Below are 461,373 nucleotides of genomic sequence, written 5' to 3'. Positions count from 1 at the left end.
GCAATAAAAAGCCGCCGAGGTTAATAACCGCGGCGGCTTTTTTTAGTGCGTTTTTACTGCACGTAGTCCAGCGACTGGCCGACGGCCACTGAGTTGGATACACCGATTTCTGCCGGTATGCCCGTCTCGGCACCCACTACCGGGAACGCCTTGTCCTTGTCTATCTGGACTTTGTTTTCCAGGTCTTTGTGCTTGAGCAGAAAGTTGATGAAGCCTGCGTACTTGTTCTGCAAGTCTTCAGGGGTCAAGTGGGACTTGTCGCTGACCGCCAACAAGGAGCCATCCTTGACGTTCAGGGGCTCATGGACCTCGAGGAAAACCTTGCCGCCACTGACGCCAATCTTGTACGGCTCGTTGATGATTCTTACCGGCGTACCGACAGGCACCATGCGCGACATTTCAAGAACGTTCTGGTTGAGCATGCGGAAACAGCCATGGCTGGTCCCGGTGCCAATACCGAACTTCGCGTTCGAGCCATGGATCAGGTAGCCCGGCATGCCAAGCGTGAACTTGAACGGGCCCAACGGATTATCAGGGCCGGCAGGCACCACGTTCGGCAGCGGATCGCCATTTTTGGCGTGCTCTGCCTTGATCGAAGCCGGTGGGGTCCAGGTTGGATTAGGCGTCTTGGCGGTGACCTTGGTCTGACCTAAGGGCGAACCCCAGCCTTCACGGCCAATCCCCAGCGGAAAGGTGTAAACCTTATTCTGGTCTTTGGGGAAGTAGTACAACCGGTACTCGGCCAGGTTGATCACGATCCCTTCACGCTTGCCCGGCGGCAGGATGAACTGGGTCGGCAACACGATATCGGTGTCGACTATGGTGCCATCCAGGTTCTTCTTGACCGGCAACCAGGCATCAATCCCAGGGTTGGCAGCGATCATTTCCGAGTAACCCAGTTCGTACTTGTTGCCCAGATCAGCGAAGGAGTCTTCGTACTTGCCCTTGATCACCTGCACCTCGCCGACGACATCTTCGCCAGGCGGTGGCAACGGGAATTCAAGCGCGACAGCGGGACCCGCAACACAAAGTGCGGCAACTGACAGGTAGCGGGTGACGGCAGGTAGGCGCGACAACATCCGGAACATCCTTCGCATAATCAACGGGGGACAAAAAAGGGAGTGTACACCGCGCCCGCAGGGATCGCGGGCCGGTTAAGACGTCAAACACGTAACATCATAGTTCAAAGCGCAACTCTACAGCTCGAAGCGCAACTCTGGCCAGATAGGCTCGGTGCCACGGCGCTGCGACTCGATAATTGCCCGGCACAGCGGGCACAGCCGATGGTCTTGAAAGACCTTGCGCGTGACATCCGACCAGCGCGGCTGTGCTGGCAGCAATGAGCCGCACAACGTACGGTCAATGGTGCCTCCCAGCTCCAGTTGACGCGTCACCAGATGCACCCGTACCTCCTGGCAGGCGAACAAATCGAGCTGCTCATCGGGCTCGATCAGTTGATAGGCATATAAAGACCAGGCAGGACGCGACATCAGGGGCTCCAAATCGGGGGGGCGCCACCTTAGCCGAAACACTGCCACTAGAAAAGCATCAAAGCAGGGGTTTTAGCGCCGGCCACACATTATCCAGCAAAAGCCCCTGCGCTCCGACCGCCGGGTGGATGCCATCGGCTTGCATCAACTCGGGTTTTCCCCCTACGCCCTCAAGGAAAAATGGCACCAGCACGACGTTTTTTTCCTTACCCAGTTCGGTATAAACCGCAGCAAATGCCTGGGTATATCGCGCACCATAATTGGGTGGCAACTGCATCCCCAGCAGTAGCACCTTGGCACCCGATTTTTGCGAGGCATCAATCATCCCCGCAAGATTTTGTTTCAATTGCGCTGGCAACTGGCCACGCAGACCGTCATTGCCACCCAGCTCCACAATAACCACCTCGGGTTTATGCTCTGCAAGCAGCGCGGGCAGCCGCGCCAGCCCTCCAGCGCTGGTGTCGCCACTGATCGAAGCATTGACTACCTTGTCGTCGTATCCTTGCTCCACAAGCCGCTGTTTGAGCAGCGACACCCATCCCAGACGGGTATCCAGGCCGAAAGCCGCGCTGATACTATCGCCAACGATCAAGATTGTTCCCGCCGTTGCCGTCTGCGCCATGCACATCAGGGCCAGAGCAGCACTTAAAAACCACACACGCATTGGATTCTCCATGGGCGAAAGTATTCTCACCGCGCAGAACCTTAGCAAAGTGGTTCCCAGCGCGGAAGGCGAGTTAACCATCCTCCACCCCCTGAGCCTAGAGCTGAACAAGGGCGACAGCCTGGCGATTGTCGGCGCATCCGGTTCCGGCAAGTCCACATTGCTGGGCTTGCTCGCAGGCCTGGACCTGCCCAGTCAGGGCGAAGTGATCCTGGCCGGACGCGCCCTGAGCACGCTGGATGAAGACCAGCGCGCACGGGTGCGAGCCGAACACGTGGGTTTTGTGTTCCAGTCGTTCCAACTGCTCGACAGCCTCAATGCCCTGGAAAACGTCATGCTGCCGCTGGAGCTGGATGGCCGCAAAGATGCCCGTGAGCATGCCCGGCATCTGCTTGAGCGGGTCGGCCTGGGCCAACGCCTGAGCCACTCACCGCGCCAGCTGTCCGGCGGCGAACAACAACGTGTCGCCATAGCCCGGGCGTTTGCAGCCAACCCGGATGTGCTGTTTGCCGATGAACCCACCGGTAACCTGGACAGCCACACCGGCGAGCGCATCACCGACCTGCTCTTTGAACTGAACAAGGAAAGCGGCACCACCCTGGTGCTGGTGACCCACGACGAACGCCTGGCACATCGTTGCCGGCGCCTGATCCGCCTTGAAGCTGGCCATCTGGTCGGCCCTCTGGAGCCCTGATGGCACGTTTGCCGCTATTGCGCCTGCTAAGCCTCGCCGTACGCCAATTGCTGCGCGATGCCCGCGCGGGTGAGTTGCGCGTGCTGTTCTTTGCCCTGCTGGTCGCGGTCGCGGCCAGTACCGCCATCGGCTACTTCGGGGCCCGTCTCAATGGCGCGATGCTGTTGCGCGCTACCGAATTCCTCGGCGCCGACCTGGTGCTCGATGGCAGCTCCCCTGCCCGCGAAGAACAAATCAAGGTCGGCACCGATCTGCAGCTCCAACATGCCCGGGTGGTCGAGTTTGCCAGCGTGATTGCCACCGACAACGGCATCCAGCTCTCCAGCATCAAGGCGGCAGATGCTGCATATCCGTTGCGCGGCGAACTGAAAAGCGCCCCCCAGCCCTACGCTGAAGAGCAACCCGGCGGCGGCCCCAGCCCCGGCGAAGCCTGGGCCGAAGCACGCCTGCTCACCGCGCTGAACCTCAAGGTCGGCGACGAAATCGATATCGGCTCCAAACCCGTGCGCATCACCCGCGTACTGACGTACGAGCCAGACCGTGCCGGTAACCTTTACAGCCTCACCCCGCGCGTACTGATCAATCTCGACGACCTTGCCGCTACTGGCATCGTGCAACCGGGCAGCAGGGTCACCTACCGCGAGCTGTGGCGCGGTGAAGCGTCAGCGCTTGAAGCCTATCGCCAGGTGATCAAACCCGGCCTGGAGGCCAACCAACGCCTGCTGGATGGCCGTGATGGCAACCAGCAGATCGGCGGCGCGCTGGGCAAGGCCGAGCGCTACTTGAACATGGCCAGCCTGGTGGCGGTGTTGCTTTCGGGCGTGGCCGTGGCCTTGTCTGCGACACGCTTTGCCAATCGACGCTTTGATGCCAGCGCCCTGTTGCGCTGCCTGGGCCTGTCACGGCGCGAAACCCTGTGGCTGTTCACCCTGCAACTGACGGTACTCGGGCTGCTGGCCAGCCTTGCAGGCGCAGTGCTCGGGTGGTTGGCGCAGCTTGGGCTGTTCGCCCTGCTGCATGACTTGCTGCCTGCTGACGTGCCGCCCGGCGGCCTGATCCCGGCCATCGCAGGGATGGGCACCGGCCTGGTAGCACTCGCAGGTTTCGCCCTGCCGCCGCTGGCCGCGCTGGGTCGCGTACCGCCGCTGCGGGTATTGCGCCGCGACATGCTACCGATTCCCGCCAGCACCTGGACTGTCTACGGCGCGGCCCTGCTGGCCCTCGGGCTGATCATGTGGCGCATGAGCCTCGATCTGGTGCTGACCTTCGCCCTGCTCGGTGGCGGGGTAATTGCCGCACTGGTGCTTGGCGGCATCCTGCTGCTGGGCCTGCAAAGCCTTCGCCGCCTGCTGGCACGGGCCTCACTGCCCTGGCGCCTCGGCTTGGGCCAGTTGCTGCGCCACCCGCTGGCAGCCGCAGGCCAAGCCTTGGCCTTCGGCCTGATCCTGCTGTCGATGGCACTGATCGCCCTGCTGCGTGGCGAGTTGCTCGACACTTGGCAAAACCAGTTGCCCAAGGATGCGCCCAACTACTTTGCGCTCAATATTTTACCGGCCGACAAGGACGCTTTCGGCGCCCACCTGATGACCCTTCAAGCCCAGGCCGCGCCCTTGTATCCAGTGATTCCTGGGCGTTTGATCAGTATCAACGGCGAACCGGTGCAAGACATCGTCAGCAAGGACTCCAGCGGCGACAAAGCCACTCAGCGCGACCTGAGCCTGACCTGGGCGGCTAACCTGCCAGCCGACAACGAACTGACCGCAGGCACCTGGTGGACCCAACAGCCTGCCGGGGATGTGCCTGGTGTGTCGGTCGAAGCCAAAGTCGCCGAAAGCCTGAAGCTGAAGCTGGGCGACCACTTGATGTTTACCGTTGCCGGAGTCAATCGCGAAGCTCAGGTCACCAGTTTGCGCAGCATCAACTGGGACAACTTCCAGCCCAACTTCTTCATGATCTTCCAACCGGGCACTTTGCAGGACCTGCCGGCCACTTACCTCACCAGCTTTTACCTGGCACCTGGGCACGACAAGGAAGTCATCGAACTGTCGCGCAGCTTCCCGGCCGTGACCATCCTGCCCATCGACGCCCTGCTCGAACAGCTGCGCAGCATCCTGGCGCAAGTAACCCTTGCCGTGGAATACGTGCTGTTGTTTGTATTGGCGGCAGGCATGGCGGTGCTGTTTTCCGGCTTGCAATCCACCCTCGACGAACGTATTCGCCAGGGCGCCTTGCTGCGGGCATTGGGGGCCGAGCGCCAACTGCTGGTCAAGGCCCGGCGCATCGAGTTCGGCCTGCTGGGTGCCACCAGCGGCTTGCTCGCGGCACTGGGCGCCGAACTGGTCAGCCTGGTGCTGTACCGCTTCGCCTTCGACCTGCCGTGGCACCCGCATCCGTGGCTGCTGCTGTTGCCGGTACTGGGCGCCGTGATGGTCGGCGGCGCAGGTGTATTTGGTACTCGCAGAGCGCTCAATGCCAGCCCGCTAACCGTGTTGCGCGAGGGCTGATAGACTCGCGCTCTTCACTGACAACGGATTGCCCATGAGTCGCTATCGCCCTCCCCGCCCTGCCGGCACCGCGCTGATCACCCCTGAAGGTGAAGCGCGGATGCGTGCCGAATTGCACGAGTTGTGGCACGTACGCAGGCCGCAGGTCACGCAATCGGTCAGCGAGGCGGCGGCCCAGGGCGATCGCTCGGAAAACGCCGAATACACCTACGGCAAAAAAATGCTGCGCGAGATCGATAGCCGGGTGCGCTTCCTGACCAAGCGCCTTGAAAGCCTCAAGGTCGTCAGCGAAAAACCCAGCGATCCGAACAAGGTCTACTTCGGTGCCTGGGTCACCATTGAGGATGAAGACGGCAAACAGGCGCGCTATCGCATCGTCGGGCCCGATGAACTTGACCTCAAGCAAGGCCTGATCAGCATCGACTCACCTCTGGCCCGGGCGCTGATCGGCAAAGCGCTGGATGCCGAAGTACAGGTCCACACACCCACCGGGGAGCAGTGGGTGTATATCGTCGCGATTGATTACCCGTAACGCTCAGCGCGCCGTAGCCTCGCGATACTGACGCGGCGTAAAACCGGTCAATGCCTTGAACTGGCGGGTGAATGCACTGTGGTCGGTGTAGCCGCACTGCAAGGCGACTTCAGTGATGGGGATCTCGGTCAGCAGCAGCCTATGGGCATGCTCAAGGCGGACCTTCTGGATCATCTGCCGTGGCGTCAGGTGGAACACCCGTTTGCAGTACCTCTCCAGTTGCGCCACCGATATACCGGCAATCCGCGTCAGCTCGCCCAACGTGACGCGACGATTGAAGTGCGCGCGAATGTGCTCATCCACCGCCGCCAGCCGCTGATAGGCCGGATGGGTGTCGCTGGCCGATTGCAGGTCCACCGAAATCCCGACCAGGCCGATGATCTCTCCCATGCGGTTATACAGCGGTCGCTTGTGAGTCAGGCACCAACCCGGCTCACGGCTCCCGTACAAATGCAGTTCCAACTGGTCTTCCAGCACCAGACCCTGCTCCAGCACCCGTCGATCCTGTTCGGTATAGCCAGGCCCCAATTGCTCGGGAAACACCTCGGCACTGGTTTTGCCCAGCAAGGGTTGTAGCTGTTTCAAACCGCAACGCTGCACCAGCGTGCGATTGGCCAATACATAGCGCGCCTGCATGTCCTTGATAAAAATCGCGGCGTTGGGAATCACATCCAGCATCGGCAGCAACAACGCCACGCCCGAGAGCAATTGTTCAAGGCTCTCGGGGCGGCTCAAGTCGCTGCCCACGCTCAGGATTGCAAAAGCATTGTGCGTTATCAATCTCACTCCCCCACTACTGGATCTGGCGATGCCCGCTGGCGTGCATTGTGCCGATTTCGTCATCGGCTTCAATGGAAAACATCAATCGCAAACCTCTTGAGACGTTCAATCTAGCGCCATTGCACACCCGCCAGTGGTTTTGGCGCAATGGCAAATGACATCACACCTGCCTAACCAATAACTCACAAAAAGGCGCCGCAATGTCAGGTAAAGGCAAATTCAAGAAACAGCTCTCACTGATGGACCTGACCTTTATCGGTCTGGGTGCCATCTTCGGTTCCGGCTGGTTGTTTGCAGCCAGTCACGTTTCGGCAATCGCAGGCCCTGCGGGGATTTTTTCCTGGCTGCTGGGCGGCTTTTCCGTACTGCTGCTGGGCATTGTTTACTGTGAGCTGGGCGCTGCCCTGCCACGCGCCGGTGGCGTAATCCGCTATCCGGTGTATTCCCATGGCCCGTTGCTCGGGTATTTGATGGGTTTTATTACCCTGATTGCATTCTCAAGCCTAGTGGCTATTGAAGTGGTCGCCGCCCGCCAATATGCCGCGGCATGGTTCCCCGAACTGACCAAGGCAGGCTCCAGCGATCCCTCAATTCTGGGCTGGCTCCTGCAGTTCGGCCTGCTGTGCCTGTTTTTCATGCTCAACTATCGCAGCGTGAAAACCTTTGCCATGGCCAATAACCTGGTCAGCGTGTTCAAGTTCATCGTGCCGCTGCTGGTCATCGGCGTGCTGTTCACCTTCTTCAAACCGCAAAACTTCTACTCCCAGGGCTTCGCCCCCTTCGGCCTGTCGGGCGTGCAAATGGCCGTTTCTGCAGGTGGCATTATCTTCGCCTACCTGGGGCTGACACCTATCATCTCGGTAGCCAGCGAAGTCAAAAACCCGCAACGCACCATCCCGATTGCCCTGATCCTGTCGGTTCTGCTGTCCACCGTGATCTATGTGCTGTTGCAAGTAGCTTTCCTCGGCGGCGTACCTACCGAAATGCTCGCCAATGGCTGGGCCGGTGTGACCAAGGAACTGGCCTTGCCGTATCGCGACATCGCCCTGGCATTGGGTGTGGGCTGGTTGGCTTATCTGGTGGTGGCCGACGCAGTGATCTCGCCCAGCGGTTGCGGCAATATCTACATGAACGCCACACCCCGCGTGATCTACGGCTGGGCGCAAACCGGGACATTCTTCAAGGTGTTCACCCGCATCGATGAAAAGTCCGGCATCCCGCGTCCGGCGCTGTGGCTGACCTTTGGCCTGTCGGTATTCTGGACCCTGCCGTTCCCGTCCTGGGAAGCGTTGATCAACGTGGTCTCCGCAGCCCTGGTGTTGAGTTATGCCGTAGCCCCGGTGTCCGTTGCCGCGCTGCGCCGCAATGCCCCGGATATGCCGCGCCCGTTCCGGGTCAAGTGGATGAGCGTCATGGGTCCGCTGTCATTCATCATCGCCGCGCTGATCGTCTACTGGTCAGGCTGGAACACCGTGTCCTGGCTACTTGGCCTGCAAATCGTGATGTTCGTGGTGTACCTGCTGTGTGCCCGCTTTGTACCGACCAACCACCTGAGCCTGGCGCAACAAGTGCGTTCCTCCTTGTGGCTGATCGGCTTCTACGCCGTGACCATCGTACTGTCCAAACTCGGCTCCTTCGGCGGCATGGGCGTGCTCACTCACCCCTTCGACACCCTGGCCGTAGCGGTATGCGCAATGGGTATCTATTACTGGGGCGCGGCAACCGGCGTACCAGCTCACCTTGTGCGCCTGGAAGACGACGAGGAAAGCGAAGAGGCACCGCAACCTGCCCGCACCGCGCCAGCCCGACACGCCACCGGAGCATTTATCCAGACTTCGTCCTGAGACACCGTTAGCCATCGTCCTCCCAGCCGTTGTTCTCATCTAATGGATAGGTTTATGAAGCAAGTACATATCATTGATTCCCACACCGGCGGCGAACCCACTCGCCTGGTGATCAAAGGCTTCCCGCAGTTGAGCGGCCAGACCATGGTCCAGAAGCGCGATGCTTTGCGCGACCAGCATGACCAATGGCGCCGGGCCTGCCTGCTGGAGCCGCGTGGCAACGATGTACTGGTCGGCGCGCTGTACTGCGAACCGGTTTCGGCGGATGCCACCTGCGGCGTGATTTTCTTCAACAACGCCGGCTATCTCGGCATGTGCGGTCACGGCACCATCGGCCTGGTTGCCTCGTTGCACCATCTGGGCATGATCGAGGCCGGTGAGCACAAAATCGACACTCCGGTCGGCCCGGTCACTGCCACTCTGCATGCAGACGGCAGCGTCACCGTGGGCAATGTCCCCGCCTACCGCTACCGCCAGCAGGTTGCCGTTGAAGTCCCGGGGCATGGCCGTGTACACGGCGATATCGCCTGGGGCGGCAACTGGTTCTTCCTGGTATCCGATCACGGCCAAGCGCTGCAACTGGATAACGTCGAAGCCCTGACCGAGTACACCTGGGCGATGCTCAAGGCTCTGGAAGCTCAGGGTATCCACGGCGAAGACGGCGCTCTTATCGACCATATCGAACTGTTTGCCGACGACGACAAGGCCGATAGCCGCAACTTCGTCATGTGCCCGGGCAAAGCCTACGACCGCTCGCCGTGCGGCACGGGCACCAGCGCCAAGCTGGCGTGCCTGGCGGCTGATGGAAAACTGGCCCCCGGCGAGCCTTGGGTGCAAGCCAGCATCACCGCCAGCCAGTTTGTCGGCAGCTATCAATGGGAAGGCGAACGCATTCGCCCGTTCATTACCGGCCAGGCCTACATGACCGCCGACAGCACGCTGCTGATCGACGAACAAGACCCTTTCGCGTGGGGCATTTAAGCCTCCCGCTGCACACATCCGAATAAACGACTCCAGGAGTTACAACAATGAGCGATAACATTTTCACCGGTTGCATGCCTGCCCTGATGACCCCGTGCACCGCCCAGCGCAAGCCGGACTTCGACGCGCTGGTGGCCAAGGGGCGCGAGCTGATCGATATCGGCATGAGCGCCGTCGTGTACTGCGGCTCCATGGGTGACTGGCCTTTGCTGACCGAAGCCGAGCGCCAGGAAGGCGTGGCACGCCTGGTGGCTGCAGGCATTCCGACCATCGTCGGCACCGGCGCCGTAAACAGCCGCGAAGCGGTGTCCCATGCGGCACACGCGGCCAAGGTCGGCGCCCAAGGCCTGATGGTGATTCCACGCCTGCTGTCCCGTGCGGCCTCGCCTGCTGCGCAAAAAGCCCACTTCGCCGCCATCCTCGAGGCTGCTCCTGAGCTGCCAGCGGTGATCTACAACAGCCCTTACTACGGCTTCGCCACCCGCGCCGACCTGTTCTTCGAACTGCGCCGCGAATACCCGAACCTGATCGGCTTCAAAGAGTTCGGCGGTGCGGCCGACATGCGTTACGCCGCCGAGCACATCACCTCCAAGGACGATGACGTGACCCTGATGGTCGGCGTTGACACCCAAGTGGTGCACGGTTTCGTCAATTGCAACGCCACCGGTGCCATTACCGGTATCGGTAACGCCCTGCCACGCGAAGTGCTGCAACTGGTAGCCCTGAGCAAGCAAGCAGCCACGGGCGATCCCAAGGCCCGTCGCCTGGCCCGCGAACTGGAAGCCGCCCTCGCAGTGCTGTCGTCGTTCGATGAAGGCACCGACCTGGTGCTCTATTACAAGCACCTGATGGTGCTCAATGGCGACACCGAATACAGCCTGCACTTCAATGAAACCGATGTTCTGAGTGATGCCCAGCGCAACTATGCAGAGAATCAGTACAACCTGTTCCGCCAGTGGTACAAAAACTGGTCTGCAGAACAGAACGTTGCCTGATCGCTCAACTCCGTTCAGTTAAACGAGCGGTGTTTCTGTGGGAGCGAGCCTGCTCGCGAAGGCCTTACCGGATAACTTCGCGAGCAGGCTCGCTCCCACGCCCCCAGCCCAATTTTTTCAGGAACACGCCATGACTCTGACAGGCAACATGCTGATCGGTCAGCAAGCCATCACCGGTAGCCGCGAGGCAATTCGGGCGATCAACCCCGCCACCGGCACAGCGCTCGAACCGGCCTACCTCGGCGGCACCGGCGAACATGTCGAGCAGGCGTGCGCCTTGGCCTGGGAAGCTTTTGACAGCTTTCGCGAGACGCCACTGGCAACTCGCGCCACTTTTCTTGAAGCCATCGCCGAAGAAATCGAAGCCCTTGGCGATGAACTGATCGACCGCGCAGTCAGCGAATCAGGCCTGCCACGTCCGCGTATCCTCGGCGAACGTGGACGCACCTGCCAGCAACTGCGCACCTTTGCCCGTACCGTGCGCGCCGGCGAGTGGCTGGATGTGCGGGTCGACAACGCCTTGCCGGAGCGTCAGCCCCTGCCCCGCGCCGACCTGCGTCAACGCCAGGTACCTCTGGGGCCGGTGGCCGTATTCGGCGCCAGCAACTTCCCGTTGGCCTTCTCCGTGGCCGGCGGCGATACCGCATCGGCATTGGCTGCCGGCTGCCCGGTGGTGGTCAAGGCCCATAGCGCTCACCCCGGCACCAGCGAACTGGTTGGCCACGCGGTCGCCCGTGCAGTGAAAAAATCGGGCCTGCATGCCGGTGTGTTTTCGCTGTTGTTTGGTTCCGGTCGCGAGGTGGGTGTTGCTCTGGTCAGCGACCCGCGCATCAAGGCTGTCGGCTTTACCGGTTCGCGCAGTGGTGGTCTGGCCCTGTGCAAGGCGGCCCAGGCGCGGCCCGAGCCGATCCCGGTGTATGCGGAAATGAGTTCGATCAATCCGGTACTGCTTTTCCCGGCGGCCCTGCAGGCTCGCGGCGAATCACTGGCCCAAGGCTTCGTGGCCTCCCTGACTCAAGGTGCCGGGCAGTTTTGTACTAACCCGGGCCTGGTCGTTGCACATGAAGGCCCGGCGCTGGATAAATTTATCAGCACCGCTGCCAGCCTCGTCCAGCAAAGCCCCGCACAAACCATGCTCACTCCGGGGATTTTCCAGGCCTATGAAGCTGGCGTCGGCTCGCTGCTCGAACTGAGCAGCGCACAAGAGGCCGCCGCAGGCCTTAGGGGCAACACACCAAACCAGTGCCAAACCCATTTATTTGTTACCCGGGCGCAGGACTTTCTCACCGACCCGGCGTTGCAGGCCGAGATCTTTGGGGCTGCGTCGCTGATTGTGCAATGCGCCAGTGATGACGAAATCCGCCAGGTCACCGAGCATCTGGAAGGCCAATTGACCATCACCCTGCAACTGGATGACGCGGACCTTGAAAGTGCCAGAGCCTTGCTCCCGACCTTGGAACGCAAGGCCGGGCGCCTGCTGGTCAACGGCTGGCCAACGGGGGTTGAGGTGTGCGATGCGATGGTCCACGGCGGCCCTTTCCCGGCCACCTCGGACACCCGTACAACTTCGGTAGGCACCGCAGCCATTCTGCGTTTCCTGCGACCGGTCTGCTATCAGGATTTCCCGGACAGCCTGTTGCCCACCGCCCTCAAGCATGCCAACCCTCTGCAACTGCGCCGCCTGCTCGATGGCCACAGAGAAGCTCAAGAAAATGCCTGATAACTCCACGTCAAACAGCCCACACCAGAATGCCGACATTGCGGTGGTCGGCGCTGGCATTATCGGCGTCGCCTGTGCCCTGCAACTGGCGCGCCAGGGCCTGCGAGTAGTGGTCATAGACCAGCAGGAACCGGGCCAGGGCGCATCATTCGGCAATGCCGGGCACCTGGCGACCGAACAGGTGTTCCCGATTGCCGACCTGTCGATCCTCAAGCGCTTGCCCGCCATGCTGATGGACCCCATGGGGCCCTTGCGCCTGGATTGGAAATACATGCCTCGGGCCATGCCCTGGTTCACCCGCCTGCTGCTGAACCTGCGCCCGGCACCGTTTCAACGCACCGTTGCGGGTATTCGTGCCCTCAATGAAAGCAGCCTGGGTGCCTGGCACCGGCTGCTGGAGGGCATCGATTGCCCCGGCCTGATGAAGGAAGACGGCTCGTTGCTGGTATACGAACGACCTGAATCGCGTCAGGCACTCCAGGCACTGGAGGCGCGCATGCGCCAGCAACAGGTTCCGGTTGAGTTCTGGCAGGCAAAAGCCGTGCTCGAGACTGCTCCGCAACTCAGCGAAAATATCCAGGGCGGGTTGTTTTTTCCGAGTACGGGGCATTTTATCGACCCCTACCGCGTGGTATGCGAACTGGTAAAAGCCGCCAAAAACTGCGGTGTGCAGTTCATCAAACAACAGGTAACCGGCGGGCAAATGAGCGAGGCCGGGGTTTCATTGGTGACCCCTCAGGGCCGGTTGACTGCCCGCCGGGTCGTGATCGCCTGCGGTGCCCACTCAGCGAAACTCACCAGCGCCCTGACCGGCAAGAAAGTCCCTCTGGATACCGAGCGCGGCTATCACCTGATGCTGCCCACCGAACGTGACCGGCTACCGTTTGCCGTCACCTCGCTGGAGCGCAAGTTCATCATGACCCCGATGACCGATGGGTTAAGGCTGGCGGGTACAGTTGAATTTGCGGGGCTGCAAGCGCCTGCGAACATGGAACGCGCCTGGCAGTTGCATCGCCTGAGTAAAGGGTTATTTCGCCGCGACCTGAGCGCTGAAGGCGCCACACCCTGGATGGGCTTTCGGCCATCGTTGCCCGACTCACTGCCGGTCATTGATCGGGTGTGCGACGGCAAAGTGCTGCTTGCCTTCGGCCATCAGCATCTGGGCCTGACTCAGGCAGCGGTAACGGCTGAGATGATTGCACAACTGGCATCAGCGGGCAGCACCCATGCGTTACCGGCGCTGGCGCCCTATAGACTGGACCGTTTCTGAAACAGAACGTACGTAGCAGCTGACGAGCTCCGCGAGGCTGCGTTCGGCGGCGCAGCCGTCGTAAAACCATACAACCAGGTAATTCAGATCCACGGTGATTACCGGGTTTACGACGGCTGCGCCGCCGAACGCAGCCTCGTTCCTTCGGCAGCTGCTACGGATCTAATATCTCAACGCAGGGTAATCAGCCCCTGACGGCTCACGCGGGTCAGGTTGTGAATCACCTGTGCGGCATCTTCGGCGCTGGGGGACTGGACCACTGCCAGATCAAAGCTGTCAGCGGCAAATCGCGCCAACTGATCACCTGCTTCCACAAACTGGATCAAGAATGCCGTAGCCCGGCCTTTGCGTCGTGGCCAGCCGTCGAGGTAGCGCAACAGCGTTGGCTGGTGTTTACCGCCGAGAAGGATTTTTGGATTGCGCAGGGCCGGGCTGGCCGCAAGCGGTGCAAGACGTACCAGGGGACGTGGGTGACTCATGTGTCGGTTCTCCGCCTCAAGATTCTGCGTGGCAGGTGAGAGGCAACACCGAACCAGCGCTTTAGCGGTATTTCGAGGTTTGCTTCAAACCTCTTAGACGGTCTTGCGACCCTCTGGCGCCCCGCAAGTAGCTGTTTAAATCGGCGCAAGAAACATCCTAGATAAACCTGCTTACAACTGTCAACAGTCATCTAAAACGAAAAAGGCCCGCTCGGGCGGGCCTCTTCGAGAACACGGCACTTTAGTCGGCAATCGCACGATCAAGCGACAACTTGCCCGCGCCTTCGAACAATACCGCCACGGTGCCACCCAGCAGAGCCAGAGCAAACTCATAGCCGTTGTTGGCCATAAACAGACCGTTATGGATGTGCACTGAAAAGATCGCCACCAGCAACGTAAAAGACAAGCCCAATGCCGCAGGTCGGGCCAGTAGACCTACGATCAATGCCAGCCCCCCCAGAAACTCGGTCCCGCCCGCCATTGCCGCCATCAGCGTACCTGGCGCCAACCCAATGCTTTCCATCCATTGCGCCGTACCGGCCAGACCACCACCGCCAAACCATCCAAAAAGCTTTTGCGAACCGTGGGCAGCAAAGATGATGCCCACAAAAATGCGCAGAACCGTCAAGCCATAACCTGCGCGTGAGCCCAAAACGGTATGGATCAATTTGCTCATGGTGAAATCCTTTAGGTAATCGGTTGGGGAATGCTCGCCATACTAATCAGTTTTTATAATGTTAATAGCCTAATAAGTCCGTGATAACGATCAATTTATTAGATTATTTGCGTGTTACCAGTTCAACTTTTGTGGGTTCCAGCGAATCGCGCTCCCGGTCAAAGGCCAAATAGTATTTATTCACGCTATTAACATAGCTGACGGCACCCATTCCCACCTGTTCCATGGCAATACGTTCCACTTGAAAGAACCATTGATTGGGGTTCAGGCCACGCCGTTTGGCCTCCGCACGCATGCTCTGGACCCGCTCAGGGCCCATGTTGTAGGCCGCCAGCACAAAGGCCATGCGCTCACGCTCATTGAGTTTGGGGCTGGCAAAGAACTTGCGACGGATCAACGCCAGGTACTTGGCCCCGGCCTGCACATTGTTATCCACGTTCTGAATATTGCTGACCCCCACCCGCTGTGCCGCCGAAGGCGTGATCTGCAACAACCCGGTCGCCCCACCAGAGCCCTTGGCGTCTGGGTCGAGGGTAGACTCCTTGAACGCCAGCGCTGCCAGATTGAGCCAGTCCATGCCCTGTTGCCGGGCATGTTTTTGCAACACAGGGCGCAATTTTTCAAGCTTTTGGCGGTCGGCACGGGCCAAGGGGTAATGCACCCGATACAAACGTCGGTATACCCGTTCAAAGGCCACATCCTGGTCGGCCGGTGCCTTATAACCGGCCAGAAAGCGATCAATACTGGCGCGCAGCATCGAGGCATCGCGGCGCACATACCAATGCATCGCATCGGGTGCACTGACCAGCACCTTGCGGTCAAAACGCAGCTTGGGCATCAACGTGGCCCAGCGCTCGGCAATCGGCTGTTCAACAATTGTCAGATGGAAAATCCCGGCCTGAACCATCTCCAGCACGTCTTCCACCGCCAGCGTCGGGTCCACCCATTCGATTTTGACTGGCGGCAATTTGCGCAGGGCCAGCTTTTGATTGATCAAGTTGACCGACGCACCGGCCGCACTGCCTGTGGTCAGTGCCACGGTACGCCCCGAGAGCTGCTCAAAACGGGTAAAGCGGCGCTCGCCTTTAACCCCTACCAGCAGCAACGGGACATGGTCGATGATCGGGTCACTGGCGCTGATGGCATGGCTGGGCATGAAGTCGATCAACTCTCCCGGAGCAACCACATCGCCTTCACCCCGCGACAAGGCGCCAAGCAACTGGTCCTTGGCTTTGGGAATGATCTTGAGGGTGATTTCCTGACCATCGCGGGCGTGGCTGTTGAGGTAATGCTCAAATGCACGCAATCGATGGTACTCGACGCCAATGGACTGGCCCTGGACCTCGCCCGAACTGTTGCGGCTCTGGTTGACCAGTACTCGCAGTACCTGACTGCTGCGGATTTGCGCCAGATCGCGGACCTGACTCGGCTGCCCGACCTGTAACGGTCCAGCCAGGCGTGCCAGTGCCGGGAGTGGCAGTAGCATCAGGCACAGCGCAATCAATAGCGTCGGTCTTGTCATCCGTTCTCCGGAAAGAATACAGCCCAGCACCCTGTCGGATTACCCGACAACCGGTTGCCCCTTTTGGGGCTTTTAAGCGCTGGAATCAGCGCGCAAAACAGTCAATGCGTCCTGTGGAAAACCGGGCATTGCGTTGTTGCGGCATTCAAAGACAACCATAACTGTCTGTAGTTCTTGGTTTTTCTTATTAAATCTACAGCTCTGATATGCTTCACGGCCTGTGGCCTGAGGTAGCACCATGCAACTCATCGATATCGGCGTCAACCTGACTAACCCAAGCTTCGACGGCAAACACCAGGCCGTGCTGGACCGTGCGTACGCGGCCGGGGTTTGCCAATTGGTCCTCACCGGCACCAGCGTTGACGGCAGTGAACTGGCCTTGCAACTGTGCCGCGAGCTGGATGAAAGCGGCCAGCGGCTGTTCTCCACCGCAGGTATTCACCCGCACTCGGCCAGTGACTGGAACGGCGACAGCGCCCGGCAGTTGCTCGCCTTGCTCAAGGAACCTGGTGTATGCGCCGTCGGTGAGTGCGGCCTGGATTTCAACCGCGACTTCTCGCCCCGGGCCCAGCAAGAGAAAGTACTGGAAGAACACCTGGCGATGGCGGTGGACCTGCAATTGCCGGTTTTTCTGCATGAGCGCGACGCCAGCCAGCGTCTGCTGGAAATCCTTCGTGACTTCCGCGACCGCTTGCCAGCGGCAGTTGTGCATTGCTTTACCGGCGAAAAAAAGGCGCTGTTCAGCTACCTCGATCAGGACCTGCATATCGGCATTACCGGCTGGATTTGCGACGAGCGTCGTGGCACCCACTTGCATCCGCTGGTGCGTGACATCCCACGCGGGCGTCTGATGCTCGAAAGCGACGCGCCCTACCTGCTGCCGCGTACCCTGCGGCCCAAACCGAAAAATGGTCGCAACGAGCCGGCCTATCTGACCGACGTACTGCGTGAAGTGGCGGTACATCGAAGCGAAAGCGAGCAGGACCTGGCCGCCCACACTACCGCCTGCGCGCGGGCGTTTTATGGGTTGCCGGTACTGGCCAATATTGCGTAGCAACCAAATATCACGTAGCAGCTGCCGCAGGAACGAGGCTGCGTTCGGCTGCGTAGCAGTCGTAAACCCAGAGAGCTGGGTGTGACTTGCACACCGCAGGGTCTGATTTCGCGAGCGCTGCGCGCTCGAACGCAGCCTCGTTCCTTCGGCAGCTGCTACGGAGATCTCAGCGTATTTTTTGCATCCTTGACCCACATCAACAAGATCGTCACTGAATAGCGGCACAATGATGGCACCTTGCCAATATTGTTTGCGCCAAATCAGAGAAGACCTCCCATGGGTACCTGGCTTAGCAACATCTCGCTTAAATACAAATTCTGGGCCGTCAACGCGGTGGCCTTTGTCACCACGCTGCTGCTGGTGCTGTACGCCGTGCAGCTTGAGCAGCAATCGCGCAGTCACGCCGCGCAGGTCAACGCCCAGGACCAGGCGCAACTGCTCAGAGCCTGGCCCGCCGGGCAGGCTTTGCCTGAAGCCAAGCACTTGTTGCGCCTTGAACCGGGACAAACCCCCAACATCAACCAGCAACCCCTGCCTCAGCTAAGCAACGCCCACGGCTGGGTTTCGATCAACTCCATGCCGCTGCTGGGTCGCGACCTGTTGTTGGGCGCCGATGTGCTGACCCGCGACGACGGACAAAAAATCGCGGTTCTGGCGTATACGCCAAGCCTGGCGCAAGTGTTTGTCGAGCGGCTGCCCAACTATGCGGCTGCGGTGCTGATCCTGATGCTGGCCATGCTGTGCGCCTCGCAGTTGCTGATCCGCTTCCTCCTCAGCCAGCTCAATACGCTCAAGGACGTGATGCTGCATGTCGAGAAAACCGGCGACCTGTCAGCCAGGGTGCCTTTGGCCTGTACCGATGAAGTCGGACAAATGGCCAGTGCCTTTAACGCCATGCAGGCTGGCTATCAGCGGGTAGTCAACACCGTAGCCGAGACCGCCGCGCAACTGGACGCTGGTGCCGCACGCCTGGCCAGCAGCATGGATGAGGTGCGCCACGGCATGCTCGGCCAGCAAAGCGAGACCGACCAGGCCGCCACCGCAATCAATGAGATGTCGGCCACGGTCTACCACATTGCGCAACACGCTGGCGCCACCCGCGACCTGTCACAAACCGCAGATGACCTGGCCGGCAGCGGGCAGAAAGTAGTCAGCCGGGTCCAGCAATCCATCGCCAGCCTGTCGACCGGGGTGCAAACCACCGCCGAGATGATTCAACAACTGGCGCAGGACAGCCAAAAGATCAACAGCGTGGTCAGTGTGATCCACAGCATCGCCGAACAGACCAACCTGCTGGCATTGAACGCAGCGATTGAGGCCGCTCGCGCAGGCGAGATGGGCCGTGGCTTTGCCGTAGTCGCCGATGAAGTGCGGAACCTGGCCAAGCGGGTGCAAACCTCCACCGACGAAATCACCACGATGGTCTCGGCCTTGCAGGCGGGCACCCGCGACGCCGTGGACTTTATGCAGGAAAGCTCATTCAAGGCCGACGACTGCGTACAGCAGGCCCAGGAAGCAGGTGCGGCACTGGCCGAGATCACCCACGCAGTGGCACAAATGCGCGAAAGCAACACCCAGATTGCCGTAGCTGCCGAACAGCAAAGCCAAGTCGCGGAAGAGATGAACCGGGCGGTGGTGAGCATCCGCGATGTCACCGAAAACACCGTGCAACAGACGGTTGATTCGGCCACTACCAGCAATCAACTGGCAACACTGGCCGGTGAATTGAACCGGGCCATTGGTCAATTAAAGCTATAGGCATTCAGCTATAAGGCCAATAGCCATTGTTGATTCGCCGCACGCGACTCGCAGCTCTATCCTTTGTTTATCCGGTTCAGCCAAGGCTGAGCCCTCGAACAAGGAGAGCAATCATGGGCAAACGTCATCCAAACATACCGGCCTGGCAATGGCGCTCCAACCCACAGAGCCATCAGAGCACCACGCATCAGGCGATCAATCTGATCGCCATGCCGATGCTGGTGATAGCCTTTCTACTGCTGGTTTCGGGGGTGTTCAGTGAGAACGCAACGAGCGCAGTGATCGGCCTGGTTGCCTTGTTTGCGGCGCTGGCTCTGCAACACCAGGGCCGCAAGCTCGAAGCCGCGCCGCGCAACAGCGAAAAGTTCTGATCAACCAAACACGGCCACTGTCTGGCGGCTGATCGCAATAAGCTCACCACTAGGAGCCCACAGATTGGCCGCCACGTGGCCGTAACCGTCACGGGCATGTTCGATGACGGCCAGGTATTTGCACCACTCCAGGGTGCTGGCCGTGGGCAGCGGCTGCACGAACTCGATGGTCCAGGTCAGCGTGCTGCCTGCAGTCGGCTTGTTCAGCAGCGGCAGCAGAGCAGGTGGCCAGGTATCGACCAGTGCCAGCAAATGGGTTTCAGTCAGGGGTTCGTCCGGGACCTCACCGGCTAGACGTACCCAACCGCCCATTTCTCGCGTTCCGCGACCGGTGAAAGGCAGAGCACCGACAGCCCAGGCCATGGACATATGCCGCATGAATTCAGGGGTAACGCCCTTGATGTAGGGCAACAACGGGCACTCTGCCGGGGCTTTCATCTCAGGGGCGGGTACGCTGTCGACGCTCACTGCTGACTCCCGTGCCGCGCCAAAACTGCCTTGTACCAAGGTCACCACTTGACCATCCTGTATAGCGCGGCCCAATACCTGGCTGACGGCCTTGCCCTCGCGTAGCACCTCGACTTCAAATCGGATCGGCACATCCGCTGCCACCGGACCGACAAAACTCACCGCCAGCGAACGTAGCGCACGCTCTACAGAGATTTGGGCGCGCATGGCCTCGTACTGCAAGGCCACCACCAAGCCACCGAAGCTGGCACGTCCCTGGCCCCAGTCTGCCGGGATTGTCACGTCCAGTGGCGTCTTACGTACCGCCGCAACCAATTCGGAAAACTGCATGAGCACCTCAAAACAGAAAAATATGACGGAATACTACCCATCCACCTGACTGTGAACAGTGCTGTATCAGCCAAACATCAGGAGTGAAAGCACGCTGCAGTCAATTTTATCAGCGCCTTGTCAGCCCGTTTTTCTCCGTGTTCCAGGGTGGCCTGCCATTTCGCCACACAGGGTTGTAAATCGGCCTGTTGCCCGGCCTGCAGCAGCCATTGCCAAGCATCGTGCCATTCACCCAGCGCCTTTTGTGCAACTTTAAGGCGGGCCAAAACCAGCGGCGGCAATTGGTCCAGCTCAGGATAGGCCTCAGCCGCGTAGCGCACACGCTTGATCAGCAGCCTGACGCGATGGCGATCGTGGCCCGGATCATTGAGGGCTTTTTCCAGGGTTTGCCACTGCTTTTTCAGCACCTTTTCGATCCGCTGGCGCAAACCGCGCAGCATGCCTTCACGTTGTGCGGCACGCAGAAAACGCGGGAACACGTCGAGGATCATCAGCAGTTGCGCCAACTGTTCACTGTCGGCCACCAGGGCATAACTGCCAGACAATTGATCCACGCGCCTTTGTGCCTGCATCGGATAGCCTTGCTCCTGCAAATGCGCCGCCAGCACTTCAAGGTCGCGCAAGGGCGTAGTCAGGGCGCCCACTTGGGAAGCTGACATCTCCAGCTGCACCACGCCCGGCAAACCACGCAGTGGCCGCAACAGGCTGCGCAAACGGCGCACTGTGGTGCGCAGGTCATGCAGGGCCTCCGGGTCCGTGTCGGCCGCCAGACGCGCCTGGCAGGCCAGCAACCTGACCTCCAGACGCACAATATTTACAACTATCCGGTCAACCAGCTCAGACATCCTTACCCTCCTTCATTGCCGATACGGCTCAACGCCCGGCGCGGGACTCACGAATATAGAAACGTGCTTTCTGGGATTTAATCGTACAGCCCTCAAACGCTTCAAATTGCTGCTGAGTTTTAGCTGCGGTCAGCAAGGACAAAGCCTTGGAGTAGCTGACAGTACCTGCAAAGCCTTCAGCCTTGGCCAGATCCAGCTCATGCCAGGCCGCGTCCAGATTCGTTGCGCACGTGTCGCGGTAAGCTTTAGTTCCCGCACAACCTGCCAACGCCAGCGCAATCAACGGCACACAAATCCATGCTTTCATGGTGTTTCCCTCGGAAATTAAAGTTCAGTGCAGTCTCAGACGAGCAACCCGCATAAAAGTGCCACAACGCAAAGATCAAAAAAACCTTTCACCTTGCCTCATTGCTGTTTTATCGATCGAGTGGTGTGTGGGAGCGAGCCTGCTCGCGAAGGCATCAAGACACCGCAGTTAACCAATAAGCACGCGGTATCGCTGACGACCTTGGCGAGCAGCCTCGCTCCCACCAATTTAAAAGAACAACATTACGTACCTAGCCTAGCTTGAGGATACGAGTTCATCCTCAAAGCTGTCACTGAGCCTCACAAAAAGGCATTGTGGGCACTTGTCAGTGCGAAGGTTCGGTTCATGAAAAAACGTATTGCATTGGTATTGGGCTCCGGTGGCGCCCGGGGCTATGCCCATATTGGCGTGATTGAAGAGCTTGAAAGCCGCGGCTATGACATCGCCTGTATCGCCGGTTGCTCCATGGGCGCCGTGGTGGGCGGGATTTACGCTGCCGGCAAGCTTGATCTGTATCGCGACTGGATTCAAAGCCTGGACTATCTCGATGTACTGCGCCTGGTGGACGTCAGCTTTCGGCTGGGCGCGATTCGCGGCGAGAAAGTCTTCGGCCAAATCCGCAATATCGTCGGCGAAATCAATATCGAAGACCTGCGCATTCCGTACACCGCCGTGGCCACCGACCTTACCCATCAGCAGGAAATCTGGTTTCAGGAAGGCTGCCTGCACCAGGCCATGCGCGCCTCGGCGGCCATTCCCAGCCTCTTCACCCCAGTGATGCAAGGCAACCGCATGCTGGTCGATGGCGGCCTGCTGAACCCTTTGCCTATCGTGCCGGTGGTCTCCAGCCATTGCGACCTGATCGTTGCGGTCAACCTCAATTCAACCAACCAGAGCAACTACCAACTGCCCGTCATCCAGCGGCCTGCGGCCTTTAAAGGGCGCTTTGACAACCTGATGAGCTCGCTGGGCTCGCACATACCGTTTCGCAACAAACACGCCGAGCAACTGCTCAACCTGGAGCAGGAACTGCTCAATCCGTTGAGCGAGCCCCTGGAACAGGAGCCGACCAACCCCTGGCTTGAATCAACCCAACCGGCGCGAAAGCCCACTGGGGAAGGTTCGCCCAAGTCCGCGACCGGCTCATTTATCATCGACAACGTCGGCCCGGCCTCACTGCTGGACTTGATCAACCAGAGTTTCGAGGTGATGCAAACCTCATTGGCGCAATACAAGATTGCCGGTTACCCGCCCGACATCCTGATCAACGTACCCAAGCGCGTGTGCCGATTCTTCGAGTTTTATAAAGCCCCGGAGCTGATCGCTCTTGGGCGCCAGATTGCCAAAGACACTCTGGACCGTTACGAAAGCGAAGACGGCTCCAGCAACCGATAACCGACCCCGGCTTCGGTGGCGATAAACCGGGGCCGGGTCGGGTCATCCGCCAGCTTCTGACGCAAATGCGCAACGACGATCCGCAAGTAATGGCTGTTCTCGATATGGGTCGGCCCCCAGATATCCTTGAGCAATTGCTGCTGCGTGACGACGCGCCCGGGATGGCGCGCCAATTGCGCCAGCACCGCATACTCCTTGCGAGTCAGTGCCACCTCGACGCCATCGAGCAACACCCGGCGAAAGGCCAGGTCCACGATCAACGGGCCAAGCTCCAGCGCCGACTCCTGTGCCTCCCCGGCAGGAGCCTGACGCAGCAACGCCCGAATCCGCGCCAGAAATTCCTGAATCCCGAAGGGTTTGGTCACGTAGTCGTTGGCCCCGCCGTCCAGCGCCTGGACTTTTTGCGCTTCGCTGGCGCGTACCGAGAGCACCAGCACCGGCACGTTGGACCATTCGCGAAATTCACGCAGCACCTGTTGCCCGTCCATGTCCGGCAAGCCCAGATCCAGCACCAGCACATCGGGGCGCTTAAGCGCCGCCTGGCTCAAGCCTTCGGCACCGGTCGCGGCTTCCAGCACGGTGTAACCCTGGGATACCAGGCTGATCCGCAAGAACTTACGGATCTGCGGCTCGTCGTCGATGACCAAAATGGTCGCGCTCTGGCTCATGGCATCTTTTCGCAGCAAAGTGATGGCCAAAGATTATCACTGTTCACCGTCCGGCCCTTCATTGTCCAGGTCGGGCTGATCGCGTAACGGCAGGTACAAGGTGATGCATGTGCCCTGCCCGCCAATGCCCTCGCCAACAGTGATCCGCCCACCATGGGCACCCACCATGCCCAGACAGATTGCCAGCCCCAATCCCGTGCCCTGTCCGCCTCTATCGCCTCGGGCAGCGGTGTAGAACATGTCGAAAATTCGCGCCCGATCTTCTTCGGGGATGCCCGGCCCTTGGTCACTGACGGCAAACCACAGTTCCCCCTCGTCCGCCCCGGCCGACAGTTGCAATTGGCCATGAGGTGGTGAAAAACGCGCGGCGTTTTCCAGCACATTGACCAGCGCCTGCTCAATTAATGCGCCGTGCACGTGCAGCAGCGGCAATTGCGCAGGCACATCCACAGCCACCTGCAAGGGCGCCAGCACTGCCCGCAGACGGTTCAAGGCGCTGCCCGCAATGTCGGCCGGCGATACCCAGTCACGGGCCAGCTTCAATGCGCCGTGGCCTAGCCGGGTCATGTCTAAAAGGTTCTGGATATAACGATCCAGACGCTCGGCCTCATCGCGGGTGCCTTCAAGCAAATCGCGCCGGTCAGCCAAAGGGATCGCTTCGCCCAACGCCAGCAAGGTGTCGATACTGCCGCGCATGGTGGTCAACGGGGTCCGCAGGTCATGGGACACTGACGCCAGCAGCGCACTGCGCAACTGCTCGGTTTCGCCATGCAGGCGCGCAGCTTCAAGGTCCTGGACCAAACGCGCACGGGCCAATGCCTGGGCCAGGGGCTGGCTCAACGCCATAAGCAAGCGCCGACGCTGACCGACAAGCTGCTGCCCCTGTTTCGGGCATACGCCGAGCAAGGCCAGCGGCCCCTCCTCGGCGCTTATCGGCCACCACCACCAACGCCCCATCGGTAACGTGCCGGTGCCCTTGCCCGCAGGCTGGTCATGGGCCCAAGCCCAGTCCGCAGCAGCGCGCTCGGCTTCGGAAAACTGTAATGGGCCACCCGTTTCGACGTCCCAGCCACCCGCCTCATTACGATTGAGCAGGCACACATCAAGCTCTTTCCAGCCGCTCAAATGTTGCCCGGCAGCATTGACCACGGCTTTGCGGTCGGTGGCGGCAGTGAGCTTGCGCGACAGATCGAGCAGCTCGGTGGTTTCATGCTGGGTGTCGCGCAGAGCCTGCAACTGCCGACGCTGGCGAGCCGCCAGATTACCGGTCAGCGCCGCCATCAGCAGAAAGAACACCAACGTCAGCACATCTTCTTCGCGCTGAATGCTGAACGAGAAATTGGGCGGAATAAACAGGAAGTCATAGGCCAAAAACGACATCGCCGCACAGGCCAGCGATGGCCCCAGGCTGCTGCGAACCGCGACCAGCAGCACCGCCGCCAGAAACACCAGCGAGATATTGGGCAGCGCCAGCACGCTGGACACCCCCCACGCCAGGGCACTGGCCAGTACCGTGGCAATCAGCGCCAGGCCATAGTCAAACCACACCAGCCTGATTTCACTGCGACTGCTGGTTGGCGTGGGGGATTGCTCGTTGTCGAGCACGTTGATTTCCAGACCGTGGGCATCGCGCAACAAGCGCGCTGCCAGCCCGCCACCGAACACGCGGCGGCGCCAGGTCAACCGTGACTGGCCGACCAGCAGCAAGCTGGCACGACGTTCGCTGGCGTGCTGGATCAGGGTTTTGGCCACTTCACCGGCACGCAGCAACACCACTTCGCCGCCAAGGCGCTCAGCCAATTGCTGAGCACTCTGCAGGCGCAAGCGCGATTGCTCATCGCGCACCGTGCCGTTATCGACATGCACCAGGCTCCAGGGTAAATGCCGACGCTCCGCGACCCGGCTGGCGTGACGCACCAGGCGCTCGGCATGCACATCGCCATCGATCCCCACCAGCAAGCGGCCCCGCAGTGCAGGCGCCGATTGCCCCTGCTGGCGGTAGCCTTTGTCCAGTTCATCGTCGACATACACCGCCGCCGTCTGCATGGCCAATTCGCGCAGGGCGTTGAGGTTGGTCTGGCTGAAAAACGCATCGATCGCCGCCCGCGCCTGCTCCGGCACATACACCTTGCCCTCGCGCAGACGCTCCAGCAGTTCACGGGGAGGCAGGTCGATCAGCAACAGCTCGTAGGCTTCCTGCACGATCCAGTCCGGCAGGGTTTCACGCACTTGCACACCGGTAATACCGCGCACCTGATCGTTAAGGCTCTCCAGATGCTGAACGTTGACCGTGGTGTACACGTCGATTCCGGCGGCAAGCAGTTCCTGCACATCCTGCCAGCGCTTGGCATGCCGGCTACCAGGAGCGTTGCTGTGTGCCAGCTCATCGACCAGTACCAGCGTGGGTTTGGCCGCGAGCAAACCGTCGAGGTCCATTTCTTCGAGCTGCACGCCGCGATATTCCGAGCGCAACATTGGTTGCTGGGGCAAACCGTTGAGCAGCGCTTCGGTCTCCGCCCGGCCATGGGTTTCAACCACCCCCGCCAATACCTCCACACCCTGACGCAGTTGGGTGTGGGCGGCTTGCAGCATGGCGTAGGTTTTGCCCACACCGGGTGCCGCGCCAAGGAACACTTTAAGCCGACCACGGCCTGCGCGTGGCAAATCAGCTAACAGCGCATCGGCGCGCACGGAATGACTCATGTGATTTTCCTGTAAATCAGGGGGAGGCATGACCTGTGGGAGCGGGCTTGCTCGCGATGGCAGCTACGCGGTCACTCTGATTCACCGCGCGGCCTGCATCGCGAGCAAGCTCGCTCCCACAAGATCAAGGTCAAGCTTGAAGTCAGTTGTTAAGCTGCGCCAATGCCTGGTTCAACAGCAACACGTTAACCACCGGTGGCCCCACCAACGGCTGCTCGATATGTTTTTCCACCAGCTGTTCGACGGTCTGCACCGGCAAGTTACGGGCTGCGGCTACGCGCACCAGTTGATAGCGTATTGCCTCTGGTGGCAAGTGCGGGTCCAACCCGCTGCCCGAGGTGGTCAGCAGCGCCAGGGGCACTGGGCCCTGATCGGGCACCGCGAGCTGGGCGGCGCTATCCTTGACCCGTGCAGCCAGCGCCGGGTTGCTCGGCGCCAGGTTACTCGCCGAACTGGCTACCGTGGCAAACGCCCCCGCAGAGGGCCGTGGATGAAACCAGCTGTCGCCACTGAAGTCCTGCGCGATCAGCGCCGAACCCAGTACCTTGCCAGTGCTGTCGCGCACCAGGCTGCCGTTGGCCTGTTCAGGGAAGGCCAGTTGCGCAATCCCGGTCACGGTCAGCGGGTAGATCACGCCGGTAATGGCGGTCATCAACAGCATCAGGCTCAGGGCCGGACGTAGAAAAGTAGTCATGGTGTAACCCTCCAATGCTTAAACCAGATGCAACGCGGTGAGCAGCATGTCGATCAGTTTGATCCCCACAAACGGCACCACCAGCCCACCCACGCCATAGATCAGCAGATTGCGACGCAGCAGGTGCGCGGCACTCGCCGCCTGTACCCGTACCCCGCGCAGCGCCAACGGAATCAGCACCACGATAATCAGCGCGTTAAACACGATGGCCGACAAAATCGCACTCTGCGGGCTGCTCAGGCGCATCACGTTCAGCACGCCCAACTGCGGGTAGATCGAAGCAAACAGCGCTGGCAGAACAGCAAAGTACTTGGCCACGTCGTTGGCAATCGAGAAGGTGGTCAATGCACCCCGGGTCACCAGCAGCTCTTTGCCGATTTGCACCACGTCCAGCAGCTTGGTCGGATCGCTGTCGAGGTCGACCATATTCGCCGCTTCGCGTGCCGCTTGGGTGCCGTCGTTCATCGCCATGCCGACGTCGGCCTGGGCCAGTGCCGGGGCGTCGTTGGCGCCATCGCCGCACATGGCAACCAGTCGCCCGTCATTTTGCTCATGACGAATACGCGCCAGTTTTTTCTCCGGCGTGGCTTCGGCCAGCACGTCATCCACACCCGCTTCTGCAGCAATTGCGGCGGCGGTCAGCGGGTTGTCGCCAGTCACCATCACGGTGCGAATCCCCAGCTTGCGCAACTCGGCAAAGCGCTCGCGAATCCCCGGTTTAACAACGTCCTTGAGGTGGATCGCGCCTAACAATTTGCCTTGGGCACACACCAGCAACGGGGTGCCGCCGCTCTGGGCGATCTTGTCGATTTCTCGCGACAAGGCAGGCAGCAGTTCGCCACGTGTAAGGCCAACAAACGCCAACACCGAATCCACAGCGCCCTTGCGGTACACCCGGCCGTCGTAGTCGATACCCGACAGGCGCGTTTCAGCGGTAAACGGCACCGCTGTAAAGTCAGACACTGGCAACTCGGGCAGGCTGTGCTGGCCGCGAATAAACTCAACGATGGACTTGCCTTCAGCCGTCTCGTCCGCCAGCGAGGCGCGCAGTGCGCCTTCGGCCAGCTCTTTGGCAGTCACACCAGTGGTTGCATACAGCGCCGTGCAGCGACGGTTACCAAAAGTGATGGTACCGGTCTTGTCGAGCATCAGCACATGCACATCACCGGCCGCCTCCACCGCACGTCCGGATTTGGCGATCACGTTGAGGCGCACCAGACGGTCCATCCCGGCAATACCGATGGCCGACAGCAAGCCGCCAATGGTGGTCGGGATCAACGTCACCAGCAGCGCCACCAAAAACACCAACGGCAAGCTGCCACCGGCGAAGTAGGCAAAAGGCTGCAAGGTCACGACCACGATCAAAAAGATCAGGGTCAAGCCAATCAACAGGATATCCAGCGCCACTTCGTTGGGTGTTTTCTGGCGTTTGGCGCCTTCGACCAAGGCGATCATGCGGTCCAGGGTCGACTCGCCGGGGTTGGCACTGATTTGCACAAGCAGCCAGTCACTCACCAGGCGCGTGTTGCCGGTCACCGCCGAGCGATCACCGCCCGACTCGCGGATCACCGGCGCGGATTCACCGGTAATCGCCGCTTCGTTGACCGCGGCAATCCCTTCAATCACCTCGCCGTCGCCGGGGATCATCTCCCCCGCCTCGACGCGCACCACATCACCCTTGCGCAAACGGGTGGCCGGTACGACTTCAAATCCACCCGTAGCGGTGCGCCGACGCGCACTCAGGCCCACGCTGCCCGCCTTGAGGCTGTCGGCCCGAGCTTTGCCTCGGCCCTCGGCCAGGGCTTCAGCAAAATTGGCGAATAACACGGTAAACCACAACCACAAGGCGATTTGCACCGCTACCCCAGTGGGCACCGCGGGCTCGGGAATAAAGCACAGCACAGTGGTAAAAATCGCGGTCAGCTCGACCACCAGCATCACCGGCGAACGCTTGAGCTGACGCGGGTCTAGCTTGACGAAAGCTTGCAGCAGCGCCGGGCGCCAAATATCGGCAAACGAGGTTTTCGGCGACTCGGGCGCCTTGGCTTCAGGCGTTGGCGTCAACTTTGAAACAGGAGCAGGCATAGTCATCATCGTCTCCTCAGAAGCCCAGTGTCAGTTGTTCGGCGATGGGGCCCAGGGCCAATGTCGGCAAGAAGGTCAGGCCGCCCACCAGCAAAATGGTTACGGTCAACAGCGCGACAAACAGCGGGCCGTGGGTCGGAAAACTGTCCTGGCCAATCGGTGCGGTTTTCTTCAGCGCCAGGCTGCCCGCCAGAGCCAGCACTGGCAGGATGTAGCCGAAACGCCCGATCAACATGCCCAGGCCCAACATCAGGTTGTAGAACGGCGTGTTGGCGTTGAGCCCGGCAAAGGCTGAGCCGTTGTTGGCACTGGCCGAGGTGAAGGCGTACAGCACCTGACTGAAACCGTGCGGGCCGGGGTTGCTCACCGAGGCCGCGGCACTGGGCAGCACCGCGGCAATCGAACCCAGCACCAGCACGCCCACTGGCATCACCAGCAGGGTCACCACCAGCAACTGGACTTCCTTGGCCTGGAGCTTTTTACCGAGGTATTCCGGGGTGCGGCCGATCATCAGACCGGCAAGGAACACCGCGACCAACACGTTCAGCAACATGCCGTAGAGCCCGGCACCAACGCCGCCGAAGATCACCTCACCAACCATCATGTTGACCAGTGCCACCATCCCGGTCAGTGGGTTGAGGCTGTCGTGCATCCCGTTCACCGAACCGTTGGAAGCCGAAGTCGTGGTTTCGGTCCAGAGCACTGTGCCGGTGGTGCCAAAGCGCACTTCCTTGCCTTCCAGCGGTGCAGTCTGTTCAACCAGCGGGCTGTTGAGCGCCGGGTTCGGTTGATATTCGGCGTACAGCGCGGTGCCGCCGCCGATCAGGAACAGCGCCAGCATGCAGGCAATGATCGCCCGGCTCTGACGCAGATCCTTGACGTAATGGCCGAAGGTGAACACCAGCGCCACCGGGATCAGAATGATCGAGGCCATTTCAAACAGGTTGCTCCAGGCGCTCGGGTTCTCGAACGGGTGCGCTGAGTTGACGCCGAAGAAGCCGCCACCGTTGGTGCCCAGTTGCTTGATCGCAATCTGGCTGGCAGCCGGGCCCAGCGGAATCACTTGATCCACGCCTTGCAAGGTCACAGCGTTGACGTAATGGGCGAAGGTTTGCGGAACGCCCTGCCAGACCAGAAACAGCGCCAATACCAGACACAACGGCAGCAGGCCGTAGAGCGTGGCACGGGTCATATCGACCCAGAAGTTGCCCAAGGTGTGCGCCGAACGACGGCTGATACCGCGGCATAACGCGACCAGCACGGCCAGACCGGTGGCGGCGCTGACAAAGTTCTGCACGGTCAGGCCGGCCATTTGGCTGAAGTAGCTCAGGCTCGCTTCACCGCTGTAGCTTTGCCAGTTGGTATTGGTGACAAAACTCACTGCGGTGTTGAAGGCTTGCGTCCACTCCTGCCCCGGCAACTGCTGCGGGTTAAGCGGCAAGTACTGCTGAAACAGCACAATTGCAAACAACAGCACAAAACCCGTCAGGTTAAAGGCCAGCAGGGCCAGGGTGTATTTCTGCCAGCTTTGCTCGGTCGCTGGGTCTACCCCGGCAATTCGATAGCAAACTTTTTCGACCGGCCCGAACACCGGGCTCAGCCAGGTACGCTGGCCTTCCATCACTTTGTAGTAAAAGCGCCCCAGCCAGGGTGCCGGTAGCAGCACCAAGGCGAAAAAGGCGAGGATCAGCCCATAGTCATAACTGTGCATACCCGCTCCTAGTTCCGATCTGCGCGCAACAGCGCAACCAGCAGATAAACGAACAGCGCCACTGCCAGCAGCAGCGACACTCCATCCAGAACGCCCATGGCAACTCTCCCAAAGCGGCACTTGCCGCGTATGGAGAGAGTGTGGGTAATCAGGGCGTAAAGGATCGAGATCGAGAGGGATGCGGGGGCGTAAAGAAGGCGTAAAGAAGCAGGGGGGGGGGAATCCGCAGCTGCCGAACGCAGCCTTCGTTCCTCGGCAGCTGCTACAACATCAGCGCAACAACGGCGTGTCCAGCACCTCGGAGGGACCCCCGAGCACGCTTTCGCTCAGTTGGATAAAACTCTGGGTATTGACCTTGTCCATGCGCATCAGGGCCTGGCTGACGTCATCCAGCGAGCGCTTGTTGTGGGTCTGTAAACGAATTTCACGGTCCAGCGCCTGCAACAGCGTGACAGCCCGAGCCACCACAGCCGGGCCTGCCTGCTGGCCGCGCAGGTGGGTAACGCTTTTACCAGCAGCATTGAGCTTGTGTTGCAAGGTCTGGTAACGCTCGTCACTCATGCCCCCTGCGCGACGCATCAATTCGATGCCGTAGTACTCGCTCAGGCCTTCGCCGATCCAGTCATGGCCCGGCTCGTCATTGATGCCACTGAACAACTGCACCACTTCGCGCAACAACGGGCTGGTGCCGCTCTCGCTGACCAGCGGCAAGCCGCTGTACAGGTAGATCGAATTGCGCCCCGCCGCACTGCCTTTCCACATCGGTCTGCCCGCTCCGACAATCAGCAGCTTGGGCGGGTTGCGCGGGAACACGGCCTGCACTTGCGGCCAGACAAACGTCAACAGGGTCAGCACATCCATGCGGTGCATGCCCTGCCCTTTGGGTGCGCTCACCGTGACTTCGGTTTCGCCCATAGTGGTACGGCGGCTACCCAGGTTGCCCGCGAGCATCCACCCGGTGGGCCGGTCGAACAGCCGCGAGACATCATCGATACGGAAGCGATTTTTGCCAATACGCGGCCAGGCGGTTTCAACACTTTTCCAGCCTTTGGGCAATTCGAACTCAAGGCGTGACACCAGTTCGACGCCGTCCTGCTGATCAAGGTTGGCGGGCGGGATCAGCTCTTCGCCGCGAAACAATGCCCAATCGGGAGTAATGCGGGCGTCAAACGTGCCGTTTTTGCGCGGCTGACTCAGACGCACTCGATAGCTCAGATTGGCCTTGCCCGGCGCGGGCCGCCACAAGCCGCGACTATGGGCCGGGTCGGCGGTCAGTTGCCATTGCCCGTCCGCCTTGAAATCGCTGTAGCTGCCCGGCGCCCCGAGATCAAAATCCAGGCTGCGCACGGCCGAACCCTCAGCCAGGGTCAGCCGCACCTCAGCCTGATCGGTTTGCGGCAACAGGCGTACGTGGTAGTTCAGATCGACTTTTTGCGCAGCCCACAGCGGGCCACTGGCCAGCAATAGCAGCAGGCCCAGGGGCAATTTGTAACGCAGCGGCATATTCACTCCTTGGCAACCGCTCCGGCACTTAACCGGCGCGGAAAATCAGATGATCTTCCCAGTCGTCTTCCGGCACGCTGCCTTCGGCGAGCATGCGCCCGGACTGCGAAATGCGTTCATGGTGCACCGCGTCCGGGTCGCCGCAGACCAAATGGTGCCAGAGCGGCAAATCCTTGCGTTCGCTCACCAGCCGGTAACCGCAGGTCGGCGGCAACCACTTGAACTCTTCGGCCTTGCCCGGCGACAGCTGAATGCAGTCCGGAACTGAATCACGACGGTTAGGATAGTCAGTGCACTGACAGGTTTTCAGATCGAGCAGCTTGCAGGCGATACGCGTGTAGTAAACGCTGTTGTCGTCTTCATCTTCGAGCTTTTGCAAACAGCACAACCCGCAGCCGTCGCACAGCGACTCCCATTCCTCTTGATCAAGTTGATCGAGGGTCTTGCGGATCCAGAACGGTTCAACTATTGCGGCCATGGCTCAAACATCAACATCAGGGAGTGGAAAAGGCCGCCAGTCTAGTGCCCAAGGCCCCGCGGGCCAAGCGCTAGTGACTGACGGTGTAACTGGACTTGTCACATTAAGGGCTTAACAGTAGCTTTGTGCCTGAAAATTCAACTCAGGAAAATCGAATGCCAGCTTCTAACCGCATTGCCGAACACCAAATCCATGAGCAATTCACCCAGCGTTGGTCGCCCCGTGCCTTTACTGATGCGACCATCGACAAAGCCACTCTGATGAGCTTTTTTGAAGCTGCTCGCTGGGCTCCGTCGGCCTACAACGCACAACCCTGGCGCTTTCTGTTCGCCCTGCGCGGTACTCCGGACTTTGACCGCTACCTGAACCTGCTGGTGGAATTCAACCAGGGTTGGGCCAAGCATGCGGCCGCATTGGTGGTGATCGTTTCCAAAACCACCTTCGCCGCACCGGGGACCACCGAAGAAAAACCCGCGCCGACCCACGCCTTTGACGCAGGCGCAGCCTGGGGTCACCTGGCACTGCAAGCGCACCTGAGCGGCTGGCATACCCACGGTATGAGCGGCCTGGATTTCGAACGGGCGCGCAAGGAGCTGAAAATCCCCGAGGGTTACGCGGTACAAGCCATGGTCGCCATCGGCAAAATCGGCGACAAGTCGAGCCTGGTGGACTACCTGCAAGCCAAGGAAGTACCAAGCCAGCGCGAACCGCTGAGCAAGCTGGTGGCTGAAGGCGATTTCAGCCTGTAAATGCAAGTCTTGTAGCCGCTACCGCAGGTTGCGATAAGGTCCGCAGGACCTTCGCTTTTAAAAGCAGGATCGCAGCCTGCGGCAGCGGCTACACATAGCTAGCGGTTTCAATACCCGCGATCGAAGTCCACTTCGCCACGCAGCGCTTCGCCCGCCTGAAACGCACGCAAGTTGTCGACAAACAACTGCACCATCATTGGCGGTGAAGTCGGCGCCGAGCTGTGACCGGTCAGCAGCAGGCCCCAGGCAGTCCAGAACGGATGCTTGGCCGGCAACGGTTCCTGACGGCACACGTCGATCACCGCCCCCGCCAGATGCCCCACTCGCAAAGCCTCGACCAGATCGGCATCGACCACGGCTACGCCGCGCCCGGCATTGATAAACACCGCATTCGGATTGAATTGCGCAAACAACTCTGCATCGTACACATCATGGGTGTCCGGGGTATTTGGCAGCAGATTGATCACGTAATCCACCTGCGCCACCAAACGCGGCAAGTCGCTTAACACCCCGACTTCCTTGAAAGGCGCCAGTTCACGCGGGGTATTGGCGATGGCATACAGCTCGACACCAAAAGGCAGCAGAAACTGCGCCACCGTCTGACCGATATCCCCGGCCCCGACAATTAGTACCTTGCGCCCTATCAGGCTCTGGCCCATGCGGTTGTCCCACTTGCGTTCGACCTGGCTGACCAGCCGGGCCATGACTTCACGCTCGTGGCCGAGCATGTAAGTCAAAACGTATTCGGCCATTACCTGGCCAAAAATACCTACCGCACGGGTCAGCCGATAATCACGATTCAGGCCTTGGGCCAATAACGGAGTGATCCCCGCCCAGGTCGACTGCAACCATTGAGGCTTGTGCCCCTGTCGCATCAGTGTCGCCAACAAGTCCGGCTGGCCAAGCCATACCGGGCACTCGCCAGCCATGCGCGACAGTTGCTCGGAGTCGCCGCTGGACTGCACCTCGAGATCCGGTGCCATGCGTTGCAAAAGTTGGGTGTAGAGCGGGTAGTCGTTCTCGGCAATCAGGACGCGCATGTTGCTAACCTTTCTAAAACACTGCCAGCACCCGCCGCCGAGGTTTGCCCCGTCGCGTTCGGCCACCGCCAATCAAAATGAGTCCGTTTGAGACAGGCGCCCGGAGCCGGGCACCTGGCGCTTCATTTACATCGGGTCGTTGCGACGCAACAACTCTTCGGGCAAGTGCTCGATGTATTCGTCTTCGGCCGGTGGCATTTGCAGGTGATAGCCCTGAGTCTCAAGGTTTTCCAGCACCTTGTTGATGTCTTCGCGAGACAGTGTGCGCTCAGGGGTAAGCACCAGATCAAAAGCGTGATGCGGCTTGCCGAAGGCGGCCAGCAGGCTTTCGGGCACGCGTTCCAGGGCATCGGCCTTGAGCACGTAGAGGTACATTTCGTTGCGTTTGAGGCTGCGGTAGATAGAGCAAATACGTTTCAAGACGGTTCTCCAGCGGTGGCCAGGCAATCGAGCAAGGCCTGGCCCATCAGCTCACGGCGCCAGCCGCGCAGTGATTCCGGCAATTGATAAGGGCCATTGGGGAAGCCACTTTTAAGCAGGGCTTCCAGGGTTTTCTTGCGTAGCATCAGTTCCGGCGCAATGTTCAGGCGCTCGGCTTCAGCCTGACCGATGGCACGCAGGCGCTTGATCAACAACGCCGCTTCAACCGGCAACGGCTCAGGCACAGCGGGCGGCCATTGTTCTGGCGGTAGACTGCCAGCACGCTTGATCAGATCAAGTAAAAACTCGCCATCCTGACGCACGGTGCGCGGGTGCATATCTTCGATACGCGCCAGCGCGACCAGGTTGTCAGGCTGCGTTTTGGCCAAAGGCCATAACGCATGCTCACGTATAACCCGATTACGCGGCAGGTCACGGGCACGGGCCTGGTGCTCGCGCCATGCGCAAATTTCACGCAGCACAGCCAACTGGTCCCTTGAGAGCTTCCACGCCAACTTCGCGTCGCGGTACACCTCGTTCGGGTCTACTTCACGGCGCAGGTTGGCAACCAGCTCAGCACCATCGTCCAGCACCCAGCTGTACTTCTCGGCCGACAGGCGCGGATACAGCAACTTGTAGACTTCAGCCAGATGCAGGGCATCTTCGGCGGCGTAGCTGATCTGGGTTTCAGACAACGGACGCTGAAGCCAGTCAGAGCGGGTTTCGCCTTTGGGCAGGTCGATATCCAGCACTTCCTTGACCAGGCGCGAGTAGCCCATCGAGAAGCCCAGGTTCAGGTAGGCGGCGGCCAGTTGAGTATCGAACAACGGCACCGGCAAGCTGGCGGTCAGGCGCAGCAAAACCTCAAGATCTTCGCTGCATGCATGCAGCACTTTGACGACCGACGGGTTTTCCATCAGATCAGCCAATGGCTGCCAGTTGTCGATGGTCAACGGGTCGATCAGGTAAGCCCGTGTGCCGTCGCCAATCTGGATCAGGCCGGCAATCGGGTAAAAGGTGTCGACCCGCATAAATTCGGTGTCGAGGGCTACGAACGGCAAATGTTGCCATTCGGCGCAATGTTGGCCGAGGCTATCGTTGTCGCGAATCCAGTGAATATCGATGGCCACACGGCTCTCCCTTGAAGAATGGCGCGCAGTATATATCGTCGTCAGGGATTTCCGGACATTGACTCGTCATGTTGTGCGCGAAAAAACCTACGAGGTTTAGATCTAAAACCTGCATCCACATACCGTTTTTGTGTGTAGGTTGCCCGGAGCCTCGACACACAAATTTTGTTACAACACATAATGTGACAAGCCGGAGAGGTCACTGCGTGAGGACACGAGTAGATTTGCGCCCTATAAAAACCGAGGATGACCCAATGCACATGTCCCGCAAGTTGTCAGGTATTGCTCTCTCGCTGGTAGGCTTCTGTGCCTTTGGCAATGTGGCCCTGGCCCAAACTCCAGAATCCAAACTCGACACCGTGGTGCAAAACGGCGCCAAACAGGTGATGCAGCAACACGCGGTGCCCGGCTTGGCCATCGCCGTCAGCGTCAATGGCAAACAACGTTTCTACAATTTTGGCGTGGCATCACAAACGACCAAAGCGCCCGTAACCCCCGACACGCTGTTTGAAGTCGGCTCCATCAGCAAGGTGTTTACCGCCACCCTGGCCACCTATGCCCAAGCCAAGGGCCAGCTTTCACTGGCAGACACAGTTGCCAAGTACGAACCCGAACTTCAGGGCACGCCCTTTGGCAAGATTACGCTGACCCATCTGGCCACCCACACGGCTGGCGGCTTCCCTTTGCAGGTCCCGGACAGCGTACAGAACGAACGCCAACTGATGGACTACCTCAAAGCCTGGAAGCCTGTGTACCCGACGGGCACCCAACGCAGCTATGCCAACCCCAGTATCGGCATGCTCGGCATGATTGCCGCCAAGAGCATGAACCTGCCCTTTACCCAGGCCATGGAACAGCAATTGTTCCCACAACTTGGGCTTAAAAGCAGTTACTACACAGTACCCGCAAGCAAAATGGGGCTATATGCCCAAGGCTATAACAAACAGGGCGAACCGGTCAGGCTCAACCCTGGAGTGCTCGGCAACGAAGCCTACGGCGTGAAGACCACTACCCGCGACCTGATCCACTTTACCGAGTTGAACATGGGCCAGGGCGAGGCCAGTCCGCTTGTGCGTCGCGCATTGGCTGACACACACGCGGGTTACTTCCAAGTAGGCCCGATGATTCAGGACCTGATCTGGGAGCAGTATCCTTACCCCGTCGAACTCAAGTCGCTGCTGGTGGGCAACTCAAACAAAATGGCTTACGAGAATAATGATGCCATTGCCCTGAACCCTGTCCTAGCGCCCCAGCAAGCGGTATGGATCAACAAGACCGGTTCGACCAATGGCTTTGGTGCCTACGCGGTCTTCGTGCCATCCGAACAAAAGGCGATCATCATCCTGGCCAACAAAAACTACCCCAACGACGCTCGGGTCGAATTGGCGTACGAGATCTTGAAAGCCCTGAATTAAGTGTCTTTGCGCAAGATATAGATGCTGCCCATGTCACAACCGGGCAGCACCTCGTTCTGCTTGAAAATGTTGAAACCCGCCAGCGCAAACTGACTTTCAATCTCGCTCTTGCTCACCACGATGGGTTGCGGCTCTTCGATCCGCGCTGCTGCACGACCAATCGGTACTGACAGGATCAAGCTGTCACGGCTGACCCGGTGAAGCTCACGCAAAATGGCCAGTCGATGGTCGCTGTCTCGCACATGGTGGAACAGCTGCATGCAAAAAATGCAGTCCACCGCGTTTGCGGACATGTCGATGGAGAAAACTGAGCTTTGAAACAGCTTGATCCGCGCCAGCAGGCTCGCCGCGTGATGAGTCTGCGCATGATTGAGCATGGATTGCGAAGAGTCGCAGGCCAGAATGACCCGATTGCCGTGCTCGGCCAAAACCGGCCAGAACCGGCCTGCACCGCAAGCCAGATCCAGTACCAACCCAGGTTCACCTGCGACCTTCAGCGCACGGCGAACCAGACGCTTTTCGCGCCACAACGCCAACCTGCGAACAAACCCTTGGGGCTGTGCTTGCAGGCAAACCTTCGCATGCTCGCGGTCATAACGCTCGGCGAACTCAAGCTCAATATGGGTGGAAGGTGGCTGCGATGACATGGCCCGCGAACTCTTGTGTTTGATGATGATCGGCTCAGAGGTTAACGCGGCACCAGTGAAAAAATTGTCACAGAAGCATGAAAAACAAAGGGATCAGGAGCATCCCGTAGCAGCTGCCGAAGGAACGAGGCTGCGTTCGAGCGCGCAGCGCTCGCGAAATCAGACCCTGCGGTGTGCAAGTCACATCCAGCTCTCTGGGTTTACGACTGCTACGCAGCCGAACGCAGCCTCGTTCCTTCGGCAGCTGCTACGGGGGCTCCTGATCTGGATTTACGCCTGCTGCAAATACCAGCGCCAGTCCTGCTCGCCGACCTCGCCCATAAATTGTCGGTACTCGGAGTTTTTCACCGCCAGGTACACCTTCAAAAACTCTGGCCCGAAGGCCTCTTTGGCCCATACCGAACCTTGCAGCGCGCGCAAGGTGGTTAGCCAGTCGGTCGGCAGCATTTCGCTGGCCTGGGCATAGCCATTGCCTTCAATCGGCGCCCCCGGATCGAGCTGCTCACGAATACCGCGATGAATCCCGGCCAGAATCGCGGCGGCAGCCAGGTAGGGGTTGGCGTCGGCGCCACAAATCCGGTGTTCGATATGCCGCGAGAACGCCGGGCCTCCCGGCACTCGTAAGCTCACCGTACGGTTGTCCACACCCCAGGTCGCGGCCAACGGCGCATAGCTGTTGCTCTGAAAACGGCGATAAGAGTTGGCATTGGGGCAAAACATCAGCAACGAGTCGAGCAAAGTACTGAGCATCCCGCCCACCGCCTGCCTGAGCAGCGGCGTGCCGTCCGGCGCTTCGCTGGCGAACAGGTTATTGCCGTCTTTATCGGCCAGGCTCACATGCATATGCATGCCGGTGCCAGCCAAGTCATCAAACGGTTTGGCCATAAAACAGGCGACCATCCCGTGCTTGTGCGCTACGCCCTTGACCAGACGCTTGTAGCGCACCGCTTCGTCCATCGCCTGCAAGGCATCGCTGCGATGTTCCAGGGTGATCTCCACCTGCCCCGGCGCGTATTCGGAAATCGCCGTGCGCGCCGGAATCCCCTGCAGCTTGCAGGCACTGTACAAATCGGCCAAAAACGGCTCGATCTGCTCCAGCTCCCGCAGCCCGTACACCTGGGTCGCCCGCGGGCGCTGACCATCGGCATCGCGCGCTGGCTGCGGCCGCCCGTTACTGTCGCGCTGCTGATCGAGCAGGTAAAACTCCAGCTCGGCAGCCATCACCGGGTAGTAACCGTCCGCCTTGAGCCCGTCGATCACCTTGGCCAACAAGTGCCGAGGGTCGGCCACGGTCGCGGGCATGCCCTGCTGCGGATGCATGCTGACTTGCACTGCCGCCGTTGGGATCAGGCGCCACGGCATGCGTTGCAAACTGCCACTGATCGGGTAGGCACGGCAGTCGATATCGCCCACGTCCCATACCAGTCCGGTGTTTTCCACATCATCGCCATTGATGCTCAAGCCCAGAATCGTGCTCGGCAGCGGCCGCCCACTCTCGTAGACCGCCAGCAGTTCATCACGGTGCAACAACTTGCCGCGGGGCACGCCGTTGTTGTCGATGATAAACAGCTCGAACATCTCGATATCCGGGTTCAGTTCCAGAAAATTCAGGGCTTCTTGTAGCGGGGCAAACGCGGTCGTGGCACTCATGACAATACTCGTAGAATTCATATCAGGCAGGCGCACCCTTCCGGGCACAGACAATCAAGACTTAACAGGAAATACGAGCATCCGGCGGGCGGGCATGGCGGCAATGGAACAGGGCCCAAAAGGCCAGCCCAGAAGGCAGGCACGGCACACGCCGCACGGCTGGAGCGCGCGACGGCCATGGGTACTGAATTCTGATCAGACCAAGCCTCATACCTGCAACCGTTGCCAAAAAGGGAACCCAGCCTCACATGGCTGAGCAGGTTGTTTAAATGCAGGCTTTCATACCTTTGGTTACACCTGCGCTAAACATTAGAATCTCTTTACTTTGTTGCAAAATCTGTGGGAGCGCCGGTCGGCGCTCCCACTAGGGGCCAGGTCAGCTCAACGGGAGTGGAAACGCCGGTTCAGGGCGATCTTCTTGGCCTCAATGGCCCGCACACGCCTGCGTTTGCTGCGCACTACCAAGGCCCAAACGATCAAAACCAACAGCAGTAAGCCCCCGCCCCACATCACGTAAGGCATTGCCGTTACCAACAACGGTGCATCACCACCACGACGCCATTTGGCTACAGTTTGCTCATCCACACTGAGCAGCGGATTACCAAAGCGTTGCAGGCTGTAGTTGGCGATGGCGGCAATTTGCTGATCGTTCAGGTCATCACCCAAGGCGGGCATGTTGACCTCAAGGTCGGCACCTTTGCGGTCGATGCCTTCGATGATCGCCATCACCAGATTGTTGGCATGCTGGCCGGTCAAGGCGCTGTTTTGGCTCAACGAAGGGTAGAACGCATCAACGGTGCCCTGCCCGTCTCGCCCGTGGCAACTGGCGCAGGCCGAGTTGTAAAGGCGTGCGCCGTCGGTTTCGCTGGCGTCTACCAACGAGGTCTGATCGCCCTGCCCCGTTTCGAGGGTGGTCATGTCAATCGGCGTCACCTCGCGCGGATGGCTGGCCACATGATTACCGGTGGCAATCGCCGGAACGGTTTTCAGGTAGCTCGCCATGGCTTGCAGATCATCGTCGGTCAAAAAGCGTAGGCTGTGCTCTACCGCTTCAGCCATGCCACCCGCCGCTTGCGCCTTGTTAGTGACGTGGCCGTTTTTCAGGAAGCCCACCAGTTCATCAGCGCTCCAACTGCCCACGCCCGTGGCTTTATCGGACGTGATATTCGGCGCAATCCAGCCACCCAGCTCCGCACCGGACAGATAACGGCTGTTGTCCTCGGCCATCAACGCATTGCGCGGGGTGTGGCAGGCGCCACAGTGCGCAAGGTTGTCGACCAGATACTGACCACGTACCTGCTGAGCATCGGCTCCGGCTTCAGGAACAAAGCCCTGGGTATCGAGAAACAGCAGGTTCCAGCCAAACATCAAGGGCCGAAGATTGAACGGAAACGCCAGTTGCGTCGGTTCCACCGGGATGTCGACCGCTTTCACACCCTGCTGCAGGTATACATACAGCGCATGAATGTCTGCATCGCTCATACCCTGATAAGAGGTATATGGCATAGCCGGGTAAAGATTCTGACCCTTGGCGTTAACCCCCTTGCGCACGGCGTCCGCCAGCTGTTGCTCGGTGTAATCGCCAATGCCATAGGCCTTGGAAGGCGTGATGTTGCTGGAGATGATCCGGCCCATCGGCGAGTCGATGGCATACCCGCCGGAAAGGGCTGCACCGCCCTTTTCCACGGTACGGTGACAAGCGGCGCAGTCGGCAGCTCGCGCCACGTACTCGCCTTGCTTGACTAACGCAGCGTTGTCTTCAACCGCCCAGACCGACAACGACGCAAACAGCCCGCACAGGGCAACCAGACCACGCAAACGTGAGATTTGAACGTTCATGGCTCAGACCTCCCGCGCAATGATGTCGGCCAGGCGAATGCTCAACGCCACCCCGGTCAACGTCGGGTTAATAGTGCCTGAAGCCGGTATCACCCCGGTGGTGGCCAAAAACAGGTTGGGATGATCGAACGTGCGGCATTCATGATTGACCACCGAATCTTTGGCATCGCTGCCCATGATCACGGTGCCCATCAAATGGTCGCGGTTCTGCCAGCCGGTGTTGTCCTCCACCACCGTGCCGCCCATGATTTTCACGAAGTCGGCGTAGTCGGCGTCCACGCCAGGCTTGGCCGCTTTAACGTAGTCATCCACTTCGTAGTTGACCACCATCATCGGAATGCCCAGGGCATCGGTGCGGGTGGTGCTCGGGCGAATGGTATTGGTCGCCAGCGGTAATGTTTCGTACACCGTCGACACATCGACCCAGCGCGCCGCATCGTGGCGAATACGCTCGTCCAGCTCCTTGCCGAAAACGCCCTGCTCGATCAAACGCTGGGCCACCGCCATGTTCGGTACATTGTTGGCAAAAGCATGTTTAACCGACGCCCGTTCCTTGCGAAATTCACCGTCGCGACGGTTGAAAATCCCGCCTTGTTGCACTGCCCCTCGGCCCGGCCATACCGGTTCATCGGCCAAAAACTGCAAACCTTGCCCAGTGTGGTCCATCAGGTTGCGACCCACTTGGTCGGAGGAGTTGGCCACGTCCGAGATCAACAACAGCTTGGGGGTTTCCAGGCCATTGGCAGCCACCACAAAGTACTTGGCGGTCAGGCGTACATCGTCGCCTTTGGAACTGCGGTAATGCACGGCCACAATCTTGCCGCCTTCGCCCTTTTCCAACTTGTAGGCAGTGGCATCGGTCAACAGCTTCGCGCCCGCCTGTTGCGCGTGTTTGGCATGCACATCGCCGCTGTACATCGCGCCAATCGGACACACCGGCATGCAGTTGTTATTGCCGCTGCACGCCGGGCGACCGTCATAAGGCGTGGTGGCGCGGCCATTGGGTTCATGCAAAAACACATAACCTGCAGGCGCCAGACGCGCACGCAGGCGCTGGAACAAATAGGTATCGCCTTCAGGCGGCATCGGATACGGCGTCGAGCGTGGCGGGAATGCCTCACCGTCGTGCCCGCTTTGATCCTGGGTATCGCTGCCACATACGCCCAGCGCCACTTCGGCCCGTGCGTAATAAGGTTCCAGTTCGCTGTACTCCATCGGCCAATCGCGGCCTACCCCGTACAGGGTTTTAAGCTTCATGTCGTTTGGCAGATAGCGCCAGCAGGCCGCCGCCCAATGCCAGGTAGTACCACCCACCAGCTTTAACATGCCCGGACGAAATTCAAACGAACCGGTGTTCTCAATGTACTGCTCATCGTAGGAGTTACGCGCCCACGGCTCATTCGGATACGGCGAGTTGTAGTTACTTTTATTCGACGAATTGCGAAAGTTTTCGACGATCTTCCAACGGGGAATATGCTCACCCGCTTCCAGAATAATCACCGACTTGCCGTGCTTGGCGAGTTCAAACGCTGCGTTGCTGCCCAAGGCTCCGGACCCAACAACAATGACATCAGCATCAAAGACCTGATTCATGGGTACCCCTTGTATTAATCATTAGCGACGGTGGACGGCGGGTTAACCCAATAGTTGGTGTGCCCCCGCGAATACGTTGGAATAACCGTGGCATCCAGGGTCGGCGTATACGCCAACGCACCGGTGAAGGTGACCAACTTGGTATCGTCCACGGCGCGCATGCTGACCGGCGTGCCGGTGTAACCCAAGTACCAGGCGCGGACAATTTTTTGCACCGTGTCCTTGTGCGCCTGGGTCTGATAAACCGGGCTGGCACTCAGCTGGCCCACGCGGCTCAAACCTTGTTGCGCAATGCTGCCCCACAGCGCTTTCATCTTGTCGGGGAACAATGGATCAGCCTCGGTACAACGGGCCAGAACCCGCAGAGTCAGGCTCGGGTCCAGCGCCTCTCGCTCGGTGAGAAACAGCGACAGTTGGTGCAGTTGTTCGACATCGTTACTGGCGGCATTGTGGACTTGCTGCGCCAGTGCCGAGCCTACCCAAGTAGAGGAAAGAAGGCCGGCACCGGTAATAGCAGCGCCTGAAAACAGTAACTTTCTGCGAGATATCACATAGATCTCCTTGATTGCCAAAAATAAAGGCGTAGTGCCTAGACCTTCGGAAAATCAGGTTGTTACAAAGAATGTATGAAACATCCTACAGAGATTATCTATGTGCCTGCATGAATAACGGCTTGGAACAACTTTTTTAGAACTTTCCTGGCCGAAGTTACAAACAAGAAGTATTCACAACCCGTAAAGACGTCGATGCCTGAACAGCAATCAAGTCTCTACAGAGGCGCGAAATGACCTTTAAAAAACACTCCGGTAAATCGCCTCCACGTCTTGTTCATTCATATCCCGCGGGTTGCTGTCGATCAGGCGACGAATGCCCACCACCACTTCGCTCGCCATCACCTGCAGTGAGTCTTCATCGACATTCAAATTGGACAGGCGCTGCTCCAGGCCGCTGTTCTTGACCAGACCTTCAATCGCCTGGACAAACGCTTCGGCGGCGCTCGCCTCATCTACAAAATGTTCACCCGGCAGCAGATACGCCGCCAGCTCCGCGTATTGGCGTTGAGCGTTGGCCAGATTGAAACGGATCACCGGGGCCATGACCAGAGCATTTGCATGGCCGTGAGGTATATGAAAGCGGGCGCCCAGTGGATAGGCCAGTGCATGGATCGCCGCCACCGATGCATTGACGAACGCCATACCGGCCATCAACGAGCCTTGCAGCATGGCGCTGCGGGCTGGCAGATCCTGGCCGTTGGCCAACACCTTGGGCAGGTTAGCCCCGAGTAACGCCAGGGCCGCCGTGGCAAGACCATCAGAAATCGGGTTTTTGCGCGTCCGGCTGGTATAGGCCTCGATGGCGTGAACCATGGCGTCCAGCCCGGTGGCCGCTGTGACTTTCGCGGGCAGGCCGAGGGTCAGTAGCGGGTCGAGCAGCGCCACGTCCGGCAGCAATTGAGGCGAATAAACCGCCTGCTTGCGCTGCTGCGCATCGGTAATCACCGAGACCCAGGTCACTTCCGAACCGGTGCCCGAGGTGGTGGGCATCAACACCAGCGGTGTGCGCTTACCCTGGGCTTTATCGGTGCCGTACAGTTGTTCCAGCGATTGCTCGCTGTTGATCAGCAATGCCACCAGTTTGGCTGCATCCAGTGAGCTGCCGCCGCCCAACCCCAGTACGCCATCAACCTTGAACTCTTGCGCCTGCTTGACCGCCAGTTCAACCACCGCCGAGGACGGGTCGGGCGCCACCTGATCAAACACAGACACTGCGCAACCCGCAGCTTCCAGCACCTCCTGCGCCCTACCGGCAAAGCCCAGGCTGACAATCCCCGGATCGCATACCAGCATCACGCGTTGTGCACCCAGGCCTCTAAATACGTAGCCAACTTCCTGTAGTGCACCAGCCTCACAGACAATGCGTGGCACACTTCTGAATTCATGGTTCATGACTAACTCCTGTAGTGAGGCTGGCTTACAGCACCGAGGCGTAGATGCCGTAGATGTCGTCGCGGTTTAGCGGGCGCGGGTTGTTGATCAACAGGCGCTCGACTTTCAGCGCGTCATCGGTCAACCGGTCGAGGTCCTCGGAGGTGACGCCCACTTCGTGCAGACGTTGGGCAAATGGCATGCGCGCCACCAGCCGGGTCATAAACTCGATAAAGCCGTCGCAGGCATCGCTGGCGCTGGCAAATCGCTGCCCCGGCAATACCGCCCGGGCCAGTTGTGCATACAGCGGTTCAGCCGCCGAACGGTTGAAGTTGAGCACGGGCACCAGCACCAGGGCATTGCTCAAACCGTGGGGCACATGGAACTGCCCGCCCAGTGGATACGCCAGCGCATGCACCGCCGCCACCGGTGCATTGGCGAATGCCATGCCGGCCAGCATCGAGCCCAGCAGCATGTCCGAGCGCGCCTGCAAATCAGCCGGCTCGGCCAGCACGCGGTCCATGTTGGCAGCCAGCAACGTCAGGGCCTGCACCGCCAAACCATCGGACAACACGTTCTTTTTGTGCGCGCTGGTGTACGCCTCAATGGCATGCACCATGGCATCGACTCCGGTCATGGCACTGACCGCAGCCGGCAGGCCGACCGTCAGCCGCGCATCGAGCAAGGCAATGTCGGGGTACAGCAAGGGGCTGACCACGCCCTTTTTCTCATGGCTGGGAGTGGTGACAATCGCCACCGCCGTGACTTCCGAGCCAGTGCCCGCGGTCGTCGGCACCTGAATCAGCGGCAGGCGCGGCCCCTTGGCCAGGCCGATGCCGTAAATATCCTCCAACTGCTGCTCCTGACCGCAGAGCAGGGCCACCAGCTTGGCGGTGTCGAGTGAACTGCCGCCGCCCAGGCCGATCACCGCCTGGGCGCGGCACTGACGCGCCACATCGACCGCATCCTGCACCGATGCGGCAGGCGGATCGGCCTGCACATCGCTGTACAGCGTGACCTGCAGGCCGCTGTCGCGCATGGCCTGCAGCGGTGCATCCAGCAGCCCCGCGCGCAGCAACCCTGGGTCGCTGATCAGCAATACACGCTCGGCCTTCAGCTCACGGCACAGGGCGCCAAGACGCAGCGCACCGTCGATTTCGCAGATCACCCGCGGTGTGGTTTCAAAGGTGAATTTTGACATTGTGGTCCCTACCCTACGGTCACACTGCCGCGCTCGATGCGAAACAACGCATCGACCAGATCGGCAGAATGAGTGTCATCAGATTCAGAAATCAGCACGCACAGACCTTCCTGGCCCAGCTTGGCGATCACCTCGCTCAAGCGCCGGGACAGCACAGGCGCCACGCCCTCGAAAGGCTCATCGAGCAGCAGCAACTTGTTGCCCGGCATCAATGCCCGCGCCAGAGCCACCAGCTTTTGTTGCCCGCCAGACAGTTGCATGGCCTTGCGGTCACGGAACTGGGCAATTTCCGGGATCAGGCTGTAGACCCATTCCAGGCGGCGCTTGCTGTCAGCCAACTTGTTGGCCCAGACCGGCAGCAGGATGTTTTCTTCCACGTTCAGCGACGGAATCAGCCGCCGGTCTTCGGGCAGGTAGCTGATACCGGCCCCGGCCCGGGTAAAGCCCGCCTGGCAGCGTAGGTCCTGACCGGCAAAGGTGATCGAACCGGAATCGGCGTCAAGCAGGCCCATGATGGCGCGGATCAGCGTGGTTTTACCGGCACCGTTGTGGCCGATCAGGCCCACCATCTGCCCGCTGCCTACGTGCAGGGAAACGTCATGCAGGATCGGTACGCCTTCGATCGAAACATGCAAATTGCGAATATCCAGACTCATTGCGCTGCCCTCTTGTGAGCGTGCGGGCCACCGGTCACGAATTCCTGCACCCGTGCATTGGCCAGGACCGCTTCGGGGGCACCGTCTGCCAGTACTTCACCGCTGTAGAAGGCCAGAATTCGCGATACATAACGACGCACCACGTCCATATCATGCTCAACGAACAGCACCGTGACCTGATGCTGGGCGACCACCCGCATCACCGTGTCCATCAGCGCAGTTTTCTCTTCTGCGCTGACCCCGCTGGTGGGTTCGTCGAGCAGCAACATTTGCGGATCACCGATCAGCGCCATGGCGATGTCGATCAGTTTACGTACGCCTTGCGGCACGGCCGTGACCTGGGTATCGCGCCAGCGGCTGATATCGAATTCGGCGAGGATCGCATCCGCCTGAGCGATGCGCGACGCGTTGCGCATCGGTGCCAGCAGCGAAGGAAACGGGCTTTGCGCAGCAGACACGGCTATTAACAGGTTCTCCAGCACACTCAACTGCGGGAACAGCTGCGCCACCTGGAACGAACGGGCCATGCCCGCGCGGGTGATTGCCCTAGGGGTGCGGCCGAGGATCGACTGGCCGTTGAACAGGATCTCGCCGCTGCTGGGTTTCAGGTAGCCGGTGACCATATTGATAAAGGTGGTTTTACCCGCGCCGTTTGAGCCGATTACGCCGACCACTTCGCCTTTATGGATGCGCACGTTCACATCCTTGGCGGCGGTGACCGCGCCAAACGATTTGCACAGGCCCTTGGTTTCCAGAATGCAATTCATGCTTTGGCCCTCCGTGCCTGACCAGTGAACAGACTCCACAGGCCTTTAGGCAGAAATACGATGATCGCCAACAAGGTGAAGCCCAGAATCATCTGCCAGCTGTGCGGCACCAGCTCGATGGCGTAGGTACGCACTACCGCAAACAGGATGGCGGCAATAAACGGCGCCGCCACATGGGCAGTACCACCCAACAGGGCGATAAACACGAATTCACCGGAGGTGATCCAGTAAGCCATTTCCGGGTCGATATGCCCGGCCGACAGGGCCATGAAACCACCGCCCAATGCCGACACGGCGGCGGCCGCGACATAGTTCATGTACAGCACCCAACGCGGTGACTGCCCCAGGTATTCGACGCGCACTTCGTTTTCACGAATGGCTTCGCACATCATCCCCGCGCTGCTGCGGCTGTAGCGATGCAGCAACACCGCCAGCAGTGCCGAGCAGGCCACGATGATGACAAACAGCGCCAACGGCGCCTGCCCTGAAGCCGGAGTCCAGCCGAACAGAGTCCAGGCCTTGACGTTGAATCCGTCGGTACTGCCCAGGGCCGAACTTTTGACCAGTACGCCGTAGAGGATCATCGAGAAGGCCAACGACAGCATGGCGAAGAAAATCTCGCGGTAGCGAGTCATCAACAGCCCCAGCAGCATCGCCAGCAGCACCGCAGCACCCACCCCGATCAGCAGCAATACAGCAAGATCGGTAATGTCCAGAAAGTGCCCGCTCATGCCGACCGCATAACCGCCCACGCAGAAGAACAGGCCCTGGCCAAAGGTCACCAGACCGGCGCGCATCTGCATCACCACGCCCTGTACCACCATGGCCTTGGCCAGGGCCATCGTCAGCAGGAACACCAGCCATTGCGGCGCAATAAAGCCACCGGCGGCCAGCAGCACGGCGACGCCGAGCAGAATCAATTCGGTTTTACTCAGGCGCATATCAAATTTTCCTCGCCAGCACGCGGCCGAACAGCCCTTGGGGACGCACTGCAAGTACCAGCGCCATCACCCCGTAAATCACAAACAGCTCGAACTCCGGTGCGTAATGCACCGCCGCCGCGCGGCTCAACCCCACCAGCAATGCGCCCACAGCAGCGCCTTCGATGCTGCCCATGCCACCGATCACCACCACGGCAAACGCCAGCACGATGATTTCCACGCCCATGCCCGGCACCACCGAAATGGCCGGGGCGGTCAAGGCGCCCGCCAGCGTGCCGAGCATGGTGCCCAGCACAAACACCAGGGTGAACATGCGCCGTACATTGACACCCATGGCCATGGCCACTTCGCGGTCATGAATCACGGCGCGCAGCACCTTGCCCTGGTGTGTGCGCTCCAGCCACAACCACAGGCCCAGGCCCAGCACGGCGGAAACGCCGACCAGCATCAGGTCGTAATTGGACACTTTGAGCCCCGCCAGGGCGCTGCGGCCCATCTCGGCGTAGGGCTGATAAGCGAAGTAAGGATTCACGCCCCAGATCATTTTCATGGTGTCTTCGAGCACCAGCAGCAGGGCGTAAGTGATGATTACCATCAGGACTTCGTCGCGCCCGTACATAAAGCGCAACAGGCCGCGCTCGATAATCAGACCGACAATCAGGCCGGCCACCAGCGCGCAGCCGAGCATCAGCAGATACCCGGCCCAGACGGGGCCAATCCCGTTATTGAAATACCAGCCCACCAGCGAGGCTGCGGTGTAGGCACCAATGGCATAGAAGCTGCCGTGGGCCATATTCAGGATGCGCATCACCCCGTAAATCACCGTCAACCCGGCTGCGACCAGAAACAGCCACGAGGCATAGATGGTGCCGTCAATCAGCACCGCGAAAAGACTCATCATAGAGGTCCTACCTTGGAATCAATCACGCAACCGTTGTTGTAGCTGCTGTCGAAGGCTGCGATCGAGCCCGCAGGGATCGCGCCTTTTCAAAAGCGAAGGTCCTTCGGCCCTTATCGCAGCCTGCGGCAGCAGCTACAGGTGTGTGGTAATCAGTTGCACTGAGCGCCAGGGAAACCGGCCTTGATCCACTCCAGCGCGGTGGTGCCGTCCGGTGGCGTTACGCACTCACCGGCAAAGGCGATGACGTTTTGCACGCTGCCTTTTTTGCTCGCCGGGTCGTAGTTGTACTCGCCGTAAGCGATGCCCTGCATGGCCTGATGCCCCTCGGCGCGGGCCATTTGCACGGTGCCGGACACCGACTCGAAGGTCGCACCCTTGAACGCCTTGGCAATTTCCAACGGTGCCGGGATTTTGCCGGACTCGACCTTGGCGTTTTCAGCCGCGTGCTTGAGGCCGAGAATCGCCTGGGCCATTTTGCTCGCAGGGTAAGTCGGCGCGGTCTTGTAAGCCGCTACGTACTTGTCCTTGAACCAGCGGTTGAGTTCGTTATCCGGGGCAAAGGCGCCGAACGGACCACGGCCACCGATAATCATGCCGTTGGGGGCCTGGTCCTTGTAGCGGTCAATTGCCGACTCGCCGCACGTCAGGACTGCCGTGGCATCTTCCAACAGACCACGGGCGTTGGCTTGCAACACCAGCGCCTCCATGTCGCCACCCCAGAAGCTGGAGTGAATGATGTCCGGGCGCTTGACCGAAATCGCAGAGATCTCGGCACCGTACTGGCCCTGGAACACTTTGGGCATCTGCGATTCGACCACCTTGGCCTTGGGCATCAGTTGCTCCATGGAGTGGGTGAAGTCGTTCCAGCTGTCCTGGCCCCAGGCGTAGTTTTGCTGGATGCCCGCGACTTTCTGCGCATCCGGTCGCACCTTGGCCAGGTAACGCGCGGCGCCGATGTTGTCCACCGCCGCATCAAGGCTGGTGCGGAACACGTATTGCGGGGTTTTGTCTTCCTTGAACAGTTGCGAAGTGCCGCAGTCGTAGAACACGGTCATCGCGCCCAGCTCTTCCGCTACCGGCGCAATGGCCAGACAGTCGCCGGACGAGATGTAACCCACCACCGCATCGACCTTCTGGCGCTGTACCAGATTGCGGAATTCTTCGACCTGTTTCGCGGCGCCGCCCGCCTCGTCGATGATCACCACTTCGATCTCGGCGCCATTGATCCCCAACTTGTCGTAGGGCGCGGGCAACTGGCCCTTGTTCAAACCTTCGACCAGCACCTTGGCAGCATTGGCCGAAGGTTCGCCAAACGGCCCGGCGGCCGGGCCGGACAGAAAGGTCACGATGCCAATGCGGAACTTGCCATTTTCAGCGGCCTGGACCCCAGCGCTCAAGGACAGGGCCAGCCCGGCTGCCGTGATGGCAAATGCCAAAGGGTGTTTCAACATGCTTTTCTTGGAATTGTTCATGCTTGTCTCTCAATGGATGAGTGAGCCGTCAGGGCTCGACAACGGTTTTTCGTGCGGCCAGTCGCCGCTTCAGCGTGGCGCTGTCGAGCTGTAGCTCTTGCGCCGAGTACACCGACCAGTCACCCAGCATCAGTTGGGCAGGCGGGTAAGCGGTATTGGGTAGCGGCGTGCCAATGGCCTGGCTCTGCTGGATTTGATGGGTCACCGGATCGATGCGCGACCAGGTGCCTGGCGGGTCTTCCGGCAAGGCAATTTCCAGGCCTTCCAGTGCGTGGATCAGCGCCTGGGTCTCGGTCACGCCGCCGGTCTTTTCATAGGCCTGGGCCAGCACCATGACACCGGTGTAGGCGCCCTGTGCAGCATAGGTCGGGTAGCGCCCGCTCAGCGCGTGAAAGCGCTCGACAAACGAGCGGTTGCGCTCGGTAGTCGGCCAGTTGTTGTGGTGCCGGGAAGAGAGGATCAACCCCGCGGGGGCCTTGTCCCCCAGGGCAACCAGAAAATCGAAATTGGCCCCGGTATCGAAGTTCGCCAGGCGCGAGGTTTCGAGCAGCCGGGAACCGGCAGCCTGTTTGACGAATGCGTGGAAATCGCCGCCCCAAATAGCCGACACGATGATGTCCGGTCTGGATTGTTCCAGCGCGGTGATATAGGGCGAGTAGTCCGGCTCATACAGGCGCGGCCATAGCTCGATCACGTCGTCGAATTTCACGCCCAGTTGGTTGAGGGCGGTGTGCAAATCATCACGGGACACATGACCGTATTCGTAATCAGGACCAATAAAGGCCAGGCGCTTCCAGCCGGTTTTTTTCTGCAACGCCTGCAGGTAGCGAGCACCCGCCGCCATGGAGGTCCAGGTGTCGTTGGTTACGCGAAAATAATAGGGATGGCCGTTTTCCAGGGTCATGCGCGAAGAGGCATGATCGGTGCCGATCATCAGTACTTTTTCCTGCAGGGCCAATTGGCTGACTGCCAGCGCGACCCCGGACGAGACCATGCCGCACAGCACCTGTACCCCGTCCTTGTGGATAAAGCTACGGGCCAGACTGACGCCGTATGAGGCCTTGGACTGATCATCATCAATGATCACCCGCAAACGCGGTACGGGCTCACCGGCGAGTCGGCGGGCCTGCAATTCATTGAGGGCCACCTGGATTCCGATAATGCTGTCTTGCCCGTAGATGGCCGCACGCTCGGTCATCGGATACAGGCAACCCATGGTCAGATCGGCCTGGGCAGCAGGCACGCCCAACTCCAGTCGGCCGACCTCGGCACAAGCGAACGAACCAAGCAGCAGACCAGCCAAAGCCAGGGCGCAATGGCGCCATGAACGCATCGGGTGCATAAATTCCTTTGGGCGTTGAAAACGCCTCTTGTTGAGCAGCCAGAGGGATAGAGCAAAGGGTGTGCCAAGATATATCGCCACCCTGTAGCCGCTGCCGCAGGCTGCGATAAGGGCCGCAGGCCCTTCGCTGTCGATTAAATTCTGGGGTCGCTACGCAACCCATCGCAGCTTGCGGCAGCGGCTACAGGTTAAGGGTTTGCAGAAATGTTGAGCGCTAACCGCTCAACATGCGCGCAAGGCTGAGCGCTTAGCGCTCAATGCCCAGACGTTGCAGACGGCGTTTGAGCGCATGCCGGGAGATCCCCAGCAGTTGCGCGGCCAGGCCTTTGTGGCCCGCGGTGCGGGTCAAGGCGTCAGTGACCAGCTCACGCTCGGCGCGTTCGAGCTGATCGCCCAGCACCAGAGCTGGGTTGCCTGGCGATGCGCTGTCCTGCAACTGCGCTGGCAGCATCGCGGCGCTGATGTCCTGACCTGGTAAAAGAATGGTCAAGCGCTCAACCAGATTCTTCAACTCACGCACATTGCCGGGCCAGCGATGCCGACGCAGCAGCGCAATGCTGTCGGGCAAAAACCGGATCGGACTCACGCCCTCTTCCAGCGCTTGGCGCTGGGCAAAATACTGGACCAGAAGCAGCAGATCATCTGCCCGGTCACGCAGGGCCGGTATATCTACGGTGATTACGTTCAACCGGTAAAACAAGTCTTCGCGAAACCGTCCCAGACGTACATCGTCGGCCAAATCCCGATTGGTTGCGGCCACCACCCTGACATCCGCGCTACTGGCCTGGCTGGCGCCGACGGCGCGGTAGCTGCCGTTTTCCAGAAAATGCAGCAGCTTGGCCTGCAGGCTCAGGGGCAATTCGCCAATTTCATCAAGGAACAACGTGCCGCCATTGGCCTGGCTGACCAACCCGGCACGCTTTTGATGAGCGCCGGTGTAAGCGCCCTTCTCGGAGCCAAACAGCTCAGCCTCAATCAACTGCTCGGGCAGGGCCGCGCAGTTGACCTCGATAAATGCACTGCCCGCCCGCGAGCTGTGACTATGCAGGGCTTGAGCCACCAGGGTTTTACCGGTGCCGGATTCGCCCAGCAGCAAGATTCGCGTTGCCGAACTGCGGGCAATTCGTTGTACGGCACCATGCAGGGCCGACATGACCGCGCTCTGCCCTTGCAGGCCCGCCGTCACTTCAGGCTCCACGGCATCCAGAGCCAGGGTGCTGCTGATAGTGGCCAGCAAGTCATCCAGTTCAAACGGCTTGGTCAGGTAATCGGTAGCCCCGCCCTTGACCGCCTGAACCGCCGCACGAGTGTCGCCATGAGCTGAAATCATGATCACCGGCAGCAGCGGACTGCGCTGGCGCAAGCCGTCCAGGGTGGCCATGCCATCAATGCCCGGCAGGCCCAGATCCAGCAGGACAATATCGACATCGTCCAGGGCATGTTGCAGCGCCGCTTCGCCACTGCCGGCCGTGCTGATGCGCATGCCCTCCTCGCGCAACGCAAAACTGAGCGAGCGCACCAGCGCCTCTTCATCATCGACGATTAAAACGTGAACATCAGACATCTGCGACTCACTTCAATACGTTCTCTGGAGATTTCAGGCATATACAAAACCCGTAGCAGTTGCCGAAGGCTACGTTCGATTGCGAACCGATCGTAAAACCTGAACATGCGATTTACCTGACTCACCGCATAGCCTGACTTTACGACGGCTGCGCCGCCGCACGCAGCCTCGTTACTGCGGCAGCTGCTACGAATTACGCTCATCGCCTGTGTCATTGGCAGTAGCAGGGCAATCCAGTATTACCTGCGTGCCCTCCCCAAGGGTGCTGAGGATTTCCATCCGGGCACCATTGGCCTCCAGCAGTTGCTGACAAATACTCAGGCCCAACCCGGTGCCCCGGGCCTTGAGGGTAAAAAACGGCTGGCGGATATTCTGCAAGTCAGTGGCCGAAATACCACAGCCCTGGTCAGTTATAACGATACGCACCCGCCCCTGCCACTCGGCATCAAGCCGGACGGTTTGCCCCTCGCTGCTGGCTTGCAAGGCGTTCAGGCACAGATTGAGCAATACCTGCTGCGCCTGATCCGGATCGATACAGATCTGTAAATCCACCGGTGCCCTGCACTGAAACTCAATATTGCGGGCCTGCATCTGCGGCGCGACCAAGTGCGCGGTCTGCTCAAACAGCTGCGCCACCGACACGTTTTGCGGCTGGGCCGGGCGCGGTCTGCCGTATTCCAGCAGGTCATTGGTGACCCGTGACAAGCGATCGATTTCCTTGACCAGATCACTCAGCAGCAAACGTCGTTGCGGTTCCTGCTCACGGCGCAACAAGGCTTGCACCGTGGTTTTCATGGTTGCCAGCGGGTTGCGCACTTCATGGGCCACCCCGGTGGCAAACGTACCAAGGACCGCGAGGTTCTCGGTGCGCACGGTTTTTTCCATCACCTGCGCCAGACGTTCGGCCATGACGTTGAAAGCACGGGCAACGTGGCCGATTTCGTCGTCCCGCGGCTGTTGGGCCAGGCGATAGCTCAAGTCGCCCATCGACAGTTGATGAGCACCCTGCAACAACGTGCTGACCCGCGAGCGCAGTTGCCGCGAGAGGGTAAAAAACACCACCAGAATAAACCCGATAAATCCCGCAGCCACCCAGTACAGCCACCAGCGGGCATCGTTGAGCGGCTTGAGGATTGCACCCGGCTCAACGCTGAACACCAGTTGCCAGCCCGGCAAGATTACCGGCCCTTCGTGCCATTGGCCGGGCGCCTTGACCTGACGCCCGGTGGGGTCGACAAACGCGCCGCCGGGTACGCGCAGCAACGGCGCAACCACACCGCTCATGCCCGCACTGACCAGCAACTCGGTCAAGGACGCCAGACGCAAGTGCAGCGCGATGCGTACCCGTTGATTGGTTCGCCCGTTACGGATGCTCTTGCGGATCAAAAAGCTGCCGGAGCCTCCGGCGTGCGCCAGCAGCGGGCCAATCACTTCGACATCCCCTACCCATTGCACCGGCAGGCCCGCGATGGACCAGTGCTCGCTGCCCCAGTAAGGCTCCCCGGAAGCCGACTGGCCGGGCAGCACTTTGATCAGGCGATCCTGCTCATCGAAAAACAGCACGCCATAAATAAAGGGCAAATCGCCCTCGATCTTGAGCAGCGAATCCACATCACTGATCACGCGCGACGGATCGACAATGAAATCCGGCATGTTGGGATGATTGGACAGCGCCGAGAGCTGATAAAAACGGTCATCCAGAAACGACGACAAGCGGTTTGCCGTCGACAGCGCCTGGGCGTCAAGGCGTTCGCCGGTCAGGCGATTGAGCAGGTCCTTGGCCAATTGCTCGTAAAGAACGGCCAGAGTGACCAGCGCAATGCTCATCACGAATACCGAGAGCAAGGTATACCGTGCCACCAGGCTTCGGTGCGGCCGGGCAAGCCAGTGGAGTAGCGCATGGAGGGAGGCATTGAGGGTCATGGTGTTCTGATTGTTTTTTTAATCGCACCAGCATAGGGATCGACCCGCAGGGCTGTCCATGACTAACAGACCTTTGAGTTGCGATCCTGCCACGCCCTCGATTAATATACGTTTCATATATACTTCATATTGAGCATTCAGATGGGCATCGTAAAAATATCGGACGCCACCCACGAAAACCTGCGGGTCGCCAGCAACGCACTCAACCGTTCAATCAACGCACAAGCAGAGCACTGGATGCGCATCGGCATGCTGACCGAGCTGCACCCCGATCTGGACCACAACCAGATCTGCCGCTTGCTGATCCGCGCCGAACTGCAAGGCGGCCTCGATTTGAAGCAACTGTGCGAGCTGGCTGATGCCACTGCGGGAGCGGCACAATGAGATCCAACGTCGTGATCAACAGCCCGGCACAAATCGCCCAGTCCAAGGTCGCGGGCAAACTGGCAGCCGAAGTGCTGGCCATGATCGGTGAGCACGTCAAGGCTGGCGTCACCACCGACCAGCTCGATCAGATCTGCCACGACTACATCGTCAATGTGCAGAAGGCCATACCCGGCAATATCGGCTATCACGGCTTCCCGAAAACCGTGTGCGCCTCGGTCAATGAGGTGGTTTGCCACGGCATTCCGTCAAACCGGGTGCTGCAGGACGGCGATATCGTCAATATCGATATCGCGGTGGTCAAGGATGGCTGGTTCGGCGACACCAGCCGCATGTACTTCGTCGGCGAACCTAGCCCCGAGGCACGCCATCTGGTGAAAACCACCTACGATGCCATGTGCGCAGGCATCCGCATGGTGCGCCCTGGCGCGACCCTCGGTGATATCGGCCATGCCATCCAGACCCTTGCCGAGACAGAAGGCTACAGCGTGGTGCGTGAGTATTGCGGCCACGGGATCGGCAAGGTTTATCACGATGAGCCGCAGGTACTGCACTACGGTTATCCGGGCCAGGGCATGAAGCTCAAGACCGGCATGATTTTCACCATCGAGCCCATGCTCAACGCCGGCAAACGCCATGTGAAAACCCTCCCCGATAACTGGACCGTGGTCACCAAGGACAACTCGCTTTCAGCCCAGTGGGAACACATGGTCGCCGTGACCGACGATGGTTTCGAAGTGTTGAGCCCGTGGCCTGACACGATGGCCGATTACCCCGCCATCGTTTGACGAGCTACCGGGGGGAGCCTGACTCCCCCCTACAACCCGCCTTGCCCCTGATCCAGCCGCTCGCGCAAGAATTCGATCAATGCCTGCACCGGTAGCGAACGCTGGCGATGCTGCGGATACACCGCCGATAACGCCAACGGCGCGCAGCGGTAATCGTCCAGCACGCGTACCAGTTGCCCGCTCTCCAGAGCCGAGCCAACGATAAAGGTCGGCAGGTAGGTAATGCCCAGCCCTGCAATAGCTGCGTCCCTGAGCAACTCACCATTATTGACCCGCATGCGCCCGCTGACGTTGATGGTCAGGGGCTTGCCCTGCCCTTCGAAACGCCACTGCACCTGACGGCCGTGGCCGTAGGGCAGGCAATCATGCTCGTGCAGATCCTGGGGTTTGAGCGGTGTGCCGCGCTCGGCCAGGTAGGCCGGGCTGGCACAGTAAACACGCTCGATGCTGGCGATACGACGGGCAATTAGAGTCGAGTCCTCAAGCACGCCGATGCGCAAGGCCAGGTCATAGCCTTCGCTGAGCAAGTCCACCGGCCGGTCGCTGAGGTCCACTTCTACGGTCACGCCGCTGTAGCGCTGCAAAAATAACGGCAGCAGGCAGCCCAGATGCGCCATGGCAAAGGACAGCGGTGCGCTGACCCGCAAGGTGCCGCGTGGCTCGCTGGTCTGGCCAGCGATACCCTGCTCCATGTGCTCGACGTCGTTGAGCAAGCGCATGGCCGACTCGTAATAACTTTGCCCTAGGGGCGTGACGTCCAGTCGCCGAGTGGAGCGGTTGAGCAGACGCACGCCCAGTCGCGCCTCCAGCTGTATCAATCGCCGACTCACGAATTGCTTGGACAGACCCAATTGGTCGGCCGCCGCAGTGAAGCTGCCGGAGTCCATGACCTGGCAAAATATACGCATATCTTCGAACGGGTTCATTGTCACGACCTGGTGGACAGTTAAACCCTTTATAACGGCTTTTCCCCTTTTCAACACCCGACTATGCTCTGTTCGCTGCAGGTGTATCCGTGGGAGCGAGCCTGCTCGCGAAGCGCTTCACTTTTAGAGCCTTCGCGAGCAGGCTCGCCCCCACGAATTCCCCTCTCTCATTTCGGAGTTTACCCATGCCCTTTCTCCTCGATCACCCCCTGTCCTGGGGTGCTGTACTGCTGGTGATCGACGCCGCGCTCTGGCATCTGGCGCCATTCAAGCAGCGTGTGACTCGGGTATGCGTGCGACTGGCACTGTTTGCGATGTTCAGCACAATCATCATCAACGCCGGAGTCAGCCCGTTGCAGGCGCCGCTGTTTACCGATGACCGCGTGGAGCAATTAGGGGCTACGGCGCTGGGAATTATGTGGTGGCTGTACGCGGCGCGGGTGCTTACGGAGGTGCTCGGCCTGGTGCTGATGCGCCGCATCGGTCACAGCAGCCGCCTGCTGCAGGATGTGATCGGCGCACTGGTGTTCCTGGCGGCTATCGTCGCCGCAGCCGGTTACGTTCTGGAGTTGCCGGTGAAAGGCTTGCTGGCGACGTCCGGGGTGGTAGCGATTGTGGTTGGCCTGGCATTGCAGAGCACCTTGAGCGACGTGTTTTCCGGCATCGTGCTCAACACCACCAAGCCGTATCAGGTGGATGACTGGGTGGTGATCGACGGTGTCGAAGGCAAGGTGCTGGATATCGACTGGCGCGCCACCCATTTGTTGACCAGCGCGGGCAGCACGGCGGTAGTGCCCAACTCCGTGGCGGCCAAGGCCAAGATCGTCAACCTGAGCCGGCCCACGAATCTGCACGGCGTGTCGATCAGCATTCAGGTGCCCAACCATGTTCGCCCGCGCCGGGTGCTCGATGCGTTGGAGCGCACGCTGCAGGGCAGCAGCAGTCTGCTGCTCAACCCTGCTCCCAAAGCGGTGCTCAAGGAGGCAGGTGAGATCATGTCCGAATACGTGGCCAGCGGGTTTATTGCCGAGCTGGCTAAAAAAAGCGAAGTCCGCAACCAACTGTTTGACCTGGCACATCGGCATCTTGAGGCGGCAGGTATTTCGCGCCAGCCTGACGCTGTGATCGAGCCCGCGGGTCGGGCACGGGCATTGCTCGACGAGGTGAAAATCTTCCGTTCGCTGAGTGCAGAAGAACGCGACCAGATCGCCCGTTCCATGGTTGCCCAGCAATACGCGGCAGGTCAGGTGGTGCTGGCTCTGGACGAGGTGCCGGACAGCCTGATGGTCATCGCCACCGGCGTGGTCAGCGTGACCGTGCCCAACGCCACGGGGCCTGTTGAAGCCGGGCGCATGGGGCCCGGAGAGATCATGGGCGAAGAAAGCATCCTCACGGACTCGCCGTCCCAGGCGACCTTTACTACCCTGACCTCAAGCATCATTTATCGGCTCGACAAGTCCGTGACCCGCGAATGCATGGGGCAACAGGCTGAGGTAGGACGGGCGTTGAATACGTTGCAGGCAGTACGTCAGCAGAGCAGCCGCATGGCGCTGATGGCCGCACCGGCACCGATCAGGAAAGGGGGCTTTTTGAGTTGGTTGCACAAGCGCTGAAAACATTACGGTGACATCTGTAGATACTCTGCTCCAGGTCAAGCCACTAGTGGGAGCGAGCCTGCTCGCGAATGATCTTCGCGAGCAGGCTCGCTCTCACACTTGAAGTATCTGCGCTGCCGCAGGCTGCGATGAGTTGCAAAGCGACGCCGGATTCCAAAAGAAAGCCAAGGTCCTGCGGCCCTTGTCGCAGCCTGCGGCAGCGGCTACAGAAGCAAATGTGCTGCCTTATTTTGCCGTCAATACCGAGTAGCTGTTCATCAGGTTGCGGTAGTTGGGAATGCGCGGCGACAGCAGGTTGGCCAGGCCTTCCATGTCATTGCGCCAGTCCCCCTGCAGCTCGCACGCCACCGAGAACCAGTTCATCAACTGTGCACCCGCTGCCGCCATCCGCGCCCAGGCGGCCTGTTGCACGGTTTCGTTAAAGGTGCCCGAGGCATCTGTCACCACAAACACGTCAAAACCCTCAGCCAGCGCCGACAGTGTCGGGAAGGTCACGCATACATCCGTCACCACGCCCGCAATGATCAGTTGCTTGCGCCCGGTAGCCTTGACCGCCTTGACGAAATCTTCGTTGTCCCAAGCATTGATCTGACCGGGGCGCGGAATATACGGGGCGTCCGGGAACAGTTCCTTGAGCTCCGGCACCATCGGACCGTTGGGGCCGTTTTCAAAACTGGTGGTGAGGATGGTCGGCAGTTTGAAGAACTTCGCCACATCGCCCAGCGCCAGTACGTTGTTCTTGAATTCGTTCGGCGAGAAATCCTGGACCAACGAGATCAGACCGGTCTGGTGGTCAACCAGCAACACCACAGCATCATCTTTGTTCAGGCGTTTGTACGGAACATTGCTCATGTGAAACTCCTCGATGGATAGGTGTTACGGGATCAAAACGCGAAACACGAGCAGCCAAAGGCGCCCCAAAAGCCGACAAAGTCGCTGACCGGCGCATTCGAAAAGCGTGCTTTTTCATGGCCATGGGCATGCACCGCGCACGGCCCACTGCATTGGTGGGCCTGCGCCAGCAACGGCGCGCCAGGGCGCCAGTGGCCTGGGACGGTGACCACCGGTGACCAGTCGGGCAACACCGGTACACGGGCTGGCCCAAGCTTTTCAAAGTCGTCGGCGGCGTACACCACCTTGCCGCCCACCACGGTCAGCACGGACTCGATCCACTTGATGGCTTCTTCGTCGACGCTGAAGAAGTCCGCGCTCAGGGCCGCCACGTCTGCCAACTGGCCGACCTTGATCTGGCCCTTTTTGCCCTGCTCGGATGAAAACCAGGCGCTGCCGTGGGTGAACAGCTCCAGTGCGGTGAGCCGGGGCAAGCCTTCGGCGTGCAACTCAAGGCCGCCGACAGTGCGACCGCTGACCATCCAATACAACGAAGTCCACGGGTTATAGCTGGATACGCGGGTGGCATCGGTGCCCGCCCCCACGGGCACGCCTTCGGCCAGCATGCGCTTGATGGGGGGCGTAGCTTGGGCCGCTTTGGCGCCGTAACGTTCGACGAAATACTCACCTTGGAATGCCATACGATCCTGAATCGCAATGCCCCCACCCAGTGCTCTCACACGCTCGATGTTATGCGGGGTGATGGTTTCGGCATGGTCGAAAAACCACGGCAAGCCATTGAACGGGATATCGCGATTGACCTTCTCGAACACGTCGAGCATGCGACTGATGGATTCGTTGTAGGTGGCGTGCAGGCGGAACGGCCAGCGTTGCTCCACCAAATGACGCACCACCGGCTCCAGTTCGTCTTCCATGGTTTGCGGCAAGTCCGGGCGCGGTTCAAGGAAGTCCTCGAAGTCCGCCGCCGAGAACACCAGCATTTCCCCGGCGCCGTTGTGCCGCAAGAAGTCATCGCCCTGGTGCAGTTTCACACTGCCGGTCCAGTTCTTGAAGTCGGTCAGTTCTTCCTTGGGCTTTTGCGTAAACAGGTTGTAGGCAATACGGATAGTCAACTGCTGGTCTTTGGCCAACTGTTCGATGACCTGGTAATCGTCGGGATAGTTTTGAAAACCACCGCCGGCATCAATCGCGCTGGTGAGGCCCAGGCGGTTGAGCTCGCGCATAAATTGGCGGGTGGAGTTCACCTGATACTCCAACGGCAACTTCGGCCCCTTGGCCAGGGTCGAGTAGAGAATCATCGCGTTGGGTCGCGCCACCAGCATGCCGGTCGGGTTGCCGTTGGCATCTCGCACAATCTCGCCACCCGGCGGGTTCGGGGTATCACGGGTATAGCCGGCAACCCGCAGCGCGGCCCGATTAAGCAAGGCCCGGTCATACAAGTGCAGGACAAATACCGGGGTATCCGGGGCCGCCTGATTGAGTTCTTCCAGGGTAGGCATGCGTTTTTCGGCGAACTGGAATTCGTTCCAGCCGCCCACCACCCGCACCCATTGCGGCGTCGGCGTGCGCTCGGCCTGTTCCTTGAGCATGCGCAACGCATCGGCCAGCGATGGCACACCTTCCCAGCGCAGTTCGAGGTTGTAATTCAGGCCGCCACGGATCAGATGCAGGTGTGAGTCATTAAGGCCTGGAATGACACAGCGGCCCTTGAGGTCGATAACTTGCGTACCCGCACCGCGCAGGGCCATCGCCTGAGCATCGGTGCCGACCGCCACAAAGCGGCCCTCGCGGATGGCCACGGCGCTGGCATGCGGGTTGTCGCGATCGACGGTATGAAATTGGCCATTGAATAAGATCAGATCGGCGTTCATCGCGTTTCCTTGGGCTCAGTGGGAGCCGTCAGCCAAGGCGCGAACACACGCGTCGCCATTGGCATAAACAGATAAACCACCGAGACAACGATGGTCAGCGTGATCACAAAGGTGGCAACCAGGTATTGAGAGAAAAAGGGGCTCAAGCCCAGCAAGGGCTTCCAGATCAGCGGCACCAGCAAGGTATGCGGGAAAATCACCATCAGCGTCAGCACTGCCTGTTTCCAGCGGGGTGGTGGCAGACGGGATTCGGTGAGGGGCGCGAACCAGAATTCGTTGGCCGGGTTGACCTCGGTCTGGTCGCCGTCCGCCAGCATCGGCGTGGCTTCGTTGACCAGTTCGCGACGTTGCGGCGAGTCCAGCCAGCGCTGCATGGCGTCAGTGGAGCAAAAGCGCAGTACGCAGGTATAGGTGTCCAGACCGGCACTCTTGCCGGGCACGACATCCACCCCCAGATGCCCTTCCCATTGCCCGGCAATGCGCACGATCTTGCGCAGCCAGTCGTTGTAGGGCACTTCAAAACCGGCCTTGACCCGATGCTTGACCACCAGGGTCACAACCTCATCGAAAACCCGGGTCGGCGGGTCGATCTCAGTGGATTCAGACATGCAAAAGGCTCCAAAGATATCCAGACGAATATCCCCTGTAGATACTTTAACCGTGGGCGCGCGCAGGCTCGCTCCCACAGGTGGCCTTGACCGGTAGAGTGTCTACAGGGTTTCCCGCGTATCAGCCCTTGAGAAACGCCAACAGATCGGCATTGAGCTGATCCTTGTGGGTATCAGTCAGCCCGTGGGGGGCACCGGGGTAGATCTTCAGCGTAGAACCTTTGACCAATCCTGCCGCCGCGATGCCCGCGGCTTCAATCGGCACCACCTGGTCGGCATCGCCGTGGACCACCAGGGTCGGAATGTCGAATTTCTTCAGGTCTTCGGTAAAGTCGGTTTCAGAGAACGCCTTGATACAGTCGTAGGCGTTTTTATGGCCGCTGGTCATGCCCTGCATCCAGAACCAGTCGATCATCCCCTGGGAGGGTTTGGCCCCTGGTTTGTTGAAACCAAAGAAAGGACCGCTGGCGAGGTCGATATACAGCTGTGAACGGTCCGCCAGAGACGCCTTGCGAATCCCGTCAAAGACCTCAAGCGGCAGGCCGCCGGAGTTGGCTTCGGTCTTGAGCATCAAAGGCGGCACCGATGAAATCAGCCCCGCCTTCGCCACCCGCGCCGTACCGTGGCGACCGATATAACGCGCCACTTCACCGCCGCCGGTAGAGAAACCGAACAACACGGCATCTTGCAGATCCAGCAGCTCGATCAACTGCGCCAGGTCATCGGCGTAGGTGTCCATGTCGTTACCTGCCCATGGCTGACTGGAGCGACCATGGCCGCGCCGATCATGGGCAATGACCCGATAACCTTTAGAGGCCAGGAACAGCATCTGTGATTCCCAGCTATCGGCGTTCAACGGCCAACCGTGGCTGAAAACTACGGGCTGCCCCGTGCCCCAGTCCTTGTAGTAGATCTCGGTGCCATCACTGGTGGTGAAAGTACTCATGGGGCGGTCATCCTTGTGCAAGTGCAAAGAGTTCTCATCTATCTTGGCAGGCATGGATGACAGCGCAACTGCTCTGGTAGGAGCATTACGGCCATCTCGGTGCGCACAACGGACAATCGGGGCTAGCTGAACTGCTCTCGGTAGTGTGCGGGGGTCAAACCGAGCTTTTCATTGAACAGGAAACGCATGTGCCGGACGCTACCGAAGCCACTTTTGAAGGCCACTGTCTTGAGTGGCAACTCACTGGTCTCCAGCAGGCTTCTGGCGCGATCGATACGCGCGCCCTGGAGAAAGTCCATGGGTGTCATGTTGACCTCCCGGGCAAAAACCCTGGCAAAGTGCCTCGGGCTCATACTGGCCAACCTCGCCATGGATTCGATGCTGAAGGTCTGATCGAGGTGTTCGAGGATGTAGTTCTGAACTCGGGTTATCGGGGTTTCGAGCGTGCCTACGCTGGCCATCAACGGACTGAACTGCGCCTGCCCGCCCTGACGCTTCATCACCACCAGCAGCACTTTTGCCACGTCCAAGGCGACTTTTTTACCGTGGTCATTGGCTACCACCGACAGCGCAAGGTCGATACCGGCCGTGACGCCGCCAGACGTGATGAGGTTGCGGTCCTGCACGAAAATCTGGTCGATCTCAACGCTGGCCTTGGGGAAGGCCTTGATCAGCCGCTCGGTGTAATGCCAATGGGTAGTGACGCGGTAGCCGTCCAGCAAACCGGCGAAGCCCAGCACGAATGCCCCGGTACAGATCGAACCGTATTGCCCGGCCCGGGTGACGGCGCCCTTGAGCCACTCCAGCAAGGGCAGCGGCTTGTCGTTGTAGGCCCCTGGACCACCGGGTACCAGCAACAAGTCATAGTGCCCGCTGGCCTGATCAATATGTAGATCCGCCTGCAAACTCACACCGTTTGAGGCGCGCAGCAGGCCTGGCTCGGTAGCAACAGTGGTCAACTCATACTGCTGATCCGGATGTAAATAGCGGTTGGCAATAGAGAACACCTCCATGGGGCCCGCCATGTCGAGTAGTAGGAAGTCTGGGAACAACACGATGGCCACGGTTTTCATAGGTCAGGTATCACTGTGAGCAGCTGCATGAACGAATTCCCCTGTGGGCTTACCGCTGTTGCACTGCTTACGGTCTACTGCTGAAGCGCAGATCATGAGCAAGCGTCGGGAAATAATACGTGAAAAATTCGCTAAAACTGTCAATCTCAAAGAGACAGTATTTCAATTTTAAGCTACTTAATTTACTCCACTGTAACCATTAACCTTCTCCTCACTCGGACGAATTAACGTCCACACAGGAGATGTCATCATGCTGACCCTTCGCAAAGCATCTGATCGCGGCGCCGCCAATCATGGCTGGTTGAAGTCGTTCCACACCTTCTCATTTGCCAACTATCGCAACCTCGATGAGCAAGGTTTCTCCGACCTGCTGGTGATCAACGACGACCGCGTGGCAGCGGGCAAAGGCTTCGGCCAACACCCCCACCGCGACATGGAAATTTTCTCCTACGTGCTCGACGGTGCGCTGGAGCACAAGGACACCCTGGGCACAGGTTCTGTGATCCGCCCGGGTGATGTGCAATTGATGAGTGCCGGCAGCGGCGTGGCGCACAGCGAGTACAACCACTCGCACAGCCAGCCTGTGCATTTTTTGCAAATCTGGATCGTGCCTGACATCGCCGGCGCCAAACCCCGCTACCAACAAGAGCACTTCAACACGCAAAAAAAACGCGGGCGTCTGCAACTGATCATCTCGCCCGATGGCGCCGATGGTTCGCTCCACGTACGCCAGGATGCCCGGGTCTATGCAGCCCTGATAGACGGTAAGGAAAACGCCACACTGGAACTCGCCGCCGACCGCTACGCCTATGTGCACGTAGCCCGAGGCAGCGTCGAACTCAACGGCATGGCCCTTCAGGAAGGCGACGGCGTGCGAGTGCGCAAGGAACAACTGCTGACCTTGAGCAATGGCAGAGACGCCGAGGTGCTGGTGTTCGATCTGCGGGCGCAGGAGTTGCCGCAGATGCCTTGAGGCCTAAGCCAAAACCCACTCGTCCAATCAGTAACGGGCGAGTGGGACACTTTGGGAAAGCTTCAGATATAGAGGTCGGTTGCGGGGGAGCATTGAACTCAAGCTCGATAAAACGGTTGGGGGAAAATCAGAAAATCACCGAAAATCGCCGAAAAACAGCTGAAAGCCTCACGCCTGGATCAATAGATGCAACTCCACCATTTAAAAAGCAGACATTGCGCCAGAATCTTCCACGACTTTTTGGCGCCCACGAAAAAGCCCCTGAAATGTTTAACCATTTCAGGGGCTTAGTCTTGTTCAATAATGGCGGAGAGATAGGGACTTTCCGAATTACACCCCAAAGCCCTTTAAAACCAAGCCCAGCAAGGGTTTCGCTTTAGTTTGGTACAAAATACTGGTACAAAACAGTATCTCTACCGAACAACAGGCATGTCCATCATGGCAGCAGACAATCTTATCCTCAAAGCGGGTACTTGGCACGCCAGATACGTCATTCCCGAAGACCTGCGCGAGTACTTCGGTAAAAGCCAGTTTTCCCAGTCATTGAAGACGGGTGCCAAGGCAGAAGCTCAGAATTTGAAAATCCCCCTCATCAAGCGATGGAAAGCTGACATCGAGGCGAAGCGGAAGATCCAACGAGCCGAGGACGGTGAGTTTCGCTTGAACATGGATTTTGAAGAGGTCAAAGACGTTGCTGTGACGTACATGGCTGCCAAGGCAGAACGCGAAACAGAACACATCAAATCGCTAATCAATGCACTCATAGGTAATGGAGCGACCTTTGGCGAACCCGAGCTTGACCGCCTCAAAGCTGAACAAAAAGAACGAATCATGCACCTGCACATGCAGGGATACCTATCAGACGCTGAATATGACCATTTTGGCGATGAAATTGACGTGTGGAACGTTCAGTACAGCATGAAGCTGAATGAGACAGGTCAGCTTGGGTTTGAGACGATTGTTGAGGCAGTCAAAAAACTCAACCGAATCACCAATACCCTCGAATTAAAAATGCTGATGGGGGAATTGTCAGAGACAGATGAATTCACCATCACAGAAAAACAGGATGTAGTGGAGTCCGCGAAAAATCACGAATCTCACGCACCTGATTCACCTTTCACCAAAAAGAACTTTAATACCTTTGCTATCTACCAAAAAGAAATTCGCAAAGTCATTGATAAAACTGTTGATATGCAAGTGAGTCGCTTGGAGAAACTGAGCGATTGGCTGAAACAAGAAAAAATGTCGCTGGACCACAAAAGCGTTCGTCTCTATCTTGAATCACAAACAACGCTTTCTCCGAAAACAAAAAAGCAATACGTGCTTGCCGGGAACACGTTCTACAAATGGGCTATGAACAACCTGCCTCGATTTGAGGCTAAATTCCAAAATATGAAAGCACCTTTCCAAAATCACGAATTTCCTATTTCTCGAAAAGGTAAAGCACAAGCTGACGCAGAGCGTAAAAACTTTAGTGCAAAACAAGTTGAAGAAATTTTCTCTAAGGCAAAAGAGTTAAAAGGGAAAAACCGTCAAAATCTAATGGATGTAATACGCATAGGTGCATTGACGGGAATGCGTATCGAAGAAATTTGCGATTTAGAATACAAACGTGACTTAATCGACGACGAGGGGATTTATAGCTTTTCACTCGACGAAGCGAAAAACAGGTCATCTATTCGTAATATACCTATCCATCCAGACTTATTACCAATCGTTGAGAGAATGAAAGCGTCTAGCAAAGATGGCTATTTAATACCCTCCCCCGCAGGTAATAAATACGGTATCCGGTCAGATTTTTTAAGCAAAGCATTTGGTCGTCTAAAAACCTCGATGGGGTTTAACGAACAATATGTATTTCACAGTATTCGAGGCACGGTAATCACCCTTCTCCAGCGCGCTGACGTTCCTGAAACAACGTCAAAATGCATTACAGGGCATGACGTTGGGGATGTTCATAATGACGTATACTCTGACGGCGCTTCACCAAAGCAAAAATATGAAGCTATAAGGAAATTGAATTACAACTTTGAAGAATGATTGACGTAAAAAAACCGCCTGAGCGGTCGGAGTTAATAGCGCAACATTCTACCCTGCATATCATTATCACTTACGATTGATAGCTTGTCAGATTTATTCAAAAAAGCCTTGAAGGATTTTTGCCCTTCTTCTGACAATCTATTTATCTCAAACCAAAGTCTGTAAGCTGAAAAAATGTTAAAGCTTAAACCTCTATGCCAAACAAAAAACTCGTCGCTCTCCTCCAAAGGTTCAAAGCTCAAACAGAATAGTTTAAAATCACTCCTTGTATTAACAATAACATTAGAATCGTTTAGCGACCCTTCATTAAACTTTATATAATAATCTTCACGATAAATTGATTCTGATGACGACAAACCAAAGGCAAATTTAATCTCTGACGGTTGAGTATTTTTTATATTCAAATCATCATAGCAATCATCACAATCAAACAACCTCCAGTTAGATTTTCTTTTGAGCTTTTTATTGAACCTTACTTTTGGACGAAACGCGTTAAAATCCAACTGATTGAAATAATCTGCTTCTATATTTATATTCATGAAATGTATTATTTGTTTTTCATAGTTATACCATATTGTTTTTGTGAAATAGCCAGAAGGGTGAAATAAATAATAATTTAGATTATTTTTAGGATTAGACTTGCTCCTAGTGGCTTCATCGGTATCGAACCGGGTAATCTGAATTTCTAAAAACCAACGGGATGACCAGAACATGCAACCACCCAAGAAATACTCAGTTGTAATAGCAGCTCAGGATGGTGGGCACACCCTTTATCCCATGAAGGAATGGTGCCGTCAGAACATAGGTGAAGCTCCACAATTTGACGTGAAAACGACTTCTCAGCAGCTTCGCCGCGCATTCACTCGCATGGGTTGGGTTACTGAAGAAACTGAAACGCAGGTGCTGATACTGCACCCCGGCACACCTAAAACTGCCCTCCAAGCCATCGAAAACGAAGACTTTGATCTCGAAGACCAAGACACGCCGGACTCAGACAGGGAAACGGTTTTTGAGCTGGAATGGCAGTTGCGAGACTTCATTGCTCACAACATCGAGTCGCAGAGATTGGACGGTAAGTCCCTACGGCTTTACGTTGATTCCCAAGGTGACGGCATCGAATACCCAACAGGCGTTGGCCGTATCGATATTCTTGCCTTGGACTCTGATGACACATTTGTCGTTTATGAACTGAAACGAGGACGCGTGGCAGACAAAGCAATCGGCCAAATCAGCCGGTATATGGGTTGGGTTCAGAAGAATCTAGCGGGTGGACGCACAGTCAAAGGAGTGATTGTTGCCAAGGTAATCAGTCAGCATCTCAGACACGCAATAGTTGTTGTGCCCAACGTCTCGCTTTTCGAGTATCAGGTAGCGTTCACACTGAACCAAATCCAAGAAGCTGATGGCCCGTCAACCGTAGAAGCTTAAATAGCTTTATCCCGCTTTTTCACTAGCGACGACTCATCACCTCCCACGCACTACCCTTCCCGCGCAGCGGAGTGGCTTCTATAAAGGCATTGCACCTCAGAGAAGCCACGCCGCACAGAGATCAGTCCATCTCGAGCTTCACCGGCTTGTCTTTATGCAAAATTTCAAATTTCGAAGCCTTCTCGTTCCACGCCACAACGCCCGTGGTTTCAGTCATGTCAGGGCCGCCATTTACATAGCGATAATCACTCATAAAAATAATGTTGCTTGTTGGTTTGTGAGCACCATCCTTAGTGCTCGTTTCATTCATTGGAGCTTTATAGACCTTCCCGTTGTTCGCATCGACGAATACAGAAGCTGTGCATCCAGTCCCACATCCGTATCGTGCGACAACAAAATGGCCTGCAAAATCTGGTTTCTTGCCCACTGTTGCTTCTACAGCCTCTTTTGACTTCCAGTACCCAGCAAGATCAGGGTTCGACTTCCAGTCAATTTTGCTCACTGCTTTAGAAGACACCGCAGACGCCGGATAAGCCTCAAATTTGAAGCGTTCATCAGCACCTGCACTCATAGCGCCAACTGCACAGCCCAACAGCACTAAACCGCTCAAAATCCGTTTCATGTGACGTACTCAATGATTTCAATGAGCCATCAAAATAGCTCTAGCTAGAAAAGCACGCAATCAGCAAATGCTATTATTATAAAAAAAACCTTTAACCACATGAAAAATCAGCAGCAAGAAATTCAACACATCAATAATGCATTACGCGCTTCAATCAATCCAAACGATAGTGATTCGTGCATTTTTCCCCGCGCCTTGATTGAGGCTATGAAATCAGCCAACGCTGACTCAATCATCCTCTCAATGAAAGCACCGGCTTTGCAGAAAGAATATTTCTCAGAAGGCTACTCACACTCAATCTTTGAAAAGACAGAAAAGGGTAAAGACCAATATGCACAAGCACACCTAAACGCTTTGCAGATTGCTGTCGCCATCAGAAATGAAGCGCCTCTTTTCTACGATGAAATGAAGAAATTCAGCAGAATCGTTCACGAAGCTAACAAGCAGGCGCAGGCGAATGGCGTTTCGAATGGATACGACAACAACTATTTATCATTAGCAGAGCGCGGGCTTTCCAACAAGCTTCTTCAAGCCTACCCATCGATTGATTCTGATGCAAAACCTAAGCGAAAAACTCTCAAACCTTAAACAGGCACCTAATGGTGCTTTTTTATTGACTAAAGAAAAAATCCTTTTCTGATATCCAAAAAATCAAAACCAAAAGGTTTTGATATCCCTTCAGTCTAAAAATCACAGATCTATTCTTTTACTAAAGGGCTGAATTAATCCATGATCCGTTTCAGTTCTTACGCACGTCAGACGTAATTAGGACGTGAATAAGACGTAGGTAATAAATATTTCTGATTTATTTTTAACTTTTTTCTCACTAACGTAAGAATTTAGAAAAATAAATGATATAACTTTAAACATAACCAAATTATTAATAGAGAAATCACAATGAATCAATCAGTAAATTTCGAAACAAAACCACTAATACCAGCGTTGCAAGCTGCAAAAATTCTTGCTTGGATTAGCCACAAAAGCATTTGCAAATCCACAGCCATAGCGAATCTCACTCATGCTTTAGTTTTTCAAGGAATGCGCGTTTTAATCGTAGACACAGATGGCGTACCGACAATCCAGATGTTTTTCGAGCAGCACAAAGAAGAAACAGAAAATCGTATCGCTAAAAACAAAGCGAAGGTAAATGCTCTTCAAGCAAAAGGCCGCGCAGTTTCTCAGACATTGCTAGACCAAATCGAATATGACGAATTCGCCATTGAGAACCGTCCTGTTGTGATTGCACGCAGCCTTCACGAATTAGACGCTCAGTTCGACGTTATCAAGCGTGAATACGCTAATTTCGACTACATCATTGTTGACGTACCAGCTAAGGTTCTTGACTCAAAAAATAACCCAATCAAAGAAATCAAGCGCTTAATCAGTTTCAGTAACCTCGTTATCACTCCTTATAAAGGTGATAACCAAAACGCTGTAACGGCTGTAACTGTATCCAGCATCATCGAAGATTTGAAGTACGACGCTGTAAGTCTTGGCGGAAAATTCAACACCAAAGTACGTTCACTTCTAGCGTTCGAACCAGCACGCATCAAGGCAAATGCGAAAGAAGTCAGCGCAAACCTCACGCTCACTGATACATCCACTACGGCTGCAAGGCTCGCACGTAATGCAGAGCGTAAAGCCCTGAAAGAAATCGACCGTAACAGTCAGATGATGGCAGACATAAAGCAATTCGGAGAGGTTTTTGGCGAGCATCAAATGCCGCTAAATGCCCCGTTGGTTTTCCGCTCGGTTTACCCGAATCAGTTCAACAAAGGTCAATCAATCTACAACGCTACAACCGATTCAGCAAAGCTTGCTCAGACTGAATTCAACCTAGTAGTCGATGCAATCCTTTCTGCATTCGACGAAGAACCAGAAGCTGTTGAGGCTTCTGAAAACCAAACAATCACAATCACAAACTAAAACAGGAGAATTATTATGACATTCGATATAAAAGCAGTTAAAGCACGCGCAGAAGCAAAAAGAGCAGAGAACCCACAACCACAAGAAATCCAGCCAGAAGCCGTAGTTGTGGAACTGGCCCCGGCAGTTACCAGAACCAAAGCAGAGGCGGCTCTCATCGACCTCAACGCTGTTAAGCGTGGCAACAAGAACGTGAGAAAGACCCTTTCTTACACAAGCCATGCAGCGCGCTCAGTGGAGCTGGTAGCCGATATTTTCGACACTGACCGCTATGAAACGTCTCTATTCGCAGCACTTGGAGCAGACATTGAAATCCTCAACCGCTTGCGTTTGTTGGCTTTGGATAACTCTGACCTCAAAAAGATATTCATCGAGTTGGAAGACCGCTTGGATTACGAAGACAGGATTTTCAAGAACCTTGCTGACAAAGAGTTGGCAAGAACTTAAAGCAACAGATTCAAACCCTCAGCCTCTTAACCGAGGCTTTTTGTTGCCTGAATTTTGAACGTCCTATGTACGTCTGACATTCATATGACCAACGAAACCCCGGTAAACGTTACGTCTGACGTTCGTCCCACCTACGTCATAATTATTTCTTACTTAAATAAGAAATAAGTCAGAAATAAATTGCTTAACTGCAAATTGGCAGTTTTCAGAATGGTATAATTTGTGTATAGGAAGAGAAAACCTTTCTAAATAACCAAAAACCGGAGCTAAAAATGATAAATACAAATTCAAAAATCGCTAATCAATTCTTAAATGACTTAGGCAATTTCAAAAACGACATAAAACCATTCAACAATATTTCAGTACAAGACGTAAATGACACATTTGTCATTTTGAAAAACGAAGCAACAGGCAAGTCTTCAAATTACAGCAAGTCCGACCTTGCGGAATCTATCACTTTCAAATTAGATTTGGGGATTTTCAACGAGCAAGAAGTAACGAAAGAAAATGCACAAAGCAAATTCTCAGAGTTATGTACCCTTCTCGTTTAAACCAACCGTGAATCAAAGCAGCCCTTGAAGGGCTTTTTTTGTGCCTGCTATTATTCTGGCCGTGTGGAAATTCTCACCTCTTGCCGCTTCCATAGCTCCCCGGCAAGCGTGCCCATGTATCCAGCATATCCACCCGTTTAGGGCTTTTCTTTTTGACTGCAACCACTGGCTTGACAGGGATTTTCAGTTTGAATTTGTTGCCAGCAAATTCTTCGAGACTGACTTTAAAGCTCATACGTTCGTTAGGTGCAGTACCGCTTCGCGTGAAGACAGCACCCTTCTCCCCCATCTTGCTTTTGAAGCCTAGGCGTTCACAAATCCAAGCCGCAACAAACAGCTTGTAGTCTCGATTAGTGAACACATCCACCATAGGGCTAAGCACCGTGCTATTACCATGCTTGATGAAGTGTTCAATGCTGTATATCAGTGCATCACTGTACAGAACAGACATAAGCACTTTCTTTTCATCGAGCAAGGCTCGTAAGCGGCTTCTATTAAGGTCTGTGATGAGTTCGTATGAGTCCTTCATGTCGCTCTGAATCCTTCATGGGCACGTTTGACCCGCTATTAGAACCAAAAAATGGCGCTTTGTCTTGAAATCCAGAAGAAATCGCGAGTGTTTACCCACCGAAATTCAACACAGCTCGCCTAAACCCATCCCATTTACGTCAGACGTTCGTAAGACGTAGGTAATAACTTAATCAGAAACAAGTAAGAATAAAGTAATATATTTGAAATTAATTGCCACTAAGGACTTGATTTAATTTTTAATTTGGTATAATTCGGGCATAACCAAATTATTAATCATGAAAAACGCACAAACGAACCCTGTACCAGTAGTTAAACCAATTCAAAACAAACAACCGATTAATCTTTACCTTGATTTTTTCTGCACTTCTATCTGCCGAGACACGATAAAGAAACTCGCTGAATCCAAACCTCACTAACACCCCTTCCCCCGCTTCAGCGGGATTGGCTTTCTCAAATCGCAGGCAAAAAAAAGCCACTGATTTAAGTGGCTAGAATTAATGTGCTAGGCGAATTGACTTGTAGTAAAAAGCCTTGTGGATTAAATCAGCATGTACCTTCAAACCGTAATAGACCGCTGCGCCAATAACAAAATACGCTGCTGCAAATGAGTACAGGACAGTGAAATACGCATCCAAATCTCTACTCATGAATACCATTCTTGCTGAATTATAAGCATTTATGCTGTACGAGTCGTTAAACCAAAACTTAATCTCTGGTGCAAAACTGTAAATATCCACGCCGAAAAAATTCATTTTGGCTGTTTGATATGTCGCAATCAAAAATACGAACGCCATCAGGTATTTGAATTTATCCATGTAAGAATGGATTTTCGCTTCTCTGTTTGTTCTCCCAATGTCACCAACGCTCATGCCTTTATCGACATACTTAAAAAATCTAACAAGCATTGAGACAAGAATTGCACACGCAGGAGGGAACAGCATGATTTTTGTCATGTCTGCGTGTATGCCATTTGGTCCGGTCAAAATCCCTTCAAACAGCAGGAATTTCAAGAAGAACAATGCAAGGCACGCTATGCCGTAATACACACCATATATTGTTAAATCTTCAAACCTTCGTGTTGATGCTTTCAATTGGTTATTCATTATTTAATCCTCTTGCAATCCCTTTTAATGCAATTATACCATTTATTAATTCATTTATAACTCTAGAGCGACAAACAAACAAGACCCATTCATCGCCCAGCAAATTAACTGAAAACTTTTCTATTCATATCTCTGAATTTACCTGCCACTTTCTCATATCCTGCAGCGGCTTCTTGAGCTGCATTAATAAATGTTTGAACCTTGAACATCTTCTCTAACGAATCCATCAAACCCATAAGTGTTGTTGCTATTTTTATTTGAACGTAAACACAAACCGATTGAAACACTAACGCCGACAAAATAAGAGCAATCAAAGTCTCTAATGGTGAATTATTTGAGAACATTGGCAATAATATCGCATGAACACAAAACCCTACTATTACTAATACGATACTGTGTATTCCGATAGAAATCACAAAAAGAATAAGAATAACGGACTGTTCAAGAACCTTCCAAACAACCACCAAAATCAAATCTAACAGCGTTACATGTGATTTTTCGTGGTCCAAATTAGACGGAAATGGCGACAGCAATGCCAAAAGCTTGTGTGTAAATATAAGCAGTGTCGCTGTTACAGATGAGATTATTGACGCATACCTCATCAAAAAGACCATTGGAGTCACCAATCCACCGAGCACAAGAAGCGCAGCGCACGCAGCAATAGCTAATCCTGTAATGAATGAAAAACCTCCCAACACCCTAGCAATTGCCTTGCTTTTTGCAGAGTCTTGACGCTCAAATGAATTTTGACCTATTTTTGCCAAAAAGAATGTTCCCCAGTAAAATTTAAGGGCTTTCATTCCATTTTGGAAAAGCGCAGCTGATTGATTTAAAACTGGTGCAACACAGGTGTTCACTGCTTTTGTGCAATCTTCAAATGTATATCCCGATGTGCTGTACAGATTGCCCATAACTTTATTGGCTACGTACTCAACACCATCTTGTAGCTTTTTCTCACTCAGTAAGCTCTTAGTTTGGCCTGTTAAGACTCTAATCGTCTTATCAATATCAAATATACGAATTACCTTCGTTTCGTCCCAAGCCTTGTTGATTTCTGTTTTGTCGATTTCTTGCGTCAACCCAGCCATTGAACCAGAAGCATTCATTAACGGGCTGCTTTCTACGCTGATGCTTGTAGTGAATTCCTTTTCATATCCATTCTCTAAACTCCCCGCTACCTTGCTGACGGTAGCCACATCCATAATAAAGCTCATCATATTCGTCAAAGGCTTCTGCGCCAAATTGATTGCTTCCTTGGAATGGTTGTCTACATAGCTCGTAGCAGCACCAATAAAAATCTTCCTCATTTCTTCAATCTGAGACTGAATAGAAGCCTTTGAAACGCCGCTATTCGCTGGGTAGAACTCAATCGCACCGCCTTCACCCACAGTCACACCACCGCTTACCGAACGGTTCAGACACTCGTTGTAGGCTCTTGGATTCCCCGTAGCATTCTCTGACCACTTAGCCCTTCTGTCATCGACGTTCAAGGCTGTGTCACACATGTACTTAATCGTGTCATACGCAACAAAATGTGCCATGTCAGTCATTTTTAACAGTGCTTGTCTTGTGCTCTCGTCTTGCCCTGAATAGCTCACACTACCTAATGAGAACTCTTTAAAACCAAGCCCTTCTTTGAGGCATTTTTGTGATTTTCGGGTTTCACCACTTAACAGCAGCGTTGCAAGAAAGTGGTTTGGCTCAGCGTCTTGCTCCATACATTTAGAATAAACAGACTCTGTGTAAACCCTTTTCCCGTTCACTACCGAACTGAAATTATTTTTGTTGAGCATTTTGCTCTGGAACAAAATATTCGCAGCTTCATTCTGAATCATGACTTGAATTATTGAGTCAACATTATCGCGAGCTAATGCTTCAGCGCGTGTCGTATTGCTTCCTTTATCAACCTCCAAATACGGAAAGATATTAATTGTTGCCCATACGATGAATGATGTGGCTAGCAAAACAGAAGCAAGAACAGCTCCCGCTACTAAATCGAATAGCCCACCCAGCCCTAAAAGGTAGTACACGACCACAAACTTAAAGGCTAAATAAACAAAGTCATGCTGCTTTGTACCAAGAAATTCGCCGGTAAATTGTGTTTTGTAGATTGCCATGCAGCAATATGCAGTGCCGACAAATAAGAAAATGAATTGAAGCGCTTTGCCAAATACGTCCCTGTATTTTGTAAGCGTGTTTTCTTTATCTTTGTCGTAAGTTAAATTGATTACGTCTTTATCATCATTAGAAAGCAATGTATTGGCAATCGCAGAGCCAAAATATGTTGAGTATTTTGTCTTTAAAGCATCGAGCATAGGCCCGATAAAAGGAGCGTCTTGTAGGACTTCGTTTGCGCAAACACTGACCTTTTCTTGTGAGTCAATGCGATAACAATCTGCTTTATCAACAGCAAATGCAGTATTTGCACAAAGAGAAAGGAGAAGAGCAAGGATTAAGGGTTGTATGAGTTTCATTCGTCATGATGATAGTAATGCATTCATTATACCATTTACTATCATCACTCATTTCATACTATAGTAACTGCACCCCTAACCGCGTCATGCAAAAACCATTACTAACTAAGAATCTCCACAAAAAAGAAAGCAATACACCCAGAAAAGTTTAAGCCCACACATACTTTATCTACCCTTCAATACTTTAGTGTAATAGATATAAATTTTATTAGAGAGATCTTTCTGACTGTTGTAAATCAACACTCTTTCACTTTGTAAGTCGAAGGCTATTTCATCTACGCCTTCAGAAACTAATAAAATATTCTTTCCCAGCGCATGAGCAATTCCAAGCTCATAATGCACATTGGGATTACGCCCGTTAATATTTGCAATAATAAACGGAGAGCATATAATCTGCTCGACAATATGCCTTAAGATATTACCTACCTTGAACGCCTCATCTCCACGTACGGCCACCAAGCCATTCATTCCGCATGCAGACTTGATAGTATTATAAGTCTCCTCGTACATTGAATGGAACGGAGTGAGAACAAACACCTGATTTTTAATAACTTTTAGAGTTCCTAAATCAATGCCCAAGTCCTCAATAAACTGGTATGGCTTTAGAGCAGACTCAGCACTATCTTTAAAAGTTACGTTTCTATCACTACCTGTGAAGCTGCCTTCAACAACCAAATGATTGACATCATGCCAGCGATCAGGATTTTTCTGCATACGCTCTGTAAGATGGTATATCTTTTCTTCAAAAGATTTACGCATCACCTCAAGCTCAACTCTATGCGTCAGCTCGTTATACCTAGTTTTACTTCTGCTGAAGCTATAGATAAAAACACCGGACACCATTGCAAGAACCGCAGAAATCACCCCTGCTATGCCAGCGATCTCTTTCAGATCAAGAAATTCCATTTTGCTTACTCACTAGCAGTGCTACAGAATAGAAGGCCATCACGATAGTTATAAAAAAATTAAGGCCCGTGCCAAAAATCACACCTGTTAACCTTAATTTACCTAGCCCACCGCGCTCCACAGCAGAAAGACATAGCCGCCAGATCATGATGCTAATAATCTTGAAAAAAATAAAAACCAAGAGGAGGCACATCGCTTGAGAAAGCGCACCTCCATTCCCAATAATCATTATAAAACTTATCAACGTAGACACACCAAAAATTGATATATCTACGGGGACCTCCATGCCAGCTCGCCAAACCTCATGAGGGCTTATGGGGCGACATGCAGTGAGTTTTAGTATGAACACTATTGATAACAAAGCGATTGGCAAAACCGCTGTATACGTTGCGGGTGTCATTCAGTGCAATCCTATGCATCAGTATTTTTCTCATTTGCCCAGCAAGCTATGCGCATTAGATGCAAGGTCAAGGGAGGGTATTATGGCACAATAATGGCTCATCCCAACGCAGCGATTACTATCATGACTACGGGAGCACATGGGAGGGTAACGTGTGCCTGAACTAGCAGTCCATCGACAACCCAAATAATCGCGAGCAAGCCAAAAGTAGCCTCCGGTGCCGAAACCTGCCTTTTCATTTGGCTAGCTTTCAAAGCAACAAGCATTGAGCTCTCCTCAAATCTCCCTAAAAGATTCATCCACGCACAATGGCGACCGGCATCAAAAGCTGTGCCTAAACGTGACGATCCCTGAATTCGTTGAAGCAGAAATCAGAACCAAACACCACGACAACAGTCGTGACCGTTCAGAGGCTCCATAGCCTTGTCCACAATCAGTATTCACCATCGTAGATTCCATTTACCGCCTCTACGTCAGACGTAGATCTGACGTACGTAGGATATTTCTCAGATGACTAGGCGTTAAGCCTTTTTGACAGGGGTACTGACCAGCACGACAAGGCGATTCAGCTCTTCACTGTCAGCATTGCAGATGGCGTTAAATAGGTAGGCACGCTTGTCAGCGTCATCATCAAAATCGACAAAAAAATCACGGACAGTGCATTCCAGCTCAATAGCCAGCTTGTACAGAGCGTCAACAGAAGGCGTGACAGTGCCAAGCTCGAATCGAGAGATTGTATTCGGGTCAAAACCAGCACGTAGCCCCAACTCACTCTGGCTCAATCCGGCAGCGGCACGCAGACGTTTGATGGTCTGCCCCAGTTGTAAATTTTTCATCTGCAAATTTCAGTATAAGAAACAAGCAGTTAACTCCATTTTTCGCTCGCTCGTAACAACGCACAACGTAGACTCCGCTTGAGTAATTCTACTCTACACGTAGAATTAAAATCTAAGCCGCCCGTCAGGCACCTAAAACGTTGTACACACGCGAGAAAATGGACATGAAACGTGCAATCAGCTTTGTAGCAATCACCTTTTCCCTGAGCCTTTCAGGCTGCGCAGATCTACAGAATCAGGCGAGTGGCTACCTACCGGGAGCAACCGCACAGCCAGCAAGCACAGTAGCAATGGAAGGCGGTCAGAAGGTTCAGTACATCCCCGGCACTGGCCAAAATAGCGTGGCTACGAACGCTGGAACGAACCAAAACGAGGAAGAATCGAGCTTCCTTGGCGACATGGTGAAAAGTGCGACTGACTCAGTGAAATCCGAAGCCACTAGCGGCGTTCGTTCTGCAGTCCGGGGCATGTTCAGCCGCTAAGGCAAAACCTCCCCAAAGGTCACTCCAAGCCTCAGCAATGGGGCTTTTTTGCGTCTACGATACGGAATCTAACGACGATGAAACGAATCCTTGCTGCCGCCCTCCTCGCTTTAATTTCAGTTCAAGCGAATGCCAAATGCGCAGACCGCTACTACTATTACGAAGCAAAACCTACGGTCCTGCCGATTAAGAAATGGAACATCTATCAAGATTTGACATTGCAGAATTCGAAAGAAATTCAAGACATTAAAATGCTGAACAACATTTGTACGAACACAAAAAACTATCGTCACAACTCAGTCGTTTACGTGAACTATATCGTTGATGCAAATTCATGGTCAAAAATCAAAAATCCACTTTATAAGAATTTAACTATCAAATTCCCGAGCGGCATTTTTGGGGACGGAACCATGCGGCAAGTAGACATAAACGAAATGCATCAAAAGAACCGCATGAATTACTTTCAGTTTCAGACAGAATACAAATCAGGTTCGAGCATCAGCAGCATCACTGTTTACATCGTCCGAAAAGGTGTTGATGAAATGTACACACCGAAGCTACACTTCTCAAAATATCAACATCTTCAACGCGACGGATACTTTTACACGGAGTTTAAGAATTGAATAAAGTCAAAGACGTAAAATCTGGTGCTCAATCAGTTTTCCAAGAAGATGGAAAATGGAAGGATACCGTAGGCGGTTCTCACAATTCGAGAGCACAAGCTGAATTTGCGCTTCTCAAAGAAATACAAGAACGCGAATATGAGGGCACAAACACCCTCACGAAAATTGATGGTGTTTTTTTGCTAATTTGGTTTGTAGCTCAAATCATACTTTACGTCATAGCTTACGGCGCATTCAAAGATTCATCATTTTTAGGTGGACTGCTTTTTGGAAGCATTGGCTTGGCTTTGTCTTTTGCTGGTTATAAGTTCTTTTTCAGCACAATGCCTTCTTTCAGAGAAAAGATGTATTTTTTGATAGTCGGAATTATGATTGCTGGGTATTTCATTCAGAGAAACTGCAATCTAATTTAGAAACCCAACAAAATGGTATAATAAGAGCAATCAATAAATTTATATAAACATGAGCAAATCAAGAATAGAAAGAGAACTTGAAACGATAAAAATGGCGAATGGCTTTGCAAGAATTAGAATACTAAGCGATGAAGAATTAAACGTCCTACAAAATATACAAAAGCAAAGCTTTCATGCAGAAGACGAAATGATGACTTTCGATGAGTCAAACCAACATGAAAAAACGTAAAACAAATTTAAAGATTTTGACCGCAAATAAAAGTCTCTTTTGAGGCTTTATTTGTTTTCAGCGTACTATAATAATATACTTGACAAAGATATTTAATTCGATCTACATTTGGCACCTCATTACTGAATAGGTGAAAAATGAATGATCTGAATAAACAAATCGAATCTCTAAGAAAAACCATATTTAAAATTTACGAAAATCGTGCTGATAGCGACAGTACAAATCAGGATGATTCCTTCAAGCTTTTCGTTAAAGCAGCGCTCAACTGTCAGCTACAGCTATTCATTGCTCGTTACAAACGATATGGTTTGTCAGAAGCTGAAACCGTTCAATGCATCGTGATACGCCATCAAATATTTGATATTACTCAAAAACAGATGGACGATTGCGACACTAGCTCGCTTACCAATGCATTGCTTCAATACGTCGAAATAGTAGCCTCTAATCCCCCATACACAGACGTTCTTTCGTTTCTCTTAGAGAGCATCATGCTCGCTGGGAAACGTGCAAACAGACTAGAACAGTTCCTGACACCGCCTTGGCTGGCTGAATGTCTCGCTGAACTCATGCCAATTCAGAACACTGACAAGCCCTTCAAGCTTGGGGAAATTTGTTGCGGTGCAGGGACGTTGTTGTTGGCACCACTCGCGCTGATGATGAACAGAAACCCACGCCACGCTAAGAACGCCACGGTCATAGCGAACGACATTGACCCAATCATGTGTTGCACGACAGCCTTGCAAGTCATCACAAACACAGTGGTCCATGACGTAGATCTGTGCGAATTCACACAGCATTGTTCAGACGTGATTACCGAGTGGACCGAGGGAAAACTATACCCAATCAGGTTCAAAACCCCGGCAAAGGTATTTGAGGCACGCGAAAGGATTCGTCAGAAGAAGCTTCGTGAGTGTGGCTACTACGACCTCGTTGACGAACCAGTCAACGTGAAGGAATCACCCCTGATTGAAGCCCGTGCTGCCACCGCAAGTGAATTGGTAGGTGCAGTATGAGCCAGCCAATCGATCTCAAAATCAAAGCCCTGAAATCCTCAATCTTCGCCATCACCAGCCACCAGACTGGCGGCGTGCGAGCCAAGCAGGATCTGGCCTTTTCTGTCTTCGTGAAATTCAGTCTTGGCGTGATGCTCAATCAGCTCATTGCGCGGTACAGACACTATGGAATCACTGAAACAGAGCTGGCTGAACACATCTATATAGATGACACCCATTTCAGGCTTGATATGAAGCTGTTCGACACGCTCAATCACGAAGCCTTAGCAACGTCAGTCAGACTCTATAAAGAGGTTGTAGAAGCCCTACCCGCGTTCTCAGACGTGCTGACCATGCTCATTGAGGAAATTGCGCTAGCCGACAGATCTGGTGATGGTCTAGGTCAGTTCCTCACACCAAATGACCTATCCAGTCTTCTGGCCACGTTGCTACACACACTGGAAACGAATGACAGAGGAGCAAGAGCTAATTCTTGGGCCTTCTATGACATGTCATGTGGTGCAGGAAGCCTCCAACTCCCAAGAGTCGCTATCGAAGCGGACAATGGTCGCGAGAAAACCAATCTCATAGACCTCGAAATGAACGACCTCGACCCTTTTATGTGCTGTGCAGCAGCCCTGCAGTTCGTTTCCAGCATCGTCGTGCATGAGCAAGACCTTCATCAATTGCGAGTCACTTGCTCGAATGCGCTCACTGAAACGAAGCCACACAGCAAATCAATGATTGTTATCAAGACGCCAGAGAAGCTATTCAGGCGAGTAATGGAAGCTCATAACCAGAGAATTCAGCAAATCATTGGGCTTTACGAAAACTTCAATTCACTATCAGAAAAGTTATTAAACAAATCAAAACACAGGACAATTACTGCTTAAAACTTGTATTTCAAAATAAAATGGTACGATGATTGAAACAACTGAGAAATCAATGAACGTCAATCAATATTATATTGCCATTAAAAATCTAGGCTACAACCTTGAATACAAGAGCGGCAAACGAAACGAAGGGAAACTCTACGCACTGGACAGCCAAGGCAATCGGTTAACACGATACGTTGAAGTGGTACACAGAAATAGCAAAATAGAAATAATCAAGAAGCCTGTATTTGTTTCATTTACGAATAACTCAAATACAGATATTGATGTGTTCTTTGTAAAATCTGAAAGCACGCACTTATCTATTGCTACGAAAGAATTGCTCAAAGCGATTAAAGAAACATTAGAGCACAACAAAACCTTTATTGAATCTTTTGCAAAAGAGCAATTTAAAATATTTTAATAAAATACAGGATTATTTTGCGTTAAGCCCTGCATTTCAAAAAATAAATGGTACTATATTTATAAGGAAGGAAAACTTCTAAAAACAAACAACAAAAAACGGAGAATACATCATGACTACAAAAATCGAACTTTTCAGCGACGAACACGAAATGGAATTCATAAGAGTAATAAGCGCATACGACGAAGACTTCATCGCAGAAGCTAGAAAATTGAAAGGAAAATTCAACACAACCAAGAAAAGCTGGGATTTCCCAATCAAAGCTAAAGAAAAGGTTGAGATGGCTGTATACATGATTTTTGGAATGTCCAGCGATGCTGCAAGCGAAAAAGTAAACATCGAATTGACTTTTTTAGAGTCAGTCCATGCTGCTAAATCGAGCGTAATCATTGCTGGAAGGATAATTGCAAAAGCGACAAGCAGAGACTCAAGCGCAGAGGAAGGTTGGGGCGTAACTTTAACAGAAGGGCGTATTGAATCGGGAGGAAGCAGAAGCAACTGGTATACACGCGTTGAAGCAAATTCAGTATTTGAAGTAAAAAGAGTTCAAAAGAAACATCTAAAGCTATTAGAAAAAAACAAAAGCGTATCATTCAAAATCATCGAATAAGACACGAAACCAAGATAGCCCTAATGGGCTTTTTTTGTGCCCGTAAATAAATAACAAATCACAGGATTATTTTGCGTTAAGCCCTGTATTTGAAAAATAAAATGGTACTATATTTATAAGGAAGAAAAACCTCTAAACCTAAAAACAATAATCGGAGAAAAATTATGACCAACATAAACATCACAACAATCAATGCTCAAAACCTAGCAGAAGAATTTAACGAAATTTCTACAATTCTAAAAAATGAATTCAGATCCGTTTTATGCACAAATATTAGCTGGATAAGAATGCACCCTGTATTACCAGCATTTATGATTGACCCAATGAATTGGGGGAATACATTCCCTGCCAGCATACGCCCGGTAGAATATGAAGACGGAATCCCACAACACCTATCCGTTTATAATGGCAGAAGTTACGACGATGAAAATTCACTTTTAAGAGCATCAGCAAACTTTTGGGATTTGGTGGAATACGTAGAAAGCAAATTATCAAGAGATTCTGAATTAAAGAAAATTGGCAGAGACTACTACAGCAGATTATTAAAGAAAGAAACCACGTCAAGTCATGAAGAATACCTCAGATACGAACTTTACGACAAAGCCGTAATATTCAAAATCAGCAAAACCCAATTTAACAAGGTAGAAAAAGCAGTTGCACGCGAAACACTTAACATCGTAAAAACAATCTAATAGAGAAATTACCATGAAAAACAATAACCACGAAATTTATCAGATAATCATGTCAGTTGGGAAAATCGAAATCCTGACTGAATCAGGCGAAACCACCTACACATTGAAACACAGCTACAAAGGGACAAGAAGCATCAGTGACTATTTCAGTAAGCGCTTCACATGCACGAAATCTCAGCTCGAAGCACTCACTTCACACTGAACACACCAAAGAACAAAATAGCCCTGATGGGCTTTTTTTGTATCTGAAATTAATTTTATTAATTACAGGATTTGTTTTCGCTAAGCCCTGCATTTCAGAAAATAAATGGTACTATATTTATAAGGAAGGAAAACTTCTAAAAACAAACAATAAAATAGGAGAATTAACATGAGAACAACAACTAATCAGAAATTAGAAAACTACATCAAAGCAACCTGCTCAACACCTAACCAAATATTTGATAGCGTTTCTCGCTACCATGAAGTTATACACGAAGGGAAAAAATCCTTAAAGGTTTGGTTTTTAAACACCTTTGAAGATGATGCTAAATGCTTTCAATCGAAGGGAATCATTGTAAAATGTTCAGATTTAGCGAAGCACCACAAAGCAACAAACTAAAACCATATAAATCAAATAGCCCTTATGGGCTTTTTTTGTGCCCGTAAATAAATAACAAATCACAGGGTTATTTTTCGTTATGCCCTGCATTTGAAAATTAAAATGGTAAAATTAGATTAATGGAGCAATTCCATATTAAATAATAAATCGGAGAAACAATTATGCAAATGTTATTAGACACTCAAATCGCAGCATTCCTAAAAGAACACTTCTTAGCAGAAGACGAATACATAACAAGTATCGACCACGTAAGGGAATTGATTTTTAGAGGCTACAATTCATATTCAGTAGAATACTCGTTCAAATCGACACTAAACAACTCAAAACCAAGCGATATTATAGTATTCAAGAAATTCGAATTGAGAAACCATGCAGAGGGCTTTTACAACAAAGAAGACAGATTGGAAGCAGAAAGGACTAAGAAATATTCAAAATACGAAGAAGATTATTACGGAGAACCAGTCTAAACACACCAAGCAACAGACCAAGCCCATGAGGGCTTTTTTTGTGCCCTACGAATCGCTATGCGTGTAGGCAGAGTGAGTGAAACCAGCACCTAAACATCGAGTAGCTTTATGGTGTCCAAACGCTTGTGAGGGCTTAGGCAGAACGAGAATTGCCGGGACACCCTTAGCATCATCAACCTTCAAAAATTCGACAAGCGTGTCACCAAATTTATAGGCGAAATAGCGCTCATCTGTTTCCCCAAATTCGTACCTACCTAAACCATTCACATTGATTTCCGCTAAGGATAAATCAAAACTAAAGCTGCGCCCTTCTCTTCTGATAGCCAGTGTGTACTCACCACCAAATTGAATAGTCAAACGTAGATTATCGAAAACTAGCGATGATGAATCACAAAGGAAGTCATAGCGTCCCGAAAATCGAGAAAAGCGAAGGCCGAATTTGTCAAAAGAAATGATATTTTGAATCAAGGACATTAAAGTATTGGATTATTATAATGTCATTATACCAAATCGACTCATGCGTATTGACCTAATCACAAGCCAGCAACATGGAGAGGGTTAACGGCTTCTCCTAACAGAGCTTTGAGCACATTGGTCTTCTCAGACTCTCGAAACACAAATGGGTTCTGACACACGTCAAAATCAGCAGGAGAAAGGGACTGTGAAACGTCCAGATTTCGCACAGGAGCGCCCTCTTTCAGAATCCGGGCGTTGGTAAGGTTCGAAGCAGAACAGAGCACTACACATGACAGAGCAAGCCCTGTCATGCGTGGAAGGTGAAGACTCATTCAGCACCTACATCAAATTTCTTACGAACGTCATCAAGTGAATTGCCTTTGAGAGCATTAGCCAAATCTGTTTTATGCACAGTGACCTCCTCTACCAAGATATTCCTCTGCAACAATTTCGCTTTTAATTTCCAAGCGATGAATATCCCACCAACACAGAGTAAAACAACTCCCGCGTAAGCGAGTGCAAGCATGAAAAAATCATTACGCATGAGCATAAATATGCCCCAAAAGAAAAGGATGATTAAAGGGAAACACGCAAAGGTAGTTTGCAGCGGTGAAGCTTTGGTTGGTTTAGTTAATGACATAATGTGAGTGGTTGATAGTTACCTCTTATTATACCATTCGAAAGCCACCAAATTCCGGCAAAACTAAACCCCATGTAGGGGTTCAATTATTGATTACGCTTCTTCTCTTTTTCTTCCTCCACCTGAATCTTGCGGGTTAGGAATTTCATTGAAACGCTTACGATATTCAGCTTTATTGTGCGCTAATCCACCAACAGTACCAGTTATTTTATGCGCAGTCTTATCAACGCTTTCTCTTATGATATTCATTAGCACAGCATTCTGAGCAACCTTTTGCAATTCTGACATAGCTGAATCGTCATAGTTATTTTTCGTATGAGTGAACACCTCCATAACTTCATTGTATTTATCTTTAATTGCTTTCAATTGCGCCCAGCAAATGGAGACGAGCATTGCAACACACATAAATCCGAGTAAGAGCTGGTCTATAAAACCACCATCGCCCAAAGTCAATATCGAACGAATCAGATTCGAAGGGTCATAATTCGAAAGCATGTAATTTCCTGTGATGTAAATCACACCGAAAACCGTAAGAGCCATTCCTAATTTTAAGACCTGATTTCCGAATTGACTCATGAATTGAGCAGATGCGCGGTCATCAGATGCACACATTGCTCTCACTAAAAGATATGGACCAGTTGCGAACTTGATAACTGCAATAGACCAACTTAACGGAATCAACACCCCTATGATGATGAAAACCTTCATCATAGGAATAAAAAACTTACAGAAATAACCAAGTCCCAACATAATGTAAGCGAACGGCTTTAATGTGCCAAAATAGATTTTTGCACCATAAGCCACAGCCATCAATAAAGCCGTTGATGTGTTATAAGCAAATTTAAGGACTGGACCAAATTTCTCCATCCCGATTCCCGATGCTGCCTGTTCAACAGCGCTACCAATTAAATCCTTACCCCCTACAATAATGTCAGCAGCAACAGAACCGCCAATAATCATATAAGCAAAATCAATATATTCATCCCCAAGCAATTTCATACCTGCTTGAAAACCGATTGTTGGATTTCCTTCACACGTTAAAGGTTCAGCTTTACACTCAACAGCACCTGCATAAGCACTTTTGTTTAGAGGCAACTTTGCCAACAACTTTAACGAGTCTAAATCCTGACCCAGCAACGAGGTTAAAATCCTATTAATATCGAATAGTTTTTCAGTTGAAGCATTGTCAACTAATGAAGAAGGAGTAATATTTGCAACAGAAGCAATGCTTAGATTATTAAAGTATTCACTCAGTGGAGGGAATGCGTTACTGACAGTATTATATTCCTCTGATGACGTATCAATTTCTTTATCCCCGAAAAGCATTTTCTGGTTAACGTAGTTGTACTTATCAATTCCTGCATTCGAAAATGTGAAAAACAGATTATTGTTTAATGCACGAGATTTAACTAATTTGGCATTCTGATAATTTGAAACCTCAATATCTGCTAATCCAGCTCCTAAAATTCCCTCTTTGTATTTCAACAATATTGAGTAATTCAAAGCAGCTTGATGACCTTTATCTTCTGACACTGCATCTTTAACGCCTAAATAAGCGCTCGCATCCCACCTGTCAAAAGCCAATTTTGTAGCCAAGGCAATTTTGAAATTCTCAGTGATTTTTGTTTGGTCATCTGAGCCGAGAATGTCAATTTTGTGGGTCGTAGCGTTTAGGTTGCCGCAAGCAAGGTTCAAAGGGTAATCAGAACGAGTTAATTTATCCATTGGCACTGTGCCGGGTACATCATTAAAATTCGCTATTTGTTGTCTTTCTTGTTTGTAAGCATCCCAATTGTCTGTGCAGTAAGCGTCTCTGACGAGCAAAGTGTTGTTCTTAACTGCATAATCCTGTTGCTGACGAAGCAAATCACCATCATCAGTCATGTCATGACCACGCGCCCCGCTCATGAAATTCGCGTAGGCGTATCCATTTACAATGTCGTAACTTGCCGGATTTTTAAGCCCTAACTCATCAAGCTTCAAATTGCTTTCAATATTAGCTTTCACGCTCGCTTTGGCTTTTGCACGAATAGCATCATCAATGACTAAATCAGTTGATTGAAATGTACTGCTATTCATTTCGGCTAAGATTTTGTTTTTAAGTCCTTCTACCTGAGCAAGCCTTTGTTGCCCAAGGGTTTCAGCAGCTTGTTTCTGAACAGCTCTGAGCTGATTATTTAACGTGCCATCATTCGCAGACTCATTAGATTGAGTCTCGATATTGCCGCCATTCGAGCCAATCTCAACCGTTCCGTAGGCCGTTTTATAGCCCCAAATCGGTCTATCTTTCGCACTGTAATCTGCAAGCTTCAAAGCTGTATAACGCTGCCCGACCTTGTACGCATTGAGAATATTTGAAAGCTTATCTGTTATGTCTACGTTTACTTCGCGATTTTTTGTCAACTGATAAGTCAATCGACCTTGCTTTACCGCCTCTTCAATCGCTTCATCTTTCGTTAAACTGCCAAATAATGAACCCGGCTCACTTATCATTTTAGATTTGTTGAACATGAACAAGGCGTTAGTCGTAACGTTTTCTTCCATTGCTACGTTAAATTGAGCAGCAGAATTCGAACTTAATACGAATTTCTCACTTTGTTCCAACTTTGACTTATTAGTACAATCAGTTTGGGTGTCTTCTGAGCATGGCACTTCAATTATTGTAGCAAGATTGTTTGATAAAGTTGCATTAGCGACGAAAACATTTAATGAGAAAACCATTAATAGAAAGGAGCCAGCAAGCTTCACAAACATGAATGATAGGAGCATGGCTAACAATCTATTCTTGTAATTTATCAATGAAGCAACTGCATCTCCAGATTTCACAACAGCAAACAAAAAAGAAACCAACATGCAGGCACCTGCACAAATCAGCAGATAGCTAATTCCAAGGATTATTACATTCCAGAATGATGAGAAAAATGCATTATCCTTGGACGCTCTGTCATATCCGACCTCAGCCAAGCCAGCCTTGAGCGGGGACACAGCATCAGCGGTTTGTTGGTCCATGACCATGTTCATTGCAGCGTCTTCGTTGCAGATGTACCCACCCGCATTCAGGTAAGGCTTCACATCGAAATCGAGAACGTTTGAGAGATTGCTGGGAATAGAGCAAATTGGTGACACGTCCATGCCAAACCACCACCATGTGGTGCTAGGTGCAGCGTTTGCTTGTGTGCCAGCGCAAAGAAGTACAAAGAATAGCAGGAATTGTTTAAGGCTTAACATAGGTAAAGGTATGTAGATATGCCTTTATTATACCAAATCAGAACAAGCAAATTTACACCTAATCAAATACTCCTCTGCGCTGCCAATATTTCCGCCAAAATTATAAAATGTTTACATGGTTTTTTCCAGCAGTCGTTAGAAAGCCAACAAAGTTGGCTTTTCCACACCTTATTAGTAAACGAATCTTTTATTCTTTTCTCGAATTGAAATCGGCTTTCTAATAGTGTCTTGAGGAGTCAAATAAACAACATCTGTTGGTGACGTAATAATGTAAATACGATTTTCACCATCCATACCTAAATCGAAATCATAAGTATCATTTTCATCTCTATCCATTTTCTTGAATAGGATAGCATTTGAATACTCGCTTGGCACAAATGCAGTGGTTTGAGTCTGCATTTTCGTACCATCGATATAGATAGTTAAATTAAAAAATTTATATCCAGCAATATCTTCAGGGTCGCCTGTGTATTGAAGTGCAGACTCATCAAGACGCTCAAATGCATAAGCGTATTCAGTGTTATCCGTATCCACTCTCACTTGGTAACGAGCAGATGAAGCGGCATCAAGAATCTTGTTCCCCACCCCTTGGATTTCGTTGCTTCGCTGGTCTGAATTTCGAACGAAATTAGGATTTTTCCCGAGTGGTTCGAGTGGGGTTATGGCATAGGCCGAAGTAGCCACAGACAGCGCCAGTGAGATAAGAGTCAATTTGACAGCAGATTGAATGATTTTCATGCCTTCTTCCATGAGAGTCGTTGAACCTTAATTGTGATCCAGAAGGCCATCCAAAAGCCACTACGAGATGCAAGTGGGGAAGATTAAGCTGGCTTAAGGCCATGCCACTGTGAAAAAATTGCCGTCCAAACAACGCTGTGGATGGAACCCAAATGCAAGTTTTTCCCCGTAAAATATTAGCTACTGCTGTCCTCATCGCCTCTATGGCAATGCTTGCAGGCTGTGAAGACAAAATCGAAGCCACCTCCATGCCAATCATGCAGGCCAGCGTCCAGCAAGTAACCAAGGACATGGAACCTGTCGAAAAGGTCAAGTTTCAGCAAGCTTTTCAGACCGGCATGAACTACGCCTACGCCAAGCACCACGATGGCAGAACCCCCGAAGAGAATGTCATGGGCATTCTTGGTCAAATGATGGGTGGGATACAGGGCCGAAATGTTGACACCAGTGCTGATGACGCGACTGAACAAGAAATTCTGAAAATGATGGATGGTAAAACACCTTCCAAAATTATCGGCCAACAAGAAGAATGGAATAAAGAACTCGCCAAGCTAAAAGAGCAATGGCAAAAAGCACAAGACGAAATCGCTGCAAACCGCCAACGCGAAATGGAAGAGCGCGCAAAAAATCAGAAATTAGAATTTGCTCGCCAACGCAAAATCCAAATATCTCAAAACATCGCGCAGCTTGAAAGCAATATTCCTGTTCTAGAAGCAAGAATCAGCGAAGCAGAAATCAAGAAAAAACCCTACACAGAAGCTGTGGCTGATTTTAAAAATGTAGAAATCAAAAATATCGGAATCAAGGCTGACGGTAAACGCAAGCGCTTTGTCGAATTTGACGTGATTAACAATACACAATTTACATTCAATCAAATCCTATTCGGAATTGATGTAAATGCTGGCTCGACAAACATAACTACTAAAAGTGGCAGTGACAATTTTCCGGGACAAGGTGTTACACCCGGCTCGACCCAACATGTTTCGTACAGCATTTCTGCATCAGGGGCTTACAAATATGCTCCTAGTGATTTAACCGTTGATGTTAAATTCATTGAAGCGGCTGACAAAGGTAAAAACGTTATCGTTGCTGAATCACTAGATGACGCAGGCTGGAAACGCTGGACAGAAAACTCATATGTTTCTGATAAAAATAACCTTGAACAAGTAAACAAACGCGTTGAAGATTTAAAAACACAATTAGCTGAAATGGACAAGCCAGAACCCTCTGCTTAATTAATCAAGGAACGATTAAATGTCTATTGTACGGAAATCATGCGTAGCAATCGGTTTGAGTATCCTGCTCACTGGTTGTGGTAGCAGTGATGATAGCCCTGTAATCCACGGCAAAAACCTCCATGAGATTGGAGAATTTGTCGAACGTAGCGAACTACTCACACCGGCACAGAAGAAAGACTTACAAATTGCCGTTCCTAATCTTATGAATCAGTGGGTTATAGACCATGGACTGGATGAAGATTACGAAAAAGACTTAGCCGAATATTTCGATGGCATGCACGTAAACGAAGTAATCAAGCTTGGTGGTACAAAACCAAACCTTGGCGCAAAAGCTCATGCCCAAGCTATTGGTCAGGAGTACCAGAGACAAAATCAGAAGTAAGTCTATCAACCGCCTCTATTGGGGCGGTTTTTTTTGGAAGAGACCGCTAGGATTGGTCAAAAAATGAACAAGGATTTTGAAGCACTGGAAGACCGTGTGTACGGTATTTACAAGAAGCATTACCCACACGGGAAAGCTGTAAGGTCTGGATTTCGTGCTCTTCAATCAGAGCTACGCACACTCATAAGCCAGTATCCAGAAGCCACAGCCCTTCTAATGTAGAGCAGCATCTACCGCCTACAAAGTCGTGTGGCATAAGCCCCGGTGCCGCCCCCAATGGTGCGCGGTCCTTACTATAAAATTAACAACCCTAACGAAAGACAAACATCATAAAATATAAAAATGTTACTAACTCAAGTAAATATTATAAGCATACGCAATAAAATTTTATAATACTTTTTAGGCACATTACAACGCATTGTAATCAAACATCAAATATGAAAAAAGTTCACTCTATTGAATCGCGGTACTGCTGAGGTGTCATTCCAAACCAGCGCAGCGAAGACTTATGAAAACTACTTTTATCACAAAACCCTAAAGTGGCACATATGTACTTAAAGTTATAGTCAGTATTTCTAATAAGATGACTAGCAAGTTCTTTACGAACATCAGCTAAAACAGATGTAAAAGTTACGCCTTCATTCCCTAAAGAATATTGCAGTGCTCGCGAACTAACCTTTAATAATCGCGCAATTGACTTTAGTGAAGAGATGCTACCTATTGACAACTCTTCAAGTATTAGACCTTTAACCTTAGCTGACACACTCCCATTAAATGAGTTTAATTCAGCCTTGAGCATATCTGTGTGCACACTGTTTAGCTTCGATGACGCAGTAGCTATAGGGTAATTGTATATTTCTTTATGAAAAATCAATGCATTTATATTTGATGAGAATTTTATTTCACTACCAAACGCTGCCGTTAACAAATCCAAACTATCAGGCTTAGGATAAACAAACTCCGCCCCCAAAGGTTTAATCTCTTTATATGGCACTAACCATTTAACAAGAGCTAATAATACGGATGCACCTGAATCAATAAATACCCTAGGTGCTTTATAACCCACCTCAAACCCTTCCACTTTTAGAGTTTCACTGCCAATATTAATCTTTAGAAATGAAGCACTACTAATCAATGAATGATAACTGACTAATCGTTCTAAAGCATGGCCTAGAGTTTCGCAGGACATAACTGCGTACCCTAGGATTCCTAGCATAGCGGGATGAGAATTATGAAGAGCTTTTAATCCAAGGTCTGGATTTCCTGACTCCAAAGTTACATTTGACAGCCAATCATAAACCAATCTTACATCCACATATTCTGTAGTTACCAATTCTTCATCAAGCGACTCATCGGCATTATGATATTCATAACCAAGAGCATTACCAAGTAACTTCACAAATGACTTGCTAATGTTAAACATCTGCTACTCTTCCATGAAATAAATTCAAATCAACTCTACCAAAATGAGCCTCAATATAACTAACTCTATAGCAACAACACTAAATAGAGTCAATCTATCTGCGCGCATGAACACCAAATTCGTACCGTGGGACACTTAGCATTTTTATCAAATCATGTAATTATAGTAGCGCCAACACTTCCCAAAAAACACATAACCAAGTAGTACGTAAATATGAGTGAAAGGAAGAAGAAACGGGGTTGGTTGTGGGCTTTCAAAAAAATAAAATCATACGATTTCTCAACCCCAAGAGCATGCTATCTTGCCACTCTATACTCTATAAAGGGTGATACCGGGGTATTCGGAAACAAGAATAGTTACACACGATTTAGATTAAGACGCTAACACAACATACGACATAAATTCTAAATGGACCTTGCATCATGGATGATAAAAACCCTCCACTGGTAATAGCTATCGCTAGTGGCAAAGGTGGTACAGGGAAAAGCACTTTATCAATAAGTTTAGCTATGGCACTGGCTGACCTAGGCAAAAGAGTTGCAGTCCTAGATGCAAACTTGGAACTTCCAAGTATTGCTTCACTTTTAAACATTTCTCCGACCTACACCATCACAGACTTAATCGAGGGACGTCAATCAATTCGAGAAGTAATTTGTAACGGACCACAAGGGATAAATCTAATTCTCGGTAGCAGCCTACCTCAACCGGCGAGAAAATTATCGACTGCTCATCACTTTGGTATAGTTAACGCGTTTGATACCATTTCGAAAGAGCTAGATATCCTTATTGTTGACACCGCACCAGGAATCAACAACGCATCTCTCAACTTTATACGAGCATCACAAGAAGTATTGATAGTCACCACCAGCGAACCGACAGCCATAGCAAGTGCAAATGCTCTCATAAACACACTACATAAAAATTATAATTTACAAAACTTTAGAATCGTCATCAATAGAGTCTATGACATCCATGAAGGCCCAAAGACTTTTAAAGCTATCCAAAAATCACACTTTAACAATATCGAAATATTTATAACCTACGCTGGACACATCCACGAGCATAAGTCCGCAAGAATTGCAGCAAGTAAAGGTCAAGCCATATATAAAATGTTTCCCAAGTCAGAGTTCTCACACGATGTTAAAAAACTGTCTCAAACTATTGAAACGTGGCCTATTAGAGTAAACCCACGTGGGCATATTGAGTTCTTTATGGAAGAACTCATTGGGAAAGCATCTAAGGTTTTAGATGTGGATGAGAAGTCCGCACTAAATTCGTCCATCTCTTGACACGTTTACAGATTATTCTACCATCTTAAAACATGTAGATATTTCATGGTGAAACCTAAAATGACATGGACATTTAAAGACCGTTACAATCCAACCAAACAAGTCACTATAGATGGCGAATTCCCCCAACTTCTAAAAATGCTAGAAGCAACTTTTTTCGATTTTAGATACCACAACAGCCTGAGCACCTCAGCACAAAAAGAATTCATATCAAAAAAAGGCGTTACTTTTGCAAAGGTCATTTATATCCACACTCAAATCAGTTACTGCCTAGGCACCCATAGTTGCCAAGAAGACTTCTTCTATAACTACTATTGTAAAACAGTGAAAAAGCTATTTGTTGATGTTCACCCTATGTTTGCAATGAAAAAATACGCAGAATACATTGCATTAATTAGAAGCGATAATGAAATAATCATGAAAAGGCTTAGAGACAGTACTGATGACAACCTCAGTGATGATAAATAGGTATACGAGACATTAAAAATAGAATCTCAAAAGACATCAAAAAGTTTTTAATCCGATATGAGAAAAACAACCAAATACTACATTTCGCTGCGACACCATTTAAACCCATGCTCTTATGTCTAGGGTGGAGCTTCATGATTTCTACAACGCTCTGGCGGCGCCCAATATTCATAGGCTTCACGTCCCAGCCATCTATGGCATTATAAACGACACGTCCCTAATGCTCTCCTATCCCATGTCCAAACGACTCATTTGATTTAGCACCCTTAAACAGACTGAATCAATTGGTAACCCGCATGCTGAACGCTTATAAATGCTGGGGAACACAACAAAGCTTGCTTGGGCAGCACGCCAATGATGCCCACAGAAAAGCAGATTAAATCAGTTTTTGAGTCATTCTGGCTTTGTGATGCTTTGACACGACTTCCCTAGCGTCAACGGTGAATCCATTCGTGGCGGCATTCTGCACTCAACCGTGTGGATATAGTAGTATCTCACCTTGAAGTCTTGACTAGGATTGGTCAAAAAATGAATAGGGACTTGGAAGCACTGGAAGACCGTGTGTACACCCTCCACAAGGAGTACTACCCACACGGAAAAGCCGTAAGGTCTGGATTTAGTGCTCTTCAATCAGAGCTACGTACACTCATAAACCAATTTCCAGAAACCACAGCCCTTCTGCTGTCGCGCAGCATCTACCGCCTTCACAGGCGAGTGTCGTCAGATCCATTAACCTTTAAGCTCCACACCCCCCGCTCACTCTTGAAGCTCCGTCCAGCACGCACGCAGACGTTTCAATTCCAATCCCAGCATGACCTGACCCTTTCAGTCCTGCACGCCATAAAGACTTCACAAGCGGCACAAACCCTTGACCAGTTCGCAACCTTCCTGTTCCAGACCGTCAACCAGCCATGCCTGAAAATCGATAACGAAGATCTGCGCGATTCGAGTGAAGCCGTGGCGATTGCTGTTCATAAAATAACCAGAGTCGCTACCCCATGCTGATGAGACTTCTACATAGCTACCTTCCAACCATCACCCTCAAAAACACAAAGGTTCATCTCGCGCAACACAACGGCATCGAACACCCAATGGATGTGTTTCTCGAAGGGGGTTTTGACAAGTGGCAGGCATGGCAGACAAAGAAGAATTTTGAATGTGAGTACGTGATTGGCCTTGTTGAGATTCCCGGCACCCGAAAATGGCTTTTCACAGGGATGTACGACTCGTTCAAGATCAACCGTAAAGTCCCTACCCGTAGGGGTTTTGACTACGTGTATGACTACCGCAGAATGCCTGAGTTTGCAGAGCTTGAAGGCCGGTTGGTCCTGCATTACAAAAAATCCCGTGCCAACTACATCTACCTCAAAACCTGCGCACCAACGATGGTCGTCTCTTCTCTCCTAGAAAAGCCTATGACCGTGGGGAAATTCCCCGGATACAAGGATGTAGACCTCAGTCATCGAGAACTGAAAATCATCGTCAAGCAGGGCTTGGAGTCGTGGCAAACAGCGCTGTCGAGCGTTGCCGGCGTTTACCTCATATCTGACCGCACTGAGGGCGAACAGCAGCTATATGTGGGTTCAGCGACCGGCACGGGCGGTTTGTGGAATCGTTGGTCGAACTATGCTCATAGCGGTCATGGTGGGAACACTAGAATCAGAGATCTTCACACCAAGCGTGGCAAGGACTTCGCAGAAAATTTCAGGTTCAGCATCCTCGAAATCGCTGACAAGCAAACGGGCAAGGAAGAAATGATGCTGAAGGAGACGCATTGGAAGAAGCGCTTGCTGACAAGAGACAGTGGATTAAACGGCAATTGATTGCATAGAGTTAAGATTCAAGTGAAGATAATCCTAAGCAAAAAGCCACTATCACAGAAAAAATGCCAAGAGCACCAGAAGGAAATGACTTTTAAGAATGTCCTGACTGCAACATTGATGTCGCTTATCTGCCTTTCTACTGCTTCCACTGCTGCTGACTACAGTATGCCTAGTGAACAATGGGCATTCATGGAAGGTTACAAATACGAATACCCAAACTGTAATGTGTCATGGGCAGTAAAAACATTAACCTTCATCTCCAATGGCTCTGGGTGCGATAATATAACACCGCAAAAAATACAGAGAGACGCCCTTATATCAATTGATTATGTAAAAAAACATAGCAATGTCTCTAATTTCAAAACCTACTACTCGATAATTGAGTACGCAAAAAAATCATATAGCATTTATGACGCAAATCAAGATGCTAGGATTATTTGGGCAACTGGTTGCACGAATTTCAAAAACGGTCTAAACGAAGGAAACTTCGTAAAGTGGCTAAACTTAGATGACTACATTAAAAAATATTCGACAATCAAACGAATCCCTGTAATTAAGTTATATATGGATGGATGGATGGATGGATGGATGGATGGGATACTGCTCGACTACTTAACGGGGTTGTCAATTGCAATGAGCTTGCGCCATATCGAGCAGAAGACTACGTTTCAGGCGTAGACATTAGAAACACCAATTAAAATGGAAGCGAGAAATGTTTAAATCAATTGCTAATACCTTCAAGCGCAACCATCGACTCGAAAAAGCAATGAGCCTAGCGGGCACGGCTTTTGGTATTCACCCAAGAAATCTTTCAAAACAAATGCCATTTGGCATGAAACAAGATTGGCGTAAAGAAATGAGTGATGCTGCACAGGCTATGGACTTAAACAACAATGAATTCTCTGCGATGTTGGTTATTGCATTCATCGGGTTAATTCAAGATCAACATCACAAGACCGCTATCGAGACAGTTATGCTCGAATGGCTTGACAAAGATTTAATTCGCCCTGAAATTTATGAACATTATAGAGACGAAAGAAACAACATATTGTGAGAATTAAAAAGCCGACTCATTAGGTCGGCTTGATTGCCTTAGATTCTTATTTTGTGTAATTACATTCAAAGGCTGCTCCATAAGGAACCTCTTGCGTGTACACACCACCATCTGCACCTTGCGAAACCACTTCTGTCTGAGTCTTGTTCATCACCTTGACGCAGTTCATTCCGGGTAGTGCGACTTCGTTTTGGTCAGCAAAGAACTCTTCAAGGAACAATTGTGCAGATGACAGCGCATTCATTTCAGATTGAATCTGCTCAAAGCTTTTCCCGTCGAATGGAGTAACTGGAACGTCAGAAGCAAAAGAATTTGTGAATGCGAAAACAGATAACAAGGCGATAGAGTTAATTGATTTTTCATGATTTATAATAATTTGGTTATAGTAATATTATACCATTAGCCCCTTGAAATTCAGGTAGTTAAGCCAAAATAAATCACTAGAAAATCAAAAATTTATTCTAGTAAAACTCTACTAAAACTTTAATTTATAATCCTTATAGGCTCAGGTTCAGGCACTGCATAAACCGTAAGACTAGATTCCGAATCTTCGAAAACAACATGGCTCATGACATTTGATTTTCTTTCAGGCTGAGAGCTTTCAGAGACACTGGTGCTATGGTCAACGACTTCGATTGATGACGAAGAATCTGATTGTGCAAACGAGCTGACAGACAATAGTGAGGCAAGGATTCCAAAAAGGATTTGTGATTTATTCATGAGAATGGAGTTTATTAATTAATTACATTATACCATTCACACACCCGAGAATTTATACAAACCCCTTTCTACTAATGAGCGAAATAAATATGTTATGCAAATCAATGAAAGCCTCACCATGCTTATGACCTTCCCCCATCAAATAAACTTTTTTACTAACTTCGTCTAGACATACATCCAACACATCATTAAATCTCTCATCATCTATCATTTCATTTACAGATGCTGCGGAGTCGAATACATTATTTAAAACACGAACTGTCTTAGGGAAAGCAAAATTGCAATCTTCGAATAGCTCCATTGATTTATAGTACGCTGACGCGAGGAGTTCAATACCCTTAATAACTCCGTAGACTTGAACTATACCTTGACCTTCGTTCAGTCCAAATTTATATAGGAGCATTTTTCGAACATGCTTAGACCTAGGTTGATACTCCAAGTCATTAATTAATTTATTATTTGTAAATTTCATGATTACGTTGATTATCGTAAAGCAAGGATTCAACATATCCTCAATACTAAAAATATTGAAACCACAAATCTTCCCATTGAATATCACATCACCATCACGAGCCTCACCCAACGGCTCAATCATTAAAATATATTCACTAATACTTCGGAGAAGAAAAATAAATTCAAAAGGTTCATCTTCTTCCAATTCTGTGTTGTCTAGAAAATATTTAATCCTCTCAGCACTGCTTAATATTTTAGCAATATGATTAATTGCGTTACCGCTATCATCGTACTCAGGAGGCACAGAAAAGACGCAATGGTGAGGACTATTCTCTTTAAAGATACAGTTGTACAGATGGTTGGGGTCTATGAAGCGGAAGGCTCCCTTGTGGACTGAAATCGTTTCGTGCAATTGCTCGATGAAGAGCTTTCTGTGATTGATGTACCGCTCAAACGTCATAGAATCAAGCTGAGCCTGATTTACTTTTTGCATGGCCTTGTTCTGATGAGCGAGGAACAAAAGAGTGGCGACCGTGGCAACCGTACCCGTCAATGTGAAGAAGCCCGCGAGCAGGGAACCGAAGCTTGCCCATGCAGTGTGGTCGTTTGAGATGTAGGGGAATGTTGCGGCATAGGTAGAGAAAATTTTGTAGCCCAACCCGACCACGCCAGACAACATGACACCCACAATAGTGAGCCACATCCAGTTCGCACCAAACCACTTGCCAAACGTTTTATCAGAACCCTTCACAGTGGCTTCCCTACCTAAAAAATTGTGATGGCATACTACCAGCACCCTTTCCCACTCACACGTCTCATGCGTCACATCAGAGCGTCACAGACCAAAAAATTTGGCCAAGCTCCTCACAAAATCCAGAGCCAAAAAAACCAGACTCGATGATCTGGTTCAAAGGATTTTGGTCGGTCATCCGAGGCGCTTCACCTCTTCACCAGCTCTCGCCTTCATCTTGTTCACTGGCTTGTTGATGAGAGCCAGCAGGCCGACGAGAGGGATGAGCACGTAGACAATCTTGGTAGCGAACACACCACCTGTGGACATGAGTAAGTAGACGACCATGAACACGATAGTAGGGCCGATCAGACCTAGGGTGAGATCAAGAATCAGGGCAGTGCGTTTGAGAAAATAGGGCGTGCCCACTGGTGACACGTTAGTCAAAACTGACCTGAGACTCACCTGTGTAGCTCTATCACTTTCAGTCGTGATGTCAGATTCAAAAGCGATTTGGGCTTTGAGTAAATTGAAAGAGAAGCACACAGCGACAGCCGTAAAGAAGAGGCAGGACACGACAGCCAGAATCGTCACAGCTATCGAAGCGTCAGCGAGAAGTGCAGCGGCATTTCTGTACAGAAGGAAGCCAAGGACGCAGGGGATTATCAAATGTCTGATGATGTTGATAGGAAGCCCTGTGAGGTAGTCATAGCCGATTAATTTCTTGCTCCTCACGTTTTTCAAATACTCAGATTTTGAATCATCCTCATCAATTTTATTCCAAATCTCGTTGAGTTCGGACGTGATTTTTTTGTCTTGCTCAGATTCCTCAACCGCGTTTTCAATTTCTATTTTGTTGTGTGTCATGTGAGATTTAGATTGTTTGTTTCTCAATTATACCATTCTGCCTAATGCCAATTTCTCACTAAGCAGAAATTTATTACGAGCGGTAAATCTTTCAAAAACCCTCCTCCAATTAATCAAACCAACCTCCTCAAATCAATGCCCTGTTAACCATTTCGACACCCCTAAATCAATGCCCTGTTAATAGTTTCGACCTACCAAAACGCACGCCCTGTTAAGCGTTTCGAGCCACGAAAATCTATGCCCTGTTAGCAATCTCGACAATCAAATACTTAAAATTTTAAAGCAAGCAAGGACGGAGTATTAACAGGGCAAGCCAGTTAAGTACTAAGGCTACGTGCTCCGCTTGTTTAATTCGTTATTTTTAGAGGCTTTCATACATAAAAATCAATGACTATAAAAGGCAGAATCAAGAACCAAAAATCAACAAAACTGAAAATGCTATAATAGACATATCAAACAACCAATCATAAAAATGACTGATACAAAATCACAAATTGAATTAACACCCAAAGAATCCGAACTTAACACCAAACAAAAAAAATATGATGAGATAAGAGAGCAAATCTCAAAACTCACAACAAGCATTAACAACGACACAACAAAAGTAGGAAGGCTTGCAATTCTCAAAATTGATGGACACAGCACACCAAAACAAGACGAAGAATTCCTAAGACTGAAATCTATAATTGAAACACATAAAACGTCAATCAAAGATAAAACAGCAAGCAATGCGGCTCTATTGCGACAGATTAATGCACTAAAAAATCAAATCGAAAATGATGGTAAAGGCGAGGCTGCTACGGAGCAGGAAGTAATTCTCAAGTCGAAAATATCAGAGACGAACAAAGCCCTCTCATACCTTTTGAAAATCACTGACACTACAAATCTTCGCGACCTTATTGTGTACGTTGAAAAAACATTACCTTCGAATTCGTAAGGTGATGTATGAAAAAACCAGACGGAAAATTTCAATGCGAATGTCGATGCTCTAACGAGTTTCGACGCAAGCTGACCGACCTTGCCTATCGTGCAGGGTTCATGAAAAAGGTAAGAGTCTCTGACAATACAGAGGATGATTACAAGGTAGATGTATCAACTCTGACAGCAGAGGAGAGATTTGCTTTTCTAGGAAATAAGAAAGGCGTATCCAACATGCTTATGAGCATTACTAAAAACAAAGGACTGATAATTAATGGCGCTGACAAATCAGACATGAGGGAAATCGAAAAGAAATTCACAAAGAATAATTCCAACATTTCACAACTGCAAAGTTTGTGTGAAGGACGAAGCATTAATCATAAGGGCAAGATTCTGAAACACGAAACACTGTTCAAGGAATTCATTGAAGTCAAAATTATTCTTGGAAAAATCGTAAGCGAAATTCTATCTCACAAGACAACAAAAGAGGTCACTAACGGACCAGCGATAGAGGCGAAATCAGAGTTTTTAAATGACATAGATTTTGCTGGAACACTAAAAGAGCACATGACATTTGTTACAGACGAAGACACCTATAACATTCTAAAAAGCGAAGGCGAGTGCATTAGAACCAACATAAAAAACTTAATTCGTGAACACAGTATTTTCAAAGAAGGAGCATCTACAAACCATCCTTTTATTTTAGAAGCCCTCGAAATTTATCAAAGGCTAAACAGAAACACAGAAGCGGCACACGTAGCGATTAAAGAAAATAAACCTCACCAAGCAATGCTCTACAAAAATATTTACGACAGGAAAAACGAAATGATAGCACTGATAAAGCAACACAAAAATCTATAACCACCGAGAAACAAATTGATAATCGACATTCAAAATGAGGAGTCTACTCAACCAACAACAGCGTCAGATGCGAAGCCCGCCAAGACAAGCAAAGGCTCACCGGAAATTCGCGGAAAGAAAAATCTCAAAGGCAATTCCATCTACCTCGTCTCGCCAAAATTCGACCTAAGCAAAAATGATGGAGTGGATTTACACGCCGGTCGGGAGTTCGCTGAATCCAACATTCCGATGGATATGATTCATCCTTCGACTGTCGAAAAAACGATGGTCGGAAAAAGGGAAATGACGAAATATCGCAAGGAGTACGCTACTGCCAAGGCTGATTTTTACTACGACCATGCGGCTGACGGAAGAAACAATAGCACCCGCTCCAAAGGCAAACAGATGGACGCTTTTCGCTTCATCATCTCATGTAAGCCCGAAGAATTGAGTCACTGCCAAACCGACAAAGAGAAGGGGAAATTCCTATGCTCGTTGGCCAGAGCGACCCTCCAAAAAATGTCAGGCAGCTCAGAAATCAACTTCTATTACGACTTCGTGCCTCACCTAAAAGATGGCAACCCTCACGTCCATATTATGATGAGCAGCTACACCATCGACGGCCAGTATTACGAATTTTACAGGGGTAAACAGGACCACGGTCTAATCAAATTGTTTGACGATGTGAAGTACGAACTGGAAGCGAAGCACCCTACCCTCTTGCAAATGGAGCACGAAAAAAGGGAGAAGAATCGCCTGCAAATCGTCATCGACAAGGACACCAGCGCAGTGACCGGAGAGCACGCAGAGATCTTCAACAGGCTCAACGTAATCCTCAACGCTCATGCAGGAGCGAACTACTCGCACCCCAAAATCCAACAAGAATTGGCTGATGCAGGGTTCGAGTTTCGCTACACGAAAGCGAAGTCAAAATCCAAATTCAAGGACATTCAGATCTTCCATAAAGACGCCGGGGAAGCGTTCCGCTCCTACGCAAACCTTCCCTTCCAAGCGAAGCGTGTCATCGAGAATTTTGAGACGTACCAGTTTTTCGCCAAGGGACTGAAGATCCGCACAGACGTGTCAGCAGTCGTGTCGAAAGCAACGGCACTGGTGAACATGTACCCCTCGAAAAACGTCCCTGAACTCAACACAGTCCTTTATAAAGAGCTGGGTGTGATGCTCGTTCCGTCCTTCAAGAAAGACAAGGACACAGGCCGCAAATACGTTGGGAGCTGGTCGTTCTATCTGGTCAAAGAGAACGTCAAATTCCCCGTATTGAAAGCCGGTGTGACTGAGCCAAAGCTTCTCACAGCAACACAAGAGGAATCTGTTGCTCTACACGAACAATGCGAGGACATGACTCACACAGCCACTCAGGCGCAGCAAGTGAAGGGGAAAGACAGGTACACCAAAAGAGACTGGATTGAACCTACCCCATTCAGGTTCCAACCCAACGAGTCCACCCAGGATTTCATCGCAAGGATGCTGGCTTCTAGGGCGTACAAGCAGTCTCTGACCAGCCAAATAGCTTTGGGCAACTCACTCATCAGCACGTACAACAATCGCAAGATGATTGAATCGAATGGAGTGGACAGCCTTCAAGTTTTCCAAGCGAATCGTTCATCAGCAAAAGCAGCCATTCAGTGGTACGTGGCGCAAGGATTCATCAGCATCGAGTTCAAGGGTACGCAGAACCCGGCTATCCAGAAGCTCATGTACATAGAGGCGGTGTTGCACGGGATTGAGATAGATAATTTCAAACCAAGCCCTGAACTCAAAGCAGAAGCTCAGGCTTTGCTGGACGCTGAAAGGGACAAAGTGAACGCCTCGAACAAGGCCAAGATTCACGACTTCATCAAGTCCAATGGCCTTGGTCCAGTCAAACCAGCAGATGGCATGAACCTACGTGCGAATAGGAAGCTAGACGTTGACGTAGACCAGCGTCCAAAGCTCCACAGCTTTCTATATGGCATCCATATGGGGCTTTCTCAAAGCCACTTTAAGCACATGGACAAGCTCACACTGACGAACGATGAGAAGAAAAAGGTCATAGAGCACTTCGCTATCGCAGAAAGGTTGAACCCCGCTCAAATGGCAGAGGTATTGAAACGTGCAGGCATATCGCTTGATGCAGAGGAACCGCCAGAAGCAGTTCAGAAATCTCAACAGGTAGATCCAAGGCTTGCAGGGCCACAACCCGTGGTAGTGAACCCTAACTACGTTCCTGTTCCTGATAAAGATTCTCCAAGGACTGAGCAAACCAAGGCAGAACCTACACAACCTGTCAGCCAACCCATCCTTGGGTTGGACCCAAATGACAAAACAAAGCCGTAAAAAAAGCCCCTTCGTTGGGGCTTTGCTTTTACGTGTCACTTCACTTTCCTATTTTTCGTTTTCTTCTGTTGATAACCCGTGAATCGCTCATAATGCCTTTTAGGTTTCAAACCTGATGGTTTGACAATGTTATGTGAATGATTAGTGAAAGGGGGATATAATGAATACTCCAACACTTTTTTATTCACAATCGTTTGAATATCCAATTTTCTAGCGGCATTTAAATATTCATCATCAACTGTTGGGCCACACGCATCCAAAACAATCTGACAGGCCATGCATTTTTTCATAACATCCTGAATGCTGCTGTTTGTTTTACACGGCACAGGTCTTATTCTAGAACTCACAATATCAATTATCATAGTATGTATTTATTTATTATATTTGAATTATACCATACGAAAACAAAAAACCTCCCGTTAGGAGGCTTGTAGTTCTCGCTCAACCAGCATTTTGATTTGTTTGTGAGTAACCACAAATCCACCATGAAACAATTGAACGTCTTTGTTTTTGAATCGGCGTATGATAATGCCTACTTCTTTGACGAACGTAAGACTTACGTCAGACCTAATTCTTACGTCATAGCCTTCAACGCACATAATCGTTTCGCCTAAGAAATTTGTGAAAATATCGCCTTTATCGTGATAGCCATAATCGTTAGCGATTTGTGAAAGAGAGAAAAGTAGCGGGGCAAAAAATACTGCATAGTCTTCGTCAGACTTGAATTTGATTTTATTCATGATTAATAATTTGGTTATGAAATCAATTATACCAAACTGATTAACAAAAATTCGCCTTTAAGGCGAATAGTTTCTTACATTTTCAATTTCGGTTTATCTGGCTTTTTCTGTTCAGCCATAACAGGCTCGGCAAAAACATCCATCACCCTTTTTGAAAATGAATTCTCAAAATCTGCAAATCTGTTCGGCACAACGAAATCATTCCTGCATCCCTTCACATGAGGATTTAAAGCTATCCACGTATTAGGCATATCCAGCTCACGGAATTTAATGAAATCATCACCTTTGAGCTTTTGAAGGTCTTCCAGTGACTTGATTGCTATCCCCTTCTCATTGAGGTTATTTACTAACTGAGACTCGGGGTCAGGCAGCATCAACCCCTTCACTTTTCCGTACCATTGCTTGAAGGTGTTGTCTAAATCCAGAAGCGTTTCGCCCTTGTTTACACAGTGATTCCTGAGTGCAATGTAGTTATCTACTGTCTTTGTAAGGGCGTTGATGGTCATAGGGGCATGGTCTTTGAATGTGTAGTCATTACACATGTCAAAGCCGTAGTAGTCCTCACCATCCTTCTGAATCACAGTGTTGATGAACACGGGACTACCAAAATTCAGCACGTCCGGGGCGTTCTTACCTTGTGCTCTCACCTCCTCACTCACAAGGGTTGTGAGCCAGCGGGGCAAAAAGGCTTCCTCTTTGATTTTAGACATTTTGAAGTCAGTGTCTTCGCTGACATTGTTTGCGTAATCGATGGCTTTGATAAAGCTCTGAACCTGAGCGCGGTATTCTTGTTTTATGGCTGGCATAGTATTTTATATTTGTTATAAACAAATAATACCATTTAAAAAATGACAAACAAAAACAGAGCCGAGGCTCTGTGTTCGCAACTACATACTTACACGACATTTGTGAGAAACCCTTTAATGAACTCACACTACAAGCATAACATTTTAAAAACAAAAACAACTCAATAAGCCAATTAAAAATCAGATACCGTGCGAGCCGTAAAAAACTTTCCTAAATTCTTTCTTTTCTTTGTCATTCAACTGAACGAGCAATAGCGCATAATTTGCAGACTCAGCTTTCGTAGGCTCGACAAAAACTGGCTTGCCATCCAGCGTCATGTCGTATTCACCATGCTCATTGAGGTAGTTACTATAATATGCATGAGCATATTTTAGCGCAGAATCAATTTGCTCTAAATTCATCCCGCCAAAATCTTTAACGTGCTTTTGGACTTCTCTATTGAAAATATTCAAAGCAGCATACGCTTCACTATTTTTCACAACGCCTTTTAAATCAATTTCTTCATACATATAAAACTCTAATAATTTGGTTATTAAGCGAATTATATCATTTCAATATCGCCAAATTTACCATTAAAGAATTTAGACAAAAATAAACCAGCTCATGCTGGATTATTCCCATCCTGTTTTTGTAGCTCATCCCACGTAGGAAGTCGCTTCAAGGTTTTCAAAAAAGGCCGAAGTCTTTTCATTTCCAACTGAGCTTTTTCGTAATTCTGATTAATCGTTATTGGTACACGCTCATCAGCTTCTCTTTTAGCTTTTATTCTCGCCTCTTCCTTGTCCTTTTCAATCTGCTGTTCCTTCAACCTAAATTCATAGGCAATTTTTTCTAGTTTTGTAATCATTTCCCCACCTTCAAATCATTGTTAATTAATGCATCAGAAACTTCGTTTAGTAAATTCAAACTCGTTGCATTCAGCGAAACCCAAAAACCCTTTTTCCATAATGGATACGGCGCGAATTCAATTGTTATTCGTTTCAGTTTCTTCGCAACATACACAATCGACTCACGACCAACCTGCCCATTGAATTTCACTTTAAGCCTCATTCCTTGCATTACTTCTTGCACATCAAAAACACCTTTCTCATTCAAAGCTTTTATTTCTTCTTTAGTGTCCATAAATTCATAGTTGTTTATTTCAACATATTATAGCATTTTGAGAATGGTATAATGATGTTAAACAAACAACTTACATATGAATCACATAACACTTAAACAAATACTGACAACGACTTTGTTCGCAGTATTGCTTTTATTATCGTTTGCATCATTCGCAGACAATGGGGTCACTACATTCCCCGTAGCCGACCTACCACCACTTGTCACATCCGGTGGGTTAGGAAGTTCACCAAACATTGCTGTTTCAAGCGACGCTCAAGCGTATCGAGAAAAACTCGTTGCCGTTTCAATTCTTGTTGGACAAGCACTTTCAATTTTTCTTGGCATGATTTTGCTTGTCATGGCTTGTACTCGTGCAGCAGCATATTCAGAACAAAGCAGCTCAAACAAGCAAATAACCACATCTAGCATCATTATGTTATTCGTTTGCGGAGTAATGCTCGTTTCGTACACATCAACTTTAGGAACCTTAATTACTACAATTTCAGGCGAAAAAGGCGACGGTGTTTGTTACGTGGTTGAAAGCAGTACAGACGTAAAGATTAAATCTCAAAGTAGCTGCTGGACAAATGCAACGAGTGAAATATCAGGTTCACTAGACAAAACTATTTCAAGCAAATTCGGGAATTCCGAGGCAACAGAAGCATTTCAAAACAACATGAAAGTGATAGTCGGATTATTTCAGGCAATTGGATTTTTCTTCTTCATCAGCAGCATCATGTCGTTAAAAGCAGTTGGCCACGGTTCATCAAGGGATGGATATGCAAAACCAATGATTATTCTCATTGCTTCGGCTCTCATCGTAGATTTACCGCATACTGCTTCCATGATTATGGAAACTGCAAAACTGGCAGGAGTGAATCTCTGAAACACAGACCAAAAAAAGCCCCATGAAGGGGTTTCTTTTTACACAGATTATTTGAAATACTTTCGTTCGAAACCTTCCCACAGAATATCCTTGGCTTGCTGCTTCGCGTCGAAAACCTCTTGCTTGCGAGCATTGGCTTGTTCTCGAACTACATTCAGCGCATCAATAGTCGCATTCACGCCATCCAGATTGTTATCCGAAAGCATGACGCCCAGTGCGTCACTGAGGCTGCACGCGTCTTCCATAGACTCTATGTACCCCAAGCCAGCCTTGTAGCTCTCTTTCATACACGCACGTAGACGCTCACTGTCTTTCGTAGACACGAAATCAGGCTTGTTACCACGGTTGAGACTGCCTAAGCGATGCTGCCTAAGCATTTCTAGAGCAACAGAGAGCTGTGTAGGTTCAGGTGCTTTGACGGGCACGTACACAGGGATGATGTCGTCATGAGCGTAGGAGTCCGGCTCGCTGAAAGGCACGTCCTCAAAATGGGTTGGAAGAACAATGTCTTCGCTAGGCATAAAGGACTCATGCTCTGACTCACCCTCGATACACGCTGGGATTGTGAGGTCGTCTGAGACAGTAAACGTATCAGTCTCACTAACAGGTGTGGATAGGTCAGACAATGCCTCTACAAACGTCTCAGCATCATCTATTTCAAAGGCGTCTTCAGCTATTGCTTCAATAATCTGCTGTTCCTGAACGACATACTCAGCTTCGTCTTCCTCTTCATCACCAGTCTCTACCCCGACCAAAACCCCATCCAAATCTGACGCAGGCTGATTTAGTGCCTCAACCACTTCATCCAAATCTTGGGCTTCTTGGGCTTCTTGGGCTTGCTGGGATTCGTGAGGAAGCACAATCACATCAGTTACTGGCGTGTCATGATGAATCTCTGGCAGTGCTCCTTTTGCTTCTAAACGCTGAAACTGGGAAGCAAAGTTTGCAGGGTAAAAATTCTTGGATTCAGAGGGAACAGAGCTAATCAGATTTGATAGTGAGTCAATTACTTTATTAGTGCTTTCAGTGACGACCGATTTGTTAGTTTCTCGCGTGTAATTGTCGAAATTGAATGTCAGATTATTCGACTCATCTTCTTTCTCATTGAAATTTAACGCAGGCATACCATTTATATTTTGCTCATTCATATGTTTTACAAGGTTTGTTTCTAATAATTGTAACATTTGCAAATGGTATAATAGACTTAAACCAAATTAAATCATAATGTCCTTCATTTACAACACTTTAGAAGAGCCTAATTTTGACATTAAGCTACCCAACTTCGTCGTTTCAATACCTAAAAAATGCAACCGCATCACTCAAACATCCATCAAAAATTATGCAAAGACATTGAAGTGCAACCCAAGAAACATACTCATTTTCGAAAGGTACTTTGATTCTGCAATCTCTGAATATGAATTCATCAGTTGCCACTACCTACCAAACGACAACATCGACACTCATCTAGACAGATTAGAAATCGGTTACAGAGTGAGCACGAAGGGGCATAGCCAGTGGAGATTCATGCGAAATATAGAGAAGGATAAAAACCTTTCAGAGGGAGAGAAGTATTTTTCAGATTCATTCTGTCAATTATTTGAGAGGGCCGTTGACGTAACTAATGGGCACGAGCATTTATCAAGAAAAAACACAGAGTTTAACCCTGACAAAAGATACGACACACTTTATAAAAAGCCATTACAAACACCTGCAATCATTTACACGTCTGACTTATGCATAAAGCTCAAATACCTCACAGACCAGCTCATCAACCCAGTAATCGAAATTGCAGACGAGGCTGGCTTCCCGTTCAACACATTAAAAGCGGGGCTAATCACAACCAAGAAACCACACGTCCTTGTAAAAATCAGGGAAGACAAAAGTGATGAGATTATTTATTTAGCGATACTTGATTCGCAGAGCTTAGTCATCAGCGGCATTGTACAAAGCAAGCACTCGCCAGAGTGGAATAACTTTTTCATGGTAATCAACGCTGAAAACGAAGATTATCAAAATGAAATGGTATAATTAGCATATTAATAATCACGAACTAAAATGACAACACTAAAAGAACATATTAACTCATACAAAACAAACGCAAAGGACTTTACTGAAAAGCACACATTCCAAATAATTGCGAATATGACTGTATTCTTTGTAATGATTCAGAATGTTTCAATTACGGCGAGCGGTTTAGCATCCGTAGCAATATCAATGGTTATAGCGAATACACTCTTTTACTTTTCGCATAGATATGATACAGAAAGCCTTGTCAAAATATCCTTCATTTCTTTCTGCGCATTACTTTGCATCAGTCAATTCTTTCAGCACGCTTACAGCTTTTCATTTGTCGATTGGTTAGTAACCTTGACAGAATTCAGCAAACAAGCGCCCTTGGCTTTGCTCGGAATTCTCGCCTATATAGCCCTGCCAATTGGCTTTGGAATCGGAATAACAAAAAGAATTAACAAGACCAAAAGAGAGGAGTAACAAATGACCGACAATAAAGATAAAAAAAACTCATTCATTGATGACCTTGATTTGGATTCGTTAGGCTTAGACTTTAATGACTCAATAGGAAATCAGTTAGACACATCTTTCGAAAGCTCACCGTATAAGAATATGAACCAAAAAACATATGAAGGTAAACAAAACGTCTTGATGGATTATTTACGTTTCTATAACGAAGACCTTTGCACAACAATAAATAACAAATTTGCCTTTATGCCGCTTGAGCAGAACATATCAACATCAGTTTATTACGAAGCTTTTAAAACACTAACACACGGAAAAAACAGAAGCCAAAAAGAACTCGAGGATTTATCAATAAAGCTCATGGAGTTTTTAAGAAATAAAGATGATAGATACAGCTTATTTAAAAACACACTATTAGAAAACTTAAACACTAAACAGTTTTACGACAAAAACTTTTCTGAAAACAAGTACACCCCAACAAAGCAAGAAACATTAACAAAAAAAGAAGGTAATAAATTTTATGCCAAAAATCTTTATGAGCTAGACCAAAAATATTTAGGCACTAAAATCACCTTGCAGAAATTTAGCGTAATGCCACCTTTTCAAATAATAGAACTATTGCATGGAAAAAATCTAAAAAAACACCATTTAAGCGAAATGTTCGATGAACTCAGATGCGACAGAATTAGCCAGCACTACCCTTCAGCAAAGCCTGACACCCCAAAATCATAAAAGCCCTTCACTGGGCTTCTTTTTTGAACGTGTTGGACGTGTCGCGTGTGTACAGGTCATCGAAAAGGACCGGCTTGTCCTTCTGCAGCGTCTTGTCTAAGAAGCTTTTAAGACTGCCTTCACTCACCTGAACAAGGTGCGAACCTCTCGAACCTTCCAGTTTTGCGAGCGCCCTCGTAAGCCTTGGATAGTCACGAAAGAAATCAGTCAAATCCTTCATCAAGAAACGGCTCAGAAGCCCTGTATAGGCTGACTTCATCGCTACTAGCCCTTCCGCCTTGGATTCATCTGCAATGCCCTCTACGGCTTCAAGCACCGCCTTGGAAATCACAACCAAAAGACTCGCCCCTTCCACGTACTCACCAGACTCACCAAACTGACCCTGTGTCTCATCCAGTAGGACTGACAAGCAGAACTGACCTTCATCCGTGGCGCTGATTTGAAATTCATCAGCCAAATTGACCAATAGGTTTTTCAGTAGCTGTGCTTGAAGCAGAGCAACGTCCCTTATGGCATAGCCTTCACCAGACGACAAAAGCCACTCCCGCCCGGTGGGCGAGTGAGTTGAAGACCTCGACACAAGGACAGGCAAGTCGAGCGTAGCTTTGGAACAGCATTTCAAGAGCCTTACGTTGATAGTTTTGAGGAAAGCATCTGTCAAGACACTCTCATCAACCACCTTTTCAGCCTTACCGTTTTTGCGAAACAAACTCAGGAGATTCATTTAAGCTTCTCCAAATTACTCTTCACTTTAGATTCAGGCTCGAAGGATTTCGCGGTTTCCATATCGTAAGGAAATGTACCCTTTTCATAAGCACTCTTGTCTTTCATCAATTTCATACCTGTGCCGACTGTTGACACTGCAATTTGCGCATACTCTTCTTTTTCACCAAAGCGCTTAGCGTGAATATTTCTATTGTCAGCAGTGAATCCAATCTCAATCCCTTCGACTCTTTTTGCTTCAACTAGCTCCTTGAATTCAACGTAGCTATCGCTTTTTGCCACCAGCTCTTTCAATACGCTTTTGAGATTTCCAGCTTCTTCCAACTGATTTTGGCGATTATGATAAAGACCTACGCCCTCTTTCATTTCAAGACCGTTTTCCAGCTTTTCAAGAGGAAATGTTAAAACGTGGATATTGCCGTCCTCCACAGGTCTGACGTGCGATACAGAGACTAACTCACCATTATTACTAAAGTTAATTTCAAAATTACGCTTTGCAAAGCTCTCAGCCTGTTGCAGCAATTTGAACATTGCGCCGCCGCTGTTGTGCATCGCTAGAAACAATTCCCCTTGCAGCGTTTTTGAGTAGTCAATAGTTACAACCGGCTTTAACGAAAGGCCATCACTTTGTTTTGTTTCAGCGGAAATTTTAGAACTAACATCATTGATATTTTCTGCTTTAACTAAGGGAGTCCCTCCAATAGAACCGAACGCCTCAATCTTAGAAATATTGAAAACACTATCCGCTTCCTTGCTCGATGTTTTTTGCACCACATCCGCTGACGGTATTTGCGCTTCACTTTTTAAGAATTTATTAGGTTCTGGAACACCTATATTTTCAGCACCAAGACCACTATTTTCAAGAGGCTGAACATTCTTAAATTCTTCTTTTTGCTTCAACGCATACTCATCCATCAAGTGCGCCCATTTTTTACTTCTGATTTTTATTCGTTTTAGAGGTACTTCATGCTCAATCAATGACTCAATCGCAATTCTTAATAGAGCTTCTTGCTTCGAATTAGGAATTGAAGGGTCATCCTCTTTGACAAATGGAAAAGCTGTTTTGTTGTTTTTAGCAAATTGACCCGCTGAAATCTGCATCATAGCCTTAAACTGAGATTCATCAACGTTGTTATATCTAAAATCCCCAGAGCTTTTCACACTGAATATTTCGTTGCCAGCCGTATCTGTGATACTGAAATTTTCGTACAACAATGACCTCTTGTAAGAATAATCATGCTCCTTACAAAATTGTTTGATTTTCTCTTGGAATTCTAACTCAGCATGTTCAATTTCTCTCGCAGTTAAATTAGGCTCTGATTTACCGGACAAGGCATGCACACCAGATTTATACTTATTAGAGTCTAACTGACCATATTCATCAGCAACATTATCACCCGCGCCCATCCCATTAAGTTTATTTGCACTCTCAATAGGTTTTGAGGGGTTATTATAAAAATCATTATCTGTTAAAGCATCACCTTCATATGCGTTATTACTTTTCAGCCTATTCATTACTTGCAAAAGCGTATCTTTGATTCCCATTTTGATATGTAGTTGTTATGTCAATATTATACCATTTCTCACGATTCATTTTTTAAATCAAGATAAGCCTTCACGGCTTATTCTTAAGTTTGCTCTTCGATTTAGTACTCTCTTGAACTGTCGCTTTGGCCTTATCATCATCCTTGAATAACTCATCATATGAACCTTCTCCTATGCTCGGGAGACGACCAGCTTTCTCGAACTCTTTATGACTTTCACAAAGTATTTTCCCAAGCGATGAGCTTAATGGAATTTGACCATACAAAACCTCACCATCTTTGGTCATTGAAGCGGCTATATTTCGTTTATTTTCAGTCACAACAGCTTCAATACCCTTATCGTTTAGACTGTCTATGAATTTACAGTAATCACCACCGGACGCTTTTAAAGAATCAACTAGCATTCCTTTTACTGAACCATTCGCAATGTCGTTATTTCTAGACTCCCAATAGATTTTCATTTGATTTTGCCTAGTGATATGAATTCCATTCTCTAGATTTTCAGGCTTTATATTTACCGTATAAATGTTGCCGTCTTCTTGCGGCCTAATATTAGATATATTTATCAATTCTGCATTAGCAGTGAAACCTAACTCTAGATTCTGTTCGGCAAGCCTCTTCTTTTGTGCAATCAAATTAGTCATTTCACCATCAGAGCTAATCAGTGCATCAACTAAAATCTCCTTCAAATTGAGCTTAACAGCCTCAACATCAAAAGACTTATCATTCGGCTTATCGGATACACTCAACTCCTCACCCTTAGCTTTACTATCCTTATCCTTTGAGAAATCAGCATGAACAACTTCACTTGTTTTTTCAGTCTCAGCATCAGAATTCTGTCCATCGTTTGCAGCACCCTTTTCATTCGTTGTTTTTAAAACCTCGACTGCCTCTTTATTGACGCCCGTTGAATTAATAACATCTGACTTCACCTGTTCTGTTTCTTTGAGTTCTTCTTTAGGCTTATATTCATCCATTAAGTGTTTCCACTTATCGCTTCGTATTTGAATACGATTCACATCAATACCTTCTTCAATCATCACTCGTATAGATAACTGCAGATTGGCTTTTTGCATTTCATCTGTTATGGCCGGGTCATCTTCACGCACGAAAGGGCAAATCAACATAGAATTAGTCTTAAATTGATTAGCTGACAAACGCAGCATATCCTCATAGTGCTTACCGACTAACTCATGCCCTGAATACTTAAACTCACCAGAGGAATCCACGTTGTACTTAATCTGGCCTTCTCTGTCATAGAGACTGTACTCACCAACGACCAAGGACTGTTTACAATCAAGATTATATTGCTCACAATAGAGTCGTATTCTTTCCGCAAAGTCTGATTCAGATTTGTCATCCAATACATTTTTATCGCTAGGCTTACTCAAGAAAATACCGGCTGATTGAACCACTTTGTAAGGGTCATCCAACTCATCGAAATCATTTTTGTTTTTATCTTGTGCAAAATAATCATTAGGTAAAGCACCTTCGCGATAATTATAAACACTTTTTAATTTCCTCATTACTGATAATAGCGAGCTTTTAGGTTCCATTTTGATATGTAGTTGTTATGTCAATATTTTACCATTTTTAATATTTCGTATTTCCATGCAAAATATCTCAATTGAAGTTGCCAGCGTTTTTTGCTATATTGCTCGGCTCTTTCAAACACCATATGCGAATCAAAATGACAAACTCTACTTCTGACAATATAGAAAGCCTTCCAGCGAAAGAACTGTACGAAGCTTCTATCAGCCGTTCAGAGCACGCTCCACAATCTAAAATTGTCAGTGAGTTTGTTCTTGATGCTTTGGTGAACAGCTCAGGCGAAAGCGCTCAAATTCGTGAATTGCGTGCATCGATTCGCAAGGCGATTGATGAAGCTAACGACGATAAAGCTCACGACTTGATGAGCGAACTGAAAAAAATCAAAGATGCTGAACAAGAAAATGCTTCTGCCTTGGCTGAAATCAGCTCTAAATTCTCCATTGCTCAGATTTTGTCCAGCTTCCGTACTGACCCAGCCTTTGAAGAAATCGTGTACGGATTGGCGTTGAAAGTTCTGAATCAGACTGACAAAGCTCTGAAAGAACCAGCAAGCAAAACAAAAAACCCTCGCGTGAAGAAAGAAGCTGAAATCTTCGTCATCACAAAGGACAGCGGCGAGTCAGCCATTCTGGCTATGCGTATGGGTCGAGGCGCTACAAACCTGAGTCAAGATGCAGAAGCCTTTGCATTGCTAGGCTTTGCTATCGAGAAAGATGAAGAAGGTAAAGAAGTGTTGTCCCCATCTACCTTTACTGACAAGACTGGTGCAGAGCACGCCGCTTCACGTAAAGCTATTGTCACAGCAATCGAAAGCCAAATCGCATTTGAAGGCTACACAATCGCTGCTCAACAGTGATTTGATGCGAATCATAAAGCCCCTTCACTGGGGCTTTTTATTGCCTCGATTTTGTAAACAATCTGTAATGTCACATAATTTTGTTGACAACATCGTGATGGCACATTAGCTTCACATTCAAGCAATTGAACATTATTAATTTCAAGAAGGATTTTCGAAAATGGCTAACACTCATAAAGACCAAACCACAGCCAAGCACAGCTTTGAAGAAGCTCAGGCCGCTGATTCGCATGCAGAACAAGCTAAGAACCTTGGCACAGCCATTTTTAAGAAAATCACTTCGTTAAGCGACAACAATGCTCTTGCTGAAATTCACGCCAAAATTGCAGCAGCCGCAAACCAAGGTGACGACGCCTTACTCGAAAAGCTTTTTGCTCAACTGAACCAAGCTAAGCTGGACCAAAAAAATATTGCGGACCAGTACAAGGGTATTCGTGGCAACAACTCCTTCAAGACCATTCTTCAAGCGTACAGCGAAGAGTTTCGTGATCTGGCTTACAGCATCGCAACAGAAGTAATCAAAGGCACTAACTTCGCACTGAAAGAGGCTAAAACTCGCAAGTCTTCGACAGCAGCAACCAAGCGTGATAAATCCCCAGCAGTGACTTACACCGTAACGAACGCAGAAGGCAAGACAGCAGATGTGACTATGCGTAGTGGCCGTGCTGGTGCTGACCTGACACAAGACAAAGAGTTTTTTGAGCTGCTAGGCTTCAAAATCGAGACAGACGAAGCTGGCAAAGAGCATACGAATCCTACACATTTCAAGCTCAGCAACGGCAAAGAAGTAGAAGCAAAGCGAGCTGCTATCGTGAAAGCAATCAAAGAAAAAACTGCTTTCGAAGGTTTCACCATCGCTCCGAAGTAATCCAAAAAACTTAAAAGCCCCTTCGTTGGGGCTTTTTTGTGCCTGACTGTTTTACCTCTGAGTATGCTCCCGGAATATTACCGCAAGCACAAATTAGGCATTTATGAAATGTTATAATTAGGAGTATGAAACCAACAGAGACATTATGAGTAACAAACCCGGCTACAACGATAGGCACGCTCGCGCCATGCAAGCCGCAGCAGTATCTGCGATTGCAAGAGCAGAACGAGCACAATTGAAAATAGATTCATTGAAATACATTGCTGATATTGAAGGCTTGGACATGACGTTTGAGCTAGCCAAGCGTTTGGCAAAGGGACTCTTCCCGACCGGATTAAGCCACAGATTCATTTCTGAGCATTTCTCAACAACAGGTAGAAGCCCTGCAAGCAGAACCGCTGATTTATCGCGTGTGGGTGAGCTGACTATGAAATACAAAGGCATTGAGCTTCCTCTTCATACCGGGAGCAACATCAACGCAAACCCCACCTGATCAAATATTGATCAATACCGTTGCTTGAGTGTCGCCGTTCGGCTACACTCGACCTATGAACACACTCATCCGAACCCACGAATTTGACGCATGGCTTAAAGGTCTTAAAGACGTACAGGCACGCCTGAGAATCATCAGCCGCATCATGTCAGCACAGGAAGGTAATTTCGGAGACTGTGAGCCGGTAGGGGAAGGCATTTCAGAAATGCGGATCTTCGTCGGCCCCGGCTACCGCGTGTACTACACAAGGCGCGGTGAAGTGGTCTATCTGCTACTGTGTGGAGGCAACAAGTCATCACAGAAACGTGACATTAAGCTTGCGAAGTCCATCCTCGATGAGATCGAGCAAGGAGATAGAAAATGAGAGAACTCAAAGTCTTTGAAGCATCTGACTACCTGAACAACGAGGACGAGATTGCTCAATTTTTGACCATTTCGTTGGAAGACCCAAACCCTGACGTTTTCCTTCGTGCGCTGCAAGAAGTCGCCAAGGCGCGAGGAATGACTCAGCTTGCGAAGGACGCAGGTATCAACCGCGAAAGCCTCTATAAAGCGCTGGCACCGGGCGCAAAGCCCCGCTATGACACGGTGTTGAAGCTGGTGAATGCATTGGGTGTGAAATTAACTGCACAGCACGTATAAGAAAGGAGCCAAAAGGCTCCTTTTTGTTTGCAGAATTTGCAGTCATTTAATTTTACCCATATTCAAACGTGACTTAGACTCATTGATTAATATTTCCATTAATGCAGCAGAACCATCTTCATCGCGTTGTTTTATTTCGTGCAACCAAAACAAATAGAAAGCTAGAAAACCTACGGTAAACGCAAGCACGAATTCATCTAGTGATGTGCTACACAATGCTGCCAGTAAAAATATTGTAACAACGGCCAACGCACCTTTAAAGATGTAAAATTTATAACCTCTATTATTTAATATGTTCATTATATTTGAGTTTATTTGATACTCGAATTATACCATTTCCATTTAACGAAATTTACCCTTTGCATCTTTTGTCTTCGAAAGGTGAAATGCAATATTATCTGCAATCACAGTTCCGTATGAATTAGTCTTTACTTTGTTAATCCAAAAATCATAATCGTCAAAGCCGTCGAATGGCTCGACACTAAAATAGCCACCTACTAATCCATCGTGGGTAATATTGAGCTTTCTTTTTTCTGCACAAATCACATACCCTAACGAAGTATTTTTGAAAGTGTGCTTATGGAAAGCAGCAACAGCTTTAATTATTTCACGAATTTTATATACGAGACTAGACTCATCAGTGAAATCAGTTTCAGCTACTATAACCCCGCCTGTCCAAGCGCGCTCCTCGTTCACCTCATTAATAAGTTCCGCACTGAAAACCTGATTTGTGAATTCACATTGGGATTCTAGGTTATCCACGGGGCTTTCTAAATCTGCAATTATAGCTGTGCCAATATCCCCAACGCATTCCAATGCTTGTAAATATTCCATTTCGTATTGACTAAGCACCATTTGAGCGCCTTCAAAATCTATTGTCTCAGCAATAACACCACCTTTCCACGTTGTATTTGGCGCAGTTAAAATATCAATCTGCTTATTTGTTAAAACCTGATTTGGGGAATATTTTTTCTCTGCAGGCTCGACTGGTTCAGACCAATCAATTTCTACAATTTGACCAGTTCCCTTACCAACATTCGTGGTTTGATAGTAGTTCATTTGTGCTTCAGTAAGCACGAAGTTCATTTTATTATCTGGCTTCATTTTAATTATTTTTGATATGAGTTAATTATACCATTTACCACGTCCCAATTAATCGATAACAAAAAAGAGCCTATGGCTCTCTTGTGATATTGCTATCGTTTTACATTTTCAGTTTCGGTTTAGACGCTTGCTCATTATTGAAATTCAACGAATCAACGACTGACTCCACTATAATGTCATTTAAACTCTCCTTCGTAAATTTTGTACTCATTTGCTTTTACCTTTTGTGGTGAACACACAATTGCATTCATTGAGAATATTATACCATTTTGAAAAATCGAATTATTCACCCTAAAACACATCCGACTAAGGCACCTCCTGACTAAATATATTTAGCATTAATCGACCAGCCTCAATTGCCTTCGACTTAGAAAAGTTGCGAGTTTGTTTAAGGATAAGGTTGTACAGAATCAAATCACTATCAATCACCTCTGGATTATCTTTAATCGGCCTCAAGTACACTCTGCGACCTGTGAGCAAAAAGTAAATTGCCAAATGAGATTTAAGCCCAAAGGTTCGAATGGCATGACGTATAACACTAGCATCAGTATTGATTAAAGATTTATTATATTTTACTTTCACATTAGCAAATCGAGACAATGCTTTATTGCAAACATCCTTTAAGAACTTTTCATGCTCATCAGACAATGAACATGATTCTATAAGCTCTATCTCTCGTCTTCTCACACAATCAATATTCGCTTCGGTGGCATCAAAGCCCATTCTTATCTTCCCCATACAATCACCATTTAAAATTATCAGTCTCAGCAGAATTACCGAAACAGCAAATCAAATCCAACCTATGCATCATCCGCATCATCCGCATCATCAAAAAGGTAACTCATCGTATTCCACGATTCGAGTACGCGACGAAGGTTCTCACTAACCTCGCTTAAATCTTCGCCATTAAAATGATCTTCCCATATAACGCCATATCTAAAAGCCATATATCCAGCACACTCACCATACTCGTCAGCATAATCAAGGTAAATATTACCCATTCTTAGCACAGTTAATTTGTGATAGATTTCTTCAAACCACTCACTATCAACGTTCGGTCTGATAAAACAAATAGATATACCATTACTGCTAGCATCAAAATTATAAACACTACCTAACGCAGCCATTAACTCTGAAACATCACCTCCATAAAAATGGATATGAGCATCTTCATCCCGCGCCGGAAAACTATCAGCAACAAACTTATCAATATCTGCTTGCGAGCCATCAAAGCTCAACTCAACTTGCATCATACAATCACCATTAAAAATCATCTATCCCAGCAGAATTACTGAAACAGTAAATAAAATTAACCCACGCATTGAAATAAACTGCTTTCAAAAACTTACTCTAAATTCAAGATACAGAAATGAGTTATCAAATATCATCTCAACCGACTTATCGCTAATGATTATGTCAGTAATATCTTCCACTACGATATTAGTTACCTGCCCATAAAGCCAGTCCCAATATTTGACGCGCATTTTATTCCCAGAGAAATTAAGCTCTGTCTCTTTTGTTATGAAGACGCTCACCTCACTTAAATCATTTTGAACTGTCCACTCTTCAATTTCAGTAGTAAACCCCTTACCTTTATCTACTATAATATTGCAACCATACAGCTTTATAAATTCAGCGAAAGCCTTGAATTTATCCGGCTCGACATCTCTAACGGAATTCCTGACAACCTTGTATTTACTCAGAGCTTGCTTGTGTAGTCTCTTAAATTCTTTGTTAATCTTAATCATTTCAAAAGCTTGGACTTTACGCCGAAAGAAGATCTTGAAAATTCTATTGCAGATGCTCTTAACATCATCTTCCTCATATCCATTGTCAAATCTAAACTCTTCATTCCACATAGCAAATGCGAGCGCTGGAAGTATTTGATATAATGGCTTTCGCTTTGGATGATTAAACCAATTCGAATTTCTGTTATTACTGCCTGCGAGCTTTTCAAAATTCACTTTATGCAATTTCAAAATATCTTCTATTTCTTCACTGCTACTGAACTCGAATTTAACTGCATCACCCTTACTTAATCTTTTCATTTTTTCACCTATACAAAATATTTATAAAACAACCCACCTTGTGTAACCCAAAAATTATTTACAGATTCAGAATTGGTAATACTGTTTGTTCATCCATTCATAAGAAAAATCGTAATCCTTATCTTCAACTCTGACTTTGAATCTATCTCCAAACATAGTAATTGTCATTTTCTGAACATCAACTACAGTCACATCAGAAAGCTCAAGCTCCCAACCTGTACACCCATTATTCACGGAGCAAAATTGAAGTTTAGTTGTAAAGTATAATGTTTCATCTTCGACAATCTCTCGCTCATCAATACTCCATAACTCTTCACACTCATAATTATCTTGAAATAAAAATACTCTTTTCTCGCCAGTCTCAGTCTCGTCATAAAGCTGACAAACCTTTGCCCAAAACTCATTAAACTCATCGATTGTTACGCTCATAAATACACTCCGTTTTTTGGCTTACGCCTGTTAAGTTTTTGCGGGATTACATTTGTTATTCAACCAGTCTTGTGTAGTACATGCAGATACTCAGTCACCGTATTCCCACCATTTGCATTTGTTTGTCCAGCCCTTGATTTGAAACGCTGATGTTCCATTTCGTGAACTGAATATTTTCCATTTGCTGACATAATGTCGCCTACTAATTGTGGCGACATGAGGCTTTCGTTCGAATAACTCATAACAAGAAATTCAAAATTTGCAGACTCAATAAGCGTTCTGAATTCGTCTTCTACTTTCTTTTTGCTAGACCACGGAGATCCAACCCTACCAACTCGCTTACCAGTGATCCCGGAAATTTCAGGTTTATCATTTTGTGCAATGGTATTGAGCAAATGATAATCACCGCTGTATTGTCGTTGATTGTACGGAGGATCTAGATACAAAATATCACCCGACACAGCCTTCACAAGGTCATTTGCATCACCTAAATACACATCGTTATCTGCCACGGAATCTTTGAGCTGGAATCCCTTAAAAACAATTGGCTTTATTGACGAACCCTTGAATTTCTTCAAATAGGCTGTATACAAACCAGTGGTATTCGACACCTTGTCAGCTCCTTCAAGCACTGAGCAAAGGCAATAATAGAACTGCTGTTCAGTCAGTTCATTCTCTTCATATAAGCGATAGACAAGAGCGATACCGGCATCGATTTTCTTTGCATTATCATTAGTGAAATAAGTTCGACCACTAGCTTCACTGTAATTCTCAAAGATAAATCCTTCTTCCCCATCCATTCCATGATTAAGATAATCAAGAATCGGCTGGCATTCATACGCTGTTGATGAATCGTTATTCAACAAATTACACAAAGTTGCGTAACTATAATATTCAAGATCATTTGCTACGACCTTAAATCTATCTTTAAAGTGATTCGCCACTTTCCCCGATCCTGAAAACAGATCACAGAAAACAATCTGATCAGAGTGTTTATTGATTTTAGATTGACACTCAGTAACAACAGTATCGATAAAGCCAAGCAGTTTTGTTTTAGACCCGAGATATTTCATGAAACACGAAGCTGTGCTACAACATCGGCCAACCCAATGAAGAGAAATAGACTTTAACTATTTTGGTATGCATTGCAGTATTGTTTAAAACTGCTTTTAGACGCGTGAAAGCGCATCAGTTAATGCATGAAGTTTGGGAGCATTACTACCTATTAATCAGCTTTGAATCGAGGATATAAGCTTTCAAGAGCATCAAGTCCAGTGTGAACCTTCATATACTGACCATTGCCAAGAGGGACAAATCCTAGCTTCTCTAGATCAGGAGCTTTTGAATACCCCCAAAGTGTTAGACCAACATCATTAATCCAAGCTTCGTCAATTGCCGAACATTTACCTCTGTGAGCACTTCTGACTTTTGGTTTAGCATGAAACGATGGTCTGTTGATAAGAATTGTGAAATCCAGCATTTCACAAATCAGAGTCGTTTGAATAGTAGCATTTGGAAATGCAGTGAGTAGCTCATTGATAATGAATCCTGCACCGCCATTAACTGTGTCAAATCTGACTACTATTTCACTTTCTGGTATATTTTTTACGAATTCAAAATTATGAGCTAATGCTCCGCAATCCCAAACACCAAGGGGATTTTTTCCGTTTAAAGGAATGAACTTTTCGAAATCTAAGTAGTACTTATCGTCGATTAGTGAAAAACACTTATTGAGGAAGTTTTTAATTGTCTTTGCATCGCTCTTAAAAACAACTTCACTTCTGTATACGTCTGCCATGAGCATGTACCGGGTGCGTCACTCTGAATGAGTGAGCGGAACAGCATTACTGTTCTGGTGTGCATTGCAGTATTGTTCAAAACTGCTTTTAGAAATGATTTCACATCTCTGGTAATGCACATTCGCCGTCAAGCGATGGGGCACACATTACCATCTTCAAATAACTTGTCAAATCAGCTAAAACCAAAAAATGCAAGTTTATTTATCCGCAAAAATCTTTAAATTGATTTTTACAATTTTCAAAACGAAGGCTAAAAAAAGTAAATCGATCTGCAACCCTTTAGTTACACGGGGTGCAGTGTTTTCGATAAATCAATTTAAAGAATTTGGTACAGATTTAGATTGGTGAAAACGAGAAAAAGGAGCGAAATCGATAGAAGGATTCGATTAGAAGGGTGCAGTGCGATAAATATTGAGTTTAAAAATGACTGCAAATAATTGACTGATTGGTGTTGCCAACCCTAACAACACCTGAGTTTCAGAACTGGATCTGGTCAGTTCGGCTTGAAAGTCAGCTCACCTTTCCGCCATTTGACGACCTTCGAGATCGCCTTTTTGAGCACGGTGGTCATCCCTCCTTCGATTGACGCATGAGCACCAAACACCATCACAACCTTCTGGCCTTCCCTGTACACAAGCCCTTTGCCCTCTGGCAGGACAACCGTGGCTGTGTCGTTTGAGCCATACACGTCCAGTGCGACCGAGCGGAAGCGGATCTCAAGAATTCCACCGTCGCGCGAAGGCTTCACGGAGGCTTTGAAGTCATCCAGCTTGATAGTCAGGGCTTGCTTGTCATCTACGACCAGATTCGTCTCTTTGTCGAGCTGAACAACGTACACGCCTTCTGCTGTCTGTTCGCACATATAGATAGAAGGAAATGCAGTCAGGAGCTTCACAAGGTCATTTTTGAAGTCGCCCAAGGTGAAAAGCGCATTCGGATCGAGGTGATTCATAGACGTGATTGACTCAGTAATGCGGGTTAGAGGTGTTGTGAGACTGATTGTACGTTGCTCCTACCCGCCTCACCTAATAGACGTAACACAAGCCAAAGGTACGTTCACACGCTGAGCACGCTGAGCACGCTGAGCACGCACCATCAACCTATTCCCCCTTTCACTCCATTTCAAGGAAATGGGGAGTGGTCTTTCTCGCGCATTGCAGCCTTCGTCTTGTGTCTAAAAGCAGTAAGGTCAAATGGTATAATAGATTGAAACTACTGCATCTTAAATGAAACGTTTAGCGCCTCTATTCCTTTTCCTTCTTGTCATTTTTTCTGGTTCAGCTTTCGCATCTGCTGAAAATTGCGGCATGAGTGTCGATGGTAAATCTTTAAAATCATTTGATTCTGAAATCTGCCCGCAAAATATTGCTCAAAAAATCAGAATTGCCTTTATCGGGGAGTCGATTTACACGTCAATTTTGGAGAACAAAAATAACGATTCGAGCTACGAAGAAATTCAAGCTGATTCAACTCAATCACAGAAAGACTTTAATACTCGTACCATTGAATCTTTTAGCACAATGAAAATCTTGATTTTTGGTGTAGTCTTAATCTTTCTAATTGTAATAATATTTAACTCAGTTATCACACTTGCAAAAGCAACACTGGGCAAAGAATTCTCTATGGATGAGAACGGCAATCCTCCTCGCTACAATTTCTTCGTAGCAATTGGTGTCATGGGCCTAGGCGTATTCAGCTTCATACCCGGTTTTTTCGGACATAACGGAAGTCTTTCAGTTAGCGACTATTTCAACCTAGCAGCGGGCCAAGGTGCATTGCAGCTCGAAAACATGGTCATCTCTACATATCTAAGCAATCAGCTATCTGGTGGCATAGAAGTCCCAACGATTGGTGAATCAGTAGCACAAGCAAATAAAAGGAAAGAAAACAGCAATGTCTATTATTCTGCAAAAGCAACAATCGCTGGTTTTGTATCAACATCGTTGGTTATTTCCTCATCAAGCGCTTTCAACAATTCAATCGAAAACCTCCATAACAACACAACAGATTGGAGAGTAAGAGACAAGACAGTTGACGTATGGCAACCCAACAACAATGACGGCATCGATTTCGAACATCGCTTTGCAGAAGACCCAAATCAGACTATGTGGTCAGCAGACCCTATCACATTTGCGCAAAATCCCGAATCAATGGGTGAAAACCTTCCATACTTAAAGGCTATTGGGTATAACAAGAACTACCGTGATTACGCTGTCAAAGACAACCTTTACAATAAAGCTGAATTACTGAAAGTAGCAATCAAGGAAGCTTATTTCAAAGACAGTGAAGCGGGATTTAAAGAAGTAGCAAATACTGCAGTTTCTCATTTTTTCAAAGACGCTCAAGCAAACATACTTAAAGCTAATTTTTTAGCAATGATGGAAAAGTCTGATGAAATTGCTTTGCAAAGAATAAATTACACTTGCTCATTAGAAGAAAGTCACAGAATAGAAGCGAAGAATTTCATTGATGCCCACACAGGCGCAGGCTCAGCAGGAGCTGGCTCATCTGAATGTGTATCAGCAGACTGGAAAGTAATGGGTACAGAAGCATCTGAGATTTACGCAGCGAAAGTCAAAGAACTCACAATCGCGTTAATTGATGAATATTATAATATACGACTAGCTATAAATGCTCAGTTGCAACAAGCAATGTACTCAACTGACATTGTGAATCGAGTTAAAGAAACAAGGCAAAAAGCGGCACTGAATTTCTTCTGGGCTCATCCTAGTCTTACAAATGACTTGAATTTCACTCAATCAGCACAAAGTCAATTCAACATCACGTCACCAATTCAGACCATCCAAACGAAAGCGATGGGCACATTTGTTGACGATGATTGGGCTAAATCTCATGGCTATCCAGAAGCTAAATTGATGATTGGTGAAGACTTTAGGGACTTGAAAATTGACACACAAGACAAAGGCGCACCGACCCTTAAAGACTCAAAAGCTATCATGCAAAGCCTTTATAGCGAAAACGCAACAGCGTCTGGACAAAATGCAGAGTTCATGCAAGCAACTGGCTTATCGCTCGCAAATCCACAAATAAAATTTGATGAGTGCCGTTCATCAACGATTTATCCAATCACTTGTGTACAGAAATACGGGCAACAAATCAGCGAAACTATGATTGACATTGCAGAAGTAGCAATCGCTATGAAGCTAATTGGTTACGGGGCTACGCATTTTGGTGATAAGAAAAAACAGAAACTGATGAGTGAGCAAGCAAAAGCTGACGAAAAAGCTGGCGTGTCTAAATCAAAGCTTTCTAAGAAAGCCAAAGCCAAAAGGAACCAACCGAACTTCCTTCAAAAAGTCGGCTCATTCATGTCTACCTTTGCCAACTTTTTCCTCAAAGCTTCGTTGTTTGGATACATCTTTGCACTGGTTTTGAAATTCTTAATGACAACGCTAATGATTGGGCCATTCTATGTGCTTTACGTGCTCAACATGTTCTATTCTTTGCTTGTGTTTTTAACCTCGGCATTCGCACTGCTAGCATTTTTACGCTTCAACGACATGAACAATCTAAAACTGCTCGCAAAAACGGTTTGGTCTTTCTTCTTATCCAACCTTTTCTTCGGTCCTTTAATCCTTGTGTTCTACATAGTCAACTGGGAAATAGCTGCAATACTCGACAGAAATCTTTCAACGATAATTGCTTATGGATTCAGCTCGGCAATTGGTTCAGACACAAGCACTATAATGCAGCACCTAATAACACTTTTCGTTTCGTTCGTGTGCTTTATGGCTGTCAACATTGGCTGCTTAAGATATTCATTTATAGCAATGAATACAGTATTAGAGATTGTCGGCCTTGATATGCCGCATATTAAATACACACAAGAATTTATTGGTAGAATGATATTTGTGACAAACATAATCACTTTCTCAATGTTTCATTGGCTTGATGTAATAATCACAAGCCAAGCAAGACGTGCTTTCAAAAGAAAACCGAACTTTTTAAGCCGCTTTGGGAGAAAAGGAAGAGGCTAAAAACAGAAGGCCCAAATGGTATAATAATCGTAGACTAATTCACTTACACAATGAAACGTTATCTCTGCGCACTCTTATTATGCCTAACCTTTTCTTCACTCCCAGCCAATGCAGCTGACTGGAGTTTAACAAACTGGTGGGGCTTAAACACTCAAAGTAAAAATCTGGAAGCCAGCTACAACAAAGAAGAACGAACACAAGCAATCATTTTTCCACTGCTTGAATCAATGATTGGCTGTCCTTTAACTCAAGAAGTCAGAGCATATCCATTAGGAAGGAGCTGGTTTTTTACTGGCGATTACGAATGTTTAAAGGACTCAAATCGTTTCAATAGCTCTGTCTATAAATTACTCAGTGGCCCAATTCATTGGTTAGCAGTACTTTTAGGTGCTTTATTATTAACTGTGTTTGTACGAAAAATGATAATGCTTATTATCGAATTTATGATTACCAAAACACGAACAGTCGAGAAGAAAGAAATTGTTGGATACGCGTTGCTAATCACAGTCGTTTTCTTGTTTTTAGTGCCGATTTACAAATCGGAAGAAAACGGCAAGAAAGACACGAATTTCATGATGATGAGTATTTACACCACATTCGCTGCAACCTATCAATATGGCTCATACATCTTGCACAAACTGAACGGTAAATCCGTCATTGAGCAGCCTTACGTGACCATACCCGTGCCAAAGAATCAGCGCACAAGAGAGATGCTGAACCTCATTGATTTCCAGCTCTGTACGAAGCAGCAACCCGGTACCAGGCAAGGCGTGGTTCAGTTCAACCACTACGAAGGGCACCTAACTGCATTCTCTCAGGTAGGCAACTGCATTCTTGAAATTGAGCATGCTGTTGATGAGGGAACCATAGAGATAGCAAGGTCGAACGGCTTGCCAGACCTCTACCAATTGCAGGTGAAAGCACTCACAGACGCGTACACAGTGGCTATGGCTTCATCTGATGATGCAGCTACCAAGCTTTCATTATATGAGCCGATTCCAGCAGGGATTTCAGCTATCGAATTCAACAGGGATATGAGCTGCGAGAACGTGAAAACCTATGCCATTGCGCAACTGGATACGAGTGGTGTGAAGCAGTACGCCTATGCATACGCTAACTGCATCGGGGCTGAATTCGTTCACCGCCTTACAAGAGCGCCGGGTGTGAGTGAACAAAGCCTTGTGGACGCTGGAAGCCGTCTCGTTCAAGTCTGTAAGACAGTCACTGACTCTGATGATACAGAAGCTACACAGAGAGCGTGTGCAGCGGAAATGTGCAGCAGCGAGTCATCGCCGTTCATGTGTTCAGCTCAAATCAACAACTACAACCGCTTGCTTGGCAGCAGATTCATGTCTGACACGAACTACGCCACGTTGCCTTATTGGTTCATGACGAAATTCTACCCATCCTCGAAATTTCAAGACGCAGGGAAAATTCTCGTCAACAGTACGAGCATTGAGAGCACAGAGACTCAGGAGCTTGTCGAGCCTGTTTTGCAAGGAGAACCGGCGTTCGCCATTCCCTTCAACAAAACTGCCACAAGGGTCGAAAGGAACTGGTCCAAGGCTGAATTGATGAACGCCTATCAAGCGGAATCGTCACTCGATTTAGACGTACTGAGCATCATCACCAAGTACTTCACCATTGGTGACGGAGGCATCCTCGGAAATCAGTACACCCTAGATTGTCTGAACCACCCCTACGGCATTTCACCGAGCGGCAGACAGTGTTCAAGCCCGTACAAGACGTTGGACATACAGGCGAATCGTCTCTTGGCGTTCTCATCAGAAGTCATGGTTATGGCGAAGGCGGCATCTATGCTTTCTGTCTCTCCGGTCGAGAAAGCCAAGAGCAAGGCTGGTGTTGAGCTAGCATCGGCAACGATGAAGCAAACCGCCAAAATGTACGGCGGAACAGACGCGATGGTGACGTTCATTCTGGCATCAGCAGTCAATGCTTCTGTAAGTGACGTTTTCAGCGAATACGGACAGGATTTCGGCCCCGAGGCTGCTTATGTAATCGCTGCAATTTACCTAAACCCTGAAATTGCATCCATTGCTAGCAGCACAGCAAATTATGCGTGGGCTTTGGGAATGTACATAAAATTTGGAACTCCAATTGCATTTGCGCTGATTGTGATTGCTTTCTTCATGAACGCCCCAATCAAAATCACATCCACTCAAATCAAGATAATTCCTCACTTCATCCTTTTGTTGGGCAAGCAAGGCGTTAACAAAGAGAATGACACTTGGCAACCACTCGAAACCTTTCTCGTTACGGCTGCGAACTGGGCAACATTCGGAATAGGCATTTATCTAGCTCTCACATTCATTGATGCATTGTTTGTCTATCAAGCAATTCCATTCAATGTTTTTAGATACATTTTAGAAGAGTCACCAAACGCCTCTACGCTTTCGGCTGTAATGGACCTAATGTTTCAAATTTGCCTCTATATATTCTTCTTATCGTTTCTGATTGCAGCGATTTTGAAAACGGCGGCGTACATCATTGGAGGATTAATTCAGCGCTGGGCTTTCGGAACACAAAACAACGATGTTCATGATGAGCAAATTGAATCATCAAGAAGCATTTAATACAAAAGGGCTATACGCCCTTTTTTGCTGATATGAAATGGTATAATTGTAGAAACAAGCACATACACACATGTCATTTTTCAAAACAAAAGAACCTGATAGCGACGAAATTTTAATAGCGAAGTTTAAGCACTGGATGTTGCAGCTAAAAAACACATGGAAAATATACTTTTTGTGTTTAGCAGGTGGGGCATTTGCACCATTCGCATGGTTCGCTTTATTTTACATTTCTGCTTTTTACATCAGAAAAAACCCATACGCAAACAACTATATGGTTCTCCCTCTCGCAATCATTGGCTTTGAAACAGCAGTTCAAGCAGCTCTACTTTGGGCAAGCATAATCATCGCGCAAACTAGCGTTGGAAGCGGTTCTAGCTTGCAATTCATGTACATTTGTACTGCATCGTCATTCATTGTATTTACTCTTCTATGCTATAAATTTCATTCGAGAAGAATTCGTAAAATTCAGCAAGGAATCTTGAACAGAGTGAACAATACAAATGTAAACTCAGATGAAACCATTTTTGACAGAGGAAGTGAAAAAGCAAAAGAAGCTTTTAATATTTTAAAAACCAGATTATCGAAGGTGGGCGAATGAATTTCCTCACGTACAAGCCAATAATTGAAGGCATTGACTTACAGATTAAATCCCGAGGAATGGTTGGAAACGAGGAATGTAAGCTCGACCCTTTCAGCGTATCGAGCAGTGAATATCAAGTCGAAAACACAGCAAGAAGCTATTTGCAGTCAGTACAAAAACATGGATATACGAATCATTTGAAAACTGAACTGATATTCTTAAATAGCGTTGAAGATGAACATAAGGAATGGTCTTTCTATTTTCTAGTTAACTTCAAAGATAGGAATAACCCTGACGGCAGCATCATTTTAATTGCGCGATACGAAGACGAAACAGAACAAAAGTTGATAGTCGAATATCAGACATTAAAAGAATCATCAAAAACACATCTAAAACTCATTAACGAAATAAATTATCACGATGCAGTGAGTGCATATTGCTTTGGACAAGTTGATTTATCTTGTTTGTGCTTTTATGACTTCACTCAACATCCTGACTTTGGTCAAGCGGTAGAAATGCACAACCTTTTAAACTACTAGCAGCCACTCCCCTGCTACGCAGGAGTGAGTTGTGCTTAAAACTAATGAGGAGATATGAAATTATACACAAGCGAAAAATCATTTTTAGAACAGGAAGCTGAAATTGGTAAGGACTATTACATCTTAAATGATGAGCCGTTACCAAAAGATATTCTTACTGAACGCGCTATTGCTTCTTCTGAAAGGTATATCGGAAAGAAAACCCATCAGTTCACAAGACTGAACTTAGGCAAACTCATCGGCTTGGGCCTTTTTGACCGGCACATCGTTACTTTCTCATCAGACGATTACGATGAATTCGGCCAATCACTTATTCACATTTTCGAACTCTACTACAAACCAAACGACCTTAATCCTATTGTTTTGTATCCTTTTAATGGCAGGTTGTTTCAAGACTCAGATTCATTCTTTTTCTACACAGAGCAAGGAAAATATGACTTTCACGATTCAATCGCTACTTACATATCATTCAAAGAACCTTATGAAACACCTTTCATCGACTTCCTTAAATCCTCAGAATTTGATGCCATTTACACCACTTACACATTAATCGAATATTAAATGTTATAATCAAAGCATAAACAAACATTTTAATATTATGTCAAAACCTTTATCACCAACAGACAAAAAGGACTACGCAAAAGACGCCAACGATAAAGTCTCTGATTTTCTATCTTCAAGAGTCGATAAAATCGTTTCAACGATGACAAACGACGACCAGCAATTCGTATGGAATAGCCCAGTCTTCTCAGTGAAGTACATGAACCCTATTTCCAAAACCATATACGGACTTGAAAACTCACTTCTACTTTCACAGCTAGCAGAAGACAAGGATTACAGCTTCCCTTTCTACCTCACAGCAAGCCAAGGCTATGCAAATGGACTCTCAAACAAAGGCGAGAAAAGCGATTTCATCGTTAACCGCTTTGGAGTAAAGCTTGGCTACATGAAGGACAAGGCAGAACCTGAAATTGCTAGGGACGATGAATCAAAAGCCAAGGCTGTGTACATCCCTGCTTCAAAACTCACCCCAGTTTTCAACATTGCTCAGTTCACTGGCGACCTCCCAGCCGCTGTACAGAAGCTAATGGACGCAAACCAGCCCAAAGCCACCCCCTCAGAGCTAGAAACCGTCTACCAAGCCTTGCTGGACACGATGCCAACGCCTTTGAAACGTGTGGTCGGGACTAATCACTACCGCCCTACAGAAGACGCCATCTACATGAATCCGTCGAATCTGTTCAAGAGTAGGCTTCACGAAACCAACACCCTCCTACACGAAGTTTCGCACTCCTATGGACACGAAAGCAGGAAGAACCGCCCTTCCCTACGCCACTATTCAGAAGGCATAGAGCACCGTGCGTATGAAGAGCTGGTAGCCAATCTGTCGGCACAGTCAGTCATCAAGCACTACGACTTGAACCTAGACCCTGTAACCCGGCAGGAGCTTGATGAGGGCTTCATGCAGAACCACACAACGTATGACGCGAGCTGGGCAAAATCAGCCTATAAGAACAATCCTTCTGAAATCTTCAGAGCGGCTAAGGACGCTGACAGAACCGCAAACACAATCGTCCATGAGCTGGACCAAAAGCTTGTGCTCATGCTCAAAGCAAACCCTGACCTGAAAATCAGCGAAATGGTCAAAGAAAGGATTATTGCTAAATCAGCACCCGAAATAGACGCACCTAAAAAAACCTATAAAAAATCAAACTACAAGAGAAAATAATGAATAAATCACATGAACAAATCGAACTAGAAATACAAATGCAATTATTAATAATCAGACAGCTATCAGAGGACGGAGAATTGGTAGCGGAAATTGACATCCCCGACGAAACTGAACATACAGGTTATCCAGATGACCTGATAATTTATTAAAAAAAGCCTCAATGAGGCTTTCTTTATGTCACTCCACAAATCATTTTGTTCCTCCACCAAATTCCACATAACTCAATCTCTTGCCAGCCTTAGCTACGTTTATCAACGGTATATCAAAGGTATCTAACTCAACTTTTGCTAATCCTTTTGTGGCTTCTTTGTATGAAACTACAATATTCCCCGATTTCAAATCTAAAATCGTGCTATTGATTATAATGTTCCTTGCATTTTCCGCCGTGATTTTTCCTTTACCAATATATGCAATACCTGAACGAGGAACTCCAGCTATATTTACTTTCCCCTTAGTTTTAGTAATCCAAGCATTAAGCAACGAACCGATTTCGTCTGAATTTATTGCTGATATATTATTAGCAACGATATTCAGCTTATAATCACCATCTGAAACAATATCAACGTTATTCACATATTCAGTCAAGGTTCTTATGACAGCAGAATTATCAGCTTGTACTGATTGATTTCTCAAAAGCCCTTCTGTTTTGAATTCAGAGTTATCACCACTATAAGAAGGAGTATCGATACCTGAACACGTATTTTTATACACTTTGAATTCTTGCCCGTATGGATAAGCAGTGCTGCCATCTGACTTGATTGCTTTGAATCGTATTTTAGTAATCAAACCCGTTTCACCGGCAGCGCAAACTTCTGTTTCGAATTCACTTTCATAATCCACAACGTCAGCAATACAACTATCCACTCTACTCGTCTCTACGAATGTTTTTCCGCTGATGCCCTTTGTAATCCATTGGCCTTTGATTGTGATTTTCCCGATGCTTCCAGCAGGGCAAGAATCTTCTCGTTCACCATCAGTAATTTCAATCACATCATCAGTCAATTCCTTACAGGTGTTCGATACAATCTTTTTAACCCAACCAGTATCATTTTTGATTGTTCCTATTGGAGCTGGCTCAACATAATAGTCGTAGGTTCTGTATTCATTATATTTTATCGAACCAGTTTGACCTTCAAGACACAATTCAGTTGAGGTTTGGAAATCAGAAATTGTTGTGAATCTATCATCGGGCAATTCTGGCTCTACTGGCTCAACAGGGTCAACGGGGTCTACGGGAACCTCTGGCTCTTCTGGCTCAACGATTACAGGCGGAATCACAACAGGAGGCTCTACTGATGCCACGCAATTGTTCGCAGTCGTTGACCATTCGCTGAACGTGTCTTTATCTCCATTGCTCCAAAGGTTATAGGTTCTTTGCTCTGTCAACGTCCCCGTCAAAGGACTCACACAATTCACTGTACGAACTTCAGTTTCAGTTGTGAATGACTTCACCGGCATACAAGCCTCAATACTGCCTTCATTCCACACGCCATTTTTATCTACTACGTCCTTGCCAAATGTCCAATCTGGCGATTTATACTCAGCATAGTCATCGTAGTTAAACTCATTCAATGTTCCTGCTGGTGTCTTGAAAAAGTATTTTTCAGTATAGTTTTGTTCAGCATTTATGAACCATGAATACCAAACGGTCAAAGTACCTTTTCTGATTGTAGAACCACCTTCCACGCCGCCAACTGTTGAACCAACGGCACATTGCTCAACACCCGTCTCATTCCAGCCTTCTATTGGCTCAGAAGGTAGTGTTGGCTCTTGCGGAGGCAAATCCTTACATTCTTCAATGCTGTCCGCATTCATTGAACCATATTTTGAAACCATGTCTTTCGTAATCTGTGGAAATGAATCATATTCAGCGCCTTTCACCATTTCAATTTCTGAGTATTCTTTGCCGTCGAAGAAGTAATTTTGTGATTTTCCTAATTTCGAATCGTACCTATTAAACACAGGAACCTTACCAGTTCTCACATTGCTTCCACCAACCACACCACCAACCGTTTGAGTAGGAGCGCAATACTCGTAATAGCCCAAATCAAAGCTGTACTCAGGGTCTTTTGGTTCTGGCTCAGGCAATGCTTTACATGACTCAATGCTATTTGTATCCATTGCTCCATATTTTTTAACCATCTCCTCTGTCAATGTTGGAAAGGATGAAACACCGTTATTATCAATCATTTCGACTTTTGTGTAATTACTACCATCGAAAAAGTAATAGTTTGATTCGAAGGTTTTATTGTCGAACAAGAAGTAAACTGGCACTTTACCATTTCGTGAATTGCTACCACCAACAACACCACCAACTGTCTCGTTAAATGCACAGTACTGATAGAACTGCAAATCAAACATGTACGCAGGGATTTGAGGAGGCTGCTCAGGTTCTATTGGTGGCTCTACGTTTGGCGTAGCGCAAGATTCTTCGCTACCTGATTGCCAAACCCCATATTTTTCGATTTGAGACTGATTGAAGGTTGGGAAAAATGAATCACCATTAGTAGGGTCTACAACCATTTCAACTTTACTGAAAACCCCTGCTTTATCCTTAACCCAGTATCCAAATACTCCATCAGTTGTTTTGGCGTAGTAATCTATCGACGCCATTCTGTACGTTTTTCCATCAACAACACCGCCTACCGTCTCACCGAACGTGCAGTTCAAATAGGACGAGTTCGTGAAGCTGAATACAGGGTCATTGGTTTCTACAGGTGGAATCTCAGGGTCAACCGGCTCTACCGGCTCAACTGGAATCACAGGCTCAGATTCAATAGGTAAGCAGATTTTTGGCTCTGATTGCCATCTACCATATTTTTCTACATCAGCTTGTCTTGATGTTGAGCTGAATAAATCATTCTGTGAATACCTTATGAACTCGTCATTGGCATTATCTTTGACGTATGACAAACCGTCCTTATTGTTGTAAAACTGAACAATTCCTAAGCCAATCTTTGTATTGCCTGAATTTTTACCATCCGTTGTGTATCCTGACGGGCAAAACACTTCCAATGCAACTTCTTCGTTCGGGTTGTAAACTGGCCCAGTAGGCACCTCTGGCTCAGGTTCAGGTTCTGGAACAACAGGAGTCTCAATCATTTTACAGGCTTGCTGTGTGCTAAGATTTTGACCAAATTGTTTAAGAGTGATTTCTTTATCTGCTGAGTTAAGCAAGTCAAAACCAGTAGGGCTTAATCCTTTTGCGCTACCGTCGGCTTGATTTCTGACGTAGTTCTGACCATCATTTGTTCTGTAATACGGCAATTCACCTTTGAGATAAACATTACTACCGTCATTCAAACCGCTTGTTGAATAACCAGAATCGCATTTCAGTTCGACTTCACGAAAATTATCTGTTACACAGACAGGCACCGCATCAAATATTAATGTATTACCTGAGCCGTCATTGCTTTTAAATAGGCTTATGTCAGATAAGCTATTGAATTTATTCGAATGATTATTATCATAAAAATCACCTGGATATGTTAACGGGCCAGACTCACCAAACCTATATACCTTTGTTGTTCCCGGAAAACTAGGGGAAGTATAAAGTTTAGTGTATTGACTAGTTCTCCAGTTGTTGTACTCATATTCTTTTAAATATATATGACCATCTGCATAAATATTTTGATTTACATTGCATTCAGATTTTGCTTGACCACCTTCAACTTCAACATATGAGCCGCCCCTATAATCATTAGTTACGGTCTGATTCTGCAAGTCATTTTTAACTTCTTTTTTAACTTTAGCTAACGCTGACTCTATTGATTCAGGCATGTCCATGCAAAAACTTTCATCGCCACGCTCAAATTCCTTATCAACATTGTAGAATAAAGTGACCCCATCCAAACTTAGTGCAGTCATTAAATCTAAAGAATCTGCATAAGCATTCTTTCCGCCCACCCCGTTATTTTCTAGAGACCAATCAAGATACCCAGTATCGTAAAAAACCCCATTTCTATCTTTAACAAAAAGCTTCATTCCAGAACTAGGCATATAATAGGTTTGAACGTAAACAACCATTTCAGAATGGCTGAACCCCCCACCCACAAAACGACCCGGACCGCAAAGTGAATCGAGTTTATGTCTTGTTGATATGTCTTTTGATGGTGACACTCCCACTCCCACTGAATATGCCCCATTTTTTCTTAGAAAAGGGTACAGCTCAGGGTCAATCATTTGCGCAGAAAAAGCAGTTGATGCGAAGGTCAAACCAACGCCTGTTATTAAGGATTTGTAAAACATAATATGATGTAGTAGTTGTACCCATATTATACCATTTCGCAGAATGCAAAAAACCGCATAATGCGGCTTGCTTCCTACAAAGCGAATATCTCAGATACACACGTACTTTTTATTCTTTTGCAATATGCCGGGACTGTCGCATCTTTGAGCATTAGAAACGCCTATGCTTATTGATTCCTTGCCGTCAGGAGATATTAAAACAATTGACTTCTGAAAGTTGTAAAAATAAGGTTCACCGACTTGAATATTCGAGTGCGTTCCGGTGTCCCAATCTAGCTCAACATAGAGCACAGGTCTTGTGGCAACACTGTACGAGACAATGTGATACACACCCGGCCTAATGCCGTTATGAATTGGCTCAGCTCTAAACTCCACAATTTTATAGTCATACCTTTTTTTTGCCAAAAGCGCATTCATTTCACTCATCTTTCCATTCAGTTTTTTTATAACTGATTCCGCCCCAGCTTTCGTACCCCCATCCCAAAAATCTATCTTACTCAAATCCCAAACATTCAAGTCTGAATCTTGCATCCATAAGACTGAATTATCGCTCGCTCTCACCCCCGGCCCTTTGGCCCATTCAACAGCGAAAGCATTCAAGGAGAATGATATTGCCAAAACAGATAGTAACGCAGTTGTAACTCTTTTCATTTTGTATAGTGTTTATTACATAGTGCCATTATACCATTTCGCAGAATGCCAAAAACCGCATTAAGCGGCTTACGAGTTACGAAGCAATAGACTCATTAGCAAAAGTTCTTTTTCATCCATTTTAATACGCCGGGGCTATCGCACATTTGAGCTTTAGAACTCCCTATGTTTACTAATTTTTTACCATCAGGCGACTGCAACACTAATGTTGTCGGTTGAAAATAAGGTTCACCAACTTGAATACTCGTATACGTTCCAGTATCCAAATCAAGCGCAACTTGCTGCAAAGCTCTTGTTGAAACACTGTACGCAACAATGTGCATCACGCCCGGTCGAAAGCCGTTATGCATGGGTTCTACTCTAAACTCAGCAATCTTGTAGGGACGCCCTTCTTTCGCTAATAACGAATTAATTTCAGCCTTCTTTCCATTTAGTTTTTTGATGACGGATTCTGCACCAGCTTGCGTCCCGCCGTCCCAATAATCCATCTTGTCCAAATCCCAAGAATTCAAGTCCGAATCTTGCATCCAATCGCCAGAACTCGGCCCGCTAGACCATTCAACTGCAAAGGAGTTAATCGAGAACGTTATTGCTATCATCGACAAAAAGGTTTTGGTGATTCTTTTCATTTCTATTTATATTTATTTCATATCTGAATTATACCATTTGAACACAGCTAAATTTCGCTTTTCAGAAACACAAAAACCTCATGACGAGGCTTTTGATTTAAAGAACTCACTCCATGTTCATCTTTGCTACTTCTTCACTAAAGATACTAAATACTATCGTTTTTTTCTGTGGCGAGGACGTTCTTATTTTTTTGTCTATTTCAAAATAACTCATTTCAACATCATTGTTTGAGTTTAATCTAACGCTAGAAAATGATTTATTTGACGCATCGAGCAATTCACCATTACCAACATACATCTGAATATCAGTAGGCAATCTGATATGCACTTTCGAGGTGCTGCCTGCAACTCTAGAGAAAGTTTTGATTGCTCTTGATACGCTCTCTCTGTTGAAATTCGCAGGTGTTAAATCATTAATTTCTAGATTAAGTTTATGCATTTCATTTTTCTTGACTACCTTCTGACTTAAAGCCGATACAATCTCATCAGCCGACTCAGCATCACTTAACATCGTTGATGATAAAGAAAGGTTCTGAATCAACGTACTTGTGTCATAAATTTGAGGAGGGGTTACGTTATCTACAATCGACGGATTAGAACAATTATTCTCTAACACAGTGAACTCAGAGCCATAAGGATATGTGACATTTCCTTTCGAATCAGTTGCCACATACCTTACTTCTGTAATCTGACCATTCTGGCCGACTGGACAATCTACTTTTCGTGTTTCGCCATTTATACTCTTGTCAGAGTCTTGCTTGCAGCTACTAGCATCAACGCTTGCTGCATTAAATACAGTAGTCGTCTGTTTTGTTACAGAGCTATAAGCAGTTACATAATTGCCTGTGGTAACTACATCCCCAACATATGTACCTTTTGCAGAACCATAATAAGCATCACAGGTAATTGATTCACTACCCGGCTTGGATTCAATTTTAGGCACTGAGGCAATTAATTTGCACGCATCAAGATTTAAAACCTCTTCTTCGTAAGGAGTTGAAAGGGTATATTTTATTTCTACCCCGTCTTCATCCAAAGTTGTGTATTCAACGTTTTTGTATTTCAAAACCCACTTGTACGATTTAAATCCTGTATACCCTTCTGGACACAATTCTTTTCTTTCGTTATCGTTTACGTCAAATTTTGGGAGCGCACACGTATTTGATTGAACTGACCAGCCAGAAGTAAATTCTATTCTTCCGTCTGACCATTTTTGATAACCTTTACCTTGGGTAATTAATCCCGTTTGTGGCGCTGGGCAATTCACAGTCCTTGTTGATATTCCAGAATCTATTATTGTAGCTGCACAGGTTTTTGTTTTATCAGCCCATTCGGTTGCATTTTTCTGTGAACCATCTGTGTACAAGTCATAAGAACGTTCTTGTATCCAAGTTCCATTAGGCTGTGATGAAGGGCACGTAAGGGTTCTGCTTTCCGTCTTTTTTTCTACGAATGTCGGATTATAGTTAACTGGAATTCTGCAAACCTCACGAAGATAAGAACTAAATCTTCCTGACGATTTACCATATGGAAAATACTTGTATCCGCTGATTGTTACGCTATTAGTAGCTTTGTCGTAAACACCAGTCGGATTTCCTGCTTTATCGTAGTAAACGCCACTTGCGAAAATTGAGACTGTTTCACCATTCCAGAATATAGTGCCAAACCCACGACCGGGGATTTCAAGGATATTATTCGTTCTTAAAACTCTATCACATCCATCGTATGTATCGCTTTGACCACATAAATCAATCCCGTTATATTGACTATTTATATAAGCAATTCCACCATACCCTTTATTATGAGCGGCGTTATGAAAACCATTCCAAACATCATTTATAGGTGGGTTTCCGTTACCGTAGTACGAGCACTCAACTCCTTGTGATTTTTTGAGAGCTACATCATCTAATCCGGCTTGGTCATAACTTGATTGCGTGTATCGCTGAAAATATTCAGCATTAGCTTGCCCAATCCCCATCCCAAGCAGCAAAAATGTTGCGCTCAGAATTTGCTTACAGTTGATTATTTGTTTCATATTTTTTACTGCCTGTTATACAAATGATTATAACATTTTAACAAGCAATAATTGACGCATTGAAAGCTACAAATCATCCGGGTATTTCTCGATATTTTCTTTGAGAAACTGACACGCCTCAATCGACTCGTTTTGATTCTTAATGAACGCAATAAATTCAGCGAATTTCCTCATCGCAAACACTGGATGCACATTAATCAAATGCTTCCTAACGGTTTCACAATAGTAGTCAAAATATACGTCTTCTTCGCAGTCATACGTTCCTAGGCAATAACTGATGTGCGTGTGCATCAGCATGGCTCTCGCGAACTCAATACCTTCGTTCAAAAGCTGCTGCTTTCGTGCAGCAACATCCAGTGCATTGTGGGCACGGAATGCGTCAAAGGTGTCTTCCAGACGTTTCAGCCGCTCAGCCACGTCATCATCAACGGTAATCATGCGAGTGGGCTTGTAGCGGTCTTTGAAGGTCCATGCCATATGATTCGTCTCCTTTGGTGTGGAGGTATGATTGATCGAATCATGAAGGTAGGCAACTCAAGCCATAAAAAAACCCACCATCGTGGGTGGGTTCAAAAACCGGAGTGTTTTTCATCGCTTTATCGTAAGCAGTTTTAGAAAAAATCAACAATAACCAAATTATCAATTGCTGCTTACAATATCAGTATACCATTTTAAAAATCAAAACAAGGGTATTACTATAATATTCTAAATATTTACAGCATCACCCCATTCTTCCTCAATGCTTTTAGCTTTAAATGCACGAAAGCAATACGATTTAAAAATCACCATACCCGCATCTTTCATTTCAGCTTGTGCGATTTTAGTCGTGAAATCTTTCACGTAACCATCCCACACTGATTCAATATCTAAATCACCGTATTGACCAAAGAAATTAGCCAACACGTCATGAATTGAGAAAATCTCAGCCAAGTCATTGGCTTCGTAATTTTCACCATTTTCAGCTAATTCGCTGACAACCATTTCCAAATCTTCTGAAATTACAAACGTTCGATAGACTTGAAGAGTGGCTATTAAGTGATTTACAGCAGTCGGCACGTTCATGGTGAAATGAAGATACTGACCTTCTTCATATGGGTTTTCAAAAACGTTGTCAGGGATATTCATTGGCTCAATTCCTTTTGGATTGAGCAAATTATTGATCGTTTGAAATCAGTGTGCAAGCCCTGATTTGATCAAAAATCACACACATCAGAAGCCTTGGGTTTTAAGCGATTCACCAAGAATTCAAGAATTTCATCAGCATCGTATTTTTCATTTAGCATTTTGTTCATCAAGCGTTTATTAATGTCTTCGTGGTCAATTTTATCACCTGCTTTCTCAGCATTCGCGAGAATCAATTCACGGCTCAATTCAAAATAGAATGCATTGTCTCCTACGTTCACAGGCTTTGAAGGAATCACGACAGGCACAAACGAAGCTGCTTTGAGCTTTTCAAACGTCTCATAGCGCTCTTGGGAGGTGGGGCAATTGCGGTCGAGGAATCTATCCGCCTTCACGAACATACCGCTGATTTGGTCCTTGAATCCACACGCTGGTATGCAGGCTTCGAGGTCTTTCTGTGTCTTCTCACCGTACTTGACTTGGTACGAGCCAGCCACTTTTTGAGCAAATGTCGTGTCACCAAGGGCTTCTGTCTTTTTGAAGCGAATCACAACAGAGAAAAACTCTTCTCTGTGTACGTTTCTACGAACAACAGAGACAAGGCAAGCCTGCACAGCGTTAGCTTTGAGCGCGTGCAACTCATCGAGAGAGACGTTATAGAGCGTTGCGTAGTGGTAGCTCTGAGACTTGCACTTGATGCCAACTGAGTAGCCGGAGGCGTTTCTACCACCAAGAATCGACAGCACAGAGCCGTCCAAAAGGTCAGCAGCTTTGTACCCTTTTGCTCGCTCGCCAATGTGGCCGGGGATAGCGAACGTGTAGGCAGTCTTACCTTTTGCTTGAAGAGCTTTCGAAGGCGTAAGGATAACGATGTATCTGTCTGCTTGGAGAGCACTGAGCTGGTTTTCAAGCTCTGTCATGCGGTCTGTTTGGAGGCTCATACAGCACCTCTCACTTGCAACAACCCATCGCTATTCAAGGACATTGTGTAATTGATATTTTTCCACTCGGTACGAGCATAGAGACCGTTAAAATACCCATCCACGAAAACACTTTTGCTTAATTTGAACGAACCTACATCAACCGACCTTATCAAGCCGATTTTCTTTAGCTGCAAAATTATATTATTTACAGTCTGAGGAACCACACCAGCATCATTAGCAATGCATTTTTTATGATAGAAATTTATATTTATGATTCCGTCTTTATCAAGGAACTTCATCAGCTCTTTGAAAACCTTCTCCCCACTCGGAGAAAGATTATTGTGAACGGAAATCATGTGGAATAGAGTATCGGCTTTGTGGTTCATATTGGTTTTATTTAGTTTCTACAAATATCGTACCATTTTATTTTGTAAAAACCAGTTATAAGATAAATTATTTATTAAGAAAAATCCTCAGATTTGAGGATTAGGCATACTCAATTAAGAGTACGTTCAAAAGGTATTCTCACGATACCTTTTAGAAATCGATACCAACGTACAATTCCACCTTTGCTTGGCTTTTTTCATAGAAACGATAAGTTTCTACATACTTCTTATCAATCATTCCATCTGCATCTAATGCACATTTATTCAGCGGCTCGCAAAAACGACCATCTGTTTTGCTATTAATTTCTGAAGAATTTCCGAATGCTCTCGAATTTAGCCTGAAAAGAATTACTCCTTTACGATTCCCATTCACGGTTTCAACAAGCCCCAACACCCTCAACAAGTTTATTGCTTTTGTTCTTGTTTTAGGCTGCTTTATACCCAGCACTTTATCTAAATCAGCATAACAAACTGTACATTCATTATTTCTATCCATCGCTTCAGCAGCTAAATCCAGTATCGTTCTCGCGTAGCTATCACACATACCCGCAGCAAAAATCACTGGCAATGCATTTTTGTAGGTTTTTACATAGATAATTTTATCCTTTGTCTTGCCCAACACGCTTGTAAAAGGGTTTTTCATTTACTTCTCCGAATCTTCGTTTCTTCACTGCGCATTATTTATTTATCAAAACTTCTATCAAAAACATATTGCATTTTTTGTCGTACTCTTCACTTATCAACTTCCTTTTTCTCAATATGTTTAGTGCTACACGCACAGTTTCTTTTGATTTTGAAAGGTACGCCCCCATTCTTTCGTAATTTTCGTATGCAATTTGATGTTTACCTAAATTCTCATCAGACTCAATCATTAGATACATTAGCAACGTGAATGCCGTAGTGCTTTCTTTTGCTAATTCAGCCAAGCGTTCTTTTGTTTTATCTCTTCTGCTGATATATGCGTATGACATTTTTCATCCCCTTTATTTTTCTTGTTTTATCAATATAACATTTACCTAACAGATTTTTAGGGGTTAAGCGAAATATTTTCGAAAAATATTATAATGTCTGATTATTCCTGCTCATTACAAACGATTATTATCAAAGGGCATTTCCATGCCAAATCTCAAACTCAATAGGCTTATCGTAAGAATTGGCTATTTATTGAACAATTTTGGTTACGATTAAAAGGTAGCACAGTACCTTTCATAAATGGCTTAACACAGATTTACGTGGAAATAAGTGGCTTTAAAAGGTAGTACAGTACCTTTTAATTGGGGGGTAAATCAGGTTATAAAAGGTAGTACAGTACCTAAGATCTCCTCCACAGCCCTTTAAATTCAAGGGGGCAAAACGTATAGCGTGCGTGCCGCGCATTAAAGTTTTTAGAAACCAATGAAAAAACGAAACGCCAGAAATTTTCCCGAAACCAAAAAACATATTGGGAACAAAAAAAAGGGAACTGGAAAGCAAACCTCTCAATTAGAAATTTTTTTAAAAAACAACGAATCCTTTCGATGATAGAAAATCCACTCGCTTCGCGGGAATTGAGAATTTTTCTAGATGATGATATTCAGAATCCTTGTTTCTATTCAATCCAGTTGTGAGAACAACCGGCAAATCAAAAGCAGATTTAAAGATTTTTAGGTTTTAGTTTGGGTAGTGTTATAAGTAATGATTGAATTGTGCGTTTTAGAGCAATCCTAGGGTGTTCTACGATGAGGCACACCAGAAAAGGGTTAGAGCGTGAAATTCAGGGCTTTATGAGTCAATCCAGAGCATTGCACCGAGAATTAACTCACTTAACTTTTTTCGCTCAACTTCATAAAGTAAGGCTTTTATACAAAACCTTTAATTACTGTAAACATTTCATACGGAGGATTATCTTCAATATCATTAATCCCGCGATTAGCAGTGAATATTATTTTATTAAACCCATCGGCAAAGCTGTAAGCAATTTCTTCTGAATTTGAATCACATATCAAATCTACATTTCTGATAGTCAAAATATCATCACTACTTGACATTCGCACCATTAACGAAAGTCTTTTGTAATTGTCATGATCTGGATAATCGCCATTTTCATCAACAAGAGTTATGGCTGTACACTTTGAATTCTCTCCAGCCCCACTTTCTATTCGAATATAAAAATTTCCGTCCCTTACATTCATTTCTGCAAATTGCGATTTATACCAAAATACAACTAAATCTTTATTATCAAAATATCCGATACTAAAAATTCTTCCCACCAAATCGAATTTCATTTTTTCAATCTGATTCATCAGTGCAAATCTTTTCAGACCAAGCTCATCCCCTTTGCTTTTTATGTAATCAATATAAGCATCCGCTTCTAAGAAATGCATTTTGATTTTCATTGTCAAAACAAAGCTCTTCAATGTAAAAGCAATCTCAATCCACTCATCAACAACGGTGGTGGTCATATTGCCCGCACCAACCCGGCTTGGTTCTTTTGCACCTAGGTCATAGATAAAAACCTCTGCACCTTTTTGAGCTACTGCATAAAATTCAATACAGCGGTTTGATGACATAAGAGAAAATGCTAAGCCATTTGCATTTTCATCATTCAAAACATAAAAGCAATTTTCAAATTTTTCATTACCATTCCCTTCTCGTCCATCGAGAGTAACGTTAATTGTCTTACTGACTAACAAAAGCCGAGGAATATCTAACATGCCAAAATCTGGATTGTCCAAGCTCATAACCCTCAAAATCATCAAATCTAGCGATAACGGCAGCGTCTAAGGCTCTACGCGCCCCTCTAAGACGCACACCCTACTCGTTGCGCCTAGTCATGGCAAAACGTCTTATACGCGCTCACAGCGGCTCACCAAGTTCTGATTTCTTCGCCCTTGGCTTTTCGGTCATGCTGGTCAAATTTTGAGCAAAAAAAAGCCCCAATCCGCAGATCAGGGCTATTTTATTTTGGTACAAAGCGTTGGTACAAAACGCTTTTTTTGCCCCCTCGTAAGTGCTTGATTTACAAGGGTTTTCTATGTATGGCGGAGAGATAGGGATTCGAACCCTAGGTACTGTCGCCAGTACAACGGATTTCGAATCCGTCCCATTCGGCCACTCTGGCATCTCTCCAACGGCGCGAATAATAGCGCGGTTTTTGATTATGGCAAAGCCTTTTTTCAAAAAAACCGCGCTGTATCAGTTGCTTGCGCGCCTTTACAGCTTAAAGCGGAACGCCGAGACGGTTGGCAACTTCTTCGTAGGCTTCGATTACGTCACCCAGACCCTGACGGAAGCGGTCCTTGTCCATTTTCTTGCCAGTTGCCTTGTCCCACAGACGGCAGCCATCCGGGCTGAATTCGTCACCCAAAACGATGCTGCCGTCGTGGAAAACGCCGAATTCAAGCTTGAAGTCCACCAGCAGCAAGCCAGCGTCGTCGAACAGTTTGTTCAATACGTCGTTGACCTTGAGCGACAGTTCTTTCATGCGAACCAGTTGCTCGGCAGTGCCCCAACCGAATGCCACTACGTGGGATTCGTTGATGAACGGGTCGCCCTTGGCGTCGTCCTTCAGGAACAGTTCGAAGGTGTACGGATTGAGCTTCATGCCCTCTTCCACACCCAGACGCTTGACCAGGCTGCCTGCAGCGTAGTTACGCACAACGCACTCGACCGGGATCATGTCGAGTTTTTTGACCAGACATTCGTTGTCGCCCAGCAGTTTGTCGAATTGGGTCGGCACGCCGGCTTCTTCGAGTTTCTGCATGATGAAGGCGTTGAACTTGTTGTTCACCATGCCTTTGCGATCAAGCTGTTCAATACGCTTGCCGTCGAACGCCGAAGTGTCGTTGCGAAACAGCAGGATCAAGCGGTTTTCGTCATCGGTTTTGTAAACCGATTTCGCTTTACCGCGATAGAGTTCTTCACGTTTTTCCATGATGGGCTCCGCATGCTAAGTAAGTGGGCTAGGCGATTGTGCGCCAGTCGAGCCCTGAATCTTGATCGGCCAGTTGCAGCCAGTCCGGGTCGCACCCAAGGGTGTCGACGAAACATTGCCGGGCCAGCTGCGGCAGGTTGTTCTTGCTGCTGAGGTGGGCCAGTACCAGGTGTTGCAGGTCTTGCCAGCCCAACTCGGCCACCAGGCTTGCGGCCTGATGGTTATTCAAATGTCCTTCCTGGCCGCCTACACGCCGCTTGAGAAAAGCAGGGTAGTGACCACGGGCAAGCAGGTCGCGGCAATGGTTGGCCTCGATCATCAATGCATCCAGGTTGCTATAGCTGTCCAGCACACCAGCGCAGTACGAGCCCAGATCGGTCAGCAGGCCAAAGCGCCGCTTGCCGTCACTGAACACGTACTGGGTGGGTTCCTGAGCATCATGGGCAACCAGGGTCACACTGATGGTCAACGCCCCTATCTGCAACGTCTCGCCACCTGCCACGTAACCGGCAGGCTCCAAGGGTTTGCGCATCCCGCGCTGAGTACCGCGACTCATGTACACCGGCAAATTGTAGCGCCGAGACAGCAAACCCACGCCATGCACGTGATCGGCATGTTCGTGGGTTACCAGTATCGCGCTCAATTGGTGCGCGTTAACGCCCAACCGGGCCAGGCGGCGCTCGGTTTCTCGTAACGAGAAACCGCAATCGACCAGTACATAAGTGTTGTCGCTGGTTATCAGCGTGCCATTCCCTTGGCTACCACTGCCGAGAACGGCAAAACGCATAGAATCAGCCCAGGTTGTCTTGAATCACGCCCAACACTTTGCGCGCCACTTCTGGCGAGGCAACGGTGTTGATGTTTTCTTCGACAGTGACCTGCACGCTGTCACCGACCTTGCTCAGGCGAACCTGATAGCGCTGGGCACGGGCTTCAACTTCTTCCTTGTCCGGCTTGCTGCCGAAGAGGCCAGAGAAGAAACCAGGTTTCTCGTCCTTCTTCTCGGCTTTTTCGGCGAGGTTGATGTAGTACAGGCCCAAGGTGCGGTTGATGTCTTCAACGCGCCATTCGCCCTGCTCAAGCGCACGCCCAACACCTGACCAGGCACGGTCGAGGTCTTCGGTCAGGGTAAGTACCGGGTTGCCGCTGCCGTCTTCGCTCAGGGTGACGCGGGCCGGGGTGTCGAAATCACGCGCTGCAAGCAACGAGACCGAACCGCCCTTCTCGGCGCTGCGGCTCATGCTGATCAGCATTTCATCAACCAGAGCAGCATCCAGACCGGTGTTGACCGAGCGGTTGCCGAAATCGACATTCGCGGTGCTGTCCGCTGGACGGTTGGCACTGACGACGTAGATTTCGCTGGTGTTGCGCTGCACACCCGGCTCGATGCGCACCCGCAGGCGGGTCTCGCTGTCGGAGGCCAGGCCGCTGCTGCCCACGTGACGGGCCATCGGAGCCGAAAGCTCGTCAGCACGCTGCCAGGTTGTGGTGAACTCGCCGGTTTGCGGGCGTTGCTCGTCGATACGGAAACCGTTGTCCTGGAAGAACTGCATCGCTACCGGCCAGACTTCGGATGGAGAGCGTTGCGCCATTACCCAGCGGCTGTCACCGCTTTTTTGCAGGCTGTAGTCGCTGGCGCTGGCAGCAACCGTCAATGGTTGTGGCCGCGGCACGTCAAACTCGCCCGTAACGGTGTCGTCGGGTACGTTGCTCGGGATCGGCAACAGCGGCACAAGGCGCTTGTCTGTCTGGACACCCGCTGGCAATTGCATCGGGGCGGTTTGACGCGCCTCCAGATAATCACTGCCACGGTCACGGAAGTACCCGTCTTGACCCCACAGCCAACCGCAGCCGCTGGTGCTCGAAATAATCACGGCTAGTGCGGAAAGTCCGGCCAATCGCTTCATGCGTAGTGCTTCCTCAATTAAACCAAAACACCGGACTGGCGCATTGCCTGACGCAGCGGTTCGTGGCAAGGCTCGCTGAGCCAGGTGAGTGGCAGACGGATACCGTCCGACATCAAGCCCATCTCGCTCAGAGCCCATTTCACGGGGATAGGGTTGGATTCGATAAACAGGGTTTTATTGAGCGGCATCAGCTTTTCGTGGATCGCGCGGGCAGTGACGGCATCGCCACGCATCGCAGCGGCACACATTTCGCTCATGTCACGCGGGGCAACGTTGGCAGTTACCGAGATATTGCCCTTGCCGCCGAGCAGGATCAGCTCGACTGCGGTGGCGTCGTCGCCGGAGTACACCAGGAAGTCATCGCTCACACCTGCGAGGATGACCGGTACGCGCGTCAGGTCGCCGGTGGCTTCCTTGATACCGATGATGTTCGGCACGGTGGAAAGACGAATGACGGTGGCCGGCAGCATGTCGCAGGCGGTACGGCCCGGAACGTTGTAAAGGATCTGCGGGATATCGACTGCTTCAGCGATGGCCTTGAAGTGCTGATACAGGCCTTCCTGGGTCGGCTTGTTGTAATACGGCGTTACCAGCAGACATGCATCGGCGCCAGCGGCCTTTGCATTAGTGGTGAGTTCGATCGCTTCACGCGTCGAGTTGGCGCCCGTACCGGCAATCACCGGAATACGCCCTGCAACCTGTTTGACAACGTGACGAATCACTTCGATGTGTTCGTTCACATCCAGAGTTGCCGATTCACCTGTAGTGCCAACGGCAACAATGGCGTTGGTGCCCTCTTGCAGGTGAAAGTCCACCAGTTTGCTCAGAGCGTCCCAATCAAGACGACCTTGTGCATCCATAGGTGTGACCAGTGCCACCATACTGCCCGCAATCATGCAACCGCTCCTGCCGGAAAAAGAGAGCCGTAATGGTACTGGCGCCATGACCCTTGCACAAGCAACAGCGCGCCCGATGAGCATTCCCCTTAGCGTTGCTTTTCGCTACCCTTCAGGCTTTGATTGGTACTGATGTGCGTGCGGGTCTGTTTCACAGCCCTTCACCAGACGCTCAAAGCCCCGCCCAAACGCCGCCGAGCGCGGTTTGCAGAGCCTGCAAACCGTCTGTAATGGCGTGTTCTCGGGGTTCAGGCGTTTGAGAGGCAACTGAATATTCGACTCGCAGCCCATCGACCGTACTGACCGCTCATCGTTTTAGGAAGGCTGCATGTCCACCCCCACAGTCCGCGAACAATTCCTTGTCATCAGTGCCCTTGGCGCCAACCCAATGGAGCTGACTAACGTCCTGTGTCGCGCCAGCCATGAAAATCGCTGCGCCGTCGTGACCTCGCGCCTGACTCGCCACGGCGAATGCAGTGCGCTGGTCCTGGAAATCACCGGTAGCTGGGACGCCCTGGCGCGCCTTGAAGCAGGCTTGCCAGCGCTGGCCAAAAAACATGCGTTCAGCGTCAATGTTGTGCGCAGTGCCGCCCTTGAAATCCGCCCTCAAGCGCTGCCGTATGTCGCTTACGTGAGTTCGGCCTACCGCTCGGACATCATCAACGAGCTGTGCCAGTTTTTCATGGACCACCAGGTTGAACTGGAAAACCTGACATGCGACACCTATCTGGCCCCACAGACCGGCGGCACCATGCTCAATGCCACGTTCACCGTAACCTTGCCGGCTGGTGTACAAATCAGCTGGTTGCGCGATCAGTTCCTGGACTTCGCCGACGCGTTGAACCTGGACGCACTGATCGAACCGTGGCGCCCACAGAACCCGATGTAAGGAAACCGACTTAATGGCCGTTGCAATTGACCAACCCGTAGACGACTTCCAGATCCCGGCGACGAGTGAAAAAACCGTCAGCTTGTCGCAGCTCAAGGGCAAGCAGGTGGTGATTTACTTCTACCCCAAGGACAGCACACCGGGCTGCACCACCGAGGGCCAGGGCTTTCGCGACCATTACGCCGAGTTCCAGGCGGCCAATACTGAAGTGTTCGGCGTGTCCCGCGACAGCCTCAAGTCCCATGAAAACTTTAAGGCCAAGCAGGGTTTCCCGTTTGAGTTGCTGAGCGACAAGGACGAAGCCCTGTGCCAGCTGTTTGACGTGATCAAGCTGAAAAAGCTGTATGGCAAGGAATACATGGGCGTTGATCGCAGCACTTTCCTGATCGACAAGAATGGTGTGCTGCGCCATGAGTGGCGCGGGGTGAAAGTGCCAGGGCATGTCGAAGCCGTGCTGGAGCAGGCGAAGGCACTGAGCCGGATCTAAGAGCTCCGATCACTTTGTAGGCGCTGCCGAAGGGATACTTCAAGCGTGGGAGCGAGCCTGCTCGCGAAGAGCAATTCGCGAGCAGGCTCGCTCCCACGAGGGGATCGACCCGCAACAGAGTATCTACAGCATTTGCTGTTACTGACGCACCAACCGCACATTCTGGAACTCGACCGCTTCGGTGCTGCGGTACGGGTTGATATCCAGCCCGCCACGGCGCACATAGCGCGCATACACGGTCAACTTCTCGGGCTTGAGCAAGCGCTGCAAGTCGAGAAAGATCCGCTCCACACATTGCTCATGGAAGTCCGAGTGCTGGCGAAAGCTCACCAGATACGCCAGCAGACTGGCGTGATCCAGCGCCGCGCCACGGTATTGCACCACAACAGTGCCCCAATCCGGCTGGCTGGTGACCGGGCAGTTGGATTTAAGCAAATGGCTGTAAACGCTTTCTTCAACGACCCGCGAATCATCGCACTTGAGCAGCTCAGGACGCGGCTGCGCATAATCGCTGACCGTGATGTCCAGGTCATCAATGCACACACCCGGCAAAACGGCCACGCCATCAGCCTGAAACTCATCCAGACTTCGTACGCGCACGCTGACAGGTTTACCAGATGCAGCTGACAGATCAGCCTGTAATGTGGCCACAAGGCTTGGCGTATCGGCAAACACACTCTGATTCAGCGAGTTCAGGTACAACTTGAACGACTTGGATTCGACAATATTTGGCGAATCAGCGGCAAAGCAGAACTCGCCAATGGCCACCACCGGCTTGCCCGATGGCAACAGCCATGACAGTTCGAAGCAGGTCCAGAAATCCACCCCGACGTAAGGCAGGGTTTCGGCGCTCAGGCCCAGCTCTGCCCATTTCGCCGCACGCGGGATCGGGAACAGCAAGGACGGGGTATAGGTGCTGATGTATTCACTGGACTTGCCCAGCGGGGAATGTTCGGCGGCGGGATGCATGACAAAAAACCTGGCTAGAAAAACCCGGTAATTCTATCGGGTTTAAGCCAGGCTTTCAGCGTTCACTGACGATCAGGGCGTTTTAAGGCGCCACTTTTACCTTGCCGACCATACCCGCCTGGTAGTGACCGGGCACATTACAGGCAAATTCCAGGTTGTCGGCCTTGCTGAAAGTCCAGGTCAGCTCAGCGGTTTTACCCGGCTCCACCAGCACACTGTTAGGGTCGTCGTGCTTCATGCCGGGCATCTCCATCGAACCGTGGCCCATTGCCGAGTGATCCATGGCCCCGCGCCCCACGCCGGTCGGCGTGAGCATGCCGCTTTGCTGCATTTCGAGCATTTCCTTCTGGTGCGCCGCGTGCATTGCCGCATTGCCCAGGTTGAATTCGTGCAGCAACTGCCCATTATTGACCAGTACAAAACGTACGGTCTCACCGGCTTTCACCTCCAGTGACTTTGGCGTGAAAGCCATGTCGGTCATGTCCACCTCCACCGTACGCGTGGCACTGGCGGCTGGCGCAGGCTGGCCGAAATCATAATGGCCGGCAGGCGAGGCCATCACCGGCAAACCCAAAGCCAATAAACAGGCCGCGAGCGACAAACGGATACGTACGGTCATACTTGCTCCCAGAAACCAAAAGTCATATCACCACTTTAAAATCCCGGTACTGGCATTCAACTGACCGTAAGATTACAACTTTGTCAGCTTGACCCTACATAACGAGCGGCAAGGTATAAGGCTGAGGTTAATTTTTACGATGAGTCGACCATGAAACTGCTGATTGTCGAAGACCAGGTTAAAACCGGCCAGTACTTGCGCCAGGGCTTGAGCGAGGCCGGGTTCACCGCCGAACTGGCTGCCGACGGTATTACCGGGCAACACTTGGCACTGACAGGCGACTACTCGCTGCTGATTCTCGACGTCATGTTGCCCGGTCGCGATGGTTGGCAAATCCTGCAAGCGGTACGCAGCGCAGGGCTGACCATGCCGGTGCTGTTCTTGACCGCGCGCGATGCCGTCGACGACCGCGTCCACGGGCTGGAACTGGGGGCCGACGACTATCTGGTCAAGCCGTTCGCATTTTCCGAACTGCTGGCGCGGGTGCGCAGCCTGCTGCGTCGCGGCAGCAATACACCGCAGGAAACCAGCCTGCAACTGGCCGATCTGCGTCTGGACCTGATCCGCCGCCGCGCAGAACGCAACGGCCAGCGCATAGACCTCACCGCCAAGGAGTTCTCCCTGCTGGAACTGCTGCTGCGCCGCCAAGGCGAGGTGCTGCCCAAGTCCCTGATTGCCTCGCAGGTGTGGGACATGAACTTTGATAGTGACACCAACGTCATCGAAGTCGCGATCCGCCGCCTGCGCCTGAAAATCGACGACAGCCATGAGCAGAAGTTGATCCATACCGTCCGCGGCATGGGCTACGTACTCGAAGAGCGCAGCAGTTGATGCGCCGGCTGTCCCTGAGCAGCCGCCTGGCACTGTTGTTTGCAGGCTGCACTGCGGTGGTATCGCTGTTTGCCGGGGTGCTGTTCGGACGGGCCAGCGAAGTACATTTTGTCGAGCTCGATCAGCAACTGATGGAAAGCCGCCTCGCCGTCTTGCGCAGCACGCTGCAAGGGGCAGACACCCTGGAGCGCTTCACCCTGCGCCTGCCGGCACTGCAACAGGACCTGACCCACCAGCCGGATCTTGCAGTGCGGGTGCGCGGCCCGGACGGGCACCTGTGGTTTGACAGCTCACCGCGCCTGCCACTTGACCTTGAAACCCGGCCGGGCCTGGGCAGCCTACAAATCAATGGCACCGATTACCGCGTGCTGGTGCCACAGAACGACAACCCAAACGCCCCGCATCTGACGCTGTTGCTGGACATCACCCACCACCAGCACTTTCTGCAGCGCATGCAACGCCTGATCTGGATGACTGTCGGCCTCTCAGCGCTGGCTACGGCAATTCTCGGCGCCTGGGCAGCACGTAGCGGCCTGCGCCCCTTGCGTCGCATGAGCGCGATTGCAGCCAGTGTTTCGGCTGACTCGCTCAACGCCCGCTTGCCCCAGGAACAAATGCCCAGCGAACTGGCGGACCTGGCCACTGCCTTCAATGCCATGCTTGAACGGCTGGACGAATCATTTCAGCGATTGTCGGCGTTCTCCGCCGATATCGCGCATGAGTTGCGCACTCCGCTATCCAACTTACTGACCCACACTCAAGTCACCCTGACCCGCCCACGGGGCATTGAAGAGTATCGCGAGGCACTGCACAGCAACCTCGAGGAACTGCAATGGATGGCCCAGCTGGTCAACGATATGTTGTATCTGGCCAAGGCCGACCATGGCTTGCTTACGCCGCGCCGCGAGCCGCTGGACCTCAGCCATGAAGTGGAGGCGCTGCTGGAATTTTATGCGCTATTGGCCGAAGACTCGCAGATAGGGCTGAGCCGCGAAGGCAGCGCGCACCTGGCAGGTGATCGGAGCATGCTGCGCCGCGCCCTCTCCAACCTGCTGGATAACGCACTGCGCTATACGCCAAACGGGGGTGCGATCAAGGTCCTGATTGGCCAATCAACGACCGGGGTACGCATCAGCATCGAGAACACTGGCGACGGGATACCCGCCGAGTTGCTACCGCGCCTGTTTGACCGGTTCTATCGGGCAGACCCGGCGCGCCGTGAAGGCAGTAGCGAGCATGCGGGGCTGGGGCTGGCGATCACCCAGTCGATCATACGTGCCCATGGTGGGCAGATTCGCTGTGAGTCGCAGGAAGGGATCACACGGTTTGTAATTGAGTTGCCTGCCTGACCTTCTCGCGATACAGGCGCTGCGGTCTGTCATGCTAACCGCAGTGATCCAATCGCGAGCAAGCCCGCTCCCACATATAACGGCGAATCCAATCAGGAATAGCGCAGCGCATGGGCCGGCTGGATTTTGGCTGCACGGTACGCGGGGTACAGCGTGGCCAAAAAGCTCAGCACAAAGCCCGCGCCACAGATCAACGCCACATCACCACCTTGCAACTCTGACGGCAGATTGCTGACGAAATACACGTCGGAACTGAAGATGTGCTGCCCGGAAACCCGCTCCATCCAACCCACCAGCTCACTGACATTCAACGCCGCAATCACCCCCAGCACGCCACCAATCAAGGTGCCGACGATGCCGATCACCGTACCCTGGACCATAAAAATCGCCATGATCTGGCGCGGTGTAGCGCCAATGGTGCGCAAAATTGCGATATCCGCGCCCTTGTCGTTCACCACCATGATCAGTGTGGCGATGATGTTAAACGCCGCCACGGCAACGATCATCAGCAGCAACAGACCAATCATGGTTTTTTCCATTTTCATGGCACTGAACAGACTGCCCTGGGTGTGGGTCCAGTCGTCCGCCTTGTAACCATCCCCCAGGCCCGCTGCCACCTGCTGCGAAACCTGCGGCGCCGCGTAAAGGTCCTTGACCGCCAGGCGCACGCTTTGCACCTGATTCGGCTCCCAGTGTTGAATGGCAGCAGCATCGGCCATATGGATCAGGCCCATGGTGCCATCCAGCTCAGCCCCGACCTTGAAGATGCCCACCACGTTCAAACGCTGTAAACGCGGGGTGATCCCGCCCGGCGCAGTACTGGCCTCGGGCACGATCAAAGTGATCTTGTCACCGACCGCCAGGCGAAAACGCCGCGCTGTAATATCACCCAGCACCACACCGAACTCGCCCGGTTTCAGGTCTTCGAGACTGCCCTGCGCAATATGCTGGGTCACGATCGACACCTTGCCTTCCTGAGCCGGGTCAATACCGCTGATCTGGATCGGCTGCATCAACCCCTTGAAGGACAGCATGCCGTCCAGCTCGGTGAAGGGCACAGCTGCCGTGACTTCAGGATTTTTCATCGCGGCATCGGCTACCGGGCGCCAGTCATCAATCGGTTTTACCCCAACGATGGTCGCGTGCGGCACCATACCAAGGATGCGATTACTCATTTCACGCTGAAAACCGTTCATCACCGACAACACCACGATCATCGCCAGCACGCCCAGGGCGAGGCCGATCATCGAGGTCATGGAGATAAACGAAACAAAACGATTGCGGCGCTTGGCGCGGGTATAGCGCGTGCCGATAAAAATCGATAACGGTCTGAACATTCGCGGGCACCGTATAAAAATTAAAGACCCGACACCTGCTGGCAGGCGCCGGGTTCTGGCCGATCAGATCGCGGTCAGGCAACCTTCCTGGAGGTGCAACACGCGGTCCATTTGGCGGGCCAGATTCATGTCGTGCGTCACCACCAGGAACGCAGTGCGCATCGACGTGCTGAGCTCCAGCATCAGATCCTGAATGCCTTGGGCGGTGTGCGAATCGAGGTTGCCGGTGGGCTCGTCGAGCATCACCAGCCCCGGCTTGTTGACCAGTGCTCGGGCAATTGCCACACGCTGGCGCTCGCCGCCCGACAACTCCGACGGCTTGTGCTCCAGGCGATGGCCCAGACCCACCCGGGTCAACAATGCAGTGGCACGCTCACGCGCCTCGGGGATCGCCGTCTTGCCGATCAACAGCGGCATGCAGACGTTTTCCAGCGCAGTAAACTCGGGCAGCAAGTGGTGGAACTGGTAAACGAAACCCAACGAACGATTACGCAACAGGCCACGGGCCTTTTCGCCCAGCGCTGACAGCTCTTCACCGGCCAGCCAGACGCTGCCGGTAGTCGGGGTATCAAGGCCGCCGAGCATATTGAGCAGGGTACTTTTGCCCGAGCCCGAGGTGCCGACAATCGCTACCCGCTCACCGGGATGCAGCTCAAGCTGCAGGCCCGACAGTACAACCACTGATTCCGGGCCTTCCTCATAGGACTTGCCCAGGTTGCGGCAACTCAACACTGCTTGTTCTTTCATGCCCAACTCACTCATAACGAAGCGCCTGCGCAGGCTGGGTGCGCGCAGCACGCCAGGCCGGGTACAAGGTCGCGAGGAAACTCAGAACCAATGCCGCACCGCACACCATCAACACGTCCTGCGCCTGCAATTGCGACGGCAGGTAGTCGATGAAATACACGTCGGCATTGAGAAACTTGTGCCCGATCAGACCTTCCAGGGCCGAGATCGCGGCGCTGACATTAAGTGCGGCAAACATCCCGACCACAGCCCCGATCGCGGTTCCGACCACACCGATCACCGTGCCCTGCACCATAAAGGTCGCCATGATTGTGCCCGGCGTTGCACCCAGGGTGCGCAGGATGGCGATGTCGCCTTTCTTGTCATTGACCACCATCACCAGCGTGGAAATGATGTTGAACGCGGCCACGGCCACAATCAGCAACAGCAGCAGGCCGATCATGGCTTTTTCCATGCGAATGGCCTGGTACAGATTGCCGTGCGTACGGGTCCAGTCACGGGCGTAATACTGGTTTTCACCCAACTGCTGGGCGATTTCCCAAGCCGTGCGCGGGGCCTCGAACAGATCATCGAACTTGAGCCGCAGGCCCTGCACCTGATCGGGTTTCCAGCGCTGCAAACGCGCCAGATCCTGCAGGTTGGTGATACCTAGATAACCGTCAATCTCACCGGCGCCGACATGGAAAATGCCCTGCACGGTGAAGCGCTTCATGCGCGGGAACATGCCTGCCGGGGTCACGGTGACTTCCGGCGCAACAAAGGTCAGCTTGTCACCAACGGCCACGCCGAGTTTTTTCGCCGCCTTGTCGCCAATGATGATGCCGAAGCTGCCCGGAGTCAGCGAATCGAGCTGCCCCTGCTGCATAAACTGATCGATGATCGACACATTGCGCTCCTGCGCCGGGTCGATGGCATTGAGCAGTACCTTCTGCACATTGCCGTCATTGGTCAGCAAACCCTGCATCTGGGTGAACGGCGCAACCGCCTCCACCTTCGGGTTTTGCTTGACCTTGGCGGCCAGGCTTTGCCAGTCGCTGATCGGTTGATCGCCGACGATAGTCGCGTGGGGCACCATGCCCAGCACACGGGTGCGCATCTCATGATCGAAGCCGTTCATCACCGACAGCACCACAATCATCACGACCACGCCGAGGGCGAGTCCGATCATTGAAGTCAGAGAAATGAACGACACAAAATGATTGCGGCGCTTTGCACGGGTATAACGCGTGCCGATAAATAAAGAGAGAGGTCTGAACATGTCGGGGCTTGTTCGAGGGAAAAGAAGACGTCCTTGTGGCGGGGCCTGATAAGCAGCTTTACACTCAGACCACAGCCGCCATCACGGGTTCGCCATGTCGACATTAAATGACGCAGATCGCCGCGAATACTACCGTATCGAGGATCTGATCGCACTGGAAATAACCCCGCTGTCGGCCCCCGAAGCCGCGAGCAGCGAAGTGTTGCAGGATGCGTCGCCGTTGTTCAATTTGCTCAGTGAGTTGCACCTGAGCGAATTCGAGTCCCAACACCTGCTGCGCCAGATCAGCGAGCGTGATCGTGCACTTTCCAGCTACCTTAAAACCCTGAATAAACGCGTCGAACTGCTCAGCCAGATCGTCGCACAAACCGTGCTGGGCAAAATCGGCGAGCCGCAGCCAGTACAGCTGTCCGAAGCCGGTATCGCGTTTCATCACCCGCACGCCTACCCGGCGGGCAGCCACCTGTCGATCAAGCTGGTATTGATGCCACAAGCCCTGGGCTTGCTGCTGCGCGCCCGCGTCAGCGAATGCCTGGCGCAGGGTGCAGGTTACAAAATAGACACTGAGTTTGAATCCATCACCGATACGCAACGCCAGCTGTTGGCGCGCTATATTTTGCAAAAACAGGCACAGGCACGCCGCCTGGCCCGCGAACAATACGAATCTGCGGCCGAGCAAGCACCGGGCCGTGAGCACTAATTACAAGGAGCAATTGTGACCCTGATTTATGGCCACCGCGGCGCCAAAGGCGAAGCACCGGAAAACACCCTTGCCAGCTTTGAGCAATGCCTCAAGCATGGCGTTCGTCGCTGTGAGCTCGACCTGCATCTGTCCAAGGATGGCGAGCTGATGGTAATCCACGACCCGACGCTCAAACGCACCACGGACCGGCGCGGCAAGGTGATCGAACAAACCGCTGCCGATCTGGTGACCTATGACGCACGCAAGGGCGGCCCGGGCTGGATGCACCCGTGCCCGATCCCGCGTCTTGAAGAACTGTTTGAGAAATGCAACTTCGAGCACTGGCAGCTGGAAGTCAAAAGCGCCTCACGCACCCGCGCAGCCACTACCGTGCTGGCGATTCGTGAAATGGCGGTACGTCACGGCATCCTGGACAAGGTCACCGTCACATCCAGTTCTCGCGAAGTGCTCAAGGCTGCGCTGGAGTTGACCCCGGATCTGTCACGCGGACTGGTAGCCGAATACGCCTGGCTCGACCCGATCAAGGTCGCCCAGAGCTATGGCTGCGAGATGTTGGCGCTGAACTGGACACTTTGCACGCCTGAACGCCTTGAGAAGGCACAGCGCCAGGGCTTGCATGTGTCGGTATGGACAGTCAACGAGCCTGCGCTGATGCGCAGGCTCGCCGACTTCGGCGTAGATAGCCTGATTACAGACTTTCCCGGTTTGGCCACTGCCACCCTTGGGAATGGCTGAAATCGGTCTCCCCGGCCGGCTCAGGCCACCGGCCGGAGCCGCTTAAAAAAGCCGGTTTAGACCATCGTAAGCAGCTACCCGATAGGCTTCAGCCATGGTCGGGTAGTTGAACGTGGTGTTAACGAAGTACTTCAAGGTATTGAGCTCACCCGGCTGGTTCATGATCGCCTGACCGATGTGCACAATCTCCGACGCCTGATAACCGAAGCAGTGAACGCCCAGCACTTGCAGGGTTTCACGGTGGAACAGGATTTTCAGCATGCCCTGAGGCTCACCGGCAATCTGCGCCCGCGCCATGCTCTTGAAGAACGCCTTGCCCACTTCATACGGCACCTTGGCCTGGGTCAGCTCTTGCTCGTTCTTGCCGATCGAGCTGATCTCCGGAATGGTGTAGATCCCGGTTGGCACGTCATTGACGAAGCGCCAGCTGCCATTATCAACGATGCTGCCCGCCGCCGAACGCCCCTGGTCATGCGCGGCACTGGCCAGGCTTGGCCAGCCGATCACATCGCCTGCGGCATAGATGTTCGGCACTGTGGTGCGGTAATTCTCATCAACCGTAACCTGGCCACGGCCGTTGGCCTTGATGCCAATGTTTTCCAGGCCCAGCTGATCGGTATTGCCGGTACGGCCATTGCACCAGAGCAAGGCGTCGGCCTTGATCTTCTTGCCGGATTTGAGGTGCAGGATCACGCCGTTTTCAACGCCTTCAACCCGCTCGTACTCTTCGTTGTGGCGCACGGTGATGTTGTTGTTGCTGAAGTGGTAGCTCAGCGCTTGCGAGATCTCGGAGTCGAGGAAGCTCAGCAGTTGCTCGCGGTTATCCACCAGCTCAACCAAAACCCCCAGACCACTGAAGATCGACGCGTATTCACAACCGATCACGCCAGCACCGTAAACGATCAGCTTGCGCGGGGTGTGGCCCAGGCTGAGGATGGTGTCGCTATCGTAGATGCGCGAGTGGCTAAAATCGATATCGGCCGGGCGATATGGACGCGAGCCGGTGGCAACGATGACTTGCTTGGCCATCAAGGTTTCAACCACGCCATTGGCGCAGACCACTTCGATAGTTTGCTCGTCGGTAAAGCTGCCGGTGCCGAAGAACAGGTCGATACGGTTACGTGCGTAGTAGCCCGTGCGGGAAGCGACCTGCTTGGAGATAACTTTTTCTGCGCTTTTCAGTACGTCCGGGAACGAGAACCAGCGCGGCTCACCAATGGCCCGAAACATCGGATTGGTGTTGAACTGCATGATCTGGCGGACCGAGTGACGCAGGGCTTTGGACGGGATAGTGCCCAAGTGCGTGCAGTTGCCACCGACCTGACGTCGGCTATCGACCATCGCTACCTTGCGCCCTGCTTTTGCGGCGTTCATTGCCGCACCTTCTCCTGCCGGGCCGGAACCCAGTACCACTACGTCGTAGTTGTAGACAGCCATGCGTACTCCTCAGAACAGGCCGTGGCACCCTGTGGGCACCTGCGGCTAAATCATGTCGCGGCCAGCGCCATGAAGGATCAAAACGTGGGGCACAGTCTATAGAAGCCTGAACGCCGCGAACATTAACCCTTGGTCTGGTCGTTGGCTATTTTTGTATTCACTACATAGGCGATTGAGCTTCACTCTTGTGTAGCCGCTGCCGCAGGCTACATTTCAATCGATCAGAGCCACCCATCATGCGCCAGATGTTGATCGTACTTTTGCTGATCTACAGCACCACCGGCGTGGCCGCCGAGCCTGCTCGATTAAAAGAAGCCAATTTTCCAGATCACTGGACAGACGGCTCGCAAGTCATGGAACGCAAAGGCCAGATCGTACTGACGTATTTGTGGGCCGACATCTACGCCGCCGCCCTGTTCACCCAACCTGGCATCACCCCGCAACAGGCCTTTAACGAACAGCTCGACTTGCGCATTGAGCTGTTTTATCTGCGCGACCTGGATCACGGTGATATCACCAAAGCATCCGCCACTATCCTCAAGCGCCAGCAATCAGCAGCCATCCTGGCCAGTCTCGACGGCCCATTAAAAAAACTGCAAGCCAGCTTCGGCGACATCAAACGTGGCGACCGCTATGCCCTGGACTACGACCCGCAACGCGGATTGAACATCGAGCGCAATGGCGCGGTGATTTTCAACAGCCAGAATCAAGAACTGGCCAAGATCTACCTGGGGATATGGCTCGCACCCGAAGGTCTGCCCGAAAACCTTCGCCTGAATTTATTAGCACAAAGCCCCTGACCCGCGCGTGTAGCAGCAACAAATGTTGCCTACAATTCTCGATACACATATTGTTACAAAACTGTTTTGCACCATGGCGCATGCCTTGAGCTTGCAGTGTGGACGAGTAAAAACATGGATTGCGCATAAAAACAGATAAGAGCAGGTGATTTCAGATGGCCTCCAGTACGGGCAAAGGCAAGGCGATTTTTCGCGTTGTCAGCGGTAACTTCCTAGAGATGTTCGACTTTATGGTCTTTGGCTTTTACGCCACGGCCATTGCCAAAACCTTCTTTCCAAGCGACAGCGCTTTCGCCTCATTAATGCTCGCCCTCGCGACCTTCGGTGCCGGTTTCCTGATGCGCCCACTGGGTGCGATCTTTCTCGGCGCCTACATCGACCGTCATGGTCGCCGCAAAGGCCTGATCATTACCCTCGCACTGATGGCCATGGGCACCGTGCTGATTGCCTGCGTACCGGGCTATACCACCTTGGGCGTTGCAGCGCCGTTGCTGGTATTGGTCGGGCGCTTGTTGCAAGGCTTTTCGGCAGGCGTGGAACTGGGCGGCGTGTCGGTGTACCTGGCGGAAATCGCCACACCCGGACGCAAGGGTTTCTTTGTCAGCTGGCAGTCTGCTAGCCAACAAGCGGCCGTGGTGTTTGCCGGCTTGCTCGGGGTTGGCCTCAACCACTGGCTGAGCCCTGAAGAAATGGGTGAATGGGGCTGGCGCATTCCGTTTCTGCTGGGCTGCATGATCGTGCCGGTGATCTTTGTGATCCGTCGCTCAATGGAAGAAACCCCAGAGTTCGAGGCTCGCAAACATCACCCTACCCTGCGGGAAATCGTGCGTTCTATCGGTCAGAACTTTGGCTTGGTACTGGGAGGCATGGCCCTGGTAGTGATGACCACCGTGTCGTTCTACCTGATTACCGCCTACACCCCGACCTTCGGCAAGGCAGAACTGCACCTGTCAGATCTGGATGCCTTGCTGGTGACCGTGTGCATTGGCCTGTCGAACTTCTTCTGGTTGCCAGTCATGGGCGCACTGTCTGACAAGATCGGTCGCAAACCGTTACTGCTGGGCGCCACCATTCTGGCGATCCTGACCGCCTATCCAGCGCTGTCATGGCTGGTAGCCAACCCGAGCTTCAGTCACCTGCTGATCGTCGAACTGTGGTTGTCGTTCCTGTATGGCTCGTACAACGGCGCGATGGTCGTAGCCCTGACCGAAATCATGCCGATTGAAGTGCGCACCACAGGTTTCTCGCTGGCCTACAGCCTCGCGACTGCGACCTTCGGCGGCTTTACCCCGGCGGCTTGCACCTACCTGATCCACGTCCTGGACAACAAGGCCGCCCCCGGCCTGTGGCTGACCGGCGCGGCAATACTGGGGTTGATTGCAACCGTGGTGCTGTTCCGTGGCAATCAGCACCAGTTACGTACGGCGCAATCGGCGGTGCCAAGTAACGGCTAAAAGGCTTCACACAACCTGTGGGAGCGGGCTTGCTCGCGATGCAGGCGATGCGGCTTCACTAAAACGCTGCGGTGATCCAATCGCGAGCAAGCCCGCTCCCACACGTTTTTTCTGCACAAAAAAAAACGCCCCGACAAATCGGGGCGTTTTCAGTTGCGGCGAGCGCTTAGCGTGGGAACGCAGGCGGGTTAACCCCGGCCATATCTTCCATCACGCGTACTACCTGGCAGCTGTAACCGAATTCGTTGTCGTACCACACGTACAGCACAACGCGGTTGTCATTGCAGATAGTGGCTTCAGCATCTACCACACCGGCGTGACGCGAACCTACGAAGTCAGTGGAAACCACTTCCTGCGAGCTCACGAAGTCGATTTGCTTGTGCAGATCGGAGTGCAGCGCCATGTGACGCAGGTACTCGTTCATTTCTTCACGGGTAGCCGGCTTCTCAAGGTTCAGGTTGAGGATGGCCATCGACACGTTTGGCGTCGGAACGCGGATCGCGTTACCGGTCAGCTTGCCGGCCAGTTCAGGCAATGCCTTGGCAGCAGCGGTGGCAGCACCGGTCTCGGTGATAACCATGTTCAGCGCGGCGCTACGGCCACGACGATCACCCTTGTGGAAATTGTCGATCAGGTTCTGGTCGTTGGTGTACGAGTGAACCGTTTCAACGTGACCGTTTACGATGCCGAACTTGTCGTTGACAGCCTTGAGCACCGGCACGATGGCGTTGGTGGTGCAGGATGCCGCCGAAACGATCTTGTCGTCTGCGGTGATTTCGCCGTGGTTGATGCCGTGAACGATGTTCTTCAGCTTGCCTTTACCAGGTGCGGTCAACACCACGCGGTCGATACCAGGGCACTGCAAGTGCTGGCCCAGGCCGTCTGCGTCACGCCATACGCCGGTGTTGTCCACCAGCAGCGCGTTCTTGATACCGTACTGGGTGTAATCCACCTCGGTAGGGTTCTTCGCGTAGATCACCTGGATCAGGTTGCCGTTGGCGGTGATGGTGTTGTTGGCTTCATCGACAACGATGGTGCCATCGAACGGGCCATGTACCGAGTCACGACGCAGCAGGCTTGCACGCTTGACCAGATCGTTGTCGGCGCCTTTGCGCACAACGATGGCACGCAGGCGCAGGCCGTCGCCACCACCGGTTTTTTCGATCAAGATGCGCGCCAGCAGACGGCCGATACGACCGAAGCCGTACAGCACAACGTCGGTGCCTTTACGTGCAGAAGCGTTTTGCTGACCTACTACATCGGCCAGTTCATCGCGCACAAACTGCTCAGCCGTGCGGCCATTGCCTTCGGCCTTGAACTTCACGGCCAGCTTGCCCAGGTCTACCGAAGCAGCGCCGAGCTTAAGCTCGCTCATTGCCTTGAGCAGCGGGAAAGTTTCGTGCACGGACAATTCGATGTCATCGGACTGACGATGGCGAGCAAAGCGGTGAGCCTTGAGAATCGCAATGACTGAACGGTTGATCAGGCTGCGGCCATAGATCGAGCTAACCACATTGTTATTGCGGTAAAGCTGACCGATAAGCGGAATCATCGCTTCTGCGAGTGCTTCACGGTCGATCCATTCACCAAGACACTGGTCGGGCTTCTGAGTCACGGGAACCTTCCACATGTAGGGGCTGAAAAAAGGGGCTACATTATGCCGCTGCGCCCCTGCAGGGGCAATGCACGCCTGTCATACTCAGTTACTGAAACGATTAAGCACCAACAAATATTGGCGAAAATTTTTCTAACATTCACCCGTTAATTGACCTTCACCCCCTGAGTAGCCCCGCCGGCACCCCCATGCCCGCTATCTCGCGCTGATTTGCACCTGCTTGAACACTGCAACTGACAGCCAGCCCTTTGGCCCGCTACAATTGCCGACTTTGTCGCAACGCTTGGAGCTCAACCTTCCGTGCCCGTCCTGCGTCTACCGAAACTCCCTGCTACGGCAGGTAAACAGCACTGGAGCAACCTGCCCGGTGCTGCCCTGAGCCTCGCGATTGCCGAGGCTGCCAGCGCCGCCAAGCGCTTCACCCTGCTCCTGACCGCCGACAGCCAAAGCGCTGAACGCCTTGAGCAAGAGCTGAGATTTTTTGCGCCCGAGTTACCGGTGCTGCATTTCCCCGACTGGGAAACCCTGCCCTACGATCTGTTCTCGCCACACCAGGACATCATCTCCCAGCGCATCGCCAGTCTGTACCGGCTGCCGGAGCTGAGCCATGGCGTTTTGGTAGTGCCGATTACCACCGCCCTACATCGCTTGGCCCCGACCAAATTTCTGCTCGGCAGCAGCCTGGTGCTGGATATCGGCCAGAAGCTGGATGTGGAGCAGATGCGCACCCGGCTTGAAGCCAGTGGCTATCGTTGCGTGGACACGGTGTATGAGCATGGCGAGTTCGCGGTACGCGGCGCATTGATCGACCTGTTTCCGATGGGCAGCAAATTGCCGTACCGGATCGACCTGTTCGATGACGAAATCGAGACGCTGCGCACTTTCGACCCGGAAACCCAGCGCTCGATCGACAAGGTCGAGTCGGTCCGCCTGTTGCCCGCCCGCGAGTTTCCGCTGCAAAAAGACGCCGTAACCCGCTTCAAGGCCCGCTTCCGTGAGCGCTTTGATGTCGACTTCCGGCGCTGCCCGATTTTCCAGGACTTGACCAGCGGCATCACCCCCGCGGGGATCGAGTACTACCTGCCGCTGTTTTTCGATGACACCTCGACCCTGTTCGATTATTTACCGGCAGACACCCAAGTATTCTCGTTGCCAGGCATTGAGCAGGCGGCCGAGAACTTCTGGTCTGACGTGCGCAACCGCTATGAAGAGCGCCGCATCGATCCTTCGCGACCATTGCTGCCACCTGCCGAGCTGTTCCTGCCGGTTGAAGACTGCTTCGCTCGCCTGAAAAACTGGCCCCGCGTGGTCGCAAGCCAAGATGACGTCGACACCGGCAGCAGCCGTGAACGCTTCCCGGCGCAAACGCTGCCCAATCTGGCGATTGAAGCCAAGGCCAATCAGCCGCTGCATGCCCTGGCGAGCTTTCTTGAGCAGTTTGATGGCCGCGTGCTGTTTACCGCCGAATCAGCCGGTCGCCGTGAAGTGCTGCTCGAACTGCTTGAGCGCCTCAAACTGCGGCCAAAAACGGTCGATAGCTGGCCCGACTTCGTTGCCAGCAAGCACCGCTTGGCCATCACTATCGCCCCGCTGGATGATGGCCTGCTACTGAACGACCCGGCGCTGGCGCTGATCGCGGAGAGCCCGTTATTCGGCCAGCGCGTGATGCAGCGCAGGCGCCGCGAGAAACGCGCAGATGCCAACAACGATGCGGTGATCAAGAACCTCACCGAGCTGCGCGAAGGCGCGCCGGTGGTTCACATCGACCATGGTGTTGGCCGCTATCAAGGCTTGGCGACGCTGGAAGTTGACAATCAGGTAGCCGAGTTCCTGACCCTGGAATACGCCGAGGGCGCCAAGTTGTATGTGCCGGTGGCCAACCTGCACCTGATCGCCCGCTATACCGGCAGTGATGATGAACTGGCGCCATTGCACCGTCTGGGCTCGGAAACCTGGCAAAAAGCCAAACGCAAAGCCGCCGAGCAAGTACGTGACGTGGCTGCCGAACTACTCGACATCTACGCCCGCCGTGCCGCTCGCGAGGGCTACGCGTTTGCCGACCCGAAAGCCGATTACGCCACTTTCAGCGCCGGCTTCGCGTTTGAAGAAACCCCGGACCAGCAAACCACCATCGAAGCCGTGCGCGCCGACATGCTGTCGCCCAAGCCGATGGACCGTCTGGTGTGCGGCGACGTGGGCTTCGGCAAAACCGAAGTGGCGATGCGCGCGGCCTTTATTGCCGTGCATGGCGGTCGTCAGGTGGCCATCCTGGTGCCCACCACCCTGCTCGCCCAGCAGCACTACAACAGCTTTCGCGACCGCTTTGCCGACTGGCCGGTAACGGTTGAGGTAATGAGCCGCTTCAAGTCAGCCAAAGAGATCAATGCCGCGGTGGCCGACCTGGCCGAAGGCAAGATCGACATCGTGATCGGCACCCACAAGCTGCTGCAAGACGACGTCAAAATCAAAAACCTCGGCCTGGTGATCATTGACGAAGAACACCGCTTCGGGGTTCGCCAGAAAGAACAGCTCAAGGCCCTGCGCAGTGAAGTCGATATCCTGACCCTCACCGCAACGCCGATCCCGCGCACGCTGAACATGGCGGTGTCGGGCATGCGCGACCTGTCGATCATCGCCACGCCACCGGCGCGCCGATTGTCGGTACGCACCTTTGTCATGGAGCAGAACAAAAGCACGGTCAAAGAGGCCCTGCTGCGTGAACTGCTGCGCGGCGGGCAGGTTTACTACCTGCACAACGATGTAAAAACCATCGAGAAATGCGCCGCCGAACTGGCCGAACTGGTACCCGAGGCACGGATCGGCATCGGTCACGGGCAGATGCGCGAACGCGAACTCGAACAGGTGATGAGCGACTTCTATCACAAGCGCTTCAACGTGCTGATCGCCTCGACCATCATCGAGACCGGGATCGACGTGCCGAGCGCCAACACCATCATTATCGAGCGCGCCGACAAGTTCGGGCTGGCGCAATTGCACCAGTTGCGCGGCCGCGTCGGGCGCAGTCACCACCAAGCCTACGCCTACCTGCTGACGCCACCACGCCAGCAAATTACCGGGGACGCGCAAAAGCGTCTGGAAGCCATCGCCAACACCCAGGACCTGGGGGCCGGTTTTGTCCTGGCCACCAACGACCTTGAAATCCGCGGCGCGGGCGAGCTGCTCGGTGACGGCCAAAGCGGCCAGATCCAGGCAGTCGGCTTTACCCTGTACATGGAAATGCTCGAACGTGCGGTCAAATCAATCCGCAAGGGCGAACAGCCCAACCTCGACCAGCCCCTGGGTGGCGGTCCGGAAATCAATCTGCGGGTGCCCGCACTGATCCCCGAGGCGTATCTGCCGGATGTACATACCCGGCTGATTCTCTACAAACGCATCGCCTCGGCCACCGACGAAGAAGGCCTGAAGGACTTGCAGGTCGAGATGATCGACCGCTTCGGCCTGCTCCCCGAGCCGACCAAGAACCTGGTGCGCATTACCTTGCTCAAGTTGCAGGCCGAGCAATTGGGCATCAAGAAAGTCGACGCCGGGCCACAGGGCGGGAGAATCGAGTTTGCGGCTGACACCCCGGTTGATCCGATGGTGCTGATCAAATTGATCCAGGGCCAACCCAACCGTTACAAATTCGAAGGCGCGACCCTGTTCAAGTTCATGGTGCCAATGGAGCGCCCAGAAGAACGCTTCAATAACATTGAGACGCTGTTTGAGCGCCTCACGCCGAAGTCGCCCTGAATGAAATACCCATGCCCCTGAGCCAGACACCCCGACTGACCAAGCCGCTCGCACCGACTTGGGTCAGTCGCTTCAAAGAACAAAGCCTTGAGCGTGGCCGCCGCTACGCCAAGGAAAACCGCGTCAGAATCGTCCAGATCGGCGACAGCATGATCAACGCCAGCTGTCAGGGCTCAGGCGAAAACACCTACCGTCAGACCATACATTTACGCGAATCCGCCAAAGGCACTCTGCTGTTGGTGGACGCAACCTGCACCTGCCCGGTACGCACCAATTGCAAGCACACCGCTGCCGTCTTATTGAAGATTGAAGAAACCTTGAACTACCCTGCCGCCGCTCAGGATGCCGAGCTTCTGGAGAAACTCCAGGCCGTACTCGACTCACGTCGCCCCAACAACCTGCCCGAGCAATTGGTCGACGATGTCCAGCCAGTGCCACGCCTGTGGCTGGCCAGCGCCGAGTTCAGCGCCTTCGAACCGCGCAACGGCAAGATGCAACGCTATATCCAGCACCGCGCCGCATTGTCGTTCAACTACTTGGACCAGTACGTCAGCGGGCAAAAAAACACCGACATTCTGCTGCGCCAGGAACAGCAGACCCTACGGATCAAACGCCAGCCAGACACCGAAAATGTCTACCGAGAGCAGTTGCGCAGCCTGGGCTTCAAAATTGCCACCCGCCAGAGCAAGGCGCTACCCGAAAGTGCCGGCGAGCTGTTTGAGCTGGTCAATGACAGTGCCTGGCTGAATTTCACCCTCAACCAGATGCAAGCCCTGCGCGAACAAGGCTGGGAGTTGCAGATCGATGAGGGCTTCGGCTTTGACCTGAGCCCGGTCGAAGACTGGTACGCCAATGTCGATGAAGCCCCGGAGCGTGACTGGTTCGACCTGGAACTGGGGATTATCGTCAACGGCCGCCACCTGAGCCTGCTGCCGATACTGCTGAACCTGATGCGCTCCCACAACGACATCCTCAACCCGGAGAAACTTGCCCGGCGCCGAGATGACGAACTGATTCTGGTAAACATTCCGGCCAACCCTGGCAGCGGCCACGGCGCGCTGCAAGTTGCCTTGCCGTTTGGGCGTTTGAAGCCAGTACTCGCAACCCTGGACGAGTTCTATCTGGGCGAGCCGGATGCCACCTCGCTGCGAATCAAAAGCGCCGACGCGCTGCGCCTCAACGCTCTGGATGCCCTGCCCTTGCGCTGGGAAGGTGGTGAGCAGATTCGCGGCTTTGCCCAGCGCCTGCGTGACATCAAGGACTTCAGCGTCGAAGTGCCCGAGGGCCTCAACGCCAACCTGCGCCCCTACCAACTCGAAGGGCTGAGCTGGATGCAGTCGCTGCGCCAGCTTGAGGTCGGTGGCGTGCTGGCTGACGACATGGGCCTGGGCAAAACCCTGCAGACCCTGGCGCATATTCTGTGCGAAAAAAACGCGGGTCGCCTGGATCGCCCGGCCATGGTGGTGATGCCCACCAGCCTGATCCCCAACTGGCTCGACGAGGCCGCGCACTTCACCCCGCAGCTCAAGGTGCTGGCGCTGTATGGCGCCACCCGCAAAAAACACTTTGCGCACCTCAATGACTACGACGTAATCCTGACCACCTACGCTTTGCTGCCCAAGGACATCGAGCACCTGGCCAAACTGCCCTTGCACTTGCTGGTGCTGGACGAAGCCCAATACATCAAGAACCCAGGCAGCAAGGCCACCCAGGCTGCCTGCGAGCTGGTTGCGCGGCAACGCCTGTGCCTGAGTGGCACACCACTGGAAAACCACTTGGGCGAGTTATGGTCGCTGTTCCACTTCCTGCTCCCCGGCTGGCTGGGCGACGTTAAAACCTTCAATCGCGACTACCGGGTGCCCATCGAACGCCAGGGCAGCGCCGAACGCCTGCAACACCTGAATGCACGGATCAAACCGTTTTTGCTGCGCCGCACCAAGGAACAGGTTGCCACCGAACTGCCGCCCAAGACCGAGATCATCCATTGGGTTGACCTCAATGAAGCGCAGCGCGATGTATACGAAACCATGCGCCTGGCGATGGACAAAAAAGTGCGCGACGAAATCACCCGCAAAGGTGTCGGGCGCAGTCAGATCATCATCCTGGAAGCGCTGCTAAAACTGCGCCAGGTCTGCTGCGACTTGCGGTTGGTCAGCGACACTGCGCCGAAAAAAGGCAGCACCTCGGGCAAGCTCGATAGCTTGATGCTGATGCTCGAAGAACTGTTTGCCGAAGGGCGGCGCATTTTGCTGTTCTCGCAGTTCACCTCGATGCTTGCCCTGATCGAAATCGAACTGAAAAAACGCAACGTCCGTTACGCCATCCTTACCGGGCAAACCCGCGACCGGCGCGCGCCGGTCAAGGACTTCCAGAGTGGCACGCTGCAAATCTTCCTGATCAGCCTCAAGGCAGGTGGCGTTGGCTTGAACCTGACTGAAGCCGACACAGTGATTCACTACGACCCGTGGTGGAACCCGGCGGCAGAAAATCAGGCTACCGACCGCGCCTACCGCATTGGCCAGGAAAAACCGGTATTTGTGTACAAGATGATTGCCCGCGGCACCGTGGAAGAGAAAATCCAGCACTTGCAGCAGGAAAAATCGGATTTGGCAGCAGGCGTACTGGACGGTCGAATCGCCGGAGACTGGAAACTCCAGGACGACGACATCGACGCCCTGTTTGCACCGTTGCCGCCTAAAACCGAGAAGCGCTGAACCCCACTGTAAAACATAAACCGGTGGATGCTCTGTTCCCTGCTCGCGAATGATCTCTGTAGATACTCTGTTCCAGGTCAAGCCCCAGTGGGAGCGAGCCTGCTCGCGAATGTTTTTCGCGAGCAGGCTCGCTCCCACGCTTGAAGTATCTCTGTAGCCGCTGACGAGTAGAACGAGGCTGCGTTCAGCTGCGCAGCAGTCGTAAATCCTGAGCACCGGATTTAATTGGCACACCGCAGCGTCTGATCTCACGACAACTACGTCGCTGATCGCAGCCTCGCTCCGCCCCTCAGCGGCTACAAAACGATTCAGGGCTGATGATCAGCCCTATACCGCCAATAATTGCTTAAGCCCTGATTGAGGGATGCCGTCAATCTATTAGCTGAGCATCCTTGAGAGCGCCCATCGCCACCAACCAACGCGGGCTCTGGCGATAATCGGTGCTGGCCCAGGCCTGGCCGCGCATGCGCGCGATCCGGGGCGACGGAGTGACCTTCAAGCGCTGCGCTGCGCTGAGGGCAAGTTCTGCGGCAGCACGGTCGTTGCACACCAGCCCCATGTCGCAACCAGCCGACAAGGCAGCCTCAATACGGCTGGCGGCATCACCCACCACGTGCGCGCCGGCCATCGACAGGTCGTCACTGAAGATCACGCCGTCAAACTGCAATTCGCCGCGCAGGATGTCCTGCAACCAGCGCCGGGAAAAACCGGCTGGCTGGCTGTCCACTTGCGGATAGATCACGTGAGCTGGCATGACAGCTGCCAGATGCTTGCTCAGACGCGCAAAAGGCACCAGGTCATGGGCGCGGATCTGCTCAAGGCTGCGCTCATCAGTCGGAATGGCGACGTGGGAATCAGCTTCTGCCCACCCATGCCCCGGAAAATGCTTACCCGTAGCAGCCATACCCGCGTCGTTCATCCCGCGAATAAAAGCCCCGGCCAATATAGCTGCGCGCTCCGGGTCGCCCTCGAACGAACGGCTGCCAACCACAGCGCTGCGCTGGTAATCCAGATCCAGCACCGGAGCAAAACTCAAGTCCAGCCCTACGGCCAGTACTTCAGTCGCCATGATCCAGCCACACTGCTCGGCCAGGTACTCGGCGTTAGGGTTATCGGCAATGGCACGCATCGCTGGCAGGCGCACAAAGCCCTGACGCAAGCGCTGCACCCGGCCGCCTTCCTGGTCAACCGCCAGCAGCAGGTCCGGGCGCAACGCACGAATCGACGCACTCAACTCACGCACCTGGCGCGGATGCTCGATATTGCGTGCAAAAATGATCAAACCACCCACTTCAGGCTGGCGCAGCAATTGCCGGTCTTCGGCCGTCAGCCAAGTACCGGCGACGTCCACCATCAAGGAGCCTTGCAAGGCAGAACTCATGGGAAATCCTTAAGAAAGAGAGTGCTCATTACCCGATCCGGATACGCGGGCACAGGCTTGCGCACCGCACTCCAGAGAGGCAGCGGAAAAATGAGAGACGGGAATAAGTCAGGGCTGGGCATGGCAGCTAGCTTAGCGGAACAAAGCTGCCACGCCCACCCGCAGCAGGTCAGACCTTGACGGTAACCGGCACGGTTTTACTGCGCGGGCGAAGCTGGGCAGAAGCCATCGCAGGATCAACAACGCCACTTTCAGCACGCATGCCTGCCGCGAGGAACGGGACCATCAGGCGCATCACCTGCTCAATTGAGGTGTTGACGCCAAAATCGGTCTCGGCGATGGCACGCAATGCCTTGATCCCCGACATGCTGAACGCCGCCGCACCCAGCATAAAGTGCACGCGCCAGAACAATTCGATAGGCGGAATTTGCGGGGCAGCTTCGTTGACCAGCAACATATAGCGGCGGAACACCTTGCCGTACATGTCTTCAATATAACGTCGCAAGTGACCTTGGCTCTGGCTGAACGCCAGCCCCAGCAAACGCATGAAAATCGACAGATCATTGCTACTGCGCGGCTGGATCACCAGTGCCTGCTCGACCAGCATTTCCAGTAACTCTTCAAGGCTGGGCCGGCCCTGAGGCTTGGCCTGACGGCGTTCCAGTTCGCGATCCAGGTTGGCGCAAAAAGGCCCCAGAAAACGCGAAAAAACCGCCTGGATCAGCGCCTTTTTCGAACCAAAATGGTAATTGACCGCCGCCAGGTTGACCCCGGCCTTGCTGGTAATCAGCCGCAATGAGGTTTCAGCAAACCCTTTTTCCGCGAACAGCTGCTCGGCAGCATCAAGGATACGTTCAACGGTTTCCGACTGGGCCATGACTACTCCGCCTGACATACATTTAAACACTTGTTTGAAACATACGTTTCAGCTTGTAAAAAGTCAAGATGACGTATTCGTTTTGCGACCGGGCGGTTTCGTATTTAACCACAGCCTCGGCCAGCCAGGCCCCACCTGATAAAGTACGGGCCGCACCGCGTATCAACGACCGTCCAGCGGACTGCTGGAAATGGGTGATTGCCAATAAGCCTTCACTGTATATAATCCCAGTCACTGTATAAAAAGACAGAGCGATCAATATGCTAAAACTGACGCCACGCCAAGCTGAGATCCTGGCCTTCATCAAGCGATGCCTGGATGACAACGGATACCCGCCCACCCGTGCCGAGATCGCACAGGAGCTGGGCTTCAAGTCCCCCAACGCCGCCGAAGAGCACCTCAAGGCCCTTGCTCGCAAGGGTGCCATCGAGATGACCCCCGGTGCCTCGCGCGGGATTCGCATCCCTGGCTTCGAAGCCAAATCTGACGAGTCAACCTTGCCCATCATCGGCCGGGTGGCTGCAGGCGCCCCGATTCTGGCGCTGGAGCATGTCGAAGAGTCGTGCAACATCAACCCGACGTTCTTCCATCCGCGAGCCGATTACCTGCTGCGGGTGCAAGGCATGAGCATGAAGGATGTCGGCATCTTCGATGGCGATCTACTTGCTGTGCACACTTGCCGTGAAGCCCGTAACGGCCAGATCGTTGTGGCCCGCATCGACGACGAAGTCACGGTAAAACGCTTCAAGCGTGAAGGCAACAAGGTCTGGCTGATTGCCGAGAACCCTGAATTCGCCCCGATTGAAGTCAACCTCAAAGACCAGGAACTGGTCATTGAAGGCTTGAGCGTCGGCGTAATTCGCCGCTAAAGGAGGCTTCATGCAGTTCCCACACACACCGCTGCCAGCACAACTCACCCTGTTCGAAGCGTTCATGGCACAACCCATGGCCCCTGCGATCAAGGACGTGCTCGACTCACCCTGGAGCGCCGAACCTGAAGTATTCAGTGAACTGTCGCTACGCGGTGCCGCCGGAAACTGCCTGAACCTGCTTGCTCCCATGCTGCGCGAACTTAGCGAGCAACAAAATGCCCGCTGGCTGACACTGATCGCACCGCCTGCAAGCCTGACTCAAAGCTGGTTACGCGACGCCGGGCTGAACCGCGAGCGTATCTTGCTGCTGCAGCCCAACGGCAATAAAAGCGCCTTGCAACTCACCTGCGAAGCGCTGCGCCTGGGTCGCAGTCACACCGTGGTGAGCTGGATCAACCCACTGAACAGCGCAGCACGCCAACAGTTGATCAGCGCAGCACGCACAGGCCACGGGCAAAGCTTGAATATTCGCTTGGGCTAAAACCTGGCGCCGCCACAGGGCCAGTGCAGAACGCAATGGCCTGGCTGTGGCACACGGTTCAGGGCCGCTTAATGAAGAATGCGCGGCCCATCGTCTTTTTCGAGGTCGCCTTCGGCCAGTCGACCCGCCATTTGCACACCAACGCTGAGCATGGCTTTGGCCACCTCTACGTGCTGACCCTGAAGAAATGCCTTGGCATCTTCAGAAAAATTCAGCGTTACCAAAGACCCTTCGTCTTCAGCACGGCGCAACTCGATGCGGCCGTCTGGCAACTCGACAATTTCTAGAAAGGACGTTGGCATATAAATTTGTTCTCCACGAAAGCGCGGGAGTATATCAGCCATCCCGTGGAAAATTCCCGGGATCTGTAGCGCTTTGCATTACAGACTGATGAATGACTGTACCGTTTCGGTTTAGACCTTTAACACTCATTGAGTCCGTCACGAAACCGGATAGCCAGACCTTTAAGGTTCTGACGCCACTCCTCCATTGTTTCGCGGCTCAACGCCTGGGGCGCCTCGTCTTCCAGGTTGACCGCAACGATCAAAGGCTGGAACACATCCGCCTTGACCTTTTTCGGCGCCTGCAGCGGCTGATACAGCGCGGCATGGGTGGCCACCAGCTGCGCCAGCCAGGTCTGCGGCGCTTGCGCCAACTCAACCAGCTCTGCGAGCTCAGGAATAGCCTTCTGATCAAGCACTTGCTGAGTGAGCAGCAACTCGACCCGAGGTGCATTGGCCTGGGGCAGGCGATAAAAGCCCGCTATCTCGTGACACAAACCCAGCAGCGCGCCATACAAATGAAACACCGCCGACTCGCGCTCAGCCTGAACCAGAGCCTGAGCATTCATGGCTCGCCCCTCCCCCGCCTTGTTCATCGCCTCAAGGGCCAGGCCTGCAAAATAGATCTTCTGATTAGTGCGGGTATAGAGTTCGTGAGCCATGCGGGCGCTCCACAGCGAAAGGGTAAAGGCAGGTTGTGCAGTCTCAGGGATCAGGCTGTGCTGGCGCAAGGACTAACAACCCTCTGTAGCAGCTGCCGAAGGAACGAGGCTGCGTTCGGCGGCGCAGCCGTCGTAAAACCAGAGGCCGCAATCTACCTGAGAGGCCGCATGCTCAGGTTTTACGACCGCTTCGCGCTCGAACGCAGCCTCGTTCCTTCGGCAGCTGCTACAAGGCCTTGCACCAACAAAAAACCGCGCAAGGCATGCAGCCCTTGCGCGGTTTTTTATTCAGCTACCAGCTCGGATCAAGCGTCTTTTTCTTTACGCTTGTCTTCTACCTTCCAGCTATTACCGTCGTAGAACGCACGCCAGCCAGTCGGCTTGCCGTCTACTTCCGTCTGCACGTACTGCTCTTTCGTCTTGCGACTGTAGCGAATCACTGCAGGGCGGCCATCCGGGTCTTTCTTCGGCGCTTCACACAAGAAGTGGTACTTGGGATCAATCTCGTCCTTGTGCGGAACAATCTCGATCACCAGCGGCGCACGGGTCTCGCGGTTTTTCGGGAACTGGCTCGCGGCCAGGAACAACCCCGAAGCACCGTCACGCAGGATATACGTGTCGTTGACCTTCTCGCACTTCAGCTCCGGCATTTTCACCGGGTCCATTTTCGGCGGCGCAGCTTCACCGCTTTTCAGCAGCTTGCGGGTGTTTTTGCATTCTGCATTGGTGCAGCCGAAGAACTTGCCGAAACGGCCGGTTTTTAGCTGCATCTCGCTGCCGCACTTGTCGCATTCAAGGCTCGGACCTTCGTAGCCCTTGATGCGATAGTTACCTTCTTCGATTTCGTAGCCCACGCAATCCGGGTTGTTACCGCAGATGTGCAGCTTGTGCTTCTCATCCAGCAGGTAAGCATCCATCGCCGTGCTGCAAATCGGGCAACGGTGTTTGCCCAACAGCACCAAGGATTCGGACTCGCCTTCGTCGTCCGCAGCGATTTCGTCGCCCGGCACCAGGTTGACGGTGGCCTTGCAACGCTCTTTAGGCGGCAGGCTGTAACCCGAGCAACCCAGGAATACACCGGTAGAAGCCGTGCGAATCTGCATCGGACGACCGCATTCCTTGCATGGAATATCAGTCATCACTGGCTGGTTGGCACGCATCCCGCCTTCCGGCGCCGCCGCTACTTCAAGCTTCTTCTTGAAGTCGCCGTAGAACTCGTCCAGCACGTTTTTCCAGTCGCGCTCGCCCTGAGCCACATCGTCGAGGTTCTCTTCCATACCGGCCGTGAAGCCGTAGTCCATCAGGTCGGAGAAGCTCTCGGACAAGCGCTCAGTAACGATGTCACCCATTTTTTCGGAGTAGAAGCGGCGGTTATGCAACGCCACGTAACCACGATCCTGAATGGTCCCGATGATCGCGGCGTAGGTCGAAGGACGACCAATACCGCGCTTTTCCATCTCTTTTACCAAGCTGGCTTCAGAGTAACGCGCAGGCGGCTTGGTGAAATGCTGGCTCGGATCAAGTTCGATCAGTTTCAGCACGTCGCCCTGGACCATGTCCGGCAGTACGTCATCGTCGCCCGGTTTGGCAATTTGCGGCATCACACGGGTGTAACCGTCGAATTTCAGAATGCGGCCCTTGGCACGCAGCTCGAAATCACCGGCAGCCACACTGACAGTGGTCGACAGGTATTTGGCCGGTAGCATCTGGCAAGCCACGAATTGGCGCCAGATCAGCTCGTAAAGGCGCTCAGCGTCGCGCTCCATGCCCGACAGCTTGCTCGGGTGCATGTTTACGTCAGAAGGACGAATCGCTTCGTGAGCCTCCTGTGCGCCTTCCTTGCTGCTATAGACGTTCGGTGCTGGCGGCAGGTAGTCCGCGCCAAACTCGCCTTCGATGTAGGTACGCGCCATCTCGACTGCATCAACCGACAGGTTGGTGGAGTCAGTACGCATGTACGTGATGTAGCCCGCTTCGTACAAGCGCTGAGCCATCATCATGGTTTTCTTCACCCCGTAGCCCAGACGATTGCTCGCGGCCTGTTGCAGGGTGGAGGTGATGAACGGTGCCGACGGCTTGCTACTGGTCGGCTTGTCTTCACGCTTGACGATGCTGTAGTTCGAAGCCTTGAGCTTCTCCAGCGCCGCCATGGCCTGAGCTTCGTTCAGCGGCTTGAACGCCTCGCCTTTTTCACGGGCGACGTCGAAGCGCACTTTCGCACCCTTGGCAGTACCAAGGTCGGCGTGAATTTCCCAGTACTCTTCAGGGTTGAACGCACGAATCTCGCGCTCACGCTCAACCACCAGCTTCACGGCGACCGATTGCACACGGCCAGCCGACAGGCCACGGGCAACCTTGGCCCACAGCAGCGGTGAAACCATGTAACCCACTACGCGGTCGAGAAAGCGGCGTGCCTGTTGGGCGTTAACCCGGTTGATATCCAGCTCACCCGGCTTGGAGAAGGCTTCCTGAATCGCCTTCTTGGTGATTTCGTTGAACACCACGCGCTTGTAGCGGCTGTCATCACCACCAATGGCTTCGCGCAGGTGCCAGGCAATGGCTTCCCCCTCGCGATCCAAGTCGGTTGCGAGATAGATGGTGTCAGCATCCTTGGCGAGCCGGCGCAGCTCTTCGATGACCTTTTCCTTGCCGGGCAGGATCTCGTACTTGGCTTTCCAGCCATGTTCGGGATCGACGCCCATGCGCGAGATCAGCTGCTTTTGAGCCTTCTCTTTTGGCGACAGGGCCGGCGCTTCGCCCGCCGCTGCCTTGCCACGCTTGGCAGCCGGTTCTTTGCTGGCGCTAGCCGAACCGCTGGTGGGCAGGTCTCGGATATGGCCGATACTCGACTTCACCACGTACTCGTTACCCAAGTACTTGTTGATGGTCTTGGCCTTAGCCGGGGATTCCACAATGACCAGCGATTTGCCCATGGATCAGAAAATTCCTGAATTCTAGAAGTGAAAGGCGGTTCGCGCCTGACGCGGCACCGCTATATATAGTGGCTACAAGGTGAGGTCAAGCACAGGGTTCTGCGCGACCTTGCCTTATGGCCGGGAAAAAAGGCTGGTTTCGGCCTGAATCAGGGCAAAGCGCGGGACTTGTTCACCCTCGACGATGACTGACTCCAGGAACATGCTCAGCGGGCGCACCCAAAAGCCGTAATCGCCATACAGGGCTTGGTAGAACACTACGTCCTCTTCGGTTTCAGAATGGCGAGCCACACTGAATACCCGATATTGCGGGCCTTTGTAGTGCTGATAGAGCCCAGGTTGTAGCGGCATGTTGCGGCCCCTCTGCAAATAAAAAAATAAACTCGCTTAAAAACAAAAACCGGGGCACAAGGCCCCGGCTTCCATCAACGCAACGCTTAGACGCGTTCGAAGACGGTGGCAATGCCCTGGCCAAGACCAATGCACATGGTGGACAACCCGAAGGTACCGCCATTTTGCTTCATTACATTGAGCAAAGTGCCGGAGATACGCGCACCTGAACAACCAAACGGGTGACCCAGAGCGATGGCACCGCCGTGCAGGTTAACCTTCTCATTCATCTTGTCGAGCACTTTCAAATCTTTCAGCACTGGCAGAGCCTGTGCAGCGAAAGCTTCGTTAAGCTCGATGAAGTCGATATCGGCCATATTCAAGCCCGCACGCTTCAATGCTTTTTGTGTAGCCGGTACTGGACCATAGCCCATGATCGCTGGATCCACACCGGCAACCGCCATCGAGCGGATGACTGCCAACGGCTCCAGACCCAAGTCTTTGGCACGCTGGGCAGACATCACGATCATGCACGAAGCACCATCGGTGATTTGCGACGAAGTGCCTGCAGTCACGGTGCCGCCTTTAGGGTTGAACGCAGGTTTCAACGCCGCCAGGCTTTCCAGGGTGGTATCTGGACGAATGGTTTCATCGTAGTCGAAAACTTTCAGGAAACCGTTTTCGTCATAACCCTGCATCGGGATGATTTCGTCCTTGAACTTGCCTTCTACCGTCGCCTTGTGGGCGAGTTGGTGAGAACGCACGGCAAAGGCATCCTGTTGCTCACGGGTAATACCGTGCATCTTGCCCAGCATTTCCGCGGTCAAACCCATCATGCCCGAGGCTTTTGCCGCGTACAGCGACATGTGCGGGTTAGGGTCAACGCCGTGCATCATGCTCACGTGGCCCATATGCTCGACGCCGCCAACCACGAACACGTCACCATTACCGGTCATGATCGCTTGCGCTGCAGTGTGCAGGGCGCTCATGGACGAGCCGCACAGGCGGCTCACGGTCTGCGCAGCAGAGGTGTGCGGGATCTGGGTCATCAGCGACGCCATGCGCGCGATGTTCCAGCCCTGCTCCAGGGTCTGGTTTACACAGCCCCAGATCACGTCTTCCACTTCGCCCGGGTCAACCTTGTTGTTGCGCTCCAGCACTTTGCTGATCAAGTGCGCAGACATGTCTTCAGCACGGGTGTTGCGGTGCATGCCACCCTTGGAGCGGCCCATCGGGGTGCGACCGAAGTCTACAATCACCACGTCTCTAGGATTCAAGCTCATAATTTCACTCTCACTCTAATGGGGCGCTTAACCGAAGAAGCTCTGGCCGTTTTTGGCCATCTCACGCAGCTTCGCCGTCGGGTGGTACAGCGCGCCCAGTTCAGCGTACTGATCAGCCAGTGCTACAAACTCTGCAACACCGATCGAGTCGATGTAGCGCAGAGCGCCGCCACGGAACAGCGGGAAGCCAATACCGTACACCAGGCCCATGTCGGCCTCGGCTGCAGTTTCAACGATACCGTCTTCCAGGCAACGCACGGTTTCCAGGCACAACGGGATCATCATCCAGTTGATGATGTCTTCGTCGCTCACGTCGCGCTGCTCGTAAACGATCGGCTTGAGTACTTCAAGCACGCTCGAATCAACCACTTTCTTCTGCTTGCCGCGTTTGTCTTCTTCGTAGGCGTAGAAGCCCTTGCCGTTCTTCTGACCCAGGCGCTTGGCCTCGTACAGAGCGTCAATCGCCGAACGACGGTCGTCTTTCATACGGTCCGGGAAGCCTTCAGCCATCACGTCACGACCGTGGTGGCCGGTGTCGATACCGACCACGTCCATCAGGTACGCCGGGCCCATTGGCCAGCCGAATTTTTCCATGACCTTGTCGATGCGCACGAAGTCGACACCGGCGCTGACCAGCTTGGCAAAACCGCCGAAGTACGGGAACAGCACACGGTTGACCAAGAAGCCCGGGCAGTCGTTAACTACGATCGGGTTTTTACCCATTTTCTTGGCATAGGCAACGGTGGTTGCTACAGCCAGATCGCTGGACTTCTCACCGCGAATCACTTCCACCAGGGGCATCATGTGCACCGGGTTAAAGAAGTGCATGCCGACGAAGTTTTCCGGACGCTTGAGGGCTTTGGCCAACAGGCTGATGGAAATGGTCGAGGTGTTGGAAGCCAGAATGGCGTCTTCGCGAACGTGATTTTCCACTTCCGCCAGTACGGCTTGCTTGACCTTCGGGTTCTCGACTACCGCTTCGACCACCAGGTCGACGTTGCCGAAATCGCCATAAGACAGCGTAGGACGAATGCCATTCAGCACTTCGGCCATTTTCGCTGGGGTCATGCGACCCTTGTCAACGCGACCTACCAGCAGCTTGGCGGCTTCAGCCAGCCCTTGCTCGATGCCGTGCTCGTTGATGTCTTTCATCAGGATCGGCGTACCTTTGGAAGCCGACTGATAGGCAATACCGCCCCCCATGATGCCAGCGCCCAGAACGGCAGCCTGCTTCACGTCTTTGGCGATCTTGTCGTAGATTTTTGCTTTTTTCTTCAGTTCCTGATCGTTCAGGAACAAACCGATCAAGCATTGCGAAGCTGAGGTCTTGGCCAGTTTGGCAAAACCTGCGGCTTCCACTTCCAGCGCCTTGTCACGACCGAAGTTCGCGGCTTTCTGGATAGTCTTGATTGCTTCAACCGGTGCCGGGTAGTTCGGACCCGCCTGACCAGCTACAAAACCTTTGGCGGTTTCGAAAGCCATCATTTGTTCGATTGCGTTGAGCTTGAGCTTTTCCAGCTTCGGCTGGCGCTTGGCCTTGTAGTCCAGCTCGCCACTGATGGCACGCTTGATCAGGTCCAGCGCGGCAGCGCCCAGCTTGTCAGCAGTCACCACAGCATCGACGGCGCTGACTTTCAGAGCATCTTCGGCGCGGTTTTCTTTGCCCGAGGCAATCCACTCAACCGCGTTATCAACGCCGATCAGACGCGGCAGGCGCACGGTGCCGCCAAAGCCTGGGTAGATGCCCAGCTTGACTTCCGGCAGGCCGATTTTTGCGCTATCAGCCATGACCCGGAAGTCAGCAGCCAGACACATTTCCAGACCGCCGCCCAACGCGATGCCATTGATGGCCGCGACGGTAGGCACATTGAGGTCTTCGAAATCACTGAAGATCTTGTTGGCTTCCAGGTTGCCAGCGATCAGCTCGGCATCCGGCAATTTGAAGTTTTCGACGAATTCGGTGATGTCGGCGCCGACGATAAACACGTCTTTACCGCTGGAAACGATGACGCCCTTGACCGAAGCGTCTGCCTTGATCGCATCTACCGCCTGACGCAATTCGTTCAGGGTTAGACGGTTGAACTTGTTGACGGACTCACCCTTGAGGTCGAACTTCAGTTCGACGATGCCACTTTCAAGAGCCGTAACCGTGATGGCTTTACCTTCGTAAATCATCAACTGATCTCCAGGATATGGAAGCTGAACAGTACACGTCGCACGCCTGCGTCTGGCTGTCATTGACCTTTGCGTCAAGGTTGATGCCAATACGCCAGACACACCCGCCAACGCGATAATCGGGGTTGAATGAGAGTCGTCTGACATGACAAACACTCAATTCATACGCCCGTTTGATTTGGGTGTCGACACCTTCACGGAAAAGCGATCGATTGTCAATTGTCCAAAACAATGATGACAAAACGACCCGGTAGTCAGTTCAAAAACACATTTCGCCTGCTCGCGATCGCATCACCTCGGTGTAACTGATAGACCGCAACGCCTGCATCGCGAGCAGGCTAGCTCCCACACAGGGTGTGCAGGTGCTCATGCCAGCGCCTTAAGCACTTCATCAATCGCCTTCAGCACTTGCGCCTCGCCCTTCTCGCCCCATACCAGCACGATCATTTGCCCATCAGCCTCAACTTTATAGACGTTGGCCGGAAGCTTTTTGAACTGCTCCAGCAAGCGCTCATCCTCACATTCTTCTTGCCAGCGATTGAGCCATTTTCCCGGTGCCGATTGCCAATAGCACCAAACATCAGGCTTAGTACTGCGGCGCGGGCGGTGATACTGCGCGCAAGAACCGGGCGGCTGCGGCTCAAGCCAATGCGGCCACTCCTGAGGCGCCAGCTGCATGGACAAACCAATGCGCCGTGCCTCCATGCGCAAATCCATCCGCCCGCTTTGCCCCCGGGAAGGCCGCAACCAGGCCAAAGGGCTGAGAACCAGTGCCAGGATTGACACCACTATCCATACCGTCATATCTGTACTCTCATAACTTGATAAACGAGTGACCCGGACTTGAACCAAGGCTCTGGAAAAGGGCCATACTCATAACTGATCGCCATTTACAGGAGCACCCCACATGCCCTACGAACATATTTTGGTCGCTGTCGACCTGACCGACGAATGCGACCCCGTGATCAACCGCGCCAGCGAAAGCGCCAAGGCCAACGGCGCCAAACTGTCGCTGATACACATCGTAGAACCGATGGCGATGGCGTTTGGCGGCGACGTGCCAATGGATCTCTCGCAACTGCAACAACAACAGTTCGATCAGGCCAAGGAACGTCTTGAGCGGCTGATCGCCAAGTACCCGCAGTTGCACAAGGATTACTGCCACCTTAACTACGGCCAGCCGCGCCAGGAAATCCACGCCTTGGCCAAAGCGCAAAAATGCGACCTGATCGTGGTCGGCAGCCACGGCCGTCACGGCCTTGCCCTGCTGCTGGGCTCTACCGCCAACGACGTACTGCACGGTGCTCCGTGCGACGTGCTGGCTGTCAGCCTGAAAAAACCTGATTAAGTTTATCTGCATGTAACAACAAAAAAGCCCGGCACCTTGTTAAAGGGCCGGGCTTTTTCAATTCAGCACAGGGTCAATCAGGCATCCAGCTCAGCCCAGCGCTCAACCAGTTGCTCAAGCTCGCCTTGCAGCTTTTCAAGCTTGGCGATCACTTCAGCGGTTTTAGCAGCAGGCAGCTGATAGAAACCAGCGTCGGCCATTTCTGCTTCAACAGCAGCAATCGCCTGTTCTTTGGCGTCGATATCAGCCGGCAAAGCTTCCAGCTCACGCTGCAGCTTGTAGCTGAGTTTCTTTTTCGCCGCAGGAGCAGCCTGAGCCGCCACAGGAGCCGGTGCAGCCTCGACCACGGCCGAGTTCAGGTCGGCCTTGCCGGACTTGCTCTCGGTTACGCCCAGCAGGCGCGGTGAACCGCCCTGACGCAGCCAGTCCTGATAACCACCCACGTATTCACGAACCTTGCCTTCGCCCTGGAATACCAGAGTGCTGGTAACCACGTTGTCGAGGAATGCCCGGTCGTGACTGACCATCAGCACAGTGCCCTTGAAGGTCAGCAGGACCTCTTCGAGCAGCTCCAGGGTTTCAACGTCCAGGTCGTTGGTTGGCTCATCGAGCACCAGCAGGTTAGCTGGCTTGCTGAACAGTTTGGCCAGCAACAGGCGGGCACGCTCACCACCCGACAGCGCCTTGACCGGCGTGCGGGCACGCTGAGGGCTGAACAGGAAGTCGCCCAGGTAGCTGAGCACGTGGCGGCTTTGACCGTCGATATCGATAAAGTCGCGGCCTTCGGCCACGTTATCGATCACGGTTTTTTCCAGATCCAGTTGATGACGCAGCTGATCGAAGTAAGCCACGTCGATGCGCGTACCCTCTTCAACTGTACCTTCGGTTGGCACCAGGCCGCCCAGCATCAGCTTGAGCAGTGTGGTTTTGCCCGTACCGTTGGCACCCAGCAGACCAATACGGTCGCCGCGCTGGAGCACCATCGAGAAGTCCTTGAGCAGGAACGGACCACCCGGGTGAGCAAAGCTGACGTTTTCCAGCACCATTACTTGCTTGCCGGACTTGTCGGCCGTGTCCAGCTGGATGTTGGCTTTACCGGTACGCTCGCGACGCTCGCTGCGCTCTACACGCAGTTCCTTCAGGGCGCGTACGCGGCCTTCGTTACGGGTGCGACGAGCCTTGATGCCTTGGCGGATCCAGACTTCTTCCTGGGCCAGACGCTTGTCGAACAGCGCGTTGGCGGTTTCTTCCGCGGCCAGTGTGGCTTCCTTGTGGACCAGGAAGCTGGCGTAGTCGCCGTTCCAGTCGATCAGGCCGCCACGGTCCAGTTCCAGAATCCGGGTAGCCAGATTTTGCAGGAATGAACGGTCGTGGGTAATAAACAGAACCGCGCCCTGGAAGCCCATCAAGGCCTCTTCGAGCCAGGCGATTGCACCGATGTCCAGGTGGTTGGTCGGTTCGTCGAGCAGCAGCAGATCCGGTTCGGAAACCAGTGCTTGTGCCAACAGAACGCGACGACGCCAGCCGCCAGACAATTCGGCAAGGGTTTTATCCGCCGGCAACTGCAGACGGCTCAAGGTGCTGTCGACCAATTGCTGCAAGCGCCAGCCATCACGGGCTTCGAGGTCTTGCTGGACGTGCATCAGCTTGTCCAGGTCAGCATCGGTGACGATGTTCTGGCTGAGGTGGTGGTACTGGGCCAGCAACTCGCCAACACCGTCCAGACCTTGGGCCACAACGTCGAACACGGTCCGCTCGTCGGCTACCGGCAACTCTTGCGGCAATTCGCCAATCTTGAGGCCGGGCGCGCGCCAAACAGAGCCGTCATCGGGTTTTTGATCACCTTTAACCAGCTTCATCATGCTGGACTTGCCGGTACCGTTGCGGCCGATGATGCACACCCGCTCTCCACGGGCGATCTGCCAGGACACCTTGTCCAACAACGGCATAGAGCCGAAAGCAAGGGACACATCGCTGAATTTGAGCAGGGTCATGAGCTTCTCCAAAAACTGGGCGCGCATTCTACCTGATTTGTACCCTTGGGCGGCCGGGTATTTCTTGTACGGTGCCCTCTTCCCTTCATTTAGTGCCAAGTTGCACCCGTTGGCCTGCAAGGCTTTCACGCGCCGCTGGCAAAAGGCTAAGCTACGTAACAATCAGTGCTGGCCCGCCCCGCACTCGTCACGTTTTTTATCTGTACGGAAGCCTCATGCGCAGTCGTCTCTTCAACTTTTTATCCTGCCTGCTTCTCACTAGCTGTGCCGTGCAAGCCGCCCACGGCGCAGACCTGACTCAACAACGCCAACTCTACGACCAAGCCAAGCTCGCACTGGCCAAAGGCGATTCCGGCCCTTATTTTCAGAATGCTTCAGCCCTGCGCACTTACCCGCTGACGCCCTACCTGGCCTATGACGAGCTGACCGCACGCCTGAAGTCAGCCAGCAACACCGAAATCGAGCAGTTTTTGGCTGAACACGGCGACCTGCCGCAAGCCAACTGGATGAAACTGCGCTGGTTACGCTGGCTGGCAGACCGTGGCGACTGGGCTACTTTCGAAAAGTATTACGACCCCAAGCTGAATTTCACCGAACTGGACTGCCTCAATGGCCAGTATGAGTTGCAACACAACCGCAAGGCCGAAGGGTATGCCAACGCCGAAAAACTGTGGCTGGTCGGTAAAGCGCAGCCCGCAGCCTGCGACGCGCTGTTCAGCCAGTGGGCCGCCGAAGGTCAGTTGACCGAGAAAAAACGCTGGCAGCGGGTCAAGCTCGCTGCCGAGGCGCGCAATTACTCCCTGGCGACATCATTGGCCAATGGCCTCAATACCCTGGGCCCACAGGCCAGACTGATGATTGATGTGGCGCAAAAGCCCGACATGCTGAGCCAGCCATCGCGCTTTGCCCCAGCCAGCGAGGCAATGTCTGACGCCGTAGGCCTGGGCCTGCGCCGCCTGGCCCGCCAGGATCCGGAAAAAGCCGCAGCCCTGCTCGACACCTACGCCACCAATATGCATTTCTCGCGCGACGAAAAAGTCGCCATCGCCCGGGAAATCGGCCTGACGTTCGCCCGCCGCTACGACAGTCGCGGGCTGGACATCATGACCAAATATGACCCGGAGTTGCGTGACAACACCGTCACCGAATGGCGCCTGCGCCTGCTGCTGCGCCTGGGTCGCTGGGAAGACGCTTACCAGTTGACCCGCAAGCTTCCACAAGATCTGGCAACCACCAGCCGCTGGCGTTACTGGCAAGCGCGCAGCCTTGAACTGGCCGAACCGAAGAACCCACAAGCACTGGCGCTATTTAAAAAAGTATCCAACGAGCGCGACTTCTATGGCTTCCTGGCCGCTGATCGGGCGCAAACGCCTTACCAGCTCAATAACAAGCCACTGATGCTCAGCCCGCAACTGATCAAAAAAGTACGCAACACTGCAGGTGTGCAGCGCGCACTGGAGTTTCATGATCGCGGGCAAATCGTCGATGGCCGCCGTGAGTGGTACTACGTCAGCCGCCTGTTCAACCGCGACGAGATGGTCGCCCAAGCCAAGCTTGCCTATGACCTGAAGTGGTATTTTCCGGCTATCCGAACCATCAGTCAGGCCCAGTACTGGGATGATCTGGACATTCGCTTCCCGATGGCCCACCGCGACACGCTGGTGCGTGAAGCCAAGCTCCGCGGCCTGCATTCCAGCTGGGTATTCGCCATTACCCGCCAGGAAAGCGCCTTTATGGATGACGCCCGCTCCGGCGTGGGTGCCAGTGGTCTGATGCAATTGATGCCAGCCACCGCCAAAGAGACTGCACGAAAATTCAATATCCCGCTGGCATCACCGCAGCAGGTGCTGAACCCGGACAAGAATATCCAGTTGGGCGCGGCTTATCTGAGCCAGGTACATGGCCAGTTCAATGGCAACCGGGTGCTGGCCTCAGCGGCCTACAACGCCGGGCCGGGACGCGTGCGTCAATGGCTCAAAGGTGCCAACCATCTGGGGTTCGACGTATGGATCGAAAGTATCCCGTTCGACGAAACACGCCAGTACGTGCAGAACGTGCTGTCTTATTCGGTGATCTACGGCCAAAAACTCAACGCACCACAGCCCGTGGTGGACTGGCATGAGCGGTATTTTGATGATCAGTAACTGATGCCCACCCGCACACCGGAAGGTGTGCGGGGAATCAAATCCTGTGGGAGCCGGGCTTGCCCGCGATGGCCTCAATGCAGACTGCATGAGAGACCGCGTCGCTTGAATCGCGAGCAAGCCCGCTCCCACAGGGGTAGGTAGCGTTATTCCAGAATCGTTACAGGCATCCCGACTTCCAGCACGCCATTGCTGTCGTTCACCAGGTTCTGACCGAACATGGTGCCCTCTTCCTGCTTGCGATAGGTCATCAGGGTCGCCAGCGGTTCACGCTGCTCATCACGGACACCGGTTTGCGGATCGACGGTGGTCAGGATGCAACGCGAGCAGGACTTGACCAGGCGAAACTCGACATCACCGATACGGATGCGCTTCCAGCCGTCTTCGGCAAAGGCCTCGCTGCCTTCAATCACCAGGTTGGGCCGAAAGCGCAGCATGTCCAAAGGTCGTCCGACCTTGTGTGAAATGTCATCCAGAGACGCCTGACCAATCAGCAACAGCGGGTAGCCATCGGCAAACGCGACCTTGTCATCATCACGGCCATAGCCCGCCTGAGTGGTGCGTGCCCGCTCCAGTGGCACGTGCACCAGCCGCACCGGTTTTTCCACAAAGCGGCTTAGCCAGTCGGCAGCGGCATCCCCCGCATCCGGCACACGCAAGGTGTCACGCCAGATGGTCACGCCCCGCAGATCGGTATCCACCTCAGGCACTGCCACATCCAGCGCCTCAAACCCCTGAGCATTCAAGGTCAAACCGCCTGCCGCATTCCAGAGCGCGGACAGCTGGCTCATTTTTGGATCGGCACGCTGGGTAAGAAAACGCCCGCTTGCTTCATCCACCAGCATCCAGCGTCGATCACCGACCAGCCCCAACTTGTCCAGCCGGGCCTGAGGCAGGCTTTCACCCTTGCCGGATTTCAGTGGAAAACGATAAAGCGCGCTTAGACGCAGCATGACGCATGCTCCCTGCAGGGTAAAAAAAGGCCACAATATACGAGCCAATCACCAATGCAAAGATACGCAGCTTCACGCAGGCACTTGGTCCAGCATCAGGCGCTGACGCACAACATCCACCAGTTTGTCCGGCTGGAATTTGGATAGGAAATTGTCGCAACCGACCTTTTTCACCATTGATTCGTTGAAGCTGCCAGACAGCGAGGTATGCAGCACCACATACAGGCTGCGCAAACGCGGATCGTTGCGAATTTCAGTGGTCAACCGATAGCCATCCATTTCCGGCATTTCGGCATCGGTAAATATCATCAGCAGCTTGTCGGTCATGACCTGACCGGTGTCGGCCCAGCCCTTGAGCATGTTCAATGCTTTAAGACCATCGCTGGCGATGTGCATTTTGATCCCCAGTTGCGAGAGCGTTTCGCGCAGTTGCGCCAAGGCCACGCTGGAGTCGTCGACCAGCAGCACTTCACGCCCCCGCACCTGCTCAAAGATCGGATCAGCAAGCTTCTCCCGCGACACCTTGGCGTTGTACGGCACGATTTCAGCCAGGACTTTCTCCACATCAATGATCTCGACCAATTGGTCATCAACATTGCTGATAGCGGTCAGGTAATGCTGGCGCCCGGCACTAGTGGGCGGTGGCAGGATGGCCTCCCAGTTCATATTGACAATGCGGTCGACCCCGCCCACCAGGAAGGCCTGCACCGAACGGTTGTACTCGGTCACGATGATGGTGCTGTCTGGGCCTGGCACCAGAGCACGCATGCCAATAGCCCGGGACAGGTCGATCACTGGCAGGGTTTTGCCGCGCAAATTGACCACGCCACAGACATGGGGATGGCGGTGTGGCATCAGGGTCAGTTTCGGCAGTTGCAGAACCTCCTGCACCTTGAATACGTTGATCGCGAATAGCTGCCGACCTGCCAGGCGGAACATGAGAAGTTCCAGTCGGTTTGCACCGACCAACTGAGTGCGCTGGTCTACCGTGTCGAGGATGCCGGCCATGAGTAACTCCTGAGCGTAGGAACTTGATGACCAACCTTATCGGCCGAATTCCCGCAACCTTGATATCGGATAGCCACCAACTATCCCGCAACGCTTCACTGGCCCAGCAATGGCGACCCCTCTGGCAAATGAACCTTCAAGGCGCCCTTGCGCACCGTAAAGCGCATGGCGTCACCCTCAAGCGGCTCGCCATCGAGATTCATTGAAAGACCCTCGGCAGCCTTGATTTCAATCCAGGGCAGGCGCGCCCGAACAAACAGATTATCCAGCCCCCAACCCTCTGCCATCAGACTCTTCAGGGTGCCTACGATTTCCTGGGGCGCAGGCAAGATACTGATGTCCAGCAAGCCATCATCGACCAGGGCTTCAGGGCACAACGCTTGCCCGCCTCCCGCCTGGCGACCGTTGCCGATTCCCAGCGCCAGCAGCTCGCCTTTCCAGTGAAAATCGGGGCCCTGCAACTCGGCGTACGCCGCGTGCAGCTCGCTGAAGCGCGACAGACCGGTAAACAGATAGGCCGCGCCGCCCAGGACTTTTTTCAAGTCTTCGGACGTATTCGCCGTCACCTGGCTACCAAAGCCTCCGGTGGCCATGTTCAAAAACAACTGACCACCGACCTCCCCCAGGTCAATCGCCCGGGCAGGCGTATCGAGCAAGGCCAGGGCTTCGTGGGGCTCCAGCGATACACCCGCCGCTCGCGCAAAATCATTGGCAGTGCCCAGCGGCAACAGCACCAGACTGGCTTCGGTATCGGCCAGCGCCATGGCCTCACAAATATCGCGCAAGGTGCCATCACCGCCGCCAGCGATCAGATGGGTGTAGCCAGCATCCAGCGCTTCGCGCACCAGACGCTGTGCATCCCCGGCCTCCCATGTCAGGCGTACTGCCAACTCCCAGCCTGCCGCACGCTGATGCTCAACGGCCGCCCGCACCTCTTCGTTAAGGGCTTGCTTGCCATGCAAAATCAAAAACGCCTTACCTGAACTCATGCTCCATCCCTCGTCATAAACGGCCTGAATGCTTGGACAACAGCCAGAGCAGAAAGACCCATACCGTCATGATTTAACAACCACAGGTCGATCAAAGCCGCAGAACCCGTCAGACTTCAACGTCTGACAGCAATTCAATGATTCTAGAGGCGTTCTGAATGAGCACACTGGTTCCCTGCATCATCGCCGGTGGCGCTGGCACCCGGCTGTGGCCAGTGTCGCGTGAAGCCATGCCCAAGCCCTTTATGTGCCTGCCAGACGGCCAGAGCCTGCTGCAAAAGACCTTCAGTCGTGCAATCGGCCTACCTGATGTCGGCCAATTATTGACTGTGACCAATCGCGACGTCTTTTTCCGCACGCTCGACGATTACCGCCCACTGAATGCCTGCGGCGTCGAGCTGGATTTTATCCTTGAGCCTTTCGGCCGCAACACTGCCCCGGCGATTGCCGCCGCCGCCCTGCAGGTGGCGCAACGCTACGGTGGCGATGCACAACTGCTGGTGCTGCCCGCCGACCATCTGATCACCGACATCGCGGCCTTCGGTCAGGCGGTCGACAGTGCCCGGCAATTGGCTGACCGGGGCTGGCTGGTAACATTCGGCATTTTGCCAACCCGAGCCGAAACCGGTTTCGGCTATCTCGAGAAAGGCCCGGCGCTGAGCAGTGGCGGCTTTGAAGTGGCGCAGTTTGTTGAAAAACCTGACACCCGGACGGCCCAGGACTACCTCGATGGCGGCCTGCATCTGTGGAACAGCGGCATGTTCTGCATGCGCGTCGACAGCGTGCTGCGCGAATTCAAGACCCACGCGCCTGAGGTACTGGCCGCAGTGATCCATTGCCTGGAACACAGCCAGGTGTTCCAGGGCCAACAGCAGCGCCACCTCGAACTGGATAGCCCGAGCTTCGCCCTGGTGCCCGATATCTCTATCGACTACGCACTGATGGAGCATTCGCAAAAAGTGGCCGTGGTGCCCTGCCAACTGGGCTGGAGCGATATCGGCTCCTGGCAGGCGGTACGCGAACTGAGCCCGGCAGACGCCAATGGCAACCAGTGCAATGGCGAACACGTGCTGCACGACGTGCATAACTGCTACATCGATTCACCCAAGCGTCTGGTGGGCGGGGTGGGCCTGCATGACCTGATCATTGTCGACACACCGGATGCGCTGCTCGTCGCCGATGCCAAGCGCAGCCAGGACGTTAAATATATTGCCCAGGCGCTCAAGCTTCAGGGCCACGATGCTTATCGCCTGCACCGCACCGTGACCCGCCCGTGGGGGACTTACACCGTGCTGGAAGAAGGCCCGGGGTTCAAGATCAAGCGCATCGTGGTCAAACCTCTGGCCGCGCTGTCCTTGCAAACGCACCAGCACCGCAGCGAACACTGGATCGTGGTCAGCGGCAGGGCGCAGGTGACCAACGGCGACCTCGATTTTGTCCTCGATACCAACGAGTCCACCTTTATCAAACCCGGCAGCCCTCATCGCCTGAGCAACTGCGGGGCGGTTGATCTGGTGATGATCGAAGTGCAAAGCGGCGAGTACGTGGGCGAAGACGATATCGTGCGTTTGAGCGACAGGTATGGGCGCGCGCCGATTTCGTAGCAGCTGCCATAGGAACGAGGCTGCGTTCGGCGACGGAGTCGTCGTAAACTCTGAGAGCTGGGTTTTACTGGCACACCGCAGTGCCTGATTTCGCGACGACTACGTCGCCGAACGCAGCCTCGTTCCTACGGCAGCTGCTACAAGTTCTCCGCCCCACAAGGCGTCAACCCAGCACTTCACTCAACGGGATAAAGCCCACCCAGTCGCCTTCAACCAGGGTGCGCTCTTCGAGCACTTCCACCAGCCCGTCGGCCCAGGCCGCGCTGCGTAACACGCCCGAACTCTGGTTCTTGTAGATCAGCGCACGCCCTTGCTCCAAGCGACCGCGCAAGTACTCGCGGCGATTGCCCGGCTTGGGCCATACAAAACCGGCTGGCACCTGGAATTTCAGCGGTTCGACCGCTTGCACGCCCTGACGGCGCAGCAGGTAAGGTCGTGCAAGCATCGCGAAAGTAACCAGGGTCGAGGCCGGATTGCCCGGCAAACCAATCACCGGCACGCCGCGGAAATGCCCACAGGTCAGGGGTTTTCCCGGTTTGATTGCCAGTTTCCACAAGGCCAGCTCGCCTTCTTCGCGCAGAGCAACGCCCAAATAATCGGCCTCGCCCACCGACACCCCGCCGGTAGACAAAATCAGGTCAACCGCACTCAGCTCACCCAAGCGCTGACGGGTCGCAGGCAAGTCATCGGGCAAAATCCCCGCATCGACCACTTCACACCCCAATCGCGTCAGCCAACTGCAGAGCAATACGCGGTTGCTGTTGTAGATTTGCCCAGGGCCCAATGGCTGACCCGGCTCAACCAACTCATCACCCGTCGACAACACGGCAACTTTGACCCGACGAATCACTTGCAGCGTGGCGCAACCCAGGGAAGCGGCCAGCCCCTGTTCAACCGGCCCCAAACGGGTGCCTGCCGACAGGACTACTTCGCCAATGGTGGTTTCTTGCCCTTGTGGGCGAATGTTCTGACCGGCATGCAAGGCTTGAGTAAAGGCCACACGACCGTCAGCCTGCACCTGGGCGTTTTCCTGCATTTCGACGCAGTCCGCCCCCTCAGGCACAGGCGCGCCGGTAAAGATCCGCGCACACGTCCCGGGAGCCAAGGGCTCTGGCGCCGCGCCCGCAAAAATACGCTGGCTGACCGCTAGCGGCTCACCCGACCAATCGGCCACATTCAGCGCATAACCGTCCATCGCACTGTTAGGCCACGGTGGCAGATCAAGACTTGAAATCAGGTCATGGGCCAACACCCGGCCAGCACTGGCTGCCAGCAGCACCGACTCGGTATCGCGGATCGGCGCAGCTTCGGCCAACGCCAGCAAGCGCGCCAAAGCCACTTCGACGGGCATCAGCTCGCCCGTACGGCCTGGCTTACCCACGGGTTTCACAGGCCGGTGCCTGCTTCAAGTGGGCGACGAAGTTGCACGGGCGATGGCGTGAGTCCAGTTGCTCGGCCAAAATTGCGTCCCAACCGGTGCGTACCGCATTGGTCGAACCCGGCAGGCAGCACACCAGCGTACCGTTGGCCAAACCGGCCAAGGCCCTGGACTGCACGGTCGACGTACCAATGTCAGCCAGCGAAATTTGACGGAACAACTCGCCAAAGCCATCAACCTGTTTATCCAGCAGGCAACTCACGGCTTCAGGCGTGCTGTCGCGTGCAGTAAACCCTGTGCCGCCAGTGATCAGCACCACTTGCACCTCATCCTCGGCAATCCAGGTCGCGACCTGGGCACGGATTTTATACAGGTCATCCTTGAGCAGCACCCGAGCAGCCAGGTTGTGCCCGGCATCACTCAGGCGGTCGACAAAGACCTGGCCAGAAGTATCGGTTTCGAGAGTCCGGGTATCACTGACGGTCAGAACGGCGATATTTAAAGGTACGAAAGGTGCATCAACCTTGGCTTTCATAGACGAGGTCCAGTTGTAGGAGAAACAGCCCGGTGTTATATCACAGCCCTTCTTTTTGCTGGTTGCGCGGAGTCCTTTATGCACCAGTTTCAATGCTCCATTTTGCTGCTGGCAGGCGGACGCGGCCAGCGTATGGGCGGTCAGGACAAAGGCCTGGTGACGTGGCAGGGCAAACCATTGATCGAGTTCGTACAGCGCATTGCTCGCCCGCTGACCGATGATCTGATCATTTCGTGCAATCGCAACCACGACCGATACGCAGAATATGCCGACCAGTTAGTCAGTGATGGCAATGATGATTTTGACGGCCCTCTGGCGGGGATCCGAGTGGGTCTGGCCGCGGCCAGGCATTCACACTTGCTGGTGTTGCCGTGTGATGTACCCAACATGGACAGCGACTTGCTTGGCGCACTGCTTGGCGCGGCTGGCGAACATCCCGATCAACCGGTGATGGTGCGTCACGGCGAACAGTGGGAGCCGCTGCTGTGCGTGATCCCGACTGCACTGGCACCCGCCTTCGAAGCTGCATGGGCGAGGGGCGAACGCAGTCCACGCAAAATCATGCTGCAGCTCAATGCTCGGGCCTGGCAATGCGCGGACAATGACTCTCGACTGACTAATTTCAATACGGCGGACTTCCTGAAATAATCCGCGCAGGTGTCCGCGCGACACTAGCAATGGAACTTGCAGACGATGTATACGTCTCAGGGACAGTTAATCCATAACAGCACATTCACTTGTTGGAGATACACCATGACTAACCGGACTCTCGCCGCCCTTATGCTCGCTGCTGGCCTGGCTGCCCTTGCCGGCTGCTCTTCGCCTTCAGTGATCACGCTTAACGACGGCCGTGAAATCCAGACAGTCGACGCGCCAAAATACGATGACGCTTCGGGCTTCTACCAGTTCAAACAATTGGACGGCAAAGAAACCCGTATCAATAAAGACCAGATTCGTACCGTCAAAGAGCTGTAAACCTGCTGTGGGAGCGAGCTTGCTCGCTCCCACACATCCAGAGATCCGCTCACCAGTCCAGCTGAATCCGGCTTTCAAAAAAACGTTCTTCACCCGTCCGCGGGTCGACAAAGCGCAAGCTTTGGGCCAGCAGCTTTAGCGGGTTGGCGTAGTCATCGACAGCATCCTTGAGTACCTCGGGGTAAAACGGGTCATTGCAGATTCCCGCCCCCAGTGCCGCCATATGCACCCGCAACTGGTGTTTTTTCCCGGTGACCGGGTACAGCGCATAACGCCACAAATCACCATTTTTCTCACAGAGATCGACCAAGGTTTCGGTATTGCTGACGCCCTGCCCTTCTTGCATCCGGAAAAACGGCTCGCCTTCGACCAAGCGGCTTTTATGCACCAGCGGCAGTGCCAGATCAGGCAAGGCCCGAGCGATGGCTTCGTAGCGTTTTTCAATTTTTCGAGTGGGAAATAACGACTGATACGCCGAACGACTCTGCGGGTTAGCCGAGAACAGCACCAGGCCCGCTGTATGCCGGTCGATCCGGTGCAACGGCACCAGATGCGGGTTATCCAGCGTTCGGATCAAGCGTCGTAACAGCGTTTGCTCAACATACTCGCCCGCCGGGGTCACCGGCAGAAAGTGCGGCTTGTCGGCCACAACCAGATGCTCATCGGCATACAGGATGGTTTCTTGCACCGGGATCGGTGTTTCGTTGGGCACTTCGCGAAAATAGTGAATGCGCAGGCCTTCTTTATAGGCCAACTGTGGGCTGATCGGCGCGCCATTAGCGTCCAGGACCCGGCCACGGGCGATACGGTCGAGCCACTGGTCGCGGCTGATGGCGCGAAAATGCTCACACAGACAGTCGAGCACCGTCAGCCAGCTGCCTGGCGGCAGATACAAAGTGCTGGCTTGATGCTCGGCGGCGTTGAAAGGCTGGGGCGACATAGAAGAACTCGGACGATAAATGCAGCCGGCGATTATCGCGCAAAGACCCGGGGTTTATCCGAGAAAGTTCACCACTTGCTCAGCATCAAAAGGCCAGTCCAACTCCTGGCCCGTGTCTACCCGACGCAATACGGGTATACGCAGACCGTAACTTTCAAACAGCGCGTCGCTGTCAGCGATATCGACCAGTTCGACCATCAACCCATGCTCAACCAAAGGCATTAGAATCGCTTCGGCCAGCTCACACAGGTGGCAGCCCAAGGTGCCGAACAATTGACATTCGGGAGGCATAAATAACGACCTAAGTAATAAAGTGTTCATCTTAGGAGCCTTGCCGGGCGACGTCGACCCGTAGCAGATACCACCAGTCACTTCACTGATGTTGCAATACAATCGCTCTATTACGCTCCTTGCGACTACGCTTGACCCATATCAGCGACAGCCCTTCTCAATTGCCGGATGCTCGCGACCTTTTTACCCGACCTGACAGGGAAGTCTTCGTGTTTGCCAATCTACTCATCATTCTGGCCTCGTCGCTGGTGGTTATTGCCCTCTTTCGGCGCCTGAAGTTGCCGCCGGTGCTGGGTTATTTGTGTGTCGGCCTGTTAGTTGGCCCTACCGCACTGGACTGGATCAACGACAGCCCGGACTTGCCCGACCTGGCAGAACTTGGGGTGGTGTTTTTGCTGTTTTCCCTCGGACTGGAGTTCTCTCTGCCCAAGATGCTCAAGCTGCGCCGGGTAGTGTTTGGGCTCGGCAGCCTGCAAGTGCTGTGCTGTGCAATTGCTCTGGGCGGTCTGTTGTATGGGTTTGGAATGAGCTTTAGCGGCGCGTTTTTGCTCGGTGCGGGGCTCGCGCTTTCGTCCACGGCAATCGTCAGCAAAGAACTCACCAGCCTGGGGGAAATTTTCAGTCGCCACGGCCAGAACGCAATTGGCGTGTTGCTGTTTCAAGACGTTGTCGCGGTGCTGTTGCTCACCCTGGTGCCCGTATTCGCAGGCAGTAGCGATCAGGCCTGGTATTGGGCCTTGCCAGTGACCTTGGGTAAAACGGTAATTTTATTTTTCGGGTTGCTGTTTGCCAGCCGCTTTCTGCTGCCGCGCCTGTTCCACGAAGTGGCCGCATCACGCTCCGCCGAGCTGTTCGTATTGTTGGCGCTGGTGATCGTACTGCTTACCGCCTGGCTCACCCATCTGCTCGGGCTGTCACCCGCACTGGGCGCGTTTCTTGCCGGGATGCTACTGGGTGAAAGCCACTACCGGCACCAGATCGAAGCGGATATCAGGCCATTCCGGGACATCTTGCTGGGCCTGTTTTTTGTCAGCATCGGCATGCTGATTGACCTGCAACTTTTCGTCCACCACGGCCTCCTGATTTTGGGCCTGACTGTGGCCCTGATGCTGATCAAGGGCGCAGTAGTGGCAATACTGGTCAAACTGCGCGGCAGCGACGGTGAAACGGCCTGGCGCAGTGGTCTGGCGCTGGCCCAGGGCGGCGAATTCTGTTTTGCACTGATGGCGCAGATGCAACTCAATTCCCTGATCCCGCCCGATTTTGCCGCCTACCTGCTGGCTGCCACCTTCTGCTCAATGCTGCTGACGCCTTTGTTGCTAAGGGCCGCGCCAAAAATCGCAGCCCGTTTGCACCGCCAATCCTACGAAGAAGCCGAACTGGAGGAAATTACCGCACAAAGTGCCGAGCTGCACGACCACGTGGTGATGTGCGGCTATGGCCGAGTAGGCCAGTCCATCGGGCGTTTTCTAAGCCGCGAGCACAAGGACTTTGTCGCATTGGACTACGACCCTGATCGAATTCAGGAAGCAGCCGAAGCGCACAGCAGCGTGCATTACGGCGACGCCCGGCGGGGTGATTTACTGCGAGCCGTAGGCCTTGATCGCGCGCGACTGCTGGTGATTGCCGTAGACAATACCGAGGTGGCCATGAGCGTGCTCAAGGAGGCTCGACTGATAACCCTCGAGGTCCCGATCCTGGTCAGAACCCGCGACGATAGCCAACTCGCCGACCTCAAAGCCGCCGGGGCCACGGAAGTGGTGCCGGAACTCCTGGAGTCGAGCCTTATGCTCGCCTCCCACGCACTGGTCATGCTTGGCCTGCCAGAAAAAACCGTGCAACGCAGGGTGGATGAAGTTCGTCATAACCGCTATCACTTGCTGGAAGGCTGCTTTGAAAGCACTGACTCGCGTGATGCAGCAACCTCCCGCGAAAACGAATGATTTAAGGTAAGGTTTTACCCCTGTATCAAAATAAACCTCTCTGGCATGTGCATCCCGATAGCCCATGTAATGTCAGAGAAGCGAGTGAACCTTCACCGAAGGCCTACACTCGAACGATCATCAAGCCACTAACGGAGTTAATCATGGCCCGCAAAACAGCAAAGAATGCTCAAGAAATATTGATGGCCGATTTCCAGGCTCTGGTGCTCGACACTGAAAGGCTGCTGGAGCACTCCGCCTCCCTGGCCGGTGATCAGGCTGAAGAGCTGCGCGCACAGATCAAGGAAAGCCTGCTTAAAGCCCGTGAAACCATTGAAGAAACCAAAGGGTCTCTACAAGAACGTGGCCAGGCTGCCGTGGTGGCTGCTGAAGATTACGTTCAGACCAACCCTTGGCAGTCCGTGGGTATTGCAGCTGGCGTAGGTTTTTTGATTGGTCTGCTGGCAACTCGGCGCTGATATGACAGACGAATCCGGCTCCCCCCGTTCCTCACCGCGGCGCCTGGGTGCCGCGTTTCTAGGTCTGTTGCACAGCCATGTCGAACTGCTGGGCATCGAACTGCAAGAGCAAAAGGCGCGCACTGTCAGCCTGTTGTTATTTGCCGGGCTGGCACTGGTGTTCGGGTTACTGCTGCTGATCGGGCTGTCGGCGCTGGTGATGATTCTGCTCTGGGACAGTTACCGCATCAGCGGGATCCTCGGGCTTTGTCTGTTTTATACGCTGGCCGCGGTTTTCTGCGGGCTGCGTCTTAAAGCGGCGGTGTTCGACGAGTCCTCTCCTTTCAACGCCACGCTCGAAGAGCTGGCCAAAGACCGCGAGCGTTTGCTGCCATGAGCCTGCCTGAATTGCCGAAAAACGCCTCACGCCAGGAACTGCGCAAAACCTTGATTCGCCTGCGTATGGAAATGCACCGCCAAGAGATTCGTCATGAATCGCAACAGCTGCTGCAACCGTTGCAAAAAATGCGCGGGATGACCAGTAACTGGCAAGAAACCCTGGGGATCAAGCACGCTCCCTTGTGGGGGGTCGGGATTGTCACCCTGCTCGGTTTTCTGACCGGTAGAGGCGCCAAAAGCAAAAGCACTGACGGCACCTCTCGCTGGATTGGGCTGACTACCGGCCTGTTGCCACTGATCAAAATGGTCATACAGGCCACGCGCAAGCCTTGAGGCTGATGCTCTGTAGCCGCTGCCGCAGACTGCGACAGGGGCCGCAGGACCTTCGTTGCAATGACAAGGGCGGGGGTTGCTGCGTAGCCCAACGCAGCCTTCGCCAGCGACTACAGAATACTGCCCAGAAGCGATAAGCTGCGTGATCAGTCATTAACGGAGCACTGCGCCTTGGATTGGCAAACCCTGCTTAATCGCGAACGCCTCGGCAAACCGCACCACAGCCCGGAAGAACTCGGACGCAGCCCTTTTCACAAAGACCACGACCGGATTATCTTTTCGGGCGCATTTCGCCGCCTGGGACGCAAGACCCAGGTTCATCCGGTCAACAGTAACGATCACATCCATACCCGGCTCACCCACTCACTCGAAGTCAGCTGCGTCGGTCGCTCGCTGGGCATGCGCGTGGGCGAAACAATCCGCAGCGCCCTGCCTGAGTGGTGCGACCCCGCCGATCTGGGCATGGTGGTGCAATCGGCCTGCCTGGCCCATGACATTGGCAACCCGCCCTTTGGTCACTCCGGGGAAGACGCCATTCGCAACTGGTTTGAACAAGCAGCCAAACGTGGCTGGCTGGATGACATGAGTGACGCTGAGCGCAATGATTTCTTGAGTTTTGAAGGCAACGCCCAGGGGTTTCGGGTGCTGACACAGCTTGAGTACCACCAGTTCGACGGCGGCACCCGCCTGACCCATGCAACCCTGGGCACCTTTCTCAAGTACCCCTGGACAGCACGCCACGCCGACTCGCTGGGCTATAAAAAGCACAAGTTCGGCTGCTATCAAAGTGAGCTGCACCTGCTCGAAGGTATTGCCCACAAGCTGGGGCTGCCACAAATAGAAGACCAGCGTTGGGCGCGCCATCCCTTGGTGTACTTGATGGAGGCAGCCGATGACATCTGTTACGGGTTGATCGATCTTGAAGATGGCCTGGAGATGGATCTGCTGCAATACGCGGAAGTCGAAGCCCTGCTCTTGGACCTGGTGGGCGATGACTTGCCACAAACCTATCGCCAGCTCGGCCCAAGGGACTCAGAGCGCCGCAAGCTGGCGATCCTGCGTGGCAAGGCCATTGAGCATCTGACCAACGCTGCGGCACAGGCCTTTGTCGAACAGCAGGATGCGCTGCTGGCAGGTACATTGCCGGGGGATCTGGTCGAGCATATGCACGGCCCGGCAAAGCGCTGCGTGCTGGATGCCAAAGACATGGCGCGCAAGAAAATCTTCCAGGACAAACGCAAGACCCTGCACGAAATCGGCGCCTATACCACCCTCGAAATCCTGCTCAATGCCTTCTGCGGCGCAGCGCTGGAACAACATGGCGGACGCGCGCCTTCCTTCAAGAACCGCCGCATCCTCGATTTGTTGGGTAATAACGCCCCCGATCCACACTGGCCATTGCATCGTTCGTTTATGCGCATCATCGACTTTATCGCTGGCATGACCGATGGTTACGCCACTGAAATGGCCAGAGAAATGACCGGCCGCTCCAGCCCCACCTGACAACGGTTGCCCGCCCTTGTGAAAAGGGTGGGCACAACCAAATGCCATGCCCCACCAATTATCTGCAAACACTTATTGAAACGCACAAACAACACAATAAAACACCATGTAGACAACAAGTAACACAGCGTAGGAAATAACCTAAAACAACACAATCATATAGCCTTACACATTAAACATCCGCCTAGCCCCGCAATTAAACTATTTATACACTTCAAACATTCCGTGAGTTCACGCCTTATTTGGCGTAGGAAAACTCCCATACTACGTTTGTAGGCGACTCGAATCGTGCCCCCATCCTTATAACTGAGCTAAGGTGCGCGCTTTCTATGAAGCATTTTATGGGGAATTAATATGAGCACAGTTTTTATTGTCGACGACCATCCGGTTATTCGGCTGGCCATTCGTATGTTGTTAGAGCATGAAGGTTATGAAATAGTCGGGGAAACCGACAATGGTGTAGATGCAATGCAAATGGTCCGCGAGTGCGTCCCCGACCTGATAATTCTTGATATCAGCATTCCAAAACTTGATGGCCTGGAAGTATTGGCGCGTTTCAGCTCCATGAACTCCACTCTGAAAACCCTGGTCCTGACCGCTCAATCACCGACGCTTTTCGCCATGCGCTGCATGCAGTCAGGTGCTGCTGGATTCGTGTGCAAACAAGAAGAACTGAGTGAACTTGTCAGTGCAATAAAAGCTGTATTCTCAGGCTACAATTACTTTCCCAGCCAGGCATTGACTCCTGAAAAAAACGAAGACGATAACCTCTCGGAAATCGACCTATTCAAACTAGTCAACGATCGAGAGCTCATGGTCCTGAAGCTGTTTGCACAAGGAAAAACAAACAAGGAAATAGCCACCGGAATGTTTCTCAGCAACAAAACCGTGAGCACTTACAAAAAGCGACTTATGCAAAAACTTAAAGCCAATTCACTGGTTGATCTTATTGAACTGGCCAAACGTAACGCCCTGGTGTGAGAAATAGGATGCCCACGCGGTTAAACAAATATCTATCACTGCTCTCAGGATTAATCCTGTGCATGCCCGTGTTTGCCGAGCCAGCCCGCACTGAAACATTTTCATTGCTCAGCCGCTCGGGCACCTATCACATGGAAGTACCTCTGGATAAAACCCAACGTCACTGGCTGCGGGAAAAACGCGAACTCCAGGTTGGCACCTCCACTGCGGACTACCCTCCCTTCGACATGACCGACAGCGGTCATGACTATGAAGGCTTCACAGCCGATTACCTGGGCATTCTTGCTAGAGCCCTCAGCGTATCGGTCAAGGTTCAGCGCTTCCCTACCAGAGACGCGGCCATCAAGGCCCTTGAAGAGGGCAGGATTGACCTCCTGGGTACTTCAAATGGCTTTGAGGCCGCCAACCAGAACCTGTTGCTCTCCACACCGTATGCCATCGACCAACCTGTACTGGTGACCCGCGAGGGTGAAACACGCTCGCTCTCCCAAGGCCTGGCTGGCTTGCGCTTAAGCATGGTTTACCATTACCTGCCACTGGATGAGGTCAAGGCGCTTTACCCCAATGCGATCATTCAGTCCTACCCCTCTTATCAAAACGCTATTAATGCCGTGGCATTCGATCAGGCCGATGTGTTTCTGGGGGACACGGTGTCGACCCATTACATGATCAACAAGGGGTATCTGAAGAACATCAAAATGGCCAACTTCGGCAAACACGAAGCCCATGGTTTCAGCTTTGCCGTACGCCGTGACAACACGCAACTGCTCGACATCATCAACCAGGCACTCAAGGCCGTGCCCGACAGCGAGCAAGAAAGCATTGCCAAACGCTGGAGCGCAGGCAGTGACATTTTAATGTCCGATCAAAAATTGCAGCTTTCAGAACGCGAAGAGCGCTGGCTGGCCCTGCACCCGGTGGTAAAAGTGGTGGTCAACGAAACCCTGGCACCGCTGACATTCTTTGATGCCAACGGCAATTTCAGGGGCATTACCGCCGATCTGCTGGAGATGATTCGCCTGCGTACCGGACTGCGCTTCGAGATACAGCACGCGAACAGCATCAGCAGCATGATCCAGATGATCAATCAGCACGAAACCGACATCATCTCGGCCATCAGCCCGTCTGTTACCCGGGAAGACACCCTCAATTTCAGTCGCCCTTACCTCGTGAACTCGTTTGTCCTGCTCACGGCAAAAGAATATGAACACCCCAAAAATCTTGAGCAACTGGCGGGTAAAAAACTGGCCCTGCCCCAAGGCAACCCCCTGATCCCTTACCTGCGCCGTGAATACCCGCAGATAACACTGATCGAAACCGAGAACATCTATCGCGCCACAGAACTGCTGGCCGAGGGAAAAGTGCAAGGTGCGGTCAACACGCTGGTGATCGCCAATTACTTACTGGCCTCACAAGTGTTCCAGGACCGGTTGCAGATCAGCGCCACCATCGGCACTCAGCCTGCAACGTTTTCCCTCGCCACCGCACGCGGTGCCACCGAGTTGAGCTCGATCCTCAACAAGGCGCTACTGAGCATTGCACCTGACGAACTGGGTATCATCAACAGTCGCTGGCGCGGCTACGTCCCGGCAACTGACAGCTACTGGCGCAACTACCACCGCCTGATTTACCAGATCATTATTGGCACCAGCCTTTTACTGTTGCTGTCATTGATCTGGAATGCCTATATGCGGCGCCAGATTCGCCAGCGGAAAATCGCCGAACGGGCACTCAGTGATCAGTACGAATTTATGCGAGCGCTGGTCAATGGCACGCCTCATCCAATTTATGTGCGTGATCGCCAAGGCATTCTGAAAACCTGTAACGACAGCTACTTGAGCGCCTTTTCGGCCAAGCGCGAAGAGATCATAGGCAAAACGGTGATGCAAACCTGCAGCCTTCTGAACAATGAGTGCGAAGCCCACGATTATCAGGCCGATTACCTGCGTGTCATGCGTGAAGGCACACCGCTCATCCTTGATCGCCCGCTGAAGATTGGCGATAAAAACCTCACTATCTATCACTGGATCCTCCCCTACCGGGATTCGCTGGGCGAAGTACAGGGCATCATCGGCGGCTGGATTGATATCAGTGAGCGCCGCCAGCTTCTGGATGAACTGCGCACCGCCAAAGAGCTGGCAGATGATGCCAACCGAGCCAAAAGCACCTTCCTGGCAACCATGAGCCATGAAATCCGCACGCCGATGAATGCCGTTATCGGTTTGCTTGAGCTCACCTTGAAACGTGCCGATCAGGGACATCTCGACCGACCCTCCATTGAAGTTGCCTACAACTCGGCCAAAGACCTGCTGGAGTTGATTGGCGACATCCTTGATATCGCCCGCATCGAATCCGGGCGGCTGAACCTGTCACCGGAGCGGGTCAACCTGCGCTATCTGGCCAATTCCGTGATCCGGGTGTTTGATGGTCTGGCCCGACAAAAAAACCTCACGCTCTGCCTGATATTCAACCCTGAAACCCATGCGCCCGATGTACTGATAGACCCGCTTCGATTCAAGCAAATTCTGACCAATCTGATCAGCAATGCGATCAAGTTCACCCTGCACGGCCAGGTGACGCTCGAACTCGATCTGCTGCCTGTCACTACCCCTGACCAGGTTGAACTTCAGTTAAGCGTTACAGACACCGGCATTGGCATCAGTGACCGCGATCAGGCACGGCTGTTCGAACCCTTTGCCCAAGTTGAGAACAGCGGCCAACTGGCACTCAATGGCGCAGGCTTAGGCTTGGTAATCTGTCGCAGCCTGTGCGAAATGATGGGCGGCACCCTCGAACTGAACAGCCAGCCAAACGTCGGTACAACGGTGCAGATAAACCTCAAAATACCTGCTTTGGCGCCCGCCATGACCCTCTCCACGCAAGAGCCGACAATCACCCCGGCCGCTCGCCAACTGAATGTACTGGTGGTGGATGACCATCCCGCCAATCGTTTGTTGATGTGCCAACAATTGGGATTCCTGGGGCATCGATTTATTACCGAACACGATGGTGCAGCAGGCCTGAAAACCTGGAAAGCAGGTGCGTTCGACCTGGTCATTGCAGACTGCAACATGCCGATCATGAACGGTTATGACCTGACTCGCGCCATCCGCCAGCACGAGCAGGCTTCGCAGCAAAAGCCATGCACGGTGCTGGGGTTTACCGCAAATGCCCAACCTGAAGAGCGCCAGCGCTGCAAGCAGGCCGGGATGGACGACTGCCTGTTCAAGCCCATTAGTCTGACCCTCTTGAGTCAACGCTTGAGCACGCTTGAACCGCTCAATATCTGCCCTGAGGTGTTCAGCGTCGAATGCATCTACTCGCTTTCAGGACGCGACGAAACACGCACAACACGTTTGCTGCAAGAGCTGTTACTCAGCAACCGCGAGGATCTCGTGGCGCTGCTTGAACTACCTGACGACGGGGAGTTGCAAGCGTTTGTCGATATTGCTCACCGGATCAAAGGCGCTGCCAGGATCGTCGGAGCCCATGCCCTAATCAAGCACTGTGAAGCCCTGGAGCACGCCAACCTCTCGAACCTCGGGCAGATTCGTGATGAGGTGAAAGCCGCCATGCAAACGCTGGAGCAGGCACTAACCCTGCAACTTGAGAAACTGGCCAACAGCACCTGAGCCCCTCCTGGCGCCGCTGGGCCAATCAAAGAGCGCATTGGCCCGGAGTAACTATGCTTACAGGCACCAGCACGCAGATATCTGCGGAGAATCATCTCATGCGCAACCCTGCGCACGCCCACAAGCATCAGTTCCCGCTGCATGTCCACATTAGTGCGATGTTTACATTTCTGTTGCTCATGCTGGGCACCGTGCTGGGCGTGTTCAACTACCAGCAAACAACCCGCATTATTCTCGGCAGCAGCCAGGATCTGTTTCGCCATATCGAGCAGGTGGTGCAACTCGACTTACTGAACGCCTATCAACCGATACGTAATGTACTGAACCTGTTGGCCCTCAATCCAAATGTCACAACGGATCACGTCGAGTTTAGAACCAGGCTGCTTCAACCCTTTGGACAAATACTCGCAGACAACCCCACGCTGGCAGCGCTCTACATTGGAGATGACAACGGAAATTTTTTCCTCGTCAGAGCCTTGCGTGATCAGGCCACCAGACGCCAGGTTCAAGCCCCACCACAAGCCAGCTACCAGGCCTGGACCATAATCCGCTCTGCACAACAAGCCACGGTCGAGTCAAAAATCCAGTTTTTGGATGCCTCCATGGCACTGTTGGAACAGCGAAGCATCCCCAATGAAACCTATGACCCTCGCGCCCGGAGCTGGTTTATTCCGGCGCTAGCCGATAACAACCAAACCACCACTCGACCTTATTTGTTTTTCACCACTCACGAAGTCGGCACGACGTTAGCCAAACGCAGCGCTGCAAACACGGTGCTCGGGGCAGACGTAACCCTTTCAGAGTTATCAGGCATCCTCGCCAAGCATCAGGCTACGCCCGGTACGCAACTGGTTTTGTTCGGTGACGATGGCCGTGCAGTCGCTTATCCGGATATCAGCAAGTTGTTAACCGCCAAGGATCCCACGCAACTGCCCAAAGTCTCGGAGCTGAGTCCGGCCCTAAGCTATCTGATGAGTCATGGAGCCGACGCGCCGCAACGTCTAAACGACGGCCAACGCCAATGGATTGTTTCGACGCTCAAGGTGAACGACGGCAGCTCCAATGGTTTGAAACTGGCCATGATGATCCCGGAAGACGAACTGCTGGCCGATGCCTACAAGCTGCGATGGCAAGGTGCTCTAGTGACCCTGGCCATCCTGCTGCTGTGCCTGCCACTGGGCTGGCTGGCGTCCCGAATGCTGGTCAGGCCCTTGCAGGCACTGGTGCGCGAAGCCGATGCCATTCGGCGGTTCGATTTCAGCTATCCGCTCAAGCAGCAGTCGCCCGTGCTCGAAATCGATCTGCTGGAGGCGTCTATGGGGCGTATGAAGGAAACGCTCGCCAGCTTCTTTGAAATCACCTCCAGCCTATCGGCGCACACCCGGTTTGAACCTTTATTGCATTCAGTCCTGTTTGAAACCCTAAAGATCGCTCAGGCACAGGCCAGCCTGATCTACCTTACAAAAAACGACAGTACGCAACTGGAACTTAACGGATTGATCATCAATGGCCAGCCCCATGACCTGACAATCCTGCCACAGACTGCACTGGACCCTGACGACAGCCAGAGCCCGGAGTGGCTGCGGGCTCTGTGCCAAGGCAATGACAGTATTACCCGCGCGTTCAACTTTGAGCAGGCGGGCTATTTGCAACCGGTGATGCAAGCACTGGACAGTCACAGTATCCACGTGATCGGTATTCGCCTGCACAACCGCCACAGCGAAACCGTAGGCATTCTGGTACTGGTGCTGAACGACAGTGGCTCCAGTGTCGATCAGGATAACGTGCAGGCTGACCGGGTGGCCTTTATCCAGGCTGTGGCGGGCACAGCCGCAGTCGCGATTGAAAGTCAGCGCCTGCAAGCCAACCAAAAGCAATTGCTGGATGCATTGATTCAACTGCTGGCGGGCGCTATCGACGCCAAAAGCCCATATACCGCCAGCCATTGCCAACGGGTTCCGACCCTCACTCTGATGCTGGCCCGAGCAGCCGCGGCGAACCAGCAGCCACCGTTCGAGCAATACAACCCCACGGATGAACAATGGGAAGCCCTGCGCATCGCCGCCTGGCTACATGACTGCGGCAAAGTCACGACGCCCGAGTACGTAGTCGACAAAGCCACCAAGCTTGAAACTCTGTACGACCGTATTCACGAGATCCGTACCCGCTTTGAAGTGCTCAAACGCGATACGTGGATCAACTACTGGCAAGCGCACGCCTTGGGCGGTAACGAGCAACAGCTGGCCGAACTGCGCGATGCCAGCTTAGCGGCACTGGATGACGACTTCAGCTTCGTCGCCCGGTGCAATCTAGGTGGCGAGGCCATGCTGGAGGCTGATCTTGAGCGTTTGGACGTTATTTCCCTGCGTACCTGGAGCCGAACTCTGGATGATCGCCTGGGAGTCTCCTGGGAAGAAAACAAACGCCAGTCCACCCGCGAGGAGCAAGACCTGCCGGTTACGGAACAGTTGCTGGCCGACAAACCCGAGCACCTATTTCATCGCCCCGAAGCCGACGTGATTGCGCCAGAAAACCCCTGGGGCTTCAAACTCGACGTACCGCAATACAAGTTCAACCGGGGCGAGTTGCACAACTTGAGCATTAAACGCGGCACTTTGACCGGCGAAGAACGCTACATCATCAACAATCACATCGTTCAAACCATCCTTATGCTCAGCAGCCTGCCGTTGCCTGGTTACTTGAGCAACATTACTGAAATCGCGGGAGGCCATCACGAAAAAATGGACGGCAGCGGTTATCCAAAACGCTTGAAGCGTGAGGAGATGAGCCTGGAGTCACGGATGATGGCGATTGCCGATATTTTCGAAGCACTGACTGCTTCGGACCGCCCCTATAAACGCAGCAAGACGTTAAGTGAAGCGCTGAGCATCATGGCCACCATGTGCCGCGATGCTCATATTGACCCGCAGCTGTTCGCACTATTCATGCACGAACAGGTGTATATGCAGTACGCCCAGCAGTTTCTCGCCCCCCAGCAAATCGATTCGATTGATATCGACGCGCTAATGCTAAAGGCCGGGCTGACGGGGTTTTAGCACTCGCTCAGGCGCAAAAAGATCGCAGCCAACGCTTCAACCCCTTGCTGGTCTTGCTCGCTAAACCGGCCGATGCTTGGACTGTCCAGATCGAGAACGCCGATCAGACGGCCATCCTTGATCAGCGGAACAACCAACTCACTGTTTGAGGCGCTGTCGCAAGCAATATGCCCGGCAAACGCGTGCACATCCTCTACCCGCTGTGTTTGCCTGCTCGCTGCCGCAGCCCCGCAAACGCCACGCCCAAAGGGAATGCGCACGCAGGCAATCTGCCCCTGGAACGGGCCCAGCACCAGCTCTTCATTGCGATTGAGGTAAAACCCGGCCCAGTTCAGATCATCCAGCTGGTGATACAAAAACGCCGAAAACTGCGCTGCGTTGGCAATAAAGTCACGTTCATCTGCCAACAACGACTCCAACTGCGCCTGTAACAGGGTGTAGCCGTCCAGGCCTGCACCTGTGGCGTTCAAATCAATCATGCGCTTGCTCCAACAATTTCAAACCAACCCAATACCGCGCGAACTGATAAGCGCAACGACCGTTACGGTTGCCGCGCCCGGTAGCCCAGCGCACAGCCAGGATATCCAGCGCCTCGTCGCGCTGCCACTGCAAGCCGGCCTTGCTGGCCAGCACGTCAATCCAGTGCTCGACCACACTCAGAAAGTGTTCCTGAGTAAATGGATAGAAAGACAGCCAAAGACCGAAACGGTCGGACAAGGCGATCTTGTCTTCCACTGCCTCGTTAGGGTGCAGCTCACCGTCGACGTTCTTCCAGTTTTCGTTGTCGCTTTCCTTTTCCGGCACCAGGTGGCGACGGTTTGACGTTGCGTAGAGCAAAACGTTATCCGGCGCTTGCTCCAACGAACCATCAAGCACACTTTTCAGTACCCGGTAATCACTCTCGCCAGCTTCGAAGGACAAATCATCGCAAAACAGCACAAAGCGCTGCGGTAAACCCTGCAGCTGCTCGACCACACGCGGCAGGTCGGCCAGGTGATCGCGCTCGATTTCAATCAGGCGCAAGCCAGCCCCGGCATATTCAGCGAGCAGAGCCCGGATGATCGAAGACTTGCCTGTACCCCGTGAGCCCCACAGCAGAGCATGGTTGGCCGGTAAACCATCAAGGAACTGTTTAGTGTTGCGGCTCAACTGATCACGCTGTTTATCGACGCCAATCAGGTCCGTAAGGCGCATCTCGAGACTGACCTGCAGCGGCATCAGATAACCTGAGCGACCCTCGCGCTGCCACCGGGCGGCCAGGCAGTCGTTCCACTCAATCGATTCGCGCTGCGCGGGCAGCAGGGGTTCCAGACGTGCAAGCACTGCCTCGGCCCGCTCCAGAAAGGCATCCAGTTTAGAATTCACAACATTTCCTCAGACTGATACACAATGATGGCATATAGCCATGAGTAGACATTTACCCCTCATCCACGTCATGACTCAATTGGTTAGCCATATTTACCGCAGTTTTGCCTGCCGGTTAACCCACTAATCGACTACTCTTGCACGCCGCAAGGAAATGGAAACAGGTGCAGCACCCCATGGATCTAAAACTCACCCAGCGCCTGTCTTTCAAACAAGCAAAGCTGACTGTGCTGGTCGGTTTGGTTCTAGGGGCCATGCTGAGCCTGCTGCAGATCGGCATTGATTATGCCAGTGAAAACGCAGCCATCGATCGCGAAATCCAGTCACTGCTAGAGATCAGTCATAACCCGGCTTCGCGCATTGCCTACAACCTGGATTCAGAGCTTGCCCAGGAGCTGTTGCTGGGTCTGTTGCGCTCACCGGCGATCATCAGCGCACAGATCACCGACAGTGACAACGTGATCCTCGCCTCGGTACAGGATCAACCTGAAAGAGGGCGCTATCGAGCGCTCAGCGATTTCCTGTTTGGTTCCAACCGCTCATTTGCGCAGCGACTGTACTTCAATACCCTGCCCGAACACAGCATGGGCGAATTGCGCCTTGAGGTGGATACCTACCCCTTTGGCAAGCGGTTCTTGCAGCGGGCGGAAGTCACGCTACTCAGCGGTTTTATTCGCGGCGTCATTCTGACTTTCATCCTCCTGGGCCTGTTTTACGTGATGCTGACCAAACCTCTGGTCCGCGTCATTCGTGAGATCAGCAACAGCAAGCCGGGGGACCCCGAGCAATCGAAGGTGCACTGCCCACCCGGCCACGAGGACGATGAAATCGGGGTGCTGGTCAATACCGCCAATCAGCAGTTCGAGGCCATGACCCGCGAGATGGAATATCGACGTCGCGCCGAGAACCGCCTGACCGAGTACCTGGCTCAACTGGAAAACATCGTCTCGGTGCGTACCCAGGAGCTGGAAGCGATTAACGATCAACTGCGTCATTCCAACGAAGAGCTGGAAGCGGCACGCAGCAATGCACTGGAAATGGCCCAGGCCCGGTCGGCATTCCTGGCTAATATGAGCCACGAAATACGCACGCCGCTCAATGGCCTGCTGGGGATGCTGGCACTGTGTCTGGACAGCCCGCTGAATGCCGAGCAACACCAGCAACTGTCGATTGCCCACGACTCGGGCAAGGTCCTGGTCGAACTGCTGAATGACATTCTCGACCTGTCAAAATTCGACGCAGGCCAACTGGAGCTGGAGCATATAGCCTTCGATCTGGGCACCCTGATCGAAGACACCGCCAACCTGTTATCGCAGAACGCAGCGCCCAGCGTAGAGCTGACGTGCTTGATCGACCCGGACTTCCCGGCCTTGGTCCTGGGCGACCCGACCCGGGTACGCCAGATTGTCAGCAATCTGTTATCCAATGCACTGAAGTTCACCCGGTTCGGGCGGGTCGATGTGCGCCTGAGCGCGAAAAACGATCAGGTATGTATCGAAGTGCGTGACACCGGAATCGGGATCGCACAGGAAGCCCAAGCCAGAATATTCAGGCCCTTCACCCAGGCCGGAGCCGGTATCACTCGCCAGTTTGGCGGCACCGGGCTGGGGCTGGCACTGACCAACAGCCTGTGTGAGGTCATGCAGGGGCGACTGACCATCAGTTCGGAAGTCGGCTTTGGCAGCCAGTTTTGTGCCGAGCTGCCCTTACCCTGTCATACCCCTGCCATCACGTTAAACCCGCTATGCGGGCGGGTGGTGGTTGTGAGTGCCGCGAGCAGCGGCCTGAGCGAACTGCTCGGCAGCTATCTGCCGCTTTGGGGGGTGGACTTTAAACGCTATTCCATGGACGACTCACTGGCCGGTACCGACCCGCACCTGTTGATCACCGACTGTCCGGAATGCTTGTTTGGCCTGCGACCCGCCATCACGGCACCGATCCTGCTGGTCACCGCCTACGGCAACTTCATGCCCAGCGACCAGGTCAATGCACTGGCGCCCCTGCAACAAAAAGCCAGGCCTCTTTCGCGCTATGCCCTGTACAAAACCTTGCAGCACTTGTTGCTAAGAGATGATCAGGAGAGCCCGGGCGCTCGAACCAGCAGCACACCTGTTGCGCACCGCGCACGGATACTGCTGGTCGAAGACAACCCGGTCAACCAACTGGTGGCCAAGGGCATGTTGAGCAAACTGGGATGTGAGGTGGTGGTTGCAGCCCACGGCGGCGAAGCTCTGAGCCAGTTGGAGCAGAACGGGTTTGATCTGGTACTGATGGACTGCAATATGCCGGTAATGGATGGCTACGAAGCCACTCGGCAAATTCGCCACCGCGGACGCTGGCCAAAATTGCCCATCGTCGCGCTAACGGCCAACGCCATGCCCGAAGAACGCGAGCGCTGCCGCTCGGCGGGGATGAACGACTACCTGGCCAAACCGTTTCGGCGCGAAGAACTCGCCGCCCTGATCGACACCTGGGTGCCGCCAAAGGCGTAAAAAAGCTAGACCTGTAGCAGCTGCCGAAGGAACGAGGCTGCGTCCGGCGACGCAGTCGACGTAAACCCGGTGAACTCGATGTATCTGAAACACCAAGGCTGAATGGTTTTACGACTGCTGCGCAGCCGAACGCAGCCTCGTTCCTTCGCCAGCTGCTACGTAATCAGGTGTGACCGCTACCCAAGCAGCGCTTCAATATCCGTCTTGAGCGCCTCAGGCTTGGTGGTCGGGGCATAACGCTTGACGCTTTTGCCGTCGCCGCTGATCAGGAATTTGGTGAAATTCCACTTGACCCTCTGTGAACCCAACAGCCCCGGCGCGCGCTTCTTCAGCTGGACAAACAGCGGGTGCGCTTGGCTGCCATTGACGTCAATTTTTTTGAACAGTGGAAACGTCACGCCAAAGTTCAACTCGCAGAACTCGGAAATGGCCGCCTCGTCACCCGGTTCCTGCTGGCCGAACTGGTTACACGGAAAGCCCAGAATCACCAGCCCCTGATCCCTGTACTGCTGCCACAAGGCTTCAAGCCCCTTGTACTGCGGGGTAAAGCCACATTTGCTGGCCGTATTGACCACCAGCAACGCCTTGCCCGCGTAGTCCGCCAGGGTTTTCGGCTCGCCGCCAAGAGTGGTGCACGCAATATCGAGCAGGTTGTCGTTCATGACCGTGCCTCAAAAATTCAGTCGCGGGGAACCAGGTCCAGGCACACCGAGTTGATGCAGTAGCGCAGCCCGGTCGGTGGTGGGCCATCGGGAAACACATGGCCCAAATGCGCATCGCACTTGGCGCAGACCACCTCGGTACGCACCATACCGTGGCTGACGTCACGGATTTCGACCATCGCACTGTCGCCAATCGGTTGATAAAAACTCGGCCAGCCGCAGCCGGAATCAAACTTTGCACTGGAGTCAAACAACGGCTCATTGCAGCAAATACAGTGATAAACGCCGTCAGTTTTAGTCGCGTTGTATTTACCCGAAAACGGCCGCTCGGTGCCTTTAAGACGGCACACGTTGTATTGCTCCGGATCGAGCATCGCCTTCCATTCGTCCAGGGTTTTGTTCAACTTTTCCATGGTTCTGCCTCTGCAACTGAAAAACCCCGACCAGTGGCTTTTCCAGGGGTCGGGTGGCACGTATGATTGCGCCTCGTTAAACGCCAGTCTGGCACCCGCCCTAGCTGCATTCAAACGGATTCTTGAAGCTAAGCGGTGTTTGCCACTGTGTGAAAACACAGAATTCCCCAGAGCCGTGGTTATCACATTGCCTGGATCGTTCATTTTCGGGATCACATCGCCATGCAGGTCAGCAAATCAAACAAGCTCGCCAACGTCTGTTATGACATTCGCGGCCCAGTGCTCAAGCACGCCAAGCGTCTGGAGGAGGAAGGCCAGCGCATCCTCAAGCTGAATATCGGCAACCCGGCACCCTTTGGTTTTGAAGCGCCGGACGAAATCCTTCAGGACGTGATCCGCAACCTGCCAACTTCCCAGGGCTACAGCGATTCCAAGGGTCTGTTCAGCGCACGCAAGGCGGTGATGCAGTACTACCAGCAAAAACAGGTAGAAGGTGTCGGCATTGAAGACATCTACCTGGGCAACGGCGTGTCCGAGCTGATCGTGATGTCGCTGCAAGCGTTGCTTAACAATGGCGACGAAGTGCTGGTGCCGGCCCCCGACTACCCGCTATGGACTGCCGCTGTAACGCTGGCCGGCGGTCATCCGGTGCACTACCTGTGCGACGAGCAGGCCAACTGGTGGCCTGACCTGGCCGATATAAAAGCCAGGATCACGCCCAACACCAAAGCCATGGTCATCATCAACCCGAACAACCCAACGGGCGCGGTGTATTCCAAGGAAGTATTGCTGGGCATGCTGGAGATTGCACGCCAGCACAATCTGGTCGTGTTCTCGGACGAGATCTACGACAAGATTCTTTACGACGACGCCGTACACATTTGTACCGCATCGCTGGCGCCGGACCTGCTGTGCCTGACCTTCAATGGCTTGTCCAAGTCTTACCGGATCGCAGGCTTCCGCTCGGGTTGGATCGCCATCTCCGGGCCAAAGCAAAACGCCCAAAGCTACATCGAAGGCATCGACATGCTGGCCAACATGCGCCTGTGTGCCAACGTACCCAGCCAGCACGCCATTCAGACTGCACTGGGCGGTTACCAGAGCATCAATGATCTGGTCCTGCCGAACGGCCGCTTGCTGGAGCAGCGCAACCGCACATGGGAGCTGCTCAACGACATCCCCGGCGTCAGCTGCGTGAAGCCAATGGGTGCGCTGTATGCGTTTCCGCGTATCGACCCGAAAGTGTGCCCGATCCTCAACGATGAAAAATTCGTGCTCGATCTCCTGCTCTCGGAAAAACTGCTGGTGGTTCAAGGCACGGCGTTCAACTGGCCGTGGCCCGACCACTTCCGCGTCGTTACCCTGCCCCGTGTCGACGAGCTGGAAATGGCCATCGGCCGGATCGGTAACTTCCTGAAGACTTACCGTCAGTAGTTTCTTTATATGCTGTGCGACCAATGAAAAGTCGCACAGCATGTGTCTACTGAAACATTTTTCACTTTTGCTCGCACACCTCCCTCTCTACCGCCACACTCACCTCTAAACCGGGCAATCCCTTGTATTTACGGGGTTTAGATGAACCTTTCGGTTCGAAATAAAGTCGATCTGTATTAGGAAATAACCAGTAGGCGTCTAGAATCAGGCTGTAGGACACAGTTTGAAATAGTCACTCGGTTGAATAGCCTGAGGCAGCACCTTATATACCCGCATACGGCAACACCCCTAAGACGAGGAGATTCTTACAACCATGATGCGCATTCTGCTGTTTTTGGCCACTAACCTGGCGGTCGTGCTGATAGCCAGCATCACCCTGAGCCTGTTTGGCTTTGACGGGTTCATGGCGGCCAACGGGGTTGATCTGAACCTCAGTCAGCTGTTGGTGTTCTGTGCGGTCTTTGGTTTCGCAGGGTCTTTGTTCTCGCTATTCATCTCCAAATGGATGGCGAAGATGAGCACCAGCACCCAGGTGATCACTCAGCCTCGTACTCGTCATGAACAATGGTTGATGCAAACCGTTGAACAATTGTCCCGCGAAGCCGGGATCAAAATGCCTGAAGTGGGGATTTTCCCCGCATACGAAGCAAATGCCTTTGCCACTGGCTGGAATAAAAACGATGCATTGGTCGCCGTCAGCCAGGGTTTGCTGGAACGCTTTTCGCCCGATGAAGTGAAAGCGGTACTGGCTCACGAAATCGGCCACGTAGCCAACGGGGACATGGTCACCCTGGCACTGGTGCAGGGCGTGGTGAACACCTTCGTGATGTTCTTCGCCCGTATCATCGGCAACTTTGTCGACAAGGTGGTGTTCAAAAACGACGAAGGTCGCGGTATTGCCTACTACGTCGCAACCATCTTTGCCGAACTGGTTCTGGGCTTCCTGGCCAGCGCCATTGTGATGTGGTTCTCGCGCAAACGTGAGTTCCGGGCTGACGAAGCCGGTGCCCAGCTTGCAGGCACAGCGGCCATGATCAGCGCCCTGCAGCGCTTGCGCTCCGAGCAGGGCCTGCCGGTGCACATGCCGGACACCATGGCGGCTTTCGGCATCAACGGCGGCCTCAAGCAAGGCCTGGCACGGATGTTCATGAGCCACCCGCCTCTGGAAGAACGTATCGATGCACTGCGTCGCCGCGGTTAACTCCACGGCAAACACAAAAAAGGGCGACTACGGTCGCCCTTTTTTGTGTCCGCATTGTGGGTCAGGCGGTTTTTTTCAGGCTATACACCCGCTCCACCAGACGCGTAACGCCGCCCTTGAGGAACTTCCACTCCTGATCCAGCACATCCGGCTGCTCGATGATGTCCAGTGCCCAGGCAGACGCCAGCAGGCTCTGCACCTCGGCGTCCGGCACCGAAAACGGCGGGCCTTTCATCTGTGACTGGTCGTAATCGAGAGTAATCAACAGTCCCTGGCAACCAGGTGCAAGGATTTGCGTCAGATGCCGAGCGTAGGCTGCACGCATCTCGGGCGGGAATGCGATCATCGCCGCCCGGTCGTACAGCCCCACACAGGAAGCGACATCGGTCGCGGTCAGGGCAAAGACATCACCGCACAAGATCGTCACCGGGCCCGCCTCGTACACCTTGAAGGCACCCTGCTGACGAATCTGTGGCTCGACCTGCTGTTCGCTGAAAAACTGCTCCACGGCCGTCTGTGTCAGCTCTATGCCCAACACTTCAAAGCCATTGGCCGCCAACCAACTCATATCCAGGCTTTTACCGCATAACGGCACCAGCACACGACCGCCCGGCGCCAGCTCAAGCTTGCCCCACAGACGCTGAAGGTAAGGATTGACCTGCTGCAGGTGAAAGCCGATCTGATTGCGGTCCCAGCGGTCGTGCCAAAATTCGGGCTGCATGATTCACCTTTAAATTCGATAGATAAGCACTAAAACTTATATTGGATTTAGATCAATGATCAGGATGAAGATGACACATCTTAACCTTGAGGACGTCTTTCATGCTTCCCAGCCTGTTTATCTCCCACGGTTCGCCAATGCTGGCACTGGAACCGGGCGCTAGTGGCCCGGCGCTCAAGCGCCTGGCAACCGAGCTGCCTCGTCCAAAAGCCATTGTGCTGGTTTCCGCGCACTGGGAAAGCACCGATCTGCGGGTCGCCAGCAACCCGGCCCCCGAGACCTGGCATGACTTTGGGGGCTTCCCGCCTGCGCTGTTTGCCGTGCAATACCCCGCCCCCGGCGAACCGGCGCTGGCGGCCCGGATTGTGCAACTGCTGGCAGACCACGGTTTACCGGCCCGACTGGACGCCAAACGGCCTTTCGACCACGGCGCCTGGGTGCCGTTGTCGCTAATGTACCCGGCAGCCGATATCCCTGTGGTACAGATTTCACTGCCAAGCCAGCTGGGCCCGATGGCCCAGACAGAGGTCGGGCGGGCACTGGCCGCATTGCGCAGCGAAGACATCCTGATCATCGGCTCGGGCAGCATCACCCACAACCTGCGCGAACTCGACTGGCATGCAGGCCCCGAGAGCATAGAACCTTGGGCCAAGGCCTTTCGTGACTGGATGATCGAAAAGCTCGCCGCTGATGATCAGACGGCGCTGCACGACTATCGAAAACAGGCGCCTTTTGCAGCCAAAAACCATCCCAGCGATGAACACCTGCTACCACTGTACTTCGCCCGCGGCGCAGGCGGCCCGTTCAGCATCGCGCACCAAGGCTGGACGTTGGGCGCGCTGGGGATGGATATCTATAAATTTGGTTAGTTTGGTGCAACGCAAAACCTACCGGACGAATCGATATTGCTATGCAAAACACTTGCGTAGCAGTTGCCGAAGGAACGAGGCTACGTCCGGCGGCGAAGCCGTCGAAAAATCTGACACCCCTACAGATCAGACAAATCCCGGACTCAGGATTTACGGTCGCTACGCAACCGAACGTAGCCTCGTTCCTTCGGCAACTGCTACGGGAGCCCCTCCTCAAAGGGCTGGTTTTTTCGTGGAATTGCAGACAAAAAAAATCCCCGAACCAGTCGGGGATTTTTTTAGCGATCAATCACAGCAAGCTGTAATTAATCTTCGCGGTAGCGACGCAGCTTCAGCTGCTTGCCAGCAACGCGGGTGTCTTTCAGTTTGGCCAGCAAACTTTCCAGACCTACTTCCGGCAGTTCTACCAGGCTGAAGCTGTCACGCACCTGGATGCGACCGATAGCTTCACGAGCCAGGCCACCCTCGTTGAGGATAGCGCCCAGCAGGTTCTTGGCAGCGATACCATCACGCGCACCCAGCGCGGTACGGCAACGAGCACGGCCTTCGGCCAATGGAACCGGAGCACGACGCTCACGATCACCACGGTCCGGACGGTCGCCAGTACGCTCGGACGAACGCTCACGCGGTGCGCTGTTAGGCACCAGTGGACGGTCGCGTTCGATCGCAGCCAGAGTCAGAGCCTGACCATTGGTTGCTTTGCGCAGCAGAGCAGCAGCCAGAGCACGCGGGCTGCAACCGATATCGGCAATCAGGCGATCCAGCAGATCACCGTGAGTCGATTCAGCGTCAGCTACCAGAGGTGTCAGGCTGTTGGTCAACTTCTTGATGCGAGCATCGAGAACAGCTTGGGCATCCGGCAGGCGGACTTCAGCAACTTTCTGACCGGTTACACGCTCGATCACTTGCAGCATGCGGCGCTCGCGAGGAGTTACCAGCAGCAGTGCGCGACCTTCGCGACCTGCACGGCCAGTACGGCCGATACGGTGAACGTAGGACTCTGGATCGTAAGGCATGTCAACGTTGAACACGTGAGTGATACGTGGAACATCAAGACCACGAGCAGCAACGTCGGTCGCCACAACGATGTCCAGACGGCCATCCTTGAGGGATTCGATTACGCGCTCACGCTGGTTCTGGGCAATGTCACCGTTCAGCGCAGCAGCTTTATAGCCTTTGGCTTCAAGGGCGCTGGCCAGATCCAGGGTCGCTTGCTTGGTGCGTACGAACATGATCAGGGCGTCGAAATCTTCAACTTCCAGCAGGCTCAATACAGCCGAGGTCTTCTGGTCAGCGTGAACCAACAGGTGAGCCTGTTCGATCGCGGTAACGGTCTGAGTCTTGGTCTGGATCTTCACGTGTTGCGGATCGCGCAGATGGCGTTCAGCAATGGCACGGATCGACTGCGGCAAGGTTGCCGAGAACAATACGGTCTGACGGGTTGGAGGCAGAGCCTTGAAGATAACTTCAAGATCGTCCATGAAACCCAGTTTCAACATTTCGTCAGCTTCGTCCAGAACCAGGTGGTTCACGGTCGACAGTACTTTTTCGTCACGACGCAGGTGGTCGCACAGACGGCCCGGAGTGGCGACAACGATCTGTGCGCCATTACGGATTGCTTTCAGTTGTGGACCCATAGGGGCGCCGCCGTAAACGGCCACAACGGTAACACCAGGCATTTGCTTGGCGTAGGTTTCGAAAGCGGTTGCTACTTGCAGCGCCAACTCACGGGTTGGCGCCAGGATCAGGGCTTGCGGCTCGCGCTTAGCAGGATCGATGCGGTGCAGGATCGGCAGTGCGAACGCGGCGGTTTTACCCGTACCGGTTTGCGCCTGACCAATCATGTCGTGACCGGCCATAATGATCGGGATCGATTGATGCTGAATAGCCGAAGGTTCTTCGTAGCCAGTCGCGATGACAGCTGCAAGAATGTTCGGATTAAGATTAAAAGCGGCGAAGCCGCCGGTTTCCTGGGTCATGGGTCTGCCTCTAAGTGCATCCGCAAAGACCCATGCTCCAAAGCTGCGCATGCCGTGTAAGACTCAAGAGTCGCCCTGGCTGCTTTGTCGGCGGGGATTTGCGAAAACGTTAAATGAATGGAGCGTTCAGGGGTTGTCCGCGAAACGGACGAGCAGCCGAAGCGTGCTTCGGGAAATGCGACACCTAAACGTGGCCCGGCTAAAGGCCGGCGCGCACTATACCGGATTTATCAAAAAAAAGAAGCGTTTTTTTGGGGCACAATCGTCTGTACCCCTCTATAGACCGGGCTTTAACGATATTTTCGTGCGCAAAAAAACGTTTAATGCCTGATGGCTCTGGGGCAGACGCTAAAACGTTTCATCCTTGGGCATCAGGTCGCAGGGCGAATCGCCTTGATCAGCGACTCCAGCGAATAGCCCAAACGCGGCGCCAGAGCCTGTGCCCGAGCGGTCAGCGCGTCGATATCCAGCGTCTGCTCAAGATCGGCCGGCACCATCAGAATGACATTACCCTCTTTAACTGGCAGCTCCCAATAATGGCGGTGATACAGGCCGCGCAGCAAGGCAGCGCCCAGCGGCTTGCCGTCATCGGTGGCCCATTGATTGATGATGAGCCAGCCGTTGGGGGAGAGCTTTTTCTGACAGCTTTCGAGGAATGTCCACGCCAGGTGACCAGTGGCGGGCCCCAAGTCGTTATAAAGGTCAACAAAGATCAGGTCCGCAGATTCGGCGCTGTCCAACAGTTCGAGCGCGTCGCCAATGCGGATATACAGCCGCGGGTCATCGTCCAGGCCCAGATACTCAATGGCCAGGCGTGGCACATCCGGGCGCAGCTCAATGGCTTCGACGTCTTCAAGAGGCAAGAACTTGAGGCAAGCCTGTGTCAGGGTTCCGGCACCAAGGCCCAGGAACAACGCGCTCTCGGGAGCCTCATGGCACAGCGCACCGATCAACATGGCGCGGGTGTAGTCGTATTCCAGCCAGCTGGGATCAGCGGTGAATACGCAACTTTGCTCGATCGCATCGCCAAATTCGAGGAAACGGTAGTCAGCCACCTCCAGCACTCGAATCATGCCGAAGTCATCATGGACTTCAGCGAGCAGACGCTCTACGCGCTCCTCAGACATTTCCTCTCCTTGCCGCGCTCCGGTACTCCCCGCAACGCTGTAAAAAACAACCACTCGGTGTCGAGCGCAAAGGCGCGATTGTCGGCCATTGCAGCGCGACAGGTCACGCACTAATTGCTGCTAATATGGGCCACCCCCTACAAATACTAGAGTCTGCGATGAGCCCAATCTGGACCCCTGACAGCTGGCGCGCCCTGCCGATCCAGCAACAACCCCACTACCCTGACGCGGCCCACCTGCTGCGCGTCGAGCAAAGCCTGGCCAGTTACCCGCCACTGGTATTTGCCGGAGAAGCCCGGGAACTGCGCCGACAGTTCGCCGAAGTCACTCAAGGTCGGGCGTTTTTACTTCAGGGCGGCGATTGCGCCGAAAGCTTTGCGGAGTTTTCAGCGGCAAAAATTCGCGACACCTTCAAGGTCCTGCTGCAAATGGCCATTGTCATGACCTTCGCGGCAGGCTGCCCGGTGGTCAAGGTCGGCCGCATGGCCGGGCAATTCGCCAAGCCGCGCTCGGCCAATGACGAAACGATCAACGGCGTGACACTGCCGGCCTATCGCGGCGATATCGTCAACGGCATCGGCTTCGATGAAAAAAGCCGGGTACCCGACCCGGAGCGTTTGCTGCAGTCCTATCACCAGTCCACTGCCACGCTGAACCTGCTGCGCGCCTTTGCCCAGGGCGGCTTTGCCGACCTGCATCAGGTACACAAGTGGAACCTGGACTTTATTGCCAACTCAGCCCTGGCTGAGAAATACAGCCAGCTGGCCAATCGCATCGACGAGACCCTGGCCTTTATGCGCGCCTGCGGCATGGACAGCTCGCCACAATTGCGCGAAACCAGCTTCTTCACTGCCCACGAAGCACTGCTGCTGAACTACGAAGAAGCCTTCGTGCGCCGCGACAGCTTGACCAACGATTACTACGATTGCTCGGCACACATGCTGTGGATCGGCGACCGCACGCGCCAACTCGACGGCGCCCACGTCGAGTTCCTGCGCGGGGTCAACAACCCGATCGGGGTCAAGGTTGGCCCGAGCATGAATAACGAGGACTTGATCCGTCTGATCGACATCCTCAACCCGGACAACGATCCGGGCCGCCTCAACCTGATCGTGCGCATGGGCGCCGACAAGGTGGGCGATCACTTGCCGCAATTGATCCGCGCCGTAGAGGGCGAAGGCAAGCAAGTGCTGTGGAGCTGCGACCCGATGCACGCTAATACCATCAAGGCCAGCAGCGGCTACAAGACCCGTGATTTCGCGCAGATCCTTGGCGAGGTGAAGCAGTTCTTCCAGGTCCACGAGGCTGAAGGCAGCTACGCAGGCGGGATTCACATCGAGATGACCGGGCAGAACGTCACCGAGTGCATCGGCGGCGCCAACCCGATTACCGAAGACGGCCTGTCGGACCGCTACCACACCCACTGCGACCCGCGCATGAACGCCGATCAGTCGCTGGAACTGGCGTTTTTGATTGCCGAGACGTTGAAACAGGTCAAACGCTGACCTTCTGCCAAATCCACAAACCCTGTGGGAGCTGGCAAGCCAGCTCCTACAGGCTATCAAGGCGAGCTTGCCTTACTTGTTAAACGGATCGTCCCAAAAAGCCCGATGGCTTTCTGCTTCGATCTCCGCCCTGCTCAACCCAAGATCTTTCAGTGCTGCATCGCTGATCCGCCTCAGGTACGCCCTTTCCCGCGACAGTTGATACCAGCGGGAAATACGGGCAATCCACCTCACTCCTGTTTGACCTTTCATCACTTGAGACCTCCTGGGGTATGGCTCAAGTCTCGACCCAGGCTTAAGATCAATCCAACGAATGTTTCTTATGCGATACATCTGCGAGATTGATCAATGGCCGAGTTCCCCAGTATCGACACCGACTTGCTGCGCACCTTTGCCGCGATCGCCGATCACGGTGGCTTTACCCGGGCCGCCGAAGTGGTCAATCGCACGCAGTCGGCGGTCAGCATGCAGATGAAACGGCTGGAAGAAGACGTGCTGCAATGTGCACTGTTCCAGCGCGAGGGGCGCAATGTCAGCCTGACCCCCGAGGGCCATGTGCTGCTCGGTTATGCGCGACGCATCCTCAAGCTGCACAGCGAAGTGTTCAACACTCTGCGCCAGCCGCATATGGTGGGCACGGTCAAAATCGGTTCGCCAGATGACTATGTGATGCGCTTTTTGCCCGGAGTGTTGTCGCGTTTTGCACAGGATTACCCACTGATCAACGTCGAAGTGCATTGCGAGCCGTCAGCCCTGCTGCTGCAACGCAACGATCTGGACCTGACCATCGTGACCCGCAAGCCCGGTAGCGAAATCGGCCAGATCCTGCGTCAGGAACGTTTTGTCTGGATGGTGGCCCAAGGCTTTGCGCCCCACGAACAAGCGATTTTGCCGCTGGCGATGTTCAATACCGACTGTTTTTGCCGGACCTGGGCCTGCAATGCGCTGGATGTTCAGCAGCGCGAATACCGGGTCGCGTATACCAGCGCCAGCCTGGCGGCGATTAACGCCGTGGTCAGTACCGGGCTGGCCGTGACCGCCCAGCTGGAAAGCCTGCTGACTCCCGACCTGCGGATTATTGGCGAGGCAGAGAACCTGCCGCAGCTACCCTCCGCCAGCATTGAACTGCTACGCAAACCCAACAGCGCGTCGTCGCCCATCATCGAGTGCTTTGCCGAGTACATCGTCGAAGGCTTCAAGCTTTGATCGCGAGCAACCCCGCACACACCAGCAAAAAGGCACAGTACCAGCCGCGCAACATGCGCTCGGGCATCGCATGAGCGAGCTTGACCCCCCAACTGATGCTCAACAGACCACCGATGGCCATTGGCACACCCATGACCCAGTTGACCTCGTCATGCACCGCGTACGTCAATAACGTGACGGCGGTGCTCGGCGCGGCCAAGGCCAGCGACAGGCCCTGAGCCACAATTTGCGAGGTGCCGAACACGCTCGTCAGCACTGGCGCAGCCACCACCGCCCCGCCGACACCAAACAGCCCGCCCGTGGTGCCCGCCAGAACGCCCAGCGCACCATACCAAGGCCAGCCGTAGCGTGAACCGGCCACCGGCTGTGCGGACGAGCTGTACAGCTTGATCAGGTTGTACAGGGTAATTGCCAGTAGAAAGCCGATAAAGCCCCAGCGAATACTGCGTGGATCCACACCCACCGCGAGCATTGCCCCGAGCCAGGCGAAACAAAAACTCATCAGCACCAGCGGCACGGCCTGACGCAGATCGATCTTGTTGCGCTGGTGATAGCGATACAGGGCGAGAAACACATTGGGCACCGACATGACCAGCGCAGTACCTTGCGCCAACTGCTGGTCCAGCCCGAACCACAACCCCAATACCGGGATCGCGATCAAGCCGCCGCCTATCCCGAACAACCCGCCCATCGCCCCCAGGGCAAGACCCAGGGCGGTATACATTGCAAAATCGATCAGCATTGCAGCCCCTCTTTGTGAGCGCCCATGCTAACCAGTCACTGACCCGGGGCAAAGCTCTAAACCGGGGCTTTTTCACGGGTAAAAAAAAGCCCGACCATAAGGCCGGGCTTTTTCAGCGTGCGGTTAACGCAAGGTTTAAACCTTGGCGCGGCCCTTGTAGGAACCACCGTCACGGGTATCGATTTCGATCCAGTCGCCGATTTCAACGAAATCTGCAACGCTCAGCTCGGTACCGTTTTTCAGTTTGGCAGGCTTCATCACCTTGCCCGAAGTGTCGCCGCGAGCGGAACCTTCGGTGTAGTCAACCTGACGCACGATAGTGGTCGGCAGCTCTACGGATACCAGACGGTCTTCGAAGAAGATCGCTTCGCAAACGTCGGTCATGCCTTCTTCAACGAATGGCAGAACAGCTTCGATGTCTTCAGCGTTCAGCTCGTACATGGTGTAGTCAGTGGTGTCCATGAACGTGTAGGTGTCGCCGCTGATGAAGGACAGGGTCGCTTCTTTGCGATCCAGGATCACGTCTTCCAGCTTGTCGTCAGCGCTGTATACGATTTCAGTCTTGTAGCCAGTCAGCAGGTTTTTCAGCTTGGTCTTCATGATTGCGCTGTTACGACCGGACTTGGTGAATTCAGCTTTCTGAACCAACCAAGGGTCGTTTTCGAGCTTGATGACTGTACCGGGTTTAAGCTCTTTACCAGTTTTCATTACGAATATCCGAATTTGGATTGAGATTTACAAAAATCTAGGCCGCGTATCATATCCAATTTCTATAAAACAGTACTAGCGCTTGCGCAAGATCGGCCTGCAATGACTGTTCCAGACACCAGCGCTCGGCATGCGCAGTGATCTCTGGCCAGTGTTCAAGCAGCAAATTCCAGCTTTGTGCCATATCGCCGCCGCTATTCCAGGCGTGCCACATGCCGGTAAATGCCTGGGCTGCGGCGGGTGAAAGGTCTTTGACATACAAAGCGAGGAACGCGTTGAGCTTGACCCAGTGCGCATCCTCTTCCTGCTCATAAATGTGCCAAAGCAGCGGGCGACCCGCCCATTGCGCCCGCACAAAAGAGTCTTCGCCGCGTACCGCGTTGAAATCACAGCTCCATAACAGGTGGTCGTAATCCTCCTGACGGACGAACGGCAAGGTCTGAACGGTCAAGGCTCCACGCTGTTCGACAGACCCCAGGGCCAGTTGATCGACGCCGAGCCAGCGCAGCAAATCACCCATGATCCGCCCCTGCGGCACCAGCAGATGGGTCGGCACGCTGCCAGCTGCCATCGCATCCAGCCAACTGGCCAACCCGGTGTTTTCATAGGCAAACAAGGACACCAGGCGCGCATTACTGGCCGGAAAAACACCCAGCCCCTGCAAAAATGCCTGCCTGACCTGCGGGTCCTGCTCAAAGGCGCGACGACGTTGCAACACATCGGCTTCGCGCAGCAGGCCGCCGGTCCCTGTGTCAAACCCTGGAAAGAAGAACATCCGCTTCAGTCCATCGGGCCGCATGGAAGGCAAGCCGTGACAACCGCTGACCCAGTCTTCGGCACTCAAGTACTCGAGGTTGATCCACAATGCAGGCGTTGCACGGGCCTTCATCGCCTGCAAATAGCCTTCAGGCAGTTTGCAGGCGAAGGCCTCGACCACCACGTCAGCGACATCGGTCGGCTGCCACTGCTCTGGCCACTGGCACACCTCGACCCCCTGCTGCCATTGGCGCGCAGCATTGACATCCGCCTCGGGGCACAACGGCACGAACGCCCGCAGATCATCGACCCACAGCCGCACGCCCAGCTGATGTTCGGCCACCAATTGCCGGGCCAGGCGCCAGGTCACACCAATGTCGCCGTAGTTATCGACCACACTGCAAAAAACATCCCAGGAGGCTTTCATTCCGGGCTCCAACATTCAAAGGGCTGATTGTCCGCATAATTCAACGCGTACAGAAGGTTTAAGGCGGATTTATCTGTGCGGTACTCGTGCGACAATCGCCGCTCGTCTCAATTAAGCCACGACCCATGAACAAGACCGCTGTGCACCTGCTGATGCTGGAAAAACTCGAAATCGACCTCGATGTGCTCCAGCGCGCAGCGCAAACCGCCTACGAAGCTGCAACCCACGCGGAAAACATCGCCGAGAACAAGTACGACACTCTTGGGCTTGAAGCCTCGTATCTGGCAACAGGTCAGGCACGCCGGGTTGAAGAAATTCGTCAGGCGCTGAAAAACTGCCGGGCCATGCCGCTTGCTCCATACAACCCGGCGCAGGGTATTCAAATCGGGGCGCTGGTCCATCTGGAGGCCGAAAACGGCAGTGAGCAGTGGCTATTCCTGGCTCCGGATGCCGCCGGGCTCAAGCTCGACCACGACGGGCACACGGTCACCGTCATCACCCCACGTTCACCGCTGGGTGCAGCCTTGCTGGGCAAACAGCTGGATGACGAGGTGCAGATCAACGTTGGCGGGGCGGTGCAAATATCCAGCGTCTGCGAAATTCACTGACTGTAACCGCTGCCGCAGGCTGCGATAGGCAGCGCAGGCAGCGGTTTCGGTTTCGGTTTCGGTTTCGGTTTCGGTTTCGGTTTCGGTTTCAGCTTACTTGGCAGCCATCATGCGATTCACTTCGCTGCGCACCATGTTGGCGTATTCAGGCGGCGACATGGCGTCCAGCTCCGAGCGCACCCATTCAGCCCATTTGCCCTTGCGCTTGGCGCGCTCACCGAACAAACGCGCCGCATCCCCTTTGGCCTTGCCCAGGTTGCTCTGCCAAAGGTCATACAAACGGGACTTTTCATCTTCAAGCGCAGCACGCTCAGCGAGAGGCTTGTTGGCGAGGTTGAAGCTCATGAGAATTTCCTGCGGCGTAAATTAGGTGACATCTTACACCCTACAAAGAAGTGTCTCAGCCCGGTTTTTGACTACGCTGTCAGCTCAGAACACCATCCGACTCAAAACAGATGCAACTTTTTAGCATTGGGTTGACTCCATTAGTCATCACACTTTTAACCTGCAAGGAGTACCGCAATGGCTCGAAAAAATGCCGTACAAGCTGAAGATCAAATCAAGGATCAAGCGTTCAGCGAGCTGCAAGAATTGATTGCCGAATCTGAAAAACTGCTCAAGGACAGCGTGTCCCTGGTCGGCGAAGAGGGCGAGACACTGCGTGCACAAGTGAGCCTGAAGCTTAAGCAGGCGCTGGACTCAGTCACCAATGTGCGTGAACGCACCAAGCCGGTGGTCGATGCCACTGAAAACTATATTGGTGGCCATCCGTGGCAAACCGTGGCCATCTCGGCCGGTTTCGGCCTGGTAGTGGGCCTGCTGCTGGGCCGTCGCAACTAAGCCACTCGCGACCTTTATAAAGCAAAGCCCCTGGCGGTCATGGTCAGGGGCTTTGTCGTTTAAAAATTAAAACTCTCGACATATTCAGTGACATTAAGCGCAAGCATTCTGATACTTCGCGGCATTCCCCATGCCAACGAGACAGTCAATGTCCGCTTCTATAACTGCTACCAAACCCTTGAGTACAGCCCTGATTCTGCTGATGGCCACCGCCACCGGCCTGGCTGTCGCCAGCAACTATTACGCCCAACCCCTGCTGCACACCATCGCCCAGGAACTGGGCCTGAGTATGAGCAGCGCCGGTACGGTGGTCATCACTGCACAGCTGAGCTACGGCGCTGGCCTGTTGCTGCTGGTGCCGCTGGGCGATCTGTTCGAGCAACGCCGACTGATCGTCACCATGACCGTGCTCAGCGCCCTGGGCCTGCTCTTAAGCGCCTTTGCGCCGTCACTGACCTGGCTGTTGATCGGTACGGCGATAACCGGGCTTTTTTCAGTGTCGGCACAAGTGCTGGTGCCAATGGCCGCCAGCCTGACCGACCCGTTAAGTCGCGGCCGGGTGGTCGGCACTCTGATGAGCGGTCTGCTCCTGGGCATCCTGCTGGCCCGAACGGTGGCGGGCGCGCTGTCTTCGGCAGGCGACTGGCGAACCATTTATCTGGTGGCGGCGGCCTTGATGCTGGTCAGTGCCATCTCCCTGTTTTGCGCCCTGCCCAACCATCACCAGAGCGCGGGCCTGAGCTACCCGAAACTGCTGGGGTCGGTATTCAAACTGTTTGTCGAAGAACCGGTATTGCGCCTGCGGGCACTGCTGGGGCTGCTGACCTTCTCGCTATTTGCCCTGTTCTGGACACCGCTGGCCTTTCTGCTGGCTGTGCCGCCCTACAGCTACTCGGATGCCGTTATCGGGCTGTTCGGCCTGGCGGGCGCCGTTGGCGCAGTAGCCGCAAACTGGGCCGGGCGCATGGCCGATCGCGGCAAAGGCCAACTGGCCACTACCGTCGGTCTGCTGGCCCTGCTGGCGTGCTGGCTGCCCATGGCGTTTGCCGGCCATTCGTTGATCGCCTTGCTGATCGGCGTACTGGCGCTGGATTTTGCCGTGCAACTGGTCCACGTCAGCAACCAGAATGCGGTGTTCAAAGTGCGCCCAGCAGCCCGTAACCGCCTGAATGCCGGATATATCACCTGCTATTTCATTGGTGGCGCAATGGGTTCGCTGGTAGGCGCGCAGACCTATCCGGTGTATGGCTGGGACGGCATCGTGGTCGTCGGCGCAGTGGTCGCGACGCTGGCACTGGCGGTCTGGGGCTACAGCCTGCAACGCGAAAGCAAGCTGCAAGCCGTCGAATAAGCGCTCATATGGCGCTTTTCATCGTAATGCGAAATCGCTAGCATGCGAAAAACGCCCTGACGATCCGAGACGCCATATGATCCCTAAAGAATCCCGTAATGAACTGGCCCTGGATACTTTTATCAAGGCGCACCCTGAACTGATCGAAGAAATGAAAGAGCTGAGCGCAGAGGACCGCCAGCAGCAGATTTTGTGGGCTTTTGAAGATGAAGCCGAAAGTCGCGGCCTGGAGGCCTGGGAGCTGGCACTGGAACTGATCGCCCGTTCACCTGAGGAACTCAAGAGCATGCGCCTTGAAGTGCACCAGGAAGTTGCCGAAGCACTGGACATGAGCTGGGAAGAGTATTGCGGTTTCAACGAAATCGCCGTCTGAACCAACCTGCCCCACAAACAACGCCCGGTCGATCACTCTCCGGGCGTTTTTTTGTTCAAAGTTCAGGATTTGTGATGGGCATCCACCAGCTTTTTGGCCATCACCAGATGCATTTCAAGTTTGGGCAAATATTTTTCGGCCAGTGCCTGCAACTCGGGCGAGTCAGAGCTGCTGGCTTGCTGCTTGAACAGCTCAATGACCTCTTCATGGGTTTTCACCTGACTGGCCGCATAGGCCGCATCGAATGAATCCCCTTCTTGCACCTGCAGCATCAGCTTTTTGGCCTTGTCGAGGATCTGCTCGTCGCTGGCAACCTGCAGATCCTGCTTGCTGGCAATGTCCTTCAAATCCCGGTTGGCATTGGTGTAGTCCTTGATCACCTCCACGGCATAACTTTCTACGTCTGTTGAAGAGGTTTTACTGATCGCCATACGGCTGGTTTCTATCTGGGCAATCCCTGCTGCATGGGCCTCATCAACAAAGCCTGCCGGACTGGCTGCGACTGCTGTGGCCGCCACGATCAGGGAACAGACCAAGGCACAACCTGCCACGAAGCGTTTAGGGCCAATCAGGGTTTTCATAACATCCTCCATAAAAAGGCAGGTTTATTCCCTGCACAGAATCTGAAGGCACGTAATGGCAAAGGTTTAGATGAAGTTATCTTTTCTGACGGGTGGTTGCTTCAGACAAGCTGCCGGGGGCCAGGAAAAATTGGACTCTTACCAAGAGTCCCGTAACACATGGCCATGCAGTCATTTCAGCGAACCGTGAGCCATACTGTCCAGGAACACTTCCAGTAACACAGGAGAAGCCTTATGGACATCTTCAGGGACATGCTCAACAACTGGGAATCCAGGTCTCAGGAATCCAGTGAGCGGGTTGAATACACCCTTGCGTTGCACAAGCATGATCTGGTCAAAATCAAGGCTTTCGCCCAGGCCTACGGGCTGGATGAGGCCAGCATTACCCAAGGCCTGATCCATAGCGCGCTCCAACAAGCTGAACAGGCCATGCCATACGTGAAGGGTTCTGAGGTCATCAGGGTTGAAGAAGGCGAAGACATTTATGCAGACGCTGGCAGAACACCTGCATTCGTGGAAGCAGAGCAAGTTTTCTCCAGAACTCTGGCGGTGAAAAGCCAGTCATCCTGAATCAAGCCTCGCAAGAGACTTGCGAACGGTGCGTACAGGTTTTTATCACCGTTGAAACTGGCTCACCCGAATGAAGGCAGGCTGGCGATCAACGCACCGTCAACGGCAACCGATCCAGAGCACAGCCGTTGCCCTTGGAGGCTGGCGGCTCGACCATCCGCAGAGGCGCTCCGGTGTCCTCGTCAAAAATCTTCACCTGGCAAGAGTCATAGGTCTCGGGGTTTTCAATAATGCCGCCCTTGATCACATAGCGAGCCCCCGGGGCGAACTCACTGACGAATTCGATTCTGCAGGTACGGCCGGCGTTTGCCGCGCCATCCACCACTAAATGCAACGGCTTTGCCGCTTCGACAGAGATAGAGCCTGCTGGCCGGGAGGTTTTGTCGCGCACGGCGAACAATTGCCGGCCCGGCTTCACTGCCACTGTCCGGCCGTACTTGCAGCCCACAATCGGAGCCTCGGTCAGGGTCAGGTAGTTGCGATAATTGCTCAACGCGTCCATTTCACTGCGGATCTGCGCCTGGGGTGCGCCGGCTGGGGGCGTGTAGTGCTGGACCTGTGCGCAGCCTGCGGTCAGCAACAACAGCATGCCAAGTGGGAGCAGCTTCATAATCGTCTAAATCCATTTGAGTTCGAGTGGGAGCACTCAATGGGACGGCCGATGCATTCAGTCGTCCTTGATGATTGCCAGGGCCAGATAGTAACGCAGAGCACGCTACTGCGCTTCTTCAGCCAGACCGAGCCGCCTGAATCGCGAGCAAGCCCGCTCCCACAAGGTACTTGGAGCCCTCAGGCAAGCATCAATCCTGATAACCCGGCGCAATACGATCAAGCATTCGCAGTAACGCAGCCCAAGCCAGTTGCATGGCGTCCGGGTCGTCCAACTCGCCCTCCTCCAGCGGCCTGCCGGGGTCGTTGAACTGGCGCTCGGTGTATTCGCAAATATCGGCGGCGGGTAAAACCAACTCACCGGCAGCCATCGCGGCCAGCTGGATTTCGCAGGCTTTATCCAGGTAGTACATGCGCAAAAAGGCCTGACTCACAGTTTCACCAACGGTCAGCAAACCATGATTACGCAGGATCAGCACAGGCTTGTCGCCGATGTCCTGCACCAGCCGCTGCTGCTCGCTCAGGTCCAACGCCACACCTTCATAGTCGTGATAGGCGACACGGCCATAGAACTCCATCGAAATCTGGTTGACCGGTAGCAGGCCACACTGCAATGCCGCCACGGCACACCCGGACCTGGTATGGGTATGCAGCACGCAATGGGCGTCTTCACGGGCGCCGTGTATGGCGCTGTGAATCACAAAACCTGCCGGGTTGACCGGGTACGGCGACGGTTCCACGGCATGGCCTTGCAGGTCTATCTTGACCAGGTTGGATGCCGTGATTTCCTCGAACATCAGCCCGTACGGGTTGATCAGAAAGTGATGTTCAGGCCCCGGCAATCGCACCGAGATGTGGGTAAAGATCAGATCGGTCATGCGAAAGTGCGCGATCAGTCGATAACACGCCGCCAGTTGCTCACGTAAATGCTGTTCTACCGGGTTCATGTCCGCTCATCCTCTGTGATTTTGCATGCCTGCAACCCACGCTCCAAAGCATCCCAGCCATCGAAGCCACGACGAGCAATAAACACCAACCGGCTTACGTTGGCCATTGCTTCATCGGTGGCGGGCAAAAACTGACTGCGGCTGCCAACATGCTGCAACCAGTGCGCCGAGCTGCTCTGGGCCAATACCACCAGGCCCTTGACCCGGAAAACATCACTGGGCAACGCCTGCAACCAGCCGCGCAAGCGCTCGATATTGAGGGTAGCGGTCTGCTGCCATGTCCAACTGCTGAAAATTTCACTGTGATCGTCGCTGGACACGGGAGTTAGCGGTTTGGCCCCTCGCGGTTCAGGCTCCGAATCCAGCCAGAGCGCATCAGGCTGCGCGAAACTACAACGTGAGGTACCGGGATATAAGAGAGTGACTAACCAGTCATTATTAATGTTTGGCTTGCTTACACCGAAAACAATTACTCATCACAATAAAAAACTGCCAATACAAGTATCCACCCTGAGTTGCTATACCCCTACCGATGCTTTGCTAAAAACAAAACCTTATTAAGCTCAACATATAAGCTGTTTTGTCAGACAATACGACATTTTATATATCCGCTCGTCAGATCAAACTCCCGAAAACATTTAAAACTTGCCCTAAATTTTATCTGTGCTTTGCTAGTGAAGCCAACCTGCCCCATCGTCTTCAAAGGATGAAGTGATGAATAACACACATACAATATCGACCAGTCCTCTATCAAAAACAGAGCAAGAGTCAATCAACGACATCACGCAAAAAATTACACAACACAGTAACGAACTGCGCAAACGGTACAGCCTGCTAGGTTATCAGAACGTCATAGGTGCCAGTGTGATGACACTGTCCGTGACGGGGATGGTGATCATGGGTGCGCTGTATATAAAAGGCATAATACCCGGCTGGCTGTGCATTCTGGTCAATGCCTTACTGACCTCGCTCATACACGAACTTGAACATGACTTGATCCACCGCCTGTATTTCAGAAAGCAACCCTTAGCACACAACCTGATGATGCTGCTTTGTTGGATAACTCGCCCAGGAATGCCCAGCCCTTGGTTAAGGCGTGAGCTGCACTTTCACCACCACAAAGAGTCGGGCACAGATACCGATGTTGAAGCATGGATTACTACCAGCGGCAGCACGTGGGGTGCAAAGAGGTTTTTAAAACTTATTGACGGCTTTGTATTTGGTATTGTGAATGCCTTGTTCGCACCTACCTGGCGAGAAAAGATCAGATTGACAGTCAAGGTACTTCGCTTGAATGCGCCTATGGGGCTCCTGTACTGGGGCTGCTGGTATATATTCCTGGGATATCACCTGTACACATGGGCAAGCTCCCTTATGGGCATTGCCTATCAGCCATCACCAACCACTTCAATGCTGATGAACGTGATCAATAGCGCGGTGGTTATCATCGTAGCGCCAAATATCATACGTCAGTTCTGCCTGTTCTTTATTAGCTCCAATATTCATTATTATGGCGACGTGACACCACGCAATCCCTTGCAGCAAACCCAAGTCATGAACCATTGGTGGTTGTGGCCATTCCAGTTGTTTTGCTTCAATTTTGGCAGCACACACTGCATTCATCATTTCGTAGTCAGAGACCCGTTCTACCTTCGTCAAATGACAGCGCCCTTTGCCCATAAGGTACTCGCTGAGCACGGTGTGCGCTTTAATGACTTTGGCACCTATAAACGCGCTAACCGCTACAACTTTACTCAGCCGGAGTCTTGAATAAAAAACCTTCTCACTATCTGTTTACTCAGTCATCGAGTATCTCCACCGAAAACACCAAACACGGACCGTTATCACTCGTCAACTTTCAGACGACTGCCTTAACTGACGAGTTAAACAATAGCGCAACTTCAATCGCAGGGAGTCTTACGCATGGAAGCCAAGGGAATATGTACACCGGAGTTTGAAGGCGTCAAACAGGCTTTTGAATCCATCTTTAATGATCCGCAGGAACGAGGGGGAGGACTTTGCGTCAAGATCGGTGATGAGACCGTTATAGATGTATGGGCAGGCTCGTCGGATCTAGAAGGTAAAAAAGCCTGGAACAAAGATACATTGGTCAATACATTTTGCACGGTCAAACCGTTCGCTGCGGTGGCTGCATTGATGCTGGTTGAGAAAGGGAAATTAGAACTGGACATCCCGGTGGCTCATTATTGGCCTGAGTTCGCACAAGGCGGTAAAGGTGAAGTGACCCTGCGGCATGTGATGAGCCATACCTCCGGGATTCCCGCTTTGAGATTCCCGGACCACAATCCCAAGATGTATGACTGGGAACATATGGTTCAAGTACTGGCTGCTGAACCGTTATGGTGGCAGCCCGGGACCGAACTTGGCTATGGAACTACAACCTATGGCTGGATCCTCGGGGAGTTGATTCAGCGAACTGACGGGCGCACCCCTTGCACCTTTATCCGAGAGGAAATAACCCAGCCCCATGGACTGGAAGTTCATCTTGGCGTGGAAGAGAACAATTTTTACCGCATCGCCCACTTTAACGCAGCCAAAGGCCGAACAGGCGATCCTTACTCCAGGAACTTACGAGCAGTGGTTGCTGCTGATTCAGAAGATATCTCGACGCTTGCATTTACCAATCCAGGCATGACGCCCAAGCGATCATCTGATCCCAGGTGGTGGGCCTTTCAGCAGCCCGGCGCAAGCTCACACAGCACGGCAGGTGGACTGGCCGGTTTTTACAGCGCATTGCTGGCCGGGCGCTTGATCGGCAAAGAGATGCTGAATGAGTTCACCAAGGAGCACAGCAACGGCATAGACCGTATCTGGAAGCGGCCAATGCGTTATGGCTTGGGTTGCATGATGGAACAGAAGGCCGATCCGGATGCTACACACTGCATGGGGCCCAACACCTTTGGTCATATAGGCCTTGGCGGTCCAATTGCCTTCGCCGACGCTGAACGAGACATCAGCTTCAGCTTTGTGACAACCACATCAGGTGGTCACACGATGATTGATCCACGTGCCCAGAACCTGGCAGCTCTGGCTTACGCCGCGTTCTAGGCGTTCACGGATTGAAGCCTCCACAGCCTGATAGAAATAACGCGCCTGCTTGCCCCAGGCGCGTGCTGCTTAGTGCATCGCCACACCATCCAGCGACTTGTCGACATACGCCTTGGCCAGCTCCACCAAATGCGCTACCGACAACACCAGATCGCGCTGCATACCGCTCAAACCATTCCCCGCCTCACTCGCCGAAGCACCCGCGCAGCGCAACAAGTCTGACGCTTGGGCCAAAGCCGCTTCTAAATTGACACTGTTCGGGATGGCAAACATCGCCGCGCCCATGGGGCGAGCAGGCATATGGCTTTGCAGGTAGAAATCGAGCGCACGATCAGCGGCGGCACGGTCCAGCGACTGTGTATCGCACTGAGCAGCATCTTGCAGGGTAAAAGAAGGTGGATCGGGGGTGATCTTTTTCATGGGTCAACTCCAGATGCGTCCAAAGGAGCTGCCACTTGTCGCGACTAAACGAAGGGGTGGCAGCCGTACGCAGGTTAGTCGACCGGTGCATCTGGAAACCGGCGCGCCCAAAGGCGCCCTGCGCACGGCCACCATAGAAGGTGGGCCAAAAAAAGCGCCTCTCTAGGGTGGCGCTGATGCGCCAGATGGCAAACCGGGCGACTAAACCCGACCGCTGATTTTGCAGCGATGGGCCGAGACTATTCCCCGATTTGGGCAGGCGCAAGCGAGCGGGATTCTCTCGGAAGCTTCACTGGATTGAAAGCGAAACGTCGTACGAAAGTCCTGATTTACGCTAGCTAATCTCACATAACTGATCGCCTCACGGCGGGGTTTAATCCTTGGAGGCAACGTGAGTTATCTAAAATTTTCAACCGCCGAATGGCGCTTGCATAGCAATGTGAAAAACGACAACGCAATGACAAATGTCATTACAAGAGTCAAGCTCATGGCCTCTATCAACATCCGCGTGGACGATGAACTCAAAGCCCGCGCCTATCAGGAACTTGAACGCCTGCGCAAGTTGCCCGACTGCTATCAGCTTTGGATTCAACCGGTCGACCCTACACAACTACTACATTCTGAGTAAGCAGAAGGAGTGTTGCCGCATCGTGCGGTGCTCGGCGATTGCGTTGGCAACCGCAGCTGGTGAACGGTTCGCAGCTTGTACATCCATACTTCGTTCAACCCCGAAGTGTACGCCCACTTAGACTCCATACTGCGGCAACAGTATTCGAAGGAGCGGGCTAATGAGGCCGTCTTTTTTTGGTAACAAGGTAGTCGTTGCGACATTTGTGATGGCCGTATTCGGCTGGGGCATTGGTTTCTACGGCCCACCAATTTTCATGTACGCAGTCATGCAGAGTACCGGTTGGTCGCTGGCCATGTGCTCCGCTGCGGTTACAGTCCACTTTCTGTCTGGTACGTTGGTGGTGGTGAACCTACCTGGCTTTTATAGATATGCAGGCGTTCCTTTAGTCACGCTTGCTGGCGTGATCATTCTCTCGATCGGAGTGTACGGTTGGTCCATTGCCACTCAACCTTATCAGCTATTTATTGCCGCAACGCTTAGCGGCTTCGGTTGGGTAACGATGGGGGCCGCCGCAGTCAATGCAGTAATCTCTCCTTGGTTCGTGAAGAGGCGGCCAGATGCATTAGCCAAGGCTTACAATGGCGCGAGTCTCGGCGGTGTGATCTTCTCATCTGCCTGGGTCTACTTGATTAGCACATTTGGCTTCACTAATGCGGCGATAGGCACGGGGATCCTGTCCGTAGCGGTAATGGCTGGACTCTCATTCATGGTGTTCAACATCCGACCCGAACAACTCGGCCAATACCCCGATGGGGCGTCTCACGAGCTATGCGAACTTCAGCAGTCGTCTAGCCCCTCAGCGATAATGCTGAGAGTAAACAGGCAGTTCCTTACCCTGGCGGCTGCAATGTCCCTAGGCTTGTTCGCGCAAATTGGCCTTGTTAGCCAACTTTTTTTGATGTTGACCAACCATGTTGCAGCACAAACCGCAGGCCTGGCCATAGGCGTGGCGACTACAAGCGCTATAGCCGGTAGGTATCTGGCCACTTGGCTGATGGGGAGAAATATCAACCGCCGCACGGTTGCCTGTATCAATTACGGCTGCCAACTTGCCGGATGTGTGAGCTTGATCGGCTTGAGTGCATTTCCTGCGTTGCTATGGGTAGGCATGATCCTTTTCGGCATTGGTATTGGCAATGCAACATCGCTGCCGCCGCTAATCGCTCAGGCAGAGTTCCCGCGCGACCAAGTTCATCGTGTGGTTACGCTGATTGTGGCGATCGCACAGGGCTGCTATGCGTTTGCACCGGTGGTTTTTGGTGGGGTGAAATCTTTGGTGGGCGGGGCGTACGGGGGATTGTCTCTGCTGGTTGTCGCAGGGTGCATTCAGGGACTGGCGTTGGTGGCGCTGCTTTTGGGCAGAAAAACTGACAGATGCTGACATCCTGCATCAACACTGCCATTTTTCTGTAACGAACCACTCCCCTCATCTTCGTCACACCACTGCTGCTTCAATCGTTCTGGAACGCCAGGCATAAGCCAACACCATCAGCAGCCCCAGAGCAGCCATCGCCGCTCCCGCCAAGGAGATCGCCGGATAACCCAGCCCGGCATTGATCACCGCTCCGCCCAGCGCCGCACCAATCGCGTTGCCGAAGTTGAAGGCGCCGATGTTTACCGCCGAGGCCAGATTGGGCGCATCCTTGGCCGCTTCCATAACGCGCATCTGCAGAGGCGGCACAAGGGCGAAGCTGGCGATACCCCATATCAGGATGGCAACCGCGGCTGGCAGCGGCCAGCGCATCAGTACAGTGAACGCCAGCAAGACCAGAATCAGCATGCTCAACGAAACGATCAGGGTGCGATCTATCGAGCGGTCGGCGGCCTTGCCGCCCCACATGTTGCCCAGCGTCAAACCCACACCGAACAGCACCAGCATGGCGGTGATGTAAGCGGTGGATGCGTGAGTCTCACTGCTGAGGATCGGTGCGATGTAGGTGAAGACGGTGAACATGGCTCCCGAGCCGACAACGGTCAGGGCCAAGGCCCCCAGCACCGGGCCACGGCCCAGTACCTTGATTTCGGCCAGTACACCGACGCTTTTCGGCGCCGGCAGGTTGGGCAGAGCGAACCATAATGCGACCATGGCCACCACGCCGAGGCCGGTAATGCCCCAGAATGCCGTGCGCCAGCCCAGCAGTTCGCCAAACCAGGCGGCCAGTGGAACACCACCGATGGTCGCCAGGGTCAAGCCCATGAACATGGCCGCAACCGCCCCCGCACGTTTCTGCGGTGCGACCACGCTGGCGGCGACGATGGAGCCGACGCCAAAGAACGCACCGTGGTTCAGTGAGGTCACCACCCTGGCGACCATGAGACTGTAGTAATCGGTAGCCAGGGCTGACATCAGATTGCCCAAGGTGAAAATCGCCATGAGTCCAATCAGCAGATAGCGTCGTGGAATTCTGCCGGTGGTCAGGGTCATCAGCGGCGCGCCGAGGAGTACGCCCAGCGCGTAAGCACTGACCAACAGACCTGCGGCGGGAATAGATACGCCGAGATCCGCAGCGATGCCCGGCAACATGCCCATGGGTGCGAACTCGGTAACGCCAATGGCAAAGGCGCCAATGGCGAGTGCTACAAGTGGTGGATTGATACGCATGGAAAACTCCTTATCTATGCCGCCAATGCTACGATCCACCCTTTCAAGGCGGTAGATAGCATTTTTGGCAATCACCTTTGCGTAGTGAGCACAAATGGACTTCAACGGCAGGTCGGGTGAAATGAGCGTGTTCGTTACGGTGGCGCAGGAAGGCAGCCTGTCGGCCGCCGCGCGTGCATTGGGGCTGACACCCTCTGCGGTCAGTCGGATCATTGCGCGTACCGAGCAGCGTCTGGGCACCCGCCTGCTGTTGCGCACCACCCGAGCGATCACCTTCACCGCAGAGGGTGAAGCTTTCCTGCGCGGCGCCCGGCGCATCCTGGCCGACATGGACGAGGTCGAAGAAGCCATCGCCGACCAAGGCGTACCAAGGGGCCGATTGCGGGTCAGCGCCGCCCTGGGCCATGGGCGGCTGGCCATCGTTCCCTTGGTGGCAGCATTCAGCGCCCGTTATCCGAATATCGTCGTTGACCTCACACTGGGTGACGAAGTCGTCGACATTCTCGGCGGCCAGGCTGACGTGGCGATACGCTTTGGCCATTTGCCGGACAGCCCGCTGACCGCGCGCAGGATCGGTGCCACCGGCCAGGTCGTGGTGGCATCCCCCGAGTACCTGCAGCGCCACGGTATCCCCCTCGAACCGGAGGACCTGCTACGGCACAACTGCCTGCGCTTCAACTTCCGGCGTGCCGAACCCAACTGGCCGTTTATCCGCGATGGAAAAGAGTTTTCCCTAAAGGTCAGCGGCAACATCGAATGCAGCAGTGGTGAAGCGCTGGCACAACTCGCGCGAGTAGGTGCCGGCATTGCACGTATCGGTGAGTTCAGCGTGAGCGAGGATCTGCAGCGCGGCGACCTGATTCCGCTGTTGGAAGCCTGGAACCCCGGGGACCAAGAACCGATTCATGCGGTGTTCGTCGGCGGGGCGGCAATGCCGGCGCGGGTACGATTGTTCGTGGACTTCTTGCTGGAACATCACCGGATGTAAGCTGATATTTTCGGGTACTTGTGATGTTGAAGTGATCAAAACATTTTTGGGTGCACTATCAATAGATGGTTTGCCTTACTGGAACAATCGTGAACTCTGGCATTGATGGGTCGTCCGCACGTCTTAAATGGCCGTCGTGAAAGACCGCTTTTGGCCGATTTCTGCCTGTCGTCACTGGCAGAAATCGGGCAGAAGCTGCCCTATCTATCGTGGTCATTTTCACGCTTTTTTATCTACCAGTGCGCTTGCAAAATCTGGGATTCACGCGTTAAACCTTATGGATAGGGAAATCAAATGGATACCTTGACCCATGAGCAGATCAAAGAGTTTTGCCAAGTGGGTGATGGGCTCCTGGAAAGTGGCGACTACAAGGCCGCCATCGGCCAATACAACCTGGCGTGGGAGCTGATTCCAGAACCCAAAAATAACTGGGAGGCGGCGACATGGGAACTTACCGCTATCGGCGATGCCTGTTTTCTTGGGGGATTCTTCACCTCGGCAAAAGAAGCTCTTGAGTATGCGATGACTGGTCCCGATGCAATCGGCAATCCATTTCTGCATTTGCGTCTGGGCCAAGCACTGTACGAAAGAGGGGAAACTGATCGAGCCGCCGATGTACTCATGTGAGCGTACATGGGGGCTGGAGATGAGATTTTTGGCAGCGATGACCCTAGGTATTTCGTATTCCTAAAAAATTGTGCCGCGCTTTAATAAGCTAGCTGACCGACGATAGTTCGACGACGGCAATAAGCGGACCTCGTTTGCTGCCTGGTAAGTTAGCCTTCCGCGCTTGGCAGGGTAGCCACACTCAGCGCAGCAATGAAGTCAGCGAACCCTCCTGTCACTCGGCCAAAAGCTGACTGATCGAACCTTGCCTAAGCTTGCGTCCTTTTGAGGCTTCGATATCTCTAAGAGAACCGGGGCGATTCCGATGATTTTTTCAAGGTAATACAGAGGGCTAATATGGGCATCTTAGATCGGTTGTTTGGTGGACGCTTTACCATGCCCCCACCCGAGGAAACCAACCTCAGCGCTTCAGCAATCATGAAAGAACTGCGGCCGGAACGAAGCGATCCGTCCCAGAAAAAAGCTCTTGAGGCTTTTTCCAAAACGCTGGTAGCTGTAGTTCCAGAAAAAGAAGGCGCTAGGCTTGTTAGGCGCGTGATGCGTAGGTACGCAATGGGAGACGACGCATCCAGTGCCCTCTCGGAGGGATTTCTGAATGACTCAAAGGGACAAAAACTTGAAAACCTCGTTCTCCTTAGCATGGATTGGAAGGGCTTTGACGTGTTTGAGTACCAAGCCCCCTATTTGGTTAGAGCCAGTGGTTTGAAAGAGCCATACGTTTATGTGCAGGATGGTGTCTCATCGATGCCCGAAGTTCTCAATGACTTTGATCAATGGCTGGCTCGGTTTGGTAAACGTTATCTTCACCTGGATTTCGGAGATGATAATTACGAAGGTGTCATTGTTGACACTAATCGGCTGGAAGAGATTGCTGAGTTGGCTGGACGAGCTGGTATAAAAGTCAGTCTTGAGAACTTCTAGTCGTGAGACTGTCCGAAACAGTCCCACGCCTTAAGTCTGTGCCGCTTACGGCTGCTATCGACCCATAGCGGACCTTGGAGATAGATTGAAACCGGCCCTATGCTGTATTTCGCCTGCTTCTGTTAACGTCGGAATGGGCTATCGTTGGCCAAGCAGAGCTGCTAGAGGGGGATCACTGCGTTGGGCTGTACGCGGCTAAAAATGCATCTGTCGCTCTGGTAGCCGTTTCTTTACAGAAGGCCTGGTCGAAACCCTGCATGGTGGAAAACAGGAATAGGTCAATCCATTCGGACTCCAGCAGTGCGCGCAAGTGTAAAGCTGCGACCCGTGAATCAGATTGGCGAAGTTTCCCTGTGTCCATGTAATGCTTGAGTAAAAGCGATGTCGCCTCTAAAAATTGTGCTGGTCCGGCTTCATAGCAAGCTTTGCCCAATCCTGCTTTGCGGCCAGCTGCGGACAAAAGTAACCGGCGGACAGCCATAACCTCTTCTGAGTAAAGCAAAGAAATAATTTGTTCCCCCAAGATCTGAAGAGCGTCACGAATTGGCAGTGACAGGTTCTCAATGGCATTAAACGTTTCGCGCATTTGCGACCCTGCCGCCGTCATCAGCACTTCGTAAAACAGGACCTCTTTGGATTCAAAATACGCATAGAGTGTTGCTTTAGAGCAGCCGAGACTCATTGCAATTTGAGCCATGGAAGCGCCCTCAAATCCTTGGTCATGAAAAACCTGCCCGGCGGCCATTAAGATCGCTGATCGGCGTGCCTCGGATTTCGTTCGCATAAGCGGTCTCGTTCAAAAGTTTGCCTATCCTAGTCCATCGGTCGTCAGCTTCGTACCAAAAGCTAAACTAGACCGTACGGTTTAGTTTAGAATCCAACACTGGCATGCCAAAGCCCTTGCCAACCGACCGCGCTGTCAGCTGACAGTGTTTGGCCTGACGTGAAATTACAGATTTGGAGTGAAGATGAACAAGAAGAGGCCAGTCAATCTCGACTTGGGTTCAATGAAATACCCTGTCACGGCACTCACCTCGATCCTGCATCGTCTGTCCGGGATCCTGCTTTTCTTGTGCCTGTTCGTGATGCTTTACGCATTGGGCAAGTCATTGAGCTCAGAAGAAGGTTTCAACGAGATCAAAGGCATGCTGTTATCGCCGCTTGGCAAGCTGATCGCGTGGGTGCTGTATTCAGCTTTGATCTATCATTTGGTGGCGGGCGTCCGGCACCTGATCATGGATATGGGGGTGGGAGAGACACTGCAAGGCGGAAAGCGCGGTTCTGTTATCGTAATTATTGTGTCGACCTTGCTCATTGCTGCCTGTGCCATTTGGCTCTGGATGTAATCAGCGTCGATGGCGCTCAGAGATATACGTTCGCCAAAGAAGGCCCCCACATTTTGATTAAGTGTGGGGGCTTTTTACTTAGTACTTACAACAGGCGAATCGCTCAAGACAAGGACTCCGTCGAGCGACTGCTTTTGGCCGATAGCTGCCTGTGGCTACCTGGAGCAATCGGTAGGTCTTTACCGAACAGGCAGAACCGGTATTCGTCATCGACGACCAATTCGAGCACAAGCAAGTGCCACGTTGATGTGAACTCACTCTATTGCCTAAAAAAACCTACCTTTGCAGGGATCCACAGGGTTTTCGTCTCCCAAAACTCTCTGCCCAGCCCACAGCCCTGCCACCTGTCAGCTTGGTGCAGAAGTGCGGAAAAAATGTAGAGGAGCGGTCTGCGTAAAAACGTTCCCATGGCGTTCCCATGACTTTGTGCGACAACCTGTGAATCTACCGCCTGAGAAGGCATGTATATTTTTTGGGGAACGCCATCGAAAAAAGGTAATAACGGTAAGCGCTTGGGAAAAACGTCTGTAACACCCGAAATCAAAGGGCTACAGCCGATACGGTGCAGGTAATATCTGAGTAACCTATAAGTAATCTAATTACTCTTTTATTAACTAATCACCTATAAGCATCAACCCCTTACGAATTAATGAGTTACGATTAAATTACATTCCACATCACTTAAAATAACTTGTCTGTGCAATACGCCAAAGCCAACAAATACCGGACTTCCAGCAGCCTCTCGATCTATTGCGAAATATAAGGCTGGAAATTTAATTACGAAAACAGCTTGCATAAACCGCCAACTCACGATAAAAACTTACTCCCGCACGGGAACATTAAGATGTACATGATCCAGCAGTGGCTTTTCACTGTTCTGGTGAAGTTCCGTTGAGCGCAGTATCGAAGTCCAACGCCTCATTGATTGAGAGTACATCCCTTTAAATGGATTAAGAGGGAACGATAATGACTGCCTTACAAACTTTCGTCTTGCCCGAATGCATCACTGGCAGCTCTGCCGATAAAACGCTAGGTCACGCGCTGATTAAAGCATGGCAAACCGATGGTATCTTCCAGATAACAAGCACCCCCGATCAAGAGCTCGCACTGCAAAGTGCTCTTCAGGCTAGCAAGCGCTTTTTCAAAATGCCTCACGCGGTAAAAGCAAGCTGTTTGAGTGATCTGAGTTATAGCGGGTATGTTTTTTCAGGAGAAGAAGTTACTGCTGGCGAACGGGACAACCCTGAGATATTCACAGTCTGCAAAGATTTACCGCACACTAGCGAGCAGGTACAACAGGGCTGGCCTTGTCACGGTCCCGCACCATGGCCCGACGCCGACTATAAGTCCAGCATGCAGAACTACATGGACGAGCTAGGCCTTGTGGGAGAAAAGCTGTTAGAACTTGTTGCCCTAGGGCTTGAGTTGCCGGACAAGAACACACTAACATCACTGACTAAAAACGGATGGCACCACATGCGTGTGCTTCGTTTCCCTGCCGAATCCTCCAGCACATCCCGAGAGATTGGTGCCCATACAGATTATGGTTTGTTGGTCATCGCCAGCCAGGATGATGTGGGCGGTTTGTATATTCGCCCGCCGGTTCCAGGAGAAAAACGCAACAGAAACTGGTTGCAATCAGAGAGTTCTGCTGGCCAGTTCGAGCACCAGGAGCCTTGGACATTTGTCAAACCAGTCCCCCGCGTATTTACAGTCTTCCCCGGGGATATTCTGCAATTTCTGACTGATGGCCTTCTACTTTCTACGCCCCATAAAGTCAAGCTGAACACCCGCGAGCGCTTTGCCTTCGCCTACTTCCACGAGCCTCACTTCGAAGCTGTTGCCCGCCCGGTACTTGGGAGCGAAAGAGACACATCAATTCATTATGGTGAACACTTCACCAACATGTTCATGCGCTGCTACCCGGAACGGACTACTACAAAACGTATTCACCGCGAGAATCGCTTGGCCCATATCGAACGGCTAAAAGATGAAGTCTTTCGACCGCAACAACAATACCCAAACTAATCAGTCGAGGTATTACTTGGGCCCCGAAGATGTAATGTAAGCCCATTAAAATATTGGGCTTCTCAGTGGTTAAGGTGCCCGCAAAAGCCCTCTCACGAGATCCAGGTGAGAGGGCTTCTACAACTTCAATGTTTGCTGCATATATAAGCTTGGTGAAAATTGAATAGCCCAGCTTTGTGGCCACACGATTACCGATTCTGGCCGATAGCTGCTTGTGGCTACTTGGAGCAATCGGTAGGTCTCTACTGAACAGGTACAAAGAGCATTCGCCATCGGCGACCTACTCGAACACAAACATGTGCCCAGGTTGATGTGAACTCACTCCCTTGCCTCAAAACCCGGATCCTTGCAGGGATCTGCAGGCTTTTCGTCTCGTAAAACTCTCTACCCAGCCAGCTGCCAGCAAGACGCAGAACTGCAGAAAAAAAGACCTATATAGCCCGCAGGCGAGGTGGAGGGACGACGGCGCGCGCCTGGGCATGAAGCACGTCACGACCCCAAAGCCCGTCAACATTGCTATCCGATGGCCTTCACCTGAGAGCCCTGTAGCCTTTATGGGTGACGCCAAAGTGCGACCACCTTCCATCAGCACTTTGACGAGAAACGCTGTGCGCTCGCACTGGCAGTCTCAGAAGGTGCGTTTACAGGCCTATGTGTGACAGACCGAAAAAAACCGCCTCGATGGGCGGCTTGGTAACACGGTAACGCACAGGTCAAACAATGATCGTGTGAGGGTATGCGTGCATGGCGCTGTTGTGTGTCACCAGGCTGATACCCTCCGCAAGCGCTTGAGCCACCATGATGCGGTCAAACGGATCTCGGTTTAGAGGAGCCCTCTGGCTAGAGAAACAAGCCCGCATCCCCATATCACCCTTTTCCAGACGCCAGAAACCACAAACCCCCGACTTTCTCTAGGAAAATCAGGGGTTTGTGTTTACTTAATGTGGCGGTGAAGGAGAGATTCGAACTCTCGATACAATTTCTTGTATACACACTTTCCAGGCGTGCTCCTTAAGCCACTCGGACACTTCACCGTATCTCTTCAAACAAGTTCTGTCTGTCGAGGCGCGCTAATGTAGTCGAAAGCTTTCGATATGACAAATGTTTTTTTCAGAATTTTCATGCGCTTACGAAAATAGTCGTTTTTTAGGCACGGCCCTCGCGGGTGATTGCGCCAAATCCCGGGCCAGGCTCCTTTGCCCGTTCAGCCGTAATCGCTGCTGCGCCGCCTTCTATATAGAGGACGAAGGTCAATTGCCTGACTCACCAGTCAGTCATAGCCCTTTACCTGCGCCGTAGGGCTGGGTAACGTCTGCCCCACTTCATAACAAGGAATTGCGCCATGAGTGACTTGATTGCCTACCACCTGGAAGACGGTATCGCCACGCTGACCTTGAGCAATGGCAAGGTCAATGCCATTTCCCCGGACGTGATCACCGCGTTTAATGCCGCGCTGGATCAGGCCGAGCTGGATCGCGCTGTGGTCATCATTACCGGGCAGCCGGGTATTCTTTCGGGCGGTTATGACTTGAAGGTAATGACGGCCAGCCCTGAGCAAGCCATTGAGCTGGTCAGGCAGGGATCGACTCTGGCTCGGCGCATGCTGGCGCATCCTTTCCCGGTGGTTATCGCATGTACCGGTCATGCGGTGGCCAAGGGCGCATTCCTGTTGTTGTCGGTGGATTACCGCATCGGCGTCGAAGGCCCGTTCAGTATTGGCCTGAACGAAGTGCAGATCGGCATGACCATGCACCACGCCGGGATTGAACTGGCCCGCGACCGCCTGCGTAAATCGGCATTTCATCGTTCGGTGATCAACGGCGAAATGTTTAACCCGCTCACCGCGGTAGACGCAGGTTTCCTCGACAAGGTGGTCAAGCCCGAAGAGTTGCAGGCCGCAGCCCTGGAAGTGGCCCGCCAGTTGAAGAAGATCAATATGAAAGCCCACAGGAACACCAAGCTCAAAGTGCGCAAAGCACTGCTGGAGACGCTGGACAAGGCTATAGAAGAAGACCAGCTCCACCCGCTCTGACCTTAGCCCCTCAACACCGATCCCGATTGCAGCCTGCGGTCGGGATTCAGCCCCCTCCTCGCCTCGCGACAAATCCCCTTAAACATCTCTAGCCTGCACCTCAACCAGCCCATTGAAACAAATGCTAAAACTTCAGCTATCTCCTACTTGTATCGGGGTAATTGCTGAATACAGTGCACATCCGTACACTGCGCCATCTTTAGTTTCAGCGAGCCTGTAAATGCTACTTTCGATACGTATGTTGTTGATGTGTCTGCATTTTATGATCGCAGGCGTGCTCGGTGTGCTGTTGGGCATGTGTCGTCCTTTCAATCCGGACAACAGTCGCCTGTGCGCGCGACTTTATGCCTGGCCTTCCAGATGGATCCTCGGCTACACGCTCAAGACCGAAGTCGGGCCGTTGATGGACAAGCCTCACAGCTGCGTGGTCATCGCTAACCACCAGTCCAATTACGACTTGTTTGTGTTCGGCAATGTGGTGCCGCGCCGTACGGTCTGCATCGGCAAAAAAAGCCTGAAGTGGGTGCCTCTGTTTGGCCAACTGTTCTGGCTGGCGGGCAATGTGCTGATTGATCGGGGCAATGCCCAGAAAGCCCGTAAATCGATGCTGACCACCACGCGCACCCTGCAAGAAAAAGACACGTCAATCTGGGTGTTCCCGGAGGGCACGCGCAATTTTGGTGAAACCCTGTTGCCGTTCAAGAAGGGCGCGTTTCAAATGGCAATTACTGCCGGCGTCCCGATTGTGCCGGTGTGTGCCAGCACTTACAGCCAGCATCTGAAGCTCAACCGCTGGCACAGTGCTGATATCCAGATTCGCTCCTTGCCCCCGATCCCTACGGCGGGCCTGACCCTGGACGACATTCCTCGGCTGATGGAGCAGTGCCACGAGCAAATGCGCGAGTGCATCGAAGCGATGGACCGCGAACTGCTGAGCCAACATAAACGTCTGGCGCCACCCGTGGCCAGAAGCACTGCTTCAACCTCTAATCCGAACCTCTGAACGTTTGTCGACTCAAAGTGCAAGATTGCGCGCTAAGCTGCATATTCGTGCCATAACCCTTTGAAGAAGAAGCGATTAGAACTATGGGGAGAGTTGTTGCTGCTGCGGTTTACAACGCAGGCAAGAAAGTCACCGCTATCACTCTGGACGAAGGCATAGAGTGGGCCAAAAAGCCCGGTCACTTCGTCTGGATTGGTCTGGAGCAACCCGACGCGCAAGAGCTGAGCAACCTGCAACGCCAGTTCAACCTGCATGAACTGGCCATCGAAGACGCCCTTGAGAAACACAGCCGGCCCAAGCTTGAAACCTTTGGCGATGCGCTGTTTATTGTTATCTACTCGCCGGTTCGCCATGAAGGCAAACTGGAGTTCGTCGAAACCCATATTTTTGCCGGCAACGGCTACATCATCACCAGTCGCAATGGCCACTCAGCCTCGTACAAGGCCGTACGCCAGCGCTGCGAGGCGCGCCCGCTGCTGCTCGAGCATGGTGAAGATTTCGTGCTGTACGCCCTGCTCGACTTCGTGACCGAGAGCTATCAGCCCGTCAGCGAAGCCATCCATGCCGAAATCGACCAGCTCGAACAAAACATTCTGGGCAATGCACTCAATGAAGCCGATATCGTGCACTTGCATGCCCTGCGTCGCGATGTGTTGCGATTACGGCGCTATGTGGCGCCCATGGTCGAAATCAGCGAAGAATTGCAGCGCCTGACATTCCCTTTTATCGACAAGAACATGCGCCCGTATTTTCGCGATGTGCAGATTCATGTCACCCGCCAGATGGAAGACCTCACCACCCTGCGCGATATCGCCACGCAAACGATTGAAATCGTCGTATTGCTGGAGTCATCACGCCAGAGCATTGTGCAGCGCAAATTCGCAGCCTGGGCAGCCATTCTGGCCTTCCCCACTGCAGTGGCGGGCATTTACGGGATGAACTTTCAGAACATGCCGGAGCTGAGCTGGCATTACGGCTACTTTGGCGTGTTGGGGTTTATTACGCTGGGGGTGACCGGGTTGTGGGTCAGTTTCAAGCGGTCTGGCTGGTTGTGAGTTTCACTATCTGTCACACACAAGACCTGTAGCCGCTGCCACAGGCTGCGATGAGGCACGCAGCGGCCTCTTTATCGCAGCCTGCGGCAGCGGCTACAAATCAATAAGCGTTACACGGTTTCGGTTTGCGGCTTGTGCGAAACGAACCGCATCATCCACTCGGCAACGGTGCGGCCATGATGGTCTTGCTCCAGGCTGGCGATGCCGGTGCTGTAGATCTGCGCGCCCAAATGCTCCTGGCGCAGGTCAAGCAAGGCGCGTGAGTAGTCGTGGATAAACTCGGGGTGGCCCTGGAAGCACAGCACCTGATCGTTGATGTGGTAGGCGGCAAATGGGCAGAAATCGCTGGATGCAATGACTGTGGCATTGTCCGGCAAGGCCGTTACCTGGTCCTGATGGCTGATCAGTAGCGTCAGTTCCTCGACCACAGGGCTCATCCAAGGCGCCTTGGCCGCCAGTTTGTACTGATGGGTGCCAACGCCCCAGCCCTGGGTGGCACGCTCGCTCTTGCCGCCCAACAGCAGCGCCAGCAATTGATGACCAAAGCACACGCCGATCAACTTGTCGCCACGTTCAAAGCGGGTCAGCAGGTAGGCCTTCAGGGTCTGAATCCAAGGGTCGGTGCCAAATGAGTCGGCTTTACTGCCGGTCACCAGATAGGCGTCGAAGGCCTGGTCGTCTGACGGGTACTCGCCATGCATCACGTTGAACACACTGAATTGCGCAGCGATCGGCTGCGTGGAGAACAGGCGCACGAACATTTGTCCGTAGCCCTGATATTGATCAACAAACTCTGGACGCAGAATGTCGGTTTCCAGAATGCAGATGCGTAGCGACATAAAAATACCTGGCACGATAAAAGCGAAAGTAATGATGACAACTGGTCAGAGCCTGCCTTGAAAGGGTATTTCAAGGCAAGTACTGAACGTAGTAATAGCCTGTCCCGCCCTGAGAAAAGTACGCCTTGGCGGGACGAAAACACCCCGCTCCACGCTCCCGGACGAACGGTAGGGCACTAAGGATATCGACTGTAAACCAGCCCATTGCGTCTAGCTGCGGGGTGACAGCGCAAGCCAAGAAACCCTAATAGCTTTTTAGAAACCTACTGCACTTGAATGATGTAAAAGGGTTCTAAGCCATATCTTATGAGGGCTCTAAGGTTAAACCTGTCGCGGGGGGCGAGCTTTTTCAAGGATTGGTGCCCTTGTCGCTGGCATTGTCGTCCAGGAATAACAAAAAAAGGCAGATAGCCATGTTCAAACATACGAAAGTACGTCAGGCCGGACTCATTCTCTTTGCTACCACCTTGCTGCTGATCTTGCCGAATTTGACCAAGGTCATCGGCTAAAGACTCGCCCTGATGCCGAAGGCGTGCAGCCCCTGTGCGTCTTCGACGGCCGTGGGTTACTGCACGCTTGAATGACCTCGCTTAAAACCAAAACGGCCAGCCCAAAGGCTAGCCGTATATACACCGCACGCGTGTTAATTCAACAGGCCACGCACCTCCTGCTTGACGCCCCAGCCTTCAATAATCCCGCCCAGCGGAACCACTACCGCTTCAAAGTCCTGCTCAAAATCGCCAATACCACCATAGGTGGCGTACATCACTTTGCTTAATTCCAGATACCAGGCGCCGTCATCACGCACATTGATCTGTGCATTCAAGGATTCACCACAAAATTTACCTGCAGCTCTGCGCGCCCGCTCCTCGTCCGGGAAGATTGCGTAAAACTCGATGGGATGGATGCGTGAAAAATCAAAACCGCCTTCTTTCATGCGGCGCAGCACATAGCTGCTGAGGTCTTCTTGATGGGCTGTGCTCATGAAACGTCCTCCTCGCAATGGATAGACATTCAGCGCTTCCCTTTCGGCTGCAGGCAGGCCGTGAAAAGGGAAGAAATAAGCATGTAGCAAACAAGATCAGAGCCAGTCGATTACTTCGCTGGTCTGGATGCAGAGTAGCCCCAGGGCGCAGCGTCTGCCAAGGGGGCAAGCCATGAATTTCAACAGGTTTTACCTTTGCCGGGAAAACCGGCGCCCGGTACCCGGACAGATGCGCTGCCCAGGACCAAGCGGCCCACACCAAGGGTTACGGCTTTTCAGCGCGCTCCTTGAGCCCTTTGAGGGTGTTGAACGGAGCATCGACCACAAACTTGTTGGCCAACCAGGACGGCACGCTGCCACCCGGCTCGGTGTGCACCTGATAAGTCACTTCTGTCAGGTTGTCGCCTTTGGGCACAAGCTTCCAGAAGCCATCGACCTGGGCAACCCGTACAAAGCCCTTTTCTTCCGGGATGTAGGTCGGCTGCCCTTTGAGGGTACGGGTCAAGCTGCCATCGGCCCCTTGAACAGTGGTCACCAGCAACACCGAGTCACGCGGGGTTACCGGCCACGGCGTCTTGAACTGGGTGTAGGTCCAGCTCTGGTCGCCTTCATGCTTGAGCAGCTTTTGCGATTGGCACTCATGAATCCAGGCACAGGCGCTCGCCACGTCTTCCTGCAATTTGCTGATCTTGGCCAGTGGCGCCTTGATGGTGGTCACCCCCTGATAAGCCTTGTACTGGGAGCCGGCAACTTCGCTCAACGACACCTTGATGCCGTCCTGATCCTTGGCGACCTTCCAGTTTTCAGCCTGAGCCACGCCCACCAGCAGAACGCTCAAACCACATACCAATGCCACTCGATGCAACGAACCCATTGTCTTATTCCTTATTGTTGAAGGTCTGTTCACTGGACACAAACACACTACGCCGCGGTCATCTGCTCCCACCAGCCGATCAAGTTGATGGCTTCTTCACGGTTACTGCCGCACACCTCGATGTCTGCCTTGAAGTCGCCACACACCGCGGGACGCTCAGGCTGACCGAACAAACCGCACAAGTAGTCGACAGAAAGATGCAGGCAGCGTTCCCCGGCAGGCTTGCCATTGGGCATACCTGGCAGCGGTGTACTGATGGAAGGGGCTATGCAGCAAGCGCCACAGCCTTCACGGCAATTCATGACGTTAGCACCTCATTCGGGGCAAAGTGTGTTGATGACAAAGGATAGTACTCGCTGGAACAGGTGTTTGAAATTGACCGTTCAGCAGAATGTGCCGATAAATGACAGTGACTGAATAGTCAGTTTAGAAGCCCGTTTTTCAGCGCTCGACACTTATTGTTTGAACTCGAAATCCAGCGCTGCGCCTTCGATTTCATTGTGCCGGGCTTCATTGCGCAATTGCAGGTTCATCTCATTACTGAGCAGGCGTCCGTTGAGCTGAAAAGGGCTTTCTTCGGCTGCTTTCTCACCAAACATGTTAGGCAGTAATGGTTTGTGCGCGGGCATCGGGACAGCGCCAAGAGGATGGAGCTGCTTGACCATTTCGGGGGGCAGTCGCAAATCGAGGTGTGCGGCGGGCAAAGGATTTTTGGCGATCTCATGGGCCGACCTGGATTTTGAGGCCACGGGCGCACGCTTCTTGACCGGAGCTTTTTTCTCGCTGGCCACCGGCTTTGCGGGTGAATGGACCGTTTTTTTCTCCGCGGAGGTCGTTACAGGTTGCACTTGGGCCGCTGTCGCAACAACAGCATTAAGCGCACTCAAAACGCCCACTAACAGCAGGCCCACACAATATGTCGCTTTCATAACTCCCACAGTTTTAACCGTTCAGGTGCGTATGCTCGCGCTTTACGCACAGGGTGACAAGGTGATTATGGTCAAAAGGCCATCCCTGCGGCTGCCGCGCTTCCTCCGTAGAGGCCCGAGGCTTCCTGGCAGAGCTGGTTGGCAAGCATGCCCAAGGTCATCAAGGCCCGATCGGCTTCGCGGTTCCAGGGTATGGCGCAGTTTAGTCGTATGCAGTGATTGAACTGCTCAGTGTTACTGAAGATCAGCCCCGGCGCGATACTGATGCCTTGTTGCAGCGCCCGCACATGCAGTTCCTGAGTATTGACCCGGCCCGGCAAGCTGACCCACAGGATAAAGCCTCCGCTAGGGCGTGACATCTGTGTGCCTTCAGGAAAGTGCTGCTGAACAGCCAGTTGGAACGCACTCAGGTTCTTCCTGTATTCCTGGCGGATGAAACGCAAATGGCGGTCGTAACCGCCATTTTCAAGGTAAGCCGCCACGCCCATCTGCGTCACGCTGCACGCCGAATGGGTGGTGAAGGTTTGCAGCCGCTGGATTTCCTGCTGAAACTTGCCCGCGATCATCCAGCCAATACGCACACCGGGGGACAAGGTCTTGGAAAAGCTCGAGCAGTAAATCACCCGATCCAGGCGATCGTAGGCTTTCAAGGCCTTGGTACGACCGACCTCGAACATCAACTCGCCATAGATGTCGTCTTCGACGATCTGGATATCAAAATCGGAAGCCAGACGCAGCAACTGCTTTTGCCGCTCTTCGGGCATCGTCCCGCCTAATGGGTTACTCAGCCGCGTGGTCAGCACCAGGGCCTTGATCGACCATTGATTGGCCGCCAGTTGCAGGGCTTCAAGGCTCATGCCGGTCGCCGGGTCGCTGGGGATTTCGATGACTTTCAAGCCCAGCAGGTCAGCCAGTTGCAGCAGCCCGTAGTAGGTGGGGGACTCCGCCGCAATCAGGTCGCCGGGGCGGGTCAGCACGCGCAATGACATTTGCAGGGCATCGACACAGCCGTGGGTGATGATGACCTCCGAAGGGTCAACCACCACGCCAGCATCGCGCATGCGAATTGCCACCTGGCGCCGCAACGGTTCAAAGCCCGGGCTGAACATATAGCTGAACGCCCGCGGGCTGTGAAAGCGCGTGACCTTGGCCAGTTGCTGATGCAGCGCCCGCACAGGCAAGTAATCGACACTGGGCACGGCCGCACCCAGCGGGAACACGCCTTCACGACGGGACTCGACCAATACCTGCTGGATGATACTGCTCCGAGTGACCAGGCCTGGACGCTCTACACGGGCGATATCCGGGGTGGGAGCGGTCAGGGCCGGGGTCTGGTGCACGTAATAACCGGACTGCGGCCGCGCCCGAATCAAACCCTGATCTTCCAGATTGGCGTATGCCTGCAACACCGTGGCATGGCTGACGTTGAGCTGAGAGCTCATCTTGCGTACCGAAGGCACGCGCTCGCCTGGCTGATAAACGCCACGCCGAATATCCTCAGCCAACTGCTGAGCGATACGTTGATAGAGCAAAAGGTTGGTCATGGCGCAGCACTCGATGTTCAGGCTTTATTTTTGTGGAGAACAATACCGGAACAGTTTAGAAGTGTACGGGCACAGTTGTCACTTAACTAAGCCGTACAGGGTGTGCGCGGGTGGGAACTGTATGGGTGCGGATTAGCCACCCACGTAGCAGCTGCCGAAGGAACGAGGCTGCGTTCGGCGACGTCGTCGTCGCAAATCAGGCACCTCGGTGTGTCAGCGATATTGAGTACTTAGGTTTACGACGGCTGCGCCGCCGAACGCAGCCTCGTTCCTTCGGCAGCTGCTACAGGGCTTCAATGAAGCCCTTCGCTGCGCGCTTTAGCGAGCAGCGCCCAACTGACCTTTGTCGTCAGAAAAAACGATTTCGACACGGCGATTCTGGGCCCGACCGCGTTCGGTAGCGTTTACGTCCACCGGGTACTGATCGCCATAGCCTTCAACCTGGATGCGCTTTTCGTCGATCCCCAGGTCAACCAACACATCCGCCACAGCCTGCGCACGATCACGCGACAGCGTGAGGTTGTCCTCCTTGCCGCCAGTGCTGTCGGTGTAACCCTCGATGCGCACGATGCGCTTGGGGTTCAGCTGCAGAAACTGCACCAGTTTGAGCACCGTACGGTTGGCCGAGTTTTTCAAATCGGCTTCGCCCGTGTCGAACAATACGTCGCCCAGGGTCATGACCAAACCACGATCAGTCTGGGTAGTAGCCAGGCTAATAATTTGCTCTTCCAGCCATTGGCCCTGTTGCTGAACGCTCAACAACTTGGCTTCGCGCAAGGCCAGCTGCAGGCGCTGACGCTCGAGCTCGAGCTTGGCCGCACGTTCTTCGTTGAGCACCTGCTGCGTATGCTCGCGGGCAATTTCACTGTAGCGCTGGCTCACATAGGCGTAATGCGCCACGTCTTCGCCACTGCCCCAGTAGCTGGACAATCGGTCGGCGCGGGCCAGGGATTCGCCTGCACGAATCACGTCCTTGGGCGCGATGCGCAACACATTGGTGTCTTCTTTTACGGCCTGAAAATCGGTACTGGCCTGTTGCAAGGCCTGAGCGCTGTTGTGATGCCCGGCACACCCGGCCAGGCTGACGCAACCCACCACCAGCACACCCATGAAAGCTCTGGACTTGAGGCTCATTGGGCCTCCGCCAGCTGTTTGCGCAAGCGCGAAATACGGGTATTGAGCACGTTCAATTGTTCCTGGCTTTTTTGCGTCAGCACGCGGGCTTCGGCCAATCGGGCATCAAGTTCAGCCTGTTCAGCCTGCATGCGCGCGTCTTTGTAGGATTCATCTGCCATATCTGCCAGCGCTTGGGCCAGCTTGTCTTCGGCTTGCTTCAGCTCAGCCATATCATCGGCTTTCGCACCTACGGCCTTGGCTTGTTCCAGGGCTTGTTCGGTCAAACGCAATTGTTCATTCGGCGCAGGATCGGCTGCACAACCCGCCAGAGCCAAAACGGCCAGGGCAGCGAAAAGAGGTCGAATTGTCACTAGGAATTCCTACTGTTTTGGGGCGCTGAGCGGTTGTAGCAACTGGGCTTTCCACCGCTCTAGATTGCGTTGCACTGCCGCCTCGGTCAGGCCGGACGCGGGCAATTCTGTCATCTTTTTGGCGAGCTGTCCGCGCAACCAGGGCTCATTGCAGGCCGAGTCATGGGAAATAGCCAAAAACAGCCCCGGTTGATCAATGGGCTGCGGGTGCGCTACCAGGTCATCGGCGATGCCCAAGGTTTGCGCAGTAGCCATACCGGCATAGCGGCCTGCCAGTACGTACTCGGCATTGCCGAGCAACAACTGCTGAAACGCCTGGGTCAGGCCTGGCAGGCGCTCCAGGGTTAGTTGGTGCTGGGCAAACTCGTTGAAGGTGTCGCTTAAACGGGATTTTTCCGAAACGGCGCCTGCATGGCCATGCAGGTCAGCCGGGGTTTCGTAGGCCAGGGGCGAGTCCTTGCGGGTCCACACCAAATAATCGTTACGCACCAGCGGGGGGTGAATGTAGTCGAACGATGACAGCCCGCTGACCGTCAGCGGCGCATCCAGCAGCATGTCCATACGCCCGGTACGTACTTCGTCCTGGGCCTGGGCGCGTTTGCCGCCATAGAGCACTTCAACCTTGATCCCCAACTCCTGGCCTGCCAGTTGTATCAGATCGGCACTGGCGCCGATCAAGTGCGCCGGGTCGGCCGGGTCGCGCCACAGATAAGGCGGTGCATCAGGGCTGCCAGTGACGATCAGGCGCTCGCACTTGCCCGCCGCCTCAGACAGCAGTGGCAAAAATGCCAATCCCACTAGCAGCCTGCTCAACTGACGCATATCCATACCCCTTCGCTCCATCCACGCAATTGACACGCATAAAAAAACCCGGTCACCCAGGCCGTGAAGAACGGGGCAAAACACTGAGTGTTCTGCCCTGCCCCACAGCCCCGATAACCGGGCTCTTTATAAGTGAAGCAACTGGATTAAACCAGCTTCTCCAGCTCAGGTACGGCTTCGAACAAGTCCGCTACCAGACCGTAATCGGCCACCTGGAATATCGGTGCTTCTTCGTCCTTGTTGATCGCAACGATCACTTTGGAGTCTTTCATACCAGCCAGATGCTGGATCGCGCCGGAAATACCAACGGCGATGTACAGCTGTGGCGCAACGATTTTACCGGTCTGACCGACCTGCATGTCGTTGGGTACAAAACCTGCGTCCACGGCTGCGCGAGAAGCGCCAACAGCAGCGCCCAGCTTGTCGGCCAAGGTGTACAGCAGTTTGAAGTTGTCACCGTTCTGCATGCCACGACCGCCGGAAACGACGATTTTGGCTGCGGTCAGCTCAGGACGGTCCGACTTGGCCAGCTCTTCGCCAACGAACGACGAAGTGCCTGCATCGTGAACCGCTGCAACCGCTTCAACCGCTGCCGAACCACCTTGTGCGGCAACCGGATCAAAACCGGTGGCACGCACGGTGATCACTTTGACCGGCGCAGTGGACTGCACGGTGGCAATGGCGTTACCGGCGTAGATCGGACGGGTGAAGGTGTCAGCGCTGATGACCGAGATGATCTCGGAGATCTGGTCAACGTCCAACTGCGCAGCAACGCGCGGCAGGATGTTTTTGCCGTTGGAGGTGGCAGCAGCCAGGATATGGCTGTAGCCAGCAGCAAGCTCAGCTACCAGCGGGGCAACGTTCTCAGGCAACTGATGCGCGTAAGCCGCGTTGTCAGCCACCAGGACTTTAGCCACGCCAGCAATGTTTGCAGCAGCTTCAGCTACGGCGCCAATGCCCTGGCCTGCGACCAGAACGTTGATGTCGCCACCGATTTTAGCGGCAGCGGCTACGGTGTTCAGCGTGGCCGGAGCCAGCGTTTTGCCGTCGTGCTCTGCGATTACCAAGATAGTCATTGTCAGATTACCTTCGCTTCGTTTTTCAGTTTCTCGACCAGTTCAGCCACCGACTTGACCTTGATGCCCGCGCTGCGTGCAGCAGGCGCTTCGACTTTCAAGGTTTTGTTGGTCGACGCAGTGGAAACGCCCAACGCTTCTGGCGTCAGCACTTCAAGCGGCTTCTTCTTGGCTTTCATGATGTTTGGCAGGGACGCATAACGCGGCTCGTTCAAACGCAGATCCGTGGTGATGATCGCTGGCAAGCTCAGCGAAACAGTTTGCGCGCCACCGTCAACTTCACGGGTCACGACAACCTTGTCGCCCGCCACTTCAACTTTGGAGGCGAAAGTGCCCTGACCGTAACCGGTCAGCGCAGCCAGCATCTGGCCGGTCTGGTTGTTGTCGCTGTCGATGGCCTGTTTGCCCAGGATCACCAGCTGAGGCTGTTCCTTGTCGACCACTGCCTTGAGCAGCTTGGCCACGGCGAGCGAGGTCAGGTCTTCGGCGGACTCGACGAGAATGGCGCGATCTGCACCCAGTGCCAGCGCGGTACGCAGCTGTTCCTGAGCAGTGGTCGGGCCGATGGAGACGACGACGATTTCAGTCGCAACACCTTTCTCTTTCAGGCGTACGGCTTCTTCCACAGCGATTTCGCAGAAGGGGTTCATCGACATCTTGACGTTGGCGAGGTCAACGCCGGAGTTGTCCGCTTTGACGCGTACTTTAACGTTGTAATCGACCACTCGTTTGACAGCTACAAGAACCTTCATGGATTCCTCGTTACTCTCCGGTGAAAAGAAAGTCGCCTAGGCGAACCTGGCGGTTGATGCTCATCAGCACAAGGGCACCTCCAAAGATCGTTGCAATGCCCTTCTTATATAAAGAATGACGAGTGCCAAGTCCTTCTCTTGCGACCGCCTATCAGGTGTGACTAACAAGTCATACACCAAAAGGACGTGTAAACTCCGCTCAAAAAATGGCAGGCTCCTACAGGCTTGTGCCTATGCCCTGTCTTTAGAGGTGCTCTTGAAACCAACAATCAGCCTACGGCGAGCGCAAAACCGCCCGTATCTTGACCGGAACGCCTTTTGCGGTCAATACAGCAAATGGGCCAGTTTTGAGCCGCGTGTCTTTGATTTATCTGGCTTGCAGCGGATTCAAACAAACGTTTGTATTGGACGCTGCTAGTGGTGTAGATATAATGCCCGCCCATCAGAGAGAGCGGTGCGTCATCCATTGCATCTTCAACCTCAGGGTCGAGGGAATAATGGATGAAGCGCCAAACCTCCAATTAGAAAAATACCGTTGAGCCTTGAGTAGGAGATAGCCTGTGGAACGCGAATACATGGAATTCGACGTGGTCATCGTCGGCGCCGGCCCTGCCGGTTTGTCCGCCGCCTGCCGCTTAAAGCAGAAGGCCGCCGAAGCCGGTAAAGAAATCAGCGTCTGCGTGGTTGAAAAAGGCTCCGAAGTCGGTGCTCACATTCTATCTGGTGCTGTTTTCGAACCTCGCGCCTTGAACGAATTGTTCCCGGACTGGAAAGAACTGGGCGCACCGCTCAACACTCCAGTGACCCGCGACGATATCTATGTACTGCGCAGCGACAGCACCGCGACCAAGGTGCCTGACCTGTTTGTGCCTAAAACCATGCACAACGAAGGCAACTACATCATCTCCTTGGGCAATCTGTGCCGCTGGTTGGCGCAACAGGCCGAAAACCTGGGCGTAGAAATCTACCCGGGGTTTGCCGCTCAAGAAGTCCTGTTCGACGAAAACAACGTGGTCCGCGGGATCATCACCGGTGATCTGGGCGTTGACCGCGAAGGCAACCCGAAAGAAGGCCTGTACACCCCCGGCATGGAACTGCGTGGCAAATACACCCTGTTCGCCGAAGGCTGCCGTGGCCACCTTGGCAAGCAACTGATCGAGCGTTTCAAACTCGACAGCGAAGCTGATGCCCAGCACTACGGCATCGGCCTGAAAGAGATTTGGGAAATCGATCCGGCCAAACATCAGCCAGGTCTGGTCGTTCACACGGCTGGTTGGCCGCTGGATATCATCAGCAGCGAAAACACCGGCGGCTCTTTCCTGTATCACCTGGAAAACAACCAGGTCGTTGTCGGCCTGATCGTTGATCTGTCCTACAGCAACACCTTCCTGTCGCCGTTCGACGAGTTCCAGCGCCTCAAGCATCACCCGGTGCTCAAGCAATACCTGGAAGGCGGCAAGCGCATCAGCTACGGCGCCCGCGCCATTTGCAAAGGCGGCCTCAATTCACTGCCGAAAATGGTCTTCAACGGTGGCGCACTGATCGGTTGCGATCTGGGCACCCTGAACTTCTCCAAGATCAAGGGCAGCCACACTGCAATGAAGTCCGGCATGCTTGCAGCAGAGGCCGTGGCCGACTCGCTGCTGGCGGACTCCGAAGGCGGCGATGCACTCAACACCTACGTTGAAGCCTTCAAAGCCAGCTGGCTGTTCGACGAATTGTTCGCCAGCCGTAACTTCGGCCCGGCGCTACACAAGTTCGGCCCCATTGTGGGCGGTGGTTTCAACTGGCTCGACCAGAACATCTTCGGCGGCAAACTGCCGTTCACTCTGCACGACACCAAGCCAGATTATGCGTGCATGAAGCTGGCCAAGGACTGCAAGAAGATCGACTACCCGAAACCCGACGGCAAGCTCAGCTTCGACAAGCTCAGCTCGGTGTTCATCTCCAGCACCAACCATGAAGAAGAGCAGCCGTGCCACCTCAAGCTGCGTGATGCGAGCATTCCAATCAGCGTCAACTTGCCGCTGTACGATGAGCCTGCACAGCGTTACTGCCCGGCTGGCGTGTACGAAGTGATCACCCAGGAAAGTGGCGAGAAGCGCTTCCAGATCAACTCGCAGAACTGTGTTCACTGCAAAACCTGCGACATCAAGGATCCATCGCAGAACATCACCTGGGTTACCCCGGAAGGTGGCGGCGGCCCGACTTACCCGAACATGTAACTCATAAAGGCTCCTTCGGGAGCCTTTTTATTACCACCCAATCCTGTAGCAGCTGCCGAAGGAACGAGGCTGCGTTCGATTGCGAAGCGATCGTAAAGCCTGAGTCTACGCCTTAACTGATACACCGCAGACTCTGATCTCACGACGGCTCCGCCGCCGAACGCAGCCTCGTTCCTTCGGGAGCTGCTACAAGTGATCGCCAGCCTGTTAGCACCCCACCCCTTCATGCCCAGGGCTGCGCTCAAAGTAGCGCTTGTACTCGCGACTGAACTGCGAAGTGCTTTGATAGCCCACGCGCTCCGCCACTTGCGCTACACCCAGCCCTTCACTCAACAGCAACTGCTGTGCCCGCAACAGGCGCAGGCGCTTGAGGTACTGCACCGGCGACAGCAAGGTGCTGCGCTTGAAATGCTCATGAAAGGTGGATGCGCTCATATTTGCGCAACGGGCCAGCGTCTCGACATTCAGCGGCTGCGCAAAATGCTCGTGCAAATAACTCAACGACGCCGCCACCCGCGCAAACTGCCCTTGCTGCTCGACCAACGCGCGTAACACACCTGCCTGCGGACCGCGCAATGCCGCGAACAGCACCTCACGCAACCGCGCCTGCCCCATGATCCGGCACTCCAGCGGATCATGCAGGCAGCGCAGCAGACGCTCGACCGCCTCGCGCATGGCGTCATCCAAAACCGCCGAGGTCATCGACTCCGGCGTCTGCGCCACTGCACTGCGGTCAGGAGCCAGGCCCATAGCCAGCACCAACTCCCCCAGTACGGCGCGATCGATACTGATCGCAACTCCCAGCAATGGCATCTCTTCGCTGGCAAAGGTTTCACACTCGAAAGGCACCGAAAGTGCCTGCACCAGATAATGCCCGGCGCCGTACTCCAGAGTGCGCTGCCCCAGATAGGCCAACTTACTGCCTTGGGCAATCACCATTAGGCTAGGCTCATAGATCTGCGGCATACGGGCCACCACCCGGCATGCAGAAACCACCCGAACTTCAGGCAGCAGAGTCGACACAAAACCGGTTTGTGTCGCCAATGGTTCGATCAAAGACACCAGCGCGGCATTCTCATCTCGGTGACGAGTCAAAAACATGGATAAAGTTTCACAAGAGGATTAGACAGCCGCATCTTCGCAGAATTGGTCAATAAAGCGACAGTTCGCACGCGACGCCGGAGTATTAGGCATGACTTGCGGAGGAATCGTCATAGTCCTGCAAAGCATCAAGGCGCAAAATCGCCTCCTCTTCACAGTTAACGTTTCGCGAGGTTCTCATGTCCACTGTCACTTATAACGCTATCGGTTATGCCGCTCAGAATGCCAAGGCCCCTCTGGCCCCGATGCAGTTCAACCGCCGCGCCCCGCGCCCGGATGACGTATCCATCGAAGTGCTGTACTGCGGCGTTTGTCACTCCGACATTCACCAGGCTCGCAATGACTGGGGCTTCGCGACTTACCCGCTGATGCCGGGCCATGAAATCGTCGGCAAAGTAACCGCGATCGGCAGCAACGTCACCAAGCACAAGGTCGGCGACCTGGTCGGTGTAGGCTGCATGGTCGATTCGTGCCGCACCTGCTCGGCGTGCAAGGAAGACCTGGAGCAATACTGCCTGGAAGGCATGACCCAGACCTACGCCAGCCCGGACCGCATTGACGGCACGCTGACCATGGGTGGCTACTCAAGCAACATGGTAGTCAGCGAGCACTTCGTACTGAGCATCCCGAAAAACCTCGACCCGGCCAGCGCCGCACCGCTGCTGTGTGCCGGTATCACCACCTTTTCGCCGCTGCAACACTACGGCGTAGAGCCGGGCGACAAGGTCGGGATTCTGGGCATGGGCGGCCTGGGCCACATGGGCATCAAGTTCGCCAAGGCCATGGGCGCTGAAGTGACCCTGTTCACCCGCTCCCAAGCCAAGGCCGAAGAAGCCTACCGTCAAGGTGCCGACCACGTGATCGTGTCCACCGACCCGGAGCAGATGAAAGCCGCGGCCGGTAGCTTCAACTTCCTGCTGGATACCATTCCGGTGCCGCACGACCTGAACCCGTACCTCGAAACCCTGGCGTTTGACGGCGTGCATATTCTGGTGGGTTTGATCGAGCCGGTTGAGCCAGCACTGAACGCCTTTAACCTGGTGTTCAAGCGCCGCGTACTGGCCGGTTCGCTGATCGGCGGCATCGCTGAAACCCAGGAAATGCTGGATTTCAGTGCTGAACACGGGATTACCTGTGACATCGAAATGCTCGACATCAAAAACATCAACGAAGCCTTTGAACGCGTAGTTAAAGGCGACGTGAAGTACCGCTTCGTGATCGACATGAAAACGCTGAAGGCCTAAGCGTATCAGCGTTTGTGGGAGCGAGCAGGCTCGCTCCCACCGTTGTGTGCAGTGCGCTTTACCCGCCCAACTCCGCCGATATCTGCTGCGCTGCATGGGTAATGACCGGGATCAACCCGGTCATCTTCTCCAGTGACATGTAAGGCACGGTGCTGGCGATACTGATCGCAGCCACGATGTTGCGGCTGGCATCACGGATCGGCGCCGCCACACAACGGATCGACGGTTCGTTGTCTTCCAAGTCAAACGCATAGCCGCCCGCTACATAGCTGCGCATGCGCTCCTCGAACTGCTCCCACGAAGGCTCCTGATGATCTGGCCACAGCGGATTTTTACCGCCTGCCAGTTGCCCGGCTTCATACAACCGTCGCCACTCGTCCAGAGGGGAATCCAGCAACATCGCCTTGCCGATCCCGGTTCGCGCCAACGGCATGCGATGCCCTACCCGCGAACGCATTTCCGGGCCATTGCGCCCCGGGTTCTTGTGCAGGTACAGCACTTCATCATCCTCACGCACCGCCAAATGAATGGTGTCGCCGGTCAACACCGACAACTCGTCCAGATATGGTCCCGCCAGCGTCACCAGCGGCAACTCTTCACGGGCCTGAAAACCCAGCTCGATCAGTTTGGGCCCCAGCAGATACCCCACTTTTGGCAACACCCGCAGGTAACGTTCATCCACCAGGCAACTGGCCAGACGATGCGTAGTGCTGCGTGTGGTCCCGATCACCCGAGCGATGTCCTTGAGGTCGCGCGCGCCATTGGCCACGGCCTGCACCACCGCCAGCCCGCGGAGCAAGGTTTGAGTACCGGTGGGTGCGATTTTTGTGGAGTCGTCCTGCATAGCCAGCCTTTCCATTGAGAGGGGGGAGAACCGGGCAGCATTATGGTCGCCCGGCGGGCTGACTTCTACAGTTCGATCCGTTCAACCTTGCCCACCAGCAAGATGTAAGACAGAGCCCCCAGCAACGCCAGCACCGAAATATAGGTAATTGCCGGAGCAAACGAGTCGCCGCTGGCCAGAAAGCCGATCACGATTGGCGTGGTGATCGCTGACAGGTTGCCGATAAAGTTGAACACCCCGCCGGTGAGCCCCAGCAGCCGTGCTGGAGCCAGGGTCGAGACCAGCGACCAAGTGATCGAGGCCAGCCCGTTACCGAAAAACGCCAAGGCCAGGAACGCAATGACCAGCGGCGTTGAATCGACAAAGTTGGCGCCAATGATCGAGGTCGAAATCAGTAGCCCGGAAATGATCGGCAGCTTGCGGGCAAAGCCCACCGAGTACCCGCGACGGATCAACCAGTCGGAGAAGAACCCCGAACATAGCACCCCCACAAACGCGGCCAAAAACGGCAGCGAAGCCAGCAAGCCGGACTTGATAAAGTCCATGCCACGGTATTTAACCAGGTAGGTCGGAAACCAGGTCAGGAAGAACCACAGCGTCGAGTTCAGGCAGAACTGCCCCAGATAGATACCCCACAGCTTGCGCTTGCTCAGCACAATGCCCAGGTCCAGCCAACTGAACGGTGCCTTGCGCTCGGCGGTTTGGCTCTGGATATCCACCAGCCCGCCGCCCTCGGCGATCAGGTCGATTTCAGCCTGGTTGACGCCCTTGAAGTCACGGGGCTCTCGGTACACCGCGTACCAGATCCCGGCCCAGAGAATCCCCACCACACCGGTGCTGACAAACACCATGTGCCAGCCCCACTGATGCTGCAGCCAGGCCAGGACCGGGGTCAGAAACGCCAACCCGACAAACTGTCCGGAGGTGTAAAAGCCAATAGCGGTGGCGCGTTCGCGTTCAGGAAACCAGGTGGTCACCACGCGGCTGTTGATCGGGTATGCCGGGGCTTCCAGCGCGCCCACCGCCATACGCAACACGAACAGGGCGATAAAGCTCGCCGCAAAGCCGAGCATCACCGTGGCCACCGACCACAGCAGCAGGGCAACGCTGTAGAGAATGCGCGGCGGCACGCGGTCCACCAGCCAACCACCGGGTATTTGCATGGCGGCGTAGGTCCAGCCGAATGCCGAGAAAATCAGGCCGACATGAATCGGATCGATCCCAAGATCGCTGGTCAGTGCGGGGGCGGCAATCGACAGGTTGCTACGGTCCAGATAGTTGATCACCACGGTGATAAACAACAGCACCATGATGAAAAAACGCTTACGGCTAGGCGCCACTAAAATCGCAGGCGCGACAGTGCTTGAAGATGACATGGGCATGCCTCTTTTTTATGGTTATTGAGGTCGTTGACTGACACCTGTAGCCGCTGCCGAAGGCTGCGGTGGGTTGCGAAGCAACCCTGTTTTGAAGGGCCTTCGACCCTTTTCGCAGCTTGCGGCAGCGGCTACATGAGTGGCATTACCACTCGGCAAAGCTGCCATCGGCATGGCGCCAGATCGGGTTGCGCCAGCGGTGGCCTACCAGCGCTCGCTCGCGCACATATTCTTCGTTGATCTCAATGCCCAGGCCTGGGCCGTTGGGGATTTTGACGAAACCCTTGTCGTAGTCGAATACAGCTGGATCCTTGACGTAATCGAGCAGGTCGTTGCTTTCGTTGTAATGGATACCCAGGCTTTGCTCCTGGATAAACGCGTTGTAGCAAACCGCATCCAGTTGCAGGCACGCCGCCAGCGCAATCGGCCCCAGCGGGCAGTGCAAGGCCAGCGCCACGTCATAGGCCTCGGCCATGTTGGCAATTTTGCGGGTTTCGGTGATGCCGCCCGCATGGGATGCATCCGGCTGGATGATGTCGACATAACCTTCGCTGAGCACCCGCTTGAAGTCCCAGCGCGAAAACAGCCGCTCACCCAGGGCAATCGGGGTACTGGTCAACGGCGCCAGTTCCTTGAGTGCTTCATAGTTTTCGCTGAGCACCGGCTCTTCGATAAACATCAGCTTGTACGGGTCCAGCTCCTTCATCAGCACCTTGGCCATTGGCTTGTGCACGCGACCATGAAAGTCCACGCCGATCCCGACATTAGGCCCGACCGCATCACGCACGGCAGCAACGTTGGCCAGTGCCAGATCGACTTTTTCGAAGCTGTCTACAAATTGCAGCTCTTCAGTGCCGTTCATTTTGACCGCGGTAAAGCCACGACTGACAGCCTCCATGGCCGCTTTGGCGGTGTCGGCCGGGCGGTCGCCACCGATCCACGAATACACGCGGATCTTGTCGCGCACCTGTCCGCCCAACAGGTCACTGACCGACACTCCCAGCGCCTTGCCCTTGATGTCCCACAGTGCCTGATCGATACCGGCCAGGGCGCTCATGTGCACCGCCCCGCCACGGTAAAAACCGCCGCGATAGAGCACGGTCCAGATGTCTTCGATATTGCGCGGGTCTTTTCCGATCAGATAATCCGACAGCTCATCCACTGCAGTTGCCACGGTATGGGCACGGCCTTCGACCACGGGCTCGCCCCAGCCAGTCACGCCTTCATCGGTCTCGATCTTCAGGAACAACCAGCGCGGCGGAACCAGATAGGTTGTCAGTTTGGTGATTTTCATCGTGTTATCTCTCTTGTTCTATTGAGCGCCGCAGCGCCAGTCAGTTGGCCTGACGCCGGGTATTCCAGGCGTGTACATAGGCCTTGGCGCAAACCGCCACTTGGTCCGGGCTCATCCCTGGCTTGAACAGACCCGAGCCCAGGCCGAAACCGGAGACGCCGGCATCCACAAACACCTGCATGTTGTCCGGGGTAATCCCACCGACCGGGATCAGCAACGTCCCGGCAGGCAATACCGCCAGCCAGGCCTTGACCACGGCCGGGCCCATTTGCTCGGCCGGAAACATCTTCAGCACGTCGGCACCTTCGGCCAGCGCAGCAAAGGCTTCGGTAGGCGTGGCGACACCCGGCGACAAGTACAGACCAGCCGCCTTGGCCGCACGCAGCACTTTCGGATCGCTGTGGGGCATGACAATCACCTGCCCGCCTGCGGCCTTGACTTGCGCGACCTGCTCCGGCGTCAGCACCGTCCCCGCGCCGACCAGGCAGTCAGCGGGCAAGGTGCTGCGCAAAATACGGATGCTCTCGTAGGGCTCGGGAGAATTGAGCGGCACTTCAAGGGTACGAAACCCCTCGTCATACAGCACTTTTCCGATAGCTTGCGCCTCTTGAGGACGCAGACCGCGAAGGATGGCAATCAACCCGTTTTGTGCCAGTGCTTGCTTGAGCATCTCAGGCCTCCAGATGAGTGTGTTGGAGCAATCCGGCCGCTTGGGCCAAATGCCATAAACCCTGTTCGGTGGCCTGTTCTGCCAGGCTCACATCGGCAAACCCGCAGGCGCCAAGCGCCCGTTGATAGCGTTCACACAATTGGGAATTGCCGATCAGAATGATGGTGGGTAACGGCTGCTCACCCAGATGTTGACGCAGCACAGTGCTCAGCGCCGCCAGCTCATGGCCGATCAGCAGGCCGGAGACATAATCAGGCTGCTGCGTGGCGCTCAGTTGCCCGGTCAGGCCCAGAGTGCGTGCACTGAACAGAGTCGACAGCGGGCCGAGCTGGCCTGCGGGCGACAACGCCACCTGCACGCCGCGCTCGAACGCGGCCAGATCAAACTGCGCGCTGTGCTGCTGGGTGCGACCCAGGATCGTGTGGGCGCAGACGGCGGCATACAACTCGCCCGTCATGAAAGTATCGAAATGCACCAGGCAGCCGTCCTGTACTTGCACCCATTTGGAATGGCTACCCGGCAGGCCGATCAGGCAATCGTTGAGATGGGGCAGCGTTTGCAGGACGCCCAGTACCTGGGTTTCTTCGCCGCGCATCACGTTGGGCAGGACCGAGTGCTGGATCACCCCCGGCACGATATGCACCTCAACCCCGCGTACGCTGCGTACCGTCTGCAGGGCAGTGCTCAAGGCATTGAGGCTGGCCGGTGTTTCGCGGTACGCCACTTCACGCCAGCCCTGGGCGCTGCCAACCATGCCGCAGGCAATCACCGGGATACCGGGGTTGGCATCCAGCCAGTCACCGCATGCGTCATCGAATGCAAGCTCAAAGCCATCAGTGCACCAATGACCTGCGACCAACCGTGCCGCGTTCGGTAACTGCATGATCCCGCTGGCCAGCGAGCGTGTTTTCAGCACTTGCCCGGCGCAGCCGAGCAAATAAGCACGAAGGGAGGTCGTCCCCCAATCGAGCGCGATCAATTGCGCCTGCATCGCTTCACCTGTTTTGTTTTTAGCAGTGAATGCCGTCAATCAGTGCAAGAGACTATAAACCGAGGCCGCTATAAATCTCAACATATAAAATGCAGTCTCATATATAGGGATTTAAGCTTTTGTCTGATCGCGATAGAATCACCGCGATCAGGCAAATGCACCGAGTAGCCCGCATTGGGAGCAAGCCGCCGCCCCCTGAGCTATCAGCGTTGTTTCAACCGGTCGATCACCACCGCCAGCAGCAGGATCGAACCGCGGATCACGTACTGGTAGAAGGTGTCGATGTTCTTGAGGTTCATCGCATTTTCGATAATGGCCAGGATCAACACCCCCGCAATCACGTGCCGGATCATCCCAACCCCGCCGCTCAGCGACACTCCGCCCAATACGCAGGCCGAGATCACGGTCAGTTCGAAGCCCTGCCCAATCATCGGCTGGCCCGAGGTCATGCGCGATGCGAGGATCACCCCCGCCAGCGCACCGATCAGCCCGTGTACGGCGAAGATGATGATTTTGGTTCGGTCGACATTGACTCCCGCCAGCAACGCCGCTTCCGGGTTGCCGCCAATGGCCATGGTGTTGCGACCATAGGTGGTGTAGTTCAGCAGCCAGCCAAAAAACAGGAAGCACACAATGGTGATCAGGATCGGCACCGGCACGCCAAACAACTGACCGTTGCCGAAGACGAAGAACGACTCCTGGGACACCCCGACCGCCTTGCCGTTGGCGAAGATATACGCCAGGCCACGCACGATTTGCATGGTCGCCAGCGTGGTGATCAATGCATTGACCCGCAATTTGGCGATCACGATGCCGTTGACCAGGCCGACAATCAGCCCCATGCCCAACGCTGCACTAACGCCCAGAAACACGCTGTCGGTGTCACGCATGACCACCGCCGCCACGACCCCGGAACAGGCGATTACCGAGCCTACTGACAAGTCGAAATGCCCCGACGCCAGACAATAGAGCATGGTGCAGGCGGCAATCCCGGTGGTTGAAATCGCCAGCCCCAGGCCGCGCATGTTCAACGGCGACAGGAAGTTGTCGATCAGCAAGGTGCACAGCAGGAAGATCGCCAGCGCCGCCAGCAACATTACCCAGTCATCGAGAAAGCGTCGCAGATCCAAGGGTTTGCGCGCAGCGGGCAGTGACGTATTTTGCATTGTCATAAAAACCTCTCAGTGGATCACGCCTTCAGCCGCGCCGGCCTGGCAAGGCCATTTGCAACAAGTTGGATTCATTAGCCTGGTCGCGAGGCAGTTCGCCGCATACCCGACCTTCACACAGCACCAGAATGCGGTCGCTGATGCCCATCACTTCCATCAGGTCGCTGGACACCACGATCACCGCAATACCGCTGGCTGCCAGGGCATGGATGATTTGGTAGATCTCGGCCTTGGCGCCGATATCGATGCCCCGCGTCGGCTCGTCGAGCAGCAGCACTTTCATGGGCATCGACAGCCAGCGGCCGAGAATGGCCTTCTGTTGATTGCCGCCGGACAGGTACATGATTTTCTGCGCTGCGCTTGGGGTTTTGACTTTCAGCGCCTTGATCTGCTTGTCGGCATTGCTGCGCTCCCACCCTCCGTGCAGTAGGCAACCCAGACTCGAGTGTGCGCCCCTGGCGCTGATATTGATGTTCTCGGCGACGCTGGCGAGCGGGATGATGCCCTCCTTTTTGCGGTCTTCCGGGCACAGCAGTACCCCCGCATCAATTGCATCGCGGGGTGAGCGCAGCCTCAGTTCGCGGCCTTGCAGTTCAAGACTTCCGGCGCGGCAAGGGGTCAGCCCGCTGAGCAGGCGCAACAACTCGGTACGCCCTGCCCCCACCAGCCCGAACAGGCCCAGAATCTCGCCCTTGCGCACCTCGAAACTCACTGGCTCGCGCAACCCAGGGCCGAGCAGCCCCTGCACCTTGAGCGCCACCTCGCCGTGCTCACGCGGCCGGTAGTCATAAATATCCTGAATATCGCGCCCCACCATGCAGGTCACCAACTGGTCGTGGCTCAAGTCACTCATTTGCTCGAAAGTGCGCACGTAACGACCGTCCTTGAACACCGTGACCGCATCGCAAATACGGAACACCTCTTCCATGCGATGGGACACGTAGAGCACCACTTTGCCCTCGTCGCGCAGACGGGTAATGATCGCCATCAGCCGATCGATCTCGCGCGCCGAGAGGCTGCTGGTCGGTTCATCGAAAGCAATTACATGGGCGCCACGGGACAGCGCCTTGGCGATTTCGATCAATTGGCGCTGGCCCAGCGACAAGCGCGCGACCTTTTCCTGCGGGTCGATTTCGTCGGCCAGGCCCTTGAGCAAGTCCAGCGCTTGCTGGCGCAGTACGCGGCGGTTGATCAGGCCAAAACGCGCAGGCAAATGCCCCAGGAACAGATTCTCGGCCACGGTCATTTCCGGCACCAGATGCAGCTCCTGGTGGATCACCGCCACCCCGCTGGCGATGCTTTCAGCCGTGGACTTGAAGGTCAGCGACTGTTCACCGATCTGCAAATGGCCGCTGCTGGGCTGATATGCCCCACCGAGTATCTTTAACAGCGTGGATTTACCCGCGCCGTTTTCGCCCATCAGCGCATGCACCTGCCCCGGATGGGCTATGAAGCTGATATCGGCCAGCGCCTGCACCCCGGGAAACTGTTTGCCTATCCCGCTGAACTGCAGGCTGGCGGTACTGCTCATTAACGAGTTCAATTCCACAGACCAATCTTGGTCAGCTCTTCCTGGAAGTTGTCTCGGGTGATCAGCATCACCTCATCCATTGCGGTGTACAGCGGCGGCTCTTTGCCCTCGGTGATCCACTCAAACATCATGGTCGCGGTCTTGTAGCCTTCGATATGCGGGCTGGGCAGCATTGAGCCGAAGAAGCCGCTGTTGGCCTTTTTCAGTTCGCCAATGGCGTCAGTGCCATTAATGCCAATACCGATCACATTCGCTGGCGCAAAACCGGCACTTTCCGTGGCGCGCACGCCACCGAGCACGGTGCTGTCGTTCATCCCGCCGATAATCAGGTTCTTCGCCGCGCCGGGCAGTTTGACCAGCGCCGAGTTGGTGGCGTCCATGCTGCCAGGCACATCGAGGGTTTTAAGCGCGGAGTACAGAATGTGATCGTCTGGCAGGCCCGCGGCCTTCAAGGATTTGACCGAGCCATCGGTGCGCTTTTTGCCGGTATCCAGTTCGTTAAAGGTGTTGATGACGGCGTAAGTGTCTTTCCAGTCCCAGTTGCGCTTTTTCGCTTCAGCGACCATCGCACTGCCCTGTTTCTCGCCGACTTCGAACGCCGCCATGCCCAGGTACGGCACATCCTCCATAAACTTGCCGCTGGCATCGACAAAGCGGTCATCCACGGCAATCACTTTCAGGCCGTTAAGTTTGGCCTTGGCCATGATCGCAGGACCGAGCCCCACATCCGGCGGGCAGATCACAAAACCCTGCGCGCCGTTGGCGGCCAAGCTGTCGATGGCCGACAGGGTTTTCTCACCATCCGGTACGGCAATTTTAATCAGGGTGAAGCCTTTGTCCTTGGCGGCTTTCTCAGCAAACGCCCATTCGGTCTGGAACCAAGGCTCTTCAGCCTGCTTGACCAAAAAGCCGATCTTGACTTGCTCGGCGGCCAGCAGCGCACTACTCAGGCCGATGGCACTGACGGCCAATGCTGCACAACACAGGGAACGGATAACGGGACGCAATTTCATGGCAAACCCCTTGTTATTGTTTTTGAAGTGTTTGAGAGCCTGCTTCGTCCAGGCACAGGTTCAATCGTGGTACAGCACTGAACGCCCACCATCGATGGTGATACACGAGGCGTTGATAAACGGCGCTTCATCGCTGGCCAGGAATACGGCGGTCATTGCCACTTCCAGCGGCTGGCCGATGCGGCGCGGTGGGTGCAGGTCGAGGGCGCGCTGACGCTCGGCGTGCGGATCGGCGAAACCGTTCCAATAGTCAACGTTGAGTTGAGTCTCGATATAGCCCGGCGCGATAGCGTTGACCCGGATGCCCTTGGGCGCGTATTCGATGCCCAAGGCACGGGTCAGGCCGAGCAGGCCGTGTTTGGCCACCGGATACGGAAAGCAGCCGGGAATGATGTTGCTGGAATGGGTGGAGGCGATGTTGATGATGCTGCCCACGCCCTGCTCGATCATCTGTGGCAGTACCGCCTTGCAGCCATACCAGGCACCGTCCAGGTCGATGGCGAAACAGCGACGCCAGTCTTCCTCTGTCATCTGCAACGGATCACGGAACACGTTGACCCCGGCGCAGTTGACCAGCACATCGACCCGGCCATGCAGTTCCAGCGCCAGCGCCACCATCGCATGCAGGTCTGCCTGACAGGACACGTCGGCGCGGATCGCCTGCACGTCACCCCCTAGTTCACGCCAATGGGCAGCGACCTTTTCCACCTTCTCGGTCTGAATATCACTAATGACCAGTTTTGCCTGCTGCGACACAAAACTGGCGACTATGGCTTCGCCAATGCCCTGAGCGGCGCCAGTCAAGACGACCACTTTGTTCTTCAGGCGTTCGCCACGGGGCGGCTCGGCAACCGGCGGCAAGGATAGAGCTTCAGCCATTGATCAGGACTCCTGGGAACAGGCACGACGAAAACCGGGCATCTGTCGATGACCGGTTAAAAAACATGGGGGATCGGGTAGGACGTGCAGACGCGCCTGCGCGCAGGAGCACCCTGGGATAGTTCGGCATCACTTCACCTGTTTTGTTTTTTTAAGTGTGAGTGCGTAGAGCTGAGGCCGACTATAAACCCAGGGAGAATTAAATCTCAATATATAATTTTACATCCCACATTTAGGGATTTTATTGCGAGTCGGGTACAACCGACTGGTTCAGGGCTCAAGCCCGATGGTGAAAAACTCGCCTGCGCTCCAGACACCCAGCCAGTTTTGCCCGTCGACTTCGCGCACCACCGCCAGCTCGACCAGTTGGTAGAACACATTGCGATGGATCAGGGCTTCGAGATTGCGCCGCACGTGCAGGTAGGGCGCGGGTTCCTGAGTAACGGGGTCGATGACAATCCGCAGCGGGTGCTCGCTGCCGGCACTGATCGACTCGTCGACATTAGTGGTAAAGCGCAGGACTTGTTGCTCACCCTCACCGTCCACATCCAGGGCAACCGCGACAAAGGGTGCGTCATCAACTTTGATGCCGACCTTCTCTACCGGAGTGATCAGGAAATAATCATCGCCGTCGCGGCGAATGATGGTCGAGAACAGTTTGACCATGGGCTTGCGACCAATCGGCGTGCCCATGTAGTACCAGGTGCCATCGCGGGCGATGCGCATGTCGATGTCACCGCAAAACGCGGTATCCCACAAATGAACGGGTGGCAGGCCCTTGTCGGCCCTGGGGATTTGCGCCAACAAATTGCTGACGTCTACCGGCTCACTCATGGTGCTCTCCTCGACTTATTGATCGCTCAAGCCTATCAAGCCGCGGGCGTACTTGGCGAGCGGCGGGCCGATCAGGTCCGCGGGCTTGTTGTCATGGAACGTCAGCAAACCACCGCGACTGCGAATGGTGGCAGTGTCGATCAGATACTGGGTACTGGTCTCGATCAGCATCACCTGGATCACCCCACTGTCGATTCCCAGACGGCTGATTTCTTCCTGGTCGAGCCATTCGTCGCTGTTGCCGATCCGGTCGTCCGCCCGGGCAAAGCGGGTGTACAGCAAATAGTGTGCGCCAAAGCTGCGGGCTTCGGTCATTGCCTGGTCGAGCCCCAACGGCTGCTTGGCACGGCGCACCATCGGGAAGTATTCGACAAAGCCGTTATAGGCTTCTTCAGCCACCACATTGGGCCGCACATTGGGATCACCGACCGGAGCAAATGCCCCTTGGGCGATGTAGATAAAGGAATCCGGCTGGATGCGCAGCGAGTTGCTGCGCCGAGTGTTGCTGTGATCTAGCAGGCCCGCGTCACTCATTTGATAGCGCGCACCTTCGCCCAGATCGCTGACCGTCATGCAGCCGCCCAGTGCCAAAAAAGCCAGCCAAATAATCAGACCACGCATCCCGCTCTCCCGATGGCCGGTGACAGAAAACCGGCGAATAGTCGCGTGATGCAGATTGCGCGCCAGTTTTAGCGGAACAGTAGATAGGTCACACCCCTGTGGGAGCGAGCCTGCTCGCGAATGATCTTCGCGAGCAGGCTCGCTCCCACATTTGATGTATCTCTGCCGCCGCGAGTACCTTAGCCGCCGATGATCTTCATCACGGTGGCGCCGCCAGAGAAAGCGACTTCCTGCTTGTCGCCCAGGGCTTTCATCAGCAAGCCTTGCAGCGCAGGCAGGGCCTGGTGGCGCGGCTTGTTCAGCAGGTCGCCAACATAGTGGCGATTGCTCGACGACAGGCAACCATGCAGCCATCCCGTGGAAGACAGGCGCAAACGTGAGCAGGTTCGGCAGAAGGGCACGCTTTCGTTGGCAATTACCCCAAAATAACCGTGACCTGGGATCTGGTAGCGCACCGCCGTGGCATCAATTGGCGCATCAGCCTGCAAGTACTCGTAGCGCTCGCCAATCAGCGCCAACAGCTGTTGCAGGCTGACAAACTGTTGCAGGAAGGCATTGCCATCACTGGCCAGATGCCCCATGCGCATCAGTTCGATAAAGCGCAGTTCATAGCCGCGCTCAAGGCAATACTCCAGCAGCGGCATGACCTGATCCAGGTTCTGTCCGCGCAAGGGAACCATATTGACCTTGATCTTGATCCCCGCGTCACCGGCCTGCTGCATGCCGTCGAGCACGGTTGGCAGGTCGCCACCCCGAGCAATACGGCGAAATGCGTCAGCATCAAGCGTATCGAGGGAGACGTTGATGCGACGAATACCCGCGTCCAGCAGTAGCGGCAATTTGCGCGCAAGTAATTGGCCATTGGTCGTCAGGCTGATATCGCTCAAACCCAACCGCCCGACTTCGCGCATAAAGGTTTCAAGCTTGGGGCTGACCAGCGGTTCACCCCCGGTGATACGCAAGCGTTCAATGCCTGCGGCCTCAATCAGATAGGCCACCCCGCGCACCATCGCTTCGGCCGACAGCTCATCCTGCGCTGCAACCAGCCGCTTGCCGTTGGGCACACAGTAGGTGCAGGCGTAGTTGCAGGCAGAGGTCAGACTAAGACGCAAATTGCGAAAACGTCTGCCTTGGCGATCAACGATCATGGATGACTCCGGCACGGGGAAAATGGGGCGCGCCAAAACCTGACTCATAAATCAAGTTTTAGCAAGACCCAAGCCTGAGTATAAGCTTCAAGGCCATAAGCCATGAAGGAAATGCTTACTGCCCTGACTCTACAGCCGGGGTCTCAGGGTCACGCTTGCGCTTGTTGCCCATGCGCACGCCGATATCCATCAGGAACTGGAAAAAGCCTTCCTGATCTTCCAGCACATTGCTCCAGAACGGCGAGTGATACAGCGCCACCGCGCCGTGCACCAGAGCCCAGGCCGCACAGTAATGGAAGTAAGGCGGTACGTCTTCAAGCTTGCCTTCGCTGATACGACCCTTGATCAGCAGGGTCAGGCGCTCAAAGTTGGATGCGCGAATCTTGTGCAGTTCTTCGACCAGTTCAGGCACCTGATTGCCCTTGACGACCTTTTCTTCAAGGCGATCAAACAACCGGTAGCGCTGCGGGTCACGCATGCGAAATTCAAAGTAGGCACGCGACAGCGCCTCTTTGTCTTTATCCACATCAGCAGAATGCAGCAGCTCATTCAAATCACGCTCGTAGTCGAGCATCAGGCGCAGGTAAATCTCGGCCTTGGACTTGAAGTGCTTGTAGATCGTGCCTTTGCCGATACCTACGGCATCAGCAATCATCTCGACGGTGACACTGTCTTCACCCAGGTCGAGGAACAGCTTGAGCGCGGTATCGAGAATTTCCTGCTCGCGGCGACGAAACTCACGGACCTTACGGGGTTCTTTGTGCATAAGAAAAGGTCTGTTTGGGTCAAAATAGAAGCGGAGTATTATGCATTAGTCACGCTAAATTGCACGGATCATCCTGCATATCGATACGTTCAAACGATTTACCCAAGGGAAAGTGAGCACTCAAGCGAAGCTCGGGTATTCCAAATCTGTTTAAAAAACGATCAATCCTGACTGGACGTTCGACAAAGCTGACCAATACTTAACATGTCGGCGCAACATCCCCCCCAAAGTGTTTCGCCGATATTGGCACCAACGGAGTGCGTGCCACTGTTTTACTCCTAATGGTCTTAACCCGGATTCCCCAGAGCCCGGGTTTTTTTTGCTTTAAAAATGTGCCGCATGCCTTAAATGTAGCCGCTGCCGCCGGCTGCGATCGGGCCCGCAGGGGGGCCGCCATTAGCGAAGGTCCTGCGGCCCTTGTCGCAGCCGGCGGCAGCGGCTACAGAATTATCCGACTCGTGCCAGCGGAAACAGGCGCTTGAAATTTTCTGTAGTCTGCTCGGCAAAACGTTCGTAGGACTCACCGCGCAACATAGCCAGAAACTCGGCCACTTCACGTACGTACTGCGGCAGGTTCGGTTTGCCACGATACGGAATCGGGGCCAGGTAAGGCGAATCGGTCTCGACCAGCAAGCGATCGGCGGGCACCTGACGGGCCACATCGCGCAGGGCGTCGGCGTTGCGGAAGGTCACGATCCCCGACAACGAGATGTAATAGCCCATGTCCAGCGCGGCCTTGGCCATGTCCCAGTCTTCAGTGAAGCAGTGCAGCACACCGGCCTGGGGCAATGCCGCCTCACGCAGCATGGTCAGTGTATCGGCGCGAGCACCACGGGTATGAATCACTACCGGCTTGCCGGTCTGTTGAGCCGCCTCCAGATGCACCCGAAACGACAATTGCTGCAACTCGCCAGCTTCGGGCTCGTAGTGGTAGTCCAGTCCCGTCTCGCCAATCGCCACCACCCGTGGGTGATTCAACTCGCCCAGCAGCCAGTCCAGCGCTGGCGCCGCACCCGGCTGGACATCCAGCGGGTGGACGCCCACCGAACAATCTACATCGGCATACCGATCGGTCAGGGCTTTGACATCGGCCGCGTTGTCGGCACTTACCCCGATACACAGGAAATGCCCGACACCACGCTGGCGCGCAGCTTCAAGGGCGGCGTCCAGCGAGCCGTCATGGGCGCTCAGATCAAGACGATCGAGATGGCAATGGGAGTCAACCAGCATACAAAAATTACCTGTTTATCAATTCAGTCAAATCAGCGCTGGCCGGGCAGGCCAGCCCACTGCACCAGTAACGCTTCGATCAACAGATCACGATTAAGGTTGGCCTTGCTCAGCACTTTTTGGCGCTGGGCAAGAATCCAGTCCTGAATGCTCAGAACCTTGTCCTGCGGGGTCTTCTGCGCCAGGTATTGCAGCACTTTGCGCATATCCTCAAGCCCCAGACCGCTTTCGTCCTGAGTCAGTTGATAACGCAGGATCAGGTTCGACCAGTCGCAAAACCAGTCAAACAACAACAGCAGCGGGATAGCTTTCCAGCTTTCAGCCAATTGACTGGCCGACAGCTCGCGCTTGAGCAACTTTTTAACCCCGTCCACCACCGCTGCACGCTGCTCGCGAACACCCTGGGCCTGCAACTTGACCGCCGCCAGCGGCGAACCGGCGGCAAGGGTCAATAACTCAACCCGCTCGGCATCACTGCTGTCAGGCAGCGCCTTGGCCAGCCATTCGAGGCTCAACTCCCGGCTCGGCAGCGGGCAAGCCTGCTGCACGCAACGGCTGCGAATGGTCGGCAGCAATCGGCTGGACTGGTGGCTGACCAACAGCAAGATGGTGTTGCCCGATGGCTCTTCAAGGCTTTTGAGCAAGGCGTTGGCGGCGTTGATGTTCATCGACTCCACCGGCTCGACCAGCACCACCTTGCGCCCGCCCAATTGGGTGGTCTGCACCACAAAGCTGACCAGATCGCGCACCTGATCGACCTTGATCGCCTTGTCCGCCTCTTCCGGCTCAAGAATGTAGTTGTCGGGATGGCTCCCGGCCGCCAACAACGAACAGGACTTGCACGCGCCACAGGCTTCAAGCCCGACCGGCTGTTTACACAGCAGGCTGGCCATCAGCCGCTCGGCCAGCGCCCGCTTACCAATGCCCGCAGGCCCGTGCAGCAAATAGGCGTGAGCATGTTGCGCGCGCCCCGCCATGTGCTGCCACAGGTTGTCTTGCCACGGATAGGCCTCAGCCACGGTGCATGCCCAGCAGTTCTGGCAACAAGGCATCCAGCTGTCCCTGCACCTGCGCCAGGGTTTGCGCGGCATCAATCAGGCGATAGCGTGCAGGTTCTACAGCGGCACGGCCGAGATAGGTGCTGCGCACCGCATCGAAGAACGTGCGACCTTCCTGCTCAAAGCGATCCAGTCGTCCACGCGCACTGGCCCGGGCCATACCGACCTCAATCGGCAGATCAAACACCAGGGTCAGATCAGGCCGCAACGACCCTTGAACAAAGGTTTCAAGGGTCGCGATGCGTTCATGCGACAAGCCCCGACCGCCGCCCTGATAGGCGTACGTGGCATCGGTAAAGCGATCACATAGCACCACCGCCCCACGCTGCAAAGCCGGACGAATGACTTCGGCCAGATGCTGGGCACGGGCTGCGAATACCAGCAACAGCTCGGTATCGGCGCACATGGCGTCATCACTGGGCGTCAGCAGCAGTTCGCGGATACGCTCTGCCAACGGCGTGCCGCCAGGTTCACGGGTCAGCACCACGTCGATACCTTCGGCGCGCAAACGCTCTGCCAGGTATTCACGGTTGGTACTTTTGCCCGCGCCTTCGGGGCCTTCCAGGGTAATAAACAAGCCAGTCACAGGCAGCAATCCTTAATCAGTGTCTTTCGGGCCTTGCGGCTCGACCGGGGTGCTCGCCGGTTCGGGCGCAGGGGTCGGCGCAGGGCTCGAACGGTAATCGGCCCGACGCTTGATCTGGAATTCGCGCACCGCATTGTTGTGCGCATCCAGGTCATCGGAAAACGTATGGCTACCATCGCCCTTGGCCACAAAGTACAAGCTGGTGCCCCCGACCGGGTGCAAGGCGGCATGAATGGCTTCACGTCCGACCATCGCAATCGGTGTCGGCGGCAGGCCGGGAATGGTGTAGGTGTTGTACGGCGTCGGCTCGCGCAAATGAGCTCGGGTCAGCTTGCCGTTGTAACGTTCGCCCAGACCATAGATCACCGTAGGATCGGTTTGCAGCGGCATGCCGATTTTCATCCGGCGCACAAAAACCCCGGCAATTTGCCCACGCTCTTGCGGCACTCCAGTTTCCTTTTCTACCAGGGAAGCCATGATCAGCGCCTGATAAGGATTGGCATAGGGCACATCCGGGTCACGCTGCGCCCATTCCTGGGCCAGCACTTTATACAGACGGTCGTAGGCTTTTTCCAGCAGTTGGGCATCGGTCATGCCGCGCACAAAGCGATAGGTGTCAGGAAAGAATCGACCTTCAGGGAATTCGCCACCATGACCCAGTTTCGCCATGACTTCGCTATCGCTCAGGCCGTCGAGGGTCTGCTCGATTTTTTCATGCTTGGCCAAAGCGCTGCGCACCTGGCGAAAGTTCCAGCCTTCAACCAGAGTCAGGCTGTATTGCACCACTTCGCCACGCTGCCACAGGCCGATCAGGTCCTGGGCGGTCATGCCCGGGGTCATGCGGTATTCGCCGCTGTGCAAGGGCTGGCCTTCGAGGTTGAAGCGCCAGTACAAGCGCAGCCAAAAGGCATCGCGCAGGGTGTCGTCAGCTTCCAGACGATTGAACGTGCCGGTCGGCGTGGCGCCTGCCGGTACGTCGAGTAATTGTTCCTGCGTCAGGTTGAGCGGTTGTTCCAGCGCCGAATTGAGCTTCCAGGCGCTAGCGCCCAGCAACAAGCCCGCCAGCACCAGACCTGTCTCCAGCAGCACCAAGAATTTACGTTTCACGAATCAAACATCCAATAGGGTGCGAGCAATGCCTTGCAGTTTACGGGTGAGTGGCCCCACCGGCCAGCTCAGGTCTGCATATGCACGTACGGGCCAAACGCCATACACGCTGTTACAGAGGAAGATTTCATCGGCCTGCTGCAGTTGCGCAAGGCTGATGTCAGTGACATGACAAGGGATGCCCAGACGCTCGGCCTCGGCCAGCAGTGCGGCCCGCATCACGCCTGCCACGCCACAGCGGTGCAGGTCGGCGGTCAGCAGAGCCCCGTCGCGCACCATAAACAAATTGCTGAATACACCTTCGATCACCCGCCCCGAGGTGTCGCGCATCAAGCCCTCGGCGTAGGCCGGGTCTTGCCATTCGGAGCGCGCTATTACCTGTTCGAGTCGATTGAGATGTTTGAGCCCCGCCAACAGCGGTTGCTCGGCCAAACGGGTGGCACAGTCAAATAGCGCAATACCTTGCAGCGCATAGGCCTCAGGGTAAGCAGCAGCCGGACTGGCTTGCAGGATTCTTCGAGGTAAAGCCTCGGGGGACGCGCCATAACCACGCAGGCTATCGCCACGGGTCAGGATGAGCTTGAGGACGCCCTCGCCCATCGCTTGCGCATAAGCCAGCAATTCGCTGCGGATCAAGGGTTGATCCGCAACAATTGCCAACCGGGAACAGCCCTGCGCCAGACGCTGCAAATGCAGCTCCAGCAACAACGGCGCGCCAGCCTTGACCGCGATGGTCTCGAATAGACCATCGCCGTAGGCCAGCCCACGGTCTTTAAGCGACGCCAGAGCGTTCGCCGGTTGACCGTCGACCCAGCTTTGCATCAGTCGGCGTACCGACGGAAAACCAACGAACCGTTAGTTCCGCCAAAGCCGAACGAGTTGGACAGCACCACGTCGATCGGCATTTCGCGCGCGGTATGCGGCACGAAGTCCAGATCGCAGCCTTCATCAGGCTCGTCGAGGTTGATGGTCGGCGGAGCGATCTGGCTGTTGATTGCCAGTACGCTGAAAATCGCCTCAACCGCGCCCGCCGCGCCCAACAGGTGACCAGTCATGGACTTGGTCGAACTCACGGCCAACTTGTAGGCGTGATCGCCAAACACCGACTTGATTGCCGCAACTTCTGCCAGGTCACCGGTAGGTGTCGAAGTACCGTGGGCGTTGATGTACTGCACCTGGTCAGCGTTCAGCTGAGCATCGCGCAATGCATTGGTGATGCAGCGAGCAGCGCCCGCACCATCAGCCGGTGGCGAGGTCATGTGGAAAGCGTCACCGCTCATCCCGAAACCAATCAACTCGGCGTAGATGGTCGCCCCACGCGCCTTGGCATGCTCAAGTTCTTCAAGCACCAGCGCACCGGCACCGTCAGACAACACAAAACCATCACGGCCCTTGTCCCACGGACGGCTGGCACGAGCCGGATCGTCGTTGCGGGTCGACAGCGCACGAGAGGCACCAAAGCCGCCCATGCCCAGACCACAGGCAGCCATTTCGGCGCCGCCGGCAATCATTACATCGGCTTCGCCGTAAGCAATGTTGCGTGCGGCCATACCGATGCAGTGCGTGCCCGTGGTACAGGCCGTCGAAATGGCGTAGTTAGGCCCCTGTGTACCCAGATGGATAGACAGAAAACCGGAAATCATATTGATGATCGAGCCGGGCACGAAAAACGGAGAAATCCGTCGCGGGCCTTGCTCGTGCAGGGTACGGCTGGTTTCTTCGATATTGGTCAAACCGCCAATACCCGAACCCATTGCCACACCGATGCGCTCACGATTGGCGTCGGTTACTTCAAGGCCGGAATTACGCACAGCCTGAAACCCAGCTGCCAAACCGTACTGAATAAACAGGTCAAGTTTTCGGGATTCTTTGACGGAGAGGTAATCCTCAACGTTAAAGCCCTGTACCGAGCCGCCAAAACGGGTGGAATAGGCAGAAAGATCCGTGTGTTCGATCAGACCAATGCCACTTCGGCCTGCCAGAATGCCTTGCCAGGTGGTTTGTACATCCGCACCCAGTGGCGACAACATCCCCATACCGGTGACTACGACGCGTCTACGCGACACAGCACTCTCCTTTATTCTATTGACGACACTTTGCATCACACCTAAAGAAAAAACCGCACGCCAGAGCGGCAGTGCGGTTTTTCCATGACAGCGAGCAACGATTACAAACTATTACGCCTGGTGGCTAGTAACGTAATCGATAGCTGCTTGTACAGTAGTGATCTTTTCAGCTTCTTCGTCAGGAATCTCAGTCTCGAATTCCTCTTCCAGAGCCATCACAAGCTCAACGGTGTCAAGGGAGTCGGCACCCAGGTCTTCAACGAAGGAAGCGGCATTGGTCACTTCTTCTTCTTTAACGCCCAGTTGCTCGGCAACGATTTTCTTGACGCGCTCTTCGATGGTGCTCATACCTTGTTTTCACTCCTAATGGACAAATTCAGGCAGCTGGCCAGTGGGCAAGTGTATCGAAAGCCTTTTCAGTTTTTCAACTGAAAGCTTTGCACTCACACCGCAACAACCGGCTGCCTATAAATAGATTGCAGCTTTATAACGGATTTTAGACAGCTCGTATGACATTTTTTTGAAGCAATCCGTCACATTTAACTCATGTACATCCCGCCGTTGACTGGGATTGTAGCCCCAGTCACGTAGGCTGCACCGTCAGATGCCAGGAAAGAGACCACGTTTGCGATCTCTTGAGCCTGGCCCAAACGGCCCAGCGGAATCTGTGTCTGCAAGGCGTCACGCTGTGCTTGTGGCAACTCACGGGTCATATCGGTATCGATAAAACCTGGAGCCACCGAGTTGACAGTGATTGAGCGCGAGCCCACTTCACGTGCCAGCGCACGGCTGAAACCTTCAAGACCTGCCTTGGCGGCGGCGTAGTTTACTTGGCCTGCGTTGCCCATGGCACCCACAACAGAGCCAATATTGATAATTCGTCCCCAACGGGCCTTGGTCATGCCGCGCAAAACCCCCTTGGACAGGCGATACAGACTGTTCAGGTTGGTATCGATAACGTCATGCCATTCGTCATCTTTCATGCGCATCATCAGGTTATCGCGGGTGATACCGGCATTATTGACCAGGATTGCCGGCGCACCGAACTGTTCCTGAATGCTCGCCAACACCGCAGCAACCGATTCGTTGCTGGTGACATTGAGTTCCATGCCAGTGCCCTGAACACCGTTTTCTTTCAGGGTGGCAGCAATGCGCTCGGCACCGGCAGCCGAAGTCGCAGTACCAATGACAATGGCGCCCTGACGACCCAACTCCAATGCGATAGCCTGGCCAATGCCACGGCTAGCGCCCGTTACCAGTGCAACTTTACCTTGCAAGCTCATGCAGGCTTCTCCTGATTCAGGCCAGAGCCAATCGCGCAGCGGCGAAGGCATCCGGAGTGTTCAAATTGTGAGTGGTTACGCCTTCAGCGCAACGCTTGCTGATGCCCACCAGGACTTTACCCGGGCCGCATTCAACCAGATCAACGGGACCTGCGGCTGCCAATGCTTGCACCGACTCAACCCAGCGTACAGGCTTGTACAGCTGCTCAAGCAAATCGCGCTTGAGGGTTGGCAAGTCAGCCGCCACAGCAGCGCTGACGTTCTGCACCAGCGCAATGCTCGGCATTTTCCAGTCAATCGCTTCGATGGACTCGGCGAAACGCTCGGCAGCAGGACGCATCAGCTCGCAGTGCGAAGGCACGCTCACCGGCAACGGCAGCGCACGCTTGGCGCCTTTGGCCTTGCACAGCTCCATGGCGCGCTCAACAGCGGCTTTGGAGCCAGCAATTACGACCTGACCCGGCGAGTTGAAGTTAACCGCACTGACCACTTCACCTTGCGCCGCTTCGGCACAGGCCGCCAGCACGTCAGCATCTTCCAGGCCCAGGATTGCCGCCATGGCACCCTGCCCGGCCGGCACCGCTTCTTGCATCAGTTGGCCGCGACGCTCAACCAGCTTGACCGCCTCAGCCAATGTCAGGCATTCGGCAGCGACCAGCGCGCTGTACTCGCCCAGGCTGTGACCCGCGACGAAGTCGGGGCGCTTGCCGCCTTCAGCCAACCACAGACGCCACAGGGCAATCGAGGCAGCGAGAATGGCAGGCTGGGTAATATCAGTTTGATTCAGCTTCTCTACAGGACCTTCCTGGATCAGCGCCCACAGGTCGTAACCCAGAGCATCGGAAGCTTCTTTAAATGTTTCCAGGACCAGCGGATGCTCCGCGCCCAGCTCGGCCAACATGCCGAGGGACTGCGAACCCTGCCCTGGAAAGACGAATGCGAGGGATGTAGACATGTAACAAGCCCCTAATAATCTTGTCGTCGGAGAATTGACGTCCTACCGAGGTGGACGCAAGAAACTGACAGTTGGATGGCTGATTAGACCGAGCGGTCACATTTAAGCACCCGCCCGGTAAAACGCCTACGGTAACAACCCTTCCAGGCGTCCATACAAACGCTTTGGCAGGTCTTCATGGATTTCAATCAGTGCGCGCTCTATCGCACTCTGAAAGCCCTGAGCACCTGCCGAACCGTGACTCTTGACCACAATTCCCTGCAACCCGAGAAAGCTCGCACCATTATGCCGCGCCGGTGCAAGGTCGGCCTGCAAACGCCGCATCAACGGCAACGCCAGCATCCCCACGCAGCGACTGAACAGGTTGCGCCTGAACACTGCCTCAAGCCGACTGGAAATCATCGTCGCCAGGCCTTCGCTGGATTTGAGCATGATGTTGCCGACAAAACCGTCGCACACCACCACATCTGCTTCGCCACGGTACACCCCGTCGCCCTCGACAAAACCGATGTAATGCAGCCCCGGCGCCGCCTGCAATAACGCCGCGGCCTCCTTGACCTGCTGGTTACCCTTGACGTCTTCGGTGCCGATATTGAGCAAGGCAACCCGCGGACGCAGAACACCCAGCGCCTGCGCCGCCACAGAACCCATCACCGCAAACTGGAATAACTGCGCGGCCGTGCAATCGACATTCGCGCCCAAGTCCAATAACTGACAGTAGCCAGTCTGGGTCGGAACCGCCGCCACCATCGCCGGACGATCAATTCCCGGCAAAGTCTTGAGCACATACCGGGACAACGCCATCAGCGCACCGGTGTTACCGGAGCTCACACAAGCTTGCACCTTGCCATCACGCAACAGCTCCAACGCAACACGCATGGACGAGTCCGGCTTGCTGCGCAAGGCATGCGAAGGCCGCTCATTCATGGCAATCACTTCTGAAGCAGGGGTAATTGTCAGGCGCGAGCGATCCACAGCCGAATGGCCGGCGATCAGAGCTTCAAGTACGGAGGGTTGACCGACGAGGGTCAGGTGTAACGAGGGAGTTGCAGACAGGCAGGCAATACAGGCCTGAACAATGCTGCGGGGACCGAAGTCCCCGCCCATTGCGTCGATCGCGATGACCTGAGCGGACAAGTGATTACTCGTCAGCGCCCTTGTCGATCACTTTACGACCACGGTATACGCCTTCTGGCGATACGTGGTGACGCAGGTGAATTTCACCGGTGGTTTTTTCTACAGACAGAGTGCTAGCCGAAAGAGCATCGTGCGAACGACGCATGTCACGGGCAGAGCGGGATTTTTTGTTCTGCTGAACAGCCATAATTAATTAACTCCTAAACGTTTGGGTCACGCTTTAACTGCGCCAATACACTGAACGGGTTGGACCGCGTTACCTCGTCCTCGCTCGGTTCGGGCTCATCGAGACCCGCCGGCTGCTGGCATTCTTCCGGATGATGAGCAGGCACAATGGGCAAGGCAAGCAAAAGCTCTTCCTCGATCAGTGCCAGCAGATCCAAAGGATCTTCGCCCAGTTCCAGCACGTCATAACCTTGCGGTAACGACTGGGTATTTGCACCCTCTTTCACCACAGCATAACTGCACTCGCTGTGGATCGGCAGGGTGACCAGCTCAAGACAGCGCTGGCAAACCATTTTGACCTCGGTGTCGATAGAGCTGTGGATGACCACAGATCTACGTTCATCTCGTTCAAAAATAAACTTCGCCTGGACCGTTCCGAGAGTATCGGAAAGCGGGTCGCAGAGTCTCTCCAAATCAGCCAGCAGCACTTCACCTTGAAGGGTAGTGCCACGATCAGCTAATTTGCGCGGGTCAACGTGAGGTGGAATCGGGTCATTCAACATAGGCGCAGCATTTTAGGGACGACCCCCTCACCTGTCAAAGGAAATTGTGCCTGTGCGACATCCCGTGCGCCCGTTAGAATCTTCGGCCCACCACAGGAGTCGCGCATGCTGCCTTTATTACTTGCTTCAAGCTCGGTTTATCGCCGCGATTTACTGGCTCGCCTGCGCCTGCCTTTCAGTTGCAGCTCGCCTGATATCGACGAAAGCCACCGCCCTGGCGAGAGCGCCATTGAGCTGGTCAAGCGCCTGTCTCTGGAGAAGGCCCGAGCACTTTCTGCCAGCCATCCGAATCATCTGATTATTGGTTCGGACCAGGTCGCCGTTCTCGACGGACAGATCATAGGCAAACCCCATACCCACGACAAGGCGCGCCAGCAACTGATGAACGCCAGTGGCAACAGCGTCAGCTTCCTTACCGGCCTGTGCCTGCTCAACAGCCATACCGGCCTCCACCAGACCGACTGCATATCCTTCACCGTACACATGCGCACGCTAAGCACAGAACAGATCGAGCGCTACCTGCTCGCCGAACAACCCTACGACTGCGCAGGCAGCTTCAAAGCCGAAGGTTTGGGCGTGAGCCTGTTTCAGCGCACCGAAGGCGATGACGCAACCAGCCTGGTCGGCCTGCCGCTGATTCGCCTGGTAAGCATGCTGCTCGCCGAAGGCGTCGATATTCCCTAAATGAACAAGGATATCCGTAGCAGCTGCCGAAGGAACGAGGCTGCGTTCGGCGGCGAAGCCGTCGCAAACCCGGTGATCGCGATTCAACTGATGCATCGCGCCAGCTGATTTCACGACGGCTTCGCCGCCGAACGCAGCCTCGTTCCTTCGGCAGCTGCTACACGACCAACCTTTTTGCCACACATAAAAAAACCGGCCCTCTCACAGGCCGGTTTTTTTGAAGCACTCAACAATCAGCGCAGGGTCGGCCCCTGAAAGCCCATCCACATTGCCAATTGCTGAGCCACGCTGGCACCGAGCTTTTTCGAGAAGCGGTCGAAAGTGGACTCCTGAACCGTGAAGTCCACCAGCTCCTTGGCGCCGATTACATCGCGAGCGACCGAACTGGCATTACCCAGCCCATCGATCAGACCCAATGGCAGCGCTTGCTGACCGGTCCAGACCAGCCCCGAGAACAACTCCGGGTGCTCCTTGTCTTTCAAACGATCACCACGCCCCTGCTTGACGCTGGCAATAAACTGCTCGTGCGTCACATTCAGAACGCCCTGCCAAAACTTGGTTTCGTCCGGCTTTTCAGGCTCAAACGGATCCAGAAACGCCTTATGCTCACCCGAAGTGTAAGCGCGACGCTGAATACCCAGTTTGTCCATCGCACCGACAAAACCAAAGCCTGCCGCCGTCACGCCAATCGACCCCACCAGACTGGCCTTGTCGGCGTAAATCTCGTCGGCCGCACTGGCAATGTAATAAGCGCCGGAAGCACCCAGATCGGAGATCACCGCATACACCTTGGTGTCCGGATGCAGGCCGCGCAAACGACGAATTTCATCGTAAACATAACCCGACTGCACTGGACTGCCGCCAGGGCTGTTGATGCGCAGCACCACACCCTTGACCTTGGGATCCTCAAAAGCCGCCTGCAGACTGGTGACCAGATTGTCGGCACTGGCCTCCTCTTTGTCAGCAATCACCCCACGCACATCAATCAGCGCTGTATAGCCGGAGCCGCTGACGGCTGTACGCTCCATATCCAGCAGCGGCGTAAAAAGCACTAATACCGTGATCAGATAGCAGAACGTCAACACTTTGAAGAAGATGCCCCAGCGACGCGCACGACGCTGCTCTTGAACACCTGCCAACAAGGTTTTTTCCAGCAACTTCCAACTCTTGTCGTCACCGACAGCCGGCTCAGCCGCAGAGGGCGCCTTCCATTGATCAACCATGCACTACCCCAGCAAAAATCTTAATTAGCCTGGCGACCCAGCCAGGCGCGCAACTCGGGAAAACTATCAATCGCCAACTTCGGCTCGAACGTCAGCAAGCGCTCCATTGACTGAGCACCATAACCTACCGCAACGGAATCGATGCCCGCATTGCGCGCCATCAGTAAATCAAAGGAAGCGTCGCCCACCATCAGCGCCTGCTCCGGGCGCACATCGCAATGAGCCAGAATTCGGTTCAGCATCAAAGGATCAGGCTTGCTTGCCGTCTCATCTGCCGCACAGGTGATATCGAAAAACTCCTCCCAACCGTGAGCCTTGAGCACACGATCAAGACCGCGACGCGCCTTGCCAGTAGCAACTGCCAGGCGATAGCCCTGGGCACGGAATACTTCAAGCGACTCCCTGACCCCAGCAAACAACGGCGAGGGCTCGGCATCCATGGCCATGTAGACATCCGCATAATGCTGGCGAAAGGCAATTACCTGCTCATGCGTCATATCCGGATAAAGCGTCAGAATCGCTTCAGGCAAGCCAAGACCAATAATCCCCTTTACCGAGTCCGCATCGCGCTCCGGGCGATCAGCACGCCGAGCCGCAACTTGCATCGCGGTGACAATACGACCGATGGAATCGGCCAGCGTGCCATCCCAGTCAAAGATCAGCAGCTTGTACTCAGTAGGGGACACTCAGTCGCTCCACGGTCTTGGCCCACATCTCATCTACCGGGGCCTGGAATTTCATTTCACCGCCATCGGGCATAGGCACGGTCAGCATATAGGCATGCAGAAACAGCCGCTTGCCGCCCAGATCACGGATCTCCTTGGAGAAGCCTTCATCGCCGTACTTGGTATCACCGGCAATGCAATGCCCGGCGTGCAGGGTATGCACGCGGATCTGGTGAGTACGACCGGTGATCGGCCGCGCCTCAACCATGGTTGCGAAATCACCGAAGCGGCGCAGCACCTTGAACACGGTCACCGACTCTTTGCCTTCTTCGTTGACTTCGACCATGCGCTCACCTGAACGCAGGTTGCTTTTCATCAGCGGCGCACGCACCTGCTTGATCGAAGCAGCCCAATTGCCACGTACCAGCGCCATGTAACGCTTGTCGATACCGTCGCCACGCAGCGCTTCGTGCAAGTGACGCAGCATGCTGCGTTTTTTGGCAATCATCAGCAGGCCGGAAGTGTCGCGATCCAGACGGTGCACCAACTCCAATTCCTTGGCGTCGGGGCGCATCTGACGAAATGCTTCAATTACGCCAAACGTCAGGCCGCTGCCACCATGCACGGCGATACCTGCAGGCTTGTTCAACACAATCAGCGCCTTGTCTTCGTAGACAATGGCCGCCTCCAGGCGCAACAGCAAACCTTGCGCCACAGGCACCGGCTCGTCGCGCTCAGGCACGCGAACCGGCGGCACGCGCACGATATCGCCTGCCTGCAGCTTGTACTCGGGCTTGATCCGCCCCTTGTTCACGCGCACTTCGCCTTTACGCAAAATGCGGTAAATCAAGGTCTTGGGAACACCCTTGAGCCGGGCAAGTAAAAAATTGTCAATGCGTTGGCCGGCATATTCCGGCGAGACCTCAAGCAGCTGGACGCTGGGGGTCGGGGGGGTAGTCGTCGTCATGCCGCGGATGATAACAATTTTTTATGGAATTGAAGCACTTAATCATTGCTGCTATAGTCGCGAACGCCGCCAAAAGCGGCCTGGACAGAGGATTAACGGTGAATAACCGGCCCTGACCAACGCTCTTAACAAGGACGCGAGGCCGTCCCACGGGGCTTTTGCTACACACGCAAGACCCGGAGTTGTAACAAGCGCAGGTGACATGAGGCCTGAAGCGAGCCTGGAAAGCGGAGTGAAAACTCGCCTTTTGCGCCGACATTCACGGCCAGTTCACAAAGTGCAGTCAGCTTCGGGAATTTCGAGCGAAAGCTTCGGAAACATCGCCTTTATTAGCCATGATGCGTGAACTCCCCTTTTGGAGAACACGGTAAATGCCAACCCGCTGCGGATTCTGCGCGCGGCAGCACCCGAATTATCAGGGATACGTGTAGGGTGGAGATGCACAACCGCCGGACTGTGTAGCAATAGGCTTTATCAAGACGCTTCATCTCGTCCACAGCCGCCGGTTGATTCCTCCTCCTGACCAGACTTTTGCTTAAGAGGTGCTTTAGCACCACAGCAAGCAGGAAGCGTAAGTCACGACTTCGTCCCCAAGGGCCGAACCTCGTTGTACACAGGAGTGGCCAACAACTCCTGACGCACCTGACACCGACCATGAGAAGTCGTGTGTGCCGAACGCCGTTTCCGGTAGCCCGGAAACCGACGGTACAACATGAAAAGAATGCTGATTAATGCAACTCAACCTGAAGAGTTGCGCGTAGCACTGGTAGATGGCCAACGCCTCTACGACCTGGACATCGAGTCGGGTGCACGCGAGCAGAAGAAAGCCAACATCTACAAAGGCCGTATTACTCGCATCGAACCAAGCCTTGAGGCTGCCTTTGTCGACTTCGGCTCTGAGCGCCACGGCTTTCTGCCACTCAAGGAAATCTCCCGCGAGTACTTCAAGAAAGCCCCTGAAGGCCGCGTAAACATCAAGGACGTCCTGAGCGAAGGCCAGGAAGTTATCGTGCAGGTCGAGAAAGAAGAGCGTGGCAACAAGGGCGCAGCCCTGACCACCTTCATCAGCCTCGCTGGCCGTTATCTGGTTCTGATGCCTAACAACCCACGTGCTGGCGGTATCTCCCGTCGCATCGAAGGTGAAGAGCGTAACGAACTGCGTGAAGCGCTGAACGGCCTGATCGCCCCTGCCGACATGGGCTTGATCGTACGTACTGCAGGCCTGGGCCGCAGCAGCGAAGAAATGCAGTGGGACCTCGACTACCTGCTGCAATTGTGGACCGCCATTAAAGAAGCCTCGCTGGATCGCTCCGCGCCATTCCTGATCTACCAGGAAAGCAACGTGATCATCCGCGCCATCCGTGATTACCTGCGCCAGGACATCGGTGAAGTACTGATCGACAGCGTTGAAGCCCAGGACGAAGCCCTGACCTTCATCCGCCAGGTGATGCCGCAGTACGCCAGCAAAATCAAACTCTACGAAGACAGCGTTCCGCTGTTCAATCGTTTCCAGATCGAAAGCCAGATCGAGACCGCCTTCCAGCGCGTCGTTGAACTGCCTTCCGGCGGCTCCATCGTTATCGACCCGACCGAAGCCCTGGTGTCTATCGACATCAACTCGGCCCGCGCCACCAAAGGCAGCGATATCGAAGAAACCGCACTGCAGACCAACCTTGAAGCGGCTGAAGAAATCGCCCGTCAATTGCGCCTGCGCGACATCGGCGGCTTGATCGTCATCGACTTCATCGACATGACCCCTGCCAAAAACCAGCGCGCCGTGGAAGAGAAAGTCCGCGAATGCCTGGAAGCAGACCGTGCCCGCGTACAAGTGGGTCGTATCTCGCGCTTCGGCCTGCTGGAAATGTCCCGTCAACGCCTGCGTCCATCCCTGGGTGAAAGCAGCGGCATCGTTTGCCCACGCTGCAACGGCACTGGCATCATCCGTGATGTTGAGTCGCTGTCGCTGGCCATCCTGCGCCTGATCGAAGAAGAAGCCCTGAAGGACCGTACTGCCGAAGTACGTGCCCAGGTGCCAATCCCGGTTGCCGCATTCCTGCTCAACGAAAAACGCAACTCGATCACCAAGATCGAACTGCGCACCCGCGCTCGCATCGTCATTCTGCCGAACGACCACCTCGAAACGCCGCACTTCGAAGTTCAGCGCCTGCGTGATGACAGCCCGGAAGCCCACACCAACCAGTCCAGCTATGAAATAGCTGCCGCTGCTGCTGAAGTGGAAGAAGTCCAGCCGGCTGCTGCCACCCGGACTCTGGTTCGCCAGGAAGCCGCGGTCAAAACAGCACCGCCGCGCACCTCGGCCCCGGTACCTACCGAAGCCGCTGCTGCACCTGCTCCTGCAGCACCTGCACCCGTTGCAACCATCTCCGAGCCAAGCCTGTTCAAAGGTCTGGTCAAGTCGCTGGTAAGCCTGTTCGCCTCCAAGGAAGAGCCTGTTGCTCCGACCGTAGTCGAGAAGCCTGCAACCCCTGAGCGCCCTGCTCGCAACGAAGAGCGTCGCAACGGCCGCCAGCAAAGCCGCAACCGCAACGGTCGCCGTGATGAAGAACGCAAACCGCGCGAAGAGCGTGCACCACGTGAAGAACGTGCTGCTCGTGAACCACGTGAAGAGCGCACACCTCGCGAAGAAACCCCGGTTGTTGCTCAAGCACCTCGCGAAGAACGCGCTCCGCGTCCACCGCGTGAAGAGCGTGCTCCACGTGCACCGCGCGAAGACCGCAAACCTCGTGGCGAAGGCCGTGAAGAACGCGTCCGCGAACTGCGCGAACCTCTGGATGCCGCGCCTGCCGTAGCTGCTGCCACTGCAGTAGTCGCTGAAGAGCGCGCACCGCGCCCACCGCGTGAAGAACGTCAGCCGCGCGCACCTCGCGAAGAGCGTGCTCCACGCGAAGAGCAGGTTGTAGCCGCTGTTGAAGACGAAGAAGTGCTGTCCAGCGAAGAGCAATCCCAGGACGAGAACCAGGACAACGCCGAAGGCGATCGTCCACGTCGCCGCTCCCGTGGTCAGCGTCGTCGCAGCAACCGTCGTGAACGTCAGCGTGATGCCAACGGCAACGTGATTGAAGGCTCGGAAGAGAACAGCGAAGAAGGCAACGCCCAGGACGCTCCTGCAACCACCCTTGAAATCGCCGCCGGTCTGGCCGTGACTGAAGCTGTTGCCAGCTCGGTAATCAGCGCTCCTGCTGAAGCCCAGGCTCATCAGCAAGCAGAGCGCGCTACTGAAGCAACCCAGGAATCGGCCCCGGCTGAAACCGCAGTTGCCGTAGAAGCTGCACAGGAAGTCATCGCTGTCGAAGCGCCTGCTGCTCAAGCGCCAGTTGCTGAAGCCACCGTTGTTGAAGCACCGGTTGTAGAAGCTGTCACTCCGATCGACGTGATCAAGGCACCTGAAGTTGAAGTGGCTCCGGTTCAAGAAGCACAGCCTGAAGTCCAGGTCGTTGCCGAGCCGGTTGTTGCTGCTCCAGAGCCTGTCATCGAAGCCGTGGTGCAAACCCCGGTCGTTGAAGCACCGGCTATCGAAGCGCCAGTCGCCGAAAAGGCACCGGAACCTGTCAAGGAAGCCCGCTTTGTACGCGAGCCAGTTGCAGAACCCGCCGTTGTTGAAGCCGCACCTGAACCCGTTGTTGCAGTTGAACCTGCAGTGGTAGCGGTTGAAGCTGTAGTCGAAACTGCAGTCACCGCACAGCCAGCTCCGGTTGAAGCTGTTGTGGCAACAGAAGTGGTTGAGGTTGTAGTGGCAGCCGCTCCGGTTGTCAGCGCCCCAAGCAATGGCCGCGCACCTAACGACCCGCGTGAAGTACGTCGCCGCAAGCGTGAAGAGGCTGCCGCAGCCGCTGCCGCTGCTCAGGCACCTGCAAGCGAAGCCGTAGCCCAGGAAGAACACGAGTCCAAACCCCTCGCGTAATTCCGTAGGCCACTAAAAAGCCCCGCCAGTTCTGAACTGGCGGGGCTTTTTTTATGCTTTCAATTTCAACTGCGAACCTCAGTACACGTTGGGTTCCATCTCCAGCTGCACTGAAAAACGCTGCAGAATGTCTGCCTGAATCCGCTGCGCCAGCGCCAGCAACTGCAAACCCGTGGCTGAGCCATGGTTGACCAGTACCAGCGACTGCAAACGATGCACGCCTGCATCCGCCTCGCGAAAGCCTTTCCAGCCCGCCGCCTCGATCAACCAGCCCGCCGCCAACTTCACCTGCCCATCGGCTTGCGGATAACCAATCAGGCCGGGGTGCGCCACTTTCAACTCAGCCGCCAACACCGCCGACACCAGCGGGTTTTTGAAGAAGCTGCCAGCATTGCCCAACACTGCCGGATCCGGCAGTTTTTCGCTGCGAATACTGCAGATCGCCCGACTGACATCACTGGCTGTCGGCTGTTCAATGCCCTGCTCGGCCAGGCGCTGACGCACAGGGCCGTATTCCAGATGCAGGTGCGTGGCGCGACTGAGGGCAAATCGTACGCGTAGAATCAACCAGCGCCCGGCCTGCTGCTTGAAGAGGCTATCGCGGTAAGCAAAGTTGCACTCAGCCAGGCTGAATTCGCGCAGCTCGCCAGTTTGCCGGTCAAGCGCCGTAAGCCCGGCGAATACATCCTTGATCTCGACGCCGTAGGCACCAATGTTTTGCATCGGCGCGGCACCCACGGTGCCAGGGATCAGACTGAGGTTTTCGAGCCCCGACAAACCCTGCGCCAGGGTCCACTGCACAAAGGCATGCCAGACCTCGCCCGCCTCGGCCTCAACCACAACCCGATCACCGTCTTCTTCCAGCACGCGAATGCCGCGACTGGCCATGCGCAAAACCAGCGCCGCAACATCACCGGTCAGCAGCAAATTGCTGCCGCCGCCAATGACCAGCAACGGCAACTTGTGATCGGCCGCACACAGCAACGCCTCACGCACATCGGCATCGCTGTGGGCTTGCGCAAACAGGCTCGCCTTCACATCAACGCCAAAGCTGTTGAAAGGCTTAAGCGACGCATTGACCTGCAGATCCAAACTCATGACTCCAGTAAGCGCCGAACGCGCTCGAGGTCTTCTACGGTATCCACTCCGGCAGGCGGGGCCTCAAGCACATCAGCCACGTGAATGCGCACGCCATGCCACAGCGCTCGCAGTTGCTCCAGACGCTCGGTATTTTCAAGCCAGCAAGGCCCCCAGCTCACGAAGTCATGCAGGAAGCCTGCACGATAGGCGTAGATGCCGATATGCCGACGATAGGGCACGCCGGCTGGCAGTTTGTCCGGGTGTTGAGCGAAATCATCCCGTGCCCACGGCAACGTGGCCCGGCTGAATGTCAGCGCCAGCCCATTGATGTCACTGACCACCTTGACCACATTGGGATTGAACAGGGTCTCGACATCGTCGATCGGCTCGGCCAGAGTCGCCATGCTCGCTTCGCTGTGGGCGGCCAGGTTGACGGCAACCTGATCAATCACCTGCGGCGGAATCATCGGCTCGTCGCCCTGGACATTGACCACGATGGCATCGTCAGCCAAGCCCAACTGCGTGGCCACTTCGGCCAGGCGGTCAGTACCGGACTCGTGATCGGCACGGGTCAGCAGCACCTCGGCGCCAAACGCCTTGCAGGCCTCGACGATGCGCGCATCGTCAGTGGCAACCACCACCCGCTGCGCGCTGCTTTTACAGGCTTGCTCCCAGACGTGCTGGACCATCGGCTTGCCGGCGATCATTTGCAGCGGCTTGCCTGGCAAACGGGTCGAGGCATAGCGCGACGGGATAACAACTGTGAAAACCGGAATCATTTATCCAGACGCTCATCAGCTGAAAGGGTGCGGGCTTCGGTTTCGAGCATGACCGGAATGCCGTCACGGATCGGATAGGCCAGACCTGCGCCCTTGCTGATCAGCTCGGTCTTGTCGGCGCTGAGTTTGAGCGGGCCTTTGCAAACAGGGCAAGCAAGGATATCGAGCAATTTGGTGTCCATAAGGGTTCCCCTGGATAAAGATGAGTCAGATCAAACGTGATCGGGCAAAAGACCCTGCAGCCGTTGATCAAACCATAGAACGAAAGCTGCCGACGGCACTGCGTCAACGGCCAGATACCACCAGTCGGGTGACGCAAAGCCGCGGCACTTCACCGCGTCCTTTTCGGTCATGACCACGGGCAGCTGCGGCGTAAAACTCAGCGCTTCGGCGCTGTAGAGCGCGTGATCGGCAAAAGCATGGGCAATTGGCCGCCAGTGTAGCGTTTCAAGAGTCGTGAAGAAACGCTGCGGATTGCCGATCCCGGCCACCGCATGCAGCGCTTGTTCAGCAGGAAAATAGTCCAGCGGCTGACGTTCACCAGTGAGCAGGTTAATCAGCGCAGTGGGCTTCAGCTCAAAGGCAAAACCGCCCTGCGGGTCGCTGCAAGCGCCGTTATACAACACCGCATCGACACTTTGCAGGCGCTCGACCGGCTCGCGCAATGGCCCTGCAGGCAGGCAGCGGCCGTTACCCAGGCCTCTGGCATTATCGATCAGCACCAGCTCCAGATCCCGGGCCAGGCGGTAATGCTGCATGCCATCGTCAGACAGAATCAGGTCCAGCGATTCGCTGGCCAGCAACGCTTTGACCGCACGACTGCGGTCCGGATCGATCATCAATGGCACGCCGGTACGCTGCACGATCAACAAGGGTTCATCCCCTGCCTGCGCGGCACTTTGCTCCGCGCTCACACGCCAAGGAAACTGAGGAGGCGTGGCGCCATAACCGCGACTGACCACACCGACCCGCAGCCCCTTGCGCTGACAATGCTCGATCAGCCACAGAATCAGCGGTGTTTTGCCGGTGCCACCGACCGTGATGTTCCCCACCACGACCAACGGCACCGGGGCGCGGTAAATCTGGCCCTCACCGGCGACAAAACGTGCCCGTTTGCGCTCCACCACTCGACGGTAAAGACATTCAAGCGGGCGTAACAGGGTCAGCAGCGGGTGCCCGGTGTACCAAGCGCGCAACAAACGATCGGACATGGCCATCAGGGAGTCGCCTGCGCCTCAACAGTGGTCATGCGCAAATGGCTGAAGCCGAGCTTGCCGGCCGCGTCCATCGCAGTAATGACCGCCTGATGCCGGGTTTTACCGTCGGCGCTGATCGACAACGGCAGACTGGTATCACCGCCGGATTCTTTCTGCAGAGCCTCCATCAGGCTCGTCAGATCGTTCTTCGGCAACAACTGGTTGTTAACCGAAAACACACCGTCCGCGCTAATGGCGATATCCAGTTGCTTGGCGTTCTGGTCGTCGGCGGGCGAGCCGCTTACGGCCTCTGGCAGATCGACGCGCAGCTGGGTTTCGCGGGTAAAGGTGGTAGTCACGACAAAAAACAGCAGCAGGATAAACACCACGTCAATCAATGACGCGAGGTTGATATCGACCGTTTCCCGTGGCTTGCGGCGAAATTTCACGCTTTGCTCCCAACCACATCGACTTCGCGGTCGCCCTGTACCACTTCGACCAGCTTAATCGCTTCTTGCTCCATGCCGACCACCAACTCGTCAACCCGACGTTGCAGGAAGCGATGGAAAAAGACTGCGGGGATGCCCACCATCAGACCAGCGGCAGTAGTAATCAGCGCCTTGGAAATACCCCCCGCCAGCACGGCGGCGTTGGTGGTCATGCCCGAGCCCATGAAGGAGCTGAAAATATCGATCATGCCCAACACGGTGCCCAGCAGGCCCAGCAACGGCGCCATCGCAGCAATCGTACCCAGCGCATTGAGGTAGCGCTCAAGCTCGTGAATCACCCGGGCGGCAGCCTCTTCGATGCACTCTTTCATGATCTCGCGACCATGCCTTGAGTTGGCCAGGCCCGCGGCCAGAATCTCACCCAAAGGCGAGTCGGCGCGCAGTAATTTGAGTTTTTCCTTGTCCATCTGTTTGTCTTTGATCCAGACCCAGACCTGGCCGAGCAGATGCTCCGGGGTCACGCGACTGGCACGCAGGGTCCACAGGCGCTCGACAATAATGCCCAGCGCGGCAACAGAGCTCAGAATGATCGGCAGCATCATCCAGCCGCCGGATTTGACCAGTTCCCACACAGTGACAATCCCCTCGAAAAAGTGCGCCACTCTACCACAGGGACACTATCAATCGCGCCAGAACCGGCGCTGGTCGCGCATGCTCTCGGCCTTGCCGTTCGCTCCCAAACGAAACCACACCGCACCTTGCTCGGCGCTGTCCCACACCTGCAACCCCAGCGCCTGGTAACGGGCCATCACGTGCGGATGGGGGTGACCAAAGTTATTAGCATGCCCCCGGGAAATCAGCACTGCTTGCGGCGCCAGCGCCTTGAGAAAAGCCATCGACGACGAGGTCTTGCTGCCGTGGTGTGGCGATTGCAACCAGCGGGTAGGAACGGCCAGCGAGCTTTTCAGCAGGGCGTGCTCGGCGCGGGCGTCGATATCGCCCGTCAGCAGCAGCCGCTCAGTACCTGCCAGCACCTGCAGCACACAGGATTTCTGGTTGCTGTCAGTCGCATCAGCCCACTGCCAAAGCGAGAACTTGACGCCATCCCACTCCCAGCCTTCCCCACTGACGCACGGCTGTGCCTGCAATTGCTCTGGCAGCCCTGGCACATCACCCCCGAGCACCCGGCCCACACTGAATGCTCGCTGCACCGCCAACGCACCGCCCGCATGATCCGCGTCGGCGTGGCTGAGCAGCATCACATCCAATGCCCCAACCCCCAATGAACGCAACGCAGGGACCACGACCCGCTCGCCCTGATCGAAATTCCGGACCTTCGGGCCTGCGTCATATAACAGCGTGTGATTACGGGTGCGCAAGACCAGCGCCAGCCCCTGCCCGACATCCAGTTGCAGTACCTCGACCTGGCCATGGGGGATCTGCTCACGGGGCGCAAATACCGCCAACAGGACCAACGGCCAACCCAACGGCCGGAGTGCTACCCCGGCAGGCAGCAACAGGAGCAAGACTCCAAGGGCTGTCAGCAGCCAAATGTAAATCGGCGCGACTGCAGGCGACCAGGGATTAAAAACACCGCCCAGCAGGTGCAGCCCTTGAATCAATACGTCGAGCAAGCCGCCCGACAGCCACAGCAGATTTTCACCCAGCACGGGCACAGGTAGTAGCAACGTACCCAGCAGCGCTGTCGGTAGCACCACCAGACTGATCCAGGGCACGGCCATTAAATTAGCCAGCGGCCCGGTCAGGCTGATGGGCAAACCGAGGATCCACAGCAGCGGAAATAAGCCCAGAGCAATCAGCCCCTGCGGTCGCAACCATGCAGCCCGCCAGCTCCATGCCCCCAAACGCGCACTGAAGGTAAAAATCAGCACTGCAACGGCAGCAAACGACAACCACAAGCCCGGCCTCAAACTTGCCAGCGGCTCCACGAGTAACACCGCATTGAGGGCCAACAGAAAAGGCAGCCACACGCCCAGATGACGAAACCGCAAACGCCATATCAGCACCAGCCCCAGCATCACGCAGGCGCGCTGCACCGGTACTTCAAAGCCCGCCAGTGCGCCATACCCAGTAGCTCCCGCAAACGCCAGACCGCAGGCCCAGGGCAGCCACGGCAAAACCCGTGGCCACAAACCATAACGCGCCATCAGGGCTATCAACCCATAGATCAACCCGGCAAACAGCCCGATATGCTGCCCCGAGATCACCAGTAAATGCACCGTGCCGGTCGCTTGCAGCAGCGCCCAGTCGTCACGGCTCAGCCCCGAACTGTCGCCCATGACCAGTGCCGCCAGCCAAGGCGTTCGACCATTGGCATCGATCTGCAACAGGCGCTGGCGCAAACCGTCACGCCAGGCATGACTGGCGGCCATCAGTAACCGGCCATCCTTGACCACACCTGTCGCACCAATCCGTTGCGCCAGCAACCAGGCCTGATAATCAAAACCCTGGGGGTTAATCAAACCCCTGGGCTTCTTGAGCTTGACCGCCAGCCGCCAACGTTCGCCACTGTTGACGGGCGGGCGGCCCGCCATACCAGCTCAACCTGATGGTCGTGGGCAATGTGCCGTGGCGCGACATGGCGCCCTGCAATTCAAAACGTACTGAGGCGCCAGTGTGTTGCGGCAACCCGACCACTCGCCCTTCAATCCAGAGGGTGCGACCATCGAGTGAATCCGCCAGGCGATCATCCAACGCCCGTTGCCCCTGAACACAGGCCCAGCTCAACCCAAGCACAAAAAGCCCCACCTGCCAGGCGCGCGAGACCAAGAGCAATAGCCCCGCCAACAGTATCAGCAGCAACCAGCCCGCTGAGGGCAACGCGGGTAAAAACCGCAGCGCAATCAGGCCCGATGCGAGCGCAAACATCCCTGTGTACATGCCTATACTCAACTTATCCCTTTGACTCGGATTAGTTGGAATCGGGGACGCGCGCTTAAGAAATTGTCACAAAGTCTGAATAGGCATCCTGTCGAATTTGGGCATACTGCCCCCTTGACCTAGGGAGAGGCCCATGCCACGGCGTTTAATCAAACGTTTCATGCCAGATCCGGCCCTGATCAGGGAACACAAGTCCTTACGATTTTTGGGCACCTTGCTGCATGACCCCAACCTCTGGCACCTCAATCGTCACTCCGTGGCCCGAGCGATGGCAGTAGGGATCTTTGCCGCTTTTATCCCTATGCCGTTTCAAATGCTGCTGGCCGCCTTCCTGGCGATAAACGTGCGCAGCAATATGCCGATATCTGTAGGGCTGGTATGGCTGACCAATCCGATCACCATGCCGCCGGTGTTTTATTGCACCTATAAGATGGGCGCCTGGCTGATGAATGTGCCTGCACGCGCCCTGCCTGATGAATTGACCTGGGAGTGGATCAGCGGCCAACTTTCAACCGTATGGCAGCCATTTTTACTGGGCTCTGTAGTTTGCGGCGTGGTGCTCGGGACTCTGGCCTACTGCCTGACCATGCTCTATTGGCGCTGGTGGGTCAGCCGAAAGTGGAAAAGCCGCAAAAACCAGCGCCAATAGAAAAGGCCCCGAAAAGGGGCCTTTCTTATGGTCTGACCTGCAGCCGCTGAGGAGCGCAGCGAGGCTGCGATTGGCTGCGCAGCGGCCCTGACATTCTGGCCCTTTTCGCAGCCTCGTACCTCGTCAGCGGCTACAAGAGCTACTGACGCATCCCGCGGCCGCTGACCAGCAGCTTGGCGCAGCCCAAGTACAGCACGATCGTTGCGACCACCATAAAGGTCAGCGCTACGCTGATCTTGATGTCCGAAACGCCCAGAATGCCGTAACGGAATGCGTTGACCATATGCAGCACCGGGTTGGCCAGTGACACGCTCTGCCAGAATGGCGGCAGCAACGTAATTGAATAAAACACCCCACCCAGGTACGTCAGCGGTGTCAGCACGAAGGTCGGGATAATTGAAATATCGTCGAAGTTACGTGCAAATACGGCGTTGATAAACCCCAGCAACGAGAAGATCGTCGCCGTCAGCACCACGACCACAATGGTCAGGCCCAGGTGATGCACTTGCAGGTGAGTGAAGAACAGCGACAGCAGGGTCACGATCAAACCCACGATCAACCCGCGCAAAATGCCGCCGACAGTGAAGCCGATCAGAATGGTGTGGGGCGAAACCGGCGAAACCATCAGCTCTTCAATCGAACGCTGGAACTTGGCGCCAAAGAAGCTCGACACCACGTTGCCGTAGGAGTTAGTGATCACCGACATCATGATCAGGCCCGGTACGATGTACTCCATATAGGTGAAACCACCCATATCACCGATTTGCCGACCGATCAGATTACCGAAGATCACAAAGTACAGAACCATGGTAATCGCTGGCGGCAGCAGGGTTTGTGGCCAGATCCGCATAAAGCGTCGAACTTCGCGGTAAACAATGGTGTTCAACGCAATCAGGTTGGGGCGCAGCTCCGAGCTCATATCGCCACCTTTGCCAGGTTTTTTTCTACCAACGACACGAACAACTCCTCAAGGCGATTGGTTTTATTGCGCAGGCTCACCACTTCGATACTTTGCGCTGCCAGCTGAGTGAACAGGCCGGTAATACCCACGGCTTTGTCGACTTGCACTTCCAGCGTAGTGGCGTCGAGCAATTGACTCGGATAGCCGATCAACTGCGGAGTCGCATGCTGGGGGTATTTCAAGTCGAGCAAAAAGGTCTCGACATGCAACTGGCCCAGCAGTTGGCGCATGCTGGTGTTTTCAACAATGATGCCGTGATCGATGATCCCGATATTGCGGCACAACTGCTCAGCCTCTTCCAGGTAATGCGTGGTGAGGATGATGGTGGTGCCCTGCTCGTTCAGCTCCGTGAGGAAGCTCCACATCGAGCGACGCAGCTCAATGTCCACGCCAGCAGTGGGCTCATCGAGAATCAACAGACGTGGCTCGTGCACCAGCGCCCGGGCAATCATCAAACGGCGCTTCATGCCGCCGGACAATGAGCGTGAAGGCGTATCACGCTTATCCCAAAGCCCCAATTGCGTCAGGTACTTTTCGGCACGTTCCTTGGCGACTTTCGCCGGGATGCCGTAGTAACCCGCCTGGGTCACAACGATATCAAACGTCTTTTCAAACTGGTTGAAGTTGAACTCTTGCGGCACCACGCCAATCGATCGTTTAAGCGCGGCCGGATTACGATCAAGGTCATGGCCAAAGATATTCACCGTACCGCCGGTTTTGTTTACCAGGGTCGAGAGAATGCCGATGGTGGTGGATTTGCCGGCACCGTTAGGCCCGAGCAAGGCAAAAAAGTCACCTTCGGCAACATCCAGATCGATACCACTCAGGGCCTGGAAACCGTTGCCGTAGGTTTTGGTTAGCTGCCGTATGGACAGAGCGGAACTCATATCGGATTACGCACCAAGATGGGGAAAGGGGAGGTATAAATAAGGGCGAACAGCCTGTAGGGCAAGTCCGACAAGGCCGTATGGTGCTTGGCCTCGCCGCACAAGTACAGTCGCCCGTATTAATAGTGGCTATTAAGTCAACGCGGTCATCACTGCATTTCGGTAGGCCGGACGCAGCTTCAGGCGCTCATACCAGGCAGCCAAATGCGGCAGGGCCGGGCGTTCGATGGGCATTTCAAACCAGGCATAAATGAAAGAGCCCAGCGGGATATCGCCCATGCCGATTTCATCACCGGACAAGTAGGGTTTTTCCGCCAGAGCCCGATCCGCAATAGCCAGCAACTCAGCGCAGGCGTTAATCGCAGCGTTAATGGCCACCCAGTCCTGCTGTTCGGCAGGCGTGCGCAAGACACCCCAGAACACCGTGCGAAAAACCCCGGCAAACGAGGTGCTGGTCCAGTCCATCCACTTGTCAGCCTGAGCCCGGACACGGGCATCGGTCGGGTACCAGGACGTGTCCGCCCCGTATCGGGCCGCGAGATAACGCACAATGGTGTTCGATTCCCACAGCACAAAACCGTCGTCTTCCTCGATCACCGGCACCTGGCCATTAGGGTTCAACGCCCGATACTCAGGGCTGTTGACGACGCCAAATGCACCGCCCGCCTCTACCCGGCTATACGGCAACGCCAACTCTTCGACACACCACAATGCTTTTCGAACGTTCGACGAATTCTTGCGACCCCACACTTTCAGCATGATCTGGCTCCTGATTGATAGACGCCGAAGGAGTCTACGCCGGGATGACGAACTCCGTCTCCAACGCATGGTCACTATCCTTACGACCCTGATCGAAAGTTGCGACTAAGCTCACAAGGGTGCACGCCCCTGGTTTCATGGAGGATTGAATATGCTGTTGTTGTGGATATTGGTTTTGATTGTTGGCATCGCCTATATGGCGCATCGACGCATCGCCCCCCTGACGACCATTGCCGTGGTCGCAGTGTATTTGCTGGCGATGGGTGTTATCGGCCATGTGCCGGGGTGGTTGCTGGCGATCCTTTGGCTGTTGCTGGCAGCGCCCACCGCTCTGCTGCTGTTACCAGACTTGCGGCGCAAACTGTTTACCGCCCCGTTATTCAACTGGTTTCAAAAAACCCTGCCGCCGATGTCGCAAACCGAGCGCGATGCGATAGACGCCGGCACAGTCTGGTGGGATGGCCAGCTGTTTAGCGGCCGCCCCGACTGGAACCAGCTGTTGGCCTACCCCAAGGCCCAGCTCACCGAAGAAGAACAAGCCTTTATCGATGGCCCCACTGAAGAGCTGTGTGCGATGGTCAGCGACTGGGAAATCGGTCAGGCCATGGATTTACCACCGCACGCCTGGGCGCATATCAAGGAACATGGCTTCTTTGCCTTGATTATCCCAAAAGCCTACGGCGGCAAGGGCTTCTCGGCCTACGCCCACTCCCAGGTCGCGATGAAGCTGGCCACTCGTAGCGGCGACCTTGCTTCCACCGTGATGGTGCCCAACTCCCTGGGCCCGGCCGAACTGTTGCTGCATTACGGCACCGACGAGCAACGCAACCATTACCTGCCGCGCCTGGCCCGTGGCGATGACATCCCTTGCTTTGCCCTGACCGGCCCGCTGGCAGGCTCCGATGCCGGGGCAATGCCCGACACCGGGATTATTTGCAAAGGCCAGTGGCAAGGCGAAGAAGTCATCGGCCTGCGCCTGAACTGGGAAAAACGCTACATCACCCTCGGCCCGGTCGCGACCCTGCTTGGGCTGGCGTTCAAGGCCCACGACCCGGAGCACCTGCTGGGCGACAAGGAAGACTTGGGCATCAGCCTGGCCTTGATCCCCACCGATACCCCCGGGGTTGAGATTGGCCGTCGCCATTTGCCTTTGGGCGCAGCGTTCATGAATGGCCCGAACTCGGGCAAAGATGTGTTTATCCCGCTGGACTACTTGATCGGCGGCCAGGAAATGCTCGGCAAAGGCTGGATGATGCTGATGAATTGCCTGTCGGTCGGGCGCTCTATTTCACTGCCTGCGGTGGGCACCGGCGCCGCCAAGTTCACCAGTCTGGTAACCGGGCAATACGCTCAGGTGCGCGAGCAATTCAATGTGCCACTGGCCGCTTTCGAAGGTATCCAGGAAGCCTTGGCGCGCATTGGCGGCAACGCTTGGCTGATGGATAGCGCACGCATGCTCACCGCCAACGCGGTGGATCTTGGCGAAAAACCTTCGGTACTGTCGGCGATTCTCAAGTACCACCTCACCGAGCGCGGCCGCGAATGCATCAGCCACGCAATGGATGTTCACGGTGGCAAGGGCATCATCATGGGGCCCAACAACTACCTGGGCCGCAACTGGCAGGGCGCGCCGATCTTTATCACCGTGGAAGGCGCGAACATTCTGTCGCGCAACCTGATGATTTTTGGTCAGGGCGCCATCCGTTGTCACCCCTTTGTGTTGAAAGAAATGGCCCTGGCGGCGCGCGAAGACAAAGATCAGGCCTTGCTGGAATTTGACGCCCTGCTGCTCAAGCACATCGGTTTTGCGATCAGCAACAAAGCCAGCACCTTTGTCTTGAACCTGGGCCTTGGTCGTTTTGAGCATGTACCGGGCAACGCCTTGAGCCAGGGTTATTTCCGCGCACTGAACCGTCAGGCTGCCGCTTTTGCACTGCTCGCCGACTTGAGCATGATGCTGCTGGGCGGCGAGTTGAAACGCCGCGAGCGTTTGTCGGCGCGGCTGGGTGATGTGCTGAGCCATATGTACTTGGCCAGCGCTGCGCTCAAGCGTTATCACGACCTCGACTCACCTGCACACCTCGACCCGCTGTTCAAATGGGCCATGGAGGAAAGCCTGGGGCATGCCGAGCGCGCACTGGATGAACTGCTGAAAAACTTCCCAAGCCGCGCTCTGGGCTTTTTACTGCGCGGTGTGGTGTTTCCGTTTGGCCGACGCCATACCGGGCCTTCAGACGCACTGGATGCTGAAGTCGCTGCGGTACTGGGGCGTGCCAAAGGTGATCCAACCCTTGAGGCGGTGCTCGCGGGTTGCTATCGCCCGCAATCGCCGGATGACGCCGTGGGTGCTCTGCAGCATGCCTGCGACCTGCTCAACGAGGCGCGCCCGCTGCACAAAAAACTCCACGATGCGCTGAAAAGCGGTCAGGTCAAACCGGCGGCAGGAGAACCGTCCATCGATGCGGCGCTGCAAGCCGGGGTGTTGCAACCGGCTGAAGCCCAGACGTTGCGCACCGCAGAAGCCGCGCGTCGCAAGGTGATTGATGTGGATGACTTCTCCAAGGAGGAACTGAGCCACAGCGAAGGAAAGATTCGCTAACAGGACAACCGGCGCCGGGGGCTTTATACTCCGGCGCCCGTTTTGCTCTAGAGGACACCCGCAATGGCCACCAACGATCTGAACCACAACCTCGTCTTGCTCGACATTCTGCGCAGCATTCTGGTTGCTGTCGGTGACGCTGAGCAGATCCCTGAGGAAAGCCACGCGTTGTTTCTGGAACGCTTTGACGATATGCGCAGTTCGCTGCCGGTTGACCCGATCAACAGCCAGTATCTGGGCCAGGACATCATGTGCCAGGTTATCGAACGCTACCCACAGATCGCCCACCTCGTCCCGCGTGACCTGCTGTGGTACTTCGGCGGCGCCTGCTTCAACTTCCTGTCGGATGAGGAGCTGGACATGTATGAGGCGCTGGAAGAGCGTCGTCACGAAGCTGAACAGAACGATGAACCGTTCGACTGGAATCAGGAAAAACAGCTGATGGCGATGCCTGTGTCTGAAGACAGCCCGAAGCACTGATTGCCCTACTGAATATTCAAAGCCCGCCCGGTTTACCTGGCGGGCTTTTTTTTGCTACTGCCAAAAATCGAAAGCCCTGTAGCCGCTGCCGAGGCACGAAGGCTGCGCTCCTCAGCGGCTACACCCGCGAACGCCAAATTTCCAGGGTTGGTTCCTGCGCCAGTCGCTCCACCAGAAAATCGATAAACACCCGCATTTTTGGCGGCAGGTAACGCGAAGGGGCATGCAGCAACCATGCTCCGCCGTGGTAGGAAGCAATAAAACTCCACTCGGGCAACACTTGCACGACCTGCCCTTGTTCCAGCGCCTGGCGCGCCGTGAAATACGGCAAGCTTCCAATCCCTATGTGTTGCAATACCGCATCCAGTCGCACCCCGGTGTGGTTGGCCGCATAACGCCCGCGCACTCCAACGGTAACCGTTCTGGCGCCCTGTTTGAATTTCCATCGCGCATCGGCTGGTGTTTCCCCCAGATAAATACAGCTGTGCCCACGCAAGTCTTCAGGCTGCGTCGGCACCCCGTGTTCTGCCAGGTAAGAGGGCGTGGCACACAGCACATGCTCGATCGGGAACAACTGACGCCCCACCAGCCCTGGTGGCGGCTGGTCGGTAATACGAATACTCAAGTCAACGTTGTCATCAATCAGGTCGACATAGCGGTCTTCCAGAATCAATTGCACATCGACTTTTGGGTAGCACCGCAAAAACTCGGGCATATGCGGGTGAATCACATACCGCCCCACCGCCTTGGGCACGCTGACCCGAATCAGGCCTTCGGCACTCTGGGTAAAACGCCCACTGAGGTCCATCACTGACTGCGCAGCCCCCGCCACCTCACAGCAGCGTTTGAAGACCTCTTCACCCTCATCGCTCAGGCGTAATTTACGCGTGGTGCGTTGTAGCAAACGGATCGCCAGGGCTTTCTCCAGACGGGAAACACTACGACTGACCGCCGAGGGCGAAGTCCCTAGCTGACGCGCCACTTCGGAGAAGCTACCGGCCTCGACCACCTTCACAAACATCACCATTTCGGCCAGTAACGACACAGGTAGATTTATGCTCACAGCGCACAGGCCCATTGAAATTTAGGCGGATTATCACAATTGAGGCGCAACTCTATACTAAAAAAAGAAACCGACCAGGAAACCGCAATGACCCAACGCCTGTTTTTTACCGACGATGCACTGATTGCCGATATCAACGTGATCAGTTGCACCCCCCACGAAGACGGATTTGCCGTCACCGTGCAAGCCACCCCTTTTCATCCTCAAGGTGGAGGGCAGCAATGCGACCTGGGCCATATCGGTGACAGTGAAGTGGTCAAAGTGCTGCAAGAGCAAGACGCCATCGTGCATTACGTCAAACAGGTCGTAGCACTTGGCCCGGCCCGTGCGCAGGTGGACGCCCCCCGCCGCCACCTCAACGCTCGGCTGCACAGCGCCGGGCACTTGATTGGTGTGGTGGGGGAACAGGCCGGTTGGCTGCCGACCAAGGCACATCACTGGCCAGGCGAATGCCGTGTCAGCTTCACCCCCGGCGATGACGCTCAACCGTTGGAAGCGCTAGCCATCGAGCAACAACTTGAACGCTGGATCAGTGCAGACTTGCCGCGTCAGCTGAACCTCGACTCCCAGCAAAGGGCCATCAGCTTTGGCGACTTGCCGGGGTATCCGTGCGGCGGTACCCATGTGCGCTCGCTGGGTGAACTACAGGCTGTCAGAGTGCTGTCCGTGACCCTGAAAAAAGGCGTGCTCTCGGTTCGCTACCATCTCGATTAAGGGCTTTCTCTTGGCTGAACGTCCTTGAGTACGGCAAAGAAAACCCGATTAACCAAATCGCGGTCCATGTTCGCTCGATATACCGCGATGTAGTCGTCAGGGTTCCGGGCCTTGGCATACAGGGCCTTCTCACTCAAAAAACGCTGATCGGCAAATTTCAGATGCGCCACCTCAAAATCATTCACCGCAGAGCCCTGAGCCTTGTAGTGAACATGAGCAAACCATAATGGGCTGCCATCACGATCCTTGATGCTGAACTCTTGCAGGTAGTCCTTGCGCGGTCCCTTGAACAGATGCTGCCGCGGCCCTTCAGCCGCGATACTCACCTCCCCCTGAGCCTTGAGGTATTCAACACCGGTACCGGTGGGCGGCAGTTTTTTAATCAGACTGATCCGCAATGCTCGTCCTTCCGCTCGTAAACGGAGGGCGCTGGCCTTGAGTTCGTGGCTCAACGTCGGCGTTGCGGTCTTGTCCTCCTGCTCCAACGCGGTAAATTCCACACTGTCGGTGGCCACCACTTGATCAATTTTCTGAGCAATGTCTTCCAGCGAACGCGCCTTGAACTCCATGATTTTTTCAAGTTCGATCGGTATTTTTGAGGGCACTGCCCGCGCCCTGTTCTCCAGGATCGCGCCATCCACTCGCGCCAGCAAAGCCCTGCCGTCGATCATCAACCTCGACAGATTTTTACTTTGAGAGATCAATACCGGGATCGGTTGAGGTGTTTTGGTGGCGCTGATCGTCACCCACTCTCCCCTTTCAAGACGGCGATAGGAGGTCAAGGGCTGACGTCTGCCACCCTCCGCCTCTTCACCCACATCGACTATTTCGTCAGTGGCACCTGCAGCAGGCTCTCGTATCCAGAGCACCGCACTGCCAGTATCAAGGTTCGGATACTGATCTTGCAGCAGGCTCTTGAAGAGCTGGGCAATCACGCCTTGAAAGGTGGGGCGTAGAGCAAAGTCATGCTCGGCAAAGCTGCCCAGCAGCGAGTAGCGGGCAATCAAGTCAGGCGTTGAAGAGAGTGTTTTCATGGCCAATCCATTGTTTGAATCACAAGAGGCGGCCTGGCTTTTAACGAGTGTGTCTGCCAAACCTGATCTCGCGATTCAACGCAATGCAGCGACCTGCAAGGTAGTAGCCGGATATATGGCGCTAAGCGCTGACGCGACGACGCTGAACAAAACGATCGACATAGTCATCGGCAGGCGTCAGCAGAATGTCCTGTGCGGTGCCCACCTGAACCAGTTGCCCGTCCTTGAGGATGGCGATGCGATTGCCGATGCGCAGCGCCTCGTCCAGATCATGGGTGATAAAAACGATGGTCTTTTGCAGCGTGCGTTGCAGCGCCAGCAATTGATCCTGCATCTCGGCCCTAATCAATGGGTCAAGAGCACTGAAGGCTTCATCCATCAGGATGATATCGGTGTCAGTCGCTAGTGCCCGCGCCAGCCCCACGCGCTGGCGCATACCACCCGACAGTTGGTGAATAAAGGCCTGTTCATAGCCTTGTAGCCCTACAACTGACACCCAGTGTCGCGCCCGCTCATCGCACCGGGCCTGGGTTTCGCCCCGCACCTTGAGGCCATAAGCGACGTTTTCCAAGACGTTGCGATGGGGTAGCAGGCCGAAATTTTGAAACACCATGCTGATTTTGTGTCGCCGAAAATGGCGCAAGGCAGGCATGTCGTACTCAAGAATATTCTCTCCATCCACCAGAATCTGGCCGCTGGTAGGGTCGATCAAACGGTTCAAATGCCGCACCAGCGTGGATTTCCCCGAGCCGGACAGGCCCATGATGACAAACACTTCACCGGCGCGAATCGACAGCGACAGATCGTTGATACCAATCACACAGCCGGTTCTGGCCAACACCTCATCCTTGCTCTTGCCATCCCGGATCAGTGCCAGCACCTCCTTCTCGCGGTTGCCGAACACCTTGAACACGTTACGTACTTCGATCTTGTTGATCGCCACTTCACTCATTGTTGGCCTCCATGCCGAGGTCGGCCATACGCTTGGGTTATACGGTCAATGACCACTGCCAGAATGACGATAGCCAATCCGGCTTCCAGCCCTTTGCCAACGTTGAGGGTTTGAATGCCCACCAGCACATCCTCGCCCAGGCCTCGGGCACCGATCATCGAAGCGATCACTACCATCGACAATGCCATCATGGTGGTCTGGTTGATACCGGCCATGATGCTGGGCATGGCCAATGGCAATTGCACGCCAAACAACTGCTGCCAAGGGTTTGCCCCAAAGGCGTTGATCGCCTCCATCACTTCACGGTCAACCTGACGCAAGCCCAGATCGGTCAGACGGATCAGCGGCGGTACGGCATAAATCACCGTGGCGAAGATTGCCGGAACCTTGCCCAGACCAAACAGCATCAGCACCGGAATCAGGTATACGAAGCTGGGCATGGTCTGCATGATATCCAGCAGCGGTATCAATACAGAACGCAGGCGGTTGCTACGTGCAGCCAGGATTCCCAGAGGGATCCCCAGCAATACCGAAATAACCGTGGCCACCATCATCAGCGCCAGGGTTTGCATCAACTTGTCCCACAGACCAACCGCGCCCACCAGAAACAGCAGACCGACAATCAACAGCGTGCCGAGAATTTTACGCGTGGCATGCCAGGTAATCGCGCCAACGATGGCCAGCATCAGCCACCAGGGCGTTATGCGTAGCAGATGCTCGAGATTGATGATGGCCCACAGCAGCGTTTCGGAGATGTGCCGGAACACATCGCCGTAGTTGCTGACCAGCGCATCGACCCCGTCATTGACCCATCCAGCGATGGAAAACGTCAGATTGTCAGGAAACATGCCGTGCTCGTGTTCAATGGGTTAGTTGGACTTGAGCGCTGCATCGACTTTTTCAGCCGCTTGCGGGGTCACCCAGGCATGCCAGATTTGCGGTTGTTCGCGCAAAAAGGCTTCGGCAGCCTTACGCGGCTCGGTGCGTTTCTCGCTCATCTGGGCCAGGGTCGTGTTGAGCAACTCAATAGGGAAATCGACCTTTTGATAAAACTCGACCAATTGCGGGTATTGGGCTTTGAAAGGTGCTGATACGCCAATCGCCAGCTTTGCCGGTAATGAGCGCGTGCCCTTGGGGTTGGGGTTGTTGACGTCAGCCAGGGTCTTCCAGGCTTCGGCGTCAAAGGCTGGTTCTTCGAGCTTGATCAATTTGTAGCGCCCGATCAGCGGGGTCGGTGACCAGTAGTAGAACAACACCGGCTTGCCACGACGAATCGAGGAGCTGACTTCGGCATCCAGCGCCGCGCCTGATCCGGTGCGGAAGTTGACGAAATCCTTGTCCAGCCCGTAAGCCTTGAGCTTCTGGCTGTTCACAGTTTCGGAGGTCCAACCGGTAGGGCTATTGAGGAAGCGACCACGGGTCGGGTCTTCCTGATCGCGAAACACGTCTTTGTAGCGGGCCAAATCATTTACCGACTTCAAGTCCGGGGCCAACGCCTTGATGCCTTTTTCCGGGTCGCCCTTGATCACATATTCGGGCACCCACCAGCCTTCACTGGCGTTCTTGACGATGTCTCCCAAACCGAAAACCTTGCCCTCGGCTTCAGCCTTGATCCACACGGGGCTGCGCCCGGCCCACTCTTCGCCAATGACTTGAATGTCGTTTTTGGCCAGGGCGGCCTCCAGGCTCACGGTGCTGCCGGGCAAGGTGTCGGTTGCAACGCCGTAGCCTTTTTCGGTGATCAGGCGCAGCACTTCAGTGATCAGGCTGCCGCTCTCCCAGGTAATGTCACCGAAGTGAACCGGCGCTGCCGAGTTGTCGGCCAGCACCGGCTGCGTGAGAAGCAAAAACGCCAATAGCGGCCCGCCGAGCCACTTCTTCACATTGTTCATACAGATTCTCTTGTTGATCCGCCCAAGAGGCGTGATTAAGCAAGTAGCATTTCCTTGCGCGCACTCAACAGTCGGGCAAATGAATCCCCGCCACACCTGTAGCGTAGCCGCTGAAATTCAGATAGCGATTCAGAGCACACCGAACGGATGCTCGCTGGAAAATAGAAACGCAGAAACGCAAAAAGCAGCCCTAAGGCTGCTTTCTGTGTGTTTTTTGAAACTGCGTAGCTCCAAAAAACAAAATTTGGAGCGGGAAACGAGACTCGAACTCGCGACCCCGACCTTGGCAAGGTCGTGCTCTACCAACTGAGCTATTCCCGCAATAATGGCGTCCCCTAGGGGACTCGAACCCCTGTTACCGCCGTGAAAGGGCGGTGTCCTAGGCCACTAGACGAAGGGGACGTTGCCCGAAACATACAAGTACGTTTCAGTGCCAGATCACCAACAAAAGCTGATGTCTTTGCTTTCACTCAACTTCGCCCGAGAGCAAAGCTGCTTAAAAATGGAGCGGGAAACGAGACTCGAACTCGCGACCCCGACCTTGGCAAGGTCGTGCTCTACCAACTGAGCTATTCCCGCAATAATGGCGTCCCCTAGGGGACTCGAACCCCTGTTACCGCCGTGAAAGGGCGGTGTCCTAGGCCACTAGACGAAGGGGACGTTGCCCGAAACATACAAGTACGTTTCAGTGCCAGATCATCAACAAAAGCTGATGTCTTGGCTTTCACTCAACTTCGCCCGAGAGCAAAGCTGCTTAAAAATGGAGCGGGAAACGAGACTCGAACTCGCGACCCCGACCTTGGCAAGGTCGTGCTCTACCAACTGAGCTATTCCCGCAATGGCGTCCCCTAGGGGACTCGAACCCCTGTTACCGCCGTGAAAGGGCGGTGTCCTAGGCCACTAGACGAAGGGGACACGCTACAACTTCACTGGTTACATGCGTTTGGCTGTTCGCTTTACGCTGCAATTGGCGCGCATTCTAGGGATGGATTGGAAGGTCGTCAACCCCAATATGAAAATATATTGAAATCAATGACTTCCCGACTATTAAGGCATTTTCGTACATAGGCGCAAGCCAAGCTCCTGGCGCCTATATTCCGACACCCTACAAGGCGCTATGATTGCCGGGCCTCAGTGATGGCAGTTTGCTGCACATCGATCCTAAGCCTCTATATAGTCAGGCCGGCAGATCTCACCGAGACAGCGCATCCACACCCAGAAGAGGTTTTAACGTTGACGCCTTCCATGATCGCCCTGCTTGTCGTCGTCGGGATCGCACTATTGATCGCTATCGTCTACATGAACCATGTTGTGGAAAACAACAAACTGGAAAAAGCTCGCCTCAAGGTCGAGTTCAACGACCGTATACGTCGCTGCAGCGAGGTCAACGAGACCTTTCCCGGGCAACTGATGTCACCTGGCCTCAAGCTGCTGCTGACACGCCTTGAGCTCAATGCGACACAGCGCCTGCTGCTCCTGCAAAAATCCAGCGCGGCGCTAAAAGCCCAGGTAACCGAACTCAATGGGCTGATTGCCAAAGGCGAGTCGATACCTGTCAACAACCCGCCGAATCCTATCCTGACTGAAGCCAAAGCCAAGGACGTGCGCTTTTTGCTTGAGACCCTGCACGGTCAGATTACCCGGGCGGCCAAGGATGGGTATTTACCGACCAACGAAGCCAAACAGTGGATCAAGGAGATCCGCCACCTGCTGGTCGTTGTGCATATCGAATTTTTTAACAATCTGGGCAAAATCGCCCTGCAGAAGGACCAGCCAGCACAAGCACGCTTGGCCTTTGAGCGCGCCGTGCAGTACTTGCGCAAACAGCCGGTACCCGCCATGTACAACGCTCAGATAAAGGATTTCGAAGCGCAACTGGCACGCGCCAACGCACAGGTGCTGAGCACTCTTGAGCCGACTACGGAAGAAGTCAACGAATTGACCGAAGGCCTGAAAACAGACGACACCGATGCTGACTGGAAGAAAAAGTCCATCTACGACTGAGGCATATGTGCAGCTGCTACGAAACACTGGCCCACGCGAAATCACGCAGATCATTGCGTGCAGTAGGGCCAAGGAATTCGATGCTCGACCCAGGACAGGTCAGAGGGGCAAACATATAAAGGCAGCCCTTGGGCTGCCTTTATATTTGACGTCAGGCTACCGGATTGATCGGCTTTTCCGGGTACCACACGTCCAACAGCGGGCTAACTTCAACGCTGCTCAGCTCTGGGCGCGCTTTCAACCAGGATTCAACAGCTGCACGCTGTTCTTCGCTGACCGAGCCACGCTTTTGCAGGCAAACCAGACCGTAGTCGTCGCCGCCAACATAACCCAGGCCGTTAGCTTCCATGGCTTCAGCCAGGAAAGCTGCCAGGAATGCATCGATAGCCTCTTCCGACAGGTCTTCTTTGAAATCCAGGTTCAGCTCAAAACCCAACTCCTGAAATTCATCAACGCACAGTTTTTTGCGCAGACGCTGGGAACGATTAGTAGCCATTGAACAATCCTCTTAAGTAATAACGGGCGGCACTTTAGCAGTTTAAGAGAACCCTTGCCCGGTTCCGTGCGAACGGTTCATCGTTTTCTATACTTAAACCGCCAAACCCGGCAACAGGTGGATGCACAAGCCCGACAAGCTTGGGGCATAATGCCGACACTTTTAAGACCATTGAGGGAACTTATTATCATGCCCTCTTATTTTTTTCCCTCGCCTGCAGGGTTTTACTTCATATGATCAAATCTTTACGGCCACTGTTTCTTGCCAGCCTGTTTTTGCCACTGGCCTTCGGCGCCAACGCCGCCCCTGTCAACACCACTCTTTCGCCCAAAGTTCAGCAAGCGCTCAAGACCAACAAACTGCAGGACGATGCACTGTCTCTTGTCCTGTTGCCACTCAACGGCCCCGGCATCCCAACCGTTTACAACGCCGATGTATCCATGAACCCGGCCTCCACCATGAAGCTGGTGACCACCTACGCCGCTCTGGAAATGCTTGGCCCGACCCATCAATGGAAAACCGAGTTCTACACAGATGGCACCCTGAACAACGGGATCCTGCAAGGCAACCTGTACCTCAAGGGCGGCGGCGATCCCAAGCTCAACATGGAAAAGCTCTGGCTGCTGATGCGCGATCTGCGCGCCAATGGCGTGCAGCAGGTGACCGGCGATCTGGTGCTTGATCGCAACTTCTTCGAACAACCGCAACTCCCGGCATTCAACGACGACGGCAATGACAAGAACAAACCGTTCCTGGTCAAACCCGACTCACTGATGGTCAACCTTAAAGCCCTGCGCTTCGTGGCACGCAACGACTCAGGCAAGGTCCTGATCTCGGTTGAGCCGCCGATTGCCAGCATCAAGATCGACAACCAGGTAAAAGCCCTCAACTCCAAGCAATGCACCGGTGACGTACGCTACAACCCAGTAACGCAAGCTGACGGCTCGGTACTGGTCACCGTCAGCGGGCAACTGGCCGATGGCTGCAACTCGCAGACCTATCTGTCACTGCTTGATCATGCGACCTACACCGCTGGAGCGGTACGCGCCATCTGGAAAGAACTGGGCGGCAGCATTCAGGGCCAGGACCGTCAGGCCAGCGTGCCAAAAAATGCCAAATTGCTGGCGCGGGCCTTCTCGCCAGACTTGGCCGAGATCATTCGCGACATCAACAAGTACAGCAACAACACCATGGCCCAGCAGTTGTTCCTGAGCCTCGGAGCACAGTTCCGCAACGATGCCGACGGTGACGACGCCAAAGCGGCCCAGCGTGTCGTACGCCAATGGCTAGCGAAGAAAGGCATTACCGCCCCGCACCTGGTCATGGAGAACGGCTCTGGCCTGTCGCGGGCCGAGCGCGTCAGTGCCCGTGAAATGGCACAAATGCTCCAGGCAGCCTGGAAAAGCCCCTACGCTGCCGAGTTCATCAGCTCCATGCCGATTGCCGGCAAAGACGGCACCATGCGCAAACGCCTGAAAACCACAGCCATGAACGGCCAGGCACATATCAAGACCGGCACGCTCAATACCGTGCGCGCAATTTCCGGCTTTAGCCGCGACAGCAACGGCAACACCTGGGCAGTGGTCGCTATCCTCAACGACCCCCGCCCATGGGGCGCTTCGGCGATTCTCGACCAAGTGCTGCTCGACCTGTATCGCCAGCCGCAAGTAGCCAACAGTGCGGTGTCCATCGCGCAATAAGGCGTTTGCCAGGCAATAAAAAAACGCCCCTGATCGCAAGATCAGGGGCGTTTTTTATTGTGGGAGCGAGCCTGCTCGCGATGCAGGCGACTCGGTTAGACGCAAAGCCGCGGTGATGCCATCTCGAGCAGGCTCGCTCCCACTACAGGCCCACCTCTACAAGAAGCAGGCAGGCCAGCACTCACACACCCTTAGCGGGCCATGATTTTCCAGGCACGGTGGATTTTGCCGTTACGAGCAAAGTCCGGATCGATAGTGCTGGCAGTAATTTCTTCGACCGCATAACGCGCTTCCAGGTTTTCATCGAGGATGAATTTGCGGAAGTTGTTCGAGAAATACAGCACACCACCCGGCGCCAAACGCGCCATGGCCAGATCCAGCAATTGCACGTGATCGCGCTGCACATCGAAGATGCCTTCCATGCGCTTGGAGTTGGAGAAGGTCGGCGGATCGATAAAGATCAGGTCGTACTCTTCACGGCAGGCATCCAGCCATACCATCACATCGCCCTGCTCCAGGCGGTTCTTGTCCGAGAAGCCGTTCAGGGACAGGTTGCGACGCGCCCAATCCAGATAGGTTTTCGACAAGTCGACGCTGGTAGTGCTACGCGCACCGCCCTTTGCCGCATGCACACTGGCCGTTGCGGTGTAGCAGTACAGGTTGAGGAAGCGCTTGCCTTCAGCTTCTTTCTGAATACGCATGCGCATTGGGCGGTGATCCAGGAACAGACCGGTGTCCAGGTAGTCCGTGAGGTTCACCAGCAGCTTAACGCCGCCTTCATTGACCTCGGTGAACTTGCCCTGAGCACTTTGACGCTCGTACTGCTTGGTGCCGCTCTGACGCTCGCGACGCTTGACGATCACGCGGTTCTTGTCGATGTTCAGCGCCTGCGGAATGGCCGCCAGGGCATCAAACATGCGTTCAGAGGCTTTTACCGGGTCAATTGATTTCGGTGCCACGTATTCCTGGACGTGAACCCAGTCGTGATACAGGTCGATAGCCATCGAGTATTCAGGCATATCGGCATCATATACACGGTAGCAATCGATGCCTTCGCGCTTGACCCACTTGCCCAGTGCCTTGAGATTCTTTTGCAGGCGATTGGCAAACATCTGCCCGCCTTCACTCAAGCGCGGCTGCTCGATCACCACCGGAACCGGCTTGATCGGGTTGCCGTTCTTGTTGAACTTCTCGTACTTGCCTGGCGCTTCGATGTTCGACGGCAGATCCGACTCAGCCTGCTCGCGATCGATCTGACGCTGCTCAGGGGTACGTCGCTCACCCGTCACGAACTGATCCGGCACAACCTTGATCAACAGCAGCTTGCACGGCAACGCGCCGTTCCAGAACGAATACTGTTTGTGGCTACGGATGCCCATGCGCTTGCCCAGATCCGGGGCACCGGTAAACACCGCAGCCTCCCAGTTCAAACAGGCCTGACGCAGACGCTCACCAAGGTTCTGGTAGAGGTAGAGCAAGCTCGCCTCGTCACCCAGACGTTCGCCGTACGGAGGGTTGCAGATGACCAGGCCTTTCTGGTTCTGGTCCGGGCGCGGCTCAAATGTCGCCACTTCACCCTGGTAGATTTTGATCCAGTGGCTCAGGCCCGCACGTTCAATGTTGTTGCGCGCTGGCTGGATCAGGCGCGGGTCGGCTTCATAACCACGAATCCACAACGGCGGCTTGGCCATACCGGCTTCTGCACGCTCAGTCGCTTCCTGGTGAAGTTTTTTCCAGATGGCCGGCACGTGACCGAGCCAGGCATCAAAACCCCAGTGAATGCGGTTGAGGTTGGGTGCCATGTCGGCTGCAATCATCGCGCCTTCAACCAGGAACGTACCCACACCACACATCGGGTCAGCCAGGGCTGCGCCTTCGGCAGCCAGACGTGGCCAGCCTGCACGAATCAGGATGGCCGCCGCGAGGTTTTCCTTCAGCGGTGCAGCACCTTGCTGCAGACGATACCCACGCTGGTGCAAGCTGTGACCCGACAGATCCAGGGACAAAATCGCCTCACCGCGATCCAGACGCAAATGGATGCGCATGTCGGGGCTGATCTTATCGATGGACGGACGCTCGCCAGACGGCGTACGCAATTTGTCGACGATGGCGTCTTTTACTTTCAGGGCGCCAAAGTGGGTGTTGTCGATGCCCGAGCCGTGACCACTGAATTCAACGGCCAGCGTGCCATCCGGGACCATGTGGTCATGCCACTCAATGTCCAGAACGCCGTGGTACAGGTCTTCCGCATCTTTCATCGGGAAGCGCTTGAGCACCAGCAACACACGGTTTGCAAGGCGCGACCACAGACACAAGCGGTAGGCAGTTTCCATATCCGCCATGCCACGAATGGCCGAGGTATGCTCGCGAGCTTCCTCAAGGCCAAGGCCGGTGGCCTCTTCGAGGAGCAGGCCTTCAAGGCCTTTGGGGCAGGTAAGGAAGAGTTCGTAACGATCCGACATGGGATTCCTGGGCTTTTAGCTATCAGTGAGAAGGCAACGCATTGCCTGCTCCGTTTTCAATCAAGCGCTTTTCTTGAAGAGCGCTCGTGTGGCACGAAACTGTGCCATTCCACCGAGGCGTCATTCATGCCCTGAGGCACGAAGAGTTTAGACGCAGAGGCAGGTCATTCATGGAGAAACGATGAGTGATATTCAGACCCTTCGTCGAATAGTGCCCCAGCAAAACAGGCGGATATTCGCAGCAGAGAATGAAACGCATCATCTTTGTAAACACTCGCCCTATCAGGCTTTGGCCGTTTTCGGCGGCGAAAAAACGACCTTACTTATGGCCATAACACCAATATCGTTACGTCCTTATGACAAAACGATCATTCACACGCCTTGGCGCATTGGTTAGAACTCAACACAGGTTATCGCCGCACAGGCCATAACAAAATGCTCGCCACGCCGGCAGCGAGCACACCAACGGCAGAACACTCTGCCCCGACCTCAGTCAGGTCGACGCTAAACAAAACAGTCAACAAGTGAGGGCAATACCCTATGAGAAGACTTAAGCGTGATCCGTTGGAAAAAGCTTTCTTACGCGGATATCAATACGGTGTTAACGGAAAATCCCGTGAGCTTTGCCCTTTTACTCTACCGTCGGTACGCCAAGCCTGGATTAACGGCTGGCGCGAAGGACGCGGCGACAACTGGGACGGTATGACTGGCACTGCGGGCATCCACAAACTCAACGAACTTCACGCCGTCGGCTAACTCTGGGCAAATCCGACATCACCTCTAAGCTGTAACGACTCAACCTTGCCGCCCTATCCAGGCGGCGGGCTTCGGCCCAGGGGCTCCTTAGGGGAGCCCTTTTTATTGCCTGTCTGTTACGTCGCTACTTATTTTCGAGGCAAGGCAGAAATGGCATCGACTGCTTCGCGAATCAAGGCCGGGCCTTTGTAGATAAAGCCCGAGTAGATCTGCACCAGGCTCGCACCCGCAGCGATTTTCTCTGCTGCGTGCTTGCCTTCAGTGATCCCGCCTGCAGCAATGATCGGCATCCGGCCTGCCAGTTCACCTGCCAGCACCTGGACCGTGTGAGTGCTTTTTTCCCGTACTGGCGCACCCGACAAGCCACCCGCCTCGTCACCATGTTCCATACCCTCAACACCCACACGACTCAAGGTGGTGTTGGTGGCAATAACTGCGTCCATACCCGTCTCAAGCAGCGCCTGAGCCACGAGCACGGTTTCTTCGTCAGTCATGTCAGGGGCAATCTTGATCGCCAGCGGTACGCGCTTTCCGTGGCGCTGCGTCAGTTCGTTCTGACGCAACTGCAGGGCTTCGAGCAACTGCTTGAGCGAATCGCCAAATTGCAGGCTGCGCAGACCAGGCGTGTTCGGCGAGCTGACGTTCACCGTCACATAGCTGGCGTGGGCATACACCTTGTCCAGGCAGATCAAGTAGTCATCGACTGCACGCTCCACCGGGGTATCGAAGTTCTTGCCGATATTGATCCCCAGAATGCCCTTGTACTTGGCTGCCTGAACCCGCGTCAGCAAGTGATCAACCCCGAGGTTGTTAAAACCCATGCGATTGATGATTGCCTGCGCTTCAGGCAAGCGGAAAATTCGTGGCTTTGGATTGCCCGGCTGAGGGCGCGGCGTGACCGTGCCAACCTCAACGAAACCAAAGCCCAGCTGTGCAAAACCATCGATGGCTGCACCGTTTTTATCCAGCCCCGCGGCCAGCCCGACCGGGTTCGGAAAATCGAGCCCCATCACCGTCACTGGCAACCTTGCCGGCGCCTTGCACAACAAACCGTTAAGCCCAAGACGGCCGCCCGCACCGATCAAGTCCAAAGACAGATCGTGAGAGGTTTCAGGGGAGAGTTTGAAGAGCAACTGGCGGGCCAGGTTATACATGGGCTGATTGGACTCAAAGGGTAGTTTGAAAAGAACGCAATTATAGCTGTGCGGCCCGCTAAATCACAGGCAAAGAAAAACCCGGCCTAAGCCGGGTTTTTCTGAACAGCCGAGCTAAAAAATTACTTAGCTTCTGCTTGAACGGTAGCTTCTACGCGACGGTTCAGAGCACGGCCTTCTTCAGTTGCGTTGCTTGCAACTGGGTTGGCTTTACCGTGGCCGACTGCGTCTACACGGTTAGCTGCAACACCTTGGTTAACCAGAGCTGCACGAACAGCGTCAGCACGACGCTGCGACAGTTTCTGGTTGTAGGCGTCTGGACCTACGCTGTCAGTGTAACCAGCAACAGTGGTGTTGGTCGCAGGGTACTGCTTCATGAAATCAGCAACGTTGTTGATGTCAGGCATGTACTGCGATTTAACAACCGACTTGTCGAAGTCGAATTTCACGTCAAGTTCAACGCGAACAACTTCAGCGATCGGAGCTTCTGGCTCTGGCTCAGCGATTGGTGCTGGAGCTGGAACTGGAGCAGGAGCTACTTTACCGCCGTTGCCGCCGAAGTTCACACCCAGGCCAACAGTAGGAGCGTAGTCCCACTTGCCGTTGTCCAGTTTGTAGTCAGCTTCAACGCCTGCACGGGCGAACAGGTTGTCAGTGATGTACCACTTAACACCGGCGCCTGCAGTCAGGAAAGTAGAGTGATCGCGACCGCTGTGGCCATCAGCCTCAACGTTGGTCATGCTCTTGTGAGCAACACCACCGGAAACGTATGGACGCAGAGCGTCGCCTACGGTGCCGAAGTGGTACTGAGCGTTCAGACCAAAGTTGTCGCCTTTGATTTTCTGGTTGCCAGTGCCGTCATTCGAACGGGTGTGGTTGGTTTTGTCGTAGGTCAGGTTCAACGAAACGTCGTCGGTCAGGAAGTAACCGATCGATGCGCCTGGGTTGAAGCCGTCTTCTACGTGATTGACGCTGTCGTTGTACTGTTTTTTGTAGAACAGTTCACCCTCGACCGCGCCTTGGCCTTGTGCCAGGGCACCGAACGAAGTTGCGGCTACAAAGGAACCAATGGCAATGCCCAAGGTGTTTTTCAGTTTCATCCGTTAAATCCCCATCTGGTGATTGTAAAGCAGTCCCACATACCGGGGGACAACTCGGCGGCAAGTCTATCAGACCTTGCCTACACGTAGAGCCATTTGCGCTGAACTAAGTTTCAGCAATACCCGCAAATTTCTCACGCAATTTATCTAGAGCGCGCTTGTAACGCATTTTTGTCGCACTCAAACCCATATGCATTATGTCTGCGATTTCCTGAAATTCCAGTTCTGCGACAAAACGCAGCACTAAAATTTCCCGATCAATCGGGTTCACATGCACCAGCCAGCGATCAAGTCCGCCCTTTTCCTCAGGTTTCGGCGCCTTTTCTTCGGACGCTTCCTCGAGGGGGTCAATACTTAATGCGTCCATCAAGCGACGCTTTCGCCGTTCCTTGCGATACTGCGTAATGCATTCGTTGTAAGTGATGCTATATAGCCATGTCTTGAATTTCGATTTGCCTTCGAAATTTTTCAAACCGTACAGCACTTTAAGCATTACTTCCTGACAGACATCATCAGCGTCCCTATCGTTCCCTAAATACCTTGAACAAACGTTGAACAAAGTTCGTTGGTAACGCCGCATCAGCTCTTCATAGGCGCGCGTCACGTGAAACAACTCATCATGCGAGCGCGCCACCAGCTCCTCATCAGAGAGCTCGCGGGGGTCATAGCGCATGGATAGCGATTGGGCTTTATTCAAAACGAGTTGTGCCAACAGTCAGGTCAATGTCCGCCGCAGCCTGTAAATCAAGGCTTTTTCGCGGCGGCGTACATTAGCAGGGTTTGCCGCATCAGCGACTGGTTACGTGCTGTTCCAGCAAGATCCGATTCGAGAGGGAGACTAGCTCACCCTCATCGGTCAGCAACGTGGTTTTAACCGTGCCGATCTCTTCGATCTGCCCTTCGACCCCGCCTACTCGTACTTCCTGCCCAACTTGATACAACTCACGCACATAGATCCCGGCAAGTATCTGCCCCGCAATTTCCCGGCTACCCAGCCCCATTGCCAGAGCAATGGCCAGACCAACGGTAATCAGCACGATCACGATGACATGGTTCAGCAGGTCGGTTTTGACCTCTAGCTGGCTAATAGCCACCGATATACTGATGATAATGACCAGGCCTTGAGTAACCCGACCCAAACCACCGGCGTAATCAAAACCTACACTTTCGGCAGCCCCGCGTACCAGGCCATTGAGCACCTGTGCCAGCAGCACACCGGCCAGCAAGACCAGCAGCGCACCAAAGACCTTGGGCAGATATACCGTCAGCAAGTCCAACGCAGACGACACTCGATCGAGGCCCAGTGACTGCGCCGCCGAAACCAGAAATACCAACAGCACAAACCAGTACACGATTTTGCCGATCAACGTCGAAATCGGCACTTGAATACCGACCCGCGCCAGTATTTTGGTAAGACCCGTCCCGCCCATCAGGCGATCAAGGCCCAGTTTGGCGAGCAACTTCGACAGCAGGGCGTCAAGCAGTTTTGCAACCACGAAGCCCAGCAGTACCACGACCAACGCCCCGAAAAGGTTGGGAATAAAGTTGGCAATCTTGGTCCACAAGGCAGTCATTGCCGCGACCAGGCTTTGGGTCCAGACATTCAATTCCATGTTCAATCAGCCTTATCAACAGGACGAGCAGCAGGTTTGCGCCGCGAAACGGGCGCAATATGAGCCGAACCGCTGTTCAAAGCAATCATCAGTGCTTGTACCCAACGCCCCAGCAGACTGAAAAGGTCTCCCGCGCCAACCTGACGGTTAGCGGTTTTCAGTACGCGGCCCAGGCAAGCGTCGTCGTCACGATTTGACGTAGGCGCTTTGAGCATTTCACGTAAAGACTGTTCAAACGGATCGTGCATAAGCACCTCTCGGTAAGTCAGTAAAAGACGCAGGGACTTTTACCGGGGTCACATTCGCCCCACTCAAAGCCATTGCAAGCGGCGATAAAACCACCACTGCCCCGCTCCGATAATCAGCATCACACTGCAGGTCACCGCAAAACCATAAGGGTCATTGGAGAACGGTACGCCCCCCACATTGATCCCCAGCAAACCGGTAATAAAGGTGATCGGCAGGAAGATCCCCGTGAGTACGCCGAAGCGATACATGATGCGGCTCATGCGCACGTTCAAACGCCGATCTTCAGACTCCAGCACCAGCCCCACACGCTCGCGGGTCAGCTCAAGCTCTTCCAGATAGCGGGTCAGGCTGTTGTTCAATTCGTTCCAGTAGTCGGAATCATCTGCGCTAAACCACGGCAATTTGATACGGGTTAGCTGTCCGAAAATATCCCGCTGCGGGGCCAGAAAACGACGCAAGGCGGCAGCCCTTCGACGAACCTGCAAAATGGAGTTGTGGTCGGGGGTATACCGTTCGTCGGCATCTATCTTATCTTCTTCGTCGTCGACGATTTCTGATAGATCTCCGATCAAATCCTGCACCTTCAACGTCAGGTGCTGGGCCAGATACAGGATCAACTCAGAAGGGGTTTTCGGGCCTTCACCTTGGGAAAACTCACCGAGCAGCTCATCGGTAGCCCGCAACGGACGCATGCGCAGCGAGATAACCCGCTGCGCACTGCCGAAAATACGCAGTGAAACCATGTCTTCCGGCTCTGCACCAGGGTTCAGGTTGACCCCACGCATAAACAGCAGCAGCTCATTGTTGGGCAACGACACCAAGCGCGGACGGGTATTTTCTTCAAGCAGCAAATCACAGCTGAAATCACTTAAACCGCTCGAATCACGGAGCCAGCTCTGGGTCTGCGGGTGACTGCGATCCCAGTGCAACCAGACACTTTCGTGAGGCTGCAACTGCAGATCGTTCAGTTCGGTACGTGCAATCGCACGCGCACCGCCTTCCCCATCCAACACCAGCGCATGCACCAGCCCCCATTGAGCGTTTTCGTCCTCGAACATCCGTGATCCTTAGTAGTAATACGTTTAGCCCGGCATTTTCAGAGCAGTTGGTGAAATGATAACGCCATTGTTGTCGGCATAAATGAATTCTCCGGGGCGGAACGTGACGCCGGCAAACGTCACCGGCACATTCACATCACCCACACCGCGCCTGACGCTCTTGAGCGGATGACTGGCCAAGGCCTGCACCCCGAGATCAGTTTGAGCGAGCACATCGACATCGCGGATACAGCCGTAAATCACTATGCCTTCCCAGCCATTTTTCGCAGCCCTCTCGGCAATCATGTCGCCCAGCAAGGCGTGGCGCAGAGAGCCTCCACCATCCACTACCAGCACTTTGCCCTGACCCTCGAGCTCTGCCTGTTCCTTGACCCGGGAGTTGTCCTCGAAACACTTGATGGTCACGATCTCGCCACCAAAGGAGTCGCGCCCGCCAAAGTTGCTGAACATCGGTTCAAGCACCTGTACCAACTCAGGGTAGGCATCGCACAGATCGGGAGTGATGTAGTGATTCACGGGAAATCTCCTGTTCAGGGTGGGCATAACAGTCAAAACAACGGTAGCACTATGGTTATAGACGCTTTGGTGAAGGCTGGCTTTATAGATTCACAGCACCCCACCATGAGAGCCAGTCTGGATTAAAGCAACAAAGTATGACCAAGCTCGCCAATCGCGTCACAAATCAACCACTCTTGTGGGAGCGAGCCTGCTCGCGAAAGTCGTTCGCGAGCAGGCTCGCTCCCACGGTTGAAATTTTCTGTTACTCCTGCCTGCGAAGCAGCAGCGGCTACAGCTCGCTCAACCAATTACGCACCAACGGCCACACTTCTTGCTGAGCGGGCTGGCTGACCAGCATTTCGACATGGCTGAAGTCAGAGCTGAAACCGTGCTCACGCCCTAGGGACACGAACTTGCGCTGCTCTGAACCCAATTGATCGAACAACTTTCGGCATGCCCACTCCGGTGTTTGCCGATCACCCACAGCGGCCACCACCAGAGCGGGTACCTGAACCTCGGCCAACCCTGCCCACCAGTCTTGCTCGGCGTCCTTGAAACGCCCCATAAAGCCATTCCAGCGCAAGGTTTCCAGAGCGATGCTGATCGGCTCATCTTCCGGCCCACGCTTAAGCCGCGTACCTGATAGCTGCTTGAAGCGCTTCAACAACAAATAAGCACCCCACTGCACCGGCGGAATTTTCAGCGACCAATAGCGGCGATTGATCTGGCAGCCGAAGAACGCTGCCGACGCCACGTCCTTATCGCTCAGGTATTGCCCCCCGAGAGCCGCGGCCAAACTGATGGCGCCCTGGGAATGACCAATCCAGTGCGGAACCTGACCGCTCAACTCGCGCACAAATGCCACGATGGCAGGCAAATCGTAGCGAGCGTAATCCGCCACGCGGTTTTTGCCCCAGGCAATATTGCGCGACGAAAGACCGTGACCGCGCATTTCAGGCAGCCACACATCAAACCCGGCACGAGCCAAAAACGCCCCGAGCCCCACGCCTTTAGGCGAGTACCAGAAACGTCGATTGGAAAAGCTGCCATGTAACAGGATGACCGGCACGCCCCGCACTTCGCTATCGTCGGCCATGCCCAGTCGAGTCACCACCAGCTCAACGGAAATATCCGGGCTGTTGGCGGGTTTCAAGCGATAAACGTCTTCGCTCAAATCGCCCCGACGCTCAGCGCTAATCAGGGCAACGGGAAAAAGGAGACTGCTGCTTTGCATAATGCTCTTGCACAAAAAAGGGCGACTTCACTCAGGAACTCGCCCTACCACTGCTTATAAAGAGCAGAGCAGCCGTGTGGCTGCCCTGCCCCTCTCTCAACGACTTATGCCTGAGCCTGAGCCTGACCTTCTGCCAGGAAGAACCAGGTTTCCAGCACGCTGTCCGGGTTCAGGGAAACACTTTCAATGCCCTGCTCCATCAACCACAGCGCCAGATCCGGGTGATCGGACGGGCCCTGGCCGCAAATACCGATGTATTTGCCAGCCTTGTTGCACGCCTGAATGGCGTTGGACAGAAGCTTTTTGACCGCAGGATTGCGCTCGTCAAACAGATGCGCGATCACACCGGAGTCACGATCCAGCCCCAAGGTCAGCTGAGTCAGGTCGTTGGATCCGATGGAGAAGCCGTCGAAGAACTCAAGGAACTCTTCAGCCAGAATCGCGTTGGACGGCAATTCACACATCATGATGATGCGCAGACCGTTTTCGCCGCGTTTCAGACCGTTTTCAGCCAGCAGATCGATCACCTGGCTCGCTTCACCCAAGGTGCGTACGAACGGCACCATGATTTCAACGTTGGTAAAGCCCATCTCGTTGCGTACGCGCTTGAGCGCACGGCATTCCAGCTCGAAGCAATCGCGGAAGTTTTCGCTGATGTAACGCGAAGCACCACGGAAGCCCAGCATCGGGTTTTCTTCTTCCGGCTCGTAGAGCTTACCGCCGATCAAGTTGGCGTATTCGTTGGACTTGAAGTCCGACAGACGCACAATCACTTTCTTCGGGGTAAACGCGCCAGCCAAGGTGCTGATGCCTTCAACCAGTTTTTCAACGTAGAAGCCAACCGGATCGTTGTAGCCCGCGATGCGCTTGTCGACGCTGTCCTTGATTTCCTGCGGCAGACCGTCGTAGTTCAGCAGCGCCTTGGGGTGCACACCGATCATGCGGTTGATGATGAACTCAAGGCGGGCCAGGCCCACACCGGCGTTCGGCAGTTGCGCGAAGTCAAACGCACGATCCGGGTTGCCGACGTTCATCATGATCTTGAACGGCAGATCAGGCATGGCATCCACGGAGTTTTTCTTGATATCGAAGCCCAACTCGCCTTCGAAAATAAAGCCCGTATCGCCTTCAGCACACGAAACAGTAACGCCCTGGCCGTCTTTCAACAGCTGGGTCGCGTTGCCGCAGCCCACCACAGCCGGGATACCCAGCTCGCGAGCGATAATTGCCGCATGGCAGGTACGACCACCACGGTTGGTCACGATGGCGCTGGCACGCTTCATTACCGGTTCCCAGTCCGGGTCGGTCATGTCCGACACCAACACATCGCCCGGCTGGACCTTGTCCATTTCCGACACGTCTTTAATGATGCGAACCTTGCCCGCACCAATACGCTGGCCAATGGCGCGACCTTCAGCGAGCACGGTGCCGGTTTCCTTGAGCAGGTAACGCTCCATGACGTTACCGGTGCTGCGGCTTTTCACGGTTTCAGGACGTGCCTGAACGATGTACAGCTTGCCGTCATCACCGTCTTTGGCCCACTCGATGTCCATCGGGCACTTGTAGTGCTTTTCGATGATCATCGCTTGTTTGGCCAGTTCGCTGACTTCAGCGTCGGTCAGACAGAAACGTGCACGATCGGCTTTATCTACGTCGATCACCTTGACCGATTTACCGGCCGTGGCTTCGGCGCCGTAAATCATCTTGATGGCTTTGCTGCCCAAGTTGCGACGCAAAATCGCCGGGCGGCCCGCTTCCAGAGTTTGTTTGTGGACGTAGAACTCGTCCGGGTTTACCGCGCCTTGTACGACGGTTTCACCTAGGCCGTAGGCGCCGGTGATAAACACTACATCACGGAAGCCCGACTCAGTGTCCAGGGTGAACATCACGCCAGCGGTGCCGGTTTCAGAGCGCACCATGCGCTGCACGCCTGCCGACAGGGCGACCAGTTTGTGGTCGAAGCCCTGGTGCACGCGGTAAGAAATCGCACGGTCGTTGAACAAGGAGGCAAATACTTCCTTGGCCGCACGAATCACGTTTTCAACGCCACGAATGTTCAGGAAAGTTTCTTGCTGACCGGCAAAGGACGCGTCCGGCAAGTCTTCGGCGGTAGCCGAGGAACGCACGGCAACAGCCATGTCCGGGTTGCCTTGGGACAGGGTGGCAAAGGCGGTACGAATTTCGGCGTTAAGCTTCTCCGGGAACTCGGCTTCCATGATCCATTTACGGATCTGGGCACCTGTTTTTGCCAAAGCGTTAACGTCATCAACATCCAGCGCATCCAGCGCAGCATGGATCTGGTCGTTCAAACCACTCAGCTCAAGAAAATCACGATATGCCTGAGAAGTAGTGGCGAAGCCACCGGGAACTGAAACACCAGCGCCTGCAAGATTACTGATCATCTCGCCGAGGGATGCGTTCTTGCCCCCCACGTGCTCTACATCATGGACGCCGAGCTTATCGAGGGAAACTACGTACTCTACCAAGGTGATCTCTCCACTAACTGTGTTGGAAAAGCTCAGGGCGCTGGACCCTCATCATGAGGCATCGCAGCGATTGTGGCCTGGACCCGGAAAATAAGTGACACTGCCTGCCATGTAGCGCGACAAAATCGCGCCTATCATATCCAAGAATCGTCACCAGCTTAAGGGCCTAGGCGCAAATGAAACGATCTGCTTTCTTTATCTCCGATGGCACCGGCATTACGGCCGAAAACCTCGGTCAAAGTTTGTTGGCACAATTCGAAAATGTGACCTTCAGCAAGTTCACACGCCCCTATATAGACAGCGTGGAAAAAGCCCGGGCGATGGTACAACAAATCGATAACGCCGCCGAAAAAGACGGCTTTAGCCCGATAATTTTCGACACTATCGTCAATCAGGACATTCGCGAGATCCTCGCCACGTCCAATGGTTTCATGATCGACATCTTCTCCAGCTTCCTGGCGCCACTGGAACAGGCACTGGGTGAGCACTCCTCCTACTCGGTGGGTAAATCCCACTCTATCGGGCATAACTCCAACTATATGGAGCGTATCGAGGCGGTGAACTTTGCCCTCGACAACGACGACGGCGCCCGCACTCACAAATATGACAAGGCCGACCTGATTCTGGTGGGCGTATCGCGTTGCGGCAAAACCCCAACCTGCCTGTATATGGCCATGCAATTCGGCATCCGTGCAGCCAACTACCCGCTGACCGATGACGATATGGAAAACCTCAAGCTGCCTGCGGCCCTGCGCGAGCACAAACACAAGCTGTTTGGCCTGACCATCGACCCGGACCGCTTGACGGCCATTCGTAACGAGCGCAAGCCCAACAGCCGTTATTCCAGTTTTGCCCAGTGCGAATTTGAAGTCCGCGAAGTAGAGCGCCTGTTCCAGCGCGAAAACATCCCGCACATCAACTCCACACACTTCTCGGTAGAAGAAATCTCGGCCAAGATTCTGGTCGAAAAAGGCGTGGAGCGGCGCTTCAAGTAATCGCAGCACTGCCTGCGTGTAGCCGCTGCCGCAGGCTGCGATGGGGTGCGCAGCGCCCTGAAGTTCCTTCGGCCCTTATCGCAGCCTTCGGCAGCGGCTACAAAATTCAGATCACCAACAGGTCCACAAACCGGTTAACCGGCATCGCCTCCAACGCAGCCTGGTCCTTGCACAGCGCGAAAATTTCAGCACAACGCTGACCCACGAAACGGGTCGCCAAATTGGCCTTGAACTTGTCTTCCAGCAATGGAATCCCTTCTGCCCGACGCCGGCGATGGCCAATTGGATACTCCACCACCACTTGCTCTGTGCAGGTGCCATCGGAGAAAAACACCTGAATCGCATTGGCGATCGAGCGCTTATCGGCCTCCAGATACTCGCGGGTGTAGCGCGGATCTTCGACCACTACCATCTTCTCGCGCAACTCATCGATGATCGGATGCGCCGCGTGAAAGTCATCTTCATATTGCTCGGCTACCAGATTGCCAAAGGCCAGCGGCACGGCCGTCATGTATTGAATGCAATGATCCCGGTCCGCTGCGTTGGCCAATTTGCCTTGCTTGGAAATGATCCGAATCGCCGATTCATGGGTTGTAATCACGATTTTTTCGATTTCATGCAGACGATTCCTGACCTGCGGATGCAGCGTCACCGCCGCTTCGCACGCCGTCTGCGCATGGAACTCGGCCGGAAAGCTGATCTTGAACAGCACGTTTTCCATTACATACGTGCCATAGGGCTGGCTCAGGCTGAACTGGCGCTGACCTTCGGGCTTGAGCGCCAGATCCTTGTTGGTATGACTGAACAGCACATCGTAAAAACCCCACTGTGGTGCCGTAAGCACCCCGGGAACCCCCATCTCGCCTCGCAGCGCGATATCGGCTAAGCGCACGCCGCGACTTGACGCATCCCCGGCTGCCCAGGATTTGCGCGACCCCGCGTTCGGCGCATGACGATAGGTACGCAGTGCCTGCCCATCCACAAAAGCGTGGGACAAGGCCGACAGCAACTGCTCGCGATTGGCCCCCATCAGCTTGGCGCAGACCGCCGTTGAGGCGACCTTGACCAGCAACACATGGTCCAGACCGACACGGTTGAAGGAGTTTTCCAGGGCAATCACGCCCTGAATCTCATGGGCCATGATCATGGCTTCGAGCACTGCCCGTACCGTAAGCGGCGCTTCGCCATTGGCTACACGCTTTTGCGACAGGTGATCGGCCACCGCCAGAATACCGCCCAGGTTGTCCGAAGGATGCCCCCACTCCGCCGCCAGCCAGGTGTCGTTGTAATCCAGCCAACGCACGATGCAGCCAATGTCCCATGCAGCCTTGACCGGGTCGAGACGATGCGAGGTACCCGGCACCCGTGCACCAAACGGCACCACCGTACCCTCGACAATCGGCCCCAGGTGTTTGGTGCACTCCGGGAAACGCAACGCCAGCAGGCCGCAGCCCAAGGTGTCCATCAGGCAGTTGCGCGCGGTGTTAAGGGCTTCGGGAGAGGTAATTCTGTAGGTCAGGACATAATCGGCTATGTCCTGCAAAACCTGGTCATAGTCCGGGCGGTTGTTGAGGTCGACGTTGGCGCTCATGGGGTTTCTCCAAAGAGTGGGTAAGTGTCGTGTTCCATCCTCAGGGTCATCGTGCTTTTGCGGGTCTGGAGTGCCCGCTTGATGTATCCAAATCAAAAGCCCTCACCCCAATCCTTTCCCAAAGGGAGAGGATTGGGGTGAGGGCAAAGGATTCACGCATTCAAAACGAATCGCCCGGCACTCGCACCCAGCCTTCCATCAAGACTCGCGCGCTGCGGCTCATGATGGCTTTGGTCACGACCCATTCGCCATTGACCTGCCGTGCTTCAGCGCCCACGCGCAAGGTGCCCGACGGATGTCCGAAGCGCACGGCACTGCGTAACTCGCCGCCCGCAGCCAGATTGACCAGCGTGCCTGGAATCGCCGCCGCCGTACCGATTGCCACCGCAGCAGTGCCCATCATCGCGTGGTGCAACTTGCCCATCGACAAGGCCCGCACCAGCAAGTCCACGTCCTGTGCCGCCACCGGCTTGCCGCTGGATGACACATAAGCCACTGGCGGTGCCACAAACGCGACCTTGGGCGTGTGCTGGCGCTTGGCGGCATCTTCAAGCTTGTCGATCAGACCCATGCGCAACGCGCCGTGAGCGCGAATGGTTTCGAACATGGCCAAGGCTTTCGGATCGCTGTTGATGTCGTTTTGCAGTTCAGCACCGGTGTAACCGATGTCCCGCGCATTAACGAAAATCGTCGGAATCCCGGCATTGATCATGGTTACGTTCAAGGTGCCCACACCCGGCACTTCAAGGTCATCTACCAGATTGCCAGTCGGGAACATCGAACCACCTGCGCCCTCTTCATCCGCCGCAGGGTTAAGGAACTCCAGCTGAACTTCGGCTGCCGGAAAGGTCACGCCATCGAGTTCAAAACCACCGGTTTCCTGCACCGCACCGTCAGTGATCGGTACATGGGCAATGATGGTTTTGCTGATATTGGCCTGCCAGATACGCACCACAGCCGTACCGTTAAGCGGAATTCGGCTGGCATCCACCAGACCGCTGCTGACGGCAAACGAGCCCACGGCCGCCGACAGGTTGCCGCAGTTGCCGCTCCAGTCCACGAAAGGCTTGTCGATAGCTACCTGACCGAACAGGTAGTCCACGTCATGATCGGCGTGCAGGCTTTTGCTTACGATCACGGTTTTGCTGGTGCTGGAAGTCGCCGCGCCCATGCCGTCAATTTGCTTTTCATAGGGATCGGGGCTGCCGATTACCCGCAACAGCAAGGCATCACGGGCCGCACCCGGCACTTGGGCCACGGCCGGCAAGTCGAGCAGACTGAAAAACACGCCTTTACTGGTGCCTCCGCGCATGTAAGTCGCGGGGATTTTGATTTGCGCTGCATAGGCCATAAAACACAGTCCTGTTAAGGCCGGGGCACAGGGCCCCGGCGCAGTGATCACGCGGTGGCTGATTCCAGGAAGTCCTGGGCAAAGCGCTGCAACACGCCGCCCGCTTCATAGATCGAAACTTCTTCAGCCGTGTCCAGACGGCAAGTCACGGGCACTTCGACGCGCTCGCCATTTTTGCGGGTAATCACCAGGGTCAGCGTGGCACGCGGAGTGCGCTCGCCGATCACGTCGTAGGTTTCGCTGCCGTCGATCTGCAGGGTTTTACGGTTGGTACCCGGCATAAATTCCAGCGGCAATACACCCATACCTACAAGATTGGTGCGGTGAATACGCTCAAAGCCTTCAGCAGCAATGGCTTCGACACCCGCCAGGCGCACACCTTTGGCCGCCCAGTCACGGGAAGAGCCCTGGCCGTAGTCGGCGCCCGCAATGATGATCAGCGGTTGCTTGCGTTCCATGTAGGTTTCAATGGCCTCCCACATGCGCATCACCTGGCCTTCGGGCTCAAGTCGGGTCAGCGAGCCCTGCTTGACCTTGCCGTCCTCGATTACCATTTCATTGAACAGTTTCGGGTTGGCAAAGGTTGCGCGCTGGGCGGTCAAATGGTCGCCACGGTGAGTTGCGTAAGAGTTGAAGTCGACTTCCGGCAGGCCCATTTTCGCCAGGTACTCGCCTGCAGCGCTGTCGAGCATGATGGCGTTGGACGGCGACAAGTGGTCGGTGGTGATGTTGTCCGGCAGCACTGCCAGTGGGCGCATGCCTTTGAGTGGACGCGCACCGGCCAGCGCACCTTCCCAATACGGAGGACGGCGGATGTAAGTGCTCTGCGGGCGCCAGTCATACAGCGGCTCGACTTTCGGACCGGTGTCTTCGTGAATGGCGAACATCGGGATATACACCTTGCGGAACTGCTCCGGCTTGACCGCAGCCTTGACCACGGCGTCGATTTCTTCGTCGCTCGGCCAGATGTCTTTCAGGCGGATTTCCTTGCCGTCGGCATCCAGGCCCAGCACGTCTTTTTCGATATCGAAACGGATGGTCCCGGCAATCGCATAGGCCACCACCAGCGGTGGCGAGGCGAGAAACGCCTGCTTGGCGTACGGGTGAATTCGCCCGTCAAAGTTGCGGTTACCCGACAGTACGGCGGTGGCGTACAGGTCGCGATCGATGATTTCCTGCTGAATAACCGGGTCCAGTGCGCCGGACATACCGTTGCATGTAGTGCAGGCAAACGCCACTACACCAAAGCCCAACTTCTCCAGTTCGTGGGTCAAGCCGGCTTCGTCGAGGTACAGGGCAACGGTTTTTGAGCCTGGCGCCAGCGAGGTTTTGACCCACGGCTTGCGAGCCAGACCGAGCTTGTTGGCGTTGCGTGCCATCAGCCCCGCAGCAATCACGTTGCGCGGGTTGCTGGTGTTGGTGCAACTGGTGATGGCCGCGATGATCACCGCGCCGTCGGGCATTTGCCCCGGCACGTCGTCCCATTGACCGGCGATGCCCTTGGCGGCCAGATCGGAGGTTGCGACGCGAGCGTGGGGGTTGCTCGGGCCAGCCATGTTGCGCACCACGGATGACAGATCAAAGCTCAGGTTACGCTCGTATTGCGCGCCCTTGAGGCTGTCGCCCCACAGGCCGCTGACCTTGGCATAGTTTTCTACAAGCTGCACTTGCTGGTCTTCGCGACCGGTCAGTTTGAGGTAGTCGATGGTTTGCTGGTCGATGTAGAACATCGCTGCCGTGGCGCCGTATTCCGGGGCCATGTTGGAGATGGTTGCACGGTCGCCCAGGGTCAGCGCGGCGGCGCCTTCACCGAAGAACTCCAGCCAGGCACCGACCACTTTTTGCTGGCGCAGGAACTCGGTCAGTGCCAGCACCATATCGGTGGCGGTAATGCCCGGTTGCAGCTTGCCGGTCAGCTCAACACCGACGATTTCCGGCAGGCGCATCCACGAAGCACGGCCAAGCATCACGCTTTCAGCTTCAAGGCCGCCGACCCCAATGGCGATCACGCCCAGGGAGTCGACGTGCGGGGTGTGGCTGTCAGTGCCCACGCAGGTGTCCGGGAAGGCCACGCCGTCGCGCACCTGGATCACCGGAGACATTTTCTCCAGGTTGATCTGGTGCATGATGCCGTTGCCTGGCGGGATCACGTCGACGTTTTTAAAGGCCTTTTTGGTCCACTCGATAAAGTGGAAACGGTCTTCGTTACGACGGTCTTCGATGGCGCGGTTCTTTTCAAACGCTTCAGGGTCGTAACCGCCGCATTCAACCGCCAGCGAGTGGTCGACGATCAGTTGGGTCGGCACCACCGGGTTGACCTGGGCCGGGTCACCGCCTTGCTGGGCGATGGCGTCACGCAAACCGGCGAGGTCGACCAGCGCGGTCTGGCCCAGAATGTCGTGGCACACCACGCGTGCCGGGAACCATGGAAAGTCGAGATCGCGCTTGCGATCAATCAACTGGCTCAGCGAGGCATTCAGGGTTGCCGGATCACAGCGGCGCACCAGGTTTTCGGCCAGTACGCGGGAGGTGTAAGGCAGGGTGTCGTAAGCGCCGGGCTTGATCGCATCGACTGCCGCGCGGGTGTCGAAGTAATCCAGCCGGGTGCCCGGTAGTGTTTTGCGAAATTCAGTATTCATTGGCGCAGGACTCGATCACGGTAGTTACAAAAGGGGGAACTGGCTTGCGCAATCAGCGCAAGCCAGCTTCCTCACTCAGCGACGCTCGATTGGCACGAACTTGCGCTGTTCTACGCCGATGTACTCGGCGCTCGGACGGATGATGCGGTTGTTGGCGCGCTGTTCGAACACATGCGCAGCCCAGCCGGTGAGGCGTGAGCAGACAAAGATCGGAGTGAACAGCTTGGTCGGGATGCCCATGAAGTGGTACGCCGAGGCATGGTAGAAGTCGGCGTTGGGGAACAGCTTCTTTTGCTCCCACATGGTCTTGTCGATTGCTTCGGAAACCTTGAACAACACGGTGTCGCCCACTTCGTCTGCCAGTTTTTTCGACCAGCCCTTGATCACCTCGTTACGCGGATCGCTGTCTTTGTAGATCGCGTGGCCAAAGCCCATGATCTTGTCCTTGCGCGCCAGCATGCCGAGGGTGCCTTCCACCGCCTCTTGCGCAGAACCGAAGCGCTCGATCATTTCCATTGCCGCTTCGTTGGCGCCACCGTGCAACGGGCCGCGCAGCGAACCGATGGCTGCCGTGATGCACGAGTACAGGTCGGACAGGGTCGATGCACACACCCGCGCGGTGAAGGTCGAGGCGTTGAATTCGTGCTCGGCGTAGAGGATCAGCGACACGTTCATCACTTTAACGTGCAACTCGCTCGGCTTCTTGTCGTGCAGCAAGTGCAGGAAGTGGCCACCGATGGACTCTTCGTCGGTCACGCAGTTGATACGTTTGCCATCGTGGCTGAAGCGATACCAGTAGCACATGATCGCCGGGAAAGCGGCCAGCAGTCGGTCGGTCTTGTCATGCTGTTCGGAGAAGTCTTTCTCCGGCTCGATGTTGCCCAGGAACGAACATCCGGTGCGCATCACGTCCATCGGGTGAGCGTCAGCGGGAATGCGCTCCAGCACTTCTTTCAGTGCTTGTGGCAGATCTCGCAGCTTTTGCAGTTTGGTCGTGTATGCAGCCAATTCGGCTTTGGTAGGCAGTTCGCCGTACAGCAGCAGGTAAGCCACTTCCTCGAAGCGGGCATCGGCTGCCAGTTCGCGTACGTCATATCCACGATAAGTGAGGCCCGCGCCTTCCTGACCTACGGTGGACAGGGCTGTTTGCCCGGCGACCTGGCCGCGTAACCCGGCACCACTCAATACTTTTGCTTCGGCCATTGCGCTTCTCCAATCTTGAATTTGTTAGGGATTCGGCAACTACTTGATTCAATACATACCACTGTGGGAGCGAGCCTGCTCGCGAACGTCGTCAATACCAGCGTTAACTTCGCGAGCAGGCTCGCTCCCACAGGATCACCGTGTTCTGTTACTTCTTCGCGGCAAACACCGCATCGAGCTTCTGCTCAAACGAGTGGTAGTTGATCGCGTCATACAGCTCCATGCGGGTTTGCATGGTGTCGATCACGTTTTGCTGGGTGCCGTCGCGGCGGATGGCGGAGTACACATTTTCGGCCGCCTTGTTCATCGCACGGAATGCCGACAGCGGGTACAGCACCAGCGATACGTCAGCGCCAGCCAGTTGTTCAGTGGTGTACAGCGGCGTTGCACCGAACTCGGTGATATTGGCCAGGATCGGTGCCTTCACCCGGTTGGCGAACAGCTTGTACATCTCGAGTTCGGTAATGGCTTCCGGGAAGACCATGTCCGCGCCCGCTTCAACGCAGGCTGCTGCACGTTCCAGCGCAGACTCCAGGCCTTCCACCGCCAGCGCATCGGTACGTGCCATGATCACGAAGCTGTCATCGGTGCGCGCATCGACCGCAGCTTTAATACGGTCGACCATCTCTTGCAGCGAGACGATTTCCTTGTTCGGGCGATGGCCGCAACGCTTGGCACCCACCTGATCTTCGATATGAATCGCTGCAGCGCCAAACTTGATCATTGATTTGACGGTACGCGACACGTTGAAGAACGAGGAGCCAAAGCCGGTATCCACGTCTACCAGCAGCGGCAGATCACATACATCGGTAATGCGCCGTACATCAGTCAGTACATCGTCCAGGCCAGTAATACCCAGGTCCGGCACGCCCAAAGACCCTGCCGCGACGCCACCACCCGACAGGTAGATCGCCTTGAAACCGGCACGCTGGGCCAGCAACGCGTGATTGGCGTTGATCGCGCCCACCACCTGCAAAGGATGTTCACTGGCGACTGCATCACGGAAACGCTGGCCTGGACTGTTCTTATTGCTCATGACTCACCTCGTGGAGTGGCTGTCTGCTGGGCGTCTTGATAGTGACGCGCAATATTGCGTTTCGAGGCGCCGATATGTCGGCGCATCAACAACTCGGCCAATTCGCCGTCGCGATCGGCAATGGCATCGAGAATACGGTGATGCTCGGCAAACGCCTGATGCGGGCGATTGGGCATAGTGGAGAACTGGATGCGGTACATGCGCACCAATTGATACAGCTCGCCGCAGAGCATTTGCGTCAGGGTGCGGTTGCCGCTGCCCTGAATAATCTTGTAATGAAAATCGAAGTCGCCTTCCTGCTGGTAGTAGCCGACACCGGCCTGAAACGCCTCGTCGCGCTCATGGGTTTCAAGTACCTGGCGCAACTCGGCGATGTCTTCATCGCTCATGCGTTCAGCGGCCAAGCGACAGGCCATGCCTTCAAGGGATTCGCGAATTTCGTAGAGTTCAATCAGCTCTGCGTGGCTCAGCGACACGACCCGAGCACCGACATGGGGCACCCGCACCAGCAAGCGCTGGCCTTCAAGGCGGTGAATGGCTTCGCGCAAAGGCCCTCGGCTGATGCCGTAGGTACGCGCCAGTTCAGGTTCGGAGATTTTGCTGCCGGGGGCGATTTCGCCTTTGACAATAGCCGCCTGAATACGCCGAAAGACGTTCTCGGAAAGGGTTTCCGAATCGTCCTGAGGGATCATGGCTGGCTCTAGTGCTTGCAGCATATTGTCGACACCTTGCAAATCAATAGTGCCAAAACTAGCCATTTCTACCTTACTAGTCAAAGAATAAATAGGTATTGTCGACAATCGTCTAATAAGACCTTGATCGGACCCGCAGGACTTCCCCCTGTACAAAGCACCCCGGCGCTGGCGTCATAAAACCATCATGTTAGAATGCCGACCGCATCCGCCCTGCTCTCATCCATAGAGCAGCCGCACGAGGAAACTTGCTCTGTACTGCCAGTGCCTTGAACTGAAGATTGCAAGAGACGTGCACCGATTTATGAAATTTGCCCCCTTCTACATCCTCGCTTGCCTGCTGTGTGTACCGGGCTTGAGCCTGGCTGGCGAAAAAACCGTGTATGGCCTCAATGAATACGCCGAACTGGCAGGCATAGATCTGCAAGTGGCTGCCAAACTCGACACCGGAGCCAAAACCGCCTCACTCAGTGCCCGTGACATCAAGCGCTTCAAACGTGATGGCGAGAGCTGGGTACGTTTCTACCTGGCCATCGACGATGCCCACTCGCACCCTATCGAACGGCCGCTGGCACGCGTCAGCAAGATCAAGCGCCGATCGGGTGACTACGACCCGCAGGCGGACAAGAACTACACCTCACGCCCGGTTATTGCCCTGGAAATTTGCATGGGCAAGGCTTTGCGCACCATCGAAGTGAACTTGACCGATAGAAGTGCGTTCCAATACCCGCTGTTGATCGGCTCCGAAGCGCTAAAACGCTTTGATGCGCTGGTTGACCCAAGTCTTAAATACGCTGCTGGCAAACCTGCCTGCGTCGCTAACGCTCAAACCGCAGAGTAATTGAAATGCGCGCGCTTACCCTTCACCTGAAAATCTTGATCACCATCCTTGTGGTGCTGGGCATATCGATTACGGCCTACCAGATTTTCGCCCTCGGCATTCCTGTGACCGAAGACGCCACGGACGACTTGTGGAATATCGACGCCAAAGTCGAATTCGTCGCCAGCTCCAAAGACCCGGTCAAGATCCAGATGTTCGTACCGCCGCTGAACCGCGACTACGTCAGTCTGAACGAGAGCTTTATTTCCAATAACTACGGAGTGAGCGTCAACCGGGTTGATGGCAACCGCAAAGTCACCTGGTCGGCCCGCCGAGTCAGTGGCAAGCAGACGCTCTACTACCGACTGGTGCTGACCAAGCGCTATTCGGGCGACAAGACCAAGGTCAAAGGCCCGGTTTTCCGTGACAGTATTGCCGTCGAAGGCCCGGAAAAAATTGCCGCCGAAGCCTTGCTGGCACCTATTCGCCAGCACTCGGCCGATGTCGAAACCTTTATCAGCGAGACCATCAAGCGCGTCAGCAACCCCAACGACGACAACGTGAAGCTGCTGCTGGCGGGCGATCCATCGACCGCACACAAGGCTCAGGTTATTGAACTGCTGTTGTCGATTGCCCACGTGCCCATGGAAAAAGTCCACACCATCCGCCTGGTGGCCGATCAGCCGCAAAATCCGGAGTTGTGGCTGCGCAGCTTTAACGGCAATGACTGGCTCTACTTCAACCCCGAGACCGGCGAGCAAGGCCTGCCCAATGACCGCCTGTTGTGGTGGATCGGCGATGAGCCAATGGTCACGGTCGATGGCGGTAAAAAACCCAACGTCACGTTCAGCCTGAACAACAGCGAAATGAACGCCATTCGCTTGGCCAAGCTGACGGACGAAAATACCGACGCCAACTTCCTTGAATACTCGCTGTACGGCTTGCCACTGCAGACCCAGCAAACCTTCATGATCATGGTGATGATCCCGATTGGCGTGCTGGTGATCCTGATCCTGCGCAACCTGATCGGCCTGCAGACCCTGGGTACCTTTACCCCAGTACTGATCGCCCTTGCCTTCCGCGAAACCCAGCTGGGCTTCGGCATCATCCTGTTTACGGTGATTACCGCGCTCGGACTGACGTTGCGCTCCTACCTTGAGCACTTGAAGCTGCAAATGCTGCCGCGTCTGTCAGTCGTGTTGACGTTTGTGGTGATATTAATTGCAGCCATCAGCCTGTTCAGTCACAAGCTGGGCCTGGAGCGCGGACTCTCGGTGGCACTGTTCCCGATGGTGATTCTGACCATGACCATCGAGCGCCTGTCGATCACCTGGGAAGAGCGTGGCGGCGGGCATGCCATGAAAGTCGCGATCGGCACACTGTTCGCAGCTACTTTGGCGTACCTGGTCATGAGCATCCCGGAACTGGTGTACTTCGTGTTTACCTTCCCGGCGATCCTGCTGATCATGGTCGGCTTTATGCTGGCAATGGGTCGCTATCGCGGCTACCGCCTGACCGAGCTGGTGCGTTTCAAAGCGTTCTTGAAGGCTGACTCCTGATGTTTGGCTTCTGGAAGACCTGGAAGGCCCTCGAAGCCAGGGGCATCATGGGCATCAATCGGCGGAATGCGGACTACGTACTCAAGTACAACAAACGCAGCCTTTACCCGATTGTGGATGACAAAATCATCACCAAGGAACGCGCCATCAAGGCCGGTATTCACGTACCGGAAATGTATGGGGTGATTTCCACCGAGAAGGAAATCGACAAGCTCGATGAAATCATCGGCGGTCGCAGCGACTTCGTGATCAAGCCCGCGCAAGGTGCTGGCGGTGATGGCATTCTAGTGATCGCGGATCGCTTCGAAGACCGTTTTCGCACGGTCTCGGGCAAGATCATCAGCCATGAAGAAATCGAACATCAGATCTCCAGCATCCTGACTGGCCTGTACTCCCTGGGTGGTCACCGTGATCGGGCGCTGATCGAATACCGGGTCACACCGGACCAGATCTTCAAAAGCATCAGCTACGAAGGTGTGCCGGATATCCGCATCATCGTATTGATGGGTTACCCGGTGATGGCCATGCTGCGCTTGCCGACCCGTCAGTCGGGCGGCAAGGCCAACCTGCACCAAGGCGCAATCGGAGTGGGTGTCGATCTTGCTACCGGCCTGACTCTGCGTGGCACCTGGCTGAACAACATCATCAGCAAACACCCGGACACCACCAACGCAGTAGACGGCGTGCAACTGCCCAACTGGGACGGTTTCATGAAGCTGGCGGCCGGTTGTTATGAGTTGTGCGGCCTGGGTTATATCGGTGTCGACATGGTGCTCGATCAGGATAAAGGCCCGCTGATTCTGGAGCTCAACGCCCGCCCGGGGCTGAATATCCAGATTGCCAACGACTGCGGCCTGACCCTGCGCACCCATGCGGTAGAAGCCCACATCGAAGAACTGGCGGCCAAAGGCATCAAGGAATCCCCTGAAGAGCGCGTGCGCTTTGCCCAGGAGTTGTTCGGGCATATTCACCAATCCGAATAATCGCGAAAACCGTAGCAGCTGCCGAACGCAGCCTCGTTCCTTCGGCAGCTGCTACAACGGTTTGTGGCGCTCTCTAGCTGCGATCCACATAGATTTGCAGTCCTGCACAGGACTACAATCAGCCCCCCGCTCCGATGGCTGATTTGCTTCGCATGTTGACCTGCTCCGTACACCCCCTGCCTTACCACGCCAACCCTGCCGCGTACTTTTCGGCGATTCGTCATGCGCCCGGTGCCGTGCTGCTCGACAGCGGCCGCCCCACTGCCGAGCGTGGCCGTTATGACCTGATGAGCGCATGGCCACTTCAGGAACTGCGGGTTCAGGCCGGAGAAACCGGTCGGGGGTTTCTACAGCGCCTGCGCGACAACCTGAAGCAACTGGGCCATGCCGTACTGCCCGCGCCGTATGAACTGCCTTTCGCTGGCGGCCTGATCGGCTACCTCAGTTACGACTTCGGCCGCCTGCTTGAGCACCTGCCAGCGCAGGCCAACAACGACCTGCAACTGCCCGAAGCGCAATTGGGCCTGCATGCCTGGGCGCTGATCAGTGACCATCATGCAGCTACCAGCCAGCTTGTATTTCACCCACGCCTCGAGACACAAGAGCGTGAGCGCCTGATCCAGTTGTTCAGCCACGCCTCACCCGCGTGCAATGCGCCTTTTAGGCTCAAGCAGCCCATGCAACCGGACATCAGCGCCAGCCAGTACGAGCAGGCACTTGAGCAGATCCATCGTTATATCCAGGCGGGCGACTGTTATCAGGTTAATTACACCCAGCGTTTCAGCGCCCAGTGCCAGGGCGATGCATGGACTGCCTATTGCGCCTTGCGGGCAGCCTGCCCGACACCGTTTTCAGGCTTTATGAGCCTGACGGGCAACAACGCTATCCTCAGCCTGTCACCGGAACGCTTTGTGCGGGTCAGCCAGAATCAAGTCGAAACCCGGCCGATCAAAGGTACTCGCCCACGGGGCAAAGACAGCAGCGAAGATGCGGCCAACGCCGCCGAACTGCTGGCCAGCCCCAAGGACCGCGCGGAAAACCTGATGATCGTCGACTTGCTGCGCAATGATCTGGGGCGCACTTGCCGCACCGGCTCGGTGAGCGTGCCTGAACTGTTCAACCTCGAAAGCTACCCAAACGTGCATCATTTGGTGAGCAGCGTTATCGGCGAGCTGGCCGACGGCAAAGACGCACTGGATCTGATCGGCGACAGCTTCCCCGGCGGTTCGATCACCGGCGCTCCGAAAATCCGCGCCATGCAGATCATCGACGAGCTGGAGCCCACCCGGCGCAGTATCTACTGCGGCTCGCTGCTGTACCTGGACGTGCGTGGCGAAATGGACAGCTCCATCGCCATCCGCAGCCTGCTGGTCAAGGACGGACAGGTCAGTTGCTGGGGCGGCGGCGGCATTGTGGCCGACTCCGACTGGCAGGACGAGTATCAGGAATCGATCACCAAGGTGAAGGTGCTGCTCGATACGCTGCAAACCCTGTAGCCCGCGCTTTTTGCTAAGATCGCGTCACTAGAGAGCGCCAAGCGCCATTCACTGTAGGAAGCCGCCTGATGAGCCATCCGTTTGACGTCGCCGAACTCGCAGCGACATACGCCAGCAAGTCCCCGCAAGACATACTCAAACTCGCCTTTGAACACTTTGGCGACGAACTCTGGATCTCCTTCAGCGGCGCCGAAGACGTGGTGCTGGTGGACATGGCCTGGAAGCTCAACAAGAACGTCAAGGTGTTCAGCCTCGACACCGGCCGCCTGCACCCCGAGACCTACCGGTTTATCGAGCAAGTGCGCGAGCACTTCAAGATCCAGATCGAACTGATCTCGCCCGATCAAAGCAAGCTTGAACCCTTCGTCAAGGAAAAGGGCCTGTTCAGCTTCTACAAGGATGGGCACGGCGAATGCTGTGGCGTGCGCAAGATCGAGCCGCTGCGCCGCAAATTGTCGACAGTCAAAGCCTGGGCCACCGGCCAGCGCCGCGATCAGAGCCCTGGCACCCGCAGCCAGGTGGCCGCGCTGGAAATCGACGGCGCGTTCTCGACACCCGAGCGCACGCTGTACAAATTCAACCCATTGGCACAGATGACCAGCGAAGAAGTCTGGGGCTATATCCGCATGCTGGAGCTGCCCTACAACAGCCTGCATGAGCGCGGTTTTATCAGCATCGGCTGCGAGCCATGCACCCGCCCGGTTCTGCCCAACCAGCACGAACGCGAAGGCCGCTGGTGGTGGGAAGAAGCCACGCAAAAAGAATGCGGGCTGCATGCCGGCAACTTGATCGCGAAAAACTAGATAACCCTGTAGGCACGCAGATCCTCGTAGCAGCTGCCGAAGGAACGAGGTTGCGTTCGGCGGCGCAGCCGTCGTGAAATCAGGCTCTGCGGTGTGTCATTTAGAACCAGCACCCAAGTATTACGACGGCTGCGCCGCCGAACGCAACCTCGTTCCTTCGGCAGCTGCTACTGAGTTCTTTGTTCCTGCCCATCGCTCAACTTGCGTTTACCCACGACTTTCGTTAAGAATTGGTAATTATTCTCAATAACGTTTAGGCAATGTCCTATGTCTTCGGGTGAACCGCCCTACCAGGCCGCCATTACAGAACTGTACTGCGAGCATCATGGCTGGCTGTTTGGCTGGCTGCGCAGAAAGCTCGGTTGCGCTCAGAATGCCGCCGATCTGGCACAGGACACCTTCACCCGAATCCTCAATGCCCGCGAGTCTGTGGCGACCCTGCGTGAACCCCGAGCCTTTCTGAGCACTACAGCACGCCGACTGATCATTGATCAGGTGCGCCGTAAACAAATAGAAAACGCCTACCTGCAAGAGCTTGCCCTAACCGCTGAAGCACTCGAGGGGTTTCAATCACCCGAGCAGATTCTCACGACACTGGAAGCTCTGGAACAGATCGCATTTATTCTGGAGGGCATGCAGGACAAAGCGCGCCAGGCTTTTGTGCTGTATTACCTGGACGGCCTGACCCAAAGCGAGATTGCCCGACAACTGGAATTGTCTGACCGCACGGTGCGCAAGTATTTGATCCAGGCCTTGCTGCATTGCAGCCATAGCCTGGACACCTGATCCAGCCATGTCCGAGCAGCGCCAAAGTATTGATGAACAAGCCGCCGAATGGATTCTTCGTCTGCACGAAGAAGACTTCAGCGATGCGTTGCGCGCGCAATTCGAGTGCTGGAAACAACAAAACCCACAGCACGCAGCGGCGGCCCTGCGCATGCAGGAAGTGATCAACCGCCTGCAGTCATTGCGTGAGCAATCGGCCCCGGCCAAAGCGGCTCTGAACGCAGCATTCAACGGGCGAAAACCAGCAACCCAACGCAAACAGATCCTGCGCGCGCTGTTGATTGCCGGTTGCCTGGCAGTGCCGATCACGCTGGTCATGAAAAGCCATTATCCAGAGCAGTGGATGGCCGATATCAGTACCGGCCCCACTGACTGGAAGACCCAGCGCCTGGCTGACAATTCAACCATTACCCTGAGCGGCACCACCGCGCTCAACGTCCATTTTGACGGTCAGGAGCGGCGTATCGAATTGCTCCAGGGTGAAGTACTGGTCGACGTCGCCCATGACAATTCCCGCCCCTTTTTCGTACAGACCGCCCAAGGCAGCATGCGCGCCCTGGGCACCCGCTTCGTGGTCAAACGCCAGGGCGATACCACGGTGCTAAGCATGTTGCAGTCTCGGGTCGCGGCGCAAAGTGCAAACGAGCAACAAACCCTGGAAGTGGGAGCCGGTTCACAGGCCCTGATTCGCAGCGACTCGGTCGAACTCGGTGGGGCTATCTCCCCGGCCAGCATCAATCAAGCCTGGGAGCGCCATCAATTGGTGGTTGAAAATCAGCCCCTGCCCCAGGTTCTCGATGAAATCTCCCGTCATCGACGCGGCCATCTGCAGTTTGATCGCAAATCCCTGGCCGACCTGCGCATCTCGGCCGTACTGCCCCTGGACGATACCGACCGGGCGCTGCAACTGATCGCCGAAACCCTGCCCCTGCAGATCAAAACCTATACCCCGTGGCTGATTGTGATCAGCCAACTGCAACCGCCTAAAAAATAATAATTCCCATTCGTTCCGCTTTTCTCGAGTCAGCCGTCAAGTTAGATACATCGACTCATAAAGGACTGCGCCTTTCATGCTGACTTCCTACACATCTCGAGGACGCTTCAGGCCTCGTACCTGCACGCCGCTAGCCCTGGCCATTCACTTGGTTGTTGCTTCGACAACTGGACTGGTATGCGCTTCGACTGCTCAGGCGCAATCGGCGTCTGTGCAACGCTACGACATTCCCGCAGGCCCGTTGAGCAGCGCCCTTAATCGCTTTGCGCAACAGGCCGGTGTGGCGATTATTTTTCAGTCGAGCGACCTGGAAGGCCAGTCGACACCCGGTTTGCAGGGCGCCTATAACGAACAGAGCGGATTCGAGGCATTGCTGCGCGGTAGCGGTTATACCGCAGTCAAAAGTGCAAATGGCTACATGCTCAACGCCCTGCCCGCAGTCGGCGGTGCCCTGGAATTGGGCGCCACACAAGTCAGCGCCAACCAACTCGGGACTATTACCGAAGGCAGCGGCTCCTACACCCCCGGCTCCATCGCAACCGCAACCCGCATGGTGCTGACGCCCAGAGAAACACCGCAGTCGATTTCCGTAGTGACGCGCCAGGCGATGGACGATTTCGGCCTCAACTCAATTGATGACGTGATGCGTCACACCCCTGGCATCACTGTGGCCACCTACGACAGTGATCGCACCAGCTATTATTCCCGTGGTTTTGCGATCAAGAACTTTCAGTACGACGGCATCCCGATCCTGCAAGACCCACAATATTCTGCCGGGCACACCCTGACCGACACCGCGATCTATGACCGGGTCGAGATTCTCAAGGGTGCAACCGGCCTGCTCACCGGTGCGGGCGGTCCGGGTGGCACGATCAATATGGTGCGTAAAAAACCCACTCGCGAATTCAAGGCCCATATCGATGTGGGCGCAGGTTCATGGGACAACTACCGTTCCGAGATCGATGTCAGCGGGCCATTAACCGAAAGCGGCAATGTGCGGGGCCGGGCCGTAGCGGCCTATCAGGACAAGCACTCGTTCATGGACCACTACAAGCGCGACAGCGAGGTCTACTACGGCATTCTTGAAGTGGACTTGACTCCTGACACCCTGCTGACCCTTGGCGCCGACTATCAGGACAATAACCCTACAGGCTCAAGCTGGTCGGGCAGCGCTTCGCTGTTCAACTCCAAAGGTGACCGAATCAGCACTCCACGCTCGTTTAACAACGGCGCGAAATGGAGCAGTTGGAAGCAGTACACCCGTACGGTGTTCTCGACCCTGGAACACAACTTTGACAATGGCTGGGTAGTCAAAGGCCAATACAACCACCAGATCAACGGCTATAATGCCCCTCTCGGCGCGCTGCTCGACCCGGATGCGACCACCGGCCTGGCAAAAATGCTGGCCCGCAAGTACACCGGCGAATATGTCAGCGACAGCGGTGACCTGTTTGCCACCGGCCCGTTCAGCCTGCTGGGGCGCGAGCATGAGTTAGTCATTGGCGGTTCGGTCTCCAAGTCACACTGGACCGGCAAGGACTACACCAACGCCAATATGGTCAACAACGCCTACGACTACTACAACTGGAAAGGCGACAGCCTTGAGCCCGACTGGGGCAATGTCACTTCGTACAATGATGAGACGACTCGTCAGACCGGTACATACGTGACCGGCCGCTTCAGCCTGACCGACGACCTGAAGCTGATGCTCGGCACCCGAGTGGCCAACTACACCCTGACCGGCACCAGCCACGCCAAAGACACGGGCAAAGTGCTGCCTTATGCCGCTCTGATCTACGACATCAACGACAATATTTCTGCCTACACCAGCTATACCGAGATTTTCCTGCCGCAGTCGTACTATCGCGACCGCGACAACAAGATGCTTGAGCCCGATGAAGGCACCAACTATGAGCTGGGCCTAAAAGGCGAGTTCTTTGACGGACGTCTGAATTCAAGCCTGGCGTACTTCGAAGTGCATCAAGACAACCGCCCTGAAGCAGACACAGCCTACAACGGCAACCCGACCAATCCGGACATTGACTACGCCTACAAAGGCATCAAGGCCACGACCAAAGGTTACGAAGCAGAAATTTCTGGCGAGCTGATGCCCGGCTGGCAATTGCAGGCGGGCTATACACACAAGATCAGCCGTGATCAGGGCGGTAAAAAGGTCTCGACCTGGGAACCTGAAGACCAGATCAACCTGTACACCCGCTACAAGCTGACCGGTGATCTCGACAAACTGACCCTGGGCGGCGGCGTTCGCTGGCAAGGCACGGGCTGGCAGATGCTGAGCAACTGGAACAAAGGCGGCACCGTGGAGAAGTTCTCCCAGGACCCGTACTGGCTGGTTGATCTGATGGCGCGTTATCAGATCTCGAAAAACCTGTCGGCCACCGTCAACCTGAACAATGTGTTCGACAAGGCGTATTACACCAACATCGGTTTCTACAACTCGTCGTACTACGGTGATCCGCGCAACGTAATGGTCAGCACGCGCTGGGATTTCTAAGAAAACCTCTGCAGCAGCAGCTTGAGATACCTAAATAGTGGGAGCGAGCCTGCTCGCGAAGTTCAGTTCGCGAGCAGGCTCGCTCCCACAGGAGGCTTGATCTGAAACAGAGTATCTACAGGTTTTTGGATAACCGACAAAACACACGCGCACAAAAAAGCCTGCACTAGGCAGGCTTCTTTGCGTATCACAAGCGTTCAAGGGGCTTGTGACTCTAATATGGCGCAGCGGACGGGACTCGAACCCGCGACCCCCGGCGTGACAGGCCGGTATTCTAACCGACTGAACTACCGCTGCGCGTAACATTGAAAGCAAGTGGTGGGTGATGACGGGATCGAACCGCCGACCCTCTGCTTGTAAGGCAGATGCTCTCCCAGCTGAGCTAATCACCCTTTACTTCACTCTCGTTGCGGGGCGCATTCTCTCACACTTTTCGTGTAAGTGGTTGTTTTTATTTAAGTTTTTTTCAAAACCCTTAAAAACTACCGTTTCCAACGCCCTGCATCTTTGATTTCGTAGCGAACTACAAAATCGAAGCCTTTCAGGAAAAACCTGCATTCAGCTGGTTTAACCTAACCACAAGCGTTCAAGGGGCTTGTGGTACAAAAAATGGCGCAGCGGACGGGACTCGAACCCGCGACCCCCGGCGTGACAGGCCGGTATTCTAACCGACTGAACTACCGCTGCGCGTAACACTGTGAGCGAATGGTGGGTGATGACGGGATCGAACCGCCGACCCTCTGCTTGTAAGGCAGATGCTCTCCCAGCTGAGCTAATCACCCTTTCACTCTCGGTGTGGCGCGCATTCTACGTAGCGACCTATAGTCTGGCAAGCACTTTTTAAAATAATTTTTCTAACGGTGACAAAGGCTTAGCGCAGGGTTGGCCTATTAAGCTGATCAAGCGAATAATGCGTCTTTGTATATAGGAGTGATTCACCCCATGTGGTTCAAAAACCTGCTTATCTATCGCCTGACCCAAGATCTGCCTTTTGATACACAGGTGCTGGAAACTGCACTGGCCACCAAACTGGCACGCCCGTGTTCAAGCCAGGAAGTAGCCACCTACGGTTTCGTTGCCCCGTTCGGCAAAGGCGAAGACGCGCCGCTGGTTCACGTCAGCCAGGACTTCCTGCTGATCGCCGCCCGCAAAGAAGAACGCATCCTGCCAAGCAGCGTTGTGCGTGATGCATTAAAGGAAAAGGTCGAAGAGATCGAAGCCGAACAGATGCGCAAGGTTTACAAGAAGGAGCGCGATCAGCTCAAGGATGAAATCATCCAGGCCTTCCTGCCACGCGCCTTCATTCGTCGCTCGGCGACCTTTGCCGCCATCGCGCCTAAACAGGGCCTGATTCTGGTCAATGCTTCCAGCCCGAAACGTGCCGAAGACTTGCTCTCCACCCTGCGTGAAGTGATCGGCTCGCTGCCGGTTCGCCCGCTCGCGGTCAAAATCGCGCCAAGCGCCGTCATGACCGAGTGGGTCAAAACCCAAAAAGCGGCAGACAACTTCTTCGTTCTCGACGAATGCGAGCTGCGCGACACCCACGAAGACGGCGGCATCATCCGCTGCAAGCGTCAGGACCTGACCAGTGACGAAATCCAGCTGCACTTGAGCACTGGCAAAGTGGTTACTCAACTGTCGTTGGCCTGGCAGGACAAACTGTCGTTCGTTCTGGACGACAAACTGGTGGTCAAACGCCTGAAGTTCGAAGACTTGCTGCAAGACCAGGCAGAACAGGACGGCGGTGACGACGACCTGGGCCAGCAGGACGCCAGCTTTACTCTGATGATGCTGACCTTCGGCGAATTCTTGCCACAGCTGTTTGAAGCACTGGGCGGCGAAGAGATTCCGCAGGGGATCTAAAAGCCCCATCCATGTAGCCGCTGCCGCAGGCTGCGACAAGGGCCGCAGGACCTTCGCCTCCTATATAGAGAGCAGAGGATTCTGCGCAACCCGGCGCAGCCTGCGGCAGCGGCTACAGGTTCCATGCCAGGACTTACCATAATCATAAAAAGGAACACCATGCGCGCACTCGCTGCTTTAAGCCGCTTTGTCGGTAATACCTTTGCTTACTGGGTGCTGATCTTCGCCGTACTGGCGTTTCTTGAACCCGGCTGGTTCGTCGGCCTTAAAGGCTTCATCGTGCCGCTGCTGGGCTTGGTGATGTTCGGCATGGGACTGACCCTAAAACTCGAAGACTTCGCCGAAGTCGCTCGCCATCCCTGGCGCGTGGCATTGGGCGTGGTTGCTCATTTCGTGATCATGCCCGGCGTGGCCTGGTTACTCTGCCAAGTATTCCACCTGCCACCCGAAATCGCCGTTGGCGTGATTCTGGTCGGCTGCTGCCCAAGCGGCACCTCATCCAATGTCATGACCTGGCTGGCACGGGGCGACCTTGCGCTGTCTGTGGCGATTGCCGCCGTGACCACCCTCCTCGCCCCCTTGTTGACCCCGGCGCTGATCTGGCTGCTGGCTTCAGCCTGGCTGCCGGTTTCGTTCATGGAGCTGTTCTGGTCGATCCTGCAAGTAGTGCTGCTGCCGATTGTGCTCGGCGTACTGGCCCAGCGCCTGCTTGGTGCACGCGTGCGCTTTGCCGTCGACGTGCTGCCGTTGGTATCGGTGGTCAGCATCGTGATCATCGTCGCCGCAGTGGTCGCGGCCAGCCAGGCACAAATTGCCAAGTCCGGCTTGCTGATCATGGCCGTGGTGATGTTGCACAACAGCTTCGGCTATTTGCTCGGCTACTTTACAGGTCGCCTGTTCAAGCTGCCGCTGGCCCAACGCAAATCCTTGGCACTGGAAGTCGGCATGCAGAATTCAGGGCTGGGCGCGGCATTGGCCAGCGCACACTTCTCGCCTCTGGCAGCCGTACCCAGTGCGCTGTTCAGCGTGTGGCACAACATCTCGGGGGCGCTGCTGTCGACGTATTTCCGCCGTATGAGCGAGAAAGAAGATCGCATGGCGGCAGCAAAATCCGAACTAGAGTGAACACACAGGGTTGCCCTTTTAACGAATAATGTGCACTATACTGCGCATCACGAGGACGACCTCGTGACTCAGTTGAGCGATTATTCGGGGACGACCCCATCAATTGATGGATATATTTATGCCCTGGATCATCCTGTTTTTCGCTGGCCTGTTTGAAGTTGGCTGGGCCGTCGGCCTGAAATACACCGAAGGCTTCACCCGTCCGCTGCCAACAACTCTGACCATCGGCGCGATGGTTATTAGCCTGGGCTTACTGGGTCTGGCCATGAAAGATCTGCCGCTGGGCACTGCCTACGCAATCTGGACTGGTGTCGGCGCGGTGGGTACGGTAATCGCCGGGATCATCCTGTTTGGTGAATCGATGGCGCTGTTCCGACTGGCCAGCGTTGCACTGATCATTGCCGGCTTGGTTGGCCTTAAAATCAGCGCATAACACCAACAACTGTGGGAGCGAGCCTGCTCGCGATTGGATCGACGTAGTTAACAACTGATCCCATCGCGAGCTGGCTCGCTCCCACATTGCGTTTTATTTACCGATTAGAGCCGCGCAACGCCATCACCCGCTCACGCAATACCTTTTGCGTAGCATCCCCGGCCGCTATCGGCACACCCGCAACCAGCGTTACCCGCGACCATAGTCGATGAAAAAAGCCCTTGTTCGGGTCACGACTAAAGAAGCTGCCCCACAACCCTTGCAATGCCATCGGAATCACCGGCACCGGCGTGCGCTCCAGAATGCGCGTCACACCCGCCTTGAACTCATCGATCTGCCCATCCGTGGTGAGCTTGCCTTCAGGGAAGATGCACACCAACTCACCATCGTTCAGATACTTGGCAATCTGGTCGAACGCCCGTTCGTAGATCACCTCGTCTTCGCCGCGCCCGGCAATCGGAATAGTACCCGCCGTGCGGAAGATAAAATTGAGCACCGGCAGGTTGTAGATTTTGTAATACATCACAAAACGAATCGGACGACGCACCGCGCCGCCTATCAATAGCGCGTCAACAAACGATACGTGGTTACACACCAATAACGCCGCGCCTTCATCCGGGATCAGTTCCAGGTTCTTGTGCTGCACGCGGTACATGGAATGACTGAGCAGCCAGATCATAAAACGCATGCTGAACTCAGGGACGATTTTGAAGATGTAAGTGTTGACCGCGATATTCATCAACGACACCACGAGAAACAACTCGGGAATCGTCAGCTTGGCCACACTTAGCAGCAGGATGGTGATAAGCGCCGACACCACCATAAACAGCGCATTAAGAATGTTGTTGGCTGCAATGACCCGCGCCCGCTCGCTTGGCGCTGTGCGCGACTGAATCAGTGCGTACAGCGGCACAATATAGAAGCCGCCAAATACGCCAAGCCCGAGAATATCGAACAACACCCACCAGGCCTGACTGAATCCCAACACGCTCAGCCAGTCGTTGGGCTGGATGTTTTGCGGCATCGACCCCGAATGCCACCACAGCAGCAGGCCAAATACGGTCAGGCCAAACGAGCCAAATGGCACCAGGCCAATCTCGACCTTGCGCCCCGAGAGTTTCTCGCACAGCAGTGAGCCCAGCGCGATACCCACCGAGAACACGGTGAGAATCAGCGTCACCACGGTTTCGTCGCCATACAACCACTCTTTGGCGTACGCCGGGATCTGCGTCAGATAAATCGCACCGACAAACCAGAACCACGAGTTGCCCACCACAGAGCGCGACACGGCAGGCGTCTGATTCAACCCCATACGTAAAGTTGCCCAGGACTCGCTGAAAATATTCCAGTTCAGCCGCAGCTGCGGCGTGTCAGCCGGTGCGCCGGGAATGGCGCGGCTGGCCAGATAACCCAGTACTGCCACTGAGATGATCACTACCGAGACAATTACTGTGTAATTGCCGGACGAGAGCATGATTCCCGCACCAATGGTGCCCGCCAGAATCGAGAGAAAGGTGCCCATTTCTACAAGACCATTGCCCCCGACCAGTTCGTCCTGATGCAAAGTTTGCGGCAGGATCGAGTACTTCACCGGCCCGAACAGGGCGGAATGAGTACCCATGGCAAACAGCGCAACCAGCATCAACGCCAGGTGATCAAAGGCAAACCCTATGGCTGCGACGATCATGATTGCGATTTCGCCGAGCTTGATCAGACGAATCAGGCGGTCCTTGGGGTATTTTTCACCAAACTGCCCCGCCAGCGCCGAGAACAAAAAGAACGGCACAATAAACAGCAGCGCACAGAGGTTGACCCAAATCCCACGGTCACCCTCGATGTTCAACTTAAAAAGGATGGCCAGAATCAGCGACTGTTTGAACAGGTTGTCATTGAGAGCACCCAGGGACTGGGTCACGAAGAAAGGAAGGAAGCGGCGCTTGCTTAGCAAACTGAATTGCGAGGGGTGACTCATCATCCATGTACTCACGTTGCGCTGATGGGCTTTCTCTTTGGAGGGCCGTTGTAACACTCAGGACACAACCTTGCTCGGGTTCTGTGTGCGATCACGGCCTATTAGCCGATTTCACACAGACCCCGAGCACACGTCTTACTTCTTCAAACCTGCAATACACGGCGATACAAACAGCTCACCGCGATAAGCGCCTTGCACGGTACGGGTGCCAACCAGCAGCCACATCAGCACCAGCGCCGCCACCAGCACACAACCGGCCACATCAAAGAAGCTCAGGTGCAGCATGCTGCCCAGACGCAAGGTGGCCAATGAGTACACCCCCAGCGGAAAGGTAAAGCCCCACCAGCCGAGATTGAATGGAATGCCTGCGCGGAAGTAGCGAACCGTGATTAACACCGCCATCACAATCCACCACAGGCCAACCCCCCACAAAATGATCCCGGAGATCAGCCCCAGACCTTCGGCAATTTCACCGATCCGCGCCAGGCCATTGGCAGCGAAGATCGCCGGAGCATCGGCCCCCAGCAACAGCAGGCCCAAGGCACCGGTGCCGATAGGTCCAAGCGCCAGCCAGCTGGACGCGGCCATGCTCTCGTGGGGCAATTTATGCAGCGCCATGCGCAGGATTAAAATGGTCAGGATACTGAACGCCACCGGCACCGAAAACGCCCACATCACGTAGCTGGTAATCAACACATGGAACTGCGCGACGGTATCGCTCAGGTAGGGCGCCAATAGCCCGCCACTGGCCGCCGCGACTTCTGCTGCTACCACCGGCAACAGCCAGACTGCAGTCATCTGATCGATACTGTGATCCTGACGCGTGAACATCAGATAGGGAATAAGCACCCCGCAGCCCAACGCCATGGCCACATCAATCCACCACAGCACCTCGGCCACCTGCACCATGTCGCCCCCCCAACGCGGCACACCGAATACCAGAAAACCATTAATGATGGTCGCCAGGCCCATGGGGATGGTGCCAAAGAACATCGACACCGTGGAGTGCCCGAAAATCCGCCGTGCCTCATGGAAATACAGGACCCAGCGTGCGCCATACAACACGCTGAACAGAATGAACAAACCGATATTAAACAGCCACAACCCCTCGGCAAAGGTATGCAAGCCGGGGATATGCACCGGTAATTGAGCCAGCGCCAACGCCAAAACCCCCGTGCCCATGGTCGCGGCAAACCAGTTCGGGGTGAACTGGCGAATCACTTCACGCGGGTGCTGCAAATGGCTGAATGGCCGAAATCCGGCTTGGGTTTTGTTTGGGCAAGTCATGGGTTACTCCTGATCCTCATTTGAGGTGGGCTTAGAGTAGAACCAAATCGAATATCTATATAACGGGTAATATCTCTAACTGTTATCTATTACGCCTATATATGATCATTGCGCACCACTTCAAATCCTGCGACACCTGGCCACGCATCGACCATGGTCGACACTGACGCGCCCCGAACATCATGCGAGACTAGCCTGCTGCTGCGGGCTTGCAGCCGCCTTATACCTTCAGGAGTGTCCATGTCGTTGTCCAGCGGGCTGATCGCCGCCGTCGCCCTGGCCTATATGGCCATCATGTTCGCCATTGCCTTTTATGGTGACCGGCGCAGCAAACCGCTGCCGCCGCGGGTTCGCGCGTGGGTGTACAGCCTGTCCCTGGCGGTGTACTGCACCAGCTGGACGTTCTTCGGCGCCGTCGGTCAGGCTGCCGAACAATTATGGGCGTTTTTGCCGATTTACCTGGGGCCGGTACTGCTACTGGTATGCGCGCCGTGGGTGCTGCAAAAGATGGTGATGATCAGCAAGCAGGAAAACATCACTTCGATTGCCGACTTTATCGCCGCCCGCTACGGTAAATCGCAGTCACTGGCCATTGTGGTGGCGCTGATCTGCCTGGTTGGCGTGTTGCCTTATATTGCCCTGCAGCTCAAGGGCATTGTGCTCGGGGTTAACCTGCTGATCGGGGCAGGCGCAGACGCCACCGGTTCCCGGGTCGAGGACACGGCACTGATTGTGACGTTGATCCTGGCGCTGTTTACCATCCTGTTTGGTACACGCAACCTCGATGCCACCGAGCACCACCGGGGTATGGTACTGGCGATTGCCTTTGAATCCTTGGTCAAACTGTTCGCCTTTCTCGCTGTCGGCGCATTTGTGACCTATGGCCTGTACGACGGGTTCGACGATCTGTTCAGTCAGGCCATGCTCGCACCGCGACTTGAAGAGTATTGGAAAGAGACCGTCAATTGGCCTTCGATGGTGGTCCAGACCGGCGTCGCGATGATGGCCATTATCTGCCTGCCCCGTCAGTTCCACGTCACGGTGGTTGAAAACATCGAGCCGCAAGACCTGCAACTGGCCAAATGGGTGTTCCCGGCCTACCTGATCCTGGCGGGAATGTTCGTGGTGCCGATTGCACTGGCCGGGCAAATGCTGCTGCCCAGCTCGGTATTGCCCGACTCGTTTGTGATCAGCCTGCCGCTGGCGCAAGCTCACCCGGCATTGGCACTACTGGCGTTTATTGGCGGCGCGTCGGCGGCCACCGGCATGGTGATCGTGGCCAGTGTTGCGTTGTCGACCATGGTTTCCAACGACATGCTGCTGCCGTGGCTGCTGCGGCACAAAAACGCCGAGCGCCCGTTTGAAGTGTTTCGCCACTGGATGCTCTCGGTACGTCGCGTATCGATTGTGGTGATTCTGCTTCTGGCCTATGTCAGCTACCGCCTGCTGGGCTCCACCGCCAGCCTCGCCACCATCGGCCAGATCGCCTTCGCTGCCGTCACTCAACTGGCCCCGGCCATGCTCGGCGCCCTGTACTGGAAGCAGGCCAACCGCCGCGGGGTGTTTGCCGGGCTGGCGACAGGCACCTTTATCTGGTTTTACACCCTGGTACTGCCGATCATCGCTCACAGCTTTGGTTGGCACCTGAGCCACTTCCCGGGGTTGGCGTGGCTGCACAGCAATCCACTGGGGCTGTCGATCACCCCACTGACTCAAGGCGTGGTGCTGTCGCTAACTGGTAACTTCACCCTGTTTGCCTGGGTCTCGGTGCTGTCGCGCACCCGCGTGTCGGAGCATTGGCAGGCCGGGCGCTTCATCGGCCAGGAACTGAGCAGCCACCCCAGCGGTCGTTCCATGCTCTCGGTACAAGTCAACGATCTGCTGGCCCTCGCGGCACGTTTTGTCGGTGAAGAACGCGCTCACCAGAGCTTTATTCGCTTCGCCTACCGCCAGGGCAAAGGCTTTAACCCTAATCAGAACGCCAATGGCGAGTGGATTGCTCACACTGAACGGCTACTGGCCGGGGTACTCGGTGCTTCTTCTACCCGGGCAGTGGTAAAAGCGGCCATTGAAGGCCGGGAAATGCAATTAGAGGACGTAGTACGCATTGCGGATGAAGCCTCGGAAGTATTGCAGTTCAACCGCGCATTACTTCAGGGCGCGATTGAAAACATCACCCAAGGGATTAGCGTGGTCGACCAGTCACTCAAACTGGTGGCCTGGAATCGCCGCTATCTGGAACTGTTCAACTATCCCGACGGGCTGATCAGCGTAGGACGCCCGATTGCCGACATCATTCGTCACAATGCAGAACGCGGCCTGTGCGGCCCCGGCGAAGCCGAAGTGCATGTGGCCCGCCGACTGCACTGGATGCGCCAGGGTCGGGCGCACACCTCCGAACGCCTGTTCCCCAATGGTCGCGTGATCGAGCTGATTGGCAATCCCATGCCGGGCGGTGGTTTCGTCATGAGTTTCACCGACATTACTGCGTTCCGTGAGGCCGAACAGGCCCTGACGGAAGCCAACGAAGGGCTGGAGCAAAGAGTCGCCGAGCGTACGTTCGAACTGTCGCAGTTGAACCAGGCATTGACCGAAGCCAAAGGTGTGGCTGAAACAGCCAGCCAGTCGAAAACCCGTTTTTTGGCGGCGGTCAGTCACGACCTGATGCAGCCGATGAACGCGGCACGACTGTTCTCGGCCGCCCTCTCCCACCAGGAAGAAGGCTTGAGTGCGGAAGCCCAGAAACTGGTGCGGCATCTGGACAGCTCCTTGCGCTCCGCTGAAGACCTGATCAGCGACCTGCTGGATATTTCACGCCTGGAAAACGGCAAGATAACTCCCGACATCAAACCTTTCGCCATTAACGATCTGTTCGACACCTTGGGCAATGAATTCACCGCACAAGCACAGGAACAGGGACTGAACTTCAGGGTTCGCGGTAGCCGTGTGCGGGTTAACAGTGATATCAAATTACTGCGCCGGATCTTGCAGAACTTCCTGACCAATGCCTTTCGCTACGCCAAGGGCCCGGTTTTGCTGGGTGTACGTCGACGCGGCGGCGAATTGTGCCTTGAGGTCTGGGACCGCGGCCCAGGCATTCCGGAAGACAAACTGCAGGTCATTTTCGAAGAGTTCAAACGTCTCGATAGCCACCAGACCCGTGCTGAAAAAGGCCTGGGCCTGGGCTTGGCGATTGCCGACGGCTTGTGTCACGTACTCGGACATACCCTGCGAGTGCGCTCATGGCCCGGTTTTGGCAGCGTGTTCAGCGTCAGCGTGCCGATGGCCAAGAGCCAGGCCGCACCGCAACCAGTCGTCGCCGAACAGAACGGTCAACCCCTGACTGGCGCTCAGGTGCTGTGTGTCGATAACGAAGACAGCATCCTGATCGGCATGCAGAGCCTGCTGACACGCTGGGGCTGCCGTGTATGGACCGCCCGCAACCGTGAGGAGTGCGCGGTATTGCTCAATGAAGGCGTGCGCCCGCAACTGGTACTGGTTGACTACCACCTGGATGACGGCGAAGTCGGGACCGAATTGATGGGCTGGTTGCGTACACAGCTGGGCGAACCGGTGCCTGGCGTGGTGATCAGCGCCGATGGCCGACCGGAAATGATTGCCGAGGTGCACGCGGCCGGGCTGGAGTATCTGCCCAAGCCGGTCAAGCCTGCGGTTCTACGAGCGCTGCTGAGCAGGCATGTGCCGCTCTGAATTGAACGGGTGTAGCCGCTGCCGCAGGCTGCGACAAGGACCGCAGAGCCTTCGAAACTCCAGGGCTGCTACGTAACCCTTCGCAGCCTGCGGCAGCGGCTACAGAAGTTCGGTGTTATTCCGCTGGATGCGCCACACCATCAGCGTCGGTCATGGCCCGCTCCAGCAGATCAGCCGGCAAGCTTTTGCTGGCTCGGGCCCCCAGGAGCTTGAGCTGCTCGCTGCGACTGACCAGATTCCCCCGGCCTTCGGTGAGCTTGTTACGGGCTGAACTGTAGGCCTTATCCAACTGCTGCAGGCGGTTGCCGACTTCATCCAGATCCTGAATAAACAATACAAACTTGTCATACAGCCAACCCGCGCGCTCGGCAATTTCACGGGCATTCTGCCCCTGGCGCTCTTGCTTCCAAAGGCTGTCGATCACCCGCAAAGTTGCAAGCAACGTGGTCGGACTGACGATCACGATATGGCGATCAAACGCCTCTTGAAACAGATTCGGTTCAGCCTGCAACGCCGCCGAAAATGCCGCTTCAATCGGTACAAACAACAACACAAAGTCCAGGCTGTGAAGCCCTTCCAGACGTTTGTAGTCTTTGCCGGCAAGGCCCTTTACATGATTGCGCAGCGACAACACATGTTGTTTGAGCGCAGCCTGCCCAATCACGTCGTCATCGGCACCTACATACTGTTGATACGCCGTCAGGCTGACCTTGGAATCGACTACTACCTGTTTGTCACCCGGCAACATGATCAGCACGTCCGGCTGGAAACGCTCGCCGTCCGGCCCCTTGAGGCTGACTTGGGTCTGGTATTCGCGGCCTTTCTCAAGCCCTGCGTGCTCCAGAACCCGCTCCAGAATCAACTCCCCCCAGTTGCCTTGGGTTTTCTGGCCTTTCAGGGCGCGGGTCAAGTTGGTCGCCTCATCACTCAGGCGCAGGTTCAGTTGCTGCAAACGCTCCAACTCTTTACCCAGCGAAAAACGCTCGCGCGATTCCTGCTGATAGCTCTCTTCGACACGCTTTTCAAATGACTGAATGCGCTCCTTGAGGGGGTCGAGCAACTGCCCAAGGCGTTCGTTACTGGTTTCGGCGAAACGCTGTTCACGCTCATCGAAAATCTTGCCCGCCAGTTCGGCAAATTGCGCCCGCAGTTCGTCACGCGAACCTTGCAAGTCATTGAGCCGCTGCTGATGACTGTCCTGCTGCTCGCGCAACTCGGCAGCCAATCCAGAGGCGTGGGCATCCAGGCGGCGTAGCTCAATTTCTTTCTGATTGCGCTCCAGGTTCCACGCATGGGCAGCATCGCGCCCATTGTCGCGCTCAACCTGCAACAACTCGACCTCACGGCGCAGCGCAGCCAGCTCTGCTTGCTTGACCGCATTGGCCTGCCCCAGATCACTGACTTCGTCGCGACAGGCATCCAGCTGGGCACTCAGGCCTTCCTGGGATAGCTGGGCTGTAGCAAGACGCTCACCGAGCAACGCAAGCTCAGCGTGATGACCACTGGCACGGCGCTGCAACTGCCAGATAAACGCCAACAACGGCACGCCTGCTACTGCCAGGCCAAGCAACAGACTGCTCAGATCCAGGGCCATAACCCCTCCACACGAGGTAAAAGAGCAAGGTTAACCAACAGTCAGCGCCGAAGACAGTTCAGTCTTCGGTCTTGTTCAATTCCTGCTGGGCAACACGGTCGCCGGCACGGGCTGCCAGGCGCAGCAATTCATGGCCGATACGTTGATCGCGGGCGCTGCCGCACTCACGGCACATCAACTGACCCAAACGGCTCTGCGCCAGCACCACACCTTGGCGCGCAGGTTGTTTGAGCAAATGACCTGCCACGTGCTTGACGCTAGGGTTAGCGCTCAGACGAGGGTTATCCAGCAGCCAGATAGCAACCCGCAAAGAAAAGCGCTTGGGAGCTTCAGTAGGTGTATTGGGGCGAGTAACAGAGGAAGTAGCTGTGCGGAACTTCATACGACACTGTAGGGCAGAACAGAAGGCGCGCCACTCTACTCCTTTTTTCGTTTGGGTAAAGTCGAAAAAAGTCTACACCCTTGATCTAGAGCAAGCGCTTGGGACAATCCACAGAACCTGTGGATAAGTCAGTGGACAACCCCGCTTTAAGCTCCGCAAACGCCCACCCTACGGGGGCTACGGTCAAACTGTCGATTTTTTCACCAATTAAAAAAAACGATGTTTTTCATTGACTTAAATTTACAGGACAGGCTAGGAAGACTTCAATACGGGTATCTGCGCTGATTTTGTCAGCAGCACTGCAAATGTGCACAAGTTCACATTCAGAGCAACAAAGCGGACCGTAACCGAGCATGAAACGCAGGTCTACGCACCGCTACGGCGCGTCATCAAGGGCGTTTGTCAGCGATCCCCCCCTGCTCGAGGTGCGCTGGCAAATTATCAAAAGTGGGCTAATACCGTAGATAAATACCCGCCGGACTTGGCGAGACCAGCAGGTTTTGCCAGCCTGAATAGAGGCTACAGAATGTATTTTTCGCTAGCACACTTGCGTTTAAAAATTCAACCAGTTAGTATCCGCAGCGTTAGTACCAAGCTGAAAGTCAATTCGGGCCGAACAAATCCCTGCAGCCACCTTGCGTAAAGCAAAGAAGAAGCGCTGAAAAACGGGATCGACCCCCTAGATGGTTTCCAGGTAAACCTTGCGACGATACGGCCTTTGCACAAACGCACAGGGTATCGCGAAGTTCTTTTACTCTGACCGAACCAACCTGCAAATTGATCAGGATCTTCACCCGGAGCACGGAACCTTAGCTCCTGTTGTGACTGCCTGCCCTCCTAAGTACCTACCTGCCAGCCCAAGCGCCACATACTTAATGCGCTACAACTGGCGGCTTTGTTCCAGTCAGGTTCTTCGTCCAGCCAAAGAATGGCTCGACGTCACTGGAACGTTTTAACGCAGCACGGTTCTAAACCGTGTCATTTGTAGGAACACCTAATAACTATGTCTACTCAAATCCATACTCAGGATGCCATTCGCACCCTAACCAACGCCTTTGCTCCAATGAACTGCCTGATTATGGCCGCTCGCAAAGGATGCTTCAGTTTTACTCTGGTCAACGAACACGGCATCGCTCGTCACAGCGAACGCCTGTACCCCGATCAATACTCCAGCGCAGCACCTCTGCAAGCTGTGATCGAGCGTACTCGCCAGGCCCTGATAGCCTGAAAGCCTGAGCGCTACACAACAAGCCCTGCCTGATCAGCAGGGCTTTTTGTTGCCTGCAATTTAAGAAACATTCGGCATTGCTTAAGTCCTTGCGGATATATAACCAACAGCTCGAAGCCTGAAATGATTTAAAAACAGACCGTTACAGCAAAGATATGACACTACACTTCAACTCGAGCGGCACAACCCGCTTCCGGCGAACCCTCTCGATTCATGCTGCCAAGCTCTGGGTATCGCTGGTCATTTTCAGGCCCCGAGGACTTTATGGGTATCGCAGCCAGGGAGTTGAGCCTTTACGTAATTCGGCCAACGCTTTTGTATCTGGGCCAAAACAACCCGGATGCAGAAGCTCTGTTGTTGGGTATTGCGGCCAGCCAATCAAGCTTGGGCTCGGCCCTGCATGACCGACGAGGTCACGGCCTCTATTGCATACGCGAACCTCGGCATGCCGCCTTGTGGGAGGAATACCTTGCCCATGACCCAGACCTGGCGAGCCTGGTTCGCGGCCTAGCCAGCCAGCACGCATTCTTGCGCAGCCCTCACTTGGAACTCACGGTTAATTTACGTTATGCCACCGCCATTGCCTGGCTTCTTATCGAACAACAGAAAATAGCTATTCCTGCCGCTGACGACCTGCTCGGGATGGCAAGAATCTGGCGTCAAGCCTTTGAACCACATGGGCGTTTACGCGATTTCGCACAGGCTTGGCGCACCTGTGTTTCTCCTTTCAACCTTGTGACTTGAGATTTCTATAATCCTGAAATTCTGCAAATAACCTCAAACCGGTCGGATTGTCCTACAAAACATCGCTATCGTCTGCGATTTAGCCTATAGCGCTTCTACAAAAATGTTGGTAGTTTTCCTCCGGTGATCATAAGGAGTTCTAATAATGAAAAAAGTAATGCTCAAGACCACACTTGGCCTCGCTGTCACTTTGGCTTCCAGCCAGATTTTCGCCAGCGGCTTCGCACTTAACGAACAAAGCGTAAGCGGTATGGGGACCGGTTTCGCAGGTCGCTCATCTTCTGCCGATGATGCCAGCACCGTTTTTGGTAACCCTGCCGGTATGTCCCGCCTGAGCGGCCAACAAGTGACTGGCGGTATCGCCGTCATCGACGCTTCGACCGATATCAAGGATGGCCAAGGCAAATACCCTGGCACCAATAAAGGTGACATGGTGCCGTTCACCGGCGTTCCTATGGGCTTCTATACCAACAAGTTGAATGACCAGTGGGCTGTAGGCTTTGGTGTTTACGCACCTTTCGGCCTGGTTACCGACTATGAAGGCGGCTTCCAGGGTCGTGCCTTCGGCAAGAAAAGCGAAGTAAAGGTTGTCACCCTGCAACCTACCGTCAGCTATGCATTCAACGACAGGGTATCGGTGGGCTTCGGTCCGACCATCAACCGTATCAGCGGTACGCTGGAGTCCGACCTGACCGTGCTTAACCCCGCGTTCGGCGACACCAATGTAAAAGTCAAAGGCACCGATACTGCCCTGGGCTTCAACATCGGCGTTCTGGTGCAAGCAACAGACACCACCCGCATTGGTCTTACCTATCACTCCAAGGTCAGCTACAAGCTTGAAGGCCATACCAATGTGACGGCTGGGGCCAATACCCCTGCGGCATTGATGAAAAGCAATCGTTATGACGCGTCGCTATCTATCGATACTCCCGAGTCCTACGACCTGTCCGTCACTCAAGACCTGTCCGATGCCTGGAAACTCTATGCTGGCTCCACCTGGACCCGCTGGAGTCGCCTGAAAGACATCACCATTAACAACGACGGTGTTAGCCCCGGTGCTTCGGGTGCAGTCGGTTCGCAACTGTTCGGCTCCATTAAGGAAGAACAGAACTGGCATGATACCTGGGCATACGCCATTGGTACTTCCTACCAGTTGAACAAGCAGTGGGTAGTTCGTACCGGTCTGACCTGGGATCAGTCGCCAACCAACAACACCAACCGTTCGCCACGTATTCCTACCGGTGACCGTACAATCTTCAGCCTAGGTGCCGGTTATGCCGTCAACGAAAACCTGACTATTGATGCGGCTTACTCCTACCTGAAGGAAGAGTCGGTCAAGGTTCACGACCAGAACGCGCTTAACGAATACAGCGCCAAATATGAAAACAGCGCTAACGGTTTTGCTGTAGGTGCAACCTACAAGTTCTGATTCGCCGCGAGGCTAACCCCTCGCCCACCGAATCAAAAAAATCCCCGCTCTCGTTACCGAGGCGGGGATTTTTAATGGCTGCGACTCAAGGTTTTGAAGCAATGGCCTTGTCGATAGCCTCGATCAATTCCGGACTATCAGGCTTGGTCAGACTGGAGAAGCTGGCAATCACATTGCCCTGGCGATCAACCACGTATTTATAGAAGTTCCACTTCGGAGCGCTGCTCTGCTCAGCCAGCACCTTGAACATGTGCGCCGCGTCAGGCCCGCGTACATGCTGCGGATCGATCATGGTGAAGGTAACGCCATAGTTGACGTAACAAACCTTGGCCGTCTCCTCGCCGTCCTTGGCCTCTTGCTTGAAGTCATCCGACGGCACACCAATCAGCTCCAGCCCTTGCCCCTTGTAGCGCTGATTAAGCGCTTCAAGCCCCTTGAACTGCGGGGCAAAGCCGCAAAAACTCGCCGTATTGACGATCAACAGCGGCTTACCAGCAAAACGCTGGCACAGATCGATCGATTCCTTGGCCCGCAATTTGGGCAATGAGCCCTCCAGCAAAGGCGGGCATTCTGCCGCCCACACCGAACCGGCGCAGGCCAACAGCAGTACAGGCATCGCAATCCAGCGCTTGAGCATCATCGGTGTCCTTAAAAAAGTGGCAGGCTCAGAACTTACTCACCCGCTGCTGCACTAGCAAGCACCCATACCCAACTGCATCAAGGCTAACCCACCCTGATGCCAGCCCCACCAGATCAGAGCCAGCAGCAACGCACCGGTACTGACTGCACCTAACCAGATCAAGGTTGATGAATTCACCCCATACTCCCCTGCGCCTGCAAGCGGGCTACCGGACGCTCACGCACCGGCCAGTTCAGCGCGGCCGCCAACAGGCTCAACAAAATCGACACTTGCCAGATTAGAGCGTAACTACCGGTCTGATCATAGACCACGCCACCCAGCCAGCCGCCCAGGAATGCTCCCAGCTGATGGAAGAGGAATACGATGCCGCCCAGCATCGACAGGTTACGCACGCCAAACATGGTGGCCACCGTGCCATTGGTCAGCGGCACCGTCGACAGCCACAAAAAGCCCATGACCATGCCAAACAGGTACGCACTGAATTGCGTCACAGGTGCCCACAAAAACAATACGATCACTACGGCCCGCGCCAGATACAACGCCGTCAACAAGCGCGGCTTGGACATGCGCCCACCTAGCCAACCGGCGGTGTAAGTCCCAAAAATATTGAACAGGCCAATCAGTGCCAGCACGGTGGTGCCCACCGTTGCGGGCAAGTGCTGGTCCACCAGATAAGCCGGCAGGTGGATACCGATAAAGACCACCTGAAAGCCGCAAACAAAAAAGCCAAAGGCCAATAGCCAGAAGCCTGAGTGCGAACACGCCTCACGCAGTGCCTCTTTAAGGGTTTGCTCGCCGCCAAGATTGGGTAACGGACGATCCTTGAGCATGCTGACCAGCGGCACAATCAGCGCCACCAGCACACCCAACACCAGCAGCGCCGTCGACCAACCGAGCCAGCCAATCAAACCAAGAGTGCCGGGCAGCATGGCAAATTGACCAAATGAGCCCGCAGCGCTGGCGATCCCCATGCCCATGCTGCGTTTTTCAGCAGGTAATGCGCGACCGACCACGCCCAGGATCACCGAAAACGAGGTGCCGGACAGACCGATCCCGATCAACAGCCCCGCGCTCAAGGACAGCGACAACGGTGAATCCGACAACCCCATAAACAGCAGACCCACGGCATACAGCACACCGCCGACGATCACTACCTTGGCGGCACCAAAGCGGTCTGCCAGTGCCCCAGTGAAAGGCTGAGCCAGTCCCCAGATCAAGTTCTGCAAGGCGATAGCAAATGCAAAAACCTCACGCCCCCAGCCAAACTGCGCACTCATGGGCGGTAGAAACAGCCCGAATCCATGCCTTACACCTAACGACAACGCCAAAATAAGTGCGCTGCCAAGAAGGACCCAACCGCTGTTACGCCACACCGATGTCATTGTTGTTCTCCGGGAGCGGGTATATACCCATTTATAATCGAGCTACTGGCTTTTAGTCAGTACCTGCCAACTCATCCAATAGCTGTAACAGTTGTGCACGCTTGGTTTCACCCAAACGGTCCATCAAGCGCTGTTGTGCCGCTTCCCAGGCAGGCAAGGCGGCCTTCAAGCACTGATCGCCCGCCTCAGTCAGGCATACCAGCCGGTTACGCTGGTCAGCGCCCTCAGTCATCTTCAGCAGGCCTGCACCCTCAAGCACTCGCACGTTACGCCCCAACGTACTGCGATCCAGCCCCATGGCTTCTGCCAGGCTGGAGATGCTCGGTTGATCAAGACGCTTGAGATTACACAGCAAAGAATACTGGGCAACGTTGATCCCGAAGCCATCGAGAGCGCCGTCGTAATGCCTGCTCACGCCACGTGCCGCACGCCGCAGATTGGTACATAAACACTGGGTTGGTAACATTTTGTATGTATATACCCGCAATAAAATAGAATCAAGATTTAATACAGAACTTACTTCTTTGTGGGAGCGAGCCTGCTCGCGAAGCAAGCGTCAGGTCATTGCTGCATCAGCGCCAATCCCACCAGCACCAGCACTTCAAGCAACTCCAGCAACGCCCCAGCGGTATCGCCTGTGGTGCCGCCCAAACGGCGCATCATCACCCGGCGCAGCCATACAAACCCTACGGCTGCCAGCGCCAATGCCCACAGCCCGGCAGACCCGGCCAACACCACACAGGCCACGGCACCCAGCCCCAATACCCACCAGCCCGCCTTGCGTGGCAGATGGTCGGCCAGCGCCTGGCCCAAACCACCGGCACGCACGTATGGCGTGGTCAGGAACACCGCCAGCAAGGCACTGCGCCCGATCAAGGGCACGATCAGCAAAGCTGCGCCGTTGCGCTGCTCAAGTAACGCCAGCAACGCACAGAACTTGAGTAACAACACCAACACCAGCGTCACCACCGCAATCGGCCCGCTGCGCGGATCTTTCATGATGGTCAGCGTGCGCTCGCGGTCACCAAAGCCGCCCAGCCAGGCATCTGCACTGTCGGCCAGACCGTCCAGATGCAGCCCGCCACTGAGCAGCACCCAAACCGTCAGCAGCAAAGCCGCATGCAGCATCAATGGCGCATCGGCCAGCAATCCATTGAGGCCCCACAGCAGCAGACCAAACAGCAGCCCCACCAGCGGATAAAACAGTAGTGAACGCCCCAGTTCCTGGGGCTGCGGCATACCCGGCAAGCGAATCGGCAAGCTGCTTAAAAACTGCAAGGCAATCCAGAACGGCAACATTAGCCGACGACCTCGGTCAACTGACCCTTCGCGCCAACCTGCAACCCGAACAGCGCGCCATGGATCACCGGCACCTGCAGCAATTGCTCGCGGGGCAAGCCGCGGGCCTGAGCCAGCAGCAGCTTCATCACTCCGCCATGACACACCACCAGTACCCGTTCACCGGAAAATTCCTGCTGCATACGGCTGACGGCAGACAACACCCGCGCCGAAAACTCAAGTACCGGCTCGCCGTCGGGCGGGGTAAAAGCGTAGGGATCCGCCCAGAACAGACCTAGAGCTTCTGAATCGACTTCCATCAACGCCGCGGCGCTCTGCCCTTCCCAGGCACCAAAATGCAGTTCTTGCAGGTTCTTGTCGAACGACACAGGCAAATCGAGCTGTGCGCTCAACTCCCGGGCAAACAATGCGCAACGCTGCAACGGCGAACTGACAATCCGATCCCACGGCCCCTGGCCTTTAACGGCTTCACGCATTTGCGTCCAGCCCAACGGCGTCAAGGCGTCATCCAGGCTGCCGCGCAAACCACCGCCCAACTCGGTCTCGCCATGACGCAGCAAATCCAGTTGCACTGTCATGCCGGACGATCTGCAACGGCAGCTTCGGCAAATGTTGCCATCTGCCCGTGCAGGTCGCACGCCAGGCGCATCAACGGCACCGCCAACGCCGCGCCGCTGCCCTCACCCAGGCGCAGGCCCAAATCGAGCAACGGCTCGGCTTGCAAGCTTTGCAGTACATGACGATGACCCAGCTCAGCCCCACGATGACTGAAAACCAACCATTCTCGACATTCAGGATTCAAACGTACGGCGACCATCGCCGCGACGGTGCAGATAAAACCGTCGACCACCGCCACGATGCCTTCCTGGGCACAGGCCACATAGGCCCCGACCAGAGCTGCAATTTCAAAACCACCCAGGCGAAACAGGATCTGCAGCGGATCATCGAGATGGCCTGCATGCAACGCCAGCGCCCCTTCGATCACCCGCGCCTTATGGCTCACACCGGCGGCATCCAGACCTGTACCCGGCCCGGTCAACTGCGAAGCCGGGCAATCGAGCAGCGCACTGGCCACGGCACTGGCAGACGCCGTGTTGCCGATGCCCATTTCGCCGCCAATAAACAGCTCACTGCCCACTGCCTGCGCCCGCAATACGCTGTCACGTCCCGCCTGCAAGGCTTTTAATCCTTGGCTGTCGGACATCGCCGGGCCCAGCGCAAAATTGGCCGTACCTGCGCCCAACTGCAAATGACGCACACCCTCCAGCTCCAGCATCGGCGTGACCGTGCCCAGATCCACCACATCCAACTGCGCGCCCAACTGCCGGGCCAACACGCTGATCGCCGCACCGCCGCTGACAAAGTTGTGCAGCATTTGCCCGGTGACTGCTTGTGGGTAGGCCGAAACGCCTTCGTCGACTATGCCGTGATCACCTGCAAAAATCGCAATCCACAACTGATCGACACGGGGTTTGAGCCGCCCCTGCAGCCCGGCCAATTGCACCGCCAATGCCTCAAGCTGGCCCAGCGAACCCGCCGGTTTGGTCAATTGCTGCTGACGTGCGGCTGCAGCCAATTGCATATCACGGTCAACGGGCTTGCAGGGGGTCAGCCACCACGGGGTGTTCATAGTGCAGTTCCTTTCAACGTCAGGGGCAGGCCCGCCACCGTCAGCACTACTCGCTGACAGCGCTCGGCCAGGGCTTGATGCAACCAACCGGCTTCATCGACATAGCGGCGAGTCAATTCGCCCAGCGGCACGACACCCATTCCGGTTTCGTTGCTGACAAACACAATTTCGCCCGGCAGATCAGCCAGGCATTCCAGCAGTGCATCACGTTCGGCAATCAACCGCTGCGGGTCTTCAAGCATCAACAGATTGGTCATCCACAACGTCAGGCAGTCCACCAACAGGCAAGCATCGGCGCGAGCGTTATCGCGCAGTACCCGGGCCAGTTCGACAGGCTCTTCAATCAGCGCCCACTCGACTGGACGACGTTCGCGATGATGGCGCACGCGCTCGCTCATCTCGCCGTCCAGCGGCTGGCTGGTGGCGATATAGGTGACGGCGCAGCCAGACTCGGCCGCCAGCTTTTCAGCCAGGCGACTTTTGCCCGAGCGGGCGCCGCCCAAAATCAGTTGCAGCATGTCGATAAACCTCTGGATCTGCTGTGGGAGCGAGCCTGCTCGCGAAGTAATGTTTTTCGCGAGCAGGCTCGCTCCCACAGCTTTATATTTCGCAAAGCTCACGCAGGTAGGCCGTATCCAAGTGGTTTTCCACCAGGTCCGCCAGCCGCTCGATATCCCGCTCGCGCAGGGCGTGGTAGTCCACTTCCTGCACATCCTGCAAACCGGCCCAGCGCAGCAATGCGCTGCAAGCCGCAGGCGACTCGAACACACCATGCAGGTAGGTGCCGAGAATTTGCCCGTCCGCACTTTGTGCGCCATCACAGCGCCCATCATCCAGCCGCACCACAGGCTGTTCCAGAGCAACACCGGTGGTCACCCCCGCGTGGATTTCATAGCCACTGACTTCGGCGTTTTCGAGAACCAGGTGCCCGCGTACATTGCGCAGCTGCTTTTCGGCTGCAAGCTCGGTGCTGAACGCCAGCAAACCCAAGCCGGCACTGGAACCCGGCGCGCCCTCAAGGCCCAGCGGATCATGAATCTGCTCGCCGAGCATCTGCAGGCCGCCGCAAATCCCCAGCAGTTTTCCGCCGTAACGCAGATGACGACTGATGGCCGCATCCCAGCCATTGGCGCGCAAATACGCCAGATCACTGCGTACGCTTTTGGAACCGGGCAAGATGATCAAATCAGCGGGCGGAATCGGCTGGCCCGGCCCCACAAACTGCAAGTCCACTTGCGGATGCAGGCGCAGCGGGTCGAAATCCGTGTGATTGCTGATGCGCGGCAGTACCGGCACCACCACCTTGAGCACCTGCTCGACCTTGTCGGTCTGGCGCTGATCGATGCCATCCTCGGCCTCGAGGTGCAAGTCCATCACATAGGGCAACACACCGATTACCGGCTTGCCGGTGCGCTGTTCCAGCCAGTCAAGACCGGGCTGGAGCAAGGCGATATCGCCGCGAAACCGGTTGATGATAAAACCTTTGACCCGCGCCTGTTCCGACTCGGACAACAGCTCCAGGGTGCCAACCAGATGCGCAAACACCCCACCGCGATTGATGTCAGCGATCAACACCACCGGGCAGTCCACCGCTTCGGCAAAGCCCATGTTGGCAATATCACCGGCCCGTAAATTGATCTCGGCCGGAGAACCCGCGCCCTCGACCATCACCACCGGATACGCCGCACTCAAACGCTGGTGCGAGGCCAGTACCGCCTGCATGGCGATGGCCTTGTAGTCGTGATACGCCACCGCGTTCATGCTGGTAACGGCACGACCATGAATAATCACCTGGGCACCGGTATCGCTGTTGGGCTTGAGCAACACCGGGTTCATGTCCGTGTGCGGCGCCAGCCCTGCAGCCTGAGCTTGTACCGCCTGGGCGCGACCAATCTCGCCACCTTCGGCGGTCACCGCGCTGTTGAGTGCCATATTCTGCGGTTTGAACGGCACCACAGCCACACCCTGGCGAGTCAGCCAACGGCACAGGGCCGTCACCAACGTGCTTTTACCGGCATCAGATGTGGTGCCTTGCACCATCAACGTACTCATAGGGTTTCCTTGGTGTACGCCGCTAATGCCAGCTCCAGACGCAACCAGTCAGCCTCGGCTGCAGGCAGGCCAAAACGCACGCTGCTGTTGTGGGTAAACAGGCGCAGCAAAATGCCGCGATGCGCCATAAATTCGTAAAGACGGTCGGCATGGGGCGTGATCAGCCACTTGAACAATGCGCAGCCCCCTTGCGGCGGTAAATCATGCAAGCCCAGCAACCGTTCCAGCCGCCCGCTAGCCAACTCGCTGCGCTCGCGCTGGCGAGCATGGCCGGCGGTGTCGAGCAGGCAGGCCTGACCGACAATGCGCGTCGGCCCACTCACGGCCCAGGGTCCAGCTTGCTCGGCCAGTAACTTGAGTAACTTTTGCTCGGCCAGTACAAAACCCAGCCGCACTCCGGCCAGACCAAAAAACTTGCCAAACGAGCGCAGCACAATCAGCCCAGTACGCTGGCTCTGTGCCGCTAGGCTCAGCTCTGGCGTGTTGTCCATAAAGGCTTCGTCCACCACCAGCCAGCCACCGCGCTGCACCAGCCGCACATGCCATTCCAGCAAACGCTCAGGGGTCAGGCTCAACCCCGTAGGATTGTTGGGATTGACCACGACTAATACGTCCAGCTTGTCGAGGTAGAAATCGACTTCCTGCTCCATGATTTCACGCACGATATGCCCACTGTGCCGCCAGGCATGCGCATGCTCGGCGTAACACGGCGACAGCACGCCAACCTTGCCACTGCGGCGCAGGCGCGGCAGTAACTGAATGGCTGATTGCGAACCCGCCACCGGCAGCACATTCAGTGCGCCGTAATAGGCGCAGGCTGCCTGCTCAAGACCGTCGTCGGTTTCAGGCAAGCGCGCCCAAGCACGTGCAGGTATCGGCGGAATAGCAAATGGCCAAGGCGCCAGCCCAGTGGACAAATCCAGCCAGTCGGCTTCGGCAATGCCGTAATGCAACGCTGCCCTGCGCAAACGCCCGCCGTGCTCAAGCATAGAATTCACTCCACACACACAGAATCAACAACCACAGCCACACGCCACGCTGCACCAGTTGCCAGCCACGACCAATCGAGTCGGCATCTGCCGGTACACCTTCACCCAACTGCGGACGCTCATGCAGTTCGCCGTGATAAATCGCCGGGCCACCTAACTCAACACCCAACGCACCGGCGCCTGCGGCCATGACCGGGCCAGCATTGGGGCTGTCCCACAGCGGGGCCTGTTTGCGCCAGCACTTCAAGGCCAGTCGGGTTTTACCCAGTACGGCGTAAGTCAGAGCAACCAGCCTTGCAGGAATATAGTTAAGAACATCGTCGATCCGGGCAGCGGCCCAACCAAATCGCTCAAAGCGTTCGTTGCGATAGCCCCACATCGCGTCCAGCGTATTACTCAAACGATAGAGCACCACGCCCGGCGCACCGGCCACGGCAAACCAGAAAATCGCCGCAAACACCGCATCGCTGCCGTTCTCGAGTACCGATTCGGTGGCGGCGCGGGCCACTTCAGTCGAGTCCAGCTCGCTGGTCTGGCGGCTGACCAGATACCCGACCCGGGTGCGCGCCTCATCCAGATCATTGGCGCGCAATGCCTGGGCAACCGGTTGCACATGCTCCCCGAGGCTGCGCATGCCCAGCGCGCAATACAGCGCCAGAATGTCCACCAACCAACCGATATAAGGCAGCCACGACAGTGCCGTGGCCAGAACCGTCAGCGGCAATACCGCCAGCACCCACGCCGTCACACCATGACTGCGCCAGCCACGACCACCGGAATTGAAACGCTGCTCGATACGCTCGGCCATCCGGCCAAACGCCACCAGCGGATGCCAACGCTTGGGCTCACCCAACAGTGCATCCAGCGCCACCCCGGCGACGCACAGCAACGCCACACTCATGGACTCACTCCCCAATAATTCTCATACACCAATTCACTCAGTGGGCGCGCTTGCGCCCACCCTTCCAGCACCAGCATCGGCGCCGGATAAAAAGCCTCGACCGGGCCCAGGCACAACACAGCCAGCGGCTTGGCGCCTGCGGGCAACCCCAACAGATCAGCCAACGCCTGAGGCTCGAACAACGATACCCAGCCCATGCCCAAGCCCTCGACACGTGCCGCCAACCACAGGTTTTGAATGGCACAGGACAACGATGCCATATCCATTTCCGGAAGTGTTCGTCGGCCAAAAATGTGCTTTTCGCGGTCGTCCATCAACGCCGCCACCAGCACCTCGGCGCAATCGTTGATGCCTTCGACCTTGAGCGTCATGAACTCATCGGAGCGCTGGCCCAGCGCCTCGGCGGTGCGCACCCGCTCGTCTTCGACCAAGCCCTGGATCTTGCCACGCAGCTCTCGGTCGGTGATGCGGATAAATCGCCACGGCTGCATCAACCCCACACTCGGGGCCTGATGCGCCGCTTCCAGCAAACGCGACAACAACTCGGGCGCCACACTGCCACCGCTGAAATGCCGCATATCGCGGCGTTCGGCAATGGCGCGGTACACGGCTGCGCGTTCTTCAGGGCTAAATGCGTTGTCGGTCATGGCGCCTTCACGGCGCATGGCGCGAACAACGCGGCAATGGCCTGAGGATTGGACGGGAAGTAAAAGTGCACATAAGAGGCGGTCATCCGCCCTTCGCGATATACCGCTTCAGCGCCACGCCCGCCGTTAGGGCTCAGGCCGCGGGCAATGGGCTCAAGCTCGGTACTGGTCAGCGAGTGATGATAGGTGTGGCCGCGCAGCAACCCTTCGGGCATGTCCACGGCCTGCAACGCCAGCGCAGCCAGACGCTTTTGCATCGTCGCCTCCCCAGCCAGCAAACCCACCAGTTCAGCACGCTGCCCCTCAACATCGGTCAAGGCATCGAGCAGGTAAAGCATGCCGCCGCATTCGGCGAGCAGCGGCTTGCCCGCAGCGTGATGGGCACGAATCGCCTCCAGCATCGGCGTATTGCGCGACAGCTCAAGGTGATGCAACTCGGGATAACCGCCCGGCAAATACAGGCTGTCAGCCTCGGGCAAGCGGACATCGCGAATTGGCGAGAAGAACACCAGCTCAGCGCCCATCGCCCGCAACAGATCCAGGCTCGCACCATAGGTGAAGGCAAACGCTTCGTCACGGGCCACGGCAATCCGCACCCCGGCCAGCAACGGCTCGACCGCAACCGGTTCAGGCGCCGCAAACTCGACCGCGGGCGGCAGCGCTACCTCACAGGTACTGGCCAAGGCATTCGCCGCCGCGTCGAGGCGTACATCCAGATCGTTCAGCTCACTGGCCTGGACCAACCCCAGGTGACGGCTCGGCAGCTCGATCCCGGTCTCGCGGGACAGCGCGCCGTACCAACGCAAGCCTTCGGTCAGGCTGCCTTCGAGCAACTGCGCGTGGCGCACCGTGCCGACCCGATTGGCCAGCACACCGGCAAACGGCAGATCCGGCTGATAGCGCGCCAGGCCCAAGGCCAGTGCACCAAAGGTCTGGGCCATCGCGGTACCATCGATCACCGCCAAGACTGGCACACCAAAATGCCGCGCCAGATCGGCGCTGGACGGTGTGCCGTCGAACAGCCCCATAACACCTTCGATAAGGATCAGGTCCGCATCTGCAGCAGCCTCCCACAGCAGACGGCGGCTTTCATCGGCGCCCACCATCCACAAATCCACCTGATACACCGGCGCACCGCTGGCGCGCTCAAGAATCATCGGGTCGAGAAAGTCCGGGCCACATTTGAACACCCGCACCTTGCGCCCCTGATTGCGATGCAACCGGGCCAGGGCGGCGGTAACGGTGGTCTTGCCCTGACCGGAAGCCGGTGCGGCGATCAACACCGCCGGGCAATGACGTGACGCTCTCATACTTCAACACTCACAATTCGATGCCTTTCTGGGCTTTGATCCCGGCCTGGAAGGCGTGTTTCACCACACCCATTTCGGTCACGGTATCGGCCAGATCAATCAGTTCAGGTTTGGCGCCGCGCCCGGTGACCAGCACATGCTGCATCGGCGGACGGGCTTGCAGGTCGGCGAGTACCTGCTCAAGGTCGAGGTAGCCGTGCTTGAGCGCGATATTCAGCTCATCCAGCACCACCAGCCCGATGGACGGGTCACGCAGCATCTCGCGGGACACTTCCCACGCGGCTTCAGCGGCGGCGATATCACGCTGACGATCCTGGGTTTCCCAGGTAAAGCCTTCGCCCATGACGTGATAACGCACCTGCTCGGGGAAGCGGCGGAAGAAGATCTCTTCGCCGGTGCTGTTGCGACCCTTGATGAACTGCACCACACCGCACTGCATGCCGTGGCCCATGGCCCGGGCCAACATGCCAAAAGCGGAACTGCTTTTACCTTTGCCGTTGCCGGTCAATACCAGCAGCAGCCCGCACTCATTGGGCGAGCTGGCAATGCGCTCGTCCATAACGGCTTTTTTGCGCAGCATGCGCGCCTGATGACGTTCGTCGCGTTCGGGGGATTCGTTCATGGCAGCTCTCCGTTGGGGCTCAATGATGCAAACGGGAGGCGGGGGACAATAAACAACACACCATCGCCCGCCGCGAGGATGCTGGATGGATCAGGCCGGTCTCCGGGCTCACAAGCGGTTCCATCCCGAAGGACAACCCCTGACCACGCGCCTTCCCGTGCGAAAACACAGTGGCACTCAGCGTGGTTTTGACTCATTTACCGTTGCGGGGGCAGCGCCGGGATCATGGCGGTTGTGTGGGTCAAACACGCCCTCACCGGCTTCCCTGTTTCACTCTATCGATCCGGGACCATAGAGCACCTGAAACAAGCCGCGAAGGTTAGAGGGTTGGGGGTGGAGCGTCAATTAAAGGTGGCACCAAAACGCTTTATACAAGGCTCTGACCTGAACCTTTAAGCGGCTACGCTTCTCTATGACTTACAAGACCAAAACCTCATGGAGATACACATGTTCAAGCGCCAGCACGCTATTGTCATCGTACTTGCGACGGGGTTGGCTGCCTGCGGCGAGAATTCGACCCTGCAAGTGAGTGATGGCACGGGACCTACGCCGAAACTGCCCGAACCGAACAAGACACTCATCCCGACCGTCAATATCGCCCCGGCGATCAGCTGGCCTGACGGTGCCACGCCAATTGCCGCCCAAGGCCTGCAAGTAACAGCCTTTGCCGAAAACCTTGACCACCCGCGCTGGCTCTACGTATTACCCAACGGCGACGTACTGGTGGCAGAAACCAATTCACCGCCCAAACCGGATGACAGCAAGGGCATCAAGGGCTGGATCGCGGACAAGGTGATGGCCCGCGCCGGGGCCGGAGTGCCAAGCGCGAATCGGATTACCTTGTTGCGCGATGCTGACCACGACGGCGTAGCCGAAACCCGTACGGTTTTTATCGAGAATCTGAACTCGCCCTTTGGCATGACGCTGGTGGGCAATGATCTGTATGTCGCCGACGCCGACAAGCTGTTGCGCTTCCCTTATCAGGCAGGCGAAAACAGCATCAGCGCCCCACCCACCAAAGTCGTCGACCTGCCGGGCGGGCCGTTGAATCACCACTGGACCAAAAACGTCATCGCCAGCCCCGACGGCTCCAAGCTGTATGTCAGTGTCGGCTCCAACAGCAACGTCGGCGAGAACGGCATGGATAAGGAGCAAGGTCGCGCCGCAATCTGGGAAGTTGATCGCGCCACCGGCAATCACCGGATTTTCGCTTCAGGCCTGCGCAACCCCAACGGGATGGACTGGGAGCCCAAAACCGGAAAACTCTGGACTGCCGTCAACGAACGCGACGAAATCGGCAGCGACCTGGTGCCCGACTACATCACCTCAGTCAAGGACGGCGGCTTCTATGGCTGGCCCTACAGCTATTACGGCCAGCATGCGGATGTACGGGTCAACCCGCAAAACCCGGAACTGGTGGCCAAGGCCATTGCCCCGGACTACGCAGTGGGCCCGCACACCGCGTCTCTGGGCCTGAGCTTTGCCGCAGGAAGCAAACTCCCCGACTTTACTGAAGGCGCTTTTATAGGCCAGCACGGCTCCTGGAACCGCAAGCCGCACAGTGGCTACAAGGTGATTTTTGTGCCCTTCGCGGACGGCAAGCCCACAGGCATGCCGATCGATGTGTTGACCGGTTTTCTCAACGCAGACGAAAAGGCCATGGGCCGGCCGGTGGGCGTGGTCATCGACAAGCAAGGGGATTTGTTGGTGGCCGATGATGTCGGCAACAAGATCTGGCGGGTGTCAGGCAAGTAAAAGCCTGGCTGTAGCCGCTGACGAGGAACGAGGCTGTGATGGGCTGCCTAGCAGCCCCATATCCTGAAGGCCCTTCGGACCTTATCAGCGGCTACAGCAGGTTTGCGGTTACGGCAAACGCGCCAGATGCTGCTCGTTCGGCAGGACCCGCTTGGCGTTCAGATAGGCTTTTTGCCAGTAGGCTTTGTTGAGGCTGTCCAGCTTGACCGTACCGCCCGTGGCCGGCGCGTGTACAAAGCGGCCTTCGCCGACGTAGATCCCGGCGTGGCTGACCTGGGAGCCACCATTGGTGGCAAAGAACAGCAGGTCGCCGGTTTGCAGCTTGTCCTGACCAATATTCTGCGCCTGCATCACGATCATCTCGCGGGTGGTGCGCGGCAGCGAAATACCCGCTGCGTCGTTGTACACGTACTTGATCAGGCCGCTGCAATCAAAACCCGAATCCGGGGTATTGCCGCCCCAGCGATAAGGCGTGCCAACCAGCCCCAAAGCGCGAAACAGCACGTCTGCGGCAATCGGTGAGGTTTCTTCAGGGTGGCTGATAAATACAAGCGGCTTTTGCGCAACGGGAGGCGGTGCCGTGCGGTTCGCGCAGGCACTGAGCAGTGCTGCTAGAGTCAAAAGTGCAACGCGGGCCATGATCGACATAAACAGAATGTTCCTGATTCTGGATACGGCAACTCTGGCCGCGAAACCCGAAGCCGCGACAGGGGGCACCTTCGCGGCTTCAGGAATTTAACAATGCGACTGAATTCTAGCGCTTAGCAACAGAACTTCAAGTAAGACATTAACTTTACTTGCGAGCTACTACGCTCGAAGGTGCCATCGCGAGTGCGCGCTTGGCCTCAATAAAGGTCTTGCTCCAGTAGCTGTCACCCAGGTTATCAATCCGTACACCACCGCTGCGGCGGCTGCTGGAGTGGATAAACTGGTCATCGCCCAGGTAAATCCCGGCATGGCTTACACGACCACGACCATTGGTGCTGAAGAACAGCAAATCACCTGGTTTCAGATTGTTTCGTGCGACCAACGGTGCATTTACGTTGATCATTTCACGCGTTGAGCGCGGCAATTGCATGCCCGCCTCTTCTTTGAACAGATAACCGATGAAGCCGCTGCAATCGAAGCCTGCCTCAGAGGTGCCGCCAAAACGGTAACGCGTACCGATCAAGGCCATGCCACGCTCAAGGATGCTGTCAGCCAAAGCTGGCAGTTCGTAAGGCTTGCTGTTGGCGGAGAAGTCAGCCAGTTCTTTTTCGGTTGCCAGCTCTTCCTGATAAATAGCGGAAGATTGCGATACCGAGGATGACTTATGAGCCTGACGTTCGACGACTTGTTGCGACACAGGAGTGTGAGCAGCACAGCCAAACAACAGGGTAACGAGTGCGAGGGGCACGAGGGGTGCGAAGCGCTTTAGCATGGGCACGACCGTGGCTTGTAGGAAAAGTAGCCGCGACTATGCCTTCTATGATCCTCATTTGCAAATTCAATCGATCTAAATGTGACTCAAGGGTTTTCTCGATGCATCTAAGGCTTTACACCTCTGACAATCGACTTTGCGCGCGCAACCATTCTGCGACGCAGGCTTTGTGCCGCCTAAAAATTGCCGGAAAGGTCTGCAGGCTACGATTTTAAAGGGACGAGCTACCAGCCCAGGGTTTCTTTCAAGAACGGTATGGTCAGCTTGCGCTGCGCTTGCAAAGACGCCTGATCGAGCCGTTCGAGCAAATCGAACAGCGCGCTCATGCTGCGGGTGCCGCGCGTGAGAATAAAGTGCCCAACCTCGTCGGTCAGGTGCAAGCCACGACGCGATGCGCGCAACTGCAAGGCACGCAGCTTGTCTTCATCGGACAAGGGGCGCATCTGAAAGACCAGCGCAAGGGTCAGGCGGGACTTGAGGTCCGCCAGCTTGATTGGCAATTCACGGGGCGAGGTGGAGGCAGCAATCAGCAGGCGCCGCCCGCTGTCACGCAAACGGTTGAACAGGTGAAACAGCGCTTCTTCCCAGTCAGCACGACCGGCCACTGCCTGAAGATCATCCAGACAGACCAGTTCGTATTGCTCAAGGTTATCGAGGATCTCAATGCCGCGATCCAGCAACTCGGCCAGTGGCAGGTACACCGCCGGCTCACCCATCTGTTCAAAGCGCAGGCAGGCGGCCTGTAGCAAGTGCGTACGCCCGACGCCATGCTTGCCCCACAGATAGATCAGGCTTTCTGTCCAGCCGGCGTCGGCTTCGCACAGACGCTCGACATAGCCGAGTGCAGCGGCATTGGCGCCTGGATAGTAATTTATGAAGGTTGCGTCATCACGCAGACGCACACCTAGGGGCAGCTGAATCGGTTTCATGCTGACTGAACAGTTCAAACGAACCGTTAGTGGCCTCTGTGTAAGGTTTGAAAAGTTTATACCCGTCTCGCCGGGCACACAATGTAACAGACCACGAGCAAAATCAAAGGTTTGCATTATCTCTTTGAGCCACAACGAGTTTATTGATTGCGAGCTGGCACTGATACCCCCCAGCTTCGAAAACCTTCCCCACCCCTCCTCCTCGCCCGGCTTGACGCCCGAAACGAGCGCTTTCGCCTACGCATCGCTGCAGGACCTATCAATTCTGGCAGTAACCGACCGAGAAAAATCACAGATAAAGTTAAAACCACACACTGCCGAAAAAACCAATCACGCACTCCGTACCAGCCGAGGCCCCCATGAATAATGAACTGGAAATGTGGATCGAGATGAATGGCGCATCGATCATTTCAGATCGGGACACACTAAAAGGTGAGTCGCTCTATGCCTGCGCCATAAATAATCACAATGGTCAGGTGTTAAGCCTGGTCCACTACCAGCCTTCGGATGCGCAAATGGGTCACTATAGGTGGCCAAAATTTTTCTCGGACACGATTAACCAAACCTCAGACTCAATCCGTGCAGGCAAAAAAATCGGCGAGACATTCAAAACTCATGACAGCGGCTATCCCAATAAGCTCTGGCATTCGAATCTGTGTGACATACGCGTATTTACGACGGCCTGTCATTTGGATAACTGGATAACCGCCGGATCGATTGAATCAGCAGCCAACTTGCTGCCAGACTCCCCCATCATCATCAAAGTGAAAGACAGTTCGACCGGGCACATACTTGAGACGTTGACCTTTCATCCAACGAAGAGTGAATCCACCCAATATAACTGGCCATTCTTTCTCAGTCACTTCATCAATACCAACAGTGTCTTCCTGCGCGCAGGAGAAAAAAACCTGGAAACAAGGCTCATAACCCCCCTGTTTAGCAGTTATGAAAATACGCTCTGGCTGCCTGCTCACAGTGCATTGACTGTCACTCTTGAGCATGCCCTCGCAGAGCAAGTTAAAACCAGCGCAAATACGGTTCATGGCGACCTGATTTACAAACTGCGATCCACCCCACCCGGCCAATCAGAAATTGACCACTGGATTTCCATGTTTAACAGCGGCCGTTTCTCGGATATCAAATACCCCTCGGGGAAAAAAATTAACCCTGCACCTCTTTACACTCACTTACAAAGGGCGCAAAGCATTGCCAACTATATTGCCCGAAATCAAGCTTCTGCCCCCGAGCGGTATATTGAATGCGCCGTCGATGCCTTGAATTTTTACAGCCAGCAAAATTATGACCCTGCCAACTGGTGGGATCTCAATATCGGACTGGGAAAAAGAGCTTCGATTGCAGCTCTCCTATTGTCCACCGTCGTTCGCAACAACAAGCTGAACATGTTCTTCGACTACATCAGGCAGGTGACGAACGCCGAGGCACCCGAAACCGGCGCCAACCTTGCCGACTATTGCTTTATCCAACTGATATGGAGCTTGGCCGCATGGAAAACATCTGCGGACAACGCAGAGCTTGGAAATACTTATGCGGCCTACCAGGTGCTCTCCTCACTTTGTTTTCCGGTCCATCGTCACGGCAAAGAAGAAGGAGAGGGAATCAGTGTCGACTACTCCTACAGTCAGCACAATCCAGAGTCTGGTAAGTACTCGCAACTGTATGGCGCTTCTTACGGACAGGAATTGCTTTCCAGAATATTTCAAAGTATCTCAGTCTCAAATGGGATCTTCTCCTTTACCCGGGAAGCCGTGACGTCGATCGAAGAGTTCCTTGTTCAGGGAATGGCCTGGATGGGGTATGCCAAAGTGTATGACTTTCATGCCTGCGGCCGGGCCCTGAGCCGAAACACACTGACAAACTCATCGCTGGCAGGTTGGGCCCAGCAACTTATCAACCAAGGGGCAAAGCACCCTGAAGTTTTGCTGGAACTCATCAGCCGTGCCAATGGAAACGAGGCAGACAATCAGTACTTCATCGGCAACAGGGTATTTTGGGTCAACGATTACATGTCCCACATAACCCCGAATTTTTGTCTGTTCGCTAAAATGATCTCGGACAGAAGCGTAGGCTCTGAAAGTGGAAACGGGGAAAACCTGAAGGGATATTACCTGGGAACGGGATCCTGTTTCGTTGTCAAGCACGGAGATGAGTATCGCAACATACAACCCGTCTGGGACTGGCAAAAAATCCCCGGCACCACGGTGGAGCAAGTTCCAGATTTCAAATTCCCACTAATTAACTGGGGAAACAGGGCATGGGGGAGCCATCCTTTTGCCGGCGGCGCCAGCAATGGGCATTGCGGAATCAACAGCATGAAACTGGCAAAAAATCAGATCGCCAACTCCCATAAAAGTGTCATTGCACTGAGCGAGGGCGCTGTTTTTCTGGGCTCTGCCATTAACACGATAACGACGACTCATCCGGTCACCACCACGGTCAACCAATGCCGCCTGAAAGGGGAAGTTACTGTAACGTTACATGATGGATCCCGCTCTAACCCATCCATTCCCTTTAAGATATCCTCCACTGATATCGCGCAAATCGAGCATGACGGGCTCTACTATCGATTCAGAAAAGAAGATGCTCAGGAAGTAACACTGCAACTGGCTGAGCAATCAGGTAGCTGGCGCTCGATCAATACATCAGAAAGTCTGAACATCCTGAAAGAGCCAGTATTTACCGTATGGATCAATCACTCCAAAGGTACACACGGAACGTACGCCTACGAATTAGGCAATATCGAGGTGCCCAGCAATGAGTGCCAGCGGATCTACAGTGATACTGTCCATATGGCATTGTTTTACTCACCCGCAAAAGCCATAGGTACTCTGTTCGACGCCAGCGTCAAACTCGATATCCCGCTCGGCAACGCACTGTCAGTCACACCGTTGGATGCTGTGTCCTTCATAATTGAGGAGCGCGAGGGCTATCTGCATTTCACTTGTGCTGACCCGAGCCAACAACTTGAAGAGGCTCGATTTATCATTTCATTTCCTGCGCAAGGCACACTGGCTGATACCAGAGCGGAGCAGATCATCACTATTCCCTTGCCCTCTGATGACCTAGCTGGAAAAAGCGTTACGCACGCGTATCTCATCCCTTGAAAAACACACGAGTAACGCTCTTCCAAGACAACATGCAACCAGAGCACTTAATGGTCTACTACACGTTGGTCATCCAGTGCCCTGGGCTTTTATTGGCCAAGTTATAACTGAGGGTCTTCACTGCCTTTATAGACTTGGGAGTCTTTGTACAAATCCTGCACATGGCGCACCAGCACCATAATCACCGCCGCTAACGGCAATGCCAGCAGCACCCCGGTAAAACCGAACAGTTCACCCCCCGCCAGGATCGCAAAGATCACCGCCACCGGGTGCAGGCCAATTCGGTCGCCCACCAGCAGCGGCGTCAGCACCATACCCTCCAGCGCCTGGCCAACCATAAACACCACGACAATGCCGATCATGGGATACAAGTCGCCACCAAACTGGAACAACCCGGCTACCAGGGCAGCACCGATACCGATAATAAACCCCATGTAGGGCACGATGGCCGCCAGACCGGCCATCAAGCCGATCAACAGCCCTAACTCAAGCCCTACCAGCATCAAACCGGCGGAATAGATCACGCCCAACGCCAGCATCACCAGCAACTGGCCACGCACGAATGCGCCGAGCACGTCGTGACATTCCTTGGCCAGCGACACAATCTGGTCGGCCCGTGAACGCGGCAACAGGTCGCGAATCCTGGCCATCATGATGTTCCAGTCGCGCAGCAGGTAAAACGCCACCACCGGAATCAACACCAGATTTGCCAAAAGGCCGATCAACACCAAGCTGGAAGCCGTTGCCTGCGACAGGACGATACCGACGATGTCAGTGGCCTGCCCCATGTTCTCGGTGATTGCCGCCTTGATCTTGTCGAACTTCCAGAAACTGTCGCTCAGGCCGAGCTTGGCTTGCACCCACGGCATTGCCGTGTGCTGCAACCAGTCGAGAACCTGCGGCGCCAATTGGTAGAGCTTCAACAGTTGCTTGGCCAGCAGCGGCACCAACACCAGCAGCAATGTCATCAAAATGACAGTGAACAACGTGAAAACCGTGATCGTGCCCCAGGTTCTTGAAAGCCCGAGCCTTTCCAGCCGATCAACCACAGGGTCGAACATATAGGCCAGAACGATCGCGACCAGAAAAGGCGTAAGTATCGGGTGCAGGAAATACACAAACAGGACGAACCCCAGCGCCACACCCCACCACACCCACCGTCGCGAATCTGCCATGAGCTACCCCATCCTTATATAAAGAAGATCAAAACCTACCAGCGAAACCGCAGTTGCGCCGCTGGCGCTGGCGTCACACCGGGCGCTTGCCCTGCGTCAGCCCCGGAAGACACCTGACCAGCAGGCACTTCCTGCAACTGCGCCAACCCCAGCTGCGAACGCAATTGCTCAGTACTGCCGTTTACCAGATACACAATACGATCACCGTCGACACTCTTTAGTTGCGCGCCGAAGGGTTCCAGCAAATGCCCAAGCTGCGCATAGCGTTGCAGCGTCATGCCCTGAACTTCGAGCAACTGCTCGGAGGAAACCCCGGGCTTCACCGCATAACGCGGGGCCAGACGCTGACTCACTGCAAGCATCACGGCATCGGCCAGCGCAGCTTGATCGGAAGCCTGAGCGCTGCCTTGCTCCTGCTGATCACCGACCCACAGACGCCACTTGGCGCTCCACTGTCCGGCGTCATCATGCGCATGCACCGCCAGCAGCGCATCCGCGCCATAGCGCTCGGATGCGTCCTTTAAAGGTGCAGGATTGCTGCCCTCAAGGTTTTCTGCTGTACCCACCAGCTGTTCACTCAAATCTGCCAACGGCAGGCGCAACGGCAATCCGCGATGCTGCGCCGCTCGGCGCAATGGCTCTGCCGCTGATTGACCGTCACCGACCAGGCTCGAACCATCGACCGAGTCGTTCAACCACCAGCCGAGCAATGCTGGACGGTTACTGCCCCACAACGACAGACCGGCCTGGCGCAACGCACGATCAGTACTCACCGGATCGAAGTCCACCTGCAGGCTTTCCGGCGGCCCCGCGTCATAGCCGTAGCGGCTGATGATTTGCTGCGGATCCTTGCGAATCGCCTCAAGCCCCGGGCTTTGAATCGCCTTGGCGTCCCCGGTAAGACGAAGCACCAGGGTTTCCAAGGCCTTTTGCGTGGCCTGGGTACGCTCATCCGGCGATTGACTGGTGACCGGCTCATGCACCTGATAAAGACCCGTCAGAATTTCGGCATGACTCGCCAGGCTAAAAAATGACAAACAGCCCACGGCTAAAAATTGACTAAAACGCATGAAAAATTCCCGATGACAAAAAGCAGCCTGGAAAGGACGCCATAAAAACACTCGAACACACTTCAGACACGGCCACAGCCGAATCATTCACGCTCATCTCGCAGTTTTCATGCGGTCATAAAAACTCAAAACCAATTAGCTATACCTTATACAGGCCCGCGCGCAGACCCAAGTACGACTAAAAAAGGTTTTTTTCGACAGATATAACCCTGCCTGTCGGCCCGAGGATGGCCGCTGCCCCTCAAGCCTGATAAAATCGCGCGCCTTCGCAGACCGCCAACAGCCGGACACCCTGCAATTGCTCTGTTGCAATCATTGAGCACTTGCAAGCCTGCCCGCTGAACTCGGTCGATACCCCCGAATCCCCCCTAAAGGCCTGGATTATGAGCAAGCAACCATCCCTGAGCTACAAAGACGCCGGTGTAGACATCGACGCCGGTGAAGCATTGGTCGAACGCATCAAGAGCGTGGCCAAGCGCACTGCACGCCCGGAAGTGATGGGCGGCCTCGGCGGTTTTGGCGCCCTCTGCGAAATCCCGGCTGGCTACAAGCAGCCTGTACTGGTTTCCGGCACTGACGGCGTTGGCACCAAGCTGCGCCTGGCACTGAACCTGAACAAACACGACAGCATCGGTATCGATCTGGTTGCCATGTGCGTTAACGACCTGATCGTATGCGGCGCAGAGCCTCTGTTCTTCCTCGACTACTACGCCACCGGCAAGCTCAACGTAGAAACCGCGACCCAAGTGGTTACCGGTATCGGCGCTGGCTGCGAACTGTCCGGTTGCTCGCTGGTAGGCGGCGAAACCGCTGAAATGCCAGGCATGTACGAAGGCGAAGACTACGACCTGGCCGGTTTCTGCGTCGGTGTTGTAGAAAAATCCGAAATCATCGACGGTTCCAAGGTTGCTGCCGGTGATGCTCTGCTCGCCCTGCCATCTTCGGGCCCGCACTCCAACGGTTACTCGCTGATCCGCAAAATCATCGAAGTGTCCGGTGCCGACATCGAAAACATCCAGCTCGACGGCAAGCCGCTGACCGACCTGCTGATGGCGCCGACCCGTATCTACGTCAAGCCGTTGCTCAAGCTGATCAAGGAAACCGGCGTTGTTAAGGCCATGGCCCACATCACCGGTGGTGGCCTGCTCGACAACATCCCGCGCGTGCTGCCAAAAGGCGCTCAAGCAGTCGTTGACGTTGCCAGCTGGCAGCGCCCTGCAGTCTTTGACTGGCTGCAAGAGAAAGGCAACGTGGACGAAAACGAAATGCACCGCGTGCTGAACTGCGGCGTTGGCATGGTGATCTGCGTGGCTCAGGCTGACGTTGAAACCGCGCTGAACGTACTGCGCGAAGCAGGCGAGCAACCTTGGGTCATTGGCCAGATTGCAACGGCCGCCGAAGGCGCTCCACAAGTTGAGCTGCAAAACCTCAAGGCGCACTAATGCCTGATACCTGTGATGTAGTGGTGCTGCTTTCCGGCACCGGCAGCAACTTGCAGGCCTTGATCGACAGCGATGACGTCAAGGCCAGCCCGGCAACAATCCGCGCGGTAATCTCCAACCGCGCAGATGCCTACGGCCTGCAACGCGCCAAAGACGCGGGTATCGATACCCGCGTACTGGATCACAAAGCATTCGAGGGCCGCGAGGCCTTCGATGCTGCACTGATCAAGGTCATCGACGAATTCAATCCGAAACTGGTGGTTCTGGCCGGATTCATGCGCATTCTCAGCGCAGACTTCGTACGTCACTATCAGGGTCGCCTGCTCAACATCCACCCCTCGCTGCTGCCCAAATACAAAGGCTTGCACACGCATCAGCGGGCGCTGGAAGCGGGAGATCGCGAGCACGGCTGCAGCGTGCACTTTGTGACCGAGGAACTCGATGGCGGACCTCTGGTCGTACAGGCAGTGATACCGGTAGAGTCCGATGACTCGCCGCACAGTCTGGCGCAACGGGTTCACACCCAGGAACACCGGATTTATCCGCTTGCAGTGCGCTGGTTTGCCGAAGGTCGCTTGTCACTTGACGAGCAAGGCGCATTATTGGACGGTCAATTACTCGCGGCCAGCGGCCACTTGATACGAACCTAGGAGAACTTATGCGTCGTGCCCTGTTTCTCGCCCTTGGCCTGCTGGCGTTCCCAGCAGTCCAGGCGGCCGATCTTCAGCCTTTCAAGGCCAGCTATACCGCCGACTGGAAACAGTTGCCAATGAGCGGCTCCGCCGAGCGTAGCCTGACCAAAAGCGACAACGGTGTCTGGACCTTGAACTTCAAGGCTTCGATGCTGGTGGCCAGTCTGAACGAAGAAAGCACCCTCAAGATCGAGAAAAACACGCTGATCCCGCTGACCTACCACTTTGAACGTGGCGGTCTGGGCAAAGCGAAAAAGATCGACCTGGATTTCGACTGGGCGACCAAAATGGTCACTGGCACCGATCAGGGCGACGCAGTCAAAGTGCCGCTACTGACTGGCATGCTCGACAAATCCACCTACCAGCTGGCGCTGCAGCGTGATGTAGAGGCCGGTAAAAAGTCCATGAGCTACCAGGTGGTTGATGGTAACGACGTAGACACCTATGACTTTCGCGTGATCGGCCCTGAAGTGGTCGAAACCAAGGCGGGCAAGGTAGACGCTATCAAGGTTGAGCGCGTACGCGATCCGACGCAGAACAAGCGCATCACTGAAATGTGGTTCGCCAAGAACTGGGATTCGCTGCTGGTCAAACTGCGCCAGGTCGAAAAAGACGGCAAGGAATACAACATCATGCTGCTGGACGGCACGGTGAATGGCAAAACGGTCAAGGGCAACTAAGCGACAAGCCTTTAGCTGCAAGCTGTAAGACAAAACCTCGCTTCGGCGGGGTTTTTTTGGGCCTTAAAATAGCCCTAAAACATGAAACTTTTGTCATAAAACTATCGGCAAAATCCGTAAACACCCCGTCTTTCAAGGGCTGCAGAGTTTTGCGGTTTTTAACGACATGACAGCCCGACAATTAGCTATTTACTTAGGAAGCTAACAGATTCTATAAAGAAGTCCTGCGACGCCTTGCCGCAGGCCCTTATCAGAATTTGGAGCAAGCAGATGACTATCAAAGTAACTGAGCGCGACGATTCACGTATGTTTCACCAGCTGGTAGCCCACGGTGTACACCTGTGGGATGTACATCAAGAAGACGTACTGGTTGGTATGTTCCACCGCGAAAGCGACGCTCACAGCTACAAGGCTGAGCTGGAAAAGCTGGAAGCGCAGAAACACCAAGCCTGAACTACTGCAACTACAGTCTTGAAAAACACAAACCCCGCCGAAGCGGGGTTTGTTTTGTTATGCGCTAACGCAAAACTCTGTGGGAGCGAGCCTGCTCGCGAAAGCGTTCGCGAGCAGGCTCGCTCCCACGGGTTTTGAGTGTTACCACATCAAATCGTCAGGGATCTGATAAGCCGCGTACGGATCGTCTTCTTCCGGGGTTTTCGGCTCGACCAGGATGTTCAACTGCACGATCCGACGCGGATCGCGTTCCTGGATCTTCAGCGCCGCCTCACGCGGAATGACTTCGTAACCGCCCTGGTGCTGCACGATCGCCAGCGAGCCATTGGCCAGCTTGTTACGCATCAACGTGTTGACCGACAGGCGCTTGACCTTCTTGTCATCAACGAAGTTGTAGTAATCCTCGGTAGTCAGCTTGGGCAGGCGCGAGACTTCGATCAATTGCTTGATCTGGGCGGCGCGGGCCTTTTGCTCGACCTTTTCCTGTTGCTGACGGTTCAGCTCCTGGTCGCGCTTGACCTTCTCGGCCTTGGCTTCGGCAGCCAGACGCTGCTGAGTGTCGTCCAGTTCGATCTGGCCTTTATGGGCCAGACGCTGCTGCTTCTGCTTTTCTTTACCGGCCTGCTTGGCCTGCTTCTCGTTAACCAGTCCGGCTTTGAGCAACTGGTCGCGTAGGGAAATGCTCATCTACTTACTCACTTAGGCAAACTCAGCCGCAGCTGGGCAAATTCTTTTCCTGGCGCTTGGCTTCGCCCCACAGGGCGTCCAGGTCTTCAAGGGTGCAACTTTCAATGGGACGCAGGGTATCGCGCAATGCCTGCTCGATAAACCGGAAACGTCGATCAAATTTTGCATTGGCGCCACGCAAGGCGGTTTCAGGGTCCACTTTGAGGTGCCGGGCCAGGTTGACCACGGAAAACAGCAGGTCGCCAATTTCGTCATGGATGGCCGCCGAATCGTTATCAGCCATCGCTTCCAGCACTTCGTCCAGCTCCTCGCGGACCTTGTCCAGTACCGGCAACGCGGCTGGCCAGTCAAAGCCGACCTGGGCAGCACGTTTTTGCAACTTGGCCGCGCGGGACAAGGCAGGCAGCGCCGCCGGTACATCATCGAGCAACGACAACTGTTCGGGGGCGGCGGACTTTTCTGCGCGCTCCTCGGCCTTGATTTCATCCCAGCGCTGCTTTACCTGCTCTTCGCTCAGGCGTGGCACATCCAGCGGCGCATACAGATCGCCGGTGGGGAACACATGGGGATGACGGCGGATCAGCTTGCGGGTGATGCTATCGATGACCCCGGCGAATTCAAAACGGCCTTCTTCGCGGGCCAGTTGGCTGTAATACACCACCTGGAACAACAAATCGCCCAACTCACCCTGCAAATGCTCGAAATCGCCGCGCTCAATGGCGTCAGCGACCTCGTAGGCCTCTTCAAGGGTGTAAGGCACGATAGTGGCATACGTTTGTTTGATATCCCACGGGCAGCCGTACTGCGGGTCACGCAGGCGGGCCATGAGGTGCAGCAGGTCGTCGAGGTTGTACATCAGTAATCCCTTTGGATAAAACCTGTAGCCGCTGCCGCAGGCAGCGATGGGTTGCGTAGCGACCCCCTCCATCGAATTGACAGAGAAGGTCCTTCGGCCCTTATCGCATCCTGCGGCAGCGGCTACAGATCAGCGTGCTTCGCTGCGCCCGATCCGGCGGGTTTCGATGATATTTGGCAATTGCGAGATACGCCCCAGCAAACGCCCCAGCGCGTCCAGCCCCGGAATCTCGATGGTCAAGGTCATCAACGCGGTGTTGTTTTCCTTGTTCGAGCGGGTATTGACCGCCAGCACGTTGATCCGCTCGTTGAGCAGTACCTGCGACACATCTCGCAGCAGGCCGGAACGGTCGTAGGCACGGATTTCAATATCGACCGGATACGTCGAGACCGGTATCGGCCCCCAGCTGACCTGAATCATCCGCTCCGGCTCACGGCCGCCCAGTTGCAGTACCGAGGCGCAGTCCTGACGGTGAATACTCACGCCACGGCCCTGGGTGATGTAACCGACAATTGCATCCCCCGGCAACGGCTGGCAGCAGCCAGCCATCTGGGTCAACAGGTTGCCGACGCCTTCGATCTGGATGTCGCCGCGCTTGCCCGGCTTGTAGCCCGTGGCCTTGCGCGGGATCAGCTCCATCTGCTCGCTGCCGCGTTCCGGCTCGACCTGTTGCTGCGCCAGATTGATCAGTTGCGCCAGACGCAAATCACCGGCACCGAGCGCCGCATACATGTCCTCGGCGGTTCTCATGTTGGCTTTGTCGGCGAGCTTCTCGTAGTCCACCGCAGGCAGGCCCAAACGGCCCAGTTCGCGCTCGAGCATGGTTTTGCCGGCGGCGACGTTTTGGTCGCGAGCCTGCAACTTGAACCAGTGAACGATCTTCGCCCGTGCCCGCGAGGTGGTGATGTAGCCCAGGTTCGGGTTCAGCCAGTCGCGGCTAGGCGTGCCGTGCTTGCTGGTGATGATCTCGACCTGTTCACCGGTTTGCAGGCTGTAGTTGAGCGGCACAATGCGCCCGTTGATCTTGGCACCACGGCAGTTATGGCCAATTTCGGTGTGCACCCGGTACGCGAAGTCCAGCGGCGTCGCGCCCTTGGGCAGGTCAATGGCATGACCGTCCGGGGTAAAGATGTACACCCGATCAGGCTCGATATCGACCCGCAATTGATCGGCCAGGCCGCCGATATCACCCAGCTCTTCGTGCCATTCAAGCACTTGGCGCAACCAGGAGATTTTCTCTTCGTACTGGTTGGAACCGGCTTTGACGTCGGTGCCCTTGTAGCGCCAGTGCGCACAAACCCCCAGCTCGGCCTCTTCGTGCATGGCGTGGGTGCGAATCTGCACCTCCAGTACCTTGCCTTCAGGCCCGATCACAGCGGTGTGCAGCGAGCGGTAGCCGTTCTCCTTGGGGTTGGCGATGTAGTCGTCAAACTCCTTGGGGATGTGGCGCCACAAAGTATGGACAATGCCGAGCGCGGTGTAGCAGTCGCGCATTTCCGGCACCAGCACCCGTACCGCACGCACGTCATATATCTGGCTGAAGGCCAGACCCTTGCGCTGCATTTTGCGCCAGATGGAATAGATGTGCTTGGCCCGGCCGCTGATATCCGCATCAACCCCGGTGGCCACCAGTTCGGTACGCAGCTGGTTCATCACTTCACTGATAAAGCGCTCGCGGTCAAGGCGGCGCTCATGGAGCAAGGTGGCAATCTGTTTGTACTGCTCGGGCTCAAGGTAGCGGAAGGACAAGTCCTCCAGCTCCCACTTGATATGACCAATGCCCAAGCGGTGCGCCAATGGCGCATAAATATCGAACACCTCACGGGCGACGCGGTTGCGCTTCTCGTCCGGGGCATTTTTGACGGCGCGAATCGCACAGGTACGCTCGGCCAGCTTGATCAGTGCAACCCGCACGTCATCAACCATCGCGACCAGCATCTTGCGCAGGTTTTCGACCTGGCCCTGAGTCCCCAGCACCATGGATTGTCGAGGGCTGAGGCTGGCGCTGATGGCGGCCATGCGCAATACGCCATCAATCAGTTTGGCCACCACGGGGCCGAAGCGCTGGCTGACGGCAGGCAACAGCACCTGCCCTTCGCGCACGCAACGATAGAGAATCGCGGCAACCAGAGAGTCCTGATCCAGTTTCAGATCGGCCAGGATCTCGGCGATTTCCAACCCGGTGCGAAAGCTTGATGTGCCCTCGGCCCACAGGTTTTTCGCGGCATTGGCTTGCTGCTCGGCCTCGCGTGCAAACTCGCACGCTTCTTTCAAGGCTTCACGGTCCAGCGCCACATCGACACTCACCGCATGATCGAGCCATGCCTCGAGGTTGAGACTGCCATCGGTGTTGATCGGCTGGTGTGCTCTGACCTGTACCATCTTGCTTACCTTCCCTACAGCGCACATCTAGTGCGCCGAAATCACAGGCCCTAATCCCAACCGCACGCTACAGGGCATAACTGCGCGGGTTGCGGGCCCGTCGAAATAGACAGACCGTCCTAGTCTGCTTCAAATAACGCCATCGCCTCGACATGCGCGGTTTGCGGAAACATATCGAGAATTCCGGCACGTTTTAACCGGTAACCCTGTTTCATCAACTCAACCGTGTCGCGCGCCAGCGTGGCCGGGTTGCACGACACATACACCAAACGTTTGGCCCCCAGGCCAGACAGCTTGCGCACCACTTCATAGGCGCCGTCGCGGGGCGGGTCGAGAAGCACGGCACAAAAACCCTCTTTGGCCCAGGCTGCATCTACCAGCGGCTGCGACAAGTCAGCCTGAAAAAACGCTGCATTATGCAGGTTGTTACTGACCGCGTTTTGCGCTGCGCGTTCGACCATGGTCGCAATACCTTCCACGGCCACCACTTCACGCACCTGTTGCGCCAGTGGTAATGCGAAGTTACCCAGCCCACAGAACAAGTCAAGAATCCGTTCGTCAGCTTGTGGTGCAAGCCACTTAATTGCTTGAGCCACCATGGCTTCATTGACGCCAGCATTGACCTGAACAAAATCACCGGGACGATACGCCAGCCCCAGATTCCACTGCTCCAATCGGTAACCCAGGGTCTGAGTCAAATCGACCGGCTGTGGCTCGCCTTCGCCATGCAGCCACAGTTGGGCATCATGGGTACGGCAAAAATCCTGCAAGACCTTCATGTCGGCATCGGTGAGCGGTGCCATGTGCCGCAGCAAAACCGCAATCGCTGAACCGCTGAACAACTCCACATGGCCCAGGGCCTTGGGGTTGCCCAGTTGCCGCAACATGGCGGGCAGCCCCGTCATGATAGGTTGCAAGGCCTGTACCAGGACCAAACAGTGATCAATCGCCACGATATCCTGGCTACCGGCGGCTCGGAAACCCACTTCAAGATGCTTGGCCCGCGCATCCCAACGCACGGCAATACGCGCCCGGCGGCGGTAGCCAAACTCGGGGCCGGTCAGGGGCGGCGCCCACTCTTGAGGTTCGACACCCGCCACACGAGACAGCTGCTCGGCCAACATGCGCTGTTTCAGTGCAAGCTGCTCCTCATGGGGCAAATGCTGCACGCTGCAACCGCCACACTTGCCCGCATGGGCACAGGGCGCCACGCGCCGCATGTCGCTGGCCTTGAACACTCGCTCGGTTCGGGCTTCTACGATTTTGCCGTGAGCGCCCAATACCCGCGCTTCAACTTCTTCACCGGCCAGTGCCCCCGACACAAACCAGGTACGCCCTTCAATAAAGGCAATACCCCGGCCGTCGTTGGCCAAACGCTCGATGTTCAAACGCTGTTTTTTGCCCGCAGGCACTTGCGCAGCCTTGGTGCCGCCAGCAGGCTGGAAGCGCAGGCCTCTCTCTTGCTTGGCCATCAGTTAGGCGCATCGTAAATGCCGGTCGACAGATAACGGTCGCCACGGTCACAAATGATCGCGACCATCACCGCGTTTTCGACTTCCTGGTTAAGGCGCAGCATGGCTGCCACCGCCCCGCCCGAGGACACACCACAGAAGATGCCTTCTTCACGGGCCAGGCGCCGGGTGACGTCTTCGGCTTCGCGCTGGGCCATATCAACGATGCGGTCAACGCGGTCGGCTTGATAGATTTTCGGCAGGTACTCGGTCGGCCAGCGGCGGATACCCGGAATGGCAGCACCTTCCATCGGCTGCAAACCGACGATCTGCACGCCCGGGTTCTGCTCCTTGAGGTAGCGCGACACACCCATGATGGTACCGGTGGTGCCCATCGAGCTGATGAAGTGGGTGATCGTACCGTTGGTCTGACGCCAGATTTCCGGACCGGTGCCGGTGTAGTGCGCCTCAGGGTTATCACCGTTGGCGAACTGATCGAGCACGATGCCCAGGCCTTCGGCCTGCATCTTGTCGGCCAGGTCGCGAGCGCCTTCCATGCCCTCTTCCTGACTGACCAGAATCAACTCGGCGCCATAGGCAGTCATGGCTGCCTTGCGTTCGGCGCTGGAATTGTCAGGCATGATCAAGATCATCTTGTAGCCCTTGATCGCTGCAGCCATGGCCAGTGCAATCCCGGTATTGCCCGAGGTGGCTTCGATCAGGGTATCGCCGGCCTGGATCTGACCGCGCCCTTCAGCGCGAGCAATCATCGACAGAGCCGGGCGGTCCTTGACCGAGCCTGCAGGGTTATTCCCTTCGAGCTTGAGCAACAAGGTATTGGTGGTGTTTCCTGCCAGGCGCTGCAAGCGCACCAGAGGCGTGTTGCCGACGCAATCGGCGATAGTTGGGTACTGCAATGTCATGGCGTATTCGCAATCCAGACCGCGGGGCCGCACATCATACCGACAAACGCCGACAGCCCATATCACGCAAAGTACGAAGCTTATGGCTAAAAGCTATAAGGACACCCTTAGCTCCCTTGTAGATACTCTGTAGCCGCTGCCGAAGGCTGCGATGGGTTGCGCAGCAGCCCCTGAAGCAGAAGGTCCTGCAGACCTTATCGCAGCCTACGGCAGCGGCTACAGAGGCAACTTTACCGGCAGCCGGATATGCACCCGCAACCCTGCCCCGTGGTTCTCGGCCCACAAACTTCCGCCTTGCAACCGCAACGCATTGCGCGCAATGCTCAAACCCAGGCCAAAGCCACCATCGCCAGGGCGTGAACCATCAAGGCGGGTAAAAGGCGCAAAAATCCGCTCCAGCTCTTCAGGCGCCACGCCACCACCCTGATCATCGAGCCATAGGTGCCACATGTCGCCTTCGCGCTGCCCGCCAAGACTGACAATACCCTCGGGCGGCGAATGCCGGATGGCATTGCGCAGGATGTTCTCCAGGGCCTGGGCCAGGCTATTAAGGTGCCCACGCACCCAGCATTGCTCATCGACAAGGCAGGGCAACCTCGATTGCGGCCAGCCGCTTTCGAAACGGGCATTTTCAGTCAACATCTCCCACAGCGCCTGTACCTGAATGTCCTCGACCGGCAACGGCCCGCGCTCGGCATCCAGCCAGGCCAATTGCAGGGTGTCTTCAACCAGCCGCTGCATGCCGTCAACTTCACGGCTCAAGCGCTCACGCAGGGCCTCGAGGTCTTGCTCGCTGTCACATGCCACCCGCAGTCGGCTCAAGGGCGTGCGCAGTTCATGGGACAGATCGCGGAGCAATTGCTGTTGCTGGCTCACGGTGCTTTGCAAGCGCTCGGACATTTGATCGAAGGCACGGGCCAGTTCGCCTAGCTCATCCTGACGGCTGGTGGTCTGGCTCGACAGCCGGGCCCCCAACTGATCGGCCCGCCAAGCGTTGGCCTGCTCGCGCAAATGGTTCAGCGGCACGATCAGTACGCGGTACAGGCCCACGCACAGCAGTAACGTCAGCAAGCCGGGAATCACGCCGTTTGTAACGATCCGCCAGAGTACTTGTGAACGCCCCGGCATAAAGCGCTGCGGCAATTCGATCACCAGGCTGCCCGCCGATGGATCCTTGGGAAATGGCACCTTGATCCACGGGCGGGCCGTCTTGATATGGCTGATGGGCCAGTCCAGACCGCGCAAAAATGTCAAACGCTCACTTTCACGATCATTCAGCGGGTAGCTGCTAAGCGATTGCAAATCCTGGCCAATCACTCCGACCCAGCCGGGTTCCTTGTGCCCCATCGCCTGTAGCCACTGATCGACCCCCGTTTGCTGGCCGGTCTCCCAGGCGCGTTCAGCCTCACCGGCATAGCGCACCAGCGTGCCGTGGGCCTGCTCGGATAAAAACCCGGTGCGTTTGTCCATGTAGCGGCCCCAGGACCAACTGAGCCAAATCATCAACAGACAGAAGACCACCAGCAAACATGCCAGCTTCCAGAACACCGATTTTTTGCCGGGCACCTTACAGGGCATCGCTGGCGCTCAAGACATAGCCCTTGCCCCACACGGTACGCACTTCACGCTGGTGGTAGCCGATGGTTTTGAGTTTTCGCCGGATCTGGCTGATATGCATGTCCAGGCTACGATCATGGGCTGCATAGCCGCGTTGCAGCACCTGCTGATAGAGAAACGCCTTGCTCAACACTTCGTCGGCATTACGTTGCAGGGTATCGAACAGGCGGTATTCGCTGCGGGTAAACCCGGCCCATTGCTCGCCACAGCGCACATCGCACGCATCTTCGTCGAACAGCAGCCCGCTGTCGGCCGGCGGTTGATCCTCCGGAACCCGGGCACCAGGCATACGGTCCAGGGCCACGCGACGCAGGATGGCCTGGATGCGCACCCGCAGCTCAGCCATGCTGAACGGCTTGGGCAGGTAGTCATCGGCCCCCAGCTGGAAGCCGCTGATGCGGTCGGCCTCGGCGCCCAGCGCGGACATCAGGATCACCGGCAAGGCGTGGGTCTGGCGCAATTGCGTCAGCACCTGCAAGCCATTCATGCCGGGCAGCAGGATATCCATCAGCACCACATCAAAGTGCTCTTGGCGGGCACGGGTCAACCCCTCCTGGCCGTTCTGGCACCAGATTACGTCAAACCCGCTGCGCACCAACTGCTCTTGCAGATAGGCGCCCAAAATGGGGTCGTCTTCAATAGCCAGAAGGCGCGAGGGGCTAACAGCTACGGGATTCATTAGCGTCTGCAAGTAATTCTCAATCATTGATTATTCAAGATTGAGCCACTGCGGGCAACCCGCACGGACTTTAGCGGGACCGATAATCGAAAATTGATGGCAAATTTTCAAAGATTTGCCAGGCACCAAGTGGCTACACTGCCACCTGGCCTGAACGGAATGCCCGGGTCACTCTTAAAAAATGCAGGGCTGGAGAGTTGCGTGCTTAAAAACCTCGGTATCAAAGGCCGCGTATTGCTGCTTACGTTATTGCCCGTCAGCTTGATGGCAAGCGTACTCGGTGGCTACTTCACCTGGCTGCAACAGTCCGAACTGCAATCCCAGTTGCTGCAGCGCGGCGAAATGATTGCCGAGCAACTCGCCCCGCTGGTGGCTCCGGCCATGGGTCGCCATGACACCGCATTGCTGGCCCGTATCGCCACCGAATCCCTCGAGCAGCAGGACGTTCGGGCCGTAGCGTTCCTCAATGCCAACCACGAGCCGCTCGCCCATGCCGGGCCGATCATGCTAAATCAGGCACCGCTGGGCAGCAGCACGCATCTGCAACAGCGTACCGACTACGATGCCACGCGCTATCTACTGCCGGTATTTGGCCGCCATCGCAACCTGGCCGGCGATGTGATCCCCAACGAAGCGCACCGCCTGCTGGGCTGGGTCGAGCTGGAGCTGTCCCACAACGGCATGTTGCTGCGCAGCTATCGCAACCTGTTCGCCAGCTTGCTGCTGATTGTTACCGGACTGGTGCTGACCACCCTGCTGGCACTGCGCATGAGCCGCACCATCAATGCACCTCTGGGCCAAATCAAACAGGCCGTGGCGCAGCTCAAGGACGGCCACCTTGAAACCCGTTTGCCACCACTGGGTAGTCACGAGCTGGACGAGTTGGCGTCGGGGATCAACCGCATGGCCGAAACCCTGCACAATGCCCAGGAAGAACTGCAACACAGCGTCGATCAGGCCACCGAAGATGTACGGCAAAACCTTGAGACCATTGAAATCCAAAACCTGGAGCTCGACCTGGCGCGCAAGGAGGCCCTTGAAGCCAGCCGTATAAAGTCCGAGTTTCTGGCTAATATGAGCCACGAAATCCGCACCCCGCTCAATGGCATCCTTGGCTTTACCCATTTATTGCAAAAAAGCGAACTGACCCCGCGCCAGTTCGACTACTTGAACACCATTGAAAAATCGGCCGATAACCTGCTCGGAATCATCAACGAGATTCTCGATTTTTCGAAAATCGAGGCCGGCAAGCTGGTGCTCGACACGATCCCGTTCAACCTGCGTGACCTGTTGCAAGACACCCTGACCATCCTCGCACCCTCGGCCCACGACAAAGGGCTGGAACTGGTCAGCCTGGTCTATCGCGATACGCCGCTGTCGCTGATCGGCGACCCGTTGCGGCTCAGGCAAATCCTCACCAACCTGGTCAACAACGCCATCAAGTTCACCCGCGAAGGCACCATCGCTGTGCGCGCCATGCTTGAAGACCAGGACGAAAACGAAACCGATGGCAGCGTGCAACTGCGCATCAGCGTGCAGGACACCGGCATCGGCCTCACCGCCCAGGACATCCGGGCACTGTTCCAGGCCTTCAGCCAGGCTGACAATTCACTGTCGCGCCAACCCGGCGGGACCGGGCTGGGGCTGGTGATTTCCAAGCGGCTGGTGGAACAGATGGGCGGTGAAATCGGCGTAGAAAGCACGCCCGGTGAAGGTTCGGTGTTCTGGATCAGCGTGCGACTGCCCAAAGCCCGCGATGATGTCGAAGACTTGCCCTGCGCGCCATTGCTGGGCCGCCGTGTAGCAATTCTGGAAAAACACGATCTGGCCCGCCAGGCCCTGCACCACCAACTGGAAGACTGCGGGCTGGAAGTCACGCCCTGCACCACCCTCGAAAACCTCACCAACTGCGTGACCGGCGCCCATCAGACCTCCCTGGCGATAGACCTGGCGGTGATCGGCGTCACGGCCAATGACACGCCGCCCGAGCGTCTCAACCAGCACATTTGGGACCTTGAACACATGGGCTGCAAGGTACTGGTGCTGTGCCCGACCACCGAGCAGGGGTTGTTTAACACCGTAGTCACCGCCCCCCACGGCCAGCTTCAGGCCAAGCCCGCCTGCACGCGCAAATTGCGCCGGGCCCTGGCCGATCTGGTCAGCCCCCGACAAGCCCGGGCCGAACCCGGTGAACCACTGGCCAGCCGCGCCCCGCGAATCTTGTGTGTCGATGACAACCCGGCCAACCTGCTGCTGGTACAAACCCTGCTTGAAGGCATGGGCGCCAAAGTAACCGCCGCAGACAGTGGCTACTGCGCAATTGAAGCGGTCAAGACGCAAGACTTCGACCTGGTACTGATGGACGTACAAATGCCCGGCATGGACGGGCGCGAAACCACCGAAGTCCTGCGCCAGTGGGAAAGCGAGCGCCAGTGCACACCGCTGCCGGTGGTCGCGCTGACGGCCCACGCCATGGCCAACGAAAAACGTGCCCTGCTGCAAAGCGGTATGGACGATTACCTGACCAAGCCGATCAGCGAACGTCAACTGGCCCAAGTGGTGTTGAAGTGGACCGGGTTGGCCTTGCGCAATCAAGTCAGCGAAAACCACCACGAACCGGTCCGCAACAACGCGCAATTGCCTGTGCTCGATCACGAAGAAGGCTTGCGCCTGGCCGCTGGCAAGCCGGATTTGGCCATCGATATGCTCGCCATGCTGCTGGCCTCGCTGGAAGCTGACCGCGACGCCATCCAGCAGGCGCGCAACGCAAAAGATAACAACGCGCTGATTGAGCGCGTGCACCGGTTGCACGGCGCCACGCGCTACTGCGGCGTCCCGCAATTGCGGGCGGCCTGCCAGCGCAGTGAAACCCTGCTCAAACAGGCAAGCCCTAACGCCAGCGCGGCCCTTGAAGAACTGGACGTGGCCATCATACGCCTGGCCAAGGAAGCGCGCAGTAGCGCATAAAACAAACACATGCCCGCTCTCACAGACGGTCTGTGTACACCCACCAAGGAAGACCCCATGCGCACAATCCTTTTCAGCAGCCAGACCTACGACCGCGACAGCTTCGCCGCCGCCGAACAACCTGACGGTAACGAGCTGCACTTCCAGCCGGCGCGCCTGACCTTAGACACCGCGGCGCTGGCCCATGATTACGAAGTGGTCTGCCCGTTTATCAATGACGACCTGAGCGCTCCAGTACTGGAGCAACTGGCCGCAGGCCGCACACGACTGATTGCCCTGCGCTCGGCCGGCTACAACCATGTTGATCTGCCAGCGGCCAAACGCCTGGGTTTGAGCGTGGTGCGCGTGCCTGCATACTCCCCGCACGCCGTCGCAGAACATGCCGTGGCTTTGATTCTTGCGCTTAACCGACGCCTGCACCGTGCCTACAACCGCACTCGCGAAGGCGATTTCACCCTCCACGGGCTGACCGGCTTTGATCTGGTGGGCAAAACCGTGGGCGTGGTCGGCACCGGTCAGATCGGCGCCACTTTTGGCAAAATCATGGCCGGTTTCGGCTGCAAGCTGCTGTGCTTTGATCCATACCCAAACGCCGAACTGCTGGCTCTGGGCGCTCGATATGTGAGCTTGCCCGAGTTGCTGGCCGAGTCGTACATCATCTCCCTGCACTGCCCGTTGACCGCAGACAACAAGCACCTGATCAACGCCACCAGCCTCGCCACCCTCAAACACGGCGCCATGCTGATCAACACCGGACGTGGCGCACTGGTCGACACTCCAGCGCTGATCGAAGCGCTGAAAAGCGGCCAATTGGGCTATTTGGGGCTGGATGTATACGAGGAAGAAGCGCAGCTGTTCTTCGAAGACCGCTCCGATCTACCCTTGCAGGATGATGTGCTGGCGCGGCTGCTGACCTTCCCCAATGTGATCATCACCGCCCATCAGGCATTTCTGACCCGTGAAGCGCTGAGTGCGATTGCCACCACTACTCTGAGCAATATCGCGGCCTGGAAAAACGGTACGGCGCAAAACCTGATCGAAGGTTGATCCTGGACTTTGATATCTGCGTGCTAGCATAGCGGCTTACTTGGAGGACCCATGGTCGAACACGATTTTCGCTACAGCCTGCTTAACCCGCAGCACACCCTGATTGAATGCCGCGCTCTGGCGCCAGGCCTGTATCAAGTCACCGGCAACGGTGGTTCGATTCAAGCCGGTGACGTGCTGATTGTCACCCTCAAAGGCAGCAAGACCCTGTCCATGCGCCTGAGCGTCGACAAGGTCCGCCACCTGATCAACCCGCGTGGCCAGTGGGTTGCCGTGACCAAAGGTCCGGTTTTCGGCGAGTTGGCGATTCACGAGTGGCAGGTCAACTGTGACACGTGCGCCAAAGAGTTGAAGTTCGAGTTTGCGGTCGACGCAAAACTGGGTACCAAGGCGCAAAAACCGGCAGCCTCGGCGCGTATTGCCGAATTGGGCTGGAGCACTGAAGGCAGCAAGCACGTGTGCCCGCAATGCCAAAAGGCCGCGCCATGAAACGCCTGATCCTGCTGGCTGTGCTAGGCGCAAGCCTGGCGGGCTGTGCGGGTGATCCGGTGAAGTTGCAGCAGAACCAAACCTACGTCCTGGAGTGGATCGGCGAACGTCCGTTGATCGACAGCAGCCACCTGACCGTGACCCTGGACGATGCTGGCCGGGCCTATGGCAGTGGTGGTTGCAATCACTGGTTCGCGCCTTACACCCTGGACGGCGACAAGCTGACCTTTGGTGGCGTGGGCAGCACCCGCAAAGCCTGCGCCCCGGCGCTGATGGAGCAGGAGCATCGGTTCTTCGAAGCACTGCAGACCGTACAACGCTGGGACATCTCGCCGGTTGAGCAGATGCGTTTCTGGCCAACTGAAGGCAAGCCGCTACGGCTGTGGCCAGAAGAAGGCTGATACACCGCGGCGCCTGAATCGCGGGCAAGCCCGCTCCCACATGATTAGCGCAGAACGCTGTGGGAGCGGGCTTGCCCGCGATGGCATCACTCAAACCCCCTTCAATTCCTTGATCTTGGCCAACACCCCGGCCGCCGTCTGCTCACCCATCAAGGTCGCACGTACCTTGCCCTTGTCATCAATGATGTAAGTCACCGGCAATGCTTCGCTGCGCGGCAGATCGAACACTTCAGCCGGATCCTGCGCCAGCACGGTAAAGGTGATACCCAGCGCACTGCTCGCGTCACTCAGTTCCTTGCCCTGCAAACCATCGAAATTAACCCCGAACACCCCAACCGACTGCCCTTGCAGCTGTTTTTCCAACGCGTTGAGCTCAGGGATTTCTATGCGGCACGGCCCGCACCACTCCGCCCAGTAGTTGATGACCTTCCATTGCTTATCCAGACGCTCGGAGGCGATCTTCTGTCCGTGTTGATCGACCCCATAATCATTTCCGCAGCCAGCCAACAATAACGTGGCAGTGACGGCAGCTACTGCCATGAGTCGCTTTAACATGTGTTGATCCTTCTCGATGAATACATACAAAAAGCCATCAGCGAGCGGCCATTTACCGCATACGGTTCAGGCGCGCCCGTCAGGCGGGTAGAATAGCCGCCACCTTACGCAAGATGCGACCCGCACATGACCGATCTGACGCTTTATCACAACCCGCGCTGCTCGAAATCGCGCGGTGCGCTTGAACTGCTCGAAGCCCGAGGCCTGACCCCCACGGTGGTGCGCTACCTCGAAACGCCCCTGGACGCCGCGCAACTGCGCGAGCTGCTGGCCAAGCTAACTATCAGCGCACGGCAATTGCTGCGCACGGGTGAAGACGAGTACAAAGCCCTCAACCTGGCGGATACCAGCCTTAGCGAAGCACAGCTGATCGACGCAATGGCTGCGCACCCCAAGCTGATCGAGCGGCCGATCCTGGTCGTAGGCGACAAGGCCGTGATTGGCCGCCCACCGGAAAAAGTCCTGGAGATCCTGCCGTGAGCGCGCCTTACATTCTGGTTCTGTATTACAGCCGCAACGGCTCGACCAGTGAGATGGCCCGGCAAATTGCCCGTGGCATCGAGCAAGGCGGCCTTGAGGCGCGCCTGCGTACCGTGCCCGCCATCTCCACCGAATGCGAAGCCGTGGCCCCCGCCATTCCGGATCAAGGCGCCATGTACGCCAGCCTCGACGACTTGAAAAACTGTTCGGGACTGGCCTTGGGCAGCCCGACACGCTTCGGCAATATGGCCGCGCCACTTAAATACTTTCTGGATGGCACCAGCACGCTCTGGCTAACGGGCTCGCTGGTCGGCAAACCGGCTGGCGTGTTCACCTCCACCGCCAGCCTGCACGGCGGCCAGGAAAGTACCCTGCTGTCGATGCTCCTGCCGTTGATGCACCACGGCATGCTGGTCACCGGCCTGCCCTACAGCGAGACGTCCTTGCTGCACACCACGGCGGGCGGTACGCCTTATGGACCGAGCCATCATGCGGGCGCCGATGGCAAACGCGGGCTGGACGAACACGAAGTGACCCTGTGCCGGGCTTTGGGTCAGCGTTTGGCCACTATCGCCCTGAAACTGGAGAACAACCGTGGCTAAAAAGCCAAAAGTGCTGCCGTCCATCGAGTGGCTGGAGCCACGGGTACGGCTGATGCGGGTGTTGAGCCTGGTGTGCTTCTTTGGTCTGATCGGCCTGTTATGCGCTTACTACCTGGTGTTTGCCGACCTGCATGGCGCACGCCCGTGGGTCATTCTGCTGATTGAACTGGTGCCGCTGATGCTGCTGGTGCCGGGCATGCTCAAAGGCAGCGCACGCGGGCACTCATTCACCTGCTACGTGGTCAACCTGTACCTGATCAAGGGGGCGCTGGCCGCGTTCGACCCGAACCGCCAAGTGTTCGGCATCCTGGAAATCGCCGCCAGCGTGGCAGTGTTTGTCAGTGCGATGCTGTTTGTGCGCTGGCGTTACCAGCTGGATCGGCGCCTGAAAGGCGAAGGCGCGTAACCTCCCCTGTAGCCGCTGCCGCAGGCTGCGATGGAGGCCCTTATCGCAGCCTGCGGCAGCGGCTACAGGGATTTGCGGTGTTAGTGATTCACCGTAAGCGCCAGCATCTGTGACAGCTGGCACATCGGCCGTCCACTTTCTGCGTGCCACTGGTTGAACGCGTTCTGCACGATCGCCAGGTCCCGCAGGCTGGTAGGTGCCTTGTCCACCAGCTTCTGCGCGCTCAACGCGGCCACCACGTCATAGCTGGGCACAAAGGTGTCCTTGCCGACCATGCGCAAAAAGCGCGGCGCCGACAAACCGCCCAACTGATGCCCATGTTTGGCCAGGTACTTCCACAACCCCACGATATCGGTCACCGGCCAATCCGCGATAAACGCACCAAAGCTGCCGTGCTCATGGGTAATGTCGAGCACCATCTGCGCATTGCGCGGCACGCTCTTGAGCTTGCCCAGGTGGCGAATGATCCGCGCATCCTGCATCAACCGCTCCAGATGCTCGGCCCCCATCAGCACCACTTTTTCAGGATCAAAGCCAAAGAACACCTCTTCAAACACTGGCCACTTGGCATCGACCACACTGTGCTTGAGCCCGGCTCGAAAAACGCGCAGGGCCAGGGTCGACAGGTAGCGATCATCGCTGATATGGCGCAATTGCTCCGCAGCTTTCGGGACGGGTAACTGGGCTTCCAATGCGGCTGACGAACCAAAGCGATTCAAACAGTATTCGTGCAGCCATTTGTAGTCGCGCATGCCCTCTCCTCTCGGCAATTTACAGGTTGAGCAGATTGACGAATCGCGACGCGGCGGTTTCGTCGATCTTCAGGCTCGCGAAATCAAACAGGTTACGGTCCGCCAACTGCGACGGCATCACATTTTGCAAGCTGCGAAAGATACTCTCGGTGCGGCCCGGCGTCTTGCGGTCCCACTCTTTGAGCATGTCCTTGACCACCTGGCGCTGCAGGTTTTCCTGCGAACCGCACAAGTTACAAGGAATGATCGGGAACTGCTGCCAGTCGGAGTAGGCCTGAATGTCCATCTCGTTGCAGTACGCCAGCGGACGGATCACCACATTGCGCCCGTCATCGGAACGCAGCTTGGGCGGCATTGCCTTGAGGGTGCCGTTGAAGAACATGTTAAGGAAAAAGGTTTCAATGATGTCATCGCGGTGATGACCCAAGGCCATCTTGGTCGCGCCGATTTTATCGGCAAAGGTGTACAAGGTGCCACGACGCAAGCGCGAGCACAGCGAGCAGGTGGTCTTGCCCTCGGGGATCAGCTCCTTGACCACCGAGTAGGTGTCCTTTTCAACAATGTGATATTCCACGCCCAGCGACTTGAGGTAGGCCGGCAGCACATCCTCGGGGAAGCCCGGCTGCTTTTGGTCCATGTTCACGGCAATGATCTCGAACTGGATCGGCGCGACCTTTTGCAGGTGCAGCAGCACATCGAGCAGCGTGTAGCTGTCCTTGCCGCCCGACAGGCACACCATCACCCTGTCACCGTGCTCAATCATCTTGAAGTCGGCCACAGCCTCACCGGTCAATCGACGCAGGCGTTTCTGGAGTTTGTTTTGAGAGACCGAAAGAGTGCCCATAGCGCTTCAATTCCGCGAGTTAAGACCAAAAGCCGCAGATTTTACCGAAAAAAACGCAACCAACGAACCCTTTGCCGCCTAAAGACGCCAATGCGATAAGCCCGTATCTGACAGCACAATATGCTCTAAAGGGCCAGTTCTATTGTCTGACAGGTTTCCTATACTTGCGTTTAAGGCCGCATGCCTGCCTGGTTGTTCATACGTTCTGGCTGCGCGACCGGCACGCGTCCCACTGGGGGCGATGCGTCTCATACAGGAGCGACAGCCATGATCCATCACGTAGTGGGCCTTTTCACCCACCCCGATCAAGAGTGGCGCGAGATCCGTTCTGATGCAGAAGAAAGCATCGGCCATATGTACTTCACTCACACGCTGATCCTGGCTGCGATTCCGGCCATTTCTGCGTTTATTGGCACGACCCAGGTGGGCTGGGTCATCGGTAATCGCGCACCGGTGATGCTGACCCTCGACAGCGCTTTGTGGATGACCCTGATGTCATACATCGCAATGCTTGCGGGCGTCGCGGTAATGGGCACGTTTGTCCACTGGATGGCCCGTACTTACGATGCCCAACCCAGCCTTCAGCGTTGCGTGGCCTTTGCCACCTATACCGCTACACCGCTGTTTATTGGCGGGCTGGCGGCGCTGTATCCGCATATGTGGCTGGGTATGGTGGTAGGCACCGCAGCCATTTGCTACACGGTGTATTTGCTGTATGTCGGCTTGCCGACCTTTATGAGCATCGATCCGGATGAAGGCTTTCTGTTTTCAAGTTCGGTGCTGGCAGTAGGCCTGGTGGTTCTGGTGGCGATCATGGCGTTTACCGTGATTGTCTGGGGCCTGGGCGTAGGGCCGGTGTATACCAATTAGCAGGCACTACCTGTAGCCGCTGCCGCAGGCTGCGATGGGTCGCGCAGCGGCCCTGATTTTTGAAGGTCCTTCGACCCTTATGGCAGCCTGCGGCAGCGGCTACAGGTTTTGCGTCATGACCATTCGGCACCTCAATACTTCGGAACCACCACGGCTTGCGGCATAATCGCCTGCTCTGGAGAACCGAATCGAATGCCCGAGTCACTCAATACCCGCGTCGAAGACTGTTTCCAACAGGCTGAAGTGTTTTTCAAACGCCCCTTCAAACGCCCCGTCGTCAGCTTCAAGCTGCGCGGGCAAAAAGCCGGTGTCGCCCATCTGCACGAAAACCTGCTGCGCTTCAATCCGCAGCTGTACCGCGAAAACAGTGAAGATTTCCTCAAGCAAACCGTCCCCCACGAAGTGGCGCACCTGATTGCCCATCAACTGTTTGGTGAGCGCATCGCACCCCACGGCGAAGAATGGCAATTGATCATGCGCGGGGTGTACGAACTGCCCCCCAATCGCTGTCATACCTACGCAATCAAACGGCGCAGCGCCACGCGCTATATCTACCGCTGCCCCTGCCCGGACAGCGACTTCGCGTTTTCGGCCCAGCGTCACGCCCTGGTCAGGCAAGGCCGCGGCTATCTGTGCCGACGCTGCCGCCAGACCTTGGTGTTCAGCGGCCAAACCCGAGTCGAATAAGCAGGCATAAAAAAACCCGTCCGAAGACGGGTTTTTTATGCGCTCAAACTTACTTCAACAACACCGGGGCCGGGCCTTCGGCCACACCCAGGTCATCTTGCGGGCGAGTATCTTCCAGCGGGCGACCGCCGGAGTTCAGCTCTGTTTGCAGCGTGTCGGCGTCCAGCTCATTAACCCACTTGGCCACAACCAGGGTTGCCACAGCGTTACCGATCAGGTTGGTCAGCGCGCGGGCTTCAGACATGAAGCGGTCGATACCCAGAATCAGCGCCAGGCCTGCCACCGGCAAGTGGCCTACAGCCGACAGGGTTGCAGCCAGCACGATAAAGCCGCTACCGGTCACGCCTGCAGCGCCTTTGGACGACAGCAACAACACCAGCAGCAGAGTGATCTGGTGCGTGATGTCCATGTGGGTGTCAGTCGCTTGAGCGATAAACACGGCCGCCATGGTCAGGTAGATCGAAGTACCGTCGAGGTTGAACGAATAGCCGGTCGGGATCACCAGACCTACTACCGACTTCTTCGCGCCCAGGCGCTCCATTTTCACCAGCATGCGTGGCAGGGCTGATTCCGACGAAGACGTGCCCAGTACGATCAACAGCTCTTCACGGATGTAGCGGATCAGCTTCAGAACGCTGAAACCGTGAGCGCGGGCAATACCGCCCAGCACGATCAGCACGAACAGCACGCAAGTGATGTAGAAGCAGATCATCAACTGGCCCAGCTGCACCAGCGAACCTACGCCGTAAGCGCCGATGGTGAAAGCCATCGCACCCAGCGCACCGAGTGGCGCCAGCTTCATGATCATGTTGATGATGTTGAACATCACATGGGCGAAGCGGTCGATGAAGTCCAGTACCGGTTTGCCGTAAGCACCCAGGCGATGCAGGGCGAAACCGAAGATTACCGAGAACATCAGCACTTGCAGGATGTCACCGTTGGCAAAGGCGCCAACAATGGTCGACGGGATCACGTTGAGGATAAAGCCAACGATGCTCTGGTCCGCACCAGCTGTCACGTAGCCAGCAATTTTGCTTGCGTCCAGCGTGGACACATCAATGTGCATGCCAGCGCCCGGCTGAACCACGTTAACTACAATCAACCCGATCAACAGGGCAATGGTCGACACGACTTCGAAGTAAAGCAACGCATAACCGCCGGTCTTGCCGACCGATTTCATGCTCTGCATACCGGCAATACCGCTTACCACCGTACAGAAAATAATGGGCGCGATGACCATCTTGATCAGTTTGATGAAACCATCACCCAGCGGTTTAAGTGCAACACCGGTTTGCGGGTAGAAATGGCCCAGCAAGATGCCGATCGCAATAGCTACGATTACTTGAAAATACAGTGATTTGTACAGTGGCTGACGAGTCGTCATTGCTAAGTTCCTCAAGTGCGTCACTCAATCATCATTCCGTCTGAGACTGGTGATACCTAAAGCGCGAACCCTCCTGTACTTGGAGGGATTTGTTTTTGGAGCTGCTCTTACGGCAGACCTCTCGCACTTATTGCAAGCCGTGGGCCACATTGGGCAAAAACCCCTCAATGGCCTATAGCGCCTGATCTTGTAGGAAATTACAGACTGATTTTGTAGGACAGCATTTGGCGGGATTCCGCCCATTCAGGTCGTGGGGGCGGGTTAGATGGCGGATATCCGCCTCGCGAGCAGGCTTGAAGTATCTCTGTAGCCGCTGAGGAGCGCAGCGAGGCTGCGTTCGGCGGCGAAGCCGTCGTAAAACCAGAGATCACGGTCTTTCAGTTAAACCGCGGACACAGATTTTACGATTGCTTCGCAATCGAACGCAGCCTCGTTCCTTCGGCAGCTGCTACAGGACCACCGCCGGAAAATGAATCCGGAACTCCGCCCCGCCCAACGACGAATCATTCAGGGTCAAGGTGGCGTCATAGCTTTCAATGATGTCCTTGACCACTGCCAGACCAATGCCCTGCCCCGGATGCTGACGATCCAGGCGTTCGCCGCGCTGCAGGATCCGCGCGCGCTGATCCGGCGGCACCCCCGGGCCATCGTCTTCCACGCACACCTCAATCCCGTGAATATTACGTTGAAAGCTGATGCGTACCTGGCTCAGACACAGCCTGTAGGCGTTCTCCAGCAGGTTACCCAACAGTTCCAGCAAGGCGTTCTGCTCGATTGGTACATGGCTCAGCTCCGGAATGTCAAAACTGATCTTGACCCGCTTGTCGCGGTACACCTTGTCCAGCGTGTTGCACAGGCTTTGCACCACCGGCAGCAGCTCGACCTGATGACGTACCAGACCGCTTTTACGCAAGCTGGCCCGTTGCAACTGATAGCCAATTTGCTGATTCATGCGCTCGATCTGGCTTTGCAGTACCCAGGCCTGATCACGCTCTGCCGGGCGCTGAGCCATGCTTTCACTCACCCCCTGCAATACAGCCAAGGGCGTTTTCAGGCTATGGGCCAGGTCGTCGAGCGAATCGCGATAACGCGTACGCTGCTCGCGTTCGCTTTGCAGCAAACGGTTCAGCGAGCCGGTCAGACGCAACAACTCCCGAGGGTGCTGCTCGCTGAGACTCTCGCGCTTGCCAGTCTCGATTTCATCCAGTTCCTGACTCAAACGTCGCAAGGCACGTAACCCCCACGTCAGACCAATCCATAGCAATGCCAGCAGCACAACCAAAGCGGCGCCGAAGCCCAGGTAAAGATTTTCGCGCAAGCCTGCCAGTGTCAGGTTGTATTCGCGCATCGGTTGCAAGGCAACAAAGCTGAAGGCGGCGCTCTTGCCGCCTAGCAACTTGACCTCTACATCGTAGACAAAAAACTCTTCGCCATTGTCTTCGCGAATACTCGCAAACTCGTTGCCGCGCCCGTCATAGCGCGGCCTGTAGTTGATGGTTTCTTCTTGCGTCGCCCGCGAGCGCCACACCAGGTGCCCCTCGCGGTCATAGATGTAGCCAAGCACGCGGCTGTCCGGCAGGTCGAATTGCTCATCCGGCAACAGCTCCGGCATTTTCAGGCGATTTTTCTCCATCTTTGCCGCTGAAATCAGCGTGGTTACATCCGACGCCAAACGTTGCTCAATAGCGTCCTTGAGCGCCAAACTGAACGCTCCCTGCATCGCTGGCAGCAACGCCAGCATAAACAACACGGCCAACAAGGTTGCCGCCAGCATCAATCGAACGCGAAGCGAACGAATCATCGGCAGCGCTCAGTAAACAGATACCCCAGACCGCGAACCGTATCGATTGGCTTAAAGCCGTTTGCCCCCTCAAGCTTGCGTCGCAGGCGCCCGACCAGCACCTCGATCACATTCGGATCACGTTCCTCGTCATCCGGGTACAGCTGTTCCATCAGTCGGTCCTTGGCCACCACTTGCTGGTGATGGCGCATCAGGTATTCAAGAATCCGGTATTCATAAGCAGTCAACGCCAGCGGCTCACCATCGAGCACTGCTTGCTTGCGGTTAATGTCCAGCACTAGTGCACCCGCCACGATGGTTGACTGGGTAAAGCCACTGGAGCGGCGCAGCAACGCATTGAGACGCGCTTCAAGCTCTTCAAACTGAAACGGTTTGACCACGTAATCGTCAGCCCCCGCAGCCAGCCCTTCGACCTTGTCCTGCCAGTTGCCCCGTGCCGTGAGAATCAGGATCGGAAACGTCTTGCCCCGGGCGCGCAGCTGTCGAATCAGTTCCAGGCCACCGAGCCCCGGCAAGCCCAAATCAATCATCGCCAAGTCATGATTGAACTGCTCGGTCTGGTACAACGCCTCTTCGGCATTGGCTACCGACTCGACCACATGGCCGCTTTCTGTCAGACGGGTTTGCAAGTGATGGCGCAGCAACGCCTCATCTTCAACCACCAGCAATTTCATCGCGCTCTCCCAAGCCAATCCGCGTCACGAAGGACGTGTGTCCTCTATAGCCTAGCTACACAGTAAGTCGTACGCCCTGAACATACTCTGAACAATTGCACAGCCGGACCAAGCCCCGGCACAATGCTCGGCATGAACCGACTTCCCGCCCTGCCTGCCTGCTGCACGCCGCTGCGCGCTGACTGGCCATTGCCTCAGGCACTGCCCGCCAGCGTATGGCTGAGCACCGACTTCAATCCTTCACAACTCGCAACTGGCGACTTTGCCCGTAGCGCCATTGAAATGCCTGCGAGTATTCAACGCTCGGTGGCCAAACGCCAAGCCGAATTTCTGGCCGGGCGACTCTGCGCCCGCGCAGCCCTGCTGCAATTGGACGACACCCGCGCCACTCCGAGCATTGGCGAAGACCGGGCCCCCGTCTGGCCAACACATATCACTGGCGCCATTACCCACAGTAACGGCCGCGCGGCGGCTATCGTCGCGCTTAAACGTGACTGGCAAGGCTTGGGCATAGATCTGGAAAAACTGCTCAGTACCGAGCGTGCCCAGCGTCTGGCCAAGGAAATCCTCACCCCGGACGAACTTGTGCGGATGGCCGCCGGGCCTGCCGAGCAGATCGCCCTACTGGTCACACTGACGTTTTCGGTCAAGGAAAGCCTGTTCAAGGCACTGTTCCCGCTGGTGCAAAAACGCTTCTACTTTGAACACGCTGAAGTACTGAGTTGGTCACCCGAAGGCCAGGTACGCCTGCGCTTGCTCACCGACCTGTCGCCAGAGTGGCAACACGGGCGCGAGCTGGACGCGCAATTTTGTCTGTTTGAAGGGCAGTTGCTGAGTGTGGTGGCGATCAGGGGGAACACCCACCCTGTCGCCTGATTTCGGGACCGGCCACAGCTTCACTTATTCGCTGGCCTGATAAGCCCGCCGAGTCAGCTCTTCGATCAGCAGATTGAGCTTCTGATCCCGGACAGATGCGAGTTCTGAACCTCTTTGCAACTCTGCTTCGTCCGACAGTCCGGGCTCCTCGGAGAGTTGTTGGTAATCGCGCTGGAAGTCGGCTTCGATGGCAGCGATCAGCAACAGGGGAAGATCGCTGCGAGCTTCGGCCAGGGAGTGATGCGCCTGCATTTGGTGGGCGAAGCGCTGAATATCGTTTTCGATCTGAAAACGCTTCCAGGTATCAATCAACAAAGGCGGTGGCGTGAGGTTGTTGATGTGTACCTGACGCAAAACGCCCTCGTCGATATTGCTCACAGCCATGATTTTATGGCCCATCTCGTCACTGATCGACTCGGGCCGGGCACGTAGCCTTCGCAACAGTTTGAGACCCGCCCACTGCAACGGATTCTCAATAGTTTGGCGCCATGCGCCGTCGTAATTGTGCTCCAGCGTCGGCTCGTTAACCCCCACTTTATTCGGGTGTTTCATGCGCCATTTGTTGATCGTAGTGTCGAACCCGATCTGATAAACCGCGCCATATAAAGGCAAATAGTAGTTGCCGCCGATATCGTAAAGGCCTGCCTCGCCGGGCCGCTGATCACGCGGCACCACTACATTGCGCTCATATTGAAAAGTAGTGTTGTCCCACAAATCAACCTTGCCATCAGCCTGGCGCCGGGCAAGCATGGCATCGCCCAGAATCTGGCGCAGGCCCGGTACGCTGGGGCCATTTACACCCAAGTCGATGCGTTCCTGATGGCGCAGCACCTGATTGATCGCCAGATAGAAACTGTCAGGGGTCAAACCAAAAGTGGCCGCTTCCCCGCGACGAAAGTCAGCCACTTCATAGAGACCATTGCCGTGATGGCGCAGTACGATTGTGGGGTCGTCTGGCCCGGTGGATATGTAGTCCTTGGAAGTCGGGGCAGGCAGATCAATCACCACCAATCTGCGATTGAGCTTGTCGCGCAAAACACCTGCGGCAAATTCACGGGCCCACAAATCCATATCGGGGTTGTAGGCCCGTCGGTGATAAATCCCGTCCAGCGCCGCATCCACCCGTAACCTGGTCTGCAATTGCCCGGCTGCGCGGGTAAATGCCCACGGCTGTGCGCTGTGCTCCAGAGCCTGCGTAATCTGGGCCTGACTGAACGGGTGCGCAGCCATCAAGGGTTCAAGACTTTCGATCGAAAGTCCGTCATTAAGCTGATGAAGCTTGGCCAGCAATGGGGTTGTGGTGTCATGGAGTGGCGGGCAGCTCAGCGGCAAATACTTTCTGCTGGGGTCTGCGCTGGCAATCGGGTCGCTGCGTTTATGCCCGTCCAGCACTGTGAGCGCCTTGAACAGCAGGGTTTTGTCCTCTCGGGCCAACTGCGCAATTTGCTCGCGTACCGAGGCAATGCGCCCAGCCCGGCTCAGATGCGGATTGTTGTCGCGGCCAAGTGCTGAAGCCTCTGGCAATTGGTCGAGGATCAACGTGAACAGTTGCTCCACCTGGGCACTGCCTTGGGTGACATCGTTTTTGGCCACATACGAGCCGTGGTCCAGACGCTTGATCTCGATATGTCTCAACGAAGTGCCGGGCCGGTAATCCTTGCCATAGGACTCAAGCAGTTGCCCTTGCTGGCTGAACACATCGAGCACCGTGTCGCCTGGCCAGTGTTGCAGTTGGGTCAACAGGCAAAAGACCGTGTTGTCAGCGTTGACCGGCATTTCGCCGCGACGCGGCAAATCACTGACGATTCGCTCAAGCAGCCGGTCAGCCTGCAATCGACGAACGCCATCGGCCAGCGGGCCGGGAATCAACTGGCCTTGCCAGGCATTTTGCAATTGCTCACGGGTGGTGCCGGTAATATTCAGCATCCGTTCAATGTCTGCCAGCGCCGAATCAGGCACGTCCGACGGCAACATGCGCTGCAGCAACTGTTTATCGTCCAGGCTCTGCACATCATCCAGTGCCAGACGCCAGAGCTGCTGGCCGGAATCAAAGGCCACCGGCGGCCTGAATGCCCTGGGGTTATCGGTCTTGAGAAGGTAATGCCGAGCCTGGGGCTCATGGATGACTTCAACTGCGAGGATAGTGTCGCCCTGCTGGACCTTGGCATACAGCTTTCCATTGATCTCGTGTACACCCTGGGCATTGGCTACCCGGCCTTCGAGAAACGCAGCCGAAAAATGCGGGTAAGCACTCGGGTCCGGCCGCCACAGTTCGACGTTACCGGCCCGGTCGACAACCTTTCGCGGCTGGCCAAGAGTGCTCCACACTTTTTGCCTGCGCAGGCGCTGCGCCTTGGTGGCAACCCCCATCAAACGGGCGCTGATCAGCAAGTCTGCGCTGTCGGCCAATGAACTGGCGAAGGTATTGGCCTGCCCGCCACTGGCGTCCTTCACCCCTTGCACAAGGCTGTAGGTCAGGGAGCCGAATATGGCGGCCAGCATGATTTTATTGAGCCCCAGGACGCCACCCGGCATGGGGGTGATGAGCATTGTCAGCACCTCACTGCCAAGGTCGGACAATGCCTCCTTGAACGCTTGCCAATCCAATGCCGACTTGCTGGTGGCCAGCAGTTCCAGATTGGAACGCAAGCGCTGCGTCTGCTGCTCTCCAACCCTCTTGGCCAAAGGCTGAGAGCCGCTTGAGCGCATATCGACATACAGTTGCAAACTGTTCAAGTCGGGCTCGGGGAAGGTACTGCGAAAACTGTCATGCAAAACCCCTGCAAGCCACGTCATGCCTGTAGGCCTGGGCTCGTCACTCAGCAGCGTGTTAAAAAACCCCAGGTCTTTCAGCGCCAGATGCCTGATGAACCAACCAAGCTGGCCTTTGCTGTGGTCGTGCCTGAGTTGCTGCACAAACTGCTTGAACCCGTGATCGACATCCTTGTGCCATAACAACGCACCGCCCAGGCGCTGCGGGAAATAGCTGAAAACGCCTGACACCTCCGGCACTTTTACAAGAAACAAAGGCAGGGAAACTTCGCCCGTACCCACCAGCCCCAGACTACTGTCGTTGCCAAACAACAGGTTGGCGTCATCACGCGTGCCTGTCGCCTCGTGGGGGTAAAGCTTCGGTATCAGGGGTTTAAGCCCCATTGAAACCGGCCATATATGAGGCGTTGAGTCGCCTTTCAACATGCTGAGCAATCGTTCGTAATCCGTACGATTGACCTTTGACGCAAAGCTGTTGCGGTAAGCCTCCAGCAGATCGAATTCAAGACTGGCTTTAGCCGCTGCGACTACCAGCAGCATCAAAGAGCCGTCAGCCCCTGTAGCCTGATCAAGTACATGTTTGAGCTTCGTGCCCAAATCCAGTGTTCGCACAATCTTGATAAACGGGGCCGCAGGCCTGCCTGTAAAACCCTCGGAATAGTCGATGTAACTGGCTTGTTCAAAACTGTAGGGCCGAAGTAACACCGAGTCGGTCCGGTAGCTGAAGTTCTCGCAAGCGGCCTCCCACAATGATGCGGAGCGAAGGTGTTCAATGAATCTGGACTGGTCCAGTGCACGTGGTTCACGCGAAGGGCTGAAGGTGAACTTGGGCTCGCGGGCAACAGGCGGCCCACCGCTGATACGCGCCATGTACTCAAACAGATCCTCCTCGGTATTTTCGCGATAGCGGGTGTAGATCCGGGCGTGCTCGGGGTCGACATCCACGTCCAGCAGTGTTTTAAGCTCGGACTTGAGCACCGCAAGATGCGCCGACTTGAAATCGGCCTTGACCCGCGTGAGCTCCTCATCGACCGCCTTGTGGGCTGCCTGCGCCTGTCGATAAAGCACGGGGTAACTGAATTTTTGCGCTTCGCTCAACCCGGCAAAATTGGCCTGCGCGAGCGAAGATATATAAGAAAGCGCTTCTCTCTGAGCCCACTGCAGATTGGACAGCAGCAACGGCGCTCGACCGCGCACGGGGGGTAAATTCGTGATCATGTGTTTGATTCCGTTGGGGTGGAATCCAAGATACCCCTGAGAAAATCTGCGCCGCGGTAGATAGATATCCCTGCGCGGCCAAGGCGCTGGCGTCATGCTATGGTTCGCGCCCCCCTTTCGAGCGGTTTGCCACTATGCCTGTGACGTCTCGCGCCCTGCGTTTGGCGCTGTATTGCGTGTTGATTCTGGCCGGTGCGGCTGTGGCTGGCGGCTGGGCGATGCGTCAGGCCCAGGAACATGCGCTGGAAGAAAGCGCCAGGCGTGGGCCCGAGCAACTGAGCCTGTATGCCAACTCGCTGCACACCCTGATCGAACGCTATCGCGCCCTGCCCGCCGTACTGGCGCTGGACCCGGAGCTGGTGGCGGCCCTGAGCAAGCCCATGACCGCGCAAGTCCAGGCGGCGCTCAATCAAAAACTCGAACGCATCAATGGTGCGGCGCAGTCCTCAACCCTGGAATTGCTCGACAGCACCGGCCTGGCAGTCGCCGCCAGCAACTGGAATACCTCCAACAGCTATGTGGGCCATAACTATGGTTTCAGGCCTTACTTCAGCCAGACCCGCAGCAAGGGCGCCGGAAGCTTTTATGCCGTAGGCGTGACCAGCGGGATTCCAGGCTATTTCCTGTCCAGTGCAGTACTCGATGCCAACGGCCAGTTTTTGGGCGCGATGGTGGTCAAGCTGGAGTTTCCGCAGCTTGAGCGCGAATGGAGCCAGGGCAACGACACGCTGCTGGTCAGCGACGCACGGGGCATTGTGTTTATTGCCAACCAACCCGGCTGGCGCTATCGCCTGTTGCGCCCATTGAGTGACAGCGATCGCAGCGAAATTGCCACCACCCGCCAGTACCATAATCAGCCGCTAACGTTGATGAAGACCCACACCCTGCGCAGCTTTGGTGAAAACAGCTACTTGACCCGCGTCGAAGGCCCCAACGGCCCGGCAGACTATTTATGGGACTCGTTGCCGCTCAGTGCTGAAGGCTGGACGCTGCACCTGTTGCGCCGCCCGATGGCAGCCGCTGAAGACAGCCGCAATGCTGCACTGGCTGCAATTGGCCTATGGCTGACAGGGGTGTTCCTAGGGCTATTTTTACTCCAGCGCTGGCGACTGGCGCGCCTGCGTCAGCGCAATCGCGAAGAACTCGAACAACTGGTCGAAGCCCGCACCCGGGATTTACGCACTGCCCAAGATGGCCTGGTGCAATCAGCCAAACTCGCGGCGCTGGGGCAAATGTCAGCGGCACTGGCCCATGAGATCAACCAGCCACTGACTGCCCAGCGCATGCAATTGGCGACCATGCGCCTGTTGCTTGATCACGGCCGGATCGACGATGCCTATAAAGCTCTGGTTCCGCTGGAACAGATGCTGACACGCATGGCAGCACTTACCGGTCATCTGAAAACCTACGCCCGACAAAGCCCCGGCGGCTTGCGCGAACGGCTGGATCTGGCGAGCGTGGTCGATCAGGCCCTGCAACTGCTGGAGCCGCGCCTGCAAGGTGAAGCCATCGAGCTGAGTACCAAGCTGGTACGCCCGGCCTGGGTTCGCGGCGACGCGATCCGTCTGGAGCAAGTGTTGATCAACCTGCTGCGCAACGCCCTGGACGCCATGCAAGACAAATCACGCAAGCGCCTGGAGATCCGCATCGAGGCCAATCAACAACTGTGGCACTTGACCGTTAGCGACAGCGGCGGCGGAATTGGCGAGGAGCATTTGGGTAAAATCTTCGACCCGTTCTTCACCACCAAACCCGTGGGTGACGGATTAGGCTTGGGCCTGGCGGTGTCTTACGCCATTGTTCACGAAATCGGCGGTCGCCTGACCGCCTGCAACCAGACTGATGGCGCGCAATTCACGCTGACGCTGCCCGTCGCACAGGAATTTTGACACATGCTCAACTCGGTGATCGTGGTCGATGATGAGGCCAGTATTCGTAATGCCGTGGAACAATGGCTGAGCTTAAGCGGCTTTGACGTGCAGTTGTTCAGCTGCGCCGAGGATTGCCTGAGCCAGTTGCCCGCGCATTTTGCCGGGGTGATAGTCAGTGATGTGCGTATGCCGGGGATGGGCGGCCTGGCCCTGCTGACCCGCTTGCAGCAACTGGACGCGGACTTGCCGGTGATCCTGCTGACCGGGCACGGCGATGTGCCGATGGCCGTCGAGGCCATGCGTGATGGTGCATACGACTTCCTGGAAAAACCCTTCAGCCCCGAGGCGCTGCTCAGCAGTCTGCGACGAGCCCTGGAAAAGCGCCAACTGGTGCTGGAAAACCGCCGTTTGCACGAACAGGCAGACCTGCGCGAGCAGATCGACGGATGCCTGCTCGGTGTATCGCGCAGCTTGCAAACCTTACGCCGCCAGGTGCTGGAGCTGGCACCGTTGCCAGTCAACGTGTTGATCCGTGGCGAGACCGGCAGCGGCAAAGAGCTGGTCGCCCGCTGCCTGCATGACTTTGGCCCGCGTGCCGACAAACCTTTTGTCGCCCTCAACTGCTCGGCGATCCCCGAGCAGTTGTTTGAAGCCGAGCTGTTCGGCCACGAAAGCGGCGCGTTTACCGGAGCCCAGGGCAAGCGCATCGGCAAGCTGGAGTATGCCGACGGCGGGACTTTGTTTCTGGATGAAATCGAAAGCATGCCGCTGGCCCAGCAAGCCAAACTGCTGCGGGTGTTGCAGGAGCAAAAGCTGGAGCGTTTGGGCTCCAACCAAAGCATCAGCGTGAACCTGCGGGTAATTGCTGCCACCAAACCCGACTTGCTCGAAGAGGCCCGCGCAGGGCGTTTTCGCGAAGACCTGGCCTATCGTTTGACCGTGGCCGAGCTGCGCCTGGCGCCACTGCGCGAGCGCCGCGAAGATATTGCGTTGTTGTACGACGCTTTTTCCCGCAACGCCGCCGAACGCCTTGGCCGCAGCGCACAAGTGTTGAGCGGGCCGCAACTGTCGCGCTTGCTGAGCCACGACTGGCCGGGCAACGTGCGCGAACTGGCCAACGTGGCCGAACGGGATATTCTGGGCTTGAGCGAACCGCAATTTGAAGACGTCGGCGCAGGGCAATCACTGGTGGCACAACAGGAAGCCTTCGAGGCGCAATGCTTGCGTGCAGCGCTGACCCGGCATAAAGGCGACATCAAAGCTGTGCTCAACGAACTGCAACTGCCGCGCCGGACCCTGAATGAAAAAATGCAGCGTCACGGGTTGGTGCGTGAAGCGTTTACGCAAACCACGTAGTCGGCGGTTTTCCGCTTATCGCCACACCGAGCATCAGCGGATTCCCGCTCATTAATACCCCTCCCCCCTTGTAAACCGGGCCCTCCAGCCTTGGCACAACTCCTGCTATAGCTCAGTAAGCTCGCGTTTTGACGCGCTATAAAAAAACAATGAAAGAAGGATCCATTTAATGGATAACTCCAGCACCCTGCCTGCCGGGTCCGTGTCTGCGGCCCCTAAAGAAAAGACCACCTCCAGCCGTATCAAATCGATTTTCAGTGGTTCCGTCGGCAATATGGTCGAGTGGTACGACTGGTACGTTTACGCCGCATTCTCGCTGTACTTCGCCAAGGCTTTTTTCCCCAAGGGCGACACCACCGCACAACTGCTCAACACGGCTGCGATCTTCGCCGTAGGCTTTCTGATGCGCCCGATCGGCGGCTGGCTGATGGGCCTGTACGCTGACCGTAAAGGCCGTAAAGCCGCACTGATGGCCTCGGTGCTGCTGATGTGCTTCGGCTCGCTGGTTATCGCCCTGTCGCCAGGTTACGAAACCATTGGCGTGTGGGCCCCGGTCCTGCTGGTCTTCGCCCGTTTGCTGCAAGGTTTGTCGGTGGGTGGCGAATACGGCACCTCGGCTACCTACCTGAGCGAGATGGCAACCAAGGAACGTCGCGGCTTCTTCTCCAGCTTCCAGTACGTGACCCTGATCTCGGGTCAGCTCATCGCGCTGGGCGTGTTGATCGTGCTGCAACAAACCCTCACCGAAGAACAGCTGTACAGCTGGGGCTGGCGCGTACCGTTCGTGATCGGCGCCCTGTGTGCCGTCGTCGCGCTGTACCTGCGTCGTGGCATGGAAGAAACCGAATCGTTCAAAAAGACCAGGGTCAAGCCCAAGGAAAGCGCCATGCGCACCTTGATGCGTCACCCTAAAGAGCTGATGACCGTAGTCGGCCTGACTATGGGCGGCACGCTGGCGTTCTACACCTACACCACGTACATGCAGAAATACCTGGTGAACACGGTGGGCATGAGTATCTCGGACTCCACCACCATTTCGGCTGCGACACTGTTCCTGTTCATGTGTATTCAGCCGCTGGTGGGCGCGCTTTCGGACAAGATCGGTCGTCGTCCGATCCTGATCGCTTTCGGCGTGCTCGGGACCTTGTTCACCGTGCCGATCCTCACCACGTTGCACACCATCACCACCTGGTGGGGTGCGTTTTTCCTGATCATGGCCGCGCTGATCATTGTCAGCGGTTACACCTCGATCAACGCCGTGGTGAAAGCTGAACTGTTCCCAACGGAAATTCGCGCACTGGGCGTAGGCTTGCCTTACGCACTAACCGTGTCGATTTTCGGCGGTACAGCTGAATACATTGCGCTGTGGTTCAAGAGTGCAGGCATGGAAACCGGTTACTACTGGTATGTGACTGCCTGTATCGCCTGCTCGCTGGCGGTATACGCAACCATGAAAGACACCCGCAAGCACTCGCGAATCGAAACCGACTAACCGCGCAGCGGCCTCTGTGGGAGCGAGCAGGCTCACTCCCACGTTTGGTAACGGCTAAAGGTCAGGACAGCTCAGCCATCCCAGGTTGAGCTTGTCTGTTTTTGGCGTATGCCGCCCCGGCGATCATTGCCACCAATATCCCCGCCAACACCAGCGATGAACCGATAGTACCGAAGTCCAGCCCGCCCTTTTCAAGGGGTTTGGTCAGGAAATCGCCCAAGGTTGCGCCAAATGGGCGCGTCAGTACGAACGCTATCCAGAACAACACCACCGACGATATTTTGGTGAAGTAGCGCGCCAGCACCACGACTGCAATGGTCGCCCCGATAAACAGCGCGCCCCCCGCAAAACCCAGCCCTGAATCATCCGCAAGGTAATCGCCTAAAGCCGTGCCCAGCGTGTTGGAAAACAGAATCGCCATCCAATAGAACATCTCGCCACGCGGGCTCTGCACCTGGCTGACGTTTAATGATTCGCCGCTCCATTTCCAGAGCGCAAAAATCGCGACCAGAATCGACACCAAAATCAACGAGCCAGTGGCATAGCCCAGCCCCAGCGTGCGGTCCATAAAGTCGGACATGGTGGTCCCGGCTGTACTGGTCGACAGAATCACCAGCCAATACAGCACTGGGTTGTAGGTTTTGGAGAACAACTGAGTCAGCAGAGTCAGGACAAACACACTGATAAGGATCATTGAGCTGACGGCATAGCCCACATTGAGGGTCATCGACAGCAAGTCGCCCGCTGTCTCGCCCAAGGTAGTGGCGCAAATTTTCATCACCCAAAATGCAAGGGTGATCTGAGGAAGTTTGTTCATTCGGTCAAGGCTCCAGGACTCAAAGGGAAAAGCCGTTCTGGGTGCCGGCTTTTTGCAGGCTGAAGACTGGTACTTACAGGGTGAAAAATAGGTAGCGGACAGATGAAAAGCCTGTCTGTACGTATGATTTTTCCGAATTAATTGTCAGTTAATACTGTTAGTCCACTATCAATCTCAGCAAGACCTCTCGGGTCGACTGACTTGAGCAGCCGCCAACGGGAAGCAGGACAACGTGTGAAGCCTGTTTTTACGCGGGCGTATACATCGAATAAATAGATTATTTAACGCTATTTTTTGCGCTTTTTAATCAAATTAATCAGCGTAGTCTTAAACCCATAGCCACTGAACATCCCAAACACGAAACAAGGAGCTTCATCATGAAAACCAAAATTATCCTCGCCGCCGCCTTCTCCGCCCTGGCTTTCAACGCTTTTGCCGCCGATGGTTTCGACCACACCCACTCGTCGAGCTTTGCTGAAGACGGCTACAGCCGCACAGGTTCTGCTGCAGTTGCCGCCGATGGCTACGACCGCACAGGTTCTGCCACTTTTGCAGAGGACGGCTATGACAAAACCGGTTCAGCCACCTTCGCCGAAGACGGTTTCAGCCGCACCAAATCGGACACCTTCGCTTCTGATGGCTACGATCGCACCCACGGCGCCCACTTCAGCTAACACCTGAAGCAGGCACTCCAGCCCGGCCTCGGCCGGGCTTAGTCGTTTTTGGGGGAAAGCAAACTGCACAAATCTGTAGCAACTGCCAAAGAAACGAGGCTGCGTTGGCGTGGTGCGGCACTCCGACGAGGCCGTCGTGAAATCATGCTCCTGGGTGTATCAGGCAGATCGAGAACTCAGAATTTACGATTGCTTCGCAACCGAACGCAGCCTCGTTCCTTCGGCAGCTGCTACGGAGGGCTAGATCAAGCACAGATGTTTTGTCATTCACCCAAATGCCTTGCACTATATGGGCCCTCTATCTCAGCCGTTTGCGGACCAATCCCATGCATGACGACATTCACTTTTATGAACCTTCAAAGGGCCACGGCCTGCCCCATGATCCGTTCAATGCCATTGTTGGCCCTCGTCCGATTGGCTGGATTTCTTCGCAAGATGCCCAAGGTCGGCTGAACCTTGCGCCCTACAGCTTTTTCAACGCGTTCAACTACATTCCGCCGATCATCGGTTTTTGCAGTGTGGGTCGCAAAGACAGCCTCAATAATATCGAGCAAACCGGCGAATTCGTCTGGAACCTGGCCACGCGCCCCCTGGCCGAGGCGATGAACCAGAGCTGCGCGATGGTCGGGCCTGAGGTAAACGAGTTTGAACTGGCAGGGCTGACAACCGTACCTTCACGGGTGATCAGCGTGCCGCGGGTGGCCGAAACGCCGGTGTCGTTTGAGTGCAAGGTCACGCAGATCATTCAACTGCAGCGAGCCGATAAAGAACGGGTGCCAAGCTGGCTGATTCTGGGGGAAGTGGTGGCGGTGCATATCGCCAGGTCGCTGCTCAAGGACGGGATTTACGACACCGCTGGCGCCGAACCGATTTTGCGCGGCGGCGGCCCGGCGGATTACTTTCAGCTAGGCCCCGAAGCCCTGTTCAAAATGCACCGCCCACGATAGAGGGTACTTACTCTCGGTTACCAGACCAGCTCGGCGTCTTCAGTGACGCCCTGCAGGGCTTCGAGTTGCTCCGCCGCGGCAGCATCGGCGGCGGTTGCTGTTTTGAACGTTTGCTCGATCAGTATTTTATGAAAGCGCGGCGTGCCACCTTCGTACAAGGCTTTGACCGCAATCGCCGCGTGATAGACCCCGGGTTCAACCGGAACCACGGCTGATACGGCTTCAAACTGTGCAAACTCTTTACGTGCCATGCTTCAACTCCCGGCCTATGGAAAAACCGGCATTCTACCTGTTCAACCCGCCCACATCGCTGAAGGTCTGAAAATCGAGGCTATCCACCACTTGCTGGTGTAACAGCACGCCGTAAACATCCATCAGCGATGAGTTGAAGTACGCCTGCATCGAGGGTTCATCCTGCCAATAACCCGCGACCTGCCACAGCAACGGGTCGCTCTGACAATGCTGCAAGGCAAAGTGCAGGCAACCGGGCCTCTGAAGTGTCGGTTCGATCAGTTGGCTCAGACAAGCCTCAACCTGGGCCGAACACCCTACGCGGGCGCGAACCAAGGTCATATGACTGACGGCATTGGACTGGGGCATGCTGGCCTCCACAAAGGAAAGTGGCGTTGGGGGAAGATTGAAATTTTAAAGCCCGACCTCTGACACCGTTAGTCGATTCCTGCCCCAGGCTTGCACGATTCTGCAAAACCTCACCTGCGCACCCTCTCCTTTGACCATTTGGCCTGGCGCCCACTGATCCTGATATCGAGCAAGGCTCTGCGTCTGCAACGGGTTTGGCAGGCACTTGATCTCCGGCAATGACAGGATCAGGCAATACAACAGCAGAAATCAGCTACCCCTTGGCCTTGCACAAACTTAAGCTGTGCCTGCCCCGCTGCTTTTATTAAGGATGCGCCCCATGACACTGTCGCAACCATTGCGGCCCGCGCTCGACCCCGCGCTAGAAAAACAGCGTGTGGAACTGGCCGACCTGATTTATCGCCACGCCCCTGAAGACGGCACCTTCAATACAGGGGTCGAAGCACTGTTTGTGTCGCGCTACAGCCAGCCCAGCGATTTCGCTCCAAGCCTGCCAAAACCCGCGTTGTGCATCATGGCCCAAGGCCGTAAAGAGGTGCGTTTGGCAGATGAGCACTTCGCCTACGACCCGCTTAATTATCTGGTGGTTTCGGTGTCGATGCCGATCAGTGGCCGAGTACTGGAAATATCCCCCGAGCGGCCGGTGCTGGCCTTGCGCCTGGATATTGACCCGGTGGAAATCAACACCCTGATCAGCGATGCAGGGCCTATGGGCGTGCCGTCGCGACCTACCGGGCGCGGGCTGTACGTTGAGCCCATTGACCAGCCAATGCTCGACGCATTACTGCGCCTGACACGCCTGCTCGATACACCCAAAGATATCGCGATGCTTGCACCCTTGATTCGCCGCGAAATTTTGTATCGCCTTTTACGCAGTCCGCAGGGCCATCGGCTGTATGAAATTGCCAGTGAGAACAGTCAGAACCACCGCGTAAGCCGGGCGATTTCCTGGCTTAACGGTAATTTCGAACAGCCGCTGCGTATCGACAGCCTGGCGCGAGAGGCCAATCTCAGCGTGTCGACGTTGCACCACCGATTCAAGGCCATGACCGCCATGAGCCCGCTGCAATACCAAAAGCAGCTGCGCCTCAACGAAGCCCGGCGACTGATGCTTAGCGAGGGCCTCGACGCATCGGCCGCGGGTTATCGCGTTGGCTATGAAAGCCCTTCTCAATTCAGCCGCGAATACAGCCGGCAATTTGGCGCGCCACCGGTACGGGACCTGGCGCGCCTGCGCATGAGCCTATAGGCCGAGCGATTGCTGCCAGTTCAGCTCATCGATTTCGATCACGCTCGGCCCCTGGCGGTCGGCGGCATTGGCCAGGGCTATGCGCAATTGCGCCTCGCCCTCCACCGCCTGTGCGGCACAGCCCAAAGCCTTGGCCACTCCGATGAAGTCCGGGGTGTAGATATCGACCCCCACAGGCTCGATGGCCCGATTGAGCATGTACTTTTTGATTTCACCGTAACCCTGGTTGTTCCACAGCAACACGATGATCGGCGTTTGCGCTTCCACCGCACTGGCCAATTCGGCCAAGGTAAATTGCAGGCCGCCATCGCCGATCAGGCACAACACCGGGCCACCCGTCTTGCCTTCTGCGCAACGCCCCAGCCAGGCACCCACCGCTGCAGGCAGGGCGTAACCGAGGGTGCCGTAACCGGTTGAGGAGTTGAACCAGCGCCGTGGCTGCTCCGGGTTAAAGGTGAAGTTACCGGTGTACACCGGTTGGGTCGAATCGCCCACGCACACGGCATCCGGCAGCACATCGAACACGGCCTGCAAGAAGCGAGTTTGCGCCCGGGTCGGGGCATCCCATTCGCTTTCCACCAGCGCCAGCAAACGACTGACCCTCGCTACGCCCCACTGCGTATCCCGTGGTGGTAATTGCCCAAGGCTCGCCAGCAAGGCCTGGGTCGCCAGATCCGCATCGGCCACCCGGGCCAGAGTCGGCGGGTAATTACGCACGGTCTGGTCGGAGTCAATATCGATACGCAGCAAGGCGCCGGGAATCTCGAAGCCGCCAGCAAAGGTGGCGTCGTAATCGGTTTCGGCCAGTTCGGTGCCAATAGCCAATACTACGTCCGCTTCGGCCACCAGCGCCCGGGTGGCAACCAGGGTCTGGGTCGAACCGATCAGCAGCGGATGCTTCGAGGGCAGCATGCCCTTGGCGTTAATGGTCAGGGCCACCGGCGCGCCGAGTCGTTCGGCCAGTTGCAACAGCGCGGGCGCCGCATCAATCGAGCCGCCACCGGCCAGAATCAACGGGCGTTTGGCTTGGGCCAAAAGTTGGCTCATCTGTTCGATGGCAGCAGGCGCGGCGCCGGGGCGGGCAATCCGGACGGGGTGACTGGCGAGCAGTGCATCGGCGTTTTCCACCAGCACGTCCAACGGGATCTCGATATGAACCGGCCGTGGCCGCCCGGCCTGAAACAGCGCAAACGCCCGCGCCAGCACGCCCGGCAACTCCGCCGCTGACATCAGCGTGTGGGAAAACGCCGCCACACCAGCTACCAGTGCGGCCTGATTCGGTAATTCGTGCAACTTGCCGCGCCCGCCGCCCAACTGGCTGCGCGACTGCACACTGGAGATCACCAGCATCGGAATCGAGTCCGCATAGGCCTGGCCCATCGCCGTGGTGATATTGGTCATGCCCGGCCCGGTGATGATGAAACACACGCCCGGCTTGCCGCTGGTACGGGCATAACCGTCGGCCATAAAGCCTGCACCCTGCTCATGACGCGGGGTTACGTGGTTGATGGCCGAACCCGCCAACCCACGATACAGCTCGACGGTGTGCACCCCCGGGATGCCGAACACCTGCTCAACCCCGTAGGCCTCCAGTAACTTGACCAATACTTCGCCGCACGTCGCCATGTGTCCTGCTCCTCTTCTTGTTCTGGAATGAACCATTGAAGCGGTCGGATGTGGTAGCACAACGTAAACGTGCTCATACTAGCCATGTCCTGGATTCATGGCTGACGACTGATGAAACGCCTACCGCCACTTCCCGCGCTGCATACTTTTTTGATCACGGCCCAATGTTGCAACTTCACCCGTGCCGGTGAGCAGTTGCACATCACCCAGGGGGCGGTAAGCCGGCAAATAGCCGGGCTTGAGGAGCATCTGGGCTATGCGTTGTTCCATCGCCAGGCACGCGGCCTGAGCCTGACCGAACAAGGCCAGGCGCTGTATCCGCGTATCGAACAGGCATTTGACCTGATCGGCGAGGCCATCGAGCACGCCAGCATTCGCCGTACCCCGCTGCAAATCAAGGCCCCAACCTGCATGTTGCGCTGGCTGTTGCCCAAGTTGCTGCACTGGCAAACGCTGCGCCCGGACGTGCCCGTGGAACTCACCAGCAGCATGCAGCACGGCGTGGATTTTCGTCGTGAAGCTTTCGATGCTGCCGTGGTCTACAGCCCGCTACCTGGGCCAAAACGCGTAGGGCGCCACCTGTTCGACGAACAACTGACCCCGGTCTGCGCACCGCATCTGCTGGATGGCCACGACGCCATCAACCAGCTGAGTGACCTGGCGCAACACACCCTGCTGCACCCCAGCCGTGATCAACAGGACTGGACCAATTGGCTGAATGCGGCTGGGGGAGATGTATCGGCTATCCGCAAGAGCCAGTACTTCGACACCCTGGACCTGGCCATGACCGTGGCCGCCCAAGGCAACGGCGTGGCCATAGGCGACTGGTCACTGATTGGCGATGACCTGAAAGCTGGCCGACTGGCCATGCCTTTTGATTTCAAAGTGCGGACCGGCGCCGCCTACTTGCTGGTGTGCTCACCGCGCAGCGAGCCATCGGCACCGCTGCGAGAACTGCTGGACTGGCTGGTGCAGCAGACAGAGCCTTAACTGCCGAAGTAAAACTCAATACCCCACAGTAAACCGCTGGCGGGAATGCTTGGGTTGTTCGACTTCATCGAGCATGGCGATGGCGAAGTCGGCGAAGGTGATCCAGCTTTTACCTTCAGTACCGATCAGCAGGTGATCGGTGCCCAAACGGAATTTACCCGTGCGCTCGCCTTCAACAAACTCGGCAGACGGTGACAGGAAGCTCCAGTCCAGGTCTTTCTCGGTACGCAGGGTGTCGGGGTAGACGCAGCCAGCCGAGGCTTCCGCCCGGTATTCGTCAGGGAAACCCGGACTGTCGATTACCCTGCTGTCGCCTGGCAACAGCAGAGAACCCGCCCCGCCCACAAACAGCAGGCGTTTAACCCCGGCTTTTTTCACCGGTTCGATAATTGCCGAAGCGGGCTGAGTCGAGAAATGCACCGCACTGAGCACCACGTCATGCCCCGCCACTGCGTCTTTTAGGGCCTGGGCATTGTTGATGTCGACGTCTTTGGTAACGACACCGGCACGCTCCCCCAATTTGGAGGCGTTGCGGGCAATGGCGGTAACGCTGTGGCCGCGACGCAGGGCTTCTTCCAGCAATTGGCTGCCGGCACGACCGGTCGCCCCGATAATTGCAATTTTGCTCATGATGCTCTCCAGTGAGTAGGTTTTACCGTTGGACACGTAAGCTGTTTCACCACTTCATTTCGCCCTTGGCCACTTTGGCACTCAGCTCAAGCGAAGACTCTTCGCCCAGGTCCGGGTAGCGTTTTTTCATTGCTGCAATCAGTTCGTCCGAGTTCCGGGCTTTGAGGGTTTCTTCGTCAAACGCCTTGATGTAGTCGCGGGTGAAGTGCACAGCATTCAACGAACGATCGCTCTCGCCCAGGTAATGGCCCGGCACCACGATTTTAGGTTGCAGGCTGTTGATGCGTTTGAGGGTCGCCAGCCATTGCTTATGCGATTGCGGCGTTTGGGTGTCGGCCATCCATACATGCAGGTTATCGGCCACTACCACGCCACCGACCACGGCTCTAAGCGATGGAATCCAGACAAAAGTGCGCCCCGGCTGGCGCCCGGTCAGGCCGACGATGTCCAGCTCACGCCCTTCAAGGTTCAGGGTATTGCCCTGCAGGGCCTGCGGCACAATCACCTTACTCGGTACATCGGCGCCCATTTTCGGGCCCCAGAACGCCAACTTGGCATCCTTGGTCTGGTTGATGTGTTCTACCGTCGGCGCCGAAGCCACGACCTTGGCGTCCGGGAACGCCTGGGTCAGAGTTTCAAGGCCAAAGTAGTAATCCGGGTCGCCGTGACTGATGTAGATGGTGGTCAGGTGCTTGCCGCTGGCGCGAATTTTGTCGACTACTTGCTCGGCCTGGCTCTTGCCGAATTGGGCGTCGACCAGGATGGCGTCCTTGTCGCCACTGACCAGCACCGAAGACACCGGGAAAATCGCCGCTGCTCCAGGGTTGTAAACGTCCAGGGTCAATGGCCCCGGCGCGGCGGCGGCATGCGCTGCAAAGCCCAGTACAACAGCGCTAAGGACGAAACGGCGAAGGGTCGAAAATCCGGTCATGGGTAATTCCTGAGTCAGCGGCCAAGGTCGGCAATGGACAAAGCTTAGTTGCACGATCGAGAACTAAAAATGCGATGCTTGAACATAGTTTGTTTCAGATATCGGGCAGATCATGGATCGTCTTATTGCAATGCGGGTGTTTGTCACCGTCGTCGACCTCGGCAGCCAGTCAGCGGCAGCCGACCTGGACCTGTCGCGCCCTGTGGTGTCGCGTTATCTGGCCGAGTTTGAAGAGTGGGTGGGCGCACGCTTGATGCACCGCACCACGCGCAAGCTGAGCCTGACCGCGGCAGGTTACGAAACCCTGCCCCGCTGCCGGCAATTGCTGGAGTTGGCAGATGACATGCAAGCGGCCGTGGATGTACCCAGTGATGCGCCGCGCGGGTTGCTGCGCATCAGCGTCAGTACTTCGTTCGGCCAGGCACAACTGGCTGCGGCGGTCACCGACTACGTTCGGCTTTACCCGCAGGTCAGCATCGACCTGCAAATGCTCGACCGCACGGTGAACCTGGTGGACGAGCGCATCGACCTGGCGATTCGTACCAGTAACGATCTGGACCCGAGTTTGATCGCCCGCAAGCTGACCGTTTGTCGCTCGGTGCTCTGCGCATCCCCGGTGTATCTGCGCGAACACCCGGCCCCGCAACAGGTCGACGACCTCAGCCAGCACAACTGCCTGACCCACTCTTATTACGGCAAGAGCCTGTGGCACTTCACCCAACACGGTGAGGAAACGTCCGTCCCGGTGCAGGGCAATATCAGCGCCAACGAAGCCAGTACGCTATTGAGTGCCACTCTCGCTGGCGCAGGGGTTTCACTGCTGCCCAGCTATCAGGCCGGGGAGTATGTGCGAGGCGGTGAACTGGTGCGCCTGCTGCCCGACGCCGAACCGCGTCTGATGAACATTTACGCGGTCTACGCCTCACGCAAACACATGCCCGCCACGTTGCGCAGCATGCTCGACTTTCTGGCCGCACGCTTTACCGACGAGCCCGGGTGGGACAAGGGCTTGTAACCGAATGCACCAATCTGCGTAGCAGCTGCCGAAGGAACGAGGCTGCGTTCGGTTGCGAAGCAATCGTAAATTCTGAGTGCACTTTTTGTCTGACACACCGCACCGCCTGAATTTACGACGACTTCGTCGGAGTGCCGCACCACGCCAACGCAGCCTCATTCCTTCGGCAGCTGCTACAGAGGTTTCGTGTTTGAACGGCAACAGAGTTTACTCAACTAGTCCATTTGAGGGATGAAGCCGAGCATGACCACTCGTACAACTGGCATGGCAACTACCAAGGTCTGAACTAGCCTCAAGGGTGTGAAGTCAAGGGAGTGAATGCCATGACCACTAAAACAAAAACCAGATGCATGACCGTTTTTATCGTTTTTGCTGCCGCTGTTTTGTTTGCAAGCGCTTGCTATCGCGCCGAGCAAACCCGGCAAGCAGTCGCTGTTACCGCCAGTTGCTCTGGCGCGCATTGCAATGCCATGTTCAGCGCTCTGAGGTAAGGAAGCCCCGGAGCATCAGGGCGGATTGATGCTGTCAGTCCGTCCTGTTCGAAATGCACTGGGTGAAGTCCCGGTCAGGCGCCGAAAAAACCGCGCAAAGTACGCCGGGTCAGCAAACCCCAAGCTGTCAGCCACTTCGCTGATAGTCATCGGCGTGTATATCAAATGCCGCTTGGCCTCCAATAACAGCCGCTGATGGATGATCTGCAACGCCGACTGCCCCGCCAGCTCGCGACAGATACTGTTCAGGTGCGCCACTGAAATACCCACCTGATGCGCCAGTTGCTCAACATTCGGCTGTTCACGAAACAATGCCTCGACCCGTTGATTGAACAGGCTCAGGTACTCGCGCCCGCGTGCCGGTAACTGCCGTGCTTCGCGGCGCTGTATCACTTGGCGCGCGACCCACACCAACAGCACGCTGATCAGCGACTGCAAGAGCATTTCGCGGGCGGGCTGTGTGCCGACATATTCGCTTTGCAGCTCACTGAACAGGTTATTGAGGTAATCGCGATCCTTGCCTGCCGGATAACTGGCGACCCGTTGCAACAAGCTGATCGACCCGCCCAGCTGTGCTTGCAACTGGGCCACCAGCGGCGCGGCCAGGGTCAGTACAAATCCTTCAACGTTCGGTGAAAACTGAAACCCGTGCACAGACAAAGGCGGAATCACCTGAATCGCCGACTGCTCCAGCACATGGCGCTGACCTTCAACTTCAACCTGCGCCCGACCTTTGTGCACATAGAGCAACTGGCATAAGTCGGCATGCCGGTGGGGGCGAATTTCCCAGTCGTGGACGCGGCTGCGCAGCGAAATGGTTTCGCAGTGCAGCAAATCGGGGCTGAGCCAGTCTTGCTGCTCGCCATAAAGTTTGAACACCGGGATTGAAGGATTCATTGCCGCTGAGCCTGGAGATTACAGAAAACCGATAATCGCACTGATTATCGAAAAGTACCGGTAATGACGTCGTTATCACCTTCTATTGCCTATCTCGCAAGCGAAAAATACAGGCACAACTTTATAAGAACCATCTCGCCCCACAGGGTCGAGGCTGCGCGAGAGAACAATAATGAAAACTCAAGTCGCTATTATCGGCGCCGGCCCTTCGGGTCTGCTGCTGGGCCAACTGCTACATAACGCCGGGATCGATAACGTCATCATCGAACGCCAATCCGGCGACTACGTACTCGGCCGAATTCGCGCCGGGGTGCTGGAACAAGGCATGGTCGACCTGTTGCGACAGGCCGGCGTCAGCCAGCGGATGGACGCTGAAGGGTTGGTCCATGATGGCTTTGAGCTGGCGCTGGATGACCGCCAGGTGCATATCGACCTCAAGGGCCTGACCGGCGGCAAAACCGTGATGGTTTACGGCCAGACCGAAGTGACCCGCGACCTGATGGCTGCACGCGAGCAAGTCGGGGCACAAACCCTGTACAGCGCCAGCAATGTCCAGCCCCACGGAATGAAAACCGACGCACCTTACGTCACGTTCGATAAAGACGGCGAAAGCTGGCGTCTGGACTGCGACTACATAGCAGGCTGCGATGGTTTTCACGGCGTAGCGCGTCAGTCTATTCCGAGCGATGTGCTGAAGGTTTTCGAGCGGGTATACCCCTTTGGCTGGCTCGGCGTCCTGGCCGACACTCCGCCGGTCAACGACGAACTGGTGTATGCCAAACACGACCGGGGCTTTGCTCTGTGCAGCCAGCGCTCGGCCACGCGCAGTCGCTACTACCTGCAAGTTGCGTCCGAAGAAAAGGTCGAGGACTGGTCCGATCAGCGCTTTTGGGACGAGTTGAAGACCCGCCTGCCCAAGGCGCTGGCCGAGCGGCTTGTAACCGGGCCGTCCATCGAGAAAAGCATCGCGCCGTTACGCAGCTTTGTGGTGGAGCCGATGCAGTACGGCCGTATGTTTCTGGTCGGCGACGCCGCGCACATTGTACCGCCCACCGGCGCCAAGGGCTTGAACCTGGCAGCCAGCGATGTCAGCACGCTGTTCAACATTTTGCTCAAGGTCTACGCCGAGGGGCGCACCGACCTGCTGGAACGCTACTCCGAGGTGTGCCTGCGACGCATCTGGAAAGCCGAGCGATTCTCATGGTGGATGACCTCAATGCTGCATCGCTTTCCCGACAGCGACAGCTTCAGCCAACGCATTACAGACAGTGAACTGGCGTATTTCGTCGACTCCGAAGCAGGTCGCACGACCATTGCAGAAAATTACGTAGGGCTCCCTTACGAGGCTATCGAATAGCAGGCTATCGAGTAGACTAGCGGCATTCCACCACAGGTTTGCCGCCCACAGGTGTTTCGTGACCAGTCTGAATCAGCCACCCCAGACCAAGCCCGCCATACGCAGCATTCTGATCGCCCTGATGCTGGCGATTTTCCTGGGGGCGCTGGATCAAACCATCGTCGCTGTTTCCATGCCCGCCATTTCCGCCCAGTTCAAGGATGTCAGCCAACTGGCCTGGGTGATCTCGGGCTATATGGTGGCCATGACCGTGGCTGTGCCGATCTACGGCAAACTCGGCGACTTGTACGGGCGCAGACGCCTGATGCTGTTTGGCATGGGCCTGTTTACCGTGGCCTCGCTGTTTTGCGGGCTGGCGCAGAACATGGAGCAGCTTGTTCTGGCCAGGATCATTCAGGGGATAGGCGCGGGTGGGATGATTTCGGTCAGCCAAGCGATCATCGGCGACATCGTGCCGCCCCGCGAACGCGGGCGCTATCAGGGCTACTTCAGCGGCATGTATGCGCTGGCCAGTGTCGCCGGACCGGTACTGGGCGGCTATATGACCGAGTACCTGTCATGGCGCTGGGTGTTCTTGATCAATTTGCCGCTGGGCCTGGCTGCCTGGTGGATTTCCTATCGCACTCTGGTCGGGCTGCCTGTTCCGCAACGCAAGCCGATTATTGACTACCTGGGCACGATGCTGATGATCCTGGGCCTGACCTCATTGCTGCTGAGCATTACCTTTATCGGTCAGGGTCAGAGCTGGCGCGACGATCAGGTCGCCGGGCTTCTGGCGGTTGCGTTGATCGCGCTGGGGCTGTTTGTCTGGCATGAACGACGCACGCTAGAGCCGCTGTTGCCGATGCACCTGTTTGCCAACCGCAATGCGGTGCTGTGCTGGTGCACGGTATTTTTCACCAGCTTTCAGGCCATTTCGCTGATTGTGCTGATGCCGCTGCGCTATCAGAGCATCACCGGCGCGGGTGCCGACAGTGCGGCCCTGCACCTGTTGCCCCTGGCCATAGGCCTGCCGATGGGGGCCTATTTTGCCGGGCGCATGACCTCGGTAACCGGGCGCTACAAACCAATGATTGTAAGTGGGGCGGTGCTGATGCCCCTGTCCATTCTAGGCATGGCCTTCAGCCCGCCGAGCGCGGAGCTGTTGAGTGGCGTGTTTATGCTGTTCAGCGGGATCGCTTCGGGCATGCAGTTCCCGACATCGCTGGTGGGGGCGCAGAACTCGGTGCGCCAGCACGACATTGGTGTGGCGACCAGCACCACCAACCTGTTTCGAGCATTGGGCGGTGCGATGGGGGTGGCCTTGATGTCGGCCCTGTTGCTGGCATTGCTGCACGACTCGCTACTGGCGCCTGTTGGCGGTCAGCCACTGCTGGGGGAAGGCAGTTCGGGCAATGTATTGCTGGACGGGCTGAATGCCGTACAAGGCCCGGCGCTGGACAGCCTGCGGGCTGAACTGCTGCTGACCTTCCGCCATCTGCTGAGCATCAGCGCGGTGATTTCACTGCTGGGGCTGGCTGCGGCGATCGCCATGCCCAATCAAGAACTGCGCGGGCGTGAAGACAAGGCGCGGGAGTAAATCCTCAACTGTGGGAGCGAGCAGGCTTGCGAAGGTCTCCAGAGCCTCGCGGTTACTTCGACCTTCGCGAGCGGGCTCGCTCCCACATATGTTGCGCACGCTTAAATCGAGAGGCAAAACTGTCAACGCAGACTCAAGGCCTGGCGCTGATCTGCTTCTGCAAGTTCTGAATCTGGCTTTGCAGGGTATTGATGTTGCGTGTCATCTGCGCGCGGAACACATCGAACTCGGCGGCATTGGCGCCTTGGGCCGATGCCGGACGGTTTTCCAGTTCGCTTTTGAGCACGATCATGTCTTGCTCCAGACGCTCGACAGCAGCGCTCGGATTACCTTGTTTTTTCAAGGCCGCCACGTCGACCGCCTGTTGCCCAACACTGGCCTTGAGCGTCGACAGCTCGCTGCCAAGGCCTTTGATCTCGGCCTCGAGGCGGGTCTGGGTTTCTTTCTGGGCCGTCACCTGCAACAACATCGCGGCATTGATTTGCTCAAAACGCTGATCCAGATCGCCCTGCTGCCCGACCACCAGGCCTTGCTGACGCTTGCTCTGCTCAAGCAACTGCTCTTCGAGCTGCTTGATCTGCAACTTCAAGGCTTCGCTGCCGTTGTTGATCGTCGATTCGCTGGCCACCACTTTGCCGGAAATAGCCTGCAAACGCCCCGCAGCTTCTTCGCTGATACGGGCGAAGCTCTCCTGGGTCGCCACCAACTGCTGCTCCATCAGTGAAATTTGCTGAAAACTCCACCAAGCCAGCCCACCAACAGCCAGCAGCAAGGCACAGATCAACGTCCACAATGGCCCGGTAGCAGGGCCCTTGACCTTGATCACCGGCGTGTTGCGCGAGTACACCGTGGTGCGCTCCCGTGCTCCGGCTGTTGACCCCAATTCATCGTGGTCATGGGCATCAGCACGCAGGGTTGGCACGTTGTCAAAATCGTCACGGGCATCGTTACGCATGGAAAACCTTTAAAAATAGCGGCAAGTGGTTAGCGGTACGGAGACTCCTGAGCCTTCCACCAGCCGCAGAATTCATCAAGCGCGGCCCACAGACTGACTTTTGGGTCATAGTCGAGGTAGTGCCGGGCGCGGCTAATGTCGAGGGTAAAGTCTTTGTCCATGATCTGCACCCCCAAACGCGAGAGCGTCGGTTCGGGTTGACCGGGCCACAGCTTACAGGCGGCCTCGCTCAGCGCGCCCATAGCGTAGGCACGGCCGTAGCCGCGATAACGGGTTACTTGCGGTACGTTCATCTGGCGCATCACATAATTGACCACATCCCACAACGGAATAGGCGTGCCATTGGTGATGTTGTAGGCCCTGCCCAAGGCCGAGCCACTGCACAGCAAGCTGCTCATCAGCACCTCGTTGAGATTTTGCACGCTGGTGAAGTCGACCTTGTTCAGACCGTTGCCAATGATGGCCAAACGCCCTTTGCGCTGCAGCTTCAACAACCGCGGGAAGATACTCATGTCCCCTGCCCCCGTGACAGAGCGTGGACGCAGGGCAATCACCTCAAGACCGAATTCCTGGGCACCGAAGACTTTTTGCTCGGCCAGGTTTTTGGTCGCGGCATACGGGTGACTGAAGCGCTTGGGCAACTGTTCTTCAGTCAATTGCGTGTGCGAACGACCATCGAAGTACAACGAGGCCGAGGACAAGTACACCAGACGCCGCACCCGCTGCTTCAAGCAGGCCTCAACCACGTTTTCGGTCACCAGTACGTTGTCGCGGTGGAAGTCCTGATAACGCCCCCAGGCGCCCACGTGGCCCGCACAATGCACCACAGCGTCGACATCGACACACAAGTCACGCACCAGTAAACCATCGGTCAAATCACCCGGGATAAATTCAGCCCCGCGCCGCACCAGGTGTTCAACACCCTCAGCCCGTCGCCCGCTGACCCGTACGTCAAAGCCCTGCTCCAAGGCAAAACGCGCAAAGCGTCCGCCAATAAAGCCGCTTGCGCCGGTGACCAGAATCTTCATCAATCACTCCAAATGCTGTAATTCTTGCTGCTTGCTCTTTAAACGCTGGCTATCAGGCCAAAGGCACTAGCCGAACGAGACAAATGTTCGGTCAATTGCCTCAGCAGTTCTCCGCCATTGCGCCAATGATGCCAGTACAGTGGCACGTCGATGGGTTTATCTGGCAAAAGCTCTACCAGCGTTCCGCTTTCAAGCTGCTCGCGCACCTGCAACTCAGGGACCAGCCCCCAACCCAGACCAGCCTCGGTCAAGCGGATAAAACCTTCGGAAGACGGGCACAGGTGGTGCTCGAACCCGCCATCAACGCCCAAGGCAGCCAAATAACGATGTTGCAGGAAATCATCCGGGCCGAACACCAGCGCAGGTGTTTTCGACAGCTGCGCGGCGCTCACGCCCTGAGGAAAATGCCGCGCAATAAAAGCAGGGCTCGCCAGTGCCCGGTAGCGCATGGCCCCCAGCAACACGCTGCGGGCTCCGGCAACCGGTCGCTCACTGGCACACAGGCAAGCTGCCACTTCACCGGCACGCATGCGTTTGAGGCCAACGGTCTGGTCCTCAACCACGAGGTCCAGCAACAGGTGCTGCTCGGCGCAGAAATCACCCACTGCCTGCGCCCACCAGGTGGCCAGGCTGTCGGCGTTCAAGGCGATCCGCAGCCGTTCGGGCAAGCCCTCATCGTCCAGCGCCGGCACTGCACTTTGCAGGTCACGCTCCAGCAAGCGCACTTGCTGCACGTGGTTGAGCAAGCGCCGGCCAATCTCGGTCGGGCTAGGTGGCGTGGCACGCACAAGCACCGGCAGACCGATACGCGCCTCAAGCAATTTTATGCGCTGGGAGACGGCCGATTGCGACAGGCCAAGCACCTGCGCAGCCCGTTCAAAGCCAGCCTGTTCTACTACCGCGGCCAGGGCCGAAAGCAATTTATAGTCGAACATCAGTTTTCCTAATGAGCGATCAGCAATATTGGTTTTTCTTATACAGCCAAGCACCTGACAATAGCCAGCAGCAACCCCGCCTGCTGTACGACGAGTAACTCTTATGTGGCAAAGCTACCTTAATGGCCTGTTGGTCGCGTTCGGCCTGATTATGGCTATCGGCACCCAAAATGCCTTCGTGCTGGCGCAAAGCCTGCGCCGTGAGCACCATCTGCCCGTAGCGGCGTTTTGCGTGGTGTGCGATGCCTTGCTGGTGGCGGCCGGGGTGTTTGGCCTGGCGACCATTCTGGCGCAAAACCCGTTGTTGCTCAGCGTTGCTCGCTGGGGGGGCGCGGTGTTTTTGCTGTGGTACGGCACTCAGGCGCTGCGCCGCGCGTTTTCAAAGTCGAGCCTTGAGCATACCGCTGGCCAGACTGCCCGCTCGCTAAAGGCCGTAATGCTCAGTGCGCTGGCCGTCACCCTACTCAACCCTCACGTGTATCTCGACACGGTATTGCTGATTGGCTCTCTCGGCGCGCAACAGAGCGTGCCAGGGGCCTATGTGGTGGGCGCGGCCAGTGCTTCGCTGCTGTGGTTTTTCACCCTCGCATTGGGCGCCGCTTGCCTTGCGCCATGGCTGGCACGACCAAACACCTGGCGCATACTGGACTTGCTGGTGGCGGTGATGATGTACGCGGTGGCAGTGCAATTGATTGTTTCGGGCTGAGATTAACCCCGCTGGAAATACTTGGCAGGCTCAAATTCAGCACTGAACATACAGGCCAAAACTGATCGGCTTTTTCTATCAATCGAGCTGAAACGTCTATCCCACACAGTTGTCGCGTGGTTATGCCGTCACCCCGGTGCTATGATCCTGACCCTGCGCCGCAAAGAGTAAAAACTCATCGGCGCGTGTTTGGCCGCCCGTGATCGGCCTTGCGCTCATCGCAACTGACCTGATTAGGAGAATCATCATGGCTTTCGAATTGCCGCCGCTGCCGTACGCACACGATGCCCTGCAGCCGCACATCTCCAAAGAAACCCTGGAGTTTCACCACGACAAGCACCACAACACCTATGTCGTGAACCTGAACAACCTGGTGCCAGGCACCGAGTTCGAAGGCAAAACCCTGGAAGAGATCGTTAAAACCTCTTCGGGCGGTATCTTCAACAACGCCGCTCAGGTCTGGAACCACACCTTTTACTGGAACTGCCTGGCGCCAAACGCCGGCGGCGAACCAACTGGCGCGCTGGCTGATGCCATCAACGCAGCCTTCGGCTCGTTCGACAAGTTCAAAGAAGAATTCAGTAAAACCTCCATCGGCACTTTCGGCTCCGGCTGGGGCTGGCTGGTGAAGAAAGCTGACGGTTCCCTGGCTTTGGCCAGCACCATCGGCGCCGGTAACCCGCTGACCAGCGGCGACACCCCGCTGCTGACCTGCGACGTTTGGGAACACGCTTACTACATCGACTACCGCAACGTGCGTCCGAAGTATGTTGAAGCATTCTGGAACCTCGTTAACTGGAAGTTCGTTGCTGAGCAGTTCGAAGGTAAAGCCTTCACTGCCTAAGCCTGACTCCAGGGAAAAACCCGGCATTGCCGGGTTTTTTTTGGCTCGATTAAAAGTGCCAATTGACCCGCCCGACTAATCCGGGCCAGCTAATATGAGAACGTCGGTTTTTTTATTCCGCACCTCAAGTTCGAGATACCTATACCGACACAGTAGCGATCGTGAACGTTGCACGATTGCTGCTTGTATACCTGCAATAAAAATTGCCACATAAAAGAAAGGCCATAGGCATTATCGGCAAGGAACAAGGAATAGCGTTTTGAAGCGGCAATTCAAGAACAGCTTGTCACTGAAGTTACTCCGGATCGTATTGCTGTCAGCAGTCGTCGTCGGGGCGGTGCTGAGTTGCGCTCAAATTGTGTTTGACGCTTACAAAGTCCGACAAGCCGTCGCGATTGATGCTGAGCGCATCCTGGGCATGTTTCGCGATCCTTCAACTCAGGCGCTATATAGCCTGGACCGTGAAATGGCGATGCAGGTCATCGAAGGCCTGTTCCAGGATGATGCCGTGCGCCAGGCAACTATCGGCCACCCCAGTGAAACGAACCTCGCGCAAAAGACACGCGAGCTGAAAGCTTCGTCAAGCCGCTGGCTGACCGACCCAATTTTAGGCAAGGAGCACACTTTCAGCACTCCATTGGTGGGTCAGGGGCCTTACAGCGAGTACTACGGCGACCTGAGCATTACCCTCGACACCGCCACTTACGGCGAAGGCTTCCTGGCCGATGCCGTGATCATGTTGTTATCCGGTATGTTGCGCGCCCTGCTGATGGGGCTGGTGTTGTACCTGGTCTACCATTGGCTGCTGACCAAGCCGCTGTCACAAATCATCGCCCACCTGACCAGCATCAACCCGGATCGCCCCAGCGAGCATGTGATCCCTCTGTTTAAAGGCCACGAACACAACGAGCTGGGGGTTTGGGTCAATACCTCCAATCAGTTGCTGGCCTCGATTGAACGCAACACCCGATTACGCCACGAAGCCGAAAGCTCCCTGCTGCGCATGGCTCAGTACGACTTTTTGACCGGCCTGCCCAATCGCCAGCAACTTCAAGGTCAACTGGGCAAGATCCTCACCGATGCTGGCCGCTTGCAACGCCGGGTCGCGGTGTTATGTGTTGGCCTCGACGACTTCAAAGGGATCAACGAGCAGTTTGGTTATCAAACCGGCGACCAGCTGTTGCAGGCCCTGACCGATCGTTTGCGTGCCCACAGCGGCAGCCTGGGTGCGCTGGCGCGCCTGGGTGGTGATCAGTTCGCTCTGGTTCAGGCCCATATTGAGCAGCCCTACGAAGCTGCCGAGCTGGCCCAAAGCATTCTGGATGATCTGGAGATACCGTTTACCCTTGATCAACAAAACATCCGCTTGCGCGCCACCATCGGCATAACGCTGTTTCCCGAAGACGGCGACACCACCGAACAGCTGCTGCAAAAGGCCGAGCAGACCATGACTTTGGCTAAAAGCTACTCGCGCAGCCGCTACCAGTTTTATATCGCCAGCGTAGACCGCGAAATGCGGCGTATGCGCGAGCTGGAAAAAGACCTGCGCGAAGCCCTGATCTGCAACCAGCTCTACCTCGTCTACCAACCACAGATCCGCTACAGCGACCACTGCGTGGTCGGGGTCGAAGCCCTGTTGCGCTGGCAGCACCCGGAGCACGGCATGGTCCCGCCCGATCTGTTTATTCCGCTGGCCGAGAAAAACGGCAGCATTATCGCCATCGGCGAATGGGCCCTGGACCAGGCTTGCCGCCAACTGCGCGAATGGCACGATCAGGGCTTCAGTGAACTGCGCATGGCGGTCAATCTGTCCGCCGTGCAGTTACACCACGTTGAACTGCCGCGAGTGGTCAATAACCTGTTGCAGCGCTACCGTTTGCCAGCGCGCAGCCTGGAACTGGAAGTCACCGAGACCAGCCTGATGCAAGACATCAGCACCGCCGCCCAACACCTGCTGAGCCTGCGCCGCTCCGGAGCGTTGATCGCGATTGATGATTTCGGCACCGGTTACTCGTCATTGAGCTACCTCAAAAGCCTGCCACTGGACAAAATCAAGATCGATAAGAGTTTTGTTCAGGACCTGATTGATGATGGCGACGATGCAACCATCGTGCGTGCCATCATCCAGCTCGGTAAAAGCCTCGGCATGCAGGTCATTGCCGAAGGCGTCGAAACCAGCGAGCAAGAAGCCTATGTCATCGGTGAGGGCTGCCATGAAGGCCAAGGCTATCTGTACAGCAAACCCCTTGGCGCGCGGGAATTGCTCGCTTATCTGAAGCAGGCCAAGCGGCGCAAGACCGTCATTATGTAATTCCATGTTTCATCTTTCGCGAAAGATCCGCTGCAGAGCTGTGGTAAATAAGAAATATTTCCAACAGTAACCCTTTACACAAAATGCATATCTTTCGCATTATGTGGCAGTTTCGCGTGCAGCCGCACGCTTGTCCCACCTCTCGAAGCAGGATTTTCGCCATGATTCGTATGCCTCTGGCAACCGCCAGTCTGCTGGCCATTGCTATCTCACTCGCCGGTTGTGGCGACAAGGACAAGGAAAAAACCGCCGCAGCTCCTGCGCCAGCAGCTGCAACCAGCACCGCGACCCCTGCCGCTGACATCAGCGCGGCAAAAGTTGACGAAGCTGCAGCCAAGGCCGTCGTCGCACATTACGCGGACATTGTTCACGCCGTGTTCAGCGATGCTGAAACCACCGCCAAAAAGCTGCAAAGCGCTATCGATGCGTTCCTGGCCAAACCCAACGACGACACCCTGAAGGCCGCCCGTGCCGCTTGGGTTGAAGCCCGAGTGCCTTACCTGCAGAGTGAAGTATTCCGTTTCGGCAACACCATCATTGATGACTGGGAAGGCCAAGTTAACGCCTGGCCGCTGGACGAAGGCCTGATCGACTACGTTGACGCCAACTACGCTGGCGCACTGGGTAACCCTGGCGCTAACGCCAACATCATCGCCAACACCCAGATCCAGGTCGGCGAAGACAAAGTCGACGTGACCGAAATCACCCCTGAAACCCTGGCCAGCCTGAACGAGCTGGGCGGTTCCGAGGCCAACGTGGCTACCGGCTACCACGCCATCGAATTCCTGCTGTGGGGCCAGGACCTCAACGGTACAGGCCCGGGTGCAGGCAACCGCCCTGCTTCTGACTACCTTGAAGGTGAAGGCGCAACCGGCGGCCATAACGATCGCCGTCGCGCTTACTTGAAAGCCGTAACCCAACTGCTGGTGAACGACCTCAACGAAATGGTCGGCAACTGGGCACCGAACTCTGCCGACAACTACCGCGCTACGCTGGAAGCCGAGCCGGCACAAAACGGACTGCGCAAAATGCTGTTCGGCATGGGCAGCCTGTCGCTGGGCGAACTGGCTGGCGAGCGCATGAAAGTGTCTCTGGAAGCCAACTCGCCGGAAGACGAGCAGGATTGCTTCAGCGACAACACCCACAACTCGCACTTCTACGATGCCAAGGGCATCCGTAATGTGTACCTGGGCGAATACCTGCGTGCTGACGGCACTAAAATGACCGGTCCAAGCCTGTCATCGTTGGTAGTGGTCATTGACCCGGCCACAGACGCTACGCTGAAGTCCGATCTGGCCGACACAGAAGCCAAGATCCAGGTCATGGTTGACCGTGCCAACAAGGGCGAACACTACGACCAACTGATCGCAGCCGACAATACTGCGGGCAACCAGGTGGTACGTGATGCCATCGCCGCTCTGGTCAAGCAGACCGGTGCTATCGAGCAAGCCGCTGGCAAGCTGGGCATCAGCGATCTGAACCCGGACAACGCCGATCACGAGTTTTGATCTGCCGCGTTTGAGTCAGTGAAAAATGAGGCGACCTTCGGGTCGCCTTTTTTGTGCGCTCTATCATGTAGGCGTAGTCACTATCGATGGCTGCAGTCTCGCACGAAGCATCAGCGTTTTTAGTTTTTGCATATTATGCGCAACGCGCTTTCTATGGGCTTAAGCCTTACGCAAAGGCACTTTCGTCACACAGACACAACTTTGATGCACTTGAAATCAAGCGCCAATATTGCTATAGACAATACATATGCATAGCCATCACTGCATTTAAACCTGATTCAATTAAAGCCCAACAACTTACTGAACGAGTAACGCATGGCTATTAACTACACCCCTTTCCAAACTAGCGGCACCCCCTTACTTCCACCAAATCAAATGATGTCGCCAGGGCAATATCTTATGTCCGAAAACGGACATTTTAGACTGGTACTACAAGCCGATGGAAACCTGGTAATTAAAGAGGGTGAAACGATCGTCTGGATGGCCGATAGCAATCAGGCTTACAGCAAAACTTTGCAGCGCAAAAAAATGCGCGAACACCTTCATTTCGTCATCAGCAATAGTGGTTTTCTCTATGATCCGTCCAGAAGGCGCTTGTGGATTGCTGAAAGCACTCACAGCGTTGATAAATCGCTCTGGTACAACGCGTGCATGGTCATACAAAACGATGGGAATTTGGTCATATATGATCAACGCACAGGAAATCTATGTTGGGCTCGGTTTGGGTTTACTCCAGGTCGCATGCCAAAAAGAACATTCACCGTGGTCAACATACTACCGAACGGAGTACCGTTTACCTTATGGGAGTTTTAACTCACCAACCCCGCCTCGACCAACCATTTGCGGCACCATTAATTTTTAAATACCGCTGGAGGGTGCAGACAATAAAAACCGTACGGGTCAGTCTGGCACTTATAAGCAAGTTCAGGGCTATATCCTTTAGGAAATAGCCGACCGTTTGCACAACCAGAAATCGCGACCAATATAAACACTGTCAAAAGCGTTTTCATACTTACTCCGTTTTTTTGGAAAGCATAGTATTCCAAGGAAAAACTGCATATCGTTTATCTCTGATTACTCTGTGGGAAATACCTTTTGTATTACGAAGTCATGTAGGATTTAACTCATGCGAGTTAATGGCAAGCCTAATGCCAGTCAGTCAAGCTGATTGGCATTTTCAATCATGATCGATTTAACCTCTAGACCGTACTGGCCACCATCGCAAGCAAGCTCGTTCTCGTGAATTTGGCTGCCACAAGCCAAACCAAACGCTAATCCCTCTTATTTCAATTCACCTTCCCTGATAAACTTTGCGCCCTCGATTTTGCTCACTGATCTGGACGCTTGATGCCTTTGCTGCCTCTTCGCCTGTCCCTGCTGCTGGTGGCCCTAAGCCTTGGCGGTTGTGATGATGCCCCGCGCTTTACCAAACCCGAGCCCGGCGAAGCCCGCTCCGGCGGGGCTACTACGGTGCGCAAAACCGATCAGAATGCGTTTTCCATGCCCTCCGCCAACCTTTCGCCCACCCGGCGTCTGGATTTCAGCGTCGGCAACAGTTTTTTTCGCAGCCCCTGGGTCATAGCCCCGTCCACCACCACCGCACGTGACGGCCTTGGTCCGCTGTTTAATACCAATGGCTGCCAGAATTGCCATATCAAGGATGGCCGTGGCCACCCTCCCGCTCCCGGCGCCAAAAACTCGGTGTCGATGCTGGTACGCCTGTCGATCCCCAACGACCCCACTTATGCCACGTTGATCGAGCAAGCCGGCATCGTGCCCGAGCCGGTATATGGTGGTCAGTTGCAGGACATGGCCGTGCCTGGCGTAGCCCCTGAGGGCAAGGTGCGGGTCGATTACGAACCCGTCACTGTGAGCTTCAAGGACGGTACTGAAGTCGAGTTGCGCAAGCCAATGTTGCAAATCACCCAATTGGGTTATGGCCCGATGCACCCCGACACCCGTTTCTCGGCGCGCATCGCGCCGCCGATGATTGGCCTGGGGCTGCTCGAAGCCATCCCGAACGAAGCGATTCTGGCCAATGCCGACCCTCAGGACAAAAACCGCGACGGCATCACCGGACGCCCGAATTGGGTATGGGATGACGCTCAACAAAAGACAGTTTTAGGCCGTTTTGGCTGGAAAGCCGGGCAACCCAACCTCAACCAACAAAATGTTCACGCCTTTTCTGGTGATATGGGCCTCACGACCTCCCTGAGACCCTTCGATGATTGCACCAAGGCTCAAACGGCCTGCCTCGAAGCACCCAACGGCAATGGCCCGGATGGCGAACCCGAGGTCAGCGACAACATTCTGCGCCTGGTGGAGTTCTATACCCGCAACCTGGCCGTGCCCGCCCGACGTGATGTCGGTGCGCCGCAAGTACTGGCCGGTAAAAACCTGTTCTACCAGGCCGGTTGCACATCGTGCCATACGCCGACGTTCACCACTTCAGCCAACGCGGCCGAGCCTGAACTGGCCAACCAGGTCATTCATCCTTACAGCGACCTCTTGCTCCACGACATGGGCCCGGGCCTTGCCGACAATCGCACCGAGTTCGCCGCCACCGGCCGCGACTGGCGCACCCCTCCGCTATGGGGCATTGGCTTGACCCAGGCGGTGAGCGGTCACACTCAGTTTTTGCACGATGGCCGTGCACGCAACCTGCTGGAAGCCGTACTGTGGCATGGCGGCGAGGCTGAGCCTTCGAGGCAACAGGTTTTACGTTTTAATGCCGAGCAGCGCGCTGCGCTGCTGGCGTTCCTGAACTCTCTTTAACGCCTTACAAGATCGGGGACCCCGACATGTTTCGACCCAAGCTTTTGTTCACCAGCCTTGCCGCTATCGCCTTGGCTGCATGCTCGCCACAAGACCCGCAGGCCGTCACCTCGGCAGCCATTGCCAAGCAAGTAATCTTGCCAACCTACAGTCGCTGGGTTGAAGCCGATCGCCAATTGGCGGTCAGCGCTCTGGCTTACTGCCAGGGCAAGGAAAACCTTGAGACTGCCAAAGCCGACTTCTTGCACGCGCAAAAAGCCTGGGCAGAGCTGCAGCCTTTGCTGATCGGGCCTCTGGCCGAAGGCAATCGTTCGTGGCAGGTGCAGTTCTGGCCGGACAAAAAGAACCTGGTCGGCCGTCAGGTTGAGCAGTTGGTGGTTGCCCAGCCGCAGATCGATGCCACCGCACTGGCCAAGTCCAGTGTTGTGGTGCAAGGCCTGTCGGCTTATGAATACATTCTGTTCGACAGCAATATCAACCTTGCTGACGATGCGCAAAAAGCCCGCTACTGCCCACTGCTGATCGCCATCGGCGAACGTCAAAAGCAGCTGGCCGAAGAAATCCTGGCCAGCTGGAACAGCACTGACGGCATGCTCGCGCAAATGAGCAAGTTCCCGAACCAGCGCTATGCCGACTCCCACGAAGCCATCGCTGACGTGCTGCGCGTGCAGGTAACCGCGCTCGATACCCTGAAGAAAAAGCTCGGCACGCCAATGGGTCGCCAAAGCAAGGGCATTCCACAGCCATTCCAGGCTGATGCCTGGCGTAGCGAGTCATCACTCAAAAGCCTGGCCGCCAGCCTGGCGGGTGCTCAAACCGTATGGGCGGGTGTCGACAACAAGGGTTTGCGCGGTCTGTTGCCTGCCGAACAAAAACCATTGGCTGACAAGATCGATGCTGCGTATGCCGCCTCGCTCAAGCTGCTCAATGACAATCAGCACACTCTGAACGAACTGCTGGCAGATGACGCTGGGCGCGCTCAACTGAATACTATCTACGACAGCCTGAATGTGGTTCACCGCCTGCACGAAGGCGAGCTGGCCAAGGCCCTGGGCATCCAGCTGGGCTTTAACGCCAACGACGGCGATTGATGAAGGAAGGTTCGATGATGCGCAGGCAAGCTCTCAAGCTCGGTGGTTTATTGCTCAGTGCCGTCACGCTGGGCGGCTGGTCACTGTTCAAGCACAAAGACCAAAGCCCGATGTTGTTGAGTGCCCGTGACGATGTGGACGGTAATCACTTTGCTGTCGGTTATCGCCTGGATGGCACTCAAGTGTTCAGCACCCGGGTTGGCCAGCGTTGCCATGACATCATCAACCACCCGACACTGCCCATTGCACTGTTTGTAGCTCGGCGCCCCGGCACCGAAAGCTACCTGATCAACCTGGCTGATGGGCAGTTGCTGCAAACCCTGACTTCCCTGCCCAATCGGCATTTTTATGGTCACGCGGTGATCCATAAAGACGGCGAGTGGCTGTACACCACCGAAAACGACACCACCGATCCGGGGCGCGGCCTGCTGGGGGTTTATCGCTTTGAAGGCGAACGCCTGATCCACAGTGGAGAAATCCCCACCCACGGCGTGGGCCCGCATCAGGTGTCGTGGATGCCGGACGGCGAGACACTGGTGGTGGCCAACGGCGGGATTCGTACCGAGGCCGAAAGCCGGGTCGAAATGAACCTGAATGCGATGGAGCCCAGCCTGGTACTGATGCAGCGCGACGGGACCTTGCTCAGCAAAGAAACCCTGAGCCAGCAGATGAACAGCGTTCGGCACTTGGGTATCGCCAGTGACGGCACTATCGTGGCCTGCCAGCAATTTATGGGCGATGCCCATGAGTTGTCCGAGTTATTGGCCATCAAGCGTCCCGGCCAGCCATTTGAACCCTTCCCGGTGGCCGAGCAACAACTGCGTGCCATGGGCCATTACACGGCCAGTGTCGCGGTACACAGCGACTTGCGGCTGGTCGCGCTGACCGCACCGCGGGGCAATCGGTTCTTTGTCTGGGATCTGGACAGCGGTGCCTTGCGTCTGGATGCGCCGTTGCCCGATTGTGCCGGGGTGGGTGCGGTGAAGGATGGGTTTGTGGTTACGTCCGGCCAAGGTCGTTGCCGGTTCTACGATTGCCGCCAAAGCGACCTGATGGCCAAGCCTTTGGAGTTACCCTCCGGGCTGTGGGACAACCATCTACATGTTATGTAGAGCTGCAAAATTCTGTAGCAGTTGACGAGTAGTGCGAGGCTACGTTCGGCTGCACAGCAGTCGTAAAACCATTCAGCTTTGGTGTTTCTGAGACACCGTGTTTACCGGGTTTACGACTGCTGCGCAGCCGGACGCTGCCTCGTTCCTTCGGCAGCTGCTACAGGGCCCCTTACTTCTTCAGCCCCTGACTCATTCCAAACATAAACAGCAACAGGTCGTGATCGGGTTTTGCCGCTACCGCCACCTTGACTACGCGCGGCAGCGGGCAATGAACCCCCTCTTGCGTCCCACCCAACACTTGGGTCACAGGCTGCTCCCATGCAGCAAATGCCACGCCAGCAATGGTCAGAGCACCCAGAAAAAACAAACTTCGTGCTAATTCTCGCTTCATCACCGTAAACCTTTGATAGCGCTGCCAAACACCGTCTTATAAAAGTAGATCAGTCTGTCCCAGTCCGTGGAGTTCCACGACGAATGGCGGCGCAGTTGTTTAAGATCGTGGGAGGCTGCCTTATGAGCTGTCAGGCGTTGCCGGCTTTTTTCGAGATCCAGCAGAGCCACGCTTATCTGTGCGCTATCGCCCTGGCCGATGACTCGTACAAACACATGTTTGGCGTAGAGGCAGCCATGTTGCCAGCGCCCCAGATGCATACGCGCCAGGGTTTGACCAATCGCTTGAAGTACACGCTCATGCACCGCTTCACCCAGGCGTTCGCGTTCACCGGCGGCATACCAGTTGTCGATCTCGACAAAACCGTCCAGAGCGACAGTCACCAACAGTGCCCGCCATTGTTTGTCTGCCGCTTGTTGAGCCCCGCAGTACACCAGTTCAGGTACACCGACCGATAAATGGTTCAAGGCGAGCAACGCATCACGCTCGCGCAATACTGTTGGGCGACCCAGCGGGTAACGCCAACTACGGTAGGTGTGCCCGACCTGACGCTTGACATAGAGCAGGCGTCCGCTGGCATCGTGAACCCGTTGTACACCACTCTCCCCGCCACGACGCTGATTGGGCTCTTCAACCCATTCGCCTTTTTGATTCCAGTAAAACTCAAATTGGTCTTCAGACGCAGAGGGGGATTGCTGTACAAAATCAACGGTCATGACTTATCTCTTTCGTAATACGTAAACCCGCCACATCGCATAGAGCGGAATAAAATCCAGATGATCCTGAATGGTGAAGCCGGCCTTTTTAAACTCCGACTCCACTGTAACAGCAGGTAACACGAAACGGTTTTGGTAACCGTCCTGTTCTGTTTCTGTAGTCCGTTTGTGCTCAAGACGCTTGCGTTTCCAGGCCTTGAAATTGCCATCGACCCACAATGAAATAATCAGACTGTCCCGGCTGACGCGATGAAGCTCGCGTAATAGAGCCATCCGATGGCTTGCATCACCAATATGGTGCAGCAGGCGCATGCAAAAAATGCTGTCCACGGAGTTGTCTGGCATATCTATTTCAAATGCAGAGGTCTGCAATCGCCGTACCCGTTTCACCACATCGGCCGGTTGCGCCAGCGAAGCCACCTCCAGCATCGATGCAGAGTTATCCGCACCAATGATTTCACGGTTCGGCATTTGCGCAAGCAACGGCCAAAAACGGCCTGCACCGCACGGCAAATCCAGGACGACCGCAGGCTCACCCGCCAAGTGCAGAGCGCGGCGTGCCAACTGCTCGTCGCGTTTGTGCGAGAGACGGCGGGCCAGTCCATCCTGGTGCTTGATCAGGTAATCGGCAGCGTGTTGCTGGTCGTACTTTTCAGAAAACTTGAGTTTGATGATCGGATTCATGGAAGTGCTCCTGAAGCATATAAGCACTACCTTAATCAGGAAAACGTATGCATCAGGTCATCAGCAAGTGAAAATTCCGTGTATGCGTCCTACACAAACGTTGCAAGGTTTTACAGGCCGCGAATGCTGGCGCGGGGCCAGTTATGCATAAAACATCGGCTGACACGGCCTGCAGGGCGCAGGCCGCTTGAGGGGTTTCAGGCGTCAGCCGGGTCAAGCTCGACGTGAAAGCGGCAACCATTGGGCTCCATCGTGGTGAGGGTAACCCGCCAGCCCTGGCTATCGCAGATGCGCTGAACCAGTGACAGGCCCAACCCGAGCCCTTCGCCACGTTTTTCACTGCCACGAACAAAGGGTTGGAACATTGCCTGACGCTTCTCTTCCGGAATGCCGACTCCGCTGTCTTCCACCACAAAGCCGCCGGGTTCAAGGGTCAATCGGATAAAACCGGTGTCGGTGTAGTGCAGTGCATTGCGCAGCAGGTTACCCATGACTGCATGCAGGAAGGTGGCGTTATAGCAAGTGTCCAGCGTATTGCCGGGGTCATAAATCAGTTCAAGGCCTTTAGCCTCGATGGGCTCACGCCACAGGCTGATCAGGCCTTCGGCCACGACTGGCAGTGTCACCTTGGGCGACATACTGGCGTCTTGATGCTGAGCTCGGGCCAACATCAGGAAGGTCTGCACCAGTTCCCGCATCTCTTCGCATGCTCGCGATATTCGTTCGACCTGTGAACGACTGCGCTGATCCAGCGCCGGGTTTTCCAGCAACAGTTCGCAGGAGCTGGCCAATACCATCAACGGAGTGCGCAGCTCATGGCTCACGTCGCTGGTGAACAGCCTTTCGCGCGTCAGGGTGTCCCGCAAACGACCCAGCGTGGCATCGAACGCCACCGCCAACTCGCCCACTTCATCGGCAGCGTAATCCGGCGCCAGAGGCGGTGCCAGGCCCAGCAATTGATCGCGATGACGAACCTGGCGGGCCAGGCGGACTACTGGCGCCATCACCCGACGGGCCAAGGTCCAGCCTAAAAAGACCGCCAGCGCCAGCGCCAGCACGAAACCGACCACGACCACGGCAAACAGCACGCGCTCACGTTCTTCGAAATCACTCTGATCCTGCAGCAGCACGTAACGCCGGCCATCGACCACTTCAACCATCGCGTGGTACGACAATTGATCCCGAAACACTTCATGAAAACCCGGATCCAGGTGGCGTAGATCCTTGGGCAAAGCAAAATCACCACGCCCGCCACTGAAGTAAAACAGTTGGCTTGGCTTGGGCCGATGGTTCCAGTCTGCACCATTGTCCATCAGCAACAAACGCTGCAAATCGCCGCCCAGACCGGCTGATATGAGCTTTTCTTCGACCAGGTGTACGGTGGCAATAATGCCTACGGCGAATGTTCCCGCGACCAATGCACTCATCAATGCAAAAGCAATGATGATCCGCTGGGCGAGACTTTGCTTAAACTCCATCGCGAATCTCGGCGAGGCGGTAGCCCACACCATGCACGGTTTGCAACAGAGGCTTGTCGAACGGTTTGTCGATCACCTGCCGCAATTGGTGCACGTGGCTACGCAGGCTGTCGCTATCGGGACAATCATCACCCCACAAGGCTTCTTCGAGGACTTCGCGGCGCAGCACGTGGGGGCTTTTTTGCATCAAAACCGCCAGCAATTTCAGGCCTACCGGGTTGAGCTTGAGCAGGCGGCCTTCACGGGTAACCTCAAGGGTATCCAAGTCATAACGCAACTCACTGACCTGCAACTCGCGCCGCCCCCCGCCTTGAGCGCGGCGTAATACAGCCTCGATCCGAGCAGCCAGTTCCGACAGGGCAAACGGCTTGAGCAGATAGTCATCAGCGCCGGACTTGAAGCCTTGCAGGCGGTCATCCAACTGGTCCCGGGCGGTCAACATGATCACCGGGGTATCGCGTCGGGCGTCTTCACGCAGGCGCTTGCACAGGGTGTAGCCGTCGATCCCGGGCAACATGATGTCGAGCACAATCAGGTCGTAATGCTCGGTAGCCGCCAGATGCAGGCCGGACAAACCGTCTTGCGCACAGTCAACGGTATAGCCCTTGAGACCCAGGTAGTCGGCCAGATTGGCGAGGATATCGCGGTTGTCTTCTACCAATAAAATTCGCATGGGCATTCTCTCCGTTCACAGTTACGGCCGTCTTGGCCCGCGCAGCTTAAGGCCAAGCACCGCGCAGAGCCAGCACCGCAGGGCGCTGAAGCCATTTAGTTAGGTTATGCGCAAAAATGACATTTTTTTTACTAACGGTTCACAAACTCAATACAGTGGCGCCAGCACACTCTCGCACCCCCGCGTTTAAGGAAAAACAACTAATGCGTCTGCTGCACACCGCGCCAATGCGCTACCTCCTTCTGTTGACTGGCTGTTGGCTGGCGACCTTTCTAATGACCCGAGGCGTTCTGCTGGTCACCCATCTAGGAGAGGCAGGTAACAACTGGCTGCCGGTGTTTGGCATTGGCATGCTTTACGACCTCGGCTTTCTGACTTATGCCGCTCTGCCGCTGGGCCTGTACCTGTTGTTGTGCCCGCCAGCGCTGTGGCGTCGTCGTGGTCATCAGTGGTTCTTGCAAGGTCTGCTCACTGTAAGCCTGTTTGCCATGTTGTTCACGGCCGTGGCCGAGTGGTTGTTCTGGGATGAGTTCGGCGTACGCTTCAATTTTATCGCTGTGGACTATCTGGTCTACTCCGATGAAGTGCTGAACAACGTACTGGAGTCCTACCCGATCGGTATCCTGCTCAGTGCCATTGCCCTGGCAGCCATCGTATTGAGCCTTGCCTTGCGCAAGCCGTTCAACGCAGCCATGAACGCACCGCTACCAGCCTTTGGCGCTCGCCTTGCTACCTTTGCCGGTTTGTTGCTGGTCGCGGGCTTGAGCATGCAATTGCTCGATCAGGACGGTCCTCGCGGCCAGGGCGGCAACGCCTATCAGCATGAACTGGCGAGCAATGGCCCGTATCAGTTCTTCGCAGCGTTCCGCAATAACGAACTGGATTACCAGCAGTTTTACGCCAGCCTGCCAACCGACGTTGTCGCAAAGCAATTACGCACCGAGCTGGCCGAGACCAACGCAACTTTTGTTGGCCAGGACCCGCTGGATATCCGTCGCAACATCGACAACCCGGGCACGGCACGTCAGCCCAACATCGTTCTGGTGACCATCGAAAGCCTCAGCGCCAAGTACTTGGGCAGCAACGGCGATGGCCGCAATCTGACGCCAAACCTCGATCAACTGCGCAAAGAGAGCCTGTACTTCAATAATTTCTATGCCACCGGTACTCGTACCGACCGCGGCTTGGAAGCGATTACCCTGGCCATCCCACCGACGCCTGGACGCTCCATCGTCAAGCGCATCGGCCGTGAAAGCGGTTTCGCCAGCCTGGGCCAACAGCTTAAGGGCGTAGGCTATGACAGCGTGTTCGTGTATGGCGGCCGTGGTTATTTCGACAACATGAATGCGTTCTTCAGCGGCAATGGTTACCGCGTCGTCGACCAAAGCAGCGTCAATGAAGCCGATATCCACTTCAAAAATGCGTGGGGCATGGCTGACGAAGACCTGTACCGCGAAACCCTGAAGCTGGCCGATGCCAACTATGCGCAACAAAAGCCGTTCCTGTTGCAGTTGATGACCACCTCGAACCACCGTCCATACACTTACCCTGAAGGCCGGATTGACATCAAATCAGGTAACGGTCGTGACGGTGCGGTGAAGTACACCGACTACGCCATTGGCCAATTCCTCAAGGATGCGCGTCAAAAGCCCTGGTTCGATAACACGATCTTCATTTTCGTGGCCGACCACACGGCAGGCAGTGCCGGCAAGGAAGACTTGCCGATCACCAACTATCAGATCCCGCTGTTTATCTATGCGCCCAAGTTGATCGAAGCTCGTGAAGACTCACAACTGGCCAGCCAGATCGATTTGGCACCGACATTGCTCGGGTTGCTGAACCTGGATTACCAGTCGACTTTCTTTGGCCGTAACCTGCTGCAGGAAAATCCGCTACCGCCGCGTGTGGTGGTGGGCAACTATCAGCACCTGGGTTTGTTTGACGGTAAAGATCTGGCCATTCTCAGCCCACGCCAGGGCCTGCGTCGCCACGATGAAGCGCTGACCACCAGCATTGAGTCCCGCGTACCGGCGACCGATCCGTTGATTGAACGGGCGATCACCTATTACCAGGCCGCCAGTCATGACTACAAGCAGCAACTGTTAGGCTGGAAGCCGGTGCAGGTGGCGCCGGTGCAGACTGCAGCGAAGTAATTTGAATCCATGGGAGTCAGCCTGCTGGCGATGCAGGCGGCTGGGTCTGCCTGACTCACCGCACTGATGTTATCGCTGGCTAGCCAGCTCCCACAAAGCAAAAAAGCCCCGCCTGATTACTCAGGCGGGGCTTTTGCGTATCGGGGTAAGGCTGGCTTACATCATGCCGCCCATACCACCCATGCCGCCCATGTCTGGCATACCGCCGCCAGCTGCCTTGTCGTCCTGGATCTCAGCGATCATCGCCTCAGTGGTGATCATCAGGCTGGCAATCGACGAAGCCGCTTGCAGAGCCGAACGAGTCACTTTAGCTGGGTCAAGGATACCCATTTCGATCATGTCGCCGTATTCGCCAGTGGCTGCGTTGTAACCGTAGTTACCCGAACCCTGCTTAACCTTGTCGACAACTACGCTTGGCTCGTCACCGGAGTTGGCAACGATCTGGCGCAGAGGTGCTTCAACAGCACGACGCAGCAATGCGATACCAACGTTCTGATCAGCGTTGTCGCCTTTCAGATCAGCAATGGCCTGCAGAGCGCGAACCAGTGCCACGCCACCGCCAGGTACCACGCCTTCTTCAACGGCTGCACGAGTTGCGTGCAGGGCGTCTTCAACGCGGGCTTTCTTCTCTTTCATTTCTACTTCGGAACCAGCGCCAACCTTGATCACTGCAACGCCGCCAGACAGCTTGGCCAGACGCTCTTGCAGTTTTTCACGGTCGTAGTCCGAAGTGGTGTCAGCTACCTGGGCACGGATCTGAGTCACACGAGCCTGGATGTCAGCTTCAACACCGGCACCGTCGATAACGGTGGTGTTTTCTTTGGTTACGGTGACGCGTTTGGCATTACCCAGGTGTTCCAGGGTAGCGCTTTCCAGGCTCAGACCGATCTCTTCGGAGATAACGGTACCGCCAGTCAGAACAGCGATGTCCTGCAGCATTGCCTTGCGACGATCGCCGAAGCCAGGTGCTTTAACAGCAACCACTTTCACGATACCGCGCATGTTGTTCACAACCAGAGTCGCCAAGGCTTCGCCTTCAACGTCTTCGGATACGATCAGCAGTGGGCGACCAGCTTTGGCAACAGCTTCCAGAACTGGCAGCAGTTCACGGATGTTGGAGATCTTTTTGTCGACCAGCAGGATCAGAGGACCGTCGAGTTCGGCAGTCATGGTTTCTGGTTTGTTGACGAAGTACGGGGACAGGTAGCCACGGTCAAACTGCATGCCTTCAACAACAGACAGTTCGTTTTCCAGGCCCGAGCCTTCTTCAACAGTGATCACGCCTTCTTTACCGACTTTTTCCATGGCTTCGGCAATGATGTCGCCGATGGAGCTGTCGGAGTTGGCAGAGATAGTACCTACCTGAGCGATTGCCTTGCTGTCAGCACATGGCTTGGCCAGGGATTTCAGCTCTTTGACAATGGCGATGGTCGCTTTGTCGATACCGCGCTTCAGGTCCATCGGGTTCATGCCGGCAGCGACGGCTTTCAGGCCTTCGTTGACGATCGATTGAGCCAGAACGGTTGCAGTGGTAGTACCGTCACCAGCGTCATCGTTGGCACGGGAGGCAACGTCTTTAACCAGCTGCGCGCCCATGTTTTCGAAGCGATCTTTCAGCTCGATTTCTTTGGCAACGGAAACGCCGTCCTTGGTGATGGTCGGAGCGCCGAAGCTCTTCTCGATGATCACGTTACGGCCTTTAGGGCCCAGGGTCGCTTTTACTGCGTCAGCCAGGACGTTAACACCGGCCAGCATTTTTTTACGGGCGGAGTCGCCGAATTTAACTTCTTTAGCAGCCATGTTCGTTCTTCCTTAAATACTTTGTAGTAACGGGAAAAGGAGCGGGAGATCAGCCTTCGATTACAGCGAGAATCTCGTTCTCAGCCATAACCAACAGGTCTTCGCCGTCAACTTTCACAGTGTTGCTGCCGGAGTAAGGGCCGAACACAACCTTGTCACCCACTTTCACGGCCAGCGCACGTACTTCACCGTTGTCCAGCACGCGGCCGGTACCGACAGCGAGAATTTCGCCGCTGTTGGCTTTTTCGGCAGCAGAACCCGGCAGAACGATACCGCCAGCGGTTTTCTTTTCTTCTTCGCTGCGACGGATTACGACGCGGTCATGCAGAGGACGAAGCTTCATTGTCGATCTCTCCTAATTGTGGTGTTCATCGGCCGGTGTCAATACCGGCTGGGTTTGCAAATCCGGAAATGCCGGGTGCGATTCGCTGAAGGGGTAGTGCTGTTGCCAGTAAAACCCTGCGGTGTCCGTTACATAAGGGCGCATCCACTTATTACAAGGGCGCACCCATGAAATTTTTAACCTTGCGTGTCGCAGAAAACAAACACGGCACCCAAGGTGCCGTGTTGATCACGCTCTATGCCTTATTTATCGCGGTGCTCAAACTCGCCTTCGATTACATTGGGCTCACGCCCCAGAGGCTGTTGGGACCGTGGACGAGCGGCTTCAAAATCTTCAGCAAATGCACGCTGGCGAATAGCTTGTTCTTCTGCACGCTTGCGCAGACGGTTGACCAAAAATCGACGAACCGGCGGGAACAGCAACAGCAAGCCAGCTGCATCGCTGATAAAACCTGGCAGCACCAGCAAGCCGCCACCCAACGCCAGCATCAGGCCTTCAAGCATTTGTTGAGCAGGCAGTTCGCCGCGATTGAGGCTTTCGCGCGCTCTGAGCGCCGTGGCCAAACCTGCGACGCGAACGACCAGAACACCCAGCATGGAACCGGCAATGATCAGCAGCAACGCAGGGAAAAACCCGATAGCGGTGCTGACCTTGAAAAAGACGTACAGCTCTAGCACTGGAAACAACAGAAAGAGCAATAGAAAAGCGCGCATCAAATGATTCCTCTCCGGAAGAATATCTTCCAACCCAACCTAAATGACGGCGCGCCTGTACAAATTCAAGGCTATACCGTCTGTTTTTTCGGCCACTCGCTTGCACGAGCCAATAAAACCAAGGCTTCGCGCACCTGTGTCGAAGTGTTGCAAGGTTCTGGGAAGCCCAACCAGTACAAACTTTCACCCACCCGCAAATGCATGCCTTCGCTGTCGATACCCACCAGTTTAGCTGGCCCCGTTTGCGGCAACCCGGTTAATTTCACGTAGTGCTCGAGCGCATTGGCGTGGTCGCTATTCATGTGCTCAACCATGCGCGCTTCAACTTGCCCGGCAAAAGGGTTGGGAAGCGTGACCTGGTCCAGCCAGTGAATGGCTCCGAATCCGCCTATATAACGGTGGCGAACAGGGTTTAGCACCCAAAAGTCGAAATCATGCGCGGTGTCGTAGCCCCGCGCTTCAGGGAAGTAGCGGTAATAACGTTCGCCAGCAGCTGCAATCGCTGCGGCATCGGTCAGTTGCTCGGCTTCGGCCAGGTAAGTCAGGCGCCCAACGGCCTGGACATCTTCAGCCCCGCGCTCACCGACCATCAAGGAGCACTTGGGGTCCTTGCGCAGGTTATGGGTGTGCTGGGCAATGCGGCTGATCAGAATCAGCGGCCGCCCCTGCTCATCCAGGCAGTAAGGCACCACGGAGCCAAACGGAAACCCCGGCATGGCCTTGGACAAAGTGGACAAGGCCCCCCGGTATTCCTTGAGCAGTAATTCTCGGGCATGCTTGGCAGCTTCAACGCTCAACTTATGACTCCTTAATAAAAAATCCGTCGATAACGGTCGAGATCAGGGCACTCATGCAACTAAAAGACAAAGTAATCATTATTACTGGCGGCTGCCAGGGGCTGGGTCGCGCCATGGCCGAGTATCTGGCTGCCAAAGGTGCCAGGCTGGCACTGGTCGACCTTAACCCGGAAAAGCTCGAGCTGGCGGTTACGGCTTGCCAGGCGCAAGGTGTCGAAGCACGCGCCTACCTGTGCAACGTCGCCGACGAAGAACAGGTTACGCAAACCGTAGCCCGGATTGCAGAAGATTTTGGCGCGATCAATGGTCTTGTCAACAATGCCGGGATTTTGCGTGATGGGCTGCTGCTCAAGGTCAAGGACGGGGTCATGACCAAAATGAGCCTGGCGCAATGGCAGGCCGTGATCGACGTCAACCTGACCGGGGTTTTCCTGTGCACCCGTGAGGTGGCGGCGAAAATGATCGAGTTGAACAGTCAGGGCGCGATTATCAATATCTCGTCGATTTCGCGTGCAGGCAACGTCGGCCAGACCAACTACTCGGCGGCCAAGGCCGGAGTAGCCGCCGCAACCGTAACCTGGGCCAAGGAGCTGTCTCGTTACGGTATTCGTGTGGCCGGGATTGCTCCGGGCTTTATCGAAACCGAAATGACCTTGGGCATGAAGCCCGAAGCACTCGAAAAGATGACGTCTGGCATCCCGCTCAAACGCATGGGCAAGGTTGAAGAAATCGCCCACTCGGCGGCATATATTTTTGAGAACGATTACTACACCGGGCGGATTCTGGAGCTCGATGGCGGCTTGCGGATCTAAGCCCCGACACAAATCGACCTGTAGCAGCTGCCGAAGGAACGAGGCTGCGTTCGGCGGCGAAGCCGTCGTAAACCCTGAGAACGAGGTTTTTCTGGTACACCGCAGTGCCTGATTCTGCGACGGCTGCGCCGCCGAACGCAGCCTCGTTCCTTCGGAAGCTGCTACGGATATTTGTTGATGGCCCTTACCAGAGCACCCCAAACCCAACGGTATAGCGGGTTTTGTTAAGGGCATTATCAGACCCGCTGGAGCTGCCTATCAGGTCTTTCTCGGCTTTAAGGTTGAGCGATGCCCATTCGGTCACTTTGTAGCGCAAGCCGATTTCAGAATCGAGACTGTAGTCCGAGGCCCCTTCCAGTGACTTGCCCAACTCACCATTGGTGAAGATCGAGACCGTTTTGCCCAGCAAATAACGGTTGTAATCCCACTTCATGGCCAACGAGTAGAAGTTGTCTTTCTTGCCGTCAGAATATTCATAGTCGGTGCGGTTCAGTAGTGAACCCAGCGAAAACGCGCCCAGCTCGTCATCCCAAAACTGATAGCCCGGGCCTGTACCTACGGTGCGTTGGCGGGAAATGTCTTCAACCCGGTCGCGGTTATAGGTCAGCCGACCTTGCCAGTACCACTTGTCATCAATGAAGTGATCAAGCGCGTATTCGGCAGTCCAGTTGTCAGCCGTTACGACGTCGTTCTGAAACTCGCGGTTGTATTCGCCTTCAGCGTGATGACGCCAGGCGCCGTGGCGAGCCGTGGTTTTGAAGTCGATATCGTAGTCGTCGGTGTCTTTGTCCGCCCGCTTGTAGTCCAGCGCCACATCAATATTGCCTTTCCAGACCATGTCTTCAATCAGCGGTTTGGGCTTGATGATTTGCTGGATGCTGGCCAACGCAACTGTCTTTGGCGCTTCGCCATTAGCCAGGGTCACGCTGCCATCTTCGGCAGCCAACAACGATTTGGCTTTTTCACCGGTATAAGCATCTTGTTTGACCAGTAGTTCCTGATCACTCTCAAGCGTTTTGACCTGCTTCCAGTCAATCGGGACGGCACCCGCATACTCGGTCTGAATCAGTAATTTGCCGCCATCAAACACCTTGATCTTGCCGGTCAGGCGATCGCCATTTTTCAACCACACCGTATCGGCAAGCAACGGCGTAGACACACTCAAGACAGCAAGGCATAACAGGGTTCTGGACAACATAAGCAGATGCGAAACTCAGGAGTGCGAAAGAATGGCGGCATTATCCCGATGGATACGCCCTTAAGGAACAAAGACCGACTCATTGAGTTGGAGTTCCTTCTATAGTTCAGCCAACAGTACCGATCCAGGCCCCTCTGATCAGAAGTCCGCCGTGAGCATACCAACCGACACCCCGCTAACCCCTGCCGAGATTCGCCGCACGGCACTGTACTCAACCTTGATGCTGGTGCCGGCCGGGCATGTCGTGACCTATGGGCAACTGGCCGAAATGGCAGGCTTGGGCCGGGCGGCGCGCTGGGTGGGACGAACGCTCAGCCAACTCCCCGAAGGCTCGCGCCTGCCGTGGCATCGGGTGCTTGGCGCCGGGGGTCGTATCAGTTTGCCAGCAGGTACGCCGTCGGGTGACGAGCAGCGTGCGCGTTTACGTGCCGAAGGCTTGAGCATTATGAATAATCGCGTGGATATGCGACGTCATGGCTGGCGCCAGATAGAGCACTACGGTTAGAGTGCGCCCTTTGTTTCCGCAACCAGAGGCAGACTCCAGTCCATGCCCCGTAAAACCTGGCGCGAAGCGCTAGCTGCCTATTCCAGCCCCTCAACCCTTGTGCTGTTACTGCTCGGTTTTGCCGCCGGTTTACCGTACATGCTGGTATTTTCAACGCTTTCCGTATGGCTGCGCGAAGCCGGTGTGGCCCGTGAAACCATTGGGTATGCAAGCCTGATCGGACTCGCCTACGCCTTTAAATGGGTGTGGTCTCCGCTGTTGGACCAGTGGCGTTTACCGCTGCTCGGAAAACTTGGCAGGCGTCGCTCGTGGCTGGTGCTGTCACAGACGCTGGTGATCCTGGGCCTGATTGGCATGGGTTTTTGTGATCCACAAAAACATCTTTCCTGGCTGATCGCCATTGCGGTTGTCGTGTCCTTCGCATCAGCGACCCAAGATATTGCCGTAGACGCCTATCGCCTGGAAATCGCCGAAGACAACCGACAGGCCGCGCTCGCCGCCAGTTACATGTCCGGTTATCGCGTGGCCGCCCTGCTGGCCACGGCAGGCGCCCTGTTCTTTGCCGAAGGCTTCGGTTCTACGGGTTTCAACTACAAGCACTCAGCCTGGACCGGCACTTACGTGCTGTTCGGCTTGCTGATGGTACCGGCGCTGCTCACCACCTTGTTCATGCGCGAACCGCCGGTGCCGCTGCGCACCCAACTGTCAGCCGGGCGCTACAGTTTTGGTCACCAACTGGCATCTGTTTTCGTCCTGATCGTGTTGCTGGTTTCAGTTCCGGCCATGTTCACTCAGCTCTACAACACCGATTTTGCAGGCGTGCTGTTTGAAGGCGTCAGCCCGATGAATCTGGTACTCGAAGATCGGGCCTTTTTGCGCGCCATTCTGTACACCCTGCTGACGGTGCTGTGCCTTTCATCGATGGGACGACGCGGGTTGGCCCCGGTTCTTACGCCGGTAAATGACTTCATCCTGCGCTATCGCTGGCAAGCTCTGCTGCTACTCGGCCTGATTGCCACCTATCGGATGTCTGACACGGTCATGGGCGTAAT

437 protein-coding genes, 12 tRNA genes, 2 pseudogenes and 1 riboswitch (1 of these 452 cut by a window edge) are annotated in these 461,373 nt (G+C 54.9%); of the genes and pseudogenes, 175 read left to right on the top strand and 276 right to left on the bottom strand.

Annotation, left to right across the window (positions count from 1 at the left end):
• Positions 1-53: 53 nt before the first annotated feature.
• From V6L79_RS11005 to V6L79_RS10995, 3 genes are all read right to left on the bottom strand, one after another.
• Positions 54-1,079, bottom strand: coding sequence for a L,D-transpeptidase family protein (locus V6L79_RS11005; protein ID WP_261741524.1), 1,026 nt, complete (start codon positions 1,077-1,079; stop codon positions 54-56).
• A 117-nt stretch (positions 1,080-1,196) separates the two neighbouring features.
• Complete coding sequence (locus tag V6L79_RS11000; protein WP_003446817.1) at positions 1,197-1,490, bottom strand: hypothetical protein; 294 nt, start codon at positions 1,488-1,490, stop codon at positions 1,197-1,199.
• 58 nt (positions 1,491-1,548) lie between these two features.
• Positions 1,549-2,154, bottom strand: a complete 606-nt coding sequence (locus V6L79_RS10995; protein WP_261741523.1) for an arylesterase — start codon at positions 2,152-2,154, stop codon at positions 1,549-1,551.
• A gap of 10 nt (positions 2,155-2,164) precedes the next feature.
• Here V6L79_RS10995 and V6L79_RS10990 point away from each other — a divergent pair, with 10 nt between their 5' ends.
• The 3 genes from V6L79_RS10990 to greB are packed head-to-tail and all read left to right on the top strand — an operon-like array spanning position 2,165 to position 5,884.
• Positions 2,165-2,848 (top strand): ABC transporter ATP-binding protein, encoded by a 684-nt coding sequence (locus V6L79_RS10990; RefSeq protein ID WP_261741522.1) that lies wholly within the window; start codon positions 2,165-2,167, stop codon positions 2,846-2,848.
• Positions 2,848-5,352, top strand: coding sequence for an ABC transporter permease (locus V6L79_RS10985; protein ID WP_338580225.1), 2,505 nt, complete (start codon positions 2,848-2,850; stop codon positions 5,350-5,352). The genes V6L79_RS10990 and V6L79_RS10985 overlap by 1 nt, the downstream gene beginning before the upstream one ends.
• 34 nt (positions 5,353-5,386) lie before the next feature.
• Positions 5,387-5,884 carry a transcription elongation factor GreB gene (gene greB, locus V6L79_RS10980; protein ID WP_261741520.1) on the top strand — a complete coding sequence of 166 codons (498 nt, stop codon included), beginning with the start codon at positions 5,387-5,389 and terminating at the stop codon, positions 5,882-5,884.
• Positions 5,885-5,887: 3 nt separating this feature from the next.
• Here the strand turns inward: greB and V6L79_RS10975 are convergent, their stop codons facing one another.
• Positions 5,888-6,661 carry an AraC family transcriptional regulator gene (locus tag V6L79_RS10975; RefSeq protein WP_261742395.1) on the bottom strand — a complete coding sequence of 258 codons (774 nt, stop codon included), beginning with the start codon at positions 6,659-6,661 and terminating at the stop codon, positions 5,888-5,890.
• Between the two features lie 203 nt (positions 6,662-6,864).
• Here V6L79_RS10975 and V6L79_RS10970 point away from each other — a divergent pair, with 203 nt between their 5' ends.
• The 5 genes from V6L79_RS10970 to V6L79_RS10950 all read left to right on the top strand — a co-directional run bounded on the left by V6L79_RS10970 (position 6,865) and on the right by V6L79_RS10950 (position 13,474).
• A complete protein-coding gene (locus V6L79_RS10970) occupies positions 6,865-8,508 on the top strand; it encodes an APC family permease (protein ID WP_261741519.1) in 1,644 nt (547 codons plus the stop codon).
• A gap of 54 nt (positions 8,509-8,562) precedes the next feature.
• Positions 8,563-9,489 (top strand): 4-hydroxyproline epimerase, encoded by a 927-nt coding sequence (locus V6L79_RS10965; RefSeq protein ID WP_261741518.1) that lies wholly within the window; start codon positions 8,563-8,565, stop codon positions 9,487-9,489.
• 47 nt (positions 9,490-9,536) lie between these two features.
• Positions 9,537-10,484, top strand: a complete 948-nt coding sequence (locus V6L79_RS10960) for a dihydrodipicolinate synthase family protein (protein WP_261741517.1) — start codon at positions 9,537-9,539, stop codon at positions 10,482-10,484.
• A 130-nt stretch (positions 10,485-10,614) separates the two neighbouring features.
• Positions 10,615-12,204 (top strand): aldehyde dehydrogenase (NADP(+)), encoded by a 1,590-nt coding sequence (locus V6L79_RS10955; RefSeq protein ID WP_338580224.1) that lies wholly within the window; start codon positions 10,615-10,617, stop codon positions 12,202-12,204.
• The gene (locus tag V6L79_RS10950; RefSeq protein WP_261741515.1) at positions 12,197-13,474 is read left to right on the top strand and encodes an FAD-binding oxidoreductase; all 1,278 of its coding nucleotides are present in this window, start codon (positions 12,197-12,199) and stop codon (positions 13,472-13,474) included. Before V6L79_RS10955 ends, V6L79_RS10950 begins: the two co-directional genes overlap by 8 nt.
• A 170-nt stretch (positions 13,475-13,644) precedes the next feature.
• Here V6L79_RS10950 and V6L79_RS10945 read toward each other — a convergent pair whose 3' ends face one another.
• The 3 genes from V6L79_RS10945 to V6L79_RS10935 form a co-directional block, all read right to left on the bottom strand.
• Positions 13,645-13,953, bottom strand: a complete 309-nt coding sequence (locus V6L79_RS10945) for a class I SAM-dependent methyltransferase (RefSeq protein WP_261741514.1) — start codon at positions 13,951-13,953, stop codon at positions 13,645-13,647.
• Positions 13,954-14,194: 241 nt separating this feature from the next.
• A complete protein-coding gene (locus V6L79_RS10940) occupies positions 14,195-14,629 on the bottom strand; it encodes a DoxX family protein (RefSeq protein WP_261741513.1) in 435 nt (144 codons plus the stop codon).
• A gap of 103 nt (positions 14,630-14,732) precedes the next feature.
• Positions 14,733-16,151 (bottom strand): transglycosylase SLT domain-containing protein, encoded by a 1,419-nt coding sequence (locus V6L79_RS10935; RefSeq protein ID WP_321836055.1) that lies wholly within the window; start codon positions 16,149-16,151, stop codon positions 14,733-14,735.
• Positions 16,152-16,389: 238 nt separating this feature from the next.
• Between V6L79_RS10935 and V6L79_RS10930 the strand changes: the two genes are divergently transcribed.
• The 3 genes from V6L79_RS10930 (at position 16,390) to V6L79_RS10920 (ending at position 19,334) form a co-directional block, all read left to right on the top strand.
• On the top strand, positions 16,390-17,205 hold the full coding sequence (locus V6L79_RS10930; protein WP_261741511.1) for a TatD family hydrolase: 816 nt from the start codon (positions 16,390-16,392) through the stop codon (positions 17,203-17,205).
• A 276-nt stretch (positions 17,206-17,481) separates the two neighbouring features.
• The gene (locus tag V6L79_RS10925; RefSeq protein ID WP_338580223.1) at positions 17,482-18,963 is read left to right on the top strand and encodes a methyl-accepting chemotaxis protein; all 1,482 of its coding nucleotides are present in this window, start codon (positions 17,482-17,484) and stop codon (positions 18,961-18,963) included.
• Between the two features lie 113 nt (positions 18,964-19,076).
• Positions 19,077-19,334 (top strand): terminase, encoded by a 258-nt coding sequence (locus V6L79_RS10920; protein ID WP_261741509.1) that lies wholly within the window; start codon positions 19,077-19,079, stop codon positions 19,332-19,334.
• Here V6L79_RS10920 and V6L79_RS10915 read toward each other — a convergent pair whose 3' ends face one another.
• From V6L79_RS10915 to V6L79_RS10905, 3 genes are all read right to left on the bottom strand, one after another.
• Positions 19,335-20,132: an acyl-CoA thioesterase II gene (locus V6L79_RS10915; RefSeq protein ID WP_261741508.1), complete on the bottom strand. Its 798-nt coding sequence runs from the start codon at positions 20,130-20,132 to the stop codon at positions 19,335-19,337.
• Between the two features lie 77 nt (positions 20,133-20,209).
• A complete protein-coding gene (locus V6L79_RS10910) occupies positions 20,210-20,977 on the bottom strand; it encodes a CHAD domain-containing protein (protein WP_261741507.1) in 768 nt (255 codons plus the stop codon).
• A gap of 28 nt (positions 20,978-21,005) precedes the next feature.
• Entirely contained in the window at positions 21,006-21,284 is a 279-nt protein-coding gene (locus tag V6L79_RS10905) for a hypothetical protein (RefSeq protein WP_261741506.1), read from the bottom strand.
• Positions 21,285-21,629: 345 nt separating this feature from the next.
• On the opposite strand from V6L79_RS10905, the gene V6L79_RS10900 reads away from it, so the two are divergent.
• On the top strand, positions 21,630-22,679 hold the full coding sequence (locus V6L79_RS10900) for a patatin-like phospholipase family protein (protein WP_321836052.1): 1,050 nt from the start codon (positions 21,630-21,632) through the stop codon (positions 22,677-22,679).
• Here the strand turns inward: V6L79_RS10900 and V6L79_RS10895 are convergent.
• The 8 genes from V6L79_RS10895 to V6L79_RS10860 form a co-directional block, all read right to left on the bottom strand.
• Positions 22,646-23,347 (bottom strand): response regulator, encoded by a 702-nt coding sequence (locus tag V6L79_RS10895; RefSeq protein WP_321836051.1) that lies wholly within the window; start codon positions 23,345-23,347, stop codon positions 22,646-22,648. The two genes, V6L79_RS10900 and V6L79_RS10895, sit on opposite strands and share 34 nt — an antisense overlap.
• A gap of 36 nt (positions 23,348-23,383) precedes the next feature.
• Positions 23,384-26,050 carry a sensor histidine kinase KdpD gene (locus V6L79_RS10890; RefSeq protein WP_338580222.1) on the bottom strand — a complete coding sequence of 889 codons (2,667 nt, stop codon included), beginning with the start codon at positions 26,048-26,050 and terminating at the stop codon, positions 23,384-23,386.
• Between the two features lie 142 nt (positions 26,051-26,192).
• Positions 26,193-26,744 carry a potassium-transporting ATPase subunit KdpC gene (gene kdpC / locus V6L79_RS10885; protein WP_261741502.1) on the bottom strand — a complete coding sequence of 184 codons (552 nt, stop codon included), beginning with the start codon at positions 26,742-26,744 and terminating at the stop codon, positions 26,193-26,195.
• A gap of 18 nt (positions 26,745-26,762) precedes the next feature.
• Positions 26,763-28,835, bottom strand: coding sequence for a potassium-transporting ATPase subunit KdpB (kdpB, locus tag V6L79_RS10880; RefSeq protein ID WP_261741501.1), 2,073 nt, complete (start codon positions 28,833-28,835; stop codon positions 26,763-26,765).
• Positions 28,836-28,845: 10 nt separating this feature from the next.
• The gene (gene kdpA / locus V6L79_RS10875) at positions 28,846-30,540 is read right to left on the bottom strand and encodes a potassium-transporting ATPase subunit KdpA (RefSeq protein WP_261741500.1); all 1,695 of its coding nucleotides are present in this window, start codon (positions 30,538-30,540) and stop codon (positions 28,846-28,848) included.
• 8 nt (positions 30,541-30,548) lie between these two features.
• Entirely contained in the window at positions 30,549-30,638 is a 90-nt protein-coding gene (gene kdpF / locus V6L79_RS10870) for a K(+)-transporting ATPase subunit F (RefSeq protein ID WP_048358668.1), read from the bottom strand.
• A gap of 172 nt (positions 30,639-30,810) precedes the next feature.
• The gene (locus tag V6L79_RS10865; protein WP_261741499.1) at positions 30,811-32,043 is read right to left on the bottom strand and encodes a hypothetical protein; all 1,233 of its coding nucleotides are present in this window, start codon (positions 32,041-32,043) and stop codon (positions 30,811-30,813) included.
• 28 nt (positions 32,044-32,071) lie between these two features.
• Entirely contained in the window at positions 32,072-32,521 is a 450-nt protein-coding gene (locus V6L79_RS10860) for a YcgN family cysteine cluster protein (protein ID WP_016780096.1), read from the bottom strand.
• A 155-nt stretch (positions 32,522-32,676) separates the two neighbouring features.
• On the opposite strand from V6L79_RS10860, the gene V6L79_RS10855 reads away from it, so the two are divergent.
• The gene (locus V6L79_RS10855; protein WP_261741498.1) at positions 32,677-33,270 is read left to right on the top strand and encodes a nitroreductase family protein; all 594 of its coding nucleotides are present in this window, start codon (positions 32,677-32,679) and stop codon (positions 33,268-33,270) included.
• 107 nt (positions 33,271-33,377) lie between these two features.
• On the opposite strand, the gene V6L79_RS10850 is transcribed toward V6L79_RS10855, so the two are convergent.
• From V6L79_RS10850 to rnd, 3 genes are all read right to left on the bottom strand, one after another.
• On the bottom strand, positions 33,378-34,310 hold the full coding sequence (locus V6L79_RS10850) for a D-2-hydroxyacid dehydrogenase (RefSeq protein WP_261741497.1): 933 nt from the start codon (positions 34,308-34,310) through the stop codon (positions 33,378-33,380).
• Positions 34,311-34,436: 126 nt separating this feature from the next.
• Complete coding sequence (locus V6L79_RS10845; RefSeq protein ID WP_261741496.1) at positions 34,437-34,730, bottom strand: YcgL domain-containing protein; 294 nt, start codon at positions 34,728-34,730, stop codon at positions 34,437-34,439.
• Complete coding sequence (gene rnd, locus V6L79_RS10840; protein WP_261741495.1) at positions 34,727-35,860, bottom strand: ribonuclease D; 1,134 nt, start codon at positions 35,858-35,860, stop codon at positions 34,727-34,729. Before rnd ends, V6L79_RS10845 begins: the two co-directional genes overlap by 4 nt.
• Positions 35,861-36,114: 254 nt before the next feature.
• On the opposite strand from rnd, the gene ampC reads away from it, so the two are divergent.
• The gene (ampC, locus tag V6L79_RS10835) at positions 36,115-37,275 is read left to right on the top strand and encodes a class C beta-lactamase (protein WP_405046632.1); all 1,161 of its coding nucleotides are present in this window, start codon (positions 36,115-36,117) and stop codon (positions 37,273-37,275) included.
• Here ampC and V6L79_RS10830 read toward each other — a convergent pair.
• The 15 genes from V6L79_RS10830 to V6L79_RS10760 all read right to left on the bottom strand — a co-directional run bounded on the left by V6L79_RS10830 (position 37,272) and on the right by V6L79_RS10760 (position 55,633).
• Positions 37,272-37,922, bottom strand: coding sequence for a class I SAM-dependent methyltransferase (locus V6L79_RS10830; protein WP_338580221.1), 651 nt, complete (start codon positions 37,920-37,922; stop codon positions 37,272-37,274). The genes ampC and V6L79_RS10830 overlap by 4 nt on opposite strands.
• Before the next feature lie 270 nt (positions 37,923-38,192).
• A complete protein-coding gene (locus V6L79_RS10825) occupies positions 38,193-39,572 on the bottom strand; it encodes a glutamine synthetase family protein (RefSeq protein WP_321836706.1) in 1,380 nt (459 codons plus the stop codon).
• A gap of 381 nt (positions 39,573-39,953) precedes the next feature.
• Positions 39,954-41,411, bottom strand: a complete 1,458-nt coding sequence (locus V6L79_RS10820; protein WP_338580220.1) for a cytochrome c — start codon at positions 41,409-41,411, stop codon at positions 39,954-39,956.
• A gap of 3 nt (positions 41,412-41,414) precedes the next feature.
• Entirely contained in the window at positions 41,415-43,004 is a 1,590-nt protein-coding gene (locus V6L79_RS10815; RefSeq protein ID WP_261741491.1) for a GMC family oxidoreductase, read from the bottom strand.
• Between the two features lie 14 nt (positions 43,005-43,018).
• A complete protein-coding gene (locus tag V6L79_RS10810; RefSeq protein WP_338580219.1) occupies positions 43,019-43,555 on the bottom strand; it encodes a sugar dehydrogenase complex small subunit in 537 nt (178 codons plus the stop codon).
• 240 nt (positions 43,556-43,795) lie between these two features.
• Positions 43,796-44,950, bottom strand: a complete 1,155-nt coding sequence (locus V6L79_RS10805) for an iron-containing alcohol dehydrogenase (RefSeq protein ID WP_261741489.1) — start codon at positions 44,948-44,950, stop codon at positions 43,796-43,798.
• 25 nt (positions 44,951-44,975) lie between these two features.
• Positions 44,976-46,130 (bottom strand): iron-containing alcohol dehydrogenase, encoded by a 1,155-nt coding sequence (locus V6L79_RS10800; protein WP_321836703.1) that lies wholly within the window; start codon positions 46,128-46,130, stop codon positions 44,976-44,978.
• Between the two features lie 8 nt (positions 46,131-46,138).
• Positions 46,139-46,786 carry an ATP-binding cassette domain-containing protein gene (locus V6L79_RS10795; protein ID WP_338580218.1) on the bottom strand — a complete coding sequence of 216 codons (648 nt, stop codon included), beginning with the start codon at positions 46,784-46,786 and terminating at the stop codon, positions 46,139-46,141.
• The gene (locus tag V6L79_RS10790) at positions 46,783-47,553 is read right to left on the bottom strand and encodes an ABC transporter ATP-binding protein (RefSeq protein ID WP_261741486.1); all 771 of its coding nucleotides are present in this window, start codon (positions 47,551-47,553) and stop codon (positions 46,783-46,785) included. The genes V6L79_RS10795 and V6L79_RS10790 overlap by 4 nt, the downstream gene beginning before the upstream one ends.
• Entirely contained in the window at positions 47,550-48,494 is a 945-nt protein-coding gene (locus tag V6L79_RS10785) for a branched-chain amino acid ABC transporter permease (RefSeq protein WP_261741485.1), read from the bottom strand. Before V6L79_RS10785 ends, V6L79_RS10790 begins: the two co-directional genes overlap by 4 nt.
• A 1-nt stretch (position 48,495) precedes the next feature.
• Positions 48,496-49,395, bottom strand: a complete 900-nt coding sequence (locus V6L79_RS10780; RefSeq protein ID WP_261741484.1) for a branched-chain amino acid ABC transporter permease — start codon at positions 49,393-49,395, stop codon at positions 48,496-48,498.
• A gap of 149 nt (positions 49,396-49,544) precedes the next feature.
• A complete protein-coding gene (locus V6L79_RS10775; RefSeq protein ID WP_261741483.1) occupies positions 49,545-50,867 on the bottom strand; it encodes an ABC transporter substrate-binding protein in 1,323 nt (440 codons plus the stop codon).
• A gap of 28 nt (positions 50,868-50,895) precedes the next feature.
• On the bottom strand, positions 50,896-52,200 hold the full coding sequence (locus V6L79_RS10770) for an ABC transporter substrate-binding protein (RefSeq protein ID WP_321836042.1): 1,305 nt from the start codon (positions 52,198-52,200) through the stop codon (positions 50,896-50,898).
• 256 nt (positions 52,201-52,456) lie between these two features.
• Entirely contained in the window at positions 52,457-53,773 is a 1,317-nt protein-coding gene (locus tag V6L79_RS10765; protein WP_321836041.1) for a sigma-54 dependent transcriptional regulator, read from the bottom strand.
• A gap of 186 nt (positions 53,774-53,959) precedes the next feature.
• Positions 53,960-55,633 (bottom strand): ATP-binding protein, encoded by a 1,674-nt coding sequence (locus tag V6L79_RS10760; RefSeq protein ID WP_338580217.1) that lies wholly within the window; start codon positions 55,631-55,633, stop codon positions 53,960-53,962.
• A 204-nt stretch (positions 55,634-55,837) separates the two neighbouring features.
• Here V6L79_RS10760 and V6L79_RS10755 point away from each other — a divergent pair, with 204 nt between their 5' ends.
• On the top strand, positions 55,838-56,080 hold the full coding sequence (locus tag V6L79_RS10755; RefSeq protein ID WP_321836039.1) for a ParD-like family protein: 243 nt from the start codon (positions 55,838-55,840) through the stop codon (positions 56,078-56,080).
• Complete coding sequence (map, locus tag V6L79_RS10750; RefSeq protein ID WP_338580216.1) at positions 56,077-56,868, top strand: type I methionyl aminopeptidase; 792 nt, start codon at positions 56,077-56,079, stop codon at positions 56,866-56,868. Before V6L79_RS10755 ends, map begins: the two co-directional genes overlap by 4 nt.
• Positions 56,869-56,897: 29 nt before the next feature.
• Here map and V6L79_RS10745 read toward each other — a convergent pair whose 3' ends face one another.
• The gene (locus V6L79_RS10745) at positions 56,898-57,794 is read right to left on the bottom strand and encodes a LysR family transcriptional regulator (RefSeq protein WP_261741477.1); all 897 of its coding nucleotides are present in this window, start codon (positions 57,792-57,794) and stop codon (positions 56,898-56,900) included.
• A 185-nt stretch (positions 57,795-57,979) separates the two neighbouring features.
• Between V6L79_RS10745 and V6L79_RS10740 the strand changes: the two genes are divergently transcribed.
• Positions 57,980-59,407 (top strand): mechanosensitive ion channel family protein, encoded by a 1,428-nt coding sequence (locus V6L79_RS10740; RefSeq protein ID WP_338580215.1) that lies wholly within the window; start codon positions 57,980-57,982, stop codon positions 59,405-59,407.
• Positions 59,408-59,635: 228 nt separating this feature from the next.
• Here the strand turns inward: V6L79_RS10740 and ycaC are convergent, their stop codons facing one another.
• The 5 genes from ycaC to V6L79_RS10715 all read right to left on the bottom strand — a co-directional run bounded on the left by ycaC (position 59,636) and on the right by V6L79_RS10715 (position 64,760).
• The gene (gene ycaC / locus V6L79_RS10735) at positions 59,636-60,262 is read right to left on the bottom strand and encodes an isochorismate family cysteine hydrolase YcaC (RefSeq protein ID WP_261741475.1); all 627 of its coding nucleotides are present in this window, start codon (positions 60,260-60,262) and stop codon (positions 59,636-59,638) included.
• 32 nt (positions 60,263-60,294) lie between these two features.
• The gene (locus V6L79_RS10730) at positions 60,295-62,133 is read right to left on the bottom strand and encodes an amidohydrolase (protein ID WP_338580214.1); all 1,839 of its coding nucleotides are present in this window, start codon (positions 62,131-62,133) and stop codon (positions 60,295-60,297) included.
• Complete coding sequence (locus tag V6L79_RS10725) at positions 62,130-62,741, bottom strand: antibiotic biosynthesis monooxygenase (protein WP_261741473.1); 612 nt, start codon at positions 62,739-62,741, stop codon at positions 62,130-62,132. Before V6L79_RS10725 ends, V6L79_RS10730 begins: the two co-directional genes overlap by 4 nt.
• A gap of 121 nt (positions 62,742-62,862) precedes the next feature.
• Positions 62,863-63,687 carry an alpha/beta hydrolase gene (locus tag V6L79_RS10720; protein ID WP_338580213.1) on the bottom strand — a complete coding sequence of 275 codons (825 nt, stop codon included), beginning with the start codon at positions 63,685-63,687 and terminating at the stop codon, positions 62,863-62,865.
• Between the two features lie 122 nt (positions 63,688-63,809).
• Positions 63,810-64,760, bottom strand: coding sequence for a GlxA family transcriptional regulator (locus tag V6L79_RS10715; protein ID WP_261741471.1), 951 nt, complete (start codon positions 64,758-64,760; stop codon positions 63,810-63,812).
• Between the two features lie 250 nt (positions 64,761-65,010).
• Here V6L79_RS10715 and V6L79_RS10710 point away from each other — a divergent pair, with 250 nt between their 5' ends.
• Both V6L79_RS10710 and V6L79_RS10705 read left to right on the top strand, forming a co-directional pair.
• Positions 65,011-65,733 carry a pirin family protein gene (locus tag V6L79_RS10710; RefSeq protein ID WP_261741470.1) on the top strand — a complete coding sequence of 241 codons (723 nt, stop codon included), beginning with the start codon at positions 65,011-65,013 and terminating at the stop codon, positions 65,731-65,733.
• A gap of 438 nt (positions 65,734-66,171) precedes the next feature.
• On the top strand, positions 66,172-67,773 hold the full coding sequence (locus V6L79_RS10705) for a DUF6538 domain-containing protein (protein WP_338580212.1): 1,602 nt from the start codon (positions 66,172-66,174) through the stop codon (positions 67,771-67,773).
• A gap of 32 nt (positions 67,774-67,805) precedes the next feature.
• On the opposite strand, the gene V6L79_RS10700 is transcribed toward V6L79_RS10705, so the two are convergent.
• Positions 67,806-68,486, bottom strand: coding sequence for a hypothetical protein (locus tag V6L79_RS10700; protein ID WP_338580211.1), 681 nt, complete (start codon positions 68,484-68,486; stop codon positions 67,806-67,808).
• Here V6L79_RS10700 and V6L79_RS10695 point away from each other — a divergent pair.
• Positions 68,485-69,201: an endonuclease NucS domain-containing protein gene (locus tag V6L79_RS10695; RefSeq protein WP_194286433.1), complete on the top strand. Its 717-nt coding sequence runs from the start codon at positions 68,485-68,487 to the stop codon at positions 69,199-69,201. The two genes, V6L79_RS10700 and V6L79_RS10695, sit on opposite strands and share 2 nt — an antisense overlap.
• A 121-nt stretch (positions 69,202-69,322) precedes the next feature.
• Here V6L79_RS10695 and V6L79_RS10690 read toward each other — a convergent pair whose 3' ends face one another.
• The gene (locus V6L79_RS10690; protein ID WP_153404083.1) at positions 69,323-69,823 is read right to left on the bottom strand and encodes a hypothetical protein; all 501 of its coding nucleotides are present in this window, start codon (positions 69,821-69,823) and stop codon (positions 69,323-69,325) included.
• Positions 69,824-69,922: 99 nt separating this feature from the next.
• On the opposite strand from V6L79_RS10690, the gene V6L79_RS10685 reads away from it, so the two are divergent.
• The 4 genes from V6L79_RS10685 (at position 69,923) to V6L79_RS10670 (ending at position 72,747) form a co-directional block, all read left to right on the top strand.
• Positions 69,923-70,411, top strand: a complete 489-nt coding sequence (locus tag V6L79_RS10685; RefSeq protein ID WP_338580210.1) for a hypothetical protein — start codon at positions 69,923-69,925, stop codon at positions 70,409-70,411.
• Positions 70,412-70,720: 309 nt separating this feature from the next.
• Complete coding sequence (locus V6L79_RS10680) at positions 70,721-71,749, top strand: AAA family ATPase (RefSeq protein ID WP_153404090.1); 1,029 nt, start codon at positions 70,721-70,723, stop codon at positions 71,747-71,749.
• Between the two features lie 15 nt (positions 71,750-71,764).
• On the top strand, positions 71,765-72,196 hold the full coding sequence (locus V6L79_RS10675; RefSeq protein ID WP_338580209.1) for a hypothetical protein: 432 nt from the start codon (positions 71,765-71,767) through the stop codon (positions 72,194-72,196).
• Positions 72,197-72,468: 272 nt separating this feature from the next.
• Positions 72,469-72,747, top strand: coding sequence for a hypothetical protein (locus tag V6L79_RS10670; protein WP_146425967.1), 279 nt, complete (start codon positions 72,469-72,471; stop codon positions 72,745-72,747).
• Between the two features lie 73 nt (positions 72,748-72,820).
• Here the strand turns inward: V6L79_RS10670 and V6L79_RS10665 are convergent, their stop codons facing one another.
• From V6L79_RS10665 to V6L79_RS10645, 5 genes are all read right to left on the bottom strand, one after another.
• On the bottom strand, positions 72,821-73,276 hold the full coding sequence (locus V6L79_RS10665; RefSeq protein WP_153377153.1) for a hypothetical protein: 456 nt from the start codon (positions 73,274-73,276) through the stop codon (positions 72,821-72,823).
• 496 nt (positions 73,277-73,772) lie between these two features.
• The gene (locus tag V6L79_RS10660; RefSeq protein WP_338580208.1) at positions 73,773-74,381 is read right to left on the bottom strand and encodes a hypothetical protein; all 609 of its coding nucleotides are present in this window, start codon (positions 74,379-74,381) and stop codon (positions 73,773-73,775) included.
• A 104-nt stretch (positions 74,382-74,485) separates the two neighbouring features.
• Entirely contained in the window at positions 74,486-76,855 is a 2,370-nt protein-coding gene (locus V6L79_RS10655) for a hypothetical protein (protein WP_338580207.1), read from the bottom strand.
• 165 nt (positions 76,856-77,020) lie between these two features.
• Positions 77,021-77,761, bottom strand: a complete 741-nt coding sequence (locus V6L79_RS10650) for a hypothetical protein (RefSeq protein ID WP_338580206.1) — start codon at positions 77,759-77,761, stop codon at positions 77,021-77,023.
• Positions 77,762-78,682: 921 nt separating this feature from the next.
• Entirely contained in the window at positions 78,683-78,997 is a 315-nt protein-coding gene (locus V6L79_RS10645; RefSeq protein WP_338580205.1) for a helix-turn-helix transcriptional regulator, read from the bottom strand.
• 164 nt (positions 78,998-79,161) lie between these two features.
• Between V6L79_RS10645 and V6L79_RS10640 the strand changes: the two genes are divergently transcribed.
• From V6L79_RS10640 to V6L79_RS10585, 12 genes are all read left to right on the top strand, one after another.
• Positions 79,162-79,479, top strand: coding sequence for a hypothetical protein (locus V6L79_RS10640; protein WP_338580204.1), 318 nt, complete (start codon positions 79,162-79,164; stop codon positions 79,477-79,479).
• A gap of 77 nt (positions 79,480-79,556) precedes the next feature.
• Positions 79,557-80,102: a hypothetical protein gene (locus V6L79_RS10635; RefSeq protein WP_338580203.1), complete on the top strand. Its 546-nt coding sequence runs from the start codon at positions 79,557-79,559 to the stop codon at positions 80,100-80,102.
• The gene (locus V6L79_RS10630; protein WP_338580202.1) at positions 80,099-80,515 is read left to right on the top strand and encodes a hypothetical protein; all 417 of its coding nucleotides are present in this window, start codon (positions 80,099-80,101) and stop codon (positions 80,513-80,515) included. The genes V6L79_RS10635 and V6L79_RS10630 overlap by 4 nt, the downstream gene beginning before the upstream one ends.
• Positions 80,516-80,564: 49 nt before the next feature.
• On the top strand, positions 80,565-80,744 hold the full coding sequence (locus V6L79_RS10625) for a hypothetical protein (RefSeq protein WP_141232582.1): 180 nt from the start codon (positions 80,565-80,567) through the stop codon (positions 80,742-80,744).
• 137 nt (positions 80,745-80,881) lie between these two features.
• Positions 80,882-81,757 carry a hypothetical protein gene (locus V6L79_RS10620; protein ID WP_338580201.1) on the top strand — a complete coding sequence of 292 codons (876 nt, stop codon included), beginning with the start codon at positions 80,882-80,884 and terminating at the stop codon, positions 81,755-81,757.
• A complete protein-coding gene (locus V6L79_RS10615; protein ID WP_338580200.1) occupies positions 81,754-82,629 on the top strand; it encodes an N-6 DNA methylase in 876 nt (291 codons plus the stop codon). The genes V6L79_RS10620 and V6L79_RS10615 overlap by 4 nt, the downstream gene beginning before the upstream one ends.
• 52 nt (positions 82,630-82,681) lie before the next feature.
• Positions 82,682-83,032, top strand: a complete 351-nt coding sequence (locus V6L79_RS10610; RefSeq protein WP_095030208.1) for a hypothetical protein — start codon at positions 82,682-82,684, stop codon at positions 83,030-83,032.
• A gap of 112 nt (positions 83,033-83,144) precedes the next feature.
• Positions 83,145-83,642, top strand: a complete 498-nt coding sequence (locus tag V6L79_RS10605; RefSeq protein WP_120266222.1) for a hypothetical protein — start codon at positions 83,145-83,147, stop codon at positions 83,640-83,642.
• Between the two features lie 164 nt (positions 83,643-83,806).
• Positions 83,807-84,334 (top strand): hypothetical protein, encoded by a 528-nt coding sequence (locus V6L79_RS10600; RefSeq protein ID WP_338580199.1) that lies wholly within the window; start codon positions 83,807-83,809, stop codon positions 84,332-84,334.
• Between the two features lie 137 nt (positions 84,335-84,471).
• The gene (locus V6L79_RS10595) at positions 84,472-84,708 is read left to right on the top strand and encodes a hypothetical protein (RefSeq protein ID WP_338580198.1); all 237 of its coding nucleotides are present in this window, start codon (positions 84,472-84,474) and stop codon (positions 84,706-84,708) included.
• Positions 84,705-84,935 (top strand): hypothetical protein, encoded by a 231-nt coding sequence (locus V6L79_RS10590; RefSeq protein WP_141232431.1) that lies wholly within the window; start codon positions 84,705-84,707, stop codon positions 84,933-84,935. The genes V6L79_RS10595 and V6L79_RS10590 overlap by 4 nt, the downstream gene beginning before the upstream one ends.
• A gap of 161 nt (positions 84,936-85,096) precedes the next feature.
• A complete protein-coding gene (locus V6L79_RS10585; protein WP_146425939.1) occupies positions 85,097-85,402 on the top strand; it encodes a hypothetical protein in 306 nt (101 codons plus the stop codon).
• A gap of 45 nt (positions 85,403-85,447) precedes the next feature.
• On the opposite strand, the gene V6L79_RS10580 is transcribed toward V6L79_RS10585, so the two are convergent.
• The 4 genes from V6L79_RS10580 to V6L79_RS10565 all read right to left on the bottom strand — a co-directional run bounded on the left by V6L79_RS10580 (position 85,448) and on the right by V6L79_RS10565 (position 90,464).
• On the bottom strand, positions 85,448-85,876 hold the full coding sequence (locus tag V6L79_RS10580) for a hypothetical protein (protein WP_338580197.1): 429 nt from the start codon (positions 85,874-85,876) through the stop codon (positions 85,448-85,450).
• A 310-nt stretch (positions 85,877-86,186) separates the two neighbouring features.
• On the bottom strand, positions 86,187-86,408 hold the full coding sequence (locus V6L79_RS10575; RefSeq protein ID WP_338580196.1) for a hypothetical protein: 222 nt from the start codon (positions 86,406-86,408) through the stop codon (positions 86,187-86,189).
• Between the two features lie 183 nt (positions 86,409-86,591).
• Entirely contained in the window at positions 86,592-89,507 is a 2,916-nt protein-coding gene (locus tag V6L79_RS10570; RefSeq protein ID WP_338580195.1) for a hypothetical protein, read from the bottom strand.
• Between the two features lie 390 nt (positions 89,508-89,897).
• Positions 89,898-90,464 carry a hypothetical protein gene (locus V6L79_RS10565; protein ID WP_338580194.1) on the bottom strand — a complete coding sequence of 189 codons (567 nt, stop codon included), beginning with the start codon at positions 90,462-90,464 and terminating at the stop codon, positions 89,898-89,900.
• Positions 90,465-90,616: 152 nt separating this feature from the next.
• Between V6L79_RS10565 and V6L79_RS10560 the strand changes: the two genes are divergently transcribed.
• A complete protein-coding gene (locus tag V6L79_RS10560) occupies positions 90,617-91,699 on the top strand; it encodes a hypothetical protein (protein ID WP_338580193.1) in 1,083 nt (360 codons plus the stop codon).
• A gap of 19 nt (positions 91,700-91,718) precedes the next feature.
• Positions 91,719-92,084, top strand: coding sequence for a hypothetical protein (locus tag V6L79_RS10555; RefSeq protein WP_338580192.1), 366 nt, complete (start codon positions 91,719-91,721; stop codon positions 92,082-92,084).
• Positions 92,085-92,532: 448 nt separating this feature from the next.
• Here the strand turns inward: V6L79_RS10555 and V6L79_RS10550 are convergent, their stop codons facing one another.
• On the bottom strand, positions 92,533-93,507 hold the full coding sequence (locus V6L79_RS10550) for an AraC family transcriptional regulator ligand-binding domain-containing protein (RefSeq protein ID WP_338580191.1): 975 nt from the start codon (positions 93,505-93,507) through the stop codon (positions 92,533-92,535).
• A 422-nt stretch (positions 93,508-93,929) separates the two neighbouring features.
• Between V6L79_RS10550 and V6L79_RS10545 the strand changes: the two genes are divergently transcribed.
• Both V6L79_RS10545 and V6L79_RS10540 read left to right on the top strand, forming a co-directional pair.
• A complete protein-coding gene (locus V6L79_RS10545) occupies positions 93,930-94,796 on the top strand; it encodes a P-loop NTPase (protein WP_338580190.1) in 867 nt (288 codons plus the stop codon).
• A gap of 60 nt (positions 94,797-94,856) precedes the next feature.
• A complete protein-coding gene (locus V6L79_RS10540; RefSeq protein ID WP_338580189.1) occupies positions 94,857-95,264 on the top strand; it encodes a hypothetical protein in 408 nt (135 codons plus the stop codon).
• Between the two features lie 849 nt (positions 95,265-96,113).
• Here V6L79_RS10540 and V6L79_RS10535 read toward each other — a convergent pair.
• On the bottom strand, positions 96,114-96,239 hold the full coding sequence (locus tag V6L79_RS10535; protein WP_338580188.1) for a hypothetical protein: 126 nt from the start codon (positions 96,237-96,239) through the stop codon (positions 96,114-96,116).
• A gap of 23 nt (positions 96,240-96,262) precedes the next feature.
• On the opposite strand from V6L79_RS10535, the gene V6L79_RS10530 reads away from it, so the two are divergent.
• The 3 genes from V6L79_RS10530 (at position 96,263) to V6L79_RS10520 (ending at position 98,141) form a co-directional block, all read left to right on the top strand.
• The gene (locus tag V6L79_RS10530; RefSeq protein ID WP_338580187.1) at positions 96,263-97,087 is read left to right on the top strand and encodes a GIY-YIG nuclease family protein; all 825 of its coding nucleotides are present in this window, start codon (positions 96,263-96,265) and stop codon (positions 97,085-97,087) included.
• 84 nt (positions 97,088-97,171) lie between these two features.
• Positions 97,172-97,765 (top strand): hypothetical protein, encoded by a 594-nt coding sequence (locus V6L79_RS10525; protein WP_338580186.1) that lies wholly within the window; start codon positions 97,172-97,174, stop codon positions 97,763-97,765.
• Between the two features lie 34 nt (positions 97,766-97,799).
• Positions 97,800-98,141, top strand: a complete 342-nt coding sequence (locus V6L79_RS10520; protein WP_338580185.1) for a hypothetical protein — start codon at positions 97,800-97,802, stop codon at positions 98,139-98,141.
• Positions 98,142-98,187: 46 nt separating this feature from the next.
• Here the strand turns inward: V6L79_RS10520 and V6L79_RS10515 are convergent, their stop codons facing one another.
• The 3 genes from V6L79_RS10515 to V6L79_RS10505 all read right to left on the bottom strand — a co-directional run bounded on the left by V6L79_RS10515 (position 98,188) and on the right by V6L79_RS10505 (position 100,938).
• On the bottom strand, positions 98,188-98,385 hold the full coding sequence (locus tag V6L79_RS10515) for a hypothetical protein (RefSeq protein ID WP_338580184.1): 198 nt from the start codon (positions 98,383-98,385) through the stop codon (positions 98,188-98,190).
• Positions 98,386-98,913: 528 nt separating this feature from the next.
• The gene (locus V6L79_RS10510) at positions 98,914-100,065 is read right to left on the bottom strand and encodes a hypothetical protein (RefSeq protein ID WP_338580183.1); all 1,152 of its coding nucleotides are present in this window, start codon (positions 100,063-100,065) and stop codon (positions 98,914-98,916) included.
• Between the two features lie 174 nt (positions 100,066-100,239).
• Positions 100,240-100,938 carry a hypothetical protein gene (locus V6L79_RS10505; protein ID WP_338580182.1) on the bottom strand — a complete coding sequence of 233 codons (699 nt, stop codon included), beginning with the start codon at positions 100,936-100,938 and terminating at the stop codon, positions 100,240-100,242.
• A gap of 445 nt (positions 100,939-101,383) precedes the next feature.
• On the opposite strand from V6L79_RS10505, the gene V6L79_RS10500 reads away from it, so the two are divergent.
• From V6L79_RS10500 to V6L79_RS10490, 3 genes are read left to right on the top strand one after another with little or no spacing between them, the layout of a single operon-like run.
• Positions 101,384-101,848, top strand: coding sequence for a hypothetical protein (locus V6L79_RS10500; RefSeq protein WP_095030226.1), 465 nt, complete (start codon positions 101,384-101,386; stop codon positions 101,846-101,848).
• Positions 101,849-101,856: 8 nt separating this feature from the next.
• Positions 101,857-102,690, top strand: a complete 834-nt coding sequence (locus V6L79_RS10495; RefSeq protein ID WP_338580181.1) for a hypothetical protein — start codon at positions 101,857-101,859, stop codon at positions 102,688-102,690.
• Positions 102,691-102,705: 15 nt separating this feature from the next.
• A complete protein-coding gene (locus V6L79_RS10490; protein WP_338580180.1) occupies positions 102,706-105,006 on the top strand; it encodes a hypothetical protein in 2,301 nt (766 codons plus the stop codon).
• A gap of 35 nt (positions 105,007-105,041) precedes the next feature.
• Here the strand turns inward: V6L79_RS10490 and V6L79_RS10485 are convergent, their stop codons facing one another.
• The 6 genes from V6L79_RS10485 to V6L79_RS10460 form a co-directional block, all read right to left on the bottom strand.
• Positions 105,042-105,284 (bottom strand): hypothetical protein, encoded by a 243-nt coding sequence (locus tag V6L79_RS10485; RefSeq protein WP_153377127.1) that lies wholly within the window; start codon positions 105,282-105,284, stop codon positions 105,042-105,044.
• Positions 105,285-105,425: 141 nt separating this feature from the next.
• Positions 105,426-105,746, bottom strand: a complete 321-nt coding sequence (locus tag V6L79_RS10480; protein ID WP_338580179.1) for a hypothetical protein — start codon at positions 105,744-105,746, stop codon at positions 105,426-105,428.
• A gap of 74 nt (positions 105,747-105,820) precedes the next feature.
• Entirely contained in the window at positions 105,821-106,552 is a 732-nt protein-coding gene (locus V6L79_RS10475; protein WP_153404165.1) for a hypothetical protein, read from the bottom strand.
• 180 nt (positions 106,553-106,732) lie between these two features.
• A complete protein-coding gene (locus V6L79_RS10470; protein WP_095030231.1) occupies positions 106,733-107,062 on the bottom strand; it encodes a hypothetical protein in 330 nt (109 codons plus the stop codon).
• Positions 107,063-107,154: 92 nt separating this feature from the next.
• A complete protein-coding gene (locus V6L79_RS10465; RefSeq protein ID WP_095008791.1) occupies positions 107,155-107,400 on the bottom strand; it encodes a hypothetical protein in 246 nt (81 codons plus the stop codon).
• Positions 107,397-107,675, bottom strand: a complete 279-nt coding sequence (locus V6L79_RS10460; RefSeq protein ID WP_095030232.1) for a hypothetical protein — start codon at positions 107,673-107,675, stop codon at positions 107,397-107,399. The genes V6L79_RS10465 and V6L79_RS10460 overlap by 4 nt, the downstream gene beginning before the upstream one ends.
• Positions 107,676-107,751: 76 nt before the next feature.
• On the opposite strand from V6L79_RS10460, the gene V6L79_RS10455 reads away from it, so the two are divergent.
• Complete coding sequence (locus V6L79_RS10455) at positions 107,752-108,543, top strand: hypothetical protein (RefSeq protein WP_146425910.1); 792 nt, start codon at positions 107,752-107,754, stop codon at positions 108,541-108,543.
• Positions 108,544-108,590: 47 nt separating this feature from the next.
• Here the strand turns inward: V6L79_RS10455 and V6L79_RS10450 are convergent, their stop codons facing one another.
• Complete coding sequence (locus V6L79_RS10450) at positions 108,591-109,691, bottom strand: hypothetical protein (protein ID WP_146425908.1); 1,101 nt, start codon at positions 109,689-109,691, stop codon at positions 108,591-108,593.
• Between the two features lie 76 nt (positions 109,692-109,767).
• On the opposite strand from V6L79_RS10450, the gene V6L79_RS10445 reads away from it, so the two are divergent.
• The 3 genes from V6L79_RS10445 to V6L79_RS10435 are packed head-to-tail and all read left to right on the top strand — an operon-like array spanning position 109,768 to position 111,750.
• Positions 109,768-110,571: a hypothetical protein gene (locus tag V6L79_RS10445; protein ID WP_146425907.1), complete on the top strand. Its 804-nt coding sequence runs from the start codon at positions 109,768-109,770 to the stop codon at positions 110,569-110,571.
• Between the two features lie 27 nt (positions 110,572-110,598).
• The gene (locus V6L79_RS10440; protein ID WP_146425905.1) at positions 110,599-111,033 is read left to right on the top strand and encodes a hypothetical protein; all 435 of its coding nucleotides are present in this window, start codon (positions 110,599-110,601) and stop codon (positions 111,031-111,033) included.
• Positions 111,034-111,036: 3 nt separating this feature from the next.
• The gene (locus tag V6L79_RS10435; protein WP_146425903.1) at positions 111,037-111,750 is read left to right on the top strand and encodes a hypothetical protein; all 714 of its coding nucleotides are present in this window, start codon (positions 111,037-111,039) and stop codon (positions 111,748-111,750) included.
• Positions 111,751-111,757: 7 nt separating this feature from the next.
• On the opposite strand, the gene V6L79_RS10430 is transcribed toward V6L79_RS10435, so the two are convergent.
• The 3 genes from V6L79_RS10430 to V6L79_RS10420 all read right to left on the bottom strand — a co-directional run bounded on the left by V6L79_RS10430 (position 111,758) and on the right by V6L79_RS10420 (position 115,573).
• Entirely contained in the window at positions 111,758-112,474 is a 717-nt protein-coding gene (locus V6L79_RS10430) for a hypothetical protein (RefSeq protein WP_146425901.1), read from the bottom strand.
• Entirely contained in the window at positions 112,471-114,018 is a 1,548-nt protein-coding gene (locus V6L79_RS10425; RefSeq protein WP_338580178.1) for a hypothetical protein, read from the bottom strand. Before V6L79_RS10425 ends, V6L79_RS10430 begins: the two co-directional genes overlap by 4 nt.
• A gap of 70 nt (positions 114,019-114,088) precedes the next feature.
• The gene (locus V6L79_RS10420; RefSeq protein WP_153377114.1) at positions 114,089-115,573 is read right to left on the bottom strand and encodes a hypothetical protein; all 1,485 of its coding nucleotides are present in this window, start codon (positions 115,571-115,573) and stop codon (positions 114,089-114,091) included.
• Positions 115,574-115,707: 134 nt separating this feature from the next.
• Here V6L79_RS10420 and V6L79_RS10415 point away from each other — a divergent pair, with 134 nt between their 5' ends.
• The 5 genes from V6L79_RS10415 (at position 115,708) to V6L79_RS10395 (ending at position 118,427) form a co-directional block, all read left to right on the top strand.
• The gene (locus V6L79_RS10415) at positions 115,708-116,424 is read left to right on the top strand and encodes a hypothetical protein (protein WP_338580177.1); all 717 of its coding nucleotides are present in this window, start codon (positions 115,708-115,710) and stop codon (positions 116,422-116,424) included.
• A gap of 160 nt (positions 116,425-116,584) precedes the next feature.
• The gene (locus tag V6L79_RS10410) at positions 116,585-117,292 is read left to right on the top strand and encodes a hypothetical protein (RefSeq protein ID WP_338580176.1); all 708 of its coding nucleotides are present in this window, start codon (positions 116,585-116,587) and stop codon (positions 117,290-117,292) included.
• A 145-nt stretch (positions 117,293-117,437) separates the two neighbouring features.
• Positions 117,438-117,785 (top strand): hypothetical protein, encoded by a 348-nt coding sequence (locus tag V6L79_RS10405; protein ID WP_146425893.1) that lies wholly within the window; start codon positions 117,438-117,440, stop codon positions 117,783-117,785.
• A gap of 55 nt (positions 117,786-117,840) precedes the next feature.
• The gene (locus V6L79_RS10400; RefSeq protein WP_095035893.1) at positions 117,841-118,149 is read left to right on the top strand and encodes a type II toxin-antitoxin system RelE/ParE family toxin; all 309 of its coding nucleotides are present in this window, start codon (positions 117,841-117,843) and stop codon (positions 118,147-118,149) included.
• Positions 118,146-118,427 carry an addiction module antidote protein gene (locus V6L79_RS10395; RefSeq protein WP_338580175.1) on the top strand — a complete coding sequence of 94 codons (282 nt, stop codon included), beginning with the start codon at positions 118,146-118,148 and terminating at the stop codon, positions 118,425-118,427. The genes V6L79_RS10400 and V6L79_RS10395 overlap by 4 nt, the downstream gene beginning before the upstream one ends.
• Before the next feature lie 42 nt (positions 118,428-118,469).
• Here the strand turns inward: V6L79_RS10395 and V6L79_RS10390 are convergent, their stop codons facing one another.
• From V6L79_RS10390 to V6L79_RS10350, 9 genes are all read right to left on the bottom strand, one after another.
• Entirely contained in the window at positions 118,470-118,727 is a 258-nt protein-coding gene (locus V6L79_RS10390; protein ID WP_338580174.1) for a hypothetical protein, read from the bottom strand.
• Positions 118,728-118,769: 42 nt separating this feature from the next.
• Positions 118,770-119,531, bottom strand: coding sequence for a hypothetical protein (locus V6L79_RS10385; protein ID WP_338580173.1), 762 nt, complete (start codon positions 119,529-119,531; stop codon positions 118,770-118,772).
• 306 nt (positions 119,532-119,837) lie between these two features.
• Positions 119,838-120,254: a hypothetical protein gene (locus tag V6L79_RS10380; protein WP_146425875.1), complete on the bottom strand. Its 417-nt coding sequence runs from the start codon at positions 120,252-120,254 to the stop codon at positions 119,838-119,840.
• 77 nt (positions 120,255-120,331) lie between these two features.
• Positions 120,332-120,784, bottom strand: a complete 453-nt coding sequence (locus tag V6L79_RS10375; protein WP_338580172.1) for a hypothetical protein — start codon at positions 120,782-120,784, stop codon at positions 120,332-120,334.
• A gap of 84 nt (positions 120,785-120,868) precedes the next feature.
• Entirely contained in the window at positions 120,869-121,579 is a 711-nt protein-coding gene (locus V6L79_RS10370; protein ID WP_338580171.1) for a hypothetical protein, read from the bottom strand.
• Between the two features lie 66 nt (positions 121,580-121,645).
• Entirely contained in the window at positions 121,646-122,008 is a 363-nt protein-coding gene (locus V6L79_RS10365) for a hypothetical protein (RefSeq protein WP_338580170.1), read from the bottom strand.
• A gap of 59 nt (positions 122,009-122,067) precedes the next feature.
• Positions 122,068-123,081: a DNA adenine methylase gene (locus tag V6L79_RS10360; protein ID WP_338580169.1), complete on the bottom strand. Its 1,014-nt coding sequence runs from the start codon at positions 123,079-123,081 to the stop codon at positions 122,068-122,070.
• 152 nt (positions 123,082-123,233) lie between these two features.
• A complete protein-coding gene (locus tag V6L79_RS10355) occupies positions 123,234-123,806 on the bottom strand; it encodes a hypothetical protein (RefSeq protein WP_338580168.1) in 573 nt (190 codons plus the stop codon).
• Positions 123,807-124,300: 494 nt separating this feature from the next.
• Positions 124,301-124,759 carry a hypothetical protein gene (locus V6L79_RS10350; protein ID WP_338580167.1) on the bottom strand — a complete coding sequence of 153 codons (459 nt, stop codon included), beginning with the start codon at positions 124,757-124,759 and terminating at the stop codon, positions 124,301-124,303.
• 274 nt (positions 124,760-125,033) lie between these two features.
• Here V6L79_RS10350 and V6L79_RS10345 point away from each other — a divergent pair, with 274 nt between their 5' ends.
• The 6 genes from V6L79_RS10345 (at position 125,034) to V6L79_RS10320 (ending at position 133,247) form a co-directional block, all read left to right on the top strand.
• The gene (locus V6L79_RS10345) at positions 125,034-127,805 is read left to right on the top strand and encodes a hypothetical protein (RefSeq protein WP_338580166.1); all 2,772 of its coding nucleotides are present in this window, start codon (positions 125,034-125,036) and stop codon (positions 127,803-127,805) included.
• A 50-nt stretch (positions 127,806-127,855) separates the two neighbouring features.
• Entirely contained in the window at positions 127,856-130,399 is a 2,544-nt protein-coding gene (locus tag V6L79_RS10340; protein ID WP_338580165.1) for a hypothetical protein, read from the top strand.
• A gap of 70 nt (positions 130,400-130,469) precedes the next feature.
• Positions 130,470-130,997, top strand: a complete 528-nt coding sequence (locus V6L79_RS10335; protein ID WP_338580164.1) for a hypothetical protein — start codon at positions 130,470-130,472, stop codon at positions 130,995-130,997.
• Positions 130,994-131,518: a hypothetical protein gene (locus V6L79_RS10330; RefSeq protein WP_338580163.1), complete on the top strand. Its 525-nt coding sequence runs from the start codon at positions 130,994-130,996 to the stop codon at positions 131,516-131,518. Before V6L79_RS10335 ends, V6L79_RS10330 begins: the two co-directional genes overlap by 4 nt.
• 54 nt (positions 131,519-131,572) lie before the next feature.
• Complete coding sequence (locus V6L79_RS10325; RefSeq protein ID WP_338580162.1) at positions 131,573-132,079, top strand: hypothetical protein; 507 nt, start codon at positions 131,573-131,575, stop codon at positions 132,077-132,079.
• Positions 132,080-132,116: 37 nt separating this feature from the next.
• Positions 132,117-133,247 (top strand): zincin-like metallopeptidase domain-containing protein, encoded by a 1,131-nt coding sequence (locus V6L79_RS10320; RefSeq protein ID WP_338580161.1) that lies wholly within the window; start codon positions 132,117-132,119, stop codon positions 133,245-133,247.
• A 192-nt stretch (positions 133,248-133,439) separates the two neighbouring features.
• On the opposite strand, the gene V6L79_RS10315 is transcribed toward V6L79_RS10320, so the two are convergent.
• The 16 genes from V6L79_RS10315 to dapA all read right to left on the bottom strand — a co-directional run bounded on the left by V6L79_RS10315 (position 133,440) and on the right by dapA (position 149,960).
• Positions 133,440-137,465 carry a hypothetical protein gene (locus tag V6L79_RS10315; protein ID WP_338580160.1) on the bottom strand — a complete coding sequence of 1,342 codons (4,026 nt, stop codon included), beginning with the start codon at positions 137,463-137,465 and terminating at the stop codon, positions 133,440-133,442.
• Between the two features lie 123 nt (positions 137,466-137,588).
• Positions 137,589-138,149 carry a hypothetical protein gene (locus V6L79_RS10310; protein WP_338580159.1) on the bottom strand — a complete coding sequence of 187 codons (561 nt, stop codon included), beginning with the start codon at positions 138,147-138,149 and terminating at the stop codon, positions 137,589-137,591.
• A 95-nt stretch (positions 138,150-138,244) separates the two neighbouring features.
• Positions 138,245-138,778, bottom strand: coding sequence for a hypothetical protein (locus V6L79_RS10305; RefSeq protein ID WP_338580158.1), 534 nt, complete (start codon positions 138,776-138,778; stop codon positions 138,245-138,247).
• Between the two features lie 106 nt (positions 138,779-138,884).
• Positions 138,885-140,813 (bottom strand): hypothetical protein, encoded by a 1,929-nt coding sequence (locus V6L79_RS10300; protein WP_338580157.1) that lies wholly within the window; start codon positions 140,811-140,813, stop codon positions 138,885-138,887.
• A 66-nt stretch (positions 140,814-140,879) separates the two neighbouring features.
• Positions 140,880-141,290 (bottom strand): hypothetical protein, encoded by a 411-nt coding sequence (locus V6L79_RS10295; protein WP_338580156.1) that lies wholly within the window; start codon positions 141,288-141,290, stop codon positions 140,880-140,882.
• Positions 141,291-141,518: 228 nt separating this feature from the next.
• Positions 141,519-141,938: a hypothetical protein gene (locus tag V6L79_RS10290; protein WP_338580155.1), complete on the bottom strand. Its 420-nt coding sequence runs from the start codon at positions 141,936-141,938 to the stop codon at positions 141,519-141,521.
• Between the two features lie 68 nt (positions 141,939-142,006).
• Positions 142,007-142,876 carry a hypothetical protein gene (locus tag V6L79_RS10285; RefSeq protein ID WP_338580154.1) on the bottom strand — a complete coding sequence of 290 codons (870 nt, stop codon included), beginning with the start codon at positions 142,874-142,876 and terminating at the stop codon, positions 142,007-142,009.
• Entirely contained in the window at positions 142,873-143,244 is a 372-nt protein-coding gene (locus tag V6L79_RS10280) for a hypothetical protein (protein WP_338580153.1), read from the bottom strand. The genes V6L79_RS10285 and V6L79_RS10280 overlap by 4 nt, the downstream gene beginning before the upstream one ends.
• A gap of 151 nt (positions 143,245-143,395) precedes the next feature.
• Entirely contained in the window at positions 143,396-143,887 is a 492-nt protein-coding gene (locus V6L79_RS10275) for a hypothetical protein (protein ID WP_338580152.1), read from the bottom strand.
• Positions 143,888-143,921: 34 nt separating this feature from the next.
• A complete protein-coding gene (locus tag V6L79_RS10270) occupies positions 143,922-144,215 on the bottom strand; it encodes a hypothetical protein (protein ID WP_095008382.1) in 294 nt (97 codons plus the stop codon).
• Positions 144,216-145,082: 867 nt separating this feature from the next.
• Positions 145,083-145,958 (bottom strand): hypothetical protein, encoded by an 876-nt coding sequence (locus tag V6L79_RS10265; protein ID WP_338580151.1) that lies wholly within the window; start codon positions 145,956-145,958, stop codon positions 145,083-145,085.
• A 304-nt stretch (positions 145,959-146,262) separates the two neighbouring features.
• Positions 146,263-146,352: transfer RNA gene (locus V6L79_RS10260), tRNA-Ser, on the bottom strand.
• 91 nt (positions 146,353-146,443) lie between these two features.
• A complete protein-coding gene (gene purC / locus V6L79_RS10255; RefSeq protein WP_019410660.1) occupies positions 146,444-147,157 on the bottom strand; it encodes a phosphoribosylaminoimidazolesuccinocarboxamide synthase in 714 nt (237 codons plus the stop codon).
• 28 nt (positions 147,158-147,185) lie between these two features.
• Positions 147,186-147,944 (bottom strand): MBL fold metallo-hydrolase, encoded by a 759-nt coding sequence (locus V6L79_RS10250; RefSeq protein ID WP_338580150.1) that lies wholly within the window; start codon positions 147,942-147,944, stop codon positions 147,186-147,188.
• A 4-nt stretch (positions 147,945-147,948) separates the two neighbouring features.
• On the bottom strand, positions 147,949-149,064 hold the full coding sequence (gene bamC, locus V6L79_RS10245; RefSeq protein WP_261741468.1) for an outer membrane protein assembly factor BamC: 1,116 nt from the start codon (positions 149,062-149,064) through the stop codon (positions 147,949-147,951).
• Between the two features lie 17 nt (positions 149,065-149,081).
• Complete coding sequence (gene dapA, locus V6L79_RS10240; protein ID WP_261741467.1) at positions 149,082-149,960, bottom strand: 4-hydroxy-tetrahydrodipicolinate synthase; 879 nt, start codon at positions 149,958-149,960, stop codon at positions 149,082-149,084.
• Between the two features lie 328 nt (positions 149,961-150,288).
• Between dapA and V6L79_RS10235 the strand changes: the two genes are divergently transcribed.
• Positions 150,289-150,849: a glycine cleavage system protein R gene (locus V6L79_RS10235; RefSeq protein WP_261741466.1), complete on the top strand. Its 561-nt coding sequence runs from the start codon at positions 150,289-150,291 to the stop codon at positions 150,847-150,849.
• A 13-nt stretch (positions 150,850-150,862) separates the two neighbouring features.
• Positions 150,863-151,336: a peroxiredoxin gene (locus V6L79_RS10230; protein ID WP_321836694.1), complete on the top strand. Its 474-nt coding sequence runs from the start codon at positions 150,863-150,865 to the stop codon at positions 151,334-151,336.
• Between the two features lie 138 nt (positions 151,337-151,474).
• Here V6L79_RS10230 and queF read toward each other — a convergent pair whose 3' ends face one another.
• Together queF and V6L79_RS10220 are read right to left on the bottom strand one after the other, a co-directional pair.
• The gene (gene queF, locus V6L79_RS10225) at positions 151,475-152,305 is read right to left on the bottom strand and encodes an NADPH-dependent 7-cyano-7-deazaguanine reductase QueF (protein WP_261741464.1); all 831 of its coding nucleotides are present in this window, start codon (positions 152,303-152,305) and stop codon (positions 151,475-151,477) included.
• A gap of 82 nt (positions 152,306-152,387) precedes the next feature.
• Positions 152,388-152,924 (bottom strand): cupredoxin family protein, encoded by a 537-nt coding sequence (locus V6L79_RS10220; protein WP_321836032.1) that lies wholly within the window; start codon positions 152,922-152,924, stop codon positions 152,388-152,390.
• Between the two features lie 150 nt (positions 152,925-153,074).
• On the opposite strand from V6L79_RS10220, the gene V6L79_RS10215 reads away from it, so the two are divergent.
• Together V6L79_RS10215 and V6L79_RS10210 are read left to right on the top strand one after the other, a co-directional pair.
• A complete protein-coding gene (locus tag V6L79_RS10215) occupies positions 153,075-153,755 on the top strand; it encodes a heavy metal response regulator transcription factor (protein WP_261741462.1) in 681 nt (226 codons plus the stop codon).
• Entirely contained in the window at positions 153,755-155,104 is a 1,350-nt protein-coding gene (locus V6L79_RS10210) for a heavy metal sensor histidine kinase (RefSeq protein ID WP_321836030.1), read from the top strand. The genes V6L79_RS10215 and V6L79_RS10210 overlap by 1 nt, the downstream gene beginning before the upstream one ends.
• Positions 155,105-155,196: 92 nt before the next feature.
• Here V6L79_RS10210 and V6L79_RS10205 read toward each other — a convergent pair whose 3' ends face one another.
• The 3 genes from V6L79_RS10205 to V6L79_RS10195 all read right to left on the bottom strand — a co-directional run bounded on the left by V6L79_RS10205 (position 155,197) and on the right by V6L79_RS10195 (position 158,446).
• Complete coding sequence (locus V6L79_RS10205) at positions 155,197-156,441, bottom strand: lipoprotein-releasing ABC transporter permease subunit (RefSeq protein WP_261741460.1); 1,245 nt, start codon at positions 156,439-156,441, stop codon at positions 155,197-155,199.
• A gap of 63 nt (positions 156,442-156,504) precedes the next feature.
• Positions 156,505-157,188, bottom strand: coding sequence for a lipoprotein-releasing ABC transporter ATP-binding protein LolD (gene lolD / locus V6L79_RS10200; protein WP_261742393.1), 684 nt, complete (start codon positions 157,186-157,188; stop codon positions 156,505-156,507).
• 7 nt (positions 157,189-157,195) lie between these two features.
• The gene (locus V6L79_RS10195) at positions 157,196-158,446 is read right to left on the bottom strand and encodes a lipoprotein-releasing ABC transporter permease subunit (RefSeq protein ID WP_261741459.1); all 1,251 of its coding nucleotides are present in this window, start codon (positions 158,444-158,446) and stop codon (positions 157,196-157,198) included.
• Positions 158,447-158,540: 94 nt separating this feature from the next.
• Between V6L79_RS10195 and V6L79_RS10190 the strand changes: the two genes are divergently transcribed.
• Positions 158,541-159,146: a PilZ domain-containing protein gene (locus tag V6L79_RS10190; protein WP_338580149.1), complete on the top strand. Its 606-nt coding sequence runs from the start codon at positions 158,541-158,543 to the stop codon at positions 159,144-159,146.
• Positions 159,147-159,161: 15 nt separating this feature from the next.
• Entirely contained in the window at positions 159,162-159,884 is a 723-nt protein-coding gene (locus V6L79_RS10185) for a glycerophosphodiester phosphodiesterase (protein ID WP_261741457.1), read from the top strand.
• Between the two features lie 42 nt (positions 159,885-159,926).
• Here V6L79_RS10185 and sthA read toward each other — a convergent pair whose 3' ends face one another.
• Positions 159,927-161,321, bottom strand: coding sequence for a Si-specific NAD(P)(+) transhydrogenase (gene sthA / locus V6L79_RS10180; protein WP_261741456.1), 1,395 nt, complete (start codon positions 161,319-161,321; stop codon positions 159,927-159,929).
• Between the two features lie 236 nt (positions 161,322-161,557).
• On the opposite strand from sthA, the gene V6L79_RS10175 reads away from it, so the two are divergent.
• Positions 161,558-162,121 carry a chalcone isomerase family protein gene (locus tag V6L79_RS10175; protein WP_321836692.1) on the top strand — a complete coding sequence of 188 codons (564 nt, stop codon included), beginning with the start codon at positions 161,558-161,560 and terminating at the stop codon, positions 162,119-162,121.
• A 155-nt stretch (positions 162,122-162,276) separates the two neighbouring features.
• Complete coding sequence (locus V6L79_RS10170; protein ID WP_338580148.1) at positions 162,277-163,575, top strand: MFS transporter; 1,299 nt, start codon at positions 162,277-162,279, stop codon at positions 163,573-163,575.
• 166 nt (positions 163,576-163,741) lie between these two features.
• On the opposite strand, the gene V6L79_RS10165 is transcribed toward V6L79_RS10170, so the two are convergent.
• Positions 163,742-165,205, bottom strand: a complete 1,464-nt coding sequence (locus V6L79_RS10165) for a glyceraldehyde-3-phosphate dehydrogenase (RefSeq protein WP_261741453.1) — start codon at positions 165,203-165,205, stop codon at positions 163,742-163,744.
• A gap of 285 nt (positions 165,206-165,490) precedes the next feature.
• On the opposite strand from V6L79_RS10165, the gene mfd reads away from it, so the two are divergent.
• Both mfd and V6L79_RS10155 read left to right on the top strand, forming a co-directional pair.
• On the top strand, positions 165,491-168,940 hold the full coding sequence (gene mfd, locus V6L79_RS10160) for a transcription-repair coupling factor (protein WP_338580147.1): 3,450 nt from the start codon (positions 165,491-165,493) through the stop codon (positions 168,938-168,940).
• An 11-nt stretch (positions 168,941-168,951) separates the two neighbouring features.
• Entirely contained in the window at positions 168,952-171,654 is a 2,703-nt protein-coding gene (locus tag V6L79_RS10155; RefSeq protein ID WP_321836028.1) for a DEAD/DEAH box helicase, read from the top strand.
• A gap of 370 nt (positions 171,655-172,024) precedes the next feature.
• Here V6L79_RS10155 and nagZ read toward each other — a convergent pair whose 3' ends face one another.
• On the bottom strand, positions 172,025-173,023 hold the full coding sequence (gene nagZ / locus V6L79_RS10150) for a beta-N-acetylhexosaminidase (RefSeq protein WP_338580309.1): 999 nt from the start codon (positions 173,021-173,023) through the stop codon (positions 172,025-172,027).
• A gap of 181 nt (positions 173,024-173,204) precedes the next feature.
• Positions 173,205-173,912: a TetR family transcriptional regulator gene (locus tag V6L79_RS10145; protein ID WP_338580146.1), complete on the bottom strand. Its 708-nt coding sequence runs from the start codon at positions 173,910-173,912 to the stop codon at positions 173,205-173,207.
• A gap of 260 nt (positions 173,913-174,172) precedes the next feature.
• Between V6L79_RS10145 and lexA the strand changes: the two genes are divergently transcribed.
• Both lexA and sulA read left to right on the top strand, forming a co-directional pair.
• Positions 174,173-174,781: a transcriptional repressor LexA gene (gene lexA / locus V6L79_RS10140; protein ID WP_019827486.1), complete on the top strand. Its 609-nt coding sequence runs from the start codon at positions 174,173-174,175 to the stop codon at positions 174,779-174,781.
• 10 nt (positions 174,782-174,791) lie between these two features.
• Positions 174,792-175,265 carry an SOS-induced cell division inhibitor SulA gene (gene sulA / locus V6L79_RS10135; RefSeq protein WP_261741449.1) on the top strand — a complete coding sequence of 158 codons (474 nt, stop codon included), beginning with the start codon at positions 174,792-174,794 and terminating at the stop codon, positions 175,263-175,265.
• 68 nt (positions 175,266-175,333) lie between these two features.
• Here the strand turns inward: sulA and V6L79_RS10130 are convergent, their stop codons facing one another.
• From V6L79_RS10130 to V6L79_RS10100, 7 genes are all read right to left on the bottom strand, one after another.
• Positions 175,334-175,567 carry a hypothetical protein gene (locus V6L79_RS10130; RefSeq protein WP_261741448.1) on the bottom strand — a complete coding sequence of 78 codons (234 nt, stop codon included), beginning with the start codon at positions 175,565-175,567 and terminating at the stop codon, positions 175,334-175,336.
• A gap of 119 nt (positions 175,568-175,686) precedes the next feature.
• A complete protein-coding gene (locus V6L79_RS10125) occupies positions 175,687-176,208 on the bottom strand; it encodes a DUF6586 family protein (protein ID WP_261741447.1) in 522 nt (173 codons plus the stop codon).
• A 305-nt stretch (positions 176,209-176,513) separates the two neighbouring features.
• A complete protein-coding gene (topA, locus tag V6L79_RS10120; RefSeq protein WP_321836026.1) occupies positions 176,514-179,141 on the bottom strand; it encodes a type I DNA topoisomerase in 2,628 nt (875 codons plus the stop codon).
• Positions 179,142-179,255: 114 nt separating this feature from the next.
• Entirely contained in the window at positions 179,256-179,492 is a 237-nt protein-coding gene (locus V6L79_RS10115; protein WP_261741445.1) for a DUF1653 domain-containing protein, read from the bottom strand.
• 86 nt (positions 179,493-179,578) lie between these two features.
• Positions 179,579-180,754, bottom strand: a complete 1,176-nt coding sequence (fadA, locus tag V6L79_RS10110) for an acetyl-CoA C-acyltransferase FadA (RefSeq protein WP_261741444.1) — start codon at positions 180,752-180,754, stop codon at positions 179,579-179,581.
• Between the two features lie 27 nt (positions 180,755-180,781).
• On the bottom strand, positions 180,782-182,929 hold the full coding sequence (gene fadB, locus V6L79_RS10105) for a fatty acid oxidation complex subunit alpha FadB (RefSeq protein WP_261741443.1): 2,148 nt from the start codon (positions 182,927-182,929) through the stop codon (positions 180,782-180,784).
• Positions 182,930-183,295: 366 nt separating this feature from the next.
• Entirely contained in the window at positions 183,296-183,733 is a 438-nt protein-coding gene (locus tag V6L79_RS10100) for a hypothetical protein (RefSeq protein WP_261741442.1), read from the bottom strand.
• 103 nt (positions 183,734-183,836) lie between these two features.
• On the opposite strand from V6L79_RS10100, the gene V6L79_RS10095 reads away from it, so the two are divergent.
• The gene (locus V6L79_RS10095; RefSeq protein ID WP_019827477.1) at positions 183,837-184,277 is read left to right on the top strand and encodes a universal stress protein; all 441 of its coding nucleotides are present in this window, start codon (positions 183,837-183,839) and stop codon (positions 184,275-184,277) included.
• Between the two features lie 77 nt (positions 184,278-184,354).
• Here V6L79_RS10095 and V6L79_RS10090 read toward each other — a convergent pair whose 3' ends face one another.
• On the bottom strand, positions 184,355-186,271 hold the full coding sequence (locus V6L79_RS10090; RefSeq protein WP_261741441.1) for an ATP-binding cassette domain-containing protein: 1,917 nt from the start codon (positions 186,269-186,271) through the stop codon (positions 184,355-184,357).
• 215 nt (positions 186,272-186,486) lie between these two features.
• On the opposite strand from V6L79_RS10090, the gene V6L79_RS10085 reads away from it, so the two are divergent.
• Complete coding sequence (locus tag V6L79_RS10085) at positions 186,487-188,415, top strand: transglycosylase SLT domain-containing protein (RefSeq protein WP_338580145.1); 1,929 nt, start codon at positions 186,487-186,489, stop codon at positions 188,413-188,415.
• Positions 188,416-188,561: 146 nt separating this feature from the next.
• Here V6L79_RS10085 and V6L79_RS10080 read toward each other — a convergent pair whose 3' ends face one another.
• From V6L79_RS10080 to yegS, 3 genes are all read right to left on the bottom strand, one after another.
• Positions 188,562-189,368 carry an MOSC domain-containing protein gene (locus V6L79_RS10080; RefSeq protein ID WP_261741439.1) on the bottom strand — a complete coding sequence of 269 codons (807 nt, stop codon included), beginning with the start codon at positions 189,366-189,368 and terminating at the stop codon, positions 188,562-188,564.
• A 72-nt stretch (positions 189,369-189,440) separates the two neighbouring features.
• Entirely contained in the window at positions 189,441-190,376 is a 936-nt protein-coding gene (locus V6L79_RS10075) for a chemotaxis protein CheV (RefSeq protein WP_261741438.1), read from the bottom strand.
• 95 nt (positions 190,377-190,471) lie between these two features.
• Positions 190,472-191,365: a lipid kinase YegS gene (yegS, locus tag V6L79_RS10070; protein ID WP_338580144.1), complete on the bottom strand. Its 894-nt coding sequence runs from the start codon at positions 191,363-191,365 to the stop codon at positions 190,472-190,474.
• 158 nt (positions 191,366-191,523) lie between these two features.
• On the opposite strand from yegS, the gene V6L79_RS10065 reads away from it, so the two are divergent.
• Complete coding sequence (locus V6L79_RS10065; RefSeq protein ID WP_261741436.1) at positions 191,524-192,969, top strand: mannose-1-phosphate guanylyltransferase/mannose-6-phosphate isomerase; 1,446 nt, start codon at positions 191,524-191,526, stop codon at positions 192,967-192,969.
• Between the two features lie 163 nt (positions 192,970-193,132).
• Here the strand turns inward: V6L79_RS10065 and glp are convergent, their stop codons facing one another.
• Together glp and moaB are read right to left on the bottom strand one after the other, a co-directional pair.
• On the bottom strand, positions 193,133-194,359 hold the full coding sequence (gene glp / locus V6L79_RS10060; RefSeq protein ID WP_261741435.1) for a gephyrin-like molybdotransferase Glp: 1,227 nt from the start codon (positions 194,357-194,359) through the stop codon (positions 193,133-193,135).
• A complete protein-coding gene (moaB, locus tag V6L79_RS10055; protein WP_321836685.1) occupies positions 194,343-194,882 on the bottom strand; it encodes a molybdenum cofactor biosynthesis protein B in 540 nt (179 codons plus the stop codon). The genes glp and moaB overlap by 17 nt, the downstream gene beginning before the upstream one ends.
• A 78-nt stretch (positions 194,883-194,960) precedes the next feature.
• Between moaB and mobA the strand changes: the two genes are divergently transcribed.
• Complete coding sequence (gene mobA, locus V6L79_RS10050) at positions 194,961-195,530, top strand: molybdenum cofactor guanylyltransferase MobA (protein ID WP_321836018.1); 570 nt, start codon at positions 194,961-194,963, stop codon at positions 195,528-195,530.
• A 105-nt stretch (positions 195,531-195,635) separates the two neighbouring features.
• Positions 195,636-195,857 carry a YgdI/YgdR family lipoprotein gene (locus V6L79_RS10045; protein ID WP_261741432.1) on the top strand — a complete coding sequence of 74 codons (222 nt, stop codon included), beginning with the start codon at positions 195,636-195,638 and terminating at the stop codon, positions 195,855-195,857.
• Between the two features lie 49 nt (positions 195,858-195,906).
• Here V6L79_RS10045 and V6L79_RS10040 read toward each other — a convergent pair whose 3' ends face one another.
• Both V6L79_RS10040 and V6L79_RS10035 read right to left on the bottom strand, forming a co-directional pair.
• Positions 195,907-196,797: a pseudouridine synthase gene (locus V6L79_RS10040; RefSeq protein ID WP_338580143.1), complete on the bottom strand. Its 891-nt coding sequence runs from the start codon at positions 196,795-196,797 to the stop codon at positions 195,907-195,909.
• Between the two features lie 54 nt (positions 196,798-196,851).
• Positions 196,852-197,088 (bottom strand): glutaredoxin family protein, encoded by a 237-nt coding sequence (locus V6L79_RS10035; RefSeq protein ID WP_261741430.1) that lies wholly within the window; start codon positions 197,086-197,088, stop codon positions 196,852-196,854.
• 209 nt (positions 197,089-197,297) lie between these two features.
• Here V6L79_RS10035 and V6L79_RS10030 point away from each other — a divergent pair, with 209 nt between their 5' ends.
• The 8 genes from V6L79_RS10030 to V6L79_RS09995 all read left to right on the top strand — a co-directional run bounded on the left by V6L79_RS10030 (position 197,298) and on the right by V6L79_RS09995 (position 209,372).
• Positions 197,298-199,031 carry a monovalent cation:proton antiporter-2 (CPA2) family protein gene (locus tag V6L79_RS10030; RefSeq protein ID WP_321836016.1) on the top strand — a complete coding sequence of 578 codons (1,734 nt, stop codon included), beginning with the start codon at positions 197,298-197,300 and terminating at the stop codon, positions 199,029-199,031.
• A 143-nt stretch (positions 199,032-199,174) separates the two neighbouring features.
• Positions 199,175-199,489 (top strand): YqjD family protein, encoded by a 315-nt coding sequence (locus V6L79_RS10025; RefSeq protein ID WP_261741428.1) that lies wholly within the window; start codon positions 199,175-199,177, stop codon positions 199,487-199,489.
• Position 199,490: 1 nt separating this feature from the next.
• Positions 199,491-199,865, top strand: coding sequence for a phage holin family protein (locus tag V6L79_RS10020; protein ID WP_261741427.1), 375 nt, complete (start codon positions 199,491-199,493; stop codon positions 199,863-199,865).
• On the top strand, positions 199,862-200,200 hold the full coding sequence (locus V6L79_RS10015; protein ID WP_261741426.1) for a hypothetical protein: 339 nt from the start codon (positions 199,862-199,864) through the stop codon (positions 200,198-200,200). Before V6L79_RS10020 ends, V6L79_RS10015 begins: the two co-directional genes overlap by 4 nt.
• A 171-nt stretch (positions 200,201-200,371) precedes the next feature.
• A complete protein-coding gene (locus tag V6L79_RS10010) occupies positions 200,372-201,703 on the top strand; it encodes a deoxyguanosinetriphosphate triphosphohydrolase (protein ID WP_261741425.1) in 1,332 nt (443 codons plus the stop codon).
• 354 nt (positions 201,704-202,057) lie between these two features.
• Complete coding sequence (locus tag V6L79_RS10005; RefSeq protein ID WP_261741424.1) at positions 202,058-202,684, top strand: response regulator transcription factor; 627 nt, start codon at positions 202,058-202,060, stop codon at positions 202,682-202,684.
• Positions 202,685-202,692: 8 nt separating this feature from the next.
• Complete coding sequence (locus V6L79_RS10000) at positions 202,693-206,316, top strand: transporter substrate-binding domain-containing protein (protein WP_338580142.1); 3,624 nt, start codon at positions 202,693-202,695, stop codon at positions 206,314-206,316.
• A gap of 98 nt (positions 206,317-206,414) precedes the next feature.
• On the top strand, positions 206,415-209,372 hold the full coding sequence (locus tag V6L79_RS09995; RefSeq protein ID WP_338580141.1) for an HD domain-containing phosphohydrolase: 2,958 nt from the start codon (positions 206,415-206,417) through the stop codon (positions 209,370-209,372).
• Here the strand turns inward: V6L79_RS09995 and V6L79_RS09990 are convergent.
• Positions 209,369-209,851: a GAF domain-containing protein gene (locus tag V6L79_RS09990; RefSeq protein WP_261741421.1), complete on the bottom strand. Its 483-nt coding sequence runs from the start codon at positions 209,849-209,851 to the stop codon at positions 209,369-209,371. The genes V6L79_RS09995 and V6L79_RS09990 overlap by 4 nt on opposite strands.
• Positions 209,844-210,737, bottom strand: a complete 894-nt coding sequence (locus V6L79_RS09985; protein WP_261741420.1) for an ATP-binding protein — start codon at positions 210,735-210,737, stop codon at positions 209,844-209,846. The genes V6L79_RS09990 and V6L79_RS09985 overlap by 8 nt, the downstream gene beginning before the upstream one ends.
• A 176-nt stretch (positions 210,738-210,913) precedes the next feature.
• Between V6L79_RS09985 and V6L79_RS09980 the strand changes: the two genes are divergently transcribed.
• Positions 210,914-213,229 (top strand): response regulator, encoded by a 2,316-nt coding sequence (locus V6L79_RS09980; protein ID WP_261741419.1) that lies wholly within the window; start codon positions 210,914-210,916, stop codon positions 213,227-213,229.
• Positions 213,230-213,405: 176 nt separating this feature from the next.
• On the opposite strand, the gene V6L79_RS09975 is transcribed toward V6L79_RS09980, so the two are convergent.
• On the bottom strand, positions 213,406-213,891 hold the full coding sequence (locus tag V6L79_RS09975) for a glutathione peroxidase (protein WP_261741418.1): 486 nt from the start codon (positions 213,889-213,891) through the stop codon (positions 213,406-213,408).
• A 17-nt stretch (positions 213,892-213,908) separates the two neighbouring features.
• A complete protein-coding gene (msrB, locus tag V6L79_RS09970) occupies positions 213,909-214,304 on the bottom strand; it encodes a peptide-methionine (R)-S-oxide reductase MsrB (RefSeq protein WP_261741417.1) in 396 nt (131 codons plus the stop codon).
• 222 nt (positions 214,305-214,526) lie between these two features.
• Here msrB and V6L79_RS09965 point away from each other — a divergent pair, with 222 nt between their 5' ends.
• The gene (locus tag V6L79_RS09965; RefSeq protein WP_261741416.1) at positions 214,527-215,738 is read left to right on the top strand and encodes a pyridoxal phosphate-dependent aminotransferase; all 1,212 of its coding nucleotides are present in this window, start codon (positions 214,527-214,529) and stop codon (positions 215,736-215,738) included.
• Between the two features lie 313 nt (positions 215,739-216,051).
• Entirely contained in the window at positions 216,052-216,939 is an 888-nt protein-coding gene (htpX, locus tag V6L79_RS09960; RefSeq protein ID WP_003446575.1) for a protease HtpX, read from the top strand.
• 61 nt (positions 216,940-217,000) lie between these two features.
• On the opposite strand, the gene V6L79_RS09955 is transcribed toward htpX, so the two are convergent.
• On the bottom strand, positions 217,001-217,660 hold the full coding sequence (locus V6L79_RS09955) for a thiopurine S-methyltransferase (protein ID WP_261741415.1): 660 nt from the start codon (positions 217,658-217,660) through the stop codon (positions 217,001-217,003).
• Positions 217,661-217,761: 101 nt separating this feature from the next.
• Between V6L79_RS09955 and V6L79_RS09950 the strand changes: the two genes are divergently transcribed.
• The gene (locus tag V6L79_RS09950; protein ID WP_261741414.1) at positions 217,762-218,529 is read left to right on the top strand and encodes a class III extradiol ring-cleavage dioxygenase; all 768 of its coding nucleotides are present in this window, start codon (positions 217,762-217,764) and stop codon (positions 218,527-218,529) included.
• Between the two features lie 305 nt (positions 218,530-218,834).
• Here the strand turns inward: V6L79_RS09950 and V6L79_RS09945 are convergent, their stop codons facing one another.
• A complete protein-coding gene (locus V6L79_RS09945) occupies positions 218,835-220,508 on the bottom strand; it encodes a DEAD/DEAH box helicase (RefSeq protein WP_321836010.1) in 1,674 nt (557 codons plus the stop codon).
• A 371-nt stretch (positions 220,509-220,879) separates the two neighbouring features.
• On the bottom strand, positions 220,880-221,635 hold the full coding sequence (locus tag V6L79_RS09940; protein WP_261741412.1) for a spermidine synthase: 756 nt from the start codon (positions 221,633-221,635) through the stop codon (positions 220,880-220,882).
• Between the two features lie 158 nt (positions 221,636-221,793).
• Between V6L79_RS09940 and V6L79_RS09935 the strand changes: the two genes are divergently transcribed.
• Positions 221,794-223,140, top strand: coding sequence for a class II 3-deoxy-7-phosphoheptulonate synthase (locus V6L79_RS09935; RefSeq protein WP_261741411.1), 1,347 nt, complete (start codon positions 221,794-221,796; stop codon positions 223,138-223,140).
• 72 nt (positions 223,141-223,212) lie between these two features.
• Here V6L79_RS09935 and V6L79_RS09930 read toward each other — a convergent pair whose 3' ends face one another.
• Positions 223,213-223,392, bottom strand: a complete 180-nt coding sequence (locus V6L79_RS09930) for a DUF1127 domain-containing protein (protein ID WP_321836491.1) — start codon at positions 223,390-223,392, stop codon at positions 223,213-223,215.
• A 96-nt stretch (positions 223,393-223,488) separates the two neighbouring features.
• On the opposite strand from V6L79_RS09930, the gene V6L79_RS09925 reads away from it, so the two are divergent.
• Positions 223,489-224,346 (top strand): LysR family transcriptional regulator, encoded by an 858-nt coding sequence (locus tag V6L79_RS09925; protein WP_261741410.1) that lies wholly within the window; start codon positions 223,489-223,491, stop codon positions 224,344-224,346.
• On the opposite strand, the gene V6L79_RS09920 is transcribed toward V6L79_RS09925, so the two are convergent.
• The 3 genes from V6L79_RS09920 to earP all read right to left on the bottom strand — a co-directional run bounded on the left by V6L79_RS09920 (position 224,336) and on the right by earP (position 226,979).
• Positions 224,336-225,088 (bottom strand): sulfite exporter TauE/SafE family protein, encoded by a 753-nt coding sequence (locus tag V6L79_RS09920; RefSeq protein WP_261741409.1) that lies wholly within the window; start codon positions 225,086-225,088, stop codon positions 224,336-224,338. The two genes, V6L79_RS09925 and V6L79_RS09920, sit on opposite strands and share 11 nt — an antisense overlap.
• Positions 225,089-225,223: 135 nt before the next feature.
• On the bottom strand, positions 225,224-225,796 hold the full coding sequence (locus V6L79_RS09915) for an elongation factor P (protein ID WP_016780001.1): 573 nt from the start codon (positions 225,794-225,796) through the stop codon (positions 225,224-225,226).
• Positions 225,797-225,845: 49 nt separating this feature from the next.
• Positions 225,846-226,979, bottom strand: a complete 1,134-nt coding sequence (gene earP / locus V6L79_RS09910; RefSeq protein WP_338580140.1) for an elongation factor P maturation arginine rhamnosyltransferase EarP — start codon at positions 226,977-226,979, stop codon at positions 225,846-225,848.
• A gap of 125 nt (positions 226,980-227,104) precedes the next feature.
• Between earP and V6L79_RS09905 the strand changes: the two genes are divergently transcribed.
• Positions 227,105-227,587: a GreA/GreB family elongation factor gene (locus V6L79_RS09905; protein ID WP_261741407.1), complete on the top strand. Its 483-nt coding sequence runs from the start codon at positions 227,105-227,107 to the stop codon at positions 227,585-227,587.
• Between the two features lie 93 nt (positions 227,588-227,680).
• Here V6L79_RS09905 and V6L79_RS09900 read toward each other — a convergent pair whose 3' ends face one another.
• Positions 227,681-227,932 (bottom strand): hypothetical protein, encoded by a 252-nt coding sequence (locus V6L79_RS09900; protein ID WP_133077876.1) that lies wholly within the window; start codon positions 227,930-227,932, stop codon positions 227,681-227,683.
• 177 nt (positions 227,933-228,109) lie between these two features.
• On the opposite strand from V6L79_RS09900, the gene V6L79_RS09895 reads away from it, so the two are divergent.
• The 3 genes from V6L79_RS09895 to V6L79_RS09885 all read left to right on the top strand — a co-directional run bounded on the left by V6L79_RS09895 (position 228,110) and on the right by V6L79_RS09885 (position 230,151).
• Positions 228,110-228,427, top strand: coding sequence for a YqjD family protein (locus V6L79_RS09895; protein ID WP_261741406.1), 318 nt, complete (start codon positions 228,110-228,112; stop codon positions 228,425-228,427).
• A 148-nt stretch (positions 228,428-228,575) separates the two neighbouring features.
• Positions 228,576-229,778 (top strand): MFS transporter, encoded by a 1,203-nt coding sequence (locus V6L79_RS09890; RefSeq protein ID WP_261741405.1) that lies wholly within the window; start codon positions 228,576-228,578, stop codon positions 229,776-229,778.
• A gap of 76 nt (positions 229,779-229,854) precedes the next feature.
• A complete protein-coding gene (locus V6L79_RS09885; protein WP_016779995.1) occupies positions 229,855-230,151 on the top strand; it encodes a DUF6388 family protein in 297 nt (98 codons plus the stop codon).
• Positions 230,152-230,213: 62 nt separating this feature from the next.
• Here V6L79_RS09885 and V6L79_RS09880 read toward each other — a convergent pair whose 3' ends face one another.
• Positions 230,214-230,732, bottom strand: a complete 519-nt coding sequence (locus V6L79_RS09880) for a DUF4142 domain-containing protein (protein ID WP_261741404.1) — start codon at positions 230,730-230,732, stop codon at positions 230,214-230,216.
• A gap of 234 nt (positions 230,733-230,966) precedes the next feature.
• Here V6L79_RS09880 and V6L79_RS09875 point away from each other — a divergent pair, with 234 nt between their 5' ends.
• Complete coding sequence (locus V6L79_RS09875) at positions 230,967-231,302, top strand: hypothetical protein (protein WP_338580139.1); 336 nt, start codon at positions 230,967-230,969, stop codon at positions 231,300-231,302.
• 88 nt (positions 231,303-231,390) lie between these two features.
• Here the strand turns inward: V6L79_RS09875 and V6L79_RS09870 are convergent, their stop codons facing one another.
• From V6L79_RS09870 to V6L79_RS09860, 3 genes are all read right to left on the bottom strand, one after another.
• Complete coding sequence (locus tag V6L79_RS09870) at positions 231,391-231,912, bottom strand: hypothetical protein (protein ID WP_261741402.1); 522 nt, start codon at positions 231,910-231,912, stop codon at positions 231,391-231,393.
• A gap of 190 nt (positions 231,913-232,102) precedes the next feature.
• The gene (locus V6L79_RS09865; protein WP_338580138.1) at positions 232,103-232,858 is read right to left on the bottom strand and encodes a class II aldolase/adducin family protein; all 756 of its coding nucleotides are present in this window, start codon (positions 232,856-232,858) and stop codon (positions 232,103-232,105) included.
• Positions 232,855-233,178 carry a GTP-binding protein gene (locus V6L79_RS09860; RefSeq protein WP_338580137.1) on the bottom strand — a complete coding sequence of 108 codons (324 nt, stop codon included), beginning with the start codon at positions 233,176-233,178 and terminating at the stop codon, positions 232,855-232,857. The genes V6L79_RS09865 and V6L79_RS09860 overlap by 4 nt, the downstream gene beginning before the upstream one ends.
• Positions 233,179-233,572: 394 nt before the next feature.
• On the opposite strand from V6L79_RS09860, the gene V6L79_RS09855 reads away from it, so the two are divergent.
• Positions 233,573-234,628, top strand: coding sequence for a fatty acid desaturase (locus V6L79_RS09855; RefSeq protein ID WP_321836002.1), 1,056 nt, complete (start codon positions 233,573-233,575; stop codon positions 234,626-234,628).
• Between the two features lie 153 nt (positions 234,629-234,781).
• Entirely contained in the window at positions 234,782-235,927 is a 1,146-nt protein-coding gene (locus V6L79_RS09850) for a serine hydrolase domain-containing protein (RefSeq protein ID WP_261741398.1), read from the top strand.
• A gap of 69 nt (positions 235,928-235,996) precedes the next feature.
• On the opposite strand, the gene V6L79_RS09845 is transcribed toward V6L79_RS09850, so the two are convergent.
• The gene (locus tag V6L79_RS09845; RefSeq protein ID WP_321836669.1) at positions 235,997-236,347 is read right to left on the bottom strand and encodes a DUF6124 family protein; all 351 of its coding nucleotides are present in this window, start codon (positions 236,345-236,347) and stop codon (positions 235,997-235,999) included.
• A 487-nt stretch (positions 236,348-236,834) separates the two neighbouring features.
• Between V6L79_RS09845 and V6L79_RS09840 the strand changes: the two are divergent.
• A pseudogene (locus V6L79_RS09840) lies at positions 236,835-236,915 on the top strand (type II toxin-antitoxin system RelB/DinJ family antitoxin); the annotation flags it as partial.
• A 220-nt stretch (positions 236,916-237,135) separates the two neighbouring features.
• Complete coding sequence (locus tag V6L79_RS09835; protein WP_338580136.1) at positions 237,136-238,359, top strand: MFS transporter; 1,224 nt, start codon at positions 237,136-237,138, stop codon at positions 238,357-238,359.
• Positions 238,360-238,413: 54 nt separating this feature from the next.
• Here the strand turns inward: V6L79_RS09835 and V6L79_RS09830 are convergent, their stop codons facing one another.
• Complete coding sequence (locus tag V6L79_RS09830; protein ID WP_321835998.1) at positions 238,414-239,580, bottom strand: MFS transporter; 1,167 nt, start codon at positions 239,578-239,580, stop codon at positions 238,414-238,416.
• A 94-nt stretch (positions 239,581-239,674) separates the two neighbouring features.
• Between V6L79_RS09830 and V6L79_RS09825 the strand changes: the two genes are divergently transcribed.
• The 3 genes from V6L79_RS09825 to V6L79_RS09815 all read left to right on the top strand — a co-directional run bounded on the left by V6L79_RS09825 (position 239,675) and on the right by V6L79_RS09815 (position 242,116).
• On the top strand, positions 239,675-240,568 hold the full coding sequence (locus V6L79_RS09825; RefSeq protein ID WP_338580135.1) for a LysR family transcriptional regulator: 894 nt from the start codon (positions 239,675-239,677) through the stop codon (positions 240,566-240,568).
• 294 nt (positions 240,569-240,862) lie between these two features.
• Positions 240,863-241,195 carry a tetratricopeptide repeat protein gene (locus V6L79_RS09820; RefSeq protein WP_338580134.1) on the top strand — a complete coding sequence of 111 codons (333 nt, stop codon included), beginning with the start codon at positions 240,863-240,865 and terminating at the stop codon, positions 241,193-241,195.
• Between the two features lie 336 nt (positions 241,196-241,531).
• Positions 241,532-242,116 carry a hypothetical protein gene (locus V6L79_RS09815; protein WP_338580133.1) on the top strand — a complete coding sequence of 195 codons (585 nt, stop codon included), beginning with the start codon at positions 241,532-241,534 and terminating at the stop codon, positions 242,114-242,116.
• A gap of 172 nt (positions 242,117-242,288) precedes the next feature.
• On the opposite strand, the gene V6L79_RS09810 is transcribed toward V6L79_RS09815, so the two are convergent.
• Entirely contained in the window at positions 242,289-242,900 is a 612-nt protein-coding gene (locus V6L79_RS09810) for a TetR/AcrR family transcriptional regulator (RefSeq protein WP_321833761.1), read from the bottom strand.
• Between the two features lie 184 nt (positions 242,901-243,084).
• Between V6L79_RS09810 and sdhC the strand changes: the two genes are divergently transcribed.
• Complete coding sequence (sdhC, locus tag V6L79_RS09805) at positions 243,085-243,462, top strand: succinate dehydrogenase, cytochrome b556 subunit (RefSeq protein WP_321833759.1); 378 nt, start codon at positions 243,085-243,087, stop codon at positions 243,460-243,462.
• A 966-nt stretch (positions 243,463-244,428) separates the two neighbouring features.
• A complete protein-coding gene (locus V6L79_RS09800; protein WP_338580132.1) occupies positions 244,429-245,490 on the top strand; it encodes a 2OG-Fe(II) oxygenase family protein in 1,062 nt (353 codons plus the stop codon).
• A 944-nt stretch (positions 245,491-246,434) separates the two neighbouring features.
• Here V6L79_RS09800 and V6L79_RS09795 read toward each other — a convergent pair.
• Positions 246,435-246,524: transfer RNA gene (locus V6L79_RS09795), tRNA-Ser, on the bottom strand.
• A gap of 308 nt (positions 246,525-246,832) precedes the next feature.
• Here V6L79_RS09795 and V6L79_RS09790 point away from each other — a divergent pair.
• From V6L79_RS09790 to V6L79_RS09780, 3 genes are all read left to right on the top strand, one after another.
• On the top strand, positions 246,833-247,522 hold the full coding sequence (locus tag V6L79_RS09790; protein WP_261741385.1) for a crotonase/enoyl-CoA hydratase family protein: 690 nt from the start codon (positions 246,833-246,835) through the stop codon (positions 247,520-247,522).
• A 220-nt stretch (positions 247,523-247,742) separates the two neighbouring features.
• Complete coding sequence (locus tag V6L79_RS09785; RefSeq protein WP_261741384.1) at positions 247,743-248,525, top strand: 1-acyl-sn-glycerol-3-phosphate acyltransferase; 783 nt, start codon at positions 247,743-247,745, stop codon at positions 248,523-248,525.
• A gap of 83 nt (positions 248,526-248,608) precedes the next feature.
• Positions 248,609-249,580 (top strand): magnesium and cobalt transport protein CorA, encoded by a 972-nt coding sequence (locus tag V6L79_RS09780; protein ID WP_261741383.1) that lies wholly within the window; start codon positions 248,609-248,611, stop codon positions 249,578-249,580.
• Between the two features lie 110 nt (positions 249,581-249,690).
• Here the strand turns inward: V6L79_RS09780 and V6L79_RS09775 are convergent, their stop codons facing one another.
• The 11 genes from V6L79_RS09775 to V6L79_RS09725 all read right to left on the bottom strand — a co-directional run bounded on the left by V6L79_RS09775 (position 249,691) and on the right by V6L79_RS09725 (position 258,888).
• Positions 249,691-250,419 (bottom strand): amidotransferase, encoded by a 729-nt coding sequence (locus tag V6L79_RS09775; RefSeq protein WP_261741382.1) that lies wholly within the window; start codon positions 250,417-250,419, stop codon positions 249,691-249,693.
• A gap of 643 nt (positions 250,420-251,062) precedes the next feature.
• A complete protein-coding gene (locus tag V6L79_RS09770) occupies positions 251,063-251,404 on the bottom strand; it encodes a ribonuclease E inhibitor RraB (RefSeq protein WP_019827425.1) in 342 nt (113 codons plus the stop codon).
• Between the two features lie 265 nt (positions 251,405-251,669).
• Complete coding sequence (locus tag V6L79_RS09765; RefSeq protein ID WP_261741381.1) at positions 251,670-252,278, bottom strand: START domain-containing protein; 609 nt, start codon at positions 252,276-252,278, stop codon at positions 251,670-251,672.
• A 47-nt stretch (positions 252,279-252,325) separates the two neighbouring features.
• Positions 252,326-252,580 carry a YkgJ family cysteine cluster protein gene (locus V6L79_RS09760; protein ID WP_048358771.1) on the bottom strand — a complete coding sequence of 85 codons (255 nt, stop codon included), beginning with the start codon at positions 252,578-252,580 and terminating at the stop codon, positions 252,326-252,328.
• 153 nt (positions 252,581-252,733) lie between these two features.
• Positions 252,734-253,207, bottom strand: a complete 474-nt coding sequence (locus V6L79_RS09755) for a translation initiation factor 2 (protein ID WP_261741380.1) — start codon at positions 253,205-253,207, stop codon at positions 252,734-252,736.
• A 71-nt stretch (positions 253,208-253,278) separates the two neighbouring features.
• On the bottom strand, positions 253,279-254,751 hold the full coding sequence (locus V6L79_RS09750) for a PLP-dependent aminotransferase family protein (protein WP_261741379.1): 1,473 nt from the start codon (positions 254,749-254,751) through the stop codon (positions 253,279-253,281).
• Between the two features lie 318 nt (positions 254,752-255,069).
• A complete protein-coding gene (locus tag V6L79_RS09745) occupies positions 255,070-255,885 on the bottom strand; it encodes an OmpA family protein (protein WP_261741378.1) in 816 nt (271 codons plus the stop codon).
• Positions 255,882-256,238: a DUF4398 domain-containing protein gene (locus tag V6L79_RS09740; RefSeq protein WP_261741377.1), complete on the bottom strand. Its 357-nt coding sequence runs from the start codon at positions 256,236-256,238 to the stop codon at positions 255,882-255,884. The genes V6L79_RS09745 and V6L79_RS09740 overlap by 4 nt, the downstream gene beginning before the upstream one ends.
• Before the next feature lie 9 nt (positions 256,239-256,247).
• Positions 256,248-257,066 carry an ABC transporter substrate-binding protein gene (locus tag V6L79_RS09735; RefSeq protein WP_261741376.1) on the bottom strand — a complete coding sequence of 273 codons (819 nt, stop codon included), beginning with the start codon at positions 257,064-257,066 and terminating at the stop codon, positions 256,248-256,250.
• A 140-nt stretch (positions 257,067-257,206) separates the two neighbouring features.
• On the bottom strand, positions 257,207-258,136 hold the full coding sequence (locus V6L79_RS09730) for an FAD-binding protein (RefSeq protein WP_321835991.1): 930 nt from the start codon (positions 258,134-258,136) through the stop codon (positions 257,207-257,209).
• Between the two features lie 2 nt (positions 258,137-258,138).
• Entirely contained in the window at positions 258,139-258,888 is a 750-nt protein-coding gene (locus V6L79_RS09725) for an electron transfer flavoprotein subunit beta/FixA family protein (RefSeq protein ID WP_338580131.1), read from the bottom strand.
• 560 nt (positions 258,889-259,448) lie between these two features.
• Between V6L79_RS09725 and V6L79_RS09720 the strand changes: the two genes are divergently transcribed.
• The gene (locus tag V6L79_RS09720; protein ID WP_261741373.1) at positions 259,449-261,113 is read left to right on the top strand and encodes an electron transfer flavoprotein-ubiquinone oxidoreductase; all 1,665 of its coding nucleotides are present in this window, start codon (positions 259,449-259,451) and stop codon (positions 261,111-261,113) included.
• Positions 261,114-261,320: 207 nt separating this feature from the next.
• Here V6L79_RS09720 and V6L79_RS09715 read toward each other — a convergent pair whose 3' ends face one another.
• Positions 261,321-262,214, bottom strand: coding sequence for an AraC family transcriptional regulator (locus tag V6L79_RS09715; RefSeq protein ID WP_261741372.1), 894 nt, complete (start codon positions 262,212-262,214; stop codon positions 261,321-261,323).
• A 179-nt stretch (positions 262,215-262,393) separates the two neighbouring features.
• Here V6L79_RS09715 and V6L79_RS09710 point away from each other — a divergent pair, with 179 nt between their 5' ends.
• Positions 262,394-263,458 (top strand): NAD(P)-dependent alcohol dehydrogenase, encoded by a 1,065-nt coding sequence (locus V6L79_RS09710; protein WP_261741371.1) that lies wholly within the window; start codon positions 262,394-262,396, stop codon positions 263,456-263,458.
• Between the two features lie 58 nt (positions 263,459-263,516).
• On the opposite strand, the gene V6L79_RS09705 is transcribed toward V6L79_RS09710, so the two are convergent.
• From V6L79_RS09705 to V6L79_RS09585, 25 genes are all read right to left on the bottom strand, one after another.
• Positions 263,517-264,302, bottom strand: a complete 786-nt coding sequence (locus V6L79_RS09705; protein WP_261741370.1) for an IclR family transcriptional regulator — start codon at positions 264,300-264,302, stop codon at positions 263,517-263,519.
• A gap of 65 nt (positions 264,303-264,367) precedes the next feature.
• Positions 264,368-265,678, bottom strand: coding sequence for an MFS transporter (locus tag V6L79_RS09700; protein WP_261741369.1), 1,311 nt, complete (start codon positions 265,676-265,678; stop codon positions 264,368-264,370).
• A 145-nt stretch (positions 265,679-265,823) separates the two neighbouring features.
• Positions 265,824-266,972, bottom strand: coding sequence for a galactonate dehydratase (gene dgoD, locus V6L79_RS09695; protein WP_261741368.1), 1,149 nt, complete (start codon positions 266,970-266,972; stop codon positions 265,824-265,826).
• Positions 266,973-267,012: 40 nt separating this feature from the next.
• Positions 267,013-267,642: a 2-dehydro-3-deoxy-6-phosphogalactonate aldolase gene (locus V6L79_RS09690; RefSeq protein WP_261741367.1), complete on the bottom strand. Its 630-nt coding sequence runs from the start codon at positions 267,640-267,642 to the stop codon at positions 267,013-267,015.
• 1 nt (position 267,643) lies between these two features.
• Positions 267,644-268,633 (bottom strand): 2-dehydro-3-deoxygalactonokinase, encoded by a 990-nt coding sequence (locus tag V6L79_RS09685; RefSeq protein ID WP_338580130.1) that lies wholly within the window; start codon positions 268,631-268,633, stop codon positions 267,644-267,646.
• A 203-nt stretch (positions 268,634-268,836) separates the two neighbouring features.
• Positions 268,837-269,805 (bottom strand): L-arabinose ABC transporter permease AraH, encoded by a 969-nt coding sequence (araH, locus tag V6L79_RS09680; protein WP_261741365.1) that lies wholly within the window; start codon positions 269,803-269,805, stop codon positions 268,837-268,839.
• A 25-nt stretch (positions 269,806-269,830) separates the two neighbouring features.
• A complete protein-coding gene (gene araG, locus V6L79_RS09675) occupies positions 269,831-271,333 on the bottom strand; it encodes an L-arabinose ABC transporter ATP-binding protein AraG (RefSeq protein ID WP_338580129.1) in 1,503 nt (500 codons plus the stop codon).
• Between the two features lie 8 nt (positions 271,334-271,341).
• Entirely contained in the window at positions 271,342-272,346 is a 1,005-nt protein-coding gene (locus tag V6L79_RS09670; protein WP_338580128.1) for a substrate-binding domain-containing protein, read from the bottom strand.
• 60 nt (positions 272,347-272,406) lie between these two features.
• Complete coding sequence (locus V6L79_RS09665; protein WP_261741362.1) at positions 272,407-273,225, bottom strand: SDR family oxidoreductase; 819 nt, start codon at positions 273,223-273,225, stop codon at positions 272,407-272,409.
• Positions 273,226-273,495: 270 nt separating this feature from the next.
• On the bottom strand, positions 273,496-274,059 hold the full coding sequence (locus tag V6L79_RS09660) for a DUF1285 domain-containing protein (protein ID WP_261741361.1): 564 nt from the start codon (positions 274,057-274,059) through the stop codon (positions 273,496-273,498).
• A 15-nt stretch (positions 274,060-274,074) separates the two neighbouring features.
• Positions 274,075-274,680 (bottom strand): DUF4823 domain-containing protein, encoded by a 606-nt coding sequence (locus V6L79_RS09655; protein ID WP_321836655.1) that lies wholly within the window; start codon positions 274,678-274,680, stop codon positions 274,075-274,077.
• Between the two features lie 179 nt (positions 274,681-274,859).
• Positions 274,860-275,828, bottom strand: a complete 969-nt coding sequence (locus tag V6L79_RS09650; RefSeq protein ID WP_261741359.1) for a GTP 3',8-cyclase MoaA — start codon at positions 275,826-275,828, stop codon at positions 274,860-274,862.
• Positions 275,829-275,943: 115 nt separating this feature from the next.
• Entirely contained in the window at positions 275,944-276,594 is a 651-nt protein-coding gene (locus tag V6L79_RS09645) for a TetR/AcrR family transcriptional regulator (RefSeq protein WP_261741358.1), read from the bottom strand.
• Positions 276,595-277,041: 447 nt separating this feature from the next.
• Complete coding sequence (locus V6L79_RS09640) at positions 277,042-277,824, bottom strand: TatD family hydrolase (protein WP_261741357.1); 783 nt, start codon at positions 277,822-277,824, stop codon at positions 277,042-277,044.
• A gap of 32 nt (positions 277,825-277,856) precedes the next feature.
• Entirely contained in the window at positions 277,857-278,843 is a 987-nt protein-coding gene (locus V6L79_RS09635; RefSeq protein WP_338580127.1) for a DNA polymerase III subunit delta', read from the bottom strand.
• Positions 278,836-279,468, bottom strand: coding sequence for a dTMP kinase (tmk, locus tag V6L79_RS09630; protein WP_261741355.1), 633 nt, complete (start codon positions 279,466-279,468; stop codon positions 278,836-278,838). Before tmk ends, V6L79_RS09635 begins: the two co-directional genes overlap by 8 nt.
• A gap of 12 nt (positions 279,469-279,480) precedes the next feature.
• Entirely contained in the window at positions 279,481-280,575 is a 1,095-nt protein-coding gene (gene mltG / locus V6L79_RS09625) for an endolytic transglycosylase MltG (protein WP_338580126.1), read from the bottom strand.
• Between the two features lie 3 nt (positions 280,576-280,578).
• Positions 280,579-281,397 (bottom strand): aminodeoxychorismate lyase, encoded by an 819-nt coding sequence (pabC, locus tag V6L79_RS09620; protein WP_261741353.1) that lies wholly within the window; start codon positions 281,395-281,397, stop codon positions 280,579-280,581.
• Entirely contained in the window at positions 281,397-282,641 is a 1,245-nt protein-coding gene (gene fabF / locus V6L79_RS09615) for a beta-ketoacyl-ACP synthase II (RefSeq protein ID WP_261741352.1), read from the bottom strand. Before fabF ends, pabC begins: the two co-directional genes overlap by 1 nt.
• A 111-nt stretch (positions 282,642-282,752) precedes the next feature.
• A complete protein-coding gene (gene acpP, locus V6L79_RS09610) occupies positions 282,753-282,989 on the bottom strand; it encodes an acyl carrier protein (RefSeq protein WP_016779952.1) in 237 nt (78 codons plus the stop codon).
• Positions 282,990-283,180: 191 nt separating this feature from the next.
• The gene (gene fabG / locus V6L79_RS09605) at positions 283,181-283,924 is read right to left on the bottom strand and encodes a 3-oxoacyl-ACP reductase FabG (RefSeq protein WP_261741351.1); all 744 of its coding nucleotides are present in this window, start codon (positions 283,922-283,924) and stop codon (positions 283,181-283,183) included.
• A 16-nt stretch (positions 283,925-283,940) separates the two neighbouring features.
• On the bottom strand, positions 283,941-284,879 hold the full coding sequence (gene fabD / locus V6L79_RS09600) for an ACP S-malonyltransferase (protein WP_261741350.1): 939 nt from the start codon (positions 284,877-284,879) through the stop codon (positions 283,941-283,943).
• Between the two features lie 126 nt (positions 284,880-285,005).
• Complete coding sequence (gene plsX, locus V6L79_RS09595) at positions 285,006-286,016, bottom strand: phosphate acyltransferase PlsX (protein ID WP_261741349.1); 1,011 nt, start codon at positions 286,014-286,016, stop codon at positions 285,006-285,008.
• Positions 286,017-286,020: 4 nt separating this feature from the next.
• Positions 286,021-286,203 (bottom strand): 50S ribosomal protein L32, encoded by a 183-nt coding sequence (gene rpmF, locus V6L79_RS09590; RefSeq protein ID WP_003442519.1) that lies wholly within the window; start codon positions 286,201-286,203, stop codon positions 286,021-286,023.
• A 13-nt stretch (positions 286,204-286,216) separates the two neighbouring features.
• Complete coding sequence (locus tag V6L79_RS09585; RefSeq protein ID WP_261741348.1) at positions 286,217-286,744, bottom strand: YceD family protein; 528 nt, start codon at positions 286,742-286,744, stop codon at positions 286,217-286,219.
• Positions 286,745-286,849: 105 nt separating this feature from the next.
• Between V6L79_RS09585 and V6L79_RS09580 the strand changes: the two genes are divergently transcribed.
• Positions 286,850-287,428 carry a nucleoside triphosphate pyrophosphatase gene (locus V6L79_RS09580; RefSeq protein WP_321836651.1) on the top strand — a complete coding sequence of 193 codons (579 nt, stop codon included), beginning with the start codon at positions 286,850-286,852 and terminating at the stop codon, positions 287,426-287,428.
• 233 nt (positions 287,429-287,661) lie between these two features.
• Here the strand turns inward: V6L79_RS09580 and sppA are convergent, their stop codons facing one another.
• Genes sppA through rluC form a run of 3 tightly spaced genes read right to left on the bottom strand, consistent with a single transcriptional unit; the run spans position 287,662 to position 290,283 of the window.
• The gene (sppA, locus tag V6L79_RS09575; RefSeq protein ID WP_261741346.1) at positions 287,662-288,651 is read right to left on the bottom strand and encodes a signal peptide peptidase SppA; all 990 of its coding nucleotides are present in this window, start codon (positions 288,649-288,651) and stop codon (positions 287,662-287,664) included.
• A gap of 20 nt (positions 288,652-288,671) precedes the next feature.
• Entirely contained in the window at positions 288,672-289,337 is a 666-nt protein-coding gene (locus tag V6L79_RS09570) for an HAD-IA family hydrolase (RefSeq protein WP_261741345.1), read from the bottom strand.
• On the bottom strand, positions 289,324-290,283 hold the full coding sequence (rluC, locus tag V6L79_RS09565; protein WP_261741344.1) for a 23S rRNA pseudouridine(955/2504/2580) synthase RluC: 960 nt from the start codon (positions 290,281-290,283) through the stop codon (positions 289,324-289,326). The genes V6L79_RS09570 and rluC overlap by 14 nt, the downstream gene beginning before the upstream one ends.
• A 721-nt stretch (positions 290,284-291,004) precedes the next feature.
• Here rluC and rne point away from each other — a divergent pair.
• Complete coding sequence (gene rne / locus V6L79_RS09560; RefSeq protein ID WP_338580125.1) at positions 291,005-294,205, top strand: ribonuclease E; 3,201 nt, start codon at positions 291,005-291,007, stop codon at positions 294,203-294,205.
• A gap of 78 nt (positions 294,206-294,283) precedes the next feature.
• Here rne and murB read toward each other — a convergent pair whose 3' ends face one another.
• From murB to V6L79_RS09525, 7 genes and pseudogenes are all read right to left on the bottom strand, one after another.
• Positions 294,284-295,303, bottom strand: coding sequence for a UDP-N-acetylmuramate dehydrogenase (gene murB / locus V6L79_RS09555; RefSeq protein WP_338580124.1), 1,020 nt, complete (start codon positions 295,301-295,303; stop codon positions 294,284-294,286).
• Positions 295,300-296,064 carry a 3-deoxy-manno-octulosonate cytidylyltransferase gene (gene kdsB / locus V6L79_RS09550; protein WP_261741341.1) on the bottom strand — a complete coding sequence of 255 codons (765 nt, stop codon included), beginning with the start codon at positions 296,062-296,064 and terminating at the stop codon, positions 295,300-295,302. Before kdsB ends, murB begins: the two co-directional genes overlap by 4 nt.
• On the bottom strand, positions 296,061-296,246 hold the full coding sequence (locus tag V6L79_RS09545; protein WP_019827923.1) for a Trm112 family protein: 186 nt from the start codon (positions 296,244-296,246) through the stop codon (positions 296,061-296,063). Before V6L79_RS09545 ends, kdsB begins: the two co-directional genes overlap by 4 nt.
• Positions 296,247-296,276: 30 nt before the next feature.
• A complete protein-coding gene (lpxK, locus tag V6L79_RS09540) occupies positions 296,277-297,281 on the bottom strand; it encodes a tetraacyldisaccharide 4'-kinase (protein WP_321836649.1) in 1,005 nt (334 codons plus the stop codon).
• The gene (locus V6L79_RS09535) at positions 297,281-297,709 is read right to left on the bottom strand and encodes a biopolymer transporter ExbD (protein ID WP_321835978.1); all 429 of its coding nucleotides are present in this window, start codon (positions 297,707-297,709) and stop codon (positions 297,281-297,283) included. Before V6L79_RS09535 ends, lpxK begins: the two co-directional genes overlap by 1 nt.
• A complete protein-coding gene (locus V6L79_RS09530) occupies positions 297,706-298,341 on the bottom strand; it encodes a MotA/TolQ/ExbB proton channel family protein (protein WP_261742390.1) in 636 nt (211 codons plus the stop codon). The genes V6L79_RS09535 and V6L79_RS09530 overlap by 4 nt, the downstream gene beginning before the upstream one ends.
• 48 nt (positions 298,342-298,389) lie before the next feature.
• Positions 298,390-300,610: pseudogene (locus V6L79_RS09525) on the bottom strand (DNA internalization-related competence protein ComEC/Rec2).
• A 133-nt stretch (positions 300,611-300,743) separates the two neighbouring features.
• On the opposite strand from V6L79_RS09525, the gene V6L79_RS09520 reads away from it, so the two are divergent.
• Positions 300,744-301,259 (top strand): DUF2062 domain-containing protein, encoded by a 516-nt coding sequence (locus V6L79_RS09520; RefSeq protein WP_261741337.1) that lies wholly within the window; start codon positions 300,744-300,746, stop codon positions 301,257-301,259.
• A 139-nt stretch (positions 301,260-301,398) separates the two neighbouring features.
• Here the strand turns inward: V6L79_RS09520 and V6L79_RS09515 are convergent, their stop codons facing one another.
• From V6L79_RS09515 to V6L79_RS09505, 3 genes are all read right to left on the bottom strand, one after another.
• Positions 301,399-302,178, bottom strand: coding sequence for an ABC transporter permease (locus V6L79_RS09515; protein ID WP_261741336.1), 780 nt, complete (start codon positions 302,176-302,178; stop codon positions 301,399-301,401).
• Positions 302,175-303,107, bottom strand: a complete 933-nt coding sequence (locus tag V6L79_RS09510) for an ABC transporter ATP-binding protein (protein WP_261741335.1) — start codon at positions 303,105-303,107, stop codon at positions 302,175-302,177. Before V6L79_RS09510 ends, V6L79_RS09515 begins: the two co-directional genes overlap by 4 nt.
• 132 nt (positions 303,108-303,239) lie before the next feature.
• Positions 303,240-303,866, bottom strand: a complete 627-nt coding sequence (locus V6L79_RS09505) for a glutathione S-transferase family protein (protein WP_261741334.1) — start codon at positions 303,864-303,866, stop codon at positions 303,240-303,242.
• A gap of 151 nt (positions 303,867-304,017) precedes the next feature.
• Between V6L79_RS09505 and V6L79_RS09500 the strand changes: the two genes are divergently transcribed.
• A complete protein-coding gene (locus tag V6L79_RS09500; RefSeq protein WP_338580123.1) occupies positions 304,018-306,465 on the top strand; it encodes an acyl-CoA dehydrogenase in 2,448 nt (815 codons plus the stop codon).
• A 63-nt stretch (positions 306,466-306,528) separates the two neighbouring features.
• Complete coding sequence (locus V6L79_RS09495) at positions 306,529-306,945, top strand: PA2817 family protein (protein WP_261741332.1); 417 nt, start codon at positions 306,529-306,531, stop codon at positions 306,943-306,945.
• A 118-nt stretch (positions 306,946-307,063) separates the two neighbouring features.
• Here the strand turns inward: V6L79_RS09495 and V6L79_RS09490 are convergent, their stop codons facing one another.
• Complete coding sequence (locus V6L79_RS09490) at positions 307,064-308,008, bottom strand: LysR family transcriptional regulator (protein ID WP_261741331.1); 945 nt, start codon at positions 308,006-308,008, stop codon at positions 307,064-307,066.
• Between the two features lie 87 nt (positions 308,009-308,095).
• Between V6L79_RS09490 and V6L79_RS09485 the strand changes: the two genes are divergently transcribed.
• A complete protein-coding gene (locus V6L79_RS09485; protein ID WP_338580122.1) occupies positions 308,096-308,722 on the top strand; it encodes an alanyl-tRNA editing protein in 627 nt (208 codons plus the stop codon).
• Here V6L79_RS09485 and V6L79_RS09480 read toward each other — a convergent pair.
• From V6L79_RS09480 to V6L79_RS09435, 10 genes are all read right to left on the bottom strand, one after another.
• On the bottom strand, positions 308,719-309,756 hold the full coding sequence (locus tag V6L79_RS09480) for a hypothetical protein (RefSeq protein WP_338580121.1): 1,038 nt from the start codon (positions 309,754-309,756) through the stop codon (positions 308,719-308,721). The genes V6L79_RS09485 and V6L79_RS09480 overlap by 4 nt on opposite strands.
• 121 nt (positions 309,757-309,877) lie before the next feature.
• Entirely contained in the window at positions 309,878-310,708 is an 831-nt protein-coding gene (locus tag V6L79_RS09475; protein WP_261741327.1) for a glycine betaine/L-proline ABC transporter ATP-binding protein, read from the bottom strand.
• Positions 310,705-311,556 (bottom strand): proline/glycine betaine ABC transporter permease, encoded by an 852-nt coding sequence (locus V6L79_RS09470; protein WP_261741326.1) that lies wholly within the window; start codon positions 311,554-311,556, stop codon positions 310,705-310,707. Before V6L79_RS09470 ends, V6L79_RS09475 begins: the two co-directional genes overlap by 4 nt.
• 21 nt (positions 311,557-311,577) lie before the next feature.
• The gene (locus tag V6L79_RS09465) at positions 311,578-312,600 is read right to left on the bottom strand and encodes an ABC transporter substrate-binding protein (protein WP_261741325.1); all 1,023 of its coding nucleotides are present in this window, start codon (positions 312,598-312,600) and stop codon (positions 311,578-311,580) included.
• Between the two features lie 245 nt (positions 312,601-312,845).
• Positions 312,846-312,921 (bottom strand) — tRNA-Gly (locus V6L79_RS09460).
• Between the two features lie 5 nt (positions 312,922-312,926).
• Positions 312,927-313,002, bottom strand: a tRNA-Glu gene (locus V6L79_RS09455).
• A gap of 101 nt (positions 313,003-313,103) precedes the next feature.
• Positions 313,104-313,179: transfer RNA gene (locus V6L79_RS09450), tRNA-Gly, on the bottom strand.
• A 5-nt stretch (positions 313,180-313,184) separates the two neighbouring features.
• Positions 313,185-313,260 (bottom strand) — tRNA-Glu (locus V6L79_RS09445).
• A gap of 101 nt (positions 313,261-313,361) precedes the next feature.
• Positions 313,362-313,437, bottom strand: a tRNA-Gly gene (locus V6L79_RS09440).
• Between the two features lie 2 nt (positions 313,438-313,439).
• Positions 313,440-313,515: transfer RNA gene (locus tag V6L79_RS09435), tRNA-Glu, on the bottom strand.
• Positions 313,516-313,845: 330 nt separating this feature from the next.
• Between V6L79_RS09435 and V6L79_RS09430 the strand changes: the two genes are divergently transcribed.
• Positions 313,846-314,604: a hypothetical protein gene (locus V6L79_RS09430; RefSeq protein WP_261741324.1), complete on the top strand. Its 759-nt coding sequence runs from the start codon at positions 313,846-313,848 to the stop codon at positions 314,602-314,604.
• 151 nt (positions 314,605-314,755) lie between these two features.
• On the opposite strand, the gene V6L79_RS09425 is transcribed toward V6L79_RS09430, so the two are convergent.
• Positions 314,756-315,100, bottom strand: coding sequence for a YggL family protein (locus tag V6L79_RS09425; protein WP_261741323.1), 345 nt, complete (start codon positions 315,098-315,100; stop codon positions 314,756-314,758).
• A gap of 233 nt (positions 315,101-315,333) precedes the next feature.
• Here V6L79_RS09425 and dacB point away from each other — a divergent pair, with 233 nt between their 5' ends.
• The gene (gene dacB, locus V6L79_RS09420; protein WP_261741322.1) at positions 315,334-316,800 is read left to right on the top strand and encodes a D-alanyl-D-alanine carboxypeptidase/D-alanyl-D-alanine-endopeptidase; all 1,467 of its coding nucleotides are present in this window, start codon (positions 315,334-315,336) and stop codon (positions 316,798-316,800) included.
• A gap of 191 nt (positions 316,801-316,991) precedes the next feature.
• On the opposite strand, the gene rlmKL is transcribed toward dacB, so the two are convergent.
• The gene (rlmKL, locus tag V6L79_RS09415; protein ID WP_321836641.1) at positions 316,992-319,262 is read right to left on the bottom strand and encodes a bifunctional 23S rRNA (guanine(2069)-N(7))-methyltransferase RlmK/23S rRNA (guanine(2445)-N(2))-methyltransferase RlmL; all 2,271 of its coding nucleotides are present in this window, start codon (positions 319,260-319,262) and stop codon (positions 316,992-316,994) included.
• Positions 319,263-319,443: 181 nt separating this feature from the next.
• Here rlmKL and V6L79_RS09410 point away from each other — a divergent pair, with 181 nt between their 5' ends.
• Positions 319,444-319,659 (top strand): hypothetical protein, encoded by a 216-nt coding sequence (locus V6L79_RS09410; RefSeq protein WP_261741320.1) that lies wholly within the window; start codon positions 319,444-319,446, stop codon positions 319,657-319,659.
• 143 nt (positions 319,660-319,802) lie between these two features.
• A complete protein-coding gene (gene rmf / locus V6L79_RS09405) occupies positions 319,803-320,018 on the top strand; it encodes a ribosome modulation factor (protein WP_261741319.1) in 216 nt (71 codons plus the stop codon).
• A 128-nt stretch (positions 320,019-320,146) separates the two neighbouring features.
• Here rmf and V6L79_RS09400 read toward each other — a convergent pair whose 3' ends face one another.
• The 9 genes from V6L79_RS09400 to ppsA all read right to left on the bottom strand — a co-directional run bounded on the left by V6L79_RS09400 (position 320,147) and on the right by ppsA (position 329,410).
• Positions 320,147-321,172: a quinone-dependent dihydroorotate dehydrogenase gene (locus V6L79_RS09400; protein ID WP_261741318.1), complete on the bottom strand. Its 1,026-nt coding sequence runs from the start codon at positions 321,170-321,172 to the stop codon at positions 320,147-320,149.
• Between the two features lie 122 nt (positions 321,173-321,294).
• Positions 321,295-322,272: an OmpA family protein gene (locus V6L79_RS09395; protein ID WP_261741317.1), complete on the bottom strand. Its 978-nt coding sequence runs from the start codon at positions 322,270-322,272 to the stop codon at positions 321,295-321,297.
• Between the two features lie 106 nt (positions 322,273-322,378).
• A complete protein-coding gene (sigX, locus tag V6L79_RS09390; protein ID WP_029611289.1) occupies positions 322,379-322,969 on the bottom strand; it encodes an RNA polymerase sigma factor SigX in 591 nt (196 codons plus the stop codon).
• A 91-nt stretch (positions 322,970-323,060) separates the two neighbouring features.
• A complete protein-coding gene (locus tag V6L79_RS09385; RefSeq protein WP_261741316.1) occupies positions 323,061-323,885 on the bottom strand; it encodes a mechanosensitive ion channel family protein in 825 nt (274 codons plus the stop codon).
• Positions 323,886-323,887: 2 nt separating this feature from the next.
• Complete coding sequence (locus tag V6L79_RS09380; RefSeq protein WP_261741315.1) at positions 323,888-324,133, bottom strand: CrfX protein; 246 nt, start codon at positions 324,131-324,133, stop codon at positions 323,888-323,890.
• 63 nt (positions 324,134-324,196) lie between these two features.
• On the bottom strand, positions 324,197-325,192 hold the full coding sequence (locus V6L79_RS09375) for a CorA family divalent cation transporter (protein WP_321835966.1): 996 nt from the start codon (positions 325,190-325,192) through the stop codon (positions 324,197-324,199).
• A 24-nt stretch (positions 325,193-325,216) separates the two neighbouring features.
• Entirely contained in the window at positions 325,217-325,735 is a 519-nt protein-coding gene (gene rraA, locus V6L79_RS09370) for a ribonuclease E activity regulator RraA (protein ID WP_338580119.1), read from the bottom strand.
• Between the two features lie 244 nt (positions 325,736-325,979).
• Positions 325,980-326,924, bottom strand: coding sequence for an alpha/beta fold hydrolase (locus V6L79_RS09365; RefSeq protein WP_338580118.1), 945 nt, complete (start codon positions 326,922-326,924; stop codon positions 325,980-325,982).
• A gap of 104 nt (positions 326,925-327,028) precedes the next feature.
• Complete coding sequence (gene ppsA / locus V6L79_RS09360; protein WP_261741311.1) at positions 327,029-329,410, bottom strand: phosphoenolpyruvate synthase; 2,382 nt, start codon at positions 329,408-329,410, stop codon at positions 327,029-327,031.
• 176 nt (positions 329,411-329,586) lie between these two features.
• Between ppsA and V6L79_RS09355 the strand changes: the two genes are divergently transcribed.
• Positions 329,587-330,405 carry a pyruvate, water dikinase regulatory protein gene (locus V6L79_RS09355; protein WP_261741310.1) on the top strand — a complete coding sequence of 273 codons (819 nt, stop codon included), beginning with the start codon at positions 329,587-329,589 and terminating at the stop codon, positions 330,403-330,405.
• A 106-nt stretch (positions 330,406-330,511) separates the two neighbouring features.
• Here V6L79_RS09355 and prpD read toward each other — a convergent pair whose 3' ends face one another.
• The 6 genes from prpD to V6L79_RS09325 all read right to left on the bottom strand — a co-directional run bounded on the left by prpD (position 330,512) and on the right by V6L79_RS09325 (position 338,941).
• Entirely contained in the window at positions 330,512-331,996 is a 1,485-nt protein-coding gene (gene prpD, locus V6L79_RS09350; RefSeq protein WP_321835964.1) for a 2-methylcitrate dehydratase, read from the bottom strand.
• A 160-nt stretch (positions 331,997-332,156) separates the two neighbouring features.
• Complete coding sequence (gene prpF / locus V6L79_RS09345) at positions 332,157-333,347, bottom strand: 2-methylaconitate cis-trans isomerase PrpF (protein ID WP_321835963.1); 1,191 nt, start codon at positions 333,345-333,347, stop codon at positions 332,157-332,159.
• Positions 333,348-333,394: 47 nt separating this feature from the next.
• Positions 333,395-335,986, bottom strand: a complete 2,592-nt coding sequence (gene acnD / locus V6L79_RS09340) for a Fe/S-dependent 2-methylisocitrate dehydratase AcnD (protein ID WP_261741307.1) — start codon at positions 335,984-335,986, stop codon at positions 333,395-333,397.
• Between the two features lie 75 nt (positions 335,987-336,061).
• Positions 336,062-337,189, bottom strand: a complete 1,128-nt coding sequence (prpC, locus tag V6L79_RS09335) for a 2-methylcitrate synthase (protein ID WP_261741306.1) — start codon at positions 337,187-337,189, stop codon at positions 336,062-336,064.
• 148 nt (positions 337,190-337,337) lie between these two features.
• On the bottom strand, positions 337,338-338,225 hold the full coding sequence (prpB, locus tag V6L79_RS09330) for a methylisocitrate lyase (RefSeq protein ID WP_261741305.1): 888 nt from the start codon (positions 338,223-338,225) through the stop codon (positions 337,338-337,340).
• Positions 338,222-338,941, bottom strand: a complete 720-nt coding sequence (locus tag V6L79_RS09325) for a GntR family transcriptional regulator (RefSeq protein ID WP_338580117.1) — start codon at positions 338,939-338,941, stop codon at positions 338,222-338,224. Before V6L79_RS09325 ends, prpB begins: the two co-directional genes overlap by 4 nt.
• A gap of 280 nt (positions 338,942-339,221) precedes the next feature.
• Here V6L79_RS09325 and V6L79_RS09320 point away from each other — a divergent pair, with 280 nt between their 5' ends.
• The 8 genes from V6L79_RS09320 to V6L79_RS09285 all read left to right on the top strand — a co-directional run bounded on the left by V6L79_RS09320 (position 339,222) and on the right by V6L79_RS09285 (position 348,873).
• Positions 339,222-339,758, top strand: a complete 537-nt coding sequence (locus V6L79_RS09320; protein WP_261741303.1) for an ATP-dependent zinc protease — start codon at positions 339,222-339,224, stop codon at positions 339,756-339,758.
• A gap of 5 nt (positions 339,759-339,763) precedes the next feature.
• On the top strand, positions 339,764-341,296 hold the full coding sequence (locus tag V6L79_RS09315) for an inactive transglutaminase family protein (RefSeq protein ID WP_261741302.1): 1,533 nt from the start codon (positions 339,764-339,766) through the stop codon (positions 341,294-341,296).
• A complete protein-coding gene (locus V6L79_RS09310; protein ID WP_261741301.1) occupies positions 341,296-342,279 on the top strand; it encodes an alpha-L-glutamate ligase-like protein in 984 nt (327 codons plus the stop codon). Before V6L79_RS09315 ends, V6L79_RS09310 begins: the two co-directional genes overlap by 1 nt.
• Before the next feature lie 152 nt (positions 342,280-342,431).
• Positions 342,432-343,775 (top strand): aminodeoxychorismate synthase component I, encoded by a 1,344-nt coding sequence (gene pabB / locus V6L79_RS09305; protein ID WP_338580116.1) that lies wholly within the window; start codon positions 342,432-342,434, stop codon positions 343,773-343,775.
• Positions 343,776-343,843: 68 nt separating this feature from the next.
• On the top strand, positions 343,844-344,578 hold the full coding sequence (locus V6L79_RS09300; protein WP_338580115.1) for a phosphoadenylyl-sulfate reductase: 735 nt from the start codon (positions 343,844-343,846) through the stop codon (positions 344,576-344,578).
• A gap of 267 nt (positions 344,579-344,845) precedes the next feature.
• Positions 344,846-345,364 carry a sigma-70 family RNA polymerase sigma factor gene (locus V6L79_RS09295; protein WP_261741299.1) on the top strand — a complete coding sequence of 173 codons (519 nt, stop codon included), beginning with the start codon at positions 344,846-344,848 and terminating at the stop codon, positions 345,362-345,364.
• 7 nt (positions 345,365-345,371) lie between these two features.
• Positions 345,372-346,358, top strand: coding sequence for a FecR family protein (locus V6L79_RS09290; RefSeq protein WP_261741298.1), 987 nt, complete (start codon positions 345,372-345,374; stop codon positions 346,356-346,358).
• A gap of 76 nt (positions 346,359-346,434) precedes the next feature.
• Entirely contained in the window at positions 346,435-348,873 is a 2,439-nt protein-coding gene (locus V6L79_RS09285; protein ID WP_321836634.1) for a TonB-dependent siderophore receptor, read from the top strand.
• Between the two features lie 220 nt (positions 348,874-349,093).
• On the opposite strand, the gene V6L79_RS09280 is transcribed toward V6L79_RS09285, so the two are convergent.
• The 4 genes from V6L79_RS09280 to V6L79_RS09265 form a co-directional block, all read right to left on the bottom strand.
• Positions 349,094-349,170: transfer RNA gene (locus V6L79_RS09280), tRNA-Asp, on the bottom strand.
• 19 nt (positions 349,171-349,189) lie between these two features.
• Positions 349,190-349,265, bottom strand: a tRNA-Val gene (locus V6L79_RS09275).
• 218 nt (positions 349,266-349,483) lie between these two features.
• A tRNA-Asp gene (locus V6L79_RS09270) sits at positions 349,484-349,560 on the bottom strand.
• Between the two features lie 19 nt (positions 349,561-349,579).
• Positions 349,580-349,655 (bottom strand) — tRNA-Val (locus tag V6L79_RS09265).
• A 160-nt stretch (positions 349,656-349,815) separates the two neighbouring features.
• On the opposite strand from V6L79_RS09265, the gene rdgC reads away from it, so the two are divergent.
• The 3 genes from rdgC (at position 349,816) to sugE (ending at position 352,294) form a co-directional block, all read left to right on the top strand.
• A complete protein-coding gene (gene rdgC / locus V6L79_RS09260; protein WP_261741296.1) occupies positions 349,816-350,736 on the top strand; it encodes a recombination-associated protein RdgC in 921 nt (306 codons plus the stop codon).
• Positions 350,737-350,895: 159 nt separating this feature from the next.
• Positions 350,896-351,861, top strand: a complete 966-nt coding sequence (locus V6L79_RS09255) for a bile acid:sodium symporter family protein (RefSeq protein WP_261741295.1) — start codon at positions 350,896-350,898, stop codon at positions 351,859-351,861.
• Between the two features lie 118 nt (positions 351,862-351,979).
• Positions 351,980-352,294, top strand: a complete 315-nt coding sequence (sugE, locus tag V6L79_RS09250) for a quaternary ammonium compound efflux SMR transporter SugE (protein ID WP_261741294.1) — start codon at positions 351,980-351,982, stop codon at positions 352,292-352,294.
• 97 nt (positions 352,295-352,391) lie between these two features.
• On the opposite strand, the gene V6L79_RS09245 is transcribed toward sugE, so the two are convergent.
• Positions 352,392-354,266, bottom strand: a complete 1,875-nt coding sequence (locus V6L79_RS09245) for an MFS transporter (RefSeq protein ID WP_261742389.1) — start codon at positions 354,264-354,266, stop codon at positions 352,392-352,394.
• A 135-nt stretch (positions 354,267-354,401) separates the two neighbouring features.
• Complete coding sequence (locus V6L79_RS09240) at positions 354,402-355,553, bottom strand: TDT family transporter (RefSeq protein WP_261741293.1); 1,152 nt, start codon at positions 355,551-355,553, stop codon at positions 354,402-354,404.
• Between the two features lie 240 nt (positions 355,554-355,793).
• Here V6L79_RS09240 and V6L79_RS09235 point away from each other — a divergent pair, with 240 nt between their 5' ends.
• The gene (locus tag V6L79_RS09235; RefSeq protein ID WP_321835960.1) at positions 355,794-359,264 is read left to right on the top strand and encodes a NahK/ErcS family hybrid sensor histidine kinase/response regulator; all 3,471 of its coding nucleotides are present in this window, start codon (positions 355,794-355,796) and stop codon (positions 359,262-359,264) included.
• A 115-nt stretch (positions 359,265-359,379) separates the two neighbouring features.
• On the opposite strand, the gene rmuC is transcribed toward V6L79_RS09235, so the two are convergent.
• The gene (gene rmuC / locus V6L79_RS09230) at positions 359,380-360,744 is read right to left on the bottom strand and encodes a DNA recombination protein RmuC (protein WP_261742388.1); all 1,365 of its coding nucleotides are present in this window, start codon (positions 360,742-360,744) and stop codon (positions 359,380-359,382) included.
• A gap of 172 nt (positions 360,745-360,916) precedes the next feature.
• Positions 360,917-361,240 carry a sel1 repeat family protein gene (locus V6L79_RS09225; RefSeq protein ID WP_261741291.1) on the bottom strand — a complete coding sequence of 108 codons (324 nt, stop codon included), beginning with the start codon at positions 361,238-361,240 and terminating at the stop codon, positions 360,917-360,919.
• A 1,003-nt stretch (positions 361,241-362,243) separates the two neighbouring features.
• Between V6L79_RS09225 and V6L79_RS09220 the strand changes: the two genes are divergently transcribed.
• From V6L79_RS09220 to V6L79_RS09210, 3 genes are all read left to right on the top strand, one after another.
• The gene (locus V6L79_RS09220) at positions 362,244-362,468 is read left to right on the top strand and encodes a hypothetical protein (RefSeq protein ID WP_003442709.1); all 225 of its coding nucleotides are present in this window, start codon (positions 362,244-362,246) and stop codon (positions 362,466-362,468) included.
• 264 nt (positions 362,469-362,732) lie between these two features.
• The gene (locus V6L79_RS09215) at positions 362,733-363,212 is read left to right on the top strand and encodes a hypothetical protein (protein WP_261741290.1); all 480 of its coding nucleotides are present in this window, start codon (positions 362,733-362,735) and stop codon (positions 363,210-363,212) included.
• A 145-nt stretch (positions 363,213-363,357) separates the two neighbouring features.
• A complete protein-coding gene (locus V6L79_RS09210) occupies positions 363,358-364,641 on the top strand; it encodes an OmpP1/FadL family transporter (RefSeq protein ID WP_261741289.1) in 1,284 nt (427 codons plus the stop codon).
• An 85-nt stretch (positions 364,642-364,726) separates the two neighbouring features.
• On the opposite strand, the gene V6L79_RS09205 is transcribed toward V6L79_RS09210, so the two are convergent.
• The 14 genes from V6L79_RS09205 to cobO all read right to left on the bottom strand — a co-directional run bounded on the left by V6L79_RS09205 (position 364,727) and on the right by cobO (position 376,113).
• Entirely contained in the window at positions 364,727-365,278 is a 552-nt protein-coding gene (locus tag V6L79_RS09205; RefSeq protein ID WP_261741288.1) for a glutathione peroxidase, read from the bottom strand.
• Positions 365,279-365,332: 54 nt separating this feature from the next.
• Positions 365,333-365,458 (bottom strand): hypothetical protein, encoded by a 126-nt coding sequence (locus tag V6L79_RS09200; protein WP_261742536.1) that lies wholly within the window; start codon positions 365,456-365,458, stop codon positions 365,333-365,335.
• Positions 365,455-366,663: an MFS transporter gene (locus V6L79_RS09195; RefSeq protein ID WP_405046624.1), complete on the bottom strand. Its 1,209-nt coding sequence runs from the start codon at positions 366,661-366,663 to the stop codon at positions 365,455-365,457. The genes V6L79_RS09200 and V6L79_RS09195 overlap by 4 nt, the downstream gene beginning before the upstream one ends.
• A gap of 52 nt (positions 366,664-366,715) precedes the next feature.
• Positions 366,716-367,129: a MarR family winged helix-turn-helix transcriptional regulator gene (locus V6L79_RS09190; protein WP_261741287.1), complete on the bottom strand. Its 414-nt coding sequence runs from the start codon at positions 367,127-367,129 to the stop codon at positions 366,716-366,718.
• A 95-nt stretch (positions 367,130-367,224) separates the two neighbouring features.
• Complete coding sequence (locus V6L79_RS09185) at positions 367,225-367,962, bottom strand: adenosylcobinamide-GDP ribazoletransferase (protein ID WP_261741286.1); 738 nt, start codon at positions 367,960-367,962, stop codon at positions 367,225-367,227.
• Positions 367,962-368,540: an alpha-ribazole phosphatase family protein gene (cobC, locus tag V6L79_RS09180; RefSeq protein WP_261741285.1), complete on the bottom strand. Its 579-nt coding sequence runs from the start codon at positions 368,538-368,540 to the stop codon at positions 367,962-367,964. The genes V6L79_RS09185 and cobC overlap by 1 nt, the downstream gene beginning before the upstream one ends.
• Positions 368,537-369,592 (bottom strand): nicotinate-nucleotide--dimethylbenzimidazole phosphoribosyltransferase, encoded by a 1,056-nt coding sequence (cobT, locus tag V6L79_RS09175; protein ID WP_338580113.1) that lies wholly within the window; start codon positions 369,590-369,592, stop codon positions 368,537-368,539. The genes cobC and cobT overlap by 4 nt, the downstream gene beginning before the upstream one ends.
• Positions 369,589-370,110, bottom strand: coding sequence for a bifunctional adenosylcobinamide kinase/adenosylcobinamide-phosphate guanylyltransferase (gene cobU / locus V6L79_RS09170; RefSeq protein ID WP_321836629.1), 522 nt, complete (start codon positions 370,108-370,110; stop codon positions 369,589-369,591). The genes cobT and cobU overlap by 4 nt, the downstream gene beginning before the upstream one ends.
• Before the next feature lie 82 nt (positions 370,111-370,192).
• Positions 370,193-371,644 (bottom strand): cobyric acid synthase, encoded by a 1,452-nt coding sequence (locus V6L79_RS09165; protein ID WP_261741282.1) that lies wholly within the window; start codon positions 371,642-371,644, stop codon positions 370,193-370,195.
• On the bottom strand, positions 371,641-372,633 hold the full coding sequence (gene cobD, locus V6L79_RS09160; protein ID WP_338580112.1) for a threonine-phosphate decarboxylase CobD: 993 nt from the start codon (positions 372,631-372,633) through the stop codon (positions 371,641-371,643). The genes V6L79_RS09165 and cobD overlap by 4 nt, the downstream gene beginning before the upstream one ends.
• Positions 372,626-373,534 carry an adenosylcobinamide-phosphate synthase CbiB gene (gene cbiB / locus V6L79_RS09155; protein WP_321835952.1) on the bottom strand — a complete coding sequence of 303 codons (909 nt, stop codon included), beginning with the start codon at positions 373,532-373,534 and terminating at the stop codon, positions 372,626-372,628. Before cbiB ends, cobD begins: the two co-directional genes overlap by 8 nt.
• Complete coding sequence (gene bluB, locus V6L79_RS09150; RefSeq protein WP_261742386.1) at positions 373,531-374,181, bottom strand: 5,6-dimethylbenzimidazole synthase; 651 nt, start codon at positions 374,179-374,181, stop codon at positions 373,531-373,533. The genes cbiB and bluB overlap by 4 nt, the downstream gene beginning before the upstream one ends.
• On the bottom strand, positions 374,178-375,491 hold the full coding sequence (locus tag V6L79_RS09145; RefSeq protein WP_338580111.1) for a cobyrinate a,c-diamide synthase: 1,314 nt from the start codon (positions 375,489-375,491) through the stop codon (positions 374,178-374,180). The genes bluB and V6L79_RS09145 overlap by 4 nt, the downstream gene beginning before the upstream one ends.
• 10 nt (positions 375,492-375,501) lie before the next feature.
• The gene (gene cobO, locus V6L79_RS09140; RefSeq protein ID WP_016779866.1) at positions 375,502-376,113 is read right to left on the bottom strand and encodes a cob(I)yrinic acid a,c-diamide adenosyltransferase; all 612 of its coding nucleotides are present in this window, start codon (positions 376,111-376,113) and stop codon (positions 375,502-375,504) included.
• Positions 376,114-376,188: 75 nt separating this feature from the next.
• Positions 376,189-376,432, bottom strand: a riboswitch (cobalamin riboswitch).
• A 128-nt stretch (positions 376,433-376,560) separates the two neighbouring features.
• On the opposite strand from cobO, the gene V6L79_RS09135 reads away from it, so the two are divergent.
• On the top strand, positions 376,561-377,868 hold the full coding sequence (locus V6L79_RS09135) for a sorbosone dehydrogenase family protein (protein ID WP_338580110.1): 1,308 nt from the start codon (positions 376,561-376,563) through the stop codon (positions 377,866-377,868).
• A 108-nt stretch (positions 377,869-377,976) separates the two neighbouring features.
• Here the strand turns inward: V6L79_RS09135 and V6L79_RS09130 are convergent, their stop codons facing one another.
• From V6L79_RS09130 to hda, 3 genes are all read right to left on the bottom strand, one after another.
• On the bottom strand, positions 377,977-378,516 hold the full coding sequence (locus tag V6L79_RS09130) for a C40 family peptidase (protein WP_261741277.1): 540 nt from the start codon (positions 378,514-378,516) through the stop codon (positions 377,977-377,979).
• A 145-nt stretch (positions 378,517-378,661) separates the two neighbouring features.
• Positions 378,662-379,288 carry a C40 family peptidase gene (locus V6L79_RS09125; RefSeq protein WP_261741276.1) on the bottom strand — a complete coding sequence of 209 codons (627 nt, stop codon included), beginning with the start codon at positions 379,286-379,288 and terminating at the stop codon, positions 378,662-378,664.
• A 224-nt stretch (positions 379,289-379,512) separates the two neighbouring features.
• Positions 379,513-380,217 carry a DnaA regulatory inactivator Hda gene (gene hda / locus V6L79_RS09120; protein ID WP_261741275.1) on the bottom strand — a complete coding sequence of 235 codons (705 nt, stop codon included), beginning with the start codon at positions 380,215-380,217 and terminating at the stop codon, positions 379,513-379,515.
• A 359-nt stretch (positions 380,218-380,576) separates the two neighbouring features.
• Between hda and V6L79_RS09115 the strand changes: the two genes are divergently transcribed.
• Positions 380,577-383,339: a polysaccharide lyase family 8 super-sandwich domain-containing protein gene (locus V6L79_RS09115; RefSeq protein ID WP_338580109.1), complete on the top strand. Its 2,763-nt coding sequence runs from the start codon at positions 380,577-380,579 to the stop codon at positions 383,337-383,339.
• Positions 383,340-383,440: 101 nt separating this feature from the next.
• On the opposite strand, the gene V6L79_RS09110 is transcribed toward V6L79_RS09115, so the two are convergent.
• Both V6L79_RS09110 and V6L79_RS09105 read right to left on the bottom strand, forming a co-directional pair.
• On the bottom strand, positions 383,441-384,514 hold the full coding sequence (locus V6L79_RS09110) for an AI-2E family transporter (RefSeq protein WP_261741273.1): 1,074 nt from the start codon (positions 384,512-384,514) through the stop codon (positions 383,441-383,443).
• Between the two features lie 35 nt (positions 384,515-384,549).
• The gene (locus tag V6L79_RS09105; RefSeq protein WP_261741272.1) at positions 384,550-385,584 is read right to left on the bottom strand and encodes a DUF2066 domain-containing protein; all 1,035 of its coding nucleotides are present in this window, start codon (positions 385,582-385,584) and stop codon (positions 384,550-384,552) included.
• 383 nt (positions 385,585-385,967) lie between these two features.
• On the opposite strand from V6L79_RS09105, the gene purM reads away from it, so the two are divergent.
• From purM to V6L79_RS09085, 4 genes are all read left to right on the top strand, one after another.
• The gene (gene purM / locus V6L79_RS09100; protein WP_019827729.1) at positions 385,968-387,026 is read left to right on the top strand and encodes a phosphoribosylformylglycinamidine cyclo-ligase; all 1,059 of its coding nucleotides are present in this window, start codon (positions 385,968-385,970) and stop codon (positions 387,024-387,026) included.
• Entirely contained in the window at positions 387,026-387,676 is a 651-nt protein-coding gene (gene purN / locus V6L79_RS09095) for a phosphoribosylglycinamide formyltransferase (RefSeq protein ID WP_261741271.1), read from the top strand. The genes purM and purN overlap by 1 nt, the downstream gene beginning before the upstream one ends.
• An 8-nt stretch (positions 387,677-387,684) precedes the next feature.
• A complete protein-coding gene (locus V6L79_RS09090; protein WP_261741270.1) occupies positions 387,685-388,398 on the top strand; it encodes a DUF3108 domain-containing protein in 714 nt (237 codons plus the stop codon).
• Between the two features lie 270 nt (positions 388,399-388,668).
• Positions 388,669-388,851 (top strand): hypothetical protein, encoded by a 183-nt coding sequence (locus tag V6L79_RS09085; RefSeq protein ID WP_261741269.1) that lies wholly within the window; start codon positions 388,669-388,671, stop codon positions 388,849-388,851.
• A 141-nt stretch (positions 388,852-388,992) separates the two neighbouring features.
• Here the strand turns inward: V6L79_RS09085 and V6L79_RS09080 are convergent, their stop codons facing one another.
• From V6L79_RS09080 to V6L79_RS09050, 7 genes are all read right to left on the bottom strand, one after another.
• Positions 388,993-389,538, bottom strand: coding sequence for a DUF2058 domain-containing protein (locus V6L79_RS09080; protein WP_019827734.1), 546 nt, complete (start codon positions 389,536-389,538; stop codon positions 388,993-388,995).
• Positions 389,539-389,560: 22 nt separating this feature from the next.
• A complete protein-coding gene (gene mazG, locus V6L79_RS09075) occupies positions 389,561-390,394 on the bottom strand; it encodes a nucleoside triphosphate pyrophosphohydrolase (protein WP_261741268.1) in 834 nt (277 codons plus the stop codon).
• A 129-nt stretch (positions 390,395-390,523) separates the two neighbouring features.
• On the bottom strand, positions 390,524-392,776 hold the full coding sequence (gene relA / locus V6L79_RS09070) for a GTP diphosphokinase (RefSeq protein ID WP_261741267.1): 2,253 nt from the start codon (positions 392,774-392,776) through the stop codon (positions 390,524-390,526).
• Positions 392,777-392,895: 119 nt separating this feature from the next.
• Positions 392,896-394,248, bottom strand: a complete 1,353-nt coding sequence (rlmD, locus tag V6L79_RS09065) for a 23S rRNA (uracil(1939)-C(5))-methyltransferase RlmD (protein WP_261741266.1) — start codon at positions 394,246-394,248, stop codon at positions 392,896-392,898.
• Positions 394,248-395,150, bottom strand: coding sequence for a cysteine synthase CysM (gene cysM, locus V6L79_RS09060; protein ID WP_261741265.1), 903 nt, complete (start codon positions 395,148-395,150; stop codon positions 394,248-394,250). The genes rlmD and cysM overlap by 1 nt, the downstream gene beginning before the upstream one ends.
• A 216-nt stretch (positions 395,151-395,366) precedes the next feature.
• Positions 395,367-396,728, bottom strand: a complete 1,362-nt coding sequence (locus V6L79_RS09055) for a sensor histidine kinase (protein WP_261741264.1) — start codon at positions 396,726-396,728, stop codon at positions 395,367-395,369.
• Positions 396,718-397,446, bottom strand: a complete 729-nt coding sequence (locus V6L79_RS09050; protein WP_261741263.1) for a response regulator transcription factor — start codon at positions 397,444-397,446, stop codon at positions 396,718-396,720. The genes V6L79_RS09055 and V6L79_RS09050 overlap by 11 nt, the downstream gene beginning before the upstream one ends.
• Before the next feature lie 201 nt (positions 397,447-397,647).
• On the opposite strand from V6L79_RS09050, the gene V6L79_RS09045 reads away from it, so the two are divergent.
• From V6L79_RS09045 to V6L79_RS09030, 4 genes are read left to right on the top strand one after another with little or no spacing between them, the layout of a single operon-like run.
• A complete protein-coding gene (locus V6L79_RS09045; RefSeq protein WP_261741262.1) occupies positions 397,648-400,413 on the top strand; it encodes a response regulator in 2,766 nt (921 codons plus the stop codon).
• A 57-nt stretch (positions 400,414-400,470) separates the two neighbouring features.
• A complete protein-coding gene (locus tag V6L79_RS09040; RefSeq protein WP_338580108.1) occupies positions 400,471-401,460 on the top strand; it encodes a 2-hydroxyacid dehydrogenase in 990 nt (329 codons plus the stop codon).
• Positions 401,461-401,511: 51 nt separating this feature from the next.
• Entirely contained in the window at positions 401,512-401,949 is a 438-nt protein-coding gene (locus V6L79_RS09035) for a hypothetical protein (RefSeq protein WP_261741260.1), read from the top strand.
• Positions 401,946-402,350: an META domain-containing protein gene (locus V6L79_RS09030; protein WP_338580107.1), complete on the top strand. Its 405-nt coding sequence runs from the start codon at positions 401,946-401,948 to the stop codon at positions 402,348-402,350. Before V6L79_RS09035 ends, V6L79_RS09030 begins: the two co-directional genes overlap by 4 nt.
• A gap of 90 nt (positions 402,351-402,440) precedes the next feature.
• Here V6L79_RS09030 and V6L79_RS09025 read toward each other — a convergent pair whose 3' ends face one another.
• Positions 402,441-402,905, bottom strand: a complete 465-nt coding sequence (locus tag V6L79_RS09025; RefSeq protein WP_261741258.1) for a TlpA disulfide reductase family protein — start codon at positions 402,903-402,905, stop codon at positions 402,441-402,443.
• A 126-nt stretch (positions 402,906-403,031) separates the two neighbouring features.
• On the opposite strand from V6L79_RS09025, the gene arsC reads away from it, so the two are divergent.
• From arsC to V6L79_RS09010, 3 genes are read left to right on the top strand one after another with little or no spacing between them, the layout of a single operon-like run.
• Positions 403,032-403,385 (top strand): arsenate reductase (glutaredoxin), encoded by a 354-nt coding sequence (arsC, locus tag V6L79_RS09020; protein ID WP_321835945.1) that lies wholly within the window; start codon positions 403,032-403,034, stop codon positions 403,383-403,385.
• Positions 403,382-403,987, top strand: coding sequence for an NAD(P)H:quinone oxidoreductase (wrbA, locus tag V6L79_RS09015; RefSeq protein WP_261741256.1), 606 nt, complete (start codon positions 403,382-403,384; stop codon positions 403,985-403,987). The genes arsC and wrbA overlap by 4 nt, the downstream gene beginning before the upstream one ends.
• Positions 403,980-404,393, top strand: a complete 414-nt coding sequence (locus tag V6L79_RS09010; protein WP_261741255.1) for a DUF2069 domain-containing protein — start codon at positions 403,980-403,982, stop codon at positions 404,391-404,393. The genes wrbA and V6L79_RS09010 overlap by 8 nt, the downstream gene beginning before the upstream one ends.
• Before the next feature lie 80 nt (positions 404,394-404,473).
• On the opposite strand, the gene V6L79_RS09005 is transcribed toward V6L79_RS09010, so the two are convergent.
• Complete coding sequence (locus V6L79_RS09005; RefSeq protein WP_338580106.1) at positions 404,474-405,145, bottom strand: DNA-3-methyladenine glycosylase I; 672 nt, start codon at positions 405,143-405,145, stop codon at positions 404,474-404,476.
• Between the two features lie 19 nt (positions 405,146-405,164).
• Positions 405,165-405,989, bottom strand: a complete 825-nt coding sequence (ttcA, locus tag V6L79_RS09000) for a tRNA 2-thiocytidine(32) synthetase TtcA (protein ID WP_261741253.1) — start codon at positions 405,987-405,989, stop codon at positions 405,165-405,167.
• 267 nt (positions 405,990-406,256) lie between these two features.
• Here ttcA and V6L79_RS08995 point away from each other — a divergent pair, with 267 nt between their 5' ends.
• Both V6L79_RS08995 and V6L79_RS08990 read left to right on the top strand, forming a co-directional pair.
• A complete protein-coding gene (locus V6L79_RS08995) occupies positions 406,257-406,859 on the top strand; it encodes a Yip1 family protein (RefSeq protein WP_261741252.1) in 603 nt (200 codons plus the stop codon).
• Between the two features lie 192 nt (positions 406,860-407,051).
• On the top strand, positions 407,052-407,546 hold the full coding sequence (locus V6L79_RS08990) for a SprT family zinc-dependent metalloprotease (RefSeq protein ID WP_261741251.1): 495 nt from the start codon (positions 407,052-407,054) through the stop codon (positions 407,544-407,546).
• Between the two features lie 49 nt (positions 407,547-407,595).
• On the opposite strand, the gene V6L79_RS08985 is transcribed toward V6L79_RS08990, so the two are convergent.
• From V6L79_RS08985 to V6L79_RS08975, 3 genes are all read right to left on the bottom strand, one after another.
• On the bottom strand, positions 407,596-408,930 hold the full coding sequence (locus V6L79_RS08985; protein WP_338580105.1) for a dicarboxylate/amino acid:cation symporter: 1,335 nt from the start codon (positions 408,928-408,930) through the stop codon (positions 407,596-407,598).
• A 448-nt stretch (positions 408,931-409,378) separates the two neighbouring features.
• Positions 409,379-410,731 (bottom strand): ATP-binding protein, encoded by a 1,353-nt coding sequence (locus V6L79_RS08980; RefSeq protein WP_338580104.1) that lies wholly within the window; start codon positions 410,729-410,731, stop codon positions 409,379-409,381.
• Positions 410,728-411,405 carry a response regulator gene (locus tag V6L79_RS08975; RefSeq protein ID WP_261741248.1) on the bottom strand — a complete coding sequence of 226 codons (678 nt, stop codon included), beginning with the start codon at positions 411,403-411,405 and terminating at the stop codon, positions 410,728-410,730. The genes V6L79_RS08980 and V6L79_RS08975 overlap by 4 nt, the downstream gene beginning before the upstream one ends.
• A gap of 132 nt (positions 411,406-411,537) precedes the next feature.
• Between V6L79_RS08975 and V6L79_RS08970 the strand changes: the two genes are divergently transcribed.
• Positions 411,538-412,281, top strand: a complete 744-nt coding sequence (locus V6L79_RS08970) for a 4'-phosphopantetheinyl transferase (RefSeq protein ID WP_261741247.1) — start codon at positions 411,538-411,540, stop codon at positions 412,279-412,281.
• Between the two features lie 24 nt (positions 412,282-412,305).
• Here V6L79_RS08970 and V6L79_RS08965 read toward each other — a convergent pair whose 3' ends face one another.
• A complete protein-coding gene (locus V6L79_RS08965) occupies positions 412,306-416,271 on the bottom strand; it encodes a hypothetical protein (RefSeq protein ID WP_338580103.1) in 3,966 nt (1,321 codons plus the stop codon).
• Between the two features lie 134 nt (positions 416,272-416,405).
• On the opposite strand from V6L79_RS08965, the gene V6L79_RS08960 reads away from it, so the two are divergent.
• From V6L79_RS08960 to V6L79_RS08950, 3 genes are all read left to right on the top strand, one after another.
• Positions 416,406-418,160, top strand: coding sequence for an ATP-binding protein (locus V6L79_RS08960; protein ID WP_338580102.1), 1,755 nt, complete (start codon positions 416,406-416,408; stop codon positions 418,158-418,160).
• Positions 418,161-418,163: 3 nt separating this feature from the next.
• A complete protein-coding gene (locus V6L79_RS08955) occupies positions 418,164-419,498 on the top strand; it encodes a sigma-54 dependent transcriptional regulator (RefSeq protein WP_338580101.1) in 1,335 nt (444 codons plus the stop codon).
• Positions 419,499-419,667: 169 nt separating this feature from the next.
• On the top strand, positions 419,668-420,990 hold the full coding sequence (locus V6L79_RS08950; RefSeq protein ID WP_261741243.1) for an MFS transporter: 1,323 nt from the start codon (positions 419,668-419,670) through the stop codon (positions 420,988-420,990).
• Between the two features lie 61 nt (positions 420,991-421,051).
• On the opposite strand, the gene V6L79_RS08945 is transcribed toward V6L79_RS08950, so the two are convergent.
• Positions 421,052-421,807, bottom strand: coding sequence for a hypothetical protein (locus V6L79_RS08945; RefSeq protein WP_321835941.1), 756 nt, complete (start codon positions 421,805-421,807; stop codon positions 421,052-421,054).
• A gap of 377 nt (positions 421,808-422,184) precedes the next feature.
• Between V6L79_RS08945 and V6L79_RS08940 the strand changes: the two genes are divergently transcribed.
• Both V6L79_RS08940 and V6L79_RS08935 read left to right on the top strand, forming a co-directional pair.
• Complete coding sequence (locus tag V6L79_RS08940) at positions 422,185-422,481, top strand: hypothetical protein (protein WP_261741241.1); 297 nt, start codon at positions 422,185-422,187, stop codon at positions 422,479-422,481.
• A gap of 326 nt (positions 422,482-422,807) precedes the next feature.
• Positions 422,808-423,428 carry a flavin reductase family protein gene (locus V6L79_RS08935; protein ID WP_261741240.1) on the top strand — a complete coding sequence of 207 codons (621 nt, stop codon included), beginning with the start codon at positions 422,808-422,810 and terminating at the stop codon, positions 423,426-423,428.
• A 17-nt stretch (positions 423,429-423,445) separates the two neighbouring features.
• Here V6L79_RS08935 and V6L79_RS08930 read toward each other — a convergent pair whose 3' ends face one another.
• Positions 423,446-423,679: a hypothetical protein gene (locus tag V6L79_RS08930; protein ID WP_016779817.1), complete on the bottom strand. Its 234-nt coding sequence runs from the start codon at positions 423,677-423,679 to the stop codon at positions 423,446-423,448.
• Positions 423,680-423,713: 34 nt separating this feature from the next.
• Positions 423,714-424,028: an antibiotic biosynthesis monooxygenase family protein gene (locus V6L79_RS08925; RefSeq protein WP_261741239.1), complete on the bottom strand. Its 315-nt coding sequence runs from the start codon at positions 424,026-424,028 to the stop codon at positions 423,714-423,716.
• A gap of 319 nt (positions 424,029-424,347) precedes the next feature.
• Here V6L79_RS08925 and V6L79_RS08920 point away from each other — a divergent pair, with 319 nt between their 5' ends.
• The gene (locus V6L79_RS08920) at positions 424,348-425,277 is read left to right on the top strand and encodes an AraC family transcriptional regulator (protein WP_261741238.1); all 930 of its coding nucleotides are present in this window, start codon (positions 424,348-424,350) and stop codon (positions 425,275-425,277) included.
• Here V6L79_RS08920 and V6L79_RS08915 read toward each other — a convergent pair.
• Positions 425,272-426,903 (bottom strand): 5-guanidino-2-oxopentanoate decarboxylase, encoded by a 1,632-nt coding sequence (locus V6L79_RS08915; protein ID WP_338580100.1) that lies wholly within the window; start codon positions 426,901-426,903, stop codon positions 425,272-425,274. The two genes, V6L79_RS08920 and V6L79_RS08915, sit on opposite strands and share 6 nt — an antisense overlap.
• 111 nt (positions 426,904-427,014) lie before the next feature.
• Here V6L79_RS08915 and V6L79_RS08910 point away from each other — a divergent pair, with 111 nt between their 5' ends.
• Positions 427,015-427,893 carry a LysR substrate-binding domain-containing protein gene (locus V6L79_RS08910; protein WP_261741236.1) on the top strand — a complete coding sequence of 293 codons (879 nt, stop codon included), beginning with the start codon at positions 427,015-427,017 and terminating at the stop codon, positions 427,891-427,893.
• Positions 427,894-427,908: 15 nt separating this feature from the next.
• On the opposite strand, the gene V6L79_RS08905 is transcribed toward V6L79_RS08910, so the two are convergent.
• Both V6L79_RS08905 and V6L79_RS08900 read right to left on the bottom strand, forming a co-directional pair.
• Positions 427,909-428,523 (bottom strand): NAD(P)-dependent oxidoreductase, encoded by a 615-nt coding sequence (locus tag V6L79_RS08905; protein ID WP_338580098.1) that lies wholly within the window; start codon positions 428,521-428,523, stop codon positions 427,909-427,911.
• A gap of 46 nt (positions 428,524-428,569) precedes the next feature.
• Positions 428,570-429,454 (bottom strand): MBL fold metallo-hydrolase, encoded by an 885-nt coding sequence (locus V6L79_RS08900; RefSeq protein ID WP_261741234.1) that lies wholly within the window; start codon positions 429,452-429,454, stop codon positions 428,570-428,572.
• A gap of 112 nt (positions 429,455-429,566) precedes the next feature.
• On the opposite strand from V6L79_RS08900, the gene V6L79_RS08895 reads away from it, so the two are divergent.
• Entirely contained in the window at positions 429,567-430,469 is a 903-nt protein-coding gene (locus V6L79_RS08895) for a LysR family transcriptional regulator (protein WP_338580097.1), read from the top strand.
• 506 nt (positions 430,470-430,975) lie between these two features.
• Here the strand turns inward: V6L79_RS08895 and V6L79_RS08890 are convergent.
• Positions 430,976-431,857 (bottom strand): helix-turn-helix domain-containing protein, encoded by an 882-nt coding sequence (locus V6L79_RS08890; protein WP_261741232.1) that lies wholly within the window; start codon positions 431,855-431,857, stop codon positions 430,976-430,978.
• Positions 431,858-432,029: 172 nt separating this feature from the next.
• Between V6L79_RS08890 and pobA the strand changes: the two genes are divergently transcribed.
• Positions 432,030-433,214: a 4-hydroxybenzoate 3-monooxygenase gene (gene pobA / locus V6L79_RS08885; RefSeq protein WP_261741231.1), complete on the top strand. Its 1,185-nt coding sequence runs from the start codon at positions 432,030-432,032 to the stop codon at positions 433,212-433,214.
• A 58-nt stretch (positions 433,215-433,272) separates the two neighbouring features.
• Entirely contained in the window at positions 433,273-434,793 is a 1,521-nt protein-coding gene (locus tag V6L79_RS08880; protein WP_321835938.1) for an MDR family MFS transporter, read from the top strand.
• A 133-nt stretch (positions 434,794-434,926) separates the two neighbouring features.
• Here V6L79_RS08880 and V6L79_RS08875 read toward each other — a convergent pair whose 3' ends face one another.
• The 3 genes from V6L79_RS08875 to V6L79_RS08865 are packed head-to-tail and all read right to left on the bottom strand — an operon-like array spanning position 434,927 to position 437,711.
• On the bottom strand, positions 434,927-435,748 hold the full coding sequence (locus V6L79_RS08875) for an ATPase (protein ID WP_261741229.1): 822 nt from the start codon (positions 435,746-435,748) through the stop codon (positions 434,927-434,929).
• A gap of 29 nt (positions 435,749-435,777) precedes the next feature.
• A complete protein-coding gene (locus tag V6L79_RS08870; protein WP_338580096.1) occupies positions 435,778-436,776 on the bottom strand; it encodes an NAD(P)-dependent oxidoreductase in 999 nt (332 codons plus the stop codon).
• Positions 436,777-436,814: 38 nt separating this feature from the next.
• The gene (locus tag V6L79_RS08865) at positions 436,815-437,711 is read right to left on the bottom strand and encodes a LysR family transcriptional regulator ArgP (protein ID WP_261741227.1); all 897 of its coding nucleotides are present in this window, start codon (positions 437,709-437,711) and stop codon (positions 436,815-436,817) included.
• 103 nt (positions 437,712-437,814) lie between these two features.
• Here V6L79_RS08865 and V6L79_RS08860 point away from each other — a divergent pair, with 103 nt between their 5' ends.
• From V6L79_RS08860 to V6L79_RS08825, 8 genes are all read left to right on the top strand, one after another.
• Positions 437,815-438,417 carry a LysE/ArgO family amino acid transporter gene (locus V6L79_RS08860; RefSeq protein WP_338580095.1) on the top strand — a complete coding sequence of 201 codons (603 nt, stop codon included), beginning with the start codon at positions 437,815-437,817 and terminating at the stop codon, positions 438,415-438,417.
• A 247-nt stretch (positions 438,418-438,664) separates the two neighbouring features.
• Positions 438,665-439,261: a superoxide dismutase gene (locus tag V6L79_RS08855; protein WP_019827796.1), complete on the top strand. Its 597-nt coding sequence runs from the start codon at positions 438,665-438,667 to the stop codon at positions 439,259-439,261.
• A 259-nt stretch (positions 439,262-439,520) separates the two neighbouring features.
• The gene (locus tag V6L79_RS08850) at positions 439,521-441,572 is read left to right on the top strand and encodes an EAL domain-containing protein (RefSeq protein WP_338580094.1); all 2,052 of its coding nucleotides are present in this window, start codon (positions 439,521-439,523) and stop codon (positions 441,570-441,572) included.
• Between the two features lie 161 nt (positions 441,573-441,733).
• Positions 441,734-443,080, top strand: a complete 1,347-nt coding sequence (locus V6L79_RS08845; protein WP_261741224.1) for an imelysin family protein — start codon at positions 441,734-441,736, stop codon at positions 443,078-443,080.
• A gap of 315 nt (positions 443,081-443,395) precedes the next feature.
• On the top strand, positions 443,396-443,893 hold the full coding sequence (locus V6L79_RS08840; RefSeq protein ID WP_261741223.1) for a hypothetical protein: 498 nt from the start codon (positions 443,396-443,398) through the stop codon (positions 443,891-443,893).
• Between the two features lie 534 nt (positions 443,894-444,427).
• Positions 444,428-445,855: a di-heme oxidoredictase family protein gene (locus tag V6L79_RS08835; RefSeq protein WP_338580093.1), complete on the top strand. Its 1,428-nt coding sequence runs from the start codon at positions 444,428-444,430 to the stop codon at positions 445,853-445,855.
• 26 nt (positions 445,856-445,881) lie between these two features.
• Positions 445,882-446,946, top strand: a complete 1,065-nt coding sequence (locus V6L79_RS08830) for an imelysin family protein (protein WP_321836610.1) — start codon at positions 445,882-445,884, stop codon at positions 446,944-446,946.
• Positions 446,947-446,960: 14 nt separating this feature from the next.
• Positions 446,961-448,058 carry a DUF1513 domain-containing protein gene (locus V6L79_RS08825; protein ID WP_321835932.1) on the top strand — a complete coding sequence of 366 codons (1,098 nt, stop codon included), beginning with the start codon at positions 446,961-446,963 and terminating at the stop codon, positions 448,056-448,058.
• Between the two features lie 169 nt (positions 448,059-448,227).
• On the opposite strand, the gene V6L79_RS08820 is transcribed toward V6L79_RS08825, so the two are convergent.
• The 5 genes from V6L79_RS08820 to colR form a co-directional block, all read right to left on the bottom strand.
• Positions 448,228-448,449: a hypothetical protein gene (locus V6L79_RS08820; RefSeq protein ID WP_261741219.1), complete on the bottom strand. Its 222-nt coding sequence runs from the start codon at positions 448,447-448,449 to the stop codon at positions 448,228-448,230.
• Entirely contained in the window at positions 448,449-449,165 is a 717-nt protein-coding gene (locus V6L79_RS08815; RefSeq protein ID WP_261741218.1) for a lipopolysaccharide kinase InaA family protein, read from the bottom strand. The genes V6L79_RS08820 and V6L79_RS08815 overlap by 1 nt, the downstream gene beginning before the upstream one ends.
• A gap of 3 nt (positions 449,166-449,168) precedes the next feature.
• Positions 449,169-449,849: a class I SAM-dependent methyltransferase gene (locus tag V6L79_RS08810; RefSeq protein WP_261741217.1), complete on the bottom strand. Its 681-nt coding sequence runs from the start codon at positions 449,847-449,849 to the stop codon at positions 449,169-449,171.
• A 197-nt stretch (positions 449,850-450,046) separates the two neighbouring features.
• Positions 450,047-451,327, bottom strand: a complete 1,281-nt coding sequence (locus V6L79_RS08805; RefSeq protein WP_261741216.1) for a HAMP domain-containing sensor histidine kinase — start codon at positions 451,325-451,327, stop codon at positions 450,047-450,049.
• Positions 451,317-452,000: a two-component system response regulator ColR gene (gene colR / locus V6L79_RS08800; RefSeq protein WP_261741215.1), complete on the bottom strand. Its 684-nt coding sequence runs from the start codon at positions 451,998-452,000 to the stop codon at positions 451,317-451,319. Before colR ends, V6L79_RS08805 begins: the two co-directional genes overlap by 11 nt.
• A 203-nt stretch (positions 452,001-452,203) precedes the next feature.
• On the opposite strand from colR, the gene V6L79_RS08795 reads away from it, so the two are divergent.
• Positions 452,204-454,153 carry an LTA synthase family protein gene (locus V6L79_RS08795; protein ID WP_338580092.1) on the top strand — a complete coding sequence of 650 codons (1,950 nt, stop codon included), beginning with the start codon at positions 452,204-452,206 and terminating at the stop codon, positions 454,151-454,153.
• Positions 454,154-454,309: 156 nt separating this feature from the next.
• Here the strand turns inward: V6L79_RS08795 and groL are convergent, their stop codons facing one another.
• The 4 genes from groL to V6L79_RS08775 all read right to left on the bottom strand — a co-directional run bounded on the left by groL (position 454,310) and on the right by V6L79_RS08775 (position 457,806).
• Positions 454,310-455,953, bottom strand: a complete 1,644-nt coding sequence (gene groL / locus V6L79_RS08790) for a chaperonin GroEL (protein WP_019827814.1) — start codon at positions 455,951-455,953, stop codon at positions 454,310-454,312.
• Between the two features lie 49 nt (positions 455,954-456,002).
• The gene (locus V6L79_RS08785) at positions 456,003-456,296 is read right to left on the bottom strand and encodes a co-chaperone GroES (protein WP_019827816.1); all 294 of its coding nucleotides are present in this window, start codon (positions 456,294-456,296) and stop codon (positions 456,003-456,005) included.
• Positions 456,297-456,538: 242 nt separating this feature from the next.
• Positions 456,539-457,009 (bottom strand): FxsA family protein, encoded by a 471-nt coding sequence (locus V6L79_RS08780; protein WP_261741213.1) that lies wholly within the window; start codon positions 457,007-457,009, stop codon positions 456,539-456,541.
• Between the two features lie 71 nt (positions 457,010-457,080).
• On the bottom strand, positions 457,081-457,806 hold the full coding sequence (locus tag V6L79_RS08775; protein ID WP_261741212.1) for a HugZ family protein: 726 nt from the start codon (positions 457,804-457,806) through the stop codon (positions 457,081-457,083).
• Positions 457,807-457,859: 53 nt separating this feature from the next.
• Here V6L79_RS08775 and V6L79_RS08770 point away from each other — a divergent pair, with 53 nt between their 5' ends.
• Positions 457,860-458,618: an SDR family oxidoreductase gene (locus V6L79_RS08770; protein ID WP_338580091.1), complete on the top strand. Its 759-nt coding sequence runs from the start codon at positions 457,860-457,862 to the stop codon at positions 458,616-458,618.
• Between the two features lie 184 nt (positions 458,619-458,802).
• Here the strand turns inward: V6L79_RS08770 and V6L79_RS08765 are convergent, their stop codons facing one another.
• Entirely contained in the window at positions 458,803-459,816 is a 1,014-nt protein-coding gene (locus V6L79_RS08765) for a DUF481 domain-containing protein (protein ID WP_261741210.1), read from the bottom strand.
• A gap of 151 nt (positions 459,817-459,967) precedes the next feature.
• Between V6L79_RS08765 and V6L79_RS08760 the strand changes: the two genes are divergently transcribed.
• Both V6L79_RS08760 and V6L79_RS08755 read left to right on the top strand, forming a co-directional pair.
• Positions 459,968-460,321, top strand: a complete 354-nt coding sequence (locus V6L79_RS08760) for an MGMT family protein (RefSeq protein ID WP_261741209.1) — start codon at positions 459,968-459,970, stop codon at positions 460,319-460,321.
• Between the two features lie 42 nt (positions 460,322-460,363).
• Positions 460,364-461,373, top strand: partial view of an AmpG family muropeptide MFS transporter gene (locus V6L79_RS08755; RefSeq protein ID WP_261741208.1) — the 5' portion only. It continues 535 nt past the right edge of the window; 1,010 of the gene's 1,545 nt are visible here — the first part of the coding sequence; it begins with the start codon at positions 460,364-460,366; its stop codon lies off the right edge, out of view.

The organism is Pseudomonas sp. ML2-2023-6, assembly GCF_037055265.1.
GTDB lineage: Bacteria > Pseudomonadota > Gammaproteobacteria > Pseudomonadales > Pseudomonadaceae > Aquipseudomonas > Aquipseudomonas kulmbachensis.
Note: the sequence above shows the minus strand (reverse complement) of the source record. Positions and strands in the feature narration are given on the sequence as shown.

Excerpts from the sequence above, each read along its gene's own strand:
- V6L79_RS09865 (WP_338580138.1), bottom strand. The coding sequence starts at position 232,858 with ATGAACCCGGTAGAACAGCATTTACGTGAGCAACTGGCGGCGTGTTAT.
- V6L79_RS10395 (WP_338580175.1), top strand. The coding sequence starts at position 118,146 with ATGAGAGAACTCAAAGTCTTTGAAGCATCTGACTACCTGAACAACGAG.
- V6L79_RS10770 (WP_321836042.1), bottom strand. The coding sequence starts at position 52,200 with ATGCGTTCATGGCGCCATTGCGCCCTGGCTTTGGCTGGTCTGCTGCTT.
- V6L79_RS10905 (WP_261741506.1), bottom strand. The coding sequence starts at position 21,284 with ATGAAAGCATGGATTTGTGTGCCGTTGATTGCGCTGGCGTTGGCAGGT.
- V6L79_RS10280 (WP_338580153.1), bottom strand. The coding sequence starts at position 143,244 with ATGAACCACAAAGCCGATACTCTATTCCACATGATTTCCGTTCACAAT.
- V6L79_RS10085 (WP_338580145.1), top strand. The coding sequence starts at position 186,487 with ATGCGCAGTCGTCTCTTCAACTTTTTATCCTGCCTGCTTCTCACTAGC.
- V6L79_RS10730 (WP_338580214.1), bottom strand. The coding sequence starts at position 62,133 with ATGAACGCCGATCTGATCTTATTCAATGGCCAATTTCATACCGTCGAT.
- V6L79_RS10425 (WP_338580178.1), bottom strand. The coding sequence starts at position 114,018 with ATGGGAATCAAAGATACGCTTTTGCAAGTAATGAATAGGCTGAAAAGT.
- V6L79_RS08910 (WP_261741236.1), top strand. The coding sequence starts at position 427,015 with ATGAAACGCCTACCGCCACTTCCCGCGCTGCATACTTTTTTGATCACG.
- V6L79_RS10430 (WP_146425901.1), bottom strand. The coding sequence starts at position 112,474 with ATGAATCTCCTGAGTTTGTTTCGCAAAAACGGTAAGGCTGAAAAGGTG.
- V6L79_RS10605 (WP_120266222.1), top strand. The coding sequence starts at position 83,145 with ATGACTACAAAAATCGAACTTTTCAGCGACGAACACGAAATGGAATTC.
- V6L79_RS09500 (WP_338580123.1), top strand. The coding sequence starts at position 304,018 with ATGCTGTTGTTGTGGATATTGGTTTTGATTGTTGGCATCGCCTATATG.
- V6L79_RS10960 (WP_261741517.1), top strand. The coding sequence starts at position 9,537 with ATGAGCGATAACATTTTCACCGGTTGCATGCCTGCCCTGATGACCCCG.
- V6L79_RS08895 (WP_338580097.1), top strand. The coding sequence starts at position 429,567 with ATGGATCGTCTTATTGCAATGCGGGTGTTTGTCACCGTCGTCGACCTC.
- V6L79_RS08810 (WP_261741217.1), bottom strand. The coding sequence starts at position 449,849 with ATGAATCCGATCATCAAACTCAAGTTTTCTGAAAAGTACGACCAGCAA.
- V6L79_RS10940 (WP_261741513.1), bottom strand. The coding sequence starts at position 14,629 with ATGAGCAAATTGATCCATACCGTTTTGGGCTCACGCGCAGGTTATGGC.
- purM (WP_019827729.1), top strand. The coding sequence starts at position 385,968 with ATGAGCAAGCAACCATCCCTGAGCTACAAAGACGCCGGTGTAGACATC.
- groL (WP_019827814.1), bottom strand. The coding sequence starts at position 455,953 with ATGGCTGCTAAAGAAGTTAAATTCGGCGACTCCGCCCGTAAAAAAATG.
- V6L79_RS10805 (WP_261741489.1), bottom strand. The coding sequence starts at position 44,950 with ATGAACCATGAATTCAGAAGTGTGCCACGCATTGTCTGTGAGGCTGGT.
- V6L79_RS10615 (WP_338580200.1), top strand. The coding sequence starts at position 81,754 with ATGAGCCAGCCAATCGATCTCAAAATCAAAGCCCTGAAATCCTCAATC.
- V6L79_RS09700 (WP_261741369.1), bottom strand. The coding sequence starts at position 265,678 with ATGTCATCTTCAAGCACTGTCGCGCCTGCGATTTTAGTGGCGCCTAGC.
- V6L79_RS10375 (WP_338580172.1), bottom strand. The coding sequence starts at position 120,784 with ATGATGCAAGTTGAGTTGAGCTTTGATGGCTCGCAAGCAGATATTGAT.
- V6L79_RS09135 (WP_338580110.1), top strand. The coding sequence starts at position 376,561 with ATGTTCAAGCGCCAGCACGCTATTGTCATCGTACTTGCGACGGGGTTG.
- dgoD (WP_261741368.1), bottom strand. The coding sequence starts at position 266,972 with ATGAAAATCACCAAACTGACAACCTATCTGGTTCCGCCGCGCTGGTTG.
- V6L79_RS09410 (WP_261741320.1), top strand. The coding sequence starts at position 319,444 with ATGAGTGATATTCAGACCCTTCGTCGAATAGTGCCCCAGCAAAACAGG.
- V6L79_RS09665 (WP_261741362.1), bottom strand. The coding sequence starts at position 273,225 with ATGGCTGAAGCTCTATCCTTGCCGCCGGTTGCCGAGCCGCCCCGTGGC.
- lexA (WP_019827486.1), top strand. The coding sequence starts at position 174,173 with ATGCTAAAACTGACGCCACGCCAAGCTGAGATCCTGGCCTTCATCAAG.
- V6L79_RS10410 (WP_338580176.1), top strand. The coding sequence starts at position 116,585 with ATGGCTAACACTCATAAAGACCAAACCACAGCCAAGCACAGCTTTGAA.
- htpX (WP_003446575.1), top strand. The coding sequence starts at position 216,052 with ATGATGCGCATTCTGCTGTTTTTGGCCACTAACCTGGCGGTCGTGCTG.
- V6L79_RS10460 (WP_095030232.1), bottom strand. The coding sequence starts at position 107,675 with ATGGACACTAAAGAAGAAATAAAAGCTTTGAATGAGAAAGGTGTTTTT.
- V6L79_RS09785 (WP_261741384.1), top strand. The coding sequence starts at position 247,743 with ATGCTACTTTCGATACGTATGTTGTTGATGTGTCTGCATTTTATGATC.
- V6L79_RS09925 (WP_261741410.1), top strand. The coding sequence starts at position 223,489 with ATGGCCGAGTTCCCCAGTATCGACACCGACTTGCTGCGCACCTTTGCC.
- V6L79_RS09790 (WP_261741385.1), top strand. The coding sequence starts at position 246,833 with ATGAGTGACTTGATTGCCTACCACCTGGAAGACGGTATCGCCACGCTG.
- V6L79_RS09935 (WP_261741411.1), top strand. The coding sequence starts at position 221,794 with ATGAGCCCAATCTGGACCCCTGACAGCTGGCGCGCCCTGCCGATCCAG.
- V6L79_RS08985 (WP_338580105.1), bottom strand. The coding sequence starts at position 408,930 with ATGACGACTCGTCAGCCACTGTACAAATCACTGTATTTTCAAGTAATC.
- V6L79_RS10850 (WP_261741497.1), bottom strand. The coding sequence starts at position 34,310 with ATGCGCGTCCTGATTGCCGAGAACGACTACCCGCTCTACACCCAACTT.
- V6L79_RS08980 (WP_338580104.1), bottom strand. The coding sequence starts at position 410,731 with ATGATTCGTTCGCTTCGCGTTCGATTGATGCTGGCGGCAACCTTGTTG.
- V6L79_RS09255 (WP_261741295.1), top strand. The coding sequence starts at position 350,896 with ATGCGCGCACTCGCTGCTTTAAGCCGCTTTGTCGGTAATACCTTTGCT.
- V6L79_RS08940 (WP_261741241.1), top strand. The coding sequence starts at position 422,185 with ATGAAAACCAAAATTATCCTCGCCGCCGCCTTCTCCGCCCTGGCTTTC.
- V6L79_RS09685 (WP_338580130.1), bottom strand. The coding sequence starts at position 268,633 with ATGCAGGCGCAATTGATCGCGCTCGATTGGGGGACGACCTCCCTTCGT.
- V6L79_RS10945 (WP_261741514.1), bottom strand. The coding sequence starts at position 13,953 with ATGAGTCACCCACGTCCCCTGGTACGTCTTGCACCGCTTGCGGCCAGC.
- acnD (WP_261741307.1), bottom strand. The coding sequence starts at position 335,986 with ATGAATACTGAATTTCGCAAAACACTACCGGGCACCCGGCTGGATTAC.
- V6L79_RS08935 (WP_261741240.1), top strand. The coding sequence starts at position 422,808 with ATGCATGACGACATTCACTTTTATGAACCTTCAAAGGGCCACGGCCTG.
- V6L79_RS10530 (WP_338580187.1), top strand. The coding sequence starts at position 96,263 with ATGCTGATGAGACTTCTACATAGCTACCTTCCAACCATCACCCTCAAA.
- V6L79_RS10690 (WP_153404083.1), bottom strand. The coding sequence starts at position 69,823 with ATGAAACGGATTTTGAGCGGTTTAGTGCTGTTGGGCTGTGCAGTTGGC.
- V6L79_RS08900 (WP_261741234.1), bottom strand. The coding sequence starts at position 429,454 with ATGACCGGATTTTCGACCCTTCGCCGTTTCGTCCTTAGCGCTGTTGTA.
- V6L79_RS08960 (WP_338580102.1), top strand. The coding sequence starts at position 416,406 with ATGCCTGTGACGTCTCGCGCCCTGCGTTTGGCGCTGTATTGCGTGTTG.
- cobC (WP_261741285.1), bottom strand. The coding sequence starts at position 368,540 with ATGACAGTGCAACTGGATTTGCTGCGTCATGGCGAGACCGAGTTGGGC.
- V6L79_RS10235 (WP_261741466.1), top strand. The coding sequence starts at position 150,289 with ATGTCCACCCCCACAGTCCGCGAACAATTCCTTGTCATCAGTGCCCTT.
- V6L79_RS09110 (WP_261741273.1), bottom strand. The coding sequence starts at position 384,514 with ATGGCAGATTCGCGACGGTGGGTGTGGTGGGGTGTGGCGCTGGGGTTC.
- V6L79_RS09900 (WP_133077876.1), bottom strand. The coding sequence starts at position 227,932 with ATGAGCTTCAACCTCGCCAACAAGCCTCTCGCTGAGCGTGCTGCGCTT.
- V6L79_RS10590 (WP_141232431.1), top strand. The coding sequence starts at position 84,705 with ATGAGAACAACAACTAATCAGAAATTAGAAAACTACATCAAAGCAACC.
- kdpC (WP_261741502.1), bottom strand. The coding sequence starts at position 26,744 with ATGACTACTTTTCTACGTCCGGCCCTGAGCCTGATGCTGTTGATGACC.
- V6L79_RS10685 (WP_338580210.1), top strand. The coding sequence starts at position 69,923 with ATGAAAAATCAGCAGCAAGAAATTCAACACATCAATAATGCATTACGC.
- V6L79_RS09890 (WP_261741405.1), top strand. The coding sequence starts at position 228,576 with ATGTCCGCTTCTATAACTGCTACCAAACCCTTGAGTACAGCCCTGATT.
- V6L79_RS08835 (WP_338580093.1), top strand. The coding sequence starts at position 444,428 with ATGCCTTTGCTGCCTCTTCGCCTGTCCCTGCTGCTGGTGGCCCTAAGC.
- sulA (WP_261741449.1), top strand. The coding sequence starts at position 174,792 with ATGCAGTTCCCACACACACCGCTGCCAGCACAACTCACCCTGTTCGAA.
- V6L79_RS10195 (WP_261741459.1), bottom strand. The coding sequence starts at position 158,446 with ATGTTCAGACCTCTCTCTTTATTTATCGGCACGCGTTATACCCGTGCA.
- cobT (WP_338580113.1), bottom strand. The coding sequence starts at position 369,592 with ATGAACACCCCGTGGTGGCTGACCCCCTGCAAGCCCGTTGACCGTGAT.
- V6L79_RS09125 (WP_261741276.1), bottom strand. The coding sequence starts at position 379,288 with ATGCTAAAGCGCTTCGCACCCCTCGTGCCCCTCGCACTCGTTACCCTG.
- V6L79_RS10210 (WP_321836030.1), top strand. The coding sequence starts at position 153,755 with ATGCGCCGGCTGTCCCTGAGCAGCCGCCTGGCACTGTTGTTTGCAGGC.
- V6L79_RS10390 (WP_338580174.1), bottom strand. The coding sequence starts at position 118,727 with ATGAACATATTAAATAATAGAGGTTATAAATTTTACATCTTTAAAGGT.
- V6L79_RS09315 (WP_261741302.1), top strand. The coding sequence starts at position 339,764 with ATGCGCGCGCTTACCCTTCACCTGAAAATCTTGATCACCATCCTTGTG.
- V6L79_RS10545 (WP_338580190.1), top strand. The coding sequence starts at position 93,930 with ATGGATGATAAAAACCCTCCACTGGTAATAGCTATCGCTAGTGGCAAA.
- V6L79_RS10290 (WP_338580155.1), bottom strand. The coding sequence starts at position 141,938 with ATGAATATCCCTGACAACGTTTTTGAAAACCCATATGAAGAAGGTCAG.
- V6L79_RS09225 (WP_261741291.1), bottom strand. The coding sequence starts at position 361,240 with ATGAAGTTCCGCACAGCTACTTCCTCTGTTACTCGCCCCAATACACCT.
- V6L79_RS08945 (WP_321835941.1), bottom strand. The coding sequence starts at position 421,807 with ATGAACAAACTTCCTCAGATCACCCTTGCATTTTGGGTGATGAAAATT.
- V6L79_RS09510 (WP_261741335.1), bottom strand. The coding sequence starts at position 303,107 with ATGAGTTCCGCTCTGTCCATACGGCAGCTAACCAAAACCTACGGCAAC.
- V6L79_RS10475 (WP_153404165.1), bottom strand. The coding sequence starts at position 106,552 with ATGCCAGCCATAAAACAAGAATACCGCGCTCAGGTTCAGAGCTTTATC.
- mazG (WP_261741268.1), bottom strand. The coding sequence starts at position 390,394 with ATGTACAACCTCGACGACCTGCTGCACCTCATGGCCCGCCTGCGTGAC.
- V6L79_RS10895 (WP_321836051.1), bottom strand. The coding sequence starts at position 23,347 with ATGAGCCAGAGCGCGACCATTTTGGTCATCGACGACGAGCCGCAGATC.
- V6L79_RS09975 (WP_261741418.1), bottom strand. The coding sequence starts at position 213,891 with ATGAACGACAACCTGCTCGATATTGCGTGCACCACTCTTGGCGGCGAG.
- mobA (WP_321836018.1), top strand. The coding sequence starts at position 194,961 with ATGCACCAGTTTCAATGCTCCATTTTGCTGCTGGCAGGCGGACGCGGC.
- V6L79_RS08965 (WP_338580103.1), bottom strand. The coding sequence starts at position 416,271 with ATGATCACGAATTTACCCCCCGTGCGCGGTCGAGCGCCGTTGCTGCTG.
- cobO (WP_016779866.1), bottom strand. The coding sequence starts at position 376,113 with ATGAACGAATCCCCCGAACGCGACGAACGTCATCAGGCGCGCATGCTG.
- V6L79_RS09885 (WP_016779995.1), top strand. The coding sequence starts at position 229,855 with ATGATCCCTAAAGAATCCCGTAATGAACTGGCCCTGGATACTTTTATC.
- V6L79_RS09090 (WP_261741270.1), top strand. The coding sequence starts at position 387,685 with ATGCGTCGTGCCCTGTTTCTCGCCCTTGGCCTGCTGGCGTTCCCAGCA.
- V6L79_RS10955 (WP_338580224.1), top strand. The coding sequence starts at position 10,615 with ATGACTCTGACAGGCAACATGCTGATCGGTCAGCAAGCCATCACCGGT.
- V6L79_RS09815 (WP_338580133.1), top strand. The coding sequence starts at position 241,532 with ATGGGCATCTTAGATCGGTTGTTTGGTGGACGCTTTACCATGCCCCCA.
- V6L79_RS10795 (WP_338580218.1), bottom strand. The coding sequence starts at position 46,786 with ATGAGTCTGGATATTCGCAATTTGCATGTTTCGATCGAAGGCGTACCG.
- V6L79_RS09325 (WP_338580117.1), bottom strand. The coding sequence starts at position 338,941 with ATGCTGCAAGCACTAGAGCCAGCCATGATCCCTCAGGACGATTCGGAA.
- V6L79_RS10910 (WP_261741507.1), bottom strand. The coding sequence starts at position 20,977 with ATGTCTGAGCTGGTTGACCGGATAGTTGTAAATATTGTGCGTCTGGAG.
- V6L79_RS10360 (WP_338580169.1), bottom strand. The coding sequence starts at position 123,081 with ATGAAATATCTCGGGTCTAAAACAAAACTGCTTGGCTTTATCGATACT.
- V6L79_RS10045 (WP_261741432.1), top strand. The coding sequence starts at position 195,636 with ATGACTAACCGGACTCTCGCCGCCCTTATGCTCGCTGCTGGCCTGGCT.
- V6L79_RS09715 (WP_261741372.1), bottom strand. The coding sequence starts at position 262,214 with ATGTTTTTGACTCGTCACCGAGATGAGAATGCCGCGCTGGTGTCTTTG.
- V6L79_RS10455 (WP_146425910.1), top strand. The coding sequence starts at position 107,752 with ATGAATCACATAACACTTAAACAAATACTGACAACGACTTTGTTCGCA.
- cobD (WP_338580112.1), bottom strand. The coding sequence starts at position 372,633 with ATGCTTGAGCACGGCGGGCGTTTGCGCAGGGCAGCGTTGCATTACGGC.
- V6L79_RS09775 (WP_261741382.1), bottom strand. The coding sequence starts at position 250,419 with ATGTCGCTACGCATCTGCATTCTGGAAACCGACATTCTGCGTCCAGAG.
- rlmKL (WP_321836641.1), bottom strand. The coding sequence starts at position 319,262 with ATGTCGGATCGTTACGAACTCTTCCTTACCTGCCCCAAAGGCCTTGAA.
- V6L79_RS09115 (WP_338580109.1), top strand. The coding sequence starts at position 380,577 with ATGAATAATGAACTGGAAATGTGGATCGAGATGAATGGCGCATCGATC.
- V6L79_RS10965 (WP_261741518.1), top strand. The coding sequence starts at position 8,563 with ATGAAGCAAGTACATATCATTGATTCCCACACCGGCGGCGAACCCACT.
- V6L79_RS09780 (WP_261741383.1), top strand. The coding sequence starts at position 248,609 with ATGGGGAGAGTTGTTGCTGCTGCGGTTTACAACGCAGGCAAGAAAGTC.
- V6L79_RS09640 (WP_261741357.1), bottom strand. The coding sequence starts at position 277,824 with ATGCTGGTTGACTCCCATTGCCATCTCGATCGTCTTGATCTGAGCGCC.
- V6L79_RS09955 (WP_261741415.1), bottom strand. The coding sequence starts at position 217,660 with ATGCAGCCCGAATTTTGGCACGACCGCTGGGACCGCAATCAGATCGGC.
- V6L79_RS10005 (WP_261741424.1), top strand. The coding sequence starts at position 202,058 with ATGAGCACAGTTTTTATTGTCGACGACCATCCGGTTATTCGGCTGGCC.
- V6L79_RS10170 (WP_338580148.1), top strand. The coding sequence starts at position 162,277 with ATGGCCTCCAGTACGGGCAAAGGCAAGGCGATTTTTCGCGTTGTCAGC.
- V6L79_RS10865 (WP_261741499.1), bottom strand. The coding sequence starts at position 32,043 with ATGCCGCTGCGTTACAAATTGCCCCTGGGCCTGCTGCTATTGCTGGCC.
- V6L79_RS10535 (WP_338580188.1), bottom strand. The coding sequence starts at position 96,239 with ATGAACAGCAATCGCCACGGCTTCACTCGAATCGCGCAGATCTTCGTT.
- V6L79_RS08870 (WP_338580096.1), bottom strand. The coding sequence starts at position 436,776 with ATGAAGATTCTGGTCACCGGCGCAAGCGGCTTTATTGGCGGACGCTTT.
- V6L79_RS08875 (WP_261741229.1), bottom strand. The coding sequence starts at position 435,748 with ATGCGTAACGATGCCCGTGACGATTTTGACAACGTGCCAACCCTGCGT.
- V6L79_RS10220 (WP_321836032.1), bottom strand. The coding sequence starts at position 152,924 with ATGACCGTACGTATCCGTTTGTCGCTCGCGGCCTGTTTATTGGCTTTG.
- V6L79_RS10095 (WP_019827477.1), top strand. The coding sequence starts at position 183,837 with ATGCCCTACGAACATATTTTGGTCGCTGTCGACCTGACCGACGAATGC.
- fabG (WP_261741351.1), bottom strand. The coding sequence starts at position 283,924 with ATGAGCTTGCAAGGTAAAGTTGCACTGGTAACGGGCGCTAGCCGTGGC.
- V6L79_RS10640 (WP_338580204.1), top strand. The coding sequence starts at position 79,162 with ATGAAACGTGCAATCAGCTTTGTAGCAATCACCTTTTCCCTGAGCCTT.
- V6L79_RS09165 (WP_261741282.1), bottom strand. The coding sequence starts at position 371,644 with ATGAGTACGTTGATGGTGCAAGGCACCACATCTGATGCCGGTAAAAGC.
- V6L79_RS10000 (WP_338580142.1), top strand. The coding sequence starts at position 202,693 with ATGCCCACGCGGTTAAACAAATATCTATCACTGCTCTCAGGATTAATC.
- kdpF (WP_048358668.1), bottom strand. The coding sequence starts at position 30,638 with ATGGGCGTTCTGGATGGAGTGTCGCTGCTGCTGGCAGTGGCGCTGTTC.
- V6L79_RS10065 (WP_261741436.1), top strand. The coding sequence starts at position 191,524 with ATGAGCACACTGGTTCCCTGCATCATCGCCGGTGGCGCTGGCACCCGG.
- queF (WP_261741464.1), bottom strand. The coding sequence starts at position 152,305 with ATGCATCCCGCCGCCGAACATTCCCCGCTGGGCAAGTCCAGTGAATAC.
- V6L79_RS08865 (WP_261741227.1), bottom strand. The coding sequence starts at position 437,711 with ATGTTCGACTATAAATTGCTTTCGGCCCTGGCCGCGGTAGTAGAACAG.
- V6L79_RS09725 (WP_338580131.1), bottom strand. The coding sequence starts at position 258,888 with ATGAAGGTTCTTGTAGCTGTCAAACGAGTGGTCGATTACAACGTTAAA.
- fadB (WP_261741443.1), bottom strand. The coding sequence starts at position 182,929 with ATGATTTACGAAGGTAAAGCCATCACGGTTACGGCTCTTGAAAGTGGC.
- V6L79_RS10935 (WP_321836055.1), bottom strand. The coding sequence starts at position 16,151 with ATGACAAGACCGACGCTATTGATTGCGCTGTGCCTGATGCTACTGCCA.
- sppA (WP_261741346.1), bottom strand. The coding sequence starts at position 288,651 with ATGGTTGATCAATGGAAGGCGCCCTCTGCGGCTGAGCCGGCTGTCGGT.
- V6L79_RS10580 (WP_338580197.1), bottom strand. The coding sequence starts at position 85,876 with ATGTCCTTGATTCAAAATATCATTTCTTTTGACAAATTCGGCCTTCGC.
- rraA (WP_338580119.1), bottom strand. The coding sequence starts at position 325,735 with ATGCCCACCCTGAACAGGAGATTTCCCGTGAATCACTACATCACTCCC.
- V6L79_RS09965 (WP_261741416.1), top strand. The coding sequence starts at position 214,527 with ATGCAGGTCAGCAAATCAAACAAGCTCGCCAACGTCTGTTATGACATT.
- V6L79_RS10355 (WP_338580168.1), bottom strand. The coding sequence starts at position 123,806 with ATGGCAGACGTATACAGAAGTGAAGTTGTTTTTAAGAGCGATGCAAAG.
- V6L79_RS10790 (WP_261741486.1), bottom strand. The coding sequence starts at position 47,553 with ATGAATTGCATTCTGGAAACCAAGGGCCTGTGCAAATCGTTTGGCGCG.
- prpD (WP_321835964.1), bottom strand. The coding sequence starts at position 331,996 with ATGAGCGCCAACGTCGACCTCAACAACCGCCCGGACTATGACCAGGTT.
- V6L79_RS10115 (WP_261741445.1), bottom strand. The coding sequence starts at position 179,492 with ATGCCGCTACAACCTGGGCTCTATCAGCACTACAAAGGCCCGCAATAT.
- V6L79_RS09750 (WP_261741379.1), bottom strand. The coding sequence starts at position 254,751 with ATGACCAACCTTTTGCTCTATCAACGTATCGCTCAGCAGTTGGCTGAG.
- V6L79_RS10345 (WP_338580166.1), top strand. The coding sequence starts at position 125,034 with ATGAAACGTTTAGCGCCTCTATTCCTTTTCCTTCTTGTCATTTTTTCT.
- V6L79_RS09285 (WP_321836634.1), top strand. The coding sequence starts at position 346,435 with ATGCTGACTTCCTACACATCTCGAGGACGCTTCAGGCCTCGTACCTGC.
- V6L79_RS10080 (WP_261741439.1), bottom strand. The coding sequence starts at position 189,368 with ATGCTGCGTCTAAGCGCGCTTTATCGTTTTCCACTGAAATCCGGCAAG.
- V6L79_RS10025 (WP_261741428.1), top strand. The coding sequence starts at position 199,175 with ATGGCCCGCAAAACAGCAAAGAATGCTCAAGAAATATTGATGGCCGAT.
- V6L79_RS08890 (WP_261741232.1), bottom strand. The coding sequence starts at position 431,857 with ATGAATCCTTCAATCCCGGTGTTCAAACTTTATGGCGAGCAGCAAGAC.
- V6L79_RS08955 (WP_338580101.1), top strand. The coding sequence starts at position 418,164 with ATGCTCAACTCGGTGATCGTGGTCGATGATGAGGCCAGTATTCGTAAT.
- V6L79_RS08780 (WP_261741213.1), bottom strand. The coding sequence starts at position 457,009 with ATGCGCGCTTTTCTATTGCTCTTTCTGTTGTTTCCAGTGCTAGAGCTG.
- bamC (WP_261741468.1), bottom strand. The coding sequence starts at position 149,064 with ATGAAGCGATTGGCCGGACTTTCCGCACTAGCCGTGATTATTTCGAGC.
- V6L79_RS10890 (WP_338580222.1), bottom strand. The coding sequence starts at position 26,050 with ATGAGTCATTCCGTGCGCGCCGATGCGCTGTTAGCTGATTTGCCACGC.
- V6L79_RS08840 (WP_261741223.1), top strand. The coding sequence starts at position 443,396 with ATGGCTATTAACTACACCCCTTTCCAAACTAGCGGCACCCCCTTACTT.
- V6L79_RS10800 (WP_321836703.1), bottom strand. The coding sequence starts at position 46,130 with ATGTCAAAATTCACCTTTGAAACCACACCGCGGGTGATCTGCGAAATC.
- V6L79_RS10860 (WP_016780096.1), bottom strand. The coding sequence starts at position 32,521 with ATGGCCGCAATAGTTGAACCGTTCTGGATCCGCAAGACCCTCGATCAA.
- V6L79_RS09895 (WP_261741406.1), top strand. The coding sequence starts at position 228,110 with ATGGCTCGAAAAAATGCCGTACAAGCTGAAGATCAAATCAAGGATCAA.
- msrB (WP_261741417.1), bottom strand. The coding sequence starts at position 214,304 with ATGGAAAAGTTGAACAAAACCCTGGACGAATGGAAGGCGATGCTCGAT.
- cbiB (WP_321835952.1), bottom strand. The coding sequence starts at position 373,534 with ATGAGTGTGGCGTTGCTGTGCGTCGCCGGGGTGGCGCTGGATGCACTG.
- rne (WP_338580125.1), top strand. The coding sequence starts at position 291,005 with ATGCTGATTAATGCAACTCAACCTGAAGAGTTGCGCGTAGCACTGGTA.
- V6L79_RS09395 (WP_261741317.1), bottom strand. The coding sequence starts at position 322,272 with ATGAAACTGAAAAACACCTTGGGCATTGCCATTGGTTCCTTTGTAGCC.
- V6L79_RS09980 (WP_261741419.1), top strand. The coding sequence starts at position 210,914 with ATGGATCTAAAACTCACCCAGCGCCTGTCTTTCAAACAAGCAAAGCTG.
- V6L79_RS10310 (WP_338580159.1), bottom strand. The coding sequence starts at position 138,149 with ATGAAAAGAGTTACAACTGCGTTACTATCTGTTTTGGCAATATCATTC.
- V6L79_RS10705 (WP_338580212.1), top strand. The coding sequence starts at position 66,172 with ATGGCAGCAGACAATCTTATCCTCAAAGCGGGTACTTGGCACGCCAGA.
- V6L79_RS09005 (WP_338580106.1), bottom strand. The coding sequence starts at position 405,145 with ATGCGCGACTACAAATGGCTGCACGAATACTGTTTGAATCGCTTTGGT.
- V6L79_RS08830 (WP_321836610.1), top strand. The coding sequence starts at position 445,882 with ATGTTTCGACCCAAGCTTTTGTTCACCAGCCTTGCCGCTATCGCCTTG.
- V6L79_RS09190 (WP_261741287.1), bottom strand. The coding sequence starts at position 367,129 with ATGTTACCAACCCAGTGTTTATGTACCAATCTGCGGCGTGCGGCACGT.
- ampC (WP_405046632.1), top strand. The coding sequence starts at position 36,115 with ATGCACATGTCCCGCAAGTTGTCAGGTATTGCTCTCTCGCTGGTAGGC.
- V6L79_RS08970 (WP_261741247.1), top strand. The coding sequence starts at position 411,538 with ATGAACCGACTTCCCGCCCTGCCTGCCTGCTGCACGCCGCTGCGCGCT.
- V6L79_RS10755 (WP_321836039.1), top strand. The coding sequence starts at position 55,838 with ATGGGCATCGTAAAAATATCGGACGCCACCCACGAAAACCTGCGGGTC.
- V6L79_RS10670 (WP_146425967.1), top strand. The coding sequence starts at position 72,469 with ATGATAAATACAAATTCAAAAATCGCTAATCAATTCTTAAATGACTTA.
- V6L79_RS10485 (WP_153377127.1), bottom strand. The coding sequence starts at position 105,284 with ATGGCCTGTCAGATTGTTTTGGATGCGTGTGGCCCAACAGTTGATGAT.
- V6L79_RS10420 (WP_153377114.1), bottom strand. The coding sequence starts at position 115,573 with ATGGAACCTAAAAGCTCGCTATTATCAGTAATGAGGAAATTAAAAAGT.
- prpF (WP_321835963.1), bottom strand. The coding sequence starts at position 333,347 with ATGGCCTATGCAGCGCAAATCAAAATCCCCGCGACTTACATGCGCGGA.
- dapA (WP_261741467.1), bottom strand. The coding sequence starts at position 149,960 with ATGATTGCGGGCAGTATGGTGGCACTGGTCACACCTATGGATGCACAA.
- yegS (WP_338580144.1), bottom strand. The coding sequence starts at position 191,365 with ATGAGTTCAGGTAAGGCGTTTTTGATTTTGCATGGCAAGCAAGCCCTT.
- V6L79_RS10040 (WP_338580143.1), bottom strand. The coding sequence starts at position 196,797 with ATGTCGCCCCAGCCTTTCAACGCCGCCGAGCATCAAGCCAGCACTTTG.
- rmf (WP_261741319.1), top strand. The coding sequence starts at position 319,803 with ATGAGAAGACTTAAGCGTGATCCGTTGGAAAAAGCTTTCTTACGCGGA.
- V6L79_RS09855 (WP_321836002.1), top strand. The coding sequence starts at position 233,573 with ATGAATAACACACATACAATATCGACCAGTCCTCTATCAAAAACAGAG.
- V6L79_RS10900 (WP_321836052.1), top strand. The coding sequence starts at position 21,630 with ATGAAAAAACGTATTGCATTGGTATTGGGCTCCGGTGGCGCCCGGGGC.
- V6L79_RS09545 (WP_019827923.1), bottom strand. The coding sequence starts at position 296,246 with ATGGACACCAAATTGCTCGATATCCTTGCTTGCCCTGTTTGCAAAGGC.
- V6L79_RS10385 (WP_338580173.1), bottom strand. The coding sequence starts at position 119,531 with ATGAAGCCAGATAATAAAATGAACTTCGTGCTTACTGAAGCACAAATG.
- V6L79_RS10600 (WP_338580199.1), top strand. The coding sequence starts at position 83,807 with ATGACCAACATAAACATCACAACAATCAATGCTCAAAACCTAGCAGAA.
- colR (WP_261741215.1), bottom strand. The coding sequence starts at position 452,000 with ATGCGAATTTTATTGGTAGAAGACAACCGCGATATCCTCGCCAATCTG.
- V6L79_RS09195 (WP_405046624.1), bottom strand. The coding sequence starts at position 366,663 with ATGACATCGGTGTGGCGTAACAGCGGTTGGGTCCTTCTTGGCAGCGCA.
- V6L79_RS09930 (WP_321836491.1), bottom strand. The coding sequence starts at position 223,392 with ATGAAAGGTCAAACAGGAGTGAGGTGGATTGCCCGTATTTCCCGCTGG.
- V6L79_RS09835 (WP_338580136.1), top strand. The coding sequence starts at position 237,136 with ATGAGGCCGTCTTTTTTTGGTAACAAGGTAGTCGTTGCGACATTTGTG.
- V6L79_RS09365 (WP_338580118.1), bottom strand. The coding sequence starts at position 326,924 with ATGCAAAGCAGCAGTCTCCTTTTTCCCGTTGCCCTGATTAGCGCTGAG.
- V6L79_RS10015 (WP_261741426.1), top strand. The coding sequence starts at position 199,862 with ATGAGCCTGCCTGAATTGCCGAAAAACGCCTCACGCCAGGAACTGCGC.
- V6L79_RS10480 (WP_338580179.1), bottom strand. The coding sequence starts at position 105,746 with ATGAATAAAATCAAATTCAAGTCTGACGAAGACTATGCAGTATTTTTT.
- V6L79_RS10415 (WP_338580177.1), top strand. The coding sequence starts at position 115,708 with ATGACAAACTCTACTTCTGACAATATAGAAAGCCTTCCAGCGAAAGAA.
- V6L79_RS10745 (WP_261741477.1), bottom strand. The coding sequence starts at position 57,794 with ATGAACCCGTTCGAAGATATGCGTATATTTTGCCAGGTCATGGACTCC.
- lpxK (WP_321836649.1), bottom strand. The coding sequence starts at position 297,281 with ATGGCCATGTCCGATCGTTTGTTGCGCGCTTGGTACACCGGGCACCCG.
- V6L79_RS08815 (WP_261741218.1), bottom strand. The coding sequence starts at position 449,165 with ATGACCGTTGATTTTGTACAGCAATCCCCCTCTGCGTCTGAAGACCAA.
- V6L79_RS10990 (WP_261741522.1), top strand. The coding sequence starts at position 2,165 with ATGGGCGAAAGTATTCTCACCGCGCAGAACCTTAGCAAAGTGGTTCCC.
- V6L79_RS08950 (WP_261741243.1), top strand. The coding sequence starts at position 419,668 with ATGGATAACTCCAGCACCCTGCCTGCCGGGTCCGTGTCTGCGGCCCCT.
- V6L79_RS10515 (WP_338580184.1), bottom strand. The coding sequence starts at position 98,385 with ATGAATGCGCTGTCATCTGCACAATTGTTCCTTGAAGAGTTCTTTGCT.
- V6L79_RS08860 (WP_338580095.1), top strand. The coding sequence starts at position 437,815 with ATGTGGCAAAGCTACCTTAATGGCCTGTTGGTCGCGTTCGGCCTGATT.
- pabC (WP_261741353.1), bottom strand. The coding sequence starts at position 281,397 with ATGCAAAGCTGGGTCGACGGTCAACCGGCGAACGCTCTGGCGTCGCTT.
- pabB (WP_338580116.1), top strand. The coding sequence starts at position 342,432 with ATGTTGACCTGCTCCGTACACCCCCTGCCTTACCACGCCAACCCTGCC.
- V6L79_RS11000 (WP_003446817.1), bottom strand. The coding sequence starts at position 1,490 with ATGTCGCGTCCTGCCTGGTCTTTATATGCCTATCAACTGATCGAGCCC.
- V6L79_RS10305 (WP_338580158.1), bottom strand. The coding sequence starts at position 138,778 with ATGAAAAGAATCACCAAAACCTTTTTGTCGATGATAGCAATAACGTTC.
- V6L79_RS09385 (WP_261741316.1), bottom strand. The coding sequence starts at position 323,885 with ATGGAATTGAATGTCTGGACCCAAAGCCTGGTCGCGGCAATGACTGCC.
- V6L79_RS10190 (WP_338580149.1), top strand. The coding sequence starts at position 158,541 with ATGTCGACATTAAATGACGCAGATCGCCGCGAATACTACCGTATCGAG.
- V6L79_RS10440 (WP_146425905.1), top strand. The coding sequence starts at position 110,599 with ATGACAACACTAAAAGAACATATTAACTCATACAAAACAAACGCAAAG.
- V6L79_RS10340 (WP_338580165.1), top strand. The coding sequence starts at position 127,856 with ATGAAACGTTATCTCTGCGCACTCTTATTATGCCTAACCTTTTCTTCA.
- V6L79_RS09735 (WP_261741376.1), bottom strand. The coding sequence starts at position 257,066 with ATGGATATGCGTCAGTTGAGCAGGCTGCTAGTGGGATTGGCATTTTTG.
- V6L79_RS09085 (WP_261741269.1), top strand. The coding sequence starts at position 388,669 with ATGACTATCAAAGTAACTGAGCGCGACGATTCACGTATGTTTCACCAG.
- V6L79_RS09760 (WP_048358771.1), bottom strand. The coding sequence starts at position 252,580 with ATGAATTGCCGTGAAGGCTGTGGCGCTTGCTGCATAGCCCCTTCCATC.
- V6L79_RS09035 (WP_261741260.1), top strand. The coding sequence starts at position 401,512 with ATGGTCGAACACGATTTTCGCTACAGCCTGCTTAACCCGCAGCACACC.
- V6L79_RS09105 (WP_261741272.1), bottom strand. The coding sequence starts at position 385,584 with ATGCGTTTTAGTCAATTTTTAGCCGTGGGCTGTTTGTCATTTTTTAGC.
- V6L79_RS10740 (WP_338580215.1), top strand. The coding sequence starts at position 57,980 with ATGCCCTTTCTCCTCGATCACCCCCTGTCCTGGGGTGCTGTACTGCTG.
- V6L79_RS10565 (WP_338580194.1), bottom strand. The coding sequence starts at position 90,464 with ATGAAAATCATTCAATCTGCTGTCAAATTGACTCTTATCTCACTGGCG.
- cobU (WP_321836629.1), bottom strand. The coding sequence starts at position 370,110 with ATGCTGCAACTGATTTTGGGCGGCGCCCGCTCGGGCAAAAGTCGCCTG.
- V6L79_RS09915 (WP_016780001.1), bottom strand. The coding sequence starts at position 225,796 with ATGAAAACTGGTAAAGAGCTTAAACCCGGTACAGTCATCAAGCTCGAA.
- V6L79_RS09205 (WP_261741288.1), bottom strand. The coding sequence starts at position 365,278 with ATGCTCAAGCGCTGGATTGCGATGCCTGTACTGCTGTTGGCCTGCGCC.
- V6L79_RS09875 (WP_338580139.1), top strand. The coding sequence starts at position 230,967 with ATGGACATCTTCAGGGACATGCTCAACAACTGGGAATCCAGGTCTCAG.
- V6L79_RS09485 (WP_338580122.1), top strand. The coding sequence starts at position 308,096 with ATGACCCAACGCCTGTTTTTTACCGACGATGCACTGATTGCCGATATC.
- V6L79_RS09755 (WP_261741380.1), bottom strand. The coding sequence starts at position 253,207 with ATGAAAGCGACATATTGTGTGGGCCTGCTGTTAGTGGGCGTTTTGAGT.
- V6L79_RS09995 (WP_338580141.1), top strand. The coding sequence starts at position 206,415 with ATGCGCAACCCTGCGCACGCCCACAAGCATCAGTTCCCGCTGCATGTC.
- V6L79_RS09470 (WP_261741326.1), bottom strand. The coding sequence starts at position 311,556 with ATGTTTCCTGACAATCTGACGTTTTCCATCGCTGGATGGGTCAATGAC.
- V6L79_RS09580 (WP_321836651.1), top strand. The coding sequence starts at position 286,850 with ATGCTGCCTTTATTACTTGCTTCAAGCTCGGTTTATCGCCGCGATTTA.
- fadA (WP_261741444.1), bottom strand. The coding sequence starts at position 180,754 with ATGAGCTTGAATCCTAGAGACGTGGTGATTGTAGACTTCGGTCGCACC.
- lolD (WP_261742393.1), bottom strand. The coding sequence starts at position 157,188 with ATGAAAGAACAAGCAGTGTTGAGTTGCCGCAACCTGGGCAAGTCCTAT.
- V6L79_RS10270 (WP_095008382.1), bottom strand. The coding sequence starts at position 144,215 with ATGTCATACGCATATATCAGCAGAAGAGATAAAACAAAAGAACGCTTG.
- V6L79_RS09520 (WP_261741337.1), top strand. The coding sequence starts at position 300,744 with ATGCCACGGCGTTTAATCAAACGTTTCATGCCAGATCCGGCCCTGATC.
- sdhC (WP_321833759.1), top strand. The coding sequence starts at position 243,085 with ATGAACAAGAAGAGGCCAGTCAATCTCGACTTGGGTTCAATGAAATAC.
- V6L79_RS09355 (WP_261741310.1), top strand. The coding sequence starts at position 329,587 with ATGAAACGATCTGCTTTCTTTATCTCCGATGGCACCGGCATTACGGCC.
- V6L79_RS10400 (WP_095035893.1), top strand. The coding sequence starts at position 117,841 with ATGAACACACTCATCCGAACCCACGAATTTGACGCATGGCTTAAAGGT.
- V6L79_RS08825 (WP_321835932.1), top strand. The coding sequence starts at position 446,961 with ATGATGCGCAGGCAAGCTCTCAAGCTCGGTGGTTTATTGCTCAGTGCC.
- V6L79_RS10450 (WP_146425908.1), bottom strand. The coding sequence starts at position 109,691 with ATGAATGAGCAAAATATAAATGGTATGCCTGCGTTAAATTTCAATGAG.
- V6L79_RS09870 (WP_261741402.1), bottom strand. The coding sequence starts at position 231,912 with ATGAAGCTGCTCCCACTTGGCATGCTGTTGTTGCTGACCGCAGGCTGC.
- V6L79_RS10470 (WP_095030231.1), bottom strand. The coding sequence starts at position 107,062 with ATGTATGAAGAAATTGATTTAAAAGGCGTTGTGAAAAATAGTGAAGCG.
- V6L79_RS09245 (WP_261742389.1), bottom strand. The coding sequence starts at position 354,266 with ATGAGTCACCCCTCGCAATTCAGTTTGCTAAGCAAGCGCCGCTTCCTT.
- V6L79_RS09080 (WP_019827734.1), bottom strand. The coding sequence starts at position 389,538 with ATGAGCATTTCCCTACGCGACCAGTTGCTCAAAGCCGGACTGGTTAAC.
- V6L79_RS09235 (WP_321835960.1), top strand. The coding sequence starts at position 355,794 with ATGTCGTTGTCCAGCGGGCTGATCGCCGCCGTCGCCCTGGCCTATATG.
- V6L79_RS09240 (WP_261741293.1), bottom strand. The coding sequence starts at position 355,553 with ATGACTTGCCCAAACAAAACCCAAGCCGGATTTCGGCCATTCAGCCAT.
- greB (WP_261741520.1), top strand. The coding sequence starts at position 5,387 with ATGAGTCGCTATCGCCCTCCCCGCCCTGCCGGCACCGCGCTGATCACC.
- V6L79_RS09920 (WP_261741409.1), bottom strand. The coding sequence starts at position 225,088 with ATGCTGATCGATTTTGCAATGTATACCGCCCTGGGTCTTGCCCTGGGG.
- V6L79_RS10725 (WP_261741473.1), bottom strand. The coding sequence starts at position 62,741 with ATGTCTGAATCCACTGAGATCGACCCGCCGACCCGGGTTTTCGATGAG.
- V6L79_RS09040 (WP_338580108.1), top strand. The coding sequence starts at position 400,471 with ATGCGCACAATCCTTTTCAGCAGCCAGACCTACGACCGCGACAGCTTC.
- kdpA (WP_261741500.1), bottom strand. The coding sequence starts at position 30,540 with ATGCACAGTTATGACTATGGGCTGATCCTCGCCTTTTTCGCCTTGGTG.
- V6L79_RS10700 (WP_338580211.1), bottom strand. The coding sequence starts at position 68,486 with ATGTTCTGGTCATCCCGTTGGTTTTTAGAAATTCAGATTACCCGGTTC.
- V6L79_RS09645 (WP_261741358.1), bottom strand. The coding sequence starts at position 276,594 with ATGCACAAAGAACCCCGTAAGGTCCGTGAGTTTCGTCGCCGCGAGCAG.
- V6L79_RS10520 (WP_338580185.1), top strand. The coding sequence starts at position 97,800 with ATGTTTAAATCAATTGCTAATACCTTCAAGCGCAACCATCGACTCGAA.
- V6L79_RS10950 (WP_261741515.1), top strand. The coding sequence starts at position 12,197 with ATGCCTGATAACTCCACGTCAAACAGCCCACACCAGAATGCCGACATT.
- V6L79_RS10325 (WP_338580162.1), top strand. The coding sequence starts at position 131,573 with ATGAAATTATACACAAGCGAAAAATCATTTTTAGAACAGGAAGCTGAA.
- V6L79_RS10825 (WP_321836706.1), bottom strand. The coding sequence starts at position 39,572 with ATGAGTGCCACGACCGCGTTTGCCCCGCTACAAGAAGCCCTGAATTTT.
- V6L79_RS10855 (WP_261741498.1), top strand. The coding sequence starts at position 32,677 with ATGCCAGCTTCTAACCGCATTGCCGAACACCAAATCCATGAGCAATTC.
- V6L79_RS09145 (WP_338580111.1), bottom strand. The coding sequence starts at position 375,491 with ATGAGAGCGTCACGTCATTGCCCGGCGGTGTTGATCGCCGCACCGGCT.
- V6L79_RS10820 (WP_338580220.1), bottom strand. The coding sequence starts at position 41,411 with ATGAACGTTCAAATCTCACGTTTGCGTGGTCTGGTTGCCCTGTGCGGG.
- rdgC (WP_261741296.1), top strand. The coding sequence starts at position 349,816 with ATGTGGTTCAAAAACCTGCTTATCTATCGCCTGACCCAAGATCTGCCT.
- V6L79_RS10920 (WP_261741509.1), top strand. The coding sequence starts at position 19,077 with ATGGGCAAACGTCATCCAAACATACCGGCCTGGCAATGGCGCTCCAAC.
- V6L79_RS10645 (WP_338580205.1), bottom strand. The coding sequence starts at position 78,997 with ATGAAAAATTTACAACTGGGGCAGACCATCAAACGTCTGCGTGCCGCT.
- hda (WP_261741275.1), bottom strand. The coding sequence starts at position 380,217 with ATGAAACCGATTCAGCTGCCCCTAGGTGTGCGTCTGCGTGATGACGCA.
- sthA (WP_261741456.1), bottom strand. The coding sequence starts at position 161,321 with ATGGCTGTCTACAACTACGACGTAGTGGTACTGGGTTCCGGCCCGGCA.
- V6L79_RS08930 (WP_016779817.1), bottom strand. The coding sequence starts at position 423,679 with ATGGCACGTAAAGAGTTTGCACAGTTTGAAGCCGTATCAGCCGTGGTT.
- V6L79_RS08785 (WP_019827816.1), bottom strand. The coding sequence starts at position 456,296 with ATGAAGCTTCGTCCTCTGCATGACCGCGTCGTAATCCGTCGCAGCGAA.
- V6L79_RS09845 (WP_321836669.1), bottom strand. The coding sequence starts at position 236,347 with ATGAAAAAGATCACCCCCGATCCACCTTCTTTTACCCTGCAAGATGCT.
- V6L79_RS09050 (WP_261741263.1), bottom strand. The coding sequence starts at position 397,446 with ATGAATCCCGTAGCTGTTAGCCCCTCGCGCCTTCTGGCTATTGAAGAC.
- V6L79_RS10675 (WP_338580209.1), top strand. The coding sequence starts at position 71,765 with ATGACATTCGATATAAAAGCAGTTAAAGCACGCGCAGAAGCAAAAAGA.
- V6L79_RS10695 (WP_194286433.1), top strand. The coding sequence starts at position 68,485 with ATGCAACCACCCAAGAAATACTCAGTTGTAATAGCAGCTCAGGATGGT.
- V6L79_RS09030 (WP_338580107.1), top strand. The coding sequence starts at position 401,946 with ATGAAACGCCTGATCCTGCTGGCTGTGCTAGGCGCAAGCCTGGCGGGC.
- V6L79_RS08975 (WP_261741248.1), bottom strand. The coding sequence starts at position 411,405 with ATGAAATTGCTGGTGGTTGAAGATGAGGCGTTGCTGCGCCATCACTTG.
- V6L79_RS09810 (WP_321833761.1), bottom strand. The coding sequence starts at position 242,900 with ATGCGAACGAAATCCGAGGCACGCCGATCAGCGATCTTAATGGCCGCC.
- V6L79_RS08765 (WP_261741210.1), bottom strand. The coding sequence starts at position 459,816 with ATGTTGTCCAGAACCCTGTTATGCCTTGCTGTCTTGAGTGTGTCTACG.
- V6L79_RS09905 (WP_261741407.1), top strand. The coding sequence starts at position 227,105 with ATGAACAAGACCGCTGTGCACCTGCTGATGCTGGAAAAACTCGAAATC.
- araG (WP_338580129.1), bottom strand. The coding sequence starts at position 271,333 with ATGAGCAGTACCGCCAGCCTGCAGTTCAGCGGGATAGGCAAACAGTTT.
- V6L79_RS10930 (WP_261741511.1), top strand. The coding sequence starts at position 16,390 with ATGCAACTCATCGATATCGGCGTCAACCTGACTAACCCAAGCTTCGAC.
- V6L79_RS10550 (WP_338580191.1), bottom strand. The coding sequence starts at position 93,507 with ATGTTTAACATTAGCAAGTCATTTGTGAAGTTACTTGGTAATGCTCTT.
- purN (WP_261741271.1), top strand. The coding sequence starts at position 387,026 with ATGCCTGATACCTGTGATGTAGTGGTGCTGCTTTCCGGCACCGGCAGC.
- V6L79_RS10585 (WP_146425939.1), top strand. The coding sequence starts at position 85,097 with ATGCAAATGTTATTAGACACTCAAATCGCAGCATTCCTAAAAGAACAC.
- V6L79_RS09880 (WP_261741404.1), bottom strand. The coding sequence starts at position 230,732 with ATGAAAACCCTGATTGGCCCTAAACGCTTCGTGGCAGGTTGTGCCTTG.
- earP (WP_338580140.1), bottom strand. The coding sequence starts at position 226,979 with ATGAAAGCCTCCTGGGATGTTTTTTGCAGTGTGGTCGATAACTACGGC.
- V6L79_RS09210 (WP_261741289.1), top strand. The coding sequence starts at position 363,358 with ATGAAAAAAGTAATGCTCAAGACCACACTTGGCCTCGCTGTCACTTTG.
- V6L79_RS08995 (WP_261741252.1), top strand. The coding sequence starts at position 406,257 with ATGATCCATCACGTAGTGGGCCTTTTCACCCACCCCGATCAAGAGTGG.
- V6L79_RS10555 (WP_338580192.1), top strand. The coding sequence starts at position 91,719 with ATGTCTATTGTACGGAAATCATGCGTAGCAATCGGTTTGAGTATCCTG.
- rlmD (WP_261741266.1), bottom strand. The coding sequence starts at position 394,248 with ATGGCCAAGCAAGAGAGAGGCCTGCGCTTCCAGCCTGCTGGCGGCACC.
- map (WP_338580216.1), top strand. The coding sequence starts at position 56,077 with ATGAGATCCAACGTCGTGATCAACAGCCCGGCACAAATCGCCCAGTCC.
- kdsB (WP_261741341.1), bottom strand. The coding sequence starts at position 296,064 with ATGATTCCGGTTTTCACAGTTGTTATCCCGTCGCGCTATGCCTCGACC.
- prpB (WP_261741305.1), bottom strand. The coding sequence starts at position 338,225 with ATGAGCAATAAGAACAGTCCAGGCCAGCGTTTCCGTGATGCAGTCGCC.
- V6L79_RS09585 (WP_261741348.1), bottom strand. The coding sequence starts at position 286,744 with ATGTTGAATGACCCGATTCCACCTCACGTTGACCCGCGCAAATTAGCT.
- V6L79_RS10495 (WP_338580181.1), top strand. The coding sequence starts at position 101,857 with ATGAAAAAACCAGACGGAAAATTTCAATGCGAATGTCGATGCTCTAAC.
- V6L79_RS10230 (WP_321836694.1), top strand. The coding sequence starts at position 150,863 with ATGGCCGTTGCAATTGACCAACCCGTAGACGACTTCCAGATCCCGGCG.
- V6L79_RS09055 (WP_261741264.1), bottom strand. The coding sequence starts at position 396,728 with ATGCCCTGTAAGGTGCCCGGCAAAAAATCGGTGTTCTGGAAGCTGGCA.
- V6L79_RS09320 (WP_261741303.1), top strand. The coding sequence starts at position 339,222 with ATGAAATTTGCCCCCTTCTACATCCTCGCTTGCCTGCTGTGTGTACCG.
- acpP (WP_016779952.1), bottom strand. The coding sequence starts at position 282,989 with ATGAGCACCATCGAAGAGCGCGTCAAGAAAATCGTTGCCGAGCAACTG.
- V6L79_RS09660 (WP_261741361.1), bottom strand. The coding sequence starts at position 274,059 with ATGAGTGAGCCGGTAGACGTCAGCAATTTGTTGGCGCAAATCCCCAGG.
- V6L79_RS10620 (WP_338580201.1), top strand. The coding sequence starts at position 80,882 with ATGAATGATCTGAATAAACAAATCGAATCTCTAAGAAAAACCATATTT.
- prpC (WP_261741306.1), bottom strand. The coding sequence starts at position 337,189 with ATGGCCGAAGCAAAAGTATTGAGTGGTGCCGGGTTACGCGGCCAGGTC.
- dacB (WP_261741322.1), top strand. The coding sequence starts at position 315,334 with ATGATCAAATCTTTACGGCCACTGTTTCTTGCCAGCCTGTTTTTGCCA.
- V6L79_RS09375 (WP_321835966.1), bottom strand. The coding sequence starts at position 325,192 with ATGTTCGAGGACGAAAACGCTCAATGGGGGCTGGTGCATGCGCTGGTG.
- V6L79_RS08845 (WP_261741224.1), top strand. The coding sequence starts at position 441,734 with ATGATTCGTATGCCTCTGGCAACCGCCAGTCTGCTGGCCATTGCTATC.
- V6L79_RS08925 (WP_261741239.1), bottom strand. The coding sequence starts at position 424,028 with ATGCCCCAGTCCAATGCCGTCAGTCATATGACCTTGGTTCGCGCCCGC.
- V6L79_RS10465 (WP_095008791.1), bottom strand. The coding sequence starts at position 107,400 with ATGATTACAAAACTAGAAAAAATTGCCTATGAATTTAGGTTGAAGGAA.
- V6L79_RS09515 (WP_261741336.1), bottom strand. The coding sequence starts at position 302,178 with ATGAGCTCGGAGCTGCGCCCCAACCTGATTGCGTTGAACACCATTGTT.
- V6L79_RS10215 (WP_261741462.1), top strand. The coding sequence starts at position 153,075 with ATGAAACTGCTGATTGTCGAAGACCAGGTTAAAACCGGCCAGTACTTG.
- V6L79_RS10680 (WP_153404090.1), top strand. The coding sequence starts at position 70,721 with ATGAATCAATCAGTAAATTTCGAAACAAAACCACTAATACCAGCGTTG.
- pobA (WP_261741231.1), top strand. The coding sequence starts at position 432,030 with ATGAAAACTCAAGTCGCTATTATCGGCGCCGGCCCTTCGGGTCTGCTG.
- V6L79_RS09300 (WP_338580115.1), top strand. The coding sequence starts at position 343,844 with ATGAGCCATCCGTTTGACGTCGCCGAACTCGCAGCGACATACGCCAGC.
- V6L79_RS10435 (WP_146425903.1), top strand. The coding sequence starts at position 111,037 with ATGACCGACAATAAAGATAAAAAAAACTCATTCATTGATGACCTTGAT.
- V6L79_RS10035 (WP_261741430.1), bottom strand. The coding sequence starts at position 197,088 with ATGCCTCCCGAATGTCAATTGTTCGGCACCTTGGGCTGCCACCTGTGT.
- V6L79_RS10560 (WP_338580193.1), top strand. The coding sequence starts at position 90,617 with ATGCAAGTTTTTCCCCGTAAAATATTAGCTACTGCTGTCCTCATCGCC.
- V6L79_RS09730 (WP_321835991.1), bottom strand. The coding sequence starts at position 258,136 with ATGACTATCTTGGTAATCGCAGAGCACGACGGCAAAACGCTGGCTCCG.
- topA (WP_321836026.1), bottom strand. The coding sequence starts at position 179,141 with ATGGGCAAATCGCTGGTCATTGTGGAATCCCCGGCTAAGGCCAAGACC.
- V6L79_RS10350 (WP_338580167.1), bottom strand. The coding sequence starts at position 124,759 with ATGAATCACCTCGATCCGAATGCGCTTTTCACCTTGGGCGACTTCAAA.
- V6L79_RS10405 (WP_146425893.1), top strand. The coding sequence starts at position 117,438 with ATGAGTAACAAACCCGGCTACAACGATAGGCACGCTCGCGCCATGCAA.
- V6L79_RS09465 (WP_261741325.1), bottom strand. The coding sequence starts at position 312,600 with ATGAACAATGTGAAGAAGTGGCTCGGCGGGCCGCTATTGGCGTTTTTG.
- V6L79_RS10720 (WP_338580213.1), bottom strand. The coding sequence starts at position 63,687 with ATGAGTACTTTCACCACCAGTGATGGCACCGAGATCTACTACAAGGAC.
- V6L79_RS10815 (WP_261741491.1), bottom strand. The coding sequence starts at position 43,004 with ATGAATCAGGTCTTTGATGCTGATGTCATTGTTGTTGGGTCCGGAGCC.
- V6L79_RS10100 (WP_261741442.1), bottom strand. The coding sequence starts at position 183,733 with ATGACGGTATGGATAGTGGTGTCAATCCTGGCACTGGTTCTCAGCCCT.
- V6L79_RS09425 (WP_261741323.1), bottom strand. The coding sequence starts at position 315,100 with ATGGCTACTAATCGTTCCCAGCGTCTGCGCAAAAAACTGTGCGTTGAT.
- V6L79_RS10335 (WP_338580164.1), top strand. The coding sequence starts at position 130,470 with ATGTCATTTTTCAAAACAAAAGAACCTGATAGCGACGAAATTTTAATA.
- V6L79_RS10205 (WP_261741460.1), bottom strand. The coding sequence starts at position 156,441 with ATGTTCAGACCGTTATCGATTTTTATCGGCACGCGCTATACCCGCGCC.
- V6L79_RS09650 (WP_261741359.1), bottom strand. The coding sequence starts at position 275,828 with ATGATCGTTGATCGCCAAGGCAGACGTTTTCGCAATTTGCGTCTTAGT.
- V6L79_RS10995 (WP_261741523.1), bottom strand. The coding sequence starts at position 2,154 with ATGCGTGTGTGGTTTTTAAGTGCTGCTCTGGCCCTGATGTGCATGGCG.
- V6L79_RS10785 (WP_261741485.1), bottom strand. The coding sequence starts at position 48,494 with ATGCGCCTGAGTAAAACCGAATTGATTCTGCTCGGCGTCGCCGTGCTG.
- V6L79_RS10155 (WP_321836028.1), top strand. The coding sequence starts at position 168,952 with ATGCCCCTGAGCCAGACACCCCGACTGACCAAGCCGCTCGCACCGACT.
- V6L79_RS10145 (WP_338580146.1), bottom strand. The coding sequence starts at position 173,912 with ATGGCCCAGTCGGAAACCGTTGAACGTATCCTTGATGCTGCCGAGCAG.
- V6L79_RS09990 (WP_261741421.1), bottom strand. The coding sequence starts at position 209,851 with ATGATTGATTTGAACGCCACAGGTGCAGGCCTGGACGGCTACACCCTG.
- V6L79_RS09290 (WP_261741298.1), top strand. The coding sequence starts at position 345,372 with ATGTCCGAGCAGCGCCAAAGTATTGATGAACAAGCCGCCGAATGGATT.
- V6L79_RS10370 (WP_338580171.1), bottom strand. The coding sequence starts at position 121,579 with ATGAAAAGATTAAGTAAGGGTGATGCAGTTAAATTCGAGTTCAGTAGC.
- V6L79_RS09940 (WP_261741412.1), bottom strand. The coding sequence starts at position 221,635 with ATGTCTGAGGAGCGCGTAGAGCGTCTGCTCGCTGAAGTCCATGATGAC.
- V6L79_RS09655 (WP_321836655.1), bottom strand. The coding sequence starts at position 274,680 with ATGCGTGGTCTGATTATTTGGCTGGCTTTTTTGGCACTGGGCGGCTGC.
- sugE (WP_261741294.1), top strand. The coding sequence starts at position 351,980 with ATGCCCTGGATCATCCTGTTTTTCGCTGGCCTGTTTGAAGTTGGCTGG.
- V6L79_RS08915 (WP_338580100.1), bottom strand. The coding sequence starts at position 426,903 with ATGGCGACGTGCGGCGAAGTATTGGTCAAGTTACTGGAGGCCTACGGG.
- V6L79_RS10765 (WP_321836041.1), bottom strand. The coding sequence starts at position 53,773 with ATGTCTGATGTTCACGTTTTAATCGTCGATGATGAAGAGGCGCTGGTG.
- V6L79_RS10985 (WP_338580225.1), top strand. The coding sequence starts at position 2,848 with ATGGCACGTTTGCCGCTATTGCGCCTGCTAAGCCTCGCCGTACGCCAA.
- V6L79_RS08820 (WP_261741219.1), bottom strand. The coding sequence starts at position 448,449 with ATGAAGCGAGAATTAGCACGAAGTTTGTTTTTTCTGGGTGCTCTGACC.
- V6L79_RS10830 (WP_338580221.1), bottom strand. The coding sequence starts at position 37,922 with ATGTCATCGCAGCCACCTTCCACCCATATTGAGCTTGAGTTCGCCGAG.
- V6L79_RS10970 (WP_261741519.1), top strand. The coding sequence starts at position 6,865 with ATGTCAGGTAAAGGCAAATTCAAGAAACAGCTCTCACTGATGGACCTG.
- murB (WP_338580124.1), bottom strand. The coding sequence starts at position 295,303 with ATGAGTTTGGATCTGCAGGTCAATGCGTCGCTTAAGCCTTTCAACAGC.
- V6L79_RS08920 (WP_261741238.1), top strand. The coding sequence starts at position 424,348 with ATGACACTGTCGCAACCATTGCGGCCCGCGCTCGACCCCGCGCTAGAA.
- V6L79_RS10275 (WP_338580152.1), bottom strand. The coding sequence starts at position 143,887 with ATGAAAAACCCTTTTACAAGCGTGTTGGGCAAGACAAAGGATAAAATT.
- V6L79_RS09705 (WP_261741370.1), bottom strand. The coding sequence starts at position 264,302 with ATGCAGGACGACTCCACAAAAATCGCACCCACCGGTACTCAAACCTTG.
- V6L79_RS10925 (WP_338580223.1), top strand. The coding sequence starts at position 17,482 with ATGGGTACCTGGCTTAGCAACATCTCGCTTAAATACAAATTCTGGGCC.
- V6L79_RS09215 (WP_261741290.1), top strand. The coding sequence starts at position 362,733 with ATGGGTATCGCAGCCAGGGAGTTGAGCCTTTACGTAATTCGGCCAACG.
- V6L79_RS09480 (WP_338580121.1), bottom strand. The coding sequence starts at position 309,756 with ATGAAAACACTCTCTTCAACGCCTGACTTGATTGCCCGCTACTCGCTG.
- V6L79_RS10610 (WP_095030208.1), top strand. The coding sequence starts at position 82,682 with ATGAACGTCAATCAATATTATATTGCCATTAAAAATCTAGGCTACAAC.
- V6L79_RS10250 (WP_338580150.1), bottom strand. The coding sequence starts at position 147,944 with ATGCGTTTTGCCGTTCTCGGCAGTGGTAGCCAAGGGAATGGCACGCTG.
- ttcA (WP_261741253.1), bottom strand. The coding sequence starts at position 405,989 with ATGGGCACTCTTTCGGTCTCTCAAAACAAACTCCAGAAACGCCTGCGT.
- V6L79_RS09400 (WP_261741318.1), bottom strand. The coding sequence starts at position 321,172 with ATGTATAACCTGGCCCGCCAGTTGCTCTTCAAACTCTCCCCTGAAACC.
- V6L79_RS09495 (WP_261741332.1), top strand. The coding sequence starts at position 306,529 with ATGGCCACCAACGATCTGAACCACAACCTCGTCTTGCTCGACATTCTG.
- V6L79_RS10380 (WP_146425875.1), bottom strand. The coding sequence starts at position 120,254 with ATGGGCTTTGATGCCACCGAAGCGAATATTGATTGTGTGAGAAGACGA.
- V6L79_RS10330 (WP_338580163.1), top strand. The coding sequence starts at position 130,994 with ATGAATTTCCTCACGTACAAGCCAATAATTGAAGGCATTGACTTACAG.
- V6L79_RS10320 (WP_338580161.1), top strand. The coding sequence starts at position 132,117 with ATGTCAAAACCTTTATCACCAACAGACAAAAAGGACTACGCAAAAGAC.
- V6L79_RS10175 (WP_321836692.1), top strand. The coding sequence starts at position 161,558 with ATGCGCCAGATGTTGATCGTACTTTTGCTGATCTACAGCACCACCGGC.
- V6L79_RS10775 (WP_261741483.1), bottom strand. The coding sequence starts at position 50,867 with ATGAACAATTCCAAGAAAAGCATGTTGAAACACCCTTTGGCATTTGCC.
- V6L79_RS10570 (WP_338580195.1), bottom strand. The coding sequence starts at position 89,507 with ATGGACCAACAAACCGCTGATGCTGTGTCCCCGCTCAAGGCTGGCTTG.
- V6L79_RS08795 (WP_338580092.1), top strand. The coding sequence starts at position 452,204 with ATGCGTCTGCTGCACACCGCGCCAATGCGCTACCTCCTTCTGTTGACT.
- purC (WP_019410660.1), bottom strand. The coding sequence starts at position 147,157 with ATGGAAAAACGTGAAGAACTCTATCGCGGTAAAGCGAAATCGGTTTAC.
- V6L79_RS08905 (WP_338580098.1), bottom strand. The coding sequence starts at position 428,523 with ATGAGCAAAATTGCAATTATCGGGGCGACCGGTCGTGCCGGCAGCCAA.
- V6L79_RS09025 (WP_261741258.1), bottom strand. The coding sequence starts at position 402,905 with ATGTTAAAGCGACTCATGGCAGTAGCTGCCGTCACTGCCACGTTATTG.
- V6L79_RS10295 (WP_338580156.1), bottom strand. The coding sequence starts at position 141,290 with ATGGCATGGACCTTCAAAGACCGCTACAAGCCCACTCGCATGATTACC.
- V6L79_RS10650 (WP_338580206.1), bottom strand. The coding sequence starts at position 77,761 with ATGGAATTTCTTGATCTGAAAGAGATCGCTGGCATAGCAGGGGTGATT.
- V6L79_RS08770 (WP_338580091.1), top strand. The coding sequence starts at position 457,860 with ATGCAACTAAAAGACAAAGTAATCATTATTACTGGCGGCTGCCAGGGG.
- V6L79_RS10125 (WP_261741447.1), bottom strand. The coding sequence starts at position 176,208 with ATGGCTCACGAACTCTATACCCGCACTAATCAGAAGATCTATTTTGCA.
- V6L79_RS09830 (WP_321835998.1), bottom strand. The coding sequence starts at position 239,580 with ATGCGTATCAATCCACCACTTGTAGCACTCGCCATTGGCGCCTTTGCC.
- V6L79_RS09800 (WP_338580132.1), top strand. The coding sequence starts at position 244,429 with ATGACTGCCTTACAAACTTTCGTCTTGCCCGAATGCATCACTGGCAGC.
- V6L79_RS10715 (WP_261741471.1), bottom strand. The coding sequence starts at position 64,760 with ATGAAAACCGTGGCCATCGTGTTGTTCCCAGACTTCCTACTACTCGAC.
- V6L79_RS09130 (WP_261741277.1), bottom strand. The coding sequence starts at position 378,516 with ATGTCGATCATGGCCCGCGTTGCACTTTTGACTCTAGCAGCACTGCTC.
- bluB (WP_261742386.1), bottom strand. The coding sequence starts at position 374,181 with ATGACCGACAACGCATTTAGCCCTGAAGAACGCGCAGCCGTGTACCGC.
- fabD (WP_261741350.1), bottom strand. The coding sequence starts at position 284,879 with ATGTCTACATCCCTCGCATTCGTCTTTCCAGGGCAGGGTTCGCAGTCC.
- rluC (WP_261741344.1), bottom strand. The coding sequence starts at position 290,283 with ATGACGACGACTACCCCCCCGACCCCCAGCGTCCAGCTGCTTGAGGTC.
- V6L79_RS10500 (WP_095030226.1), top strand. The coding sequence starts at position 101,384 with ATGACTGATACAAAATCACAAATTGAATTAACACCCAAAGAATCCGAA.
- V6L79_RS10300 (WP_338580157.1), bottom strand. The coding sequence starts at position 140,813 with ATGAAACAAATAATCAACTGTAAGCAAATTCTGAGCGCAACATTTTTG.
- V6L79_RS09950 (WP_261741414.1), top strand. The coding sequence starts at position 217,762 with ATGCTTCCCAGCCTGTTTATCTCCCACGGTTCGCCAATGCTGGCACTG.
- relA (WP_261741267.1), bottom strand. The coding sequence starts at position 392,776 with ATGGTACAGGTCAGAGCACACCAGCCGATCAACACCGATGGCAGTCTC.
- V6L79_RS10130 (WP_261741448.1), bottom strand. The coding sequence starts at position 175,567 with ATGCCAACGTCCTTTCTAGAAATTGTCGAGTTGCCAGACGGCCGCATC.
- V6L79_RS09825 (WP_338580135.1), top strand. The coding sequence starts at position 239,675 with ATGGACTTCAACGGCAGGTCGGGTGAAATGAGCGTGTTCGTTACGGTG.
- V6L79_RS09745 (WP_261741378.1), bottom strand. The coding sequence starts at position 255,885 with ATGAGCCTCAAGTCCAGAGCTTTCATGGGTGTGCTGGTGGTGGGTTGC.
- V6L79_RS09505 (WP_261741334.1), bottom strand. The coding sequence starts at position 303,866 with ATGCTGAAAGTGTGGGGTCGCAAGAATTCGTCGAACGTTCGAAAAGCA.
- V6L79_RS10665 (WP_153377153.1), bottom strand. The coding sequence starts at position 73,276 with ATGAAGGACTCATACGAACTCATCACAGACCTTAATAGAAGCCGCTTA.
- ycaC (WP_261741475.1), bottom strand. The coding sequence starts at position 60,262 with ATGAGCAATGTTCCGTACAAACGCCTGAACAAAGATGATGCTGTGGTG.
- V6L79_RS09475 (WP_261741327.1), bottom strand. The coding sequence starts at position 310,708 with ATGAGTGAAGTGGCGATCAACAAGATCGAAGTACGTAACGTGTTCAAG.
- V6L79_RS10165 (WP_261741453.1), bottom strand. The coding sequence starts at position 165,205 with ATGTGGAAGGTTCCCGTGACTCAGAAGCCCGACCAGTGTCTTGGTGAA.
- V6L79_RS10915 (WP_261741508.1), bottom strand. The coding sequence starts at position 20,132 with ATGCAGTTTTCCGAATTGGTTGCGGCGGTACGTAAGACGCCACTGGAC.
- V6L79_RS09945 (WP_321836010.1), bottom strand. The coding sequence starts at position 220,508 with ATGACCCAGGAAACCGGCGGCTTCGCCGCTTTTAATCTTAATCCGAAC.
- V6L79_RS09310 (WP_261741301.1), top strand. The coding sequence starts at position 341,296 with ATGTTTGGCTTCTGGAAGACCTGGAAGGCCCTCGAAGCCAGGGGCATC.
- V6L79_RS09820 (WP_338580134.1), top strand. The coding sequence starts at position 240,863 with ATGGATACCTTGACCCATGAGCAGATCAAAGAGTTTTGCCAAGTGGGT.
- V6L79_RS09430 (WP_261741324.1), top strand. The coding sequence starts at position 313,846 with ATGATCGCCCTGCTTGTCGTCGTCGGGATCGCACTATTGATCGCTATC.
- V6L79_RS10090 (WP_261741441.1), bottom strand. The coding sequence starts at position 186,271 with ATGACCCTGCTCAAATTCAGCGATGTGTCCCTTGCTTTCGGCTCTATG.
- V6L79_RS10625 (WP_141232582.1), top strand. The coding sequence starts at position 80,565 with ATGAGCAAATCAAGAATAGAAAGAGAACTTGAAACGATAAAAATGGCG.
- V6L79_RS09670 (WP_338580128.1), bottom strand. The coding sequence starts at position 272,346 with ATGAAATTGCGTCCCGTTATCCGTTCCCTGTGTTGTGCAGCATTGGCC.
- arsC (WP_321835945.1), top strand. The coding sequence starts at position 403,032 with ATGACCGATCTGACGCTTTATCACAACCCGCGCTGCTCGAAATCGCGC.
- V6L79_RS10285 (WP_338580154.1), bottom strand. The coding sequence starts at position 142,876 with ATGAGCCTCCAAACAGACCGCATGACAGAGCTTGAAAACCAGCTCAGT.
- V6L79_RS09295 (WP_261741299.1), top strand. The coding sequence starts at position 344,846 with ATGTCTTCGGGTGAACCGCCCTACCAGGCCGCCATTACAGAACTGTAC.
- V6L79_RS10525 (WP_338580186.1), top strand. The coding sequence starts at position 97,172 with ATGACTTTTAAGAATGTCCTGACTGCAACATTGATGTCGCTTATCTGC.
- V6L79_RS09770 (WP_019827425.1), bottom strand. The coding sequence starts at position 251,404 with ATGAGCACAGCCCATCAAGAAGACCTCAGCAGCTATGTGCTGCGCCGC.
- V6L79_RS10540 (WP_338580189.1), top strand. The coding sequence starts at position 94,857 with ATGACATGGACATTTAAAGACCGTTACAATCCAACCAAACAAGTCACT.
- rpmF (WP_003442519.1), bottom strand. The coding sequence starts at position 286,203 with ATGGCTGTTCAGCAGAACAAAAAATCCCGCTCTGCCCGTGACATGCGT.
- V6L79_RS10780 (WP_261741484.1), bottom strand. The coding sequence starts at position 49,395 with ATGATGAGTCTTTTCGCGGTGCTGATTGACGGCACCATCTATGCCTCG.
- V6L79_RS09380 (WP_261741315.1), bottom strand. The coding sequence starts at position 324,133 with ATGCACGATCCGTTTGAACAGTCTTTACGTGAAATGCTCAAAGCGCCT.
- V6L79_RS09185 (WP_261741286.1), bottom strand. The coding sequence starts at position 367,962 with ATGTTGCCGTTCTGGATTGCCTTGCAGTTTTTAAGCAGCTTGCCGATT.
- V6L79_RS09220 (WP_003442709.1), top strand. The coding sequence starts at position 362,244 with ATGTCTACTCAAATCCATACTCAGGATGCCATTCGCACCCTAACCAAC.
- V6L79_RS10020 (WP_261741427.1), top strand. The coding sequence starts at position 199,491 with ATGACAGACGAATCCGGCTCCCCCCGTTCCTCACCGCGGCGCCTGGGT.
- V6L79_RS09710 (WP_261741371.1), top strand. The coding sequence starts at position 262,394 with ATGTCCACTGTCACTTATAACGCTATCGGTTATGCCGCTCAGAATGCC.
- V6L79_RS10710 (WP_261741470.1), top strand. The coding sequence starts at position 65,011 with ATGCTGACCCTTCGCAAAGCATCTGATCGCGGCGCCGCCAATCATGGC.
- V6L79_RS08855 (WP_019827796.1), top strand. The coding sequence starts at position 438,665 with ATGGCTTTCGAATTGCCGCCGCTGCCGTACGCACACGATGCCCTGCAG.
- V6L79_RS10365 (WP_338580170.1), bottom strand. The coding sequence starts at position 122,008 with ATGAGCGTAACAATCGATGAGTTTAATGAGTTTTGGGCAAAGGTTTGT.
- kdpB (WP_261741501.1), bottom strand. The coding sequence starts at position 28,835 with ATGACTATGCCTGCTCCTGTTTCAAAGTTGACGCCAACGCCTGAAGCC.
- V6L79_RS10660 (WP_338580208.1), bottom strand. The coding sequence starts at position 74,381 with ATGAATAACCAATTGAAAGCATCAACACGAAGGTTTGAAGATTTAACA.
- V6L79_RS09850 (WP_261741398.1), top strand. The coding sequence starts at position 234,782 with ATGGAAGCCAAGGGAATATGTACACCGGAGTTTGAAGGCGTCAAACAG.
- V6L79_RS08990 (WP_261741251.1), top strand. The coding sequence starts at position 407,052 with ATGCCCGAGTCACTCAATACCCGCGTCGAAGACTGTTTCCAACAGGCT.
- V6L79_RS10655 (WP_338580207.1), bottom strand. The coding sequence starts at position 76,855 with ATGAAACTCATACAACCCTTAATCCTTGCTCTTCTCCTTTCTCTTTGT.
- V6L79_RS09690 (WP_261741367.1), bottom strand. The coding sequence starts at position 267,642 with ATGCTCAAGCAAGCACTGGCACAAAACGGGTTGATTGCCATCCTTCGC.
- V6L79_RS09765 (WP_261741381.1), bottom strand. The coding sequence starts at position 252,278 with ATGGGTTCGTTGCATCGAGTGGCATTGGTATGTGGTTTGAGCGTTCTG.
- araH (WP_261741365.1), bottom strand. The coding sequence starts at position 269,805 with ATGACAATGCAAAATACGTCACTGCCCGCTGCGCGCAAACCCTTGGAT.
- cysM (WP_261741265.1), bottom strand. The coding sequence starts at position 395,150 with ATGACATTGCAGTACCCAACTATCGCCGATTGCGTCGGCAACACGCCT.
- V6L79_RS10635 (WP_338580203.1), top strand. The coding sequence starts at position 79,557 with ATGAAACGAATCCTTGCTGCCGCCCTCCTCGCTTTAATTTCAGTTCAA.
- V6L79_RS10445 (WP_146425907.1), top strand. The coding sequence starts at position 109,768 with ATGTCCTTCATTTACAACACTTTAGAAGAGCCTAATTTTGACATTAAG.
- V6L79_RS10575 (WP_338580196.1), bottom strand. The coding sequence starts at position 86,408 with ATGCTCATGCGTAATGATTTTTTCATGCTTGCACTCGCTTACGCGGGA.
- V6L79_RS08805 (WP_261741216.1), bottom strand. The coding sequence starts at position 451,327 with ATGGAGTTTAAGCAAAGTCTCGCCCAGCGGATCATCATTGCTTTTGCA.
- V6L79_RS10075 (WP_261741438.1), bottom strand. The coding sequence starts at position 190,376 with ATGGCCGGCATCCTCGACACGGTAGACCAGCGCACTCAGTTGGTCGGT.
- V6L79_RS11005 (WP_261741524.1), bottom strand. The coding sequence starts at position 1,079 with ATGTTGTCGCGCCTACCTGCCGTCACCCGCTACCTGTCAGTTGCCGCA.
- moaB (WP_321836685.1), bottom strand. The coding sequence starts at position 194,882 with ATGAAAGCCAAGGTTGATGCACCTTTCGTACCTTTAAATATCGCCGTT.